Genomic DNA, 458,274 nt, shown 5'->3' on the forward strand with positions numbered 1-458,274 from the left:
CCACGGACGGCACGAGGCTCCACAGCGCCGCACGCAGCGGGCTGAACCCGAGCACCGACTGGAGGTGCTGGGTGGTGAAGATGGCGAAGCCCACCATGGCGAACATGGCCACCAGGTTGATCCCGAGCGCCCCGCCGACCGCGCGGCGGCGGAGCAGGGCGAGGTCGACCATCGGGTACGCGACACGGCGCTGGCGGCGCACGAAGACCACCGCGACCAGCAGCCCGACGACGATGCTCAGGGCCGGACCGCCCGCCCAGCCTTCGCGGGCCAGCTCCTTCACGCCGTAGATCACCGGTAGCAGCGCGGCCAGCGAGAGCACCGAGCTGAGCACGTCGAACCGGCCGGCCGCCGGGTTGCGGAACTCCGGCACCAGCACCGGCGCGAGCAGGAGCAGCAGCACCATCGCCGGGAGGTTGATGAGGAAGATCGACCCCCACCAGAAGTGCTCCAGCAGGATGCCGCTGAGCACCGGCCCGATCGCGATGCCGCCGGTCAGGGTGGCGGTCCAGATGGCGATGGCGGTGCCGCGCTGCTTCTCGTCGTGGAACATGTTCCGGATCAGCGCGAGGGTCGACGGCATGAGAGTGGCGCCGCCGACGCCGAGCACCGCCCGGGCCGCGATGAGGGTGCCGGCGCTGTCGGCGTACGCCGCGAGCAGTGACGCCGCACCGAACGCGACAGCACCGCAGAGCAGCAGCCGGCGCCGGCCGATCCGGTCACCCAGCGCGCCCATCGTGATGAGCAGCCCGGCCAGCACGAAGCCGTAGATGTCGAAGATCCAGAGCTGTTCGGTGCCGGTGGGTCGGAGTTCTGCGCTGATGAACGGAACGGCGAAGTAGAGCACCGAGACGTCCATGGAGACGAGGAGCAGGGGCAGCATCAGCACGCCGAACCCGATCCACTCCCGGCGTCCGGCGCGCGGGATCGAGGTCATGGGAGACTCCTTCTGCGTATGTCGTACGCGTATTTGCGTAGACCATACGCAGAACTAGGATGTGCGGGCAAGGAGGAATCGTGGAGCCGACAACAGACGAGACCGCCCCGGCGCTGCCACCGGCCATCGAGGCCGCCTGGGGGCTGCGCGAGCGCGCGTCGAAGGGCCCCCGGCCCGGGCTCACCCTGGCCGGGATCGTGGCCGCCGGTGTGGCGGTCGCGGACGCCGAGGGCCTGGCCGCCGTCTCGATGAGCCGGGTCGCCAAGGAACTCGGCGCCGCGACCATGGCCCTCTACCGGTACGTCGGCGCGAAGGACGAGCTGCTCACCCTCATGGTCGACGCGGCGTACGGCGAGTCGCCCCGGGCCAGTGGGCAGGGCCCGGACTGGCGGGCCGCGCTACGGCGGTGGGCCTGGGCCGAACGCGCCGCCCTGCACCGGCACCCCTGGGTCGTGCGGGTCCCGATCAGCGGCCCGCCGCTCACCCCCTGCCAGCTCTCCTGGATGGAGGACGGCCTGCGCTGCATGGACGACACCGGGCTGACCGCCGGCGAGAAGATGTCGGTGATGCTCCTCGTCACCGGCTACGTGCGCAACGAGGTGCTGCTCAGCGTCCAGATCCAGGAGGCGAGCGAGTCGTCGGGCCGGCGTCCCGACGAGATCATGCCGGAGTACGCCCGCCGGTTGGCCCGGCTCGCCGACCCGGTCCGTTTCCCGGCGCTGCACGCGGTCCTCGCCTCCGGCGCGATCGACCAGGACGACGACCCGGACGACGAGTTCGCCTTCGGCCTCGACCGGATCCTCGACGGCGTCGAGGCGCTGGTGCACGGCCGCGCCGGCTGAGGGCCGGCCTCCGCCGCTGTCCGGAATCGCGGACGGTGAGGCAGGATCAGGGGATGGCGGGGTTACGGGTCGAGACGGTGGACACCGGCGCGGTGCCCCCGGCCGACCGCTTCCCGCTCTGGCTGGACATGGCCGACCGGTTCTCCGCCCCCGTCGCCTTCACCAGCGACCACATGGGCGACTTCCGCGGCCACGCCCGGCTGATCGACGTCAACGGCATCGGGCTCAGCCGGTTCCGCTACCAGTCGCTCGTCGGCCGGCGCACGCCCCGCCTGATCCGGCAGGCCGACCCGGAGGTGTACCAGGTCGCGCTGGCGACGAGCGGCACCTGCGCGATCAGCGCGAGCCGGCGGGACACGGCGATCCCGGTGGGTGACTTCACGCTGGTGGACTGGGGCCGCCCCCACGACCTGGAGCACGCCGGCGACGACGACCGGCACGTCCCGGCGGCCTCGGTGACCGCCGTCATCCCCCGGGCACTGCTGCCGCTGCCCGCCGACAAGGTGGACCGCCTCACGGCCGCGCGGCTGTCCGGATCGGACGGTCCCGGCACGCTGCTGGCGCAGCACCTGCACCACGTCACCCGGCACCCGGAGCAGTTCCGTGCCGCCGACGCGCCGTACCTGGCGGACGTCACGCTCAGCCTGGTCTCCGCCCTTCTCGCCCGTCACCTCGACGTCGAGGGTGAACTGCCGGGTGACGTCCGCCGGCAGGTCCTCCTCGCCCAGGTCCGTGACTTCGTGGAGCGGCACCTCGGCGACCCGGCGCTGAGCCCGCAGGTCGTGGCGGACGCCCACCACATCTCCCTCCGGACGCTGCACCGGCTGTTCGCGGGCGAGGACACGGTGGCCGGCGTGATCCGTCGCCGCCGACTCGAACGCTGCCGCCGGGACCTGGCCGATCCCCTGCTGCGCCACCGACCGGTCCACCTCATCGCCCGGCGGTGGGGCTTCACCGACAAGGCGCACTTCAGCCGGGCCTTCCGTGCCGCGTACGGAGCAGGTCCGCAGGCGTACCGCGCCGAGCAGCACCGCGAGCCGCCGGGCTGATCCCGGGCGGGATGGCACGCGAGGTCAACCGGTCGGCGTCGGCGGTCAACCCGGAACCGGCAGACTGGCTCGGACGCGGCCGACCCTTCTGAACCGTCGGGATGGTCGGGCCGCCAACGGGGGCCGTGGCGCGGCGTCCGCCGCCGGCGGCGGCGGACGACCGCCCGGTGACCCGGCCGCGACGACTGACGCTCCGGCCCCGTCGCCTCCCCCCAGGACCGTGGCGGGGCCGGTCAGGCCTCCTCCAGAAGCTCCAGCACCGCCCGCTCGGCCTTCTCACGCGGCGCGTCGGGATCCACCGTCACGAGCACGCCGTCGTGGTAGAGGTCGACCACCCGCGGGTCCACGTAGGACGTACGGGCCACGGTCGGTGTGTTGCCCAGCAGCTCGGCGACCTCCCGCATCACGGCGGCCACCGCCCGCTTGCGGGCCGTGGCCGAGCGGGCCGGCCCCGCCCCGGCCAGCTCGATGGCGGCCCGGACGGTGGCGTGCCAGGTGCGGAAGTCCTTCGCGGTCATCTCGCCGCCGCTGGCGTCGCGCAGGTACTCGTTCACGTCGTCGGCGCGCACGTCCCGCCAGTCGCGGCCGTCCCAGTACCCGAACAGCCGCTCCGCGCGGCGGCGCCGCCGCCGCAGGTTCGTGAGCACCCGGCACAGCTCCGGGTCCTCGATCCGGCGTACCTGCTCGATGCCGCCCTTGGCGGGGAACTCGAAGACCACGCAGCCGCGCCGGGACCGGGCGTGCTCGGGGCGCAGCGTCGACACACCGAACGTCGGGTCGTCGCCGGCGGCGTACTGGTCGCTGCCCACCCGGAACATCCCCATGTCCAACAGCCGGGCCACCGTGGCGAGCACCCGCTCCCGGTTCAGGCCGCGCCCGTCCAGGTCCTGCTCGACGCGGGCGCGCAGCGTCGGCAGCCGCCGTGCCACCTCCAGGACGTGGTCGAACTTCGCCTCGTCGCGCTTCTCCCGCCACGCCGGGTGGTAGAGGTACTGCTTGCGGCCGGCAGCGTCGATCCCGGTCGCCTGGATGTGCCCGTTCGGGTACGGACAGATCCACACGTCCCGCCAGGCGGGCGGGATGACGAGGGCACGCAGCCGCTCCACGGTGTCCGGGTCACGGACCGGCTCACCGCTCGGGTCCAGGAAGAGCCATCCCTTCCCGCGCCGGCGGCGTCCGTACCCCGCCCGGCCGGGATCGCTACGCCGCAACCGCACCGGAGTCCCGCACCACCCGTTCCACCTCGTGCACGGCGGCCGACACCTCCTCGACGCCGAGGGCCATCAATGACGGGTGGCTTCCTACCCCGTCCCACCTGGGCCAATCCCTTGATCCGGCCCAGATCACACGGTGCCGGGGGCGGTCCGGTGGCGGGCCCCAACGGTCCGGGGGCACCGGGCCGAAGAGCACCACCGACGGCGTGCCGTAGCCGGTCGCGAGGTGGGCCACACCCGTGTCCCCGCTCACCACGACCCGGGCGTCCGCCACTAGAGCGGCCAGCTCACCGAGGCCGGTGCGGCCGGCCAGCACGGCCTCGGGCGGCAGCCCGGCCGCGGCGGCCACCCGGGCGGCCAGACCCCGCTCGCCGGCCGTCCCGGTGAGCACCACACGGTGCCCCCGTTCCGCGAGCTTGCGGGCCAGGGCGGCGAACCGGTCGGACGGCCACCGCTTCGCGGTGATCTTCGACCCGGGGTGCAGCACGGTCGCCCCCGCCGGCATCCCGGTCTCCGGGGGGCGGCGCAGCGCCAGGTCGCGCCGGTCGGCGGGGACGCCGTACCAGGCCAGCAGCCGGCACCAGCGGTCCACCTCGTGCTCGTCCTCGTCCCACTCCGGCCCGCCGGCGAAGCCCGCCTCGAGGTTGGCGAACGCGAGCAGCCGGCCGGGGTCGAGGGCGGCCAGCGCCCGGTGCGACTGCGGGCCCCGCCCGTGCAGGTTGACCGCGAGCCGGGGCGCGGGACCCGGGAGGCGTACCGAAGCCGGGTCGGCGGTGTCGACCAGCCGGTCGACGCCACCGACGAGCGCGACCAGCGGCGCCAGCGGCGCCGGCGCGGCGAGCACGAGCGGCTCCGCGGGGTGGGCGGCCCGCAGCGCGCGCAGCGCCGGCACCGCGGTGGCCAGGTCGCCGACGCCGAGCGCGCGCAGCACGAGGATCACGGGTACGACGACTCCTGCTCGGCGCAGACCACCATCTCCCGCACCGCGCACCCCGGCGGCTGGGCGAGCGCGAACATGACGGCGGCCGCCGTGTCGGCCGGGTCGTTGAGCACCGCGTCCGCGCCGGGACGGTAGCGCTCGTCGCGCTCATCGAAGAAGGCGGTGCGCATGCCGCCGGGGACGAGCAGGGTCACGCCGACGGTGCCGGCGAGTTCGGCGGCAAGGGCCCGGGTGAAGCCGACCACCCCGAACTTCGCGGCGCAGTACGCGGTGGCGTCGCTGACGGCCTTCACGCCCAGCGTGGACGCGACGGTCACGATGGTGCCGCGGGACGCCTCCAGGTAGGGCAGCGCGGCCCGGATCACGGCGGCGGTGGCGAGCAGGTCGACGGCCACGATGCGCTCCCACGTCTCGGCCGGCACGTCGGCCAGCCGGCCGGGCACGTCCATCCCAGCGGCCGTCACCACGGCGTCCAGGCCGCCGGAGCGCTCGGCCAGCCGCCGGGTGGCGTCCTCGGCGGCGCGGGTGTCGGCGAGGTCGCACTCGATCCACGGCACCCCGTCACCGGGGCGCTGCCGGTCGATCACCAGGGGCCGGCCGCCGGAGCGGGCGACCGCGGTCACCACGGCCGCGCCCAGGCCGCTCGACCCGCCCGTGACGAGCACGGTGGGGCCGGCGCCGGACGGCGCGGCGGTCACCGGGTCCCCTCCGTGGCCCGTGCCGGCGCGGCGGACCAGCCGGGCTCGGGCCCCCGGGAGGCGTCGCAGCACGGACCGCCGACCTGACCGCCGGCGCGGGCCGCGGCGATCATGTCGGTGGTGGACCGCCCGTCCAGGTACGGCACCACCACCGTGTGCCCGCCCCAGCGGCGCAGGATCTCCGCCTCCGGCAGGGCCGGTGTGTCGCCCGCGCCGGTCGCGTAGTCGCCGCCCTTGACCCAGATGTCCGGACGCAGCCAGGTCAGCGCGGCCTGCGGCGTCGGCTCGTCGAAGATCAGCACAGCGTCCACGCAGCTCAACGCGGCCAGCAGCCGGCTGCGGTCGCCCTCCGGGACGACCGGCCGCTCCGGCCCCTTGAGACCGGCCACGCTCGCGTCGGAGTTGAGGCAGACGATGAGGCAGTCGCCGAGCTTGCGGGCCGCCTGGAGCGTCGCCACGTGCCCGGCGTGCAGCAGGTCGAAGCAACCGCCGGTGGCCACCACCGTGCCGCCGGCGGCCCGGACCTCGGCGAGCACGGACGCCACCGCGGACACCCCGATCCGCTCGCCGCCCGGGCCGGACACGGCGCCCACCTCGGGGCGGGCCGGGGGCGGAAGGGCGCTCGCCACTCCCCCGCCGGCCACGAACGCGGACGCCTCCGCGACCGCCTCCTGCACCGCCTCGGAGACCAGCGCCCCGCGGGCCAGCGCGAGGCTCGCGGTGGCCGCGAACCGGTCACCGGCGCCGCAGGTGTCCCCCTCGGCGGTGATCGGAGGCGGCACCACGAGCGGCGTCGAGTCGGTGTGGCAGAGCAGGGCGCCGTCGCCGCCGAGGGTCACGGCGACCGCCGCGGCCCGCCAGCGCCGGCGCAGGCCCTGTGCGCCCCGGGACGCCGTGGCGAGGCGGGTCGCCCCGGGCAGCGCCGGGACGAGTTCGCGCGCCTCGGACTCGTTCGGCGTGGCCAGCTGCACGCCGGGCACCGCGGCCGGTCCGCGCGGGTGCGGGTCCCAGACCACCGGCGCCCGGGTCGCGGCGAGCGCGGCCCGCAGCGCCGGATGCCGGGCCACCCCCCGGCCGTAGTCGCTCACCAGGACGGCGGAGGCGTTCCCGATCGCCCGCAGCACGGCCTCGGTCGGCTCGCCGGGCTCGCCCGGCTGGCCGCCCCGGTCGTGGCGCAGCAGCACCCGGCCCCGGGCCCGCAGCCGGATCTTCTCGGGCGTGGCTCCGGTGAGCGGCAACGCGTACACCTGGACACCCGCCGAGGCGAGCAGCGCGCTGAGCCGGGCGCCGCCGGCGTCGTTGGCGAGCGCGGTCACCAGCACCACCTCGGCGCCCTGGGCGGCGGCGAAGACCGCGGCCAGGCCGGCGCCACCGGGCCGGTCGACGTACTCGGTCTCGTCGAGCACCGGCACCGGAGAGTCCGGACAGAGCCGGCTGACCACCCCTTCGACGTCCCGGTCGAGCAGGGTGTCACCGACCACCACCACGGGTCCCGTCACGCTTCCCTCCTCATCCTGTCGCCTGCACCTGCTGCCCCGCACCGCCGTCGAGCACCACCTCCACCCCGGTGCGTACGCTGCCCGGCCGGGCCGGCTCGGGCGCGGGCACGTCGGCCGCCGCGGCCAGCGCCCCGGGCAGGGCCTGGTCGACGTACTCGCAGAGCACGTGGGTGGAGACCAGGTGCAGTTCCTGCACGACCTGACTGTCCGGCGAGGCGATCGCGAGCGCCTCGTCGCAGGCGTCGGCGAGGGGGTTGGGGGCGGGGCCGGTGAAGGCCCAGGTGCGCAGGCCGGTGTCGTGGGCGGTGTGGGCGGCGGTGAGGAGGTTGGGGCTGGTGCCGCTGGTGGAGAGCAGGAGGAGGATGTCGCCGGGTCGGCCGTGGGCGCGGACCTGGCGGGCGAAGACGGTGTCGTAGCCGTAGTCGTTGGCGATGGCGGTGAGGGCGGAGGTTTCGGCGTGTAGGGCGATGGCGGACAGGGGTTGGCGGTCGTCGCGGAGTTTGCCGACGAGTTCGGCGGTGAGGTGTTGGGCTTCGGCGGCGCTGCCGCCGTTGCCAGCCACCAGCAACCGCCCACCCCCGGCCAGCCGCTGGGCCAACGCCTCACCCCACCGGGCGAGCAGCCCCTCGCACTCCCGGTACGGCAGCAGGGCCGCGGCCAGGTTCGCCAGGTGGGCGTCGAACAGCGAGCCGGGCATCAGGCCACCACCCGGCTGGGCCGGCGCACGGCGGCCACCTCGCCGTAGACCTCCGCCAGCCGCTCCGCGGTGGCCGCCCACGAGTAGCGCAGGCGGGCCCGCTCCTGCGCGGTCGTGGCGTACGCGAAGCGGCGCATCCGGTCGTCGAGCAGCCGCTGGATCGCGGTGCCCAGTGCGCGCGGGTCGCGGGCCGGCACGAGATCACCGGTGACGCCCTCCACCACGGTGTCCTTGAGCCCACCGACCGCCGTGCCGATCACGGGCACGCCGCAGGCCATCGCCTCCAGCGGGGTGAGCCCGAACGGCTCGTACCAGGGGGCGGCCACCAGCACGTCGGCCGACCGGTACCAGCGGCCCATCTCCTCCCGTGGGACCGCCCCGACCAGCCGTACCCGGTCGGCGACCCCGCACGACTCGGCGAGCGCCCGCAGCCGCCGGGCGTACGGGTCGGTCTCCAGCAGCCCCGCGGGTGGCCCGCCGACCACCACGCACTCGGCGTCCGGGACCAGCGTCATGGCGCGGATCACGGTCTGGAAGCCCTTGCGTTCCACGAGGCGGCCGACGGTGAGGATCCGGGCCCGTCCGGGCTCGCGGTCGGCGGCCGGCCCGAGCGGGGCGAACGTGGTGAGGTTGACCCCGGACGGGATCACCGTCATCCGTGACCGCGGCACACCCATCCGCACCAGTTCGCCCACCTCGTCCTGGCACTGGGCGACGACCCGGTCCACCGACCGGCCCAGCTCCCGCTCGTACGCGATCCGGCGGGCCGGGCTGGTGTCCTGCACGCCCTGGTGCCGCCGCTTCACGGTGCCGAGCGCGTGGTAGGTCTGCACCACCGGCACCCCGGTCTGCCGGCTGGCCGTGAGCGCCGCGAGGCCGCTCATCCAGAAGTGCGCGTGGACCACCTCCGGCACCCAGTCGCCGCCCCGCCACCGGTCGACGAGCCAGCGGCTGAACTCCTTCATGTGCGGCAGCAGCGCGTCCTTGGCCACCGGCTCCGCCGGCCCGGCCGGTACGTGCACCACGTCGTACCCGTCCGGGCTGCGGACGGTGACCGGCAGGTCCACGGCGTCGCGGCGGGTGTAGACCCGCACGTCGTGCCCGGCGTCCGCGAGCGCGGCGGAGAGCTCCGCGACATGCGTGTTCTGGCCGCCGGCGTCCTCGCCGCCGAGGATGGCGAGCGGACTGGCGTGCTCCGAGATCATCGCGATGCGCATACTTCCTCCTCCAGCAGCCGGTCCCAGTCGGCGAGGAAACGGTCGAGCCCGTACCGGTCGCGCGCGGCGGTCCTGGCCGCCGCGCCGGCCTGTCGCGCGAGCGCCGGTTCGTCCAGGAACCGGCGGGTGGCGTCCAGCAGCGTGTCGACGCGTGTGGCGAGAGCGCCCGCGCCCGGTGGCACGGCCATCACGGCCTCGGTGGTGGCCAGCGCGACGACCGGCATGCCGATCGCCATGGCCTCGATGAGGCTGAGCCCGAGCGAGGTCCACCGGCACAGGTGCAGGTACGCCCGCCGCCGTGCCAGCTCGGCGTGCATCGTGGCCTGCGGGATGTCGTCGTGGCTGGTCACGCGCTCGGGTGGCAGCCCGAGCCGGTCGGCCAGCCCCGCGACCTTCATGCCGAACACGTCCAGCGGCGCGATCTCGGCGAACCGGGGCAGCAGGTCCGTGCCGGTGACCCGCCACCGGCGTACCGGCTCGTTGATCACGACGGCCAGCCGGTCGAGTTCGCCGGTGTACTCCACGGCGGGCGGGACGATGCCGTGGTCCACCACCGTCGTCCGGGTCGTCCCGGTGTCCCAGAAGAGCTGGTTGAACCCGGTCACGTGGGCGATGAGCAGGTCGTCGCGGTCGGCGAGGGGGTGGCGGCTGTGGGGGACGTCGCCGTCTTTGGGGGTGTTGTGTTCGACGTAGATGGCGGGTAGGTCGCGGCCGGGGCGGCGGTGTAGCCATTGTTCGGTGAGGTCGATTTCTTCGGGGCGTTGGAGGATGACGAGGTCGATGGGGGTGGTGGGGAGGTCGTCGGGGTGGATTTCGGTGGCGGTGTCGGGCCAGGGGTAGGTGCGGGCGCGGCCGAGGCCGTAGGGGCCGCGGTCGGGGGTGGTCGGCACGAGGTAGCGGTGCCGGCCGTGCACGAACGCGGTGGTCCAGGAGCCGTGCACGTGCCAGAGCAGGATGTTCATCGGCCGCTCCCGCCGGTGGCCGGCACCGCCACGCCCGCGGTCGCGGGCCCGACCGGCTCGCCGGGCACCCCGAGCACGCGCAGCGCCTCGACCACCTCGGCCGGGTCGACGCCGGCCAGGCAGGGGTGGCCGGGGACGGGGCAGGTGGCGGCGCGGGTGTCGCGGCAGGGCGCGGCGGCGTCGCCGAGGCGTACGGTGGGCACGCGGTAGGGACCCCACTGTCCGAACGGGACTGTCGGGGCGAACAGGCTGACCACCGGCACACCGAAGGCGGCCGCGAGGTGCGCCGGGCCGGTGTTGCCCACCACCATCGCGGCCGCGCCGGCGACCACCCCGGCCAGCTCCGCGAGTCCGGTACGCCCGCCGAGGTCCACGCCACCGGCGGCGGCCACCGCGGCGGTCACCTCCCGCTCGTCCGGGCCGCCGGTGACCACCACCCGGTGGCCGGCGTCGACCAGCGCGCTGGCGATCCGCGCGGCCAGCTCGGGCGGTATCGCCCGGCTGGAGGCCGCCGAGCCGGGGTGCAGCACGACGTAGCCCGGGGCGCCGAGCCGCGCCGGAGCCGGGGGTACGGCGCCGGCCCGCAGGCGGAGGGTGGGTTGGTCGGTGGGGGCCAGGCCGTAGCCGGCGGCGGCGGCGAGGGACAGGGCGCGTTCGGGTTCGGGAACACCGACCGGGACCCGGTGCCGCACGTCGAGCAGACTGCCCGGATAGTCCTCACTGATCCCCGACACACGTGGCACCCCGGCCATACGCAGCAGCAGCGCCAGCGGCAGCGGCGACTGGTGGAACGAGGTGAAGATGACCGCCTCATCCGCACCGATCGCGGCCAGCCGGTCGGTCAACGCGGCCATCTCCGCGGGGTTCACCCGGTCGGGGTCCGGGTCGATCCACGGCAACGGATGCTCCACGACCTCGTCCACACCGGGTAGCAGATCCGCCGCCGCCCGGCCCCGCGGCCCGCACAGCAGCACGACCCGGTCGGCGTGGTGGGCGACAGCGCGGATCGCGGGGCCGGTGACCAGCACATCCCCCGCCGAATCGGCGCGGACCACCAACACCGTCCCACCCCGCCGCCCGGCGGACCGCCCGACGGCAGGTCGCACGGCGGGTTGGACGGCGTGTTGGCGGCGCAGGATCTCCTCCACCGCCTCGCAGAAGTCACCCGCCACCCACGGCGCCGCCGCGACCTCCTCCGGCCGCGTCACCGGCGTCGGCACCAACACCCCCACCGCACCCGCCGCCAACGCCGCCGTGACATCCCGACCGATGTCCCCCACCACCACACACCGGCCCGGCACCGTGCCCAACTCCGCCGCCGCCGCCCGCACCAACCCCGGCAACGGCTTCCGACACCCACACCCATCCGCCTCATCGTGCGGACACACCTGCCACGAATCGAACGGCCCCACCAACGCCTCGATCCGCGCATGCACCGCACGCATCTGACCCACCGAGAAAAACCCACGCGCCAAACCCGACTGGTTCGACACCACACCCAACCGCAACCCCGCCGCCCGCAACCGGTCCAACCCCACCCGCACACCCGGCAACAGCCGCACCTTCTCCGGATCACCGTTGTACGGCACGTCCTCCACCAACGTGCCATCCCGATCCAGCAACACCGCATCGAAGAGGACCGGCCCGGACCCGGCCCGGTCAGCACCGGCAAAAACCCCGGCTGACCTGCACTGATCCGGCTTCACCTGGTCCTGTCGCACAGCCGGCGGGTTCCCTGCGCCCCGGGGAGTAAACGTCAGCTCCGACCCGGTGGCAGCAACCGCGCACGTCGCGGCCCCGCATGGCCGCCCGCGCTGGCCTTACCCGTCGCCCCGGAGAAGCTAACCCACCGCTCCTGTTAGCCCCGCTCGCGGCGCGGGTATGGGGACGCAGTGGCGATTGTGGAGAAAGTGATCGACGCATCCCCCCAGCAGGTCTTCGACGTGCTGGCCGACGGGTGGACGTACAGCGACTGGGTGGTCGGCACCGCGCACGTACGGGACGTGGACGACGCCTGGCCACGGGTCGGCAGCCAGCTGCACCACCGGGCCGGGCCGTGGCCGTTCTCGTTGCAGGACGCCTCGACCGTGCTGCTGTCCGAGCCCCCGCACCGGCTGGTCCTGCGGGCGGGCCTGTGGCCGGCCGGCGAGGCGATCGTCACCTTCACGCTCGACCCGGTCGGTGACGGCGCCACCCGCGTGCGGATCGGCGAGGACTTCGCGGCCGGGCCCCTGCGCTGGATCCGCACCAAGCTCAACGACGTGGTGCTGCACCTGCGCAACCGGGAGACGCTCAACCGCCTCTCGGACATCGCCACCCGGCAGACGGACAAGCGATGACGCAGGCCGTGGTCGTGACGGGCGCGAGCGCGGGCGTGGGCCGGGCCGTCGCCCGGGCGTACGCCGACCGGGGCGCCCGGATCGCGCTGCTCGCGCGCGGCGAGGCCGGCCTGGCCGCCACCGAACGGGACTGCCGCGAGCGCGGCGCCGCCGAGGTCCGCACCTACCGGGTCGACGTGGCCGACGCCGGCGCCGTGCAGCAGGCCGCCGACGACGTGGTGCACCGCTGGGGCGTGATCGACGTCTGGATCAACAACGCGATGGTCTCGGTCCTCGCCCCGGCGTGGGAGATCACCGCGCCGGAGTTCCGCCGGGTCACCGAGGTCAACTACCTGGGCACGGTGCACGGCACGCTCGCCGCACTGCGCCACATGCGGGCGCACGGGCGGGGCACGATCGTGCAGGTGGGCTCGGCGCTGGCCTACCGGGGCATCCCGCTGCAGTCGGCGTACTGCGCGTCCAAGCACGCCATCCAGGGCTTCAACGACTCGCTGCGGGCGGAGCTGCTGCACGACCGCCCGACCGTGCGGGTCTCGATGGTGCAGCTGCCCGCGGTGAACACCCCCCAGTTCTCCTGGGTCCGCACCCGCCTCCCCCGGCACCCCCAGCCCGTACCGCCGATCTTCGCGCCGGAGGTGGCCGCGCGGGCCGTCCTCTGGGCCGCCGACCACGGCGTCCGCGAGCTGAACGTGGGCGGCCCCACCTGGCGGGACAACCTCGACCACCCCGGGGACGCCGAGCGGGACCGCGGCGCCGACGGCGTCTTCGCCGACCGGGCCCGTGACCGGTCCGCGGCGCTCTGGGTGAGCACCCACAAGCCGGCGCTCTCCGGCCTGGCCCTGGCCGGTGTGGCCCTCGCCCTCGCCGGGGTGTCGCGGCGCCTCCGCTGAGCGGCATCACCCGAGGTCAGCCGGCTCGACCCGGTCGCCAACGGTCCCCGGACGGGCCGTCCGTTCCCGCACGGGACGGCGCCGGCAAGGGAGTCTTGACGCTACCGACATCACAACTGGCTACCCTCTCAAGGAATCCTGTCCGCAAAACCGAGGATGTCCGACATGATCGAACCCGTCCAGCTGCCCGCGCCGTGGCGGGACGCACGCCTGACCGTCGTGGTGCCCACCTACAACGAGGCGGGGAACCTCCCGGTGCTGGTCGAGCGGCTCCTGGCCCTGCAGCTGCCGGGCCTGCGGATCCTCGTGGCGGACGACAACTCGCCCGACGGCACCGGCGAGGTGGCCGACAAGCTGGCCATCGAGCACCCGGACCGGATCGAGGTGGTGCACCGGCCGGGCAAGGAGGGTCTCGGGCGGGCGTACGTGGACGGGATCGGCCGGGCGCTCGACGGGGGCGCCGACTACGTGGCGCAGATGGACGCCGACCTCTCCCATCCGCCGGAGGCGCTGCCGGGCATGCTCGGGGCGCTCCTGTCGACGCAGGCGGGCGTGGTGATCGGTTCCCGCTACGTGCCCGGTGGCGAGCTGGACGAGAACTGGCCGCTGTACCGGCGGGCGCTCAGCGGCTGGGCGAACCTGTACGTGCACACGCTGCTGCGCGTACGGATCCGGGACCTCACGGCCGGCTTCAAGATCTGGCGGGCGGACGCGCTGCACGACATCGGTCTGGAGCGGGTGCAGTCCAACGGTTACAGCTTCCAGGTGGAGATGCACTACCTCGCCACCAAGCTGGGCCACACGATCCTGGAGGTGCCGATCCGCTTCGAGGAGCGCCGTGAGGGCGCCTCGAAGATGACGACCGCCACCAAGATCGAGAGCGCGTTGATGCCGTTCCGGTTGCGCAGCAAGCACCGCAACATCGAGCGCTGATCCGCGGCGGCCCGGGCCGGCGCCGCCGGTCCCGTGGCGGCGGCGTCGATCAATGGCGCGCGGGCGCCGTCGTGCCCGCGCGCCCGCACGAGCGCCACGCGCTCGGTGACGCAGAGTGCTGACACCCTGCGTAACGGCAGCGGCGAGTCCACCGACTCCCTCCTCCACGCTTTGCTCTGCACCCACCGAGGCACCATTCACCTGACCTGCACATCCAGCTCGTGCACGAAACCCGCGCGCTCGCGCGTGGCGACGCAACGTAACCGGTGCCTATAGGGGTGCAGAGCAAAGGCGGCGAAGGGCATCCGCCGGAGCAGCGCGATGGTCACTGTGGGTGTCGTGGCCTTGTGGCTGACCTGCGCCGATCGTGCGCGCCCGCCGGCCCGCGTCGCCGCGCACGGCAGCGTCGCCGCGCACGGGGTCAGCGCACGCAGCCGAGTCAGCGCACGGCCGGAGCACCCGTCAGCCGTAGATGGCGCGGTGCGCGGTGCCGATGGTGGCGGCGTACAGGCCACCGGTGAGCGCGCGGTCGCGGGCCAGCGCCGCGCGGGCGGCGTTCGCGCCGGGCGCGCCGTGCACGCCGCCGCCTGGGTGCGCCGACGCGCTGGCGAGGAACAACCGGTCCACGGGGGTGTCCGCCCGGCCCAGGCCGGGGATGGGACGCAGGAAGAGCTGCTGGTACGCGGCCGACGTCCCGCCGCCCACCGCGCCCCCGACCAGGTTCGGGTCGCCCTTCTCCAGGTCAGCGGGGCCGGCCACGTGCCGGCCGACAATCAGGTCGCGGAAGCCCGGCGCCGCCTCCTCCAGCACGCGCTCCATCCGCGCCACGTGCTCCGTGATCTCCTCCGCCCGCCAGCTGTGGCGGAACGGCAGGTGCGTGTACGACCACAGCGACTCGGTGCCCGGCGGCGAGTGGCTCGGGTCCGCCACCGTCATCTGCCCGACCAGCAGGAACGGGTCCTCCGGCAGCTCCCCTCGCGCCAACGCGGCAGCGTAGCTCGTCAACCCGTTCAGGTCGGCCCGGAGGTGCACGGTGCCGGCGGTGGCCACCTCCCGGTTCGTCCACGGCACCGGCGCCGAGAGCGCCCAGTCCACCTTGAGGGTGGAACCGTCCCAGCGGAAGTGTGCGAGGTCCTCCACGAGCCGCGGGGGCAGCGCGGCGGCACCGACCAGGTCGAGGAAGAGCGCCGGGGCCGGCACGTCGGCGAGTACGGCCCGGCGGGCCCGCCAGAGTGCGCCTCCCGCCGTGCGTACGCCCATCGCCCGACCCCGCGCGACCAGCACCCGCTCAACGCGGGCGCCGTAGAGGATCCGCCCGCCGCGCTGGGTCAACCGGTCCACCAGCGCGTTGGTGATCTTCTGCGAGCCGCCGTCCGGCACCGGCCATCCGACCTGCTGGCCGAGCATGACGAGCAGCCATCCGTACACACCGGAGCCCGCCTCCTCCGGGGACAGGTCGGTGTGCAGGGCGCAACCGGCCAGCAGCGCCGGCCCGCCGGCGCCGTCGAAGAGTTCGTCGCCGAGCTTGCGCACCGGCACCACGAGTCGCCGCGCCAGCCGCAGCGCCCCCGAGATCCGCAGCTGGCGGAGCAGGGTCAGCCCGCCGCGCACCGGCGGGAACGGGGTGGTGATGGTCTCCAGCATCGGCTCGGCGACCCGCATCCATTCGCCGTACGCCGTGAGCCAGCGTTCGCCGTCGCCCGGCGCGAACGCCTCCAGCGAGGCGGCCGTGACGTCCGGATCCCGGTTGACGACGGCGGCGCGGCCGTCGGGCAGCAGGTGGGCCAGCACGTCCGGCGCGTGCCGCCAGGACAGCCCGTAGCGTCCCAGGTCCAGCCCGCGCAGCACGGGGGACGCGTAGCCGAGGGGGTAGAACGAGCTGTAGAGGTCGCTCAGGTAGCCCGGCGCCGTCACCTCGGCCGAACGGACGGCGCCGCCCGGCGTCGCCGTGGCCTCCAGCACCACCACGTCCCAGCCGGCGTCGGCCAGCATGTTGGCCGCGACCAGTCCGTTGTGGCCCGCGCCGACGACGACCGCGTCCGCGCTCTCCGCGCCGGTGGACATCATCCGACCCGCCTACCCCGCGCGTAAACGGGCGAAACGCGTTTGCCGCGCCGGGACCCGGGCATCCCCTGCCGCATGTACACGGTTACGCAGCTCATAGGTGGGGTCTGGGGCGCGGGCGGCGAGGAGGGCGAGCTGGTCGTGCACGACCCGGCCGACGGCTCCCCGGTCAGCTCGGCGCCCGTGGCGACGGCGGACGTGGTCGGCAAGGCGGTGGAGGCGGCCCGCGAGGTCGAGGCCGAGTGGGCGGGGACAGCGCCGGCCGAGCGCGCGGCGGCCCTGCGCCGGGCCGCGGACGCGGTCGAGGCGATCAGCGAGGAGCTGGCCGCCGCGGTCACCGCGGAGATGGGAAAGCCGCTGGCGGACGCGCGCGGCGGCGTCGAGGCGGGCATCAGCACGCTGCGACAGTACGCCGAGCTCGCGCCGGTGCGGGGCGGACGTACCCTCAACGGCGGCCACCACGCGATCGACTACATGGTGCCGCAGCCGCGGGGCGTCGTCGCCGCGATCACCCCGTGGAACGACCCGGTGGCGGTATCCTGCGGCCTGCTCGGCGCGGCGCTGGTCACCGGCAACGTCGTGCTCTACAAGCCGAGCGAACGGACACCGGCCAGCGGATGGCTGCTCGCGAAGGCGCTGGACGAGGCACTGCCGGCCGGGGTGCTCTCGCTGATCACCGGCGGGGCCGAGACCGGCGCGGCCCTGGCCGCCCAGCCGGTCGACGTGGTGGCGCACGTGGGCTCCACCGCGACCGGACGGTCGATCGCCGGTGCGGCCGCCCGCTCCGGCGCGAAGGTGCTGCTGGAGAACGGGGGCAGCGACCCGCTCGTCGTGGACGCCGACGTGGACCCGGTCTGGGCGGCCCGCGAGGCCGCGCTCGGCGCGTTCGCCAACGCCGGCCAGATCTGTGTGGCGGTGGAGCGGATCTACGTGCACCGGGACGTAGCCGAGGACTTCGTGGCCGCGCTCGTCGAGCGCGCCGCCGCGCTGCGGATGGGGCCGGGGCGGGACCCGGCCACGGAGCTGGGACCGCTGGTCGACCGGCGGCACCGGGACCACGTGCACGGCCAGGTGACGGCGGCGGTCGCGCAGGGGGCACGGCTCGCCATCGGCGGCACGCTGCCGGACGGGTCGGGCGCCTTCTACCCCGCCACCGTGGTCACCGACTGCCGGCACGACATGCCCCTGGTGCGCGACGAGACGTTCGGGCCGGTGGCCCCCGTGGTGGTGGTCGACTCGTTCAGCGAGGCGCTGCGCTGCGCGGCCGACTCGCCGTACGGGCTGGCCGCGACGGTGCTCACCGGGTCGATGAGTCACGCGCACCGGGCCTGGCGGGAGCTGCCCGTGGGCACCGTGAAGGTCAACGCCGTGTTCGGCGGCGCGCCGGGTGGTGCCGCCCACCCCCGCCGCGGCAGCGGTCAGGGCTTCGGGTACGGCCCGGAGCTGCTCGACGAGTTCACCGCCACCAAGGCCGTGCACATCGAGGCGCCGGGCGGCGGGCACTGGTGACACACCGAGGGTGGCCACCCTCGCGGGTGGCCACCCTCGCGGTGCGTACGGCGGGTCAGCGCCCCCGCGCCTTGGTGGTCTGCCGGTTGTTGGCCTTCTGGATGGCCTTCACCAGCTCCGGCTTGTTCATCCGGGAACGACCGGGGACGTCCAGCTTGCGGGCCACCTCCATGAGGTGGTCCTTCGTCGCGTTCGCGTCCACGCCGCCCGCGGTGGGCGCCCGCCGCGCGGGGCCACCGCCGGCCGCCTGCCGGTCGCTCGGGCCCTTGCGGCCCTTCGGCTCCCAGTGGTCGCCGACCTTCTCGAACTCGTGCTTCACGGCGGCGAAGGCGGTCCGGTGGGACCGCTGGCCCTCGCCGTACGTCTCCACCGCCGAGTCGTGCGTCTTCTCCCAGGTGCGCTGGGCCTTCGCCGGGGAGCGCCGCAGCGTGCTGGGCAGTACCTCGCGCCCGGGCATCTCGTCCTCCTCCGCGTCGATGGTCTTCTTGGCCTGCATTGACCGTTCCCGCCGAGCGGGGTGCGCAAACCGGGATCCGGCCCGGGCCCCGGAGCCGTTTGCGGACGTCGCGGCCCGGGTACCGGCGGGGCCATCCGCAGCGGCACGGACCGGACGCACCGCCGGCCGGGGCACAGGGAGCACGACATGACGACGACCGACCCCGGCACCGCGCTCGACGCGCGACGCGGGCTGCGCCTGCCCCGACGGATACGCCAGCTCAGTTGGCGGACCTGGCGGGGCGTCGTGGTGCGGAGCGCCCGCAACTTCGTCCGGGACAACTGTGCGGACTGGGCGGCGGCGCTCACGTACTACGGGGTGCTGGCGCTGTTCCCGTCCGCCATCGTGGTGGTGTCCCTCGTCGGGCTGGTCTCCGACGGCGAGCGGACCGTCGACACGGTGCTCGACCTGGCACGGCAGATCGGCGCCGGCTCGGTGGTGGCCAACGACGGCTTCGTCGGCGTGATCCGCGACGTCGTCGAGAAGGAGAGCTCGGCGAAGCTCCTGCTGAGCTTCGGTCTGCTGGGCGCCCTCTGGTCCGCGTCCGGTTACATCGGCGCGTTCACCCGCGCCTCCAACGCCATCTACGGCGTGCAGGAGGGGCGGCCGGTCTGGAAGCTCCGCCCGTTGCAGATCGGGCTGGCCGGGGTGTCGCTGCTGCTGCTCGCCGTGGTCGCCGTCGGCCTCATCGTGAGCGGCCCGGTGGCCGACTGGGCCGGCGACCTCGTGGGCGCGGGCGGCCTCGCCCGTACGGTCTGGGGCGTGGGCAGGTGGCCCGTGCTCGCCGTCATCATGATGGGCCTGCTGTCACTGCTGTTCTGGATCGCCCCGAACGTGCGCCAGCCCCGGTTCCGCTGGCTCACCCCCGGCGGCGCGGTGGCGCTGCTGGCCTGGGTGCTGGCCTCCTTCGGCTTCGGCCTGTACGTGGCCAACTTCGGGTCGTACGACGCCACCTACGGCAGTCTCGGCGCGATCATCGCGTTCCTGGTGTGGCTCTACCTGTCGAACTCGGCGCTGATGCTGGGCGTGCAGATCAATGCCGAACTCCAGCGCGGCCGGCGGCTCCAGGCGGGCGAGTCGACGCCCGAGGAGCCCGTTCTCCCGCCCAAGGCGCCGGCCGGTTCGTGACCGCCTGCCGGTTTGACGCCGGTGCCCTCGGGTAGCGCAGAAGGCATGGAGCGTGGCAACAGCAAGCACGGACCGAGGATCGACGACCAGATGAGCCAGGAGGTCAGCGGCCTCGTCCAGGGGCCGGGGACCGGCGGCTCGCGGGTCGACGAGGCGCGTGTGCCGGAGCCGGCGGGCGAGGACCAGCCGGAGGCGACCACGGCCCCGGCCGGCGAGTTGCGCAGCGGGGCGCCCAAGGGCATGAGCTCGCAGGACGTCGAGCGGCGCAGCCGGTTCGGTCGGTTCATCACGATGACCGCCCTGCCCGGCGACCGCGACACGCTGATCGCGAACGCGCGGGACAACGACGCGCCGGACGACATCATCGCCGACCTGCAGCGGCTGCCCGACGGCACCCAGTACCAGACGGTCTCCGAGGTCTGGGCCGCGCTCGGCAACAAGAACGAGACGACGCGCTGGTGACCGGCGCCCGACGACGGGATCCCGGCCGGAGCCGGCGGACAGAGGAGGATGCCTGATGAGTGGCGTGACCGAACACGTGGACGTCTCCGTCCCGGTGCGGACCGCGTACGACCAGTGGACTCAGTTCGAGGAGTTCCCCCACTTCATGGAGGGGGTCGAGGAGGTCCGGCAGCTGTCGGACACGATGACCCACTGGACGGTCGAGATCGGCGGGGTGAAGCGCGAGTTCGACGCCGAGATCACCGAGCAGCTTCCGGACGAGCGGGTCGCGTGGCGCTCCACGAGCGGCAGTCAGCAGGCCGGCGTGGTGACCTTCCACCGCCTCGACGAGGGGCACACGCGGGTCAGCCTCCAGCTCGAGTTCGAGCCGCACGGCGTGGTGGAGCAGGCGGGCGACAAGCTCGGCATCGTGGACCGGCGTGCCAAGGGCGACCTGGAGCGATTCAAGCAGTTCATCGAGCGGCGCGGTCAGGAGACCGGCGCCTGGCGGGGCACCGTGGACCGTCCGCAGCCCTGATCCTCACTCCCCCGACCCACTGACTCCGACGGCCGCCGGTTTCCCCGGCGGCCGTCGCCGTGCGCCCGGGGCGCCGTTTGCGATCACCGCGCCCGGGTACCGCGAAGGTATGACGGACGACAACAAGGTGTGGCGGGACGAGGAACGGATCCCCCTCGAGGAGCTGGAGCGGGCCGTCGCGGGCTCGTCGCTCGACGGGCAGGCCGACGACGTCACCGCCAACGACGCCGGTGAGGAGGCCGCATTCGGCCACGGGCCGGAGGCGGTGGACCGGGGCGGCCAGGCCGCCGGCGCCGGCCGCGAGCCGACCGACCCGGAGCGGGCGTACCGCCCGTCGACGACCGGACGCACCGGCCCGGACAACCTGTGACGCCGAGGCCGGCGACACGCCGGCCGAGGCCGCCCGCCGACTGAAGGCCCGCGCGGGGTCAGGCCGGCGCGGGCGCCCGGCGGCGGGACCCGGCCGCGTGCAGGGCGATCAGCACCAGCGCGAGCGCCAGCAGCACCGGCCCGAGCACCTCCACCGAGGTGTTGCCGATGAGCACGCCGATGCCGGCCGGGACCAGTGAGGCGCCCAGCGCGGACGTGCCGATCTGCAGCCCGATGGCACGGTCGGCGTGCGCCGCGCCCACCCGGTCGGCGGTAGTGAGGGTGAGCAGCGGGAAGACCGGGGCGGCCGCGAAGCCGACCACCACGAGCCCGGCCACCGCCACCCAGCCGGACGCGGGCAGGGCGATCAGCGCCGCGCCGGCGGCCATGCCCACGAGGCTGGCGCGCAGCACCCCGGCCGCGCCGAGTCGCTCGGCCACCACCCCCTGCACGACCCGCCCCACGAACAGGCTCCCCCAGTACGCGGACACGCACAGGCCGGCCGTGCCGGCGCTGAGCCCTCGCCCCTCGGTGAGCAGCAGGAACGCCCACAGCCCGCTGGCGACCTCGATCGCCACGTAGACCGCGAAGGCCAGCGTGCCCAGCCAGACCGCGGGCAGGCGCAGCGTCTCGCGTACCGGAACCGGCCGGGTCGCCGGCGGCGGGGCGTGTTCGACGACCACGCCGAGCGAGCCGACCGGCCCGGAGGCCGCGTCGCCGATGCCGGGGACCGGCGTGTCCGGGGCGGTACCGCCGGTCCGGGGAACGTCCGGCGCCGGCGTGCCCGCGTCCGGGGCCGGCGTGCCCGGCAGGACCGCGTCCGCGGCTGCCGGGCCCCGCGCCCGCCACGCCCGCACGCTGAACACGAACGCGGTGGCGAGCAGGAGCTCGGCCCCGGCCACGATGCCGTAGCCCCAGCGCCAGCTCGCACCGGCGTCCAACGCACCCGTCATGATCAGTGGTCCGATGGCCACGCCGAGGCCGAAGAAGGCGTGCAGCCAGTTCATCTGCCGGGGGCCGAGAGCCGCGGCGGCGTACGCGTTGAGCCCCGAGTCGATGGCGCCCGAGCCCAGACCGAGCACCAGCGCGCACCCGACGACCACGGCGAGGCCGGGACTCACCGCGTACCCGGTCAGCGCCACCGCGGCCAGCAGGGTGCTCCCGGCCAGCAGCACGCCCACCCCGAGCCGGGCCAGTGTGAAGCCGGCCAGCACGCTCGAGGCGAGGTAGCCGGCCGTGCCGGCGGTGAGCACCAGGCCCACCGCCTCGGTCGGCACCCCGAAGTCCGCCCGGATCGAGGGCCACCCCACGCCGATCAGCCCGTCGGGCAGGCCGAGGCTCACGAACGCGAGGTAGGCGAGCAGGAGCAGGGCGGCCCGGGGCCGCGCGGGGCTGGTCGACACGGACGACCATCCTCCGCCCCGGGTGTGCCGGCTGTCACGACCGGGGTCGCCCGTCACGACAAGAAATGATGTCCGGACGGGCCGGAAAACGGACAGCTCATCCAGAATCGGCCGAACGGAGGACGGCAATCGGGCCGTGTCGCGTAAGACTTTCGGGATGCATCAGGGTTCCGGCATCCTCACCCCGCGCCAGCGCCGCCTGGCCTGGCTCGGCTTCCTGCTGGCCGCGCTCCAGGCGCCCGTGTCCGCCTGGCTCGTCTCCGACGACTCGTGGCTGTTCAGCCTCTGCGTCGCGCTGATGGTCGCCACGGTGATCGTCGCCGACGACGCGTCCCGCCGCCGCCCGGCGGGCGCCCGCTCGGGCGACTAGCCGCCGACGCCCGGGCGGGCCTCGTGTCCGGGGCGCCCCCGGGTGCGCCGCCGCTCCTTCATCTCCGCCTCGTAGAGGTGGCGCCGGCCGCCGACGAGCTGCTCGCGCGCCTGCCGATCGAGGTCGCGGAAGAGCGCGTAGTAGCCGTCGTCGAAGTCCTCGACGATCTGGAACGTCCACCGGCCGGCGATGACGTTGCGCCCGAGCAGCTCCGTGGAGATCCGCTCGGCGATCTCGGGGTGGCCGGCCGTCCGGAACATCTCCACCGCGTCGTCCAGCATCAGGTCCGCGTGCCCAACCAGCTGGTGCAGCGAGTAGAGGTGACCGCGGACCCGCTCCACGCACTCCAGCGCCTCGCTCAGCTTGCCCAGGGCCGCCACCGTCTCGTCGCTGACCCCCGGCGGCCGGCGGTGCCGGTCGTCGGGTCCGTCCTGCTGGGCCATTCGTGCCTCCCTGCTGCCCGTGGGCGGTTCCGCGCCCCGCCGGCCGCGTGTCTCCGGTCGCTCCGCCCCCACCGCGGGCGGAACCGGCGGGCGCGTGGGCCGACCGGTGGCCGACCGCACACCGACCGAGCGGCCGGGGCCGGGCGGTGACGGGTTGGTTAGCCTCGTTCCCCATGCGTGTGCCGTTCAACCGGGTCACCCCCGCCGACGACTCGGGGCGGCCCGCCCTCGCCGCCCTGGCGGCCGCGGTCGGCAACCCGGGGTTCGCCGCCGCGGCCGATGACGCCGGCCTGCTCGCGCTGGTCGACCAGCACGCGGCCGCCGTACGGGAGAGCCTCGACGGGGACCGGCGTCCGCTGTCCCCGGCCGTGCTGGCCGGCTACGCCGAGGGGGTCCGGGACGCCGCGCTCGCGCACGGGTGGCGGCCGCCCGCGGGTGCCGTGGACTGGGCGGATCCGGACTGGCTGCTCGTCCGGCTGCTGGCGGTGTGCGCCCTGGCCCGGCAGCTCGACGCCGCCTGACGCCGGCCCGTCGACCGTCGCCACCACGCGGGACGGAACGGCCCGGACCGCGCGCTGGGGCGCCGCGACGGGCGGGAGACGACGCCTCGACGAGACGCGACGCGACGCACGGCGCATGATCGGAAACAGCGGGCGCATCCTCGGGCTAGGCTGCGGGCATGCCAGGTACGGTCGGTCGCGTCCCCACGCCATCCGCGCCGGTCTCCGGAGCGCCCGCCGCGACCGACGCGGCCGCCGCCGTCCTCCGCCACGACTGGGCCCGCACGTCGCTGGGCCCCCGCCAGTCCTGGGACCCGGCGGTACGCGCGGTCGTCGACCTCATCCTCGCCTCACCCGTGCCGATGGCGCTCACCCACGGCGACGACCTGGTCCTGCTCTACAACGACGGCTACGCCGAGCTGATCGGCGAGAAGCACCCGGCGGCGATCGGCCGGCCCGCCGCCGACGTGTTCCCCGAGCTGTGGCAGCTGCCCGGCGTCGGTGACGTGGTCGAGCGCGTCTACCGCGACGGCGGCACCTTCCTGGAGAAGGAGACCGCCTTCCCGCTCAGCCGCGGCGACAGCGGCCTGGCCGAGCAGGCCGTCTTCACCCGCGGCTACTCCCCCGTCCGCGACGGCAACGGCCGGATCGTCGGGGTCCTCACCGTGGCGGCCGAGACGACCCACGTCACGCAGCAGTTGCAGAGCCTCAGCGAGGTCGCGGCCGCGCTCGCCGGCACGCTCACCCTCGACGACGTGGCGCGGGTGGCACTGCGGTACGCCATCGCGACGTTCGACGCCGACCGGGTCGCGTTCGCGGTGGACGAGGGCGGGGGCGGCTGGCGGATGGTCCGGCGGGTCCGCGGCGAGCTGATGGACGAGGCCGACGAACGGCTCCCCCCGCTGTGGCGGCGGATCCCCACCGACTGGCCGGACCCGCTGGTCCAGTCAGCCCGCACGGGCGCCCCGCTGGTGGTGGGCAGCGGCCAGCCGCTGCGGGAGGCCGCCGCCGACCGGCACGACCAGAAGATCGTGTCGCTGGCCGCGGTGCCGTTGCGCGCCTCGGTCGTACGCGGCGGACTGTCGGTCGGGCACCACGCACCGCGCCGGTGGTCCGCCGCCGAGCGGGCCCTGCTGGCCGCCTCGGCGGAGCTGATCGGGCAGGCCGCCGAACGGGCGCGCCGCTTCGAGACCCAGCACGGCACCGCCCAGCTGCTGCAACGCAGCATGCTCCCGGAGCACCTGCCCGACCTGCCACGGCTGCGCATCGCGGCCCGCTACGAGCCCGGTGTGGACGGCAACGCCGCCGGTGGGGACTTCTACGACGCCTTCCTGCTGCCCACCGGCCGGCTCGGCGTCGTGCTCGGCGACGTGGCGGGGCACGACGTGCAGGCCGCGGCGCGGATGGGGCAGGTCCGGGCCGCGCTGCGCGCGCTGGCGCTGAGCGACCCGCGTCCGGACGTGGTCCTCACCGGGCTGGACCGGCTGGTCGCCAGCCTGGGCGCCGAGGCGGGCACGCACGAGCTGTTCGTCACCGTGGTGTTCGGGGTCGTCGACGCCGAGCGTCAGGAGCTGACGCTGGCCAGCGCGGGCCACCCCGCCCCGCTCGTCCGCCGCTGCACGCCGGACGACCGGCCGTACGCCGAGTATGTCGACCTGCCCACCGGCGCCCCCCTCGGTCTCGGCGCCCGGCCGGGCGTGGCCACCGTCCCGTTCGCGCCCGGCGACACGCTGGTGCTGTTCAGCGACGGCGTCGTGGAGCGGCGGCGGCAGAGCCTCACCGCGGGCTTCGACGCGGTCGCCGACGCGGTGGCGCGCGCCGGCAGCGGCGACCCGCGGGCCCTGTGCGCGGTGGCCACCGCGGCGGTCGACGGCACCACGGAGGACGACGTGGCGGTGCTCGCCGTCGAGCACGCGGTGAAGCCGAGCCGCTCGGCGAGCATGGAGGTGCCCGCCGAACCGACCGCGCCGAGCCGGGTCCGCCACTGGTTGACCGCGCAGCTCGGCGAGTGGCAGGTACCGGAGTCGGTGATCGGCGCGGCCGTGCTCTGCACCAGCGAGCTGACGACCAACGCGCTGCTGCACGCCGGCACCGCCGCCCGGGTGGAGATCGACCTGAGCGCCGAGCGGCTGCTGGTCTCGGTCGCCGACTCGGGCACCCGCGGAACGGTCACCCGGGCCCAGACCGACACGTTGAGCAGCCGGGGCCGCGGCCTGGGGCTGATCGAGGAGCTGAGCGACGCCTGGGGCACCGACCCGACCGTGCGCGGGTCGACGGTCTGGTTCGAGATCCTCCTCCCCAGCGGCTGAGCCGGCGCCGGCCGGGGATCCATCGGTACGAGTCGGCGTCCGGTGCGTCAGCCCGGCCCGCCGGGGGTAGGAGGACGGCCATGCCACACGAGAACCCCGCCGGCGTCCTCTTCGACGTGGACGGCACCCTGGTCGACACCACGTACCTGCACACCGTGAGCTGGTGGGAGGCGCTGCGCCAGAACGAGCAGCCGGTGCCGATGGCGAGCGTCCACCGGGCCATCGGGATGGGCTCGGACAAGCTGCTGGACCACCTGCTCGGTCCCGAACGCGATCGGGACGGCGACGCGAAGCTGCGCGACGCGCACGACACGCTCTACGCCGAGTACTGGGAACGGCTCGTCCCGCTGCCGGGGGCCACCGACCTGCTGCGGGCCTGCGCCGAGCGCGGGCTGCGGGTCGTGCTCGCCACGTCGGCCGCCGAACACGAGGTCACGGCGCTGCGCCGGGCCCTCGACGCGGACGACGTGATCGACGCGGTGACCTCCTCGGCCGACGCGAAGGAGAGCAAGCCGGCACCGGACATCCTGGTCGCGGCCCTCGACCAGTCCGGGCTGCCCGCCGAGCGCGTGGTCTTCGTCGGCGACTCGGTCTGGGACGTCGCCGCGGCCGGCAAGCTGGACATCCCGTGCGTCGGTCTGACCTGCGGCGGCACGAGCCGGGGCGAGCTGGCCGGCGCCGGCGCGGTGGCCGTCTACGACGACCCGGCGGCGCTTCTCGCCGTCCTGGACGACTCGCCGGTGACCCGGTCGCGGTGAGCCGCGGCGGGTTGCCGCGCGCCCGTACGCATAGCCCCCCGGCTCCCGGGGCAAGGTCTGTCACCACCTGCCCGCAGGCCGGCGGGCGCCGGTGGAGGGTGGTGCGGTGGAAGCGGTTGACGTGGCCTTCGCGGTGGTGGGACTCGGCGCCCTGCTCGCCGGCATCCTCCCGCGGATCCTGGAACGCCGACCGCTGTCGATGCCGATCGCGTTCCTCGGCCTCGGCATGGTGGTGTTCCTGCTGCCCACCGGGCTGCCGACCCCCGACCCGCTGGCCCACCCGGAGCTGGCCACGCACCTGACCGAGATCGGAGTGATCGTCGCCCTCATGGGCGCCGGGCTCAAGATCGACCGTCCGCTGAGCTGGTCCCGCTGGTCCTCGACGTGGCGGCTGCTGGCCGTCGCCATGCCGCTCTGCATCGCGGCGGTGGCCCTGCTCGGCTGGTGGTGGGCGGGACTGGTGCCGGCGGCCGCCCTGCTGCTCGGCAGCGCGCTCGCCCCCACCGACCCGGTCCTCGCCTCCGACGTGCAGGTCGGCGAGCCGACCGACGTGGAGGACTCGGAGGACGAGGTCCGCTTCGCGCTCACCTCCGAGGCCGGCCTCAACGACGGGCTGGCCTTCCCGTTCGTCTACGCGGCCATCGCCATCGCCGGCACCAGCCTCGCCCCCCGGGACTGGCTGCTGGAGTGGTTCACCGTGGACGTGCTGTGGAAGGTGACCGTCGGCGTGGGCGGCGGTCTGCTGGTCGGATGGCTGCTCGGCAAGCTCTTCTTCCGCGCCCCCAGCCATCTGCGACTCGCGCGGCACGCCGAGGGCTTCCTCGCGCTGGCCGCCACGTTCCTCGCGTACGGGCTGGTGGAGGTGGCCGGCGGGTACGGCTTCCTGGCCGTCTTCGTGGCCGCCCGGGCGATCCGGTCCGCCGAACGCACCCACGAGTTCCACTCGGTGCTGCACGACTTCGCCGAGCAGGTCGAGCGGCTGCTCACCGTCCTGTTGCTGCTGCTGTTCGGCGGGGCCGTGGTGGGCGGGCTGCTCGGCTCGCTCACCTGGCCGGCCGCCGCCGTCGGGCTGGCGCTGGTCTTCGTCATCCGGCCGCTGGTCGGGTGGCTGTCGCTGCGCGGCGCGCCCGGACGTCCCGCCGAGCACTGGGTGATCGCGCTGTTCGGCATCCGCGGGGTCGGCTCGTTCTACTACCTCGCGTACGCCACCACGAAGGCCGACTTCCCGCAGGCCGATCTCGTCTGGGCGACCGTCGGGCTCGTGGTGATCGTCTCGGTGGTGGTGCACGGCGTCGCCGCGACCCCGGTCATGCAGCTGCTCGACCGCGCGGGTGAGCGCACCGGGGACGAGGCCGCCGCGCGGGCCGACGAACCGGCCGTCAGCGGCGCGGCGGGCTGACCGGCGGCGCTCAGGCCAGCCGCTCCACCAGGGCGCGACCGAGGGCGCGCCCGGAGAGCCAGGCGCTCTGCACCCGCGGCCGGCCGTACGCGTCACCGGCGAGCCCGATGCCGTCCGCGTCGAGGTGGTAGCTGCCCCCGCCCGCCGCGGTCGGCTTCGCGTACGTCCAGCGGTGCACGTACACGTGCTCGGCCGGCTCGGGCAGCCCCAGCAGGTCCCGGACGGCCTCCTCCACGGCGGGCGCCGCGGCGGTCGGTTGGGCGAGGTAGCCCGCCGCGAACCCGGGCGTCGTGTGGGCGACCAGCACCGGGGCGCCGTCCCCCCGCCGGTCACCGTCGTCGCAGAGCGTGCCCAGCACCGGGTGCCCGTTGACGAACGCGCCACGGAAGTCGCCCCACCGGCGGGCCGGGAACCGCAGCGCCGCGGCCAGCGCCGGAGACCACCGCTGCGCCTGCACGGCGCGGGTGGCCGCGGCCAGCGCCGGGTCCAGCAGCAGCGCGGCCTGCGGGCCGGGCATCGCGAGGACGACCGCGGCGCACCGGTCGCCGTCCACGGCGGGGCCCGGCTCGACGCCGAGCACCAGCCGGTCGACGGTCACGGGCAGGTCCCGTGCCAGGTGCTCCACGAGCGACCGCAGCCCGCGGGGCGCGGCCCAGCGCATCGGCCCGGTCACCTCACGCCGGCCGTCCGGCCCGTACGCCACGAACGTGTCGGTCCACTCGCGCGCCAGCCCGGCGGCCCGCCAGTCGTCGACGACGGCCGCGAAGTCCGGGTCGTCGACCGTGACGTAGGCGGCGCCCAGGTCGGCCGGCCGGCCGTCGAAGCGCCGACTGGCCATCCGCCCGCCCGGCACGTGCGCCCGCTCACGGACGCGAACCGGCACCCCCGCACGGGCCAGCTCCCGCGCGCACGCCACCCCCGCGATGCCGGCGCCGACCACCACCACACCCGAGGGGTCCGTCGTCATCCGGCGATGGCAGGCGTCGCGGAGCCGACCGGGCGGGCATGAACCGCCGACGATCGGGGTATTGGCACGCCTGTTCGAAGGAAGGTGGAGACCATGACCGACCGCACCAGTGACCGGCACAACCCGCAGGCCGCGATCAAGGATCCGGACGAGTGGGTGACCGGCGAGGAACCGCCCACGGCGGCGCAGGAGTCGTACCTGGCCACGCTGGCCCGGGAGGCGGACGCCGAGGTCCCCGAGGGGCTGACCAAGGCGGAGGCGTCCAAGCGGATCGACGAGCTCCAGGAGGAGACGGGTCGCGGCCAGCAGTGACCGCGCCGGGCGGTCAGCGCGGCGGAAGGCGGTGCAGCTCGACCCGCTGCAACCGCCCCGCCGCGACCCGCGCGGTCAGGTAGGTGGCGTACGGCTGCGCCCGCCGGTCGGTCGGCGATCCGGGGTTGAGCAGCCGCAGCCCGCCGGGAGCCACGGTGTCCCACGGGATGTGCGAATGCCCGAACACCAGCAGGTCGGTGTCCGGGAACCGGGCCGCGCAGCGCTCCTCCCGGCGGGTGCGGGGGCCGGTCTCGTGCACCACGGCGACCCGCAGCCCGTCCAGGTCGACGCGGGCGATCTCGGGCAGCCGGGCCCGCAGCGCCGGCCCGTCGTTGTTGCCGTACACGCCGACCAGCCGCCGGGCCCGGGCCTGCAGGGCGTCCAGCAGCGACTCGTCGACCCAGTCCCCCGCGTGCACCACCACGTCGGCCTCGTCGACGGCCGCCCAGAGCGGGGCGGGCAGGTCCCGCGCCCGCTTCGGCACGTGCGTGTCGGCGGTGATCACCAGACGCATCCGCCCATTGTCGCGTCGGACACCGGATCACGCCGATCGACACGGCGTTACCGGGCGGCGGGGGTGGGAAAGCGAAATGCCGACCGAGGGAGGAACTCATGACCAGTTCTACGGCTCCGGGCGCCGGCTGGCGACCGGGGATGCCCGGCGGTGACCTGCTGCCGTCCGGTCCGGCGGGCCGGCCGACCACGCCCGGCGACGGGCAGAGCCCCGGGACCGGGCCGCCCACCGTGACGATCGGGTCGTATCCGGACTACCCGTCGGCGCAGCGGGTGGTCGACTACCTCGCGGACAACCGGTTCCCCGTGGAGCACAGCGCCATCGTGGGCACCAACCTGACCCTGGTGGAGACGGTACTCGGCCGCATGACCACGGCGCGCGCGGCGCTCATCGGCGCCGGCACGGGCGCCTGGTTCGGGCTCTTCATCGGGTTGCTCTTCGGCATCTTCACCGTCGGCAACTGGCTCGGCGTGATCGTGGTCGGCCTGGTGGTCGGCGCGATCTGGGGCGCGGTGTTCGGCGCCGTGGCGCACGCGATGACCGGCGGCCAACGGGACTTCACCTCGGCCAGCTCCCTGCGGGCCGGCCAGTACGCCGTCATCGTCGACGCGAGCCTGGCCGACCAGGCGCGGCAGTTGCTCGGCCGGCTGCACATGACGGGGCCCAACCCGACCGTCGGCTGACCGTCTCGGCCGGTCCACCCCGGTGTGACCGCCGGGGTGGACCGGCGTCAGTGCCCGTACGCCAGTTCGCCGGCGCGCAACGGAACGTCGACGCGGTTCTCGGCGGGGGCGAGCGGGCACGCCCAGCGGTCGTCGTAGGCGCAGGACGGGTTGTAGAGGTAGTTCGGGTCGAGCCGGACGCGATCGCCGGGCAGGAGCGTCAGCCCCCGGCCGAAGGTGCCCTTCACGGTGTCGGTGAGGTACCGGCCACCGCCGTAGCTCTCCGGGCCGCAGGTCGCGTCGCGTACGGGCAGGAAGAGCCCACCTCCGTACGCCGCGATCCACCACAGCGTCAGCGGGCCCCACGGGGTCTCCGCGACGGCGACCCGCCGGTAGCGGATCACCCCGTCGGGGCCGCCGGTGTCGATGTCGAGGTCACCCTCGGCGGGGCGCAGCGGCGCCTCCACGACGGCGGACGGGTCCGGCGGGTAGTAGCGCAGGCCGGTGAAGCCGGGCCGGTCCGGGGCCGGGACCGGGCTCTGCGGGTGCTCGGCGAAGAGCCGGTCGCGCTCCGCCCGGAACCCCGTGAGATCGAGGTCGGACAGGTAGAGCCGCGCGATCCGCTCCCGCCAGTCGAGCAGGTCGAGATCGTTCACCCGCCGAGCCTAGTCCGGCGAGGACGGCGGTCGTGGCGCTCACCGGTCGGTGGCGAGGCGGGCGTGCAGGTGCTCGTCGTGGCGGCGACCGTCGCCGTACCGGAAGGATTCCCGCAGCGTGCCCTCGGCGCGGTAGCCGGCCCTCTCGGCGACCCGGCAGGAGGCCGGGTTGGCCGTGGCGTGGCACAGCTCGATCCGGTGCAGTCCCAACTCGTCGAAGGCCCAGCGGCTGAGCCGGTCGACCGCGCGGGTGGCGACGCCGCGGCCCCGCGCGCCGGGCACCACCCAGTAGCCCATGGCGGCGTTCTCGCCGTGGATCTGGTGCAGCGACACCGAGCCGAGCAGGGCGCCGCCGTCGGGCCCGGTCACCGCCAGCGAGACGTGGTCTCCGGCCGACCAGTCGGCCCGGCGGCGTACCCAGCGCAGGGCGGACGCCGCGTCCACCGGCCCGCCCTGCGGGTTCCACCGCGCGATGTCGGGGTCGCCCAGCGCGTCGTGGACGGCCCGGGCGTCGGCGTCCCGCCAGGGACGCAGCAGCAGGCCGGGCGCGGCGAGTTCCAGGTGTTCCACGCGGGGCAGTCTGGCACACCCCGCGCACCGGCCGCCTCCGCGCGGCGGGCTTCGTTCAAACCTGCACGGGTCTCCCCATCCTCGGTCGGCCCGTCGATGTGAGGACGCGCACGAAGAACTGGTTAAATTTTGAAAGACTGCCTATCCTGGTCACGTGACCGAGGGCCTGGACCGCATCCGACTCGCCGCCTGGCGCGCGTACGTCGAGTCCAGCCAGCTGCTGCTCACCCAACTGGAGGACGAGCTGCGCGGCGCGAGCGGCCTGAGCATGGCCGACTACCACGTGCTGGTGCTGCTCTCCGAGGCGCCGGGGCAACGGCTGCGGATGGGTGAGCTGGCCAGCCGCCTGGTCTTCTCCCCCAGCCGGCTCACCTACCAGATCTCCTCCATGCAGCGCCGGGGGCTCGTCACCCGGCAGCCCTGCCCGGAGGACCGGCGGGGCAGCGAGGCCGTGCTGACCGCCACCGGCCTGCTCACCCTGCGGGACGCCGCACCCCATCACCTGGCATCGGTGCGGGCCCACCTCATGGACGACCTCGACGACGACGAGGTCGCCTGCCTCACCCGGGTCTTCGAACGGCTCGGCGCCCGCCTCCGCGGCGTCCGCGACGCCTCGACCACCCACGCCACGAGTTAGGAGCCACCGATGCCCGCCATCACCGTCGACAACGTCCTCGTCCTGCCCCGCCTGCCGCGGCTTCCCGAGTCCACCGCCTTCCGGCCGGTCCGGCGGCTGACCACCGCTCCCAGCGGTTACGAGGGCGAGGGGTTCCCGGTGCGCCGGGCCTTCGCCGGGGTGCCGCTGAGCGAGCTGGACCCGTTCGTCCACCTCGACCAGATGGGTGAGGTCGACTACGCCCCGGGCGAGCCGAAGGGCACCTCGTGGCACCCCCACCGCGGCTTCGAGACGGTCACGTACATGATCGACGGGATCATGGACCACCAGGACTCCCACGGCGGTGGCGGCACCATCACCAACGGCGACACCCAGTGGATGACGGCCGGCAGCGGCCTGCTGCACATCGAGGCGCCGCCGGAGCACCTGGTGACCAGCGGCGGCCTCTTCCACGGCACCCAGCTGTGGGTGAACCTGCCGCGGGCGGCCAAGATGAACCCGCCGCGCTACCAGGACATCCGGGGCCGCGAGGCGGCGCTGATCACCACGCCGGACGGCGGTGCCCTGATCCGGGTCATCGCCGGTGAGGTCGGTGGCCACGCGGGGCCGGGCTCCACCTACACCCCGATCACCATCGCCCACGTCACCGTCGAGCCCGGCGCGCAGGTCGACCTGCCGTGGCAGCCGGAGTTCAACGCCCTCGTCTACGTCCTCGGCGGCCGGGGCACGGTCGGCACCGAGCAGCGGCCGGTGCACACCGGCCAGCTCGCGGTGCACGGCCCCGGCGACGCGCTGCGGTTCGCCGCGGACGCCCGCCAGGACTCGCACACCCCGGCGCTGGACCTCTACCTCATGGGCGGCCAGCCGATCCGGGAGCCGGTCGCGCACTACGGCCCGTTCGTCATGAACACCCGGGACGAGCTGATCCAGGCGTTCGAGGACTTCCAGGCGGGCCGGCTGGGCGTCATCCCGGCCGGTCGGCTGCCGCACACCGGCGGTCAGGGCTCCCGGCCCTGACCGTGCCTCCGGTGGCGGGGCGTCGCGCCCGCCACCGGAGCCGTGTGGTCACGTACGTGGTACGGGATCAGGAGACGGCGAAGATGCCGGCCACTCCGAGGATCACCATGACCAGCACCGCCACCAGCGCACCCCGTTCGCCCTCCACCGCCGGCTCGCGGTGCTCGATCACGGGGTTCGTCGTCTCGCCGGGCATGCTGTGGCCTCCTGCTTGTCTCGCTCGATCAGGACGGGTGCCGGCCACGCCACCGGGTGTACGGGCGTACGGACCCACGGCCGGGGTCCTGCCGTGAGGACGGGGTCGACGTCGGGAGGAGCGATGCCACCACGGCCCGTGTCTTCATGCCGCGACGCACTGCGCCACCCGTCCTCACGGTTACCCGTCTGACCGCGCGGAAACCTGAGCCGCTCATCACCCCCGCGATCTTGCACTTTCGGCCCCGGAATTGCGGCTTATGCACCCTTTGCCGGGGCGCAAAGTGCAAGATCGCGGGGGTGGTGCGGGCGCGGGTTAGGGGTTTGTGCGGGGGGCGCCGGCGCTGGCGAGTTCGCCGGCCCGCTCGCTGCGCAGGGTCGGGTCGCCGGGGTGGGCGGTCAGGCCGCCCGGGTAGGCGAACGAGGCCCGGGGCGAGTAGAAGCCCCAGGCGATCGTGAGCGGGTTGGCCGGGCGGAGCGCGTACACCGGGTGGTCCGGCTCCAGGAACTCCACCCACTCGATCTCGAACGGCGTCACCGGCTCGGCCAGGTACGGGTACACGGCGCTGAGCAACCTGCCGTTGCGGCGGGTGAAGTAGCGGTGGTGACCGCTGCTGACCACGTGGCCCGTCTCCCCCACCCGGCAGCGGGCGCGGATCACCGTCACCCCGTCCAGCTCGGTCTCGGCGACCAGCACGCCCCCGGCCACCTCCACGGTGGTGCGGCCCGGCGCCGCGGGGGCGCCGTGGGTGAGCGCGTAGCCGAGGACCCGCTCGCTGGAGGTGACGTAGTGCGTCCACCAGCCTCCCGGGCTGACGCCGCCGGGGGCGTCCACCCCGCTCAGCGACACTCCCAGGTACGTGAGGTCGTAGGCGCCGAACCCCGAGGTCTGCGTCTCGTCGTCGACCACGTACTGGTTGAGGAACACCTGCCGGTCCGGGCGGGGTCGCAGCCCGGCCGGCACCAGCGCGGCGACCGCGTCCGGATCCGCCGGCAGCCAGCTGAAGTAGAGAGCGCGGGTGTTCAGGACGAGCTGGGGAGCGGCAGGGTCGAGCACGGCGCCTCCATCCCGAACGGGTCTACGGGTGACGCTACGACTGGTCCCGTGTACGGGACAAGAGCGAAAAGGTGACAGTGCCACCCGGTTGTCCGCTTTCCCGTTGACCGCTCGGCTCGCCACGCCCTCCGTCCGGAGGCCGGCGCCGGCATCTCCGGACGCCGACGGGTCGGCCGGACGAACCAGTAAGCGCGCTCACATCTGCCGTCCATTGCGTCCGTTTCGTTCCTAGACGTGAGCCAAAGTCGCTTAAGTACATCAGCCGTTCGGCTAGATTTCCGGGAGACGATCGGGTTAAGGTGACTCCCGAACGGCCCATACAAAGCTAAACCGAAGCGTCACGTCTTTTTATCCGCGGACGAGGTGCAGGGAGGACCACCCATGACCGCGCCAGCGATCAGCGAACAGACGACGAGCACGGCACCCACCAGCACGGCGAAGCTCGACCCACGCGCGCTGTCCGACAGCGCCACCGACCTGCTGCACGCGATGGCCGCGTTGCCCGCCAACCACCCGTCGCGCCCTGCCCTGCGCGACAAGGCGATCGAGGCCTGGCTGCCACTGGCCAACCACCTCGCCCACCGCTACAGCGGTCGGGGCGAGCCCACCGACGACCTGGCACAGACCGCGGCCGTCGGTCTCATCAAGGCCATCGACAAGTTCGACCCGGCTCGCGGCGTCGACTTCGCCGGCTACGCGATCCCCACGATCATCGGCGAGCTCAAGCGGCACTTCCGCGACCGCACCTGGGACATCCGGGTTCCGCGCCGCCTGCAGGAGCTGCGCCTGGCCATCTCCGACGCGAACAGCTCGCTGCTGCAGACGCTGGGTCGCTCGCCGACGGTCGCCGACATCGCCGCCCACCTCAAGATCACCGAGGAGGAGGTCCTGGAGGGCCTGGAGGGTGCCCGCGCGTACAACGCGGTCTCGCTCTCCACCCCGACCGGCGACGGCGACCGGGCCACCGAGCTGGGCGACATGCTCGGCGGCGAGGACGGCGAGTTCGAACTGGCCGAGCTGCGGGTCGCCCTCGGCCCGGCGCTGGCCACGCTCGACGAGCGCGAGCAGAAGATCCTCACCCTGCGCTTCTACGGCAACCTGACCCAGTCGCAGATCGCCGAGCAGATCGGCGTCTCGCAGATGCACGTCTCCCGGTTGCTGGCGCGCGCGCTGACGAAGCTGCGGGGGCAGCTCGACGGGACCTACTAGGGGGTGACGCCGGTGGCCGGGTCGGTGGACCCGGCCACCGGCACGTCGTGGCTCGGCCCGTCGTCCCGTATACGTGACATACGAGTCGCACCGCGCTCCGACGACCGCCCGCGCCCGGCCGCGCTCCCCCGCGGCCGGGCGCTGCGCGTTTCCGGTGGCGGACGGATCCCGGCTCCCGGTATCCGCCACGCCCGGACACCGCGAGACGCACGTGACCCGGCTGGTACGCCCGCGGCCCACCGCCGGCAACCGGTGCGAGACTGGGCCGTGCTCTCCGACGTACGCGTGGACCTGCCGGTGCGCGCGGTGCTCCCCGCGGTGCTCGCGGCGCTGCGCGCCTCGGGCGCCGGCGTCCTCGTGGCGCCACCCGGCACCGGGAAGACGACCCTCGCGCCGCTGGCGGTCGCCGAGCAGGTCGAGGGTCGCGTGGTGGTCGCCCAGCCCCGGCGGGTGGCAGCCCGGGCGGCGGCACGGCGGATGGCGGAGCTGCTGGGCGAGCGGGTCGGTGACCGGGTCGGGTACGCGGTCCGCGGCGATCGCCGGGTCGGCCCGGGCACGCGGGTGGAGGTGGTCACCACCGGGCTGCTGGTCCGCCGCCTACTGCACGATCCTGACCTGCCCGGCACCGGCGCGGTGCTGCTCGACGAGTGCCACGAGCGCCACCTCGACGCCGACCTCGCGCTCGCCTTCGCGGTGGAGGCCCGCGCCGCGATCCGGCCGGACCTGTGGCTGCTGGCGATGTCGGCCACCCCGGAGGCCGACCGGTTCGCCGCGCTGCTCGGGGGCGCGGACACGCCGGCCCCGATCGTCCGGGCCGAGTCGGCGCTGCACCCGGTGACCCGGATCTGGGCGCCGCCGCCCCGGCCGGTGGCCCCGCCGGGTGCCGGCCCGGTGGACCGGGCCCTGCTCGACCACGTCGCCGCCACCGTCCGCCGCGCGCTGGCCGAACGCGACGGTGACGTGCTCGTCTTCCTGCCCGGCGCCGGCGAGATCGCGGCCGTGGCCGGGCGGCTCGGCGGTCTGGGGGACGTCGCGCTGCTCACCCTGCACGGGCGCCAGCGGGCCGCCGAGCAGGACGCCGCGCTGCGCCCGGCCGGACGACGCCGCGTGGTGCTGGCCACCGCCGTGGCCGAGAGCAGCCTCACGGTGCCGGGGGTGCGGGTGGTGGTCGACGCGGGCCTCAGCCGGGTGGCGCGGCTCGACCTGGCCCGCGGCCTCGGCGCCCTGGTCACGGTGCCGGTGTCGCGGGCGTCCGCGACCCAGCGGGCCGGTCGTGCCGGGCGCGAGGCCCCCGGGCACGTCTACCGCTGCTGGTCTCCGGCCACCCACGAGCGGCTGCCCGCACAGCCCGAGCCGGAGATCGCCACGGCCGACCTGACCGGCTTCGCCCTGGACCTGGCGGCCTGGGGTCGGCCGGACGGCACCGGGCTCGCGCTGCCGGACGCGCCGCCGGGCGCCGCGATGGGGGTCGCCCGGGACACGCTGGCCACCCTGGGCGCGGTCGACGCGGCCGGCCGGATCACGGAACGCGGCCGGCTGATCGCCGCGGTGGGCGCCCACCCACGGCTGGCCCGGGCACTGCTCGACGGCGCGCCGCGCGTCGGCGTCGACCGGGCGGCCGAGGTGGTCGCCCTGCTGGCCGAGGACACCGTCGCGGGCCCGGGCGACGACCTCACCGCCGCCTGGCGGAGGCTGCGCGGGGGCGGCGACGCGCCCGCCACCGCCCGCTGGCGGGCCGAGGTACGCCGGCTGCGCGCGCTGGTGCCCGCCGGCACGGGGACGGGCGCCGGCCGACTGCCCGACGACCTCGCCGCCGGGTTGCTGGTCGGTCTCGCGCACCCGGAGCGGCTCGCCCGGGTGCGACGCCCGGGCGGCACGTCGTACCTGATGAGCGGCGGCACAGCCGCGGAGCTGAGGTCCGGCTCGCCGCTGGCCGGCGTCGAGTGGCTCGCGGTGGCCGTCGCGGACCGCTCCCCCGGCGCGCCGACCGCGCGGGTCCGGCTCGCCGCCGCGATCGACGAGGCCACCGCGCGGGAGGTCGCCGGGCCGCTGCTGCGCACCGAACGGGAGGTCGGCTGGTCGGGCAGCGACGTGGTGGCGCGGGAGGTCGTACGCCTCGGCGCCGTGGAGCTGGTCGACCGGCCGCTGGCCCACCCCGACCCGGCGGAGGTCGGCGAGGCGCTGCTCACCGGGCTGCGCCGTACCGGCCTGGGGATGCTGGAGTGGACCCCGGCCGCGCGTGCCCTGCGGGAACGGCTGGCCTTCTGCCGGTCTGCCCTCGGCGGCGCGTGGCCGGACGTCGGCGACGAGGCACTGCTCGCGGCGGCGCCGGTCTGGCTCGGGCCGGAGCTGGCCACCGCGCGGCGCCGCGCCGACCTGGCGCGGGTGGACGTGGCCGCCGCGCTGCGCCGGCTGCTGCCGTGGGCCCAGGCGGCCCGGCTCGACGAGTTGGCACCCGAGCGGCTCACCGTGCCCAGCGGCTCGCGGGTCCGGATCGACTACGCCGACCCGGCGTCGCCGGTGCTGCCGGTCAAACTGCAGGAGACCTTCGGGTGGCGGGAGACGCCCCGGCTTGCGGGCGGACGGGTGCCCGTGCTGCTGCACCTGCTCTCACCGGCGGGCCGCCCGGTCGCGGTCACGGCCGACCTGGACTCCTTCTGGCGGACGGGCTACCCGCAGGTCCGGGCGGAGCTGCGCGGTCGCTATCCGCGCCATCCCTGGCCGGAGGACCCGACCACGGCCACGCCCACCCGGCACGCCACGCCGCGGCGGCGCTGACCCCCGTCACTCCTCGACGACGTCGGCCACGACCACGGTCACGTTGTCCGGGCCGCCCGCCCGCAGGGCCAGGTCGATGAGCTTGCGGGCGCACTCGGCCCGGTCGGGGTGGCCGGCCAGCACCTCGGCCAGCGTGTCCGGGCGGACCACGTTGGACAGGCCGTCGCTGCACAGCAGCCAGCGGTCCCCCGCCCAGGGCACCATCGTCGCGTACGTCGGGGAGACCTCGTCGCCCTGGAGGGCCTGGGTCACGACTGCCCGTCGCGGGTGGCTGCTGGCCTGGTCTGGGGTGATGAGGCCCTGGTCGACGAGCATCTGCACGAAGGTGTCGTCCCGGGTGATCTGCTTGAGCACGCCCTCGCGGTAGAGGTAGGCGCGGGAGTCGCCGATGTGGGCGAGCGCCAGGCAACTGCCGGTCCGGGCGAAGAGCAGGGCGGTCAGCGTGGTGCCCATGCCCTGCCGCTCCGGGTCCTCGGTGACCGCCTGGCGGATCCGGACGGTGGCCTGCTCGATGCCGCTCTGCAGCGCGGCCACGAGAGCGTCCTCGGGCGTCTCCACGTCCAGCGGCGCGAAGGCGTCGATGGTGATCGAGCTGGCCAGGTCGCCGGCCGCCATGCCGCCCATGCCGTCGGCCACGGCGACCAGCCACGTCCCCGCGTGCAGGGCGTCCTGGTTCCCGCTACGGATCAGCCCACGGTCGCTCGTTCCCACGGAACGCAGCTTCAGGGTCATGGGAGGCAGCCTGCCAGGCGAAGGGCGCAGTTGTCTCTAGGAGATCACGCCGGCGCCGCGTGGCGCGGCGAATCTCACTGCGCGACGGGGTGCCGAACCATCAAGAGGGATCGATTGACAGGGCCGGCGACCACTGGAAACATCAGACCGACGAGCTGGGAGCGCTCCCAGCTCAACCCCCACCGCCACCGGACCGCCACCGTCCCGGAAGGACCGCCCGTGACGCCATCCCTACGCCGCCGCACGCTGCTCGCCGCGGTGACCGCCCTCGCCCTCGCCGGTTCCGGCGCCGGCCCCGCCCACGCCGACCCACCACCGGACGCACCCGAACAGATCGACAACGGCGACTTCAGCGCCGGTGTCGCACCCTGGTTCTCCTACGGCACCGGCGCCCTCGGGGTCACCGACGGCCGGCTCTGCGCGGACGTGCCGGGCGGCCTCGCCAACCCGTGGGACGCGGGCATCGGCCAGGACGGCGTCCCGCTGGTCGCCGGCGCCGAGTACCGACTCGGCTTCGACGTCTCCGCCACGCCCGGCACGCCGGTCACGGCGGTGCTGCAGCTCGGCGCCCCGCCCTACACCGGGTACGCGAGCGTCACCGTCACCGCGGGCGCCACCGCCCAACGTGTCGAGCGGACGTTCACGGCGCCGGAGAGCAACCCGTCCGCGCAGCTGATCGTCCAGGTCGGCGGGAGCGACACCGCGCAGACCGTCTGCCTGGACGACGTCTCGCTGCGCGGCGGCGAGCCGCCCGAGCCGTACGAGCCGGACACCGGCCCGCGCGTACGGGTGAACCAGGTCGGCTACCTGCCCGGCGGGCCGAAGAACGCGACAGTGGTCACGACGGCGACCGAGCCGGTCGGCTGGCAGCTGCGCTCCGCGGCCGGCGCGGTGCTGGCCGACGGCACCACCACCCCGCGCGGCGTCGACCCGGCGTCCGGCCAGAACGTCCACACCGTCGACTTCTCCGCGTACCGTACGGCCGGCACCGGGCTGCGAATCGTCGCCGACGGCGAGACGAGCCACCCGTTCGACATCTCCGGCACGCTCTACGAACGGCTGCGCGCCGACTCCCTCCAGTTCTTCTACGCCCAGCGCAGCGGCATCGCCATCGACGGCGCGCTGCTCGGCCCCGAGTACGCCCGCCCGGCCGGTCACCTCGGCGTCGCGCCCAACCAGGGCGACACCGACGTGCCCTGCCAGCCGGGCGTCTGCGACCACCGGCTCGACGTGCGCGGCGGCTGGTACGACGCCGGCGACCACGGCAAGTACGTGGTCAACGGCGGCATCGCCACGTACCAGCTGCTGAACGCCTTCGAGCGGACCCGGACGGCGGCGACCGCGGCCGGCGGCGCCGGACTGGCCGACGGCACCCTGCGGGTGCCCGAACGCGGCAACGGCGTGCCCGACATCCTCGACGAGGCCCGCTGGGAGCTGGAGTTCCTGCTGCGCATGCAGGTGCCGGCCGGCCAACCCCTCGCCGGCATGGCCCACCACAAGATCCACGACCGGAACTGGACCGGGCTGCCGCTCGCGCCGCAGGACGACCCGCAACCGCGCGAGCTGCACCCACCGTCCACCGCCGCCACCCTCAACCTGGCCGCCGTGGCCGCCCAGTGCGCACGGCTCTACGCCCCGTACGACGCGGCGTTCGCGGCCCGCTGCGGTGCCGCGGCCACGACGGCGTACGCGGCCGCCAAGGCCAACCCGGCCCGGTACGCGAGCCCGTCGGACAGCACCGGCGGCGGCGCGTACGACGACACGACCGTCACCGACGAGTTCTACTGGGCGGCCGTCGAGCTGTGGCTGACCACCGGCGCGCCCGCGTACCTGGCCGACCTGACCGCGTCCCCGCACCACACCGGGCCGGTCTTCGACCCGCGCGGCTTCGGCTGGCAGGGCGTCGCCGCGCTGGGCCGACTCGATCTGGCCACCGTGCCGAACGCGCTGCCCGCCGCCGAACGCGCCCGCGTCCGCGCCTCGGTCACCGACGCCGCCGACGGCTACCTCGCCGAACTGGGCCGGCAGGCGTACGGGCTGCCCCTGCCCGGCGACGCGGGCAGCTACGTCTGGGGCGGCAACAGCAACCTCCTCAACAACGCGGTCGTGCTGGCCACCGCGTTCGACCTGACCGGCGACGTGCGGTACCGCGACGGGGCGGTGCAGTCGATGGACTACCTCCTCGGCCGCAACGCGCTCAACATCTCGTACGTGACCGGCTGGGGCGAGCACGCGGCGCAGAACCAGCACAGCCGCATCTTCGCCCGGCAGCTCGACCCCGGCCTGCCGCACCCGCCCGCGGGTTCCCTCGCCGGCGGGGCCAACGCCGCCCTCCAGGACCCGTTCGCCGCGCAACTGCTCGCCGGCTGCGCGCCGATGTTCTGCTACGTCGACGACATCAACTCGTACTCCACCAACGAGGTGGCGATCAACTGGAACTCGGCCCTCGCGTGGGTCGCCTCGTTCCTCGCCGACCAGGGCGCGGCCGGGCCCGTGGCCGCGCCGACCTGCGCGGCGACGTACACCCTGCACGGCAGCTGGCCGGGCGGGTTCACCAGCCAGGTGACGATCCGCAACAGCGCGACGACGGTCGACGGCTGGACGGCCCGGTTCGCCTTCACAGGCGACCAGCGCGTCGACACCGCCTGGCTGGCAAGGGTGAGCCAGGCCGGCGCCACCGTGACCGCGCGCAACGAGGCGCACAACGCCCGCATCAAGCCCGGCGACACGGTGACGTTCGGCTTCACCGCGAGCACCGGTGGCGGGGCCAACCCGCCGCCCGGCCTCGTCACCGTCAACGGCGCGGCCTGTACGTCGGGCTGACCGTCGCCGCCCCGGCGCGACCCCGCGTCGCGCCGGGGCGGCGCCCTCGCCCCGCGGTCGTCGTCCTACCGCCTGGCGGGCCCGCCCTACGGTGACGGACATGGACGCGTATCTGGGTTTCGCGGGAGGCGCCGTCGCGGTCGCCCTCGTGGTGCTGGCCGTCGCGCTGTCGCGGCGACGGCGGCGTCGGCCGGAGCCCTCCGGCCGCGACGCCGCCCTCCGGGTCGCCCGGCAGGCCATCCGGCAGAGCCGGCGTGACCAGCGGCGTCGCGGCCATAAGGGCATCCGGGGCCGGGGGTACGGCGGCGACGACAGCGTGGCGGGCGGCGCCGCCTCCGGCAGCGAGTCCGGCGGCACGCCCTGACGGTCCGTCGCGGCGGCGGCCGGCGGCCCGCCGGGGGTACCGGCCGTGGCCACGACGAGAAACTGCCTATCGATGATTGTCGCTGTAGCATCATGACGGGATGACCGAGCCACAAACCCTCACGCTGCGGCCCGGCGGGCCGGCCGACGCGCCCGCGATCCTGCGCCTGCTCGACGACGCCACCGCGTGGCTGGTGGCCCGGGGCCGGTCCGGCCAGTGGGGCACCGAGCCGGCCTCGGCGGATCCGCGCCGGGTCGCGCAGGCCGACGCGTGGGCCCGCGGCGAAGGGCTCTGGCTCGCCGTGCTCGGCGACCGGCCGGTCGGCGCGCTGGTCGTCGGCGCGGCCACGCCGTACGTGCCCCCCGCCACCGAGCCGGAGCTGTTCGTGAATCTCCTGGTCACCGACCGGGCGTACGCCGGGCGGGCGATCGGCGGCCGCCTGCTCGCCCACGCCGCCGAGTTGGCACGTGAGCGCGGCCTGGGCCTGGTCCGGGTCGACTGCTACGCCGGCGGCGACGGCGCCCTGGTCCGCTGGTACGAACGCCAGGGCTTCACCCGCACCGAGCCGTTCGTCGTCGAGCGGCCCGGCCGGGAGCCGTGGCCCGGGCAGGTGCTCGCCCGCCGGCTGTCCTGACCGGCGGTACCCGTCAGCCGATCTCCTCGTCCACGTAGCACCAGCGCCAGGACTCCCCCGGCTGGATCGAGCGCATCACGGGGTGGCCGGTCTGCTCGAAGTGCACGCTCGCGTGCCGGTACGGGGACGAGTCGCAACAGCCGACGTGTCCGCAGGTGAGGCACGAGCGCAGGTGCACCCAGTCGGTGTTGCCGATCGCCACGCAGTCCGGGCACTCGTCTGTCGTGCCGGGTTCGGCCGTACCCGCCTCGGTGAGGTGTCCGCAGCTCACCGGTCTCCCTCCCGTCGCAGCAACGATTCCTCCAGGTCCAGGTCACGATAGGCCCGCACCAGCACCTCCTCCGGGATCCGGCCGGTGTCCCGGGCCACCCGGAACACCTCGCGCTCGGCGTCGATCATCTCCTGCCGCAGCCGCCCGTACGCCTGGGACGGCGTCTCCCGCTCGGTGCCGCCCAGCCGTTCCCAGGCCAGGTTGGTGCGGTCCTCCACCGCCCGGCGCAGGCGGTCGACCACCGGCGCCGGGGCGCTGTCGGCCAGCTCGTCGAGGCGTTCGCGGGCCGCCCGGCTGGCCTGCTGCTGCACCCCGGCCGCGGAGAGCGCGTCCTGCACCGGGTCGTCCGGGGGCAGCTTGAGTCGCCGGGCCACCGCCGGCAGGGTGGCGCCCTGGCCGACGAGGGTGACCACGATGGTCGCGAAGGCCAGCCAGATGAACAGCGCCCGGGGATATTCCGCCCCGCCGGCCACCGTGAGCGGCAGGGCGAGCGCGGCCGCCAGGGTGACCACCCCGCGCATCCCGGCCCAGCCGATGACGAGCGGGTACTTCGCGGGCTTCCGCTCCCCGTCGCGTCGGCGGACGCGGGGCACCAGCCGGGTCAGGTAGGTGACCGGGAACAGCCAGAAGTAGCGGGCCAGGAAGACCGTGCCGAGCACCGCGGCGGTGACCCCCACGACCCGGCCGATCGGCTCGTCGAGGTCCTGGAGCACGTCCGGGAGCTGGAGGCCGACGAGCAGGAAGACGAGCCCTTCGAGCAGGAAGCGGACCAGCCGCCAGACCGCGCCCACCTGGAGGCGGGACGCGGCCGACATGAGGACCGGCAGTTTGTGGCCCAGCGCGAGCCCGGTGACCACGACCGCGACCACACCCGAGGCGTGGATCTCCTCCGCGGCGAAGACCACCGCGAACGGGATGATGAGCGAGAGCGCATTGTCCAGCAGGGGGTCGGTGATCCGCTTGTGGACGAAGCCGAAGACCACCGCCCCGATCGCGCCGACCAGCACGCCACCGCCGGCGGACCGCAGCACCTCGATGCTCACGTCGGCGACGCCGACCGCCGAACCGACCGCGGCCAGCGAGGCGACCCGGAGCAGCACCAGCGCGGTGGCGTCGTTGAGCAGGCTCTCCCCTTCGAGGATCGTGACCACCCGGCGGGGCAGCCCGATGCGCCGCGCCACCGCGGTCGCGGCCACGGCGTCCGGCGGGGCGAGCACCCCGCCCAGCGCCAGGCACACGGCGAAGGGCACCCCGGGCAGCAGCGCGGACAGCACGACACCGACCGCGAGCGCGGTGAACAGCACCAGCCCGACGGCGAGCAGCAGGATCGGGCGCAGGTTGTGCCGGAACGCCGGCACGGAGGTCTCCAGCGCGGCCACGTAGAGCAGCGGGGGCAGGATCCCCACCAGCACCAGGTCCGGGTCGAGCCGCACGTGCGGGAAGCCGGGTACGAAGGAGAGCACGAGCCCCACCACGACGAGCACGATGGGTGCCAGCAGGCCGAGCTTGCGCGCGAGAGCGGCACCCAGCGTCGCGGTCGCCAGGAACACGACGACCTCGAAGAGTCCCTCCATGGGCTACGAGCCTAGGCAACACCCACCGGGTGGTCGATCATCGGGCGGCCCGGAGCTTGGGCAGCACCTCGGCGCCGAACGTGTCGAGGAAGGCGCGCTGCTCCCGCCCGACGTGGTGCAGCGCGATCTGGTCGAAGCCGAGCGCCAGGTACTCCTCCAGCCAGCCCACGTGCCGGCCCAGGTCGGCCGAGACGTTCACCACACGGGTCACCCGCTCCAGCGGGACGTCGGCCGACACCTCGTCGAAGTGGTCGGCGGTCTCCAGGTCCCAGCAGACCGGCGGGGCGAACACGTTGCTGCGCCACTGGTCGTGCGCCACCGCCTCTGCCTCGGCCTGGTCGGGCGCCCAGCTGAGGTGCACCTGGAGGTGCAGCGGGCCGCGGCCACCGGCGTCCCGGTAGGCGGCGATCATCCGCCGCAGGTGGGCGACCGGCGCGTTGACCGTGATCAGGCCGTCCGCCCAGCCGGCGCACCAGCGCGCGGTGGGTACGCTCACCGCCGCCCCGATGAGCGCGGGCGGGGTGTCGGGGCGGGTCCACAGCCGGGCGCGGTCCACCCGGACCAGGCCGTCGTGGCTGACCTCCTCGCCCGCCAGCAGCGCGCGGATCACGTCGACGCACTCCCGCAGCCGGGCTGCCCGGACGTCCTTGCGCGGCCAGCCGTCGCCCGTGATGTGTTCGTTGCTGGCCTCGCCGGTGCCGAGGGCGGCCCAGAACCGGCCCGGGTACATCGCGGCGAGCGTGCCGATCGCCTGGGCCACGACGGCCGGGTGGTACCGCTGCCCGGGCGCGTTCACCACCCCGAACGGCAACCCGGTCGCCTGCAGCGCGGCGCCCAGCCACGACCAGGCGAACCCGGAGTGGCCCTGCCGGGCGCTCCACGGGGAGAAGTGGTCCGAGCACATGGCGGCGTCGAAACCGACCCGTTCGGCGTGCACGACCGCGTCGAGGAGGGCACGGGGGTGGATCTGCTCGTGTGAGGCATGGAAACCGAACACCGTCATGGGTGCGTTCCCTACCCACGACGGTGTCCGGCTAAAGCGGGCGGGGGCGCGCTATTCGGCGTGCGCGCCGGCCGGACCGACCGAGCCGGCGCCCTCGCCGCCCATCCAGACGGTCTTGGTGTTGCAGAACTCGCGCATGCCCATGGCCGAGAGCTCCCGGCCGTAGCCGGAGTTCTTCACCCCACCGAAGGGCAGCTCGGGGAACGAGGTGGTCATCCCGTTGATGAACACGTTGCCGGCGTCGAGGTCCGTGACGAAACGCGCCTGCTCGTCCGGGTCGCGCGTCCAGGCGTTGGAACCGAGCCCGTAGGTCGTGCCGTTGGCCACCTCGATCGCCTCGTCGTACGACGAGACGCGGAACAGGCCGGCGACCGGCCCGAACACCTCCTCGCGCCACATCCGCATCTCCGACGTGAGGTCGGTGACCACGGTCGGCGGGTACCACCAGCCGTCCCCGGCCGGGAGGTCCCCGCCCACCAGCACGGTCGCGCCGTTGTCGATCGCGTCGCGGACCTGGGCGTGCACCTCGTCGCGTCCCCGGTCGGTGGCGAGGGGACCGACGTCGGTCTGGTCGTCCATGGGGTCGCCGACGCGCAGGGCGGCCATGTTCGCCGCGAACTTCTCGGCGAAGGCGTCGAAGACGTCGGCGTGCACGATGAACCGCTTGGCGGCGATGCAGGACTGGCCGTTGTTCTGGCAGCGCGCGGTGGTGGCCACCTCGGCGGCCCGGTCCAGATCCGCCGAGGGCATCACCACGAACGGGTCGCTGCCGCCCAGCTCCAGCACCGTCTTCTTCAGCTCCCGGCCGGCGATCTGCGCGATCGACCGGCCGGCGCCCTCGCTGCCGGTGAGCGTCGCGGCGCGCACCCGGGGGTCGCTCAGGATGTGGTCGACCGCGTCGGAGCCGACCAGCAGCGTGGTGAAGGCGCCCTCGGGGAAGCCGGCGCGGCGGAACAGGTCCTCCAGCAGCAGCGCCGTCTGCGGCACGTTCGAGGCGTGCTTGAGCAGCCCGGTGTTGCCGGCCATCAGCGCCGGCGCGGCGAAACGCATCACCTGCCAGAGCGGGAAGTTCCACGGCATCACGGCGAGCACCGGCCCGATCGGCTGGTAGCGGATGAAGGCCCGGGTGGCGCTGACCGCCGCGGCGTCCGCCGGCTCGTCGGCCAGGAACTCGGCGGCGTGGGCGGCGTAGAACCGGGCCGCCTTGGCGCACTTGGTCACCTCGGCCTTCGCCGAGGCGTACGTCTTGCCCATCTCGGTGGTCATGATCCGGGCGATCTCGTCGCGGTCGGCGTCGAGCAGGTCGGCCGCCGCGTTCATCCAGCCCGCCCGCTGGTCGACCGTGGTGCCGTGCAGCTGCCGGAAGGCGCTGTCGGCCCGCCCGATGGCGGCGTCGATCTGCTCGGCGGACATCGGGTCGTACGACTTGAGCACCTGTCCGGTGGCGGGGTTGGTGGTGGCGATGGACATCTCGTCCTCCTGTCACTCGAACAGCGAGTGCTGGACGCCCGGCTCCTCCCGGCGGCGGGCGGCGCGGCGGCGTTGGATGACGACCAGGTCGACCACGGCCACCACCGCGAAGAACGCGCAGACCACTCCCAGCCAAAGAATGTCGGCGAGGAACGCCAGCACCGCGAAGATGGCCATGATCACCAGGCCGAAGCTGGCGAGCGCGAGCCGGAGGTTCAGCGCGCTGTACGCGTGCCCGACCGTGCCGCGGGCGCGCCGGGGCTGCGATCTCGTCATTCCCCCGACCTACCCCGGACGGGCCGGGTTAACCGCGTGCCGGCCGTCGGCCGACCCGCGGGCCCGTCAGCCGATCTCGGCGAGCGCCGGCACGACCAGATCGCCGACCTGCCCGGCGAACTCGACCGGGTGCCGGTCCGGTGTCACCTGGATCTCGGTCACCCCGAGCGCCGCGTACTCGCGGGCGGCGGCGAGGAACGCGTCCCGGTCGTCCAGGGGCGACATCCGCATGACGAGGGTCTTCTCGATGCCGTCGTAGTCGCGCCCCTCGGCCTCGCAGTGCGACCGGAGCACGTCGAGCTTGTGTCGCACCTCGTCCACCGGGCCGCTGAACAGGTTGCACGAGTCCGCGTAGCGGGCCACCAGCAGGAGGGTCTTCTTCTCCCCGCTGCCGCCGACCATGATGGGCGGGCGTTGCCGGCCGAGCGGCGCGGGCACGCAGAGCGTCTCGGCCAGCTGGTAGTGCCGGCCCTCGAACGGGCCGTTGTCCGCGCTCCACATCTGCAGGCAGATCTGCAGCGTCTCCTCGAGCCGCTCGAACCGCTCGCCCACCGGCACCACGGGTACGCCCAGACCACGCTGTTCCCGCTCGTACCAGGAGGCGCCGATGCCCAGCCGCGCGCGACCGCCGGAGAGAACGTCCAGGGTGGTGACGATCTTGGCGAGCAGACCCGGGTACCGGTACATCACGCCCGTCACCAGCACGCCGAGCGTCATCCGCTCCGTCTGGCCGGCGACGTAGCCGAGCGTGGTGTACGCCTCCAGCATCGGCTCGTCGGCCGGCGCCGTGGCCTCCATCTGGAAGTAGTGGTCCATGACCGTGAAGGACGCGAACCCCGCTTCGTCGGCGAGCCGCGCGGTCCGGGCCAGCGTGGGGGTGATCAGCTCCGGCTCCGGCGGCGTGCTGAAGGTCCAGTAGTGCAGGCCGAGTTTCACGATCGCACCCTCCCTCGGGACGTGCCGTCGACGTGCCCGACCAAGCCTTCCCCTTCGAGTGCGCTCGACGTCAAGGTTCCGCCCGGCGTCGCCCGATCGCGGCCGGCGCGCGCCGCGTTACCGCATCGACGTCCGCGACGACAGCGGTATGCCGCATAGCCGACAGCAACCGCCCGCCTCGACCCCGTACACGCATAGAGTGACCGCGCTGTAGCTCTACGCTGTCGGACGGGGAAGGTCATGCCTCGACGCTGGGTCACCGCCGTCGCGTGTCTCCTGGCGCTGGTCGCCCTCGCCTGCGAGGGCGGCGGCGAGGCGGGTCCGCGTCCCTCCCGCGGCACCCCGCAACCCGGCGGGTCCGGTGGCATCGCGGCGCTCGGCGACTCGATCAGCACCGGCTTCGGCTCCTGCCTGGTGCTCACCTCCTGCCAGCGCAACTCCTGGTCGACGGGCGACGGCCTGCGGGTGGACAGCCTCTACCGGCGGCTACTCGACCGCGACCCGGCGATCCGGGGCCGGGCGTACAACCACGCGCGACCGGGGGCCCGCGCGGCGGCGCTGGAGGAGCAGGCCCGGGCGGCGGCGCGCGACCGGGTCGACCACGTGACGGTGCTGGTGGGCGCGAACGACGCCTGCCGGAGCGACGTCGAGGCGATGACACCGGTGACCGAGTTCCGGGCCGGCGTCGACCGGGGGCTGCGGGCGCTGCGCGCCGGCCGCCCGAAGGCCCGGGTGCTGGTGGTGAGCATTCCCGACCTGTACCGGCTCTGGGAGGTCGGGCACACCGACTCCCGGGCGGTCCGGGCCTGGCGTCGCGGCGTCTGCCCGGCGCTGCTGGCCGACCCGACCTCGACCGCCCCCGCCGACCGGGCCCGTCGGGCCGCCTTCCGCGACCGCGTCGCCGCCTACAACGCGCAACTGGCGGCGGCGTGCCGGGCGTACGGGTCGCGCTGCCGCTACGACGGCGGAGCCGTGCACCGGGTGCGGTTCACCCTGGACCTGGTCAACGCGCTGGACTGGTTCCACCCCAACGCGGCCGGGCAGGACCGGCTGGCCGAGGTGGCCTGGCGCGCCTCCGGCCTCGGCACCTGAGGCCGGCCCGTCGCCCGCCCGTCCTCGTCGTACGCCCGTCCTCGCCTCGTCGTGCCCGGCGCCGGTCGTCTGCCGGTCAGCCCTGGCGAGGCGCGGGGACGGCGTCGCCGCGCTGGCGGTAGAGCGCCCGGGACCGCTCGGCGAGATCCTTGGTGGCCGAGGAGTTCGCCCAGGTGCCGAGGATGATGGCCGCACCGGGCACGACCTTCGCGAAGACCCGCTTGGCCGCCCGCACCCCGGCCATCTGCGCCAGGCGGACGCCCAGGCGCAGCATCACCTTGCCCAGTTGGTGCTGCCCGCTCCTGCCGAACAGGGCCCCTGCCCGCTCGCGGCCGGCGGCCACACCGAGGGCCAGCCGGGCGCTCTCGGCCACCTTGTGCACCCGCTGGAGGACGAGCAGGTCGGTGGCGCGGTCGGTGTGCAGCGGGTCGACGCCGTACGCCGCGGCGACGTGCAGCACCATCCGGGCCTGCGTCCAGGCCAGCACACCCACGTCGATCACCGCGCCGGGCAGCCCGGCCGCGCCGGAGACGGCGCCGGACAGCCGCGCGTGGTTGACGAACCTGCGGACCGCCTGCTCGGCGAGGGCGTCACCGGTGACGCCGGGCTGCTCAGTCCGGGCGCGCTGCGCCCACTGCGCCGCCTCGGGACCGAGCCGGCGCACCGCCTCGAGAGCGAGGTGCTCCGGGGCGTACTGGGGGTCGTCCCGCATCCGGTCCCAGAGCGTGGCCGGTGGCGTCTCCGGGGCGTCCAGGCCGGCGGGCACGGCTGCCGGAGGTGCCGGCGGGCCCGGAACGGCGGCGGGGGGCGGGGGTACGGGCACGGGCGGCTGGCCGTCGGCGGGCACGGAGTCGGTCACAGGTACTCCCGGTGGGTCAGCGCGGCGGGCACGGCGGTCGGCGGTGGTCAGCGGCGGCGGTTGGACAGTCTGGCCGCCAGCCCCCGCAGCTTCCGCTGGGTCTCCGGCTTCGCCAGCTCACGTCGACCGCGCGCGATGAGCTGCTGCCCCTTCGGGGAGCGCAGGAACATGTTGATCCGTTGCACCAGAGACATCTCGGTCCTCCTGTCGGCGAGCCCTCACTCATGTGTACCTGGAACCGACAAGAGATGTACCCAGGAACGCCCGGACCCCAACCGTCCACTGTGGGCGGAAGACTACCGCCCGGCGGTGGCGTCGACGACACCTGGGCCGGGGCCCGGGACGAACTCGCAAAAAGCCCGATCGGGGGCATCCCTCCAGGCGCGCCGACGGCGATCACTAGACTCGGCCGTACGGCCCACCGCACCGTCCACCGACCGGCCACGATGCCCGCGCCCACCCGGCGGAATGCCGCTATTCGCCCGATCCTGATCACTCTCTGAGAACGGACCGCCCGGCGAAGGAATGCACCAGGATGGCGGGTACGTTGCCGGAACCGGGCGCCGTGGCACGCGGCGGCGTCCGTAGGCACATCCCAGGGAGGTCCGCACCGGTGCTCGACCCACACGAGCTCTACGAGCTCACCGACGATCTGCCCGACCTCGGTCAGCCGGTCCTGATCCAGGCGCTCACCGGCTTCGTCGACGCCGGAAACGCCAGCCGGTTGGCCCGCGAGCAGCTGTTCAGCTCGCTGGAGTCCCGCCCCATCGCGACCTTCGACCTCGACCAGCTCTTCGACTACCGCTCCCGGCGTCCCGTGATGACCTTCGTAGAGGACCACTGGGAGTCGTACGACGCGCCGAAGCTCGAGCTGCACCTGCTGCGCGACGACGACCAGACCCCGTTCCTGCTGCTCACCGGCCCCGAACCGGACGTGCAGTGGGAGCGCTTCGTGGCCGCGGTCGCCGGTCTCGCCGCCCGGCTGGACGTCCGGGTGACCGTCGGGCTCAACGCGATCCCGATGGCGGTCCCGCACACCCGGCCCACCGGGGTGACCGCACACGCCACCCGGCGCGAGCTGATCTCCGGCTACGAGCCGTGGCTGCAGCGGGTGCAGGTGCCGGCGGCCGTCGGCCACCTCCTCGAGTTCCGCCTCGGCGAGCAGGGACGCGACGCGATCGGCTTCGCGGCCCACGTCCCGCACTACGTGGCGCAGACCGAGTACCCGGCCGCCGCGGAGGTGCTGCTGGCCTCGGTGTCGCGCAGCACCGGGCTGTTGCTCCCCCGCGACGGCCTGCGCTCGGCCGCCGAGGTGGTCCGGGTCGAGATCGACCGGCAGGTCGCCGAGACCGAGGATGCCGCAGCGCTCGTCCAGGCGCTCGAGGAGCAGTACGACGCCTTCGCCCGCGGCCGTGGCGAGAAGAATCTGCTCGCCCCGGAGGTCGGCTCACTGCCGACCGCCGAGGAGCTCGGCGCCGAGCTGGAGCGCTTCCTGGCCGAGCAGAGCCGCCCCAACGACACACCCGGGAGCTGACCGCCGCCGGGGCGCCGCGGCGCGACACCCCGGCGGCCGGCTCGGCGCGCCGGCCGCGGATGCGGCAGGCTGGAGGCATGCGCCTGGCGACCTGGAACGTGAACTCGGTGAAGGCCCGGCTCCCCCGGCTGCTCGACTGGCTCGCCGGCACCGCGCCGGACGTGGTCTGCCTTCAGGAGACCAAGTGCCCGGACGGCGCCTTCCCGGTGGCCGAGGTGGGCGAGCTCGGCTACAGCGTGGCCAGCCACAGCGACGGCCGGTGGAACGGGGTGGCCCTGCTGTCCCGGGTCGGACTGTCCGACGTGACGGTCGGGTTCCCCGGCGAGCCGGGCTTCCCCCTGCCCGAGGCCCGCGCCATCTCGGCCACCTGCGGCGGGCTGCGGGTCTGGTCGGTGTACGTGCCCAACGGCCGTACGCCGGACGACCCGCACTACGCGTACAAGCTGGCCTGGTTCGCGGCGCTGCGGGACGCGCTGGAGCAGGAGCTGACCGGCGGCCTGCCGCTGGCCGTCTGCGGGGACTTCAACGTGGCACCGACCGACGCCGACGTCTGGGACCCGGCGGTGTTCACGCACTCGACGCACGTCACCCCGGCCGAGCGTGCCGCGCTGGCCGCGCTGCGCGACCTGGGGCTCACCGACGTGGTGCCGACCCCCATGAAGGGGCCACACCCGTTCACGTACTGGGACTACCGGGCCGGGATGTTCCACCAGAACAAGGGCATGCGCATCGACCTCGTGTACGCGTCCGCGCCGTTCGCCCGGGCAGTCCGCTCGGCGTACGTGGACCGGGAGGCACGCAAGGGCAAGGGGCCCTCCGACCACGCGCCGATCGTGGTCGACGCCGAGCTGGTGCCGGCCGTCGAGGCGTTCTGACCCCTCCACCCCTGGTTAGGGTGGTGGCATGGCAGTCGTGAAGATCAACGCGATCGACGTCCCGCCCGGTGCCGGCGAGGAGTTGGAGAAGCGATTCGCGGCCCGGGCCGGCGCGGTGGAGAACTCGCCCGGTTTCCTCGGGTTCGAACTGCTCCGGCCGGTCGCCGGGGAGAACCGCTACTTCGTCTACACGAAGTGGGAGTCCGAGGAGGCGTACCAGGCGTGGGCCGCCGGCCCGTCCCGCGCCGCCCACGCCGGGCAGCAGCAGCGCCCGGTCGCGTCCGGCGCCACGCTCCTGGAGTTCGAGGTCGTCCAACAGGTCCCCTGACCAGCCCGCCCCGGCCCCCGGCCAGGCCTCCCCCGGTGATCATGAAGTTATCGCCCTTGGAGAGCGCTCCCTGGGGCAACAACTTCATGATCACCAGCGCGGGCGGCCGGCGCGCCCGGCCGGCGGCGCCGGCCGGGGCAGGCCCGGCGCCGGCGGGGGTCAGGGTTGGCGGGTTGTGGTCAGGGAGGCGAAGGCGATCAGGTTGTCCTCGTAGCCGGTACGGCCGCCGACGAAGTCCCCGCCGCAGGTGATCAGCCGCAGCCCGGGCGGGCCCCTGTGGCCGTAGATCCGGTCCGCGGGCAGGCGGTCCTTCGGGAACCGTTCGACCGAGTCGACCCGGAACACGACCACGGACCCGTCGGCCCGGGTCACCTCGACGGTGTCACCGGCCTTCAGCTTGTGCAGGTCGTAGAAGACCGACGGGCCGTCCTTCGTGTCCACGTGCCCGACGATCACCGCCGGGCCGGGCTCGCCGGGGGTCGGCCCCCGGTCGTACCAGCCGGTCTCGTTGTGCCGCTCCAGCGGAGGCACGTCGATCGAGCCGTCCCGCGCCTGCCCGACCGGTGCCACGGGCGCGGACACCTTGATCGTCGGCACCTCGAGGCGTACCGGCCGGCTGGCGCGCAGGACGTTGCTGTCGCTGCCGGCGGACCGCTCCCCGCCGCTGGCCACCCAGTCCAACGGCCCGACCGTGCGCCCCAGCCCCGCGCCGGTCGCGAACACCCCGCCCAGGACGCAGAGCACCGCCAGCGGCACCGTCCAGGGGCTCCGCCCTCCGGGGGCCCGGCGGCCGGCGGCCGTAGCGGCCGGACCGGCGACGGTGGTGGCCGGACGGGCGGGACCGGTGGTGACCATCGGCGGGCTCACCTCCCGGAGGTACGGGGTCGACGCAGGGCCATCAGCGCCAGGACCAGACCGGCGACGGTCAGCGCCACGCCGCCGGGGACCAGAAGCCCGCCCGGGAAGCCGCCGGCCGTGCCGCCGAAGCCGGTGGCCGGGCCCCGGCTGGGCTGCACCGACTTCACCACCTGGAGCATGGTCGAGGCGGTCTCGCCGTCGCGGCACTCCAGCTTGACCCGGTAGTTGCCGGGGCGCGTGCGCTCGCGCACCATCGGCGCGGCCGTGAGCAGCCCCCGCTGCGGTTGCACCTGGACGCGGCCGAACGCGTCCGAGACGACGATGGCGGGGATCGAGTTGTCGCGGCAGCTCGCCTTGATGCCGACCAGGAAACCGGCCTGCACGGTGCTCGGGCTGACCTCCACGAAGACGTCCACGAGCGGGCTCGGCTGGGGCGCCGCGACCGGGTCCGTCCGCCCGGGATCGGGGGCGGCGACCTCCGTGGGGTCGGGCGTGGGCGCCTCCTGACCGAAGCCGGCGGGCGACGCGGCGACGTAGTCCGGCCCGTTCTGCGTGGTCGCCTCCCGCCCGGCCGCGACGGTCAGCAGCAGGCCGGCGATCACGGCCGACAGGACGAAGCCTTCGCGGGTCATCGCTCGATGCCTCCTCCCGACGCCGTCGGGGCGGGCCGGGCGGCGGAGCCCGGTCTGCCGTACGAGATGGATCCTCTCATTCCCGGTCGTACATCACATCCGATCCGGCACGACGGTCGCGTACGCTCGGAAAGCTGTGACCTCCACCGACCACGACCCCACGCGTCTCGCGCCGCACCCGGCTGCCCGGACGGTCCGGACCTTCCACCCGCGGCGCGGCCGGATGACCGGCCGGCAGACCGACGCGTTGGGCCGGCTGTTCCCGACGTACGGCCTGGAGATCCCCGACGGGCCCGGCGCTCCGGTCGACCCGGCCGGGCTGTTCGGTCGCGAGGCGCCGGTGGTGCTGGAGATCGGTTCGGGCATGGGCGAGACCACCGCGGCGATGGCCGGCGCCGACCCGGATCGAGATTATCTGGCGGTCGAGGTGCACACGCCCGGAATCGCCAACCTGCTCGACCTGGTGGACCGCCGTAACCTGCGCAACGTCCGGGTGGCCCGGGGCGACGCCCTGGCGCTGGTGCGCCGGCTGCCCGCGGGGTCGCTCGACGCCGTGCACGTCTTCTTCCCCGATCCGTGGCCGAAGGCCCGGCACCACAAGCGGCGGCTGATCCAGCCGGCGCACGTGGCCCTGCTGCGCGGCCGGCTCGCGCCCGGTGGCACCCTGCACTGCGCGACGGACTGGGCCGAGTACGCCGAGGCGATGCGGGACACGCTCGACGCCGACCCGGAGCTGGTCAACGCGTACGACGGCTTCGCGCCCCGGCCGGCACACCGCCCGGTCACGAAGTTCGAGCGCCGGGCGCTGCTCGCCGGCCGCCCGGTCGCGGACCTGGTCTACCGGCGCCGGTGACGTCGCCGCGCCCGGCCGGCTCCGGTCCGGCCGCCCGCGCCCGGGTTGGCGCGGAGGGGCATGATCCAGGCACCATGGACGCGCTATGACGCTCACTGCCGCGCTGCCCGCAAGCGCCGACCCCGACACCCTCTTCGACGCGTTCGCCGGCTGGGCCAAGGAGCGCGGCTTCGACCTCTACCCCCACCAGGAGGAGGCGATCATCGAGATCGTCTCCGGGGCCAACGTGATCATGAATACGCCGACCGGCTCGGGCAAGAGCCTGGTCGCGACGGCGGCGCACTTCGCGGCCCTCGCCGACAACCGGACGACCTTCTACACGGCCCCCATCAAGGCGCTCGTGTCGGAGAAGTTCTTCGCCCTCTGCGAGATCTTCGGCGCGGAGAACGTGGGCATGCTGACCGGCGACGCCAGCGTCAACGCCGACGCCCCGATCATCTGCTGCACGGCCGAGATCCTGGCCAACCTCGCGCTGCGCGAGGGCGCCCGGGCCGACGTCGGCCAGGTGGTCATGGACGAGTTCCACTTCTACGCCGAGCCCGACCGCGGCTGGGCCTGGCAGGTGCCGCTCATCGAGCTGCCGCAGGCCCAGTTCATCCTGATGTCGGCCACGCTCGGCGACACCACCCGGTTCGTCGACGACCTGACCCGGCGCACCGGGCGGCCGACCGCCGTCGTCCGCTCGGCCGAGCGGCCGGTGCCGCTGATCTTCTCGTACGCCATGACGCCGCTGCACGAGACCCTCGAGGAGCTGCTGGAGACGAAGCAGGCGCCGGTCTACGTCGTGCACTTCACGCAGGCCGCCGCGCTGGAACGGGCGCAGGCGCTGATGAGCGTGAACGTCTGCACCCGGGCCGAGAAGGACATGATCGCCCAGGCGATCGGGAACTTCCGCTTCACCTCCGGCTTCGGCAAGACGCTGTCCCGGCTGGTCCGGCACGGCATCGGCGTCCACCACGCCGGGATGCTGCCCAAGTACCGCCGGCTCGTGGAGACCCTCGCCCAGGCCGGCCTGCTCAAGGTCATCTGCGGCACCGACACCCTCGGTGTCGGCATCAACGTGCCCATCCGCACGGTTCTCTTCACCGGCCTGTCGAAGTTCGACGGCACCCGCACCCGGCTGCTCAAGGCCCGCGAGTTCCACCAGATCGCCGGCCGGGCCGGCCGGGCCGGCTTCGACACCATCGGCCGTGTGGTGGTGCAGGCGCCGGAGCACGTGATCGAGAACGAGAAGGCCCTCGCCAAGGCGGGCGACGACCCGAAGAAGCGGCGCAAGGTCGTCAAGAAGAAGCCGCCGGAGGGGTCGATCGGCTGGGGCGAGCCGACCTTCCAGCGCCTCGTGGAGGCCGAGCCCGAGCCGCTCACCTCCAGCTTCCAGGTCAGCCACTCGATGCTGCTCAACGTCATCGGCCGGCCCGGCGACGCGTTCGCGGCCATGCGGCACCTGCTCACCGACAACCACGAGGAGCGCGCCGCACAGCGGCGGCACATCCGGCGGGCGATCGCCATCTACCGGGCCCTGCGCGCCGGCGGGGTGGTCGAGGAGCTGGCCGAGCCGGACGAGACGGGCCGGCGCGTACGGCTCACCGTCGACCTCCAGCTCGACTTCGCGCTCAACCAGCCGCTGTCGCCGCTGGCCCTGGCCGCCATCGAGCTGCTGGACCGGGAGTCCCCGTCGTACGCCCTCGACGTGCTGTCGGTGATCGAGTCGATCCTCGACGACCCGCGCCAGGTGCTCTCCGCGCAGCAGTTCAAGGCCCGCGGCGAGGCGGTCGCCGCCATGAAGGCTGAGGGCATCGAGTACGAGGCGCGCCTCGAACTGCTCGACGAGGTGACCTGGCCCAAGCCCCTCGCGGAGCTGCTGGAATCGGCGTACGAGATGTACCGGCAGGGGCACCCGTGGGTGGCCGACCACCAGCTCTCCCCGAAGTCCGTGGTCCGGGACATGTACGAGCGGGCCATGACCTTCCCCGAGTACGTGCAGTTCTACGGGCTGTCCCGCTCCGAGGGTCTCGTCCTGCGGTACCTGGCCGACGCGTACAAGACGCTGCGGCAGACCGTCCCCGAGGACGCGAAGACCGAGGAGCTGATCGACCTCATCGAGTGGCTGGGCGAGCTGGTCCGGCAGGTGGACTCGAGCCTCATCGACGAGTGGGAGCGGCTGCGCAACCCGTCCGACGTGGCCGCCGCGGCCGTCACCCTGGACGACCGGGTGCCCGCCGTCACGCGCAACGCCCGCGCGTTCCGGGTGCTGGTGCGCAACGCGCTGTTCCGCCGAGTGGAACTGGCCGCCCTGCGCCGCTGGGACCTCCTCGGCGAACTGGACGCCGCCGACGGGTGGAACGCGGACGCGTGGGCCGACGCGCTGGAGCCGTACTTCGACACGTACGACTCCATCGGGACCGGCCCGGACGCCCGCGGCCCGGCGCTGCTCATGATCAACCAGGGAGGCTCGACCTGGACGGTGCGGCAGATCCTGGACGACCCCGAGGGCGACCACGACTGGGGCATCAGCGCGGAGGTCGACCTGGCCGCGTCCGACGAGGTGGGCGCGGCGGTCGTCCGGATCACGTCGGTCGGGCAGCTCTGACCGCTCCCTCCGCGGGCCGTCCGGAAACCTCGGGCGGCCTGCGGCCCGTTCACCGGGCCTGCGCGAACGCCTTAATCTGGTGTACCGCCTCGCGGGTGCCGCCGTCGAACGGGGTGCCGTGGCCGGGGAGGATCCACGTCGCCGGCAGCTCCTCGATGCGGGCGAGCGAGGCGAGCGCCAGCTCCGGGTCGTCGGTGAACGGCGCCGGCTGCGGGCCCGGCCGGCCGGTCAGCACGTGCCGGGTGGTGAGCGCGTCGCCGACGAAGACCGCGTCGGCGACCGGCACGTGCACGGCGATGCTGCCGGGCGAGTGGCCGGGCATCCCGATCACGTGCGGGGCGCCGGGCAGGTCGAGCACCTGGCCGTCGGCAACGGAGACGACCTCCCTGAGGTACGTGGTGCGCATCCCGCCCTTGCGGCTGGCGTACCAGAGGAAGCCCGCCAGCGCACCCACCTTGAACTTCCCGAACGATGCCTCGGGCTTGGCCTCGCCACGGGCGCGGGCGGCGTCCGCACTGTGCACGTAGACAGGGACGCCGTGCTCGCGCCGGAGCCGTTCGGCGAAGCCGATGTGGTCGGTGTCGCCGTGGGTGAGGATCAGTCCGCGGATGTCGGCGAGCGTACGGCCCATGCCGGAGAGCTCCGTGACCAGCTCCGACCAGTGACCGGGCAGCCCGGCGTCCACGACGGTCACGCCCTCCTCGGTCTCGATCAGGTATGCGGCGACGAGGTCGTTGCCGATGCGGTGCAGGTGTGGTCCGAGCTTCATGGTTGCCTCCCGATGCGACTTCTGATGGCTACGGTGCATAGCCATCATGGCTAAGCACTATAGCTATCATGGTGACGACCGTCGCCCACCCGGAGGAAACACCACATGCCGACCCCCGATCGAACCTCGCTCGCCGAGATCGTCACGGCCGCCCGCGACATCCTGGAGTCGGAAGGGCTCCCGCGCCTGACGATGCAGGCGGTCGCCGAGCGGGTCGGCGTACGCGCCCCGTCGCTCTACAAGCGGGTCCGCAACCGGGACGCCCTGATCCGGCTCGTCACCGAGGCGACCGTCCGCGACCTGGGCGAGCGGCTGGAGGCCGTCGCCGGCAGCGGCGACCCCGGCACCGACCTCGGCGAGCTGGCCCGCGTCTTCCGCGCGTTCGCCCACGCCCACCCGGCCGGCTACCACCTGATCTTCGCCAACGGCCCGGCGGAGACCCGGCCCAGCCTCGACTCGCTCACCCGGGCCAGCGCCCCCGCCCTGCGCGTCGCCGCCGACCTCGCCGGGCCCGAGCACGCCCTGGAGGCCGCCCGTATGTTCACCGCCTGGGCCAACGGCTTCGTCAGCATGGAGCTCGCCGGAGCCTTCAACCTCGGCGGCGACCTCGACGAGGCCTTCGAGTTCGGCATCATCCGGCTGACCGCCGCCTTCACCACCCCGGAGCCACCCCGGGCGGGCTGACCGCCGCCGCAGGGGCTCGGGCCAGCTTCAACCCTGGGCGATGTCAGCCCCGTCTATTAGACTGTATGTACTAAACCAGTTCCTGACCTGGGAGGACGACCGTGACCGCGCCCGCCTCCGCCCCCCTCACGCCCTACGCCACGCTCCTCGGCTTCACCCGGTACGTCGACCGCACCGGGCCCACGAAGGCCACCTTCGTGGGTGGCCTGCGCAAGCAGCGCGCCAGCCGGCACGGCTTCAACCCGCACGGCCAGTTCGTGAAGGCACTCAAGGCCGACATCGCCTTCCACACCGGCGGCACCCACCTCGACCAGGTGGCCGACCAGGTCAAGCCGCGCTGGCGTCCGCTCTACCAGGCACTCGTGCCGGGCGCGACCGCCTGGCTGCACAGCCTCGGCGAGCCCACGTCGGTCGACCTGGCCCAGACCCGGGACGCCCTCGCCATGCTCGGCGACCTACCCGTCAAGATCAACCCCCACTTCGGCGTACGCCACGCCGACGGGCGCGTCGAGGCCGTCCGGCTGCACTTCGACGAGACCCCGCCCAGCGAGGAGGCGGTGCTCGCCACGCTGCACCTGATGGCCCGCCACATGGACGCGCTGCTCCCGCACGCCGAGCCGGTCCTCGTCGACGTCCGACGCGGCCAGGCGCACCGGATGCCCGAGGGCGTCAAGCCCGACCAGGTCGAACGCTGGCTCGCCGGCGAGGCGGCCGCCTTCCGCTCCCTCTGGTCCACCGCCGCCTGACCCACCGGGCCCCGGCCCACGGCCCCACCCGACCCGCCGCGTCGCCAGCGTCAGCGCCCGCCCGCACCCCGCCGTGCCGGGCGGGCGCCCGCGTTCGCCGCCCGCACCCGCGCCCGCGTTCACGGCAAGATCGCGCTCGATCCTGGAAGTAGTGGCCTCCCATTGCCAGGGAGGCCACTACTTCCGTGTTCGAGCGTGATCTTGCGGGTTGTCCACAGGGTCTGCGCCGCGGGTCCGGTGTGCGCGAGCCTGGACGGCATGCCGAAGGCCCCTCGCCGTCCGTCACCCTTGCGCGGTCGGATCTTCCGCGGCTCCACCGCAGTCTCGCGTGGGCTGCTCACCCGCAACGATCTTCGCAGCTCCGCGTGGCGGCCGCTCTTCCGCGACGTCTACGCCGATGCGCAGCTGACGATCACACACCGCACCCGGTGCCTGGCCGTGCATCGCTGGCTGACCCCACCGGGCACCGCGGTGGCGGGTCGGTCCGCTGCCGCCCTGTACGGGGTGGGGCGAGTCCCGGCGGATCAGCCCATCGAGGTGCTCGTGCCGACCAGGCCAACCCCGGACGCTGACGCCGCAGTGGCACCCTCCGGACGACGGCGGGACGCCGCGGTGCGGCCCCTGGGACGGTCGGATGCCGCACGACCGGACCCGCGCAAGGGTTCCATGACGGGGCTGCGGGTGCATCACGGCGAGATCGAGCCGGGGGACGTCGTCGACCGTGCCGGGATCCTTGTGACGTCGCCGGCCCGGACGTGCTGGGATCTTGCCCGCTGGCTCGACGTCGTGGAGGCGGTGGTCGTCATCGACGGCCTGCTCGCCCGCCGGCTCACGGACGTGGCGGCGCTGCGCGAGTACGCCCTGGCCCGGGCCGGGCGCAGGGGCTGGCGGTCGCTGCTGCGGGCCGTCGACCTGGCGGATCCCGGTGCCGAGTCGCCGCCGGAGTCACGGGCCCGGGTCCGGCTGGTGATGGCCGGGCTGCCCCGCCCGTGCACGCAGTTCGTCGTGGCGGAGGCGGGCCGGTTCGTTGCCCGGCTCGACCTGGCGTGGCCAGAGTTCAAGGTCGCGGTGGAGTACGACGGGCTCTGGCACGACGATCCGGATCAGTTCCACCGCGACCGCCGGCGCCTGAACCGTCTCCTCGGCGAGGAGTGGATCGTCCTGCACCTGACCGCGAGACGGTTCCGCGAGGACTTCGAGGGTTTCGTACGAGAGGTCCGGGCGGCTCTCCGTGCCCGCGGCCACCGCGCGCGTTGGACCCCGCCTCATGATCGCGCTGCAACATGGAAGTAGTGGCCTCCCCACCATCGGGAGGCCACTACTTCCGGGATCGAGCGCGATCTTCGAGCCGCGCCCCCGCGGGGCGCGCGGGCGCGGCGCGAGGGCGACGGGCCGGGTGGGTCAGGCGGCCAGGTACTTCTGGAGGTCGTCGAGGATCTTGTTGGCGGCGCCGACGCCGATGCCGGTCATCCAGACCTCGTCGGAGACCACGTACGCCTTGTTGGCCTTCACCGCGGACAGGTTCTTCCACAGGCTGCCCGCCGTGACGGTGCCCTGCTCGGCGGCGGCCTTCTCGCCGTACGCCGTCACGAAGATGACGTCACCGTCGACCTCGTTCACCCGCTCGGGGCTGACCACGTCGAAGCGCTTGTCCTCCTTGTTGGCGAGCAGCTGCCGCTCGGGGCGGCCCAGCCCGGTGTCGCCCAGCACGATGCCGGAGAAGGACTCCGGGCCGTAGACGCGGATGTTGCCGGGCAGGAAGCGGACGATCGAGATCTTGCGCGAGGCGGCGTCGCCCAGCTTCGCGCCGAACTCCTTGGCCCGCGCCTCGTACGAGGCGAGCAGGTCCTTCGCCTCCTGCTCCTTGCCGAGCGCCTTGCCGTCGAGGAGGAAGTTCTCCTTCCACGTGATGCCGACCTTCTCCGTGAAGACGGTCGGGGCGATGGCGGCGAGCTCGTCGTAGAACTTCTCCTGGCGGAACTTGCTGCCCAGGATCAGGTCCGGCTTGAGCGCGTTGATCGCCTCGAGGTCGGGCTCACCGAGCACCCCGACCTCCTTGATGCCGGCGAGCTTGTCCTCGCCGAAGTACGTCGGCCAGCTCTTCGCCTCGCCGGCGGTCGCGGCGCCGACCGGGGTGACGCCGAGGGAGAGCGCAGTGTCGATCTTGTCGGTGTCGAGCACGACGACGCGCTGCGGGTGGGCGGGCACCTTGGTGGTGCCCATGGCGTGGGTGATCTCCCGGGTCTCCCCGCCGGTGGTGCCGGCGACCGGGTCGCTCTCACCGCAGGCGGTGAGTCCGACGCCGAGGGCGACGGCCGCGGCGAGGACGGCGACGAGACGACGCATCAGATTCCTTCCGAAGGGTACGAGCCGGCGAGAGCGCCGGCGGCTGGAGTGGCCCCGGCGCCCGGAGCGCCGGCAGCCGGAGCGGGACCGGCGCCCGGAGCACCGGCAGCCGAAGCGGGACCGGCGCCCGGAGCGCCCGCCGACGGAGCGGCGCCGACGCCCGAAGCGCCCGAGGCGCCTGAGGCACCCGAAGCGCCCGCGGCCAGGGTGGGACTGGTGAGGGCGGGCACCACCAGCGGCGCCCCGCTCACCGGGCAGGGCACGACCACGCAGTCGAGCCCGAACACCTCGCGGACCAGGTCCGCGGTGAGGATCTCCCGCGGCGGCCCGGCGGCCACCACGGCGCCGGCCCGCATCGCGACCAGGTGGTCGGCGTACCGGGCGGCCTGGTTGAGGTCGTGCAGCACGGCCACCACGGTGCGGCCCCGCTCGGCGCGCAGCCGGTGCAGCAGGTCCAGCACCTCCACCTGGTGGGCCAGGTCGAGGAAGGTGGTGGGCTCGTCCAGCAGCAGCGCCTCGGTGTCCTGGGCGAGCGTCATGGCGATCCAGACCCGCTGCCGCTGCCCGCCGGAGAGGGTGTCGACCGGCCGGTCGGCGAGACCGGCGACGTCGGCCAGGGCCATGGCCTCGTCCACGGCGGCGCCGTCCTGCTCGGACCACTGCCGCCACCAGCGCTGGTACGGCTGCCGGCCCCGGCCCACCAGGTCGGCCACGGTGACCCCCTCGGGCACGAGCGGGCTCTGCGGCAGCACCCCGAGGCGCCGGGCCACCTCGCGGGTGGGCAGCTCCCGGATGGCCGTGCCGTCGAGCAGCACGGTGCCGCGGCGCGGGGCGAGCAGGCGGGCCAGGGTGCGCAGCAGGGTGGACTTGCCGCACGCGTTCGGCCCGACGATCACGGTGAACGCGTCGGAGGGCAGTTCCAGGTTCAGCCCGTCCAGCACGGTCCGCTCGTCGTAGCCGGCGACCAGGTCGCGGGTGGAGAGCATCACGCCTCCTGAGGGGTGGTCGACGGATGGGCAGGGCGGCGGGCGGTCACGACGACCTCCGGCGGCCCCGCAGCAGCAGGTACATGAGGTACGGGCCGCCGATGGCGGCGGTGAGCACGCCCGCCGGCAGCTGGGTGGGCGCGAGGAGCCGCCGGCCGGCCAGGTCGGCCAGCACCAGCAGCAGGGCGCCGAGCAGCGCGGCGCAGATCAGCGGCGGCCGTTCGGCGCGTACCAGCCGGCGGGCCACCTGCGGCGCCACCAGCGCCACGAAGTCGACGGCGCCGACCTGCGCGGTGACCATCGCGGCGACGAGGACGCCGGTGCCGGCGAGCCCGACGCGGCGGGCCGCCGGCCGCAGCCCGATGCCCCGGGCGGTGTCGTCGTCGAGGGCCGTGCTGTTCAGCGCCCAGCCGGCCCACGCGAGCACCGGCAGCAGCACGAGCAGGGTGACCCCGATCCACGTGGTCTCGGTCCAGCCCTTGCCGGCGAGGGTGCCGATCAGCCAGACCTGCGCGCGCTGCCCGTCGATCGGGTCGGCGGTGAGCATGACCACCTCGGTGAGGGCCCGCAGCGCGAAGGCCACGGCCACGCCGGCCAGCACGAACCGCTGCGCGGCCAGCCCGTGCCGCGCACCGAGCGCGAGTAGCAGCACCGCGGCGGCCAGGCCACCGACCAGCGCCGCCGGCGCCACCAGCGCCGCGGCCGCGCCGCCGGTCAACGCCACCGTCGCGGCGAGGCCGGCGCCCTGGGTGACGCCGATGACGTCCGGGCTCGCGAGCGGGTTGCGGGCCACGCTCTGGATCAGCGTGCCGGCCACCCCGAACGCGGCGCCGGCCACGGCGGCCAGCACAGCCCGCGGCAGTCGCAGGTTGAGGACCACCAGGTCGTACGGGGTGCCGGCGCCGGAGAGGGAGTGCAGCACGTCGGCCGGGGCGACGTACGGGGTGCCGAGGGAGAGGCTGAACACGAGGGCCACGGCCAGCAGCACGAGCAGCACGGCGGCGACCACCACCGAGCGGCGCCGGATCTGCATGCTCACCGGGCCGAGGCGCAGCAGCGAGCGGCCGGGCAGCCGGCTCGCGCCGCCGCCGGGGGCGACCGGATCGGTGATCGTGGCGGGGGCGCTCACGCCGTCACCACCTTCGCGCGACGGACCAGGACGGCGAGCAGCGGCGCGCCGATCAGGGCGGTGATGATGCCGGCCGGGATCTCGCCCGGCGGGTCGACCAGCCGGCCGACGATGTCGGCGCCGAGCAGCAGCGCCGGCCCGAGCAGGGCGGACACCGCGAGCGTCCACCGGTGGTCGGCGCCCACCAGGGCCCGCGCGAGGTGGGGCACGGCCAGGCCGATGAACGCGATGGGCCCGGCGGCGGCGACCGCGGCGCCGGTGAGCAGCACCGCGGCGACACCGCCGCCGATGCGGATCAGCCCGATGCGGTGCCCCAGGCCGCGTGCCACGTCGTCGCCGAGGGCCAGCGCGTCCAGCCCGCGGGCCACGAGGGCGGCCAGCGCCAGCCCGGCGAGCACGAACGGCAGCACCTGCGCGGCGACCGACAGGTCCCGGCCGGTGAGCCCGCCGACCACCCAGAACCGGTACTCCTCGAAGGTGCGGGCGTCGATGCTGAGCAGCGCGTACACCACGGAGGCGAGGCTGGCGTCGAGCGCCGCGCCGACCAGCGCGAGGGTGACCGGGCTGGCGCCTTCGCGGGCCCGGCTGGCCACCGCGAAGACCAGCAGGCCGGCGAGGAGCGCGCCGCCGATGCCGAACCAGACGTAGCCGGCGAGCGTGCCCACACCGAAGACGCTGATGGCGAGCACCACGCCGCAGGAGGCGCCGGCGCTGATGCCGAGGATCCGCGGTTCGGCGAGCGGGTTGCGGGTCAGGGCCTGGAAGAGCACGCCGGCCACCGCGAGGGCCAGGCCCACGGCGAGGCCGAGGGCCGTGCGCGGCAGCCGCAGCTCGCGGACGATGGTGGTGGCCTCGCCGCCGTCGGGCGCGACGAGGGCGTGCCACACCTGGTCCACGGGGATGGGCCGGCTGCCCAGGGCGAAGCTCGCCAGCACCACGAGCAGCAGCACGAGCGCGGCCCCGAGGGTGACGGCGAGCCGCCGCCCGTTGCGGGCGCGGCTGCGGCGGCCGGTGGGGGCCGGCCGGTCGAGGAGGGTGGTCACGAGTCTCCCGCGGGTGCGCGCTTAGGTTCGCCTTACCTTATCCGACCCGCCGGGTGGCGCTGATCCGACGGTCACTCATCGAACGTCGTTGACCTGGGCCGACAGCGCGGAGCGGCCGCGACGGGCGGCCCGCGCCCCTAGGGTGGGGGCATGCGATTCGACCAGCACACGGTCGTCCTCCTGGCCCGGCCCGCGGACGCCCCGGAGCTGCCGCAGGACGCCGTCGACCGGTTGCACGCCGCGCACCTGGCCCACCAGGCGGGCCTCGTGGAGCAGGGGCTGGTCCTGGCCGCGGGCCCGTTCGTCGACACCGACGACGAGCGGTTGCGCGGTCTCGTCGTGCTGTCCGTGCACCGGGACATGGCGCGCGAGTTGTTCCACAACGATCCCGCCGTACGCGCCGGGCTGTTGTCGGTGCACGTGGTGAGCTGGATGGTGCCGGAGGGGAACGTCCGGTACGAGGGCGTGCCGATGCCCGGGTCGATGCTGGAGGCGGCGGCCGGCGACTGAGGCCGGCCAGCCGCCACGCCGGCGGCCCTACGGTGATGGCGGCGACGACGCACGTCAGGGCCGAGGGCAGGGCTGGGCCCGGCGGCCTCAGCCCTCCGCGCCGCCGCGGGCGGCCGGCACGGCGGGGTCGTCGACCTGGTGGTCGGCCCAGACGTACGTGTCGGGGAGCAGGTCACCGACCTCGACCACGCGCAGCGCGTCCATCGGCCCGACGATCACCCGGATCGACGGGAAGTAGTCCCGCAGCACCTGCCGGCACCGGCCGCACGGCGGGATCACCCCCCGCCCGCGGTCCCCCACCGCCACGATGGTCTCCAGCTCGGTGGCGCCCTGCGTGGCGGCCGCGCCGATGGTCACCAGCTCGGCGCACGGCCCGCCGGTGAAGTGGTAGACGTTCACGCCGGTGAAGACCCGACCGTCGGACGTCCGGGCCGCGGCCGCGACGGTGTGGTTCTCGCTGCGGCACCGCAGCTTGGCGACGGCCGTGGCGGCCTGCACCAGCGCCCGGTCGGTGTCCCGCATGCTCATCCGCTCCCCCATCGGCTCAGGTCGCGGCAACTCTAGTCGGGCCGGTTCCGGCCGCGGTACGCACGCATCTTGGCCCGGCTGCCGCAGATGCTCATGGTGCACCAGCGGCTGCGCCCGGCCGGGCTGCGGTCGTAGTAGACCCACCGGCAGCTGTGCGCGGCGCAGGCCTTCAACCGCGGCCAGGTGCCGTCGGCGACGGCGTCGAGCACGCTCCGGGCGACCGCCGCCGCCAGCGCGGGCAGCCCCGTCAGCCCGGGCGCCGGCACCGCCCGGGCGTGACCCGCGGCGTCGAACTCGACCGTCAACGGGCCCTGGCGGAGCAGCGCGTGGAGTGCGGCCAGCGTGTCGGGCGGCACGTCGCTGCCGGCGTGCGCCTGGCAGACGTCCCGTAGCGCCTCGCGCAGCCGGACGGCGTCGGCCAGGTCGGCCGCGTCGACGGTCAGGCCCGGCAGCCCGTGCGCCGCGCAGAAGGCCGCGAGGTCGTCGACGGTGCGGAGGGCGTCGCGCGCCATCTCGATGTCGACGGTGTTCGCCAGATCCTGGACGAGTGTGAGCGATGCGGGCGCCGGGGCCCGGTCACCGGGCTGCCTCATGACAGGAGCTTACCGCTATGGCACCATCATCCGGTAACGGTGCCTGGAAGGAGCCGCCATGGCGGTAACGCGGTCGGCGCTACTGGCCCGCAACCGGGACTTCCGCCGCTTCTGGGCGGGTCACACGGTGTCGGTGCTGGGCACCCAGATCACCGCGGTCGCGTTGCCCCTGGTGGCCTCGCTGACCCTGGGCGCCGGAGCGGCCGGCGTCGCGGCCATCGCCACCGCGACGTTCCTGCCGAACCTGCTGTTGCCGTTGCTCGTCGGGCACTGGCTCGAACGGCGACGCCGCCGGCGGGTCATGGTGGTCGCCGACCTGGTGCGCGCCGTCGCGCTCGCCGCGGTGCCGGTCGCGTACCTGGCCGACCTGCTCTCCGTGCCGCTGCTGGTCACGGTGGCGCTCGTCGTCGGCGCCGCGAGCGTGGTGTTCGACGTCGGCAGCTTCGCCTACGTGCCGTCGTTGGTCGACGAGGCGGACCTGGGCGCGGCCAACCGGGCGACCCAGGGCTCGTACACGGCCGCGCAGGTCGCCGGGCCCGGGCTCGCCGGCGGGCTGGCCCAACTCGTCGGGCCGGCACTGACCGTCGCCCTGGACGCCGTGAGTTATCTGGCCAGCGCGCTCGGGGTGGCCGGGGCACGGCGTCCCGAGCCCGCACCGCCGCGCGACGAGGACACCACGGGCATCTTCGGCGGCCTGCGGATCATCGCCGGAAACCCGTGGCTGCGGGCGCTCACCGCGCACGCCACGATCTACAACGGCGCGTCCCAGATCCTCACGGTGAACCTGGTCGTGTACGCGGTGACCGACCGGGGGCTCGGGGCGGGCCTGTTCGGTCTGGCGCTGAGCGCCTCCGGCGCCGGCGCCCTGCTCGGCACCCTCGTCTCGCTCCGACTGGCCACCCGGTTCGGGTTCGGCCGGACCTTCGTGGGCGCGCTCGTGCTCTCCACCGGCGCGCCGCTGCTCATCGCCGCGCTGCCGGGCACCGGTTCGGCCCTGGCCGCCGGGCTGGCGCTGGTCCAGCTGGCGAGCGGGACCGGCCTCGGCGTGGCCAACGTGCTCTCGGTGACCCTGCGCCAGATCGTGATCCCGCGGGGCGGCCTGGCCCGCAGCAACGGCGGCTACCGCTTGCTGATCTTCGGCGTGCTGCCGCTGGGCAGCGCGCTCGGCGGGGTCCTCGGCCAGACCGCCGGCAGCCGGGTCGGGGTGGCCGTCGGGGCGGCCGGCCTCGCGGCGTCCGCCGTGCCGATGCTCGGGCGCCGGATCCGGAGGCTGCGCCGGGCCGAGGAGGCGAGGGCGGTCACCCCGCGACCGGACGAGCCCGCGCGGGAGCCGGCCCGCTGAGCGCGGGCGGCCGGTAAACCAGGAGGCGCTCCCGGGGCCGCGGACTAATCTTGGCCACGACATGCAGAATCCAGCCGCACCCGCCGCGTCGGACACCGTACGCGAGCTGCACCGCCGCCTCTCCCCCCTGATGTTCCGCGACCAGCGCCGGCTCCAGCGGCGCCTGGACGGCGCCCGGAAGCTGCGCGACCCGCAGCGGCGGGACGAGGCGCTCGCCGAGATCACCGCCGAGGTCGAGCGGGCCGAGCAGCGGCTGGCCGCGCGCCGCGCCGCCGTGCCGGTGGTGACCTACCCGGCCGGGCTGCCGGTCAGCGAGCGCAAGGACGACATCGCGGCCGCGATCCGGGACCACCAGGTGGTGATCGTGGCCGGCGAGACGGGCTCCGGCAAGACCACCCAGCTGCCCAAGATCTGCCTGGAGCTGGGGCGCGGTGTGCACGGGCTGGTCGGGCACACCCAGCCCCGGCGGCTGGCCGCGCGGACGGTCGCCGACCGGATCGCCGAGGAGCTGGGCACCGAGCTGGGGGACGTGGTCGGCTACAAGGTCCGCTTCACCGACCAGGTGAGCGACCGCAGCCTGGTCAAGCTCATGACCGACGGCATCCTGCTTGCCGAGCTGCAGACCGACCGGATGCTGCGCCAGTACGACACGCTGATCATCGACGAGGCCCACGAGCGCAGCCTCAACATCGACTTCATCCTCGGCTACCTGAAGCAACTCCTCCCCCGACGGCCGGACCTCAAGGTGGTCATCACGTCGGCCACCATCGAGACCGACCGGTTCGCGCGCCACTTCGCCGACGCCGACGGCAACCCGGCCCCGGTCATCGAGGTGTCCGGCCGGACCTATCCGGTGGAGGTGCGCTACCGGCCGCTGGTGGAGGTCACCGGGTCCGAGGAGGACGACGGGGACGAGGAGAACGTCCGGGACCAGATCCAGGCGATCGGGGACGCCGTCGAGGAACTGGCCGCGGAGGGGCCGGGCGACGTCCTGGTCTTCCTCAGCGGCGAGCGGGAGATCCGGGACACCGCCGACGCGCTCGGCCGGCTGGTCGAGAAGAAGCCGGCGTTGCGCGGCACCGAGATCCTGCCGTTGTACGCCCGGCTGTCCGCGGCCGAGCAGCACCGGGTGTTCGCCTCGCACCGGGGGCGGCGGGTGGTGCTCGCCACGAACGTGGCGGAGACCTCGCTGACCGTCCCCGGCATCAAGTACGTGGTCGACCCGGGCACCGCCCGGATCTCCCGGTACAGCAACCGGCTCAAGGTGCAGCGCCTGCCGATCGAGCCGGTCTCGCAGGCGTCGGCCAACCAGCGCAAGGGCCGCTGCGGCCGCACCTCCGACGGCATCTGCATCCGCCTCTACGACGAGCAGGACTTCCTCTCGCGTCCCGAGTTCACCGACCCGGAGATCCTGCGGACCAACCTCGCCTCGGTCATCCTCCAGATGACCGCGATCGGGCTCGGTGACATCGCCGCGTTCCCGTTCATCGACCCGCCGGACCGCCGCAACGTCGCCGACGGCGTCAACCTGCTGCACGAGCTGGGCGCCCTCGATCCGGCCGAGACCGACCCGGCGAAGCGGCTGACCGCGCTCGGGCGGCGGCTCGCCCAGCTGCCCGTGGACCCCCGGCTGGCCCGCATGGTCGTCGAGGGCGAGCGCAACGGCTGCGCCACCGAGGTCATGGTGATCGCCGCCGCGCTCTCCATTCAGGACCCTCGCGAGCGGCCCGCCGACAGGCAGGCCCAGGCCGACCAGGCGCACGCCCGGTTCGCCGACCGGGAGTCGGACTTCGTCGCGTACCTGAACCTGTGGCGCTACCTGCGGGAACAGCAGCGGGCCCTGTCCTCCAGCGCGTTCCGTCGGATGTGCAAGGCGGAGTACCTGAACTACCTGCGGGTGCGCGAGTGGCAGGACATCGTGAGCCAGCTGCGCCAGGTGCTGCGTACGCCCGAACAGGGCCGCGGCGGGCGACCGGCGCGCGAGGCCGGCGCCACCGACGGCCGGCGCGGCGGTGGCGCGGACCTGCCGGAGGAGATCGACACCCCGAAGGTGCACCAGTCGCTGCTGCCCGGGCTGCTCTCGCACGTCGGGCTCAAGGACCCGCAGAAGAACGAGTACCTGGGCGCGCGGGGCGCGAAGTTCGGGCTGTTCCCCGGCTCCGCGCTGTTCCGCAAGCCGCCGCGCTGGGTGATGGCCGCCGAGCTGGTCGAGACCTCCCGCCTGTGGGGCCGGATCGCCGGCCGGGTCGAGCCGGAGTGGGTCGAGCCCCTCGCGCAGCACCTGGTGAAGCGCAGCTACAGCGAGCCGCACTGGGAGAAGAAGCAGGCCGCCGTGATGGCGTACGAGAAGGTCACGCTGTACGGCATCCCGCTGGTCACCTCCCGGAAGGTCAACTTCGGCCGGATCGACCCGGCGCTGAGCCGCGAGCTGTTCATCCGGCACGCGCTCGTCGAGGGCGACTGGCAGACCCACCACCACTTCTGGCGGGACAACCAGCGACTGCTCACCGAGATCGAGGAGCTGGAGAACCGGGCCCGCCGCCGGGACATCCTCGTCGACGACCAGACCATCTTCGACTTCTACGACGCCCGGATCCCCGCCGACGTCGTCTCCGGCCGCCACTTCGACGCGTGGTGGAAGAAGACCCGCCGGGAGCGGCCCGACCTGCTCACCTTCACTCGCGAGCTGCTGGTCAACGCCGGGCGCGGCGGGGTGGACGAGGCCGACTACCCCGACGAGTGGCGCGCCGACGGCGTGGCCCTTCCGCTGACCTACCGGTTCGAACCGGGCACCGCGACCGACGGGGTCACCGTCGACATCCCGCTGCCGCTGCTCAACCAGGTGCCGGCGGAGAGCTTCGACTGGCAGGTGCCGGGGCTGCGCGAGGAACTGGTCGTCGCGCTGATCCGCTCGCTGCCCAAGGCGCTGCGCCGCAACTTCGTCCCGGTCCCCGACTACGCCCGGGCCGCGCTCGCGGCGATGCCCGCCGGCGAGGAGCCGCTGCTGGACGCGCTGACCCGGCAGCTGCGCCGGATGACCGGGGTCACGGTGCCGCGGGACGCGTGGGACACCGCGAAGCTGCCGCCGCACCTGCGGGTGACGTTCCGGGTGCTCGGCGAGGACGAGAAGCCGGTGGCCGAGGGCAAGGACCTGCCGGCGCTGCAACGCGAGCTCCGGCAGGAGGTACGCCAGGTCGTGGCGGCGGCCGCGCCGGACGTGGCCCGCACCGGGCTGCGCGAGTGGAGCATCGGCACCCTGCCCCGCACCATCGAGCAGGTCCGGGCCGGGTACGCGGTGACCGCGTACCCGGGGCTCGTCGACGAGGGCGCCACCGTCGGCGTACGGGTCTTCGACTCGGCGGCCGAGGCGGAGGCGGCGCACTGGGCCGGCACCCGGCGGCTACTGCGGTTGACCGTGCCGTCGCCCGCGAAGTTCCTCCAGGGGCGGCTGTCCAACGAGGCGAAGCTGGCGCTGTCGCGCAACCCGCACGGCGGGGTGCAGGCGTTGATCGAGGACGCGGCCGGCGCGGCGATCGACAAACTGGTCGCCGACGCGGGCGGCCCGGCGTGGGACGCCGACGGGTTCGCGGCGCTGCGCGAGCGGGTCCGGGCCGACCTGGTCGACACGGTCGTCGAGGTGATGGACCGGGCCCGGCGGGTGCTCGCCGCCGCGTACGCGGTGGAGCAGCGCCTCGGCCGGACGCAGAACCTCGCGGTGGTGGCCGCCCTCGCCGACATCCGCGCCCAGCTCACCGGCCTGGTGCACGCCGGTTTCCTCACCGAGGCCGGGTACGCCCGCCTGCCCGACCTGCTGCGCTACCTCACCGCGATCGAGCGGCGGCTGGACCGGCTGCCCGGCAACCCGCAGCGGGACAAGCAGCAGCAGGACCGGATCGCCGTGGTGCAGAAGGAGTACCAGGACATGCTCGCCGCGCTGCCGGCCGCGAGGCGACAGTCGGCGGCGGTCCGGCAGATCCGCTGGATGATCGAGGAGCTGCGGGTGAACGTCTTCGCCCAGGCGCTCGGCACCCCGTACCCCGTGTCGGAGCAGCGCATCTACCGGGCCATGGACGAGGCCGAGGGCCGCTGAGCCGACTTCCGGCCCGGTGGTGTGGCGGCGGGCGGATCGGGAACACGCTCGCCCTCGCGTGCCGTCGGGGCGCGCCGACCGGGTGAGGAGACCAGCCCGTGCCCACCGCCCGCGCGCCCGTCGGACCCGCCCCCGCCACCGGAACCGCCGGGCGGCCCCGAGCGGCCCGCGGACCGGCCGTCGTCCGCGTCGCCGGGCTGGTCGTGGCCGGCGTGGCGATGCTCCTGTTCGGCGTCCTGCACCTGCCCGGGAGCCCGGTGCACCCGGTACGTGACACGGTCAGCGACTACGCGCTGTCGCGCACCGGGTGGCTGTTCGACGTGGCGGTGCTCGCGTTGGCCGCGGGATCGGCGCTGCTGCTCGCCCCGGAGGTCCTCCGGTCGGGCCGGCCCGCCGCCCTCCGGCACCGGTTCGTGGCGGCCGGGCTGGGGGCCTGGTGCGTGGGGCTCGTGGTGCTGGTCGTCTTCCCCCGAGACCCGGTCGGCGCACCGGTGACGACGACCGGCGACATTCACCGCTGGGCCGCGGTGGCCGCCCTGTCCGGCCTGCCGCTCGGCGCGCTGCTGGCCGCCGTACGGCATCCGGGGCGCCTCGCCCGCGCGGTGGTCCTGGGTGCGGTCGCCTGCGCGGTCGCCATGGTCCCGTTCGTGGCCGCGTACCTCGTGGGCTCGCCGTTGCGCCCGTTCGTCGGCCTGATCGAACGCCTCGTCTGCCTCGGCGAGGTGGGCCTGCTGGTGCTCGTCGCCCACCTGCGCCCTCGGGGTGTGGCCACCTACATCGGCTCGACGCCGGGTGGGAGTTCGCCGCCGGCGGTGGCGTCACGCACGTACTCGAGCAGGATGCGGCGCAGCTCCCGGCCGGCGTGGGTGGGCACCACGTCCCGCCGCCGTGCGACCGCGATGGTCCGGGTCACCCCGGGCGGCGCGAGCCGGGTGATCCGTACGCCGGGGCGGCGGGCGACCACGATGCCGGGAACGAGCGCGACGCCCAGGCCCGCCTCCACGAAGCTGAGCACCGCGTCCATCTCGCCGCCGTCGACGGCGAACGTCGGCTCGAAGCCGGCGGCGCGGCATGCCTGAATCGTGGCGTCCCGGAGGTCGTATCCCTCGCGGAACATCACCATGGGTCGGTCCCGCAGGTCGGTGATGCGCACCTCGCCGGTGCCGGTGGTGGCCGGCAGGTCCTCCAGCGAGGCCACCACGAGGCTCTCCCGCAGGATGGGGTCGGCGCGCAGCCCGGGGTCGGCGCCGGCGGCGGGCATGATGATGAGCGCGAGGTCGAGGTCGCCCCGCAGCAGGTCACGCACCAGATCCTGGGAGCCGCCCTCCTCGACCCGCAGGTCGATGAGGGGATGGGCGTCGCGGTACCGCCGCAGCACCGGCGGGGCGAGGGAGGTGGCCAGGCTGGGGGTGGCCCCGAGGCGTACGCGGCCACGGCGCAACCCGACCAGTTCCTGCACCTCCCGGGTGGCGGTCTCCACGTCGGCGAGGATCCGCTTGGCCAACGGCAGGAGCACCTCGCCGGCCGCCGTGAGGGCGATGTTGCCCCTTACCCGCTCGAAGAGGGGCGCCCCGAGGTCGGCCTCCAGAGCGTGAATTTGCTTACTCAACGAGGGCTGGGTTATGCCGACGATGTCGGCCGCCTGGGTGAAATGTCGTACTTCGGCCACGGCAACGAAGTACCTCAGCTGATGTAGCTGCATCTACATAGCCTATGTCTATCAAGACTGCGAGGTCGATGCATTGGACGACTGATCAAACTGCTCCTAGCGTCGGCCCTGTGGTAGTCACGACGAGAACACGATCGCCCATCCGCTCGAACGTGGGCCTCAAGGCCCTCATGGCGGTGACGGGCATCATCCTGGTGCTGTTCCTCATCGCGCACATGCTGGGCAACCTGAAGTCCTTCGCGGGGCAGACGGCGTTCGACCACTACGCGCACTGGCTGCGGGACATCGGCAAGCCACTGCTGCCGGGCGTCTGGTTCCTCTGGATCCTCCGTGGCGTGCTGACCGTCGCCGTGATCGGGCACATCGCCGCCGCCACCGCGCTGGCCATGCGGGCGCGCGCCGCCCGCCCGGTCCGGTACGCCCACCGCGCGAAGGTCCAGGGCAGCTACGCGGCCCGCACGATGCGCTGGGGCGGCGTGATCATCCTGCTGTTCGTGATCTACCACCTCCTGGACCTGACCACCGGTCACCTCAACCCGGTCGGCGACCCGAGCAAGCCCTACGGCAACCTGGTCGCCGACTTCGCGCCGGAGCGCTGGTACGTCACGCTCTTCTACACCCTCGCGATCCTCGCCATCGGCTTCCACCTGCGGCACGGCGCGTTCAGCGCGTTCCGCAGCCTCGGCCAGCAGACCCCGCGGGGCGAGCGCCGGGCACGCGTCGCCGCGCTGGTCTTCGCCGTCGCGCTGTGCGCCGGCTACCTGGTGGTCCCGTTCGCCGTACTCACCGGATTGGTGTCCTGACATGGAACTCTTCACCGAGGGCGACCCGATCGCCGACACCAGGGCTCCCGACGGCCCGATCGAGACCCGCTGGGAACGCCGACGCTTCGAGGCCAAGTTGGTCAACCCGGCCAACCGCCGGAAGATGACCGTGATCGTGGTCGGCACCGGCCTGGCCGGCGGCTCGGCCGCGGCCACGCTCGCCGAGCAGGGCTACCAGGTCAAGTCCTACTGCTACCAGGACAGCCCCCGCCGGGCCCACTCGATCGCCGCGCAGGGCGGCATCAACGCCGCGAAGAACTACCGCAACGACGGCGACTCGGTCCACCGGCTCTTCTACGACACCGTGAAGGGCGGCGACTTCCGCTCCCGGGAGTCGAACGTGCACCGGCTGGCCGAGGTCTCGGTCAACATCATCGACCAGTGCGTGGCCCAGGGCGTGCCCTTCGCCCGCGAGTACGGCGGGCTGCTGGACACCCGGTCCTTCGGCGGCGCGCAGGTGCAGCGCACCTTCTACGCCCGGGGCCAGACGGGCCAGCAGCTCCTGCTCGGGGCGTACCAGGCCCTGGAGCGGCAGATCGGCCTGGGCAACGTGGAGATGAACGCCCGGCACGAGATGCTGGAGCTGATCGTCGTCGACGGCCGGGCCCGCGGCATCGTCGTCCGCGACCTGGTCACCGGCGAGGTCACCACCGAGTTCGCCGACGCGGTGGTGCTCGCCTCCGGCGGCTACGGCAACGTCTTCTACCTCTCCACCAACGCCAAGGGCTGCAACGTCACCGCCACCTGGCGGGCGCACCGCAAGGGCGCGTACTTCGCCAACCCCTGCTACACGCAGATCCACCCGACCTGCATCCCGGTCTCCGGCGACCACCAGTCGAAGCTGACCCTGATGAGCGAGTCGCTGCGCAACGACGGCCGGGTCTGGGTGCCGAAGGCCAAGGGCGACGACCGCAACCCGAAGGACATCCCCGAGGACGAGCGGGACTACTACCTGGAGCGGATCTACCCCTCCTTCGGCAACCTGGTCCCCCGGGACATCGCGTCCCGCGCCGCGAAGGCCGTCTGCGACCAGGGGCGGGGCGTGGGCCCGGGTGGGCTCGGCGTCTACCTCGACTTCGCCGACGCCATCGGGCGGCTGGGCCGTAAGGCCGTCGAGGCCAAGTACGGCAACCTCTTCGAGATGTACGAGCGGATCACCGGTGAGGACCCGTACGAGGTCCCGATGCGGATCTACCCCGCCGTGCACTACACGATGGGCGGCCTGTGGGTCGACTACGACCTCCAGTCGACCATCCCCGGCCTGTTCGTGATCGGCGAGGCGAACTTCTCCGACCACGGCGCCAACCGCCTGGGCGCGTCGGCGCTCATGCAGGGCCTGGCGGACGGGTACTTCGTGCTGCCGAACACCATCGCGAACTACCTGGCGGGCGGCCCGTTCGAGAAGGTCGACGCGGGTCACCCGGCGGTCGTCGAGGCGCGCCGGGACGTCGAGGACCGCATCCAGCGGCTGCTGGCGGTCAACGGCGACCGGACCGTCGACTCGTTCCACCGCGAGCTGGGCCAGATCATGTGGGACCACTGCGGCATGGAGCGTAGCGAGGCCGGCCTGCGCAAGGCCATCGACGAGATCCGCGCGCTGCGCGAGCAGTTCTGGCAGCGGGTGCGCGTGCTCGGCGACGGCGAGGGGCTCAACCAGTCGCTGGAGAAGGCCGGCCGCGTGGCCGACTTCTTCGAGCTGGCCGAGCTCATGTGCATCGACGCCCTGCACCGCGAGGAGTCGTGCGGCGGCCACTTCCGGGCCGAGTACCAGACGGAGGACGGGGAGGCCCAGCGCGACGACGAGCGCTTCTCGTACGTCGCGGCGTGGGAGTTCACCGCCACCGGGCAGCCGTCGGTGCTGCACAAGGAAGACCTGAAGTTCGAATACGTCCACCCCACGCAGCGGAGCTACAAGTGAACCTGACCCTGCGCATCTGGCGCCAGTCCGGCCCCGAGGACAAGGGTCGGATGGTGACCTACCAGGTCGACGACGTGTCGCCGGACATGTCGTTCCTGGAGATGCTCGACGTGCTCAACGAACGCCTGATCCTCGCCGGCGAGGACCCGGTGGCGTTCGACCACGACTGCCGCGAGGGCATCTGCGGCATGTGCGGCATGATGATCAACGGACAGGCGCACGGGCCGCAGCGCGGCACCACGGCCTGCCAGCTGCACATGCGGCAGTTCTCCGACGGCGACACCATCGACATCGAGCCGTGGCGCGCCCGGGCCTTCCCGGTCATCAAGGACCTGGTGGTCAACCGGGGCGCCTTCGACACGATCATCGCTGCCGGCGGGTACATCACCGCACCCACCGGCAGCGCGCCGGAGGCCCACTCGGTGCCGGTGGCCAAGGCCAACGCGGACGCGGCCTTCGAGGCGGCGGCCTGCATCGGCTGCGGCGCGTGCGTGGCAGCCTGCCCGAACGGCTCCGGCATGCTCTTCACCGCCGCCAAGGTCACCCAGCTCTCGCTGCTGCCTCAGGGCCAGCCGGAGCGCTACACCCGGGTGATCGGCATGGTCGACGCGCACGACGAGGCCGGCTTCGGTGGCTGCACCAACGCCGGCGAGTGCACCGTGGCCTGCCCGAAGGGCATCCCGCTCAACACCATCGGCCGTCTCAACCGGGACTACCTGACGGCCACCACGAAGGCGGCCGGCAAGCCCGGTTCCTGACCGGTCGTTCCGCACGGCGGGCCGCCACCCCCGTGTGTGGCGGCCCGCCGTCTTCCCGGCCGTACCGGTTCAGGGCAGTTGACCCGGCCGGTCGACGATCGCGACCCGGAGCAGCGCGGTGGCCGAGAACGGCGACTCCCTGCCGTTACGCACGACGGAGTCGCGCGTGCCGAGGTAGACGTGGGTGTCCCGGTCGAAGACGAAGTCGCGGCTACCGCCGATCACCCCGGGCATCCGGATCGCCACGCCGTGCCGGCCGGCGGCGTCCACCACGTCGCCGGGGACGACGACCGCTCCCGGCTCCCGCGCCAGCAGTTCGAACAGCGCCGCGAGCGCCCGGGGCGGCACGTAGCCGTCGAGCATCGACCGCGCCGTGGTGTACGGCATGGTCTCGCCCCCGTACACGGCCTGCTCGTCGGCGCTCTCGGGCAGATGCAGGTCGACCGGGTGTTCCCGGAGGTAGCGGAGCAGCTCGTCCGGGTCGGTGGGCAGGTCGCCGTGGTACGCGGGCGACGGAAGTGCGTCGAGCTCCTTCTCGGGATCCGCGGGATCGTTCGGGCGGAGCACCCTCAGTTCGCCCCAGCCGTCCGGCTCGTTCTCGGGTCGGTACCGTGCCTGCGCGTGCGCCAGGCCCCCGGCCGACTGCCACATCTGCACCCGCGAGGTACGGTACGGGCCGCTGTCCGGAAACTCCCGCATCGTCGCCAGGAACTCGGTGAAGACGTACTGCTCGGGTCGGGCGACGAGCTCGGGCTGCTCCCGGGCGGCGTCGGCCGCCAGCCGGAAGATCTCCGCCGCGCTGGCCGTGGACGCGGGCCGGTCACCCATCGTCTGCACCGTCAGGCCGCCGGCGGCCAGCGCGACCGCCAGCCCGAACGCGCCGGCGAGGCGCCAACCGCGCGGGAGCCGGACGCGTCGTCCGACCGTACGGGCCGTCGGCACCGGCTCGGCCCGACGGACGACATGTGCCTTCAGATCCGCGAGGAGCTGCTCCTCGAAGCCGTGCGGCGACTGGTCTCTCCTGGTCATGGCGTATCTCCGTCTCAGAGGGCGAGGTTGGTGGCCGGACGGGCGAGCACGGCGCGGACGGTGCGGCGGGCGCGGTGCAGGCGGACCCGGGCGGCGACCGGCGTCAACCCGAGGGCGGCCGCCGCCTCCCGGACCGTGAGACCGTCCACGGCGACGAGTTCGACCAGCGCGCGGGTCTCCTCGGGCAGCCCGCTCAGCGCCCGATGGGTACGGCGGGCCGCCGACTCGGCGTCGATCCGCTCCTCGATGCGGGCGATGTCGTCGGCGTCCAGATCCCGCCGTCCGGCGATCCGCCCGGTCACCCGCAGCCGCTGCGCCGCCCGGCGCCGCTCGTCCGCGACGACGTTGCGGGCCACCCCGAACAGCCAGCCGACCGGGCTGCCTCGGTCCGGCCGGTAGCCGGCCGCCGACTCGATCACCGCCAGGAACACGTCGGCGGTGAGGTCGGCGGCGAGATGGGGGTCGTCGACCCGCCGCGCCACGAACCGGCCCACCGCCTCCACGTGCCGCCGGTAGAAGGCCTCGAAGGCCACCGGATCGACTCCGATGCGGCAGATGTCGCCCTCCGCTGGGTCAGGGTCACGCACAGGGCTGTCCTCTCTGGTAGCCGTCACACCTCTTCTTCGTACGGCGGAACGCGGCTGTTACCGAATCCGGCACGACAGATACGGACCGCGGGCGGCCTCCGGGGCTCCGGGGTCGGGTCCGGTTCAACCCGCCCACCCTGGGTAGCAGTGCGGGGGAGAACTCCCAGGGGAGGGAACCGGACATGAAGGCACTGACCTGGCAGGGTAAGCGTGACGTGCGGGTGGAGGAGGTGCCGGACCCGCGGATCGAGGAGCCGACCGACGCGATCGTACGGATCACCTCGACCGCGATCTGCGGCTCGGACCTGCACCTGTACGAGGTGCTCGCGCCGTACCTCAAGCCGGGCGACGTCCTCGGTCACGAGCCGATGGGAATCGTCGAGGAGGTCGGCTCGGCGGTGACCCGGCTGAGGCCCGGCGACCGGGTGGTGGTGCCGTTCAACATCGCCTGCGGCACCTGCTGGATGTGCGAACGGCAGCTCTACGCCCAGTGCGAGACCACCCAGGTCCGTAGCGCGGGCAAGGGCGCCGCGCTGTTCGGCTACACCGACCTGTACGGCTCGGTGCCCGGCGGCCAGGCCGAGTACCTGCGGGTGCCGTACGCCGACTTCGGTCCGATCACCGTCCCGCAGACGGGCCCGGACGAGCAGTGGTTGTACCTCTCCGACATCCTTCCCACCGCCTGGCAGGCCGTGCGGTACGCCGACACCCCGCCCGGCGGCACCCTCGCCGTGTTCGGGCTGGGCCCCGTCGGGCAGTTCTGCGCCCGCGTCGGCCGGTACCTCGGCGCCGGCCGGGTCATCGGGCTCGATCTGGTGCCCGAGCGGCTGGAGATGGCCCGCCGGCACGGTGTGGAGGTGCTCGACGTCCGCGAGATCGACGACGTGCCGGGCGCCCTCGTCGACCTGGTCGACGGGCGCGGCCCGGACGCGGTGATCGACGCGGTCGGCATGGAGGCGCACGGCTCCCCCACCGGCAAGCTCGCCCAGGCCGCCGCGGGACTGCTGCCGGACCGGCTCGCCCAAGAGGTGATCGACCGCGCCGGCGTGGACCGCCTCAGCGTGCTCCACGCCGCCCTGAAGGCCGTCCGCCGCGGCGGCACCGTCTCGATCTCCGGCGTCTACGGCGGGGAGCAGGACCCGATGCCGCTCATGGAGATGTTCGACCGCGGCATCCAGTTGCGCATGGGCCAGTGCCACGTGCGTCGCTGGGTCGACGAGATCATGCCGGTGCTCAGCGGCGACGACGACCCGCTGGGCGTGGCGGACCTGCGCACCCACCGCGTGCCGCTGCGGCGGGCGCCGGAGGCGTACGAGATGTTCCAGCAGAAGCGGGACGGCTGCGTGAAGGTCGTGCTCGAACCGTGAGCCGGGTCGTGGTGGCGGTCGGCGCGACCAGCGGCATCGGGCGGGCGGCGGTCCGGGAGTTCGCCCGGCGCGGCGACCGTCTCGTGCTCGCCGCCCGCGCGCCGCGGACCCTCGAGGAGGTACGCGTCGAGTGCGCGGCCGAGGGCGCCGAGGTGCTCACCGTGCCGACCGACGTCACCACGCCCGGGGCGCTGGACGCCCTCGCCGCCGCGGCCGTCGACCGGTTCGGTCGCATCGACGTCTGGGTGCACACCGCGGCGGTCACCGCGTACGGGCGCTTCGACCAGCTACCCGCACGCGTCTTCGACCAGGTGGTCCGAACCGACCTGCTGGCGGCCGCGGACGCCGCCCGGGTGGCGCTGCGCCACTTCCGGGCCGCCGGTTCGGGCACCCTGATCCTCACCGGCTCGGTGCTCGGGCACATGACGGCGCCGTACCTGAGCAGTTACGTGGCCGCGAAGTGGGGTCTGGCCGGGCTGGTCCGGACGCTCCAGCAGGAACTGCGGGACAGCCCGGACATCCACGTCTGCCTCGTGAGCCCCGGCAGCGTGGACACACCGATCTACCAGCGGGCGGCCAACCACCTGGGCCACGTGGGCCGCCCGCCGCCACCGGTCACCACCTCACGGCGGGTCGCCCGGGCGATCGTGGCCTGCGCCGACCGGCCCCGCCGCGAGGTGTCGGTGGGACGGCTCAACCCGATCATGCGACTGGGCTTCACGGTGCTGCCCGGCCTCTACGACCTCCTGGTCGGGCCGCTGATGCGCCGGCTCGGGATCGCCGACCGGCCGGCGCCGGCGCACGACGGTGTCGTCTTCGCCCCCGATCCGGCCAGCGAGTCCGTACGCGGCGGCTGGCTGCCCGACCTCGCGCACCTGGCGCGGAGAACCGCGGCGCTCCCCGGGGAGGTCGGCGCGCGCGTCCTGCGGCGGGCGCGGTGAGCCGTCGACGGGGTCACGGACGTCGATCGGTTCTTCTAGTGTGGTGGACCGCAGAGCACTCCGGTGCACCACGACGGGAGAGACGATTGACTATCAGGGTGAACCGCAGGACCGCGCTCGGGCTGGGCACGGTGGCCACCGCCGGGACCGTGCTGGGCGCCGGCACACCGGCGTCGGCCGCTCCCGGGGACGCCGACGCGGACCTGACCACCGCGGCGGCCACCCCGCAACGGGTCGCCGCCCGCGTGGCCGAGGCCTACGAGCGGGAGACGACGCAGGCCGGCGGCAACTGGCAGGCGTACGTCAGCGTGGCGGACGCGGCCGGCGGCGCCCCGGTGGTGGCCGTGGCCGACGACCCGGACCAGCGGCTCGAGGCGTACAGCGTCAACAAGATCGCGGTGGCCACGGCGGTGCTCGACAAGGTCGACCGGGGCCTGCTCACCCTCGACCAGCGGGTCGACGTGACCGCCTCGATCGTGGTGCCCGGCGGGGACGGCATCTTCAGCCTCGACAACGCCTACCCCAGCTCGGTCACCCTCGGGCACGCCCTCGCCGCCCTGCTGACCGTCTCCGACGACACGGCCGTACGCCTGTGCGGCCTGGTCTGCCCGGCCGCCGAGCTGAACGCCATCCTGGTCGCCAAGGGCTTCCCCAACACCCAGGTCGAGCCGGTCGCCAACCCGAACCGGTTCTTCCTCGGCACCAGCACGCCCCGGGAGACCCACGAGCTGCTGCGCGCGCTGGTGGCCGGCACCCTGCTCTCGCCGGCGTCCACGGCGTTCCTGCTGAACCTGCTGCGCTCCCCCATCGCGTTCACCGACGGGATCCGGCGCACCATGTCGTCGGAGGAGCGGGCCCGGGTGGCCACCAAGGCGGGCTGGTTCGGCAGCGCCCGGCACGAGGCGGGCGTCATCTTCGACGCGTCCGGCGCGGCCGTGCTCACGTACGCGATCTTCGCCGACGGTCAGGCCGACGCGGACAACTTCGGTGCCACGCACCCGGCCGTCCAGGCGCGGGCCCGGCTCGGCCGGATCATGATGAACGCGACGTCGCGGCTCGCCGGGGCCGGCCGACACTACCGGCCGAGCCGGCAGCGCCCCAGCAACGGCGGCTGAGCCGTCCACCGGCCGGCCGTCGTGCCCCCGGTTCCCGGGAGCGCGGCGGCCGGTCGGTGGCTACCGTGGAGTGCGGAAGACGGCCGGAGGGGACGAGCATGCGCGCACCACAGGAACAACCGGAACTCGACCGCGCCCTCGGCCGGCGGCTGGGCGGGCTGGCAGGCGTGGCCGCGCTCGGCGGGCTGGCCTGGGCCGCCCGGGACGTGCCGCTCGCGCTCGGCGGTCGGCTGGCCGGGGCGCGGGCACGCCGGGCGGCGCGGTCCCCGCAGTTCCGCGACGGCAGGTTCCACAACCCGACCGGCGCCCGGTCGACGATCGCCGAACCGGGGCGCAACCTGCTGTGGGAGCTGCTCTTCGGCAAGCAGAAGCGCCGGCCCAGCGCCGCCGTGCCGCTGGTGCGGCCCGCCGACGCGCCCGCCGACACCGACGCGGGCCGGGAGTTGAACATCGTCTGGTACGGCCACGCCTCCGCGCTGGTCGAGATCGAGGGGCGGCGGGTGCTGCTCGACCCGGTGTGGAGCGAGCGCTGCTCCCCGTCGGCGCTGGTCGGTCCCCGCCGGCTGCACCAGCCGCCGGTGCGCCTCGACGAGCTGCCCCCGCTCGACGCGATCGTGATCTCCCACGACCACTACGACCACCTCGACCTGCCGACCGTCCGCGGGCTGCTGGCCACGCAGAGCGCGCCGTTTCTGGTGCCGCTCGGCGTCGGCGCGCACCTCGACCGCTGGGGCGTGCCGGAGGAGCGGATCGTCGAACTGGACTGGTCGGAGACCCACCACGTGGCCGGCCTGGAGATCACCGCGACGGCCGCGCAGCACTTCTCGGGTCGGGGGCTGCGCCGGGACGGCACGCTGTGGAGTTCGTGGGTGATCGCCGGGGCGCAGCGCCGGGTCTTCTACACGGGCGACTCGGGCTACTTCGCCGGCTACGCCGCCATCGGCGCGCAGCACGGCCCGTTCGACGTGACGCTCGTGCAGATCGGCGCGTACGACCGGGCGTGGCCGAGCATCCACATGTACCCGGAGGAGGCCGTCACCGCCCACCTCGACCTGCGCGGCGGGCTGTTCATCCCGGTGCACTGGGCCACGTTCAACCTCGCCCTGCACGACTGGGGCGAGCCCGTGGACCGGCTCTGGGCGGAGGCGAAGGCCCGCGACGTGCGGATCGCCGTACCCCGGCCCGGCGAGCGGGTGGTGGTGGACGACCCGCCGCCCGTCGACGGCTGGTGGCAGGCGGTGGCCTGACGGTCCGCCCGGCCCGGCGACGGCACGCGAGGGGCGGTCAGAGCACGAACGCGTCGGTCCAGAGGGCGCCGGAGCGCCCGGACAACGCGTCGAGCATGGCCACCGCCTGGTTGTCGGTGAGCTGCGCGACGAAGTCGACGATGGCCCGCCCCCGCGCCCGGTCGATCCGGTTCGGGGTGCGCGGGTGCAGCTCCGCCTCGGCCAGTTCCACGAGGTCGTGCAGGCGGCGCGGCAGCCGCGACTCCTCCTCCGGGTCGAGCAGCCACTCCCAGAGCGCCTCCACGAGAGTGCCCAGCAGCCGGGCCTGACCGCGCTGGTGCAGCGCCAGATCCGGCCGGGCCAGCACGAACCGGTGGTGCACGAACTTGAGCACCTGCACCTCGTGCCACTGTGCCGGGGCGAGCAGCACGTGACCGGAGCGCACCGCCGGCCGCTCGGTCACGGTGATCGCCTCGACGAACCGGGTGGACCAGCGGGCGGAGAAGCGCGCCACGTACTGCTCGGCCTCGATCGAGCCGTCGAACGGCACGGCCAGCAGCCCGTCCACCAGCTCCTCCCGGACGTGCTCGACGGCCGCGGCGAAGGCGTCGTCGTCGGCCACCCAGGCGTCCTTGCGGTGCAGCTGCCGGCGGAGCCGCTCGATGGCCGCGCCGGGACGGCGGGCCGCGGTGGCCAGCGCGGCGTCGGTGACGGCCCGGAAGTGCCCGCCCTCGCGCTGCCAGGCCATCAGCTCGGCGGCGACGGCGCCCTGCTGGAGCACCCCCACCCGGTAGAAGTCCTCGACGTCGTGGATGGCGTACGCGATGTCGTCGGCCGTGTCCATCACCGACGCCTCGACGGTCTGCTGCCAGTCCGGGATCCGCCCCGCGAACGGCTCCCGCGCCTGGCGCAGGTCGTCGACCTCCGTCCGGTACGCGCCGAACTTCGACGAGCCGCTCTCCGGGTCGTCCGGGGGTGGGGTCGCCCCGCGCGGGGGTGGGTCCATGAGCCGTGGGTGCGGGTCGGGGTGGTCGAGCCGCGTCCACGGGTACTTCAGCATGGCGGCCCGCACGGCCGCCGTGAGGTCCAGGCCGGTGGTCGCCGCGCCGCGGATCTCCGTGCTGGTGACGATCCGGTACGACTGGGCGTTGCCCTCGAAACCGTCGGTGAGCCCGAGCCGCTGCCGGGCCAGCCGGTCCAGCACCCGTTCGCCCAGGTGCCCGAACGGTGGGTGCCCGAGGTCGTGCGCGAGCGCGGCGGCCTCGACCACGTCCGGGTCGCAGCCGCCCAGCTTGTCCAGCAGGTCACGCCACCGCTCGTCGGCGGTGAGCCGCTCGGCGACCGCCCGGGCGACCTGCGCGACCTTGAGGCTGTGGGTGAGCCGGTTGTGCACGAGCAGGCCGGAGCCGACCGGGCTGATCACCTGGGTGACGCCGCCGAGGCGGGCGAAGAACGGCGAGCCCACGATCCGGTCCCGGTCGGCCCGGAAGGGGCTCGCGGCGAGGTCGCCGAGGGTCCGGGCGCTGCCGCCGAAGAGCCGCCGCGCCCGGGGCTCCGCAGGTGGTTCCATGATCGCCACGCTAGCGCGGCAGAATGCTGGGCGGAAACCACACCCGAAGGCGGATCGAGATCGTGACCCTCTCTGTTCATCAGCGGATCGCCGAGGAACTCGGCGTGGCCGAGCGCCAGGTACGGGCGGCCGTGGAGCTGCTCGACGGCGGCGCGACGGTGCCGTTCATCGCCCGCTACCGCAAGGAGGCCACCGGCCTGCTCGACGACACCCAGCTACGGACACTCGAGGAACGGCTGCGCTACCTGCGCGAGCTCGACGAGCGCCGGGCGGCGGTGCTGGAGTCGATCCGCGGCCAGGGCAAGCTGGACGAGGCCCTGGAAGCCCAGATCATGGCGGCCGACTCGAAGTCCCGCCTGGAGGACATCTACCTCCCCTACAAGCCGAAGCGGCGGACCCGGGCCCAGATCGCCCGCGAGGCCGGCCTGGAGCCGCTCGCCGACACCCTGCTGGCCGACCCGACGCAGGACCCGCGCGGCGTCGCCGCCGGCTACGTCGACGCGGAGAAGGGGGTGGCCGACGAGGCCGCGGCGCTCGACGGCGCGCGGGCCATCCTCATCGAACGCTTCGCCGAGGACGCCGACCTCATCGGCACGCTGCGGGAGCAGATGTGGTCGCGGGGCCGGCTCGTGGCCCGGGTACGCGACGGACAGGAGTCGGCCGGCGCGAAGTTCGCCGACTACTTCGACTTCGCCGAGCCGTACACGAAGCTGCCGTCGCACCGGATCCTCGCCATGTTCCGGGGCGAGAAGGAGGGCGTGCTCGACCTGACCATGGAGCCGGAGGACGCCGGCGAGGCGGACGCGGCCGGCCCGAGCCGGTACGAGGCGGCGATCGCCGGCCGGTTCGGCGTCAGCGACCAGGGGCGCCCGGCCGACAAGTGGCTCACCGACACGGTGCGCTGGGCCTGGCGTACGCGGATCCTCATCCACCTCGGCGCGGACCTGCGGATGCGGCTGTGGCAGGCGGCCGAGGAGGAGGCCGTACGGGTCTTCGCCACCAACCTGCGCGACCTGCTGCTCGCCGCGCCCGCCGGCGCCCGGCCGACCATGGGCCTCGACCCGGGTCTGCGCACCGGCGTGAAGGTCGCCGTGGTGGACGCCACCGGCAAGGTGGTCGCCACCGACACCATCTACCCCCACGAGCCGCGCCGGCAGTGGGACGCCTCGATCGAGACGCTCGCGCGGCTCGCGGGAGCGCACGGCGTGGAGCTCGTGGCCATCGGCAACGGCACCGCGTCCCGCGAGACCGACAAGCTCGCCGGTGACCTAATCAAGCGGTACCCGCAGCTCAACCTGACCAAGGTGGTCGTCTCCGAGGCCGGCGCGTCGGTCTACTCGGCCTCGGCGTACGCCGCCCAGGAACTGCCCGGGCTGGACGTGTCGCTGCGCGGCGCGGTGTCCATCGCCCGGCGCCTGCAGGACCCGCTCGCCGAACTCGTGAAGATCGACCCACGGTCGATCGGCGTCGGCCAGTACCAGCACGACCTCTCCGAGGTGAAGCTCTCCCGGTCGCTGGACGCCGTGGTCGAGGACTGCGTCAACGGGGTCGGGGTGGACGTCAACACCGCGTCGGCGCCGCTGCTGACCCGGGTGTCGGGCATCGGCGCCGGGCTGGCCGAGAACATCGTGCTGCACCGGGACGCCAACGGCCCGTTCCGCAGCCGGTCCGACCTGAAGAAGGTGCCGCGGCTCGGCCCGAAGGCGTTCGAGCAGTGCGCGGGCTTCCTGCGCATCCCCGACGGGGACGACCCGCTGGACTCCTCCAGCGTGCACCCCGAGGCGTACCCCGTGGTCCGCCGGATCCTCTCCCACACCGGGCAGGACCTGCGGTCGCTCATCGGCCAGTCGACGATCCTGCGGGGCCTGCGGGCCACCGACTTCGTCGACGACACGTTCGGCCTGCCCACGGTCACCGACATCCTCGCCGAACTGGAGAAGCCGGGCCGGGACCCGCGGCCCGAGTTCCGCACCGCCACCTTCGTGGAGGGCGTGGAGACGATCGGCGACCTGACGCCGGGCATGGTGCTGGAGGGCGTGGTCACCAACGTGGCCGCGTTCGGCGCGTTCGTCGACGTCGGCGTGCACCAGGACGGGCTCGTACACGTGTCGGCCATGTCGCGGACGTTCGTGAAGGACCCCCGCGAGGTCGTGAAGTCCGGCGACGTGGTCAAGGTGAAGGTGCTCGACGTCGACGTACCGCGCAAGCGGATCTCGCTCACCCTGCGCCTCGACGACGAGCCCGGCGCCGACGCCGACCGCCGGGGCGCGGGCCGGGGTGCCCGGGGCGACGCCGGCGGGCGCGGGGACGGTCGTGGCGGTGCCGGTGGACGGGGCGACGGCCGCGGTGGTGCCGGCGGGCGCGGCGACGCTGGCGGGCGGGGCGACGGGCGCGGTAGTGCCGGCGGGCGCGGCGATGGTCGCGGTGGCCAGGGCGGTGGGCAGAGCGGCGGGCGCGGCGGCCAGGGCGACCGGGGCGGCGCGCGGCAGGGTCGCGGGGCGCCGGCGCCGGCCAACGGGGCGATGGCCGACGCGCTGCGCCGCGCCGGCCTGGCCTGAGCACGGTACGGCGCCCAGGGCAACGGGCCCGGCGTGGGCAGGAACCCTGCCCACGCCGGGCCCGCCCCTCCGAGCCCGTCGATCATGCAGTTGTGGTGGGGTACGAACGGGCTCACATCGCCACTTCTCGGGCACCACAACTGCATGATCGACGGGCCGGGGAGCGGGGGCGGGGGCCGGGCGGGGCCGGGCGGGGGCGGGGCGGGCGGCGTACGGTCGGGGTGTGGGTGTGGACGACGGTCTGGAGTGGGCCGAGCGGCAGCGGCTGGCGGCGCGGGCGCACGCCGAGGCCGACGCCCGGCGGCGGGCGGCCGAGCACGCCGAGGCCGTGCAGATCGTGGCCTGGTTCGTGGCCGAGGCGACCCGGCGGGGCCTGCGGCCGACCCGGCTCAACGCGCGCTCCTACGACGGCCGGGGTCGGTACCGGACCCGGCTCACCGGCTGGTACGTGGACCGGGCCCGGACGCGCGCGGTCGACGTGGACGGGCGGTGGCATCTGCTGACCGTGCCCGGCGGCCTGCGTGCCCGGCTGGTCGGCGCGGAACCCGAGCCCAGTCCCCCGCCGCTGATCGTCGGCGAGGGTGGGCGTGACGGGGAGTCGATCCCGCTGCGGGTCCTGCTCACGCGTCGACTCGACGCGGGCGACGACTGATCCCACTGCTTCCACGATGCTGCGCAATCTTGAGCAGATCGGGGTCCTTGGCGACCGATCGGCAGCGTGTGGTGGCGCGTGAGGGCCCGTGGCGCGAACAGGAAAGCCCCCATACGGCCCGGCCACCGGCCACCCAGCGACCCGCCACCGCCGACGCCGGCACGACTCGACGTGATCGACTCCATGTCGTCGATATGGCGGGGGCCCGCGCGCCCGGATGCCGCCACATCGGCGATCTGGCGCCGATCACGCCCGACTGCCCGCTACCCGAGCCCCGCACGACCACCCTGGCCGGCGTGATCGACTCCGGTTCCAGAAAGTCGCGCTGTCCCACCCGTCCAGACAGCGCGACTTCAGGGAAGTCGAGTCGATCACCCTCGGATGGGCTGTGCCGGCGGAAATGTCCGGGCCAGCGCGACCCCGAGGCCGGCGAGCCGACTCGGCGACCGCCATGAAGTAACCAGCCTGATCACCCTCGACACGGGGGTCCTTCTCGTCCCGCACGGCCGTCGCGGCCGCGTCACTCCACGTCGGGCACCTGTCACCCGTGTCCGTCCGGCGGTCTGGGCGGTTGTTCATCTGGAGTCCCGAGTGGGGCGTTTCGGATCCAGACGTCTGTTTGTCTGATATAACCGATTTAATCCGAATGGCTGATCGGGCGGTGGAACGGCGCTGTATGGCGTCGGGAAGCCAGAACGGTCCCGGTCGTGAGTCGAGTCCCGGACCTGGGGTGACGAGCATTGACGAACGACACGATCCACCTGTCCCCGCCCGACGTCGGCCCTCTGGAGGAGCGGTACGCGATATCCGCGATCAGGTCCGGATGGGTGGCACCGCTGGGGCCGGAGGTCGACGCCTTCGAATCGGAGGTGGCGAGCCGGGTGGGTACTTCGCACGCGGTCGCGACCAACTCGGGGACGGCCGCTCTGCACCTCGGGTTGCTGGCACTGGGTGCCCGACCGGAGCAGGTGGTGATCGTACCGACCCTGACCTTCGCGGCGACCGCCAACGCGGTGGTCTACACCGGCGCACGACCGTTCTTCGTCGACTGTGACCCACTCACCGGAAACATCGACGTGGACCTGCTCGAAACTGCCCTCACCCGGCTACGCCGCGACGGCCGCGAGGTGGCGGCGGTGATCCCGGTGGACATGTTCGGCCGGTGCGCCGACTACGAACGCATCCTGCCGATGTGCGCCGAGGCCGGCGTACCGGTGCTGGAGGACGCGGCCGAGGCACTCGGCGCGACGCGGGCAGGACGGGCCGCCGGCTCCTTCGGGCGGGCCGGCGTCCTGTCCTTCAACGGCAACAAGATCATTACCACCTCGGGTGGTGGGATGCTCCTCACCGAGGACGCCGCACTCGCCGAGCGCGTCCGGTATCTCGCCACGCAGGCCCGGCAACCGGTGTGGCACTACGAGCACGTCGACATCGGTTACAACTATCGGCTGAGCAACGTCCTGGCGGCGATCGGACGGGCACAGTTGCGGCGCCTCGACACGATGATCGGTCGACGCCGGGACCTGCGGGAGTCCTACGCCAAGCTGTTCGCCGCCGTGCCCGGCGTCGACCTGCTGGGCGAGGGCGACCCGGGCGACAACTGTTGGTTGACCGTCATCGTGGTCGACCCTGACGAGGCGGGCTGGGATGCCCGGGAGCTCGCCGCGCACCTGGCCGACCGGCACATCGAGACGCGGCCGGTGTGGATGCCGATGCATCTGCAACCGGTCCACAGCGGTGCCGAGGCCGCGTTGACCGGCGCCGCCGAACGGCTGTTCACCACCGGCCTGACGCTGCCCAGCGGTTCGGCGATGACCGACTCCCACCGGGCACGGGTCGAGCAGGCGATCGACGACTTCCTGACAACCCGATGAGCGCGGTCTTCGCGGTCGGTGGCGGAGACGAGGACACCGGCCTGCTCGACGCCGACTGCCCGGACGTGTACTACACCTCCGCCTACGGAACGGCGACGGCGTCGGTGGACTCCGGTAGATGGCAGATCGCCCACGAGCACGACCGGTTGCTCGTGCCGTACGTGTTGCGCCACGCCAACGAGACCGACCTGGACGCGGCCACGCCCTATGGATACGCCGGCGTCCATGTCGACCCCGGCTGCACGTCCGCCGATCTCGCGCGGTTCTGGAAGCGCCTGGTCGACCACTGGCGTCAGACTCACACCGTAGCGATCTTCCTGCGTTTCTCTCCGCTGGATCCCGCCTCGGTGGACGCCGTCAGAACGCTCGGACAGGTGGACCTCGTCCGGCGGCAGGACACCATCACGGTGCCGGTGTCCGAGGGCCCCGAGCGGGTGTGGGACGCCATGGAAGGGCGGTCCCGTACGGCGATCCGGAAGGCGCACAGCAGGGGACTCACCGCCGCCGTGCGCCCGACCTGCCCGGGTGACCTGTCGACCGGCTCCCCCTTCCGGAGGCTGTACGAGTCGACCATGATCCGGCTCGACAGCCAGCCCTGGTACCTCTTCCCTGATCGTTACTACCGTCAGTTGGCCGTCGGCCTGGACAAGGCGCTGTCCATCGCCGAGGTGCGCGACGCGGACGGAGCCGTGGTGGCAGCCGCGCTCGTGCTGCGCCACCGGGATCGCGCTCACTACCACCTGGCCGGCTCGGACCCGTCGGCCAGCCGTCTGGGCGCCAACAACCTTCTCCTGTGGACGATTCTCACCTGGGCGTCGGAGAACGGCTGCCGGACGGTCCACCTGGGAGGCGGAGTCCGGCCCGATGACGGGCTGTTCCGGTTCAAACGATCCTTCGGAGGGTCCAGGACCCCGTTCTGGACGGGCTCGATGGTGGTGGATCCGGATCGGTACGCCGCTCTGGTCACCGCGCGCGCCCGGCAACTCGGCACATCCGCCGACGAACTCGTGGCGACGAACTTCTTTCCCGCCTATCGGGCCACAGGTCATTGACCTCCCGTCCCGACGGACCTGAGCGCATCGGTTCGGCGGCACGGACTGACAGAACGGTTCCCCCATGGTTAATGGTGTTCGCGAGGGCAGAGCATTGTCGTATCAGGCGCAGCAGCGGATGAAGCGGCTGCTTGACGTGTCGGTTGCCACGGTCCTGTTGATCCTGGCGGCACCGGTCCTGGCGATCGCCGTGCTGCTCGTCCGGTTGCGGCTCGGCAGCCCGGTCTTCTTCGTCCAGGAGCGGACCGGTCGGTGGGAACGGCCCTTCCGCATCATCAAGCTCCGCACCATGACCGACGAGCGTGACGTGAACGGCGAACTCCTTCCCGACGGCGTACGGTGTCGCGGAGTCGGGCGACTGCTCCGGAAGCTCAGCATCGACGAGCTGCCCCAGTTGGTGAACGTGCTCCGCGGAGAACTCAGCCTGGTCGGCCCGCGACCGCTTCTCCCCCGCTACGACCCCTGGTACACGGAACGCGAGCGCGTCCGGTTCCAGGTCCGGCCCGGCATCACCGGCCTGGCCCAGGTCGGCGGGCGCAACGGGGTGCCGTGGGACGAGCGGCTCGAGTACGACGTCGAGTACGTCACCTCGTGGTCGTTCCGACTCGATCTGGCGATCCTTGCCCGGACGGTCGGCAAGGTGCTGCGCGCCAGCGGCGTGGCCACCGACCCGGCGGCGGAGATGCTCGACCTGGACAAGGAACGGCAGCTGTCGTGGGTGCGCTCGTGAACGCCACCGTCGCCGAAGCGGTGGGAGCGCCGACCCATCCGGACGACCCGGTCGTCACCGCGGCCGCTTGTCTGCTCGCCGAGTCGGTGCCGACGCCGTGCGCCGGTTTGGTCGCCTACCACGCGCCGGGTTTCGCCGCCTTCCTCGCGGCCTCGCTCGCGCCGCCGCCGCCCCTGCGCACGCTGTTCCTCCGCTGCGTCGTCGACGACACCGGGGTGCGGGCGGTGGCGGACTGGCGGCTGCTCGGTCGTCAGTTCCTGCTCAACGGCGTCGCCGTGCGAGCACAGGACCGAGGACGGGGACTCGGCTCGCTCCTGCTGGAGGACGGCGCCGAAGTCGCGCGCCGGTTGGGATGCGACGGCCTCCTGCTCGACGTCTCGCTCGAGAACACGGCTGCCCGAAACCTGTACCAGCGAACGGGTTACGGGGACCGGAGCTATCAGGTCTGGACCCACCTCGACCCGGCCACGTCACCGACGGACGTCCCCGTCCGGATCGTCGACTGGGCGTCGTTCACCGCCCACCGGCGGGCGTACGGCTTTGGCGACCTGCGGGTCCGCGTAGGCGCGGACGAGTTCGCGGTGCGTTGCGTGGGCGCGGCCGCCCGGGTACCGGACGGCGCCACCGGGGCGGCCATCCGCGCCGCGCTGGGCCAGCTGCTGGGGATCGACCAGTGGTACGTGACAGGGGCGAGCGCCGCGCCGAATGCGGAACCTGCCTTTGCCCACTTCGCGCGGATGGGGCGAAGCCTGCCGCCCCCGGGACGGTAAGACCGCTCGGCCGATCGGCAACCGCCGGCGACCCACCACCCTCCGGGTACGCCGCTGCCCGCCCATCACGGCTGGCCGTTCGGTGGCTAAGAGTGCCCTCGCGTCCGGAGAACCGGTCTTCGACGGCCGCGTCTGACGACCTGGAAACCACACCGCGACGGCGAAGGGCGTACCGGACATCGGATCCGTCTGCTCGCAGAACGGGACGTTCATCCCTTTGATTGCGAAACCGCCCACGCGGTAGCTGTCCGCATGTAAAAGGTACGAAGAGGACGACTGTTCCTGCCTGTTCGAGGGCGGAAGCGGTCGGAGACGGAACAGGGAGCCAGTACATGCCGCAGGAGACAGCGAGCACCGAACTGATGGACAAGCGGTCGCGCCGGGCAAGGGCACGCCGCCGCACCGCCGGTTTCCTCGCCACCGACACCACCGCCTGGGTAGGAGGTTTCATCGCGGCCGTCTGGAGCCGGTACGAGTTCCACCTCCCCCCGGGCCAGCTCAGCCGCGCCACGATCATCGGCATCGGCGCCGCCGTCATGTACGTGGCAGTGGCGGCGCTGCGCCGCCTCTACTCGGGGCGGCACCCACTGGGCAGCCTGCAGGAGGTACAGGGTGTAGCCGGAACCACGGTCACCACGGCGGCCATCGTGCTGCTCGGCCTGCTGCCCTCCGCCGACCGGCCCGTGCCGGCCAGCACTCCGGTCGTGGGCGGCTCGCTGGCCCTGCTGTTCATGCTCGGGGCACGGTTCGCGTACCGGTACCGGCGCGACCTCGCGATGCGGCCGGACGTCCGGTCGTCGACACCGGTGCTCCTGTTCGGGATGGGCGACGCCGGACAGGGCCTGCTGCGTGCCATGTTGAGCGATCCGCGCGGCCGGTACCTGCCGGTCGGCGCGCTCGACGACGACCCGGACAAACGCGACCTGCGTGTCGGCGGGGTTCGTGTGTTCGGCGGTCGCGGGGACATCGCCGCGGCGGTGCGTCGTACCGGCGCCAACACGGTCATCTTCTCGGTCGCGAACGCCGACGCCGCGCTGATCCGCGAGATCAGGGAGGCCACCCTCCGGACCGGCGCGGCGTTCAAGGTCCTGCCACCGGTGCGGGACCTGGTGGACCACCGGATCACCGTCACCGACGTGCGCGACGTGCAGATCAGCGACCTGCTCGGCCGCCGCCAGGTCGTCGGCGACCTACCGCTGAGCACGAACAGCCTGACCGGACGACGGATCCTGGTCACCGGCGCCGGTGGCTCGATCGGCTCGGAGTTGTGCCGCCAGGTGATGAAGGCCGACCCGGGCGAGCTGATGATGCTGGACCGCGACGAATCCGCCCTGCACAGCCTCCAGATGTCGCTTTCCGGACGGGCTCTGTTGGACGGCCCGGAGCTGATCCTCGCCGACCTGCGCGACGACGAGGCCATCCGACGGATCATCCAGGAACGTCGTCCCGAGATCGTCTTCCACGCGGCGGCGCTCAAGCACCTGACGCTGCTCCAACGACACCCGGGCGAGGCGGTCAAGACCAACGTCTGGGGCACCCTGTCCGTGCTGGACGCCTGCCAGGACGTGGCCCGGTTCGTGAACATCTCCACCGACAAGGCGGCCGACCCGATCAGCGTGCTCGGTTACTCGAAGCGGATCACCGAACGGTTGACCGCCCACGCGGCTTCACGGTTCCCCGGGACCTTCCTCAGCGTCCGGTTCGGAAACGTGCTGAGCAGCCGCGGCTCGGTGGTGACGGCGTTCCAGCAGCAGATCGAGGCAGGCAAGCCACTGACCGTCACCCACCCGGATGTGACCCGTTACCTGATGACCGTCCAGGAGGCCGTGCACCTGGTGCTCCAGGCCGCGGAGATCGGACGCGACGGGGAGGCGCTGGTGCTCGACATGGGGGAGCCGGTGCGCATCGCCGACCTGGCCCGCCAGATGGCCGAGCAGGCGTCCGTCTCGGTGCCGATCGTCTTCACGGGGCTGCGCCCGGGCGAGAAGCTGCACGAGGACCTGCTCGGCACCGGCGAGGTCGACGTCCGGCCGTTCCACCCCCTGGTCTCGCATGTCGGCGTGCCCGCGCTGGACCCGATGGAGGTGAGTGGGCTCGACCCGTACGCCGAGCCGGCAAAGGTGACCGAGCAGCTCGCGCTCCTGTCCGCCCAGCCGGTCGGTCCGATGGAGGACAGCCCGCTGCGCCTGCCGCTGTCGTCGCACTGATCCGTCCGCTCGCCGTCCCGCTCCGGTGGCTAGCCGCTCCCGGAGCGGGACCCTCTTGCCCGGCGACGCCGTAGACGCATCCCCGATCCCCACAGAGGCCGACATACGCGAAGGCCGGCGACCGCGTTCGCGGTCGCCGGCCGGAGCGTGCGGGGCCGGGATCGGACACCCCTGTGTCAGCGGCGGATGCCCGCCCAGTCGTGGTGGCGGCGGACCGTGGAGAGGATGAAGTCGACCACCCGGCGGGACGTGTCGGGGACCCGGTAGTCGGCGGGGCAGGGCACTCCCTGCGCGGCGACCTGGTCGACGGTGACCTGCACCGCCTCGACCACGCCCTCCGGATCGAGGCCGGTCATGATGATGCCGCCGGCGTCGAGCGCCTCGGGCCGTTCGATCGACTCCCGGAGGGTGACCGCGGGGAAGCCGAGGATCGCGGCCTCCTCGCTGATGGTGCCGCTGTCCGACAGCGTGCAGAACGCACGGGTCTGCAGGTGCACGTAGTCGAGCAGGCCGAACGGCTCGTGGAAGGCGATCCCCTCCAACGCGGTGGCGTCGGGCGCCAGCGCCTCCAGGCGTTTGCGCGTACGCGGATGCGTGGAGACCAGCACCGGATGACCCCACCGGTCGTGGACGGCCCGGAGGCAGTCCAGCAGCTGTTGGAGCCGGGCCGGCGAGTCCACGTTCTCCTCGCGATGCGCGCTGACCACGAAGTACCGGCCCCGGTCGAGTTCGAGCTGCCGGAGGATGGTCGACGCCTCGATGCCGCCGCGGTAGTGCTCCAGCACCTCGCGCATCGGCGAGCCGGTGTGCAGGATCCGGCGCGGGTGCAGCCCCTCGGCGAGCAGGTTGCGCCGGGCGTGCTCGGTGTAGACGAGGTTGAAGTCGGCGACGTGGTCGACCAGCCGGCGGTTGGTCTCCTCCGGCACGTTCAGGTCGAAGCACCGGTTGCCGGCCTCCATGTGGTAGACGGGCACCCGCATCCGTCGCGCCATCAGCGCGGCGATGCAGCTGTTGGTGTCGCCGAGCACCAGCAGCGCGTCAGGCCGGTGCTCGACGATCGCCGTCTCCATCCCGACGAGCACGCCACCCAGCACCCGACCCAGCGAGGACGTGTCGACGTGCAGGAACCGGTCCGGTTTACGCAACCGCAGCTCGGTGAAGAAGACGTCGGACAGGGTGGTGTCCCAGTTCTGTCCGGTGTGGACCAGGATGTGATCCACCGTCTCGTCGAGCCTGGCGACGACCCGGGACAGTCTGATGATCTCTGGTCGGGTGCCGACAACGGTCATGATCCGGGTCATGCGCGTCCTCTCCGTGGCGCGGCCTTGGTCAGGATGTCCTCGAACTGATCGACGCCGACGCGCACCGACATCCGTTCCCGGTAGACCTGCCGGGCCCGGCGTCCCATCTCGGCGTGGGCGGTGGCCGGCGTGGCCGCCGCGTCCGCAAACCGCTCCGCGAGGCTCCGCCAGTCCTCGGGCGGGCAGGTGAGACCCACGCCGGTCGACCGGACGAGCTCGGCGGTGTCGCCTCCTGCGGAGGCGATCACCGGTGCGCCGCATGCCAGTGCGGCCTGCAGCTTCGACGGGACGGCGGCCCGCAGGGCGGGCACGTCACGCAGGCAGATCAGCTGCCATTGCGCGGCCGCGTACAGCTCGGCCATCTCCTCGGTCGGCCGCCGGCCGATGAACCGCACGTTGTCGGCACCCAGCTCGACCACGAGCCGGCGGGCCGCCTCCTCCCCCGCTCCGGAGCCGACGAGCACCAGGTCGATCCGGTCGCGCACGGCGGCGGCCGCCCGGATCGCGGTCTCGAGACCCTGGAGCAGGCCCAGGTTGCCGGCGAACATGACGGTGCAGCGCCCACGGTGGCCCAGCGCCGCGCGAGCCTCGTCGGTCGCGGGGACCGGACGGAAGAGCGTGTCGTCGGTCCAGTTCCAGACCACCCGCACCTTGGCCGGGTCGGCACCGCGTGCCACCACCCGCTCGGCCATGGTGGGCGAGATCGCGACGATGGTGTCGGCCAGCCGGTAGGTCCGGCGCATCATCCCGCCGAGCGTCCGCTCCAGGGCGTTGGCACGCCGGCCGGTCGGCGCCATGCCGGACTCCATCACCGACTCCGGCCACAGGTCCTGCACGTGCAGGACGATCGGCGTCCGCCGGGCGACACGGAGCAGGGCCGCCGCGGCTACGGAGGTGGGCGGCGGGTGGTAGACGTACGTGACGTCGACGCCGGAGAGCCACCGCACCCCGGCCACCACGCTGGTGGCGCCGAAGGAGAGGTGGCTCAGCGCCCTCCGCATTGCCGACGTGTCGTGGCTGGGATAGCTGGGCACCCGGCGGACCGCCACCGGGCCGTCGGTTTCCCGGTGTCCCCACCGTTGCCGCCATCCCGGGTAGACCCGGCCGAACGGATAGCTCGGAAAGGTGGTGAGCACACGCACCTCATGGCCGCGTACCGCCAACTCCTCGGCGAGCCTGCCGGGGATGATCGCCCCCTCGGGCGGGTACCACTGGGTGATCAGGCCGATCCTCACGCGCCCACCGCCACGGGCTTCGCCCGGGTCTGCTCGACCGCCTCGGGCCAGGTGTCCGGCCGGCCCGGGTCGAACAGCTCGTTGGTCCAGAACAGGGTGACCAGCTCGTCGGCGCCCGTGTTCACCAACTTGTGCACCCACATCGTGGGCATGTCGATGAGCACCGGCTCGTCGCCGTCGACGGGGAACCGCAGCACCTCGGTGGAGCCGACCCGGCGAAGGCTGATCTCGGCCGAGCCGCGCAGCACCACGAACCGTTCAACCTTGGCCAGGTGGAAGTGTTCGCCGCGGGTGATGCCGGGGCGGGTGGTGGAGCAGAAGGTCTGCCCGGAGCCCCCGTGCGCCTTGACCGTCTCGACCAGCTCGCCTCGCGGGTCGGCCCGCCGGGGCAGCGGCATCGGGTAGTGGGCCGGGAAGCAGTGTGACCGGTAGGTGTTGAACAGCCGTACGTCGTGCCGGTCCGTCAGGGACGGGATCTCCCCCGTACGGTAGGTCGCCGCCATCCTGGCGAGCCTGTCGGCCAGCTCGCGCACGCCGACCCGCAGCGCGGGCATGGCCGGGTCCCACGAGCCGCCGGCCGGCACCCCGGCGATCCGGGCCGCCGCATCGGTGACGTGCACCAGGCTCAGCTCGCGGTCGGCGTGCACCTCGGGATGCCCGCCCTCGGCGAGCACCCGACAGAAGGTCGCCACCGCCGAGTTGTAGTACGGCCGGCCGTGCTCGCCGTAGAGGTTCGGCAGCAGAACGTCGTCAACTGGCAGGCCGGTGTCGGCCAGGATCCCGGCGGCCGTGGCCTTGGAGTCGCCGTACGGTGTGCCGTTGCCGGCCTGCACCGAGTTGGCGAACAGGACCGAGCCGGGTGGCACGGCCGCGTGCCGCAGCCCGTCGGCGAGTTGCGCGGCCAGCTGCACGTTGCCGGCCGCGACCTCGGCCGGCTCGCCCCGGTTGACACCGGCCAGGTGCAGCACGCGGTCCACGCCGGCGACCTTGGCGGCCACCGCCGCGGGATCGGCGAGATCACCACGGGTGATCACGGTCGGCTCGGGCCAACCCAGGGCGCGCAGCAGCACCCGTACGTGCCAGCCGAGGAAGCCTCCGGCCCCGGTGACAGCCAGCCTCAGCACGCCAGCACCGGATCCCGCAGGGCCAGCTCCGCCTGGACCTCGGGCAGCGTCTTCAGCAACTCGACGATCTCGGGTACGCCGAGCCGCGGCGCGTTCGCCGAGTTGAAGTCCTCGGTCGGCCCCTCACCGAGCTCACCCTCGGAGACGTACAGCGAGTAGTTGAGGTCGCGGGCGTCCAGCGGCACACGCAGGAACTCACCGAAGTCCTCGGCGCGGGTCAGCTCCTCGCGGCTCGCGAGCGTCTCGTCGAGCTTCTCACCGTGCCGTACGCCGATCATGTCAAGCTTGAACGGCACGTCGAAGAGTTGGCACACCGCCTCGGCGAGGTCGGAGACGGTGCAGGCGGCGGCCTTGCGGATGAAGATGTCGCCCGGCCGCGCGTGCGCGAAGGCGTGCTCGACCAGTTCGACCGAGTCGGCCAGCGACATCAGGAACCGGGTCATTCCCGGGTCGGTCACGGTCAGCGCCCGGCCGGCCTTGATCTGCTCGATGAAGAGCGGGATCACCGAGCCACGCGAGTACATGACGTTGCCGTACCGGACGCAGGAGACGGTGGTGGCGCTGTGCGGGTTGTTGCGGGCATGTGCCTGGGCGACCTTCTCCATGAGGGCCTTGCTCATGCCCATCGCGTTCACGGGGTGGACGGCCTTGTCGGTGCTGAGGACCACGACCGAACCGACTCCGTTGCGCTCGGCGGCCTCGACGACGTTGCCGCTGCCCAGGATGTTGGTGCGGACCGCTTCGAGCGGGAAGAACTCGCAGGACGGCACCTGCTTGAGCGCGGCCGCGTGGAAGATGAAGTCGATTCCCCGGCTGGCCTTGAGCACTGAGTCGTAGTCGCGCACGTCACCGACGTGGTAGCGGACCCGCTCGTCGCCGAGCGAGCGGCGCATGGCGTCCTGCTTGGCCTCGTCCCGGCTGAACACCCGGACCTCGCCGACGCCTCGCGCGAGAAGGCGACGCACCATCGTCTGGCCAAAGGAACCGGTGCCGCCGGTGATGAGCACTCGGCGTCCGGTGGTCAAGAAAGTCACAGGTAGCTCCCCGTTTCGGAGTTGAGCAGTCGTGACGTTGGCGAGGTCGAGGGCCTGTCGTCACACCTCGCGCAACGAGCCCGAGCAGTGACGGAAACGCCCAAAGGGAACGAACAGGCATTGAAATGACCAGACGTTCCACACCTATCGGGTCGTCTGACCCGGTGATGACACAAATTTCGTGAAAGCGGTCTCCGGTGCGAGGGAACCCTGGTAGGACTCAGGCGGTCGTCTTCCACGCGACCACAGATCTGCGGCAGCCGCTCGGCCCGCGCTGCTCACCGCCGCACTCACAGAGCCGCCTAGGAGCGCCATGCTCGACAGCACACCCGAGATCACATCGACGCGCTCCGACAGCCAGCTCGCTGCCGAGGCCAGCGGACGGCCTGCCCGGAAGGCTCTGGTTGTGGTCGAGGCGAGGTTCACACGCACTCCGGACGGCGCCGTCTGGACACGGGAGGGACCGGGCTACAGTTTCTTCACCCGCTACCTGTCCGCCTTCTCCGAGGTGGTCGTCATCGCCCGGGTGACGGACGCGTCGTCGATGGCACCCGATTCGCATCGGGTCGACGGACACCGCGTCACCGTGCGACCCGTGCCTCACTACGTCGGGCCGTGGCAGTACCTGCGTCGCCGCTCGGCCGTCGTGCGTGCGCTCCGGGGCGCGGACGATCCCGACGCGGTCCTCATTCTGCGCGCGCCCACGGTCCTCGGCTCGCTGATGGCCACCGCGCGGGCGCGCCGGCGGCTGCCGTACGTCGTCGAGGTGATGGCAGATCCGTTCACGGTCTATGCGCCGGGCGTGGTCCGGCACCCGCTGCGTCCCTGGCTGAGATGGCGTTATACGGCGCTACTCCGACGGCAGTGCCGCACGGCGATCGGTGTCTCCTATGTGACCGAGCAGTACCTGCAACGTCGGTATCCCATCGGACGGCACGCCGTCACCGCCGCGTACTCCAGCGTAGAGCTACGGCCCGACGCCTTCGTGGCTGAGCCTCCCCTTCCGAGGCAGCGCGACGAGTACGTCGTCATCTCGGTCGGCTCCCTCGAGATGCTGTACAAGGGCATCGACACGCTGATCAGGGCGCTCTCGCGGCTCGCCGCCGCGGGTGTGCCGGTGCGATGCGTTCATGTCGGCGCCGGCCGGCAGCAGGCGCGGCTGGAACAACTCGCAGCCCAGCTCGGCGTGCGCGACAGGATCGATTTCGTCGGGTCGGTCGCGGCGGGCGCACAGGTACGGCTGCACCTCGACCGTGCCGACCTGTTCGCCATGCCTTCTCGTACCGAAGGCCTCCCGAAGGCGCTGGTCGAGGCGATGGCCCGAGGGCTGCCCGCCGTCGGTTCGTCGGTCGGTGGCATTCCCGAGTTGCTCGCCGACGAAGACATCGTTCCTCCGGACGACCACGTCGCCCTGGCGGATGCGATAGAACGCCTGCTGAAGGATCCCGCACGGCGCGCCAGGGCATCCGCTCGAAATCTCGCTCGCGCGCGGGACTTCTCCCAGGACACTCTTCGGGGACGCCGTGACGCGTTCTACCGGGCCGTATGCGACGCGCTCGCCGGCGACCGCGTGCCGTCAGCCGAGGAGTTCGTCGGCGAACCCACGTCTCCGGATGCTGCGGGCGCGACAGCCCGGGAGAGCCGAGCACTGTCATGACAACCTTCACCCAGTTCAGCCCGACTGGAAACAGACTGAACACCCCGTACCGCCCGTCGCTGTCACGTCATGCGTCGTCGCACCCTCGTCCGCGCGAGGACGGAACGCGACGACCAGGTGGACACAGGCGATCAACCATGCCTCTCCCCGGGCTCGTGCTCATCTGTGTTGTGGCGTTCGTGGCCGCATGGTCCCCTCGACTGGCCGCCATCTACGGCGGCCCGGCGGCGGTGGTCGCGATTCTGATCACCTTGCGTCGTCCACGGCTCCACGTGGTGGACGTGCTGGCCGGTCTGACGGCCATCTGGGCTGTCGTGAGCACGCTGGTCGACGAGGCCGATCCCCTCATCACCCAACTACCCGCATACCTGTACGCCTCAGCGTTCCTGGTCTTTCTCGCCGTCCGGCACATCGTGAGAAGCCGGGCCGAGCTCATACCGGTGGCGCTTGCGCACGTCGCCGGATGCGCCGCTACGGCGATGGCCCTGATCGTCGGCGCCCGTGATACCGGCAGCCAGCGCGACGCCCTCTTCGACTACAACGTCCGCTACGGGCTCGACGGCATCAACATCAACTACACGTCGTACACGCTAGTAACAGGCGCCGTGCTCACCGTCGTGCTCCTCCGTGTCGGACCGCGGTCACGGGTCGTCCGTAGCGCTCTGTTCGGCACGCTCGCGGTGTCTGTCTACGGCGTTCTGCTGACCGGATCCAAAGGCGCCACGATCGGGCTCATCGCGGGGGCGTTGTACCTGGTCCTGGCTCGTTTCGGCCCACGGTTGACGTGGGCCGTGGCGCGCGTCGGCGTGCCGGCGCTGATCCTCCTGATCCCGTTCAAGGCCGCGACCACCTTCGAGACGACCGCCCGGTGGCTCGACAGCCTGTTCGGTCGGGAGACAGGCGACCTCTCCGGCCGTCTCGAGGTGTGGCCAATCGCCGTGTCCGCGTGGATGGAGCAACCGGTCACCGGGCTCGGTCCCGGCCTCTTTCGGGTTGTGAACCCACTCGGAGTCGGCCCGCACAACCTCCTACTCACGGTCGGCACCGACCTCGGCCTGATAGGCGTGATCCTCTACGGATCCACCATCGCAGTCGCTCTCGCCTGCGCGGCCAAGCAGGCCAAGCAGGTCGGCTCGGTACTGGCTGGCGTCTTCATCGTCACCCTGCTGCCGATCTGGGTGACCGGACACTGGGAGCAGTCGCAGGGGGCCTGGCTGGTGCTGGCGTTGGTGTCGACCGTCACCCTGGACGCCACGACGCGACGCGCGGCACGGCATCGACTGATGGCAGACGAGGGACGAGTGTCGGCCAGGCCGCACTGGAGCGCCGCGGCCCGCGGGTAGGGGTGATCCGGGCGGCCGTCGGCGGTACGCCACCTGAGTCCTTTGAGGGACCCATGGGGCGAACGCTGGTCCGATATCGGAGCGGTCGCCGCTCGTCTCAGCGCCGCAGGCCGTTGACGAACTTCGCCAGATCTCCCGCATAGCGGCGATAGTCGAAGGAGTTGATGGCTTCCTGACGCGCGGCCCGCCGCATCTCGAGGCGCTGCTCCGGGCTGAGCTTCACAGCGGCTCTCAGCGCTTCCACAATCGCGTCCATGGTGTCACCGTCGGCGACGATGCCTTCGACGGCGTGGCGCAGGTGATTGCGAAGATCGCTGGTGAGGTTCGCGATGACCGGCGTCCCGTTGGCGAAACTCTCGCAGAACTTGGTGGGAAACCCGGCCTGGGCGAAGCGCTCCGGCCGGCGGACGATCACGCTGAAGTCGGCCGCCTGGACCGCCTGTGACACAGCGTGCTGTGGCAGTCTTCCGGCTACGTTGACGTTACCGGGGATCGCATCCCCGTCGAGCAGCGCTTGGACCTGCTGTCGCGTCGGGCCGTGAATGCGGAACTCAAGTTCCGCACCCTCGCGCTCCAGCCGACCCGCTGCCCGAACCATGGTCGCGAGTAGGTCCTTCTTACCCGGGTTTCCGAAGTAGACAAGGGTGAGGCCGGGCTTCACGGCCCGCACCGACGCGTCGAGGCGAATTTGGCGAACATCCAGGGTGGGCGGGACACGGATGGTCCGCACCCCGTGATGGCGGTAGAAGTCTTCGAGGAATGAGCTGATCGCGATCACGCCATCGCATTTCGGATAGTAGTGACGCATCGCCAGCTCGGACGACATCCGCAGAGGGCCGAGCGGGCCGCCGCGCAGATGCCCGGGGTCGTACCACTCGACCACGTCGGCGATCAGTGGAATCCCATTGCGGCGGCACCATGGCCGCAGGTGGAACATGTATGACGCGTAGCCACCGTAGACGATCACGTGGGAGGGAGGGCTGGGCTGGCTCTCCAACCACCGAACGGTTCGCCGCCCCTGCCAGATCAGGGACTGCACCGAACGGACGAGGGGGTTCTCCCGGCCCGCGGGTAGCTCGCCGACCCCGAGGTGCTGAATGGAACCGGGACCCTCGACTGCATCGAGTTGCGCGATCAGTGGCCGGTGTTCCCCGCCGGCAATCACCACACGGTGTCCCGCCATGGCCAGCGAGCGGGCGATGCCCAGTACCCGACGTGACCCTGGCTGGCCCCACGGAAAGGTGAAGGGCCCGACATAGGCGACCCACTCGGTTCCACCGGCTCGGGCGTGGACCGTACGCCCGTCCTCGGCACTCCGGCTGCCTGGCGAGGTCATCGCGCACTCTCCGTTCCATGAGCGCTCGTACGGAGCGCCGCACGATAGCCGTACAACGCCGCCGGCAACACCGTCACTAGGTAGACCCCCACTGCGATGAACGGAACGGCGACGACGCCCCACTTTTCGGAGCCGTACCATTTGAGGACCACCGAAATCGCTAGAAAGGCCGCCCAGCCGATCAGTTGCGGCCGGACCAGACCCGCCGCGTTCTGCACCATGAAGCGAGGGCCTATCCCCGCCAGCAGGATCCACCACGCCGCGAGTCCGGCCAGCAACCACCGGTCGCCGCCGAGCGGACCGGGAAGCCAGGCGGCGAAGATCTGCTCACCGACGGACACGAAGATGACGGCGGGGACCGTCGCCACCGCAGCCGATATCAGAGTCATCCGGCGGACGGTCCGACGCACCCAGACGAGGTCCCCCTTGTTCAGCGCCTCTCCGTTGGCGGGCCAGAGCGGCACATTCACGAGGCTGACCAGCATGCCGACCTGCGCCAGCACCTTGGCGGGCACGGCGTACTCGGTGACCGCGTGCAGACCGCGGGTGTGCGCGATGATCAGGTTGTCGGCGCTGTTGGCGGCGGAGATCACCACGGTCAGCAGGAAGAACAGCCCGCCCAGCCGTAGCAGGTCCCGCATCACCTCCGGCTCGAGCTGGCCGAACCTCGGCCGGATTTCCGGCATCCTCGACGTGTAGAGCCAGACACTGTTCGCGGCGTTCGCGATCAGTGGCCCGACAACGGTGGCCGCCACAACGGTCACCGGCGACAGCTCGGCCCAGACCGCGGTGAGGACCAGCGGCAGCGCCACCACATTGCCGGCCGTCTGCCACAGATTGCTCACCGCGACCTGCTGATACGCGTACTGCACGCGCGTCACGAGAGAGAGGGGAATGTTGAGCACGAACGCCGACAGGCAGATCAGCACCATCCCTCGCGCCTCGGATCCACTGGCGGTGCTCGGCAGTCCGAGCAGGGAGGACCAGGGGATCGTCGAGCCCAGGAGCCACAGCAGCCCGCATGCGCCGAGGGACATCGGAACGAGGAGCCAGTAGGAACTCGAGACGTAGCCTCGGGCACTCACGGTGTCACCGGTGCTGTAACACCGGGCCAACTTCGTCATCAACCCGTTGCCGAGACCGAGGTCCGCGAATGCGGCCATTCCGGCGAGTGCGAGCACTGCCGTCCACAAGCCGTACCGCTCCGGTCCGAGGTACGAGAGCATGATCGGGATGAGGAGCAGTGGCACCAACAGGCCCGCTGCGCGGCTGACCGCCGCGGTGAGTATTCCCGACAGCAGGCGACGACTCCGCGCGCCATCCTGCTCGCCGAGATCCCGTGTCTCGAGCACCGCAACAGACGGGCCCGCGGCCGCCGTGGAGACGGTCCGGCGAGGTTCTGCGGCCATCGGTCGCGTCATCCGCCGGTGAGCACTCGGTCCGCCATCCAGGCGACTGTCGCCTCGAGTCCGGTGCGCAGAGAGTATCGGCGGGCCGCGGGAAACAACTCGCTGAGCCGGGACGAGTCAGCTTGTGAGTCGCGCACATCGCCCGCGCGGGATGGCGCGTACTCCACCAGCAGCGGACGGCCGAGCACCACCTCCAGTTCGGCGATGACCTCCAACAGGGAGATCCGTACGCCGAAGGCGAGGTTGACCACGTCCGGGGCGGACACCCGCCGCAGCACCGCGTCAACGATCACATCCGTGACGCTGCCGACGAAGGTGAAGTCCCGGGTCTGGGTGCCGTCCCCGTGCACCTCCAACGGGCGTCCCGCCAAAGCCGCCGAAACGAACCGTGGCACCACCGCCGCGTACGCGTGGTCGGCCGCCTGTCGGGGGCCGTACACGTTGAAGAACCGGAACGGGAGCACCTGCAGTCCGTAGCAGGACGCGTACGCGAGGGCGTACGCCTCCGTCGCAAGCTTGCTCACCGCGTACGGGCTGATCGGCATGGGGCGCAACGCCTCCTGCCGTGGCAGGACGGGATTGGCGCCGTAGACAGATGAGGACGAGGCGAGGACGACATGCGGCACCCCGTGACGCCGGGCTGCCTCCAGGACCGCGAGTGTGCCAGTGGCGTTCGCGTGATGGCTGCGCAGCGGGTCGTCGATGGATCTGGGTACGGAGCCGAGGGCACCAAGGTGCACCACACTGGTCGCCCCGTACATCGCCTCATCGAGGACTTCCGGGTCCAGGATGGTGCCGGTAATCAATCGAATCGGCAGGTCGAGGAGGTTGTCGAGCGAGCCCGTCGAAAGGTCGTCCACGACCACGATCTCGGTGATCCGGGGTACGTCGAGCAGGACCCGCACCAGGTTGGATCCGATGAAGCCGGCCCCACCGGTCACCACGATCTTCAACGGTCCTCCTTCGGTGGCATCGTCACCGGTCCCCGTCCCTCGGAACACCGGTCCGGACGCGACGACCCCGCGTCCGGCCCCTCGCCATCCGATGGATCAACGAAGCACCGTATTCTGCGTGACGCAAACAGGATGTTCCGGTACTACAGGGCCGATACCTCCGCAGCCCAGACGCTGGCCCACCTGACTTGTCCGGCCACCCGTCCGCCCGCGATGTGGTGAGGTGGAGGCATGGACCGCACCCTGCTCGGGCTGGTGCTGCACCCGACGCGGGACGCCACCGACATCGTCGCGATCATCGTCGACTGGGCGGCCCGGCACGGCAAGGGCCTCGCCGTGCGCTGCGAGGATCGGCACCGCGTCCCCGCGAGCGTCGAGGCGATTCCCGAGGACGAGCTGGTGGAGCGCGTGAGCGCGTTGATCAGCATCGGCGGCGACGGCACGATGCTCGGCGCGCTCCGGTCGACGGTCGGCAACCCGAAGCCGGTGCTCGGCGTCCACCTGGGCCGGCTCGGGTTCCTGGTCGAGGTGGAGCCACCGGAACTGCCCGAGGCGCTGGACCGGCTGACCAGCAAGGACTTCACGGTCGAGGCGCACAGCTGCCTGGTCTGCGACGTCTGCGGCGACGACGTCGTCGCGTTCAACGACATCGCGCTCGTCCGCCAGCCCGGCCGCGGGTTCGCCGTCGCGACGCTCGCGGTGGACGGCCAGCGCTACGGCTACTACCGCTGCGACGCCGTGGTGGTGAGCACGCCGACCGGCTCGACGGCGTACAGTTACGCGGCCGGCGGGCCGCTGGTCTCCCCTGCCACCCAGGCCGTGGTCATCACGCCCTCGGCCCCGATGGCCGGCATCAGCCGTGCCGTGGTGCTCTCCCCCGAGGAGAAGATAAGGCTGGAGTTGACGCCCGACTCGGGGCCCGTGGCCGTGGAGGTGGATGGCCTGGTCTTCCGCGAGGCGTCCACCGAGGGGGCCGTCGACATCAGCGTCCGCCGCGATGCGGGGCTCGTAGTGCGCTTGGACCCGCGCCGCTACCAGGAACGCAACCAGCTCAAGCTCAGCCTCATGGACCTGCCGTTGCTACCCGATCAGCTGCGCGAACTGCTTCCCGACGGGCTCCGCGAGCAGCTGAACCGGCGCAAACTTCCGCCGCCTCGGTGAGTGTCGCCCCAACCATCAAGACGTTGGAATCCCGTAGATTCGCTTGATCGCCTCGGCCTTGGCCTGCGCCGGCAGATGACCGACCCGCAATGACTTCGCTTGGAGTCGGGCAAGGTACTCCTCGGTGGTACGGATCGGCCGGGCAGGCACGCCCACTGCCACGGTGTTGTCGGGCACGTCGGCGGTGACGACGGCCCCCGCGCCGATCACACACCGGTTGCCGATCGACACCCCCGGCAGGATGAGCGACCGCATCCCAATGTAGACATCGTTTCCCACCGTGATTGGGGCGGTCCACTCCAAGTCAGGGTGCTCCTTCCGCAGTATCAGGGTCCCGCCGTCGTGGGTGACGAACTGCACGCCAGCCGTGATGTGCACGTTGTCCCCGAGGGTGATGAGCCAAGGTTCGGAACCGAACATTCCCAGGCTCATGCCGTAGAACGTGACCCGCCCTGTCATGTTGACGCCGACCATGCGGGCGTATGCCTGGGGATCGCGCGCGGCGACCCATCGCCCCCAAATTGATCTAGCGGCGGACCGGAAAGGCCCGGACACGGCTCACCCCCGACGACAAGCTCAATGCAAACATCAGGCGTAACGACGGTGGAACCGCCGAGTGACGGAGGAGTCCGTCATGCCTTGGCCAGCACCTCGGTGACCAGGTCCTTCGCCTCCTGCTGGATCCGGGCCAGGTGGTCCGGGCCCTGGAACGACTCGGCGTAGATCTTGTAGACGTCCTCGGTGCCGGAGGGGCGGGCCGCGAACCAGCCGGAGTCGGTGGTGACCTTGAGGCCTCCGATGGGGGCGCCGTTGCCCGGTGCGGTGGTGAGGGTCGCGGTGATCGGCTCGCCGGCCAGCTCGGTGGCGGTCACCTGCTCCGGGGAGAGCTTGCCGAGCACGGCCTTCTCCTCCCGCGTCGCCGGTGCGTCGATGCGGGCGTACGCGGGCGCGCCGAACCGTTCGGCCAGCTCGGTCCAGTGCTCGCTGGGGGTGCGGCCGGTGGTGGCCACGATCTCGGAGGCGAGCAGGCAGAGCAGGATGCCGTCCTTGTCGGTGGTCCACGTCCGGCCGTCGCGGCGCAGGAACGACGCGCCGGCGCTCTCCTCGCCACCGAAGCCCACGGCGCCGTCGAGCAGCCCGGGCACGAACCACTTGAAGCCGACGGGCACCTCGAGCAGCGGCCGGCCGAGGTCGGCGGCGACCCGGTCGATCATCGACGAGGAGACGAGGGTCTTGCCGACGGCGGCGTCGGGGCCCCACTCGGTCCGGGTGCGGAAGAGGTGGCCGATCGCCACGGTGAGGTAGTGGTTGGGGTTCATGAGGCCGCCGTCGGGGGTGACGATGCCGTGCCGGTCGGCGTCGGCGTCGTTGCCCGTCGAGACCTGGTAGTCGGCGCGGGCGGCGATGAGCGAGGCCATCGCGTTCGGCGAGGAGCAGTCCATCCGGATCTTGCCGTCGCCGTCGAGCGTCATGAACCGCCAGGTCGGATCGACCGTCGGGTTGATCACGGTGAGGTCGAGGCGGTGCCGCTCGGCGATCTCGCCCCAGTAGGCCACGCTCGCCCCGCCGAGCGGGTCGGCGCCGATGCGCACCCCGGCGGCGCGGACCGCGTCGAGGTCGATCGCCGCCGGCAGGTCGTCGACGTAGCTGGCGAGGAAGTCGTACGTCCCGGTGGTGTCGGCGGCGCGGGCCCGGGCGTACGGGATGCGTTTCACCTCGGCGAGCCCGCCGGCGAGGATCGCGTTGGCCCGGTCCTGGATCCAGCGCGTCACGTCGGTGTCGGCGGGGCCGCCGTGGGTCGGGTTGTACTTGAACCCGCCGTCGTCGGGCGGGTTGTGCGACGGGGTGATCACGATGCCGTCCGCGAGGCCGGCCGTGCGCCCGCGGTTGTGGGTGAGGATGGCGTGCGACAGCGCCGGGGTGGGCGTGTAGCCGTCCCGGCTGTCGACCAGCACGGTGACCCCGTTGGCGGCGAGCACCTCGAGCGCGTCGACCGCGGCCGGGGTGGAGAGGGCGTGGGTGTCCCGGGCCAGGAACAGCGGGCCGTCGACCCCGCGCTCCCGCCGGTAGTCGCACAGCGCCTGGGTGACCGCGAGGATGTGGTCGGAGTTGAAGGCCCGCCGCAGGCTCGACCCCCGGTGGCCGGACGTGCCGAAGGAGACCTGCTGCGCCGGGTCCTGCGGGTCGGGGTGCTCGGCGTAGTAGGCGGTCACCAGCCGGGGCACGTCGATCAGGTCGGCGGGCTCGGCCGGCTGGCCGGCACGGGGATGGGTCACTGCGGCAACCTCCTCGCGGTTGGGGCGGACGCTGGTTCCTTCCCGGTGGGGAGGCCGTCCATGCGTACGGCGGCCGGCGTCACGGCTCGACCCGCTGGCCCTTGCCGATCACCACGACCCCGTTGTCGGAGACAACATAGCGTTGCCGGTCCTTCTCCAGGTCCACACCGATCTCGGCACCCTCGGGCACGTAGACGTTCTTGTCGAGGATGGCCCGCCGGACCACGGCGTGCCGGCCGATCTCCACGCCCTCCATGAGCACCGCCCCGTCCACGTGCGCCCACGAGTGCACCTTGACCTTCGGCGACACGACCGAGTTCTCGACGAGCGAGCCGGAGATCACCGCGCCGGGCGAGACCATCGAGCCGACGGCCCGGCCGACCCGTTCGCCCCACTGGTGGACGAACTTCGCGGGCGGGTACGGCGGCTGCTCGGTGTAGATGGGCCAGTCGAAGTTGTAGAGGTTGAACACCGGGTGCACGTTGATCAGATCCATGTGCGCGTCGTAGAACGAGTCGAGCGTCCCGACGTCGCGCCAGTAGCCGCGGTCGCGGTCGGTGCTCCCGGGCACCTCGTTGTCCTTGAAGTCGTAGACGTTGGCCTCACCGCGCTCGACCAGCATGGGGATGATGCTGCCGCCCATGTCGTGCTTGCTGGTCTTGTCCTCCGCGTCGCGTTCCACCGCCTCGCAGAGCGCCTTGGTGGTGAAGACGTAGTTGCCCATGGAGGCGTAGATCTGGTCGGGGGCGTCGGGCAGGCCGACGGCGTCGGTGGGCTTCTCGCGGAACGCCCGGATCCGCCGGCCGTCCTCGCCGACCTCGATGACGCCGAACTGGTCGGCCGTCGACAGCGGCTGCCGGATGCCGGCGACGGTGACGCCGGCGCCGGAGGCGATGTGGTCCTCGACCATCTGCCGGGGGTCCATCCGGTAGATGTGGTCGGCGCCGAAGACGATCACGTGGTCGGGTTGCTCGTCGTTGATCAGGTTGAAGCTCTGGTAGATGGCGTCGGCCGAGCCGGCGAACCACCACGGGCCCCGGCGCTGCTGCGCGGGCACCGGGGTGACGTAGTTGCCGAGCAGCGTGGACATCCGCCAGGTCTTGGTGATGTGCCGGTCCAGCGAGTGGGACTTGTACTGGGTCAGCACCACGATCTTGAGGTAGCCGGCGTTGGCCAGGTTGGAGAGGACGAAATCGACCATGCGGTACATCCCGCCGAACGGGACGGCCGGCTTGGCCCGGTCCGCGGTCAGCGGCATCAGGCGCTTGCCCTCTCCGCCGGCCAGGACGATCGCGAGCACCTTGGCAGCCATGGTCCGACGCTAACCACCCGCGTCCGACTTCACCACTCGTACGGTCGGACTTCTGCACTAGGGTGCGCTCATGACCGACTCCTCCCCGGCCACCGGCCAGCTGCGCGTCGATCTGCTCACCCGGGAGTACCCTCCCGAGGTCTACGGCGGGGCGGGCGTGCACGTCGAGTACCTGGCCCGGGAGCTGCGCCGGCTGGCCGACGTGCGCGTGCACTGCTTCGGTCTGCCGCGCACCGAGCCGGGCGTGACCGCGTACGCCGATCCGCCGGGGCTGACCGGCGCGAACGCCGCGCTGCGCACGATGGGCGTGGACCTGGAGATGGCCGCGGGGTGCGCCGGGACGGACGTCGTGCACAGCCACACCTGGTACGCCAACCTGGCCGGGCACACCGCGAAGCTGCTCTACGGGGTGCCGCACGTCGTCACGGCGCACAGCCTGGAGCCGCTGCGGCCGTGGAAGGCCGAGCAGCTCGGCGGAGGCTACGCGCTCTCCTCGTGGTGCGAGCGCACGGCCGTGGAGGCGGCGGACGCGGTCATCGCGGTCAGCGAGGGGATGAAGCGGGACGTGCTGACCGCCTACCCGTCGGTGGACCCGGACCGGGTGCGGGTGGTCTACAACGGCATCGACACCGCGCAGTACGCGCCCGACCGGGGGACGGACGTGCTGGCCCGGCTCGGTGTCGACCCGGCGCTGCCCAGCGTGGTCTACGTCGGCCGGGTCACCCGCCAGAAGGGCCTGCCCTACCTGCTGCGCGCGGCGCGGGAGCTGCCGGCGGACACCCAGCTGGTGCTGCTCGCGGGGGCGCCGGACACGGCGGACATCGCGGCCGAGGTGGAGGGTCTGGTCGCCGAGCTGCGGGCGAACCGCTCGGGTGTGGTGTGGGTGGCCGAGATGCTGCCCAAGCACGAGGTGATCCAGGTGCTCACCCACGCCACGCTGTTCGTCTGCCCGTCGGTCTACGAGCCGATGGGCATCGTCAACCTGGAGGCGATGGCCTGCGAGACGGCAGTGGTGGCCACCGCGACGGGCGGCATCCCGGAGGTGGTGGCCGACGGCGAGACGGGCCTGCTGGTCCCCATCGAGCAGGCCACCGACGGCTCGGGTCGACCGCTGGATCCGCGGCGGTTCGTGGCCGACCTGGCGGCGCGGATGAACGAGCTGCTGGCCGACCCGCAACGCGTGGCGGCGTTCGGGCAGGCGGGCCGGCGTCGGGCGGTCGAGCACTTCTCCTGGGACGCCATCGCCGCGCGGACGCTGGAGGTCTACCGGTCGGTGGGCGCCGCCGGGTGAGTGGCTACCGGTCGGGCGAGATCAGCTCGAGTGTGGGGAAGTACGCGCGGTAGCGGCCGTCGTCGCGGGTCAACAGCCGGTATCGGCACACCGCGGCGTGCGCTCCGATGTAGAAGTCCGCCAGCGGCGAACGCTTCGTCCCGCCCCGGGCCCGATACATCGCGTACGCCTTGCCGGCCAGGAACCCCGCCGGGTACGGCAACTCCTCGCGGAGGAAGTCCGCCGCGGGTAACGCGTCGTCGAGCTCCTCGATGCTGGCGAAACGGACAGACACCTCGGCGTACACGATCGGGTTGACGACGAGTGCACCGTCGTCCCGGGCGGCGGCGAGGGCGTCGCCCGACCACCCGGCCCATTGCGGGTCCTCGGTGAAGATGTCCAGCAGGACATTGGTGTCGACCAGGGTGGTCGCGGTGTCGGCGGGCCTGGTGGGAACGGATCGCAGGCGCTCACTCGCCACGCAGCAGCTCCATCAGCTCGTCGGTGGACATGCCCTCGGTCTGCTTCGCGGCGCCGCGACCGCGCATGTGCCGTACCAGGCGCTGCCCTCTGCTCTCGGCGTCCGCGACCCGGACGATGCGCAGCGCGCCACCCTCCTCCACGACGTCGACCTCGTCACCCTCGTGCAACCCGTGGCGCGCCCGCAAGGCCGCCGGGATGGTGACCTGCCCCTTGCTGTTCAGCTTCACGGCAACCCCCTATTACGTATCACCCATGATACGTGTCAGGTGGGGTCCGGCATCACCGTTGTCCTGAGCGCGAAGCGATCACAGGCAGTAGGTTGGCGGGGTGACTGGACGGTTCCCGATCGAAGACGTCTCCCCCGTCGTCTCGTGCGGTCGCTATCCGGCCAAGGCGGTGGTCGGCGAGGTCGTGCCGGTGGCGGCCCGGGCCTACCGCGAGGGCCACGACGCGCTGGGCTGCGGCGTGGTGTGGCGGGGCCCGGACGGCGCCCCGCGACCGTTCACCCGGATGCGCCCCGGCGAGCCGGGCCAGGACCGGTGGCACGCCACGATCCGGCCCGACGCGGTCGGCATGTGGACGTTCCACGTCGAGGCGTTCGCCGACCCGTACCTCACCTGGCAGAACGCGGTGACGAAGAAGGTCGCGGCCGGGCAGGGGCCGGCGGAGCTGGCCAACGACCTCGCCGAGGGCGCCCGGGTGCTGGACGCCGCCGCGCCGTTGGTGCCGGCAGGGCAGCGGGAGCGGGTGGTCGCGGCCGCCGCGGCGCTGCGCGACGGCGACCGGCCGTTGTCGCAGCGGGTCGCGCCGGCGCTTGAGCTTGCCGACCTGCTCTGGGACCACCCGGTGCGGGAGCTGGTCACCGTGGGCGAGGAGCACCGGCTCTGGGTGGACCGGGAGCGGGCGTTGTTCTCCGCCTGGTACGAGTTCTTCCCCCGCTCCGAGGGCGCCGTCCCGGCCACCGTCGACGCACCGGCCCGCTCCGGCACGTTCGCCAGCGCCACGGAACGGCTGCCCGGGGTCGCGGCCATGGGCTTCGACGTGCTCTACCTGCCGCCGATCCACCCCATCGGCCGGGTCAACCGCAAGGGCCGCAACAACGCCCTCACCGCGGGGCCGGACGACGTGGGCTCGCCGTGGGCGATCGGCGCCGCGGAGGGCGGCCACGACGCCATCCACCCCGACCTGGGTACGCCGGAGGACTTCCGCGACTTCGTGGCCGCCGCCGCCGAGCGGGGCCTGGAGGTGGCGATGGACCTCGCGTTGCAGTGCGCGCCCGACCACCCGTGGGTGCGCGAGCACCCGGAGTGGTTCACGACCCGGGCCGACGGCACCATCGCGTACGCGGAGAACCCGCCGAAGAAGTACCAGGACATCTACCCGCTGAACTTCGACAACGACCCGGAGGGCATCCGGGCGGAGATCCTGCGGGTGGTGCTGCACTGGGTCGGCGAGGGTGTGCGCATCTTCCGCGTCGACAACCCGCACACCAAGCCGTTCGACTTCTGGCACTGGCTGATCGGGGAGGTCAAGAAGGTCGACCCGGACGTGCTGTTCCTCGCCGAGGCGTTCACCCGGCCGGCGATCATGCACGGTCTCGGCAAGATCGGCTTCACCCAGTCGTACACGTACTTCACCTGGCGCACCTCGGCCGCGGAGATGCGGGAGTACTGCGCGGAGCTGGTCGCCGCGGCCGACTACATGCGACCGAACTTCTGGCCGAACACGCCGGACATCCTGCACGAGACGCTCCAGCACGGCGGCCCGCCGATGTTCAAGATCCGGGCGGTGCTGGCGGCGTTGCTCTCGCCCTCCTGGGGCATGTACGCCGGCTACGAGCTGTTCGAGCACGTGGCCCGCCCCGGCGCCGAGGAGTACCTGGACAACGAGAAGTACGAGCTGCGCCCCCGGGACTGGGCCGACGCCGAGGCGCGGGGCCGTTCGCTGGCGCCCTTCGTGGCCACCCTCAACCGGGTACGCCGGGAGAACCCGGCCCTGCGCCGGCTGCGGAACCTGCGCTTCCACGACATCGACAACCCGGCGCTGCTCTGCTGGTCCAAACACGACCCGGACACCGGCAACACGGTGATCGTGGTCTGCTCGTTCGACCCGCGCGAGGTGCAGTGGGGCAACACCACGCTGGACATGCCGGCGCTCGGCCTGGACTGGCACGACCGGTTCACCGTGCACGACGAGCTGACCGGCACCAGCTACGACTGGGGGCAGCGCAACGCCGTGCGGCTCGACCCGTACCTGCAACCCGCGCACGTGCTGACCGTGCGCCGTCCGGTCCCGCCCGCCGAGGCGCCGCCCGCGGCCCCGACCGGCCCGGCGGACCTCACCGTCGAGGCCGTCCCCGACGACCTCTCCGGCGGCACCGCCCCCACCACCCCCGCCGAGAAGGACGACGCCCGATGGAGCAGCTGATCGCCGGCCACGCCTACGACCCGCACGGGGTGCTCGGCGCGCACCCGGCCGGCGGCCGGACCACCATCCGTACGCTCCGCCGGGGCGCCGGCGACGTCGCCGTGCTGGTCGACGGCGAGCGCCACCCCATGAAGCGGGTGCACGACGCCGGGATCTTCGAGGCGACCCTGCCGGGCACCGTCCTGGACTACCGGGTCGACGTCGACGGCACGGTGGTCGACGACCCCTACCGCTACCCGCCCACCCTCGGCGAGCTGGACCTGCACCTGATCGGCGAGGGCCGGCACGAGCGGCTGTGGGAGGCGCTGGGCGCACGGGTCTTCGACGAGGGCGTGGCGTTCGCCGTGTGGGCGCCCAACGCGCGGGGCGTCCGGGTGGTGGGCGAGTTCACCGGCTGGGCGCCCGACGACGGCTGGCCGATGCGGTCCCTCGGGTCCAGCGGCGTGTGGGAGATCTTCGTGCCGGGCGTCCCGGTCGGTGCCCGGTACAAGTACCGGATCCTCGGCGCCGACGGCCACTGGCGCGACAAGGCCGACCCCCTCGCGGCGTACGCCGAGGTGCCGCCGGCCACCGCCTCGGTGGTGCACCACTCGACGTACGAGTGGTCCGACGCGGCGTGGCTGGAGCGGCGGGCCCGTCGCCGGCCGCACCAGGAGCCGATGAGCGTGTACGAGGTGCACCTCGGCTCGTGGCGGCCGGGGCTCGGCTACCGGGAGCTGGCCGACCAGCTCACCGAGTACGTCACGGGGCTGGGTTTCACGCACGTGGAGTTCCTGCCGGTGATGGAACACCCGTTCGGCGGCTCGTGGGGCTACCAGGTCACCGGCTACTACGCGCCGACGGCCCGGTTCGGCGACCCGGACGACTTCCGGTACCTGGTGGACCGGCTGCACGCCGCGGGCGTCGGCGTGATCCTCGACTGGGTGCCCGCGCACTTCCCGCGCGACGAGTGGGCCCTCGCGCGGTTCGACGGCACCCCGCTGTACGAGCACCCCGATCCGCGCCGCGGCGAACACCCCGACTGGGGCACGTACGTCTTCGACTTCGGGCGCCGGGAGGTCCGCAACTTCCTGGTCGCGAACGCGCTCTACTGGCTGGAGGAGTTCCACGTCGACGGGCTGCGCGTGGACGCGGTCGCCTCGATGCTCTACCTGGACTACTCCCGCCAGGAGGGGCAGTGGGTCCCGAACCAGTACGGCGGCCGGGAGAACCTGGAGGCGATCGCGTTCCTCCAGGAGGTGAACGCGACCGTCTACAAGCACCACCCGGGGGTGCTCATGGTGGCCGAGGAGTCGACGGCCTGGCCGGGCGTCACCCGGCCCACCTCCGGCGGCGGGCTCGGTTTCGGGTTCAAGTGGAACATGGGCTGGATGCACGACACCCTGCTCTACGTCTCGAAGGACCCGATCTACCGCCAGCACCACCACCATCAGCTCACGTTCTCCCTCGCGTACGCCTGGAGCGAGAACTACGTGCTGCCGATCAGCCACGACGAGGTGGTGCACGGCAAGGGCTCACTGGCCGGCAAGATGCCCGGCGACACGTGGCAGCGGTTGGCGAACGTACGCGCGCTGCTCGCGTACATGTGGGCGCACCCGGGCAAGCAGCTGCTGTTCATGGGCTGCGAGCTGGCCGACGACCGGGAGTGGAGCGAGGAACGCGGGCTCGACTGGTACCTGCTGCACGACCCGGGCCGCGCGGGCGTCCAGCGGCTCGTCGGCGACCTGAACCGGGTCTACCGGGACACGCCGGCGCTGTGGGCGCAGGACACCGAGCCCGCCGGGTTCCGGTGGATCGCCGGGGACGACGTGGCCCACAACGCCGTCTCGTTCGTCCGGATCGCCCCGGACGGCTCCACCGTGGTGTGCGTGGCGAACTTCTCCGCGGTGCCGCTGCACGACTACCGGATCGGCCTGCCCGCCGGCGGGACGTGGCGGGAGGTGCTCAACACCGACGCCGCGCACTACGGCGGCTCGGGGGTGGGCAACCTCGGCGAGGTCCACGGCGAGGACGTGCCGTGGCACGGCATGGTCGCCTCCGTCGCGCTCCAGGTGCCCCCGCTCGGCGTGCTCTGGCTGCGCCCCGAGTGAGCGGTAGCCGTCCGGGACCCGGTCGTGCCGCTCAGACCAGGCCGGCGTCGCGCAGCAGCTGCCACAGCCCGGCGCCGTCGGGCGCCGACAGCCACTTCTGCCCCACCGGCCCCGCCATCGGGCGCCCGGCCGGTGCGGGCAGGCTGCCGGCGAGCACCGACTGCGTCGGAGAGAGCCGGCGGATGGCCACCCCGGCCACGTTGTCCGGGTGGGCGGCCGCGAACTCGCGGTAGATCTCCTGGTCGTGCTGCCCGTCGTCGCCGACCAGCAGCCACTGCACCTCGGGGAACTCCCGGGCGAGCCGGGCCAGGGTGGCCCGTTTGTGCTCCTGGCCGCTGCGGAACCACCGGTCGGCCGTCGGCCCCCAGTCGGTGAGCAGCAGCGGGCCGGCCGGGTAGAGGTGCCGGGACAGGAACCGGGTGAGCGTCGGCGCCACGTTCCACGCGCCCGTCGACAGGTAGAACACGGGCGCGCCCGGGTGCGCGGTGACCAGGCGCTCGTAGAGCACCGCCATGCCGGGCACCGCGGCCCGGGCGTGCTCGTCGAGGACGAACGTGTTCCACGCGGCGAGCAGCGGCCGGGGCAGCGCGGTCACCATGACCGTGTCGTCGATGTCGGAGAGGATGCCGAACCGGACGGCCGGGTCGAGGACACGCACGGGCGCCTCGACCGGCTCGGCGTCCGGCACGCTGAGTCGTACCGAGCCCCAGCCGGGCGGCAGGTCCGCCTCGACCACCGTGTCGACGAAGCCGCTGCGGTCGGTCTGCGCCTCGTGCCGCACCCCGCCCGCCTCGATGGTCACCGCGACGTGCTTGGCGGGCAGGGTGGTGAAGCTGCGCCACCCGCGGACCTTCTCCAGCCGCGCGCGCTGCCGGGTGTCCGGGCGGCCCAGCAGCACCCGGCACAGCACCCGCACCCAGCCGGGCGCGCCGTAGCCCGTGTAGGCCACGATGTTGATCCGCCACCCCGTGCGCCGCAGCCGGCGCTCGACGAACTGGTGCACGGCGTCCTCGATCCGCGCCGCCCGGTGCAGGCGCGGTACGGCCAACTGGCCGGCGGGAGTCGGTGGCACGCTGCCACCCTGCCACACGGGCGCGGTCGCGGCCACGCGAGGCGATCCGCGCCCGGCCGGTCTGCCCCGATCCACCGCGCCCACCCCCGCGATCGTGAAACACTCCGGACGGGACGACGACGGGGGCGTGGTCGTGTCGCAACCAGTGCAGGACCGTGGTCGGTGGCGTCCGCGGCTCGACCGGCCGGCGCTGGTCGCGCTGCTGCTCGGGCTGGTCGGGATCGTGTACCGGCTGGTGCTGACGCTGCTCACCGTGCCGGTGTCGAACAGCGACGAGGCCACGTTCGGCCTGGCCGCGCTGCACATTGCGCAGGGCCGGGCGCATCCGGTCTTCCTCTACGGCCAGCGCTACATGGGGATGCTCGAGTCGTACCTGGCCGCGCCGCTGATCGCGCTCTCCGGACCCAGCTGGCCCGTGCTGCGGTTGCCGATGCTCGTCCTGTACGCGGTCTTCCTCTACCTGATCCACCGGCTCACCCGGCGGATCTGCTCACCCTGGTTCGCCACGTTCGTGGTCGGCCTGCTCGCCCTCGGCCCGGAACGCGTCGTACGGGACCAGCTGACCGTCGTGGGTGGCCGGCCGGAGGTGAAACCGGCGGTGCTGCTGATGCTGCTGATCGCCGTGGGCCTGGCGACGGGCACCGTCCGCCGGCGCCGCCTGGCCGTCGGCCTCTTCGGCCTGCTCGGCGGGCTCGCCCTCTGGTCGGACTGGCTGATCGTGCCGTACCTCGCGGTGGCCGGGCTGCTGCTGCTCTACGCGGCCCGCCGGGAGCTGCTCGGCTGGGCCGGGGCGCTGCTGGTGGCCGGCTTCGCCGCCGGGGTCGCCCCGATGATCCGGGACAACCTCGTGGCGCCGCCCGGCCAGGACTCGCTGTCGGTCTTCCGGGAGATCAGCAGCCGCGCCGGGCCGGCGCCCCCGTGGTCGCAGCGGCTGCACGGCGGGCTGCTGGAGGGGGTTCCGCTGGCCGGCGGGCTCTGCCCGATCGGCGGCTGCGCCCGGTGGCAGGAGTGGTTCGGCGTCCTCTACCCGGTGCTCCTGGTCGCCGCGGCGGCGCTCGCGCTGGTCTTCTACCGGCGCACGGCCGGCGCGCCGCGCGGCGTGCGGATCCGGCCCGTCGCGCACCTCGCGCTGATCGCCGGCGCGGCGCTCACCCTCCTGTCGTACGTGCGCAGCCCGCTCGCGGCCACCGACCCGCTCGGCAACGCGCGGTACCTGTCGGTGCTCCAGATCTCCCTGCCGGCCGTGCTGTGGCCGCTCTGGCTGGCGGCGCTGGCCTGCTGGCGGGGGACGGTCGGCGCGCTGGGCCGGCTGACCGGCGCCCTGGCGACCGCCCTGCTGGCCGCGCTGGCCGCCACCAGCCTCGCGGCCACGGTGCTCTTCGTGGCCACCGGCGTCGGCGCCTCCCGCATCGAGGAGCGGCGGGCCCGGGACCTGGCCGCCGTGTTGCGCGCCGACGGGCCGCACGAGGTGTACGGGGACTACTGGATCTGCAACCGGCTGGTCTTCAACACCGGTGAGGAGGTGGTGTGCGGGGTGCTCGACGACGCCCTCACCCCCGGGCAGAACCGGTACCTGCCGTACTGGCGGAAGGTGGGCCGGGCCCCGCGGCCGGGTTACGTGGTGGAGGCCGGCTCGACCGCCGACCGGCGGCTGCGCCGGCTGCTCGGCGACCGCCTGGACAGCACGCCGGTCCGTGACGTCGGCGGCTACCGCGTCTACCACCCGGAGACCCCGGTGCGGCCCTGGCGGTAGATTCCAGCGGTGCTCATCCTGCTGCCTCCGTCCGAGGGGAAGGCCGACGCCGGCACCGGCCGGCGGCTGGACCTGGCCCGGCTCAGCATGCCGGAGCTGACCCCGGCCCGGGAGGAGGTGCTGGCCGCGCTGGTCGCGCTCTGCGACGGGCCGGACGAGGCGGCGGCCCGGGCCGCGCTCGGGCTCAGTGAGGGCCAGCGCGACGAGCTGCGCCGCAACGCGCGCCTCACGCGGGCGGCGACCACGCCCGCCGCGCGCCTCTACACGGGGGTGCTCTACGAGGCGCTCGACCTGGCCACGCTGCCGCCCGCCGCGACGCGGGCGGCCCGCCGCTCGGTGCTGATCGGCTCGGGGCTGTGGGGCACCGTACGCCTCACCGACCGGATCCCGCCCTACCGCTGCCCCATCGGGGCGAGGCTGCCCGGCCTGGGGGCGCTGTCGGCGTACTGGCGGCGGGCGCTGGGGCCGGCGATGACCGCGGCGGCGGGCGGGCGGCCCGTGCTCGACCTGCGCTCCGGCGCGTACGCCGCGACCTGGACGCCGCAGGGCGAGCTGGCGGCGCGGACGGTGACCGTCCGGGTGCTGCACGAGCGCGAGGTCGACGGCGCACCGGTCCGTTCCGTGGTCAGCCACTTCAACAAGGCGACGAAGGGGCGGCTGGTCCGCGACCTGCTGCTCGCCGACGTGCGGCCGCGCACCGCCGGCCAGCTCGTGGCCGCGCTGCGGGACCTGAAGTACACGGTGGTGGAGCAGCCGTCGCCCGCCGGGCGGCCGCGCCAGGTCGACGTGGTGGTCACCGAACTCTGAGGCGGCGTCCGCAAGATTTCCTCAAGGCTGGGCTCGATCGGTTTCCCTGCCCGGGACACAGGGGCCACGGTAGGGATACCACGACGCCGACAAGGGAGTACCTCCGTTGGCCCGCGAACCCACCCTGCTCGACCGGCAACGCCGGCCGTCGGCACCGCCCCCACTCGACTGGCTGACCCTGGCCGACGCGTTCGAGGCCTCCTGCCTCCTGCGCTGCATGCCTCCGCCGGCCGGCACCCGGCCGGCGCGGGCGGCGGATCCCGGCCCCACGCCGGTGGTGGAGTTCAACCGTGAGGACGCCGCCCAGCGGATGCGGCAGCTCCTGGAGCGGCTGGGCGTCCCCGTCGCCCACGAGTTCACGATCGGCGGCCTGCGCCGCCGCTACGAGTTGCACCGGCTCCAGGTGGGGCGCGAGCACCAGCTGCGCTACGCGCGGTTGGTGGAGGCCGGCTGGCGGCAGGGCCGCCGGGAGCTGCTCGCCGCGCCGGTGTCCGGCGCGTCCGCGCCTCGCCGCGTGTGGATACCCCGGCTCGCCGAGGCCGCCTGGCGCTCGGCCCTGCTGGCCGGCGGGCGGCACGTCCGGCGGCACATCCTGGGCATCCGCCTCACCGACCGGGAACTCGCCGCCGTGCTGATCCGCAGCGCCGCCCTGCTGGGCGTGCCGGCGGAGCTGCGGCCCGGCACCGGTTGTTTCCTGGTCAGCGTGGCCGCCGGCCCGGATCGGCTCCGGATCCTGCACCGGACCACGCTCGCCCCCGCCTCGGCCGGCCAACCGGCCTGACCCGTCGGGACGCACGGGCGACCCCGGTGGGGCCGTTCATGCAGGCGTGACGTCTGGGTCGTCCGCAGGTGCACCTTCTGTCACCCGCCGGCCCCGCATGACGGACCCGGGAACGGGTCCGGCACGGCCCCCGCGTCGGCGGGCGAGGAGTTGCGGTCGACCGCTCACCCGGCGCAGAGTGCTGCCCGTGACTGGTTCCTGGTCCGGGCGTGTCGCCCGTCCCGCGACGCTGCTGGCGGTGTTGCTGACGGTGACCGTCGGCGTGGGCGGGTGCCGGGACGCTCCCGGCGCACCAGTGCAGATCCGCATCGCCACCGGCAGCCCGACCGCCGTCTACCACGCCTTCGGGGAGTCCCTCGCCGCCATCCTCAACCGGGAGCTGCCGGGCGTACGCGCCAGCGTCGTGGTCACGGCCGCCTCGGCGGAGAACGTACGGCTCGTCGGCTCGGGCCAGGCTGAGCTCGGTTTCACGCAGGCCGACGTGCTGCCGACCGATCCCTCGGCGGAGCCCCACGTGGCGGCCATCGCCCGGGTCTACGACGACCAGCTGCACCTGGTCGCGTCCGGCGCCGGCCCGGTGCACACGGTGGCCGACCTGCTCGGCCGGCGGGTCTCGGTGGGCGCGGCCGGCTCGGGCACCGAGATCACGGTGAACCGGCTGCTCGACGTGGCCGGGCTGGGCGGCGACGACCAGGTTCGCCGGTACCGCCTCGGGCTCGACGAGTCGGTGGCGGCACTGCGTTCCGGCCGGATCGACGCGTTCTTCTTCTCCGGCGGGCTGCCCGTGCGGGCCATCGCGGACCTGGCCGAGGGCAGTCCCACCCGGATCGTGGACCTCGGGGCGTGGACGGAGCCGCTGCGGGAGCGCTACGGCGAGGTGTACGTGTCCCGGGACATCCCCCGGTCGGTGTACGGGGTGGACCCGGTCACCACGGTCGCCGACCCGAACTTTCTCATCGTGGGCGCCAACCTGCCGGAGTCACTGGTGCGGGACGTGACCCGGCTGCTCATGGAGCGCCGCTCGGAACTGGCGGCCGCGCACCCGGCGGCCGGGCGGATGAGCCCACGCTCGGCGATCGCCACCTCGCCGCTGCCGCTGCACCCGGGCGCCGCCGCCTGGTACCGCGCGGCGAAACCCTGACCGGCTGGCGCCGCCAATAGCCGGTCGTCGCCGCCCGTAGCCGCCGTAGCCGCCGTCGCCGCCCCTAGCCGGCCGTCGCCGGCAACCGGTCCGGCACCGGCGGGCAGGCGCCGTCCACCGGCCCCTGGTCGGGCGCCGGGAACCAGAGGCCGGCCACCAGGCCGCGCGGCACTCCCGCGCGCATGGTGAGCCGCCCGTCGGAGGCGTCGACCAGCACGGCGACGATGGTCAGGCCCAGCCCCGCGCCGTCCACGTTCTGCACGTCCGGCGCCCGCCAGAACCGCTCGGTCGCCTGACCGAGCTGGCTGTCGGTCATGCCCGGCCCGGTGTCGCGCACCTCCAGCGCGACGCCGCCGTCGCGGGCCGCCACGGTCACCGTCACCTCACCGCCCGCGCCGCTGAACTTGACCGCGTTGTCGATGAGCGCGTCGAGGGCCTGGTCCACGGCCGTCGGCACGGTCCAGGCGTACGTGGGGGTGTCGGGCGCGACCAGCCCGAGCGTCACCTCGCGGTGCCGGGCCAGCGGCTGCCAGGCGGCCACCCGCGAGGCGGCCACCTCGGCCGCGTCCACGACGACCCGTTCGTTCTCCTGACGCTCGGCGCGGGCCAGCGTGAGCAGCGCGTCGAGCACCAGCGCGAGCCGATCGGTCTCCTCCAGCGCCAGCCGGTGCTCCGTCCGTCCCTGGGGGTCGGTGAGGCTCGGGCCCAGCTCCTCCACCCGGAGCCGCAGCGCCGTGAGCGGGTTGCGCAACTGGTGACTGGCGTGCGCCACGAAGGCGCGCTGGCGGTCCATCACGTCCGACACCGCGTCCGCCATGGTGTTGAAGCTGGCCATCAGCCGGCGCAGCTCCGGGGGCCCGAGGTGGTGCTGCACCCGCGCGTCACGGTCACCCTCGGTGATCTCGTGGGTGACCGCGTCCAGTTCGGTGACCGGACGCAGCACCCAACCGGCCAGCCCGAACGCGGTGAGCACGCAGGCCAGCACGACGAGCAGGCCGATACCGGCGAGCGCCAGCCACCAGGCCGTGACGGTGCGACGGACGGCGGCGACGGGGGTGACGGTGACGATCGCGCCCAGCACCTCGCCGCCGTCGTTGATCGGCACCGCCACCACCACGGGCGCGTCCACCCAGGGCCAGACCGAATCGGGGCCGCTCACCTGCTGGCCGGCGAGGGCCGCGTCCAGCGCCTCGCCGGTGCCGGTCGCGGACTGCCAGTGGGCGGAGGCGACCAGGCTGCGCCGGTCCCGGTCGACCACCGCCGCCCCGATGCCGTACAGATCGTCGTAGCTGCGCAGCTCGCTCTCCAGCGGACCGGTGCCGCCGCCGCGCAGCGCCGGCCCGGCCAGCGAGGCGAACCGGGTGGCGTCGGCGAGCCGGTCGGCGCGTACCCGGTCGGTCTCCCGCGTCGCCAGGGTGATCGCGAGCGGGGTCTCCAGCGCGATGAGGACCAGCACCATCAACAGCAGGTAGCTGATCACCAGCCGACGACGCATCGGCTCACCTCACTCGCTCCGCAGCCGATAGCCGATCCCACGTACCGTCTCCACCAGGCGGGGATCGCCGAGCTTGCCGCGCAGCGACCCGACGTGCACCTCGACCGTGTGCCGGTCGGTCCAGGTCGTCCCCCAGGCGTCGAGCAGGATGCGGTCGCGCGGCACCGCCACCCCCGGCTGGCGGGCCAGGGAGAGCAGCACGTCGAACTCCTTGCGGGTCAGGGCCACTGCCCGGCCGCCGACGGTCACCGTACGGGCCGACACGTCGATACGGACGCTCCCGGCCTCGATGAGGTTCCGCTCCGGCACGGCCTGTGTGATGCGCCGCAGCACCGCCTCGATCCGGGCCTGCAGCTCCACCATCGAGAACGGCTTCACCACGTAGTCGTCGGCGCCGAGCCGCAGACCGAGCACCCGGTCGCGCTCCTCGCCCCGGGCGGTCACCGCGATGATGCCGAGCTGGGCGCTGCGCCGGCGCAGCTCCCGGCACAGGTCGGTGCCGTCCCCGTCGGGCAGGGTCAGGTCGAGGAGGACGAGGTCGCACGGGGCGGCGGACAGCGCGGCGGCCACGGTGGCCGCGTGCTCCACCTCGTAGCCACGACGGGTGAGCGCGGACGACAGGGCAGCGGCGACACGACGGTCGTCCTCGACCAGCAGGATCCGCACCCCGTACCCCCATCCCCTCGCACCGTCGTCCTGCGAATGGTGGCAGAACAGCGGTCGGGACGGGAGAGCCACCCACCCGGCGGTGGGCTCAGAGGCCGAAGACGTCCTCCTCGGTGGCGTCCCGGACGCCGTCCACGAACCCCCGGAAGCCGGGATCGTGGTGGCTGGCGGGGACGCTCGTGACGTTCTCCCCGGTGGCCTGCGTGACCGCGTCCACCAGGGGCGGGAAGTCGAGTTCGCTGTCGCCGAGGCTGTCGTCGTCCGCCTCGGCCAGGTTGATCACGTGCTGCACGTCGTCGGAGGGGGTGGCCGGGTCCTCGGCCCACTCGCCGCCGTACCGGTAGCACTCGTCGTACAGCGCCCGTTCGCTGTCGGTCCAGTCCTCGTCGTAGCTCGCCATCGCCATCCCTCCGCGACCCCGCTCCACCCTGAGCATGCCGGCCCGGGGCCGACGCTCGGGCCGGTACCGCCGAAACGACGCCCGCCCGCGCGTACGCTGCGGAAATGATCTACAAGCTGCTGCCGGCCACGGAGTGGGACGACGCCCGGGCCGCCGGGCACCTCGCCGGTACGGCCGTGGACCGCCAGGACGGGTTCATCCACCTCTCCGCCGCCGACCAGGTGGTGGAGACGGCCCGGCGGCACTTCGCCGGGGCCACCGGGCTCACCCTGTTGACCGTGGACCCGGCCCGGCTCGGCGACCGGCTGCGCTGGGAGCCGTCCCGCGGCGGGCAGCTCTTCCCGCACCTGTACGGCCCGCTCCCGCTGGCCGCGGTGGTCGCGGCCGAGGCGCTGCCGGCGGACGTTTCGGCCGACGCGGCGGTGGCCGCCCTGCTGGGCTGACCACCGCGCGTCCGTGGCGGCCGGCCCCGGGCGGCGAGCCCGCCGGTTCCGCGCGGCCACCGGGCCGGCGGCCGGACGCGCGTCGGCCCGGCCGCGTGTAGCGACCGGGCCGGCGTGCGGTGTCGGGCTCAGTGGCAGAGCCGGGCGATCTCCTCCTGGAACCGGTCCATCGGGTTGGCCTCGGCCGGGCCGAGCAGGTACGTCTTCAGCTCGCGGCGCGCCTCGGTCATCGGGTCGTCCCCGGTCCGGGTCACCGCGACGATCTTCTCCAGCTCGCCGCAGTCGCGGGACAGGAGGTAGGCCGCCCGCGAGGTGGGGTACTCGCGGCGGAACTCGTCCTCCGGAAGGCCACCCGGGTTCGCCACGACGTACGGCCGCTGGCTCTGCACGAAGTCGGAGACCACACTGGACACGTCGCTGATCAGCAGGTCGGTCTGGTTGAAGCAGTCGAAGAGGGCCGGCACGCGGCCGGTGACCACGAGGTGCCGGGTGCCGTCCAGCGAGGACGCGTCGGTGTCGCCGCCGGCCGCGCGGATCAGCTCCACCACCCGCTCGTGCACGGCCTTGGCCTCCTTGGAGCGGGAGCCGGTCAGCGGGTGCGGCTTGTAGATGAGCCGGACCCGCGGCGCGACGGCCAGCAGGCCCTTGACGATCCGCTCTCCCATCAGCACCAGCGAGGTGTGGTACGGGTCGTCGTCGAGCCACCCCTCCCAGGTCGGGGCGTACAGCACGGTGAACGGCCGGTCGACCGACTCGGCGCCGAAGGTGTGCACCCCGGCGAGCTGCGGGCGTCCGATCTCGACGATGTCGGAGTCGAGCACCCCGACGTCGGCCCGGGCGTAGCGTTCCCGGCCGGCGAGACCGGCGACCCACACCTCGTCGTACACCTTGCTGTACGGGTTGACGCTGGCCTGCTTGTCGCTGTCGCCGTGACCGACGAACACGTGCTTCATGCCCGGCTCGCGGAGCATGTGGATGTTCGCGCCGACGTTCGCCGCGTAGAGCGCGACGCGGACGCTGCCGAGCTCGAGGTTCATGAAGTCGACGCCGGCCGGTACGCAGATGACCGGGAGCCGGGTGTCGGCGAGTTCGGAGAACGCCTCCCGGCTGCGCATGAGCACCACCGCGCGCTGTCGGAGCGCCTCGGTCGGCGCGAGCCACATGTTGGCCTGGTAGACGTCCTTGGCGGGGCCGGCGAAGTACAGCGCCACCTCGGGGCGGTAGCTGTCCAGCCAGTGCTGCACGGCGGGCAGCAGCGGGCCCTTGCCCATCCCCCGGCCCCGCAGCCAGGTCACGCCGATGATGGCGCCGATCACCGCGGTCGCCGCGACCGCGATCCCGCCCGCCACGAAGAACGGGGTGACGTCGTCCTGCACGGCGGCGGCGACCGCGGCCGGCACCAGCAGCACGTTCAGTAGCGGCATCCGCTCGCCCGCGACGGCCGCGGCCCAGGCCGGGGGTCGCGGAGCGGACCGCAGGGGGCCGAGGTCGATGTTGCGTACGAGCGCGGAGAGCGGGTTACGCCGGTCGATCATGGTGGACAGCGCCCCGGAGAACACCGAGATCACCCAGACCGCGGCCGGCACCGCCAGCAGCAGGGTCAGCTCCGTCCCGCTCAGCCGCACCTCGGCGACGATCAGGAGGACGGCCGCGAGGTCGCGGGTCAGCTGCCGGTACGCGTTGTGCAGCCCGACCTTCTCGAGCAGCGTCGCGGACGGCGGTGACCAGCGCGCGAGGGCGAACTCACCCAGGACGGCGGCCAGCCCGGCGACGGCGAAGAGGGCCACCCAGCCCAGCGCGCCGGCGACGAGCATGACCAGGTAGGACAGCACCAGCAGCGCGCCGCGGGCGGCGACTCCGATCCGTCCTGTCAACGTGCCCAACAACGAGAACGCTCCCTACGAGGTTGGTGGCCGGCCGGGCGGGGGGCGCTCGGCGCACGCCGGACGGGTCCGGCCGACGGACGGCCCGGGGTGCGCGGCGCCGCGGGCGCGACCGTCGCCGGCCGGCCGTCACGCGCGCCCCGTCCCATGTCCGAGCTCCTGGACTGAAGTGTGTCACGGGCGCGGCAGCCCGCACGCTGCGCGAGCGGGCGGCCGGCACGTGACTGCGACCTTAACGCGAGCGGACACCGAGGCATCCTCCGGGTATCGAGTGCCATTGCGGTCGAAGCCGACCCCGGCCCGTCCCCGCTCGGGATCAGGGGCCCTCGTTCGTCGGTGCGGACACGCCGGTGCGGTAACAGATCATCCCGCCCGGGGACTTCCGGGAGGCGAACCGCTCCAGGCCCAGCGCGACGGCGGCCTCGTTGCCGGCCTTGTTGGTGCGCCACAGGCAGACGGTGCCCACGCCCACCCGCTGGATCGCCGCTCCCACCTCGGCCGTGTCGACCGGCTCGGCGCCGTCGGCGAACCTGCCCAGCAGGAGCCGGTCCTTGGCGAACGGCGTGTCCAGGCCGTAGTCGGTGAGGTAGAGGTCGCGGGCCATGGCCACCCGTACGCGGGTGGTGACCTGGGGCATGGCCCGCATCACGGAGGTGGGGGCGAGCACCAGACCGGGCGGGAGGTCCTGCCGGGTGATCCAGAAGGTGACGTTCTTGCGCGTCTCCGGCATCCGCCAGCTGGGCTTGGTCTGCAGCACGCCGGGGGCCGTCCACATCGCGTCCCCGAGGGTCACGAAGGACAGCACCAGGGCCACCGGCAGCCCCACGGCGAGGATCCGGTTCGTCCAGACGAGCCGGGGCACGACGAGGACCGCCAGGATGCCCACGAGCGCCGGCAGGGGCACGATCCAGGGGACCCGCCACAGGACCGCTCCGAGCCCGGTGAGCGAACTGCCCGTCGAGATCACGCCGGGGATGAGCAGGAGCGTGACGGTGAACGCGGCGCCGGCGGCCAGCAGTCGCGGCACGCCGCGCCGGAGCATGAGCGGGGACCACCACATGGCCAGGCCACCGATGATGCCGAGCACGCCGAGCCAGAGGGTGAGCTGGTAGATCGTCCGGGGGTCGCGCCACTCGGCGTACGAGGCGACCGCCTGGTCGACGCCGCCGGAGGTGAGCCGGACGAGGAGGCCGGACATCAGCGGGTAGGCCGACGCGGCGGCGAAGCACACGACCGCGTCACGTACGCGACGGGTCACGAGCAGCGCGGCGCCCGCCGTGGCGGCGAGCAGCGGCAGCAGGATGACCGCCGTGGTGGTCAGCCCCGCGGCCGCCACGGACAGCAGGACGAGCAGGCCGAGGGCGCGCCGGGAGCGGCGTTCCAGGTAGTCGGTGAGGTACACCCAGGCCAGCGGGATCAGCACGTGGACGAACACGCTCTTGCCCTGCGTCAGCCGCGGCAGGTGGTAGGTGTTCAGCGCGTCCGGGTGCCCGGCGACCAGCACGATGTAGGTGAGCGCCACACCGAAGGCGAGCAGCGGCCGCCGCGGCGCCCACCGTTGCACCAGGCGCCACAGCGCGAAGACCGCGATGACGGCCAGCACCGGGAGGACGAGGTACCAGGTGACGGACGCGGCGTGCACGTGCAGCACGCGGGCCAGCGCGCCGATGAACACCTCGAACGACGGGATCGGCGGGTTCGCCGAGCCGGCCGGGAGGACGCCCTCGGTGAACAGGAAGTCCCGGTAGGGGATCTGGTCGCGCTCGGCCACCCAGACGGACTTGCCCACGTAGAAGACGTCGTCGAGGGAGACCCGGGCGAGCAGCGTCGCGAACCAGGCGGCGGCCAGCGCGGCGACGAGGACCACCCACGCCTGCACCGGCGTGGTCTCGCCGACGCGCGCGCCCGCCCGCCCGGGGCGGGGACGGAAGGCCGGCCACGCGGAGACGACCGCCACCACCCCGAGGGGGATCGCCAGCCACCAGGTGAGCGTGTCCGTGCCGAACGACGCGAACAGCGCGGCACCGACCGCCGCGCCGACCGGGAGGGCGAAGCGCCGCAACAGCGCCGGCCAGCCGGCGGCGGTCGAGGGCGCCGCCTCGGCCGCCTCCGCGTCGTCGGGCGCCGGCCCGGCGCCACGGCGCCGGCCGAGTCGCCACGCGACGACGGCGGCGATCACGAGCGTGACCAGCCAGGCGGCGAAGACGACGGACGGGCGGAGGTCGAGCGCCAGGTTGAGGTGGTAGAGCAGCGTCCAGAGGGCGAAGGCGACCACCGCCGCGTCGGTGAGGAAGACGGGCGCGGCCGAGACCGCGGCGTTGACGAGCCGCAGCGGGTTGCGCCTGGATGCGGCGCCCGATCCGGTTCCGCGGTCACCCGCCTCGGGCGTCACCACAGCGTCCTTGACTTGCGTCACGAGCCGTCCTTGTCGTCGTTCCGGTCGCTCGCCGGGCCCGAGCCGCCCCGGCATCGACACGGAGGGTGTCCGGATGGGCGGATGCAGCCTACCGGGCGCGACCGCGGCCGTTGGGCCAGCGGTGGTCTCGAAGCAACCGGGTGTTCACCTTCCTGCGGAAGCCTCCCGCTGGTGCGGTACGCCGTTCTCCACGGTGAGGCCGGCGGCCACCGCCTCCACGAGACCGTCCAGGTACGTGTCCGTCAGCGGGAGGCGGGCGATGGCCAGCCGCCAGTAGAGCGGGCCCACGATGAGGTCGACGGCCGCCTCCGGGTCGGTGCCGGCGGGCAGCTCGCCGCGCCGTACCGCCCGCTCGATCAGCTGGCCGCCGATCTCCTGTTGACGGGTGCGCAGCAGCTGTTGGAGCGTCTGGTCGATGGCCGGGTTGCGGGCGGCTTCGGCGAGCAGGTCGGGGATGATCTGCGAGGCGAGCGGGTGACGCAGGGCGTGCGCCACCACCTGGAACAGCAGCGCGAGGTCACCCCGGAGGCTGCCGGTGTCCAGCGCCGGCAGCTTGCCGTGGGCGGCGGCCCCGACGATCTCCAGTACGAGGTCGGTCTTGGAACTCCACCGCCGGTAGATCGCGGTCTTGCTCACCCCCGCCCGGCGGGCGACCGCCTCGATGGAGAGCCGGCCGTAGCCGACGGCGGCCAGCTCCTGCATCAGCGCGCGGCGGATGGCCGTGGTGATGTCGTTTCGGAGCACCGCCGCACCGGCCGGCACCCGCCGCTTCTCGGTCGTCACCGGAGACTCTTTCCGCACGTCACGGGCACCAGGGTAACGCAACGACGGTACGGTTGCGTCCCGACGTGTTTCGGACTACTGTCCACGCAGCGACGAGGCGGCGCTCCCCCGCAGTGGCCACGTCTGAGACCATCGTCGCGCATCACAGCCGACCCGAAAGATCGGAGCGCCACACCCATGGCCAACACCGCGCTGGCCGACCCCGACTCCGGCCTCACCCAGGCGCAGCTGGCCGCCCGCTACGGGCTGCGGGTCGCCGACCGGCCGCCGACCCTGGCCGAGTACAGCCGGCGACTCTGGCACTACCGGCACTTCATCGCCACGTACGCGAACGCCAAGCTGGTCGCCTCGTTCAGCAACGCACGACTCGGGCAGCTCTGGCAGGTCCTCACCCCCCTGACCAACGCGGCCGTCTACTACCTGATCTTCGGCCTCGTGCTGGAGCAGCGCAGCATCCCGAACTTCATCGCGTACCTCTGCACCGGCCTGTTCATCTTCAACTTCACGCAGACGGCCGCGCAGAACGGCACCACGGCGATCAGCGGCAACCTCGGCCTCATCCGCGCGCTGCACTTCCCCCGCGCCTGCCTGCCGCTCGCGGTCACCGTCACCCAGTTCCAGCAGCTGCTCGGCTCGCTCGTGGTGCTGCTCGCCATCGTGCTGGTGACCGGCGAGCCGATCACGTTCGCCTGGCTGATCCTCGTGCCGGCCGTCCTCCTCCAGACGGTCTTCAACGCCGGCCTCACGATGGTGGTCGCCCGGATGGGCGCCAAGGTGTCCGACCTGCGGCAGGTCATGCCGTTCGTCATGCGGGCCTGGATGTACGGCTCGGGCGTGCTCTACAGCGTCGTGCTGTTCGAGGACAACCTGCCCGCGTGGGCGAGCCGGCTCGTCGAGTTCAACCCGATGCTGGTCTACATCGAGCTGGCCCGGGTGGCGCTGCTGGAGGACGCGCCGGTGCTCAACTCCTCCCTGCCCCAGCTCTGGCTGGTCGCCCTCGGCTGGGCGATCGTGATGGGCGTCGGGGGCTACCTCTACTTCTGGCGCGGCGAACAGGAGTACGGCCGTGGTTGACCAGTACGAGACGTCGAACGACGCGACGCTCACGCTGCCCCGGGTGCAGGAGCGCATCCCCACCGTCGTGGTGGACGACGCGCACGTGATCTACCGGGTGCACAAGGGCGCCACCGGCGGGTCCAGCCCGGTGGCCGCGCTGCGCCGGATCGTCACCCGCACCTCGGAGCCCAACATCCGCGAGGTGCACGCGGTGAAGGGCGTCACCTTCACCGCGTACCGGGGCGAGGCCATCGGGCTGATCGGCAGCAACGGTTCCGGCAAGTCGACCCTGCTGCGGGCGATCGCCGGCCTGCTGCCGGTGAACCGGGGCGCGGTCTACACCCAGGGCCAGCCCTCGCTGCTCGGCGTGAACGCGGCCCTGCTCAACGACCTCTCCGGCGAACGGAACGTGACGCTGGGCTGCCTCGCGATGGGCATGACCCCGGCCGAGGTGCAGCGGCAGACCCCGGAGATCATCGAGTTCTCCGGGATCAACGAGCGCGGCGACTTCGCCTCGCTGCCCATGCGCACGTACTCCTCCGGCATGGCCGCGCGGCTGCGCTTCTCCATCGCGGCGGCGAAGAAGCACGACGTGCTGCTCATCGACGAGGCGCTCGCGACTGGCGACAAGGGCTTCCGCAAGCGCAGCGAGCAGCGGGTCCGCGAGCTGCGGGAGAGCGCCGGCACGGTCTTCCTGGTGAGTCACCAGCTCAGCTCGATCCGGGACACCTGCGAACGGACGATCTGGCTGGAATCGGGTGTGCTGCGCATGGACGGGGCGACCGACGAGGTGATCCGGGCGTACGAGGCGTTCGCGAACGGGAAGTGACCCCGCGACGACCAGCGACATCGATCTGGCGGCGGGCTGGACGGCACCGACACGGTGCCATCCGGCCCGCCGCCCCCGTTGGGGCGAACGAATTCCCGCGTTAAGGTTCATCCCGGCGCCGCCTGGGCGGAACCTCTCGTTAACCACCCCCGGAAGTGAGGATCGGCAATGACGCAGGACCACACCGCTGGCCCGGACGCCGCACCGGAGACTCCGGCACCGTGGCGGCCCTCGCGGACAGTGGCCGTGGTGCTGGCCGGCGGCACGGGCACCCGGCTGGGTCTCGGCATCCCGAAGCAGCTGCTGAAGATCGCCGGTAAGCCGATCATCGAGCACACCCTGGCCGTCTTCGAGGCGGCCCCGGAGATCGACGAGATCATCGTCCTGATGGCCGCCGGGCACGTCGACGACGCGCAGCAGATCGTCGACAAGGCCGGCTTCCGCAAGGTGAGCAAGGTCCTGGAGGGCGGCGACACCCGCAACGCCACCACCCGCATCGCGCTCGACGCGGTCGGCGAGGACGACTGCAACATCCTCTTCCACGACGCGGTACGGCCGCTCGTCAGCAGCCGGATCGTCCGCGAGTGCGTGAACGCGCTGTGGACGTACGCCGCGGTCGACGTGGCCATCCCGTCGGCGGACACGATCATCCAGGTGGACGCGGAGGACTGCATCACCGACATCCCGGTGCGCTCCTCGCTGCGCCGCGGCCAGACCCCGCAGGCGTTCCGCTCCGGCACCATCCGCGAGGCGTACCGGCTGGCCGAGGGCGACCCGAACTTCGCCGCCACCGACGACTGCGGCGTGGTGCTGCGCTACCTGCCGGGCACGCCCATCAAGGTCATCGAGGGCTCGGACGAGAACATCAAGGTCACCCACCCGGTCGACGTCCACCTGGCCGACAAGCTCTTCCAGCTCGCCGCCGCGCAGCCGCCCCGCCTGGCCGACCACCGCAGCTACCGCGAGGAGCTGACCGGCCGCACGATGGTGATCTTCGGCGGCAGCTACGGCATCGGGCACGACCTGGCCGAGCTGGCCCGCCGCCACGGCGCCCAGGTGTTCCCGTTCAGCCGCAGCAGCACGGGCACCCACGTGGAGCGCCCCGAGGACGTCGAGGCGGCCCTGAAGACCGCCTTCGAGGCGACCGGCCGGATCGACCACGTGGTGGTCACCGCCGGCATCCTGGAGCGCGGCACGCTCACCGAGATGGACGAGGAGACCGTGGACCGCGTCCTCCAGGTCAACTTCGTCGGCCCGGTCACCGTGGCCCGCCACGCCCTGCCGTACCTGCAGCAGACCAAGGGCCAGCTGCTGCTCTACACCTCCAGCTCGTACACCCGGGGGCGTGCGCGCTACGCGCTCTACTCGGCGACCAAGGCCGCGCTGGTCAACCTCACCCAGGCGCTCGCCGACGAGTGGGCCGAGTGCGGCGTACGCGTCAACTGCATCAACCCGGAGCGGACCGCCACGCCGATGCGCACCCGCGCCTTCGGCGAGGAGCCGGAACACACCCTGCTCTCGGCCGAGGCGGTGGCCCAGGCCTCGCTGGACGTGCTGATCTCGGAACTCACCGGTCAGGTCATCGACGTACGGCGGGCGCCGGGCGAGGCACCGCAGGTGGCGGCGCAGCCGGCGGTGCCGGCGCAGGCCGGGGCGACCGTGACCGCGGCGACCGCCGGCTGAGGGCCGGAGCCTGCTGACCGGGACGGCGGTGAACGGAGCGACATGCGTGGGGACCTGGTCCGGAAACTGATCGCCCGGTGCCTGAGCATCGGACTGGCCGTGCTGGCCTTCCTCCTGGTCGCGCTGACCGGCGCGACCGGGTGGGGGCTGGCGCTGGCGGTGGCGGCCCTCGCCGCGACCGCCGTGGAGCGGCGGATCCGCCCGGGAGCGGACACGGCCGCCGAGACGACGCTGATCGCCGCCGCCGTGCTGGTCGGGTACGCCCGCCGGCTCGACGCCGGCTTCGAGCCCGCGCTGGCCGTCACCGCGTTGCTGGTGCTGGGGCTGGTGCTGCTCGTCGGGCCGCTGCGGCAGGCCGGCAACCTGGAGCTGCGCGCCGCGAACCTGCGGGTCCGGTCCTGGACGCCGCTGGTCGCCACGCACCTCGACGAGGCGCTGCTCGGGCTGCTGGCCGTGGTGGCGCTGGCCGCCGCGGCCACGCTCCCGGCCCCGGTGGCCCTCCTCGCGGCGCTGCTGGTCGCCGCGGGCGCCGGGGCCGTGGCGCTGGACCTGGCCCGGCGGCGGTTCCGGGCGCCGGCCGGCGGCGGTGCGGTGGGCCGCGCGCTGCGGGCGCACCAACCGGAGTTCGTGCTGTACTTCTCCGCGCCGCCGGGTTCGGAGTACCAGGTCACCATGTGGCTGCCGTACCTGGAGCGGATCGGCCGGCCGTTCCTCGTGCTACTGCGCGAGCCGGAGTTCCTGGCGCCGGTCGCCGCGGCCACCACGGCGCCGGTGGTCTACTGTCCCACCCTGCGGGCGATGGACGAGGTGCTGGTGCCGAGCCTGAAGGTGGCGTTCTACGTCAACCACGGCGCCAAGAACAGCCACTGCATCCGGTTCACCCAGCTGACCCACGTCCAGCTGCACCACGGCGACAGCGACAAGGCGCCGAGCGCCAACCCGGTCTCCGCGATCTTCGACCGGATCTTCGTGGCCGGGCCCGCGGCGATCGAGCGGTACGCGCGGGCCGGCGTGGACATCCCGGCGGAGAAGTTCGTGGTGGTCGGCCGCCCGCAGGTCGAGTCGATCAAGGTACGCCCCGAGCCGCTGCCCGTCGGCGCGCCGCGCACCGTGCTCTACACCCCCACCTGGACCGGGCACCACGCGGACGCGGACTACTGCTCCCTGCCGGTGGCCGAGCCGCTGCTGCGGGGGCTGCTCGACCGGGGGGCGACGGTGATCCTGCGCGCCCACCCGTACACGACGCAGAACCCGGCCTCGGCCCGTCAGCTCGGCCGGCTCACCGAGCTGCTGTCGGCCGACCGCGCGCGCACCGGCCGGCAGCACCTGTGGGGTCCGGCGGCCAGCCGGGAGCTGAGCCTCGTGGACTGCGTGAACCTCTCCGACGCGCTGGTCTCCGACGTCTCCGGAGTGATCTCGGACTACCTCTACTCCAGCAAGCCGTTCGCGGTGACCGACATGCTCGGCGACGGGGACGCCTTCACCGAGCGGTTCCCGCTGGCCGCCGCGGGCTACGTGCTGCGGCGGGACATGGCCAACCTCGACGAGGTGCTCGACCGGCTGCTCGGCGCGGATCCGCTGGCGCCGGACCGCTGGGCGACGCGGCGGCGCTACCTCGGTGACTTCCCCGTCGAGTCGTACGCCGACGCGTTCCTGAACGCGGCCCGGCGCGAGCTGGAGCCGGGGTGGAACCCGGTGGCGCCGCGTACCGGCCGTCCGGTCGAGCCCGACACCGCCCCGCTCTCCCCCACGGCCTGACCCGCGGCCCACGCGGCCGGGTCAGCGGTACGCGTCCACCAGCTCCAGCACGGCCTCCGGGTCCTCCACGTGGGCGTTGTGCCCGAGCCCGGGCAGCGTGGCCACCGGCACGCCCAGCTCCTTGAGCTGCGCGTCGGTGACCATCGGGTCGTGCTCGCCGCGCGCCAGCAGGACCGGCACGTCGGTGGCGGCCAGCAGCGACGGCAGGGCGGGCTCGCCCACCGCGAAGGCCGTCGGATCCATGGCCAGACGCCACCGCCCGTCGACCTGACGCAGCCCCGCGTCGACCACCGGATGGTCCGGGGCGAGCAGCCCCGCCAGGCCGGAGACGCGCAGGTAGCGGCGTGCCGCCTCGTCACGGGTGGCGAACCAGGTCACCGGGCGGTCGGCGAGGTCGCGCGCCTTGGCCAGCTCCGCCGGGGACCACACGGCCTTGATGCCGACCCCCACGACGGCGGCCACGGGCAGCCCGCCGGCGCGGGCGGCCAGCGCCAGCCCCACCACACCGCCCAGGGAGTGCCCCAGCACCACGAGCCGGTCGGTCGGCGTCAGCGTGGCGGCCACCTGCTCGGCGAGCGCGGCGAACGAGTAGGACGGCAGCGGTGGCGCCCAGCCGTGGCCGGCCAGGTCCGGTGCCAACCATCGCCCGGCCCAGCGGCTCTCCAGCAGCGGCGCCGAGGGCAACCAGACGTCGCCGGTCGCGCCCATGCCGTGCAGGAGCAGCAGGACCGGCCGGCCGCCGGCGTCATCGACCATGCGCGCAGTCTGCCATGCAGGGACGACGCGCACGAGCGGCGCGGCGCGACACCGGAGCGCCGATCCGGTGGTGTCCGGCGCTCCGGGACGCCGCCGGATCGGCGGAACGGGGCCGGTCGCCGGCCGGACATGCCACGGGCGCCGGTCCTCGCGGGGAGGAGCCGGCGCCCGGGTGTGGTGTCGGTCAGGCGGAGTAGCCGCGGGTGGTCATCCAGTTCGCCAGGTCGATCGTGGTGATCCAGTACGACGGCACCGCCGGGTTCGCCGAGTCGGCGATCTTCACGGTGCGGCCGCTGTCCCGGTAGCCGACGACCGCGATGTAGTGCCCGCCCGGGAACGAGTGCCAGCCGCCGTCGATGTCCGTGGCGTCGCCCACGATGTTCGCGACCACGCCGCGCCCGTCGGTGACGGCCCGGACCACGTCGGCCTGGAGCTGGTCCATCTGCTTCGGGCTGGGCGAGGTGGGGAACATCCGGGTGCGGTACGGGCTGCCCTTGACCACCGCGTTCAGCACGCGGGTGGTGTCCTCGGCGGAGTTGGTGCCCATCTCGGTGGTGCCCAGCTGCGCGGCCAGGGCGTCCTGGCTCCGCTCGATCCCGCTGGCGCTGAGCGCGTTACGGGTGGCGGCCGGGCCGCAGTAGAAGTAGGTCGTCTGCGCCTGGTAGTCGTAGTCGAGGACCTTGGTGGCCGGCGGCTTGGGCGCCTCCGGCTTGCGGGTGAGGTCGGGGTCCGCGGTCTTCTTCTCGGCGGCAGGCGACGCGCTCGGCGACGCGGGAGCGCTGGTCTCGGGCGAGCTGCTCGCGGGCGGGGTGGTCCGCTCCTCGCCCCGGGAGGCGACGGACGTGTCGCTCCGCAGCTCGGCGACCGCGGCCGAGGCCTGGCCGCTGTGGGTGTCATCGGTGGCGCTCACCAGTGCGCCGGTGGTGGTGGCGATCACCAGGGCCGCGGCGGAGGCGGCGGCGACCTGGTACGGACGCTGGGTGGCCAGCCGACGGAGCTGACGCTTCAGGGTGTGCTTCACAGGTCCTCCACGGTTCAGGGGGAGAGCGGCGCACCGTCGCCGGCCCGGAAACGGGCAGGCGGGACCGCGCGGACCTGGTCCGCGGGTGGTGGGGCGCTCAGGGGAATCGCCCGGGTGCCGGGCGGGGAGACGCGGGTGCCGGGATCAGCTCGCCGCTACGGGGCGTGCGAGCGGGGGCACTGCGGTGCCGTGGAGGTGCGGGGACGGCCGAGGGGTCGGGTCGTGCAGCACGAGGATGGAACTCCTTCCGACACCGCCTACCGGGTTAGCTGACGGATTCGGGCGGGAAGATCGCCCTACCGCGGGCCGTTGCTCGCGGATTCACCCCGGACGTGCTCGTGGGTCCCCGGCTCGTGATCATCACGATTAGGCGGGTCGGCGCGGCGTCGCCTTCTGCGATCGGTTACCGCACCGGACGCGCCGACATTACTGGTAGGTACCCGCCCTGCCAACCCCTCCCCACCTGCTCAAACCTGTTCCGTCGAACAATTTTTCCGGGCGTCCGGCAACTGACGTGACTCAATGGGACGAGCGGTTCCGGTGGAACTGTAAGGACGTAACCGGACGGGCCGGTGGCAATGGCGCCGGACCACCCGGGGAATTGCCGTCGACTGTTCCCTCTGCCCGTTTCCGCCGCGTTGTGACCGGGCTCACGAACAATTCGGCGGTCAGCCCACCCGGGCCGGGCGCCAGCGCGGCGCCAGTGACCTCCGGCCGCTGCCCGACGGGGCGGCCACGGCCGCCGGGACGCGGGCGGGCCGGAGCCGCGCCGCGGCCGCGTACGCCTCGGCGGCGAGGGTCCGGGCCGCCTCGGCCGCCAGTTCGGCGGTACGCCAGGCCGACCGCTCCCGCTCCTGCGCGGCCCGGTAGTCGGCCAGCCGCGTGTCCCGGACCACCCGGGCCAGCCGCACCTCCTGCTCGACCGGATGCAACCGGGGATCCCAGCCGTTGCGGTGCCCGAACACCTCGCCCAGCTGACGCAGGGTCAGCTCCCCCCGCCAGTGCGCCGCCGTCGCGGCACGGTGCAGGTGGCGCTCCCGCGCCGCGTACTCGGCGGGCGTCCGGGGCGTACGGGGCGTGGGCAGGCTGCCCGCCCCGGCGAACCGCCGCGCGGCGACCTCCGCCTCGTCGTAGGCGGCCCAGGCCCGCTCCAGGTCGGTCTGGGCGGCCAGCCACTCCTCCCGCCGGCGGTGGGCGGTCTGGGCGGCGCCGGCCGCCGCGACGGCCACCTCCTCGGCGTACCGGCGCTGGTCGGCGGCCTCGGCCGCGGCGAGTTCCCGGTCGGTCGGCACGACGGGGAGGGAGGGATCGTCCTCGGGGCGGTCGCGGTCGGGGCGGGCGACCAGGACGGTGAGGACGACGAGGGCGAGCACGAGCAGGCCCGACCAGATGGCGGCGGCCTGGGGCACTTCGACGAGGAACTGGTAGAGGACGGTCTTCTCCATGACGGCACCTCACGGGCAGCGGACGCGACGGGGCGGGGAACCGCACGAGCGCCGGCGCGGGGAGCGTGGTCGGGGCCACGGGGCGCCGGGTCGGTGCGGGGGCAGGGTGGGCGGGCGCGGTTGGCGGGACTCGCTCCCGCCCGGCGTCAGACGACCGGCGGGGCGCGGGACGCCCGGGCCGCCGGACCGGCGGCCTTCGGCGCGCCCGGCTCGCGCGCCGCGAGGGCGCCGGAGCCGGTGGGCGCGACCACGCCGGACGCGACCGCCTCGACGGCCGCGACGTCACCCGTCGCCCGGTGACCCGGGCCGTCGACGACGATCGCCCGGTGTGGCCCGCTGGTCACACCGGCCTCGGCGGCCGGATCCACGGGAGCGACGGCGGCGGCCGGATCCACGGCGGTGACGTCCGGGGTCGCAGCGGTGACGGCCGGGGTCGCGGCGAGGGCCGGGACCGCGACGCACGGCGGAACGGCGCCGGACGACAGGGCGACGCCGGCCGGAACGGCGCCGGCCGGAACGGCGCCGGCCGGAACGGCGCCGGCGGGAACGGCGGCGCCGAGGGCGAGCGAGCCGAGGAGCGCGAGGCTGGTCAGCAGGCGCGTGGCCCACCGCGCAACCCACCACAGGGGACAGGTCAGCGCGACGGGAAGCACGGAACCACGCTACCGCCGATGCCGCCCGAACGCATCGATGCCGGGCGTGTCGGACATCGCCACGCCGGTGCACCGACCAGGGTGGACGGACTCAGCGGGAGTCGACGTGGACCGGACGGCCCGGGGCGTCCTCGGTGCGGGGCCGGGGAATCGCGGAGGCCGGGGCGGCCGTCCCGGCGGGCGGGCGGGCCCGGCGCGGGCCCAGCAGACGCATCATGGGCGTCTCGAACCAGCGGTGCAGCAACCCGGCCAGCACCAGGTTCGCGAGCAGGAACCCGAGCACCACCGCGGGACCCTGCCAGCCGGGCAGGCCCACGCCCCAATCGCCGGTCAGGCGCAGCACGGTGGTCATGACGAGGACGTGCACCAGGTAGAAGGCGAACGAGACCTCGCCGAGCCAGACCATCGGGCGGGACCGCCAGGGCGAGCGCCGGCCGCGCACGTCGGCGTCGGCCGCCGCCGTGATGACCAGGAGGTACGCGGCGGACAGCAGCGCGGCCCAGAACTCGGCGCGGATCCACCCGGCGGCGGCCACCCAGACGCCGACGAAGAGGACACTCGCCGGGAGTAGCCCGGGCCCGCGCCACCGACCGCGTCGCATCAGCTCGGCGGCGGCCACGCCCATCCAGAACTCCAGCGACCGGGTCACCGGGAAGACCTGGGTGAACCACCAGCGGCTCGCCTCCGGCACCAGCGACTGCGCCGGCCACAGTGCCAGGATCAGCAGCGGCACCGCGACGACGACGGCGTACAGCATCCACGGCCGGGCCCGGCGGACGAGGGGCAGCGCGAGCGGCAGGCAGAGGTAGAAGAAGAACTCGCAGGACAGCGACCAGCTCACCGTGTTGACGCTGTAGAAGTGCCCGTCGCGCGGGTCCCACGCCTGGAGCAGGAGGAGGTTCTCCACCGCGACGCCCAGCCGCACCGGGTCGGCGAACGAGAACGCGACCAGCAGCGCGAGGGCCCAGAGCAGCGCGTGGTTCGGCCAGATCTTCGCGAACCGGCGCCGCCAGAACCGCCACCGGGTGTCGTCGGGCCGGGCCGACCACACGAGCACGAACCCGCTGAGGATGAAGAAGAACTCCACGCCCGACAGGCCGAGGGAGAAGACCTTGGCCACCACGGTCTGGTAGTCGGGTTCCGCGATGATGCGCATGGTGCCGGCGTGGAACCCGAAGACCAGCAGCGCGGCGATCCAGCGCAGCCCGGTCAGGGAGGGCAGCCGGTGGGCGGGTGCCGGGCGTCCGGCCGACGCGAGGGTGGGTGCGCTCGTCATGCCGGGCTCCACAGGGTCACCAGCACCAGGTCTCCTCCTCAAGATCTGTCGATGCCGCGCCCGGACGCAGCCGGGCGAACCGCATCGAAGCACCTTACCGGCACCGCCCGACCCGTACGCCGTTCCCCCAGCCCCCGCATCTTGCAGACGTGCGCCGTTAACCTTTCGCTCCGCCGGTGTTCAGTGACTCCACCTTTCCCGGTCATGTCAGGTTTCAGGGCCGGCCACCCGGGACGACAAAGGTGGCGGGGTGGTCAAGGAGCCGTCGCAACCGCCGCTGCTCAGCATCGTCGTGCCCGTGCACGGCGTCGAGGCGTACCTCTACCAGTGCCTCGAGTCGATCCGGGCCGACATCCCGGCGGGCGACGCGGACGCGGTCGAGCTGGTGGCCGTCGACGACGCCTCGCCGGACCGCTGCGGCGAGATGCTGCGGTCGTACGCCGCCGGCCGGTCCGGGATCCGGACCGTGCACCTGACCACCAACGTCGGCCTGGGCCTGGCCCGCAACGCCGGCCTCGACGTCGCCACCGGCCGGTACGTCTGGTTCGTGGACAGCGACGACTGGCTGCCGCCGGGGACCGTGCCCGCGGTGCTGGACCGGCTGCGCCAGCACGAGCCGGACGTGCTGATGCTCGACCACCTCCGGGTTCACGACGACGGCCGGCGCGAGGTCGACGCGAGCAGCCACCTGCTGCGCGGGGTGTCCGGCGTGGTCCGCCTGGCCGACCAGCCGCAGCTGCTGCGGGTGCAGCACACCGCCTGGAACAAGGTGGTCCGCCGCGCCTTCATGGACGAGCTGGAGCTGCGTTTCTACCCCGGCTGGTACGAGGACATCCCGTTCAGCCACCCCCTGCTGATCGGCGCGGAGAAGATCTCGGTGCTCGACCGGGTCTGCTACCTCTACCGGCAGGGCCGGCAGGGCGCCATCACCTCGACGCGCAGCGGCCGGCACTTCGACGCCTTCGACCAGTACGAACGGCTCATGGAGTGGGTGCGCAGCCGGTACCCGGACGAGCACCTGCACGCCGAGCTGTTCCAGCTCATGGTGAACCACTACCTCGTGGTGGTGGGCAACGACGACCGGCTGCACCCGCACCTGCGGCGGGCCTTCTTCGAGCGGGTCGCCGAGCACTACCGCCGCTACCAGCCGGCGGGCGGGTACCCGATGCCGGGCGGCGTCGCGGGGCTCAAGCACCGGCTCGTGGGCCGCAACGACTACGTCGCGTACGCCGCGCTGCGCCAGGCCCACCGGGTGGCCGGCCGGCTGCGGCGTCCGTCGGCCGGCCCCGCGTCCCCCGCGGGCGGGTCGGACGACCGCTCCTCCGGCGACGACGGTGGCGCCGGTGACCGTGCGGAGGGCAACAGGCGCGAGGACGCGCTGGTGGGCCGCGGCGCGGGGTGACCGCGACGGTCGACAGCATCCCGCCGGGGGCCGGAGGTTCCCCGGCGCTTCGGTTTTCCAGGTCGTTGCGCACAATCGGCGGACGACGACGGCAGGACCGCACCCCGGGTGCGGAGGCAGGTGAGCAGAGGTATGACGGCGACAATGAAGATCGGCCCGCACGTGGTGGGCGCCGGTGAGCGACCCTTCGTGGTCGCCGAGATGTCCGGAAACCACAACGGTGACCTGGACCGGGCGCTGGCCATCGTCGACGCGGTGGCGGCGAGCGGCGCGCACGCACTGAAGCTCCAGACGTACCGGCCGGACACGATCACCATCGACGTCGACACCCCGGCGTTCCGCATCTCCAGCGGGCACGAACTGTGGGGCGGGGAGAACCTCTACCGGCTCTACGAGAAGGCGCACACCCCGTACGAGTTCCACGAGCCGATCTTCGAGCGGGCCCGGCGGCACGGCCTCACGGTCTTCTCGTCGCCGTTCGACGCGACCGCCGTGGAGCTGCTGGAGTCGCTGGACGCGCCGGCGTACAAGATCGCCTCGTCGGAGCTGGTGGATCTGCCGCTGATCCGGCTCGTGGCCAGCACCGGCAAGCCGATGGTGATCTCCACGGGGATGGCCACCGTCGCCGAGATCGACGCCGCGGTACGCACCGCCCGCGAGGGTGGCGCCGGCGGGATCGTCCTGCTCGCCTGCACCGCGTCGTACCCGGCACCGCCCCAGGACAGCAACCTGCGCCGGATCCCGGTGCTCGCCGACGCGTTCGGCGTGCCCGTCGGGCTCTCCGACCACACGCCCGGCATCGGGGTGGCGGTCGCGTCGGTGGCGCTGGGCGCCTGCTTCATCGAGAAGCACGTGACCCTCGACCGCGCCGACGGCGGGGTCGACTCGGACTTCTCGCTGAACCCGGGCGAGCTGACCGCGCTGGTCGAGGAGTCGGGGCGGGCGTACTCGGCGCTCGGCGGCACCGCGATCGGCCCGACCCCGGCCGAGCGCGAGGGGCTGCGCTTCCGCCGTTCGCTGTTCGTCGTCGAGGACGTGCGCGCCGGCGACCCGGTTACCGAGCGGAACGTACGGTCCATCCGGCCGGCGGGCGGCCTGCCGCCCGTGGAGATCGACCGGGTTCTCGGCCGGACGTTCGCCGTCGACGTCCCGCGCGGCACCCCGCTCTCCTGGGACCTCATCTGAGCGCCGCCCCGCCGTCGCGGGGCTGAGATCGGCGGGGCGCACCTCGGTGCCGCCCCGCCGGTCCGTCACGGGCCGGGCCGCCGCCCGGGGGCCGGCGCGTCCGGCGCGAAGGCGACGGTGACCACGAGGTCGGCCAGCCGCACCGTACGCCAGACCGCGGCGCTGTCCGGCGGGATGCTCAGGCCGTGCCGGCGCCACCAGGCCGCGACCGGCACGTCGGCGAGCTTGCAGAGGGATTCCGCCCGGGTCCACCGGGCCCAGAAGTCCGCCGTGCCGAAACGCCGGGCCAGCGCCGGCGGGACCGGCGCCCCGGCGCGCTCGGCGTCGACGGCCACCCGCCAGCCGGCGGCGGGCGGCCCGTACCAGCCGACACAGCGGCCGTCGTCCAGGTGGCTGCGGGTCACCGCCCCGGCCAGCTCGGCGGGCGTGCCGACCCGCAGGTACCGCTCGGCCGCGGACAGCAGCGCCGGCACCGGGCGGATTCCACCGCGGGTGGCCGGTGGCGACGCGGCCCCGGCGTCGGGCCGGGACCGCGTCGGCGCGTCCGGGTCAGACGGAGGCCGCACCGTCCACCACGATGACCTGGCCGTTGATGTTGGTGTGCTCGCGCAGCAGCATCCGGACCACCGGCACGACCTCCTCGGGCTCGGTCAGGTGCCCGGTCGGGGTGCGCCGGACGATCTGGTCGAGCTGGGTCGGGCCGAGCACCGCGGACATCTCCGAGGCGAAGAAGCCGGGCGCGACCGCGTTCACCAGCACCCGACCCCCCAGCTCCCGCGCGAGCGACCGGGTGGCCGCGTCCATGCCGCCCTTGGTGGCCGAGTACGCCACGAGGCCCGGGAAACCGCGCTGGGCGCAGATCGACGTGATGTTGACGATCCGGCCGCGCAGGCCCTTGCCGAGCATCCGGCGGATCACCAGGCGGGTGAGCTGCAACGGCGCCGTCAGGTTGGTCTCGATGATCCGGGCGAGGTCGGCGTTCGCGGTGTGCACGTGCAGCGAGTCCTGCCCCACGGCGGCGTTGTTGACCACGCCGTCGATCGGCCCCAGCCGCTCCTCCACCTCGCGGACGAAGGACTGGGCGGCGGCGAGGTCGGTCACGTCGACGGACCCGACGTGCACCCGGTCGGGGTGCTCGGCGGCGAGCTTCTCCAGCTCCGGCGTGACGGTACGGGCGAAGGCCGCCACCCGGACGCCCTGCGCGAGCAGGTCGGTGACGATGGCCAGCCCGAGCCCGCGCGAGCCGCCGGAGACGAGCACCACGGAGCTGGGCGGGACGAGCGGGGTTTCGACGCGGTCAGACATCGCTCTTCAGGGTCTCCTTGACGGGGATCTCGGGCAGCACGCGGATCCGGCGGGGCACCGCGTGCTCGGGGAGGCGGTCGGCGCACCAGCGGACGAGCGCGGCCTCGTCGGGCGGGTCGCCGCCGTCGCCGGCGCTCGTGGGGTGTGGGACCACCTCGGCGACCACCATCCGGCCCAGCACCGGGGCCCGCCGGCCGGTCACCCGCGCCCAGGCGACGCCGGGGTGGGCGGTGAGCACGTCGCGCACCAGGCCGGCGGAGACCTTGCTCCCGCCGACGTTGATCTCGTCGGAGTCGAGCCGGCCGGTGATCAGCACCCGGTCGTCGACGACCTGCACGCGGTCGCCGGTACGCACCGGCCCGTCCAGCCCCACCCCGTGGTACGGGGAGGTGATCACGAGCTCGTCGTCCCGCACGCTGAGCGTCGGGCGGCCCGGCGCCGGCCGGTCGAGCCACTCCACCGGGAACCCGGCGCGGCCGTCGTGCACCACGATCGAGGCGCCCACCTCCGAGGAGGCGTAGATCCAGGAGATCCGGGCGGCCGGGAACAGCTCGCGGAGCTGGTCGAGGATGGCCTGGTCGACCGGCTCGCCGCCGAGCGTGATCTGCCGCAGCGGCACGCGGGCCAGCGCGGCGGCGTCGGCGTAGATGCTCCGGCGCCAGAACGTGGGCGTGCCGGAGGCGGCGTCGACGCCGTGCGCGGCGGCAAGCGCCGGCCAGTCGTCGAGCTGGTCCGGTTCGACCACCACGAGGTGCTGCCCGGGCTGGGTCAGCGAGAGGGTGACCACCTGCCACCAGGCGTACGTGCCCGGGGCGTACGGGCAGAGCCAGGTGCGCGCGGGCTGGTCGCCCCGGACGGTGGTGAGCGAGCCGAGGGTGTGGCCGACCCGCTTCGGGCGGCCGGTGGAGCCGGAGGTGAGCAGCCAGAGACGGCCGGGCTCGGCGGCACGCGGGCGGGTCGGCGCGAGGCTGCGCGTCTGCCCGTCGGCGAGGTCGGTGAGCGTGAACCCGGCGTCGCGCAACTCGGCCCGCAGGCCGGCGTCGACCCGGCTGTCGGTGCTGATGAGCAGCTCGGTGCCGTGCGTCGCGTGGTGGCGGGCCGCCGCGAGGGCGTCCCTCGCGCCGTGCGCGAGCACCGCGCTCGGGGCGCTCAGCGCCGGGTCCGGCAGGTCCTGCCAGGTGAGCGCGACGCCGCCGACGACGATCCGGTTGCCGGTGCCGGCCGGGGCCGGGTGCGGCGCCGCGACGGGCCCGGGCGTGCCGACGGTCACTGCTTCTGGAGCTCGACGAGGAAGTCGAGGACGTCCCCGACGGTGGCGATCCGGCGCAGCCCGGGGGCGTCGAAGTTGAGCTCCTCGCCCGTCTCGTCCTCGACCCGCAGCGCCAGCTCGGAGAAGTCCAGGGACCGGAAGCCGATCTCCCGCAGATCCGCGGCGTCGTCGTCCGGAAGCACCTTGCCCTGGTTCTTGAGCACCTGCGCCATGAGGTCGCGGATCTGCGCGCGACTCAATTCGTTCATGCGGCGGAGTGTACAGCCCGACGAATGCGTATCCCATTTCCCGGGGTGGCGGGTAGGGTGCTCCCGACGATTGGCGGGGACCGGAGAAAGCGGGAGGAACGTGCTGCGCGAAGCGACCGGGGACGACGTTAACCTGATGTTGTCCTGGCGTAATCAGGAAATCAACCGGCAGGCCAGCAAGACCAGCCACGTGATCACCGCCGACGAGCACGCCCGGTGGTGGGCGGTGGTGCGGACGGACCCGACGCGGCGCGTGCTGGTGTACGTGCGCGACGGGGTGCCGTCCGGCGTGGTCACCTTCTTCGACCTGCGGGTGAGCGGGCCGGCCACCGGTTCGTGGGGTTTCTACCTGGACGCCGACGGGCTGGCCGCGCGGGGCGAGACGCTGCCGGCCTGGCTGGAGGTGATGCGCGAGGCCGTCGACCACGCGTTCGACGATCTCGGGCTCGACCGGCTGGAGGGCGAGGTGCTCGGCCACAACGCCGTCGTGCGGCAGATGAACCGCCGGTTCCGTTTCGTGGAGGGAACGCCACGGACGGAGATTTCCGACGGCCGCGAAATCACCGTCATCCCGATTTCCCTCGACCGCGCTAATCGCCGCCGGCGCTGATTACGAGGAATCGTTCCACGGGTGTCCGGCCACCATTAACCGGCCGGACACCCGCCGTTCATTCGCCTGCGGAATGGGCGCCGTCAGCCCCGGCGCCAGGCCGCCCAGTGCTGGCGGGGATTGCCGCCGAGACGGACGAAGCCGTGGGCCGCGCCGTTCCAGTCGCCCGCCGCGCCGGGCGCCCACCGCGCGAAGACCACGTCGGCCGTGGCGGGCGGGCTGTCGTCGAACCACCGCACGTCGGTCCAGGTCACCTGGTGGCTCAGGTTGAACCGGAGGATGTAGAACACGCCGGTCGAGGCGTACACCCGCTCCCCCGGGCGGATCCCCAGGTCGGCCACCGGCGGCGTCGGCGCGGTCGACGCCGCCATGGGCCGCACCAGCCGCTGGGTGATCACCTGCAGGGAGCCGACGTTCACCAGCACGAGCGCCACGAGCAGGGGCACCCGCAGCCGGGGTACCCGGGCCGCGGCGACCAGCAGCGCGCAGCCGGCGAGGCCGACCAGTGCGGCCGTCACGGGTCGGAACTCCCGCCAACCGCCGGTCAGCGCCATCAGGTCCGGTGCGCTGAACCCGCCGTAGCGCAGGTAGTGGCCCTGGCTCGCCACGTACGCGAGCCGGCCGGCGACGACAGCCGCGCCGAGGACGAGCAGGGCCGCCGCCACGGCGACCCGGCGCAGCACCAGCCGGTAGCCGCCGGTGAGGACGACGGCGAGCCCGACCAGCACCCAGAACGGGACGAGCATCTGCACGTAGCGGGCGTAGATGGCGTCCGACGGTTTCCCGGTGACGCCCGCGAGGATGACCGAGGCGCCGGCCGCCACGCCCACCGTGGTCACGAGCGCGACGCCCAGCGTCCAGCGCATCGCCGGGCCCCGCTCGGGCCGGCGCAGCTCCCGGACGGCGGTGGCCCAGGCGACGCCGGCCAGGCCGAAGGAGACCACCACGAGGTACCAGAGCTGCGTCACCACCGCCGCGCCGAGACGCACCAGGCCCTGACCGGAGGCCACGGCCCGCACCGTGCCGCCGCCCGGGTTGGAGCCCAGCAGGTACACGCGGTCGCCGAGCAGCCGGACGACGGCCCAGTTGACCAGGGCCAGGGCGAGGACGGGCAGCAGCGCGGCCAGCGCCGCGCGCGGCCGGACGCGCCGGCGGACCACCAGCAGGAGGACCAGCCCCACGTGCACCGCGACGATCACCAGCCCGCGGGAGTGCAGCAGGTGGAACGCGCCGACGAGGAGCCCGACGGTCGCCGCGGCGAGGGGGCCGGGCCGTTCGATCCACCGGTGCACGGCGAGCAGCCAGGCCACCACGAGCGGGGCCATCACCGCGTCGATCATCGCCACGTCGGCGTAGAAGGCGGTGGCCGGCAACGTCGCGGCGACCGCGGCAGCCAGCAGGGCCGGCGCCGTGTCCAGACGCAGCAACCGCCGGGCGAACAGGTACGCGAGCGGGAACAGCGCCGCGTTCACCAGCGAGTTGATCAGCTTGACGAGCGTGTAGCTGGTCGTGAAGTCGTGCTCGCCGAGGAAGGCCGGGGAGATCAGCAGGGGGTAGCCCACCCGGCGCAGCAGCTCGTTCTCGCTGCTGAAGCCGTCCGGCCCGCCGGCCAGCGCGCGGGCCGTGTTGAGGTAGCTGTCCTCGTCGGTGTGCGCGATCGGCAGGGTCGTGTGGCGAGCGAGCCACATCCGCCAGGCCACGCCCAGCAGCCAGCCGGCGGCCAGCAGCAGCGGCACGAGCCAGCGGTGGCGGGGGGAGCCGCTGGCCGGCGTGTCCGGGGTGGGGGCCGCGGCCCGGTCCATCACGTCGGTGCCGGATGCCATCGCGGCCTCCTGGTGTCGTCGGCCGCGCCCGGGCGCCGGACGCTGTCCGTACGCGGCGCAACGGCCGGTCTGCGGGGATGGGGTGCCGGTCGGGGTGCGGTGCCGACGGCGTGGATCGGGCGGCGCCGGGGCCGGGCGGCCGTCCCGTCGCGCATGCGCGGGTCACTGTAACGGCCTCGATCGCCCAGGTCAGCCCGTCGCCGGGCGGCGGACAGAAGTTCGCCTGCCGGGTGTCCGCCGTTCACGGGAGCAGCGGCTCCGGTTCACCCGCGAGCGTCGGCCCGTTAACCCGCCGCGGTTAGCGTTCCGCACCGGTCGGCCGCCCGAGGGCCGCCGGTTCATCCACGGACACGGGAGCACCACATTGAGTGAGTTGAATGGGTCGTCCATTCTGATCACCGGCGGAACGGGTTCCTTCGGCAGGACCTTCCTCCGGCACATCCTCAACGAGGCCGACCCGGCCCGGGTCGTGGTGTTCTCCCGCGACGAACTCAAGCAGTACGAGCTGCGCCAGCAACTCGGCGACGACCCCCGGCTGCGCTGGTTCATCGGCGACATCCGGGACCGGACGCGGCTGACCCGGGCGATGCACGGGGTGGACCACGTGGTGCACGCCGCCGCACTCAAGCAGGTGGACACGGCCGAGTACAACCCGTCGGAGTTCATCGCCACCAACATCACGGGCTCACAGAACGTGGTGGACGCGGCGATCGACGCGGGCGTGAAGAAGGTCATCGCGCTCTCCACCGACAAGGCGTCCAGCCCGATCAACCTGTACGGCGCCACCAAGCTCGTCGGCGACAAGCTGTTCGTCTCCGCCAACCACTACGCCGCCCACCACCCGACCCGGTTCGCCGTGGTGCGCTACGGCAACGTCGTGGGCAGCCGCGGCTCCGTGGTCCCCCTGTTCCGTCGGCTGGCCGCGGAGGGCAAGAGCCTGCCGATCACCGACAAGCGGATGACCCGTTTCTGGATCACGCTGGACCAGGCCGTGCAGTTCGTCATGGACTCGTTCGACCAGATGCGCGGCGGCGAGCTGTTCGTGCCCCGCATCCCCAGCATGCGGATCCTCGACCTGGTCGAGGCGGTCGCCCCGGACGCCACCACGCACGAGATCGGCATCCGGCCGGGCGAGAAGCTGCACGAGGAGATGATCGCGCCGGACGACAGCCGCCGGACGCTGCGCGCCCAGGACCGGTTCATCGTTCAGCCGACCATCGCCGGGTGGGGCTACGAGCCGCCGGCCGGCTGCGAGGCGGTGCCGGACGGCTTCGCGTACCAGTCGGACACCAACGACGAGTGGCTCACCGTCGAGCAGCTGCGCACCATGCTCGGCATCACCGCGTGATGGCGATGCTCCCGTACGGCCGCCAGACGGTCACCGAGGAGGACATCGAGGCGGTCGCCGCGGTGCTGCGCACCGACTGGCTCACCACCGGCCCGCAGGTCGAGGGCTTCGAGGCCGACCTGGCGAAGTGGACCGGCGGGGTGGGCTGCGCCTCGGTCTCGAACGGCACCGCAGCGCTGCACGTGGCGTACGCGGCGGCCGGCGTGGGCCCGGGCGACGAGGTGATCGTCCCGCCGATGACGTTCGTGGCGACGGCCAGCAGCGCGGCGCTGCTCGGCGCGAAGATCGTCTTCGCCGACGTCGAGGAGGAGACCTTCACCCTCGACCCGGCGGCCGCGGCCGCCGCGACCACCTCCCGCACGAAGGTGGTCTCGGCCGTGGACTACGCCGGTCACCCCGCGGACTACGACGCGCTACGCGCGGCGCTGCGGGGGTCGGACGCGCTGCTGCTGGCCGACGCCGCGCACTCGATCGGCGCGACGTACCGCGGCCGGCCGGTCGGTACGCTCGCCGACCTCACCACGTTCTCGTTCTTCCCGACCAAGCACCTCACCACCGGCGAGGGCGGGGCGGTCGCCGCACCGGATCCGGGTCTGCTCGAGCGGGCCCGGCGGTTCCGCAACATCGGGCTCGTCCGCGACCGCGCCGAGCAGCGCTGGCCGGACGAGGGCGGTTGGCACCAGGAGGTGCACGAGTTCGGGCTGAACTACCGGCTGCCGGACGTGCTCTGCGCGCTCGGCCGCGCCCAGCTGCGCCGGCTCGACGCCTTCCTGGCCCGCCGGGCCGAACTGGTGGCCCGCTACGACGAGGCGTTGGCCGGCCTGGACGGCGTGCTCACCCCGGGCCGCCGCTCCTGGGCCGAGCCGGCCTGGCACCTCTACCCGATCCGGGTGCTCGACGGGCGTCGTCGCGAGGTCTACGACGCGATGCGGGCGGCCGGCATCGGCGTGCAGGTGAACTACATCCCCGTGCACTGGCACCCGGCCTTCGCGGACCTGGGTTACCGGCGCGGGTCCTGTCCGGTGGCCGAATCGTTCTACACTCAGCAGCTCTCGCTGCCGCTCTACCCGACGTTGAGCGACGCCGACCAGGACCGCGTCATCGACGCGCTCGGTGCGGCGCTGCGCGGACGTCCCGCGTCCGCCGTCGCCTGATGGGACGCTGATGCACCACGCCAACCACTTCTACGGGCACGCCCACGTCCTCGCCCGCTACGCGGGCCTGGGCGAGGGGCACCCGCCGCGGATCAACGGGTACGTCCAGCACGGCTGGAACATCGGCGACGGCCTGGCCCCCGGCCACCCGTACGCCGACCGGACCCCGAGCCTGCTCTGGTCGGAGCAGACCCGCCGGCGCGCCTGGTCGGTGGGGCGGCGCAACGTGGTGGTCATCGGCGCGCCGTTCGTGTACCTGCTGGCCATGCGCCCGCAGGACCCGCCGGAGTCGGAGCGGGAGGGCACCATCTGGTACCCGTTCCACGGGTGGGAGGGGCAGCACGTCCGCGGCGACCACAAGGAGCTGATCGCCCGGATCCGGGACACCGAGCCCGGCCCGGTGACCGTGTGCCTCTACTGGCACGAGTACGGCATGCGCAAGGTGCGGCGGCTCTACGAGAACGCGGGCTTCCGGGTGATCTGCCACGGCTACCGCGGGCACTGGTGGAAGGACACCGACCCGCACTTCCTCGACAAGCAGCTCACCGAGCTGCGCCGGCACAAGCGGGTGGCGTCGAACCGCCTCACCAGCGCCATCTTCTACGGCATCGCCGCGGGGTGCGAACCGGCGGTGTACGGCGACCCGATGGTGCTCGCCAACGAGGACCCGACGTTCGGCGGGACCGCCCGGGTACGCCGCCAGTGGCCGGAGCTGCACGGCGAGTCGGTCGACCTGCCGACCGCCGTGGCGCTCGCCCGCGCCGAGTTGGGCACCGACCACCGCTGCACACCCGCCGAGCTGCGTGAGCTGCTCGGGTGGGCGAACCGCCAGGAGGGACGAGTTGACCACTGAGACGGCGCCCGCCGACCGGATCGAACTGCCGGGCGGGGAGATGCTGACCTGGTCCGACCTGCCGGAGAAGCGGCTGGCCGACGGTGGCCCGCTGGCCGCGCTGGCGGCCCGGATCGCGCCGCCCGGCTCCCGCGTGCTGCTGGCCGGGCCGCACGACCCGGCGCTGCTCGACCGGCTCGCGCACGCCGAGGTGACCTGCCTGCTGCGCAGCTACCCCGACGCCGTGGCGCTGGCCGACCGCACCGCCCGAGTGCTGGTGGGCGGCCCGGCCGGCCTGCCCGACGGCGAGCTGTTCGACGTGGTGGTCGCCGGAGCCGGCCTGGCCGCGGTCGAGTCGGTGGAGGGCGCGCGCCTCGGCTGGGACGGCGTGCTCGCCCGGCTGGCCGGCGCGCTGCGCCCCGGCGGCGCCCTGCTGCTGCGCGTGGACAACCCGCTGGGGCTGGGGCGGCTGGTCGACACCACCCCCTGGTACGCCCGCCGCGACGACGCCGCCTGGACCATCTCCGGCGTGCTGGACGCCGGCCACCCGGCGAACCGGGCGCAGCTGGACGACCGCCTGGCCGCCGCGGGACTGGAGCCGGCCGCCTGTTTCGCCGCGTACCCGGACGCGGGGGCGACCGTCCTCGTCGACGCCGGAGCCCTGGAGCGGCGCACCACCTCCGGGCTCCTCGACGCCGTGCTGCACGGCGCCTGCGCCGGCCGCGACCCGCGCGAGTCCGTGCTCCAGGACCCGGCCCGGCTGGCCGTCGACGCCCTGTACGCGGGGCAGGCCGCCGCGCTGGCCCCCGGCTGGCTGGCGCTGGCCCGCCGGGCGCCGGCCGGCGTCACCGGGACGCCGGAGGACCTGCCGGTCGCGCTGGTGCAGACCGGTCCGCCCGGCGCCGAGGTGGTCGAGATCGTCGACGGCCCCCAGGGCTGGCGGTGGCGGGTCACCGCGTCCGCCGACCGGGGCGGGTCGCCGACCGCGCCGTTCGCGAGCCGGGAGCTGGCGTACCGGGACCTGGCCGCGCTCGACGGGCAGCCGGTGCCACCGGGTCGCCTGCTGCGCACCCTGCTCCTCGACGCGGCCGTGCGCCGCGACCTCGACGCGCTGCGCGGGCTGCTGCGCGGGTACGCGGACTGGCTGGCCGGGCAGGCCGACGCGGACGACCGGCTTGCCGACGCGGCGGCGCTGGCCGGCGCCGACAACCTGGTGGTCGCCGACGGCCGGTACGCGCTGCTCGACGCGAGCTGGCGCGCCACCGAGCCGATCGCCCGCGACGTCGTGCTCGCCCGCGGCCTGTGGCGGTTCGCCGCGGCGCTGCTCACGGGCGGCTACGCCCACCCGTGGCCGTCCACGCTGGACGTCGCGGGCCTCACCGTGGTGCTCGGCGGCCTCGCCGGGCACGACCTGGACCGGGCCACCGTCTCGGCGGCCGTGGAGACCGAGGCCGCCGTCACCGCGGCGGTACGCGGGCTGGACGCCGAGGGACGGGTGACCCTCGCGACCGAGCTGCGGGCCGTCGAGCCGACCGACCCGCCGGCCGGCCCCCGCAGCTACCAGCAGCTGCACGAGGCCTGGCTGCGCCAGCGGGAGGAGCTGAGCCGGCTCGCCGCGCTGCAGAAGTGGACCGACGAACTGCTCACCTCGCGGGAGAGGGCGCTGCGCCGGGCCGAGGCCACCATCAACCTGCTGAGCGGGTCGCTCAGTTACCGGGTCGGCCGGCTCGCCGTCACGCCGGCCCGTCTGGCGAAGCGGGGCGCCCGGGCGGCCAAGCGCCGTGCGCGCGACGTCCTCGCGCCGAAGAAGGAGCAGCCGTGACCGCGCGGAGGTGCCGCTGATGCGGATCGTGGGAATCGTCCAGGCCCGGATGGGCTCGTCCCGGCTGCCGGGCAAGGTACTGCGCCCGCTCGCCGGCCGCAGCGTGCTCGGCCGCGTCGTCCGGGCCGCGCGGGACAGCGGTCAGCTCGCCGACCTGGTGGTGGCGACCAGCACCGACGCGGTCGACGACGCGGTGGCCGTGGAGTGTGAGCGGCTCGGCGTCCCGTGCCACCGGGGCCCGGTGGACGACGTGCTGAGCCGGTTCGTCGGCGCGCTGGACGCGCACCCCGGTGACGCGGTCATGCGCTTCACGGCCGACTGCCCGCTGCTCGACCCGGAGATCATCACGCTCGTGGCGTCGGTCTACCGGGCGGTGCCGGGGCTCGACTACGCGAGCACGTCCATCGCGCGTACGCTGCCGCGCGGCCTCGACGTGGAGATCATCCGGGCCGAGGCGCTGCGCACCCTCGACCGGCTCGCCACCGACCACCACCGGGTGCACGTCACGTCGTACGCGTACAGCCACCCGGAGCTGTTCCGGGTGCTCGGGGTGACCCTCACCCCGGACCGCTCGGGGCTGCGGCTCACGCTCGACACCGAGCAGGACTGGAACCTGGTGCGGGCCGTCGTGGACCACTTCGGCGACGTGAGCGTGCCGCTGGCCAAGCTCGCCGACTGGCTCGACGGGCAGCCGGCGCTGCGCGCGCTCAACGCCGACGTCCGGCAGAAGCAACTGGAGGAGTCCTGAGCACGGTCCGGGTGGGCCTGCGCTGCGACGCCGGGCCCCGGCGCGGGGTCGGCCACCTCGTCCGTTCGCTGGCGCTCGGCGAGGAGTTCCTGGCCCGTGGCGCCCAGGTCGAGATGTTCGGCTCCGTCGAGTCGGTGGGCTGGGCGGCCGCACAGCTCGCGGCGCGCGGCATCCCGCTGCACCCCGGTCCGGAGACCCCAGCCGAGCTGGTCGAGACCGCCCGCCGGCACCGCCTGGACGTCATGGTCCTCGACTCGTACGAGCTGGACCCGGCCGGTGCGGGCGCGCTGCGTGCCGCCGGCGTGGTCACGCTCGCCGTCGTGGACGACGACACCCGGGGCCAGGACGCCGACGTGTACGTCGACCAGAACTTCGGCACCGAGATCGACGCGCCCGCGTCGCGGCTGCTCGCCGGGTCCGCGTACGCCCTGCTGCGCGACTCGGTGGTGGCCGCCCGGCCGCCGGCGCCCCGGCCCCCGACGCCGGCCGGGCGTCCCCGGGTGCTCGCGTTCTTCGGCGGCACCGACGCGGTCGGCGCCGCGCCGGTGCTGGCGCGGGTGCTGTTCGCGACCGGGCACCCGATGGAGCTGACCGTCGTCGTGGGCCGCCCCGAGATCGAGGCGGAGCTGGAGGACGTCAGCCCGGGTCGCGGGCAGGTGCTGCGCCCGGTGCCGCCCACCGACCGGCTGCCCGCGCTGATCGCCGAGGCGGACCTCGTGGTGAGCGCCGCCGGCACCTCCACCTGGGAACTCTGCTGCCTGGGCGCCCCGGCCGCGCTCGTCTGCGTGGTCGACAACCAGCGCGAGTCGTACCACCGGGTCGTGCGGCACGGCCTGGTCGCCGGGCTGGGCGAGCTGCCGGAGCTGGCGGCCGGCGGGATGGCCGGGCGGACGGCCCGGGCGGCCGCCGCGCGGACCCTGCACGGCCTGCTCTCCTCGCCCGAGCGGCGCGCCGGGCTGTCGGCGCGCGCCTGGGCCGCCGTGGACGGGCGGGGTCGCGCCCGGGTGGCGGACGCCGTGTTCGAGGCACTGCGCGCGGCCACGCTGACCCGCTGAAAACACCGGTCGTACGGGTGTACGAAAGTGCTGCTAGGGTGGGCTCATGACGCAGGCCGCCTACCAGCCGTCGATGCTCGACCTGACCGACGCCGGCCCGTCGCTGGGGCCCCTGTCCCCGCGCCGCCACGTGCTCACCCGGGGCGCCTGGGTCGACCACCTGCCCGGCTGGGTGCGGGGCTCCGACCAGGTGCTCGACGTCCTGCTCCGCGACGTGCCGTGGCGGGCCGAGCGCCGCACGATGTACGACGCCGAGGTCGACGTGCCGAGGCTGCTCTGCTGGTACGACGGCGCCCGCGAGCTGCCGCACCCGGTGCTCACCGCGGCGCGGGAGGCGCTCACCCGGCACTACGCCGCCGAGCTGGGTGAGCCGTTCGTGACCGCGGGCATGTGCCTCTACCGCACGGGCCGCGACAGCGTGGCCTGGCACGGCGACACGATCGGCCGGTCTGCCCACACCGACACGATGGTCGCGATCGTCTCCTTCGGAGCGCCCCGGCCGCTGCTGCTGCGCCCGCGCGGCGGCGGCGAGAGCCTGCGTTTCCCGCTCGGGCACGGCGACCTCATCGTGATGGGTGGCTCCTGCCAGCGCACCTGGGAGCACGCCGTCCCGAAGACAACCCGCGCCACAGGCCCCCGGGTGAGCGTCCAGTTCCGCCCGATCAACGTGGCCTGACCCCGCGCGCGCCGCTCGTTTCTCTCCGCGATCTTGCAGTTTGGGCCCCTGTTCTGCGTTTTTTGCCGGAAATGCCGGGGCGGAAAGTGCAAGATCGCGGGGGCGGGGGCACCGGCGCTCCCCGGGGCCGTGCTACAAACCACGCTCAGGGTCGATACCGCCCCCGTCATCCCTCTGACGCGAAGGGCGCGCCATGACCCAGACCTCCACCGGACCGTCCCGGCGGTCACCCTGGTCCCTGCACGGCGACGGACGATCCGTACGCCCCGGCGACGTGGTCCACCCGGACGAACGGCTCTCCTGGCCGCGCACCGTCGGCGTCGGTGTGCAGCACGTGGTCGCGATGTTCGGCGCCACGTTCACCGTGCCGCTGATCACCGGCTTCCCGCCGGCCACCACGCTCTTCTTCTCCGGGCTGGGCACGCTGCTGTTCCTGCTCATCACCGGCAACCGGCTGCCGTCGTACCTCGGCTCGTCGTTCGCGTTCATCGCCCCGGTGCTGGCCGCGAAGGCCGGTGGGGACATCGGCCCGGCGCTCGGCGGCATCCTCGTGGCCGGCGTGGCGCTGGCGCTGGTCGGCCTGGTGGTGCAGCTCGCCGGCTCCCGCTGGATCGACGCGCTGATGCCGCCCGTGGTCACCGGCGCCATCGTGGCGCTCATCGGGCTCAACTTGGCGCCGGTGGCCTGGGACGGCGGCGGCAGCGGCACCGGCGTGCTGGCCCAGCCGCTGATCGCCGTGGTCACCCTCGCCGCGATCCTGCTCGCGACGGTGGCCTTCCGCGGCTTCCTGGCCCGGCTGTCGATCCTCCTCGGCGTCCTCGTCGGCTGGCTGCTGGCCGCTCTCCTCGGCGACCTGGACCCGGCAGCGGTCACCGGGCTGCGGGAGGCCGCGTGGGTCGGGCTGCCCGACTTCCACGCGCCGACGTTCAGCCTGCGCGCCGTGGTGCTGGTCATTCCGGTGATCCTCGTGCTGATCGCCGAGAACGCCGGGCACGTCAAGGCGGTCGCCGCGATGACGGGGCGCAACCTCGACCGGGACATGGGCCGCGCCTTCCTCGGCGACGGCCTCGCCACCGTCCTCGCGGGCACGGGCGGCGGCTCGGGCACCACCACGTACGCGGAGAACATCGGCGTGATGGCGGCGACCCGCGTCTACTCCACGGCCGCGTACTGGATCGCCGGGTTCGCGGCGGTGCTGCTCGGGCTCAGCCCGAAGTTCGGTGCGCTGATCCTCACCGTGCCGGCCGGCGTGCTGGGCGGCGCGACCACCGCGCTCTACGGGCTGATCGCCATCCTGGGCGCCCGGATCTGGATCGAGAACCGGGTGGACTTCCACGACCCGGTGAACCTCATGACCGCCGCCGTCGCGGTGATCGTCGGCGCAGCTAACTACACCCTGACGGCCGGTGACCTCTCCTTCAACGGCATCGCCCTCGGGACGGCCGCCGCCCTGGTGATCTACCACGGCATGCGCCTGGTCGCCCGCCTCCGCGGCACGACCGCCGAGTCCCGTCGAGGCCCCGAACCCGAACTCTGACCCACCCCATCCGCGCCCGCCGTCACCCCGCACCCGTCCTCACGGGTTGATCATGAAGTTATTGCCCTCCCGACCGGCGTGTCGGCGCAATAACTTCATGATCAACCGTGCACGGAACCGGGGTCGGGGGGCGGCGGCACAGGCACGGCGCCCCGGACCGGTCGGTCCGGGGCGCCGTTCCTGCGGGTCAGTCGCGTTCGATCAGGTGGCCGACCACGGTCGGGCCGAGCATCACGGCGAAGCCGGAACCGTCCCGGCGCGGATCCGCGGCGGGCAGCTCGACCGGCTCACCCGTCGCCGTGGAGCCGACCGGCCGCGGCCCGACCCAGGCGACCACCACGTCGGTCTCGCCCTTGAGGAAACGCTGGGCCCGCACACCGGCGGTCGCGCGCCCCTTCGCCGGGTACGCCCCGAACGGGGTCACCTTGACGGTGGCGCCGGTCGAGGTGACCACCATCGGCTCACCGTGCGACGGGTCGCCCGTGCGGACCGCCCCGAAGAAGACCACCTGCGCACCGGCCGTCAGGTTGATGCCGGCCATGCCGCCACCCCGCAGGCCCTGCGGACGCACCAGGTTGGCGGGGAACCGCAGCAACTGAGCCTCGGAGGTGATGAACGTCAACGCATCGGCGCCGTCGGTCAGCCAGGTCGCCCCGACCACCTCGTCGCCCTCACGCAGGCCGATCACCTCGAACTCGTCGGCGCGTACCGGCCACTCCGGCGCGCAGACCTTGACGACACCCTGGCGGGTGCCGAGCGCCAGCCCCGGCGAACCCTCCGCGCCCGGGCCCAGCGGCGCCAGGCCCACCACGGTCTCCCCCGGCTCCAGCGGCACCAGCTCGGCGGCCGACATGCCGCCGCGCAGCGACAGCGTGCCGGCCTGCTCGGGCAGCACCGGCAGTGGCAGTACGTCGATCTTGAACGCCCGGCCGGCGCTCGTCACCAGCAGCACCCGACCCCGGGCCGTGGAGTGCACGACCGCCCGTACGACGTCGTGCTTCACGCGGCCGTTGCGGCGCCGCCCCTCGGCGGTCTCCTCCGACTCGGCGGCCGTACGCGCCACCAGGCCGGTCGCGGACAGGATGACCTGGCACGGGTCGTCGGCCACCTCCAGCGGGCCGGCCGGCGCGGACGCGGCCAGCACCTCCTTGAGGTCACCGTCGACCAGCGTGGTGCGGCGCGGCGCGCCGAACTGCTTCACCACGGCGGCCAGCTCGTCGGAGACGACCTTCTTGAGCACCTTCGGGTCGTCGAGGATCTTCGACAGCTCGGCGATCTCGGCGCGCAGCTTCTCCTGCTCGGCCTCCAGCTCCAACCGGTCGTACTTCGTGAGCCGGCGCAGGGGCGTGTCCAGGATGTAGGTCGCCTGGATCTCGGAGAGCTTGAACCGCCGCATCAGCGCGTCCTTGGCCGACTGCGCGTCCTCGCTGCCCCGGATGAGCCGGACCACCTTGTCGATGTCGAGCAGCGCGATCAGCAGGCCGTCGACCAGGTGCAGCCGCTCCTCCCGCTTGCGCCGCCGGTACGACGTGCGCCGGGTCACCACCTCGTAGCGGTGGGACAGGAAGACCTCCAGCAGCGCCTTCAGCCCCAGCGTCTGCGGCTGCCCGTCGACCAGCACGAGGTTGTTGACGCCGAACGACTGCTCCAGCGGGGTGAGCCGGTAGAGGTCGGCCAGCAGCGCCTGCGGGTTGACCCCGACCTTGCACTCGACGACGAGCCGGGTGCCGCTCTCGCGGTCGGTGAGGTCCTTCACGTCGGCGATGCCGGTGAGCCGCTTGGTCTTCGTGACCTCGTTGGTGATCGCCGCGATGACCTTCTCGGCGCCCACGCCGTACGGCAGCTCGACGACGGTGATCGCCTGCCGGCCGCGGCTGCCCTCCACCGGGCCGATCTCCACCTTGGCGCGCATGCGGACCACACCCCGGCCCGTCTCGTACGCGCGGCGCACCTCGTCGAGGCCGAGGAGCATGCCGCCGGTGGGCAGGTCGGGGCCCGGCACGAACTCCATGAGCTTGTCGAGCGACGCGTCCGGGTGATTGATCAGCCAGCGGGCCGCCTGGACGACCTCGCCGAGGTTGTGCGGGATCATGTTGGTGGCCATGCCCACCGCGATGCCGGACGCGCCGTTGACCAGCAGGTTGGGGAAGGCCGCCGGCAGCACGGTGGGCTGGGTCAGCGAGCCGTCGTAGTTCGGTTCGAGGTCGACGGTCTCCTCGCCCAGCTCGCCCACGAGCAGCATCGCCTCGCGGGACATCCGCGCCTCGGTGTAGCGCGCCGCCGCCGGGCCGTCGTCCGGGCTGCCGAAGTTGCCGTGCCCGTCGATGAGCGGGACGTTGAGCGAGAAGTCCTGAGCCAGGCGCACCATCGCGTCGTAGATGGCCGCGTCGCCGTGCGGGTGGTACTTACCCATCACGTCGCCGACGATCCGGGCGGACTTCACGTGCCCCCGGTCGGGGCGGTGCCCCTGCTCGTACATCGACCAGAGGATGCGCCGGTGCACGGGCTTGAGCCCGTCGCGGGCGTCGGGCAGGGCGCGGGAGTGGATGACCGAGAAGGCGTACTCCAGGTAGGAGTCGGACACCTCGGTGACCAGCGGGTTGTCGAAGACCCGCGCGCCGGCCTGGTCGAACGTGGAGAGGTCGACCTTCGTTTCCTTGCGGCGTGCCATGCTCAGCTTTCCCCTCGGACGGACCCGGCGCTCGTGCGTCGACCGCTCATGCGTCGATCGCCTCGCGGTCGACCCGGTCGGCGGAGTCGATCAGCCAGTTGCGGCGGGGCTCCACCTTCTCACCCATGAGCAGGTCGAGGATCTGCTCGGCGGCGTCGACGTCGTCCAGGGTGATCCGCCGGACGGCGCGGGTGGCCGGGTTCATGGTGGTCTCCCAGAGCTCGTCGGCGTCCATCTCGCCGAGGCCCTTGAAGCGCGGGATGGGTGTAACGATCTGCTTGCCGGACTTCTCCAACCGGCGGACCGTGGCCTCCATCTCGGCCTGCGTGTAGGTGTAGATCGTCTGCGGGTTACGGCCCTTCGTGGTGATCTTGTGCAGCGGCGGCATCGCGGCGTAGAGCCGGCCGGCCTCGATCAACGGGCGCATGTAGCGGGCGAACAGCGTGATGAGCAGAGTGCGGATGTGGGCGCCGTCCACATCGGCGTCGGCCATGATGAGGACGCGCCCGTAACGCAGCGCCGACAGGTCGAAGGTACGCCCGGAGCCCGCCCCCAGCACCTGGACGATCGCCGCGCACTCGGCGTTGTCGAGAACCTGCTGGAGGTTCGCCTTCTGCACGTTGAGGATCTTGCCTCGGATCGGCAGCAGCGCCTGGTACTCCGACGAGCGGGCCATCCGGCTCGTGCCCAGCGCGCTGTCACCCTCCACGATGAACAGCTCGCTGCGGTCGATGCCGGTGGCCCGGCAGTCGACCAGCTTCGCCGGCATCGACGCGCCCTCCAGCGCGGTCTTGCGGCGGGCGGCGTCCTTCTGCTGCTTCTGGGTGAGCCGGACGCGGGCCGCGTCGACGATCTTCTGCAGGACCGTGCGCGCCTCGGCCCGGGTCTTCCGGTCGTCCAGCCAGGATTTCAGGTGCTGCTCGACCAGGCCCTGCACCACCTTCGTGATGCCGGCGGTGGACAGCTCGTCCTTCGTCTGCGAGGTGAACTGCGGCTCGGGGATCCGCACGTGCACGACCGCGGTCATGCCCTCCAGGACGTCGTCCAGGGTGGGCGCTTCCTCCTTGGCCTTCAGCAGGCCGCGGGTGTTACGCGCGGCGTCGGCCAGGGTGCGGGCCAGGGCCCGCTCGAAGCCCTTGCGGTGGGTGCCGCCGTGTGCGTTGCGGATGGTGTTCGTGAAGCACTCGACGGTGCGCTCGTAGCCGGTGCCCCAGCGGAAGGCGATCTCGACCTCGGCCCGTCGCTGCACGTTGGACTGCATGACGCCGTTGGCGTCGGCGGCGTTCTCCCGGTACGTGCCCTCGCCGGTGACGAGCAGCATGCCGGAGACCGGCCGGTCGCCGGCCGGGGCGATGAACTCCACCATGTCGGTGAGCCCGTTGGGGAAGTGGAACGTCTCCTCGACGGGCGTCTCCCCGGTCTCGTCCCGGAGCTGGTAGGTGACGCCGGGGACGAGGAACGCGGTGTTGCGCAGCTTGAGCCGGACCGCCTCGACGTCGAGCTTCGCGCCGGTCTCGAAGTAGCGCGGGTCGTGCCACCAGCGGATCGACGTGCCGGTCGGCTGGCGGCGCTTCATGGCGCCGACGATCTGCAGGCCGGGGCCCGCGGTGAACGGCGCCTCGGGGCCGTCGCCGTCGAAGACTCCCGGGACCCCGTGCCGGAAGGACATCGCGTGGACCTTGCCACCCCGGCGGACGGTCACGTCGAACCGGCGGGAGAGCGCGTTGACCGCGGAGGCCCCCACGCCGTGCAGGCCGCCCGAGGTCTTGTAGCCCGAGCCGCCGAACTTGCCGCCCGCGTGCAGTCGCGTGAGCACCAGCTCGACCCCGGAGAGACCGGAACGGGCGTGCACGTCCGTGGGGATTCCTCGGCCGTCGTCGTCGACCTGGACCGATCCGTCGGCGTGCAGCGTCACCTCGACAAGGCTGGCGTGACCCGCGACACCCTCGTCCGTGGAGTTGTCGAGGATCTCGTTGACGAGGTGACCCACGCCACGGCTGTCGGTGGAGCCGATGTACATGCCGGGCCGCTTGCGGACGGCGTCCAGCCCCTCCAGGTGCGTGAGGTCGTCGGCCCCGTACAGGGTCTCAGGCTCTGCGGTCAACGGGTCGTACTCCCAGGTCTCGGCGGTGTGGTGCCGCTCACCGGCTCGCTGCGCCGGCCCGGCGCGCCGCAGCGAGCCTAGCCGGATGCCCCGACAAGCCCGCGCGACCCGCCGCGCTGACGCGGCGGCGGCGACGGCGGGGCGTGCCCGGTGCCGTACGCGGCGCCCGGCGGTCCAACGCCCGGTGGCGGCCCCGGATTCCGCGGCCGCCCCGGACGCGCCGGGCGCCCCGGTGTGCCGGCGTCGTGTTTCCCGAGGTCGGCGGCGCGGGACGGCCCGCTCCCGCCGATCTCATGATCGGCATGGTACGGCCGGGCCGGGTGGAACGCGCGGGGCAGTGGGACCTTCGGGGTCGTTGAGACCTGCGGGGCCGGTGGGGCCGGAGTGGGCGCAGTAGTCTCACCGGTCAGGGTGGCGACGGCCGGGGAGGGCATGTGGGCGAGGACGAGGCGACCGCGCGACTGTCGGCGGAGTCCTTGCGGGCCGGTGACCCGACCGGCTGGTTCGAGCGCCTCTACACCGAGGCCGAGCGGGGCGAGGCCGACGTTCCCTGGGACCGCGGGTCGCCGCACGGCCTGCTCGTCGAGTGGGCGACGGCCCGGGAGTTGACCGGCGCGGGCCGGCGCGCGCTCGTCGTGGGCTGCGGCTACGGCCGTGACGCCGAGTACCTGGCCCGGCTCGGCTTCACCACCACGGCCTTCGACATCTCGCCCACCGCCGTACGGGTGGCCCGGGAGCGCCACCCCGACTCGCCGGTCGACTACCGGGTGGCCGACCTGCTCGACCCGCCCGCCGCCTGGCGGCGCGGCTTCGATCTCGTGCTGGAGAGCATGAACGTGCAGGCCCTGCCACCGGAGGTGCGCGTGGCCGCGTTCGGCGCGGTCGGCGAGCCGGTCGCCCCGGGCGGCACGCTGCTGGTCATCGCCGCCGGCCGGGACGAGGCCGAGGCCCCGCCGGCCGCGCCGCCGTGGCCGCTGACCCGTACGGAGATCGACTCCTTCGCCGGGGACGGCCTGGCCCCGGTCGACGTCGAGGCGCTCCGGGACGCGTCCGCCGTCCTGCGCTGGCGCGCCGAGTTCCACCGCCCCGCCTGACCCCCGCACCCCGCCCACGCACCTCGCGCGGCCTGCGCCGGGTGATCAAGAGGTTTGCGTCGGCGGACGCGCCGATCCTGACGCGAACCTCTTGATCACCGGGACAGGTGCGGGCACAGGCATTGACGTGTGTCACCGCGGGGTGATCTGATCGCGCTCTCGGAGGATCTTTCATATTTCCCTCGACAGATGGAGGGCGCATGTCCGGATTCCGTCGTACCGTCCTGGTGGCGGCGCTCGCCGTCGCCACCGCGACACTCTCGGCCGCCGTCGTGCCGGCGGCCCCCGCCTCGGCCGCGCTGCCCACCGCCGCCGTCGCCCTCGGCGACAGCTTCGTGAGCGGCGAGGGCGCCGGGGCGTACGCCCCGGTGGTCGACATCAACGGCGTCGCGCAGGGCTTCCCCGGCTGGACGGCGTCGAACAGCAACGCCTACTTCTGCCACCGCTCGGCCAACGCCTCGCTGCACCGGGCGAACCTGCCGGGCATCCAGGCCCGGTTCAACCTGGCCTGCTCGGGCGGCCAGCCGCACGACATCGCCACGGCGTCGGCCGCACGCACCAAGGGTCGGCAGGTGGCCGCGCAGCTCGACCAACTGCGCGCGGTGGCGCAGACGCACGACATCGACCTCGTCCTGGTCGGGCTCGGCTCGAACAACAGCTCGTTCACCTTCGGCGACGTCGCCGAGACCTGCGCCAACCGCTTCATCGCCGACGCCTGGACCGGCTGGTGGGAGTTCTGGGCGTACCTGAACGGCCCGGTGGAGCAGAAGCCGTGCAGCGACGCCGACCTGGCCACCGCGGCCCAGTACAGCGCCGCGACCGCGGAGACCGTCACGGCCGTACGCCAGCTGCTGACCACGCTCGACCAGGTCGACGCGGACGGCCAGCACCGGATCGTCTTCCAGGACTACACGAACCCGCTGCCGTTCGACCTGCACCCGAACTTCCACAGCGAGGACAGCCGGGACGACACCCGGGACAAGTTCCGCGCGCTCGGGGCCGAGCGGTACGCGGCCGGCTGCCCGATCCACCGGGCCAGCCTGCTGCCCGGCCACCACTTCTCGCAGGGGCTCGGCACCCTGGTGAAGACCACCCGCGACACCCTCGCGGCCGAGTTCCCCGGCGCCGACCTGGTCTACCTGAACGTGCAACGGGCCTTCGACGGCGCCCGGCTCTGCGAGACGGCCGCGAGCCCGACCGGGGCCCTGGCCACCCCGATCCGGCTGCAGGACGACCCGCCGAACGGCGTGTTCGTGACCAGCCTGTCCGGCAAGGACAAGATCGCCATACAGCGGATCGCCAACACCTGCGCCACCTACTTCCAGACCTGCCAGGAGTCGTGGCACCCCAACGCGGCCGGGCACCAGGTGCTCGGGCAGTGCCTGAGCGGCGCGGCGACCACCGCGGCCCGCGCCGTCTCCTGCGTCCGCGCGGGCGACGGGGCGATCACCGTCTCCTGACCCCTCCACCACCTCCGCGATCTTGCACTTTCGGCCCGCGAATTGCGGCAAACACTCCTTTTGCTGGGGCACAAAGTGCAAGATCGCGGGGGAACGGAGGGTTGCTCGGCGTCATCGCTGACTCACCCTCGGTCAGCGAATCTCCACACTCGACGGCCTCGGCCGGAGAAGTCGATGATCTACAGGTTAGGCGGAGAAGTCGGGGGTAGGGACCCGTGTCATGCGGGTCCTCGGTATCAACGCGATCTTTCACGACCCCGCGGCCGCCCTGGTGGTCGACGGACGGGTGGTGGCCGCCGCCGAAGAGGAGCGGTTCAGCCGCCGCAAGCACGGCAAGCGGCCGGTCCCCTTCTCGGCCTGGGAGCTGCCCGAGCTCTCGGCCGCCTGGTGCCTGGCCAGCGCCGGCGTGGGGGTCGACGACCTCGACGCGGTGGCGTACTCCTTCGACCCCGCCCTCTGCCGTGACCCGGAGAGCCTCGGTATCAGTGACCCGTGGGACTGGCTGCGCGTCGAGTACGCCAGCCGGGCTCCGCAGTTCCTCGCGGCCGCCCTGCCCGGGCTGGACCCGGCGAAGGTCCGGTTCGTCCCGCACCACGTCGCGCACGCCGCGTCCGCGGGACTGGCCGCGCCGGACGCGGGCGACGACAGCGCCGTGCTGGTCCTCGACGGACGCGGCGAGGTGGCCAGCCACCTGGCCGGCCGGTACGAGGACGGGCACCTGCGGTCGCTGCGTACGCAGGAGCTTCCACACTCGCTCGGGCTGCTCTACGAGGACCTGACCCGCCACCTGGGCTTCCTGCACTCCAGCGACGAGTACAAGGTGATGGCGCTCGCCTCGTACGGGCGGCCCCGACACCTGGGGCTGCTCCGCGACCTGCTGCGGACCACCGACGACGGCGGCTTCACCGTCGAACGGATCGACTGGGCCAGCCTCGCCAAGGCCCGCGAGCCCGACGGGGAGATGACCGACGACCACGCCGACCTGGCCGCGAGCGTGCAGGCCCGGCTGGAGGAGGTGATCCTCGACCTCGCCCGCTGGCTGTACGACGCCTCCGGCGGCGCGTCCACCCTCGCCATGGCCGGTGGGGTGGCGCTGAACTGCGTAGCCAACGCGCGGATCGCGGCCGAGGGCCCGTACCGGCGCGTATGGGTGCAGCCGGCCGCGGGGGACTCGGGCACCGCGCTCGGCGCCGCGCTGCACGTGGCCCGCGACCTCGGCGACCCGTCCGTGCCCATGGCCGGGGCGGACCTGGGCCGAGGCTGGTCCGACGAGGAGTTGGAGGCGGAGCTGCGCCGCGCGGCGCTGCCCTACACCCGGCCGGCGTCGATCGCCGCCGAGGCGGCCCGGGTGCTGGCCGGCAACGGGATCGCGGCCTGGTACCAGGGACGCAGCGAGTACGGGCCGCGGGCGCTCGGGCACCGCTCGCTGCTGGCGCACCCCGGCGACCCGGCCACCACCGCCCGCATGAACGACGTCAAGGGCCGCGAGCAGTTCCGGCCCATCGCCCCGATGGTCCGCGCCGAGCGGGCCGCCGAGATCTTCGAGGGGCAGCTGCCCAGCCCGTACATGCTCTTCGTGCACCAGGTGAAGCCCGAGTGGCGGGACCGGATTCCGGCGGTCACCCACGTGGACGGGACGGCCCGCGTGCAGACCGTGTCGTCCGACACCGAGCCGCTGGTGGCGGAGCTGCTGGCCGAGTTCGAGCGGCTGACCGGCCTGCCGGTGGTGGTGAACACCTCGCTGAACACCGCGGGGCGTCCCATGGTGGACACCCCGCGGGAGGCCATGGAGCTGTTCGGATCGGCGCCGGTGGAGCTGCTCGCGCTCGGCCCGTTCGCGGTACGCCGTGGTGCGCTGGGCGGTGGCCGGTGATCAGCATCGTGGTGCCGACCCTCGGGCGGCCCAGCCTCGCGGTGCTGCTGGAGGCGCTCGCCGGCCAGCTCGACGATCTGCCGGGACTGGAGGTGCTGCTGGTCGACGACCGGCGTGAGGCCACCGGTGAGCTGGCGGTGCCGGGGGCGCTGGCCGCGTCCACCAAGGTGCTCGCCGGGCGCGGCGCGGGCCCGGCGGCCGCCCGCAACGCCGGGTGGCGGGCGGCCCGGGGCCCGTGGGTCGTCTTCCTGGACGACGACGTGGTGCCCGCGGGCGACTGGGGCCCTCGGCTCGTCGCGGATCTGGCCGTCGGGGAGCGGACGGGCGGGGTGCAGGGCACCGTACGCGTGCCGCTGCCCACGCACCGGCGGCCGACCGACTGGGAGCGGGGCACCGCGGGCCTGGCCGAGGGTGAGTGGATCACCGCCGACATGGCCTACCGGCGGGACGCGCTGGCCGCCGTGGGCGGCTTCGACGAGCGTTTCCCCCGCGCCTACCGGGAGGACGCCGAGCTGGCCCACCGGGTCCGCCGCGCCGGCTGGGACCTGGTTCGCGGGCGGCGCGTGGTGACGCATCCGGTACGCCCGGAGGGCTGCTGGGTCAGCCTGCGCACCCAGCGCGGCAACGCCGACGACGCGCTGCTGCGCCGGCTGTACGGGCCGCGCTGGCGTACGGCGCTCGGGCTGCCCCCGGGACGGCGGCACCGGCACCTGACGGTCACCGCCGCGGGCGTCCTGGCCCTGGCCGGAGCCGCCCTGCACGCCCGGCCGCCTGGCGCGATCGGCGCCCGGCGGCTGCTCGGCCTGGCCACCGGCGCCGCCGCGCTCACCTGGGCGGCGGGCACCGCCGAGTTCGCCCGCGCCCGGATCGCGCCCGGCCCCCGGTCGGTCGGCGAGGTCACCACCATGCTGGCGACCAGCGTGCTCATCCCGCCGCTGGCGGTCGCCCACTGGGCGCGCGGCTGGTGGAGCACCCGGGACGTACGCCCGGAGGTGGCGCCGTGACCCTCTTCGATGCGGTGTTGCTGGATCGGGATGGCACGTTGGTGGAGGACGTGCCGTACAACGGTGATCCGGAGAAGGTGCGGCTGTTGCCGGGTGTGCGGGTGGGGTTGGACCGGTTGCGGGCGGCGGGGTTGCGGTTGGGTGTGGTGTCGAACCAGTCGGGTTTGGCGCGTGGGTTTTTTTCGGTGGGTCAGATGCGTGCGGTGCATGCGCGGATCGAGGCGTTGGTGGGGCCGTTCGATTCGTGGCAGGTGTGTCCGCACGATGAGGCGGATGGGTGCCTCTGTCGGAAGCCGTTGCCGGGGTTGGTGCGGGCGGCGGCGGTGGAGTTGGGGACGGTGCCGGGCCGGTGTGTGGTGGTGGGGGACATTGGTCGGGATGTCACGGCGGCGTTGGCGGCGGGTGCGGTGGGGGTGTTGGTGCCGACGCCGGTGACGCGGTCGGAGGAGGTCGCGGCGGCGCCGTGGGTGGCGGGTGATTTCTGCGAGGCGGTGGAGGAGATCCTGCGCCGCCAGCACGCCGTCCAACCGGCCGTGCGGCCAGCCGTCGGGCGGCGGGGTGGGACGGTGTTGGTGGTGCGCGCCGATTCGGCGGGGGATGTGCTGGTCACCGGCCCCGCGATCCGGGCGGTGGCGCACGGCGCGGATCGGGTGGTGTTGCTGTGCGGGCCGCGGGGTCGTGCCGCGGCGGGCCTGCTACCCGGCGTGGACGAGGTCGTGGAGCATCCGTTGCCGTGGATCGACCCGGACCCCGACCGGGTGAACCCCGCGGAGATGGCGGCGTTGACGCGCCGGTTGGCCGCGGTGGGCGCGGACGAGGCGGTCATCTTCACCTCGTTCCACCAGTCCCCGCTGCCGCTGGCGCTGCTGCTGCGCATGGCGGGGGTGCGCCGGGTGGCGGGGATCAGTGAGGACTATCCGGGCAGTCTGCTCGACGTGCGGCACCGGGTCCCGCCCGGTGTTCCCGAACCCGAACGCGCCCTGTCCCTCGCCGCCGCCGCCGGCTACGGCCTGGCCCCCGCCGACCAACCCACCCTCCGACTGCGGGCCGAGGCGCTGGCGACCCGGCCCGGCGAGGCGGCCGCCACCGGCCCGGACGGGTACGTCGTGGTGCACCCCGGAGCGTCGGTGCCCGCCCGCGCCGCTGCACCGCAGCGGTACGCCGACATCGTCGCGGCGCTCACCGCGGCCGGGCACCGGGTGCTCGTCACCGGCGGGCCGGCCGAGCGCGAGCTGACGGAACGGGTCGCCGCCGCCGGTGGCGTAGACCTCGGCGGGCGGTTCGATCTCGCAGGACTCGCCCGGGTGCTCGCCCGGGCGAGCTGCCTCGTGGTGGGCAACACCGGCCCGGCCCACCTGGCCGCAGCGGTCGGCACCCCGGTCGTCAGCCTGTTCGCGCCGACCGTCCCGTTCGGACAGTGGGGTCCCTACCGGGTGCCCACCGTACGCCTCGGCGACGCCACGGCACCCTGCCGCGACACCCGCGCCGCCACCTGCCCCGTCCCCGGCCACCCTTGCCTGGCCGGCGTCGACCCGGCCGACGTCGTGGCGGCCGTCCGCGTCCTCGCCTCCCCCGGTTGACCGTCCCGACCACCCCCGACCCACGTCCGCCACCGCCGCGAAGGAGAGGCATGAACGTCCTGCTCTGGCACGTGCACGGCTCCTGGACCACCGCGTTCGTGCACGGCCGGCACCGCTACCTCGTGCCGACCACCCCCGACCGCGGCCCCTACGGCCTCGGCCGCGCCCGCACCTACCCCTGGCCCGACACCACCATCGAAATCCACCCCGACGACCTCCCCACCACCGACGTCGACCTCGTCATCCTCCAACGCCCCGAAGAAATCGACCTCACCGAACAATGGCTACACCGCCGCCCCGGCCGCGACGTACCCGCCATCTACGTCGAACACAACACCCCCAAAGACGGCGACATCCCCCACAGCCGCCACCCCCTCGCCGACCGCGACGACCTGCTCATCGCCCACGTGACGCACTTCAACGACCTGTTCTGGGACTGCGGTGGCACCCGCACGACGGTGGTGGAGCACGGGATCGTCCCGCCCGCCGTGGAGTACACCGGCGACCTGGAGCGGCTCGCCGTGGTCACGAACGAGCCGGTACGCCGCTGGCGGGTCACCGGCACCGACCTGATCCCCCGGTTCACGCCGGTGGCGCCGCTGGACGTGTTCGGGATGGGCGTGGCCGGGCTGGCCGACGCGCTCGCCGCCCGCGGGCCGCTGCGCGGTCCGACGGCCGCGGGAGGGGCGCGGGTCGGCGGGACGCGGACTGACGGGACGCGGGGCGACGTCGACGCGGACCTGCTGCCGCTGACCGCCCACGAGGACCTGCCGCAGGCCACGATGCACGCCGAGCTGGCACGGCGGCGGGCGTACCTGCACCTGTGCCGGTGGACCTCACTCGGGCTCAGCCTCATCGAGGCCATGGCGATCGGCATGCCGGTCGTCGCGCTGGCCACCACCGAGGCGGTGGACGCCGTACCCCCCGACGCCGGCGTGCTGTCCACCCGGGTCGACACGCTCGTCGAGGCGGCCCGGTGGCTCGTCGAGGACCGCGACGCGGCGTACCGGTTGGGGGCACGGGCGCGCGAGGTGGCCAAGGAACGGTTCGGGCTCGACCGGTTCCTCGCCGACTGGGACCGACTCATGGAGGAGGAAACATGCGCATAGCGATGATCTCTGAGCACGCCAGCCCGCTCGCCGCTCTCGGTGAGGAGGACGCCGGCGGGCAGAACACGCACGTCGCCGAGCTGGCGGCCGCGCTGGCGACCGAGGGCCACGATGTGCGCGTGTACACGCGGCGGGACTCCCCGGTGCTCCCCGACGTGGTGGGCGTCGCCGAGGGCTACCAGGTGCTGCACGTACCGGCCGGCCCGGCCCGGCGGGTGCCGAAGGACGAGCTGCTGCCGTACATGGGCGAGTTCGGTCGCTGGCTCGCCGTGCAGTGGCGCGACGGCGACTGGACGCCGGACGTGGCGCACGCGCACTTCTGGATGAGCGGGCTCGCCACCGTGCACGCGGGCCGGCGGGCCGGGGTGCCGATGGTGCTCACGTACCACGCGCTCGGCACCGTGAAGCGGCGGCACCAGCGCGAGCGGGACACCAGCCCACCGGGCCGGATCGGCTACGAGCGGGCGCTCGGGCGGGCCGCCGACCGGGTCATCGTCCAGTGCCAGGACGAGATCCGCGAGCTCGTCCGGCTGGGCGTGCCGCGCAGCCGCATGACCCTGGTCCCGTCCGGGGTCAACCAGGAGATGTTCCGTCCCGACGGTCCGGCCGTCGCCCGCGACCCGGCCCGGCCGCGCATCCTCACCGTCGGACGGATGGTGGAACGCAAGGGGTTCCAGGACGTCATCCGGGCGCTGCCGGCCGTGCCGGACACCGAGTGCGTGGTGGTCGGCGGCCCGCCCGCCGACCTGCTCCCGGCCGACACGTTCGCCCGGCGGCTGCGGGCGCTCGCCGAGTCGTGCGGGGTCGCCGACCGGGTACGGCTGGTCGGGGCGGTCCCACGGGAGGAGATGGGCCGCTGGTACCGGTCGGCCGACGTGCTGGTGGCCGCCCCCTGGTACGAGCCGTTCGGGCTCACCCCGCTGGAGGGGATGGCCTGCGGGGTGCCGGTGATCGGGACGAACGTCGGCGGGATCGCCGACACCGTCGTGGACGGCCTGACCGGGGACCTGGTCCCGCCGCGCGATCCGCGGGCGCTGGGCACCGCGATCCGGCGGCTGCTGAGCGACCGGATCCGGCGGTTCGCGTACGCCACGGCGGCGCTCGACCGGATCCGCAGCAGCTACTCGTGGAAGCGGGCCGCCGAGCAGCTCGGCGCCGTCTACACGGCGGTCAGCGCGTTCGGTCGTCCCACCCCGGCGGTGGCCTGATGACCGGGACGCTCTCCGTCGTCGACGCGCACCTCAGCGGCCTGGCGGCGGCACTGCTGCCGTACCGTCAGGTCGCCGAGCGGCTCTCCGGGTGGGGCACCGAGCTGGCCTGGACGCTGGCCGGGGGCGGGCGGTTGCTGGTGGCCGGCAACGGCGGCAGCGCCGCCGAAGCCCAACACCTCACCGCCGAACTCGTCGGCAAACTCCGCGACGACCGCCAACCCCTGTCCGCCATCGCCCTACACGCCGAAACCTCCGCCCTCACCGCCATCGCCAACGACTACGGCTACGACACCGTCTTCGCCCGCCAGGTCCGCGCCCACGGCCGACCCGGCGACATCCTCCTCCTGCTCTCCACCAGCGGCACCAGCCCCAACCTCCTCACCGCCGCCCACACCGCCCACGACACCGGCCTGCGCACCTGGGCCTTCACCGGCCCCGCCCCCAACCCCCTCGCCGACGCCTGCGACGACGTGCTCGCCGTACCCTCACCCGACAGCCAGGTCGTGCAGGAACTGCACCTGGTCTCCACCCACGTGCTCTGCGAGTACGTCGACCAGGCCCTGCCGCTGGTGCGGCAGCTGCCACGGCTGGCCGCGCCCGGACCGCACGGCCCGGGTCTGTCCGCCGGGCCCACGATGGACGGTCGGGGCCTCACCGCCGTCGGCAGCACCGCGCGCCTGCCGGGCCACGTGCCAAACGGGTCCCACGGGCCGAACGGATCCCACGGCTCGAACGGCCACGGCCCGAACGGCCACGGCCCGAACGGCCACGGCCCGAACGGGCACGGGCGGAACGGGTCGCACGGGCACGGGCCGAGCGCGGGCACCGGGAGCACGTCGTGAACGCGCCGATCGTGATCGTCGGCGACACCCTGCTCGACCGGGACGTCACCGGGGCGGTCACCCGGGTCTGCCCGGACGCGCCCGTACCCGTGCTGGACGAGCGGTCCGCCGTCGACCGGCCCGGCGGCGCCGGCCTCGCGGCGCTGCTCGCGGCCGCGCAGGGCGCAGAGGTGGCGCTGGTCACCGCCCTCGCCGACGATGCCGGCGGCGCCCGGCTCGCGGAACTGCTCGCCGCCGCCGGTGTCACCGTCCACCCGCTACGGTCGCCCGGCGCGACGCCGGAGAAGATCCGGCTGCGCGCCGGCGGGCAGACCCTGCTGCGGCTCGACCGCGGCGGCGAGCCCGCGCCGCCCGGCGAGCCGCCGCAGGCCGCGCTCGACGTGCTGCGCGCGGCGGGCGCGATCCTGGCCAGCGACTACGGGCGCGGCCTGCTGCGCCAGCCGGCGCTGCGGTCCGCCCTGGCCGACGTGGCCGCCCCGGTCGTGTGGGATCCGCACCCGCGGGGGCCCGCCGCGGTGCCCGGTGTGCGGCTGGCCACCCCGAACCTGGGCGAGCTGCGCCAGCTCACCGGTGACGCGGGCGCCGGGTCGCCGCTGTCCACCGCCACGCGGGCCGGGCAGGAGCTGCGCCGGCGCTGGCGGGCCGCTGCCGTCGCGGTGACCACCGGCGCGGACGGGGCGGTCCTCTGCCACTCCGGCGGCACGCCGCTGGTGGTGCCGCCGCCGGACCCGGTGGAGCGGGCCGAGGACACCTGCGGCGCCGGGGACCGGTTCGCCGTCGCGGCCGCCGGCGCGCTGGCCGGCGGGGCGCGGGTGTCGGAGGCGGTGCAGGAGGCGGTGGCCGCGGCGTCCGCGTACGTGGCCGCCGGCGGTGCGGCCCGGCTGCGCGACACCGCGCCCCGGCCGCAGGCCGACCCGGCTCCCCCGGCCCTGGAGCTGGTGGCGCGGGTCCGGGCGGCGGGCGGCACGGTGGTGGCCACCGGCGGCTGCTTCGACATCCTGCACGCCGGGCACCTGGCCACCCTGCGGGCCGCCCGGGGGCTCGGCGACGCCCTGGTGGTGTGCCTGAACTCCGACCGGAGCGTACGCGGCCTGAAGGGCCCGGACCGGCCGGTCAACGGCGAGGCCGACCGGGCCCGGCTGCTCGCCGCGCTGGACTGTGTGGACGGTGTCGTGATCTTCGACGAGCCGACCCCGCACACGGTGCTCTCCCGCCTGCGTCCCGACGTGTGGGTCAAGGGCGGCGACTACGCCGGCGACGGCGCGCCCGAACTGCCCGAGGCGGACCTGGTCCGCGGCTGGGGCGGCCGGGTGGTGACGGTGCCCTACCTGGCCGGGCGGTCGACCACCGCCACCATCGCCGCCGCGCGCCCGCGCGACGGCCACCTCGTGAAGGGAGCAGCATGAGCAGGGACCTCAACGGTTCGGCGATCCTGGTGACCGGCGGGTCCAGCGGGCTCGGCGCCGCCGTCGTGACCGCGGTGGCGAAGGCCGGTGGCCGGCCGTACGTGATCGACCGGCAGGCGCCCGCCGACGACGTGCCGTGGGTCGAGTGCGACCTCGCCGACACCCGCGCCGCCGAAGCCGCGACCCGGCGGATCGCCGAACAGGCCGGCGGGATCGACGGCGTGGTGACGGCCGCCGGGATGGACGTGCCGGGCCGGCTGGCCGACGTGCCCGGCGAGACCTGGGACCGGATCGTGGCCGTCGACCTGCTCGCCACCGCCGCCGTGATCCGCGCCGCCCTACCGTGGCTGGAACGCGCGCACGGCACCGTGGTCACGGTCGCCTCCACCCTGGGCGTGAAGGCCGTGAGCGACGCCACCGCGTACTGCGCCGCGAAGTTCGGGGTGGTCGGCTTCACCCGGGCCCTCGCCGCCGAACTCGCCGGCAGCGTCGGCGTGACCCTGCTCGTGCCGGGCGGCATGCGTACCGCCTTCTTCGACGACCGCGACGAGCGCTACAAGCCGGGGCCGGACGCGGTGCTCAACGACCCGGCCGACACGGCGGCGGCCGTGCTCTTCGCCCTGTCGCAGCCGCCCGGCTGCGCCGTGCGGGAGCTGGTGGTCTGCGCCGAGCAGGAATCCTCGTACCCGTGATCCTCGTGCTGCGCGCGCTCGGCGTCGGCGACCTCGCGACCGGGGTGCCGGCGCTGCGCGCGCTGCGGGCCGCGTACCCCCACGAGGAGCTGGCGCTGGTCGCGCCGCGCGCGTTGGCGCCGCTGGTCGACCTGGTCGGTGGCGTCGACCGGCTGGTGGACGCCCCCGGGCTCGGTCACCTGCGGTGGCCCGGCACCGCGCCGGACGTCGCCGTGAACCTGCACGGGCGCGGCCCACAGTCGCACCGGATGCTCGCCGCGCTGCGACCCGGCCGGCTGCTCGCGTTCGCCAACGCGGAGGCCGGGTTCACCGACGGCCCGCCGTGGCGCGCCGACGAGCACGAGATCGACCGCTGGTGCCGGCTGCTGGCCTGGTACGGCATCGCCGCGGACCGGACCGACCTGGCGCTGCGCCGACCCGAGCCGGACGGGTTGCCGGTCGGGGCGAGCATCGTGCACCCGGGGGCGAAGGCGACACAGCGGCGCTGGCCGCCGGCCCGCTTCGCGGCGGTGGCCCGGGAACTCACCGGGCGCGGGCACCGGGTCGTGGTGACCGGCAGCCCCGCCGAGCGGGACCTCGCCGAGCGGGTGGCCGCGCTGGCCGGCCTGCCCCGCGCCGCGGTGCTCGCCGGCCGGACCGACCTGGGCCAGCTCGCCGCGCTCGTGGCGCACGCCCGGCTGGTGGTCAGCGGCGACACCGGGATCGGTCACCTCGCCACCGCGTACGCCACCCCGTCCGTGCTGCTCTTCGGCCCGGTCCCGCCCGCACAGTGGGGGCCGCCGCCGGACCGGCCCTGGCACCAGGCGCTCTGGGTAGGTCCCCGCGACGCGTCCGACCCCGGGCCGCACCCCGCCCTCTCCGCGCTGGACGTGCCCGACGTGCTCGCCGCCGTGGACCGGGTGGAGCGGGTCGCCCGCCTCCCCCGCGCGCGCCGGCTACCGGTCGGTAGCTCGCGGCCGTAGGCTGGGCCGGTGAACGGGGAGACCGAGTACGCCCAGGAGTACGTCGACGTCGACGGTGACCGGCTCGGGGTGCAGGTGTATCCGGACCCGGACCGGCCGGGGGCACCGGTCGTGGTGATCTGGCCGGCGATGGGCGTACGCGCCCGCTACTACCGGCCCCTCGCGGCCGCGCTGCGCGCCGAAGGGCTGGCCGTGGCCGTCGCCGACCTGCGCGGCACCGGGGCGAGCACGCCCGCGCCGAGCCGCCGGTCCCGGTACGGGTACGCGGAGCTGGCCGGCGACGTGGGCGCCGTACAGGAAGCGCTCAAGCCCCGGCTCGACGGGCGCACCCGCGTGCTGCTCGGTCACTCGCTCGGCGGGCAGGCGGCGCTGCTGCACCTCGCCCTGCACGGGTCGGACACCGTGGACGGTCTGGCCCTGGTCGCCGTCGGGCTGCCGTACTGGCGCGCCTACCCCGGCCGGCGCGGGTACGGGGTGCTGCCGTACACCCAGGGCATCGCGGCCACCGCGGCGCTGCTGCGCGTCTGGCCCGGGTGGGGCTTCGGCGGCCGGCAGGCGCGCGGGGTCATCCGCGACTGGGCGTACACCGCCCGGACCGGACGCTTCCCCCACCTCGACGGGGTGGACACCGAGGCCGCCGTGCGGGCGGTACGCACACCGGTGCTCGCGGTCAGCGTCGACGACGACCAGTACACGCCGCACCCCACGATGGACCACCTCTGCGCGAAGCTTGCGGCGGCCCCGGTGGCGCGGGAGCACTACACCGTCGCGGCGGCCGGAGCCCCGCTGGACCACTTCACCTGGGTACGCGCCGCGGCGCCGCTCGCCGCCCGGGTGGCGACCTTCGCCGCCGGCCTCCCGGCACGCTGACCGTCCCGCCCGGCCGCGGCGCGTGTCCGCGTCCGGCCTCGGCGCGTGTCCGCGTCCGGCCGGGTCACTCCTCCGGTTCGAGGGGCACCATCTCGCCGTCCCGCTCCACCCGGATCTCACCGTGGTCCCGCCGGGGCGGCACCTCCGCGGTGGTCCGGTTCGGGTCGTTGCCGGGGTGCATCAGCACCGCGTCCGTCTCCGACGTCTTCTCACGGCTCTCGTCCGGCTGGGTCATGGCCGTTCCCTTCCCTCGTCCTCACCGTCTGCTCTACCCCGGCACGCCCGGACGACTCCTGCCCTCGACCCGGTTCCGCCCGTCGCCGGTGTCGTGCGGTTTCTTGACGTCGCGCTGTCGGGACGGGCGGGGCACCGCGAGTTCCTGGAACCGGGCGTACGGTCGGGCCGTCCCGTATGTCCCACCCGCGAGGTCTCGACGGGTGACCGACGGGGTTAGCCGCCCGGGCGGTGGGTAAGCCGCACCGCCCGACACGGCGGAAGGGGATCAAATGTCGGAACGGCACACCGCACTGCGTTCGATGCACGATCTGGGTCTGGCGGCCTGGTTCGGGGGCTCCCTCATGGGTGCACTCGGTGTCAACGGCGCGGCGGCGAAGATCAACGACGCGACACAGCGGCTGCCGGTGGCCTCCGCCGGCTGGGCACGGTGGACCCCGGTCAACGCGGCCGCCATCGGTGCGCACCTGGCCGGGGCGGTCGGTGAGCTGGTGACCGAGAGCCCCCGTGTGGCCGCCCAGGCGGGCGTCGCGCGGGCCACCACCGTCAAGACGGCGCTCACCCTGGGCGCGCTCGCGGTAACCGGCTACAGCCGGTTGGTCGGCATGCGGCTGCACAAGGCCGGCGGCCCGCCGGTGGACGGGGTCACCGAACCCAACCACCACACGCCGACCCGGATCGCCGCCAGCCAGCGGCAGATGAAGCTGCTCCAGTGGGCGGTTCCCGCGCTGACCGGCGCGCTCGTGGTGGTGACCGCGTACATGAGCGAGCAGCAGAAACCGGGCCAGGTGTGGCGCGGAATGCTCGGGCGGGCGGGCGGCTTCATGACCGCCCCGAAGGGCATGGCCAAGGTCGTCGGAGTGAGCAAGGTGGCCCAGCTGGGCAAGATGAGCGGCATGGGCCGGATGGCCATGATGCACAAGGCCGGAGGGGGCGCGGGCAAGCGGCACATGGCAATGTCCAGCCGCTAACCCCCGCACCCCGCCCGCCCACCCACCCACCTACCCATCCCACCCGCGCCCTCGCCCTCACGCGCGCCCAACGCCCCCGTCGATCATGCAGTCGTGGTGCCCCACAAAAGCCGCGTACCACCATGGGCCGGGCACCAGAACTGCATGATCGGCGGGGTGGGGGGCGGGGCGAGCGGCGGGGTGGGGTGGGGTGGGGTGGGGTTCTTGGGGGTGGGGCCGGGCGGGCGGCATGACCGGCGCGGGGGCGGGCAATCAGCGCTGGTACCGGCGGACCGAGCAGCGAGGTGGGACATGACGGCGGACCAGGGACGCGACGGCGGCCAGGCCCCGCGCGATCCGGAGGCGACCGTCCCGTGGGGCACCCGGGACGTCTACGACACCGAGCCGCCCTGGGGTGTCGGCGAGGACGACCCGATGGACGAGGGCAGCGAGGAGCCCGCCGTGCCCGAGGGACGCCGCGGCGAGCGCCGGGCCGGCGCGCCGGCCGGACCGTCGGGCCCGGAGGGGCGGCACGGCTTCGGGCCGGTGGAGCCGACCCGGGCGCCCGTGGCCGGGCCCGGCGCACCGCCCGATCCGGCCCCCAGTGGCCGGTCGTTCCCGGACGACGCGGACATCGACGAGCGCGCGCAGGACGCGTTCCGCAGTCGCGGCCGCCGCTCGGCCTGAGGCCGCGCCACGTGGGTGGCGCGGCGGGCGGCGGGGACGGATCGTGCGCTGGTCAGGCACCGAAGGGGTTTGCCGCCCCGCGACCCGGGCAGGAGAGGGTCATGCCGTCGCGCCACACCGTCCGACTGGACAACACGCTCGCGCTGGCCCTGGAGGGCTACGCCTGGCTGCCCAATCGGCTGCGCCGCTGCGACGCCGACGTGATGCGCACCCGGCTGCTCGGGCAGCGCACCCTGGCGCTGCACGGCCCGGACGCGGCGCGTTTCTTCTACGACGAGCGGCACGTCCGGCGGCACGGCGCGATCCCGGGGCCGGTGCAGAGCACCCTGTTCGGGCACGGCGCGGTGCACAGCCTCGACGGTGAGGCCCACCGGGTCCGCAAGGCGCTGCTGGTCGCACTGCTCATGAACGGGAGCATCGACTCCCTGGTCGAGCGGGCCGGCGCGGCCTGGGACGCGGCCGCCCGCGACTGGGCCGTGCGCGGCCCGGTCGTGCTGTTCGACGAGGTGAGCGGCGTGCTGACCCGGGCGGTCTGCGACTGGACCGGCATCCCGCTCACCGGGGACCAGGTGCCGGCCGTCGCCGCCGACCTGGTGGCCATGGTGGACGGATTCGCGACCGGTGGGCCCCGGCACTGGCGGGCACGGTGGGCGCGGACCCGCCGGGAGGACTGGCTGGCCGGGCTCGTCGAGCGGGTACGCCGGGGCGAGGCGACGGTGCCGGCCGGGTCGGCGGTGCGGGCCGTGGCCGAGCACCGGGACTCCGGCTCGTCGCCGCTGGACCCGTGCGCCGCCGCCGTCGAACTGCTCAACATCGTCCGGCCGACCGTGGCGGTCACCTGGTTCGTGGCGTTCGCGGCCCACGCCCTGCACCGCTGGCCGGAACACCGGGAGCGGCTGCGTACGGGCGACCCGGCGTTCGCCGGGGCGTACGCGCACGAGGTCCGGCGCTTCTACCCGTTCGCGCCGTTCGTGGGCGGACGGGCGGCGGCCGACGTGGAGTGGGGCGGCGTGCGCATCCCGAGTGGCACGCTGGTGCTGCTCGACCTGTACGGGCAGAACCACGACCCGCGGCTCTGGCCGGACCCGTACCGCTTCGACCCGGACCGGTTCGTGGGCCGCGAGATCGGTCCCTTCGAGCTGGTGCCGCAGGGCGGCGGCGATCCGCGCACCGGTCACCGCTGCCCCGGGGAGATGATCACCGTGGCGCTGCTGCGGGACCTCTGCGTCCGGCTGGCCCGTCTCGACTACCGGCTGCCCGAGCAGGATCTGCGGATTCCGCTGCACCGCATCCCGACCCGCCCGAGGAGCGGCGTGGTCGTCGAGGTGCGCTGACGCCCGCGATCCGCCCCCACGATCACCGACGAGAGCCGCGGAACGCGGACCCGACGGGCACGGTCGGTGGGGCGGAGGGCGCGAGGAGCCTCGCCATCTGTTCGGCGTCGTGTTGGGCCTGGCCGGCGCAGCAGTTGTTGAACAGCACGTGCAGCTCGGCCGCCTGCCCGGCCAGCTCGGTGAGCAGCTCCGACCAGTGGCGCAGCTCCCGCTCGCCGTAGGCGTAGCGGAACTTCTCCCGCTTGTCGCCCGTCGCCCACGCGTCGCTGTGGCCGTGGAACCGGACCACCGCGAGGTCGGCGGTGGTCGTGAGGATCGGTGGGACCGACGACGGGTGGCCCTGCGGCATGTCCACACAGACCAGGGCGAGGCCGCGGGTGCGCAGGAAGTCGAGGGTGTCGAGGGCGGCCCGACCGTCGAACCAGGAAGCGTGTCGCAGCTCGACGGCGACCCGCCACGGTCGGCAGCGCTCCGCCAGCTCGGCGACGCGGCGTTCGGCGGCCGCGCCGCGAACCAGCCACGGCGGGAACTGGAGCAGGACCGCACCGAGCTTGCCGGCCGCCGCGACGGGCTCCAGTGCCGCGCGGAACCGGGTCCACAGCTCGTCGTACGCCCCGGCGGGCAGGTCCCGCCGGCGGACCCGGCTCGGGCCGCCGGGCGGGCGCAGGTCACGCGGCAGCGCGGCGACGGGTGTCGGGTGCCCGGTGAAGAGGCTGAACGCCTTGACGTCGAACGTGAACGGGTCCGGAGTGGCGTCGACCCACCCCTGCGTGGTCTCGGGCACGGGCACCGCGTAGTACGAGGTGTCGACCTCGACGAGGGGAAAGCGCTGGGCGTACCAGCGCAGCCGGGCGGCCGGTGTGGTCACCGACCGCGGGTACCACCCCGACCGCAGCAGGTCCCGGTCGGCCCAGGACGACGTGCCCACCCGAATCACACCCATGTGATTCAGGTACCCGGTCGCGTCGCGGCGCAACCGGGCAGGCCGGGCCGAAGGGGACAGGCCGTGTCCGGGCGGAAATGTCGGTGCCCGGACCTACGGTGTACCTGGCAGACATCGAGCGAGAGGCGGGTCATGACCATCTCCGAGCAGGTCGTCACGGGCGAACGGGCCGACCTTCTGCAAGCGCTCCGCCGCCACCGCGGGTTCCTGCGGCAGACCGTCGACGGCATCACCGACGCGCAGGCGGCGAGCCGCACCACGGTCAGCGAGCTGTGCCTCGGCGGTCTGATCAAGCACGTGGCGCTCACCGAGGAACGGTGGATGCGTTTCGCGGTCGGCGGCGCCGACGCGATGGAGAGCGAGCCGATCGACTGGGTGGGCCAGTTCCGAATGGTCGAGGGCGAGACGCTGGCCGGTCTGCTCGACGAGTACGACCGCGTCGCCTCCCGCACCGACGAGCTCGTCGCCACCCTCGACCTCGACTCCGCGCACCCGCTGCCGGTCGCTCCCTGGTTCGAGCCCGGCGCGAGCTGGTCCGTCCGGCGGGTGCTGCTGCACGTCATCGCCGAGACGTCCCAGCACGCCGGGCACGCCGACATCCTGCGCGAGGCGATCGACGGCGCCAAGACCATGGGCTGACGCCGGGCGCGGAGCCCGACGGCGGTGGCCGGGGCCACGTCGCCGGGTCTCGATCGCCGCGCCCCGGGCCGCGTCGCCGGGTTCCGGCCCCGGTGGCGCGGGCATCGCGATGTGACGTCCCATCGGCGCGTGGCGCTGAGGGACACGAGATGAACGCACACCGGATGGACCAGGAGACCGTCGAGCGCCTGCTCGACGATCGCGGCGACGACGCACAGGATTCCGCCCACCCGCTCGTTCCGCTTCTGGTGGCCGTACGCGCTGGGGCGCTCCCGGGTGAACTCGACGGCGAACAGGCCGCGGTGCAGGCCTTCCGCCGCACCCTCGCGGAGCCGGTCGCCGCGCCGCGACGCCGTCTCACGCTGACGAGGATCGGCGCACGGGCCGGCCTGGCCGCGCTGGCCCTCGCCGCGACGGGCGGGGTCGCGCTGGCCGCCACCGGCGCGCTGCCCACCGGGACGCCCGGCCGGCCGGTAGGCCCGCCCTCGCCGTCCGCGCCGTCCGCCGCCGCCTCATCGTCCGCCGACACGACCCCGGGCAGCGGCAGCGACGGCGGGCCCTCTGCGGGCCCCGGCGCCACGGAGGCCCCGGCCGCGGCACTGTCCAGCCTGTGCCGGAGCTTCCGTGACCAGGAGGACGACACCCCCGGCCGGTCGCTGGAGAATCCGGCCTTCGACCGTCTCGTCGTGGCCGCCGGCGGGCCGGGCCGGGTCCCCGACTACTGCGACCAGGTGCTGGCCGAGGAGGAGCGCGGCGCGGGCCGGACGAAGGACCCCGACCACCCGGGGGTGGGCACGCCCCCGACCGCGGCCCCGGGCCGCCATCGGGAGCCGGGCACGCCGGACGCGACCACTCCGTCGGGCGAGACCGCGCACCCGGACGGCACCGCGCAACCGGGCGGCAGCGTGCGAACCGGCGGCACCGCGCAACCGGACACCGCGCAAAGCGGCGGCACCACGCGCTCCGGCAACACCGCGCAACTCGACGGAACCACCGAACCGGGCGGGCAACGCGCGCGGGGCGGCACCGGCGGCGAGGCTCACTGACCCCGGCGGCACGCGGCTGTTAGCGTGCCCCGGTGACCCAACGGCGGCGGCGTGCGGTGGTGGCCCTGCGCGTCGTGACGGTGACCGCCGTGCTGGCCGGGATCCTGCTCACCGCCCTCGGCCCCGCCACGGTGCCCGGGCTGCTTCCGTACTTCACCATCCAGAGCAACGTCGCGGTCGGACTCCTCGCGGGCCACGCCGCCTGGCGGGCGTGGCGCGATCGCCCCGATCCCCCGGCCGTTGTCCGGGGCGCGATCACCCTCTACATCACCATCACCGGCGCCGTGTACCACCTGGTGCTCGCGAACCCGGCGAGCCCGTTCGCCGTGCCGCAGCCCGACCGTACGGCCGGCGAGGCCCTGGGCAACCAGTTCCTGCACACCGTGGTGCCGCTGCTCGCCCTGGCCGACTGGGCGTTCGCGGACCGGCGGGGCCGGCTACGCCCGCGGCACGCCGCCTGGTGGCTCGCCTTTCCGCTCGCGTACCTGGCGTTCGCGCTGGTCCGCGGGCTCGTGGTGCACGGTTATCCGTACCCGTTCCTCGACGCGGGCGAGCTGGGGTACGGAGGGGTGGCGCTCGTGGCGGTCGTCCTCGCGGCGGCGTTCTGGCTGCTCGGGCTCCTCTTCGTGGGCGCCGACCGGGCGCTGGCCGGGCGGCCGCCCGCCGCGCTCCACGACGGCGCGCCCACCGGTGACGCCCCGCGCCAGCGCGTCGGGGGCAGCGGAGGCGGGCCGCGCGACGCGGTGCGGCGCACGGGCACCCCCGCTGATCCCGGTACGGCCGACCGAGGCCGGTCGTAGGGCGGCAGTGGCGTCCCGCTGCGGGGCACCCGGCGGTGACGTGGCGTCAGCGCACCCGTGCACGACGTCCCGGATGGACCCCGGCCCGGTCCCGCGCGTACGCGTCGGAGCGTCCCCAGCGCCCCGGCACGTCCAGGAGTTCGATCCGGCCGAAGCCGGCCGGCAGCGCCGGGTTCACGAGCAGGTTGTCCCCGCTGGGCCGCAGCCCGAGCAGGGCGCCGAGCAGCATCAGCAGCCCGCCGGAGGACCACGCCTGCGGTCGTCCGGCGGCCGGCAGCTGGACGGGGTACTTCGTCACGTGCCGCTCGTATCCGGCGATCAGCTCCGGCACCGAGCCGCCGAGCGTGTCGGCCACGTCGAAGACGGCGGCCGCGATCCGGGCGGCCTCCGCGTCCCGGCGGTAGTGGCGCAGCCCGGCCACGATCAGGGCGTTGTCGGAGGGCCAGACGGCGCCCAGGTGCGACCCGACGGGGTTGTACGGGTGCTGCCCGGAGGCCAGGGTCCGTACCCCCCACCCGGAGAAGAGCTGTGGGCTGACGAGGTGCCCGGCGACGGCCGCCGCGAACTCGTCGTCGACGATCCCGCTCCACAGCAGGTGCCCGATGTTGGACGACAGGGCGTCCACCGGCGTCCCGTCCGGCTCCAGCGCCAGCGCGTAGTGCTCCCGGTGCGGCAGCCAGAAGTCCCGGTTGAACCGCCGCTTCAGGTCCGCGGCCTCCCGTTCGAGCCGGTCGGCGTACGCGGGATCGCCCCAGAACTCGCGGGCCAGCCGGGCGCCGCGGCGCTTGGCGTCGTACGCGTAGCCCTGGAGTTCGCAGGTGGCCCGCGGGAAGCCCGGCATCCGCCCGTCGGCGTACGTGATCGCGTCGAGCGAGTTCTTCCAGCCCTGGTTGACCGTGCCCGTGTGCGGGTTGCGGGTCTGGTACCGCAGGTACCCGTCGCCGGTCATGTCGCCGTACTCGTCGATCCAGTCCAGCGCCATCCGGGCGGGGTGGCGCAGTTCCCGGACCACGTCGGCGTTCCCGGACCAGCGTTCGTACTCGTCGAGCAGGATGACGAAGAGGGGCGTGGTGTCGGCGGCGCCGTAGTAGACGGCGCTCGGCTGGTCGCCGAAGGCGGCCGCCTCCCCGTACCGCAGCTCACCCAGGATCTTCCCCGGTTCCTCGTCGTGCACGTCGTCGAGTTGGCTGCCCTGCAGGTTGGCGAGGATACGCAGCGTCGGCGCGGCCAGCTCCGGCGTGAACGCCATGGTCTGGAGGCAGGTGATCAGCGCGTCCCGTCCGTACAGGGTCATCCCCCAGGGAAGGCCGCCCACCGGCACCGGGCCGGGATTCGACAGCGGCAGGTACCGCAGCGAGGCGAGGTCGGTGAGGCACCGCTCGTACGTCCGCTGCAGCGCCGGGCGCTCGGACACCAGCTGCGGCGCCCGACCGAGCCACTCCTCGAGGTCCTCCCGCATGCTCCGGCGGACGTGGTGCCGGTGCTCGTCCAGGTCGACCCGCAGGTCCCGCCCGCCGGCGCCCTGGATGGTCATCGCGACGTGCAGGTCGGCGATCCAGTTGCCCTCCGGTGGGATCCGGATCCGGAACGTCATGCCACCCTCGTCCACGTCCACCGGAACGGTGCTGCTGACGGTGGTGTCCCGGACGAAACGGTCCCGGGTGTAGCGCAGCCGCAGCTGGCGCCGCTCCTGGTCGGCGATGATGGCGACGTCGCGCGGGCGGGGTTCGCGGATCTCCGCCGTGTCGGCGAAGTCGCTGCCGATGTCGAGCCGGACGGTGTACTCGGCCGGCTCGGCCGAGTGGTTGAGCACGGTGATGCGCTCGTGGAAGGCGCTGTCGATGGAGCGGTGCCGGATCACCGAGACGTCGGCGTCGACGTAGTGGCTGGCGGCGCCGGGCACCAGGAAGAACCGCGTCTCGAAGTAGGTCATGTCGTCGCGGGACAGCGAGTTCAGGCGTTCACCGTCGATGGTGAGCACCCAGCGGGACAGGAAGCGGGTGTCGAACGAGAAGAGACCGACGGGCGCATGCGGGTCGACGACCATGTCGCCCTGCTCGTCGCTGAGCGCGAAGGCGTTTCCCGCCAGCACGTACACCCGTTCCTGCCTCATCGCCTGTCCTCCTGCCCGCCGGGCCGGCGCGGGGCGGCGCGCCGGCCCAGCTCGCGGGGATGCCGGGCGGTCGCCGGGCCGGGAAAGATCCGGCGCAGCAGCGGCATCAGGCGCAGGTTGCCCTGCACGGTCACGTCGTTGCGGAGCAGGGCCGACGAGATGTGCGTGTCTCCGGCGGCGAGGCGGTCGAAGACCGCCCGGTCGGCGCGGATCACGACGTCGGCGTCCTCGGCGGAGCGGCTCACCTCGACGTGCTGGTCGGCGACCGTCAGGTACCAGTGCTCCGTCCGGCCGTTCTCGCGCGCGTCCAACCGCAGCGTGCCCGTCGTCGTGTCCGGCAGCTCCGGGCGCCGCCTGGGTTCCAGTGCCGTCAGGTACTCGGCTGCCGACCTGGCCATCGGTCCCCTCCCCTCGCCCGCACACCGTCGCACGGCAGGGGGTGAGGCGGCCTCACCCGGACCGGATGAGCGCGCCGGCACGCGTCCGCCCGCGGGGCGCGACCCGCCGGGCACGCGACCCGCCGCGGGAAGCGACCGCACGCGCGACGGGCGACCGCACGCCGGGTTTCGGTCGGCGCGCAGCGGGCAGCCCGCAGGCGACGAGCGGGGGGAGGAACGGATGCGCGCGCTGCGCCTGCAACGGTGGAAGTCGGAGCCGGAACTGGTGGAGGTGCCCGAGCCGGCACCGGGCCCGGGCCAGGTGGTGGTCCGCGTGGGCGGTGCGGGCGCCTGCCACTCGGACCTGCACCTGATGGACGATTTCGACGAGGGGTCGGTGCCCTGGAATCCCCCGTTCACCCTCGGCCACGAGAACGCCGGCTGGGTGCACGCCCTGGGCGACGGGGTGACCGGGCTGACCGTCGGGCAGCCCGTGGCCGTGTTCGGCGCGTGGGGCTGCGGCACGTGTGCGCGGTGCCGGGTGGGTGTCGACCCGTACTGCGAGAACCCGGCGGGAGCGCCGGTGCCCGGCGGAGGCGGCGGGCTCGGGCTCGACGGCGGCATGGCCGAGTTCGAGCTGGTGCCCGACGCCCGGCACGTGGTACCGCTACCCGCCGGGCTCGACCCGGTGGACGCGGCGCCGCTCACCGACGCGGGCCTCACCCCGTACCACGCGATCCGCCGCTCGTGGCACCGGCTCGCTCCGGGCAGCACGACCGTGGTGATCGGCATCGGCGGGCTCGGGCACGTCGGCGTCCAGATCCTCAAGGCCACCACGGCGACCCGGGTGATCGCGGTCGACACCCGCGCGGACGCGTTGCGGCTGGCCGAGGAGTGCGGCGCCGACCTGACGGTGCCGTCGGGCACCACCGCGGCCGAGGAGATCCGGCAGGCCACCGGCGGCCTGGGCGCCGACCTGGTGCTCGACTTCGTGGGCGCGGACGCCACCCTGGCGCTCGGCGCGGCGGTCGCCCGGACGGTCAGCGACCTGGCGATCGTCGGCATCGGCGGCGGCACACTGCCCGTCGGGTTCTTCTCCGTGCCGTACGAGATGAGCGTCGCCACCACCTACTGGGGCAGCCGGCCCGAACTGATCGAGGTCCTCGACCTCGGCGCGCGGGGACTGGTCCGCCCGAAGACGGTGCGGTTGCCGCTGGACGACGCGCTCACCGCGTACCGGCGGATGCGCGACGGGACGCTGGACGGCCGCGCGGTGATCGTGCCGTGAGCCCGGCGGCGGCCGGCCCCGCCGTGGTCAAACCGCGGTGGGCCCGCCGCCCGCGTCAGCCGACGCCGAGCAGCCCGCGCACGTAGGCCGCCTGCCCGACGTGCTGGAGGTCGTCCTCGACGACGCTGACCAGCCGGACCCCGAGGGTCACCGGCGGGTCCCACGCCTCGTCGACCACCCGGTCCAGCTCCGCGGGGCCCAGTCCGGCCAGGAACTCACGGGTACGCGCATGGACCACCTCGTGGTAGTCCACCAGTACCTGGGCGCTCTCCGGCCGCACGGCGGCGACCTGCGCGGCGGTGTAGCCGTACCCGGTGTCCCGCGTGTCCGCCGGTAGCCCGAACCGGGCGGCCCAGTCGCCGGTCACCCAGACCTGCTCGGCTCCCATCACGTCGGCGACGTGATCGTCCTGTATCCGGGTCAGGTGCCAGACCAGCCAGCCGACCGTGTTGGCGCCGGGCGCCGGGGCCTGCCGCAGCTGGTCCGGCGTGAGGCCGTCGACCGCCGCGCGGACCAGGTCGGGCAGCCGGTCGTACGTCTCGATCAGCAGCTCGCTCACGTCCACGCCGTGTCCCCTTCCGCTGTCACCGTCGCTGCGAGAGGTACCGCTGCCGGTGGTGGTCAAACCTCATGACTACCGTGATCGGGTGGTCGCGGCGCTGGAGCTCTACCTGGACACCGACGCCACCCGACGGATCCGGGTGCTGTGGGACGCGTTGGAGTCCGAGGGTGTGCAGAGCATGCGGTCGTTGCTGGAGCAGCGGCACCGCCCGCACGTGTCGCTCGCCGTGGCGCCCCGTTTCGACCCCGATCGGGTGACGGCGGCGCTGCGCGGCATGGTGGTCGCCGCGCCGCTGCGGCTGTCGTTCCAGCACGCCGGCCAGTTCGTCGGTCGGGTGCTGTGGCTCGGGCCGACTCCCACCGCGGAGCTGCTGGCCCACCACCGGGAGGTGCACGCCCGGCTGACCGCGGCCGGCGTTCCGCTGGTCGCGCACTACCAGCCGGACCGCTGGGTGCCGCACTGCACGCTGTCGATGCGGGTGCCGAACGCGCTGATGGCCGCCGCCGTCCGCCGCTGCCTGGAGGTGCTGCCGATCGAGGCGACCGTGGTCGGCGCGGCGCTCACCGACCACGCCCGCGGCATCTCCTGCCCGCTGCCCTAGGGCGACGCCGGCGTCGCCAGCCGGGCCGCGACCCGCGCCACCCCGCATGCACGAATGTGCGAATGGCGGTGAGAGCCGGCGCGGACGACGCGGCGGCGGAGTCGGGTAATGGGAAACCGACTGTGCGGACGCTTCCCGACGTGGGATGGTTCCAGTGAGCCGTGTCACACGGCGTGCGATCCGCGTGCGTGCGGCCGCCCGCCGTGCCCGCCTGCCGCCCACCGCCCCGGTGGGCCCCCGCGGGGTCACGGCTGCGACGAGAGAGGCAGTGCCATGCAGGCTCAACGCAGCGCGCCACCGGTCGAATCGAGCCGGACCAGCGACGACCCCCAGGTCGGCGGCACCACCGGAGCGTCGACCCCGCTCACCGTGTGGGCCGCCTCCGCCATGCTCGGCCGCATCGGCGCCGGCGAGGACGAGACCGAGGACGAGCGGCACATCCTGCGCGGCTTCGAGTAGAGCGGGATCGTCCGCGGCGCCGCCCCGGGTCGTCGTCCGCGCGACGCCGTGGCGGCGTGGCGCCGGGCGGGCGTCCGGCTCACAGCCAGCCGCGCCGCTTGAAGACCAGGTAGAGGGTGCCGCAGACGAGCGCCATGAGCCCGATCGCGAAGAGGTAGCCGAACCGCCAGTGCAGCTCCGGCATGTGGACGAAGTTCATGCCGTAGACGGTGCCGATCAGGGTGGGCGCGAAGAGGATCGCCGCCCACGAGGAGACCTTCTTCAGCTCCTCGTTCTGGGCGTAGTTGGCCGCCGTGAGGCTGCGCATCTCCTCGTTCTGCTGCTGGGAGACCAGGGTCGCGTTCACGGCGAGGATGTTCTGCAACAGGTGGCGGAAGCTGTCCACCCGCTCCACCACCTGGGTGAGGTGGTCGGTGACGTCCCGCAGGTAGCGCTGCAGCTCCTCGTCCGAGCTGTACTTGCCGGACCCGGCGGCCAGCGCGGCGAGCACGCCCAGCAGTGGCCGGGCGGCCCGCTGGAACTGGATCACCTCGCGGCTCAGCTCGTAGATCCGCCGGCTGGCGTTCGGGTCCCCACCGAACACCTCGGTCTCGATCTCGTCGATGTCGTGCTCCAGCCCCGCCACGACCGGGGCGTACCCGTCGACCACCTGGTCGAGGATCGCGTAGAGCACCGCCTGCGGGCCGCGGGCCAGCATCTGCGGCTCGGCCTCCAACCGGCGCCGGATGGCCGCCAGGTCGGGCGCCTCGCCGTGCCGGACCGTGATGACGAAGCCGGGGCCGATGAACAGGTGCACCTCGCTGAACTCGACCACCTCGTGCACGTCGTCGTAGCGCGCGGCGCGCAGGACCACGAACAACGTCTCGCCGTACCGCTCCAGCTTGGGCCGCTGGTGGGCGTTGATGGCGTCCTCGACGGCCAGGTCGTGCAGCCGGAACTCCCGGGCGAGCGAGGTGATCTGCTCGCGGTCGGGCCGGTACAGCCCGATCCAGGCCATCGCATCGGTCAGTTCCTGGAGGCAGCGGTACGTGTCGGCGAGGGTCGACGGCGAGGCGTACCGGTACCCGCGCGCGTACACGGCGCTGTCGACGACGCCACGGGGGCGCTCCGGCGCCTCGTCCGGGCCTCGCCCCTCCGGGGCGTGCTCGTGCTCGTCGAGGCGGCGACCGAACCCGCCCTCGTCCGGCTGGAGGTGACCGTCGCCGACCATGACCACCTCCCCGCGCGCCTCCCGGTGGCCGTGCCGCGTGCGCCCACCGGCACGGACGGCCGGATCCGGGCACCGCGCCCACCGGGGCGGGTGCATCCCCCGTCCCCGCCCGCCGAAACCCGGGGCCGGCGGCGCGGGGGCACACGCGGCAAGCGGCCGTCAGCCGTCGACCCGGCGGACCATGTTCATGATCGTCTCGACCTGGGCGCCTCCCTTGATCGGGTAGTTCGTCGCGCCGAGGTAACCCCACCAGTCCCAGCAGCCGTTCGGGTTGACCGCCGAGGTGGTGGCCTGCGGGTAGAGCACGATCATGCTGTTGGTGTCGGCGTACTGGTTGAGGTTGGCCCGGTCCACGAAGGCGGTGCCGACCCGGCCGTAGCCCTGGAGGCAGCCGTGCAACGCGACCAGCAGCCGGCAGGACTGCCCGGCCGCGCAGGACGGCGGCACGTACGCGAAGCCGGCCGCGTCCATGCTGATGCCGTTCGCCCAGCCGTTGACCGCGAAGGTGTTCTGGTTGAAGCGGATCAGCGTGCCGCGCAGCGGCCCGGTGTTCGGCGCCTGCACCGAGCCGAGGAGCTTGCGCAGGAACGCGTTCTGCGGGTCGGTGCCGCAGTCGTTGAGGAACGGCGACGCGGTGACCGTGCACCCACCCGTGCCGTACGGGGTCACCCACGCGTGGCCGGCCGGCGAGCCGCTGTCGTACTGGACGCTCGCCCCGAAGCGCTGGTGGTACCCGACGAGGTCGTCGGTGACCGACTTCTTGACAGTGCCGTCGGAGGTGCCGTGGAAGACGTACGCGGGGCGCGACGCGAGGTTGCCCACCGGGTCGATCCAGCCGTACGACGCCCACGTGCGGGTGTACGCCTCCAGCGTGGCCGGGTAGGTCGGGTAGATGTTGTCGCCGCACGCGTAGAGGGCCTGGCTCACGGTGTTCTGCGCGCAGTAGTAGGGCCCTGCGGCGAAGACGGCCGACCCGCGGATGCGCCCCGAGTACGCCACCTGGAGCTGGGTGGCCATGTAGCCGCCCGAGGACACGCCGGCGACGTACACCGCGGAGACGTTGTAGGTGTTCAGTGAGCCGCTCACCGGCGGCACGGTGTAGGGGGTGCCGGCGGCCCACGCGGCGCCCGCCGGGGGCAGCGCGAGCAGCAGGCCGAGGCTGGCGGCCAGGGCCTTCCACACACTTCTCATGATTCACTCCTGTCGACCGGCACCGGCGACGCCGGCGTGCGCCGACGGTACCGAGACATGCATCACAGTCCATATGAGCGCGGCACACACAAGCCGCGGGTCCCGGGTGTCGCCGGCCGCCGGGGTCCACGGACGACTGCCGGCGCCCGCGCGGCGAGCGGGCCGGTCGCGGGTGCGGTGTGTCGGCGCCACGGCCACGGGTATCCGGGGCGGGCCCGCGGATGCCGGGCGCCAGGAAGCGCCGGGAGGCCACCATGTCGCAGGGTTCCGACGAGCAGCGCCCGCCCGCGCGGGAGCGCCCGCGGCCGGCGCGCCGCGAGCCGGAGCCGCCCGCCGATCTCGACGACGACGCGTGGACCGACGACGACGCCCGGGCGCCGGACACCGCGCCGAGCGAGGAGTCCTGAAGGCCGGTACGCCGGGTTTGCCGGACGGACCCGCGGGAACGCGCGCCCGGCCCGCTGGCAGGGGTGGAGGAGGCTTCGTGATCGTCCCGGCACCGCACCCGCCCGCCGCCGGTGGGTGACCCCGGCGCGGCCGGCCCCGACCGGTTGACTCCACCGCTGCGCCCGGGGCTGCGGCCCGTCGAGGAACGGACCCGCGTCACCACCGCGGAACTCTTCTTCGACGTGGTCTTCGTGTTCGCGTTCATCCAGGTCACCACGCTCATGGCGAGCGAGGCCAGCGCGCTGGGCGTCCTGCACGGGCTGCTCGTCCTGACCATGCTCTGGTGGACCTGGTCGCTGTTCGCGTGGCTCGGCAACCGGGTGCGGGGCAGTTACGGGTTGTCCCGGCTGGTGCTCCTCGTCACCACGCCGGTCATGTTCGTACTGGCCGTGAACACCCGGGAGGCGTTCAACGACTTCCCCGGCGGCGGTCACGCGACGCCGGTGGTGTTCGTGGCCACCTTCTTCGTCGTGCGGCTCCTCTACCTGGCGCTGCGGCTCTACGCGTCCGACCCGCTGCGCGGGCGCGACGTCGCGGCGCTCCTCGCGCCGGCGCTGCTCGCCACCCTCCTGCTGCTGTTCTCCGCGCTGCTGCCGGGATCCGGCCTGGACGGGACGACGGTGCGCTACGGCCAGGTGGCGCTCTGGGTCCTCGCCATCGCCGTGGAGTACGGCGCGGCGCTGCTGCTGCCCGTGCCCGAGCGCGCCGTCTTCTCCGCCGGGCACTGGACCGAACGGCACAGCCTCATCGTGATCGTGGCGCTGGGCGAGGTGCTGGTGGCGGTCGGGATCGCCGGCGCAGACCTCCCGAACTCGCGCGGCCTCATCTTCACCTCCGCGCTCGCCGTCGTGGTGGCCGGTGCGCTGGAGTGGATCTACTTCGACATCTCCGCGCTCGTGGGCGAGCACGCGCTGCGCCGGGCCGAACCCCGGCACTGGGTGACGCTGGCCCGGGACGCCTACAGCTACCTGCACCTGCCGATGATCGCCGGCATCATCCTGCTGGCGGCCGGCCTGAAGCACACGCCCGCCCTCGTGACGACCGCTCCCAGCTACCGGTCGGGCGCCCCGCTCGACGACCTCGGCCGGTACACCATGTACGGCGGGGTGGCGCTGTACCTGCTCGCCCACGCCGCGTTCCAGGTGCGGCTCAGCCGCCTGGTCCTGCCGGTCGTCTGGCCCCGGCTCCTGGCGGCGGCCGTGCTGCTCGCGCTCCTCCCGGTCACAGCCCGGATCTCGGCGTCGCGGTCGGTCGCCTGGCTCGCGGTGGTCTGCGTCGTCGCGGCGGTCACCGAGACCGTGGTGGGCCGCAACCATCGTCGCCGCCTCCGGGCGGCGGTCACGGCGGAGTAGGGCCCACGACGTTAGCCTGCTCACTTCAGAGCACGAAAGTTTGCGGAGGCTGAAAGATCCTTTCTACGTTTGACCGCGTGGCCCTCGACCCCGCTCCCGCCGGCCTGCGCGACCGCAAGAAGCGGCAGACCCGGGACGCCCTGGCCACCGCCGCGCTCCGGCTGGTCGCCGAACGTGGGCTCGAACAGGTGACCGTCGAGGACATCAGCGCGGCGGCCGACGTCTCGTCGCGGACGTTCTTCAACTACTTCCCGAGCAAGGACGACGCGCTCCTCGGCGACCACATGATCGACAGCGACCGGTTCACGGCGCGTCTCGCCCGGGTCCCTCCGGCGGTTCCCGCCCTCGCGGCCGTCCGCGCGGCCCTCGGCGAGGTGATCGACGGCATGCAGGCCGACCGCGAGCGGTGGCTGCTGCGCATGGCGGTGGTCGAGCGGAACCCGGCCCTGCTCCCCCGCCTGGTCGCGGCCGGCACCGAGGCCGAACGTGCCGTCACGGCGGCCGTCGCCGCGCGGGTGGGCGTACCCCCGGACCACGGTTTTCCGGTCCTGCTCACGACCGTGACCGGCGCCGCCTTCCGCACCGCCATGCTGCGGTGGGCCGCGGCCGGGGGCGCCCGGTCGCTGAGCGACCTGGTGGACGAGGCGTTCGACGCGCTCGCCGCCGGCCTGCCTGATCCCCCGCCGGCGCACTGACCCGACCCCTTCCACCGACGAGACAAGGAAGCAGATGACCGCACCCACCGTGCCCGCCGACGCCACCGAGGCCGGCCCGGCACGCATGTCCCGCCGCGAGGTCCTGCAGGCCCTCTCCGGCCTGATGGTCGGCATGTTCGTGTCGATCCTCGCCTCCACGGTCGTGGCGAACGCGCTGCCGCGCATCATCGCCGACCTGCACGGCAGCCAGACGGTCTACACCTGGATCGTCACCACCGAGTTGCTGGCCATGACGGCGACCGTGCCGCTGTGGGGCAAGATGGCCGACCTCTACAGCAAGAAGCTGCTCATCCAGCTGTCGCTGGGGCTGTTCGTGGTCGGCTCGCTGATCGCCGGTTTCACCCCGAACGTCGAGATCCTGCTCGTCAGCCGGATCGTCCAGGGCGTCGGCGCGGGCGGCATGACCGCCCTCGCCACCATCGTGATGGCCGCCATGATCCCGCCCCGGGAGCTCGGCCGGTACGCCGGCATCTTCGGCGCGGTGTTCGGCGTGGGCACCATCGCCGGCCCGCTGATCGGCGGCGTCCTGGTCGACACCTCCTGGCTCGGCTGGCGCTGGTGCTTCCTGATCGGCGTCCCGTTCACCCTGCTGTCGATCTTCCTGCTCCAGCGGACGCTCCACCTGCCCGTCGTCCGCCGCGAGGTCAAGATCGACTGGCTCGGCGCCGCCCTGATCACCACCGGCGTGTCGCTGCTGCTGGTCTGGTCCTCGCTGGCCGGCAACAAGTTCGCCTGGGCGTCCGGCTGGACGGCGCTCATGGTCGCCGGCGGTGTCGCCCTGCTCGCGGTGGCCGTGTTCGTGGAGTCCCGGGCCGCCGAGCCGATCATCCCGCTGGACATCTTCCGGAACCGGACGGTCTCGCTGGCCACCGTGGCGAGCGTGCTGGTCGGTGTGGCGATGTTCGGCGGCACGGTGTTCCTGTCCCAGTACTTCCAGATCTCGCTCGGCAAGTCGCCGACCGTGGCCGGTCTCATGAGCCTTCCGATGATCTTAGGCCTGCTCGTGTCGTCGACCGTCGCCGGTCAGCTCATCACGAAGTACGGCCGCTGGAAGATGTTCCTGGTGACCGGCGGGGCGATCATGACGGCCGGCATGGTCCTCCTCGGGACCATCGACGCGCGGACCAGCGTGGTCGTCTTGGGGATCTACATGGCCGTGCTCGGCATCGGCGTCGGCATGCTCATGCAGAACCTGGTGTTGGCCGCCCAGAACGACGTGCCCGCCCACGAGCTGGGCGCGGCCACGTCCGTGCTGACCTTCTTCCGGAGCATGGGCGGCGCCATCGGCGTGAGCGCGCTGGGCGCCGTGCTGGCCAACCGGATCACCGACCTCATGACGGAGAAGCTCGGCCCCGCCGCGGCCGGCGGCGGCTCGTCCGCCGCGGTCCCGGACCTCTCCACGCTGCCCGCCCCCGTGCTGCGCATCGTGCAGGACGTGTACGGGAGCGCCACCGCCGAACTGTTCCTGCTCGGCGCGCCACTGGCCCTGCTCGCGATGGTCGTGGTCCTCTTCATCCGCGAGAAGCCGCTGCACACGCTCAGCGGTGACCAGCGGCGGGCCCAGGAGGAGGCTGCGCGGACGGCGTCCCTGTCCCACTGACAATTTCCCACCCGGACGGGGTCCCGTGGCGCCGGCACCGCGCCGCGGGACCCCTTCGCCGTCTCCGGGCTGCGCCGGCCGGTGGATGGTGCGGCGGCGGTTGCGCGTCAGCCCCGGGGGTCGGATGTCACACCCGGTGCCGCCACGGCGCTCAAGGTGACGACGGTGCCGGAACCGGAGGTGTCGATGGTCACGTTCTCGCAGAGCTGCTGCACCAGCCAGAGCCCGCGCCCGCCCAGCGTCTGGGGCGACGGCAGGTGCGGTGCGACGTGCTCGGGGATCCCGCTGCCGTGATCGCGGACGCTCACCACCACGAGCCCGGACCCGGCGCTCACGGTGACGTCGGCGGCGCCTCCGCCGTGCTGGATCGCGTTGATCATCGCCTCGTTCACGGCGATGGTGAACTGCTCCGCCTGATCGGGGGCGAGGCCGGCCCGTAACGCCGCGTCGGTCACCCGGTGACGGACGGTGGCGACGCCTGGCGCTGTGACACCGCGTACCGTCGCCGCGACCGGAGCTGTCTCCGGCCCGTCGGCTGATGTCACATCCACACGTCCTCACCCCGGGAACCTGACCCACGACCGGCGTCGCGCGCCCGAGACGCCACAATGCCGGTGACCCACTATAAAGTCAGCACGACCCCGCAGCCCGGGACGCGAGAGGAGGTGTGATGCCGTGGCGCTGTCGTTCTCCCACCGCCATGACGCCGACGCCGTCACCGTGGCCGCGCGCGGCGAGGTCGACCTCTCCACCGCCGACGACCTGTCACGCGCGATCGAGGACGCCGTGGCGGGCCCGGCGACCACGGTCACCGTCGACCTGGGCGACGTCACCTTCCTGGACTCCGCCGGGATCAACGTGCTGCTCCGCGGGCGGCGACTGGCCGACGAGCGGGGCACGTCCTACCACGTCACCAACGCCCGGGGCATGGTCGGCCAACTCCTCCGGATGACCGGCGTGTGGGACCACCTCACGACGCCGGCGCACGGGTAGGGGCGGTGTGCTGGTGCGGGCCGACCGGGTCCGGCACGTGACGGCACCCTCGGTGATCGGTTGAGGATGCGATGGTGATGAGCGGCGACGTATCACGGGCCGGCAGCGAGGAGAAGCTCCGCCGGTTGCAGACCGTGACCGACGCCGCGCTGTCCCAGCTCGGCCTGGAGGATCTGCTCGACGAACTGCTGGAGCGCACCCGCGACCTGCTCCAGGCCGACACGGCCGCGATCCTGCTGCTCGACCCGACCGGCGCCGAACTGGTGGCCACCGCCGCGAGCGGCCTCGAACAGGAGGTGCGTCAGGGTGTCCGGATCCCGGTCGGCCGGGGCTTCGCGGGCTCCGTCGCCGCCCGCGGCGAGCCGGTCATGCTCGAACACGTCGACACCAACGTCATCAACCCGATCCTGGTCAACCGGGGTGTGGCCTCCCTCCTCGGCGTGCCGATGCTCGACGGCCCGCGGGTCATCGGGGTGCTGCACGTCGGCACGCTGACCCCGCGCCGGTTCAGCGACGACGACGTCGAGCTGCTCCGGCTGGTGGCCGACCGGGCGAGCCTCGCCACCCAGGCCCGACTGTCCCGGCTCGACCGGGCCGCGGCGGTGGCCCTGCAACGCAGCCTGCTGCCCGCCCGGCCGCAGGCGGTGCCCGGCCTCGACGTGGCCGCCCGGTACGTGCCCGGCACCGCGGTGGGCGTCGGCGGCGACTGGTACGACCTCTTCCCCCTGCCCTCGGGGCACATCGGCGTCGCCATCGGTGACGTCGCCGGCAACGGCCTGCGGGCGGCGGTGGTGATGGGTCGCATCCGCAGTGCGCTGCGCGCGTACGCGCTGGAGACCGACGACCCGGCCGACGTGCTCACCCGCCTCGACCGCAAGGTGCAGCTGTTCGAGCCGGACGTCATGGCCACGGCCCTCTACGCCGTCGTGGACCCGGCGCTGCGCACGATCACCGTCTCCAGCGCGGGGCACCTGCCTCCGCTCGTCGCGGCGCCGGGCGAGCCCACCCGGCCGATCCCGGTCGCCCCGGACCTCCCGCTGGGCGCCTACCGGAACACGCCCCGGCACCGCATCCGGGCCGCGCTGGCGCCCGGAAGCTGCCTCTTCCTCTACACCGACGGCCTCATCGAGCGGCGGAGCCGCCCCCTCGACGAGGGGATCGAGATCCTCCGCCGCTCGCTGGAGTGCGGGTCCGCCGACGCGATGTGCAGCGCCGCGATGGCCGCCCTGCTCACCGAGGCGGCGGCCACCGACGACGTCGCCGTGCTGGCGGTCCGGCGTACCGAGCCCGCGCCGGCCTGAGCGGTCGCGCCACCGCGCCGGTTTGCCGCCCCGGCACGCGGGTAGACGCCGCTGTCCCGTCCCAGAGGGAGGCCGCGAAGGTGCAGAACAGCGAGTTCATCGACTCGGTGGCGAAACGCCTGCGCACGTCGCCCGAGCAGGCGACCGCCATCACGCGCGCCACGCTCACCACGCTGGCCGAGCGCATCGAGAGCGGCGAGGCCAAGGATCTGGCGGCCCAGCTCCCCGAGGAGCTGCGGGGGTACGCCCACGGGCCCGCCGGGGAGAGCGGCCGCTTCAGCTTCACCTCGTTCCTCAACCAGGTGCGCGGGCGGGCCGAGGTGGACGAGTCGACGGCCCGGGACGGGGTGCGCGCGGTCTTCGACACGCTCCGCGAGGCCCTCCCGCCGGGCGCGTACGACGACGTCGTCACCCAGCTGCCCGCCGAGTTCTGGGAACTCACCGACTCCGCCGGCCGGTACGACGGTCGCCGCGGCGGCTGAACGCGTCGCGCCGACCCGCCGCTGTCAGATGGCCGTGGCCTGGGACACCTTCCACTCACCGCCGACCGGCACGAGCGTGAGCACCACCCGGTTCTGGTCGACCTTCTCCCCCGCCGTGCTCACGTTGCGCCGGTACTGGTTGAGGTAGACGAGCAGCTCCACCCGATCCGGCGTCGCGCTCACCACTCCCGTGGCGGACACCTCGGCCAGCACCACGGCCTGCTGCTTGCCGGCCGTCTCCTTGAGGGTGGCGGTGGTCCGGGCGTACTCGTCGGAGAACGCGCCGGTCGCGAACGTCCGCCCGTTCGCGACGCTCTCGTCGAACGTGCGGTAGTCGTACGAGAAGATGGCCTTCGCCGCGGCCGGCGCCGTGGCCAGCGCCTGGCGCACCGCCTCGTCCCGCCGGGCGGCGCTCCGGTCGCCGTACCAGGCGAGGGCGGCCACGGCGGCCGCGAGCACCGTCATCACGGCGAGCGCCGCCACCAGGGGGAACCGGCGGCGGCGCGGGGAGCGGTCCCGCCGCCGAAGGCGTGGGGTACGCATGGTCGACCTCCCGCGCGTCATCCGACGAACTGCAGTTTCGCCACGAGCCAGTCGCCGGAGTCCCGGTCCCGCACGAGGTCGAGCTGGATCCGGTAGTGCGACGGGCGGCCCTGCGGCGCCTTGACGTTCTTCACGGTGGCGTCGACGGCCACCAGCGCCACCGCGCGGCGCCGGTCACCGGAGACCAGCCCGGCGCGCAGCACCGTGCCCTTCGAGTCCACCTTGTTCTCCACGACGGCCGTGCGGACCTGGGCCTGACCGCGGCTGAACTCGTCCCGGAACTCCCCGGTCGCGCCCGCGGTGATCCGTTGCAGGTCGCGGTCCACACTGGCCGCGCTCACCGACACGAAGTTGACGCTGGCCTGCCGGGCGGCCGCGAGCGCGCCCTGCCGGGCCTGCTCGGTGGACCGCGCCACGTACCACCGGTGCCCGTACACCCCGGCGCCGGCCAGGGCGGCGGCGAGGAGCACCACCAGCAGGCCGGCCAGCGCCCGGCGTCGGCCCGGCCCGGCGTCCTCGGGGTTCCCACGGTCGTCGGCGGGCTGCCCGGGGTCGTCGGCGGGTTGCGTGGTGTCGTCGGCGGGCTGCCCGGGGTCGTCGTCGGTCGGGCTCCGTCCGGCCGCCGTGGCTCCACCGGTCGAGGCGGGACCGTCGGCGTCGTCCGCCTCGTCGGGGCCGGGCAGGTCCTCGACCTCGGCCGGATCGCCGACCACGGTCAGGTCACCGGCCTCCAGGGGATCCTCGACGGGCTCCCGGTCGAGCCGCTCCAGCACCTCCTCGATCCCGCCGTCCGGGGCGGGCGCGGGGCGGGTGACGATCCGGCGCCGTACGGGCCGGCCGGGGGTACCAGCCTTCGCCCCCTTGATCACTCTGAGCGTCCGCTCCCTGCGGGTCGGCACGCCGTCACCTCCCTCGTCGTCGCCGGTCACGGTGTCACCCCGGCGAGCAGCAGCTGTTTCCACGACTGGTCCCCGGCCGTCCGGTACTGCCCGCCCGTGCCGCCGAACTGCAGCGGTCGCCCGTCCGAGCTGAGCACGAGACCGGTCGCGGGGTCGTACCCGCCGGGAGCGACGGGCGCGGGCCCGGCGGTGCCGGACGCGGGCGCGGCGTCCCGCCCGGACGGACGCGGGGCGTTGGCGGCGCCGCGCACGCTTCCCCCGGCCCCTCGTTCCCGGTCACCGCAGCGCGTCCCGCCGCCCGCGTACACACAGGACGGCGGGTCGTTCACGTTGAGCACCAGCCCGAGGTGGGCGGTGCCGTCGCCGGGCGTCACCGTGAACCCGCCGGCCACGGCGATCGGGTACACCACGAGCAGCTGCTCGATGCCGGGCAGCCGGCGGGCCGCGACGCCGCCCGTGCTCACCAGGTTGCCGAGCAGCGTGCCCACCGTCGGCTCCAGGCCACGCAGCAGCGCCCGCAGTTCCGCGCCCGCCGGCGGCCCCTCGGCGAGCAGCCGCCGCAGGTCCGGGTCGGCGGAGCGGACGGTGGCCGCCAGCGCCGCGAGCCCCGCCGACCAGCGGCGCAACGCCTCGGAGGACTCGGCCTGGGTGGTCAGCACCGTACGGCCGTCGCGGATCAGGGCCAGCGTCTCGGGCAGCCGCGCGGCGGCGTCGGCGAGCAGCGCGTCACCGGCGTCGAGGATGCGGGCCAGCGCCTGCTCGTTGCCCTCGAACGCGGCGCCCAGCTCACCGATGAGCACCGTGAGGTCCTCGGCGTCCACCGAGCGGACCAGCGCGTCGAGGTTGGTGAGCAGCGTCTCCGGTGCGAGCGGGACGCCGGTGCGGTCGGCCGGGATCACCGCGCCGTCGGTGAGGTACGGGCCGCCGTCGCGGTCCGGGCGCAGGTCGACGTACTGCTCGCCGACGGCCGAGCGCTGGGTCACGACCGCGCGCAGCGCCGCGGGGACCCGTACGCCGCGTTCGATCCGCAGCTCCGCCCGGACACCGCCGTCGCGCAGCTCGACGGCCGTGACCCGGCCCACCGGTACGCCCCGGTAGGTGACCGGGGCGTGCGGGAAGATCCCGCCGGCACGGGCCAAATCCAGGTGGACGAGGTAGCCGCCGCCGAGCAGCCGGTCGCCGAGCCCGACGTAGCGGACGCCGACGTACCCGACGCCGAGCAGGCTCACCAGCACGAACACCAGGACCTGGAGTTTCGCGGTCCGTCCGATCATCGCAACCCTCCACCCAGCACGTCGCCCAGATCGCCGATGAGCCCGGTCACCGCGCCGGTCACCGGCAGCACGCACTCCGCGGTGAGCACCGTGCCGGGCAGCAGTTCCGTTCCGGCCGGGAACGCGGTGCCGGGTGGCACCAGGCCCTTGGGCAGAACGAGACCACCGAGCGGCACCACCGACCCGGGCTTGAGCAGCGTGCACCCCTTCGGCAGGAGGCAGGCCGTCGGCGGGGTCCAGGTGCTCGGGAAGTGGGCCAGGTCGGGCAGGCACTCGGTGAGCGGTGGCAGGGCGGGCCGGTCGTCCTCGTCCCCCGGACCGGTGCCCGGACGGGGCTTCGGGGTGGCCGTGCCCGGCCTCGCGGACGGCCGCTTCGTGTCCGGTGTGGACGGCCGGGCCGCCGGCGCGGCCGGCGCGGCCGGCGGCGGTGCCGCGACGACCAGGTTGGACAGGATGGTGGCGGCGTCCAGGTCGGCGGTGATCGCGAGGTTCACGAAGTCGCCGACGATCGCGCCGTCGACGTTCGGCGGGAACGGGTACGACAGCATGAAGTCCAACGACTTCGGCAGGTCGTCGCCGGCACGGGCCAGTTGCTCCAGGATCGGTTGCAGCGCCCGCAGGCTCGCGAGGGTGTCGTCCCGGCTGCGGTCGACCACCCGGGTGCCGACCTTGCCCAGCTCGCCGAGGGCGGTCAGCGCGTGGGTGAGCTGGGCCCGCTGGTCGGCCAGCACGGTCAGCCCCGGCGCGAGCGAGTCCAGCGCCTCGCCGACCACCTGCCGCTGCCGGCTGAGCCGGTCGGTGAGGCGGTCGAGCGCCTCGATGGCCCGGACCAGGTCGGCCTTCTGCCGCTCGAGCCCGCCGACGAACGTGTCGAGCTGGTGCAACGCGTCCCGGACGGCCGGTTCCCGCCCGTCGAGGGCACGGCCCAGCTCCTCGTTGATGGTGCGCAACTGGGCCAGGCCGCCGCCGTTGAGCAGCAGGCCGAGGGCGGCCAGCACCTCCTCCACCTCCGCGCCCCGGCGGGTGCGCGACAGCGGGATGACGTCGCCGTCGGCGAGCCGGCCGGCCGCGCCGGTGGGAGGCGGGGCGACCGTCACGTACTTCTCGCCGAGCAGGCTGCTCTGCCGCACCGCGGCCGTGGCGTTGGCGGGCAGCCGCACCGCGCGGTCGATGCGCAGCCGTACCCGGGCGGTCCAGCCGGCCAGGGAGATCTTCTCGACGCTGCCCACCGTCACGTCGTCGACCTTCACGGCGGCCCGCGGCACCAGATCGAGCACGTCGGTGAACTCGGCGGTGACGGTGTAGCCGTCACCGGCCGGCGCTCCGCCGGGCAGCGGCAGGTCGGCCAGCTCGGGCAGGCCGCACCCGGTGGGCAGCAGCAGCACGGCGAGCGCGCCGGCCAGCGCGCGCCGCACCCGCGCGCCGGCCGGCGTCCGCCCGAGGGCGCGGCCCGCGCTCACGACGCACCTCGCAGGATGCCGCCGAGGGTGAGGTCGGGAGTGATGCCGGGGCCGCCCGGCGCCCCGTCGGGGCTCGGTCCACCGGCGGAGCTGACCGGAGGACGTGCCGGTGGTGTCGAGCCGGTCGACGGGGCACCGGGCGGCAGCTTGAGGAGTGTGCGCAGCTGGTCGGTCATCGGCAGGCCGCGCGCGTGGAGGGTCTGGGCGAGCGCCGTGCAGGTCTCGGGCACCTTCGCGCCGGGAAGCTGGTCGACGATCAGGGAACAGACGAAGCCGGCCGGGTCGTACGGGCCCATCACGTTGTCGCGGGTGTCGAGGGTGCCCGAGCGCGGGTTGTACGCGAGCGCGAGGTTGTTGAGCGTCAGCGGCGCCACGTCGAGGATGTCGATGACGGCCTTCTGCTGCCGGACGAGCACGCCGGTCACGTCGGCCAGCGCCGCGACGTTGCCGGTCAGCTCGTCGCGGTTGGCGCGGACGAACGTGGTGACCTCGCCGAGCGCCGCCGCGAGGTTGCGCAGTGCCGCCGCCAGCTCGTCCCGCTCGCCCGCGAGCTGCTCGGCGACGTCGGCGAGCTGCTGCTGGAATCCGCGTACCTGCTGGTCGCTGCGGGCCAGCGCGGTGGTGAACCGTTGCAGGTTGGCGACCGAGGCGAACAGGTCCTGCCGGCCGTCGGAGAGCGTGTCGAGCGCCTGGGACAGGCCGGTCAGGGTCTCGTGCAGGTCGTCGCCGTTGCCGTCGAGGTTGGCCCGACCGGTGGCGAGCAGGTCGGACAGTGCGCCGTCCCTGTTCGCCCCCTGCGGGCCGAGCGTCCGGTTGAACTCGTCGAGCGCCTGGTAGATGTCGTCGATCTCCATGGGCGCGGCGGTGCGTTCGATCGGGATCTCCGCACCGTCGGGCAGCGCGGCGCCGCCGGTGAAGGCCGGCGTGAGCTGCACGTACCGGTCGCTCACCACGCTGGGGGGCACGATGACGGCCTGCGCGCCGCTGGGCACGCTGACGTCGGGGTCGTAGCGCATGCTCACCCGGACCACCCGGCCCTGCGGGGTGACGTCGAAGACCTCGCCGACGCGCACCCCGAGCACCCGCACGTCCGAGCCGGGGTGGACCCCGACGGCCCGGGTGAAGTAGGCGACCACGCGACGCTGGGCCGGTTCGTGACGCCACGCGACCAGGCCGGCGGCGAGCGCGGTCACCAGGACGGTGGCGGCGGCGACCGGTCGGCGCCAGCCGCGGATCGGGCCGGGCATCAGCGTCCTCCCGTGGGCACGTAGGGCTGCACGAGGCCGCTCACGTACGAGTCGAACCAGCGGCCGTTGCCGACCACGTTGGCGAAGGCGGTGACGAACGGCGCCATCCGTTGGATCGTCTGCTCCAGTTCGTCGCGGTTGCGTTGCAGCACGGCCACCACGTCGCGCAGCTTGCGCAGCGCCGGCTCGAGCTGGGCGCGGTTGTCGGCCACCAGGCCGGACAGCTGCCGGGCCAGCTCGTCGGTGCCGACCAGCAGCCGGTGGATGGCGTCACGGCGACGGCTCACCTCGGCCAGCAGCGCCTCGCCGTCGGTGACCAGCCGGCGGAACTCCTCGTCGCGGGTGGCGAGCACGTCGGTGACCTGGCGGGCCCGCCCGAGCAGGGCGCGCAGTTCGGCGTCCCGTTCGGCCACCGTGCGGGACAGGCGCGAGAGCCCGGTGAGGGACGACCGGACGCTCCCCGGTGTGTCGGCGAACGTGTCGCTGAGCGTGCGGAACGCGGTCGCGAGCTGGTCGGTGTCGACCCGGTCGAGGGTGTCGGCCAGGCCGGTGACGGCCTGCACCACGTCGAACGGCGCCGCCGTACGGTCCAGCGGGATGCGCCCGCCCTCGGGCAGCCGTCCCGGTCCGGCCGGGGCGAGGGCGAGGTACTTCTGGCCGAGCACCGTCTTGATCCGGATGGTGGCGCCGGTGTCCCGGCCGAGCCGTACGCCGTCGTCGTCGACCCGGAACCGGACCCGCACGTACGGCTGGGTGTCGCGGGCCAGTTCCACGGCGGTCACGGCACCGACCCGGACCCCGGCGACCCGGACCTCGTTGCCGGCGGCGAGGCCGCTCGCGTCGTGGAAGGCGGCCTGGTACGTCCGGCCGGTGAGCGCCGCCAGCCGGTCGAGCTGGAAGGCGCCGAGCAGGGCGGCGGCGACGAGGGTCAGCCCGACGACGCCGACGACGACGGGGTTGCGTTCGCGGAACGGTCTCACTGGCTCCCCCCGGTGGCGCAGCGGGCGGCCGGCGCGCTGAGCGTCGCCGGGTTGAGCGGGGCGTGACCGGCGACCGCCACGCGGCCGTCGAAGTCGCAGAGGTAGAAGTTGAACCACGAGCCGTAGGAGGCGACGCGGGTCAGCGACTCGTACCGTCCGGGCAGCCGGCCGAGGGTGCCGTCGATGACCGCGGCGTTGCGGTCGAGGGTGCCGGCCAGGTCCCCGAGGGCACGCACGTCGGCGGCGAGCGGGGGTCGGGCCTCGTCCAGCAGCCCGGCCGTCACGTCGGTGAGTTCGCCGAGGTTGGTCAGCGCGTCGCCGATCGCGGTGCGGTCCGCCGCGAGGCCGGAGACGAACTGCTGCACCTGGGTGATGGTCCGGTCGAGTTCGGCGTCCCGGCCGGCCAGCGTGCCCAGCACCTCGTTGAGGTTGGTGACGACCCGGCCGATGACGGCGTCGCGGTCGGCGAGGGTGTTGGTGAGCGACGCGGTGCGCTGGAGCAGGCTGGACACGGTGCCGCCCTCGCCCTGGAACACCTGGATGATCTCGTAGGCGAGCTTGTTGACGTCGTCCGGGTCCAGCGCCGTGAACAGCGGCCGGAACCCGTTGAACAGCGTGGTCAGGTCGAGCGCCGGCGTGGTCTGCGCGAGCGGGATGAGCCCGTCGGCCGGCAGCGGGCGGCCGTCCCCCGGCCCCTCGGTCAGCGCCAGGTAGCGCTGGCCCACCAGGTTCCGGTAACGGATCTTGGCCCGTACGCTCGTGGCGAGGGGCAGGTCGTCGGCCACCGTGAAGGCCACCTCGGCGACGCTGTCGTCGACCACGCGGATGTCGCGGACCTTGCCGACCCGGACCCCGGCGACCCGGACGTCGTCGCCCGGGAGCAGCCCGGTGACGTCGGTGAACCGGGCCCGGTAGGTGGCGCCGCCGGGCGGGAAGGCGCCCAGGGTCTGCGCGAGCAGCCCGGTCAGCAGCACCGTCACCGCCGCGAAGATCAGCAGCTTGACCAGCGGACCCCTGGTCTTCCCGCTCATCGCGCGTTCACCACCCCACCGCGCAGCAAAGGCCCCCACAGCAGGACGGCGATGTCCGGGACCTCCGCGGGGAGGGTGCCGGTGAGCGCCCCGAGCAGCGGCCGGACGAGGGCCTGTTCCTCGCCGGTGCCGGCCCGGCCCATCTCCACGGGCAGGGTGGCGTCGGCGGGGGCGACCGGGCGGGCGGGAGCCGCGGGTGGCTTCGCGGGCGCCGGGCCCGGTACGCCGACCCGCAGCAGCGGGTGCGGCCGGTCGCCGGAGTAGTCGTAGCCGTCGTTCACCGGTACCTCGGGCGCGGGAACGGGCGGGTGCGGCAGCCCGTGGCACTGCGGGCCGTTGCGCGCGCCGTAGACCGGCTCGTCCCGGCCCGGCTCGTACGGCCCACCGTCGCGGGTGACCTCGAGCGTGATGTGCATCCGGCCGCCCGCGAAGACCTCCTCCACCCGGGGTTGCAGGGCGACCAGGCCGTCGACGAGGCACGGGTACTCCGGCGCGTACGCGGCGAGCAGTTCGAGCACCGGCCGGCTGACGTCGCCGAGCCGGATGAGCTGGTCGCCGTGCCGGTCGAGGAAGCCCTCGGCCGCCTCGGCGGTGCCGGTGGTGTCGGTGAGGAACGCGGCGAGCTGGGTGCGCTGGTCGGTGACCGTGGCGGCCGTGACGGTGACGTCGCGCAGCAGCGACACCAGGTCGGGCAGGGCCGCGTCGTAGCTGTCCAGCACGGTGGCGAGCTTCCGGACGTCCTCGGCGATCGTGGGCATCGCCGGGTTGAGTTCGCGCAGGTACGCCCCCAGCCGCTCGACGGTCGCGCCGAGGCGCTCGCCGCGTCCCTCCAGGGCGGTGGCGAGCGCGGACAGCGTGGCGGCGAGCTGGTCGGGGCGGATCGACTGGAGCAGCGGCAGCGCCTCGTCCAGCACCCGCTCCAGCTCGACGGCCGTACGGCTGCGGTCCTGGTCGATGACGGCGCCGTCGCGGATCGGCCCTGCGCCGCCGCCGGCCGGTGGGACCAGCTCGACGTAGCGCTCACCGAAGAGCGTCTTGGGCAGCAGGCGGGCGGTCACGTCGGCGGGGATGCGGTCGGTGCGGGCCGGGTCGAGCGCCAGCCGGAGCACCGCGCCCTCGCCGGTGCCCCGCACCGAACGCACCTCGCCCACGAGCACTCCGCGCACCTTCACGTCCGCGCCGTCGGTGAGCTGGAGGCCGGCCCGGTCGGCGTGCAGGGTGACCCAGGCGACCGGCGTGAACGCCTTGCGGTACTGGAGCACCGAGGCGGTCAGCGCCGCGGTGAGGACGGCGACGAAGACGATGCCGAGGATGCGATGTCTCATGCTCACCCCGCGATCCGGACGGTGGTGGTGGCGCCCCAGATGGCGAGCGACAGGAAGAAGTCGACGACGTTGACCGCCACGATGGCCAGGCGTACGGCCCGCCCGACGGCCACGCCGACCCCGGCCGGGCCGCCGCTCGCCGTGTAGCCGTACCAGCAGTGCACGAGCACGACGATCACGCTGAACACGAGCACCTTGCCGAACGACCAGAGGACGTCACCCGGCGGTAGGAAGAGGTGGAAGTAGTAGTCGTACGTGCCGGCGGACTGTCCGAAGTAGAAGACCGCGATGGTGCGGGTGGCCAGGTAGCTGGCGAGCAGGCCCACCACGTACAGCGGGATCACCGCGATGAAGCCGGCGATCATCCGGGTGGTGACCAGGAACGGCAGGGACGGCACGCCCATCACCTCGAGCGCGTCCACCTCCTCGGAGATCCGCATGGCGCCGAGCTGCGCGGTGAACCCGCACCCCACGGTGGCCGACAGGGCCAGCGCGGCCACTAGCGGCGAGATCTCCCGGGTGTTGAAGTACGCGGAGACGAAGCCGGTGAACGCGCTGCTGCCGATCTGGTTCAGCGCCTGGTAGCCCTGCAACCCCACCTCGGTGCCGGTGAAGAAGGTGAGGAAGCAGATCACGCCGACGGTGCCGCCGAGCACGGCGAGCGCGCCCGTGCCGAAGCTGATCTCGGCGAGCAGCCGTACGACCTCGCGCTTGTACCGGCGCAGCGTGCGAGGGCTCCAGGCGAACGCCCGCAGGTAGAAGGCGAGCTGGCCGCCCAGGCCGTCGAGGAGTCGCAGCAGCGCCACGTCAGCTTCCCTTCTGCGGTACGACCTGGAAGTACACGGCCGTGACGAGGAAGTTCAGCGCGAACAGCAGCATGAACGTGATGACCACACTCTGGTTGACCGCGTCACCCACACCCTTCGGGCCGCCCTTCGCGGTCATCCCCTTGTACGAGGCGACCAGCGCCGCGGCGGCGCCGAACAGCAGCGCCTTCACCTCGCCGACGAGCAGGTCGGGCAGTTGGCCGAGCGCCTGGAAGCTCGCGAGGTACGCCCCGGGGGTGCCACCCTGCATGACGACGTTGAAGGCGTAGCCGCCGCTCACGCCGACCACGCTCACCAGGCCGTTGAGCAGGACGGCGACGAGCATCGAGGCGAGCACACGGGGCACCACGAGCCGCTGGATCGGGTCGATGCCGAGCACCTGCATGGCGTCCAGTTCCTCGCGGATCTTCCGGGATCCGAGGTCGGCGCAGATGGCCGAGCCCCCGGCGCCGGCGATGATCAGCGCGGTGACGATGGGGCCGGCCTCCCGTACGACGGCGAGCACCGACGCGGCGCCGGTGAACGACTGCGCGCCGAGCTGGCGGACCAGGGAGCCGAGCTGCAACGCGATGACCGCGCCGAACGGGATGGACACGAGCGCGGCGGGCAGGATCGACACCGAGCTGATGAACCACGCCTGCTGGACGAACTCCCGCACCTGCACCGGCCGGCGGCCGAGCCCACGCAGGGCGTCCAGACAGAACGCGAAGAACTCGCCGGAGCGGCGTACGGCCGTGACGGGTGCGCTCACCGGGGCCCACCTCCCGTGCCGACCGGCCCGGCCTGGTGGTCGCGCTGGCCGGACCACTCGGCGCCGGTGAAGGAGCCGGGTGGTGGGGTGACGCCGTGCTCGCGGCACCACTGGCCGGGCGGCCGTTCGGCCCGGCGGGGCCGCCCGTCCGACGGCGGCAGCTGCGGCGGGATGGGCGGCAGCGGGGGCAGCTCGACCCCGGCCTGCGCCTCCGCCGCCAGCTCCTCGGCGTCCTTCTCCTCGGCCATGCCGATGGGGCCGATCCGTTGCGCGTTCAGGAACTGCCGCACCACCGGTTCGGTGCTGGAGAGCAGCATCTCCCGGGGCCCGAACATCGCCAGGTGCCCGTGGTAGATCAGGCCGATGTTGTCGGGCACCGTCCGGGCGGTGTTGATGTCGTGGGTGACGATGAGGAACGTCGCCTCGGTGCGCTGGTTGAGGTCGATGATCAGCTGGTTGAGGTAGGCGGTGCGCACCGGGTCGAGCCCGGAGTCGGGCTCGTCGAAGAGGACGATCCGCGGATCGAGGACGAGCGCCCGGGCCAGCCCGGCCCGCTTGCGCATGCCACCGGAGATCTCACCGGGCAGCTTCCGTTCCGCGCCGACCAGGCCCACCATGTCCAGCTTCTCGGTGACGACGGCACGGATCTCCGCCTCGGTCTTGCGGGTGTGCTCGCGCAGCGGGAACGCCACGTTGTCGTAGATGGTCATCGACCCGAACAGGGCGCCGTCCTGGAACAGCACGCCGAAGAGCTTGCGGACCTCGTAGAGGGCGCGCTCGGAGAGGCGCGGCAGGTCGAGGCCCTCGATGACGATGGAGCCCCGGTCCGGGCGGAGCAGGCCCACCAGGGTTTTGAGGAACACCGACTTGCCGGTGCCGGAGGGGCCGAGCAGCACCGAGATCTCGCCGGCCGGGAGGGTGAGGCTGATGTCGGACCACACCGGCTGGCCATTGAAGGACTTGGTGAGCCCCTGCACGGCCACCTCGACGCCCATCGTCCTCCCCCTCCCGGTCGCTATAGGAGACATCGCGGCGGGCCGTCCGAACGCAACAGACTTCTTTGCGGCACCGCCGGGTGACGGAGCGTGAACTGGCGCGCCGGCGAGCGGGTCGATAGCGTGCGCGTTAACCGGCCGGTAACGAAGGTGCCCCCCGACGCGATGACGACCACCATCGAGCCTCAGCTCGTCCGCCGGGCCGCCCAGGGCGACCGGACGGCCACCGCGATGCTGCTCGCGGACGTCCGTCCGGGGCTGGTGCGCTACTGCCGGGCCCGGCTCGGCCGCATCGGCGGGGCGTACACCACGGCCGACGACGTGGCGCAGGAGATCTGCCTGGCCGTTCTGCGGGCCCTGCCCCGGTACCGCGAGCAGGGCACGCCGTTCTCCGCGTTCGTCTACGCGATCGCGGGGCACAAGGTGGCCGACGCGCAACGGGCCGCGGTCCGGGCGGCGTCCGTGACCGCCGCCGACCCGCCGCCGGAGACGCCCGACGCGGCACCCGGCCCCGAACAGCGGGCCGTCGCCACCGACCTGGCCCGCCGGCTCTCCGGGCTGCTGGACCAGCTTCCCGACACGCAGCGGGAGATCGTCGTCCTGCGGGTGGCGGTCGGGCTCTCCGCCGAGGAGGTGGGCGCGATCGTCGACATGTCGGCGGCCGCGGTGCGGGTGGCCCAGTCCCGCGCGCTGGCCCGGCTCCGTACGCTGGCGGGCGACACACTCGGCGAGGTGGCGGCATGACCGAGCAGGCCCGCGACGGCGGGGAGGAGCTGGACCTGGCGACGATCGCCCGGGACGACGAGCTCCTCGACGCGCTCGGCCGCGGCGACCCCGCCCCCGACGGCGACGACGTCGCCGCGATGCTGGCCGCCTGGCGTACGGACGTCGACGACGACGGCGAGCAGCGGCTCATCCGTGCCGCGGCGGACGTCGGGCCACCGGTGCCGGTCACCGGGCAGGCGCCGGCCGGTCGGGGCGCGCTGCGCCTCGCCGCCGCGGTCGTCGCGCTCCTGGCGATCGCCACCGGCCTCGGTGTGGGCAGCCGCCATGCCAGCCCCAGCAGCCCACTGTGGTCGCTGACCCGTGTCCTCTACCCGGAGCACGCCCAGGTGCGCGACGTCGAGGCCACCCTGACCCGGGCGCGCGCGGCGCTGGCCGACGGCCGGCTCGACGAGGCGCGGGACCTCGCCGCACGGGCTCGCCGCGACCTGGCCGGCGTCGACGACGCGGCCATCGCCGCCCGGCTGCGCGCCGACCTCGACGCGCTGGACCGTGACCTCGCGGCGGCGGTGCCCGTCGTTCCGCCTCCGGCCGCCCCGACCGGTGGCGCGGCACCGGCCAGTCCCGCCCCTTCAGGCTCGACGACGGCGCCGGCACCCGGCGACACCGGGGGCGCACCGGTGCCGTCCCCGCCACGACCGGCGCCGTCCACGAGCGCGCCGGCCCTGCCGCCCATCCTGCCGCTGCCGTCGCTGCCCGGCCTGGACGGCAGCGGCCCGCCGATCCTGCCGCTGCCGTCCCTGCCGGGCCTGCCGCTGCCCACCGCCGTCACGCTCGGGTGACGACGGTCCGGCCGGCCGCCGGGGCCGGCCGGTCAGGGAGCCGGGGTGACCGGGCGCGTGAACGCGAACACCAGCAGCGCGACCGCACAACAGCCGGCCGACACCAGCAGGGCCCACCCGGTACCGGCGGCGACCGCGGCACCCATCGACGCGACGCCGAGGGTGGCGCCGACCTGGCGGACGGCGTTGAGCAGGCCGCCCACGGCGCCGGCCGTACCCGGCGGAGCGACGCTGACCATGGCCGCGACCAGGGCCGGCAGGACGAAGGAGACGCCGAGGCCGGTCACCAGGAGGCCCACCGCGAGCCACGGGTAGCCGCCGTCGGCGAAGACGGCGCCGGCCAGGGCGACGCCGCCGGCGGCCAGCAGGCCCAGCCCGGCGAGGATCGGACGACGCGGGCCCACCCGGGCCACGATCCGGCCGGTGACCGGCGGGTTGGCGACGAACGGGAGGGTCAGGGGCAGGAACGCCAGGCCGGTCTCCAGCGGGTCGAGGTGCCACTCCCGCTGGAGCAGCAGGGGCAGCACGAACAGCCCACCGGTCAGCGCGAAGTTCGACGCCGCGGCGGCCAGCAGCCCGGCGCGCACCCCGGCGGACCGCAGCAGCGCCCGGTTCAGGACGGGTGCCGTGCTGCGGCGTTCCCGGGCCCACAGGGCCAGCACCGACACCGCGAACCCGGCCAACGACCATGCGGCGTGGCCCCATCCGCGCTCGCCGGCGGCGATCAGCGCGTCGGTGAGCAGCGCCAGCACCGCCGCGGCCGCCAGTTGCGCCGGCCAGTCGATCCGTCGGTCACCGCGCGGGCAGACCACCGAGCGACCGCGCGTGAGCGCCAGCACCAGCAGGCCGACGGGCACGTTGACCAGGAAGACCGATCGCCAGCCGGCGGTGGCCACCAGGGCGCCGCCCACGATCGGGCCGGTCGCGACGGCCGCGCCGCTGATCGCCGCCCACGTCGACACGGCACGCGCCCGCGCGGCGGGCTCGGGGTAGAGCCGGGCGATCATCGCGAGCGAGGCGGGTACGCAGGCCGCCGCCGCGACGCCCGACACCGCGCGCAGGAGGAGCAGCGTCCACAGCGCCGGTGCGACCGCGCTGAGCAGGGACCCGAGGGTGAAGACGGCGGTGCCGAGCCGGAAGAGCCGCTCGGCGCCGAACCGGTCCGCCGCCGCACCGGCCGACAGCAGCAGCGCGGCGAACGCCGTGGTGTAGCCGGTGGTCGCCCACTGGAGCCCGGCCATCGAGGTGCCCAGGGACGACGCCAGGTCGGGTTCGGCGACGGGCAGCACCGTCATGTCGAGCAGCACCATGAAGTAGCCGAGCGAGATGCCCGTCAGCGCGCGGGCGCGCCCGGGCGTGGGGTGCTCGTACGCGGCGCTGGGCGGGGACGGGTTCACGAGGGTCATGCCGGCGACAGCTCCCGGAGACGTGTGGAGGGGACGGGAGCCACTGTCGGTTCCGCGGGACCTCGGCTCCACCGCCCCGGCCGCACGCCGCGTTCGGAATCTCCGAAGGCTCCGGGGTGTTGGTGCACCGCATGGAACTGCGCCACCTCAGGACCTTCCAGGCCGTCGTCCGGCACCGGACGGTGACCGACGCCGCCGTCGCGCTCGGCCTCGCCCCGTCGTCCGTGTCGCAGCAGATCCGCACCCTGGAGGGCGCGCTCGGGGTTGACCTGTTCGTGCGCGGTCCCAAGGGGATGGAGCCGACCGCGGCGGGGCAACGGCTGCGGGAATGGGCCCGGCTGCTGCTCGACCAGGTTGAGCAGGCCACCCTCGACGTACGGGCCGAACGGCCGCGGTTGCGGCTGGGTGCGCTGGAGACCCTCGCCGGCTCCCACGTGCCGCACGTCCTCGCCCGGCTGGCGGAACGCCGGCCAGACGTCGACGTCGAGGTGCACTCGGATCGGGCCCGCGCCGGACTCCTCGCCGATCTGGTCGAGCACCGGCTCGACGCCGCACTGCTGCTGGACTCCGGCGACGAACTGGGGGGCCTCGGTTTTCCCGCGCCCGCCGAACCGCTGACCTTCGTCGACCTCGACCCCGTCCCGCTCGTGCTGGTCGCCGCGCCGACGCACCCGCTCGCGGCCCGAGCGGCGCTGACCCCCGCCGACCTCCGGCACGAGCGGCTCCTGGTGAACGTCCCGGAGTGCTCGTTCTGGATGGCCGGGGAACGGATCCTCGGCGGCGGACCCGAGCGGGTCAAGGCCGGCGGCGTGCCGGTGATGCGCGCCTGGGCGGAGCACGGGCTCGGGATCTCGCTGCTACCGCGCTTCGCGGTGGCCGACAGCCTCCGCGCCGGCACCCTCGTCCCGCTGGACCTCCCGCTCCCCGATCTCAGCCTGCGCCTCGTGTGGCGTGCGGACCGGGAACGGCTGCCCGGCCTGCGTGACGTGCTGTACGCGGCGGCCCGCCCCTGAACCCGGGGCGGGCCGCTGCGCCCGAGGTCAGCGGACCACCACCACCGTGGCCGGCCGCTGTACCCGTACTGGCGTGCCGTAGTCGGACAGCGCGACGGTCACGAGCCAGGTCGAGTCGAAGCTGACGCCCTGCTTCACGCCCGGCTTCATCCGGCCCTCGTTCGTCGACTCGAACGCGATCGTCGCGATCCGGCCCTCGCGCACCGTCACGGTGCCGACCAGCCGCCGGGTACCGCTCGCGTACCGGTCGTCGTAGGACTCGCTGCTCTCGAAGTGGTACGTGTCGGGACCGGTCTGGCTGACCGCGACGTCGGCGCGGCGCAGCGCCGCGAACAGGTCCTCCGGGTCGGCCGACCCGACCACGGTCCCCTGCGGCGCCGCACCGGCGTAGTCCAGCCGGTCGTACCGGCCGCGCTCCTGCTTCCAGGTCTCCGAACCGGTGCTGCCGAGGAAGCGGGCACCCGCGATGAGCCGCTGCTCCGCGTACGCCGGACCGCCCGCGATGGGTGTGCGCAGGTAGCCCGTCCGCGCCGCCGGGTCGAAGGCGCCCTCCGCGGTCTCCCGGCTGCCCGGCTCCCCCGCGAACTCGGTGGTCACCCGGATCCGGTAGCTGGTCTTCTCGCTCGCCGCGACGGCCGCGACCAGCCGTACGTTCGCCGGCGCCTCGCCGGCGACGGCGGGCGGGCCGGCCTGCGGCGCGGTGTCGCCGGTGCCGCCGGTCGTGACGGCGACGGCCAGCACGCCCGCGAGGCCCACCACGCCGGCGGCGTACGCGCCCCGGTGGAGCAGCGTGCGGCGGCGGTGCGCCCGCGTGGCCGCGTGGAGGACGTCCGTGGCGAGGGTGACGCCGGCGACCTCCTGGCGCATGCCGGCGGCCAACTGCTCTTCGATGTCGATGGTCATGTTCCCGCTCCGTTCCAGGCTGGGGCGTCGTCGCGCGCCCAGGCGGCGGTTACCTCGCGCAGGCGGGACAGGCCCCGCGAGGCGGTGGACTTGACGGTGCCCACGGAGCACCCGAGGACCGCGGCGGACTCCGCCTCGGTGAGCTGCTCCCAGTAGCGCAGCACCAGCACCGCCCGCTGGCGGGGCGGCAGCGTCGCGAGCGCCTGGACCAGCGCCTGCCGCAGGTGCAGCGCGTCGGTGCCGTCGGGCTGGCCGGGCGGCTCCACCTCGGCCAGCACCTCGGGCCGGCGCCCGCGGCGCCGCCACTGGTCCACCGCCAGGTGGTACAACGTGCGGCGCAGGTACCCCTCCCGGTCACCGTCGATCCGGTGCCAGTGCCGCATGAGCCGTTCCAGCGCCGCCTGCAGCAGGTCCTCCCCCGCGGCGCGGCTGCCGGTCAGCAGTATCGCGGTGGCGAGCAGGGCGGCGCCCCGTTCGGCCACGAGGGTGTCGAGTCCCTCGAAGCGTCTCTTCCCACGCACGGGCTCTCCTTCCGTCGCCACCAAGGACGACGCCTTGCCGTCGAAGGTTGACCGGACGGTGCGGGATTTCGGTTGCGGGCTCCGGCGGGCCGGCCGCCCGGCCGTCTGGCCCGCCCGGCCGCCCGGCGCGCGGCGCGCAGACGCCGGGCCACGGAGGCCATTCATCCTCCGGCATCTCCCGGCGCGGCGCCGGATTCCTCGGCGAGGATCCCCGTGGAGGGGACATGAGGGGTACTCGCAATCGCGCCGGGAAGCGCCGCACCGGGTGAGCCCGGCCCGCCGCCGGGCCGGCGCCGGCACGCCGCCGGCCCTCCGCCCACCGCTCACGCCGATGCTCGCGGCGGCGGTCGACGCCGTGCCCGAGGGTCGCGGGCTCGCGTACGAGCCGAAGTGGGACGGGTGGCGGGCGCTGGCGTTCCGCCGCGCCGACTCGGTGTTCCTGCAGTCCCGGTCGGGCCGGGACCTCACCCGGTACTTCCCGGAGATCGCCCGCGCCGTCCGCACGGCCGTGCCGCCGGGGACGGTGCTCGACGGCGAACTCGTCGTCTGGCAGGGCGAGCGCACCGACTTCGCGCTCCTGCAACGTCGGGTCACGGCCGGCCGGCGGCTGACCGCCGTGGCCCGCGCCCACCCGGCCAACTACGTCCTCTTCGACCTGCTCGGCGCGCCGCCCGACCGGGTCCTGCTGGACCTGCCCCTGGCCGAGCGCCGGGCGCTGCTGACCGACCTGCTCGCCGACGCGCCGGCGAGCCTCACCCTCTCGCCGCTGAGCACCGACGTCGGGCAGGCCATGGAGTGGCTGCGCGCCTGGACCGCGGCCGGCGTCGAGGGCGTCATGGTCAAGACCCTGGACGGACGGTACGAACCGGGCCGCCGCGGCTGGCGCAAGTACCGGGCGTGGTGCAGCACCGAGGCGATCATCGGGGGCGTCACGGGCACGGCGGACGACCCGGAGACCGTGCTGCTGGGTCGCCTCGACGAGACGGGAACGCTGCGCTACACGGGCCGCAGCCACCCGCTGCGACCGCACCAGCGCCGGGAACTCGCCCCGCTGCTGACCCCGGCCGGGCCCGGCGGACCCGCCCACCCGTGGCCGCAGCCGCTGCCGGCGGCGTGGTCGGGACAGCTCGACCGGCCCGAGCCGCTGCCGTACGTCCCGGTGGACCCGACGGTCGTCGCGGAGATCGAGGTCGACACCGCGTACGAACACCACCGCTGGCGGCACCGCGTCCGGTTCCTGCGGCCCCGAGCGGATCTGGACGCGTCCGACGTGTCCGGGCTCCGACCCTGACCGACCGCCGCCCCGGCCGCCCGGCGCGCCGTCGCGGGCGTCCCGCCGGCGCTCGTCGGCACCCGGCCGTTCACTGCGGCCAGTTGCGCAGGACGGAGTCGAGGGCGTCGAGGGTCCTCGACCAGGACGCGTCGACCGCACGTGGGGTGTGGCGGAAGCCGCCCGCCCGCTCCAGGGTGACGTAGCCGTGGAACGTGCTGTGCAGCATCCGTACGGCGTCCGTCTGGTCGGGCTCGGAGAGTTGGTAGCCGCGCAGGATCGCGCGCGTCAGCTCCGCGTGCCGGACGGCCGCCGCCACGGTCGCCGGGTCGGGCTGGTCGAGTTCCTGCTGCGTGGCGGCGTACCGGCCGGGGTGCTGCCGCGCGTAGTCGCGGTAGGCGTTGGCGAAGGCCACCAGCGCCTCCCTGCCCGCGCGGCCGGCGAGCGCGGCCGCGACCCGGTCGGCGAGTTCCGTGAGGGCCAGGGCCGCCACCCTGCCCCGCAGGTCGCGCGCGTTGCGGATGTGCGAGTAGAGGCTCGCGTCCTTGACCCCGAAACGGCGCGCGAGCGCCGAGACCGTCACGTTCTCGAAGCCGACCTCGTCGGCCAGCTCGGCCGCCGCCGCGGTCAGGCGTTCGGCGGTCACCCCCGCACGGGCCATGTGTCACGCTCCACACCTAGACGTGTTGGCCATTTTCCTAATGGTATTAGGCTGGTACCTATGATGCCAACGACCGAGACGGAGATCCGCGCTTCCTTCGTCAACTGCACGAAGGGCGAGACCAAGCGCCTGGCCGTCCCCCGGGACCTGGCCGACCGACCGTGGGCCGACCTCGACTTCCTCGGCTGGCGCGACCCCGCCGCCGAGGAACGGGCCTACCTGGTGGCCGAGTCGGGCGCCGGGCTCGTCGGCGTGGCCCTGCGGGTGGCGCCGCAGACCGGGCGCGCCCGGCGCAGCATGTGCTCGCTGTGCCTCACCACGCACACCGGAGACGGCGTCTCGCTGATGACCGCGCGCAAAGCCGGGCGCGACGGGCGGCAGGGCAACTCCGTGGGGGCGTACATCTGCACCGACCTGGCCTGCTCGCTCTACCTGCGGGGCAAGAAGGACGCGGGACGGCGCCTCGACGAGACCCTCACCGTGCCGCAGAAGGCCGAACGGACGGCGGCCAACCTGGCGGCCTTCCTCCGGAAGGTCCTGGGCTGACCGCACTGATGCCGCCCGTCCTCCCCGGACGGGCGGCATCAGTGCGAGAGCCGCTCCAGCATGAGACCGACGCCGACGACCACCATGCCGAGGCCCGACAGGCGACTGACCAGCCGGGCCGCGGCGGGCCGGGCGTGCAGCACGGCGCGGGCGAAGCGACCCATCGTCGCGTAGAACGCGGCGCAGGAGGCGGTGAAGACCAGCCCGAGCAGGCCGAGCTGCACCGCGACCGGCCACGACCCGTCGGGGTCGGTGAACTGCGGCAGCAGCGCGACGAAGAGCAGCAGGGCCTTGGGGTTCAGACCGCTCACACCGAGACCCCGCACCACGGTCGCCCAGCCGCCGTCGCGCTCGCGGACGCCCGGGCCGCCGGCCGCCGGGACCGGCCCGGTACGGGTGGCCAGGACGCGGGCGCCCAGCCAGATCAGGTACGCGCCGCCGGCGACGGTGAGCACCGTCAGCACGGCGGGCGTACCGGCGACGAGGGCGCCCAGGCCGGCGGCCACCACCACCGTCATCCCCGCGTAGCCGACGGTCAGCCCGCCGACCGCGGGCGCCACCCGACCGGCGAGCGCGGCAGCGATGGTGAACGCCCAGTCGGCACCGGGCACCACGATGAGCAGGAGTGCGACTCCCCAGAACGCGAGCACCAGACCCACATCCATGAGACCCCTTCCGCTCGGGGACTCCCCGCACCGACAGGCTATGGCGCCTCGACCGGAAGGTGTTGCCAGGTTCTCCCCGTATCGGCCCGTTCCGTGGAAGGATCCACCCCGTGGACTCGATCGACCGGAAGATCCTTGCGGAGCTGCAGACCGACGGCCGCCTGACCGTCACCGATCTCGCGGGCCGGGTCGGGCTGAGCGTCTCCCCCTGCCACCGGCGGCTGCGCGAGTTGGAGCGCTCCGGCACCATCCGCGGCTACCGCGCCCTGGTCGACCCCGCCGCGGTCGGCCTCACGTTCGAGGCGCTGCTGTTCGTCACCATGCGCCAGGAGGACCGGGACACCCTGCTCGGGTTCGAGGCCGCCGTCGCTCGGGTGCCGAACGTCGTGCAGGCCCAGCGCCTGTTCGGCGACCCGGACTACCTGCTGCGGATCGTCACCGCCGACCTCGGCGCCTACCAACGGCTCGAAGACGACGTGCTGGCCACGCTGCCCGGCGTCCAGCGCCTCACCTCGACCCTGGTGATGAAGAACGTCGTGAGCGAACGCCCGCTGCCCGCCTGAGCGCGCGAAGCTGCCGGCGGCCGGCGCTGCGGGAAGACTGGCCCGCATGTCCTCGACGATGCTGGTGATCGGACCGAAGCTCTGGGTGGCGCTGGCCACGCTGACCGCCGCGGCGGCGGGCGTGGCCGTGCTCGGACGGCTGGGCCACGCACGGCAGATCGTGGTCGCCGCCGTCCGCGCAGCGGCCCAGCTGACCGCCGTGTCGCTGCTGATAGCCGCCATCGTCACCTCGCTCTGGGCGACGGCGGGCTTCGTGGCGCTGATGTGCGTCGTCGCGTCCGGCACCGCCGCACGGCGGATCACCTCCGGCGTACGGGGCTGGTGGGCCGGGCTGCCCGTCGTGGCGGGAAGTCTCGCCGTGGTCGCGTCGCTGCTGGTGGCGGGCCTGGTGCCGGCGCGCGGGATCGCCGTCATCCCGGTGGCCGGCATCCTGATCGGCGGGGCCATGACCGCCACCTCGCTGGCCGGCCGGCGGGCCCTCGACGAGCTGACCGGACGCCGCGGCGAGGTCGAGGCGGCGCTCGCCCTCGGCCTGTCACCCCGCGACGCGGTGCTGCTGGTCAGCCGCTCCGCCGCCGCCCAGGCGCTGATCCCGGCGCTGGACCAGACCCGCACGGTGGGCCTGGTCACCCTGCCCGGAGCGTTCGTCGGTGTCCTGCTCGGCGGCGCGAGCCCCGTCACCGCGGGAGTGACCCAGCTCTTCGTCCTCGTGGGCCTCCTCGCCGTGGAGGTCGTGGCGGTCGTCGTCACCGTCGAGCTGGTGGCCCGGAACCGGCTGCGCCCGGTCGAGCCGGTGCCGGCGCTGGCCGGCTGATCCGCCCAAGGCGGTTGGCTTTCCCGTCCCGGCCGCCTATGGTGGTCGGATGCCAACGGTCGGTAAGCGCGCCGCCACCGTCACGATGCTGACGGCGATGCGTGCTGCCCACCGGTCGGGCCACGCCGCGCTGCCGCGCACCCACCGCGCGGGCGCGCTCCTCGCGCCCACCTCGATCGCCTGGGGGCTGCCGAGCCCCGTCCCGGGCCGTGGCCCACCGGCTGATCCGTCACACCACAACGGACGCCAGGGGCGAAGCTTCCAAGCTTCGGCCCTTTTTGTTCTATCCAGACAAGGAGATCCACCATGAGCACCGGCATCCACCGGCGGGCCGACCAGGAACGGCTCGACGGCCTGCACGCGTCCCTCGCCCAGGAATTCGAGGTCCAGACGGCGAGACTGACCGAACTCACCGCCGACACCGGTGACCCCGGCCAGGCGCACACCCAGTCGGCGCTGATCGCCGCTACCCGGCAGACCCTGGAGCAGATCACCGGGGCCCTGCGGCGCATCGCCGAGGGCACCTACGGCGTGTGCGAGCGGTGCCAGGGGGACATCCCCGCCGAGCGCCTGGAGATCCTGCCGCACGCCCGCTACTGCGTGCCCTGCCAGCAGAAGCAGAACGGCTGAGCCGGGACCGGCGCCGGGAGGAGCCCGCCTCCTCCCGGCGCCGGCGTCGGCCCGCCCTCAACAGCGGGGCACGCCCGGGATGTAGCCGCTGTGCCCGGTGAGGACGTACGCGTCGGCGACCCAGCGGTTGGTGCCGATGCGGTTCCAGACGTTGCTGGTGCCGTACGGGCCGGAGACCGTGGTGCCGGCCGCCTGGCAGTAGATGCTGACCGTGGCGCCCGCCGCGACGCTGCCGACGACGGGGTAGCCGGTGCCGGGCCCGGAGCGCACGTTCAGGTTGGCCGAGGAGGTGTTCACGGTGCCGGAGCCGATGCCGGTCACACCGTTCACCAGTTGCATGTAGTAGGTCCAGTTCCAGTTCGGACCGGGGTCGGTGTGGGTGGCGCCGGGCACCTCGACGTGCCCGATGACGTGTGCCCGGTCGCGCGGGATGCCGTACTTCGCGGTGAGGCTGCGGGTGAGCGCGGCGGAGGCGCGGTACATGGCGTCGGTGAACCAGGCGGGGTTGTCGACGTACCCCTCGTGCTCGATCCCGATGGACTGCGTGTTGTAGGTCCAGTTGCCGGCGTGCCAGGCGATGTCCTTCTCCCGTACGGACTGGGTGACCGCACCGTCGGAGGAGCGGAACGTGTAGTGCGCGCTGACCTGCGCGGCCGGGTTCTGGAACCAGCTGATCGAGCCCGCGTAGGAACCCTGGGTCATGTGGATGACCACGTAGTTGACCGGGTGGCTGCCCGGCCGGCTGGCCACCGTGTAGTTGCTGGTGCTGGCGGGCGCCCACGCCGCCGGCGGATAGTCGGTGCTGAGGATGCCCACGCCGTCGGGCGACGGCGTCCGCTCCAGCGCGCCCCGCTGCGGCACGACCGCCCGGCCGGCCACGCGCTCACCGCGCTCGGAGGTGAACCCGGTGCGCAGCAGGTCGTAGACGGTGTCCGCGTAGAGCCGGGCGGTGGGCGCCTCGCGTGCGCCGCCGTACCGGGCCACCGGGCCGTACCAGCGGCCGAGGTCGTCGCGCCCGGTCGCGGTCAGGCCGGCCTGGTCGGCGTACGCGCGCAGCACGGCCGCCGCGCCGAGCACGTTGGCGGCCGGCTCGGTGCGCAGCGCGGCCGGGGCCAGCCCGGTCAGGGAGGCCGCCTCGTCGAGGGTGCGCGTGTGCACCAGGTGCATGAGGCCGTGCCCGCCGGACGCGCTCGGCGTCCCGGCGTGCATGTCCAGCCGCGTCTCGGCATAGCCGATCGCCACGAGCAGGTCACGCGGGACGTCGTACCGCGCGGAGGCGGCGTCGAAGGCGGACGCCGGCGGGCCGCCTCCCGCCGGTGCCCGGGACGGGTCGGCGGACGCCGGGGACGCGGCCGCGACCGGTGCGGACAGGGCCGTGACCAGGGCGAGCAGGCCGCCGAGCGCGAGCCGCGCCCGGCGGGAGGTGGGAGCCGGAATCATCGTGTGTCCTTTCGGCGGGCCGGTCAGGCCGGGACGACGGAGAGGTGCGGACCGGTGGCCGGCGGAGTACCGGCCAGGCTGAGCAGGGTGTGCCCCGTGGCGTCGTCGACGACGGCGACCCGCACCGACCCGGGCTCCGCGTCGGTCAACGGCACGGCGAACACCGCGGTCGCCGGTCGGCCCTGGTAGCGCGCGGCGTGCCCCACGAAACGCCAGCCGCCGTCGTCCCAGTGCTCGCGGATGTCGGACCGCAGCAGCGGCGCGACCCGCCGGTAGGCGTCGCTGAGCTGGAGCTGCTGGACGCTCGCGAGCAGCGGGACACCGGAGTTGCCGCGCAGCGGGTGGGTGAGCCGGACCCGCAGCTGGCGCAGCGGCAGCAGCCAGGCCCGGTCCAGTTCGGGGGACAGCGCGACGACGGCCGCCAGCTCGATGAGGAGCACGGCGACGCCGGCCAGCGGTCGCGCCGTGAGTGCCGCCGTCCAGCCGGCGGTGGTCAGTGCCGCGAGGCCGCCGGCCGCCACCAGCAGGCCCGCGCGGGCGACGCTGCGCCCGGAGACCGGGGTGGCCCGGGCACTCAGGCACCCGCAGGACGAGGTGGGGGCGGCGCGGCGGGCGTAGGTCAGGTAGGCGAGGAAACCGCCGGCGAGGGCGGTGGCGGCGGCCGCCTCCCAGCGCGGCGTGGGCGGTAGCAGGAGCAGCCCGCCGAGGGCCAGCTCGACGCCGCCGAGCAGCCGGTACGCGGGCAGCGCCCGGCGCTCCCCGACCAGCCGGACCAGGGCCGACCGGTTGACGGTGGCGGCGGCGTGCCGGTTGAGGAGTTTGACGCGGGCGGACCAGACCAGCACCGCGCCGACGACCAGCGGTTGCAGCGCCGCGATCATCTCGAGCATGGGTTCTCCCTCCGGTGGTCGGAGTGGGCGACGCCCCGGCCGGTACGCCGCACGGTCCGGGGCGTCGCGCGGTCAGGCGGCGGCGTAGACGGTGGCGATGTCGATCTCGTTGGTGTCCGGGTGCCAGGCGCCGAGCACCTGGACGTGCCGGCCGACCCGCAGCAGTGACATGTCGCTGACGGCCGGGGTGCCGTTGTAGACAGCGGCGGAGCGGCCCGTCACGACGTGCGCGACGATCCGCTGGCCCTTGTGGTCGAGGTGCAGCACGTTGCGGCCGACCGAGGCGATGTGCGCGTGCAGGTTGACGATGTTCACCCAGACGGAGTCGGCGGCGAGGGTGCCGTCGGGCAGGCGTACGCCTCGTGCGTACAGCCCGTCGCCGACGGCCACCCGGTCGAACGTGGTGGGGTGCAGCTTCCAGATGCTCGTGCCGTCGGTGATCCGGATCGAGTGCAGGACGGTGTCCGAGCCGGTGACCAGCAGCATGTTCCCGGAGATCTTGCTGATCCGCCCCTCGGCGAAGTTCGGGTCGGGCATCCCGGGCTCGACGGCCACCGCGTCGGCGGCGAACGCGGCCTCGGGCGCGAGCGAGCCGAGGCCGGTGGCGCCGACGACACCGCCGAGCGCGGCCGTGGCGAGCAGTCGGCGGCGGTCCAGGGTCTGGTGCATGGTGGGGTCCCTCCCGTTCAGACGGTGTCGACGGAGCAGGGCCGCAGCCCGGTGGAGAGACTGGCGATGACGCTGTACGCCGCGGGCGTCAGGTCGATGATCCGGTTGCTGCCGCAGGCCGAACCGCAGCAGGTGCGCTCGCCGCAGAACAGGTCGGTCTGCGGGCCGCAGTCGGCGATCGTGGTGCCGATGCGGGCGCCGTTGCAGAGGTTGGTGGTGTAGTGCCGGAAGCCGCAACCGCGCCGGCTCATGCCGGTGATGCCGCACGCGTCGGGCCGGGTGATGGCCAGGCACGCGTCCGAGGTGTTCGGCCAGGCGTGCTGGTAGTTGCCGGAGCGGCAGGTGCCGCACGCGCCGCCGCCGGCCGTGCCGCACGGACCCCAGGCGCTGCCGCAGCAGAACCAGGACACCTCGCCCAGCAGAGCTGCCATGGGTGCCTCCTTCCACGAGTAGCAATTGACGAAGGTGGATGTAGACGGGATTGTTTCCGTCACAAAGCATCGAAGTCAATCGCTTGAAAGAAGTTTTCCTACATCCGTCGGGTCGGCCGGCCGATGGTATGAGCCAGCTGATATAGAGACACCTCGATCAGATCCGCGTACGGTGTCGCTGACCCGTCCGCGGCACACCCCCGCCGCGGCCGTCCGCGAGGAGGCACGGATGAGACGAAGCCTCGCCGCCGTGGCAGCAGCCGTCCTGCTGCCCGTCGGTGTCCTCACCGCCGTGGTGTCACCCGCCGCGGCGGCACCCAGCGGCCCCGCCGCGCCCGACGTGTCGTCGGCGATGGCCACGGCCATGCAACGTGATCTCGGCCTGACCGCCGATCAGGTCCGCGCCCGCGTCGCCCGCGACGAGAAGGGCAGCCGCACGGACGCGGCGCTGCGCACGTCCCTCGGCAACGCGTACGCCGGCGGGTGGCTGACCGGCGACCGGCTCGTCGTCGCGGTCACCGACCGCGCGGCGGCCGACCGGGTCCGGGCCGCCGGCGCCCAACCCGCCGTCGTCACCCGCAGCGCCGCCGACCTCGACCGGGTCAAGTCGGCGCTCGACCGTCACGCCGCCCAGGCGCCCGCCGACGCGGTCCCCGGCTGGTACGTCGACGTCGCCACCAACACCGTGGTCGTCCTCGCCCGCGGCGACGCCCGGGCGGCCCGGTCGTTCGTCCGCGCGAGCCGGGTCGACGCCGCCGCCGTCCGGGTGGTCGCCAGCACCGAGGTTCCGCGCACCCTCTACGACGTCCGCGGCGGCGACGCCTACTACATGGGCGGCCGCTGCTCGGTCGGGTTCCCGGTCACCGGCGGGTTCGTCACGGCCGGGCACTGCGGCACGGTCGGCACGGCCACCCAGGGCTACAACCAGGTCGCCCAGGGCACCTTCCGCGGGTCCTCGTTCCCCGGCAACGACTACGCCTGGGTGCAGACCAACTCGAACTGGACCCCGCAGCCCTGGGTGAACAACTACTCGGGCGGCAACGTCACGGTGGCCGGGTCCACCGAGGCGGCGGTCGGCGCGGCGATCTGCCGCTCGGGCTCCACCACCGGCTGGCACTGCGGCACGATCCAGGCCAAGAACCAGACCGTCAACTACCCGCAGGGCACGGTCACCGGCCTGACCCGCACCAACGTCTGCGCCGAACCGGGCGACTCCGGCGGGTCCTGGCTCTCCGGCCAGCAGGCCCAGGGCGTCACCTCCGGCGGCTCCGGCAACTGCACCTCCGGCGGCACGACCTACTTCCAGCCGGTCAACGAGATCCTCTCCGTGTACGGCCTGACGCTGCGCACGAGCGGCGGTGGCGGCGAGCCCCCGCCCACCGGCTGCACCGGCTACGAGGCGACCTACACCGGCTCGGTGTCCGCCGGGCAGAGCGTCTACCAGCCGAACGGCAGCTACTACTACTCGTCGGTCTCCGGCACCCACCGCGGCTGCCTGGACGGCCCGACCGGCGTCGACTTCGACCTCTACCTGCAGAAGTGGAACGGCGCCAGCTGGGTCGACGTGGCCGGCTCGTACGGCGCGGGCCCGGACGAGTCGCTGAGCTACAACGGCACGGCCGGCTACTACCGGTTCGAGGTCCACGCCTACAGCGGCTCCGGCAGCTACTCGCTGGGCATCACCAACCCGTGACCGCGACCGGCCGGCCCGGGTTCACCGGGCCGGCCGGCTCGCCGCCCCTGACGACGGCGGGGTGCGGGCCTCCGCACCCCGCCGCCGCACGTCCGGCCCGCCCCGCACGGCCTGTCGTACCGGCAGGGCAGACTGGCGGCGACGACGATCGCGACAACGGGAGCAGGCGATGACGTACGGCTACGTCAACTCGATGAGGACCCGGCCCGGGCAGCGCGACGAGGTGGTGGCCATCCTCCTGGAGGGTGTCGACGGCCTGCGCGCGGCGGGCTGCCACCTCTACGCGGTCGGCGTGGTCGACGACGACCCCGACCTGATCCGGGTCAGCGAGATCTGGGAGTCCAGGGAGCACCACGACCGGTCGCTCCAGCTGCCCGAGACGAAGGCCGCCATCGCCCGGGCCATGCCGATGCTCACCGGGGAGTTCGCCAGCCAGGAGATGACCGTGGTCGGTGGCCTCGGCGTCTAGCCCGGTCGGGTCCGTGGCGGCGTCCGGCGGCGCGTCGTGGCGGGTTGACCGGAGGCACGACCTCACAATCCCGGGTGCGATCTCGTCGAGATGATGACGACAGCGCCGAGGCACGGGGAGCCAGCGACACCATGACCACACAGTCCGAGCCGGAAGGCGGCCTGCTCGACCCGCGTCCGAACGCGGTCATCGGCGAGCGGCGCCGGCTGGTCAACCTCGCGTACCGGCTCCTCGGCTCACTGGCGGAGGCCGAGGACGCCGTACAGGAGACGTACGCCCGCTGGTACGCCATGACCCCGCGGCAGCAGGACGCCATCGAGTCTCCCGGCGCCTGGCTGACGACGGTCGCCAGCCGCGTCTGCCTCGACCTGCTCCGCTCAGCGCGGAGCCGACGGGAGCGCTACGTGGGCGAGTGGCTCCCGGAGCCGCTGCCCGACCACGCGGAGTGGCTCAGCGGGCGGCCGGGCGGCGGCACGCCCGATCCTGCCGACCGGGTGACCCTCGACGAGTCGGTCACCATGGCCTTCCTCGTCGTGCTCGAGTCGATGACCCCGGCTGAGCGGGTCGCGTTCATCCTGCACGACGTCTTCGGGTACCCCTTCCCGGAAGTGGCCGAGATCGTGGGCCGGACGCCGGCCGCGTGCCGCCAGCTGGCCTCGTCGGCCCGCCGTCGCATCGCGGCGCCGCGGGTTCCCGCGGCCCCGGTGTCGCGGCACGGCGCCGTGGTCATCAGGCACCTCAAACAGGCGTGGGAGGCGAAGGACGTCAGCGCCCTCGTCGGTCTGCTGGACCCCGACGCCACCGTGACCGCCGACGGGGGTGGCCTGGCGGCCGCCGCGCTCCATCCGGTGGAGGGCGCCGAGCAGGTGGCACGCCATCTGGTCGGCATCGCCTGCCGGGCCACGGGCCTGGCGTTCCTGGAGCGTACGGTCAACGGTCAGCCGGGCCTGGTGGTCCAGCACGAGGGCGTGACCTCCGCGGTGCTGGCGTTCGACGTCGTGGGCGACCGGGTCAGGCGCATCTGGGTGATGCGCAACCCGGAGAAGCTCCGGCTCTGGACGGCGTCCTGACCGCCTCTTCCGTGACCGACCCGGCGCGCCGGCCGCGGGCGGGCGGATCCCCACCCGCCCGCCGACCGGACTACCGCGGCCGGATGTTGTGGTTGCCGGTGAACAGGTTGGCGGCGTCGTACCGATGCTTCACCGCCACGAGCCGCCGGTAGGTCTCCGGTGGATAGATCGCCGCGACGTCGTCCTCGGCAGCGGTGGCGAGGAAGTTCGCGTAGGCGCCGTCGACGTGCGGTGCGAGCCTGCCCCAGATCGCATCCAGCGCCGGACGAGCGGCGGCGACGACCGGCTCCGGACCCGCGGTCATGGTCACGACCATCAGTTCCGCCCGGCGGTACGCGTAGGCGGTGGCGTCGTCGGGGACCCGGGACACCGCACCGCCGACGCTGCGAACGGCGATGAACGGCGGCCTCTCCGACGCCCCGACCTCGGCGACGATCCGCAGCACCTCGGCCACTGATTCCTTCCCGACGAACGCGCTCCGGGTGAGGAACCGGATGCCCGGCGGCGGCGTCGCGCCGTCCACCAGCGTGTCCGCGTAGGGCCTCAGCGCGACGTCGTCGTCCAGCACGGTGCCGAGCCGGCGGATCGGGTCGATGGCGTGGGCCGCGAGCGCGGGGTCGTCGCCGTCGAAGGCGACGTGGATCTCGACCGGCGCTTCGGGGCCGCCGGCGAGCGGATTGGCGACGTTCGCGATGGAGGTGAGCGCTTCGGGCGCGGTACGGAGGTGCTCCACCCAGCCCCGCAGCACGCTGCCTGCCTCGGAGGCCGGGAAGGTGATCCTGCCGAAGAAGACGTCCGTCGTCGGGTGTGCCACGAAGTGGAAGGAGGTGACGATCCCGAAGTTGCCGCCGCCACCGCGGATCGCCCAGAACAGGTCCGGGTTCTCCGCCGCGCTGGCGCGGACCAGCGCACCGTCGGCGGTCACCACCTCCACGGCGACCAGGTTGTCCAGGGCCAGGCCGTACTTCCTGACCTTCCAGCCGATGCCACCGGCCAGCGTCAGCCCGCCGACACCGACGGTCTTGGTGTCGCCCGAGGAGATCGCCAGGCCGTGCGGGGCGAGGACGGTCGCGACCCGACCCCACGTGGCGCCACCGCCGATCCGCACGAGGTGCCGCTCCTTGTCGACGAGCTCCACGCCCGCGAGCTTGCCGAGGTCGATCACGACGCCGCCGTCGTTCGTGCCGAAGCCCGGAAAGCTGTGCCCGCCACCTCGTACGGACAGCGCCAGTCCCGCGCCGGCCGCGAACCTGACACCCGCCTGCACGTCGCCGACGCTCTCGGGTCGCAGGATGTAGGCCGGACTACCGGACGCGAACACCGCGCTCCGGGCCGATTCGTACTCCCCGGTGCCCGGTTCGATGATGTCGCCGCCGAAGTCGCGGCGAAGCCTTTCCGCCGGTGAGCTCATGGTGTTCCTTCCACGCGAAGAAGTGATCCCTACGTAGAAGTGACGAAACGGCCCGGCACAGGTGTGAGGTCCGCCGACGGTGAGCTGCGTCTCTCGCCCGGCCGCCGGTCTCAGCCGGCCCGCGCCCGCAACGCCCGGACCGACCAGTCGAGCAACGGCGCCAGGCTGTCGGTCGCCGGCCAGCCGTTGACCACCGACAGCAGCCGCAGGTACGTCTCCCGCCGCGGGTCGCCGGCCGCCTCGAGCCGGGCCAGCAGCCGGCGCCGCAACGGGCGGCCGTCCGGGCGGCCGCAGAGCGCCGCGTACCGGGCCGTGATCGCCGCGACCACGACGTCGGCCGGCGGCGACGCCGGATCGACGCCGGCCGCGAGAGCCGGCCCGGCCTCGGCACGGACGACCGCCACGGCGTCCGGGCGCACCCCGCCCTCGAGGTCGTGGGCGCGGTCGGCGGCGTACTGCTCGGCCACCTGCCGCATTCGCGCGCGGAAATCCGGGTCGCGGGCGAGTCGGGCCAGCTCGATCCACGCCTCGACCTGGTCGCCCTCCGGATCGTCCGGCAGCTCCGGGGTCATCGAACGCCGGATGCCGGCGAACGCGGGGTCGGCGTCGAGACCGTCGAAGACGGCGTCGAGGAACTCGCCGACGAGTCGCCGCCGTTCCTCCCCGGTGAGCGTGGCCAGCCGGTGCATCAGTTCCATCTCCTCCACGTCGGGTTCGCGGCGCGCGACCGCCGCCAGCACGGCACGGCGCAGGCGGAGCAGCCGGATCTGCACGGCGAGCGCGTCGGCGTGCGTCGCCGCGACCTCGGCGAGCGGCACTTCCCGCCGGACCACCCGGCCGATCGTCGGCAGGTCGAGCCCGAGGTCCCGCAGCGTCCGCACGAGGTCCAGGCGCGCGACCGCGTCGATGCCGTACCGGCGGTGGCCCGCGGGGCTCCGCCCGGCCGGCGGCACGATCCCGCGATCGGCGTAGAACCGGATCGTCTTGACCGTGAGCCCGGTGCGCCGGGCCAGCTCACCGATCGAGTACCGCGCGTCGCCGTCCATGCCCCCACCCTCGCCTCTCCCCCTACGGGAGATGCAAGCCGCCGGTCGGCGGCCCACCCCACGAGCATCGCGGAGCGGGCCGCCGACGGCTGTCCGACCCCGGCTCAGACGGCGATCCGGCCGCCGTCCACGGGCAGCACCGCCCCGTGCACGAAGCTCGCCCGGTCGCTGGCCAGGTAGACGATCGCCTCGGCGACCTCCTCCGCCGAGCCGGGCCGGCCGGCCGGCGCCTGGGCGGCGAGTTGGTCGAGGTCGTCGCCCATCGGGGCGGTGCCGCTGGTCCGGGTCGGGCCGGGGCTAACCGCGTTGACCCGGACGCCGTGCGGCCCGTACTCGGCCGCCCACGACTTGGTGAGCAGCACCAGGGCCGCCTTGCTCGACCCGTACAGGGCCATGCCCGGCGAACCGAACTCGGCGACCATCGTGCTCACGTTGACGATCGCGCCGTGGCCGCGCTTGGCCATCTCCGGCGCGAGAGCGGCCACGAGGAAGTACGGCGCCTTGACGTTGAGCGCGTACACGGCGTCGAAGTCCTGCTCGGTGGTCAGCTCGGTCGGGCCGAACGGGTAGATGCCGGCGTTGTTCACCAGCACGTCCACCGGTCCCGCCAGCTCCCGGGCGCGGGCCGCCAGCGACCGCGCGGACGCCTCGTCCCGCAGGTCGGCGACCACGAAGTCCGCCCGGCCGCCGGCCGTCCGGATCTCCCTCACCACCTCGTTGCCACGGGTCTCGTCCCGACCGGAGATCACCACGTGGGCGCCGCGCCCGGCGAGCGCCAGCGCGGTGGCCCGGCCGATGCCGCTGGTGCCGCCGGTCACCAGCGCCACGGTTCCCTGCAGTTCCATGATCTTCCACCCACATCTCGTGACTGCGACGGTCGGGGCTGTCCCGACCCGTGGGTGTAAGGCGCCGGGGGCCCGCGGCTTTCCCACCTCGCTGGTGGCACCGCTTATGGCCGCCATAAGCGGCGGCTACGCCGGCCCCCGGTACTCCAGCGCGGCGATCAGGTGGCCGAGGTCGCGTCGGCGCGAACTCCCCGGCCAGGCCGCCCAGGTGCGGCGTACGAGCGGATGCCCGACCAGCGGCGCCCAGGTCAGCGACTTCGGGATCGGCTGCTGCCAGTCCGGCGGCGCCAACGCGAACGCCCCGCCGGCGGTCACCGCGGCGAGCTTCACGGGCGCGATGAGACCCTGCCCCTCCGGCGGGGTACGGCCCAGGTCGAGGCCGTGGCTGCGCAGGATCGCGGTCACCTCGTCGTACCACCTGGGGCTTCCGGAGCGGGGGAAGCCGACCCAGTCGAGGCCGGCGAGGGCGTCCAGCCGGATGCCGTCAGGCCCGGCGAGCTTCGCCGCCTGTCCGGCGGCGAGCAGCACGCCGAGGCGCTCCTGCACGACCAGGACGGCGTCCAGGTCGGGGCCGACCGGGTGCTCCCGCACGAGGCCGACGTCGAGTTCCCCGGCCCGGAGGGCGGCGAGCTGGTCCGCGGTCGACATGTGCAGGGCCTGGACGCGGGTCGCCGGGTAGGCCGTGGCCAGCCCGGCGAGCGGGCCGGACAGCAGGTCGGCGGGCAGTTCCAGCGGGATACCGAGCCGCAGCAGCGCCTCGCCCGGGCCGGCGTGCCTCGTCACGGCCGCGACCGCCTGGTCGTAGCGGGCGAGCACCGCGCGCGCCTCGACGAGCAGGGTCGCGCCCGCCTCGGTGGCCCGGACCCCGGTGCTGCCCCGCACCAGCAGCTGTACGCCGAGCTGCCGCTCCAGGCCGTTCATCTGCTGGGAGAGCGCGGGCTGGCTCACGTGCAGGCGTCGGGCGGCGCCGGAGAGGCTGCCCTCCTCCACCACGGCCACGAACGCCCGCATCTCGCGCAGTTCCACGCGCCCATGACACCACGTGCCGCGACGCCGCAGCGCCGAACGGCCGGGGTACCCGTACGGCCGCCGGGTCCCTTGCGCCGGGTGGCGCGGGCGTACGCTTCGGGCCGTGGATCGTTGCGACGAATGCGGATTCGTCTACGCCGACGTGCCGGCCGCCGACCTGCCGCGGCTCCTGGGCGGTATGGGCGACCGCTACGCCACGGCGTTGGGCGCGGCGAGCGAGCCGCGCCGGCGCCCCGCCGAGGGGGTCTGGTCACCGCTGGAGTACACCTGCCACGTCCGCGACGTCCTGCGGGTCCAGGGCGAACGGCTCGTGCTCGCGCTTAGCGTCACCACGCCCGAGTTCCCGCCGATGGGACGCGACGAGCGGGCGGTCGCCGAGGCGTACAACGAGCAGGACCCGGCGGTGGTGCTCGCGGATCTGGCCGACGCCGCCGAGGCGCTGGCCGCCCGGTTCGCGGGCCTCCGCCCGACGGACCTCGACCGCACGGGCGTCTACCCCTGGCCGGAGCCCACGGCCCGGACGATGCTCTGGCTCGGCCGGCACACCGTCCATGAGGGAGAGCACCACCTGCTCGACATCCGCCGGGCCGGCTGAGCGCCCGTCGCTCACCCGGGTTGGCGCGATCGCCTCCGTCTCGCCGAGGTGGCGGTGTCCCGGCGTCCGGGATGGCGCCACCTCGCCCATCCGTGGATCATGCGCGGCTTGTCGCCGGGGCCGCCGCGGTGGGCGTCCCGACCGGGCCGGACGGGTCCCGCCGGCGGGCCGTGGCGGCCACGGCGGCGACGCAGACGCCCGCGGCCAGGACGAGGCACGGGCGACCGCCCAGGCCCACCGCGACGGATCCGAGCGGGGTGGCCAGCACGATCGGCCCGAACATCGCGGTGTTGGCGGTGGCGGACACCCGGCCGAGCAGCGCCTGCGGCGTGTGCGTCTGCACGGCGGTGACGGCCGCGACCAGCGCCCACGGCAGACCGACGCCACCCACGACGGCCGCAGCCACGAGCCCCTGCGCCCAGGGCAGGCACCGGCCCAGGCACGCGGCGGCGAACAGGAGGGCGCCGACCACGGCCACCCGTACGACGCCGTACCGGGACAGGAGGCGGCCGACGACCAGCCCGGCGGCGACCGACCCGGCCCCCTGCGCGCCGAGCAGCACGCCGAGGAACGTGCTCGGCAGGCCCAGGTCGCCGGTGACGACCGCGTAGCCCGCGGCCGTGGTGAAGCCGGACATGGCGATCGCCACCGCGGCAAGCCCCACCGTCACCCGGGTCGGCCGCTGTCCGGTCAGGACGCGGATGCCGGCCCGGACCCCGCCACGCGGGACCGGTGCCGGCGGGGGCGGCGTGCGGGCCGGCCGCAGCGCCGCGTACAGGACGGCCACCAGCGCGGGAAGCCCGGCGCAGAAGACGGCGACGGCAGGCCCGCCGTGCCACGCGTACAGGCCCGCGCCGACCGCCGGGGCGACCAGCTTCATGCCCTCCTGGGCGCTGGACCGCCAGCCGTTGACGTCGGCGAGTTCACCGGGCGACAGCACGGACGGCAGCAGCGCCGTCTCGCCCGCGTCGATGAGCAGGTAGCTGATCCCGTAGCCGGCGGACACGACGAAGAGCAGCCAGGTCTGGCCGGGCCCGCGGACAGCGAGCAGGCTCAGGACGGTGGCGGCGAGCGCCAGGTTGGTCGCCACGAGCAGTGGCCGCCGCGGCGCCCGGTCGAGTAGGCCGCCGAACCACGGGCCGGCCAGCTGCGGGCCGTAGAGGCAGAGCCCGGCGAGAGCCGCGATGCCGGCGGACCTGGTGAGGTCGAGGAGCCAGATCCCGGTGGCCAGGTTCATGGCGCTGCCGCCGAGGCCGGACAGCACCGAGATCGCCACGAACAGCGCCGCGTTCCGTCGCACAGGCCCTCCGAGGGTGAGTCGGGACGACTCAGATCCTCAGAGTTGAGCCGGGCTGAGGCAATGGGGTCGTCGCGCTGTCAACGCGTCGTTGACAGCGCGGCGTCGAGCCGCCGGGCGGCGGCCTCGACGGGCGGCGGCAGTGCGTCCGGGCCCGCCCCGGCCAGGTCGGCGGCGAGGTGGCGGGCCAGCGCGTACAGCGCGCCCGGCTCGGCGTCGTGGGCGACCGCCGCCGTGGCGCGCACGAGCGCCGCCCGGGGGAACCGGCCGTCCCACCGCCGGTCCGCGTCGATCCAGCGCTGGAGGTCGCGTACGGCCGCGCGCAGCGCGACGATCCGGCCGGAATAGCCCCGGTCCGACTCGCGCCGGCGGGCCTGGCGCGCCGCGACGAGGCGCTGCCGGCGCTGCTCGGCGGCCTGGCGGCTGGCCAGACCGAGCGCGGCGGCGACCTGCGCCCAGGTGGCCCCCGCGTGGCGCGCCCGGTCGATCAGCTCCAACTCCTGCTCGTCGAGCCGCACCCGCGCGGCGCGGAGTTCGCCCAACCGGTCCAGCGCGTCGACCACCTGTCAACGCTACATTGACACGCCCCGGGTCGCCGCCGCCCGTCCCGGCGGATCCGGCAAGCCCGCCGACAGCGGCCGGTGATCTTCGCCATGCCGGCGGGAAGCGGCGGACGCCCGGCGTAGATTCGGGGCCACCGGGGCCGGGCTCACCAGGACGCCGCCCGGGAAACGGAGGGTGGCATGGCGGGTACGGCGCAGGCACCGTTGCGGGTCGCGCTGCTGGGGTACGGACTCGCCGGACGGGTGTTCCACGCGCCGCTGATCGCCGCGACACCGGGGCTGCGACTGCACGCCGTGGTGACCCGGAATCCGGAGCGACGGCAGCAGGTGCGGCACGACCACCCCGACGCCCGCCTGGTCGACGACGCCGACCTGCTCTGGCGTACCCCGGACGCGGTCGACCTCGTGGTGGTGGCGACCCCCAACCGGCAGCACGTGCCGATGGCCCGGGCGGCGGTGGCCGCCGGCCTCCCCGTGGTGGTCGACAAGCCGCTCGCGCCCAGCTCCGCGCAGGGCCGCGAGTTGGTGGACGAGGCCGCCCGGCGGGGCGTTCCGGTGACGGTGTTCCAGAACCGCCGCTGGGACGGCGACTTCCTGACCGCCCGCCGGCTCGTCGAGCAGGGTGAGCTGGGGCGGGTGACCCGCTTCGAGTCCCGGTTCGAGCGCTGGCGACCGGCGATCAAGCCGGGCTGGCGCGAGCTGGGCGACCCCGACGAGGCCGGCGGCGCCCTGTTCGACCTCGGCGCGCACCTCGTCGACCAGGCCGTGCAGCTGTTCGGGCCGGTCTCGCACGTCTACGCCGAGGTGGACCGGCGGCGTCCGGGCGCGCAGGTCGACGACGACGCGTTCGTCGCCCTGACCCACGCCGGCGGCGTCCGCTCCCACCTCTGGATGGGTGCGGTCACCCCGCAGCTCGGCCCCCGCCTGCGCGTCCTCGGCGACCGGGCCGGCTACACCACCTACGGGCTGGACCCGCAGGAGGCGGCGCTGCGCGAGGGGGGCCGGCCGGGCACGCGCGGCTGGGGCGAGGTCACCCCCGAGCGGTACGGGCAGCTCGGCGTCGACGGCGACCTGCGGCCGGTGCCCACCGAGCCCGGCCGTTACCAGAGCTTCTACCAGCAGGTGGCGGCCGCGCTGCGCGACGGCCGGCCGATGCCCGTCGACCCGGTCGACGCCGTGAACACCGTGGCGCTGATCGAGCTCGCGCACCGCTCCTCGGTGGAGGGTGCCGTCCTTCCCGTACCGCCGCCGGCGCGGTGATCCCGGCCCGGGCCCGGGCTCCGCTAGCGTGCGGGTCGGGGCTGCGGCGATGAAGCGGGGGGGCCGGATGAGCGTCGAGACGTACGCGACGGTGCCGGTGGTGGCGGCGACACCGCTGGACTACTACGTGATCGTCGACGGTTCCGGCGCGACCGCCGAGGCGGTCGTCGTCGAGGAGTTCGTCCGCGCCCCCGACTGGTGCACGGTCGGCCTCGACAGCGCGGTGTGGACGCCGGCGACCGGGTGGCGGAGCTCCTCGTCGTTCAGCCGGGGCATGCGTGCCGACGCGCGGCTGCGCGCCCGGGTGCGCCCGGTCCCCCGGAGCGTCGCGGACGCCGCCCACCGGCAGCTCGGTGGCGGGCCGCTGCCCGGCGAGCCGGGCCTGCGCGACCGGTTCGGCGACCGGCAGGCGTTTCCCGCCGCGGCGCCGCTGCTGCTCGCGTCCCCGGTGGCCCCGGAGGGCTGTCACGAGCGGCGCGTGTACCGGACCCTCTTCGCCGGGGACCTGCCGGCGGACCGGGCGGCGGAGCTGGCCGCCCGTTGGCCGGCCGGCCACCACGCGCCCGCCGGGGTCCTGGCCGCCGGCCGGCGGCGCGTCGGCGGGGACGACCACACCTGGGCGTTGCGCCGGATCGGCGGAGGCGTGGCCTGGGCGATCGACCTGACCGTGGCCCTGGCGACCGCCGCAGACCACAGCGTCGGGCCCGTCCTGCACGAGCTGACCACCGCCGTACGCCTGGCCGGGCTCATCCCCGCGACGACTGAGCGGTTCGCCTGACGGGACGACACGCGCTCCCGGTCTCCTCCGGTGTCACCACCGCCCGTCCGCGCGCAGCACGCGTTCGCCGGAGACGTACAGGTCGTCGGGGGCGAGCCGCAGCAGGCGTACGGCCTCGGCCGCGACCTGCTCGGGTAGCGCGTAGACCTCGTCGAGGAACTCGTCGCCGACCCGCTCCTGGAGGCGGGTCGGCATCGGCCCGGGGTGCAGCTGCATCACCTTGATCCGGTTGCTGTGCTGCGCCTCCGCCAGCGACTCGACGAGGCTCGTGCCGTAGCTCTTGGTCGCCCGGTAGACGGGGATCCCGGGCCGCGGTTGCGTGACGGCGATCGCCCCGACGTACACCACGTTGCCGTAGCCCTGCCGGCGCAGGTGGTGCAGGGCCTCCTTGAGCACGTACGTCGTGCCGAGGGCGTTGACCTCGACGGCTCGGCGGATGCGTTCGGGCGGGAGGTCCGCCAGGTCCCCGCCGGCCCACACCGAGGCGCAGGCGAGCACCCCGTCGATCGTGCCGTACCGCCGCACCACCTCGGCGAACGCGTCGCGGACCTCGTCGTACGCGGACGTGTCGCAGACGCCGCCGTCGCAGCCCAGGTCGTCGGCCACCGAGGTCACCTCGTCGGGCACGTCGCCCAGTACGACCACCCGGTCCTCGTCGGCGAGCAGCCGGGCCGCGGCGAGGCCGAGGCCGCTGGTCCCGCCGACCACCACGTAGTTCCGGGCACCCCTGTCCCGTCCGCCGCGCACAGCGGCACCTTCCCCGCTGACCCGCCCCCCACACCCCGGCCCGCCCCTCCCCGGCCCTCCCATCCCCCGCGATCTTGCAGTTTGTGCCCCTGTAACGCGGCGTTCGGGGCTTTTGCCGGGGCAGAAAGTGCAAGATCGCGGGGGTCAGGGGCGGGTCATGGGGCCGAAGGAGTCGCGTACCAGGCGGTTCGCGTCTTCCTGTTCGACGCCGGTCGCCACGAGGAGGTCGCTCGTGGTGGTGCGCACCTGGGCGACCACGACCGCCCCGGAGAACCCCACACCGGCCCGGTAGGCGCGACCCGCCTCGCTCACCGCCCGCAGCGCCCGCTCGCGCGCCTCGTCCGGCTCGTCCGCGGTCGCGAACTCACGCCTCAGCACCCGGGTCGCCTCGGCCAGCAGCAGGACGGCGACGGGCAGCGCCTCGGGGATCGGCTCCTCGTCCTCGATGAGGGTCACCGTCCGGCGGATCAGCGTCCCGCTGTTGCGCATGGCTCGGTCGACCGGCTCGACGGCCCGCGCGTACCGCCCCACCGGGCCCTGCCGGCTCTCCCACCGCACGGGCGAGAGCGTGCTGGCCTCCCGCGCCGCCTGCGCCGCCTCGTTGAACGCCGCCACCTCCTCCTTGTTGTCGCGCAGCCGGTCGAGCGCCGCCTGCGCGGCGGCCGCGTCGCGCCGCCGCAGGGCGCCGGCGGTCACCTCGAGCTGGTCGGCGAGCAGGTCCAGCGCCGGTGAGCCGGCACGGTTGATCACGCGGAGCGGGTTCAGCGGCAGCAGCACCGCCGTGACCGCCATCGACACGCCCCCACCGATGAGCGCGGCCAGGAAGCGGGGAAACTCCAGGTTCTCCACGACGGGGCTCAGCGTGCCGATGAGCACGGCCGTGGCCGCGGACTGCACCATCAGCGCCGGGCCGCCGCCGACCACCACCGCCACGACGATGGCCAGCACCACGATCAGGCCGAGCTGCCAGGCCCCCGTCCCGAGGAAGTAGATCAGCAGGTCGCCGATGAAGACGCCGACGCTGACGCCGACGATCAGTTCGACGGTACGGCGCAGCCGCTGGCCCACCGACGCCGCGAGCGCGACCACCGCGGAGATCGGCGCGAAGACGGGCTGCGAGATGTGCAGCACGGTGTCGGCCACGAACCAGGACAGGCCCGCCGCGAGCCCGGCCTGTACGGCGAGCATGCCGACGGCACGCATCCGGCGCCCCCGCTCCCGGAGGGTGCCCGCCAGCCGGGACCGCAGCGGCGCGAGCCGGGCCACCAGGGTCCGCCCGGGCGCACCGGCGCCCGTCGGTACGCCCCCACTGCCCCGCGGACCGGCGTCGACCACGGCCGCACCTACCCAGTGGCCGCCGGATCAGTCCTGCCGCCGTCAGCGGTCGCGCTCGTCGTCCTCGTCGCCCGGGTGGCGCCACCCGGGCGGCGCGCCCTCGGCGTGCTGGGCGTCCAACGGGTCCTGGTCGGCCTCCTGGGTGTGCTCGAAGCTGGGCCGGCGCACCTCGTCCGGGCTGGGGACGTCGATGGGGCGGGCGCCCGACTGGGGAAGCGGCTGGTACGTCTCCACCTCTTCGACCCCGTGCGCGCCCGTGGGGCTGGGCGTCTCCGGCCGGCGCCCCTGCCGGTGCAACTCGTCGTGCAGCTCCTGCGGTGGCCTCGCGGCGCGCTGCGGTAGGTCCCGGCCGAGGTCGGCGACCATGGTGCCGTACTTGGCGTCGAAGGCGGGGCGTTCGGAGCGGATGCGGGGCATCCGGTCGAAGTTGCGCAGCGGCGGCGGGCAGGTGGTGGCCCACTCCAGGGAGTTGCCGTACCCCCAGGGGTCGTCGACGGTGACCATGGTCCCGTACCGCCACGACTTCCACACGTTGTAGATGAAGAAGAGCGTGGACGCGCCGAGGACGAACGAACCCAGGGTGGAGACAGTGTTCAGGATGGTGAACCCGTCATCGGCCTGGTAGTCGGCGTACCGCCGGGGCATGCCCTCGTTGCCGAGCCAGTGCTGCACGAGGAACGTGGTGTGGAAGCCGACGAACATGGTCCAGAAGTGGACCTTTCCGAGGCGTTCGTCGAGCAGCCGCCCGGTCATCTTCGGGAACCAGAAGTACGCCCCACCGAAGGCGGCGAAGACGATCGTGCCGAAGAGCACGTAGTGGAAGTGGGCGACCACGAAGTACGTGTCGGTGACGTGGAAGTCCACCGGCGGGCTGGCCAGCAGCACACCGGTGAGCCCGCCGAGCAGGAAGGTGACCAGGAAGCCGATGGCGAACAGCATCGGCGTCTCGAAGGTGATCTGCCCCTTCCACATGGTGCCGATCCAGTTGAAGAACTTCACCCCGGTGGGCACCGCGATCAGGAAGCTCACGATGCTGAAGAACGGCAGCAGCACCTGCCCGGTGCCGAACATGTGGTGCGCCCACACCGTCATCGACAGCACCGTGATCGCAATCGTGGCGAGCACCAGACCCGTGTAGCCGAAGATCGGCTTGCGGGAGAACACCGGAATGATCTCGCTGATGATGCCGAAGAACGGCAGCGCCACGATGTAGACCTCGGGATGGCCGAAGAACCAGAACAGGTGCTGCCAGAGCATCGGCCCACCGGTCGCCGCGTCGTACACGTGCGCGTTGATCAGCCGGTCCGCGCCCAGCGCCAGCAACGCCGCGGCCAGCAGCGGGAACACGAGGATCACCAGCACGCTGGTCAGCAGGACGTTCCAGGTGAAGATCGGCATCCGGAACATGGTCATGCCGGGAGCGCGCAGGGTCACGATCGTGGTGATCATGTTGACCGCGCCGAGGATCGTGCCGAGGCCGGAGATGACCAGTCCGACCAGCCACATGTTGGCGCCGACCCCGGGCGAGTTGTCGACGTCGCTCAGTGGCGAGTAGGCGAACCAGCCGAAGTCGGCCGCGCCCCCGGGCGTGATGAAGGACCCGGTCACGATGGCCCCGCCGAACAGGTAGAGCCAGTACGCGAGTGCGTTCAACCGCGGGAACGACACGTCCGGGGCGCCGATCTGGAGCGGCACGACGTAGTTGCCGAACGCGAACACCAGGGGCGTCGCGAACAGCAGCAGCATGATCGTGCCGTGCATGGTGAACAACTGGTTGTACTGCTCCGGCGACAGGAACTGCAGGCCCGGCCGGCCCAGTTCGGCCCTTATGAACAGGGCCATCACCCCGCCGATCAGGAAAAACAGGAAGGACGTCGTCAGGTAGAGCAGGCCGATCTGCTTGGCGTCGGTGGTACCGAGAAGCTTGAGCAGCGTGGCTCCCGGCACCGGACGCCGGAACGGGCCGGGATAGCCGCCGAACTCCGCCGGGGCCAGGACCGCCGGCTGGCGGTCCTGCCCGGGCTCTGCCTGTGCCCGATTCGGCATGATCTGCTCCGAGTAGACCGTACGCGAGTTTGTCCCTCCGACCATCGCACACGATCGGGATATCTCAGGCGAGTTGGGTGAAAGGGCCCTTCCGACGGACGAGGTCACCTCCACCGGCCATCCCGTGTCGAGAGCGGGCCCGGCACGCGTACCGGCGTCCCGGTGTGCCTGGGCGAGAATGGCGGCGTGCGGTTCGGCATCCTGGGCACGACCGAGGTCGGTACGACCGACGGTCGCCCGCTGCCCGTCGGCGGGCCGCGGTTGCGCGCGCTGCTGGCGCTGCTGCTGCTCGACGCCGGGCGGGTGGTGTCCCGCGACCGGTTGGTCGACGGCCTCTACGGCGCCGAACCGCCGGCCGGGGTGGCGAACGCCCTGCAGTCGCAGGTGTCCCGGCTGCGCCAGGTGCTCGCGGCCGGGGCCGCGGACGCGGTCGAGTTCCACCCGGCGGGCTACCGGCTGGCTGTCGACCCGGACGACGTCGACGCCCACCGGTTCGTCCGGCTGGCCGACGCCGGCCGCGCCGCCCTCGACGCCGGCGACCACCGCCGAGCCGCCGACCTGCTGCGGACGGCTCTCGGCCTGTGGCGCGGCGAGCCGCTCGCGGACGTGGCCGACGCGCCGTTCGCGCCGGCCGAGGCGGCCCGCCTGCGTGATCGCCGGCTGACCGCGGTCGAGGACCGGATCGAGGCGGAACTCGCGCTGGCCGAGGCGGGGCGCGCCGGGGCGCTGGTGACCGAGCTGCGGGAGCTGGTGGCCACCGAGCCGCTGCGGGAGCGGCTGCACGGTCAGCTGATGCGCGCCCTGCACGCCGACGGCCGCCGGGCCGAGGCGCTCGCCGCGTTCGCCGACCTACGGCGGCTGCTCGCCGACGAGCTGGGCGCCGACCCGTCCGCCGAGCTGGTCGCGCTGCACACGGCCCTGCTGCGCGACGACGGCGTCCCCACCCCGGCCGCGCACCGGCTGCCGAGCCCGGTGAGCAGCTTCGTGGGCCGCGAGGAGGAGCTGCGCCGCCTCGCCAAGCTGCTGGGCGAGGCCCGGCTGGTCACGCTGCACGGCCCCGGGGGCGCCGGGAAGACCCGGCTCGCGCTGGCGGCCGCACAGCGGTACGACGGCGAGGTCCGCCTGGTCGAGCTGGCCGCGCTGCCTGCGGGGGCGGAGGTCGCGCCGGCCGTGCTCGCCGCGTTGGACCTGCGCGACGGCGCGCTGCGCGTGCCGGGCGGTCCGCGCGACGTCACCGACCGGCTGGTCGCGGCGCTCGCCGACCGCCGGCTGCTGCTGGTGCTCGACAACTGCGAACACGTGGTGGCCGACGCCGCCCGGGTCACCGCCCGGCTGCTCGCCGCCGCCCCGGCGGTCCGGGTGCTGGCCACCAGCCGGGAACCGCTCGGCCTCACCGGCGAGGCGCTCTGCCCGGTGCTCGGCCTGCCGGTGCCGCCCACCTCCGCGCCGGCCGACCTGGCCCGCGAGTACGCCGCCGTACGGCTCTTCGCCGAGCGCGCCGCCGACGTGGCGCCGGGCTTCACCGTCGACGCCGGCACCGTGGCGGCGGTGCTACGGATCTGCCGTACGCTCGACGGCCTCCCGCTCGCCGTCGAACTGGCCGCGGCCCGGCTGCGGGCGCTGCCGGTCGGCGAGGTGGCCGCCCGCCTGGACGACCGGTTCCGGCTGTTGAACCGGGGCAGCCGGGAGGCCGCCCCCCGGCACCAGACGCTGCACGCCGTGGTGCGGTGGAGCTGGGACCTGCTCGACGAGCCGGAGCGGCGGCTGGCCAGCCGGTTGAGCGTGTTCGCCGGTGGGGCCGACCTCGCGGCGGTGGAACGGGTCTGCGGGCCGCTGGGTGCCGACGTGCTCGACGTGCTCACCAGTCTCGTGGAGAAGTCCCTCGTCGACGCGGGCGACGGCCGCTTCCGGATGCTGGAGACCGTACGCGCGTTCGCGGCCGAGCGGCTCGCCGAGGCGGGCGAGGCGGACGAGCTCCGGCGGGCGCACGCCGCGTACTTCCTCGACCTGGCCCGGGCCGGCGACGCCGGGCTGCGCGGTCCCGGGCAGCTCGACTGGCTGCGCCGGCTCGACGCGGAGCGCGACGACCTGCACGCGGCGCTGCGCGCCTCGGTCGACGCCGGCGACACGGACCGGGCACTGGGCCTCGTCGCCGCGCTGACCTTCTACTGGTGGTTGCGCGGCCTGCGGGGCGAGGGGGCGGCGCTGGCCCGCCGGTTGATCGACCGGCTCGACGGGCCCCCGTCGGGGCTCGCCGAGGAGTACGCGCTGTGCCTGCTGGTCACCACGCTGAGCGGCTTCGGCGGGCCGACCTCGCCGGACGTCGGAGCGGCCAGCGACATCCTGTGGAGCCTGGGGCGACCGCCCCGGCACCCGTTCCTGCTCTACCTGTCCGGAATGGCGGGCGGTCCGCCGCCGCCGGAGCGCCAGGCGCTGCTGCTCAGTGGTGAGGCCCGCGACGTGCTGCTCGGCGCCGAGCCGTGGAGCTTGGCCCTCGGCTCGCTGGGCACGGCCATGGTGTGGTTGCTCGACGGCCGGCACGACAGGGCCCGCCGCGAACTGACGCTGGCCCTCGACGGCTTCCGCGCGATCGGTGACCGCTGGGCCATGATCCTCGCGCTCAGCACGCTGGCCGAGGCCGCCTACCGGGTCGGCGACCCGGCGGCGGCCGCCGGGCCGATGGCGGAGGCGCTGCGTCTGGCGGACGAACTCGGCTCGGCCCTCGACACGGCGGAGCTGCTGCGGACCCGGGCGGACGGGCAGCTCGGTGTCGGCGACCTGGCCGGGGCGGAGGCCGACTACCGGCGGGTCGTGGAGGTCGCACAGCCGGCCGGCGCGCCGGAACTGGTCGCCGCGGCGCACTACGGCTTCGGCGAGATCGCCCGCCGGCGCGGCGACCTGGCCGGGGCGCGGCAGCTCTGCGAGCAGGCGGTGGCGGAGTGCCCGAGCGGCTGGTTCGGCGCGGAGGTGGTGCGCCTCGCGGCCCTGGTCGCCCTCGGGCAGGTGGAGGACGCCCTGGGGGACGCGCCGGCGGCCCGCGCCCGGTACCGGGAGGTGCTGGGCGCGACGATCGGCATGTGGGACGCGCCGACGGTGGGTGCCGCCGTGGAGGGCCTGCTCGGGCCGGTGCTGCGCCGGGACGGCGCCGCCCGCGCCGCGCTACTGCTCGGCGCCGCGACGGCCGTGCTGCGCGGCACGGGCACCGACAGCGCCGTCGAGGGGACACCGGTGGCCGCGGAGACCCGCGCCGGCCTCGGCGGGGAGCGGTTCGCGCGGGAGTTCGCGCGGGGCGCGGCCCTCGACCGGGACCAGGCCCTGGCGCTGCTGGACGCCGGCTGACGGCGTAGGGGTCGGGCCGTCAGCGGACGGTGCGTGCCCGGTCAGTGCCGGCGGCGACGCTGCCGGCATGAATCACGAGACACCGGCCGTCGTGGCCGACGGCCTACGCAAGACGTACGGCCGCACGCACGCCCTGGACGGGTTCGACCTCACCGTTCCCGCCGGCTCGGTGTGCGGGCTGCTCGGCCCGAACGGCGCCGGCAAGACCACCGCCGTACGCGCCCTGGCCACCCTGCTCCGCTTCGACGGCGGCCACGCCCGGGTGGCCGGGTACGACGTGACCCGCGACCCGGAGCGGGTGCGCGCGGCGATCGGGCTGACCGGGCAGTACGCGGCCGTCGACGAGACGCTCAGCGGGCGGCAGAACCTGGTGCTGTTCGGCCGCCTGAGGCACCTGCCGGTACGGGTGGCCCGGCGGCGGGCCGACGAACTGCTCGACCAGTTCGGGCTCGCCGACGCGGCGGACCGTTCGGCCGGGACGTACTCCGGGGGTATGCGCCGCCGCCTCGACCTGGCCGCCAGCCTGATCACCCGGCCCCGGGTGCTGTTCCTCGACGAGCCGACCACCGGCCTGGACCCGCGCAGCCGCAACGGCCTCTGGGACGCCGTACGGTCGTTGGTCGCCGAGGGCACCACGGTGCTGCTGACCACGCAGTACCTGGAGGAGGCGGACCAGCTCGCGGACCGCATCTCGGTGGTGGACGCCGGCCGGGTGGTGGCCGAGGGCACCTCCGCCGAGCTGAAGGCCCGCAGCGGCGCGGACCGGATCGAGCTGGTGGTCCGGGACGCCGGGCACCTGCCCGCCGCGGCGCGCGTCGTCGAGCGGGTGGCCGGCGCACCGGTGACCCTGGACCGGGAGATCCGGCAGCTCAGCGCCCCGGTCACGGACCGGATCACGGCGCTCGCGGACATCCTGCGGGCGCTGCGGGACGCCGAGGTCCCCGTCGAGGACGTGGTCCTGCGCCGGCCCACGCTCGACGAGGCGTTCCTGCACCTGACCGGGCACCGCGCCGCCGGCGCCCGCGAGCGGGCGGAGGTGGCGGCATGACTGCGGGACGCCTGGGCTGGGCGATCACCGACGGCTGGGTGATGACCGGGCGGAACATGCGCCACGTGATCCGCTCGCCCGAGGAGATCGTCCTCTACTTCAGCCTGCCGATCATGTTCGTGCTGGTCTTCGGGTACGTGTTCGGCAGCGGCATGGCGGTACCCGGCGACGGCAGCTACCGGGAGTTCCTGCTGCCCGGCGTGTTCGTGATGACCATGCTCTACGGCCTCGGCGCCACCGCGTCCCAGATCGCCGTGGACGCCGGCCGGGGTGTGGTCGACCGGTTCCGGTCGCTGCCGATGGCCCGGTCCGCACTGCTGACCGGGCGGGCCGGCGCCGACGTGCTCCGGGCGCTGCTGGAGCTGTCCGTCCTCGTGGTCTGCGGTCTGCTGGTCGGCTGGCGGTGGCGCGACGGGCTCGGCGACGCGCTGCTCGCGGTCGGTCTCATCCTCCTGCTGCGAGTGGCGCTCACCTGGGTCGGCATCCTGCTGGGCCTGCTCGTGCCGAACCCGGACACGGTGTCGGTGATCGTGTTCCCGCTCGCCTTCCCGCTCACCGCGCTCTCCAACGTGTTCGTGGCACCGGAGCTGCTGCCGGACTGGCTGGGCGCGGTCGCCGCGTGGAACCCGCTCTCGGCCACCGTGGCGGCCGCCCGGGAGCTGTTCGGCAATCCGGGGATCGGCGGCGACTCGTGGGCGGCCCAGCACGCGCTGCTGCTGGCGGTGGGCTGGCCGGTGCTGCTCATCGCGGTGGTCGCGCCGCTGGCCGTCCGCCGCTACCAGCGACTGAGCCGCTGAGCCGGCGCCCGACGGGGAACGGCCGGGTTCGCCGGGTACGGCGCCGCGGGGCCGCAGGCACGGCTCCGCGGCGTCACGCCCGACCGGCGGGCCGGCGTGCGGCCACGTCCGGCCGCGCGGGGGCCGCCCCCGCCGTCTCGAACACGATGTCGAGCTGGGCGTCCAGGGCGGCCAGGGCCTGGTCGGCGGTGTACTGGCCACCGAGCAGGTAGATGCCGAGACCCTCCATGAGGGCGAGCAGCCCCGCCGCCCGCTCCTCGGCGTATGGGCCGGGGAGCAGACCGGCCACGAAGGCCACCAGCTCCCGGGTGTCCTCGTTCAGGCCGGCGGCGGCGTCCGGGCGCACCGCGGCGTACGCGAGGAAGGCCAACGCCACCCGTCCGTCGGCACGGGACTCCTCGGTGAGCGGCAGCAGCGCCGTGATCATCGTGCGCAGCAGCAGCCGCGGCGGCGGCTCCTCGCCCAACCCGACGACCGCCTCGGTCACGCGGGCCTGGGTCCGCTCCCGCACGACGGCCATGGCGAACGCCATCATCTCGTCCTTCGTCCGGAAGTAGTGCTGGACCATGCCCGACGAGACGCCGGCCTCGGCCGCGACGTGCCGCAGGCTGACCGCTTCCATACCCTGCCGCGCGGCCACCCGCATCAACGCGTCGGCGATGAGCGTGCGCCGCTCGTGGCGGTCGACCTTCTTCGGCATGGCCTCCATGCTGTCACGGTGGGGTCGGGTCGTTGATCGTCCGAGGCCGCGGCGGGCCGGCGTCGCCGGAGCGCGCCGGCCCGCCGGCTCACCGGGTCAGGGCGTCACGGTCACCGTGCCGGCCGCGGCGTCCACCGTCACGATGTCGCCGGTACGGATCAGCCGGGTGGCGTCGGGCACGCAGATGACGGCGGGGATGCCGTACTCGCGGGCGACCGTGGGACCGTGCGCCATGACGGCGCCCGTCTCGGTGACGAGCCCCGCGGCGGTCAGGAACAGCGGGGTCCACCCGGGATCGGTGGTGGGCGCCACCAGGATCTCGCCGGGTTCCAGGTGGGCGGTCGCCGGGTCGTCGACGACGCGCGCCGGCCCGGTCGCCACCCCGGCCGCCGCGCCGACCCCCCGCAGCGCGCCCGCGGTCCCGGTCGGGGCCGGCAGCACGGCTTCGAGGTCGGTGCCGTCGGAGAGCAGGGCCACCGGCACGGTCCGACGGCGCAGCTCCCGCCGGTGCACGGCGCGGCGGGCGGCGACAATCGGGCGGTGGTCGACGCCCTGCCGCACGGCCTCCGTCGCCTCGTCCAGGGTCAGGAACATGATGTCGTCGGCCTGCGCCAGCAGGCCGCCGTCCGCGAGTTCGGCGCCGACGAGCAGCAACTCACGGCGCATGGCACGCAGCCGGTACAGGCCGGCGAACTTGCCGGCCTCGCGCAGGCCGGCCAGCGACCGCGCCCGCCGCAGCAGGAAACCGGCGAGACGGCCGCGGACCGGTCGCCGCCGGCGGGCGCGGGTCACGACGTCGGCGAGGGTGGCCTCGGCCACGGCGGCCGCCCGGGCGAAACGCCGGTCGGGCGCCTGCTCGGGGTCGGTCACCCGCAGGTAGTTGGCGATCATCGCGAAGACCGGGGCCGGGTCCTCGTCCCAGCGCGGCACGCCGAGATCCACCTCGGCGACGGCCCGGTGACCGTACCGGTCCAGGAACGCCGCCATCCCGATGTCCGGGAGGGTGCCCCGCCGGTACCGGTCGGCCAGCTCGTCGGGCGGTGTGGTGAGCAACAGGTCGGCGTGTGCCCGGGCCCGCTCGGCGACCCGCCACAGCGCGAGGTCCATCTCGATGGTGACGTTGTGCGGCATCCCGCCGAGCACCCTGTCAATCTCGTCACGGCCGGCCACCTTGCCCAGCAGGTGGCCGGGCAGCGTGGCCGCCAGCATGCCGGCGACGATCGGCCAGACGATCTCGTCGGGGCCGTCCGACGTGTCCTGCTCCCGCACGAACCGGAGCCGCTCGGCGGCCGTACGCGGACCGGGCGGAGGGACCGACTCGGCCGCGAGCCGCTCGACCTCCCGGAACAGCCGGGTGCGGGCGGCCTCCGGTCGGGCCAGCGCGCGGATCACGCCGACCAGCGCCCGCAGGGCCGTACGCGCCGCCGGGCCGCCGGTCCCGCGCTTCCGGCGGCCGGGTCGCGGGGCGAAGCGGGGGTCGGCGAGCGCCCGCTCCACGACCGCCTGGGCGCGCGGGCCGAAGTCCACCGCCATGAGCTTCACGAGCCGCTTGCGGGCGGACGGGTCACGCGCCAGGTCGGTGAGGTCGCCGTAGAGCCGCCCGCCGATGTCGGTGACCTCGGCCCGGAGCCCGATGCTCGCCAGCATCGCCGCGACCAAAGACCGGAGGGTGGACATGCCCATCGGGGTGACCGGTCGCAGCATGCCCTGGACGTGCCCGAACTCCACGTAGAGGCGCGGCTCCGGGTCGTCGGTCGCGGGCGGGAGGGGGAACAGGGTGGTGATCGGCCGTGCCTGGAGCACCCAGAGGACGCCGTCGCGGTCGTACGCCCACTCGACGTCCTGCGGGCCGTCGAGGTGGCGCTGGAGCCGGTCGCCCACCTGGCGCAGCTCGTCGAGCTGGTCGGCCGTCAGCGTGCCGTGGCCGGACGGTTCTGGCCCGTCGAAGACGTACCGGTCGACGTGCCCGGTGCCGTCCACCACCGAGGCACCGGGACCGGCCGCGGCCTCCACCACCATCTCGGTGCGGCGACCGGTCACCGGGTTCGCGGTGAAGAGCACCCCGGCGACGGCCGGTGCCACCATGCGCTGCACCACGACGGCCATCCGGACGGTCCGGTGGTCGATGCCGTGCGCGTCCCGGTAGGCGACCGCACGCGCGGTGTGCAGGGAGTGCCGGCACTTCTCGATCGCCGACAGCAGGTCGGCGGTCCCGGTGACGTCCAGGTAGGTGTCCTGCATCCCCGCGGAGCTGGCGTCCGGCAGGTCCTCGGTCGTGGCGCTGGACCGCACCGCCACCGGCCCGGCGCCGAGCCGGCGGTACGCCGCCTCGATCTCCGCCTCGGGAAGCACGTCCGAGTCGTGGGCGGCGGCCGTGACGCAGAAGCCCTCGGGCACCCGTTCACCCAGCCGGATCAGCTCACCGAGCCCGGCCGCCTTGCCGCCCACCGTGTCGATCATGTCCCTGGTCAGGTCGGACAGCGCGATCACCCGCATCGGACGCCCCTCTTCGCAATACGACTGCATTGCAAACAACCGTACGCGTTTCGCAATGCGAGTGCAATGTGAAGCCGAGCGCCCGGGGCTACGAGGGGTGCCGCAGGGACGCCGGGGACCGGCAGTAGACGTCCCCCGAGTTGGTCTCGTGGGGCAGTGACGCCAGGTGCGCCGCCATGCGCGTCGCGGACATCCACCGCGGCGACGCGAGCGCCATGGTGTCCCCCAGCGCGAGGTTGAAGGCGTGGAAGCCCAGCGCGGTGAGGCGGCGCAGACAGCGGCGCGCTACCTCGCGCCCGATGGTGGTGAACTCGAACGACAGCGCCGGCAGCGGACGGGTCAGGCCGGCGAGCACCGCGTCCTCGAACCCCTCGACGTCGATCTTCACGAAGGCCGGTACGCCGTGTTCGGCGATGAGCCCGTCGAGCGTCACGGCGGCAACCTCGATCCGGGTGTCCCACCGCTCGTGCGCCCACCCCCGCGCGCCGTCCGCGGCACGGATGAAGTCGGCCGAGGCGGTCGAGATCGTGGGGTTGGCGGAGTTGACGTTGAACGGGACGCGACCCGCCCGGTCGCCGCAGACCGCCTCGACCACGGTGACCGCGCCGTCGCGTCCGTAGATCGCGTGCAGCGCGGTCGCGCAGGGCCGCTGCGGCTCCACGGCCACCACGCGGGCGCCGAGCCGGCGGAAGCTGCCGACCCGGTCGCCCACGTGCGCACCGACGTCGAAGACGAGATCCCCGGCCCGGACGAAGCGCGCGTAGAACGCGTCCATGGCCGCGTCCCGCGCCGGGTCACCGTAGTAGACCTCGAGCGAACGGCGGAGGGAGACGGTTGCCGGATCCGTCTTCAATGCCTCGATCGCACCGGTTCGGGCGTCCACTGACCGAATCTAGCCCGGCCGAGCTGGAAAGATGTTCGCTTCCGCGCGGCAGCGGTCAGGGGGCGATCCGCAGCCGGTGGATGCGGTCGTCGTCGTACTCCTCGAAGCGGAACCGCAGGCCGGCGAACGGGCTGCCCGGGAAGTCGCCGGTGATGGTCGCGGTGACCACGGTGCCCTCCGGTGTGTCCTCGACGTCGGTGATCTCGTACGAGACCAGGGGCGCCTCCCGGCGCCAGGCGCGGATCTCCTCGAGGCCCCGGTACGTCCTCCCCTCGTCCTCCACCACGGCGTCGTCGGCGAAGAGCGCGAAGTACGCGTCCTTGTCGGGCTGGCCGGCGAGGGCGAAGTAGCGGCGGATGATCTCGGGTGTCGTGGCCATGGGGGCTCCTGTCGGGGTGCGGCGTCAGAGCGTGGGAACGGTGCCCCTCGCAGGGCAGCACGGGACGGACGCCCGGGACGTCGTACAGTTACTGCTGAACTGGAAGTGAGTCGCTTCGACATTAGCACCAGCTCGGTGAGGAGCACAGATGGCCGGGAAGATCCGCCTGGAGGACCGCGAGTGCCCGCTGTCCGCGACGCTCGGCGTGGTCGGCGAGTGGTGGACGCTGCTGATCCTGCACGACGCGTTCGACGGCTACACCCGCTTCGAGCAGTTCCAGGAGAACCTGCGGATCTCGTCGAGCATCCTGACCAGCCGGCTGAAGACCCTCACCGCCAACGGGCTGCTGGAGCGCCGCCGCTACCAGACCCGTCCCGACCGCTACGAGTACGTCCTCACCGACCTGGGTCGCAGCCTGCGCCCCGTGATCGTCACGCTCGCAGCCTGGGGCAACTCGCGTCTCGAACCGGGGCAGCGCAGCATGATCCTGGTGGACCGGGAGACCGGCGCCGAGGTCGAGCCCGTGGTGGTCGACCGGGCCACGGGACGCCACCTCGACCCGGAGAACTTCGTCTTCGCCGCCGGCCCCGCCGCGAGCGAGGTCATGCGCTCCCGGTACGCGGACGTCGTGCCGCCGGCGAACCGCCCGCCCCGTTGACGCGAAATCGCCGCGTGACCGTGGCGCGCGGCGCGTTCACGGGGTAGAAACATGCCGATCCCTTTTTCTCTGGCGTGATAGAAGTCGGAGGTTCGTGAGAGCGCTCTCTACACGCCTTCCCCCTCCCCCACGTCGCCGTGTTGCGGGCCGGTGCCCGGCACGGCGGAGAGGACGACCCGGATGACCCACCACCCACGCGTCCGGCCTTTCGGCCGGGCGTTCGCCCTCGGCCTGGTGCTCGCCACCGCCGTGAGCGCGACGGGCCCGGCCGCCAGTGCCGCCCCGCCCCCGCACGGCGCACCGGACTTCGGCCCCCACGTCACGATCTTCGACCCGAGCATGCCGGTCGCCGAGATCCAGGCGGCGCTCGACGCCACGCACGCGCAGCAGGTCGGCAACGAGATGGGCACCCAGCGGTACGCCTACCTGTTCAAGCCGGGCAGCTACGGCACACCCGAGCAGCCGCTGCAGATCAAGGTCGGCTACTACACCGAGATCGCCGGCCTCGGCGCCTCCCCCACCGACGTTCAGATCAACGGCAAGATCGAGGTCTACAATCGCTGCCTCGAGAACGGCGGCACGAGCAACTGCCTCGCCCTCGTCAACTTCTGGCGTACGCTGTCGAACCTCTCACTCACCGTCAACGCGGCCGGCCAGGACGGCTGCCGCGCCTCGGCGAACTTCTGGGCCGTGTCCCAGGCGGTGTCGATGCGCCGCCTCAACGTCACCGGCGGCGGGCTGTCCCTCATGGACTACTGCACCGCCGGCCCCCAGTACGCCAGCGGCGGCTTCATCGCCGACTCGCGGCTGCCCGCCACCACCAACGGCTCACAGCAGCAGTGGCTGACCCGCAACAGCGAGGTGGCCGGCTGGTCCAACGCGGTGTGGAACCAGGTCTTCGCGGGCGTCGTCGGCGCACCGGACGATGCCGGCTTCCCCGACCCGCCGTACACGACGCTCGACACCACCCCGCTCAGCCGGGAGAAGCCGTACCTGTTCGTCGACGGCACGGGTCGCTACGCAGTACGCGTCCCGGCCGCGCGGCGCGACACCCGTGGCGTCTCCTGGGCCGACGGCCTGACCCCCGGCCGCACCATCGGCATCGACGACTTCTTCGTGGCCAGGCCGTCCGACTCGGTGCGGACCATCAACAGCCAGCTCGCGCGCGGCAAGCACCTGCTGCTCACCCCCGGGGTGTACGACATCGCGCGCAGCATCGAGGTCAAGCGGCCGGGCACCGTGGTGCTCGGCCTCGGCCACGCCACCCTCACCGCCGTGAACGGCTCGGTGCCGCTGGACGTCGCCGGCGTGCCCGGCGTGGTGGTGGCCGGCGTGACCATCGACGCCGGCCTGCGGGAGTCGCCCGTCCTGCTGCGGGTCGGGCAGCGGCACGGCCGCAACGCCAGCGCCGCGGACAACCCCACCACCCTCTCCGACGTGTACTTCCGCGTCGGTGGGCCGCACATCGGCCGGACGAACATCGCCCTGGAGGTCAACAGCGACAACGTGCTCATCGACCACACCTGGGTCTGGCGCGGTGACCACGGCGTCGAGGGCTTCACCGAGGGCGTGAACGGCGACACCGACCGCTGGCGGACCAACACCGGCCGCTACGGCGCGGTGATCAACGGCGACCACGTGACGGCGACCGGCCTGTTCGTCGAGCACTTCCAGCGGTACAACACGGTCTGGAACGGCGAGTACGGCACCACGGTCCTCTACCAGAACGAGCTGCCGTACGACCCGCCGACGCAGGCCGACTGGATGCACGGCGACGTGGAGGGCTTCGCCGGCTACAAGGTCGGCGACCGGGTGCGGCACCACACCCTGTACGGCGGCGGCGTGTACGTCTTCAACCAGAACAACCCGTCGATCCACACCGAGAACGGCTTCGAGGTGCCGGAGACGCCGGGGGTGCGGCTGCACCACATCATGACCGTGAACCTCAGCGCCGGCACGATCGACCACGTGGTCAACGGCGTGGGCGAGCCGGCCGACACGACCCGGGTCGGCGCCCCGGTCTACGTGGCGGAGTACCCGGTCCCGTGACGGCCGCGGTTGGGTCGGCGCGCCACGCGGGGCGCCGGCCCACCCGGTGGTCGGCGCGCGTACGGGCGCCGCCCGGCCCACTCAGGCCCGTTGCAGCGCGGGACTCACCTGCAACGCCACCTTCAGCCAGCCGGGACTGCGCAGGTCGAACTCCCGGTACGCGGCGAGCGCGTCGTCCAGCGGCTCGTGCTGGGTCAGCATCGTCTCCGGGTCGACCAGGCCCGACTCCACCATCGACAACAGCCGCGGGATGTACCGGGGATGGTTGCCGTTCCCGGTCCGGACGGTCAGGTTGCGACTCAGCGCCGTCCCGATGGGAAAGAAGCGGTCGGTCGCCGGGTACACCCCGACGACGCCGAGCGTCCCCACCTTGGCGAGGCTCTCGATCGCCCAGGCGTGGGCCTGGCTCGGCGCGTCGCCCGGCTTCCAGCGTCCGTCCTGCTGGTTGGTCTGCGGGGCGATCTCGCGCAGTTCGGCGCGGTGCCGGTCGTCGGCCTGGCGGGCCGCGTCCGCGGCCGGGCCCGACTTCGGGCTCTCCGCGTCCACACCGACCGCGTCGATGGCGCAGTCGACCCCGATGCCCAGCGTCAGCTCCATGATCGCCTCGACCGGGTCGGTCTCGTTGACGTTGACCACCTCGGCGCCGAGCATCCGGGCCCGCTCCAGCCGGTCGGCGTGACCGTCGATCGCGATGACCCGCCCGGCGCCCCGCTGGAACGCGGACAGGACCGCGAACTGCCCCACCGGCCCGCAGCCCCAGACCGCCACGACGTTGCCGTCCGAGACGCCGGCGATGACGGCGGCGAAGTAGCCGGTGGGATAGATGTCGGACAGGGGGATCGCCTGCGCGTCCGAGATCGAGTCGGGCAGCTGGAACAGGTTCGTGTGGGCGGCCGGGATGCGGGCGAACTCGGCCTGGAGGCCGTGGAACGGGCCCTGCGCCTCGGGTGAGCCGAACGAACCGGTGCCGGAGCGGGAGCCGTACGGGTTGATGGTGTCGCACTGGGCGAAGTAGCCCCGCCGGCAGTATGCGCAGGCGCCGCACCCGAGGACGGCGGAGACCAGCACCCGGTGGCCGGGCCGGAGGTTGCGTACGTCCCGGCCGACCTCCTCGACCACGCCGACGCCCTCGTGTCCGAGGATCTTGCCCGGTTGCATGCCGGGCACGGTGCCGCGGATGAAGTGCAGGTCGGTCCCGCAGATGGCCGCGGTGGTGATGCGGACGACGGCGTCGGACGGTTGCTCGATCCTCGGCTCGGGCACGGTGTCGAGCCGGATGTCGCCCACCCCGTGGAACACGATTGCCTTCAACGCTCCGGCTCCTTCGCTTCGCTGCGGCCGGGCCCACTCCGCCGTCGGACGACCCGCGGCGCTTTACCCCTGCGGCACCGCGACAAACAGAGCGCCCGGGACGCGGACCCCGCCGGTACGGCCGTCCGGACCGGTGCGCTGGGCTAGCCTCGGGGCGGGGACGGCGCCCGAACCCGCGCCCATTTCGCACTCCCTTCCGGCGGCTCACGGCACCTGCGAGCCCGGCCGCCACGACGACCGAGTCTCGGCTTCGTGCGAAGGGCGCAGATGACCGTTCGACCGCAGGACGGACCCTGGCGGTCCGGTGACTTCCGGCTCCTGGTGGCCGGCCAGACGGTGACCCAGCTCGGCACCGACGTCACGGGACTGGCCTTTCCGCTGATCGCCGTCCTGCTCCTGGACGCGACCCCGTGGCAGCTGGGCGCGCTGGTGGCCGTGCAAAACGGCGCGTTCCTGCTGGTCGGGGTGCCGGCCGGGGTGTGGCTGGACCGGCGGCGGCTGCGGCCCGTGCTCATCGTGAGCGACCTCGTCCGGTGCGCGGCGCTGGTCACCGTCACCGTGGCGGCCGCGCTGTCCTGGCTGACCCTGCCGCTGCTCATGGCGACGGCCGCGGTCATGGGCGTGATGCGGGTGCTGTTCGACATCGGCCACCAGTCCTACCTCCCGACCGTGCTGGGCCGTCGACACCTTCTCGAGGGCAACTCGGCCGTGGAGACGGTCCGCTCGTCCGGCCAGGTGGCCGGCCCCAGCCTCGGCGGGTGGCTCACCCAGTTGGCCGGCGCGACCAACACGCTGCTGGTCGACGCGGCGAGCTTCCTCGTCAGCGCCGCCTGCCTGGCGCGGATCCGGACGCGGGAGCCGGCCCCGCGGCGCACCGGCCGGGCCGGGCCGGTGCACGAGGCCCGCGAGGGGCTGCGTCTCGTGCTGGCCAATCCGGTCCTGCGAGCGATCGCCGTCACCAGCGCCCTGTCCAACCTGCTCTTCGCCGCCGCCACCGCGCTGCTCGTGCTGTTCCTGGTCGACACCGCCGGGTTCGCGCCCGGTACGGCCGGCATGCTGATGTCCGCCGCCCCGGCCGCGGCCCTGTTGGGCGCCGCCACGGCCACCCGGCTGGCCCGCCGGTTCGGATCGGCCCGGATCATCTGGCTGTCGCTCGCGGTCACCACCCCGCTGAACCTGCTCATCCCGCTGACCGGGCCGGGCTGGGGCGCCGCGTTGTTCGTCGCGGGGATCGTCGGCGGCGGTCTCGGCCAGGTCGTGTACGGCATCACCCAGGTCACGTACCGGCAGACGGTCGTGCCCGCCCGGTTCCTGTGCCGGGTGAACGCGAGCATGCGCTTCCTCGTGATGGGCGCGATGCCGCTGGGCGGCCTGCTCGGCGGCGCGCTCGGTGACGCCGTCGGCGTGCGCACCACCCTCCTCGTCGTCGGGGTCGGGCTCGTCCTCGCGCCGGTCCCGCTGCTGCTGTCGCCTCTGGGCCGGGCACGCGAGCTGGACGAACTGGCGCCACGCCCGGAGGTCGAGCGACCGCCGGTGACGACCACCGGGGCACGCGCGGGCCGGCACCGGCGTCGACCGGCGACCACGCGGCCCGGCGGTCCCCGGCATCCCGCGCCGGGTGGCCGGCGCGCGGCGCGGCGTACCTCCACGGGATCGTGACCGCGCGAACCGCAGCGCCCTCGCCGAGCGGGTCCCCACCGCACGCGCTCACGGTTCGTGGTACGACACGATGGTGTTCCCGGGGTTCACCAGCGAACGGATCTCCGCCGGCAAGGTGGCGATCCACGTCCGTCGCGGTGGGGACGGTCCGCCGCTGCTGCTGTTGCACGGGTACCCGCAGACCCACGTGACGTGGCACCGGGTCGCGCCGGAACTCGCGCGGCACTTCACCGTCGTCTGCACCGACCTCCGCGGCTACGGCGACAGCGACAAGCCGCCGGGCGGCGGCGATCACCGCATCTACTCGAAACGTGCCCTGGCGCTCGACCAGGTCGAGGTGATGCGACGCCTCGGCTTCGACCGGTTCGCCGTCGGCGGTCACGATCGAGGCGCCCGGGTGGCCCTGCGGCTCGCCCTCGACCATCCGGACGCGGTCTCCCACCTGGCGCTCCTCGACATCGTCCCCACCCGGACCATCTACGACACGATCGACCAGCGGCACGCCACCACGGTGTGGCGTTACTTCTTCCTGATCCAGCCGCACGATCTGCCCGAGCGGCTCATCGGCGGAGACCCGCAGGGGTACCTGCGCTGGACGCTCGACGAGTGGTGCGGGACGCCGGGCGCGCTCGACGGCGCGGCGACGGCCGAGTACGAACGGTGCTTCGACCACGCCACCATCCACGCCAGCTGCGAGGACTACCGGGCCGGCGCGACCATCGACCTCACGCACGACCGCGCGGACGCCTCCCGGACGCTCGCCTGCCCGACGCTCGCCCTGTGGAGCCGTGGGGGCATCGGCAGCGCCTACGACGTGCCCGGGATCTGGCGCGCCCGGGCGGAACAGTTCACCGGCGGAGCGCTCGACTGCGGGCACTTCATCCCGGAGGAACGGCCGCGGGAGACCGTCCAGGCCCTCCGCTCGCTCCTCGCCACCTGAACGGGCGCGCCGGCCGGCCCCGACTCGGTGCCTATCGGATCTTGACCGCCCGAATCGGCAGGTCATAGGCTCGCGTCAATGTGAGCCATTTCCCGGGAAGGGAAACCTGCATGGCCCCGTCGATGCGTCCGCTCCGTACTCTCTCCCACCGCCGGCTCGCGAGTGCCGCCGTGATCGCCCTGCTGGCCGGCACGGTGCCGCTGCTCGGCGGCACCTCGGCCGGAGCCCGGCCCCCGTCCCCCGCCCACTGCTCCACGGACCCGACCGCCCGCCTCGCCGGCGTGCCGAGCCCCGAGAAGGTGCTCGGCTTCCCGCTCGGCCTCGGCCAGCAACGCGCCGTCACCACCGACGAGGTCGACACCTACCTGCGTGCCGTCGACACGGCCTCGGACCGGGTCGTCACGGGCGTGCTCGGCAGCAGCGTGCTCGGCCAGCCGCTGCCGTACGCGGTGGTGTCGAACGAGCGCAACGTCCGGCCGTCGGTGCTGCGGAAGATCGCCGACGACGTCCGGGACCTGCGCGACCCGCGCCGGACCAGCCGGAGGGAGGCCGCGCGGACCGCGGCCGACAGCCCCGCCATCGTGTGGGTGGCCGGCAACGTGCACGGCGGCGAGAAGAGCGGCGCCGACGCCGCGCTCAAGACGCTGTACGAACTGGCCGCCGGCCTGTCCTGCGCGGTCGCCGAGCGCAACGACAATCTCGTCACGATCATCGTGCCCACCCAGAACCCGGACGGCCGCGACGCCAACCGGCGGCAGAACGAGTTCGGCTTCGACCTGAACCGGGACTGGTTCGCGCGCACCCAGCAGGAGACCGACAGCAAGCTGGAGCTGATGCGCCGCTACCCGCCGCAGGTGTTCGTCGACGCGCACGAGATGACCGGCTCGCAGTACTTCTTCCCGCCCAACGCCGACCCCATCCACCACGAGATCTCCGCCGAGGCCGTGGACTGGATCAACCGGATCGGCGAGGCCAACAAGGCGGGCTTCGGCTACAACGGCGCCTGCGGCGGCGCCGTCACCACCGAGTGCTACTTCAACTACGCGAGGTACGACCTCTTCTTCATGGGCTACGGCGACACCGTCCCGGCCACCGGGTTCGGCGCCGCCGGCATGACCTTCGAGAAGGGCAGCGCCTCCGCGGTCGAGGATCGGGTGCAGCAGCAGTTCCACACGCAGTGGTCGACGCTCGGCTGGGCCGCGGCGAACCGGCACGAGGTGCTGAGCGACTACTACCGGATCTGGACGGACGCGCTCGCCCAGGGCCGGGCCGGCGCGCTGGAGCCGAACGAGGTGGTGCAGCCCACCAACGAGGTCCAGTTCCCGGTGCCGGACCTGCGGATCCGCTCGTACTTCCTGCTCCCCCACCGGCAGCTCGCCGACGTGCGGCAACTGGTCGAGCGGCTGCGCCGGATGGACGTCGAGGTGTACGAGGTCCAGAAGGAGACACAGGTGCCCACGGCGCGGATCTTCGGCGGCCGCAGCGCCCGCAACGTCACGGTGCCGAAGGGCGCGTACTGGATCCCCATGGACCAGCCGCAGAAGCACTGGATCCAGGCGATCATGGGTGAGGATCCGTACACCCCGTTCCCGTACTTCTACGACGTGTCGTCCTGGAGCAATCCCCTGCTCATGGGCGTGCCCACGATCTACACCGGGGACGACGTGCGGCCGAAGGCGCAACTGGTCCGCCGGATCTCGGGCGGCGCGGCCGGCCGCGCCACGGTCCGCGGCTCGTACGACTACCGGCTCGACTCCGCCGCGGCGGCCGAGTTCACGTTCCGGCTGCTCGGCCGGGGCGTACACCTGGTGCGCGACGTCGACACGGCCGTGGTCCGGTTGCCGGCCACGGCCCTGACCCGGGACGTCGACGGCCTCGCCGAATCGCTCGGCGTGACGCTGACCCCGAGCGGGCCGGCCACCGGCACGCCGCTGAGCCGGCCCGACGTCGGTCTGTTCTCCGGCGCCGGCATCTCCACCACCTCCGGCTCCCACGGCGAGGCCCGGTACGTGCTCGGCAAGCGCTGGGGGCTGGACCTGACACCGGTCACCACGGCCGACATCAACGACAACACCCCGGCGTTCACCAGCCGCACGGTGCTGGTCGTGCCCGACGGCAACAACCCCACCGGCGGGCTGACCGCCGCCGGGCAGGCCAACCTGCGTGCCTGGGTCGCCCAGGGGCACACCTACGTCGGGCTGCGCAACGAGGGCACCCGGCTGGCCCGGGCCGCCGGGCTCACCTCGACCACCGAGAAGCCGAAGCCGGGTCCGGCCGAGTACCAGGTGATCGGCTCGCACCTCCGCGTCGACGTCGACCACGACAGCCCCGTGGCGTCGGGCCGGCCGGCCGAGGACTTCCAGTTCAACAACAGCGATCCCATCCTGACCGCCAGCACCACGGGCACCAACGTGCTCAGCTACCCGGTCGGGGAGACGTTCTGGGCGAACGGCTACACGGTGGGCGTCGACGCGCTGCGGGGAACGGTCGCCGTGGTGGACGAGCCGACCGGCGCCGGGCGGGCGGTGCTGTTCGCGTTCAACCCGCTGTTCCGGGCGTACAACGAGAACGGGCTGCACCTGGTGGCCAACGCGCTGCTCTCCCCCGCGACCGGGGCCGGGCCGTCCGGCCGCACCGCGCCGCCCAGCGCACCGGGCGTCGACCCGGCCCGGGCCCGCGCGGCCGCGGCGCCGGTCGCCGAGGACCTGGGCGGCGGCTGGCGGTCGATCACGATCGGGGTGGCGAGCGGGGACCTGGCCCGCGCCCGGGCGATCGTGCAGCGGTTCACCGGCGAGGCCCGGGTGTCCGCGGCGGGCGACGCCGCGTACCTGGTCATCCCGAACCGGGAGGGCCGGCAGGCGGACGAGCACCCGTTCCTGGGTGACCTCGTGCGCGCCCTGCGGGAGAGCGGGGTGCCGCTGCGGTCGCTGGTCGCCTGAGCCACCTGACGGTCCGGCCGGCGCACGCCGCGTCGGCCGGACCGCCGGTCGGGCAGGGCGGACCACCCCGCTCGTGTCGCGCAGCTCACGCCACCGGCGATGGACGCCGCACAGGCCGCGCAGGAGCCTTGGAAAGCTGATTCCAAGATGAGGTGACGTTGCCATGGACCTGCGCTCAGACGCTGTCGTGCTCTTCGGCGTGACCGGAGACCTGGTCGCGAAGAAGCTCTTCCCGGCGCTGTACGAGCTGACCCGCCGCGGCCGGCTCGACATGCCGGTCATCGGCGTCGCCCGCTCCCGCTGGGACCACCAGCAGCTGATCACGGCGGCGCGCAAGTCGGTGCTGGAGGCGAACGGCCGGGTCGACGACGAGGTCTTCGACGCCCTCACCCGGCGCCTCACGATGCTCTCCGGCGACTACGCCGACCCGGCGACCTACCAGCGCCTCGCCGAGGCGCTCGCCGCCGCCCGCCGGCCGCTGTTCTACCTGGCCATCCCGCCCGCGGTCTTCACCGCGGTGGTCGACGGCCTCGCCGCTTCCGGCCTGGCCGGGCGGGGTCGTGTCGTCGTCGAGAAGCCGTTCGGTCGGGACCTGGCCTCGTCACGCGAGCTGAACCGGGCCCTACGGACGGCCTTCGACCCGGAGCGGATCTTCCGGATCGACCACTACCTGGGCAAGGAGTCGGTGGAGGGGCTGCGGGTGTTCCGGTTCGCCAACCGGATCTTCGAGCCGCTGTGGAACGCCGAACACATCGACAACGTCCAGATCACCCTGGCCGAGGGCTTCGGCACGGAGGGCCGCGCCGGCTTCTACGACCGGATGGGCGCCACCCGTGACGTCCTGCAGAACCACATGCTCCAGGTCGTGGCCCTGCTCGCCATGGAGCCCCCGGCCACGGCCGGGGACGACGCGTACCGCGCCGAGGAGGTGCGGGCGCTCCGCCAGGTCGAGCCGCTGTCGCCGGAGTCCACGGTCCGCGGGCAGTACGCCGGTTACCGGCTCGAACCCGGTGTGGCCGCCGACTCCAACACCGAGACGTTCGTGGCCACCTCGCTGCGGATCGACTCCCCGCGCTGGGCCGGGGTGCCCTTCCACCTGCGTACCGGCAAGCTCATGCCGGGCACGGCCACCGAGGTCGTCGTCGAGTTCAGGACGCCGGAGCGCGACCTCGTGCCGGCGACCGGCGGGGACGCTCCCCGGCCGAACCTGCTGCGCTTCCGCCTCGGCCGCAACGACGGGATCACGCTGTCGATCCAGGTCAAGGAGCCCGGCGCCGAGGTGACCGGCCGCACGGTGGAGCTGCCGGTGGACTTCGGGAGCGCCCTCGGGCACCGCCGTGAGGCGTACGAGCGGCTGCTGGACGACGCGCTGGACGGGCGGCACCTGCGGTTCGCCCGCGAGGAGGCCATCGAGCAGGAGTGGCGGATCGTCGAGCCGATCCTCGACCTGCCGGAGCCCGTCGCGTCGTACCCGCGCGGCAGCTGGGGCCCCGCCGCGGCGGAGACGCTCGCCGGCCACTGGCACACCCCGATCCTGCGGTGACCCGCCGGCGGGTGGGCCTTTGCGTACGGACCCACCCGCCCCGGGCCGGGGCGGACGCCGACAGCCACGGTTACCCGACGGTAGGATGAGGCGATGACGCCCACCGACGCCACCGCCACCGCGGGCTCGGCGCCGCCCGCGCCCCGGATCACGGCCGCCGGCCGCCGCACCCGGGACCGGATCGTGCGGACGGCGGCGGAGCTGATGTTCCGCAAGGGCGTGGCCGGCACGAGCATCCCGGACGTGCAGCAGGCCGCCAAGGTCAGTGCCTCGCAGATCTACCACTACTTCGGCGACAAGAGCGACCTCGTCCGCGCCGTCATCCGCCACCAGATCGAGCGGACCCTCGAAGGCCAGCGGCCGCTGCTCGACCGGCTGGACAGCTTCGAGGCGCTGCGTGCCTGGTGCGACGAGGCCGTCGAGGTGCAGAAGCGGCGCAACTGCGAGGGCGGCTGCGAGATCGGCTCCCTGGCGAGCGAGCTGGTCGAGACCTGCGAGCTGATGCGCGGTGAGCTGGTCGCGGCATTCGACCGCTGGGAGGCCCCGATCCGCGAAGGGCTGCGCCGCATGAGGGAGACCGGCGTGCTCGTCGCCGACGCCGACGTCGACCACCTGGCCACCGCGATGCTCGCGGCCGTCCAGGGCGGGCTGCTCCTCACCCAGGTCCGCCGCTCCCCCGAGCCGTTGCGCGCCGCCACCGACGCGGCGATCGGCTACGTCGAGACCTTCGCCGCCTGACTGACCCCGCTGGCCCGGACGGCGGTCTATCGCCGACGCTCGAAGGGTTATGCCCCGGGCCGAACCCTTGTACGGTCCCTATGACCACGATCACGGCCGATCCGTGTGCCGGGGATCGTGCGGCCTTCGGGGAGGGGCGTGAGCGTGAAGATCAGAGCAGCGTTGTGCGTGGCGGCCATGGTCGCGGCGGGGCTGGTGGCCGGGCAACCGGCGGTCGCCGCCGACGTGGGCAGCGCCACCGTGGTCCCGATCCAGGTGACCGGCGACCCGGCCGAGCGCTTCAACCTGGTGGTGCTCGGCGACGGCTACACCGAAGCCGACCTGCCCACGTTCCGGTCGCACGTGGACAAGCACCTCAACACGCTCTGGACGATCGAGCCGTTCAAGTCGTACCGCAGCTACTTCAACGTCTACGCCGTCGAGATCGTCTCCGCCGAATCCGGCGTGGACTGCGATCCCGGCCTGTCCGACCCGCGGCGCGACACCGTGCTCGACATGGGCTTCTGGGGCGGCTGCAACCCCGCCAGCGTGCAGCGCCTGCTGTCCGTCAACGGCTCCCGGGCGAACACGTACGCCAACCTGGCGACCGGCACCAACCCGGGCAACCGGCAGCTCATCGCGCTGGCCAACAGCAACACGTACGGCGGCGCGGGCGGCACCAACGCCACGGCGTCCGGCGGCAACGCCCTGTCGGCGCTCATCGGCCCCCACGAGATCGGGCACTCGCTCGGCGGCCTCCAGGACGAGTACGACTACTACGCCCGCGGCGAGGCCGGTGACACGTACGAGGGACCCGAGCCGTCCTCGGTGCACCACACCCTCCTCACCGAGCAGCAGATGCGCGACACCCGGAGCAAGTGGTGGCGGTGGCTGGGTGAGCCGAGCGAGTCCGGCGGCACCATCGGCCGCTACGAGGGCGGCATGTACCTGCAGAAGGGCGTGTGGCGGCCCAGCCAGCACTCGATGATGAAGTCGTTGGGCTTCTACTTCGACCAGGTGGCGCGCGAGCGGATGACCCAGCGGATCGCGGGCAAGGTGAGCATCCTCTCCGGCGGGACGCCCGCGGACCGGCCGATCGGTGCCGACCGGGTGGTCTCGGTGAAGACGCTGCACCCGGTCAGCCACGAGCTCGCGGTAACCTGGTCGGTCGACGGCGCCGCCGTCCCCGGCACCGGGAACGCCCGCAGTCTCGACCTGCGCGCGTTGCGGCTCGCGCCCGGCACGCACACCGTCACCGCCACGGTGACCGACCCGACCCCGTTCGTCCGCGACCCCGCGGTGCGGGAGTCCGCAGCCCTCACGAAGCGCCGCACCTGGACGGTCGACACCGCCCTCACCACCCCGGCGGTGGAGGAACCGCTGGCGATCACGGCGTCGACGGCGACCGACCGGCCCGTCGGCGCCCAGGACGTGGTGTACGTGGAGACCACCCAGCGGACCGACCGGGTGCCGGCGGTGACCTGGACGCTGGACGGCCGGCCGGTGGCGAATCCCGGCCACGACGGTGACCTGGAACTGCCACCGCTGAGCCTCACCGGCGGCAGCCACCGGCTCACCGCCACGGTCAGCGACCCGGTGTCCCACGAGTCGGTGACCCGCGCCTGGACGGTCGACGCGGCACGGCCCCGGGTCGAGTACGACCTCTCGGAGCCGCTGCTGACCGTGGCCCGGCCCGGCAGGCCCACCGAGTACGTCTTCAACGGTCCGTTCACCATGGGTCTGACCGGCACGGACGAGGGCACCGGCCAGGTCACCGCCGAGTTCCGCCTCGACCGCGACGGCTGGCACAACTACTACGGTTGGCCGACCGACGCGCGGCAGCCCTTCCTGTTCACCGCCACCGGCACCGACGTGGACGGCCTCGTCTACGGCAACCTCGGCTCGGGCGGCTTGTCGGTGTCGCCGTTCGCGCAGCGGTCACCGGGGTACGGGCGGCACACGGTGGAGTACCGGGGCATCGACGCGGTGGGCAACATCGGCGCGGCCGGCGAGTTCGTGGCGACCCTGATCCCGTCGCCGCCGGCGTGCACCACCGTCGTCTCCGGCCGGCACGCGGGCGCGCTGGTGGTCAGCTCCGGCGTCACCTGCCTGCGCGACGCCACGGTGTCGGGCGCGGTGACGGTCCGCCCCGGCGCCGCGCTCGTGGCCGAGCGGTCCTCGATCTCCGGCACGGTGACCGCCGCCAGCGCGACCTCCGTCGACCTGCTCACCAGCTCGGTGCGGGGTGCGGTCACGCTCACCGGCACGACGGGCCGCGTCACCGTGGTGGGCAGCAGGGTGGACGGCGCGCTGGTCCTCACCGGCACGGCCACCGGCACGACGGCGCCGGTGCTCGCGGGGAACCAGGCGAGCACGGTGCATTGTGCGGGCAACAGCCCGGCGCCGGTCAACCTCGGTGCGCCGAACACCGTGCGGGGTGCGGCGTCGGGGCAGTGCCGGGGCCTGTGACGCGGTGGGTGCGGCCCGGGGCGGGCGTCCCGGGCCGCGCCGACCCGCCCGGGTGCCGCGTGGGGCGGCACCCGGCCGTCGAGGCTACGGAAGCCCTGACCACCGGCGCTACAGCGTGGGGTTGGTCTCCGGGCCGTGCCGGTGGAGCCGCCAGTCGACGACGGCCACCCCGGCCAGGATCACCCCGACGGCGACGGCCGCGGCGAGGGGCGGCAGGAAGAGCGTGACCGGCGCGGTTGCGCCCAGGGCGATCAGGCCGAGGTAGAGCGCGGGACATCGACGGCTGATCTGGTCCGAGGGCTCGAGGTAGGCCCGGCCCAGGAGGAAGATCGCCGGCCCACCGAAGATCACGACCACCAGCGCCCAGTCGAGCGACACCTCCATGTGCTCCACGACCTGACTGAAGCCGACCGCCGTGCAGATGACCCCGCCGACGATGAGCAGCAGACTGAAGCTCGACCAGCGGGACAGGTGCGGGGCTCCGCCGCCCACGCTCACCTGCGCCGGTCCTTTCGGCCCGACGTGGTAGAAGTAGATCCGCCAGAAGGCCACGACGGCCACGAAGGCGGCGACGAGCACGACGGTCCGCCGGAGGGAGAAGCCCGGGAAGCTGACGGCGGCGCCCGCCTCTAGCACGACCTCCGCCAGAGCGATCATGAAGAACTGGTTGTACCGCTCGGCGAGGTGCTCGTAGTTGACCCGGCCGAACCCCTGCCGTGAGGCGCCGAGCCGCGGCGCGGGCCAGCTCAGGGCGCTGCCGAGCACCTCGATGGCGAGGGCCGCGGTCCAGAAGATGCCTCGCCCCAGGCCACCGCTGATGCCGCCGCCGATCCAGAGCACGCCGGACACGACGTGCCAGACGAGCGTTCGCGCGGGCTGCCGCCACAACGACTGCCGGCGCAGCGCCAGCGTCAGATAGAGCGGGCGGCCGACCTGGATGAGGACGTACGTGCAGCAGAAGATCACACCGCGCTCGCCGAACGCCTGCGGCAGCGAGACCGCGAGCACCAGCGTGCCGAACATCGTGGCCAGCAGCACGACCTGGATGTCCGGACTGCGCGGGTTGTAGACGCTGGTCATCAGCGCGTTGAGGGACCAGATCATCCACATCGCGGTGAAGAACAGCAGCGTCTGGCCCGCCTCGGACAGCAGCGTGTGCCGCACGATCGTGAGGTCGTCCGCCACCCGTCCGGCGAGGCGCGCGAGCGCGAAGACGTAGACGATGTCGAACAGCAGCTCCAGGACCGTCGCCTCGCGGGGGACCGCGCCCACGCCGAACCAGCGGCCTTCAGCTCGCGTCAGCATGTCCGACTTAGGACGCTATGCACCCCCATCGCGCTAGTTCTACCATGGCCGATCCCGTGCGCGGGCCCGCACGGAGCGTCCGGCGCTCTCCGACCCACACCGCCGGACCGGATCCCGCCGCGGGACCATCGGCCCTGCCCGGGCGCTTCGCCGAGGTGGAGGCTGATGGCATGAGTGGCCGTACGCCGAGGCCGGACGCGCGGTGCCCGCTGCGCCCCGGAGAGCCCTGCACGCTGTGCCAGCTGGACGTGACCGGCCCGCAGGACTGCCCACTCGTCTACCTGGTGATGACCGACGAGCAGCTGCGTACCGGGGTGCACCGCGACCGGCTGGCGAGCCGCGCCCGGCGCCGGGACGGATGAGGCCGGCTCACCCGGCGAGCGTTGCCCGGGGTGCTGGTGAGCAGCTTGCACCCGGTGTACCCGCCGGCGGGCGCCGGCATGACCAGCAGTTCGCAGAATCGGCTCGGTCACGGTGGCCGTCGGCGGCGCGCGGGCGGGGTGCTCTCTGGAGGTTGGAGCCGCGGTCCCGTCCCCGTGGGGCCGCCCGGCCCGGCCCGGACGTCACGCCGGCACGGGTCGAAGGTCCCGCCGGTTGCGGTCCGCCGGCACTGCTGCCGACGAACCGCAGCCGGTGAAATGGAGGTGTAAACGAGAAGGGAAAGGAGACGGCGAGATGACCGCCATCGCCGAGCGTCCGACCATCAACCGGACCGCCACCAACACCGCCCACCGGACCATCGCGACCCCGGCCGAGACGACCCGGGAGAAGGCCACCCGGTACGTCCTCGCCGGACTGCGCCTCGCCCTCGGATGGACCTTCCTCTGGGCCTTCCTCGACAAGATGTTCGGCCTCGGGCACGCCACGAAGGCCGCGCAGGCCTGGATCGACGGTGGCAGCCCCACCAAGGGCTTCCTGGGCAACGCCGTCGCCGGCCCGTTCGCCGACTTCTACCGGTCGTTCGCGGGCGCCGCCTGGGCCGACTGGCTGTTCATGATCGGCCTCGCCGCCATCGGCACGGCCCTGATCCTGGGCGTCGGCACGCGGATCGCCGCCGTGGCCGGCTCGCTGCTGCTGGTGATGATGTGGACCGCCGTCCTGCCCCCGGAGACCAACCCCTTCATGGACGACCACCTCATCTACGCCGGTGTCCTCGCCGTCCTGGCCCTCACCGCCGCCGGCGACACCCTCGGTCTCGGCCGGTACTGGGCACGCATCCCGCTCGTGCGGCGGCTGCCCTTCCTGAAGTGACCGCTCACCACCGAAGGCGGCACCCCCGGCGGGTGCCGCCTTCGCCGTGGGCGGATCAGGCGATGCGGCGGATCCAGCGGACCGCCAGGTAGACCAGCAGCAGGGCGAGGGCGACGAAGATACCCGTCTCGATGCCCTGGAAGAGCCAGAACCGGTCGGCGGGCTGGTACAGCTGCCAGTTGTAGGCGCCTGGCCCGAGGCCCAGTTCCTCGCCGCAGACCCGGCCCTGGGGCATCTGGTCGGCCGGCGGGCACATGATCCTGCTGCCTTCCAGCACCATCTTCCCGTCGGCGTCGCGGATCCCGTTGGCGAGGATCCAGTCGCCCCGGCCCTCCTGCGGTTCGGCACCTGTTATCGGGAACGTGAGGGTCTCGGCGGGCTGGTATCGGGGCCGGGCCAGCATCTCCACCGCCGCGCGTACGCCGACGTACCCGAAGAGGGTGACGGCCATCGCCGGCAGCATCCGGCGCCAGACCGTGCCGGCGAAGATGCCGAGCGCCACGGCGAACAGGGTGTAGCCGATCGGCACGACACCCTGCAGGTCGAAGACGATGAAGCCCAGGCGGCCCTCCTGGGCGGTCTTGGTGAGCGGGTCGACCCACCACGACATGCCGAGCCCGTAACAGACGGCCAGGGCCAGCACGACCGTGCCGACCAACCCGACCTTCACCAGCGCCCAACGCTGCCGGCTGATCCCCTGGGTCCAGACGAAGCGGTGTGTGCCGTGCTCCACCTCCCGGGCCACCAGCGGCGCGCCCCAGAACAGGCCGACGAGCAGCGGCAGGATGAGCAGCAGGACGGCGACGAGGTTCAGGGCGCCGTACTGGTTCGTGAACCGGTGGAAGCCCTGCTCGCAGGAGTCCCGGGTCTCCGGTGCCACGCCGGCGCTGGCGAGGTCACGCACACACTGGGGCAGCCCGAGGTCGGCGAAGGAGTTCCGCATCGCCAGCCCGATCGGGACCATCAGGGCGGCGAGCGCCGCGAAGGCGAGGAGCGTGAACAGCACCTGCCGTCGGTGCTGCCGCCAAGCCATCCAGATCATGCCGGTACCCCCCATGCGGAATGGCTGGTCGTGCTGTCGACGTCGGCCAGGTAGGCCAGGATGAGGTCCTCCAGGGCCACCTCCCGGACCGTCCAGGACGGATCGGTGATCGGCCCGTCGGTGCGGACGAGCAGGGTGGACTGCCGGTCGGTGTGGCTGGCGCGGACCACCGCCGCGACCCCGCCGATCGGTCCGCCGTCGTGCCGTGGGCCGACGAGCCGCCGGTGGTCGGCCACGATGTCGTCGGCGGCGCCGAGGAGCTGGACCCGCGCGGCATTCAGCACGATCAGGTAGTCGCAGACCCGCTCCAGGTCGGCGAGCAGGTGCGACGAGAGCAGGACGGTGGTGCCGGCGTCGGCCACGCTGCCCATCAGCGACTGGAGGAACTCCCGTCGGGCGAGCGGGTCCAGGCTGGCGACCGGCTCGTCGAGCAGCAGAAGCCTCGGTCGTTTGGCCAGGGCCAGGGCGAGCGCCACCTGCGCCCGCTGGCCGCCGGACAGCTTGCCGACCGGACGGTCGGGCGGGATGCCGAGCTGGGCGAGCCGGTTACGGGCCAGGTCACCGTCCCACCGCTGGTTGAGCTTGGCGCCGGCCGTGACCAGCTCCGCCGCGGTGAAGTCCCGGTAGAGCGGGGTGTCCTGGGCCACGAACCCGATGTCGGCGAGGCTGCCCCTGTTGTCGTACGGTGACTCGCCGAACACCCGGACCGTCCCCGCGTCGGGCCGGAGCAGGCCGACGGCCAGGTGCAGCAGGGTGCTCTTGCCGGCGCCGTTCGGGCCGACCAGCGCGGCGATCCGCCCGGCCGGCAGGCGCAGCGAGCAGTCCCGCAACGCCCAGTTGTTGCCGTATCTCTTACCTAACCGGTCGGCCTCCAGGACCACGTCCATCTTCGTCCTCTCATTCCGCTCGCGCGGTCTGCCTCTGCGATGTGTCGTCGGCGAGTGCGGCCCGCAGGGTGGTCTCCACCAGGGCGGTGACGTCCTCGGGCGTGAGCCCGGCCGCCCGCGCCCGGCGCAGCCACGCCTCCAGGTCCTCGCGCAGCTCGGCCTGGTTGGGCAGGGACGCGCCGGCCAGCGTCCGCTCGACGAACGTCCCGACCCCGGGCCGGCCGGCCACCAGTCCCTCGATCTCCAGTTCGCGGTACGCCTTGAGCACCGTGTTCGGGTTGATCGCCAGCGACTGCGCGACCTCCCGGACCTTCGGCAACTGGTCGCCCGGCACCAGTAGGCCGACCCGGAGGGCCTGCCTCACCTGCTGCACCAGCTGCATGTAGGTGTTCACCTTGGACCGGCTGTCCAGCACAAACTCGATCACTCGAGACGATCCTCTCTATTGTCCTACGCCAGTAGGACAAGTCGAGGATGAATCGCCCGACTGGGCGTTGTCAAGAGTGATCCCGGCGGGTCGCGGCGAGCGAGGCCGAATCGGCCCACGACGCCTTCCGGCGCTGGGAGACTCAACCGGTGGGCGGGTTCCGGTGGCGCGGCATGCTGGGGCCGGCCGTACCCATCGCGCCAGGCACCCGCGCCGACAAGTTCGAGCTCTTCTTCGATCTCGTCTTCGTCGTCTCGTTCTTCATCATCACCCGGGCCACGGCCGCGAACGTCACCGGCACCGAGCTGCTGCACGCGCTGCTGGTGCTCGCCGTGCTGTGGTGGTGCTGGGTGGTGCACAGCGTGGTGGCCAGCCGGGTTCGGCTCGGCGAGGGCTTCGTCCCGGTGGCCATGGTGCTGGGCATGGCGGCGCTGTTCACGTTCGCGCTGGCCCTGCCCCAGGCGTTCGACGACCCGCAGCACGGGGTGGCCGGGCCCATGCTCGTCGCGATCAGCTACGTGGCGATCCGGCTCGTGCACCTGGGGCTCTACCTGCACGCCGTCCAGGGCAAGCCGCACTCCCGCCGCAAGATGCTCCAGTTCGTGCCGGAGATCGCGCTCACCACCGTCCTGCTGGTGATCGCCGCGGTGCTCCCCCAGCAGATCGCCGACTCGGGGACGGCCGTCCTCGTACGCGACAGCCTGTGGGTGGCGGTCGTGGTCATCCAGTACGGCAGCGGCCTGGTGGCCGGCACGTGGGGGTGGGAGCTGCCGTCGGCCGAGCACTGGACGGAGCGCTACGACCTCATCCTGATCATCGCGCTGGGCGAGTCGGTCATCTCCGTCGGCGTCGGCGGCAACCTGATCGGTAAGCCGGTGACGTGGGAGGCGATCCCGGCGGCCATGTTCGGCATCGTGTTCACGGCGGCCCTGTGGTGGGCGCACTTCGACTTCGTCGGCCCGGCCGCGCGGATCGCGCTGCACGCCGCGCAGGGCGGCCCGCGGATCGCACTGGCCCGGGACGCGTACGCGTACCTCTACCTGCCGATGATCGCCGGCGTGATCCTCTTCGCGATCGGCGCCGAGGAGGTCGTCCGGGCCATCACCGACCCGGCCGGCGGGGTGGGCGAACGGGCGCACGGCCCCGCCATCCCCCTGCTCTTCGGCGGGGTGATGGTCTACCTCGCCGCCGACCTCGCGTTCCAGCTGCGCGCGCTGCGTACGGTCACCTGGACGCGGATCGGCGTGCTCGCCGCCCTGGGCGCCGCCCTGCCGATCGCCGGGTACCTGCCCGCGCTGGCCGCGCTCGGCCTGCTCACCGCGATCTGCGTCGCCCTCGTCACGATCGAGGGGGTGGTGTTCGCCGACTCCCGGCGAGCCCTGCGCGCGGCCATCCTCGAGGAGAAGACCACCCACGAGAGGAACGAGGCCGCCTTCCGCGCCCGGTGGCACGACGGCCACCCCCCGACCCCGTGATCAAGGGTTTCGCGTCAGGATCCGGCCCCGGGACGACGCAAACCTCTTGATCACCGGGGCCACCGGCGGGGACGGGCCGGGCGGGGGTGGGCCGGAGACGGCCGGGCCGCCCTGCCGTCAGGCAGGGCGGCCCGTGTCGGAGCCCGAGCGGTCAGCGTCGGGTGGACGCCCGCTCCGGCGTGCCGCCGGAGTTCACGTCGTCGACGTTCACCTCGTCGAAGGCCGGTGCGCCGTCGACCGCGTCGGCGGCCACGGCCGCCGAGCGGGCGGCGTCCGGCAGGTCGAGGCTGTTGCGCAGCGTGACCGGCTTGAGCAGGAGCGCGGCGATGACACCCACCACGGCGATGGCCGCCGAGATGAGGAAGATGTGCCCGGTGGCGTCGCCGTACGCGGCCCGGACGATGTGCTGCACGGCCTCGGGCAGCGCGGTGATGTTCAGGTTGCTGCTGTCGCCCCCGCCCGAGGTGGGGACGCCCGCGGCGGCCAGGTCGTGGGTGATCTGGTCGCTGACGCGGCGGGCGAGCACGGCGCCCAGCACCGACACGCCGATGGTGCCGCCGAGAGACCGGAAGAACGCCACCGTGGAGCTGGCCGCGCCGATGTCCTTGAGCGACACGGTGTTCTGCACGGCGAGGACCAGGTTCTGCATGGTCATGCCGACGCCGACGCCGACGATCAGCATGGCCGCGCCGACCAGGACCAGCGAGGTCTCGTGGTCGATCGTGCCGAGCAGCGCGAAGCCGGCGACCAGGACGATCGAGCCGACCACGATGTACGGCTTGATGCGCCCGCTGCGGGTGATGAGCCGGCCCGCGATGATCGAGGAGAGCAGCACGCCGGCCATCATCGGGATGGTGAGCAGGCCGGCCTCGGTCGGGCTGTAGCCGCGACCGATCTGGAAGTACTGGCCGAGGAAGACCGCGCCACCGAACATGGCCATACCGACCGCGAGGCTGCCCAGGATGGCCAGCGCCGTGGTGTGCTCACGGACGATCGTGAGCGGCACGACCGGCTCGGCCGCGCGCGACTCGACCCAGACCGCCAGGGCGAGCAGGATCAGCGAGCCGCCCACCATGGCGCCGGTCTGCCAGGACACCCAGGCGAACGAGCTGTCGACGAACGAGATCCAGATGAGCAGCACGCTCACGCCGGCGGCGATCAGGGACGCGCCCAGGTAGTCGATCTTGACGTTGTCGCGCCGCACGGTGGGCAGGCGCAGGGTGGCCTGGAGCAGGATCAGCGCGACGACCGCCACCGGGACGCCCACGAAGAAGCACCAGCGCCAGCCGAGCCACGAGGTGTCGACGATGAGGCCGCCCAGCAGCGGGCCGCCGACCGTCGCGAGGGCCATCACGCCACCGAGGTAGCCGTTGTAGCGGCCCCGCTCGCGGGGCGGGATCATGGCCGCGATCGCCACCTGGACCAGGGCCTGCAGGCCACCGACGCCGATGCCCTGGAAGGCGCGGGCGGCGATCAGCTGACCGGCGCTGTGCGAGAAGCCGGCCACCACCGAGCCCAGCAGGAAGACCACGATCGCGACCTGGATCAGGAGCTTCTTGTTGAACAGGTCGGAGAGCTTGCCCCAGATCGGGGTGGTCGCGGTGGCAGTCAGCAGGGTCGCGGTGACAACCCAGGTGTACTGGGTCTGCGAGCCGTTCAGGGCGCCGATGATCTTCGGCAGGGCCGTCGAGACGACGGTGCTGCTCAGCATCGCGACGAAGAGCACCAGCAGCAGACCGCTGAGTGCTTCGAGCGTCCGCCGGTGCGTCATCGGCTCGACGCCGGCGGTTGTGGTGGGTGCGCTCATCGCGCGGCCTCCATGGTGTCGTGATTTGCCAGCGCGACCTCGATGTCGCGCGTGAATCGGTTCAGCCCGGCACTGAACGCGGCGACCTCGTCGGGCGTCCACCCGGCGAGCGCCCGTTCGAGCAGCCCGGCGTACCAGGCATGGGTGTCGGTCAGGGTCTTCCGGCCGTCGGGGGTGAGGGCCAGGACGTGCGCCCGCTTGTCGGCCGGGTCGGGACGCCGCTCGACCAGACCCTCCGTGACGAGGCTGGCCACGGCGCGGCTGACCGTCGAGGGGTCGAGCCGGGTGCGCGCCGCCAACTCCCGGGCGTGACAGCCCGTGTCGAGCCGGTCGATCTGCGTGAGGAGGCCGACCAACCCGATGGGCACTCCCGGCCGTTCGTCGGCCCGGCGCTGCTTCACCAACCGGATTCCCCGGACGAATTCGTGCAGGCAGAGCACGAGTTCACGAAACTCACCAGCCACGATTCCCCCGATCCAGATGGTTGCCTCATGCAAGCATCTACAAATCTTGCCCAACAGGCAAGTTTGCACCTTGAGAACTGCGTCACGTACCGTGAAAGTCATGGACGAAAGCCCTGGCCTGCGCGAACGCAAGAAGGCGGCGACGCGCCTCGCGTTGCACGACGCCGCCCTCCGGCTCGCCATCGACCAGGGCCTCGACCGGGTCACGATCGAGGCGATCGCCGACGCCGCCAACGTGTCCCGGCGGACGTTCTCGAACTACTTCTCGAGCAAGGAAGAGGCGATCTTCCACGGCGACACCATGCGCCTGCGCCGGATGCTGGAGCTGATCCGCGAACAGCCGACCGACGAGCAGCCCTGGACCGTGCTGACCCGGGCGGCACTGCGCCTCACCGAGGAGAGCTACCTCGACGCCGACACGGAGTGGCTGACCCACCGCCGGCAGCTGCGCGGCCACCCCGGCCTGGCCGCGCACCAGGTGGCGGCGTACGCGACGGTCGAGCGGGAGGTCGCCGCGGAGCTGGCCCGCCGGCTGGACGGCGACGACGCCGCCCTGCGGTCCCGGGTGCTGGCGGCGACCTTCCTCGCCACCGTCCGCGTGGCGGTGCAGGGCTGGATCGAGCACCCGGAGCAGCCCCTGCTCGACGCCGTACGCGCCGCGCTCGCCGCCGCGGCCCCCGCGCCGACCCGGCCCGCGGATCTCGCGGCCGACCCCACCCCCTGAGCCGGGACACCGGCGCGCCGGACGGCGCGGTCAGTGCCGCCAGACCGGCGGCGCGCTGCGCTCGATCACGGCCAGCACGACCCAGGCCAGCGCGACGAGCAGCACCGTGCCCAGCGGCGGCAGCCCGGCCAGACCGATCACCAGGGCGGCCAGCACCAGCCCGGCCTGGGCGAGGGCCACCCTCCGACCGACCCGGACGTCGAATCCGCGGTACACGATGACGCAGCCCAGGACCAGGGTGAGCTGGCTGCCGCCCAGCAACGGCCCGGCCACGCCGTGCCCGCCGTGCACCGCCTCCCGCGCGGCGACCTCGACGGCGACGCCGGAGGCCACGATCGACCCGTACACGAGCAGGTGCCCGTACGCGTAGAGGTAGCTGCGCACGATCACCGCGCGGCCGCCGCGGACCGCCCGGTTGCCGGCCTCCGGATCGAAGGTGGAGGCGAAGTAGACCCACCAGATGCCGCAGGCGATGACGAATCCCCCGATGCCGATCGCCACGGCGCCGGGCCGCCAGCCGGTGTCCCCGATCCCGTTGGCGACCGCGAGCACCGCCTCGCCCAGCACCACGATCGTGAACAGCCCGAACCGCTCCGGCATGTGCGACTGCTGGACCGGCACCTGCCGCACCCGGGCGTACGCCACCGGGCCGGCCATGGCGGCGTTCACGGCGAGCGCGACACCCCAGACCGCGTACCGGGCCGGGGCCGGGGCCAGCAGGGAGGCGAACCAGCCGACCGCGCCGAGCAGGAACCCGATGGCGTTCCACCAGCAGAACTCCCGGGTCGCGGGCCGGCGCCACCCGACGAGCCCGTACATGCCGGTGAGCAGCAGGAGCAGCAGCGCGTACAGCACCGCGAACCGCATCGAGTCGTCGGCCACCCCGCGGTCGAGCGACGCGGCCAGAGCCAGCACGCCCAGCATCGCGACGAGCTGGGCGAAGCGGCTCGGTGGGCGGTCGTCGTCGAACAGGTCCGCGAAGTAGGAGAAGCTGAACCACAGCCACCAGATCGTGGTCAGCAGGCCCGCGAAGACCAGCACCCCGTGGACCGTCGGGTCCGCGTTCAGGAGCCCGCCGAGTTCGAAGACGGCGACGACGAAGACCAGGTCGAAGAAGAGTTCAAGCCAACTCGACCGTCGCCCGGTGGCGGAGTCACGGGCCCGCGTCACCGGGCGGCCCGGTTCGTCCACCCGGACAGCCTATCGAGCCGATGTCCCCTGATGCCCGCTTTACCCGGCCTTGCCCCCCGTCACGGGCTCGCCGCTGACCGCGTGGACGGCCTACGCCCCGGGACGGCGGGACCGCGTACGCCTCGTCGCCACCAGACCGCCGGCCAAAAGCAGCACGCCCAGCACGCCGGCCGCCGCCACGGCGGCGAGGACGCCGCGGGACCGGCCACCCGACGTGTTGACCGCGGGCGCCGCGGTGACACCGGGCGGAGCGGACGCGTCCGGCGCCGCGGACCGGTCCGGCGGGGACGGCGCGTCCGCCGCCGGCAGCGGATAGCGCAGGACGGTGGGCCTCGTTCCGGCCGGGCTGCCGGCGGTCTCCGACACGGTCAGCAGGGAACGCCCGTCGCGGCTGTAGGTGATCGACTCGCCCTGCGGCTCGTCGGGCAGCGGCACCACCCGCGGGGTCCCGCCGGTCAGCGCGGCCACCACATCGCCACCGGTCACATCGAACTCGAACGCGTCGGCGTACGTGCGCAGCACCACCCTGCCCCCGCCGGGGGCGGTGGCCGCGCCGGTGACCACCGCGCGGCCGATCAGGCCGTACGGGTTGCTGGTCGTGGACGAGGGCAGCCGCACCTGCCCCACCTTGACCAGCGGGACGGTGCCGCCGGCCCGGAGTGCGGAGGCCGGGGCGTACAGGTTGGTCGAACTCTTCGTGACGATGAGCGGCCGGCCGTCGCCGGTCACGAGCATCGCCTCGGCGTCGTGCGCGCCGTCGGGGTACGCGAGGCGGTACAGCACGGGCCGGTCGGCGCCGGGCGGTAGCCGCCACACGGCGACCGTCTCCCGGGTCCGGTCGTTGTCGCCGGTGTCCGCCACCCAGAGCGTCCCGTCGGGCCCGAGCGCCAGGTCCTCGGTGTCCCGAGGCCGGGAGGGATAGGCCACCGCGCGCACGACCGCGCAGGCCCGGTCGAGGAAGAAGATCCGCCGGCGCGCCTCCTCGTCGGCGCCGTCGTTGACCACGACGAAGCCATCGTCCGTCGCCACCATGCCGGAGATCTCGGTCAGCCGGGCGTCCCGGATCTCGCACGCCGGCTCCCCGGAAGCCGGGGCGGCGGGTTGTGCCGCGGCCGAACGCGACATCACCGCCGCGGCCGGGGCGGCAGTCTGCGCCGCGGCCGGGCCCGGCACCAGCGCCGTGGCGAGGGCGGCCACGGCGCCCATCGCCGCCCGTCGTCTCCCGACCCGCTGACCTCGCATCACCGTCATCCTTCCATCGCCGCCCGGCGTACGGAGGAGGGACCGGGTGGTGCGCCGTCGTCGGCTCGGCGGCGGGCACCGTCACCCCGCCGTGTTAGGAAGGACACCGGCGCGGCACGCGCCCACGCGACGGCGAGGGAGGATTCGATGGCCGGTGAGCTGCCGGAACTGCTGGTTCCCGACGCGCGGGCCTGGCGGGACTGGCTGGCCGAGCACCACGGCGACCCGCAGGGCGTCTGGTTGGTCCTCGCGAAGCGGGGCGCCGACGCCCCCACCACGCTCACCTACGACGAGGCTCTTGACGAGGCGCTGTGCCACGGGTGGATCGACGGCCAGGTGCGCGGCGGCGACGCCGGGACGTACCGCCAGCGCTTCACGCCCCGCCGGCCCCGCAGCCCGTGGTCGGCCCGCAACGTCGGCATCGTGAGCCGGCTCCTCGAGGAGGGCCGCATGCATCCCGCAGGCGTCGCGGAGGTGGAACGCGCGAGGGCCGACGGCCGGTGGGACGCCGCGTACGCCGGTCAGGCCGCGGCGACCGTGCCCGACGACCTCGCCGACGCGCTGGCCGCCTCGCCCCGGGCCCAGCGGATGTTCGCCATCCTCACCGCCCAGAACCGCTACGCGGTCGTGTACCGGGTCACGAGCGCCAAGCGCGCCGAGACGCGGCAGCGCAGGATCGCCCAGTTCGTCGACATGCTCGCCCGTGGCGAGACCATCTACCCGCAGCGACGGCGGCTCGACGACACCGACTGACGGCGGCCCCGACGGGCGGAGGCCGGCGCGGAGCGGCGGTGGCGACCCGGAAAACCCGCGTCCTGGCTGGACGAATTGGTCGAACCAGCGGGGCTGGTAACCCCCCGCAGTCGTTCGCCAGGATGCAGGCGCTCTGGCAGGTCCAGCCCTACCCGTGACGAGGGGTAAGCATCCGGACGCGGTTCGCCGCGTACGAAAGGGACGGTTCCGCCTGCTCTTGACAGTCCACACCGCCGGGAGGAGCATCCTCCGACGTCCCCATGACAACGTTGTCAGGACGACGCGAGCCCCCGTCCCGACCGGACAGCCCGGGTCTCTCCCGTCGTGCCCACAGCGTTCACGTAACCGTCCAACGTGAAGGGCAAGTGTGTGTCGGACCATCTGACGCGCCCGGAGCGCGCCTCAAGACGCCGGACGTTCGCCGGCATCGCGGCAGCGACCGCAGCCGTTCTGGCGGCGGCCGCCACGGGCACCCCCGCCTCGGCCGCGCCCAGGGCCCAGGAAGTCAACGATCCCGTCCCCTACGTCAACCCGCTGATCGGCTCCGCCAACCTCGGTAACACCTACCCGGGAGCGGTGCGGCCGTTCGGCATGCTGGCCTGGAGCCCGCAGAACTCCCGGGGCCAGCAGACCTCGACGCCTGCGCCCGGCGGCTACGAGTACGGCGCCACGAAGATCCGGGGCTTCAGCCTCACCCACCTCAACGGCGTCGGCTGCAACGGAGCCAACGGCGACATCCCGATCATGCCGTACGCGGGCGCTGTCGACTCCTCGCCGACGGCCGACGTCTCCGACGCCCGCTACGCGAGCACCTTCTCCCACGACAACGAGACCGCGCGCGCCGGGTACTACCAGGTGACTCTGGACAGCGGCGCCTCAGCGGAACTGACCACCACCCCCCGTACCGGCTCCGGCCGGTTCGGATTCCCGGCCGACAAGCCCGCCAGCATGCTGTTCCGCACCTCGAACTCGGAGACCGGCAGCACCGCCGCCACCGTGCGGGTGGACCAGAGGACGAGGACCGTCACCGGCTCGGTCAGCGCGGGCAACTTCTGCGGGCCGCAGAGCGCCAACAACCGTCACGACCTCTACACCCTGTACTTCACGGCGCACTTCGACCAGCCGTTCGCCGAGATCGGCACCTGGCAGGACGGCACCCTGAACCGGGGCGCCTCCTCGGCCTCCGGCGGCACCGGCATCGACGGCCGGGGCTTCCCGAACGCGGGTAGGGGCTCCGGCGCCTACGTCACCTTCCCGCAGGGCACGACGCGGGTCGGGGTCAAGGTGGCCATCTCCTACGTGAGCCCGGAGAACGCCGAGGCCAACCTGCGCGCGGAGAACCCGCCGACGAAGACCTTCGACGACGTCCGGACCGAGGCCGCGGCCGCGTGGCGGCGCGAGCTCAGCAAGATCAAGATCGGCGGTGGTACGAGCGATCAGCGCACCACCTTCTACACCGCGCTGTACCACTCGATGCTCGAGCCCACGCTGGCCAGCGACGTGGACGGCCGGTACCTCGGCGGAGACCGCGAGACGCACCGGATCGGCAAGGGGCAGGAGGCGCAGTACGGCACCTTCTCCGGCTGGGACCAGTACCGGGCGCAGGTCCAACTCGTCACGCTGCTGAACCCGAAGGTCGGCAGCGACTATGCGCAGTCGCTCTACAACTACGCCAGCCAGCGCGACGGTGAATGGGACCGCTGGCTGCTCGTCAACGGCAAGACGAGCGTTATGTCCGGAGACCCGTCGGCCCCGGCGGTCGCCGGGATCTACGCCTTCGGCGGCCGTGACTTCGACGTCCGGGGCGCGCTGCGCTCCCTCGTCACGGCGGCGACCGTGCCCACCGCCAACGACTCCGACAGCGCGGGCTGCAATGTGGAGTGCGTGGGTCAGCGTCCCGCTCTCGACAAGTACCTGAAGCTGGGCTACGTCCCGGCCGACGGCTGCCACTGCTGGGGTGGGGCGGCCGAGACGCTCGAGGACGCGGCCGCCGACTTCGCGCTGGCCGAATTGGCCGGGCAGGTCGGTGACCACGCGAACGAGGCGACGTTCCGCGCCCGTGCCGGCAACTGGAGCAACGTCTTCGACCTGACCGCCACCCCGCAGGGTGGCTACATGCGCGACCGCCGGTCCGACGGCACGTGGGCGGATCGGTCGTTCAGCCCGGCCACCGGAAGCGGTTTCGTCGAGGGCAGCAGCGCCCGCTACACCTGGATGGTGTACTCGGACGTGGCGGGCCTGGCCCGAGCGATGGGCGGCAACAAGGCGGCGGAGCAGCGCCTCGACGCCTTCTTCCGCACCCCGGACGGCACATTCGACTTCTCCGCCCGGGACGACACGCGGTACGACCCCACCAACGAGCCCGACATCAACGCGCCCTACCTCTACGACTACCTCGGCGTCCCGTACAAGACGCAGGAGACCGTCCGCGCGGAGATGGACCAGCTCTGGACGAACACCCCAGGTGGCATCCCGGGCAACGACGACGCCGGGACCATGTCGTCGTGGTACGTCTTCTCGGCGCTCGGCATGTACCCGCAGGTCCCCAGCCGCGCCGACCTTGTGCTGTCCGCGCCGCTGTTCCCGCACGCGGTGATCCAGGCCGGCAAGGGCCGGGCCATCACGGTCAACGCCCCGGCCGCCTCGACCAGCAACACGTACATCCGGTCGCTCAAGGTCAACGGCAGGAGTTCCACCAAGCCGTGGGTCCCCGCCTCGTTCGTCAGCACGGGCGGGACGCTGGACTTCGTGCTCGGCAGCAGCCCGAACAAGGCGTGGGGCAGCTCGCCGGCCGACGCCCCGCCGTCGTTCCGCCAGGGAGAGCAGCCGTTCCTGACCGGCGCGACCCCGCAGTCGGTGAAGGTCGAGCCGGGCAGCGGCGCGAGCACGACCTTCAAGGTGCAGGGGCTGGCCCGCACCTCCGGTGAAATCCACTGGAAGGCCGACGCGCCCGCCGGTGTGACGGTGTCCCCGGCGGAGGGAACGCTGAGGCTGCCGGACGGCGGCGAGGGCAGCGTGGCACTGACCGTCTCGGCCGCCGGTGACACCACGCCGGGCCCCTACACGGTGTCGCTCACCGCGACCACGTCGTCGGGCTCGGCGCTGCCCCGCGTGACGCTCCCGGTGACCGTCGCGATCCGGGACAGCGTGCTGTGGAACCTGAACAACAACGGGATCTCGGCCGACGACACCAACCCGCAGGCCAACTTCGACGGCGGTGGCTGGAGCTACTCGGCGAAGGCGCTCGCGGCGGTCGGTGTCACGCCCGGCTCCACGGTGTCGGCCAACGGGTTCGACTTCACCTGGCCGAACGTGAAGCCCGGCGACCCGGACAACATCGTCGTCGAGGGTGGCGGCCAGGTCCTCAGCGTCCAGGCCGCCGAGGGCGCCACCAAGCTGAGCGTGCTCGGCAGCGCCGCGTTCGGCGACGCCAGCGGGACGGTCACCCTCACCTACAGCGACGGAACCACCCAGCAGGCGGAGATCGGCTTCAGCGACTGGACGCTGGGCGGCGGTGGACAGCAGCCGTCGTTCGGCAACATCACGGCCATCCACACCGCGTACCGCGATGTGCTGGGGGGCGGTGTCGACCCGGTGGGCACGGACGTGTTCGCGACCGTGCCCATCGCCCTGCAGCCCGGCAAGCGGATCACCAGTCTGACGTTGCCGAGCACCACCAACGGCGGAGTCATCCACGTCTTCGCCGTGGCCACGGCCTGACGACGCGCGACACGGACTCCGCCACACGCGGCGGCTGACCGCCGCCGTAGTGAACGAGGGCCCGTTCCGTCCCACCGGACGGAGCGGGCCCTCGCGGCCTCTCCAGGGCGGCACCCGGTTCCCGGGCCGCCTCGGCCTCGTCGTGGTGCTACTGCACGGCTTCCCCGGAGGCCGCGTCGTTCAGCGAGGCGGCCAGCGCCGCGGCGAACGCCGTGTCGGCCGGCGCGCCGCTGACACCGATGCGCCAGGTGCCGCCCGCGAGGTCGCCCACCGGCAGCGCCCGCCCGCCGGGCTGCCACAGCGGCTGCCAGGCGATCGAGCCGCTCGGCCGGTTGAACCACCGGTTGTCCGCGCTCCACGCCGACCCGGCCCGGTACGCGACGGCCAGCGTGGTGGTGTCGTCCGTGGCGAGCGCCCACGGGCTGAAGCCCGCCGCGTCACCGTCGCGGTCCGCGCCCGCCGGGTCCGCGAGCCGGGGCAGGGTCGAGTCGACGTTCCAGGCGGCCTCCCAGACCGGCGCGCTGGTCGGGCCGGTCACGTGCCAGACGAAGTCGACGTCCACCGTGGTCGGTGCGAATCGGAAGCGCCAGTCGACGGTCACCGGCTCGTCGCCGAGCGGGATGCCGGCCAGCGTCACGTCCGTGCCGTCGGCCGACACGGTCACCGTCCGTGCGGCGCCCGCCGTGTCGGTGGGTCCGAAGGTCCCGACCGCGAGGTAGGGCGCCGTGGACCGGAACGACGAGTCCGTCACCAGCCGGTACGCGCCCCGACCGGCGGGGTCGGCCTCGTAGGAGACCAGCCGCGACTCGGGCGCGGTCTGCACGACGGCCCGGTAGTAGGGCGTGGTCACGATCCGCCCCTTCGTGACCACCGGGGTACGCCAGTCCAGCGGCGCCAGCCAGAGCCCGCCCTGGCCCCAGCCGGCGCCCGTGACGTACCACTGGCCGCCGTCCGAGTCGTCGTTGACCACCTCGGCCGCGTGCGCCTCGATCCGGCCGGCGAGCTGGTCGACGGTGAAGTGGAACGGGTTGTCGCTGCGGTACACGCGGGTGTCCTGGTAGCCGCTCTCGCAGCAGACGAAGAGGTACCACGAGGTGCCGCGCTGCACCACGAACGGCGACTCGGTCGGCCCGCCGAAGGTGCCGGTGGCCGGGTGTTCGAAGGCCGTCCGCCGGTCGCTCCAGTGCACGAGGTCGCGGCTCGTGCGGTAGGCGACGATGTGGTGGCCGCCGGCCGGCGTGCTGTTGGCGGTGTAGTACATGACCCACTGGTTCCCGACCCGGGTCACCATCGGGTCCCGGCCGTCGAAGCCGTCGGTGAACAGCGGGTTGCCCGGGTGCCGCGTCCAGGTCGTCAGGTCCTTGGAGGTGGCGAGGTGCATCCGGTACGCCTCGTGGTCGGCGGTGCCGCCCGCGTAGAACATGTAGTAGGTGCCGCCGTGGAACAGCACGTACGGCGCCCAGATGTGCGTCTCCCCCGCGCTCGGGTCGGCCTCCAGGGCGAACGGCTGCTTCGTCCAGGGGCCGCGGGGCGACGGAGCCGTGGCGTGGCCGAACACCTTCTCGTCCAGCGGGTTGGCCGGCTCGGCGTGGGTGATCGCGAAGACGTGCCACAGACCCGTGGCCCGGTCGCGCACGATCGTGTGGTCGTTGTAGTACCAGCGCTCGTTCTCGCCGACGCTGGGGTCGTACACGTTCACGAACTCACCGGCGGTGACCTGTGTGGACCGGTTCTCGTACGGCTCGTTGCCCGGTGCGGCGGTGTCGGCGGCGCGGGCCGGCGCCGGGGCCACGATCAGTCCCAGGGCGAGGGCGAGCAGCGCGGAGAGACGACCGACGCGGGACGGTGGGCGGGGCATGGGTTCCTCCAGGGCTCTACGGGTGGCGAGGTGGTGACCCGGACGGGCACTCGGCCGGTGCGGGTCCGCCGCCTGCCTCCGGCGGCGGACCCGCACCGGGGCCCTACTGCTTGCCGCCGAGCGTGGTGTACGCCTCCGCGGCGTTCTCCTTGGTGATCTGCATGGTGCCGAGCGTGGTCGTCTTCGGGACGTCCTTCGTGCAGTCGACGAGGATCTTCTTGGCCATGTCGATGGCCTCCCGGCCGCCGGTCGGGTACTGGAAGGTCGCCTGGAGGCGGCCCTGCTCGACCGCCTTGATGCCGCCGGAGGGCACCGGCAGCGCGTCGATGCCGGTGAACTTGATCGCGGTCTCCTTGCCGGCCGCCTTGGCCGCCAGGTAGGCGCCCTCGGCCATGGGGTCGTTGTGGGAGTAGACCGCGTCGATGTCCGGGTTCGCCTTGAGCATCGCGTCCATGACGCTCTGCCCCTTCTCGCGCAGCCACTCGGCGGTCTGGCTCGCCACGATCTCGATCTTCGGGTTGCTCGCGATGCCCTCCCGGAAGCCCTGGGCGCGCTCGGCCGCCGGGGTGGAGCCGGGCAGCCCGGAGATCTCCACGACCTTGCCGCCCTGCGGCAGCAGCGTCTTCGCGTAGTACTCGCCCGCCGCCCGGCCGATCGCCACGTTGTCGCCGCCGATGAACGCCGTGTACGCGTCGCCCTCGACCTTTCGGTCCAGCACGATGACGGGGATGCCCTGGTCGTACGCCTTCTTGACCACCGCGGTCAGCGGCTTCGCCTCGTTCGGCGAGATGATCAGCAGGTTGATGCCCTGGGAGAGGAAGTTCTCCACGTCGGCGACCTGCTTGCTGTTGTCCTGGGCGGCGTCGGAGACGACGACCTTGAACCCGGGCACGGACTTCGCGGCGTTGGTCACGTCGTCGTTCATGACCTGCCGGTACGGCTCGGCGTTGTTGGCCTGCGACATGCCGATCAGGAAGTCCTTGCCGGTGCCGCACGTCGCCGACGCGTCGGAGCTGGTGCCGGGGTCGTCCTCGACGCTGCACGCCGAGGTGGCGACGAGCGCGGTCAGCGCCAGGATCGTGGCGGCTCTTCGGGCGTAACGCATGGTTTCCTCCGTTGGGTGGTGGGTCAGGCGATGCGGGGGCGGAGCTTCTGCAACGCGGCGGCAGCCACGATGACCAGGCCCTTGACGACCAGCTGCACGTTCGCGTCGATGTTGTTGAGGGCGAGGATGTTGTTGAGGATCCCGAGCAGCAGGGCGCCGGCGATGGTGCCGCCCATGGATCCGCTGCCACCGGCGAGGCTCGTCCCGCCGATGACCACGGCCGCGATCGCGTCCAGCTCGTAGCCGGCGCCGTCGTTCGGGCTGCCCTGGTTGAGCTGCCCGGCGTGGATGATCCCGGCCAGCGCGGCGAGCAGGCCGGAGATCGCGAACACGGCGATGCGGACGCGGCGTACCGGCACGCCGGAGAGCCGGGCGGCCTTCTCGTTGCCGCCGATGGCGTACACGTGCCGGGCGAAGGCCGTGGTGCGCAGCACCAGCAGCGCGCCGACGCCGATGGCGAGGAACAGCAGCGCGGGCACCGGGAGGACCCCGTTGATCGACCCGCTCAGCATCGAGAACGCCTCCGGGGCCTCCTGCGGTCCGTCGCCGTAGGCGATGGGGATGCCCAGACCGCCGGACCACATCCGGGCGATACCGCGCGCCGCCTGTAGACCGGCGAGGGTGACGATGAACGACTGGATGCCGATCCGGGCGACGATGGCGCCCTGCGTGGCGCCGAACGCGGTGCCGATGAACAGCACGATCAGGACCGTCGGCAGGATGCCCAGGCCGCTGTCGACCATCAGGGTGGCCGACCCGACCGCGGCGAGCCCGAGCACCGCACCGACGGAGAGGTCGATGCCGCCGATCAGGATGACGAACGTCATCCCGACCGCGATGATCCCGATCTCCGACACGGCCCGGACGATGTTGGCCAGGTTCCCGGAGCTGAGGAAGACGTTCTCGCCGTTGCGGACGGGCGACACGGCGATCGCGATGACGAAGACGGCGACCAGGCCGAACAGGCTCTGGAAGCGGAAGAAGCTGTCGACGATCGCGTGCCGGTCCCGGGGCAGGCGGATCGGTCGGCGGCGCGGCGGCGTCTCCGGCGGCGCTTCGGCGACGGCGGTGGGGTTGGGCGAGTTCATCGGGCCTCCTTGACGTCGTCCCCGTTGGCCGCGGCGAGGATCGCTTGTTGAGTGGCGGACGCGCGGGGCAGCGCGGCCACGGTGCGACCGCGGTGCAGGACGACCACCCGGTCACAGATGCTGAGCAGCTCCGGCAGTTCGGACGAGGCGAGCAGGATCGCCATGCCGGTGTCGGCGAGTTGGTGCAGCAGCCGGTAGATCTCGGCCTTCGCCCCGATGTCGACACCCCGGGTCGGCTCGTCGAGCAGCAGCAGCCGCGGTCGCGTCAGCAGCTGCTTGGCGAACACGATCTTCTGCTGGTTGCCGCCGGAGAGCGTGGCGGTGGCGACCGCGGGCGAGGCGGCCTTCACCGCGAGGGCGCTGAGCTGCCCGGCCACCGTGCGCCGCAGCGCCTGCCGGCGGACGAGGCCGAACGTGGTCAGCGACGACAGCGCGGAGAGCACGACGTTGTCGGACACCGAGTGCTCCAGCATCAGACCGGCGCCGCGCCGGTCCTCGGGGACGAACGCCACGCCGCGCGCCAGGGCCGACCGTGGCCCGTGCGGACGGTACGGGCGGCCGTCGACCGTCACCTCGCCGTCGCGGCGCCCGGACCCGCCCGCGCCGAACAGCGTCTCGAGCAGTTCGGTGCGTCCGGCGCCCATGAGCCCGGCGAGCCCGACGATCTCGCCGGAGCGCACCGTGAGGTCGACACCGGCCGGTTCGGTCCGCCCGGGTGTCGGCCGGCGCGGCGTCACGGCGAGGCCGCGGACGTCGAGCAGCACCTCCCCCGGCTCGTTGCGCCCCTCGCCGTAGAGCGCGTCGACGGACCGGCCGACCATCAGCTGGATGATGTCGTCACGGGTGGCGGTCTTCGGGTCGACGGTGCCGGCGACGCCGCCGTTGCGCAGCACCGTGACCCGGTCGGCGACGACCTCGATCTCCGCCATCCGGTGCGAGATGTAGACGATGCCGACGCCGGCCCGGCGCAGCTCCGCGATTGTCGCGAAGAGGCGTTCGACCTCGGCGTCCGCCAGCGCCGCGGTCGGTTCGTCCATGATGAGCACCCGGGCGTCCAGGGACAGCGCCCGGCCGATCTCGACCAGTTGCTGCTCGCCGACGCGCAGCGACCCGACGAGCCGTCGCGGGTCGAGGTCGGCGCCGAGCGTACGCAGGTGCTCGGTGGCCTGCCGGCGCATCCGCCGGGTGTCGACGGTGCCCAGCCGGGTGCGCGGCTCCCGCCCGAGGAACATGTTCTCGGCGATGGAGAGCCCGGCCACCAGGTCCAGCTCCTGGTGGATGGTGGCGATGCCGGCGCGCTGGGCGTCGGCCGGGCCGCCGAAGCTCACCGGCCGCCCCTCGACCTCGATGGCGCCGTCGTACTCGGTGATCACGCCGGAGAGGATGTTGATCAGTGTCGACTTGCCGGCGCCGTTCTCACCGAGCAGCGCGTGCACCTCACCCGCCCGGACGGTGAGGTCGATGTCGCGGCAGGCGTGTACACCGCCGAACCGCTTGCCGATGCCGGTCATCCGGACCAGCGGGCGTTCTGTCATGCGGCACCTCGTGGTCGTCTGCGGGTCTGCTGCGGGGGTCGGGCCGGAGCCGCCGGGCCCGGTGCGGACCCGGCGGCTCCGGTCGGTCAGGAGACGAGCCGTGCCTCGACGTAGTCGAGCCCGGCCAGGTAGCCGACCGACGCCGCGGCCTTGCCGGTCACGGTGAGGGTGAGCGTGTGCCGGCCCGCCGACAGCTCGCGCTGGCCGTAGTCGAGCGGGTCGCTCACGACCACCTCCGGCGAGTGGTACGCGTCGAAGGCCTCCCCGATCCGCGTACCGTCGATCGCCACCGTGTTGGTGCCGTAGTCCCGGGCCAGCGTCTGCACGAGCCGCAGGTCGTAGGTCCCGGTGGTGGGCACGGTGAAGGCGACGGTGACGCTCTGGTTCGGCCCGTTGGCGTGGAACCACAGCTGCGCGCTCTGCGACCAGTGGATGCCGCAGCAGTCGCCCTGCACGTCCGCGGGCGCGTCACCGCTCACCGCGGGCAGCAGCGACTCGCCCTCGATCCGCAGGGTGTCGCCCGTGCTCGCCGAGGCGGTCGACGAGTACGGTCCGGCGTTGCCGGCGGCGTCGACGGCGCGCACCCGGTAGTACCAGGTCTCCCGCAGACCGAGGCCGGCGTGCTGGAAGCTGGGCCGGGTGGCGGTGCCGACCCGGTTGTCCGGTCCCGGCGTGAAGCCCGGCGTGCGGGACGCGAACACCTCGTAGCTCGGGGCGTACACGTCGTCCCGGGCCGGCTGCCAGGTCAGCGTCACGGCGTTGGTCGTGCCGCTGGTGGCGGTGAGCCCGCTGACGGCACCCGGCCGCTCGTCGTCGGTGAACGGCGTGACCAGGCTGAGCACCGCGTACCGGGCCGCGGACCAGGCCGGGGCGCCGGCGGTGGGCGTCAGCGTGACGGTCACCGCGTCCCTGCCCCGGGTCAGCGCGGCCGGGAGGCGGTACTCGTCCTCCAGCCACCGGTGCGTGGTGTTGGCCAGCGGCTGGGTCCAGGTGCCGGCGTCACGCCCGTCGACCCGGACCGCCACCGACTGGTACCCGGCCGACTGGTCGCCGACGCGGCGCAGGACGGCGCCCGCGTTGTCCTCGTCGAGGGCGACCCGGAACCGGATCGGGTCGGTGGAGGCACGGACGTCGTCGGTCACCGGCCGGGGCGCTCCGTCGTCGCCCTCGAACGTGGACGTGAGCACGGTCCGGTCACCGCCGGAGGCGTACTGGTGGGCCGCCTCGCTGGCGGCGTCGCCCACGTCGACCGTGTCCGTCCAGCGCTGCCCGAGGGTGTCCTGGCCGTACCAGTACGCGGTGGAGCCGTACCGGGCCGGGTCCTGGTCGCCGGGGCCGTGCTCGATGCCGAACCGCAGCGCGGTGGAGAAGGCCACCGACTCGGCGAGCATGAGCCGGTACGCGCCCGTGCAGTCGTACTGGCAGCCGTAGTCGGCGACCTCGTGGGCGGGGTTGCCGTTCGTGGGCGCGGAGAACGTGCCGTGGTTGAAGTACCAGCCGCTCTCGTAGAAGTCCTCGGTGCCGGTGCCGTGGATGCTCGGGCTCTGCGCGCCGTCCACGTAGACGCGCTCGTCACCCTCCAGGTAGTTGCGCTGGTTGCCGGCGGGGATGTGCCCCTCCATGGTGTGGGTGACCCCCACGAACTTCCCCCGGCCCGCGACGTCGAGGAAGAGGTGGTCGGCGCCGGGCGTGGTGTCGGCGCTCGTCGCGGTCGCCCGGAAGTAGCCGGTGTCGCCGGTCGGCCGCAGCGCCGCCGCCCAGCGGGCGGACCGGGCCGTGGTCACGGTGGCCACCGAAGGCTCGATCGCCACGTCGGACCCGTTGCGCAGCTCGACCGACCACCGCGACCGGTAGGGCATCGGCCACCAGGCCGACAGCGTCGCGGTGGCCGGGTCGACGCCGAACATCAGGGACCGGACCGAGTGCAGCCCGAGGCCGGTGCCGAAGAACTCGCCGAGCGGCGCGTCCACCGTGGTCTTTCCGTCGAACGAGATGCGCACCCGGGTGTCGCGCAGCACCGTGTCGGACGCGGCGACGGCGGCCTTGCGGTCGGCGTCGGCCGGGTAGGAGAAGGTGTTGCTGCCCTGCCAGGTCTGCGCCGTGATCCGGTAGCCGTGCGTGGTCTCGGCGTCGGTGTGGGCCGGGCCGAGGTCGACGGTGTCGGTGCGCTTCGCGGTGCCGCCCACGAGGCTGTCGACCCAGTACGTGAACTCGTTGATGTCGAGGTCGGACGAGACGAACTCGTTGCGGACGGTCAGCTTGGTCTTGCCGGCCGTGGCGCTGGCCGGCAGCTCGACGGTCTGGTCCAGCCAGGTGCCGAACGGCACGGGGTCGTTGGCCGGCCACTCGGCGACCGGTGCGCCGTCGACCAGGATCCGCGCGCGCTGGTGCCCGATGTGCGGGTCGAGGCGGCGGGTGAGCCGTACGCCGGTGTTGGCCGGGTCGACGGCGACGGTGAACTCGCTGCCGCCGCCGGCGCCGTACGCGCGTCCGTCGTCGGCGATCGGCTGCGGCGCGCCGACGAGCTGCGGGATGCGCAGCTGGAGCGCGGTGATCGCGCCGGGGCCCACGCCGCTCGCGAGGGTCGCCCGGCCGCCGGCCGGTACGGCGAAGGTGCGCTCGGCCGTGGTGGCGCCCGGCTGGGCGGGCTTGGGGTCGGCGGTGCCGGCGGCGCTCAGCTTCGCGATGACGTCCTCGGCCTTGTCGGCCGGGTCGAAGGTGTGGACGCCGTCCGGGGTGGTGAACTTCCGGTACGAGACGTGGTAGAAGATCGGGTTCTTCTCGGTGGTGACCCGCATCGAGCTGCGGTACGTCATGGGCGCCTTGATGTAGACGCCGCCGGAGCTCTGCGCCGCGTTGGCGACCACCGGGTAGACGAAGGGAGCGCCGAGCTTGCCGTCCACGACGTCCTGGAGCTTCGCGTCGAGGACGGTCTTCCCGTCGAGGACGACCTTGATGGTGCCCGTGGCGGAGACGTTGCCCTCGTCGCGGGTGAACCAGATGGAGTCGATCTCGCCGGCGCCGGTCGCCTCGGCGATCACGCAGCCGTCGGCGCTGCTGCGCAGGCACGAGTACCGGCCGGAGAAGCCGTCGTCGTTGCCGCCGGTGCGGTCGAAGCTGGAGAACTGGTAGGCACGGGATCCGTCGGTGAGTTCCGGGAGCCGGTCGAGCCGGCGGTAGACGTCCCAGCCGACGGGGCCGTTCGTGGTCGGGCCGTCCTTGGCCGGGCCGGTCGCGGCCGACGCCGGTCCGGCGATACCGGCGAGGGCCGAGCCGGCGACGAGGGCCGCCGCGGCGGCGGCGCCGAGCAGCCGCCGGGCGGAGGTGCGTGGTGCACGGGTGGTGGGTGTCATGAGTCGCCTTCCACATCGGTGGGTGTGGCGGATCGTGAGGTGCGGCAGACAAGGAATCGATTTCTCGCTGCGGTAGCGATCAGCGTAGGCAGCCGTTGGGCGGTGGTCAATCCTCCGGTGCCGACGACGAGGTAGGCGACGCTACGGCGTTGACAGCCCCACCCCTCGCTCCTATGGTCCTCGATCAGAACCCAGCAAACGATTTCTCGTTCACGAGAGCGCGCCGCGGCTCCGCGGGGCGCTGGGAGGGGGCAACCATGCCCCGACTCGTCGTCCTCACCGGATTCCTCGGCGCGGGCAAGACCACCACCATGCTGGCCGCCGGACGGCTGCTCACCGCCCGCGGCGGCCGGGTCGCGGTCATCACCAACGACCAGGGCAGCGACCTGGTCGACACCCGACTGGCCCGCGACGCGGTGCCCGACGTCGGCGAGGTGACCGACGGCTGCTTCTGCTGTCGGTTCGAGGATCTCGCCGACCTGGTGACGGAGCTGCTCGACAGCGGGCGGGCCGACACCATCCTGGCCGAGGCCGTGGGCAGCTGCACCGACCTGCAGGCGACGGTCGTCCGCCCCCTGCGGGCCCGCTACGGCGACCGCCTCACGCTGGCCCCCCTCACCGCGATCGTCGACCCGGCGCGCGTCGGCGTGCTCGACGGCGACCTCGGCTACCTGTTCGACCGCCAGCTCGCCGAGGCGGACCTCATCGCGGTCAACAAGTCCGACACCCTCCCCCGCGCCGAGTTCGACGCGCTCCTCGACCGGATCCGGCGGGACCACCCCCGCGCCGGCGTCCTCGGCTACAGCGCGGGTCTCGGCGAGAACGTCGACGCGCTCGTCGCACGGTGGACCGGCGGGCAGCGCGGCCCGGACGTGGACCTGGACGTCGACTACGACCGGTACGCCGCCGCGGAGGCGCGACTGAGCTGGCTCAACCAGGTCTGGCAGGTCTCGGCCGACGCCGGCTTCTCCGCCCGGCGCTGGGCGCACGTGGCGCTCGAATCACTCTCCGCCGCCTGCGCCCGGCGGGGAGACGTCATCGGTCACGCCAAACTCGCCGTCCAGTCCCCCGCCGGGTTGATCCGCATGAGCGTCGTGGCGGCCGGCGACCCACCCCGGCACGAGCCTGACGGCCGCGACGAACCGCCGGTGGCCCGCGCCACCGTGCTGGTCAACGTCCGCGCCACCTGCCCGCCGGACGACCTCGAATCGCTGGTACGGGCCGCCGCCTACGACGCCGACCTCGCGGCCGGCGCCGCCGCCCGGCCCGGGCCGGCGAGCGCCTTCGCGCCGTCCTACCCCCGCCCCGTGCACCGCATCCCGGCCGCACCGGCCTGACCCGTCAGGAGGCATCCATGGCAGAGCAGTCGTACGACGAATGCTGTCCCGGCAACGCCTGCAGTCCCCACCGCCGACGGTTCCTCGCCCTCTCCCTCGGGGCCGCCGCCGGCACCGTGCTGGTCGGTTCCCGGGCCGAGGCCGCCGCCGCTCTGGGCGTACCCGAGGACCGGCTGGTGCAGGTGCCGGCGGACAAGGCGCTGCCACCCGACTGGTCCGCGGCGCTCCACCGCCGGGGCGAGCCCACCACCTACGAGGGCGCCGACCTCCGCTGGCTGGGCATGCCGGTCGGCGGCGGCGCCACCGGTCAGCTCTACCTCGGCGGCGACGGTCGCCTGTGGAACTGGGACATCTTCAACCGACCGGCGGCCGGCACCACCGACGCCGGGTACGCCAGCCCCCGGCAGCCCGACTCGCCCGTCCGGCACGGTTTCGCGCTGCGGACCCGCTCCGGTGGCCGGGTCCGGACCCGCGCGCTCGACGCCACCGGTTTCGACGACGTGCGGTTCACCGGGCAGTACCCGATCGGCCAGGTCCGGTACCGCGCCTCCGACTCCCCGGTCGAGGTGACGCTGGAGGCGTTCGCACCGTTCGTACCGCTGTCGGTCGCGGACTCGACGCTGCCGGCGACCATCCTGGCGTACACGCTGCGCAACACGTCGCACCGCACGGTGGACGCCACCCTGCTCGGCTACGTCGAGAATCCCGTGTGCCTCGACACGAGGTCGCAGCGCGGGATCACGTTACGGTCGGCGGCGTTCGGTGACCGGTCCCTGCGCGGGGTGCGGTTCTCCGCGGCCGAGCAGACCGAGACGACCGACCGCCCCGACGTCGTGTTCGAGGACTGGGAGCGGGACACGTACGACGGCTGGACCGTCGAGGGCACTGCCTTCGGCGCCGGCCCGGTGCTGGTCTCCGAGATCCCGGACTACATGAAGCGCGGCGGCCCGCTCAACGCCACCGGGCAACGCCTCGTCACGTCGCACGACTTCCGCGGCGCCGCCGGCGACATCGGCCGGGCCGACGCGCCCTCCGGCAAGCTCGTGAGCAGCCCGTTCACGATCACCCGCAAGTCCGTCCGCCTGTCCCTCGGCGGCGGCAACCACCCCGGCCAGACCTGCGTCAACGTGGTGGTCGACGGGACGGTCGTCGCCACGGCCACCGGGCAGGACGCCGAGGCGATGCGGACCGTCCACCTGGACGTGGCCGCGTACGAGGGCCGGTCCGCGGTCATCGAGATCGTCGACGCCCACGGCGGGGCCTGGGGGCACGTCAACTGCGACCGCATCGTGTTCACCGACGCCGCGCCCCGCCCCGAGATCGTGTTCGAGGACTGGGAGCGGGACACGTACGACGGCTGGACCGTCGAGGGCAGCGCCTTCGGCGCCGGCCCGGTGCTGGTCTCCGAGATCCCGGACTACATGAAGCGCTTCGGTGATCTCGGCGCGTCGGGGCAGCGGTTCGTGACGTCGCACGACTTCCGGGGCTCCGGCGGGGACTCGGGCCGCGCCGACGCGGCCACCGGCAAGCTGACCAGCCGGCCGTTCACCGTCGAGCGCCGGTACGTCAACGTGGCCGTGGGCGGTGGCAGCCACCGCGGCACCACGTGCGTGAACCTCCTCGTGGACGGCGCGCTGGTGGCCAGCGTGGCCGGCCGCGACGCGGAGCCGGTCAGCCTGGCCACGATGAACGTGTCCGCGTACCAGGGCCGCACCGCCGTCATCGAGATCGTGGACGCCGACACCGGCGGGTGGGGGCACGTCAACGTCGACCGGATCGTGTTCAGCGACGTGCCGACGGACACCCGGCCGCTGGACCAGGTGCCCGACAACGGCACGCTCGTCCTCGCCGCGCTGGACGGCCGGGCGGTGACGTGTCCGTCGCTCGCCCGCTGGGACACCCTCGACGAGGTGTTCGCGGCGGAGGCCGGCCCCGCGGAGGTGGACGGGTCACTGGCCGGGCAGGCCGGGTCGGTGAGCGTCCCGGTACGGCTGGCGCCCGGCGAGAGCAGCACCGTCCGGTTCGTACTCGGCTGGCACTTCCCGGTGCCGGACCGCGTCTCGCTCAGCTTCCTGCGCGGCTCGGACACCCTGCGCCGGCACTACGCGACCCGGTTCGCCGACGCCCGCGCCGTGGTGGAGCACGTCGCCCGTGACCTCGACCGGCTGGAGGCCGACACCCGTACCTGGGTGAAGACCTGGTACACCGACGCCACCCTGCCGCACTGGTTCCTGGAACGCACCCTGGCGCCCGCCTCGACGCTCGCCACCAACACCTGCTACCTCTTCGACGACGGCCGGTTCTACGGCTGGGAGGGCGTGTACTGCTGCCCGGGCACCTGCGAGCACGTGTGGAACTACGCCCAGTCGATCGCCCGGCTCTTCCCCCAGTTGGAACGCGACACCCGCGGCAGGGTGGACCTCGGCATCGGCTTCCACCCGGACACCGGCCAGATCGGCAACCGCGCCGAGGCCGACATGGGCTGGGCCACCGACGGGCAGTGCGGGACGATCCTGCGCTGCTACCGGGAGCACCTGACCGCGCCGGACGACGCGTTCCTGCGGACGAACTGGTCCCGGCTGCGGCGCGCGCTCGAATGGATCATGGAGCACGACCTGGGCCCGGACGGCACGGTCGACGGCCCGCAGCCGAACACGCTCGACACCGTCTGGTACGGCAAGATCGCCTGGATCACGGGCATGTACGTCGCGGCGCTGCGGGCGGGCGCGGAGATGGCCGACGAGGTGGGCCAGGCCGAGTTCGCGGCCCGGTGCCGCGCCCTCGCCGACTCCGGCAGCCGGTACCTGTCGGACGAACTCTTCAACGGCGAGTACTTCATCCAGGAGATAGACCCCGCCCACGCCGACGCGATCAACAGCAATCGGGGATGCCACATCGACCAGCTCTTCGGGCAGAGCCTGGCCGGCCAGCTGGGACTCCCCCGCGTCGTGCCCGAGGACCAGGCCGTGAGCGCCCTGAGCAGTCTCTACCGGTACAACTTCACGCCCGACCACGCCGCCTACCGGGAGGGCAACGTCATCCCGGGCGGTCGCTGGTTCGCCATGGACCACGAGTACGGGATGCTGATGACCACCTGGCCGCACGGCGGCGCCGACACCGCCGCCGGTGAGCCGGCGAGCTGGGCCGCCATGTACTTCAACGAGGTGTGGACCGGCCAGGAGTACCAGGTCGCCGCGCACATGCTCCAGGAGGGCCTGGTCGACCAGGGGCTCACGCTCACCCGGGCGGTGCACGACCGGTACGCCGCCGGCAAGCGCAACCCGTACAACGAGATCGAGTGCGGGGACCACTACGCGCGGGCCATGGCCAGCCACGGCGTCTACCTCGCGGCGTGCGGGTTCGAGTACCACGGGCCCCGCGGCCACGTCGGGTTCGCACCGCGGGTCGGCCCGGACCGGTTCGCCGCCGCGTTCACCGCGGCGGAGGGGTGGGGCCTGTACCGGCAGGAGCGCCACGGCGGGCATCTCACCGCCACCGTCGAGGTCCGGTACGGCCGCCTCCGGGTGGCCAGCGTCGCGCTGGCGGTGACGCGGACCCCGGCACGGGTGACCGTACGCCTGGGCAACCGCACGCTTCCGGTCCGTGACTGGTCGTGCCGGGACGGGCGTATTCTCGTTACCTTGGCCGCCGACGTCGTGGTCGGCCGGGGCGACGCCCTCCAGGTCATGGTCAACGGCTGAAACGCGTCGGCGTTCGTCGCGACCCGTGTCGAACGCCGACGCGGCAAGGCCGTGACAATTCCGTCATTTTTCGCCCGTAGGATGCCCAGTCCCCGCACCGGCCGTCGGTGCGGGGATCGGGCACCCGTTTCTCGGGCTCGTCATCGTAGGAACCGACCGGATGGAGGCGAATGGCGACGATCTACGACGTGGCACGGCAGGCCCAGGTCTCGCCCGCGACGGTCTCGCGGGTGCTGAACGGACGTACCACCGTCGATCCAGCCATGGCCGCGCGGGTGCACGAGGCGATGCGGGACCTCGACTACCGGCCCAACGCGGTCGCCCGTAACCTGCGCCTGAGCCAGACCAGCCTCTGGGCGGTCATCATCTCCGACATCGGCAACCCCTTCTTCACCTCGATGGTGCGCGGGGTCGAGGACGTCGCGCAGAGCGCGGGCTACTCCGTGGTCCTGTGCAACAGCGACGAGGACCCGGAGAAGGAGTCCCGGTACATCGCGGCGGCGCTCGCCGAACGGATGGCCGGCGTCATCATCTCCACGTCGGGCCGCTCGACGGTGATCAACCGGCTCGTCGAGGCCCGCATCCCGGTCGTGGCGATCGACCGCCAGCTGCGCGGCGTCACCATCGACACGGTGCTCGTCGACAACGTGCAGGGCGCGGAGCTGGCCACCACCCACCTGCTCGACAACGGCTACCAGCGGGTCGCCTGCATCACCGGCCCCCGCCGGATCTCCACGGCCGCCCAGCGTCTGCGCGGCTACCAGCGGGCGCTGCGGGCGCGCGGGCGGGAGGCGACCGACGCCCTGGTGCGGTACGCGGACTTCCGCGAGGAGGGCGGCTACCGGGCCATGGCCTCGCTGCTGGACAGCGACAACCCGCCCGACAGCGTCTTCGCCACGAACAACCTGATGACCGTCGGCGCCGTCGAGTGTCTCGTCGACCGCGGCATCCGGGTTCCGGACGAGGTCGGCGTGGTCGGGTTCGACGACATCCCGTGGGCCCACCTGGTGCGGCCGTCGCTGAGCACCGTCTCCCAGCCGACGTACGACCTCGGGCGGGCCGCCGCCGTGCTGCTCACCGAGCGCATCGCCAACCCGTCGCGGCCCCCGTCGACGGTCACGCTCAGCACCGGGCTGCAGGTACGCGACAGTTCCACCGGCCCGGGCTGACCGCGCGCCGGCCCGGAACGCGGGGAGACCGGGGAGCCTGCCCCAACCTCAGGCTCCCCGGTCTCGTCACCACCGCCCCCGCTGTCCCCGACCGGAGGGCGGCCGTCCGGGCTCGGCGTCCCGGCGGGCCCTCGGGCCCGGCCGGGCCGCCGGTCACTCAGAGGTTCACGTCGCCGCAGAGGTGCACCTGGACGCCGAGTTCGGCGAACATCGCGGCCTTCACCCGCAGCGCCCGGTCCGCGGTCTCCGCGTCCGGCGCGTAGGCGACGTTCACGTGGTTGGCCTTGTGGCGGGCCATCAGCTGGTCACGACCCACGCCGTGCAGGACAGCGTGCATGATCGGCCACTGCGGGTTCGTGGCCTGAAGCCGGCGCCGGGTCTCCTCCTCGGGCAGCTCGACGACGGTCGCGCGGCCCAGGTCGACGTGCAGCGCGCCGTCCATGATGAACACCCGCGACCAGACGATCTCGCCCGGCTTGGAGACCCCGCTCAGCGTGCCGCCACCCAGCGGGAAGAACATCGGCGGCTGCCGCATGCTGTACGACTTGTCGTACCCGCCGTTGTGGGAGGCGGGCACCGAACCCGAGATCTCGAACACCCACACGAAGTCGTCGCCGTACGTCTCGCCCCACCGAATGTCGTGCAGGGTGGTGGCCGGGTCGAGGCCCATGGCCGTCCAGATCCGGTTGGTGACCAGCGAGTCGACGGCCACCCCCTCGTCGACCTCGTTGAAGTGCGGCAGCGGCGCGCCCGCGTACAGCTCGCGGCTGCCGTCGCGGCTGCGCACCGGCGGCCGCTCGACGTTGTTGAGCAGCCCCTCGGCGAGGTCGCTGGCGGGAACCGTGTCCTTGAGGCCCTGCTGGTACTGGATGCCGACCGCGTCCAGGCCGAAGTCGTCGGCGATGCGCAGGGCGGCGATGTACATCTTGAACTGGCTCGTCAACTGGGCGTCGGTGAGTTCGGTCGCCTCGTCGGTGCCGGTGTGGAAGGTCATCCCGGCCTCGTCCAGCCACCGGCGCACCGCGTGCGCCTCCTCGTCGGGCACCCGCGCCATCTCGGCGACCAGCGCGCTCTGCGACAGCCGCTCCTTGTAGATGCCGAGTGGGTTGATCAGCTCGTCGTCGAAGATCGCGTTGTACATACCCATGCAGCCCTCGTCGAAGACGCCGATGATCGCCTTCTCCCGGGCCAGCTGGGTGGCCAGGGCCCGCCCGAGTTCGACCTCCGCGTCGTCCGGCAGGGCGGGCAGGTCGCGCACGTGGCTCGTGTCGTGGCGCAGCTCGCCGGTCTCCAGCCAGGTCCGCAGCCCGGCGACTGCCCAGTCGTCGGTGAAGTCGCGGCTCCACAGCGCGGAGTGCCGCACGCCCGCCTTGGTGAGGCTCGCCGTGAGGTTGAGCAGGCCGACCAGGCCCGGGAACTCGCCGCTCCAGTTGGCCACGATGAGGATCGGCCCCCGGTGGCTGCGCAGACCGGCCAGGACGTGGTGGCTGTACTGCCAGACCGCCTCGACCACGATGAGCGGCGCGTCGACGGGGATGTTCCGGAAGACCTCGATGCCGGCCCGCTGGCTGTCGATGAAGCCGTGGCCCTTGTCCGGGTCGAACGCGTGGCCGCGCTCGACCTTCCACCCGAGGGCGTTGACCGCGGCCGCCAGGTCGGTCTCCAGCTGCTGCTGGGTGGGCCAGCAGGTGACGTTCGCACTCGGCCGGAGATCGCCACTGGCCACGGTGTAGACGGTGCCGGGCGCCGCCGCGGGCGGCTCGGCCAGCACGGGCAGCGGGTAACTGGTCATGGGGCGACTCCTTCGGTGCGTGGGATCTCGCCGACAGCCGGCGGGCCGGCGGCCGGGAGACGGTCCTGACGTGCGGCGAGCGCGTGCGCGACCCGCCTGGTACTCGTGTAGAGCTCCCGGTAGAGCCCGTAGAGCTCGTCGTAGTCGGCGGCCAGCTCGGGCCGGGGCTGCCGGATCTCCTTGACCGGGTTCCACGCTTCGATCGAGACCGGCCACCCGGTCCGCGCGGCGAGGAAAGCCGCGCCGTAGCTCGCGCCGATGGTCTGCGACGGGATGACCTGGGGCCGCCCCGTGACGTCCGAGACGATCTGGGTCCACAGCCCGCCCTGGGTGCCGCCGCCGACCGCCACGACGCGCCGGATGTCGCCGCCGCTCGCCTCGATGGTCTCGATGTTGTGGCGTACGCCCAGGGCCGTCGCCTCGAGCGCGGCGCGGTACAGGTCGCCGCGGGTGTGCGAGACGGTGAGCCCGGCGAGGACCCCGCGGGCGTGCGGGTCGAGGATGGGCGTGCGCTCGCCGGCGAAGTACGGAAGCATGAGCAGCCCCCGCGCCCCCGGGCCGGACGCCTCGGCGAGCCGCAGCAGCTCCGGATAGTCGGGCGAGCCGAACAGCTCGCGCAGCCAGGCGGTGACCGCGCCCGAGGTGGCCAGGCCGCCGGCGAGGTTCCGCGTACCGGGCAGCGCGCCGACCGTCCCCCAGAGCGACGGGTTGCTCAGGCGGGCCGTGACGGTGTGGACCAGGAACATGGTGGTCCCGTACATCAGCATCAGGTCGCCGACGCCCTGGGCGCCCACGCTGATCGCCTCGGACCAGGCGTCGATGGTGCCCGTCACGACGGGGACGCCGGCCGGCAGTCCGGCCTCCGCGGCGGCGCGCGCCGTCACCGTCCCGGCCACGTCGCCGGGCCAGCGCAGCGGCGGCAGGACCAGCTCGGGCGCGATCTCGCCGGCCCAGGGGGCGTACCAGTCCTGGCTCTCGGTGTCGTAGAGCGGCGTGCACTGGCTCGCGGAGTGCTGGTCGAGCACATACCGGTCGGTGAGCTTCCACGCGAGCCACGAGCTGGGCATGAAGAGGCGCCGGGCCCGGGCGAAGACCTCGGGCTCGTTGTCGGCCACCCAGGCCACCTTGGCGCCCGCCGCCTGGCTGGACAGCGCCGAGCCGCACCGGCGCAGGATCTCCTCCGCGCCGAACCGCTCGGTGAGGCGGGCGATCTGCGGGGTCGAACGGGTGTCGACGCCGTAGAGGATGGCCGGCCGCAGCGGGACGTTGGCGGCGTCCGTGAGCAGCACGCACGGACCCATGCCGCTCACCCCGACGGCGACGACGTCGGCGTCGCCGGGTGCGAGCAACTCGCGCGTGAGCGCGACGAACTCCTGCCACCAGACGTCGGCGTCCATCTCCACCCAGCCCGGTCGCGGGCGGCTCACCTGATGCTCCCGGGTGGCCGATCGCAGGACCCGGCCGCCGGCGTCGACCAGGACACCCTTGCTGCTCGATGTGCCGATGTCGACACCGAGGACGGCCGCAACCTTCATGGCGCCACTGTTCCAGCAATCGATTTCCGAATCAAGACCGATCCGGCGGAGTCTTTCCGCGGCCGCCGGGAGCGCTCACTCCCCCATGCCGGCGTATGGCCTGTTCGGAAGGGGTGGTGGGCCGGTGCACGCGGGACCGGATCATCGGGAAATCGTTAACTCGCTTCGACCCTTGACGCGATAGCCCGTCGATCCCTCGGTCAGATCCGCCCGGACCCCACGGGGGGCAGATGTGCGCGCGCACGTACGCCGACGGCCTCCGTACGGCCACCCGACGGCAACCTCGGTCCCAAGAATCAGAGGTGATCTTGAATAGACCCTCCTGAAGGGACCGTCGCATGCCCACTTTCCATCGACGCGCATTCCTCGGGCTCACGGGTGCGGCCGGAGCGGGTTTCGCGGCCGCCGTCGCCGGTTTCTCCTCGGCGCCGGCCTGGGCCGACCCCTCCTTCGCGGACAACCCGTTCACCCTCGGGGTCGCCTCCGGGGACCCCCTCCCGGACGGCGTCGTCCTGTGGACGCGCCTCGCGCCGGACCCGCTCGCCGTGGACGGGCTCGGCGGCATGCCGCAGCGGCGCGTCACCGTGAGCTGGCAGGTCGCCGAGGACGAGCGTTTCCGCCGGGTCGTCCGCGCCGGGGCGGAGCACGCCATGCCGGAGCTCGGCCACTCGGTGCACGCCGAGGTCCACGGGCTCCGGCCCGACCGCGAGTACTACTACCGGTTCCGCGTGGGCAACCAGCTCAGCCCGGTCGGGCGGACCCGCACGGCGCCCGCGTACGACGCGAACCGTCGGCAGCTCGCCTTCGGCTTCGTCTCCTGCCAGAACCTGCCGGCCGGCTACTTCACGGCGTACCGGCACCTCGCCGAGGAGGACCTCGACCTGGTCCTGCACCTGGGCGACTACATCTACGAGGGGCCGGCCGCCGGCACGATCGGCCGCGCGCACCTGCCCGCCGCCGAGATCTTCTCGCTGACCGACTACCGGATCCGGCACGCCCAGTACAAGACCGACCCGGACCTCCAGCTCGCGCACTCCCGGTTCGCCTGGGCGGTCACCTGGGACGACCACGAGGTCGAGAACAACTACGCCGACGGCACCTCGGAGGACGCGGCGCAGTCGCCGGAGAGCTTCCTCCTGCGCCGGGCGGGCGCCTACCAGGCGTACTACGAGCACATGCCGCTGCGCCGCATGAGCATCCCGCACGGCCCGGACATGCGGCTGTACCGCCGGCTCCGATACGGCAACCTCGCCGAGTTCAACATCCTCGACGGCCGCCAGTACCGCTCGGACCAGGTGCCCACCGGCATGGACGACCCGTCCCGCACGATGCTCGGCGGCGCCCAGGAGCAGTGGCTGCTCGACGGGCTGTCCGCCTCCCGGGCCCGGTGGAACGTGCTCGGCAACCAGACGGTGATCGCGGAGGCCGACCGGGACCCGGGCCCCGGCAAGACGTTGTCCGACGACAACTGGAGCGGCTACCCGGCCGCCCGGCAGCGCCTCTTCGACGGTGTGGTCCAGCGCGGCGTCGAGAACATGGTCGTCGTGACCGGTGACGCCCACTGCAGCATGGTCGCCGACCTCAAGCAGAACTTCGACGACCAGTCGTCGCGTACGGTCGGCGTCGAGTTCCTCGGCACCTCGATCACGTCCGGCGGCGACGGGGCCGACATGGACGGGCGCGGCACCGAGTGGCTCGCCAGCAACCCGCACATGCGCTTCTACAACGCCAAGCGCGGCTACGTCCGCTGCCAGCTCGACCACCGGCAGTGGCGTACCGACTACCGCGTCGTGCCGTTCGTCACCGAGCAGGGCGCGCCGGTCTCCACCCGCGCCAGCTTCGTGGTGGAGAGTGGCCGGCCCGGCGTCCAGGTGGACACCCAGTAGGACGGGCCGGGCCCGGACCGCCGCGTCGCCGGCGGTCCGGGCCCGCGTGTCGGGGCCATCGACTCCTATGCTGGGGCGGTGGAACTGGCGTTCAGCGGCGACCTGTGGTTCTGGAGAGGACCGGCGCCGTGGCACTTCGTCACCGTGCCGGCCGACGAATGCCGCGAGCTGGAGGCGAGCAGCGCGCTGGTGAGCTACGGCTGGGGCATGATCCCGGTCACCGCCCGGATCGGCGCGACGGCCTGGAAGACCTCGCTGTGGCCGAAGGACGGCCGCTACATCGTGCCGGTGCGGGCGTCGGTGCGGAAGGCCGAAGGGCTGGAGGTCGGTGACCCGGTGACGGTGCGACTGACCGTCGACGTCTGACTCGCCCGCGCGCGTTCTCGGCGGCCGCCGCTCACCGCGCTTCCAGCCGCGCGAGGTCGCGCAGCGCGTAGCGGCGGTGGGCGACGTGCTCCTCCCAGACCACCCGGAGGCACTCGCCGACCAGTTGCGTCTCCTCGCCCCAGGCGGGATCCAGCGTCGCCGTCCGCGTCTCGGTCAGGATCTCGTCGGTGACGGACCCGACCACCCGGCCCACCTGCGCCCGGCGGTCGTCGTACGCGGCCAGCACCTCGGCGTACGAGGGTCGGGCGTCGACCGCGATGCCGAACGTCGCCGCGATCTCGGCGGAACAGTCGGTGGACGGCAGGCCGAGCCGGTGGTGGGCCGCCGGCTCGTCGAGGATCATCCGGCCCACCCACGAGTCGATGGCGAAAACCAGGTGGCGCAGCGTCTCCACGAAGGACCACTCCCCGTCGACCCGCTCGTGGCGGGTGCCCTCGGGCAGCCGCTCGGCGCGGGCGACGGCCTCGGACCACAGGCGCTCGACGGTGGCCCACATCGCGCGGTGGTCGTCCGCCGTGCGGACGGCCCGCAGCTGCACCCGCTCGGGGTGGCGCCGGTCGAGCTCGGCCGCCACGAACGCGGTGACGTCGACGTCGTCGACGAGCACCCGACCGGTCGCCTCCCCCTGCCGGGAGACGCGCAGGTCGTCGACGTGCGACCCGACGACGCGGACGCCCGACAGGTCGCACTCACGGAAGGTGGCCCCGCTGAGGTCGGCGAGGTGGAACGTGGCGCCGCGGAAGGCGTCGGTGCGCGCGTACTCCGTGCTCATCCCTCGATGATGCCGGTGGGGTACGACGGTCCGGGCCGGCGCGGGCGGCCAGAGGCGTCGGGTGCGCTGTCGGGCCGCCGGTACGGCACCGCCGGCGGGCGGAGGAAGCTTCCCCCGCCCGCCGCCGGGCTCAGAAGGCGCGGTAGCTGGCGTACCGTCCCGCCTCGTAGGTCCGCAGGGTGCCGGTGCTGACCGCGTACCCGGTGCAGTCCGTGCCGGGATAGAGGACGACGTTCGTGAAGCCGCTCCACCCGACGTGGCCGGCGGCAGTCGGGGGCAGCGGGGTGCACTCGCCGGTCGGGGCGTCGACGTGCGCCACCTCGCTGGCGAAGCCGCTGCTGTAGAAGGTGAGACCGGACGGCTGGGCCGAGGCGGGCGACGCCGCGACGCCGAGCCCGACGGCCGTCATCGCGGAGACGGCCAGGGCGGCGCCGATCCTCGCTCCCGTACGTCGCATGTGGACCTCCCGTGTATCGATGGAAACCTCTGCGATCGTCGCCCCCTTTAGTTGCGGTCGCAAGTACTTCTGGTCGTCGCGGGACGAGAGGAAGAACACAGCCGGCGAGGCTGGCCGCCGGGGCAGGATCGTGCGGGCGTCGCGAGCAGCCGATCGGCCGCCTGAACGGACAGAAGCGAAGGAAACGGGTACAACCACCATGCGCCTCGCCGAAGACGAGACCGAACTCGTCCACCTCGCCCAGGCCGGCGACGCGGCGGCGCTCGGCGTGCTGCTGACCCGGCACGAGGCCGGGATGCGGGCGGTCGCGGTCAGCCTGCTCGGCTACGGCCCGGACGCCGAGGACGCCGTGCAGGACGCGACCGTGGTGGCGCTGCGCCGCATCCGGGACGTGCGTGACCCGGCCGCCGTCGGCTCCTGGCTGCGGGCGATCGTCCGCAACACCTGCCGGATGGCGCTACGCGCGCCCCGGCCGGTGCCGGTGGCCGAGCCGGAGTGGTTGACCCCGCCCTCCGGCGCCCCGACGCCCGAGGAGGCGCTGGAGGGCACCGCGCTGCGCGACTGGGTGCGGCACGCCGTCGACGGGCTCTCCGAGCCCGACCGCCTGGTCACCCTGTTGCGCTACTTCAGCGACGCCTCCTCGTACGACCAGATCGCCGTCCTGTGCGGCGTACCGGTCGGCACGGTGCGCAGCCGGCTGAACCACGCCCGCCGCAAGCTCGCCGACGGGCTGCGCGCGGCGGCCACCACCGCCCACGCCGACACCGCGGCCGCGATCGACGCGCGATGGCGCGAGGGCCGGGACGTCCTGGCCGCCGCCATGCGCGGCGAGTTCGAGCGGGTGGTACGCGACACCTGGTGGCCCGACGCCGAGATGCTCGTGCCCGCGGGCGGGCTGCGGGGCGACCGCGACTTCGCCGTCCGGGGCATGACGAGCGACCTGGCCGCCGGCGTACGCCAACGCCTGCGCAACGTGGTGGCCAGCGGCGACCTGGTGATCTGGGAGACCGACCTCGTCAACCCGGCCGACGACCCCGAGCACTGCCCGCCGGGCGCCCTCTGGTTGCAGGAGCTGCGCGACGGCCGGTTGCGCCGGTTCACCCTCTTCCACCCGACCCCGCCCCGGGGGCACCACCCGGTGGCCGCCTGAAGAACCTGCCGCGCCGAGCGAACTTCCCGGTGCGGCGGCGCATCCGGTCCTCGTATCAGCACGCCCGCCCGGGCGGCGCCCTGCCGCACGGGCCACGGATCGGGAGACAAGCATGCGTTCCACCGGCCACGACGCCGCCCTCGCACCGGGCACCCACGAGTTCGCCGTCGACGGCGTCCGGCAGGTCTACCACGTCGCCGGCACCGGCCCCGTCTGCGTGGCGCACTCCGGCGGCCCCGGAATCGAGTGGGCCTACCTGCGGACGCCGAGCCTCGAAGAGCACTTCACGATGGTGTACGTCGAGCCGGTGGGCACCGGCGCCTCCGGGCGTCTCCCCCGCCGCGACGACTACCGTCTGGACACCTACGTCCGGTTCCTCCACGCCGTGGTCGAGCACCTCGGGGTGGCGTCCGTGCACCTGCTCGGGCACTCGCACGGCGGCTTCGTCGTCCAGCGGTACGCGCTGGACCACCCCGACCGGGTAGCCGGCCTCGCCCTGTACGACACCTCGCCGGTCACGGGCGCCGAGTTCTGGGCCGAGGCGATGGCCGGGCTGGCCGCGTACCCGGAGCGGTACCCGGACCGGCCGGAGGCCGCCGCGATCCCGGCCGCCTTCGAGCGGGCCGTCACCGCCACCGACGACGACACCCTGTCCGCCGCCCTGGGCACGGCCATCCCGGTCTACTTCGCGGACTTCTGGGCCCGCCGCGACGAGTTCGCCCCGATCCAGGCCGCCGTACGGGGGTGGGCCGAGCCGGCGTCGGCGCAGGACCCCACGCCGTTCGACGTCCGCGAACGCCTGGGCGAGATCGTCGCGCCGACCGTGGTGATCGTCGGCGCGCACGACTTCATCTGCGGCGTCCGGTGGGCCGAGCAGCTGCACGACGGCATCAAGGGCTCGCACCTGGTGGTCCTGGCGGACAGCGGTCACTTCGGGCACGTCGAGCAGCCGGCGGAGTTCACCGCCGCCGTCCGGGAACTGCTCCGCGCGTGACACCCCGGCCGCGCCGCCGCCTTCCGTGGCGGCGCGGCCAACACGGGGTTGCCACTGTCGCTGCGGGCGCGATGTGCCGGCCGCGAACTTTTTCCGGCCGACGTGTCGAGCGGCCGCGTCCCGGCTTCGACCCAGGGATGAAGGCAGGCCCGGCGTACGAGCCGGGCCGGGCGAGACCGAGGAGCGGATGATGACGAGTGTCCTGGCCGGAGCGACGATGTCCCTTGACGGCTACATCGCGGACGCCTCCCACGGGGGATTCGAGTACCTCTTCCAGTGGTACGGCAGCGGCGACGTCGAGACGCCGACCGCGAACCCCGACATGACGATGCGCACGTCGGCGGCGAGCGCCCGGCACCTGCGGGAGCACACCGAGCGGACCGGCGCCCTGGTCGTCGGCCGCCGCCTGTTCGACATGACCGGCGGTTGGGGCGGCCGGCACCCGATGGATGTGCCGGTGGTCGTCGTCACCCACAGCGTCCCCGACGGCTGGCCGCGCGAGAGCGACTCGTTCGTGTTCGTCACCGACGGCATCGAGAGCGCCGTCGACCGGGCGAAGGCCCTCGCGGGCAGCAAGGACGTGGGCGTCAACGGCGGCACCATCGCGGCCCAGGTGCTCCGGGCCGGGCTGCTCGACGAGGTGCACGTCGACCTCGTCCCGGTGCTGCTCGGCGACGGAATCCCGCTCTTCGCCGAGCTGGCGGACGCCCCCGTGCAGTTGGAGGGGCCCACCCGTGTCGTGGAGGGCGTGGGCGTCACGCACCTCGCGTACCGGGTGCGTCGGGCCGGGTGAGCGTTTCCGGGGGTCGGCCCGCGCCGGGTCGGCCCCCGGCGGTCGCGGGCCGGGTCGGCCCCCGGCGGTCGCGGGCCGCGGTCAGGCCACGAGGCTCGGTGCGAACGTGACGTCGGCCGTGTCGACCGTGCCGCCGGCGCGCCCCGGAGCGCTCTGGTGTCGCCAGTAGAGGTTGGTGTGCGCGATGACCTGGGCGGGCGGCGGCGCGCCGTAGGCGCTCAGGTCCTCCGTCGTGTGCGCGTCGCCGACCAGCGTCACGTCGTAGCCGCGGACGAAGCCCCCGTGCAGGGTCGAGCGGATGCAGGCGTCGGTCTGGGCGCCCGTGACGACGAGCCGCCCCACCCCGCGCTCGGCGAGCACGGCCTCCAGGTCGGTGCCCTCGAACGAGTCGCCGTAGTTCTTGTGCACCAGCGGCTCCGACTCGTCGCGCACCAGCTCCGGCACGTACCGCCAGTCGTCGCTGCCCTGCGCGAGGTGGTCGTCCGAGTGCTGCACCCAGATCACCGGCACACCCTCCGCACGCGCCTTGGCGACCAGCGTGTCGATGTTGGCGATGACGGCGTCGCGGTCGTGGGCGCCGGCCACCACCCCGTTCTGGACGTCGATGACGAGCAGCGCGGTGTGCGGCCGGTCGGGCAGGGTGGTCATGGGATTCTCCTCGGTCCTCGTCGCGTACCCCGGTCGAGCCCCACCGTAGGCCGGCCCACCGACATCGCCGCGACCGCGACGAGCAACGGGTGCCCGACCGTGACCTGACGCACCGTTCGGTCCGTTTTGCCCGCTCGGGGCGGGGTAGGGCCTAAGGGGCCCGCTCCCAACAGCTCCCATGGAGGGACCCGTGGATTCCAGCAAGCCCGCCAAGGCGGTCAAGGACGTCGTCGAGGCCGCAGCCGGGAAGGTCGCCGACGCCCTCACGCCGGACCTGCCGGGCGCGCCCGGCAGCGCGCCACCGCCCGTCGACGAGCCGACCGCACCGCACGACCCGCTGCCGCCGAAGAAGGAGCAGGGCGCTCCGGAGCCCCGCACGCCGACCGGTGCCGAGACCGGCGTGCCGGCGACCGCGAAGGGGCAGCAGGGCGCCTTCCTCACCACCGCACAGGGGGCACGCCTGCGCGACACGGACCACTCGCTGAAGGCCGGCCCACGAGGGCCGGTCCTGCTCCAGGACCACCACCTGCGCGAGAAGATCACACACTTCGACCACGAGCGCATCCCCGAGCGCGTGGTGCACGCGCGGGGCGCCGGGGCGCACGGCGTCTTCACCGGCTACGGCACCGCGGAGAACGTCACGAGGGCCGGCTTCCTCGCGAAAGGGCGCGAGACCCCCGTCTTCGTCCGGTTCTCCACCGTGCTGGGCTCACGCGGCTCGGCCGACACGGTGCGCGACACCCGCGGCTTCGCCACGAAGTTCTACACCGACGAGGGCACCTTCGACCTGGTGGCCAACAACATCCCGGTCTTCTTCATCCAGGACGCCATCAAGTTCCCCGACATCATCCACGCCGGCAAGCCGCACCCCGACCGCGAGATCCCCCAGGCGCAGAGCGCCCACGACACCTTCTGGGACTTCGTCTCGCTGCACACCGAGGCCCAGCACCACACCATGTGGAACATGTCCGACCGGGGCATCCCGCGCTCGTACCGGATGATGGAGGGCTTCGGGGTGCACACCTTCCGGCTGGTGAACGCGGCCGGGGAGACGGCGCTGGTCAAGTTCCACTGGAAGCCGAAGCTCGGCGTGCACTCCCTCACGTGGGAGGAGGCGCAGCTGCTGGGCGGCATCGACCCGGACTTCCACCGCCGCGACCTGTACGACGCGATCGAGGCCGGTGCCTTCCCCGAGTGGGAACTCGGCCTCCAGATCTTCCCCGACACCCCGGAGGAGACCTTCGCCGGGATCGACCTGCTCGATCCCACGAAGATCGTGCCGGAGGAGCTGGCGCCCGTGCAGCCGGTCGGCCGGCTGGTCCTCAACCGGACGCCCACGAACTTCTTCGCCGAGGTCGAGCAGGTCGCCTTCCACGTGGGCCACCTGCCACCGGGGATCGACGTCACGAACGACCCGCTGTTGCAGGGCCGCCTCTTCTCGTACGTCGACACGCAGCTCACCCGGCTGGGCGGGCCGAACTACTCCCAGATCCCGGTCAACCGCCCGCACGCGCCGGTCAACGACATGCTCCGGGACGGGTTCCACCAGCACGCCGTCCACGCCGGGGTGGCGCCGTACCGGCCGAACTCGCTCGACGGCGGCAACCCCTTCCCGGCGGGCGAGGAGGACCACGCGTTCGTCGACGTGCCGGTCACGGTGGCGGAGGCGCCGAAGGTACGCGCCAACCCGGTCACCTTCGACGACCACTACAGCCAGGCCCGGTTGTTCTGGCTGAGCATGTCGCCGGTGGAGAAGGAGCACATCGTCCGGGCATACACCTTCGAGCTGGGCAAGTGCTACCACCAGGCGATCCGGGAACGCCAGCTGCGGTGCCTCGCGAACATCGACCCGGTGCTGTGCGAGCAGGTGGCCACCGGCCTGGGCCTGCCCGCGCCGGAGCCGACGGTGCCGCTCGCCGACGTCACCCCCAGCCCGGCCCTGTCCCAGGTGGGCCGGGAGTGGCCGCCCGACGGCCGGATGGTCGGCATCGTGGTGGACGCGGACGCCGACCTCGACGGCGTCGGCCAGGTGCGTCGGGCCGCGCTCGCCGCCGGCATGGTGCCGCTCGTGATCGCCCCGCACGGCGGCACGGTCGGAGACCTGCCGGTGCAGCGGACGTTCGCCACCGCGCGCTCGGTCGAGTTCGACGCGGTACTGCTGGCCTGCGCGCCGGCACCCGCACCGGACGCCCTGCCCACCCGCGACGCCAAGGCCGGCGCCCCCGGCCCGGCGAGGGTGGACCCCCGTGTGCTGCTGCTGGTCGAGGAGGCCTGGCGGCACGCCAAGGCGATCGGCGCGTGGGGCGCCGGCGTCACGGCGCTGGAGGAGGCGGGCGTCGCCGGCACGCTCGGCGTGGTCACCGGCGGGTCCGGGACCGACGCCTTCGACGGCGTGCAGCGGCTCATGGCCGCCCACCGCGTGTGGGACCGGTTCCCCGCCGCGGTCTCCTGACGCGCCACCCGGCCGAGGGGCTGCCCCGCGCGGGGCAGCCCTTCGGCCGGGCCCAGCCCGGCCCCGCGCGCGCCCAGCCCGCCCTGCCCCGCCCCGCCCCGCCCTGCCCTGCCCTGCCCCGACGCGATGATCATGAAGTTATTGCCCCGACACGCCGCGTCAAGGGGCAATAACTTCATGATCACGGGGGCGGAGGGCGGGGGGCGGGGGGCGGAGGGCGGGGGGCGGAGGGCGGGCGGGGAGGGCGGGCGCGGGCGATACCGCCTGGTAGCTCCGTTCGTTGCCGTCCGGGCTTCACCGACGGTTCACGAAACCCCCGCAATCCCCTGGCTAGCGTCGCCACCGGATGATCAACAGCCCGCCGAGGCCGCCCGCCGGGGGAACCCGCGCCGACATCGCGGGCTCGCGCGAAGTGAGGGCCGCATGGAACTAGACCGCAGACAGTTCATCGCCATCGGTGGGGCCGTCGCCGCCGCTGGGCTGCTGCCCGGCACGGCCGCCGCGGCGGACGCGGGCGAGGAGCGCAGGCCCGGACGGGGCGAGCCGGAGGGCGTGTGGCTGCCCGGCGACACCCACGTCCACGACGACCACTCGTCGGACGGTAGCGCGCCGCGCCAGCTGTCGAACCAGCGCGACCCGGGGAACCTCCCGGTGAGCGACCAGATCGGCTACGCGGAGTCGGTCGGCCTGGCGTTCCTGCCGCTGACCGACCACCGCACCTTCGACCAGCACTGGGATCCGCTGTGGCGGTCGGAGAAGCTGCTGCTGCTCACCGGCGAGGAGGCCAACGGATCGCCGCACGCCGTGGTGCTCGGCGCGGTCGACACCGTCGTGGACGGCGCGAACCCGCCCGGCTCGGCGGCGTTCCGCCACATCCAGCAGTCGATCTGGGACGCGCACGCCCAGGACGCGTTCTGGTCCGTGGCCCACCCGGACGACGGCGAGTACACGCCGGCCGGCGGCCCCAACGACAACGCCAGCGTGCAGGGCGTCGACGCGGTCGAGCTGTGGAACGCCAGCAGCAACCCGGACGTCGAGATCGAGTACGCGGAGAACCGCTGGAACCGTGGTTTCCGCTTCGGCGGGGTGGCGGCGAGCGACAGCCACTTCAAGGAGCTGCGACCGGTCAGCGCACCCGGCCGGCCCACCACCTGGGTGTTCGCCGCGGAACGTTCGACCCGCGCGATCCTCGACGCGCTGCGGGCCGGGCGTACGACCCTGTCGTTCTCCACGGACGGACCGTTCGCGACGATCGAAGCCGACGTCGACGGCGACGGGCGGTTCGAGGCGATGGGCGGCGACGAGGTGATCGTCGACGACCGCCGGCTGCCGCGGCGGGCCGCCCTGCGGGTGCGGGTCAGGGCCGCCACCGGCATGCGCGTCCTCGTCTACGCCGCCCCGGGCCGGTCGGCGGGGCCGGTCGCCACGTACGTGCCGGAGAAGGACGACCAGACCTGGCTCCTCCCGCTCACGCTGAGCGGCGACCACGCCTGGTACCGGGTGGAGGTCCGGGCGCCGGGCGAGCTTTCCGGCCGCGACGCCGACCCGAACCTCCCCGACCAGCTGCGGGCCGCGACGTCGCCGGTCTTCGTCTCGGTGCGGCGGCCGGCCGCGCCGGCGCCCGAGATCGTCCTCCCAGCGGCGAGCCGCGGCGACGACCGGGCGGACCTCGTGGTGGGCGAGCGGGGCGGCTTCGCCGGGTTCGCCGACGTCGCCGTCGAGGGCGCGGTCACCCACGTGGTCGCCGAGGTCCACGAGGACGGCCGCACGTCCGTGGTCCACCGCGGGATCGACGGGCACGGCAGGGGGAACGCAGGCAAGGCCCTGGTCCTCTCCGGGGAATCCGACACGGCGCGGGCGCCGCGCGTGGTCGCCTCCGGGGACGACGTGTGGGTGGTGTGGCAGGACGCGCGGGGGCAGGAGCAGCCCCACCGGCCGGGCATCTGGCTGCGGCACAGCCACAACGGGGGCCACAGCTTCGGCGCGGCGCAGCGGCTCGACACCGGGACGGGCCGCGCCGAGCACCCCTCCCTCGCCCTGCTCGACGGCCGGCACCCGGTGGTCGCGTGGGCCGAGAACAGCGACGGGGCGTTCGACGTCCACGTCCAGGTCGTCGGCGTCGACCGGGCTCCGGTCAACGTCTCCGCCGCCGGCAAGGTGATCGTCGCGGGCACGCCCGCCGACGCCCGCTCGCCGATCCACCCCGCCAGCCTGTTCCCGGCGGTCGCCGTCACGAAGGATCGGCGGATCCTCGTGACCTGGCAGGACAACCGGTACGACCCGGACGCGGGTTGGACCGGCCACACCCCGCCCGCCGGCCAGCCCGCCGGCGGCGGCACCAACCCCGACAACTGGGAGATCCTGGCCTCGGTGCGCCGGGCGCCCGGCCAGGGCTGGAGCGCCCCGGTCCGGGTGAGCGCCAACGACGACGCGGCCGACCGGCACCCGAGCGTGGCCGTGGAGCGCGACGGGGCGTACGTCATCGTCTGGGAGACCAAGGCGCTCTCCGCCTCCGGCGCGAACCTCTCGCTGCGCGCCAGCCGGTCCGCCGACGGCGTGTCCTGGTCGCCCGCGGAGGCCGTGGCGCTCAATCCGAACGCGATGAGCCAGCGGCCGCGGCTCGCCACCGACCCCGACGGGGTGGTCCGCGCCGTCTGGTACGACTCCCGGTCGGCCGACTGGCGGTGGAAGGTCTTCACCGCCCGCCGGGTGGGGTCGGGCTGGACGCCCGCGCTCCAGCTGAGCGCCACCGGCAACAACACCTGGCCGGCGCTCGACAAGGGAACTGTCGTCTTCACGAGCGACCGGCGTGCGGAGCGCACCCAGCGCGACCGTACGCAGGAGGTCTACCTGGTCCGGCAGCCCTGACCCGGGTGGGTGGGGCGGCCGGCGAGGGACCGCCCCACCCGCCCGCCCTCCGGCGCGTGCCGGCGTGGCCGGCCGCCGGGAGAGATCAGTGGGCAGCCGCGCCCCAGCGGGATAGACTGCGAGGCATGCAGATCAGCAGGCTTTCCGCCAGCGCGGCCGCGCGAGCTACCCGCTCGACGGTCGCTGCCGCCTGATCTCCTGACATCCGCCGGCGACCGGAAACGGTCCGCCGGCGTCGTCGTCTCTGCGGTCAGCACCCGTGCCTGCGGACCTTTCCGGTCGTACCCGACCCGAAGGGCCCATCACCATGACACCCGAGACGATCACCGGAACGTTCGTCGACTTCTACCGTGAGCGCGGGCACGTGCTCCTGCCGGAGAGCTCACTGGTCCGCCCACCGGACGATCCGGTGCTGTTCACGACCTCCGGCATGCACCCGCTGACGCCGTACCTGGAGGGGCGACCGCACCCACTGGGCCGCCGGCTGGTGAACGTGCAGCGGTGCCTGCGCACCACCGACCTGGACGAGGTGGGCGACTCCACCCACCTGACCGTCTTCCAGATGCTCGGGTCGTGGTCGCTCGGCGACTACGACGGCCCGCAGAGCCTGCGGTGGGGCTACCACCTGCTCCGCGAGGGCTTCGGCATCGACCACGACAGGCTGCACGCCACGGTGTTCGGCGGCGACGAGCAGGTGGGGCCGGACACTGGTTCGCTGGAGGTGTGGCGTGAGCTGGGCGTACCGGTCGAGCTGACCGGCCCGGAGAACTGGTGGTCGAACGGCCCGACCGGGCCGTGCGGGCCGGACTCGGAGATCTTCGTGTGGACGGGCGACACCCCGCCCAGCGGCACCCCGGGCACCGACGGGCGGTGGATGGAGGTGTGGAACCACGTCCAGATGCGCTACCACCGCCACGGCGACGGCCGGCTGGAGCCGCTGCGCCAGCCCAACGTCGACACCGGGATGGGCCTGGAGCGCATGGAGATGGTGCTGCGCGGCGGCGGGTCGGTCTACGAGGGTGAGGGCTTCGGCCCGTGGGTCCGTACCGTGGGGGGCCTGTGGCACCCGGACGAGGAGACGCTGCGTCGCGTCTGCGACCACCTCCGCTCGGGTGTGGTCGTGGTCGGCGACGGGGTACGCCCCACGAACACCGGTCGCGGGTACGTGCTGCGCCGGCTCATCCGCCGGACGCTCACCCTGCTGTGGCGCGACGACCCGTCGCGCAGCCTCGGTGACCTGCCGGACGAGCCGTTCACGCACACGCTCGACCGGTTCCGGCAGCGCACCGACGTCGGCGACCTGCGGGGCCTGCTGCTCGACGAGGAGCGGCGGTTCCGCGGCCTGCTGCGGCGCGGCCGGCCACTGGTGTCCCGGTGCCTGTCCCGGGGGCCGCTCGGCGAGGAGGACTACCACTACCTGCACGACACGCACGGCCTGCCCCGGGACCTGGTCGACGGGCTGGTCACGGGGACGCTCTGAGCGGACCGGTCCGGGCCGGCGCGGGACGTCGGCCCGGACGCGTGTCAGGTCAGCGGCGACGGGGACTCGGCGCCGGGGACGAGCAGCCGGGGAGCGCCGGAGCCGTCGGCCGGCACGGCCCACACGTCCGGACGCCCGTCGCTCTGGCGCAGGGTGTAGGCCAGCGTCGCGCCGTCCAGCCACGCCGCCTGGTCGTCGACGCTGGCCGTCTCCGCGGTCGCGGTCACCCGCATGGTCGCCAGGTCGAGCACCGACAGGCGCCAACCCCTGTTCGGGTCGGCGTCGACCGCCTCCTTGAACGCGATGCGCGTGCCGTCCGGCGACAGCGACGGGCACTCGACGTTCTCCTTCAGCGTCTCGACCGTTCGCGCCGCGAAGTCACCCCGCACCAGGTACCGCTTCCCGGCGGTCGACATGGTCGCGTAGAAGTGGTTGTCGTCGGCCGTGAAGGTGACGCCCCAGTAGTTGACGTCGGCGCTGCGGTACGGGCGGCCCTCACGCGTCACCGCGAAGTCCTCCAGCGACATCACCGTGGTCCCGGCGCGGGTGTCGACGATCCCGGTGCGGGTGGAGAAGCCGCTGGCCGTGTAGGAGTCCCCGCCCACGAACGTCGTCCAGGAGACCATCCGGCCGGAGGCGGAGACGCGTGCGCGATTCGGCAGGCCGGGGATCGCGAAGGACCGCTGCGGGCGCAGCGCGGCGTCGAGCACCACGAGCCGGTAGGACCAGGCGTTCTCCGGGCCCAGGCAGACGCCGGTGCCGGCGGCCGCGTACACCCGGAGGCACTCCACGGCCGACACGGCCCGCGGACCTGCCGGATCCGCGGTGGCCACGGAGGCGACGTGCCGGTCGGTGACCGTGAGTAGACGCGGACCCGGATCCAGGGTGACGGAGCCGGCGCCGGCGGTGGGCGGCGGAGGCGGCGCCGGCTCGGCGGCGAAGGCGGCGTAACCGGCGGCCACCGCGCCCAGCAGGACCGCCGAGGCGGCGGCCAGGCCGACCTTCGCTCGGGTCGACAACGCGGTCATCGGGACACCTTCCGGGAGGCGGTACGGCGGACGGGGGCGAGCAGGGGCGCGGTGACGACCAGGACGACCGCGACGGTCGCGGCGGCGACCCGGATCGCGGTGTCCGGGCCCCACGCCTGCCAGGCCAGCCCGAACAGGACGGAGGAGACGAGGTAGGCCAGCGCCTGGCCGGTCTGCACGAGCGCGATGCCGGTGGTCCGCAGCCGCGCCGGGAGCACCGGCCCGGCGAGTGCGACGAGCACGCCGTCGGTGGCGGCGTAGAACAGGCCGTACAGGGTGAGCGCCAGCACCAGCAGCGGCCAGCCGCCGAGCGGCCCCGCGAGCAGCAGGTACGTCGCGCCGAGCGCCACGTAGCCGCCCAGCACCACCGGCAACCGGCCGATCCGGTCCGCGAGCAGGCCCAGCGGGGTCGCGAGCAGGAGGTACGCGAGACTCGTGCCCACCGCGAGCAGCGGGAACCACGTGAGCTCCACGTTCTCGCGGCGTTGCAGCAGCAGGTAGACGAACCCGTCGCCGACGGCGGCCAGGCCGAGCAGGGCGGCGGCCAGGACGATCCGCCGGGGTGCCCGCACCCGCAGCAGCCCGAACGCCTCGCGGACGGACACCGCCGGTTCGCCCGCGCCGTCCGCGGACCCGCCCTCGTCCGCCCGGTCGGTGGGCCGCTCGCGGACGAACAGGACCAGCACGACGACGCCCAGCGCCGCGATGCAGAAGCTGGTCACGAAGACCGCGTCGTACGACCGGCCGACGACCAGCAGCACCGCCATGGCGACCAGCGGGCCGAGGAAGGCCCCGACGCTGTCCATCGTCCGGTGCACGCCGAACGCCCGACCGAGCGACTGCGGTGGCGTCGACAGGGTGATGAGCGCGTCGCGCGGCGCGCTGCGTACGCCCTTGCCGAGCCGGTCCACGGCGATGACCGCGCCGATCGCGGGCACCGAACGCCCGGCCAGCAGCAGCCCGAGCTTCGCGACGGCGGAGAGCCCGTAGCCGAGCCCCGCCACGAGCTTGCGCCGGCGGAACCGGTCGGCGACGAAGCCGCCGACGATCCGCAGCAGCGCGGTCGCGCCGGTGTAGACGCCGTCGACGACGCCGAACGCCAGCGGGCTGAGGTTCAGGCCGAGGACCAGGTAGAGCGGCAGCACGGCGGTGACCATCTCGGCGGAGACGTCGGTGACGAGGCTGACCGTGCCGAGGGCGACGACGTTGCCGCTGACCAGGGCGGCCCGGCGGCCGGCCCGGCCCGGCCCGGGGACCGGCGGGTCGGTCGCCGGTCGGGAGACGGTCGACAGGTACACAAGCGTCCCCTTCGGATGGCGGTTGACGGTCAGCCATCGTGCGGCCTGCGCCGACCGCCCACAACGGACCGCGGACGCCCTGCCGGCGTGCACCGGATGAACATCTCGGCAACATCGATGTGTTTGCCTGGGCGGAGGGGGCGTTCACCCGTCCGTCGCCGCCCGGCCCATCGACATCCCTACATTCCATCCGCTCTGTGCACACCCCCAGAGTTCCGTGCACACCCCTAGAGAAGGGCTCCTGGATGGGCATCCGAATCACACGTCCGTCGGTGGCGACGGGGACGGTCGCGGCGGTGGTCGCCGCCACCGCGGCCGTCGTCGCGTCCGGCGCGACCTCGGCCTCGGCGGCGTCCGTCACGTTCACGCCGGTCGCCGACACGTACGTCCAGAGCGACGCCGCGTCCACCAACTACGGCACGTCGACGCAGATCGTGGTCGACAACTCGCCGGTCCGGCGGATGTTCCTGCGCTTCACCGTGAGCGGCGTCAGCGGTACGGTCACCAGCGCCAAGCTGCGGCTCCGCACGATCAGCGGCAACAGCGGCAGCAGCAACGGTGGCACGTTCAAGGCGATGTCCAACACCACCTGGTCGGAGACCGGCACCACCTGGAACAACCAGCCGGCCATCGACGGTGCCACGCTCGGCTCGATCGGCTCGGTGAGCGCGAACGGCTGGTACGAGGTCGACGTGACGTCGCGGGTCACCGGCAACGGCACGTTCAGCTTCGGTGCGACCTCCGCCAACACCGACGGCGCCTACTACGACTCCCGGGAGAGCGGCGCCGACGCCCCGCAGCTGGTCGTCACGACCGGCACCACGACGCCGCCGCCCTCGGGCGACCCGGTGCTCGTCGGCGCGGGCGACATCGCCAACTCCGGCTCGGGCGACAGCGCCACGGCGGCGCTGCTCGACGGGATCTCGGGGACGGTCTTCACCACCGGCGACAACGTGTACGACAACGGCACCGCGTCCGAGTTCAACTCCTACTACGCGCCCACCTGGGGCCGGCACACGTCGCGTACGCGGCCGTCGCCGGGCAACCACGACTACAACACCTCGGGCGCCACGGGCTACTACAGCTACTTCGGCTCGCAGGCCGGGCCGAGCGGCCGGGGTTACTACTCCTACGACCTCGGCAACTGGCACGTCGTGTCGCTGAACTCGAACATCAGCATGTCGGCGGGCTCGGCGCAGGAGCAGTGGCTGCGCGCCGACCTGGCGGCGAGCACCAAGCCGTGCACGCTGGCGTACTGGCACCACCCGCTGTTCACGTCCAGTTCCAACCACGCGCCGTCGACGTCGACGCGCCCGCTCTACCAGGCGCTCTACGACTACAACGCCGACGTCGTGGTGTGGGGTCACAACCACGTCTACGAGCGGTTCGGGCCCATGAACCCCAACGGCGGCTACGACGCCAGCCGGGGCCTGCGCAGCTTCGTGGCCGGGATGGGCGGCGCCAGCCACTACAGCTTCGGCACCATCCAGCCCAACAGCGAGGCCCGCAACAGCTCCGCGTACGGGGTGCTCAAGTTCACCCTGCACGCCACCAGCTACGACTGGCAGTTCGTGCCGGTGGCGGGGCAGACGTACAACGACAGCGGCACCGGCTCCTGCCACTGACGTCGGCGCCCGGCCGGCGCGGTCGCCCATCGGGCGGCCGCGCCGGTCGCGTCGGCGAGCGTGTTTCCGCGCGCCACGGTCCTTCCGTCAGGCGTGCGGGTGCAGGATGTCGTCGAGCCCGATGCGGGTGAGGAACTCGCTGCGGATCCGGTCGGCGACCATGCTGACCACCTCGGAGCCGTCGTCGACCGGGTCGACGTGGACGCGGAACGGCCGCCTGCCGTGCGGGGTGTCGACGACCCGCACGACCGCGGTGGCCACCTCGGCGACGTCGGCGTCGGCCGGCGCGATCTCCGCGAGCCGCTGCGAGACCTGTTCCATGAGGCCGGCGTAGCGCTCCTCGTAGGCCTTCACGGTCGTCTCGTCGGCCGGGCGTCCGCTGTGCGCGAAGTGGTTGGTGCCGTGGGTGAAGGAGCCCGGCACGACGATGCTGGTCTCGATGTCGAACCGCGCCAGCTCCCCGGCGTAGCTGACCGCGAGGGCGTCCATGCCGGCCTTCGCCGCGAAGTACGGCCCGAGGTACGGCGGGGTGCCACCCCGTGTGCTGCTCGACCCGATCCACACCACGAGGCCGTGGCGCCGCTCGCGCATGCCGGGCAGTGCTGCCCGGTTCACCCGCTGCGTGCCCAGCACGTTGATGTCGTAGACGTGGGCGATCTCCTCCGGGGTGAACGCCTCGGTCGGACCGGTGACCATGTGCCCGGCGTTGTGGACGAGGACGTCCAGCGCGCCGTGCTCGGCGACGATCGCCGCGACTGCGGCGTCGGCGGACTCCTGCGACTGCACGTCCAGCTCGATCGTGCGCAGGTCGACAGCGTTCTCCCGGGCGTACGCGGCGGCGTCGGCCACGGCCGAAGCGTTGCGCCCGGTGGTGGCGCGCATGCTGGCGTAGACGGTGTGGCCGGCGCGGGCCAGCGCCCGGGCGGTCAGCGCGCCGAACCCGCTGGACGCGCCGGTGATCAGGATGACGGACATGATGAGACTCCTCGGGTCAGAAGACGATGACGCTGCGGCCGGCGGCGGTCCCGGCCGCCATGGCGTCCAGGGCCTTCGGGGCCTGCTCCAGGGAGATCGGGGTGACCTCGGGCAGGATCCCGTGGGCCGCGGAGAACGCGAGGGTGTCGCGCAGGTCGTGCGGCGACCCCGACGGGTTGGCCACGACGTGCAGGCGGTTGAGGACCATCGCCTGGGTGGGCAGGTTCAGCGGGGTGTTGTCGTAGCCGCAGAGCACCAGCGTGCCGTCGGGGGCGAGCCCGCCGAACGCGGCGCTTGCGGCGGCGGTGCTGGGTGCGGCGTTGAGGATGAGGTTCGCCCCACCGTCCCACCCCTTCAGCGCGGCGGCCGGGTCCTGCTCGGCGGTGGCGACGTACCGTTCCGCGCCCAGGGACAGGGCGTGCTCCTCTCCGCTCCGGGAGCGGCCGAGCACGGCCACGCGGGCGCCCATTGCCGCCGCGTAGCGGATGGCCAGCGCGCCGATGCCGCCGGCGCCGATGACCGCGACCCGCGCCCCGGGACGGATGCCGCCCTGGCGCAGTCCGTTGAACGCGGTGATGCCGGCGCACATCAGCGGCGCGGCCGCGACCGGGTCCAGCCCGTCCGGCAGCGGGGTGACGAAGCCGGCCTTGAACACCGCGTACTCGGCGTAGCCGCCGTCGGCCACGATGCCGGTGATGCGCTTGGCCGGGCAGAGGATCTGGTCCCCCCGGACGCAGTAGTCGCAGTGCCCGCACGAGTCGTACAGGAACTGCGCACCGACGGCCGTGCCGACCGACGGGAAGGTGACACCCGCGCCGACGGCGGCCACCACGCCGGTGACCTCGTGGCCGGGCACCACGGGGAAGCGGGCGAACGGGAAGTGCCCGCGGATCAGGTTGAGGTCGGTGAAACACACCCCGCAGGCGGTCATCCGGACGAGGACCTCGCCCGGGCCCGGCGTGGGCGCGTCACGTTCGACGAGCGACAGCGGCGTGTCGACGGCGGTCGCGACAGCAGCGTGCATCGGTGCTCCATTCCAATCGGTTGGTCGGCCGTCATCAGGCCGGTGGGGGGCGACGGCGCGTCCGCCCGGCGAACCTGGCCGGGCCGCCTCCTCGGCGGGCGCCCCGGCCGGGCAGCCGGATGGGATGGTTTGCCCGACCGGGACGCCGTGGTCATGCCGTCACTTGGCGAGGAAGGCGAGCAGCGCCTCGTTGACCTCATCGGCGTGGGTCCAGAGCAGGCCGTGCGGCGCGCCTTCGATCTCGACGTACTCGGCGCTGGGCAGCGCCCGGTGGAACGGACGCCCGGTGGCGTCGATCGGCAGGATCCGGTCGCCGGTGCCGTGCAGGATCAGGGTCGGGACGTCGATCGTGGGGATGTCGGCGCGGAAGTCGGTGAACCAGGTCATCGGCGCGGCCGCGGCCGCGTACCAGCCACCGCCGGCGGCCACGGCCCAGCTGTTCCGGACGGCCTCCTCGCTGATCCTGGTGCCCAGGTTCTCGTCGAGGTTGTAGAAGTCGGTGTAGAACGCCGTGTAGTAGGCGTACCGGTCGTTGCGCACCTGCTCCACGATGCCCTCGAAGAACTCCCGCGGCGCGGCGCCGATCGGGTTGTCGTCCGTCTTGAGCAGGTACGGCTCCAGCGAGGCGAGGAAGGCGACCTTCGCGAGCCGCGCCGTGCCGTAGCGGCTCACGTACCGGGCGACCTCGCCGGTGCCCATCGAGAACCCGACCAGAACGGCGTCGGTCAGGTCGAGCTTCTCCATGAGGACGTTCAGGTCGGCCGCGAACGTGTCGTAGTCGTACCCGAGTGTGGTCTGGCTGGACTGGCCGAAGCCGCGGCGGTCGTACGTGATGACCCGGTAGCCGGCCTTCAGCAGGGCGGCCGACTGCTTCTCCCAGGAGTGCCCGTCGAGCGGGAAACCGTGGATCAGCACGACCGGCTGGCCGGTCCCGTGGTCCTCGTAGTACAGCTCGATCGCGGTGCTGTTCTCTTCTCCGACGGTGATGTACGCCATCGTGGTCCCTTCGCTCCGGGCTCGCGGCCCGTGTGTTCTGCGGCCGTACCAGACTCGGCCCGAGGGTGCGCGGACCGCATCTGTCGGATGACTGGCCGGCCGTCGCCGCTCTCGCCCGGACGGAATCCGATCCGATGACGTACCGGCCGGACACGACCTACGTCACGCACCGCCCGCACGAGATGACCGACGGGCTCGGGGCGGGACACCGGCGACGGGCGGGGGCCGACGACGAGGACGTCGCGGTCAGGGGACAGTCGTCCGGCACGTCATCTGACCGGTCACTCGGCGACCCGGCCCGGGCAGGGTTGGTGTCGAGCCGCGACCGACCCGCGGTTCCACGGATCGTCGAACGGAGACCGACATGCTTCACCCCCGGGCGGGCCACGGCGTGTCCTGGGCGCGCAGGGACACCTACCGGACCCGGGACGTCACGCAGCCGTGCGCGGAGTCCTCCATGCACGGCGAGGCCGTCATCGAGGCGACGCCCGAGCGGGTGTACTCCCACCTGATCGACGTGCCGCACTGGCCGGACTGGGTTCCCGGAGTGCGGCGGGCGCGCGTCCCGAGCGGGATCCGGCTCGGCGCGGCGTTCCAGATCGAGGTGTACGGGGTGCGCCTGGAGGCGGTGGTCACCGAGTACGAGCCGGACAGCCGGTTCGGCTGGATCGGATCCTCCGCCGACCTGAGCATCTACCAGGCCTGGCTCCTCGTCCCGGTAGCCCCGGGCACCCAGGTGATCGCCAAGAAGGTGGAGCGGGAACTGACGACGGTACTGATGCGCAACTCACCGGCGGAGGAGATCTACTACGCCCACCAGGACACGCTGCTGCGGCTGAAGCAGCGGGCGGAGGGTGTCGAGCCGCCGGCGTGACCCTACGGTGTCGGCGCCTCGTCCGGCTCCGACGCCTCGTCGTCGCCGAGCGCCGCCAGGGCGTCGCGGAGTGCGGCTCGGGACGTGATGCCCAGTTTGGGGAAGATCTGGTAGAGGTGGGTGCCGACGGTCCGGTGCGACAGGAACAGCTTCTCGCCGATCTGCTTGTTCGTCAGTCCGGAACCGGCCAGCTCCGCGATCTCCCGTTCCTGCGGGGTGAGGACGGTGGAACGCGTCACGCTCCTCGGCTTCGCGAGGCCGGTGGCGCGCAACTCGTTGCTCGCACGTTCGACCCACGGCCGGGCGTCCAGCAGCTCGAAGGTCGCCAGCGCCGCCCGGAGCTGGGCCCGGGACTTCGCCGTCGCCCTGGCCCGGCGCAGCCGCTCCCCGTACGCGAGGCGCACCCGCGCCAGATCGAACGGCCACCGCTCGACGTCGGGCAGCGCCAACGCCGCCTCGAACAGTTCCTCGGCCGCGTCGTCCGGTGCCGCGACGGCCGAGGCGGCGGCCGCGAGCAGGGCGAGCCGCGACGACACGGTGGCGAGGTCGGCGTCCCTGATCGCGGCGGCGTGGGCGGCGGCCTCGGTGTGGCGGCCGGTGCGGACGGCCGCCTCCACGAGATCCAGACACGCCCACATGGCGTGCGGCGCGTACGGCGCGAACGTGCCGGCGGGGCTGAGCAGGCTCGCGTGCTGGTACGCGCTCTCGTGGTCACCTCGTGCCAGGTCGTTCAGTCCCCGTACGTGGTAGGCGTAGAACTCCGCGGCCCGCGCCCCGCGCGGCACCGCGAAGCGCAGGATGACCTCGGTCAGGGTGTCGCTGCCCTCCCCATCTCCCCGCGCCGCCGCGAGCAGCGCCTGGATGTACTGGAAGTACCACGTGAAGAACCGGAAGCCGTGCTCGTCGCACAGCCGGACGCCCTCCTCGGCGAGTTCCGCGGCTTCGTCCCACCGCCCGCCGTGGTAGTCGTCGAAGCAGAGGTGCAGCAGCACACCGAGATGACGACGGGCCGGCGCGGCACCGTCGCGGCCGAGGCGGACCACCCGCCAGTCCGCGTCCCGGCAGTCGGAGAGCCGGTCCAGGTAGATCGCCGCGATCCCGATCCGCACGATCTCCGTCGGGTCGACCTCGTCGCTCATCCCGGCGACGATCGCGTCGAAACGGCCGGCCGCCGCCTGTGCCGTGCGCACCGGGTCGCCGAAGGTCGCGGCCGCCACCGTGAGCAGCTCGGGCGCCTTCGGCGTCAGCCGGTCGAGCGCGGCGAAGAACGGCTCCCACAGCGCGGGCTCACCGGAGAAGAAGCACAGCAGCAGGAGCGTGTGCATCGCGTCCAGGAGGGCGTGGTCGTCCGCGCGGTAGCCGTGGTCGCCCGACTCGATGGCGCCGACCAGCAGCCGGTGCGCGGTCCGGACGTCGCCGTCGCTGTTCAGCAGCAGGTACACGGCGGCGGTGGTCGCGTACAGGGAGCCGCCCGGGCTCGCCCGGCGGGCGTCGGCCAGCAGTTGTGACGCGTTGGTCAGCTCACCGCCCGCGTCCGCGCCGATGTACGCGGCCTGCGCCAACCGCCGGCCACGGTCGACCGGATCGGGGGTCAGGTCGGCGGACCGGGTGAGGGACGCGATGGCGCCCACCGCGTCACCGCGCCGCAGGATCCGGTGCGCCGCCTGCTCCAGCAGGGCGGCCACCCTCTCGTCGGGGCCGACCGTGGCCTCACCCAGGTGCCACGCGCTGCGCTCGGGTTGCCCGACCAGCGTCCGGGCGAGGGCGCTGTGCGCCCAGCGCAGCTCGCCGCTCGTGGCCACCTCCACGACGGCCGACTCGATCAACGGGTGCCGGAAGGTGAACCGGCGGGTGTTGCCGTGGACGCGTACCAGCTGGTCCCGCTCGGCCGGTTCGAGATCGTCGAGGTCGTGCTCGCCCGCCGCCGCGAGCAGCACGCCGAGTTCGCCGGTGCCGTCGAGCGCGCCCAGGAGCAGGAGCCGGCGGCAGGGCTCGGGCAGTTGGGCCACCCGAGACGCGAAGAGCGTCTGGAGACGCCGGGTCAGCGGGAGGACCGCGGGCAGGGACGCCGCGGCGAGCCGCTGGGGCCCGCTCAGGGCGGTGGGCAGTTCCAGCAGGGCGAGCGGATTCCCTCGCGCCTCGGACAGCAGCCGCCGCCGGACGGCCGGAGCGAGGCCGGGAAACCGTTGGTTGATCAGCTCGTCGGCGGCGGCGGGTGGCAACGGTTGCAGTTCCAGTTCGGGGATCCCGCCGAGCTCGAAGAAGCCGGCGGTCTGCGACCGCGACGCGGCCAGGAAGCCGACACTGGTGCCCACCAGTCGGCGCGCGACGAACCCGAGCACCGCCGAGCTGGCCCGGTCCAGCCAGGGCAGGTCGTCGACGACGAGCAGCAACGGCCGCGCCGTGGCCAGGGACCGCAGGAGCAACAGCACCGCGTTGGACACCAGCAGCCGGTCCGGCGGCTGGCCGGGGCCGAACCCGAGCGCCACCCGCAGCGCGTCCCGGTGCACGGGCGCGAGTTCCGCGAAGGCGTCGTACAGCGGGAACAGCAACTGGTTCAGCCCGGAGTAGCTGACGTCGGCCTCGAACTCGACCCCGGCGGCCCGCAGCACCCGCGTCCCCGTCTCGGCGGCCGCGTCCCCGACGGCGTCGAGCAGCGCCGTCTTGCCCACCCCGGCTTCACCGGAGATCAGCAACGCTCCGCCGTTGACCGCGGCCTGGCGGAGAAACCGGCGGGTCAGCAGGAACTCCTCGTCACGCCCGACCAACGACCACGTCGGGGCTCCGCGTCCCGCGCTCCCCGATCGCGCCACCTCGTCGAACGATCGCATCTTCCCGTCCCGTGTGTCACGGAGCGGCACGAAGACACCATTTGCCGGTGTCGGGCCGCCCGTGGCCCTCGTGGGGCCGAGTCAAGATAAGCAGGCTCGCAGTCGTCGCCGGCAGGGTCAAGATCGGCCCACCGTACCTAGGACCGGGAGGGCCACCCAGTAAAATGGAACGGCGATTCCAGACAAGGGTGGATAAAACGTGGACGACCTCACGCTGGGCGATTTCCTCCGGACGCGGCGCGCGTCGGTCGCGCCCACGAACGGCGACCTGCGGTCGGCACCGTCCCGACGGGTGGCCGGGCTGCGCCGCGAAGAGGTGGCGCGACGGGTCGGCGTGAGCGTCGACTACTACGTCAAGCTCGAACAGGGCCGCCGGATCACCCCGTCGGAGACGGTCCTGCACGCGCTCGCCGACGTGCTCCGACTCGACGACGCGGCTCGCGAGCACATGTTCGACCTGGCGCGGCGCGACACCCGCCCGAAGCAGCCTCGCGAGGCGACCCAGCGCGTACGGGTCGGCATGCTCCGCCTCATGGAGTCCCTCGGCGGAGTGCCGGCGATCCTCGTCGGGCGGCGCACCAACATCCTCGCGGCGAACCCGGCGGCCCGGCTCCTCATCCACGACTTCAACGCGATGCCGGCGGCCGAACGGAACGGCGTCCGTTTCATGCTGCTCTCCGAGAAGGCGCGACTCATCCACCGTGACTGGGAGGCCGCCGCCGCGGGGCTCGTCGGCATGCTGCGGATGGACTACGGCCGCCACCCGAACGATCCGCGGACGGCGGAGCTGGTCGAGGACCTCAGCGCCCGGAGCGAGACCTTCCGGCAACTGTGGTCCGACCGGCACGTCGCGAAGAAGATGTTCCTGGACTCCAAGGTGATCGAGCATCCGGTCGTCGGCCCGGTCCGGCTGCACGTCGAGTCGATGCACGCGACCGATGACCGGGACCAGACGCTCAACGTGCTGATTCCCGCGTCCGACCCGACATCCCAGGCGGCCATGCGGCACCTCGAGAAACTGACGGTCACGAGCCGCCGCCCGCGTCAGGACCAGGTGGCGACACCCGACCCGGAGCGCGGGCCCGGCGCCTGACCCGACGCCGTCACGGCTGCCCGCCGCAGTTGTTGCTCGTCCGCCGCACGGTGTACTCCCGGTCGTCGTGGGTGATGCCGGACGGCTCGCCGTCGAACCAGGTCTCCACCTTCTCCCAGCCGCGCCGCTGCTCGTAGTGCAGGTGCGGCGCCCCGGAGTTGCCGGTGCTGCCCAGCTTGCCGATCTGCTGGCCCTGGGCCACCTTCTGGCCCACCTCCACCAGCGGTGGTTCGAGCATGTGCAGGTACTGCGTCTCCCAGCGACCGCCGTGGTCGATCTTCACCCAGTAGCCGCCTCCGCGGCCGCGCGGTCCCTGCGGGTCGTCCGGGGTGCGGCCGCCGAGGGACCCGTTGATGCCGGCCTCGGTCACGGTGCCGGCGGCGGACGCGAGCACCGGCCTGCCCCACGCCTCGCCCTCGGTGGGGAACAGGTCGACGTCGTAGTCGTCGTGGCCCGGATAGGTGCCGAGCTGCCACGTCTCCCCGCAGGCGACGGGGAGGTGGAACAGCGGACGGGGGCCCGGCGGCAGCAGCAGCGGCACGGCGAGCGCGGCCACGGCCAGGACGGCCGCGGCCGCGCCGATCGCGAGGACGACCCGGGTGCGCCGGCGGGGGCGGCGGGCGTGGCGTCGTCGGGGGTTGTCGGTCGTCACCGGCCCGAGGATGGCAGACGCTGTCGAGACACCCGCCGGCGCGGTCCGCGGCGCGCGCCGTGCCGGCGCGGTCCGCGCGTCGCGCCGGCGGGGTCCGTCGGCCGCGCCGGCACGGCCCGCCCGCCGCGCCGGCGGGTGTCCCCGGTCAGGAGAGCGGCCCGAACTCCACGGGGTCGCCCCACGCCGCGCTGCCGATGGGGCCGCCGTGGACCCAGACCCGCCCACCGGCCGCCTCGCCGGCCACGAGGTCGTCGTGGGCGTCCCCGTCGAACCGGAGCGCCACGAGCTCGTCCCGGCCGGCCCACCCACCGGCGGCGATCTCGGTACGGCTGCCGAACGAACCGCCGCCGGCGACACCCGGGTAGAGCCAGAGCTTGCCGGTCGACGTCTCCACGGCCATCAGGTCGTCGTACGCGTCCGCGTTGAACCGGCCGCGGGCCACGGCGCCGAGCGCGTTCCAGTTGCCCGCGTCGATGATGGTGCTGGGCCCCCAACTGCTGCCCCCGGCCGCCGTGCCCGGGTACAGGCGCAGCTTCCCGGTGGACTTCTCCACGGCCGCCACGTCGTCGTACTCGTCGCCGTTGAACCGGCCCGCGGTCAGCCGTTCGAGCCCCAGCCAGCCGGTGCCGACCGGTTTGTCGCCGCGACCGCCCCAGGTGGTGCCGGCCGCCGTGCCCGGGTAGAGCCAGAGGTTGCCGGTGCTCAGCTCGATGGTGAGCAGGTCGTCGTAGGCGTCGCGGTTGAAGCGGCCCACCGTGAGGTCGCGGTAGCCGCCCCAGCCGCTGCCGACGGCGATGCGCCGGCCCCAGGCGCCGGTGGCGGTGCCCGGGTAGAGCCACAACCGCCCGGTGCCCTTCTCGACGCCGATCAGGTCGGCGTACTGGTCACGGGTGAACTCGCCGGTGACGGCCTCCCGCAGCCCCTGCGGCTGGAGCGCGGGCACCCGGCCGACGGGCGGAACGCGGGAGCCCAGGGCGCCCCCCGCGCTGGTGCCGGGGTACAGCCACACCTGGTCGTTCTCGACGGCGATCACGTCGTCGTAGCCGTCCGGGTCAAGCCGGCCGGCCGCGATCGCGGTCAACCCCCGGCCGCCGGTGGCGACGGTGCTCAGCGGGCCCCAGCTCGACCCGCCCGCCGCGGTGCCCGGGTACAGGTAGATGTCACCGCTGGCCTTGTCGAGCGCCAGCAGGTCGTCGTACGCGTCCCGGTTGAAGCGCCCGGCGACCAGCTCCCGCTTGGTCGTCCACCCGCTGAAGCCGATCTCCTTCTGCCCGCCCCAGAGCGTGCCGCCGGCGGACGTGCCCATGTACATGATCAGCTTGCCGGTCGACATCTGGATGCCGGCCAGGTCCTCGTAGGCGTCCCGATCGAACCGGCCGGCCACCAGGTCGGTCATGTCCTGCCAGCCCGTGCCGGCCTCCACGCGGTCGCCGAACCCGCTGCCGTCGGCCCGGCCGGGGAACATCCACAGCTTGTTGGTGGCGGTCTCGACGGCGAGCAGGTCGTCGTGCGCGTCCCCGTCGAACTGGCCGGCGACCAGGTCGCGGTAGGCCGTCCAGTCGGTCTCCGGCCCGATCCGCACTCGGTCGGCCCAGACCCGGGCCGTGGACGTGCCGGGGTAGAGCCACAGCCGGCCGGTGGCCGCCTCCACGGCGACCAGGTCGTCCCGGTTGTCTCCGGTGAACTCACCGGCGACGGTGTTGGTGAGGGCGTACGGCTGGACCTGGACGTTCTGCCGGAACCAGTCGCCCAGGTCGTCGAGGCGGGTCTGGGTGGCACCCGTGCGGGTCTCGGTCTCGCCGAGGCAGCCGTGCTGCCAGCTGGTGTCGTTGATAGCCACCAGCTCGACGCCGGCGCCCGCCTCGCGGAACGCCGGACCGCCCGCGTCGCCCTTGCAGATCGTGGCCCCGGCGGAGGTGCCCGTGACATCGATCGTCGTCGCCCCCACGGCGCCGACGGTGAACGTGGCGGTGTGCAGCCGGTCGGGCACCCACTCGGTCGCCGTACGGCCGTAGCCGGTCACCCGCAGGGTCTCCTCCACCGCGGGCGGCGTGGCGGACCATGCCACCGGGGCCGCGTCCGTGACCGGAGCGGAGAGCTCCGCGAGGGCGACGTTGCGGGTGGGGTGCGGCACGACGGTGGTGACGGCGAGGCGGTGCCCCGCGGTGCCGGCGAGGTTCGTCCGCCCCACCAGCACGCTCGCGGGCCGGCCCGGCGCGCCCTCGGTGACCGGCGTCGTGCCGTCGGTGAAGCAGGTCTTCGCGGTGACGACCCAGCGGCTGGCGACGAGCGCCCCGGTGCAGCTGCGCACGTCGCCGAAGCTCACCTTGGCGGTGAATGGGAAGCCTCCGTCGGGGACCTCCTCGCCGCCGGAGACCGCCGACGCGGTGCCTCCGGCGAGCAGGACGGCGGTCAACCCGCCCACCAGCAGAGCGCCGCCCCGGACGCGCGCACGTCTCCCTGTCACGATGTTTCTCCCCCGCTCCCGGCGTCCAGCCGGCACGGGCACCGGCCGACGTGGGGAAGGGTACCGGCGCCGGCACCCGCCCACGGCCCGCGAGAACGAACCAGGCATATCGATGCGCACCACCGTCCATGATGGAGGGGCGGCCGCGATCGGACGCTCCGGGCATCCATGCTTTCATATGCCATGATCACTCCCACTCCCCTCATGCGCCTGGTGGCCGGCGTCTGGGGGTTCAAGACCCTCGCCGTCGGCGTCGAGCTGGGCCTCTTCACCTGGCTGTCGCGTACGGGAACCGCCACGGCCGACGAGGTGGCCGCCGAGTTCGGGCTCGCCGAGCGCCCCACGGACATGCTGCTGGCCGCGTCCGCCTCCCTCGGCCTGCTCGAGAAGGCCGGTGACGGCTACCGCAACTCCGAGCTGGCGGAGCAGTTCCTCGTCGAGGGCCGCCCCTACTACTTCGGCGCGCAGGTCCGCTACTCCGACCTGCGCACGTACCTGCCGTGGCACCGCATCGGCGAGGCGCTGCGCACGGACCGGCCGCTCACCTGGGATCCGCAGGTCCAGAAGTCCATGTTCGACACCACCGACCCGGCCATGCTCGCCCAGTTCTGGGACGCGATGTACTCCACGTCCCGCTTCACCGCCCGGGCCCTCGCCGAGGCGTACGACTTCGGCGCCCACCGGCGGCTGCTCGACGTCGGCGGCGGGGCCGGGGCCTTCCCGATCGAGCTGTGCCGGCGCCTGCCCGACCTCACGGCGACCGTCCTCGACCTGCCGCACGTGTGCGAACGGGCCGACGAGCGGATCGCGGAGGCGGGCCTGGGCGAGCGGATCGGCAGCGTCGCCGGCGACTTCCTCGCCGACCCGGAGCTGCCCGGCGGACACGACGTCGTCCTGCTGAGCATGATCCTGCACGACTGGGACGAGCCGACCAACCGGGCGCTGCTGGCCCGGTGCCATGCCGCGCTGCCACCCGGCGGTGCGATCGTCGTCTGCGAGCTGCTGCTCGACGACGACCGCACCGGCCCGCCGGAGGCCGCGCTGATGGGCATGAACATGCTGGTCGAGACCGAGGGAGGCCGGAACTACTCCGGCGCGGAGTACGCCACCTGGCTCGCCGACGCCGGCTTCGTCGACGTCCGGACCGTACGGTTCGACGCGCCGGGCGCCAACGGCGCGGTGGTGGGCCGCCGGGGCTGAGCGCGGAAAGTGTTATGCCGGGCGCGCCGGCCGGTCTCCGGAAGGGGTGGTCCCACCGACGCCGCCACGGGGCGGCGGTACGGGCACGAGAAGGAGTGAGCACGATGCGCGCAACCGGTCGGGGTGGAGCCGACACCGAGCTGGTGACCGCCGCACGCGACGGCGATCCGCGGGCGCTCGACGCGCTGGTGGCGGCGTCCCTCCCCCTCGTCTACAACGTCGCCGGGCGGGCGCTCCAGGGGCACGCCGACGTCGACGACGTGGTCCAGGAGACGCTGCTCCGCGTCGTCCGGCACCTGAGCGATCTGCGGGACCCGGCCGCGTACCGGTCGTGGCTGATCGCCATCACCGTCCGCCAGGTACGCGATCGGGAGCACCACCGTCGTACGGCACGGGACCGCACCGCCGACCTGGACGTCGCGTACGGGGTGGCGGACCCCGCCGGCGACTTCGCGGGGCTCACCATCCTCCGGCTCGGGTTGACCGACCAGCGCCGCGAGGTGGCCGAGGCGACCCGCTGGCTCGACGAGGACGACCGCACCCTGCTCGCTCTCTGGTGGCTGGAGGCCACCGGGGAACTGGACCGCGCGGAACTGGCCGCGGCGCTCGGCCTGACCGAGGCTCACGCCGCCGTCCGGATCCAGCGGATGAAGGAGCAGGTGCAGGTGTCCCGGGCCGTGGTCCGTGCGCTGCGGTCCGACTGCCCGGGCCTGCGGGACCTCACCCGGGCGTGGGACGGCCGGCCGGGCCCGCTGTGGCGCAAGCGCCTGGCCCGGCACGTACGCGAGTGCGTCGTCTGCCGCCACCACGGCGGTGGCCTGCTCCCCCTCGACCGCCTGCTCGCCGGGCTTCCGCTGCTGCCGGTCCCGCCCGGCGTCGGCGAGCGCCTGGCGGCCGGCGTTCCACCGGCCCGGGACGGGGCACCCGGTGACGCGCACGCCGTACGCCCCGGCGGGCCGCGCCGGCTCATTGCGAAGGGGGTCCTCGGGCCGGTCGCGGCGGCCGCCGCGGTCGCCGTGCTGGTGGTCGGCGGGTTCGTCGTGACACGGCAGACCGGCGCGTCCCCCGCGCCCGCGGCGGCGCCCGTGGTGGAGGCGCCGCCGGGGACGACGCCGCCCGGCCCGACCCCCGCCATCACCTCCCCGTCGGCGACGCCACCGGCCGCGACGGCGACGACCAGGCCGACCCCGAAGCCGACCACGGCCCGCCCCGTCGCTCCGGCGCCCGCCTCGACGTCGAAGAGGAAGGGCGTCGGCGTCTGGACCTTCGACGGCGTGAGCGAGGCGCTCGCCTCCTCCACGGCGAGCTGGTACTACACCTGGAACGTCGGCCACCCGGGGGTCACCAGCCCGAAGGGCGCCGAGTTCGTCCCCATGATCTGGGGCGCGAAGAGCGTCACCGCCGACAACCTCCGCCAGGCCCGCGCGAACGGCCGCTACCTGCTGGGGTTCAACGAGCCGGACATGGGCGGCCAGGCGAACATGACGGTGGAGCAGGCGCTGGACCTGTGGCCGCGGCTGGAGGCGACCGGCCTTCCGCTGGGCAGCCCGGCGGTGGCCTGGGGCGGTGACCGGCCGGGCGAGTGGCTCGACCGCTTCATGTCCGGCGCGAAGGCGCGCGGCCATCGGGTCGACTTCATCGCCCTGCACTGGTACGGCGGCGACTTCTCGACCACCAACGCCGTCAACCAGCTCAGGTCCTACCTCCAGGCCGTCCACGACCGCTACCACCTGCCGATCTGGCTCACCGAGTTCGCCCTGATCGACTTCTCGAACGGCGTCCGGTTCCCCAGTCAGGCCCAGCAGGCCGCGTTCCTCACGGCGGCGACGCGGATGCTCGGCGGCCTGTCCTGGCTGCACCGGTACGCCTGGTTCGGCCTGCCCGCCACCGACAAGGACCAGACCGGCCTCTTCCGTACGGGCAGCCAGCCCACGGCGGTCGGTCGCGCGTTCCAGGCCGCGCGCTGAGCAGGCCGGCGCCTTACGGGCGGCCAAGGGGCTCGATGATCGACTCGATTTCGCCGATGTGGCGGTATACCGAGGCACCGGACACCGCCACATCGGGGATCTGGTGTCGATCATCACGGCCCCGCGGCCCGCGTGCAGGTTCCGCCCGTCGAGCACCCGTCGATGTTCTAGGCTCGGCGCGAGCTGCGGGGAGGCTGCCCGCCGACCGCGTACGACCAGCGAAAGAACGATTGATGACCACGACCGACGTCCCCGGCCCGATCCGCTCCTTCATCGACGCCACGAACCGCGGCGACTCGGACGCCTTCGTCGCCGCCTTCACCGACGACGCCTACCTCAACGACTGGGGCCGCGAGTTCCACGGTCACGACGGTGTGCGCTCCTGGGACCGCACCGACAACATCGGCGTGCAGTCGCACTTCGACCTCGTCGGCATCGAGCCCGGCACCGACCCCGACAGCTACGTGGTCACCCTCACCGTCAGCGGCAACGGCTTCAACGGCACCGGCCCCATGACGTTCCAGCTGCGCGACGACCGGATCGCGAGCCTGCGCATCAGCTGACCACGGCCGCCGGCGGCGGACGGGGTGGGGGTGCCGCACCCCGCCCGCCGTGGCGGTCAGCGGGCGGTGTTCCGGCGGAGGCGAGCCGCCATCCGGGACGAGTCGTGGGCCGGCTCCACACCGTCGACGAGGATGACGTCGCCGGCCAGATGCCTCGTACGCAGGGGCTTGATCTCCTGATAGGCCGGCGACCCGTACCAGGCGCGGGCGGTCGCCAGGTCGGGAAACTCCAGGATCACGACGTCGCCGGGCCAGTCGCCTTCCAGCACCTCCACGGTCCCGCCGTGCACGAGGAACCGGCCGCCGAACGGCGCCAGGGTCGCGTCGATGCGCTCGAGGTACTCCAGCACCTCGTCGTGGACGGGCGCCCGACGCAGGTGGGCCAGGGCGTACGCGCTCATCGCCCTCCTCCTACCGGTCCGCGTCCGGGCCGCCCGCCGGCACCCGGTCCAGGAAGCCGAGGACCTGGCGCAGCCGCCCGTCGCCGTCGGTCACCGCCACGTCGAAACCGACGACGGGCGCCTCGGCCCCGGCCTGCCCCAGCTCCCAGGTGAAGCGGAGCTGGTCGTGGTGCCCGTCGACGGGCCCGACCAGGCGGAAGAGCATGCCCGGGAACTGGTCCTGCACCGCGGCGACCAACCGGTCGATCTCCTCCCGGCCCTCGGCCACGCCGAGCGGGTCGACGTACCGGGCGTCGGCGGTCCACAGCTCGTCGATGGCGGCGCGGCGCTGCCGCGGGTCGGTCTCGTTCCAGATCGCGATGTACCGCCCGGCCAGCTCGTCGAAAGTCGTCATGGTTCCTCCCCGTCTCGGGTTCCGGCGCCGGTGGTGGCACCCTCTGCGGATCCGATCGTCGCGGCTCGGGCAGCTCCGGGTCGATTACCTCGCAGGTAATGGCTGCCGTACGAGGGCGGCCGTTAGGGTCTGGTGTCGTGACCACCGTGGCGGGATCCGGGACGCCGGTCGGCGAACTCCTGCGCGACTGGCGCCGACGCCGGCGTCTCAGCCAGCTCGACGTGTCGGCCGACACCGGGATCTCGACGCGGCACCTGAGCTTCGTGGAGACCGGCCGGTCCCGGCCGAGCACCGAGCTGATCCTCCGGCTCGCGGAGCACCTGGACGTGCCGCTCGCCGACCGCAACACGCTGCTGCTCGCCGGCGGTTACGCGCCCGCGTACACCCGGCACGATCTGGACGGTCCCGAGCTGGCGCCGGTACGCGACGCGGCCCGGCAGATCCTGCACGGGCACGGCCCCTTCCCCGCGCTGCTCGTCGACCGGCACTGGCAGCTGGTCGAGGCCAACGCCGCCGTCGGGCTGCTCACCGCCGGGGCCGCGGCCCACCTGCTCTCCGGACCGGTCAACGTGCTGCGGCTCAGCCTGCACCCCGAGGGCATGGCGCCCCGCATCCGCAACCTTGCCCAGTGGCGGGGGCACCTGCTGCACCGGCTCCGCGAGCAGGTGGCGGCCAGCAACGACGCGGCGCTCCACGACCTGTACGACGAGCTGCGCGGCTATCCCGGCGGGGAGGAGGGGCCGGCGGGGGCGGGCGCGGTGGTCGTCCCGCTGCGCTACCGGTACGGCGACCGGGACCTGGCCTTCCTGAGCACCACCACGGTGTTCGGCACTCCCCTCGACGTCACGGTGGCCGGCCTCGCCATCGAGGCGTTCTTCCCCGCCGACCGGGCCACCGCCGAGGCGCTGCGGGAGCTGACCGATCCGGTGGCCGGCTCGCCGCCGGCCGGGCGTCAGGCCGGTGCCGTCCGGCGGTAGGCCGGGTAGTCGGTGTAGCCGACCGGTCCCCCGGTGTAGAAGGTCACCGGGTCCGGCTCGGCTTCCGGCAGGTCGTCGCGCCAGCGCGCGACCAGATCCGGGTTCGCGATCGCCGGGCGTCCGACCGCGACCGCGTCGGCGACGCCGCGGGCGACGATCGCCGTCGCCCGGTCGCGGGTGCTCGCCACGGAGAAGCCCGTGTTCACGACGAGCGGCACACCCGTGCGGGCGCGCAGCTCCTGCACGAGCGCGTCCTCCGGCTGGGGATGGACGACGCTGAGGTAGGCGAGGCCCAGAGGCGCGAGGCCGTCGGCGAGCGCCCGGTAGGTCGCGCGTACGTCCGCGGGGTCGGTCTCCAGGGCGTCCTGGATGTTGACGGCCGGCGAGAGTCGGAGGCCGACACGGGATCCGCCGATCTGCCCGGCCACGGCCGACGCGACCTCGACGACGAAACGCGCCCGGGCCTGCGGGCTCCCGCCGTACCCGTCCGGGCGGCGATTCGCGCTGGGCGCGAGGAACTGGTGCAGCAGGTATCCGTTGGCGCCGTGCAGCTCGATGCCGTCGAGCCCGGCGTCCACGGCCCGCTGGGCGGCGGCCACGAATTCGGCGCGCACGGTGGGCAGCTCGGACTCCAGGAGGGCGTGCGGGATGGGATAGGGCAGCTTGCCGTGTGCGGCGTGGACGTCGCCGGTGACCGCGACCGCGCTCGGTGCGACCACGCGCCGGGTCCCGGTGATGCTGGTGTGCGAAACCCGTCCGGCGTGCATGAGCTGCATCACGATCGTGCCGCCCTCGGCGTGGACCGCGTCGGCGACGCGTCGCCACCCGTCGACGTGCCGGGGCGTGACGATGCCTGGCTGGTGGGGATACGCGCGCGACTCGTGGCTGGGGTACACGCCTTCGGTGACGACCAGCCCGAAGCCGGCGCGCTGCGCGTAGTAGGTGGCCTGGAGGTCGGTGGGCATCCCGGCCGCATCGGCGCGGCGCCGGGTCATGGGTGCCAGGACGAGGCGGTTGTCCAGGTGCAGGGCGCCCAGCGACGTGGGCGTGAACAGGTCCATGATGGTTGCCTCTCGGTGCAGGGTGGCGTCTGACGACCCGCTCGGGCGCGACCGGGCGACCGGTCCGCGCCCGTCCGTCGGGGACGCCCGGAGCCCGGCGATGATCTGCGCGACGTCCGGGACGTCGCCGGTCGGCCGCGGCGGCCAACTGTCACCGCAGGGAATCCTGACGACAAGAATTCTTGCCGTATCAGCAAACGATGCGGGTGCCCGCGGGCCGGCCCGCGGGCACCCGCCGCGTCAGAAACCGGCTAGCAGGTCGCGCGTCAGGTCGCGCAGTCGCCAGCGGTAGCCGGCGTCGTAGGCCTCCTCAGCGGCCCGCGCCTCGCGGTCGCTGTCGAAGTAGCGCCCGGTCACCCCCGCGACGTCGGCACCGTCGACCAGCCGCCGGACGGCGGACGCCCCCTTCTCCAGGGAGTCGACGACCGCCACGCCGGCCCGCCGGGACATGGCCGTCGGCATGTACGACGCCGGGTGGACGCTGTTCACGGTGATGCCGCTGCCGGCGAGTTCATCGGCCAGGTCGATGGTGTGGCAGATCAGCGCGAGCTTGGCTCGGCTGTAGGCGGCCGGTTCCCGGAAGTCGCGGGTGAACTGCGGGTCGTCGAAGTCGATCGGCTGCTGACCGATCGAGGCGACGTTGACCACGCGCGCGGCCGGCGACCGGCGCAGCAGGGGAAGCAGCTCCCGGGTCAGCAGCACCGGAGCCAGGTAGTTGACGGCGAGCCGCAGTTCGTACCCGTCACGGGAGAGCTGCCGCGCGGCCCCGTCCGCGCGGAAGCCGACGCCGGCGTTGTTGACGAGGACGTCCAGCCGGTCGTGGGCGTGCGCGACGCGCGCGGCGAGGCGCGTGACCTCGGCGAGTGAGGAGAGGTCGGCGGACAGGGTGGTGCCGCCGGTCGCGTCCGCGACCTCCGCGAGCCGGTCGGCGTCGCGCCCGTGGAGCAGGAGCCGGTGCCGGCCGGTGGCCGCGAGGTCCTCGGCCAGGGCCCGGCCCAGTCCGTCGGAGGCTCCGGTGATCAGGATCAGTGCCATGTCGGTGTCCTCGTGGGTGGGTGCTGACGGTCGGCCGCGATCAGGCCGCGCCGAGCCGCTCCAGCAGGGTGGCGGCCAGCTCGGCGGACGAACCGGGGTTCTGGCCGGTCAGCAGGTTGCGGTCGGCCACGACGTACGACGACCACGGCGGGGCCTCGCTGAAGTGCGCGCCGAGCGCGACGAGCCGGTCCTGGAGCAGCCAGCGGGCCCGGTCGGCCAGCCCGGTGCGGCTCTCCTCGGCACGGGTGAACCCGGTGACCCGGTAGCCGCGCAGCGGCGAGACGCCGTCGGGGCGCTCGGTCGCCAGCAGCGCCGCCACGCCGTGGCACACCAGCGCGAGAGGCTTGCCGGACTCCAGGGTCGTGGTGATCACACGGGCCGACTCGGCGTCGGCGGACAGGTCCTCCATCGGGCCGTGCCCGCCGGGGTAGAAGACCGCCGCGTAGTCGGCGGGGTCGACGTCGGCCAGGGCGACCGGCCGCCGCAGCTCCGCGGCGTCGTCGAGCAGCGCGGCCACCGCGTCGGCGCCGTCCGGGCCGCCGTTGACCTCCGGGGCCAGGCTGACCCGGTCGACGGTCGGGACCACACCGCCGGGGGTCGCCACCGTCACCTCGTGCCCGGCCCGGGTGAGCGCGCGGTACGGGGCCGCGAACTCCTCCGCCCAGAAGCCAGTGGGATGCCGCTCCCCGTCGGCCAGCGTCCAGTGGTCGGCACCGGTCATCACGAACAGGATCTTTGCCACGTCGGGTGCTCCATCGGTCCGTCCCGGCCGTTCACGGCCAGGGAATGAGGGCCGGCGCGAGGGCGTACGCGCCGGTTTACGGGCTCGACGGTAGGTCGGTGTGCACTCGGATAACCAATAGGATTGCTGGCATGCTCGCCAGGAATTCCGATGGCCCGGTCCCCGCCAGGCCGCTGGACCTCACCCAGTTGCGCACCTTCCTGGCCGTCTACCGGGCGGGGTCCCTCAGCGAGGCGGCCCGCCGTCTGGGGCTGGCCCAGCCGACGGTGACCGGCCAGATCCGCGCACTCGAACAGCAGTTGGACCGCCAACTGTTCGAGCGCCTGCCGCGCGGCGTGACCCCCACCGCCGTCGCCACCGACCTGGCGGCCCGGATCGCGGGGCCGATGGACGAACTCGCCGTGGTGGCGGACCGTGACGCGGCGACGCCCAGCGAGCCGGTGCACCTCGGCGGGCCCGCGGAGATGCTGGCCGTCCGGGTCCTGCCGGCCCTCGCACCGCTGGTCGCCGGCGGCGTACGGTTGCGCGTCACCCACGGGCTCGCCGACGACCTGCTCGACGGGCTCCGCGCGGGACGTTTCGATCTCGTCCTGTCCGCGGTCCGGCCGCGCGGGCGGTCCGTCCTGGCCACACCGCTCATGGACGAGGAGTTCGTCCTGGTGGCGGCACCGGCCTGGCGTGACCGCGTGGGTCCGTTGGGCGCGGAGGATCCGGCCGCCCTCGACGGCGTACCGCTGATCGCGTACGCGGAGGACCTGCCGATCCTCCGCCGCTACTGGCGGCACGTCTTCCGCCAGCGCCTGACCGTTCCACCCGCCCTGGTGGTGCCCGATCTCCGCGGCGTGCTGGCCGCTGCCGTGGGAGGCGCGGGCGTGACCGTCCTCCCGCGCTACCTCTGCGCCGACGAACTGCGCAGCGGCGTCCTCGTCACCCTGCTCGACCCCGAGGACCCACCCATCAACACGGGCTTCATCGCCACGCGGGCGACCTCCGCGCTGGGCCCGGACGCGACCCGGGTGCGCGACGCCATCCTGCGGGCCGCCCTCGCGTGGTGAGCGGTCACTCCCCGACCGGCCCGCCCGCCAGCTCGGCGACGATGTCCAGGTGCCCGAGATGGCGGGCGTACTCCTGGAGCAGGTGGAACAGCACCCGCTCCAGCGACGCCGGCTCGGCGCCTTCCCACCGCTCGCCCGGCGCTCCCACGGCGGCGAGGTCGGTGCCCTCCACCACGGCCCGGGTGTGCGCGCCCTGCGCCCGGAGCGCCGCCAGCAGGTCCTCGCGGGTCTCCTCCGGCGCGACGTACCACCGGTCGCCGCGCCGGTCGGCCCACGGATCGCCGACGTCGCGCCCCTCGAACCCCCACTCGATCCAGCGGAGTTCGACGTGGCGCAGGTGTTTCACCAGTTCCAGCGGGGTCCATCCGGACGGCAGGATGCTCCGGCGCACCTCGCCCTCGGCCAGCGCGGACACCTTCGCCACCACGGTCTCCCGGAAGTAGTCGAGGTAGCGCAGGAACACCTCGCCGCGTCCGGTGGCCGGGGCGGTGGGTTCCGGGAACTCGGTGACCATCGGGCCATTATCCGACGGGGCCGGGGACGCTCAGGTCCTCGAGCTCGACGCGGCCCTGCGCGGCCTGGTCGGGCAGGAGCAGCAGGGTGACGGCGCGTTCGAAACGGGCGCCCACACGCGCGAAGCCCCGCGCCGCCGCGACGAGCGAGTCGCGGTCGCCGTGCCGCCGGCCCCGCGCCCGGGCCAGGCAGGCGGCCGCCCATTCGTTCTCGTCGCCCGCCGCGGCGGCGTCGGCGAGCCGGTCGTCCGCGTCGGGAAGGCCCGCGAGCACGGCGAGTTCGGCGGCCGCGGCGCGCGCGTACGTCTCGTGCCGGCCCGGTGGAAAGTCGGCGGAGGCCCGCTCGACCAGCGCGGCGGCGTCGGTGAACCGACCGGCGTGCGCGGCGACGCGCACGTCGACGAAGGAGGCGAAGGAGTCGTTGCCACGCGCCAGGGCCGGGTTGGTCACGCCCGTGGCGCGCACGGCGCGGGCCCGCCACTGCCGGTGGCCCTCGGGGTCGTGGCGCAGGCCGTGGGCGAGGGCGGCCGCGGAGGCGGCCGGGGCCATCCACGCCGCGGTCGGGCAACCCGCGGCCTCCCAGGCGTGCCACATGCCGCGGGCGTGGTCGAGCGCCTCGTCGAAGCGGCCGACCATCACGAGGGTGGGCACGAGCTTGCTGGCGGCCCGGTAGGGGTGCGCGCCGAGCACCTCGTCGGCGGCGATCGTCTCGGCGGTGTCCAGCGCCGCCGGAAGGTCCCCGGCGGCGAACGCGCACAGCCACGCGACGTGGCAGATGTCGAGCACCTCCGCTGCGCATTCGGGCCGGTGCCGGGGCATCAGCGGCAGCAGGTCGAGCCGCTGACGTGCGATGCGGTGCGCCTCCCGGAGCCGGCCGGCCCGTGCCGCCAGCGTGCCCGCCAGGTCGAGCGCGCCGCTGACGAGCACCTCGTCCCCGACGGCGTCGGCCATCGCGACGGCACGTTCGGCCAGGGCGGCTCCGGTCGGCGTGACCCCGGCGCTCCACGCCTCGGCGGCGGCCAGGTGGGCGGCCACGAGCGCGTCACCGCCGTCGGCAGCCGCCCGTGCGTCACCGCCGCCGCCGGCGGCCGCCCGCGCGTCGCCGAGCAACTGACGGACGCGGTCAGGCGGCACCGGGCGGGTGAAGCCGGCGGAAAACCGGTGGACCGTGACCACGGCGCGGGCGAGCGTGACCGCCTCGCCACGGCGGTCACCGGCCTCCCGTGCGCGCTCGGCCGCCTGCAGCAGCAGGTCGAACGCGACGCTCGCGCGGTCGACGGTGTAGACCGCGTCGGACGCGACGAGCAGGTCGGCCGCCGCGGTCGCCGCCGGCGCGTGGTCGGCGGCCCGGCGGAAGTGGGTCACGGATTCGCGGAGGAACCGGCGGGCGTACGTGAGTTCGCCGAGCGCACGGGCGAGGCGGTGCGCCACCTCGTCCGGCCCGGCCGGCGCGGTGGCCAGCGCGGACCGCAGGTCGTCGGCGACACCGTCGAACTCGTCGGTCCACGCGTCGCCGCTCAGCGCGACGCGGTCGGCGAGGGCGGTCGCGGTCCGCGCGGCCCACCGCAGGTAGCCGCGACGCACGGCGGCCTCGTCGCCGCTCGCGGCCAGCTTCGCGGCCGCGTACGCGCGGATCGTCTCCAGCATCCGCCACCGGCTGGTCGCGCCGCCGTAGCGGACCATGAGGCTCCGGTCGGCGAGTCGGCCGAGCACGTCGGCGACGGACGCGGCGGCGCCCGCGGGCGGGGCGTCGGCGGGTACGGCGACAGCGGTCGCCGCGGCCAGGTCGAATCCGCCGCGGAACACCGACAAGCGCCGGAACATGTCCCGCTCGGCCGGGTGCAGCAGGTCGTGGCTCCAGTCCAGGACCGCGCGCAGGGAGTGGTGCCGCTGGTCGTGGCCCCGGCCGCCGTCGAGCACCCGCAGGCTGTCGGTCAGGGCGGCGCGCAGGGTGTCGACGCCGAGGGACGCCGTACGCGCGGCCGCGAGCTCGATGGCCAGCGGGATGCCGTCGAGCCGGGCGCAGATGTCCGCCACGGCGGCGGGTTCGGCGACGAGCTCCGGGTCGACGGCCGCCGCCCGTTCCCGGAACAGCCGCTCGGCGTCGGATGCCAGCGCGAGCGGCCCGACCGTCACGCTCCGCTCGCCGGGCAGGCCGAGCCGCTGCCGGCTCGTGGCCAGCACGGTCGTCCCGGGGCACGCGGCCAGCACCCGGTCGACGAACCCGGCCACCGTGTCGACGAGGTGCTCACAGTTGTCCAGGACGAGCAGCGCCGGCCGGTGGCCCAGGTGCTCGACGACGGCGTCGAGGAGCGGCCGTTCCGGTCCTTCGCGGAGCCCCAGCCGCGTCGCGACGGCCTGCACGACGTACCCGGGGCGGACCGGTACGAGGTCGACGAAGCCGCCGTGGATGTGGATGGCGCCGCTCACCTCGATCGCCAGTCGCGTCTTGCCGACGCCGCCGGGGCCCACCAACGTGACCAGGCGGGCGGTGTCGAGCGCGGTGAGGAGCGCGTCGCGTTCGTGGGCGCGGCCGATGAAGCTGGTCCTCGGGACCGGCAGGCCGGGCAGAGCGGCGGTCGCCGACGTACGGGCGCGGGCGACGCCGGCCAACGCCAGCCGGTCCGCGACGGCGAATTTGCGCAGCAGCGAGGAGACGTGGCTCTCCACGGTGCGTACGGAGATGAACAGCTTCGCCGCGATCTCGGCGTTGGTCAGCCGCTCGCCCAGGGCGGCGAGCACGTCGGCCTCCCGCCGGGAGATCCTCGGCGTGCCGTGGCTGCCTGTCACGTGCGCCATCCTCACCCAGTCACCCTCCACGGTGGAAGTTCCGTGGTGAGCACGGATGTGCCGGGAGGGTCCACGCGGACATGCTGGACCGCGACCCGATCACGAGATGGAGGTACCCGATGCCGGCCGGAGTGCTCAGTGAGGCGTACGCGAGGCTGCACCGCAGCGGGCCCGAGTGGGGCGAGGACCAGCTCACCAACCACGGCCCGATGGCGGTGGAGGTGATGATCCGGCGCGGCTACGCGGCGCAGGTGGACCGCTGGGTGGACCGGTACCGGAGCCGCCTCGACGACCTGCCCGGCTCGACGAGCGCGATCGGCGAACGCGACTGGCCGGAGGCGCTCGGCGACGGCCGCCGCGTCGCCGACTGGACCGCGTACTTCACGCGGCAGCTCGCCGCGGCCCCGTGGCGGGACGTGCTGGCCACGTGGTGGCCACGCCTGCTGCCGGGCGTCCTGGCCGGCACCACCCACGGCGTCATCCGCGTCGGGCACGCGGTGCGCGCCTTGCTCGCCGGCGCGGAGAACCCGGAGACACTGCACGAACTGGCCCACGGACTGGCCTTCTGGGCCGCCCGCTACCAGTCCGTCCCGGCGTCCGCACACCCCGCCGGGCACCTCGACCCAGGCACGGCGCTGGACGCGCTGGGCCGCATCCCGGTGCAGAACGGCCGCGTCGCCGAGCGGCTCGGGCAGCTCGGCGACCTGCCCGGGTGGCCGGCCGGGGTGGCGGCGCTGCGGCCCGCGACCGGGCCCGAGCAGGTCAGCGCCCGACTGGCCGACCTCGTCACCGCCGCCACCGTCCGGTACCTCGCCCACGGTCACGCCAGCCCCGTCCTGCTGGTGCACACCGCGACCGCGCCGAACGCGGTGCTGCACACCCTGCCCGCGCTCCCCCGCGACCTGTGGGTGCCGAGCCTGACCGCGATGTGGACGACCGCGGCGGCCATCACCGCCGCCTACGCTCCACCGGCGGGGCCCATGACGTCCCGCGTCACCGACGTCCCCGAGGGGCCGGACGCGGCCGCCGACGTCGTCGACCGCGCGATGCGCCACGGCGACGAGCATGTCATCAAGTTCACCGACACGGCCGCCGAGGTGTACACCCGCACCGGGAACCGCGACGCGCTCGCCGCGGCGGTCCACATCACCACCCTCATCGACCCCGTCGGCTGACGCGGCCTCCCTCCCCGCGATCTTGCAGTTTTGGCCCGTGGATTGCGCGTTATGCCCGGAATGCGTGGGCAGAAAGTGCAAGATCGCGGGGAGGGTGTGTGCCCCTCGTCCCCGCCTCCGGACGGGCCCGCACGCAACCTGCGCGGGGTGGTCAGGCGTGTAACCAACGATGGAGATCTTGACCAGCCGAACCACGACGCCGTTCACCGTCACCCGCCGTACGCTCCTGGGGGCGCTGGCCCTGTCGCCGGTGGCCTCGTGCACGACCGGCGGCACGTCCGCTCCCCCGCCCACCGGCGCACCGTCCCCCGCCTCGTCGCGCTCCGCGGCGCCAGCCTCCGACACCCCGACGGACGCCCCGCACCGTCGGCTGGCCGAGCTGGAACGGAGGTTCGACGCGCGCCTCGGGGTGTACGGCCTCGCCACCGGCACCGGCGACACCGTCGCCCACCGACCGGACGAACGGTTCGCGTTCTGTTCGACGTTCAAAGGGCTCGCTGCCGCGGCCGTCCTCGACCGGCGCCCGCTGGCGCGTCTGGACACGACCGTCAGGTACACGGAGGCCGACCTGATGGCCAGCTCCGCCATCACGAGACGCCACGTCCGCACCGGGATGACGCTCCGCGCGCTGTGCGACGCCGCCGTCCGCTACAGCGACGGCACGGCCGGCAACCTGCTGCTCCGCGACCTCGGCGGGCCGGCCGCGTTGACGACCTACCTACGGAGACTCGGGGACACGGTCACCCGGATGGACCGGATCGAGCCGCACATCGTGGAGGCGACCCCGGGCGACCCGCGGGACACGACCTCTCCCCGGGCCATCGGCACCGACTACCAGCGGCTGCTGCTGGGTGACGCCCTGCCGGACGACAAGCGCGCCTTCCTCCGCGACCTGATGGAACGCAACGCCACCGAGGCCGGGGCACGACGGATCCGGGCCGGCGTGCCGCGGGGCTGGACGGTCGCCGACAAGACGGGGACCGGCGACTACGGCACCGTCAACGACATCGCGGTGGTGTGGCCACCCGCGTCGCCGCCGCTCGTCATCGCGATCATGTCCAGCAAGGCCGGCAGGGACGCCGAGTACGATCAGGCGCTCGTCGCCGAGGCGGCCGCGTACGTCGTGGCCACTCTCCGGTGACGGTGCCACGGGGGGACACACGATGACGGACTTCACCACGACCCGGACGGTCGCGCCACCCGCGCCACGACCGCCGAGTCCCCGCCGGACGCGCGGCGTCTGGCTGCTCGTCAGCGGCCTGCTGACCCTGCTCCTGGCCGCCGCCGCGCTGGTGGCGGTGGCACCGCTGCGTCAGCCACTGCCCGCGCCGACGGTCACCCGGACGCTGCCCGCGTCGACCGTCATCCCGGGGAAGGCTCCGACGATGCCGTGGCCGACCAGCGGCCAAGCCGCCCTCGCGGTGCCCGGGGTGGCGTCGCTCGGCACGTCCGGCGAGCAGAAGCCGGTGCCGATCGGCAGCGTGGCGAAGGTGATGACGGCGTACGTCATCCTCACGGCGCATCCCCTCGACCGGGGCGAGCCGGGGCCCTCCCTCACCGTGAGCGCGGCGCAGGCGGCCGCGTACCCGGCGGAACGGGCGCGCGGCGAGTCGCTCGTGCCGGTCGTCGCGGGCGCCAGGTTCACCGAGCGTCAGGCGCTCCAGGCGGTGCTGCTGCCCTCGGCGAACAACATGGCGCGGATCCTCGCGGCCTGGGACGCGGGCAGCGTGGAGGCGTTCGTCGCCAAGATGAACGAGACGGCAGCGTCGCTCGGCATGACGGGCACCCGGTACACCGACCCGGCCGGGCTCGACCCGGGCACCGTGAGCACGGCGGTGGACCAGGTGACGCTGGCGCGCACGGCGATGGAGCTGCCGGCGTTCGCGGAGATCGTGGCGCAGAAGACGGCCACCCTGCCGGTCGCCGGGAAGGTCAAGAACTACAACGAGCTGGTCGGGCGGGACGGCGTGGTGGGCATCAAGACCGGGTCCACCGACGAGGCGGGCGGATGCCTCGCCTTCGCCGCCGTCGTGACGGTGGGCGGCCGGAAGGTCACGATCGTGGGCGCCGTCCTGGGGCAGCCCGGCGCCGACACCCCGGTGCAACTGGACCGGGTGTTCCGGGTGACCCGGCCCCTCGTACGCGCCGCCGCGGCCGCGATCCGGGTGCACCAGGTCGTGCGGGCCGGTGACCAGGTCGCCACCGTACGCGGCCCGCTCGGCGCGGCCACCACCCTCGACGCCTCGACCGACGTGGCCGTCCTGGGCTGGCCGGGGCTGCCGGTGCGGCTGGACGTGGAGGTGCCGACCGTGCCGGCGCAGCTGCCGGCCGGCCGCGAACACGGCCAGGTGAGCGCGGTGACCGGCGAGGGCGAGCCCGTCAGCGCCACGCTGGCGGCCGGCGCGGCGCTCGATCCGCCCAGCACCTGGGACCGGATCCGCGAGCACCGCTGACCGGCGGCGCCCGGGCCGGGCGCCGTCGGCGTGGCCGGGCCGCGCGCCGCCGGCCTAGCCGGGCGGGGCCGCCGGGCGGGCGGGCGGGCGGGCGGGCGCCGCAGGCTAGCCGGGCCGGGCGCCGCCGGCCTAGCCGACGAAGACGCAGAACGGGTGGCCGGCCGGGTCGGCGTACACGCGCAGCGGCTCGGCGGGGTCGTCGATGCGGTCGCGCAGCAACCGGCCGCCGAGGCGGAGGACCCGCTCGTGCTGCACCCGCAGGTCCGCCACCGACGTCACCGTGAGGTCCAGGTGCAGCTGCTGCGGCACCGGGCCCTCGGGCCAGGTCGCCTCCGGCAGCTCGTCGACCTGCTGGAAGGCCAGCTGCGGGGTCCCGTCCGGCGTCCTCAGCACCAGCCAGTCGGTCGCGTCCGCCTGACCCGCCTCCGGCGGCTCGTCGCCGGGCCGGTAGACCAGGCCCAGCAGGGACCGGTAGAACTCGGCCAGGCCCCGTACGTCGGTGGCGTCGAGCACCACCTGACACAGCCTCGGCCGGCTGCCCCCGTCGACCACGTCCCTCACCTCCCGCGCTGATCCTTCCCGGCGATGCTCTCCTGAACGGCCGGCCACCGCTCGCCAATCCATCCAGGGATATCGAAGCGACGGGCGCCGGGAACTTTCCCGGGTCCCGGGACGACTACCGAGCATGCGAGCGATCGATGCGACGCGACCCCCGGGACCTCCCGGCGCGTGCCCTTCCCTCGGCCGGCCCGGCGGGAACCGCCGGTGAGTGGCCGGGACGCCGAGGTCACGGCCTGGGCGCTGGCGGCCGGCAAGGGTGACCGGGACGCCGCGACCCGGTTCATCCAGGCGACCCAGCACCAGGTGTGGCGGTTCGTCGGCCACCTGACGGGCCCCGGGGACGCCGACGACCTGACGCAGGAGACGTACCTGCGGGCGATGCGGTCGTTGCCGTCGTTCGCCGCACGCTCCTCGGCGCTGACGTGGCTGCTCGGCATCGCGCGCCGCGTCGTGGTCGACCACATCCGGGCCGCCACGTCCCGGCCGCGCACCGTCGCCCTGTCCGAGCGTCTGGACGTGCCGGACCGCGACGGCGGGTTCGAGGGCCTGGTCGCCCTGGAGCGGGTCCTGCTGACGATCGACCGCGACCGGCGGGAGGCGTTCGTCGCCACCCAGCTCGTCGGCTTGTCGTACGCGGAGGCGGCCGAGGTCTGCGGCTGCCCGATCGGCACGATCCGGTCCCGGGTCGCCCGGGCCCGGGAGGACCTGGTCGTCGCCCTGGGTGGTCGTGCCGCCTCCCTGCCCGGGCGGGCCGGTTGATCATCAGCGGGTCGTGACCAGCGGGAACGACGGGACCTCACGGAAAGTCGCGGGAACCGCAGGCCCCCGTCGGGCGACTACCGTTACATGGAGTGCGAGCACTGGCGTGAGGTCCTGTCGGCGCAGCTCGACGGCGAGGAGACCCACGCGGAACGGGCCGGGGCCGACGAGCACCTGAGCACGTGCGCCGACTGCCGACGGTGGCTCGACCGGGCCGCCGCGGTCACCCGCCGGGCACGCCTGTCCCTGGCGGCGCCCACCTCCGACCTGACCACCGCGATCCTGGCTGCCCTGCCGGCGCCCCGCGCCTCCCGGCGCCGCGCCCGGGTCGTCGTCGGACTGCGCGCCGTGCTGGGTCTCATCGGCGCCCTGCAACTGGCCCTCGGCCTCGCCCAGATCGGGCGGGGTCCGGGCGCCACCCACGACCACGCGGCGGGCGAGGGGATCCTCTCCGCCGGGCATCTCTGGCACGAGGCGGCCGCGTGGAACGTCGCGATCGGCGCCGGTTTCCTGTTCGTGGCCGCGCGCCGCACCCCGTCGACCGGCCTGCTGCCGATGCTGAGCGCGTTCGTCGGCACCCTCGTCCTGCTGTCGGTGAACGACCTCGTGACGGGCCGGGTCGAGCCGACCCGGCTGGTCAGCCACGCCTTCCTGCTCGCCGGATACGCGATCGTCGTCGCGCTGTCCCGTCCCCGGCTGCGCCCGGGTGGCCCTCCGAGCCACGGACGCGCGGACCGGCCCGGCTGGCGGCTGGACGCCGGGGACGACCATCCGGCGCCGGCGCTGCGGGTGCTGCCCCCGCCGCATCCCGGCAGCGCCCGCACCACCGAGCGGCCCGCTGCGTGACCGGGCCGTCCCGCGCCGCGGGTCGCCCGGTGTCGCGGCGGGCTGAATCCCGTCTCGCTCAGGGCCCGCCGGCCGCCACGGCCGCTACCAGTGCGGGCCGGTGCGCCAGTCGGCGACCCGCCACCGGCCGTCGGCTTCGGGCAGCAGTCGCATGGACAGCGGCGCGGAGTCGCCGGCGGCCAGCCGGACCTGCCCACGCACCTCGGCGCGGAAGCCGCCGCCGGTGACGACGGTCGTGCCGTCGATCGTGTAGCCGGTCAGGGCCCGCTCGCCGCCGTGCCGCTCGGCGTACTCCGCCGGGTCGGTCCGCTCCCGCTGGTCGGCCGTGAGCATCCCGTACGCCACCGCGACGTCGCCCGCCACGAGCGCGTCCAGGTAGGCCGTCGCGGCCGCCTGAGCGGGACCCCGCGCCGCGAGCGCCCGCCGGACGGCGGAGGCCAGCCAGACGATCCCGCAACCGACCGCCACGGCGGCGACGCCGAGGGCCGCCCAGACCGACAGCCGCCTGGTGACGCAGCCCAGGCACGCCAGGATCAGCAGGCCGAACGCGAAAAGACCGGACATTCTGGCCGACCGTCCCGACATGGGCCCAGAGCCTAGCGGGGTCGGCCGCCCGCCGCCCGCCCGTGCGCCACGCGGACCGTCCCGGGTCAGCTCTTGACCGCAGACAGTGATCCCCTTAGCTTCATCGATCAGAAAGGTCTCTTTACTAATTCCGCTCATCCCTCGTGGGAGTGCCGATGCGACCGTTCCGTCACCGCCGTCTCACCGCTCTCGTCGCCCTGGCGACCCTCCTCGTCACCGCCGCGCCACCCACCGCCGCGAGCGCCGGCGGCGCCGACCGCCGCGCCGGTTACCTCCGGGTCGGCTACTTCACCCAGTGGGGCATCTACGACCGGGCGTTCCCCGTCAAGAAGCTCGACACCTCCGGTGCGGCGAGCCGCCTCACCCACGTCAACTACGCCTTCGGCAACGTCAGCGAGGACGGCCGCTGCTATGTGGACGGCGGGCCGGGCGAGGGCGACGCCTGGGCCGACTACCAGCGGCCCGTCCCGGCCGAGGAGAGCGTGGACGGGGTCGCCGACGCCTGGGGCGAGCCGCTCAACGGCAACCTCGGCCAGCTCGCCAAGCTCAAGGCCCGGCATCCCGACCTCAAGGTGCTGATCTCGCTGGGAGGTTGGAGCTGGTCGACGTACTTCTCGAACGCCGCACGCACCGACGCGTCCCGCAAGGCGTTCGTCGCCTCCTGCATCGACCTCTACCTGAAGGGCAACCTCCCGGTCCTGGACGGCGGCAGCGGCGGCCCGGGCTCGGCCGCCGGGGTCTTCGACGGCATCGACCTGGACTGGGAGTGGCCGAACTGGCCGGGTGAGCCGGGCAACGTGGTCCGGCCGGAGGACCGGGAGAACTTCACCAAGCTGCTCGCCGAGTTCCGCCGGCAGCTCGACGCGTACGGCCGGACGACCCGCACGCACTACGCGCTCACCGCCTTCCTGCCGGCCAACCCGGCGGCCATGGACGCCGGGTACGAGGGGCGGAAGATCTTCCGGTACCTCGACTTCGCCACCGTGCAGGGCTACGACTTCCACGGCTCCTGGGACGCGGTGACCAACCAGCAGTCGGCGCTGCGGGTGCCCGCCGGGGCGCCCGACGACCCGGACTTCTCCGCCGAGGTGGCCGTCGACGGCTGGATCGCCCGCGGGGCGCCGCGCGGGAAGCTGGTCCTCGGCATCCCCTACTACGGCCGGGGTTGGACCGGCGTCACCGGCGGCGGGAACGGCCTGTTCAAGCCCGCGACCGGGCCCGCTCCGGCCACCTTCGAGGCCGGGTACGAGGACTACCGGAAGCTCAAGACGCTGGCCGGCAACGGCTTCGCCGTCCACCGCGACCTCCTCTCCGGGCACGCCTGGTTGTTCGACGGCACGACGTTCTGGACGTACGACGATCCGGCGGTCGTGCTGCAGAAGACGCTGTACATCCGGCGGGCCGGCCTCGGCGGGGCGATGGCCTGGTCGTTGGACGGCGACGACGACAACGCGACGCTCACCAGGACGATGAGCCTGGGGCTCGGGAGGCCGTAAGCCCCTCTCCCCCGGCGTCGATCATGCAGTTGTGGTGGGGTGCAAACCCGACGAAGACGCATGTCTCCGGCACCACACGTGCATGATCGACGGCCGGGGCGAGGCCCCCTATGATCCGGCGTATGGCTCTGCTGCACCGTGCGGACGTACGCCCCTCGAAGATCGAACTGCTGGCCGCCTGGCTGCCCGAGCGCTCCTGGTTCCAGGGCGAGGCCGGCGCCGACCTGGCGCGCGTCGCGGCGTACCGCTTCGACGACCCGGCCGGCGAGGTCGGGATCGAGACCATGCTGGTGCGCGCGGGGTCCGGACCGGTCCACCAGGTGCCGCTGACCTACCGCGCCGCGCCGCTGGACGCCGCCGAGGCGTGGCTCGTCGGCACCTGCGAGCACTCGGTGCTGGGCCGGCGCTGGGTGTACGACGCCTGCGCCGACCCCGTGTACGCGGCGGCGCTGGCGCAGGCCGTGCTCGCCGGCACGGGCCAGGCCGAGGAGTACTTCGAGGTGGACGGCCGGCGGGAGTACCGGGCGCCGAGCATGGCGATCGGCACCGACGGCGCCCAGCCGGTCGACGTCCCGCCCGTCGGCGCCGTCGACCGGGTCGAGGACGGCGACCCGACCCGCATCGCCGCCGGCCCCGTCGACCTGACCGTGGTACGCCGGCTGGGCGAGCAGGTGATCCTGCCGGGGCACCGGCTCACCGGATCGTGGGAGGGCCAGGCCAGCGCGCTGCCGCTGGCGTACGCCACGCTCCGCTGACGTTCCGGGGGCACCGGCCCCGGGGAGGGTGTGGACCAGCGGCCATCGGCCTGAGACGATACTTGCGCTATCAGTGCAGAAATGTGTCCGCCACTTCCGGAGGATCGATGCGCACGTCTCGTCGAAGGCTGCTCGCCCTGCTGGTGGGGGGCGCACTCGCGGCCGGCCTGTCCGTCACCGCCGTTCCGTCCCCCGCCGGGGCGTCCCCCGCCCAGCCGTCGTACCGGCCGGTGATCTTCGTGCACGGCAGCGCCGGCTCGGCGTCGCAGTTCCAGACCCAGGCCAAGCGCCTGGCCAGCAACGGCTACCCGATCGACATCATCGAGGCGCACGAGTACGACTCGCCGAACGTCGCCACGATCCTGCCCCAGATCTACGCGGGGCTCGACGCGCGGATCTCCCGGCTGCTGGCGGCGACCGGCGCCGACGGGGTGGACCTGCTCGGGCACTCCCTCGGCACGTTCGTCGTGCAGGGCTACCTCACCAGTTCGCCCGCGCGGGCGGCACGGGTCGCGCACTACGTCAACCTCGACGGGCGCACCGCGGCGTCGCCTCCCGGTGGCGTGCCCACGCTCGCCATCTGGGGCGAGGGCGACCCGGCCCGGGCCATCGTGGGCGCGAGGAACGTCCACTTCCCGGACCAGTCCCACACGCAGACGGTGTCCTCACGGGAGTCGTTTGACGAGATCTTCCGGTTCCTGCGGGGCGCCGCGCCGCGCACGACGCAGATCGTGCCCCAGATCCTGGGCACCGCCCGGGTCTCCGGCCGAGCGGTGCTCTTCCCGAGCAACGCGGGCGTCACCGACGCGACGCTCGAGGTCTGGCCGGTCAACCCGCTGACCGGGGGCCGCCTGACACACCGGCCCGCGCACCGGGTGCCCCTGACCGGCGACGGCTCGTTCGGTCCGTTCCCGGTGCTCGCCACGGCCCGCTACGAGTTCGCGGTCGTCCGCGCCGGGGCGGCGACCCACCACTTCTACTTCGCGCCGTTCCTGCGGTCCGACTCGTTCGTGCGACTGCTCACCAGCCCGCCCGGCGAGGGCCTCGGCGCGCTCGTGGACACCAGCGACCGGCACACGGCGCTGACCATCCAGCGCCAGAAGGAGTGGTGGGGCGACCAGGGCGAGGCCGGTGACAAGCTCTGGATCAACGGCCGCAGCGTCCTGAACGCGGCGAACACGCCCCGCGCCAAGAGGGCCATCGCCATCTTCGCGTTCGACGACGGCAGCGACCGCGTCACCGACCTCAGCGCCCCGCTGCCGGAGTTCTTCGCGCAGACCTTCATCACCGGCATGGACGTGTTCATCCCGGCCGCACCGGCGCACCTCGGTCTCGTGTCGATCGCGGTCGGTCACCGCGGCGGCGGGCTCGACGTGCTCACGGTGCCGAACTGGCGGTCCAGCGAGCACCGCGTGACGGTGAACGTCGACGACGCCTGATCAGGCGACCGACACGGGTGCGCTGAGCCCGCCCTCGTTCCCGCTGCGGTCCAACCCGGACACGCAGTACGAGACGGGGCCGTCCGCCGGTGCCGCGCGGTCGACCCAGCCCGCCTCCCGGGTGGTCCCGACGAGGCGGGCGGCGTCGCCGTCCACCCGGTAGACGGCGAAGCTCGTGGCGCCGGTCGCCGGCCAGCTCAACGCCACCCCGCCGGCCTCGACGCTCCGCGCGGCGGTCACGGTCGGCGCGGCCGGCGGCGCCGCCGGGAGCTGCGCCATCACGGGCACCAGCGCCGGGGCGGCGTAGTGCGCCCGGCTGTACCGGCTGACCGCTCCCAGCCGGTCGGCACGCACCTGCCTGGCACTGAAGTGCACGCTGCCGTCCACGCCGTGCCGGCGGTTGAGGGCGAGCTGGCGATCCAGCTCGCCGGGGTCGCGCCAGGCCCCCCGCTCGCCCACCCGGTAGTCGGCCTGACCGATGTAGAGCTGCACCCGGGTGCCGCGCACCGTGGCCGCCCACCACGGCAGCAGCTTCGCGTAGTCGGCCTTGTCGAACCCGATGTGCCAGTACAGCTGCGGCACGACGTAGTCCAGCCACTGCTTCCGTACCCACAGCCGGGTGTCGGCGTAGATGTCGTCGTAGCTCTGAAGGCCGGCCGTCGGTGAGCCGGCCGGGTCGGTGCGCTTGTTGCGCCAGATGCCGAACGGGCTGATGCCGAACTTCACCCACGGCTTCGTCGCCTTGATCCGCTCACTCATCTCGCGGACCAGCGTGTTCACGTTGTCCCGGCGCCAGGCGTGCCGGTCGGTGAACCCCCGCCCGTGCCGGGCGTACGCCGCGCCGTCCGGGAAGTCCTGCCCGGCCTCGGGGTACGGGTAGAAGAAGTCGTCGAAGTGCACGCCGTCGACGTCGTACCGCTGGACCACCTCCAGCATCGAGTCCTCGACGAACCGGCGCGCCTCCGGGATGCCGGGGTTGAAGTAGAGCCGGCTGCCGGGCCGGTCGGCACTGGGGTAGGTCACCGCCCACTCGGGGCGCCGCCGCAGCGGATGGTCCGGCGCGAGCCGGTCCAACTTCGGGCCCGGTCCTCCCACCGACGCCGGCTGGCCACCCCGGTAGGGGTTGAACCAGGCGTGGAACTCCAGGTTGCGGGCGTGCGCCTCGGCGACCATGAAGGCCAACGGGTCCCAGCCCGGGTCGCGGCCGTCGCGGCGGCCGGTCAACCACTCCGACCACGGCGCCCGCTCCGACGGCCAGAGCGCGTCGCCGCTCGGCCGCACGTGCACGAAGACCGCGTTGTGGTTGCGCCGCACGGCGAGGTCCAGCCAGGCGCGGAACTCGGCCCGCACCGTCTCGGCCGGCAGGCCGGGGCGGCTCGGCCAGTCGATGTTGTTGACCGTGGTGATCCACATGCCGCGCAACTCGCGGGACGCCGTGACCGTCCGGCCGGCGCACGCGGACGTGCCGCCCACCGGGGCGGCCCCGCTCGCCGCCTCGGGGACCGGGGCGTCGCCGCGTCCGGGAGCGTGGTCGTCGCCGGCGACCCGGTACAAGGACCACGCGCCGCCGGAGAGGGCGACGGCGAGCGCGGCGAGCACCGCGACGAGCAGGTGGGTACGACGCCGGACGGCGGCGGGCGCGGACGGGATGACGGCGGGCACCGGCCCAGTCTGCCGAGCCTCGCGCGCCGGTTGAACCCTCCGGGCCGTTCCTTAACGTTCCGCTAAGCCAGCACCAGCTCGCGCAGCTGCGCGTCGAGCGCGGCCGCGTCCACGCCGCCGGGCCAGCCCCGCAGCAGCGCGCCGCCCTTCGCGACGAGCACCACGGCCGGGGGTTCGCGGACCGCGTACGACTGCCAGATCGCGCCGTCGTCGTCGACCACGACCGGGTACTCGACCCGGTGCGCCCGCAGGTACCGCTGCACGTCCTCGGGTGTGTCCTCGGTGACCACCCCGACGAACGCGACCGCGTCGCGGTGCGTGCGGGCCAGCTCGCTGAGGGCGTCCTGGCGCTGCTCGCAGGGGCCGCACCACGAGCTGAAGAAGACCAGCACGACCGGGCGGGCGGCCCACAGGTCGGCGAGGGCCAGGGTGCTTCCGTCGGTGAGGGTGCCGGTGACGGCCGGCGCCCCGGGGGCACCGGAGGGAGCCGGGCGCAACGCCAGCCCCGCGGGCGCCGGGCCGGGCAGGGCCGAGGCCCCGCCGGCGATCGGCGCCGGGGAGGCCGGGACGTCCTCGTCGTCGGAGCAGGCGGCGGTCGAGGCGAGGACGCCGGCCAGGGCGAGCGCGGCGGCGGCCAGCCGGACGGCACGGCGGCGGGTCACGACGGCACCACCGCCACCAGCGCCGGTCCCTCGCTGTCGTTCGGGGTGAGGGCGATCGGCGGGTGCCCGTCGACCACGAGGCGGTAGGCGTCCCGCGTGGCCACCGTGACGGGCACCGCGAACTCGCAGTACGTCGGCACGCGCTCCACCTCCAGGTCCTCCTCGAACGTCGCCACGGACGTGCCCGACGGTAGCGCGCCCTCGGCGAGGGTCCGACCGTCGCCGTCGATCACCTGGAACGGCGCCCGGTTGTGGAAGTGCGTGTACGGGCCGGTTCCCGCGCACTCGACACCCTCCGGCCGGATGTTGATGTCGCGGACGAGCACCCGCACGGTCGTCGTCGAACGGGTCTCCTCGGCGTCATCGCACGCGGTCAGCGCGCCGGCGAGCAGCGGCGGCAGTGACAGCACCGCCAGCAGGCGCCGCATGTGTCCTCCCAGATTGTCAGGGGTGCGTCCGGGGCGGCGGCCAGCGTGTGGCCACCGCCCCGGACCGTGCTGCCGTTCGCTCAGCCGAGCTGTGCGCGGGGCCGCTCGACCCGGCACTGGCTGGTCACGGTCTTGCTGGGGTCGCTCTCCGAGGTGGCGGTGAGCGTCACCAGGGTGGTCGCGGTCGCGTCGGCGTTGGCACCGACCGAGACGTTGACCGGGGTGGTGGCGCCGAACTCGGCCGTGGCCAGCTCGTTCGGCAGTTCCACCTTCCAGCCCGTGCCACCGACGGTCGCCGAGAGACGGTACACGTCGGACTTCAGGTAGGCGCTGGCGTCCTCCGGGTGCGACTGGGCGCCGGCCACGTACTGACCCGTGTTGGTCAGGTCGAACGTGCAGTTCGCGCCCTTGCCGGTCGGCTGGCCGTGGGTGATCAGCTTGCCCTTGGACAGGTTCACGCCGTGCTGGCTCGGGCCGGCACCGTCGAGCGAGCGGACCGCCACGGTGTACGACAGCACGCCGTCGCCGTCCCGGCGGAGGTTGAGCACGTAGAAGTGCAGGCGGTTGGCCTCGTCCACGTACTCGTACTCGCTGCCGGAGTTGGCGCCCGCGTGGAACAGGGCGTCGGACAGCTGCCGGTAGTCACCCATGGTGATCTTCTGCGGGGTGCCGTTCGGCTGGTAGAAGTCCACCATGTCGATGTCCTGCGGGTTGGCGTCGACGACCCACACGAACGGCTGGCTGTCGTTGTTCTTCGTCTTGCTGATCATGACGCCGTTGTCCGGGGTGAACGAGTCGGCGCCCATCCGGTCGACGACCTCGACGGTGTAGTTGTTGAACTTGCCGCCGTCGCAGAGCGGGTCGGCGTCGTCGCACTTCGAGCGGTCCTCGTTCATCGCGATGTTGATGCCGGTGAGGCCGCCCTCGCCGGCGTCCACCGCGCGGGCGGTGACGTCGGCCACGACGAGACCGGAGGACGCCAGGCCCTCCCGCGACAGCCGCAGCGCGTGCTCCTCACCGAGCAGCCCGATCTTCAGCTTGTCCCGCAGCGTGTGCAGCGAGCCCATCGAGCCGCCGTTCACCGGCGGGATCTGCCAGCGGGTGTGCGGTCCGCCAGGCCCGTTGAAGGAGCCACGCGACATCATGCTCCAGATGCCGCTGTACGCCCGCTTCAACGGTGTGCCGTACGGGTTGTTGTAGTTGTCCCCGATGCTCAGCAGGTGGCTCAGCTCGTGGGCGTACGTGCCCATGCCGGAGCTCTCCGCCTGCGTCGAGGAGCCACCGCCCGCGTTCGGCCAGATGGTGGCGGCCGCCTTCCAGGACGTCCACTCGACGTACCGGGTCGACGCGTAGTTGGGCAGGGCGGGGTCCGGCGGGCCCCACGCGTCCGGCACGTCCTCCTTGGTCTGGAACATCATCTGGCCGAACTCCTGCCAGGTGGACGACTCGTCCTGGCCGGCGGAGAGGATGAAGACCAGCTCGAAGCTGTCGGCCACCTCGTCGCCCACGGCCGCGCGCCAGGCGCCCAGCCCGTCGGTGCGGATGTTCCGGTTGCACGACTCACCCGACGGGCAGGCGCCGGGGTTGAAGCGGTTGTCGATGCCGTACTGGTAGGACTTCGACGGCATCTTGTACGGGCCGAAGCCGGTGAGGTCGACGCCGTAGCGGCCGTTGGAGTCCTGCATCCAGTACTCGTGCAGGGTGTGGCCCTTGTTGAGGTCACCCGGCTTGTTGAGGAAGTCCTGGTAGAACTGCGGGACCTGATCGCGGGGCACGTTGGCGGCGGTCGCCTGCGGGTTCCCGAAGACCGTCGAGCCGGCCGGCTGGGTGATGACGAACGGCTGGTCCGGGTAGTCCAGGGTGACCAGCGCGATCTTGAAGTTGCGGACCGACCCGCGCACGGTGGGGTCGGCCCAGTTCTTGTTCGGGACGGGCTTGTAGTCGTCCCACGTCATCGTGTCGGGGTTCTGCCAGTTCTGGGGGTCGAGCACCTGGAACGGGACGGGCCCGTCCGGTGCGTCGCCCGGCGCGGCGGTGGCCGGCCCGCTGGCGCCGGACGCGACCAGGACGGTCGCGATCCCGGCGGCCAGCACCGAACGCCACACTGCGCGGCGTCTGGTGGGCAGAAGGTGCATCGGGTCACCTCTTTCGGGGGTTGACGAGAGCGGAGTGATCGGGCCGGCAGGGTACGCCGGCCCGATGATCACGCCTGATTGGCGAATCTAGAGCCAGTCGGTTGCGCGGTCACCGTGCAGATGTCGGCAGGTGGACCGGCCTCTTTCGACACCTGTCGAGGTCGCCGCCGTCCTGGTCGTACGGTCGACCGGCGGGTGGCCGGGCGCTGGCGCGCCCGGCCACCATGACCCGGGTCGGATCAGTCCTGACCGCCCAGGTACATCGCGTTGAACAGCAGGCGGTAGGTGCCGTGCGACTGCGCCCGGTGCTGCGGCTTGAAGCCGATCATCACGACCTGCCCCTCGCCCACCTTCGCGGTCACCACGGCCGCCTTCCCGCCGATGACGTCCTCTCCGAGAAGGAACCCGCTCTTCAGCAGGTCCGTCTTCGGCCAGGTGGCCGCCACCGTGACACCCTGGGCGCCCTCCTCGACCTCGAAGGCGGGCCCGTCGGCGACGAAGGCCGACGCGGTCGACCCGAAGCCGGCGCCCACCGGGTCGCTCGCGTCGACGTTCAGGTTCAGCACCGAACCAGGGATGTTGAGCTTCGTCTCCTCGACCCCCGCGGTGACGTCGCGGACCGGCACGTCGAACGCCTGGATCGGCAGCTGGGCGGCCCGGTTCAGGGTGACGACCGTGCCACCGGCCTCCACGAACGCCTTCAGGTTGGCCACGCCGGCGTCGGTCATCCCGCCGGTGTACTCCGGCGGCAGCGAGCCCGCCGCCCGGCCGTTGCGCATCGAGTTGTACGTGGCGTCGGGCAGCACGATCGTGTCGAACGTCGCCCGCAGGTTCCCGGCCCGGACCGCCGCGTTCGTGAGCTTCTGGTACCCGAACCCGAACTGGTCCAGGATCAGCCGGGTCCAGCCCTCGTCGTAGTTGTTGAACCCGTCGTACAGGCCGATCCGGGGTGCGGCGAGCGCCGTCACCGTCGCGGGCTTCGCGTCGACCGCGGCGATGCTCAGCCCGAGCTGGTTGGCGAGGTCGGTCACCCGCTTCTCGGTGCCCGCCCGCGCCGTGACCAGGAAGGTGCCCGCCGGCAGCTTGCCCGTCCGGGTGGTGACCTCACCGGTGCTGCGCGCGATCTTCTCCCCGGCCGCGAGCAGGGCGTTCACCGCCGCGGAGCTGTCGTTGACCCGCGGGTCGAGGGCGTACGCGTACTTCGGCGCGCCGGCCACGACGCCCTTCGGCACGCTCGGCCAGTCCACGTCGACCGTGCGGGTCCGCACGTTCTGGTCGAGCTTGTCGACGGTGACGCCCATCTGGAACGACAGGGTGTAGCCCGTGATGTCGTACGGCGGCTCCAGCGGGCCGCCCGGGTAGAGCCGCCGGTCCGGGTACTTCTGCGGGTTGAGCAGGTCCAGCACGGCGGCCCGGTACGGCTGGGCCTCGCGGACCAGGTAGCTGCCGGCCGGGTAGGTGCGGTTGCCGACCGTGAACGAGTCGACCGCCTTCTCCACCCGGATGTTGTTCCAGCGCAGCTTGTCCACGAGCTTGGTGGCGGTCGGGTAGTCCGCCTGGTCGGCGGGGATCACGTAGGTGGTTCCCTTGCCGTTCTGCCCGCCGTCGCGCGCCATCTTCGCGACGCCGTTGAGCAGCGCCTCCCGGTCGTCACTGGCGACCCGCAGCATCGCCCACGAGGCCGTCTTGATGTAGTCGCAGCTCTGCGACAGGTGCCACTCGCCGCCCTTCCAGGGGCTGGGGTAGAACACCGACGGCTCGCTGGTGGAGGTGCCGTCCGCGAAGGTCTTCGGGAAGGTCGCCGGGTCGTAGTAGCGCGGCGTCGCCGAGGCGTGGGCCGTCTCGGTGAGGATGCCGATCTGGTTGTGGTAGTACGGCGCGGTCCGCGCGCCGCCGTTCCACCAGATGTCGTACGACTGGCGGGCGAGCGCGCCGCCCTTGTCCTCCCGCTCCAGCCGCTGCCCCATCGCGTCACCGACGAGGTTGACGCCCCGGACGACCTGCGGGTGAATGTTCGGGTTCAGCGGGTCCTCGTAGGGCGGGATGCTGATCCGCGCCGGGAAGACGGCGGTCTGGTGCACGTTGTGCATGACCTGCGGGATCCACTCGTGGAACAGCTGACGCCCGACGTTCTGCGTCTCCTGCAGGTTGAACATGTACCAGTCGCGGTTGTTGTCGTGGCCGGCGTACTTCTGGTACAGCTCCGGGTAGCCGGCGTCCTGGTAGGGCCCGCCGAGGTTCTTGCGGTACCACTCGGCGACCTTCGTGCCGCCGTCCGGGTTGACGTTCGGCACGAGCAACGTGATGACGTTGTCGCGGATGGCGCGCGCCTCCGGCGTCTCGCTCGTCACCAGGTCGTACGCGAACTGCGGCGCCGTCTGGTGCCCCGCCACCTCGGTGGAGTGGATGCCGAAGTCGACCCAGGCGATGGCCTTGCCGCTCTTCGCCAGGGCGCGCGCCTCCTTCTCGGGGAGAGTGTCGCCCTGCGACAGCCGCACCGAGGTCTCCCGGTAGCGCCGGAGGTTCTCCTCCTTGAGGTTCTTCTCCGAGGAAACGATGGCCATCAGCTGCGGCCGGCCCTCGCTGGTCCTACCGATCTCGACCAGCTTCATGCGGTCGCTGGCCTTGTCGAGCTTCCGGTAGTAGTCGGCGATCTGCTCGTACGTCGCCAGCTTGTAGTCGGCGCACGGCACCCAGCCGATCACGGCCTCCGGCTTCGGGACACGGTCCCGGGCGGTGGCGGTGGTCGCCGACGTCAACGCCTGTGTGCTCACCAGTGCCAGCACGCAGGCAACCGGCAACGCCGTTCGAGTCAGTCTTCGTTTCACCTGATCCCCCTCCATACACGGGCACGACGGAATAGGGACCGACAGGGGCGGCCGCGCCAGATCGGATGCGATCGATTCAACAGGCTCCGATCGGTGGCAGGAACGCCACGGGCCGCAATTGAGGAAATCTTGAGCGTCGTCGATTCCCGGACACGAGGGAGGGCGGGAGTTCCCTCTCCCGCCCTCCCCGGCCGTTCACTGCGTCAGTTCGGCGACCTGTTCGGCGGTCAGGCGCGGCGCCTCGTCGACCCGCATCCGGGCGGCGGCGGCCGGCGGGTCCGCCGGACGGCGGTGGTGCCAGTCGGACACCGCCTGGTAGGCGGCCACCACCGACAACAGGCGGTCCTCGGCGTACGGCAGGCCGCCGAGGATGGTGCCGATCGGCATTCCGGCGGCCGTGGACCCGATGGGGAAGGCGATCTCCGGCAGGCCCAGGATGTCGAACGGCACGGGATCGGTCTGCACCACCACGTCGCAGGCGTCGAAGAGGTCGCCGAGCACCCGTTCCATCAGCACCAGCTTGGCCCGCTGGCCGGTGATGAACTCGTTGCCGCCCAACAGGGCCCCCTGCAACCAGCTGGTGAGCGACACCCCGAAACCCCGCAGGTCGGTGCGCAGGTACGGCATGAACGGCTCGCTGCGCTCCGGAAGGCGGATGTTGTTGAAGGTGCCGCCGGTCAACACGCTCCACTCGTTGGGCAGGGGCACGTCCACCAGCGTGACGCCCGGGATCGCGGCGAGCTGCGCCAGGTACGCCTGCCGGGCCAGCGCGGTGGCCGACGTCCCGCTGGCGAAGCCGGGCAGGACCCCGATCCGGGTGTTCCAACGCAGCTTGACCCGGTTGCGGTGGAACACCGGGGTGGCCGCGTCGATCAGGTTCGGCACGTCCGGCAGCCCCTGGCTGCGCGGGTCGGCGGGGTCCGCGCCGGCCATCGCGGTCAGCATGATGGCGGCGTCCCGGGCGTCGCGGGCCAGCGGGCCGGGATGGTCGCGGGTGTAGGTGAGGGGGATGACGCCGGCCGCCGACACGCGACCCATGGTCGGCTTGAGCCCGGTCAGGTTCTGGGCGTTGGACGGGGCCGTGATCGAGCCACCGGTCTGGGTGCCGATGCCCGAGGTGGCCATGCGCCCGGCGACCGAGGTGGCGGTGCCCGTGGACGACCCGCCCGGGTCGACGCTGCGGTTGGTCGGCGCCCAGGCGTTCACCGTCGTGATCACGCCGGCCGGTGTGGTGGCCCTCGTGGTGGCCAGCGGACCCATCTGTGTCTTGCCCAGCACGATGGCCCCGCCGGCCTTCAGGCGGGCCACGGCCGTGGCGTCGTAGGGCGGCACGAAGTCCTGGAACAGGAAGGAGTTCGCGGTCGTGCGGACGCCCTCGGTGTAGTAGTTGTCCTTGATGGCGAGGGGGATGCCGTGCAGCGCGCCGCGCCGGGGCCGGCTGCCCGCATCCCGCGCCGCCGCGAGCGCCGCGTCGGCGAGCACCAGGTTGAACGCCTGGTAGATGCCGTCGTACGCGGAGATCCGCCCGAGGTACGCCTCGACCAACCGCTGTGGTGTGAGCCGGCCGGCGCGGATGAGCCAGGCCGCCTCGGCGATGGTGAGTTCCGTCGGGTCGGCCAGCGCCTCCGGCCGCGGTTCGACGTAGGCGTTGGGACGGTTCAGCGCCTGCTCCCGCCGCCGCGCCTCGCCGGCGGTGGACCGGGGCGTACCCGCCGTCGCCACCGACGGCAGCGCGACGGTGGCCCCCGCCGCGGAGGCCGTGGCCAGCACGGCGGCGCGGGCCAGGAAGGCCCGGCGGTCGATCGAACGGTCCAGGGGTTCGGCGCTCATGCCTTCCGCCATTCCGTGCTGTTGGAGGGGTACAGGATCGGCACGCGCTGCTGCGACAGCGCCTTGGCGGCCTCCGGGTCGGTCGCGTCGGGGGTGGGCACCTGGTACGCGGCCAGCGTCGCCACGGTGCCGCGCACGAACGAGCGCAGCGAGGCGAGCACGGAGTCGCGGCCGGGCGTGCCGGTCTCCGGGTCCGCGGCGGTGCCGGGCGGGAGTTGGTCGAGGTCGATTCCGAGAGCCGCGAGCCGGGCCGTGATCAGGGTGTTCAGCTCGGCGTCGGTGGGCGGGACAGGGGCCATGGCGCTCCTTCACGTGGGGCACCCGGGGGTGCTGCCGTGATCCGGCGAAGTGATCCGAACCTAGGCGGGCCACCGTGGCGGAGAAGCGCGTGAGCGATGGAAATTGAGGAATACTTGAGTCTGGCCGTACCCGATCGGCGCGAACGGCGGACGCGTCAGCGCAGGCGGCGGGCGGCGAACCGCTCCGGCGGGTTCGCGATCGCGTCCTGCGCCGCGATCAGCTGGAGTTCCCGGGTGCCCGTCGCGAGGGTCTCCTCGAAGATGGCGAAGACGGACGCGATGGTGCGTTCCAGGGCCGTCGCGGGTGAGCCCGTCGTCCGCAGGTGCGCCAGGTAGAGCGCCGCCGTGACGTCGCCGCCGCCGTTCGGGTTGATCGGCAGCAGCGGCGTGGTCACGGCCCAGGCGCCCTCGTCCGAGACGGCCACCACCTCCAGCGACCCCGACGGCACGTCACCGTGGAGCACACTGGTGACCAGGACGTGTCGCGGCCCGGTCGCGCGCACCACGTCGACCGCGTCGAGCAGCTCCGGGAGGGACGTGGTCGTCCGGCCGGCGAGGAAGTCCAGCTCGAAGTGGTTCGGGGTGATGATGTCCGCGCGCGGGACGACCACGTCGCGCATGTACTCCGGGATGCCGGGCCGGACGAACATCCCCCGGCCGAAGTCGCCCATCACCGGGTCGCAGCAGTACACGGCGTCCGGGTTGGCCGCCTTGACCGTGTCCACGGCGTCGAGGATCACCGCGCCCATCGCCGGGTCGCCCTGGTAGCCCGACAGCACCGCGTCGGCGCTGCCCAGGACCCCGCGGTCCGCGATACCCGCGATCACCTCGGCCACGTCGGCGGGCGCCAGCAGCGGCCCGCGCCACGCGCCGTACCCCGTGTGGTTGGAGAAGTGCACGGTCAGCACCGGCCAGACCTCGTGCCCGAGCCGCTGAAGGGGGAAGACGGCGGCGGAGTTGCCGACGTGGCCGTACGCGACCGACGACTGGATGGACAGGATCTTCACCGGCTCATCATCGCGCCCGCCGCCGGTGCCCCACGCACGGGCTGCCGTTTCTGTCGCCTGACGCACTCAGCCGCCCGGCAGGAGGCTGCGCAGGTGATCACCGCACCACCCTGGGGGCCGGTGACGGGGGCTGCGACACGCCGCCCGGCTCCGCCCGCGGCGGCCCGGGGTCCCGCACGCTTGGCCGGTGACCAGAGCAGTCCGTGGGGCGGGAGGCGCGGCGCCGTTCGGCGCCGAGCGGGATCCCGCGCGGGTGGTGGCGTTCACCGACGCGGTCATCGCGATCGCCGTCACCCTACTCGTCCTGGAGATCCGCCCGCCGGACACCGGGCACCTGCTGCACGGTCTCGTCACCCTCTGGCCGTCGTACCTGGCGTACGGCATCACGTTCCTGCTGATCGGCCAGGTGTGGGCCAACCACCACGTGATGTTCGACCACATCCGTCGTGCCGACCGGATGGTCCTGTTCCTGAACACCGTCCTGCTCATGGACATCGCCTTCCTGCCGTTCGCCGCCGCCGTGCTGGCCGACGCGTTCCGCCACGGTCAGGGAGAGCGGGTCGCCGTCGTCCTCCACGGCCTCACGTTCGAGATGGCGGCCCTGCTGTTCAACCTCATCTGGCGGTACGTGGCCCGGGACCGCCGCCTGCTCGTGTCGACGATCGACCCGGCCGGCGTGCGGGCCATCGGCCGGCGGTTCCGGCTCGCCCTCACGTGGATCGCCAGCGGGACCGCCCTGGGCGCGCTGTTCCCGCCCCTCGGCGTGGTGGTGATCGCCGCCTTCATCCCGTACTACTGGCTGCCCATCCGGGGCGAGAGCGCCCGGCGGCGGCCGGCCGGACGGTGACGCCGACGTACGCCTAGGGTGGGCGGCATGGCAGGCCCTGTCCCCTCCGCCGTCGCCTCCGCGGGCCGGAACCCGCTCACCCAGCTCACGCTGGCCGACCTCCGGCAGCGCACCAGCGTGAAGTGGCGGATGCACCCGCCGGACGTGCTCCCCCTCTGGGTCGCGGAGATGGACGTTCCGCTCGCTCCGGCCGTGGCCGACGTCCTGCGCCGCGCCGTCGACCTCGGTGACACCGGTTATCCGCACGGAACGGCGTACGCGGAGGCGCTCGGCGGGTTCGCGGCGGGCCGCTGGGGATGGTACGACTTCCGCGTCGACCACACGACGGTCGTGCCCGACGTGATGATGGGCATCGTCGAGGTGCTCCGGCTCGTGACCGATCCCGGGGACGCCGTGGTCGTCTGCTCCCCCGTGTACGCGCCCTTCTACGCGTTCGTAAGCCACGCGGGCCGGCAGGTGGTCGAGGCGCCGCTCGGGCCCGACCTGCGGATCGATCCCGCGGCGCTCGACGACGCCTTCCGCCGGGCCCGGGCCACCGGCCGCCGGCCCGCGTTCCTGCTGGCCAACCCGCACAATCCGACGGGTGTCGTCCACCGCCGCGACGAGCTGGAGACGGTGGCGGCACTGGCCGACCGGCACGGTGTGCGGGTGATCTCCGACGAGATCCACGCACCGCTCGTGCTCGCGGGGGCGCGCTTCACGCCGTACCTCACGGTGGCCGGCGCCGAGAACGCTTTCGCCCTGACCTCTGCCTCGAAGGCGTGGAACCTCGCCGGCCTGAAGGCGGCGCTGGCGATCGCCGGGCCGCGGGCCGCCGCCGATCTTCGGCAGATGCCGGAGGAGGTCAGCCACGGGCCGAGTCACCTGGGCGTCCTGGCGCACACCGCCGCGCTCCGCGCCGGTGGGCCGTGGCTCGACCTCCTCCTCGACGGCCTCGACGAGAACCGCTCGCTGCTCGCGACGCTGCTGGCCAAGCACCTCCCGTCGGTCACGCACCACCGCCCGGAGGGCACCTACCTCGCGTGGCTGGACTGCACGGCGCTGGGCGTGGCCGCCGAGCAGCCGACGGACGAACCGGGCGTCGCCAGCGACCTGGCCGGGCCGGCGCGGATGTTCCTCGACCGGGCGCGGGTCGCCCTCAGCTCCGGGCACGTCTTCGGCACCGGCGGGGCGGGCTTCGTGCGGCTGAACTTCGCCACCTCACCGGAGATCCTCACCGAGGCCGTCACCCGCATGGGCCGGGCCGTCGAGGCGTCGGCCGGCTGACTCACGGCCGCGCCGTCGAGGCGTCGGCCGGCGGACGGTGCGGCCCGCCGCGGGCGGACCGCGCCGGCGGCGTCGTGCCGGCGCGGCCCGCGCGGGCCGGGTGTCCCGCTACTCCAGCGGAGGCAGGTTGAACGGCGGCAGCTCGGGCCCGAGGTCCGGGGCGGACTCGGTCGAGACGACCCGCCGGGGCGGCCAGGTGACGCCGCGTGGCGGCCAGGACTGGTTGGTCCGCTCCAGGAACCACTTCGGAGGCTCGTACAGCGGGAGCTGGTAGTCGTCCGGCAGCATGCTCTTCCACTTGATCTTGGAGGTGCGCCGGTGGAACTCCTCCTTCATCTCGGCCAGGATGGTCGGCTGGGTCAGCAGGTCGATGGTGGTGGCGGCCAGGTACTTGGCGGCGGCCAGCATCGACACGTGACCGGCGTGCGAGGCCGCGGTGGCCGTGTGGTGCCACGAATGGTTCTTCGTGCCACCCGGCTGGTGTGCGGTGCCCATGGAGATCGTGGGCACCTGCCAGCTGATGTCGGCGACGTCGGTGGAGCCGCCGCCCATGAACACGGGCGCCGGCGGCCGGAGGTCGTTGATCTTGTCCGAGAAGCCGGTCTCGGCGGACCCGTTCGACTTCTGCAGCGCCTTGCCGAAGCGCTGGTCTGCCTCGGAGAACGTGGGCGCGCCGAGCTGGGTCATGTTGGCGTGCATCAGCTCCGCGCCGCGCTTGTTGCCCAGCATGTTCCACACGCCGCCCATGATCCGGTACTCCATGCGGGTGTTGGTGGCCAGCGCTGCCGCCTCGGCGCACTTGACGATCTTGTCCATGAGGATCTTCGAGCGGGCCGGGCTGCCCTCCCGGGCGTAGTACCAGATGCTCGACAGCGTCGGGAAGACGTTCGGCGCCTGCCCGGCCTGCCGGATGGCGTGGTGCATGCGGGCCGTGTGGGCCATGTCGCTCTCGCGCAGGAACTCGGTCAGCATGGCCATCGCCGTGACGGCGTCCTGGGTGGACCGGGTGGCCAGCGGTGAACCGCCGTGGCCGTCGGTGCCGAGGAAGTGGAACGCGACGCTGTACATCGCGTTGCCCGAACCCCAGCTCGTGCTGTTGCCGGTGGCGGGGTGCCAGTCGACGAAGGCGTCCAGGCCCCGGTAGACGCCCGCCTTGACGGCCACCGACTTGCCGACCAGCTGCTCCTCGGCCGTGGACCCGAAGAACTTGATGGTGCCGTCGAGGTTGCGGGCCCTCATGGCGGCCGCGGTCGCGGCCGCGGCGCCCGCCGCCGCCGCACCCAGCGCGCAGTGCCCACAGCCGTGCCCGAAGCCGTACGTGGGCGCGTACGGGTCGTGGTGGTAGACCAGCGGGGAGTGCTTCGGGTTGCCCTTCTCCTGCGACAGTCCCGGCAGGGCGTCGTACTCACCGCTGAACCCGATCACCGGCCTGCCGGTGCCGTGACTGAACGTGGCCACGAAGGCGGTGGGCATGCCGCCCGCGCCCCACTCGATCCGGAAGCCGTTCGCCGCCAGGAACTGCGCCTCCGCCCACGATGAGTTCCACTCCGCCAGCGAGGGTTCCGCGTACTCCCAGATCCGGTCGTTCAGGCCAGCGATGCGGTCGGCCTGCCGGTCGATCCACGAGACGGCCGAATCCTTGGCCGGCGAGTCGACGGCGAGGTTGGTGGGCGCCTCGTAGTTGACCGGGTCCGCGGGCATCGTGTTGGGGTCGAGCGCCAGGTCGGACGCGGCGGCCAGGGCCGGATCCCCGGTCAGCACGGGGGCGACCGCCAGCCCGGCGCCGGCCATGCCGAGAAGGCCCAGCAGGTCCCGGCGGCTGTACCCGGACGAATCGAGATGATCGGTTTCGCACATGGTTCCACTCCTCGACTGCGAGCTGATCAACCGGACACCGCTAGCGGGTCATCGGCACGCCGAATCAGGGGACCAATGATCGATCCGGAGACACGAATGGGCGTGGGGGCGCAACGGTCGGGGGGTCGCCGGATCGAAAAGGCATGGCGTTGAGCCGGTTGACCATTGTGGACGCGGCGGGCGTCCTCCGTCCCCACTGTCTGTGTACCTGAGAGCGTCGCCGGCGCCGGCCGGCTTTCCCCTTCGGTGAGCGGCACACGCCGCTGCTCTCCAGTGGCGCCTCGGAGCTGCAGTACTTGGGCCTGTGAGTTTCCGGGGAGGTTGCTCCTTCGGCGCCTCCCCTGGCCAGGAGGAGGGCTCTCCTACAGCTCCTCAAACGGCTGATTTGATCCAACGCAGAACGGGGGCAGATGTCAACCCTCATCTCATTGTTGCCGGGTAAAGGATCTTGTGGACGCCAATGTTTCGTCCGTTTTCGGGATACCACGCGTGTCGTTGGGGCCGGCGTCAGGACGTCCTGAGGACGACGAGTTGGCGGGTCGCCCGGGTCATCGCGACGTACCGGTCGACGGCCCCCTCGATGCCCGCGCCGAACCGTTCCGGGTCGACGAGGACCACGAGGTCGAACTCGAGCCCCTTCGACAGCTCCGGGGTCAGCGACCGGACGCGAGACGTCCCCCGGAAGGTGGGGTCGCCGATGACGCAGGCCGTCCCTTCGGCGTGCGCGGCGAGCCAGGCGTCGAGGATCCCGCGCAGGTCGGCCGCGGATCCGTGGACGACGGGTACGTCGGTGCGGCGCACGGAGGTCGGCACGTTGGCGTCCGGCAGCACGGCCCGGATGACCGGCTCGGCCTCGGCCATCACCGCCTCCGGCGTCCGGTAGTTGATGGTCAACGACGCCAGGGTGACCCGGTCCAGCCCGATCCGGGCGAGCCGCTCCTGCCATGACTCGGTGAACCCGTGCCGGGCCTGGGCGCGGTCCCCCACGATGGTGAAGCTGCGCGACGGGCAGCGCAGCAGCAGCATCTGCCACTCCGCGTCGGTCAGCTCCTGCGCCTCGTCCACGACGATGTGCGCGAAGGGGCCGGCGAGCCGGTCCGGTTCGGCGGTGGGCAGTCCGGCCTCGTCGACCAGGGAGTTGCGCATGTCCTCACCGCGCAGCATCGTCAGCAGGCCCTCGCCGTCGTCATAGACGTTGGCGTCGAGCAGGTCGTCGACGACCCGGTCCATGCGCGCGTGTTCGGCGGCGACGGTGGCTTCACGCCGGCGCCCACGCCGGGACGCCTCCGGGTCGCCGAGCCGCTGCCGCGCGGCGTCCAGGAGCGGCAGGTCGGACACCGTCCAGGCGCGGGCGTCGGGGCGCTGGAATTTCCGGATCTGCTCCACGGCGAGCCAGGGCGCGCACCTGCGCAGGTACGCGGGGACCGACCAGAGGTCCGCGACGAGGTCGGCCGCGTCGAGCAGCGGCCAGGCGCGGTGGAACGCCGCGAGGAGTTCTCTGTTCCGCGACAGCGACCGGCGGACCAGGTCCTCCGGCTCCTCCCCCTCGTACTTGTCCACCAGGATCGTGAGCAGTTCCTCCCAGATCTCGTCACGCGCCTCGTTGTGGGGTGTCCCGGGCCCCGGCGCCCCGAACGCGTCGGCCCAGTCGTCGGCGCTCAGCCAGATGTCGGACTCGTCGGTCGAGACCCGCATCCCCCTGGCCGGCGGCTCCTCGTAGAACCGCACGGCCGCCTCGATCGCCGTCACCAGGGCCACGGACGACTTCAGGACGGCCACGTCCGGATCGGTCTCGTCGATCGCGGCGGCGCCCTCCGGCACGAGGTCCCGCAGGGTGCAGATCTGCACGTCCTCCTCTCCGAGGCTGGGGAGGACGTCGGCGACGTACGCCAGGTACGGCTGGTGGGGGCCGACGAACAGCACGCCGCCGCGGCGGTGACCGAGGCGAGGGTCGGCGTAGAGGAGGTACGCGGTACGGTGCAGGGCGACGACCGTCTTGCCGGTGCCCGGCCCGCCGTCGACGACGAGCGCGCCGCTCGACCCCGCACGGATGATGGCGTCCTGGTCGGCCTGGATCGTGCCGAGCACGTCCCGCATCCGCTCCGACCGGCTGCTGTCGAGGCTCGCGATGAAGGCGGACTGGTCGTCGAGGGCGGCGTGCCCCGCCAACCCGTCCGGCGTGAACACCTCGTCCCAGTAGTCGCTGATCCGGCCGCGCGTCCACCGGTACCGGCGGCGGCTCGCCAGGCCCATCGGGTTGGCGTGGGTCGCCGCGAAGAACGGCTCGGCCGCCGGGGAGCGCCAGTCGAGCAGCAGCCGACGGCCCTCGCTGTCCCGGAGGCCGAAACGGCCGACGTACACGGGTTCGGAGTCGTCCGCGCCGACCATGCGTCCGAGGCACAGGTCCAGACCGAAGCGACGCAGCCCCCGGAGGCGAGCGGTCAGCCTGCGGACCTCCTCGTCCCGCTCCAACGCCCGTCGCCCCGTGCCTCCCGGCGCCCGGCGCGCGGCGTCGAGGCGGTCCGACAGGTCGGCGATCGAGTGCGCGATGCTCGCCGCGATCGCCGCGAAATGCCGCTCGTCGCCGGCGATCAGCGCTGGATCGGCCTTCGCCGCGAGGCGATCGGGAAGGTCGAACGCGCTGGTGTCCAGCGGCGCCGCGGGACGAGTTCCGATTGGCGGTACAGACACTGTCGCGGCCCCATTTCCTGACGGTTTTTGGCTCGGCCGGCGATTCTGCGGTATGGACCGGGTCTTGCCGCAAGCCCCCAGGTGCGCTATATGTTGAAAGTGGCGGGGAGTACGTAGCGCATTCGCCGTACGGTAAATCGCCCCCGATAAATGCCCATCGCCGAGGTGACGGCAGGCGATATGGCGGCATCCGGCACAGCCGGACACCGCCATATCGGGGTGACGTCGATCAGGAAGCTCGGACGCCGCTCACGGCCGGCGTTGGAAGACCGTGATGAGCACGCCCTCGCCGACGGTGATCGACTCGGTCAACGTCCAGATCGACTTGTCCGGGGTCTCCCCGAACAGGCGCCGCCCGGTGCCCAGGACGACCGGGAACGTCATGAGGTGCAGCTCGTCGACGAGGTCGTGGGCGAGCAGTCCCTGCACGAGCCGGATGCTGCCGGCCACCGAGATGTCGCCGTCGATCTCGGTCCGGAGCCGGCGGACCTCCTCCGCCAGGCCGCCGGAGAGCACGTGCGTGTTGTTCCACCCGGGCCGGGTGAGCGTGCGCGAGTAGACGTACTTCGGCATGCCGTTGTACTTGTCGGCGAGCTCGCCCTCGTACTGCGGCCAGGCGGCGGCGAATCCCTCGTACGTCCGGCGGCCGAGGAGCAGCGCCTCGGCGCCGAGCGCCTCGTCCACCTTGAACTGCTCGCCCTCGGCGCCACGGTCGAACGCGAAGCTCCAGTTCCGGTACGTGAAGTCCTCGCCGCCGGGCGCCTCCGCGACGCCGTCGAGCGAGACGAACTCGGTCACCACGATCCGTCCCATGTCGGTCCCGCCCGTCAGCCGGCGTGGGCGAAGTCGCGCAGCGCGGAGGCGAGCACGTCGGCGGGGGCGCTGTGCTGCTCGCCCTTGACCACCTGGAGGGTGGCGGTCGGCAGCAGCTCGGCCAGCGCCCGGGTGCCGGCGGTGATGAACGGGAACGTCGCGCTGCCGTGCATCACCAGCGTGGGCACGGTGACGGAGGCCCAGCGGTCGCGGGGCAGCGGCCCGCCCGACATCGTGGTCCCCATGATCCGGCCGTCGTACGCGATCGTCGGCGCGACCGCCTCCAGGACCGGCCAGAACTCGCTGTGCCGCATCCCGGCCACGGCCTCGGCGGGCATGCCGGCCGCGGCGGTCAGGAACAGCTCCGCGGCGTCACCGGGACGCCCGTCGGCCACGGCCGCGTCGAGGCGCGGCACGTAGTCGGCCGGCAGCGGCGGGCGGCTGTCGTCGACCACGAACGGCGGCTCGAACAGCGCGAGCCGGGCGATGGGCAGGCCGGCCGCCGCGGCGTCGAGCGCGAGGACCGCGCCGGACGACCACCCGAACACGGTCGCCGGCGCGCCCGCGACCTCGATGAGCGCGGCCAGGTCCTCGATCTCGCGCGCCACGGCGTACGGCGCGGTGTCGGTGCTCTGGCCGCGGCCGCGGCGGTCGTAGGCGTACGTCCGGAACTCGTCGCCGAGCAGCCGGCCGATCTCGTCGTTCGTGGGGTTGATGGCGGGGTAGGCGGTCGCCCCGTCGATGATGATGAGCGGTTCGCCCCGGCCCCAGGCGGTGAACGCGATCACGGTGCCGTCCGCGGACACGGCGGCCGCGCTGACGTTCTCGGTCATGTGATGTGCCTTTCGTGCTGGCGGTGGGGAGGTTCCCCGGGCGGCGGTGTGCCGCGGTGCACCCAGGCTAGGAACCAGCGCCGTCGCCGATCTTGTACAGAAGCGACAGGGGCTGCCCGGCGGGGTCCCGGCGGCGCAGCTCGGTCGCGGTGCGCCCGATGAAGCGCTGGAGCGAACGGGCGAGGTGCGGCTGGTCGTAGTAGCCGAGCCGGTTGGCCACCTCGACGGGTACGACGCCCTCGCCCAGCAGCACCGCGGCCTGCCGGGCCCGCTCGATCTGCCGGATGCCGCCCTGGGTGAGCCCGGTCGCCGCGGCCACCCGGCGCTGGATCGACCTCGCCCCGACCTCCGGTACGCCACCCGACACGACCTCGTCGACGAGCGGGTCGCGCAGGATGACGCCCTTGCGCACGAGCCGGGTTACGAACTGCTCCGCGCTGTCGAAGTCCGGCACGAGCCACTCCTCGCCGCCGAGCACGAACGTCGTGGCCGTCGCGTGCGGGCTCTCCAGGGCGGAGTCGACGAGGCGGGCCGGGGGCAGGTGCGGCAGGTAGGTGCCGTGCGCGAAGGTGATGCCGAAGGAGGCCGAGCCGTCGGGCACCTCCGCGCTGGAGGCCGTGGTCTCCGGACCCCGGATGGCGGCGTGGCGGCGCCCGGCGTCCTCCCAGAACACGAGTTCCCAGTTCGACGTGGCGATCGACGTCATGTGGGCGACCCCGGACGCGTGGCTGCGCCACACCCGGTGGACGTAGGGCGAGTCCGACGGACGGTCCTCGTTCTCCAGCGGCACTGCCCGTTCCTCCCCCCGGTGACCTGCGCAATCAGTCTCGCACGGCCCGCGTACGGAGCGGCAGGTCAGCTCCGTCGCCACACGTCGAACGTCTGGTACAGGCGCCACCCGCCGTCCGGCTGCCGGGCTTCGTTGCGCCAGCGGAAACTGCCGGTCTCGATGTCGGAGAACGTCCAGCGCAACGAATCCCCGTCGAGGACGATCTCCTCCCCCATCCGGGACGCCAGGAACGTGTGGACGCGACGCCGCCCGGGGCCAACCCAGGTGGAGCGCCACACGCCGGCACCGGCCGACGGGTCGGGAAAGCGGACGCTCACCCCGTGCTCGACCCCGGGCAGGATCCACACGTCGGTGGTGGCGTGACCACCGAGGGCGTACCCGAAGTGCCACTCGCCCCGGCGGACCGTCGACGACCCGTCGAGGTCGTACTCCGTGCAGTCGAGGAGCCAGGAGCCGGCGAACTGCCCGAAGAGGCTCAGATCGACACCGTCCGCGGGGCCGTCGGCGAGAAAGGCGTCCGCGAGGACATCGAGAGGTTTGGTGACCACGCTGCCAACGTACGTCATCGGGTGGCCGATCGGTCGACCTCGGCGAGCGTCCCGAGGGGCGGGGCGTCCCCACCCCGGGTCGCCGCCGCGGGTCGGGGCTGCACCGCGTACCGGCTCAGGGCGAGCAGCGGAACGGTGAGCACGGCCAGCGCGAGGCCGAGCGCGCCCACCGCCACCATCGCGCCGCGCAGGCCGGTCCCGGCCGCCCACAGTCCGACGTAGACCGGGCCGAGGAGGAACCCGAGGTAGGACACGACGGTCACGACGGAGGTCGCCCGCCCGCGGGAGGACTCGACAACGTTGCGGGAGACGATGCTGAGCAGCGTCGGGAACAGCGCGGCGGTGCCAGCGGCGGCGAGGACGAGCCCGGCCAGGGCGACGGGCACCGACGGCGCGCGGGCGACGACCACGGCACCCGCGGCCGCCACGAGGGACCCGACGACGAGAACCGTCCGGGCGCGCGCGGGATCGAGCGCGCTGACGGCGAGGCGGGTGGCCGCGACCACGGCCGCGAACGCCGCGGGCGCGATCGCGCTGAGCCCGGGGCCGGTGGCCAGGACGTCCTCCAGGAAGACCGCACCCCAGCTCTGGTGGGCGTTCTCGCTGGCGAAAGCCAGGGCGCCGAGCGCACCTACGAGGAGCAGCGGCGCGAGTGGCATCCGGACGCGGGTCGTACCGCTCGGGGCGGCCGGCCCCGGACCCGCGGCGGCGGGCAGGGCGCCGTGGATGGCGACCCCGGCCAGCGCCGACAGCGCCAGCACGACCGCGAAGGGAACCCAGGTGGGCGCGCCGAGGGCGAACACCGCGCCCGCGCCGAGGCTGGACACGACGACCGCGGTGGAGAACACCGCGCCGGAGCGGGTGATAATCGGCCGGCCGGACCGCTGCTCGGCGCGGCCGCCGACCGAGTTCATGGCGACGTCGACCGCGCCGCTGGTCATGCCCACGCCGGTGAGCCCCGCACAAAGGCTGAAGAGCCCGTCGGCCGTGACGGCGGCGGCCAGTCCCGCCCCGCCCAGCGCGACGACCAGTGGCGCGGTGCACCGCAGGCCCCACCGGTCCAGCGCCCGCCCGGTCAGGAGCATCGCGGGCAGGGCGCCGGCGCTGATGAACAGCAGCGCGGTGCCGAGCCGGGCGTCGTCGAGACCGACCTGGTCGCGCACCCGTGGCACCGCCGAACCCCAGGTGCCCCAGAACGCGCCGAAGGCGGCGGAGGCGAGGTACGTGGCCGTGACCAGCCGCCGGTGCGGCGAGGCGATAGGCATTGTGTAACGCTACACAGATACGATCCTCGTGTGCAATCGCGGCAGCCGACCTCCCGCCGGGTGACGATGACCGACGTGGCCCGCGCGGCCGGCGTGTCGACGATGACCGTGTCCTACACGTACAACCGGCCGGCCCGGGTCTCCCCCGACACCCGGGCCAGGGTGCTGCGGGCCGCCGCGACCCTCGGCTACGCGGGGCCGGATCCCAGCGCCCGGTCCCTGCGGTACGGCGCCACGCGCACGCTCGGCGTCGTGCTCGGCGAGCACCTCACGTACGCCTTCGACGACCCGCAGGCCGTCCGCTTCCTCGCGGGCGTCGCCGAGGTGTGCGCCGAGCGGGGATACGGGCTGCTGATCGTGCCGACCGGCGCGGGCGACGACGACCACGACCGAGTGGTCGCCGCGGCGGTGGACGCGTACGTCGTGTGGACGACCACCGACGACGACCCGGTGCTCGCGGCCGCGTGCAGCACCCGCCGCCCGGTCGTCATCCACGGTGGGCCGGAGCGCGCCGGCACCACGATGGTGGGCATCGACAACCGCGCGGCGGCCCGCGCGGTGGGCGTCGAGGTGTTCGCGGGTGCCCGGCGTCCGGTCGTGTTGAGCTTTCCGCTCGACCGGAACCGGGAGATGTTCGTCGGCTCCGGCATCGATCCCGACTCCGTGGCGTACCCCGTGACCCGTGACCGGCTGGCCGGCTACCGCGACGCCGCCCGGGACCTCGGCATCGACTGGTCGCGGGTGCCGGTCGGCGTGTGCCGCACCAGCGACGAGGACGACGCCCGCACGGTCATGCGACACCTCGTAGCGGCGGCACCCGATCTCGACGCCGTCGCCGCCATGAGCGACCAGTTGGCGCTCGGCGCCCTCCGCGAGGCGACCGGTCCGCTGCGCGTCAGCGGCTGGGACGACTCGGACGTCGCGCGGCAGCACGACCTCACGACGGTCGCCCAGTCGCTGCGTGAGCAGGGGGCGGCCTGCGCCACCGCGGCACTCGGCGATCCCGTGCCGGACCACCGGGACGCCTGGCGACTCGTCCGGCGGGGGTCGACCGCCGCCTGACCGGCGTCGTCGCCGGCGCGTGACGCCGGCCGTCGGGCCGGGCCGGGCCGGGCCGGCGGGGTCAGCGCGGTGGTCCGTCCGGTCGACGCAGGGCGCTCACTGCCCGGTCTCCCCTGCCAGCAACGCCAGCCCGGTCTCCGGGTCGACACGCTTGAGGAGCCTCGCCCCGACCTCGGTGATGATGACCTCGAGGGTCGGCCACACCTCACCGTGCAGGAGGTGGCCCCCCACGGTCGTACCGTCGCGGTGCCCGAGCACGCCGTGGACGTGTAGCGCGGGCCTGCCCTCGTTCTCCGCGATGTCGCCCTGCAGGGACAGGACCTCGACCTGCTCCCGTACCGGAATCGGCAGGTAGTCGTGCTTCTCGCGGTCGAAGTAGCCGAGCGTGGCGGAGGAGAACCCGCCGACGGCGGTGACCCGGGCGCCGCGGATGTTCCGTCGCGCCGCCACCTCGTTGATCGCGGCTACCGCGTCCTCGCCCTTGTCGACCACGACCACCACCACACGGCGGTTCCCGTCGGTCAGCTCGACGTCCTTCACGGTGCGCCTCATCCCCCAGCGTCGGCCACGGCGGGCAACCGTCACCTCGCGCGGCGCGGCGCGGCAAATCATCCTCGATGTCATCGTAGGTGGCATACCGGGGATCAGCCCGCCAGATCGCCGATGTGGCGGTATCCCGCCCACCGCGACCCCGCCACATCGGCGAAACGGAGTCGATCAAGCGGGACGGACGTTGCCGCAGATCACACGGCCCGTCCGGAGACCATCGATAAGATCAACAGGTGGAATCGGTCGACACGATGCTCGCGGCGCACCGGGCGTATCTCCTCGGCTGGAACGTCGGTGAGGTCGGTGGCCCCGACCTGGTGACCTACCGCAGCGACGTGCAGCACCCACCGCTCAACGGCGTCCTCCGTGTGCTCGGCCGCGACCCGGCGGACGCGCTCGCCGAGGCCCGCCACCGTCTCGACGGCGTGGCCCGGGTCTGGTGGGTCGGGCCGGACAGCGACGCCGGCACGGCCGACGCCCTGACGTCCCTCGGGGCCGCCCGCATCGTCGACCTGCCGATCATGGCGGTGCCCGTTGACCAGGCGTCGCCCGCACCCACTCCGCCCGGCGTGCGTATCGCGGAGACCACCGACGTCGACGAGTTCGTCACCGCCTACGCGCGGGTGTCGGGCATCCCGCCGGCCGGCGTGCCGACGGCGATCGCCCGGGAGCGGTCGTTCGTCGGGGACGGCACCGTGGTGCGGCTGGCCGGTCGGCTCGATGACGGGCGGATCGTCGGGACGGCCGTCGCCTGGCTCAGCCACAGCGTGCTCACGCTCTACTACGTGGGCACCCAGCCCGAGCACCGCCGGCACGGCATCGGCGCCGCGATGACGCGGGCCGCGCTCGACCTGGCCCGCGACCGCGGCGTACGCACGGCCGCCCTCACCTCGACGGCGGTCGGCGAGCCGGTCTACCGGAACCTGGGCTTCCGCACCGTGGGCACGTTCCGGCTGCTGTCGTTCTGACCGGCACCCGGACCGGCCCGGTCAGCGCCGCCGCGGCGTGATGAGCCCCGACTCGTACGCCCAAACGACCAGTTGGGCCCGGTCGCGGCAGTGCAGCTTCATCATGGCCCGATTGACGTGCGTCTTCGCGGTCAGCGGACTGATGACCATGCGCTCGGCGATCTCGTCGTTGCCCAACCCCCGGGCGACCAGCTCGACGATCTCCTGCTCACGGGCGGTCAGCACGTCACGGCCGGCCGTCGGGTCGGCCGGCGGCGGCGCGGCCACGAACTCGCTGATGAGCGTACGCGTGACCGCCGGGGCGAGCAGCGCGTCGCCACGGGACACGACGGCGACGGCCTGCAACAGGTCGGCGGGGTCGGCGTCCTTGAGGAGGAACCCGCTGGCGCCCGCGCGGAGCGCGGCGAAGACGTAGGAGTCCAGCCCGTAGTTGGTGAGGATGAGGACGCGGACCGCGGCAAGCTCGGGATCGGCGGCGATGCGCCGGGTGGCGTCGATGCCGTCGAGGCCCGGCATCTGCACGTCCATCAGCACGACGTCGGGCCGCAGGCGTCGCGTCAGCTCGACGGCCGACGCGCCGTCGGCGGCCTCGCCCACGACCTCCAGGTCGTCCTCGGCGTCGAGCAACGCCCGGAACCCGGCCCGCATGAGGGCCTGGTCGTCGGCGAGCAGCACCCGGATCATGCCGGCTCCTCCCTCCGGTCGGAGCCGCCACGATCCGCGGCGGACCGAGCTGACCGGACCTCGCGCAAGCGCTCGCTCATGCCGGCTCCCCCCTCCGGTCGGAGCCGCCACGATCCGCGGCGGACCGAGCTGACCGGACCTCGCGCAAGCGCTCGCTCATGCCGGCTCCTCCCTCCGGCCGGAGCCGCCACGATCCGCGACGGACCGAGCTGACCGGACCTCGCGCAAGCGCTCGCTCATGCAGACCCGTCCAGCGGGAACGTCGCCCGCACGCCGAAACCGCCGCCGTCGCGGGCCGCGGCCTGCAACGTGCCGCCCAGCCCGGTAACGCGTTCCCGCATGCCGCGCAGGCCCACGCCGGGTGTCGGCGGGCGGGCCGGCGAGGCCTGGCCGTCGTCGGTCACGGAGACGGTCAGCTGCGCCGGGGCGTACTCGACGTGGACCTGCGCGGTGGCGGAACCCGCGTGCCGGGCGACGTTGGTCAGCGCCTCCTGGACGACGCGGTACCCGGCCTGGTCGACCTCGGCGGGCAGGTCCCGGCGCTGACCGATGACCTTCACCTGTACGTCCACACCGGCGGCCCGGGTCCGCTCGGCGAGTTCGCCCACCCGGGCCAGCCCGACCGGGTCGCCGTCCGAGGGTGAGCGCAGGACGTCCAGTGTCGCCCGCAGTTCCCGCATCGCGGCGCCACCGGCCTCCTGGATCGCCAGCAGCGCGGCCGACGGCTCCTCGCCGTGCTTGCGGGCCAGGTGCACGGCGATCCCCGCCTGCACCTTGATGACGGAGATGCTGTGGGTCAGCGAGTCGTGCAGATCGCGGGCGATGCGCAGGCGCTCCTCCCCCGCGCGGCGCAACGCCATCTCCTCGCGGGTGCGTTCGGCCTCGATCGCCCGCTGCTCGACCAGTTCCAGGTACGCCCGCCGCTGCCGCGCGACGAGCCCCGCGACGTTGGCAGCCACGAACCAGCCCAGCAGCAGGGCGGTCCGCTCGACCACCTGCTGCCCGGGCCGGTCGGCGGGCGCCACCGACACGTCGCGGGCCAGGAAGCCGGCGAGGAAGACGACGCTGGCCAGGCCGGCGGCCGCCCGGTGCCCCTGCCAGGCGGTGACGTAGACCGCGCCGAGGACGGGAAACGCGGCGGACACCCCGGGGTGCACCCGGACGTGCAGGGCCAGCATGGCGGCGGTCACCGCGACCACCGCCACCACGGGGTACCGCCGGCACACGGCCACCGCCACCCCCGTGCTGAGGACGAGGGCGACGTCGACCGCCCGTACCGGTGCGGCGTCCGGCGCGATCACGGCGTTGGCGAGCAGGAGGACGGCGAGGGCGAGGCCGCTGAGGGCGTACGGCATGTCGCGGCGCATGAGCGCACTGTAGAACGGCCGTCGCCACGGGAGCATCCCGCATTCGCGGTAGGTGGGCGTACCGCGGGCGCGGTATCCGGCCTCGGCAAGTGCCTGCGGCGGCACGACGTTTTCCCCGCGCGCCGGGACGAGCATCGAGCCCATGACATACCGCTTCTTCACCCCCGTACCGGTGAAGGCGGCGACCGGTCTCACCGCGGAGGTCTACCGGCAGCTGCGGGACGACTTCCTCGGACCGGTCCCCGCCTTCCAGGCGCTCTCCGCCGTGCCGGAGCTGCTGGCCGCCACCTGGGCGCTGACGCGCGAGGCCCTGCTCGCCGGCGACGCGTCCCGGGCCGACCGTGAACTCGTCGCGACGGCGGTGTCGCGGGCCAACCGCTGCCGGTTCTGCGTCGACGCCCACGTGGTGCTGCTGCACGCGCTCGGCGAGCACGAGCTGGCCGAGGTGGCGGCCCGGGGCGGGACACCGCCAGAGCCGCGGCAGGCCGCGCTCGTCGCCTGGGCGGAGGCCAGCCGCAGCCCGGAGGCCGCCGACTGGGCCAGCCCGTACCGCCCCGAGGTGACCGCCACGGCGCTCGCCTTCCACTTCGTCAACCGGATCGTCTCGGCGCTACTCGACCCGGACCTGCTCCCCGGCGGCCTGCAGCGCTCCCGCGTGGTGCGGTCGGCCGGCGGCCGGCTCTACGCCCGGACGGCCCGCGACCCGAAGGAGCCCGGCCGCGGCCTGGCACTCCTCGACGTCGCCACGGCGCCGCCACCCGCGTGGGCCGGGGGCCACCCGGTCGGCGTCGCGTACGCGGCGTTGCGGGACACCGCGATGCGGGGCGGTGACCTGCTGGGCGACGTGGCGCGGCGGACCGTCGAGGCCACCGTGCGCTGGGAGGACGGACGGTTCCCGGCCCGGCCCGCCGAGTGGGCCGCCGACCTGATCCGGGACCTGCCGGGCGTCGACCGCGTGGGAACGCGGATCGCCCTGCTGGCGGCGTTCGCGCCCGCCGCCGTCCGCCCGGGGGACGTCGCCCTCTGGCGGCTGTCCCACCCGGACGACGCCGACCTCGTGCGGCTCGTCGCGTACGGGGCGATCACGGCCACCGACCACGTCGCCCAGGCACTGTCCCCGGCTCACCTCTAGGAGATCACCATGCGCAAGGCCTTCGTGGTCACCAACTCCCTGCTGCTCGTCGCGTTCGCCCTGCAGTTCGTCTTCGCCGCCGTGGGCGCGTTCACGAAGCCCGGCGGCGACGGCGCGTACGCGCTGCACAGCGTCAACGGGATGGCGATCATCCCCGTGCTCACCCTGCTCACCATCCTCTTCGCCGTGCTGGCGAAGGCCCCGGGCCGGCTCGTCGGTCTGACGGTCCTGCCGCTCGGCCTCGTCGTGCTGCAGGCGCTCATCGCCATGCTCGCGAACGCGGCCACCGACGCCTCCGGCGTCAGCACCCCGTTCGGCCTCACCATCGCCGGGCTGCACGCGGTCAACGGGATCATCGCGGTGCACGTCGTGGTCGCCGTCAACCAGGCGGCGCGGAAGCTGGCCCGCCCGGCGACGGCGGAACCCGCCCCGGTGGCCGTCCGGGAAGGGGAGCCGGCATGAGCGTCGGCTCGCTCCTCGTGGCCGACCTCGTGATCGCGGTCCTCGCGGCCGCCGGGTGGTGGGGCGGCGGCGCCGCGTCGGCCGCCCGGCGCCGTCGGCTGGCACTGGGACTGGCCGCCTTCGCGCTGCTCGCCACGGTCGCCCGCGCGATCACGATCACCGCGCTCGCCCGCGCCGGCTGGTGGTTCGCGGCGGAGAAGGTCCTGATCGCCGCACCCCTGTCGGTCGCGGCGGTGGTGGTCGCCGTGCCGCGGCTGCTGCGGGCCCCGGCCGACATCCGGTCCGCCGCGGTCCCGCTGCTCTTCGCGGGGTACGCCGAGGGCGGCGCGCTGCTCGTGACGGTCCTGCACGGCTATCCGGTGTCGGCGGGCGCGGGGCTGCTCGCGGTCGCCGGGGTCGTCACGGCGACCGGGGTTACGTGGCGCGCCCTCGGCGCGCGTCCGTCCCCGACGGTGTCCCGGACGGCGGTGGCGGTGGCGGTCGCGGCCCTGGTGACCGGAACCGGGCTGGTCGTCGCACCGGCGGCCGCGCCCGCCGCGCCTCACGGGCACGACTATGCGGAGGCAGCGCCGGTGGGCGAACCGACCCGTCGGTTCACGCTGACGGCCGGGACCGCCACGGTCGGCGTGAGCGGCCGGAACGTCGCGGCGTGGGCGTTCAACGGGCAGGTACCCGGGCCGGAGCTGACGGCCACCGTGGGCGACGTCCTGGAGGTGACGTTGCGCAACCGGGACATCGGGCGGGGCGTGACGCTGCACTGGCACGGGTACGACGTGCCGAACAGCCAGGACGGGGTGCCGGGCGTGACGCAGGACGCGGTGCTGCCCGGGCAGGAGTTCGTCTACCGGTTCCGCGCCGACCAGGCCGGGACGTACTGGTACCACACGCACGCGGTGTCCGACCTCGGCGTACGGATGGGGCTCTACGGCGTCCTCCTGGTGCGGCCGGCGCCGGTGGCCGACGGATCGGGCGCGGCGCCGACCGGCGGAGCGGACGCGGCTCCCGCGACTGGTGTGGACGTCACGGTGCCGGTGCACACCCTGGCCGGCGTTCCGCTGCCCGTGCCCCGGACGGAGCCGGTGGGGGCCGGCACGCCCGTGCGGCTGCGCCTGATCAACACCGACAGCACGACGCACCGGTACGCGCTGGCCGGGGCACCGTTCCGGGTCGCCGCCATCGACGGGTACGACCTGCGGGGTCCGACCTCCCTCGTGGACACCGCCGTGCTGATCCCCGCCGGGGGCCGCTACGACCTGGTGTTCACGGCACCCGCCACGCCGGTGGCGCTGTTCGTCGACGGGCGGGCGGTGTACTCGACCGGGACGGTGTCGGCGGAGACCGGCGCGTGGCCGGTGCTGGATCCGCTGACCTACGGCGTGGCCGCCCCGGCGCCGTGGTCCCGGATCGACCGGGAGTTCACCCTCGTCCTGGACCGCGGGATCGACCTGCACGGTCTGCTCCCCCGGTACGCCCACACCGTCAACGGCGCGGCCGACCCCGACATCCCGCCCCAGGTCGTACGCCAGGGCGAGGTCGTCGGCTTCACGATCGTGAACCGGTCGCTGTTCGTGCACCCCTGGCACCTGCACGGACATCACGTCCTGGTGCTGTCCCGCAACGGGAGGCCGGTGACGGGGAGTCCACTGTGGCTCGACTCGTTCGACGTTCTCCCCGGCGACGTCTGGAAGGTGGCGTTCCTGGCGGACAACCCCGGGACGTGGGCGAACCACTGCCACAACCTGCCGCACGCCGACGCCGGGATGATGCTGCACCTGATGTATTCGTGAGCCACCTGTCCGCCAACCCGCATTGCCCGCAGCGCCCGCCTACCCCGCACCGGCGACGATCCCGCTACGTGTCCACGGCGGAGGTGTCGACGACCTGCGCGGTCGGCAGGCGCGGGGTGTGGGGTGGCGCGGCGTTCTCCCGGTCGACGATCCCCAACCGCATCGCCAGGTACGGGAAACCGAGCCCGGCCAGCATCTGGCGCAGGGTCTGCCGGGTGCCGTCGGTCTCGACCACTCCGCTGAGCGGCACCATCGAGGCCCCGTGCCGGGTGGCGGTCAGCCAGGCGGCGGAGAGTCCCTCGCCGGCGCGCAGCCAACTGTCCGGCTCGTCGTCGGTGTTCCAGAGGAGCCCGTAGACCGCGGCGCGGTCGTGCCCGGTGCCGATCGGCAGGGTGCCCGGATGGCCGAAGTCCCGCCCCGGCACGGTGGTCTGGGCGGGCTGCTCGGGCAGCACCTCGGGCGGCAGCCCGACGCCGGCGCCGGATCGGCTGGTCCAGTACGCCAGTTCCTCCCGCAGCTCCGGCTCCTCCTCGGCGACGGCCGCGGCCTGGGCGGCCGCGGCGGCCAGGCTCATGACCTGGTCGGAGTCGAGCAGTTCGAGTCGGGCGCCCTGCGCGGCGGCCGCCCTCACGATCTCGTCGAGCGCCGCGTCGGGCACCCGCTCGTCGCTCACCGGTCGCCGGTCGGTCTGCCGGGTCCGCATGCACTGCACGAGACGGGTCGCGTCCTCGTCCGCCGCGGTCTGCCGGAACCCGCTGAGCCGGGCGAGCAGCTCCGGCCGGCCCGGGTCGGGCAGCCGATCCACCTGGCCGGCCCACCCCTCGGCGGCCAGCACCTCCCGCGCGTGGTGCAGTGCCGCGCCGCAGCTCAACGTCACCAGCCGGTTCTCCGGGTCGGTGGCGGCGAGCTGCGGCTCGTGCACCATCCGCAGCTCCAGCGCGTCGGGAAGGACCGTCCAGCGCCACGGCTGGCTGTTGTGCACCGACGGGGCGAGACCGGCCGTCGCGGCGGCCTGCGTGAGCGCGGTGGTCAGCGGGCGGTCCCGGGCCGGCGTCTCCTGGCTCATCGTCATGACCTTTCCGTTTCCCCCATCGTGCCCCACCCCGGGCGCGTCCCGGGCGGTGTTGCCGGTCTACCACCGGGAATGCCGGCAGGCCGGCACGGGTCCCTGCCGCGGCGCGCCCGGGCCGTGCCGGAACACCCCGATTCCCGCGTCCGCCGGCCCGTGCCGCTGAGACGATCCGCAGGTGGGAGCGGAACCGGACGAGTGCGTGCCGGAACGGCCGGTGCGGCGGCGCCGGGTGGACTGGCGGGAGTGGGCGCCGCTGACCCTCCTCACCCTTGCCGTGCTGGTCGGCGTCGGGCTGTGGCTCGGAGGGCTGCGACCGGCGGCCCAGCTGGTCTGGGCGGCGGTGACGCTGGTGGCGCTGGTGCCGGCCGCCTGGGCGACGCTGCGCCAGCTGTGGCGCCGCCAGTTCGGCGTCGACGTGATCGCGGTCCTGGCGCTGGTCGGCACGCTGCTGGTGCGCGAGTACCTGGCCGGCGCGGTGATCGCCGTGATGGTCGGCACCGGGCAGGCGCTGGAGGGCTACGCGGAGCGCCGGGCCAGCCGCGACCTGCGCGCGCTGCTCGAACGGGCGCCCCGGCAGGCCCGGCGGCGTACGCCGGGCGGCGGGATCGAGGTGGTGCCGCTGGACCGGGTGGCGGTGGGCGACCGGCTCGTCGTGGGCCCCGGCGACGTGGTGCCGGTGGACGGGACGGTCGAGGAGGCCGCGACGCTGGACGAGTCGGTGGTCACCGGCGAGTCGCGGCTGGTCACCCGGGCGGCGGGTGAGCGGGTGGCCAGCGGCGTGGTCAACGCCGGCGCCGGGTTCGGGCTGCGGGCGGCGAAGAACGCGGCGGAGAGCACGTACGCCGGGATCGTCCGGCTGGCCGAGGAGGCCACCGCCCACAGGGCGCCGATGGTCCGGCTCGCCGACCGGTACGCGGCGGCGTTCGTACCGTTCACGCTGGTGCTGGCCGGGGTCGCCTGGCTGCTCAGCGGCGAGTTCCTGCGGGCGGTCGCGGTGCTGGTGGTGGCCACCCCCTGCCCGCTGCTGCTGGCCACCCCCATCGCGATCGTGTCCGGGCTGTCCCGGGTGGCCCGGCGGGGCGTGCTGGTCCGGGAGGGCGGATCGCTGGAGCTGCTGGGCCGGGCCCGCACGCTGCTCATGGACAAGACGGGCACCCTCACCGCGGGTCGCCCCGTCGCCTCCGAGACGGTGGTCGCGCCGGGCGGCGACCGTGACGAGGTGCTGCGGCTGGCCGCGTCCGTCGAGCAGCTCTCCCCGCACGTGCTGGCCACCGCGCTCGTGAGGCAGGCCCGCGAGCGGGGGCTGCGGCTGACCGAGCCGACGGACGTCACGGAGGAGCCCGGGCGCGGTGTGACCGGCCGGGTAGACGGGCGCCTGGTGCGGGTGGGCCAGCTCGAGGGTGAACCGCCCGAGTGGGCGCACCGGCTGCGCGAGCGCGCCGAGCTGACCGGCCGTTCCAGCGTCTGGGTCAGCGACGACGTCGGGCCGCTCGGCGCGATCCTCCTCGAGGACCCGGTACGCCCCGACGCGCGGCGCACCGTGCGGCGGCTCCGGGAGGCCGGCCTCCAACGGCTGATCATGGTCACCGGCGACCGGCCGCGTACCGCCCAGGAGGTGGCGCGGACCGTCGGCGTGGACGACGTGATCGCCCAGTGCTCGCCGCAGGCGAAGATCGACCGGGTCCGGGACGAGTCCCGCCGGGCGATCACGGTGATGGTCGGCGACGGTGTGAACGACGCGCCCGCCCTGGCGCAGGCGCACGTGGGCGTGGCGATGGGCGCGACCGGCGCCACCGCGTCCGCCGACGTGGCAGACGCGGTGCTCACCGTCGACCGGCTGGACCGGCTCGCCGACGCCGTCGAGATCGCCCGGTACGCGCGCCGCATCGCGGTGCAGAGCGCCGTCGTCGGGATGGCCCTGGCCGTCGTCGCGATGGTGTTCGCCGCGATCGGCAGGCTGCCGCCGGTCGCCGGCGCGTTCCTCCAGGAGGGCATCGACGTGCTGGTGATCCTCAACGCGTTGCGGGCGCTCCGCGGCGGCCTGCGCCGGCGGGACGTCGCCCCGCGGACCCGGGAACTGATCGACCGGTACGCCGGCGAGCACGCCGGTGTGCGGGACGTGCTGGCCCGGCTGCGGGACACCGCCGACCTGGTGGCGACCCGCCCCGACGCGCCGGATTGCGTACCGGCGCTGCGCGAGGTGCACCGCCGGCTCGCCGACGAGGTGCTGCCGCACGAGGCGGCCGAGGGACGCCGGCTCTATCCCGCGCTGGCCGGCCCGCTCGGCAGCGACGAGGCGACGGCGACGATGAGCCGCGAGCACGTGGAGATCAGCCGGCTGGTCGACCGCATCGGCGGCCACCTGGCCCAGCAGGCCGACGGGCGGCTGCGCCCCGACGACGTGCCCGACCTGCTGTCCGCGCTGTACGGGCTCGACGCGGTGCTCCGGCTGCACCTGGCGAAGGAGGAGGAGGACTTCTTCTCACTCGACCCGGCCGACGGCCCGCCCCGGTGACGGGACCGGCGGGAGCGGGCCGGCCTGCGCTCACCTGGTGCGGTTGAGCCGCACGATCGCGCCGTTGAGCGCGGTGGCGAACAGCGTCCACGCGGCGTAGGGGGCCAGCGCGGCGCCGGCCACGCGGTCGGTGCGGGCGGCACGGCGGAGCACGAGGGCGTTGGACACGTTGAGCGCGGCGATCTCGGCCAGCGCTGCGGCGGGCCTGCGGGCCCGGAAGAACAGGGCGGTCCACCCGGCGTTGAGTGCCAGGTTCAGCGCGTACGCCCGGGCGAACGCCGCGCGTTCGGCCCCGCTGCTGCGGTCGAGCGTGCGGGTGCCCGCCACCGCGAGCAGCGCGTACAGGGGGGTCCACACCAGGGGGAACGCCTGCGGCGGCGGCTGCCAGCGGGGCTTGCGCAGCCGCCGGTACCAGCGCGAGGAGGGGTCCGTGGCCGCGGCGCCGACGGCGGCCGTCGCGACGACGGCTGCCCCGGTCCTGATCCAGGTGGGTGGTAGCATGAGGGGTCGATACCCGCCCCCCGCCCGGTCAACCCGCTCACGCCGGGCCAGGCGAGGGGACGGCGGGGCCGCGGGACAGCGGGCCGGCCGTCGTACGCAGCGTCCAGGTGCCGGCGCGGCCGCGCAGGACGGTCGCGGTGAGCGGGGCGATGTCGATCCGCCAGAACGACGCCGGGGTGGCCTGGATCGCGGTCACGATGCAGGCGCGGATCACCATCGGGTGAGTGACCGCCACGACGGTGCGTGACGTGGCGGGCAGCTCCCGCAGCCACCTCGCGGCCCGGTCGAGCAGGTCATGAAGGGACTCGCCGCCGTGCGGGGCGGCGGCCGGGTCGGTCAGCCACGCCGCCACCGCCTCCGGCTCTCCGGCCGCGACGTCGTCGAGGGTCCGGCCGGCCCAGCGGCCCGGGTCCCCGTCGCGCAGGCCGTCGTCGAGGGTGGGCGTGAGCCCGAGCGCGGTGGCCGTCTGCACGCACCGCAGGGCGGGGCCGCACCGCACCTCGTCCGCGCCGGCCAGCGTGCCGGCGAGGGCGGTCGCGTCGGTCAGTCCGTGCGCGTCGAGCGGTTCGTCCCGGGGGAACGCGGCGGCGCGGGTGGCCGTGGTCGGCGCGTGGCTCACGAGGATCAGGCGACTGCTCACGCTGCCACCCTCCGGCCCGTCGGCGGGGCCCGGCAAGGCCGCGAGCGTCACAGCCCGGGGCGGCGACCGGCGCGTTGACACCGTTCGCCGGCAGCCCGTAGCGTGCGGGGCACCAGCGTGACGGTGGAGGAAGCCGGTGAGATCCCGGCACGGTCGCGCCACTGTAACCGGGCCTCGGGGCGCAGTCCCCCGGGCCGGGAGTCAGACCCTCCCCGTCACATGCACCCCACGATGGGACGCGTGATCCCGAGGAGGTCCTCTGATGGCCGACGTGTCACTGCCCACCCCCGCTGTCGTTCCGGCGCCGGCCGCCGTTCCGCTGCGCCAGATCCTGCCCTGGGCGGTCTTCGGCGCGCTGCTCGCGGCCGTGCTGCTGTACTTCGTCGGCGTCGAGCAGGGCGTGCTGTCCGTGTTCGCCGGCGAGACGGTGCACGAGTTCGTCCACGACGGACGGCACCTGCTCGGCTTCCCCTGCCACTGAGCACGGGCCGGAGTCCTCGCATGCTGTCCGCACGTTCCCTGCTCGTCCGCGGCATGCTCGTCGGGCTCGCCGCCGGCGCCGCCGCCTTCCTGTTCGCCTCGGTGTTCGGTGAGGGCCCGATCGGGCAGGCCATCGGCGTCGAAGCCGCCCACGCCGCCGGGCACAGCCACGGTGAGAGCGGCGAACACGAACTGGTCAGCCGTACCGTGCAGAGCACGCTCGGCCTGGGCACCGCGACCCTGGTGTACGGGGTCGCGCTCGGCGGCCTGTTCGCGCTGGCCTTCGCCGTCGCCTATGGCAGGATCGGCCGCTTCGGCGCCCGCGCCACCGCCGCGCTCGTGGCGCTCGGCGGCTTCCTGACCGTCGCGTTCGTACCCTCGCTCAAGTACCCGGCCAATCCCCCGGCCACCGGCAACCCCGACACTCTGGGGCAACGCACCGGTATGTACTTCCTCATGATCGTCATCGCGGTCGCCGTCGGGCTGCTGGCCGTCTCCTTCGGACGCTGGCTGCACCCCCGCCTCGGCGGGTGGAACGCCACCATCCTTGCCGCCGTCGGTTTCGTCGCCGTCATCGCGGTCGTCCAGACCGCGCTCCCGACGATCAGCGAGGTGCCCGACGGGTTCCCCGCCCTCGTGCTCTGGGACTTCCGGCTCGCGTCGCTCGGCACCCAACTCGTCACCTGGGCCACCCTCGGGCTGCTCTTCGGCGCCCTCACCGAGCGGCGGCTCCGCGTCCGCACCGTGCTGGCGGCGGAGCCGGCGGCGTCGGTGTGACGTCCTCCGGGACACCCGGATCACCTGAACCGGTTCGGCACGGGCCTTCCCGCGTTCCACGCGGTACCGGCCCGCGCCCCGGCCGTCTACTCCCGCGCGCCGGCGACACGCGTGATGCTGGCGACACACCGGACACACCATGTGGTGTTGCCACTCCTCCATCGCACCCATATATGGTGTCTCGTGCAGCTGGTTCGGCCGTCGGTCCACGGTGGTCGAGGCAAGAGGGAACCCGGTGGAAATCCGGGACTGCCCCGCAGCGGTGAGTGGGAACGACCGCCGTCACCACAGCACTGGACCGCGAGGTCCGGGAAGCGACGGCCAGTAGGCGACCGTGCGTCAGGCCCACGAGTCCGAAGACCTGCCAGCGCGCCGCACGCGTCGCGTGCGGCGGTCGGAGGCCGCGCGGGACGGCCGACGCCCTGAGCCGGCCGGACGCCGTCCGGCGACCGGTGGCGTCCTCCTGCGCGTCCAGCGACCTCGTGGACATGCGTGAGGAGGGGACATGACGGCGACGCGGGAACAGGCTGCGGCCGGTCAGGCGGTGCCGGAGCAGCGTCGGCATGTGATGCAGGTCCGTAAGCGTAGCGGCGACACCGAGCCGGTGGACGTCAACAAGATCGTCAGGGCGGTCGAGCGGTGGGTCGCCGACCTGGACGAGGTCGACCCGCTGCGGGTCGCCACGAAGACGATCAGCGGGCTGTACGACGGTGCGACCACCGCCGAGTTGGACAAGCTCTCGATCCAGACGGCGGCCGAGCTGATCGGTGAGGAGCCGCAGTACTCGAAGCTGGCGGCGCGGCTGCTGGCCGCGTTCGTCGACAAGGAGGTCCGCGGGCAGGGCGTGGCGAGTTTCAGCCAGTCGATCGCGTACGCCCACGGGCTGGGCCTGATCGGGGACGCGACCGCGGCGTTCGTGGCCGGCAACGCCCGCAAGCTCGACGACGCCGTCGACCCGGACGGCGACCTGCGGTTCGAGTACTTCGGCCTGCGGACCGTCGCGGACCGGTACCTGCTGCGGCACCCGGAGACCCGCCTCGTGGTGGAGACGCCGCAGTACTGGCTGCTGCGGGTCGCGTGCGGCCTGTCGCAGACACCGGGCGAGGCCATCGACTTCTACCGGCTGATGTCCAGCCTGGCCTACCTGCCGAGTTCCCCTACCCTCTTCAACTCCGGGACCCGGCACACCCAGATGTCGTCGTGTTTCCTCGTCGACTCGCCCCGGGACGAGCTGGACTCGATCTACGAGCGGTACCACCAGGTGGCGAAGCTGTCGAAGTTCTCCGGCGGCATCGGCATCTCCTGGTCGCGGGTCCGCGGCCGTGGTGCGCTGATCCGCGGCACGAACGGCAGGTCCAACGGCATCGTGCCGTTCCTCAAGACCCTCGACGCCGGCGTGGCGGCGGTGAACCAGGGTGGCCGGCGCAAGGGCGCGGCCTGCGTCTACCTGGAGCCCTGGCACCCGGACGTCGAGGAGTTCCTGGAACTGCGGGACAACACCGGCGAGGAGTCCCGGCGTACGCACAACCTGAACCTGGCCAACTGGATCCCGGACGAGTTCATGCGCCGGGTCGAGGCGGACGAGGAGTGGTCGCTGATCGACCCGTCGGACGCCCCGGAACTGCCCGACCTGTTCGGGGAGGCGTTCGACGAGGCGTACCGGGCGGCCGAGAAGAAGGCCGTCCGCACGGTCCGGGCCCGGGACCTGTACGGACGCATGATGCGGACGCTCGCGCAGACCGGCAACGGGTGGATGACGTTCAAGGACGCCTCGAACCGGCTGTCCAACCAGACCGGCGCGCCGGGCAACACGATCCACCTGTCGAACCTGTGCACCGAGATCCTCGAGGTCAACGACGACACCGAGACCGCCGTGTGCAACCTCGGCTCGATCAACCTCGGCGCGCACGTCACCGCCGACGGCGTCGACTGGGAAAAGCTGCGGGCGACGGTACGCACCGCCGTGGTGTTCCTGGACCGCGTGATCGACATCAACTACTACCCGTCGGCGCAGGCGGCGGCGTCGAACCCGCGGTGGCGGCCGGTCGGGCTCGGGCTCATGGGCCTGCAGGACGCGTTCTTCACCCTGCGCCTGCCGTTCGACTCCGCGCCGGCCCGGGAGCTGTCGACCCGGGTGCAGGAGGAGATCTTCCTGACCGCCCTGGAGACGTCGGCCGGGCTCGCGGAACGGTTCGGCCCGCACCCCGCGTACGCCGAAACCCGCGCCGCGAAGGGTGAGCTGCACCCGGACCTGTGGGGCGTCGAACCCGCCCAGACCGAGCGGTGGGCCGCGCTGCGCGCGACGGTCGCGGCGCACGGCCTGCGGAACTCGCTGCTGGTCGCCATCGCGCCGACCGCCACGATCGCCTCGATCGCCGGCTGCTACGAGTGCATCGAGCCGCAGGTGTCCAACCTGTTCAAGCGCGAGACGATGTCCGGCGAGTTCCTCCAGATCAACACGTACCTGGTGCGGGAGCTGAAGTCACGCGGGCTGTGGACGCCCGCCGTCCGGGAGCAGATCAAGCGCGCCGAGGGTTCGGTGCAGGGGATCGCCGAGCTGCCCGCGGACGTGCGGGACCTGTTCCGCACGGCGTGGGAGCTGCCGCAGCGGGCGCTGATCGACCTGGCCGCCGCCCGCGCGCCGTTCGTCGACCAGTCGCAGTCGCTGAACCTGTTCATGAGCGCGCCGACCATCGGCAAGCTCTCCTCGATGTACCTCCACGCCTGGAAGTCCGGGCTGAAGACCACCTACTACCTGCGCTCGCGTCCCGCGACCCGCATCCAGCAGGCCACCGTCGCCGTCGCCCCGGCGCTCAAGCCGGTCGTCGCGGTGAGCGACGCGGAGGCGCTGGCCTGCTCCCTGGAGAACCCCGAAAGCTGCGAGGCCTGCCAGTGACCACCATTCCCGAAGCCCGCACCGGCGCCGACACGGGCGAGCGGCGGCACCTGCTGCTCGACCCCGGCATGGACCTCACGCTGCGGCCGATGCGCTACCCGCACTTCTTCGACCGGTTCAAGGACGCCATCAAGAACACCTGGACCGTCGAGGAGGTCGACCTGCACTCCGACCTGCCCGACCTGGCCCGCCTGTCACCGGCCGAGCGGCACCTCGTGTCGCGGCTCGTGGCGTTCTTCGCCACCGGCGACACCATCGTGGCGAACAACCTGGTGCTCAACCTCTACCAGCACGTCAACTCCCCGGAGGGCCGGCTCTACCTCTCCCGGCAGCTCTTCGAGGAGGCGGTGCACGTCCAGTTCTACCTGAACCTGCTCGACACGTACGTGCCCGACGAGAGGGAACGGTTCGAGGCGTTCGCCGCGGTCGAGAACATCCCGTCGATCGCCCGCAAGGCCGAGTTCTGCTTCCGATGGATCGACTCGATCTTCGAGCTGCGGGAGCTTCGGACCCGCGAGGACCGGCGGGCGTTCCTGCTCAACCTCATCTGCTTCGCCGCCTGCATCGAGGGGCTGTTCTTCTACGGCGCCTTCGCGTACGTGTACTTCCTGCGTTCCCGCGGTGTGCTGCACGGCCTCGCCTCCGGCACCAACTGGGTGTTTCGCGACGAGTCCATGCACATGGCCTTCGCGTTCGACGTGGTCGAGACCGTACGCGCCGAGGAGCCGGACCTGTTCGACGCCGACATGGAGCGGCAGGTCAGGGAGATGCTGGCCGAGGCCGTGGAGTGCGAGGTCCAGTTCGCCGAGGACCTGCTGGAGCAGGGAGTTTCCGGGATGTCGCTGGCCGACATGCGGGAGTACCTCCAGCACGTGGCCGACCGGCGGCTGGCCGTGCTCGGCATCGAGCCCATGTACGGCAGCCGCAACCCGTTCGCGTTCATGGAGCTGCAGGACGTCCAGGAGCTGTCGAACTTCTTCGAGCGGCGGGTGTCGGCGTACCAGGTCGGGGTGACCGGCTCGGTCAGCTTCGACGACGACTTCTGACCGACCGCGTCGAGCCGCCGTCCCGGGCGACACCCTCGCCCGGGACGGCGGCGACCCTCGCGCCGCCGCCCGGGAGCGCGGCCACGTGGCGCTCCCGCCGCCCGCCGCTTCAGCGCGGTGACGATCACCCCGAGGACGGACGACCCCACTGTGCACGACACCCTCACCCGCGCCGGCCGGCCGCCGTCGGCGTCCCACCTGACCCTGTCGCAGATCATGGACCAGCACCACACGAACCTGATGGGCACGGTCCACGGCGGCCGGATCCTCAACCTCATCGACTCGGTCGCCGGGGTGGTCGCCGCCCGGCACTCCGACGGGCCGGCGGTCACCGCCGCCATCGACGAGACGGCGTTCCTACGCGCGGTGCGCGTCGGTGACGTCGTCCACGTGGATGCCCGGATCACCTGGGCCGGGCGCAGCTCGATGGAGGTGGCCGTCCGGGTCACCGCCGACCGCTGGGACCGGGCCGTGCCGCCGGTCGACGTGGCGACCGCGCACCTGGTGATGGTCGCCGTGGACGACGCGGGCCAACCGCGTCCGGTGCCGCCGTTGCTGCCCCGCACGGACGAGGACCGGCGCCGCTACCGCGAGGCGGAGATCCGCCGCGAGCACCGGCTGGCGCTGCGGCACGCCCTGCTCGGCGACGGCGGGGAGAGCTGAACGCCCGCCGGCATTCGCGTTGCACCCGTCCGGGGCGGCCGATACCTTACCGCCGTGGAGATCGTGACTCGTGCCGCAAGGCCCGAGCTGCACGACGCGGCGGCCGCCGTGTTCCGGGAACGCTGGCCGGAGTTCGTCTTCCACGACGACGTGCCGGCCAGGTACCTGGGCCGGGTCGAGACGTACTTCCCGCGGTACGACGTCATGGTCCTCGACGAGGGAATCGTCGTCGCGGGTGGATGGGCAGTGCCGCTGGCCTGGGACGGCACCCTCGACGACCTGCCGTCCGGCTACGACGACGCGCTGATCCGCGCGGTGGACGGCCGGGAAGCGGGCGTCGAGCCCACGAGCCTCAGCTTCATGGCGGCCGCCGTGGCCTCGTCGCACGACAAGCGCGGCATGGCCGGGGTCGTCCTGGAGGAGTTGACCCGACGCGCCCACGACGACGGGCTCCGGCAGGTGGTCGCGCCGCTTCGGCCCACGTGGAAGCACCGCTATCCGACGGTGTCCATGGCCGAATACGCCCGCTGGGCCCGGCCGGACGGCCTTCACATCGATCCGTGGATCCGTACGCACCAGCGCCTGGGCGCCCGGGTGCTCGGTCCGGCTCCCCGGTCGATGGTCATCGAGGGCACCGTCGCCGAGTGGGAGCGCTGGGCGGACATGGCATTCCCGGTCACCGGGGAGTACGTGGTCCCCGGCGCGCTCAACCTCGTGCGCGTCGACCGGGAACGGGACCGGGGCGTGTACGTCGAGGAGAACCTGTGGGTCCAGCACCGCTGACCTCGCCCTGACCCGCGCCGGACCCGACGGCCCGGCGGCGAGCGGGTCGAGCTGTGGCGGATCACGGACCGCGGAGCTCCGCCGGTCGGCGCCGTACCTGACGCCATAAGCTGGACGAATCGGGTCGGCGTCCGGTGCCGGCCCCGCACGGGGAGACCGCGATGACCGAGGGCGGCCGCCGAGCGGTCCCGGCCGGGACCCGCTCCCGTGACGCCTGGCTGGCCGAGGTCGCCCGCGAGGCCAGCGCCGACGCCGGCGGCGTGCCGGTGGAGTTGCTCGGTGACTATCTGCGGCTGCTGACGGACGCGGCGGTGACCGGCCGCCGGCCGCGTCGGGGCGAACTCGACGCGGTGGGGGCCCTCGGCCGGCGCGCCGCCGAGCAGGGCGTGTCGGCGGGGCGCGCCGTCCGCCTCTACCTGTCCGCGGCACGACGGCTCTGGCGGCAGCTGCCGCACCTGAGCCAGGCCACCGACAGCGAGACGGTACGCGCCGCCGCGGACGCCGTACTCCACGTCGTCGACAGCGCGGTCGCCACCCTTGCCGAGGGGTACGCGGCAGCCCGCCGGGAGCTGGTCCGCCGGGAGGAGACGCTGCGCCGGGAACTCGTCGACGACCTGCTGCGGGGCGACTCGGACCTCGCCGGGCTGGTGGAGCGGGCCGAGCCGTTCGGGTTGGACCTGGCGCGGGTGCACCAGGTGGCGCTCGCCTCGCCGAGCCGGCGGCTGCCGGACACCGACGCGGCGATCAGCGCGCTGGAGCGGGTCATCTTCGACCGGTTGGGTGACCGGGACGTGCTGGTGTCCACCAAGGAGGGGCTGCTCGTGGTGATCGCGCCGGCCGACGCGGTGGTGCCCGCCCGGGGCGGCGGGGACGGGGCGGCGGGGGACCTGGGCCGGCTCATGCACGCCGAGTTGGACCGTCTCGCGCGGGGACGGTCGTGGCAGGTGGCGGTGGGCCGTCCGCACCCGGGCCTGTACGGCATCGCCCGCTCGTACGAGGAGGCCCGTGAGGCGCTGACGACGGCGCGGCGGCTGCACCGCGACAGCGCGGTGATCGACGCCCACGACCTGCTCATCTACCGCGTCCTGCTGCGGGACCAGCCGGCCATGGTGGACCTCGTGCAGGCGGTGCTGACACCGCTGAGCCAGGCCCGGGGCGGTGCCGAGCCGTTGCTGGACACCCTGAACGAGTACTTCGCGTGCGGTGAGGTCGCCACGGAGGCGGCCCGCCGCCTGCACGTGTCGGTGCGCACCGTCACCTACCGGCTGGACCGGATCCGGGCGCTGAGCGGCTACGACCCGGCGGACCCGCGGGACCGGTTCACCCTGCACGCCGCCGTGCTCGGCGCGCGGGCACTGGACTGGCCGCGCCGACCCCTCACGGCGTGATCAGGCCTGGACGGCGACCAGTTCCGGGAAGCCGAGGAGGGTGGCCAGCGCTGTCGCCTCGGACCGGGTGAGGGTGAGGGTGACCATGCCGTCCGGATCGTCGGGGTCGTCGTGGACGACGTCCCGGCGGTCGCCCATCTGGTACTCGACGATGCCGATCCGGCGGCCCTGTCTCGTGGTGAAGGTGTGACGTACCCCGATGCCGGGCAACGTCGTGCGTTCGATGTGCATGGCAGGCTCCATGAGCGACGGCTGCCCGGAGCCGGCCAGGAGCGGGGTCGGCGTCAGGGCAAGGCGGTGGACGGTCGAGCGGGTGCCGCGACCTCCGGCGGCGCCCGGTCGGCTGACCAGGCGGGAACGCAGGCCGCGACGGCGCGGCTCAGCCGGAAGACGATGCACATGCCCAGCGCGCAACCAGCACGAACCGCCGCGATGACAACCGCCAGCACGGCCAGCATCGACAGCGCGAGCGGCCGCTCGACGCCGGCGAGATGCTGGTGGTTCCGCATGCGGCAACCATAGCTGCCCCGTGGACGCCGACCGGGGCCCGCCGCACGGGCGGCGTACGACACCTACCCCACCCCCGGGCCCGCCACCGTGCGTGACGACAGCCGGACGTTGGGCGATCGGGGTCTCCGGCGGCCGGCAATCGGGCGGGCCGGAATTGGCCGGCCCCGGGCAATGTCAGTCCGGGGTTTTCGGGCCACGCTGGAGGTCCGACGGGGTGTCCGAGCAGCGAGGAGGCGGTGATGACGAGCCGCATGGCGGTGGCGTCGCCACCCGTGTTCGCCGGTTGTCCGCCGCTGTCCCGGCCGGATTCGACCCCGCTCCGAGGTCCGGCGGGCGGCGGCCCGACCTCTCGGACCGGCCGCGTCTCCCCCACCGCCGGCAACCGGCGCCTCTGAGCCCGGTCTCGGCGACGCCGTCGAGGCCCGCGGCGCGGCGGTTCCCACCACGGCCGCCCGCCCAGCGCTTCCCGCACCGTCCCACCGGACGGCCGTCCGTCCCACCCTGAAAGAGGTCGGTATGCCCGGCAAGGTCATTTCCCTCCGCCCCTCGGCCGGCACCATGCTGGTCGGCCGGTCGCACACCGCTCCGCCGGCGGCGGCCGTCGACCCCGAGCCGATCGCCGTGGACCTCGGCAGCGCCCACCTGCGAATCTGGCTGGGGCCCGGCGGGGTGCTGAGCGTCCCGGTCGGCCAGGGCCTGCGGACACCGGTCGTGCGGCGCGGGCGGGTGGTCGACGGTCCGGCCTGCGCCGCCGAGCTGCGGCGGCTGCTGCGCGACCACCGCACCCCGGTGCCGGTCGGGGCGCTCGTGGTGGCCTGCCGTCCGGTGCTCGCCACCCCGGCCGACCAGGAGGCGACACGCCGCGTGCTGAGCGCCGTGCTCGCGCCGTCCCGGCTGCTCTTCGTCGACAGCGTGCGCGCGGGCGCCATCGGCGCCGGCGCCGCCGCGGGCACCCTGCTGCTCGCCGACATCGGCGCCGGGCTCACCGAGGTGGCCGTGCTGGAGGACGGGCGGGTCGTCGCCGCGCGGCGCGCCGAGATCGGCACGCGCGACCTGAACCACGCGGTGACCGCCGGCATGCTCGCCGACACCACCGCCGGCCTGATCCGCGATCTGCGGGCGGAGCCGGTGTTGCGGCCACTGGTCCGCGCGGCCCTGGCCCGGGGCGTGATCGTCGTCGGCGACGGTGCGACCCGGCCCGACCTGACCGCCCGGCTGGTCGCCGCCCTGGGCGCGACAGTGCACCGCGCCGCGTCACCGCGCACCGCGGCGTTGACCGGCGCCGGCCTGGCCGCCGTCGCGGCGACCCGGCACCCGGCGAGCGACGGAACGTGACCTTCTTCCCGGAGGGAGCCACCCCATGACGCACACCCTCAACGACCGCACCGAGGTCCTGCGCGAGCTGCTGGAACGCCAGTTCCGGGAGCACACCGACCAGCTCACGGAGCTGACGCTGCGCTCGCGCCAGCGCGGCCACGGCGGCCATGACCCCGACACCCTGCACCGGCTCATCGAGGTTGCCCGGCAGGGCATCGCCGACACCGCCCAGGCGTTGCGGCGGATGTCCGAGGGCAGCTACGGCGTCTGCGAGGGCTGCGGCCACGACATCCCCCCGGACCGCCTGGAGATCCTGCCGTCGGCCCGGTACTGCGTGCCGTGCCAGCACCGTCGCTGATCTGATCGGACGCTCGGTCAGCGTAGGCGGGATCGCCGGGCTCCCCACGGCGCCGGGGGCCGGCGCGCACCCTAGCCGCGCTGTGGGGTGCCGCTCCCCGGTGCGTCCGGTCTGGTGTGGAGGACGTCGCGGGCCTGCTCGGCGGCGCGGGTGATGCTCTCGCTGATGAAGTCGAGGAAGCGGGCGATGTTCTCCAGGCGGGCGGCCGCGGGGGTGTGGGAGCCGAGGATGGCGACTCCCCGGCGTGCGGTCTCGACGAGCTGGTCGTTGGCACGGGCGCTGGCGATCGTGGCCTGGTAGAAGAGTTCGTCGTCGACGACGTAGCGGTCGCGGCGGCCCTCGTCGCGTTCCCGGCGGACGAGGCTCTGGCTCTCCAGGAAGGCGATCGCCTTGGAGATGGACGCCGGGCTGACCTGGAGGCGCTGGGCGAGCTGGGACGCGGTGAGGCTGCCCGCGTCGGTGGTGAACAGGCAGGTCAGCACGCGGGCCGACATCTTGTTCAGGCCGGAGGCCATGAGGACCGTGGTGAACGACTCCTCGTACTCGGCGACGGCCTCGGCGTCGCGTCCGTGCGGCTGCGGGACGGTCTCCGCCCCTCGGGCGGAGACGGGTCTGCGCCGGTGGGCACGGCGTTCGGTGGCCCGGTGGGCCAGGTCGGCCCGGTAGGCGTTGGGACCACCGTTGCGCATCACCTCGCGGGTGATCGTCGAGGTCGGGCGGTCGAGGCGCCGGGCGATCTCGGCGTAGGGGAGGCTGTCGGCCAGCCCCAGCGCGATCTGCTGGCGTTCCTGCTGCGTGAGCCTGCCTCCCGGCATCGCGATCTCCCTGGTGATCCTCACGGCGGTACTGACCTGCCGACTATAGCGTTCACCTCGCACCCATTGCAATGAGCAGAGCGGTCGGCGTTGCATTGAAGCCGCGCCCGTTGCAACACTTATGACACTGTGACCTGGGGGAACGCCTCCCTTATGCAACATCCTTGTTGCCGTCATTTGGAAAGCAACGTAGCGTTTCTGGCATCGGAAACAACGACCGAGCACGGGAGAGCACGATGCAGACGTTCGACACCCCCGCCCCGATCTCCGCCGTCCTGGCCGTCCCCGCCGGGCGCATCCAGTTCATCGCCGCGGACCGCGCCGACACCACCGTCGAGGTCCGGCCCGCCGACCCCGCCAAGAGCCGCGACACCAGGACCGCCGAGCAGACCACCGTGTCCTACGCCGACGGGATCCTGCGGGTCACGGCCCCGGCTCCCGGCAAGCTCGTCGGCTCCTCCGGATCCCTGGAGGTCACCGTCCAGCTGCCCGCCGGTTCCCGGGTCGAGGCCACGGCCGCCGCCGCCGAGTTCCGCGGCGTCGGGCGTCTCGGCGATGTCACCGTCGAAGGCGCGTACCGCCAGATCAAGATCGACGAGGCGGCGGACGTCCGCCTCACGGCGATCGACGGCGACGTCGAGGTGGGCCGGCTCAACGGTCCCGCCGAGATCAGCACCGCGCGGGGCGACATCCGGATCGCCGAGGCCGCAGGCGGCACGGTCGTGCTCCGCACCCAGTCCGGCGACATCTCGGTCGCCGCTGCGGCCGGCGTCTCGGCCGCGCTGGACGCCGAGACCGGCTACGGCCGGATCAGCAACGCCCTCAAGAACGACGGCACCTCCGGACTGGACATCCGCGCCACCACCCTCCACGGCGACATCACCGCCCGCAGCCTCTGAACGCCAGAACCAGGACCAGGGACCAGCCGGCCGGGCCAGCGCGAGCGACCGAGTGTCGATCGCCGTCGACGGCCCGGCCGGCCGTCCCGGGAGGCCCACGCCACGCCGCAGGGCCGGGAGAAGCCGTACGAGTACGAGACCACTACGAATCCAGGTGGAGAACATGACGAAGAACAGCACCTCCTCGACCACGTCGACGTGGACCGGCATGGTTCCGGTGGACGACACCGCCCTGGCCGTCACCGACACCGGCGGTCCCGGTGTCCCCGTCGTCTACCTCAACGGCCAGTTCGCCACGCAGGGGTACTGGCGGCGGGTCCTCGCCGAGCTGGGGACGCAGTGGCGGCACATCACCTACGACGAGCGGGCCCGCGGCAGATCGAAGCGCTCGGCCGACTATTCCTTCGCGGCGGCCGTCCGGGACGTCGACGCCGTCCTCGCGGCCAGGGGCGTGGACCGGGCGGTGGTGGTGGGTTGGTCCTACGGGGCGTTCGTCGGGGCGCACTGGGCCAGCCGGAATCCGCAGCGGGCCATGGGCGCGGTCCTGGTCGACGGCGCGTTCCCGTACGACTGGCTGGACGAGGCCATGGAGCAGCGGATCCGGAAGCTGTTCCGGCGGCTGGGCCTGTTCCTGCCGCTGCTGCGTCCCACGGGTCTGGCCCCACGAATGAGCGCCGCGCAGCAGGCCGAGAGCAACATCGAGGTCGGCAGAATCTCCCGCGAGCGTGAGCTGGCCCCCGTGCTGGACGCCATCACCGTTCCCGTGCGGTACGTGGTCGCCTCGGGAACCTCCTTCGGAAGCCGCGGCGACGAGCAGGAGCGGATCCGCACCAGCCTCGACGCGGTGTGCGCCCGCAACCCGAACATCCAGATCGGGGCGAAGGTCACCAGCAACCACGGCGCCATCCTGCGCAAGGACTTCCGCGCCATCGCTCACGCCGTACGCGAGGTCGCCGGCCTCGACCGGGAGGGGCGGTGACACGCCACCGGTGGTGATCGCGGACGGGTGGCTTCGCCTTCCCCTGTGGAGACGAAGCCGCCCGGATGTGGGAGTTCGCCGCCGGCGACCTACGCCGGGGGCCTGGCTGCGGCCTTCGTGAACCGGCGGGCCAGGTGCGCGAAGGCTCGGGTGAGCTCGGGTGGGCCGACGACCTCGATGTCGGCGTCGAAGCGGCCGATCGTGGCGGCGAGGCTGGGCCAGGACCAGGACCCGAGGGTGAGCGTGCAGCGGTCGGGGCCGAGTTCCTCGACGATGCCGTCGCGGGTGTAGAGGGCGACGGTGGCGGCGGGCAGGTCGAGGATCACGGTTCCTCGGCAGGGCCAGTTCCCGGAGGGTCCGGCGGATCCGCGGAACCGGCTGGTGACGAAGGTGGTCACATCGCCCCCGGGCAGCGGCCGGGGGGTGAAACGAGGGCCGTTGGGGGTGCGCAGGATGATCCGCTCGGCGCGGAAGGTGCGCCAGTCGTCGCGGTCGAGGTCGAACGCGACGAGGTACCAGCGCCCGTCCCAGGTGATGACGGAGTGTGGCTCGGCCCGTCGCGGGGGCTTGTCGGTGGCCTCGGTGCCGTAGTCGAAACGCAGTGTCTCGTGGGCACGGACGGCGCCGCTGATGGCGAGCAGCACGTCGCCGTCGACCGGCGTACGCGGCGGGGTAATGGGCCGTTCGACGGCGGTGATCCGCAGGGCGTCGACGCGGTTCCGGAGCCGGGCGGGCAGGACCTGCCGGACGGTGTTGAGGGCTCGCGCGGCGGGTTCGGCGAATCCGTTGCCCGGGGTGGTGGCCGCGACCTGCAGGGCGATGGTCAGCGCGACGGCCTGCTCGTCGTCGAACAGCAGCGGGGGCAGGTCGGTGCCGGCGCCGAGCCGGTAGCCGCCGTCGGGACCCTTGACGGCGGCGATGGGATAGCCGAGCTCGCGCAGGCGGTCGACGTCGCGGCGCACGGTGCGCAGGCTGACGTCGAGGCGCTCGGCCAGCGCCGTGCCGGACCAGTCGCGGCGGGTCTGCAGCAACGACAGCAGGACCAGCAACCGGGCGGACGTCTTCGGCATGAATCTCATTCTGTCCGAGGTAGGTGACACATCCTGGCACCTACCTCTGTGAATCTTGGGCCTACGCCGGTGAGCTACGGCGGTCCGGCCACGCCCCTGGCCGGAAACATCCCGACACAGGAGCCATGATGAGCATCACCACCACCGCGCACCTCAACTTCGGCGGCAACGCCCGCGAGGCGCTGGAGTTCTACCAGTCGGTGTTCGGCGGCCACCTCGTGGTCATCACGTACGGCGACTTCGGCATGCCGAAGGAACTGCCCGACGCCGACAGGGTCGTCTGGGGCCAGGTCGCGGCCGACAACGGCTTCCGGGTCATGGCGTACGACGTGCCCAGCCACGCCGGGTCTTTCACCACCGCCACGGCGGCCGCCACCCACCGGGAGGACGGCATGACGCTGACGGGCCAGCCGTTCTTCATGTCCGTCCGCGGCGAGACGGCCGAGGAGGTCGGGGTGCTGTGGGACAGGCTCGCCGAGGGCGCCACCATCGTCGAGAACTACGGCCCGGCGCAGTGGGCTCCGGCGTTCGGGATGCTGACCGACCGGTTCGGCGTCACCTGGATCCTGGACGTCGCCACCGAGTACGCCGCCGCCTGACCCCTGCCGACGAGATGGCCGTCGGGTCGAACCGGACCTTCCCGGTGTGAAACCCTCGGCAGGCCGGCCGGACCGGGCTTCATGCGAGGTCCGGCGGCCTGCCGTTGCACTTGATCATCGCGCAGCGACGGGACGCATCTATTCCGGGCAGCGACGCTTCGTGTTGCATCGCAGCCGCCAGCTCGCGTCCGATCTCCGCGCCGGCTAGCTCTCGGTACCCGAGTGTCCGGTAGTAGGGGCCGTTCCAGGGCACGTCGCGAAATGTCGTCAGGGTCGTGGCTGGCCGATCGTTGCTCCTGCCCCATGTCTCAAGCTGCGCTATGAGCCGTCGGCCGATGCCCCGCCGAGCGTGAGTGGGAGCTACCGACACCTGCTCTATGTGGGCATTACCGTCCAGCACCCTTGCCACGATGTAGCCGGCGATCTTCCCGTCTTCCTCGGCAACCCAGATCAGCCCTTGTTGCTGACTACGACTCAGGGCCTGCCGATCGGGGACATGGTCCGCCACCTCCGACATGCCAACCGAGTGGAAGAGCTCGCCAGCCTGGATCTCGAGCAGGGCCAGGTCATTGAGTTCCGACTGTCGTGCCGGACGGATGAGCGGGGAATCCACACCCTCACCTTAGAGGCGGCCTGTCAGGGAGCCAGAGCGAGCGCCGAGAGGGGCCGACGTACCGGGGGGTCGGTTCCTCGCGTCCCGGCGTCACGCCTCGGAGTCGGTCTCGCCGGGCGCCTCCCGCCCGACCGGCGGGGCGGAAATCTCCAGCGGCCGTCCCCGGTTTCGCAGTGCGTCGAGCAGCGCGACCAGGGCCAGCACGCCGGTAACCACGCTCAGCCCGACCATCGGCGTCCCGTGGACCATCGCCGGCGTGAGCAGCAGCAGGGCCGCCAAGCCGATCATCTGGGATCGGGGAGCCCTGCCGAAGATCTCGTACTCCAGCCGCATCCGGCCGGCGAGGAAGAGCACCGGACCGCCGACCACGAACAGAAGCCAACCTGGCCGCGGCGGCCCGAACGGATCATCGATCACCAGCTCGTAGCCGACCGCGGTGACGAGCACGCTGAACACGATCAGCAGATGCGTCCGTTCCGACGCCGCGCCCAGCCGGCCGGGCATACCCGCCCGGCCGAACGCCTCGGCCAGCAGCAGACCGGCGCGGTGGAAGTAGATCCGCCAGAGCAGCGCGCTCGTGGCGAACGCGAACGCGAAGGCGGCTGCCCGCTGCGCGGAATAGTTCGTGCCGCTGAAGACCACGCCGATGACCAGAATCGACTCACCGAGTGCGACGAGAACGATCTGCTGGTAACGGTCGGCAAGATGCGTCCCCGCGATCCGCCAGCGGCCCACCGCTGAAGCCCCGAGCCAGGGCAGCGGCCAGCCCAGGGCCCAGGCGAGGTAGTCGACAGCGAGGGCGGCGACCCACAGCGGCAGGCGAAGATGGTCCGGACCCAACGCGCCCGCCAGCCACAGCGGCGCGCTCGCCGCAGACCAGGCGGCAAGCCGGAAGGGCACCAGCCGTCGCGGATGGCCACGCAGCGCGGCGGCGACCACCAACGGCCGCACCACCATCACCAGCAGGTACGCGGCCGTGAACGGCAGCGCCCGCTCCTCCACGGCACGCGGCAGCGTCACCGCCATCACCAGGCCGGCGAACATGGTGCCGACGACGACGGCCTGGATGATCGGCCGCTCTGGTTCGTAGCGGCTGGTGATCCAGGCGGTGTGCGACCAGATCAGCCAGAGCGCCAGAAAGAGCAGCAGGGTACGACCGAACCCTGTGACGAGGGCCCAGCCGGTGTCGTCACTCAGACCGGCGAATCGTTGCGAGACCCGGGTGAGGGCCACGACGAAGGCCAGGTCGAAGAAGAGCTCCAGGAATGTGGCGCGGCCGGAACTCCTGGGAGGGCGTAGCAGTCCGGCACCGCGTCCCGCCGCCATCGTCCGCCTCCGTCCGCCCCTCGCCGCACCAACGAGCCGACCGCCAGAGACGTTGCTCCAGGACCGGCAATGGACGGACGTCGTCGGTCGCCTGAGATCCGTGGCAGCCGACTTCAGCGACGCCGGAGTCGACCATCCTCGGGTACGCCGAGCGCAAAGAGCGTCCCTATGTCGGCCTCGTACCCGAAGTCCACGTTCTTGACCAGCAGCCGGTCAGGACTTGCCTCGACGATCTGCACCGAAATCGGTTCGGCACGTCCGTCAAGAGTGAGCCACCACTGGTCGGCGAGATAGCTCAGCCCAACCGATTCAAGAGTCTGCCGAGCGTCGTGCTCGTCGGTGGGATCCCCGAGCGCGTACCCGAAGACGGTAACTGGGATGTACCAGCTTCCTGTCTCGTCGACGGGACGGAGGTAGCCGAGAAGTTCGTTGTCCTCGACACGTCGGTGTTCGATCCAGGTCTCGGGGATCACGGTCACGGAGTGTAGTCCCGCACCATCGCACACCAGAAGGGATTTGCCGGTGCCGAGGTCGACGCGAGACCTAGAAGCCCGCCACCGGACGTGGCCGGTAGGGCGCTTCGAGCGCCTCGACCTCCTCGTCGGTCAGCTCGATGTCGAGCGCGGCGACGGCATCGTCGAGGTGGTGCGGTTTGGTCGCGCCGACGATCGGTGCGGTGACCCGGCCGGCCACCCAGGCCAGCGCGATCTGCGCGCGGGACACACCCCGGTTCGCGGCGATCGTCGCGACGGTCTCCACGATCGTCCGGTCGGTCTCCTCGTACCCGCTGTAGAGCGTGCGACCGAACTCGTCCGACTCCGTGCGGGTGGTGCTCGCGCCCCAGTCCCGGGTCAGTTTGCCGCGAGCGAGGGGACTCCACGGAATCGTGGCGATGCCCTGGTCCGCGCAGAGCGGCAGCATCTCCCGCTCCTCCTCGCGGTAGAGCAGGTTGTAGTGGTTCTGCATCGAGACGAACCTGGTCCAGCCGTTCAGGTCGGCGAGGTAGAGCGCCTTCGCGAACTGCCACGCGTGCATCGAGGACGCGCCGATGTAGCGCACCTTGCCCGACTTGACGAGATCGTGCAGGGCTTCGAGGGTCTCCTCGATCGGCGTCGCGGGGTCGAAGCGGTGGATCTGGTAGAGGTCGACATGATCCGTGCCGAGCCGGCGCAGGCTGTTGTCGATCTCGGCGTTGATCGCCTTGCGGGACAGGCCGGCGCCGTTCGGACCGGGACGCATCCGGCCGTGCACCTTGGTGGCGATGACGACGTCGTCGCGGCTGGCGAAGTCCTTCAGCGCGCGTCCGACGATCTCCTCGCTGCTGCCGTCGGAGTAGACGTTCGCGGTGTCGAAGAAGTTGATTCCCGCGTCGAGGGCCTGCCGGATGAACGGACGGGCCTGATCCTCGGGCAGGGACCAGGCGTGATTACCCCGCGCCGGATCGCCGTAGCTCATCGTCCCCAGGCAGACCCGGGAGACCTCCATACCCGTCGACCCCAGCCGCACGTACTGCACGATGCCTCCGTCGTGGGCCGGAAGGGTTCCGCCCCAGCGCACAGTACCCCGCCGACCGGCGGCCACCCGATCCCCGTTTTCGCGGTTCGGCGCCGGCCGACGCCGTCGTACGACCACGGCCGCTCCTTGCGGCGACAGCGTTGAGTTGATCAAGAGGTTTGTGTCAGGTTCGATCTCCGATCTGACGCGAACCTCTTGATCACCGCCATCTCCCGTCCCGTCACCGGTACCGGCCGTCGTAGCGGATTCCGCTCCGGGCATCCGTGAAGCTGACTCCCACCCGGGCTCCGTCCTCGACGATCCACCGAACCGTGTACGTCGCTCGGTACGTCGGCGGCCAGAATGACGCGAAGGTCCCGTCGCCCGTGACGGACCACTCCCCCACTGACGGCGCACCCCTGTCGACGTAGGTCGTTCGCCCATCCGCCGTGAATGATTGTGTTGCACCGTCCTGAAACACAAGCTGCGCCGCGGTCAGGGCGGCGACCATGTCCACCGCATCGATCGGCTGACCGTCGGCAACGTCTCCGGCGGAGGGGGCAGGATCCATCGGGCTCTCCTGAGGTCGGGGCAAGATGCTGGGCCGCCGCCATCTCGCGCGGCTGCACATGTCGAACGGCAACTCGGAACGATCGCGAGTCGCACTCCCTGGACTCTATCGTCCATGTATGCACGCGGAGGAGGCATCCCCCTGCAGAAGCACGCACCACCCGCCCGCCGGGATCCTGCTGTTACTCTCAACCACCGGTGGCCGGCGAGGCTTGCCGACCGGCCCCAGGCCGGCCAGGCTTGGACGAATAGGTCCAGTTAGCTTTCGCCGGATTGCGGGCGGCCACGTCCCCACCGCCGAGAATCTCAACACGCAGAGTGGGGAGGGGCGCATGGCACTGATCACACCCGGCTTCGGCGGCCGCAGACGCGACGACGCCAACCTGCCGCCGGGCCAGTACCGCACCGACGACTTCCCGGTGCTGTCGGCGGGACCGACACCGCGGATCGGGCTCGACGAGTGGGAGCTCGCCGTCATCACCGAGACCGGCGAGCGGAGTACGTGGTCATGGGCGGAGTTCACCGCCCTTCCTGCCGACGAGCCGACCGTTGACATCCACTGCGTCACGCACTGGTCGAAGTTCGGCACGCGCTGGCGAGGCGTTTCCCTTGACACCTTGCTGGCGGACGTCGAGACCGCGGCCGAGTACGTCGTCGCCCACTCCTACGGCGGCTACAGCACGAACCTCCCGCTCGAGGACCTTCTCGACGGCCGGGCCTGGGTGGCGTACGAGTTCGACGGCGAGCCACTGGTTCCGGTGCACGGCGGGCCAGCCCGCCTCCTCGTTCCTCACCTGTACTTCTGGAAGAGCGCGAAATGGCTGCGCGCTCTGGAACTGCGTCTCGACGACGAGCCCGGGTTCTGGGAGACGGCCGGCTACCACAACTACGGGGACCCGTGGCGCGAGCAGCGGTACCGGGCAGATTGACCTGGCAGCCGGCGACCGTCGCCGCGACCCGGGCGGAGAGCGCGACGGCGCGGGCCCTGGTCCTCGACGTCGACGGTGCGACCCAACCCCTCGGAGGATGATCATGTCGACCAACATCGGAGCAGACGACGCACTCTGGGTGGACGGTAACGCCCTCGCCGGACCGCTCGGCGAGATCATGGGGACCGACCTCACCGTTGCCGAGCTCACCTGCGCCGGCTGCCGGACGACCCGTCCGCTGGCCGCGATGCGCGTGTTCGACCGAGCGCCCGGCCTTGTCGCCCGCTGCCCCGGCTGCGGGGAGGTCGTCATGCGCGTGGTACGCATGGCCGGCCGGGTCCTGGTCGACCTGCGGGGCTCGCTCGTCCTCAGCCTTCCAGTGCCGGTTGCCTGAACGCCAAGAATCCGATCAATCAGGGCGAAACCCAAGGAGACAACATGGCGGGCAACGCCGAGGACATGATCACGTTGACCAGTGCCGAGCAGGATTCGACCGGCGCGAACCCGTCGGGGGCTCCCACACCGGACGTGGACGATCTCGTCATCACCAACAACAGCGCGCTCGGCATCTACGAGGCCGCGATCGGGGGCCGGACAGCCGCTGGGCTCGTCTACAGCGAGGTCGGGAGCCGGGTCGTCCTGATGGCGACATCCGTGCTCCCTGATTTCCGGGGGAAGGGAGTAGCCGCCAGGCTCATCGGCGGCGTCCTCGACGAGCTGCGCAGGCAAGGAAAGACCGCCACCGTCACGTGTCCGTTCGCGACTGCATTCGTCGATGCTCATCCGGAATATGCCGACGTTCTGGACCCGGCATCCCCTCGGTCGCACACAGCCGGGCGTGCGCATTGAACACGCGTCGTCGCGTCGCAACGCACGCCGACCGATGACGCGGGCTGCGGACGCGCACTGGCGCGTCCGCAGCCACGTTGCAGCTCGTCTTCGCCGCCCCCGGGTCCTTACGGACGTACGCTGATGATCGTCTTCCCGGTGGCCCGCTCGGTCGGATTGAGAGCGGCGACGGCGTCGTCGAGGGTCGCGACCGTGCCGATGTTCGTCCGCAGTCGTCCGTCCCGCACCCGCCGGACGATCTCACCCAGTTGGGCACGATCGGCCTCCACGACGAAATCGATCGCCAGGCCGTCCGCGGGTCGCGCCTCGGGCGGCCCGACGACGGACACCAGCGTTCCTCCGGGTCGAACCATGCCTGCGGACCGCTTCCCGATGTCGCCGCCGATGACGTCGAAGACCAGATCGACTCCGCCGACGTCTTCGAGGACGTCGTTCCCGAGGTCGACGAACTCCTGCGCGCCGAAGTCGAGTGCCTTCTGACGGTCGGCGGCGCGCCCGGTGCCGATGACGTAGGCGCCGAACTCATGTGCGAGCTGCGTCACCATCGCACCGACTGCGCCGGCTGCGCCGTGGACGAGGACGCTCTGCCCCGCCTTGAGGCGGCCGTGGTCGAAAAGTCCCTGCCAGGCGGTGAGGCCCGAGATCGGCAGGCTCGCGCCCACCGTGAAGTCGACGTCGCCGGGCAGCGGCGCGAGGTTGCGCGCCTCGACGGCCACACGCTCCGCCAGGGTGCCGTCGCGGGTCCAGTCCGTGAGGCCGAACACCCGCTGCCCCACCGAGAGTCCCGTCGTGCCGTACCCGAGAGCGCTGACCACTCCGGCCAGCTCGTGGCCCGGAATCGACGGCGTCCGGTCACGCCCGAGGCGATCGGTCCAGGTCGAGGGCCACTCCATCTCGGTCGGGACGAATCCCGACGCATGAACCTGAACGATGACGTCGTTGATCGCCGGTTCCGGCTCAGGCCGCTCCACCAGTGTCATCCCGGCCGTTCCCGCAGCCTGGTCCGTCACCACGATCGCCTTCATCAGGCACCTCCTTGCATCCAGTCCTCGTCTGCACGATCACGAGGAGCAAAATTTCCGTTTCCCAGCATTAGCGGCGTCAGGCCTCGGCGTCTTCACCACGCTGATCGGTGGCGGCAGGACGCGAAGATGTGGCCGGGAGTGGCGGGACGTCCGTGGAACTCGGCGCGGGCGGGCACGTCGGACAGCTTGTCGCCAGCAGCGGCACCCCAGTCGGACGCCTCGAAGCTAGCCACGCTGAAAGTGGTCTGTCAAGTCCAATCCCGGGTCCAACACGTTGCTACTTTTGCGGCGATTCAGCCCAGATAAGCCGCTAAAACCGGACGTCCATCCGGCGATCGCCCTGGACTTTGCAGTCCATCAAACCGAAAGGCTGCGGGAATACAACCGGGCCGCCGGATGTCTGTATCTGCGTGTCCAGGTGCCCTTCACCTCGACACGCGGCATCGGCCGAAAGGCCGGGAGGGAGAGCTGTGCCACAGCAGGCCCAGTACCACAAGAGCCCGGAAGCCGTTTCGCGGCTCAACCCGGAGCAGTACCGCGTGACCCAGCAGGACGGCACCGAGCGACCGTTCGCCAACGCCTACTGGGACAACCACGAGCCCGGCATCTACGTCGACGTCGTGTCTGGCGAGCCGCTGTTCGCATCGGTCGACAAGTACGACAGCAGGTCCGGCTGGCCGAGCTTCACGAAGCCGATCGCCAAGGCGAACGTCGTCGAGCGCGAAGACTCCAGCCACGGGATGATCCGGATTGAGGCCCGCTCCCTGCACGGGGACAGCCATCTCGGCCACGTCTTCGACGACGGCCCCCTGGACAAGGGTGGACTGCGCTACTGCATCAACTCCGCGTCGTTGCGGTTCATCCACCTCGACGACCTGGAGAGCGCAGGGTACGGCGAATACCGCACCCTGTTCACGAGTGACACCAACAGTGACACCGACGACAAGTAGGGAGACGACGTGACTACCGGAAAGGCGATCCTCGCCGGCGGCTGCTTCTGGGGCATGGAGGAGTTGTTCCGCCGCCAGCCCGGCGTCGTGTCCACGCGCGTCGGCTACAGCGGCGGCGACGTCCCGAACGCCACCTACCGCAACCACGGCACCCACGCGGAGTCCATCGAGGTCATCTACGACACCGAGAAGACCGACTTCCGCGCGCTGCTCGAGTTCTTCTTCCAGATCCACGACCCCTCGACGAAGAACCGTCAGGGTAACGACATCGGCACCAGCTACCGCTCGGCGATCTTCTACACCAGCGACGAGCAGAAGCGGATCGCCGAGGACACGATCGCCGACGTCGACGCCTCGGGCCTGTGGCCCGGCAAGGTCGTCACCGAGGTCACCCCGGCAGGCGACTTCTGGGAGGCCGAGCCCGAGCACCAGAACTACCTGCAGACGTACCCCGACGGATACACCTGCCACTTCCCCCGCCCCGGATGGAAGCTTCCGAAGCGGGCGACGGCCTGAAACACCCGGCGCGCGGGCCTCGGGGTCCGCGCGCCGGCCCGGGGCCGGGGCGGGGACCCCGACGAGGACCGACCGGATGGGTCCCCTCTTCTCAAGGACTAGATGGTCCAATAAAAGGGTCACCCTGTCGGTGATCTCGCGGACGTGGCACCGTTCGGCGAAGCAGGCAGAGCACGCTTTGCCTCTCAGCATCACGCGAAATGCGACAGGGTGTTGAATGGACTCAGCGGTCCTATTCTCCCTGAAATATCTGGTGTGCTAGATACACTTGACTGATGAGCGACGAGCAGGTGGCTGCGCCGACGAATCAGCGGCGGATCAGTCAACGGGGTATCGCGACGCGAGAGCGGATCCTCGAGGCGGCGAACCGCCTGATGTTCGTGCGCGGAGTGAACGCGACGACCCTTGACGACGTCCGCGAGGCAAGCCAGACGAGCAAGTCGCAGCTCTACCACCACTTCGCCGACAAGCAGGATCTCGTGCGCGCAGTGGTCAGGTATCGAGGCGCGCTGGTGATTCAGCGCGAGCGCGCAGGGCTCGAACGGCTGAAATCGTTCTCGGGGCTGGTCCGGTGGCGTAACGCGCTGGTCCAGGCCAATTCGCTGAACAACGGCAAATACGGGTGCGGTCTCGGGTCGATGGCTCTCGAGCTGTCCGATCAGGACGAGCAGGCTCGATCGATGCTGTCGGAGACGTTTGCGGCGTGGGAAAAGCTGATCAGTGATGGCCTGCACCGGATGCGGGACAGCGGTGTGCTGCGTCAGGACGCGGACCCGGAGAAGTTGGCCACGGGGTTGATGGCAGCCTTGCAAGGCGGCTACCTACTGGCAAACGCCGCCCACGACGTCGCACCCATGGAAGTTGCTCTCGACATGGCGCTGGAACACATCAAATCGTTCCTCTCGGAGCAACCCGGCGAGCCGACCCGATAATTGCGCCGGTCGCCTTCACCGCGGTGAGGAAGCTCTCATCGAGTCGTCGCTCGCGTCGCAGGATCGCCTCGTACCGCGACTGTTGGCGCACGAAGGACGGCACGTGTCGGCCTTAACGGACCACTGAGTCCAGTTTTGAATCGGGCTCGACCGAGCACGCCTTGATCCTAACTGCGCCTCCGTGCAGTTTAGGCACCCCGAGGCAGGGGTTCACCAGGTCCGAGCAGCTCTGGCAACGAGCGATCGTTTGGACTATCCAGTCCGCGAAGGCTAGCCTGCGGAGGCACTCGGTCATGGGTGATACGCCCGGCCACAGCCTCGCTCAGACTGCGACTCGGCTGCTGCTGGATCCGCATACCTGGACCGTCCCGACCAGGATCTACAGGAAGGCGCGGCTGATGGAAACCAATCAGGATCGTGTCGTCGCATCCGCCCGGGTTGTCCTCCCGGCCAATGAGCGCCGGCGCACGGACATGACCACCCGCGGCTTCACGTTCGTCGCCGACGAACCGCACAACGGCGCACCCGGCGAAGGCCCGACGCCGACGGAGTACCTGTTGATGGCGCTCGCATCGTGCACCGCTCAGACGCTGCGGCAGTACGTCGACTACAAGTACGACACCGCCGGTGACATCACCGTCGAGATCAACTACCACGAACCCCAGCAGGAGGGCGCGGAGCGCTACCTGCAGCGCACGATCACGCTGAGCGAAGACCCTGACCCCGACGACTTGAAGGTGATGCATGACATCGCCGAGAGGTCTCCGGTGACCCTGCTGATCCAGTTCGCGTGGAGCGTGAGGACCGAGTTCGTCGGGCCGCGCTGACATCAGGCCGCTTGCTGCTCGGCGACCAGGGCCGAGCAGCAAGCGGCTGTCCATGCTGGCCCGGCCAGCGCGTCGGAAGGTGACGTGTGACCGAAACCAAGAGCGGCCGGACGATCTGGAAGCGGAACCTGGCGGCGCCGCTGCGAGCTTTCCTGCGAATCGAGTCCGGCAGCGCCGGCGTGCTGGTGGCCGCCATCGTCGCCGCCCTGCTCTGGGCCAACATCGACCTCGGCTCCTACGAAGCCGTCTGGCGTACCCCATTGTCCCTGCGTCTCGGGCACCTCGAGCTCTCCCGCGACCTGCACACCTGGATCAACAGCGGCCTGATGACGCTGTTCTTCCTGGTCGTGGGTCTTGAGGCGCGGCGCGAGTTCGACCTCGGCGAGCTACGCGACCGGCGACGTTTCGTACTGCCCAGCGTGGCGGGCGTGATCGGCATGCTGATCCCGGTGCTGATCTTCCTGCTGATCAACCACGGCGGGCCGGGCGCGCACGGCTGGGGCGTGGCCATGTCGACCGACACCGCCCTCGCGTTGGGCCTGCTGGCTCTGCTCGGCCGGGGCGTGCCCGACCGGGTCCGGATCTTCCTGCTCACCGTATTCGTGGTCGACGACCTGATCGCACTCATCGTCATCGCCGTGGTCTACAGCGACGACATCAGGATGATGCCCATCGTGGTGGCCGTGGCGACGTTCGCGGTCATGCTGGCCCTTCGCGCGGCTGGCGTCCAGCGCGGCTGGGCGTACGTGCCGTTCGCCATCGCGATGTGGGGCGCGCTGCTGGTGAGCGGAGTCGACCCGGTGGTGGCCGGACTGGCCATCGGGTTGACCGCGTTCGCCTACTCTCCCGGCCGAGCTGAGCTCGAGAAGGTCAGCGGGTTGTTCCGGTTGTTCCGTGAGCAGCCGACACCCCAGCTCGCGCGTACGGCTTCGATCGGCCTCGCGAACACGCTGTCGCCCAACGACCGCCTTCAGCGCATCTACCACCCCTGGTCCAGCTACCTCATCGTGCCGCTGTTCGGCCTGGCCAATGCCGGCATCAGCATCGACGGTCCGTTCCTGGCCCGGGCGTTCGCGTCGCCAGTCACCTGGGGCGTGCTGCTCGGATACGTCGTCGGCAAGCCGCTCGCCGTGGTCGGCACCTCGGCCGGGCTCACCTGGATCTCGCACGGCCGCATCCGCCCGGCGGTGGGATGGGCGGGCGTGCTCGGCAGCGGCACGATCGCCGGTGTCAGCTTCACGGTGTCGCTGCTGATCGCCAGCCTGGCCTTCACCGGCGACCAACTGGCCGAGGCGAAAGTCGGGGTGCTCAGCGCCGCGATCGTGTCCTCGGCGCTGACCTGGACCGCGTTCCGCGTCACCAACGCCCTGCCCAAGGACAAGCGCATCCGGGCGCTCTTCGGCGACATGACGGAGCTGATCGACCTCATCCCGGAGGTCGACGAGAAGCAGGACCACGTCCGCGGCCCAGCCGGTGCGTCGGTAACGCTGGTGCAGTACGGCGACTTCCAGTGCCCGTACTGCGGGAAGGCCGAGCCGGTCGTCCGGCAGCTGCTGGGCGACGCCGACCTGCGTTTCGTGTGGCGTCACCTGCCTCTGCCGGACGTGCACCCGCAAGCCCGGCTGGCAGCCGAGGCCGCCGAGGCAGCGGCCGCTCAGGGCAGGTTCTGGCAGATGCACGACCTGTTGCTCGACCACCAGGACGAGCTGGACCTCACTGATCTGATCAGATATGCCGGTGACCTCGGTCTGGATCAGGAACGGTTCCGCGACGATCTGACAAGCCAGGCCCACGCCCGCCGCATCGACAGCGACATCGACTCGGCCGACAACAGCGGAGTGTCCGGCACCCCGACGTTCTTCATCAACGGCCGCCGCCACTACGGCGCCTACGACATCACCGCCTTGACCGCGGCCATTCGTATGGCCCGGGCCCGGGCCCGCCTCGACCGCGAGGCACCGGCGACCCGCGTACGCAAGACGCCTGCCGATCGGTCCGGCCGATCGCGACCGGAGGCCGCCATCGGCCGGACCGTACCGGACAGCGGGCGTTCACCCTCGTCGCCGGTATCGGGCCGGTCCTGACCTTCGTTCGCGCGTCATGGGCGAACGCGCGCGGACCGCCGCATGACGCAGTCGAGGGCTGGGCCACCGTGCCTCTCGCCCCGGCAGAGGCCGCCGGCGGGAGGAGTTGCCCGCGTAGCCCTTCACACGGATCGGATCCAGGCACCGGGCCGGGACGCGATCGTGAACGGCGATTGTGCTGGCGCGGCCGGACGAAACGCGGGCCACCAGGGGCCTGATGTCGAGGAGTTTGCCGTCGGCATTGACGCGGAACGTCCCGCCGCCGACGGCGAGGCCGGAACAGCAGCGGCCGCAGCCGAAGGCGAGCAGGGGAAGCCCGGTGCGACCAACGGTCCAGGGCAGCACGATATGAGGACGCGTAGACATGATCTCTCCAAGACCTGACGGAAGGCATGGGAAACGGACCGACGGCGACGTCGGCGACCAATGCGCGGGCACGGTGTCAGGTCTAGAGAGCAGGCGGCGTCACGCGGGGTGAAGTCCTCTCGTGAGTACGTCGGAGAACAGAATCCAGTGCGAAGGTAGGACGGAACGGCCCGGCGAGGCCACCCATTTGTCGTGGCCGCTAGCGACGCAGCCACCGGAGTGCCGCTCGTCGCCGCGGTTCGGACGGTCGGTGGCATGGACAATCCGCTGGTGACCGCGCACGATAGACCGGTGCCGCTCCAGGAGGGATTTCGGGGGCAGCGGATGGCATCGGTGCCCCGTCCGCTGGTCGCCGAGGCGCTGCGGCGCCCGATCACCGGGCGGCTTCTCGTCACCGACGCCGGGTACTACCCGGATGCCGCCGACCACCGGATGCATCGCCCTCGGGGCACCCCCGAGGTGGTTTTGATCGTGTGTGCCTCGGGCTTGGGCTGGGCGCGCGTCGGGTCGGGCATGCACCGGATCGGTGCCTGGCAGGCGCTGGTCATTCCCCGCGGTGTCGCGCACGAGTACGGTGCCGACGAGCGCGATCCCTGGACGATCTGGTGGGCACACCTGATGGGGTCGGACGTGTCGAAGCTCGCGGACTGCATGGAGGCCACGACCGAGCGGCCGGTGGTGCCGGTGCGGGCCATCGATCGGGCGGTGGCGCTGCTGGACGAGATCGTCACCTGCCTCGAGCGCGACCAGTCGCCCGTCCGCCTGCTGGGCGCGGCGGGATCCGCGTGGAAGCTGCTGACGCAGATCAGCGTTGATCGACTGCTCCCCGAACCGGGAGACCCGCTGCAGCGCGCCATGAGTCACCTGGCCGAGCGGCTCGACGGGAAGGTGACGGTGCCCGAGCTGGCGCGGCTGGTCGGGGTGTCGCCGTCGCATCTGAGCACCCTGTTTCGCCGTGCGACCGGGGGTGGGGTGTTGGCTCACCACACCGCGCTGCGGATGGGCAAGGCGCGACAGCTGCTCGACACCACGAATGCGACGGTCACCGAGATCGCGTCCGAACTCGGCTTCGATGACGCCTTCTACTTCTCCCGGGTCTTTCGGAAGCACCACGGGATGAGTCCGAGCAGTTTCCGCCGCCGCCATGTCGGCTACGAGGTGGCCGATGCCGCCTTCGAGGTATGGCCGCACGGCTGATCGCTGAGCAGCCGGGGCCCAGGCGGCGGGCCGGTGAGGCCGGGAGGTTCGTCCGGATACCGGCGTGGCATCCGGACGAACCAGCAACGCCGGTGGTCGCCCGGTCCGGCGAAGGTTCAGCCTTTCAGGCCGCTGCTGGCGACGCCGGAGAAGAACTGCCGCTGGAGCACCAGGAAGATGACGATGAGCGGCAGTGACGCGACGAGGGCGCCGGCCATGAGGGTCGGATAGTCGGTTCCGAACTGGCCCTGGAGCCCGGCCAGGCCGACGGTGATGGGCCGCTTGTCACCGCGTGGGGTCACGATGAGCGGCCAGAGCAGGTCGTTCCACGAGTAGAGCGAGGTGAGGACGGCCAGCGCCGCCATGGTCGGGCGCGCCATGGGCAGCATGATGTACCAGAACGTCCGCAGGGGTCCGGCGCCGTCGAGCCGGGCGGCCTCTTCGAACCCGGCGGGGATCGACAGGAACGCCTGCCGCATCAGGAAGATCCCGAAGGCCGAGAACATACCCGGGATCGCCAGGGCGGGAATGGTGTCGAGCATCCCGAAATCCCTGATGATCTCGAACTGCCCGATGAGGAACAGCTGGCTGGGCACCATGAGCATCGCGATGAACAACCCGAACAGGAGCCTGCGTCCGGGGAACCGGAGCCGGGCGAACGCGTAGCCGGCGAGCGCCGAGACAGCGAGCTGCCCGATCACGCGGAGTACGAGCGCGGACACGGAAACGGTGAGCTGCGCCCAGAACGGCACCGAGCCGAAGAACGTGGCGAAGGCGCCGGTGGTCGGGTCTTCGGGCAGGAGCGTCGGCGGCATCTGGGAGGCTTCGCGGTTGGACTTGAAGATGGTGATCAGCTGCCAGACGAACGGCGCCACCATGACGACTGCCGCGACGGCGAGGACGACGTGGATGACCCACTCGCCGTGGCGGGACGCCTTCGATCCGGCTGCCGCACGCTCGATGGGCCTGCTTCGGAGGATCTGATCAGTCATAGAACACCCACCGGCGTTGCAGGCGGAACTGGACGAGGGTCGCGGCCATGATCACCATGAGCAGCACGATCGCGATCGCGGCCCCGTAGCCCTGGTCGAACTCCACGAAGGCCTTCTCGTAGAAGAGGTAGACGATGGTTTTCGAGTCGGCGAGCGCGGTGTTGTTGACGCTGCGGAGCATCACGAAGATCAGGTCGAACATCTGCAGTGCGGAGATCACGGTCAGCACGGTCACCAGAAACACGCTCGGCGACAGCAGCGGCAGGGTGATCCGGAAGAACTGGCGGACGCGTCCCGCCCCGTCGAGCGATGAGGCCTCGTAGAGGTCTCGCGGGATCGACTGGAGTCCCGCTCCGAGGATGATGAGGTTGATGCCGAGGCTCATCCAGATGCCGACGACACCGACCGCGTAGATGGTGAAGGTCGCATCGGCGACCCAGTACTGCCCGGGGACGCCGAGCAGGGAGAGAACGTAGTTCAGCAGGCCGAAGTCGCCGTTGTAGATGAAGCGCCAGACCATGCTGACCGCGACCGGCAGCGTCACGACCGGCAGGAAGAACAGGACCCGGTAGACGGCGCGGCCGCGGCTGACCTGCTCGATGAGCGCGGCGAGCACGATCGCGACGGGGACGCCGAGCAGCAGGATCGCGGTGTAGAGCGCCGAGTTGCGTAGGGCCTGCCAGAAGGTCTCGTCGCCGAGCAGCTCGGTGTAGTTGTCGACTCCGGTGAACGTGCCGGGCCCGAAGGCCGGGACGTCCATGAAGCTCTTGCCGAACGTGGTGAGGAACGGCCAGACGTAGAGGGCGACGAGGCCGATGAGCGCCGGAGCGATCATCAGGTAGCCCCAGCCGGGTGAGGGAAGCAGCCCTCCCCCGCGGCTGCGGTTGCGCTGCCGCGTGGGAGGGCTGGCGACGTCGGTGGTCACTGCGCGAGGACCTCGTTGATCGCTGTGTTGTAGGCCCGAGCGGCGTCGGCCGCGGTCTGCTTGCCCTCCCACGCCGGGCCGAGGTACTGGGTCTCGAGGTCGGTCCACTTGGCGGCGTCACCGGCGATCGGCAGCGGCACCGCGTAGTCGACGGCGTCGACGAAGACCTTCAGGTTGAACTCGGGCATCACGTCGAGCCAGCCCTGCTGGGTGTCCTTGTACGCGGGCAGCACCGCGCCGCTCTTGGCCTGGATCACCGCCGCGTCCCTGCCGCTGGCGAAGATGAGGAACTCGGCGAGTTCCTTGGGGTGCTTCGTGCCGGCGTACCCGGCGTTGAGGATGCCGCTGATCATCGTGGCCCGCTGCTTCGCCTTCGGCAGCGGCGCGACGCCGACATGCGGGCGCAGCGCCTGGTCGCCGTAGAGGCGCTGGGCCCAGAAGGAGCCGGAGAAGTACATGGCGACCTTCTGGTCCATGAACATCTGCACCGCTTCGGTGTCGGAGAGCTGCTTGAGCGTCGGCGAGAGGCCGTCGGCCTGCATCTGGGTCCAGAACTGCAGACCGGAGATGGCCTCCGGGCTGTCGATCGCGGCCTTGCCGTCGTCGCCGATCACCTTGCCGCCGGCCTGGTAGATACTGTTGTAGTAGCCGCCCTGGCGGTCGATCGGGGCGGCGATGCCCCACACGCCGGCGGCGGGGTTGGTGAGCTTACGGGCGGCCTCACGCGCGTCGTCCCAGGTCCAGGTGTCGTCCGGGTAGGCCACGCCGGCCTTGTCGAAGAGGGCCTTGTTGAACCAGATCGCGTTGGTGTCGAAGTCCTTCGGCAGGCCGAAGAGCTTGCCGCCGGTGTCGTACAGGTCGAGGACGGCCTTGGGGTACGCGGCCAGGTCGACGCCCGCCGCCTTGACCGCGTCGGTGATGTCGAGTAGCTGGTTGCCCTTGGCGTACGCGGGAAACTGGTCGGCGAGCATCCAGAACGCGTCGGGTGCGGTGCGTCCTGCCGCGCCGACCTGAAGGGTGGACCAGTACTCGGGCCACGGCAGGACCTGCACCTGCACATCGATGTCGGGGTGCTTGTCCTCGAAGGCCTTGGCGATCGCCTCCATGGCCGGCTTCTGGTCGTCGCTCCAGGTCGCGTAGCTCAAGGTGACCTTGCCGTCTCCCCCGCCGCTGCCGCTGCAGCCGGTCGCGGCGAGGGTGGCCAGCACGGCCGCGGCGGCGACCCATCTCTTGCCGTATCGCATGGTTTCTCCTTGGTGGGTGGCCGAGCTTCAGTGCCCGGCCGCGGTGGTGGCGGTGTCGTGGTGGAGGTGGAGGCGACCCGACGCCCAGTCGACGTGGGCCGGCTCCGGGTGGTTGGGCAGGGTGTCGGCGCGCAGGCTCAGCGTGGCGACACCGCGGAGGTCGACGTCGATGTCGCGCGGCGGTTCCCCTGAGCGGACATCGACGCTGAACAGCTCGGCCCCGTCGGCGTGCACGCTCATCCGGGCGGCGGTGCCGGGGGTTTCGTCGTCGACGCCGATGCGGGCGGTGAACCGGTCGGCTGAACCGCCCAGGTAGAGCTCGATCCGCGACGGCGTGGACGCGCCGAGCCCGTCGTCGAACTCGGTGCCCGCGATACGCATGCGGCGGCCGTCGCCCGGGTTGCCGCCACCGTTGCTCTGGTCGCGTTCGATCGGTCCGCTCTCGTTGTCGAACGCGACCATGGTCAGCGCCGACAGGCGATGGGATCCCGGGGTCAGGGGCCGGAACAGGCGGGCGTGCGCCACGACCGGTACGCCGTCCTCGCCCGGCGTCTCGACCGTGACCACGCCGGCCCGACCGGGTGCCAGGGTGGCGGGCGCGGTGACCGTCCAGCGGTCACCGTCGAGGTGTTCCGCCGACCAGCCCGGTGGTAGCCGCAGGCGTCCGTCGGTCCGCAGGACGGCCGTGCCGTCCGGGCCGAGCAGTTGGACGGGTGGGTCCACCTGCGGGGCCGCCTGCTCGGGCCGCTCGACGGCTCGGTGCAGCCGGGCGCCGCGGGCGGCGACGATGGCGACGAAGCCGCCGTTGTCCGCCACCTCGACGACCAGCTTGTCGTCGACGGGTCGCCGGTGGGAGGTCAGGCCACCCTCGGCTCCGTCGCCGACGATCCACGCGTCGACCGGTCCGAGTGCCAGCCGGTCGAGGGGAACGGTGAGACGGCGCGCCGGCCCGGTGGCGATGCCTCCGACGAACCAGCGGTCCCCGGACCGACGGGCGATGACGGCCTCGTGGTCGGGGTCGCCGGCGAGCAGCACCGTCTCGTCCCACACCGGCGCGAGTTCCGCGAGGAACCGGGCGGCGTCCGGCCTGGCCAGGTAGGCGTCGACGTCGTCGGCGAAGTGGGTGATGCCGCACTCGAACGCGACGCTGAGCGCCAGCTCGTGGCCGTCGCTCGTGGTCCGCCCCGGCGCGCCGAACGCGACGGGTGTGTAGTCCATCGCCCCGACCACGTTGCGGGTGAACGGCTGGATGACGTTGTGCGCGGGCGTCAGCGGCGTGTCCTGGTAGAAGACGTAGTACTCGCTGCCGCGGATGGCTTCGTACCCGATGACCTGCGGCCAGGTTCGCGCCCACCCGCGTGGGATGACCGAGCCGTGGAAGTTCACGTGCAGGCCGAGCCGGGCGGTCTCGGCGAGGATCGTGTCGTACCAGCGGTAGCGTTCCTTCGACTCGGACTCCATGAAGTCGACCTTGATGCCGGCGACGCCCCAGGACCGCCACAGGGCGAGCTTCGCCAGGTTCTCCGGCCCGTCGAGGTCGTGCCAGACCGCCCACAGGTGCACCTGGATGCCGCGACGACTCGCGTAGGCGACGATCTCGGGGACCCACGTCTCGTCCCAGCCGCAGTCGATGAGCAGATGCTCCCAGCCGAGGCGGGCGGCGACGTCGACGAAGTGCCGCTGCCGGTGCAGTTGGGCTCCGGAGTAGAAGTCGGACCACCACGACCACGCGGCGCGCCCCGGGCGCACCCATCGCGTGTCGGCCGGCGGGTCGGGTGGGGGCGCCAACTCGTCGACGAAGCGGCTCTCGACGATCGCGGCGAGGTCGCCGATCAGGAAGACCCGCCAGGGGGTCACGGGACCGCGGGTGATCTCGACCGACTCGTCGGCCAGCGCAAACCGCGCCTCGCCCCCGTCGCGGATCTCTGCGTGGGCGCCGCTGAACCGACCGTCGATCGCCGCCTCGGTGAGCAGGAGACACACCCCCGCCCGGGGCGAGCGGACGAGAAGCGGAAACCCGTAGGCGCCGGGCGGCAGGTCGGCGACGTCGGCGCCGAAGCGCGGCGTCTCGTACCAGGTCTGGTAGTCGAGTGCCCACACACGGGCGTCGGGTTCGAGGGTGAGTTGGGTGCGGTCGGCGTCGAGGCGGCTGTGGCCCTCCAATCGGGCGAGCACGTAGCGGACGGCCACCCCGTCCGCACTGGCCCTGACGTGGATCTGCCACTCGAGGCCACTCGCGTGGCGCAGCTCGTGGACCGTCTCGCGATGCGCGTACCGGTGGGTGCCCGTCGCCTTGCCGGACCGGGCGGTCCACTCGTCGGTGATCTCGCGGTCGTGCGAGCGCAGGAGAACCGAACCGGCGTCCAGGTCGACGCCGTCGACGCGGATGCCCAGCCGGACCCCGTCGAGGACGGTTCGTCCACCGCGTCGCACACGCAGGACGACAGCGTCCGCTCGCGTCTTCACCTCGGGCTCGACGCGCTCGGGCAGCGCCGTCGGGTCGATCTCGTTGACCACATCGTCTCCGTGCCGTGCGGGGGCCGAGCGGGCGGATCCCCTGCACGGCGGGTTCCGACGCTAGGTTCGCGACAGCCCGCCGGGAATGTTCATTCGCACTCGGAGCCTGGACGATTCGCTTCTGTCTGCGCCGGCCGTGGTGCAGCGAGACCGTGCCACGGCCCCCTTCACAGGGACGATCGGCGCACGGCTGGCCCTTGACACCCAGCTACGACAAGAGGGCACATCCACTGGATGTGCCCTCTTGTCGGGGTCGGGACAGCCGGATGTGAACCGACGATCCCGGTTCACCAACCCGCGTCAGACGATGGAGATCGACCGCACCTGGGTGTTGCCCTTGGTGTCGACGTACACCTGGTAATCGCCGACGGTGTACGTGCCCGCAGCGTTGTTGTCGATGGTGAACGTGGCCGTCACAGGAGATTCGCTGCCGTCGACGTGGGTCTGCTTGACCGTGATGGTCAACGCGTTCTTGTTGCCGTTCAGCTTCTTCACCACCGCCGACGGCTGCGCATCGGTGACGGCGTTGGCGACGGTCACGTAGACCGCGTCGGGCGACGAGAACTCGGCGTTCTTCTGCCCGTCACCGAACACGAAGAAGCCCCGTTGTTCGACGGCTCCACGGCCGGGGAACGGATCCGGGTTCGAGGCCAGGTACGTCGGATTGACCGTGTACAGGTCCGTCTTGGAATCCGCGAGCTTGGCCTGCACCCCGGTGTACGGGGCATCGGTGATCGCGAGGTTGACCGACAGGTAGATGGCGTCGGGGTTGTTGGCCGAGATGCGCGAGGAGAAGTACTTGTCCGCACTCTGCCCCGCGGGAACGGCCAGCGGCACGACCTTGTCGCCGACGAGGATGTTGAACTGGAAGTCGCCGTAGCCGCCGGCCACGAACTTCGCCCAGGCCGCGTCCGACATGTGGTCGGGGCGCTCCACCTTGAACTCCAGACGCATCGGCGCCACGTACGTGCTGTTCAGGTACTCGGTGTCGTTCAGGGGCAGATAGACCCCTCCCGGGGCGTGCCCCAGTGCGAAAGCCGACGCCGTCGGGGTCGAGTTGCCGCGCCCGTTCCACATCGGGATGTTGAACGAGGTCGCGCCGAGCAGTGCCTGGTTGCCCAGCTGGCTCGCGCCGACACCAGCCGACGCGTCCTTGTAGGTCCCGATCGTGACATCGAGAAGGTCGAGGTCCGCCCGGTCGGCGTTCAACCCCGGCATGTCCGCCCACATGAACTTGGCACCGGCGGGCCCGGAGTACCGGGCCATCTCCAGCATGCCATCGGCCATGATCTTGGTCATCTGCACCGCCGAGTCGACCTTCATCCGCTCGTTGGCCGTGTGCCACCAGCGCTCGTTACCCGGGATCACCGCGCCGAAGGCGGTCATCTTGTTGCGGAAGCTGCTGGCCAGGGTGCCGCCGGTCGTGCCCTGCGGATAGACCACGTCCCTGAGGGCGTACGGATCCGCGAACTCCTCCGGGTTGCGGTCGATCGAGGCCTGGTAGCTCCCGAACTGGAGAGCCGTCAGCGGGTTGTCGTGAGTGACGTACAACCCGGCGCCGACCGGCGAGCCGAGGGTGCCGATCGTGAAGCCCTTCGCCTCGAAGGCAGCCGTGACCGCCGTCGTCGCCTGGCTGGAGTCAGCCGCGGTGATGTGCATGCTGCGCACGTACATCGGCATGCTGAGGGTGCCGGTGGCGTCCGTGTAGAAGCTCGTCGGGGTCTCCGAGTTGATGCCCCCCATGAGGGCGAAGGTCAGGTTCGGCGTGCCGTTGCTCGGGTTGCGCAACAGGTTCGCCGGGATGCCCATGTACTTGCCGATATAGGCCTCGCCTTCGACACCGTCGCGGAAGAACAGGTCGGCGATGCCGTCGGCGGCCTTCTTCAACTGCATGTCGGCGGCCGTGCTCCCCAGTGCGCCGAGGCCCTGGGAGAGAAGGAACATCCCCCACACGACGGCGTTCTTGCCGTACTGCGGGGTCGGCATCTCCATCGCCACGTCGGTGTTGATCTCCAGCGTGAGCGAGTCGCCGGTGATCGTGGTCTGCACCTTGGGCGTCGTGCGGGGAGCAGCCGGGAGCCAGCCCTTCGTGGTCGCGGCAGCGGTGATCGCCGCTACGAACCGATCGCGCTCCGCGGAGCCGGCCCCCGCCACGTCGAGGGTGAAGATGGCCCGCGAGGCGATCTGCGTCGTGCTGCCGTAGGCGATGTCCTTGAGCGTCGGGTCGCCTTCACGCAGGGTGACGCCGGCCTTGGCATCCGTCAGCCGGAAGGCCTTGGTGCTGTCCGCGGACAAGCTCATCGACACCGACGGGGTCACCGATCCGGAGTTGCCGACGATGACCGGGAACCGCGAGTCGGAGGTGTAGGCCGCGACCGGGATCTCCTCCCGGTTGAGGTTCTTGTAGGCCCAGTTGTCGTAGAAGCTCGGGTTCGAGTTGTACGGGATGGACTGGAAGGTGGCGGTGTTCGTCGTCGAGGGCGTTCCCGGACCGCCGTCCTCGTAGATTCCCATGACGATGCGGATACGCCGGTCGAGGGGCAGCCCCGCCTCGAGCAGCGCCTTGGCCGCGAGCAGCGTCGCCAGCGTCGGGCCGCTGTCGTCCTGGATGCCCGCCCCGTAGACCCAGCCGTCCTGGACATAGGGCGAGTGGTACGCACCAGGAGTGCCGAGGTTGCCGTCGGCGTCCCGCCAGCGCGCCAGTTGGGCCGGCGTGACGGAGGCCGTCGGCGAGTCGAGGTGGCTCAACGCCATGACCATCTCCGGGGCGTCCGGGTCACCGATCTCGGCGTAGACGTACTTGTCGGGCTGGCGTTGAACGACCACGGGGAAACCCAGGTCGGTGGCCAACTTGACCACCCAGGCGAGCTTGGCGACCTTGCGGTCGTACTCGTGCTGGTTGGCCTCGGTGTTGCTGACCGGGAAGGGGTACGCCGTCGCGGCCGTGCCGCCCCGGGAGATGGAGTCGTAGCTCGACCCGTCCAGCATCGCCCCGACCAGAGTGAGCGGGTCGTAGGTGCCGTCCCCCGCCCGCGCACTGCTGACGCGCCCCGCCAACGCCTCGACTTCCGCGTGGATCGCGTCGCGCTCGGCGTCGGTCACCGACAGGTCGTAGGTGACGCTCGGCTGGAAGCGCTCCTCGCTGGCGCTGGCCTCTCCCGGTGCGGCGAGGCCCCGGCCGGCGGCGCTTGCGGGGGCGTTAGCCGCTACACCCGTGGACAGGAGCAACGACACGCCAAGTGTCAGGGCAAGACGTTTCTTCCGCATTACCGTGATCTCCCTGAATGGTCAGACCCCAAAAAGCCTGATGATCTTCGTTGTATACAAGACCCTTTCAGGCCTCTCCCAGCTTGTCAATGAGCCTTTTCGGGCACCGAGGATGCTGATCGAGGGAGCGGAATATCGAAGATTGTGAAGGGCGTCGAAGTCGCGCGGGCAGACACCAACGAACCACTGCCAAGCGCATCGCCGGGCAGGAGGCGCCCAAAGCCGGCCAGGAGCAAGCGGCGCCGATCAGGGCTGGCCCGAGCCCGTCACAGCGGGTCCGTCCGCTCGCCGCCGGCCCGACGCTCAATGCCCTGAATGCGGAAAGAAAAAGGCGACAGTGATCAGGCTGTTATCGTCAGCGGCAGGCAGAGCGAGCTTCCGTGCGGTATTTAGGTCGAAGGCCGGATCGCGTGCCAGCCGGTGACGTCGCACTGACCGTGCTCGTTGTTTCCGGCGGCGACAACCGTTCCGTCCGCGCATAGTCCGAGCGTGTGGGTGGATCCGGCCGCCACCGCGACGATCTCGCGCCAGTGGGCCACATCGCACTGGCCGAAATCGTTGCTGCCCACGGCCACGACGCGGCCGGCCGAGGTGACTCCGACGGTGTGGTAGCTCCCCGCCGCCACCGCCACGACGTCCCTCCACGCACCGACATCACCGGCGCCCGCCGATCGATCCCCAACCGCAAGGACGCGTCCGCCGGTGGTGAGGCCGACCGTGTGAAGGTATCCGGCGGCGACGGCTGCAACGTCACGCCAGGCGTCGACCGCGCACTGCCCACGGCGATTGTTTCCCACGGCGATGGTGGTCCCATCGGCCCTGAGCCCGACCGAATGCCAGTCGCCGCAAGCCAACCCGACAACCTCACGCCACTGGCTCACGTCGCAAGCGCCCTCGCGAAGCCGTCCCGCAGCCAGCACGGTGCCATCACCAACGAGCCCCAGCGTGCGGCGCCAGCCCGCGGCGACAAGGGTCACGTCACGCCATGACGCGACATCACACTGCCCGTCACCGTTCCAGCCCGTCGCCAGCACAGTGCCGTCGGCGCGCAGGCCGAGGCTGTGGGACCTTCCCGTGTTCGACGCCGTATGCACGTTGCCCGCCGCCACGGCGATCACATGGCCCCAATCGTCGACCTGGCACTCACCGGATGTCCCCGTGCCGGCCGCGACCACCGTGCCGTCGGCACACAGCCCCAACGAGTGCCGCCTTCCCGCGGCGATGACAGGCCTACCCATGTGCACAGCATCGGGGATCGTCCGCGGGTCGGGCATCAGTGGGGTCCGCCGGCTTGCGGGCAAGGATCAGCCGACACCGTGGGCTGCCGTCCCGGCGCTGTCCGAGGGCGGTCAAGGGGACGGCCGTCACGGTGAAGCCGGCCGCTGTCAGATCGTCGCGGACCGCGGGAAGCGGGCTGGTGCGGTAGTACATGACGAACGGCGGTCGCCAGATGGCATTGCGTACCCGCATGGCCACGTCGAATCCGAGCGTGGCCCAGTGCGAGACCGATGTCAGCGGCGGCGGTGCACCGATCGGGAGGGCGAAGAGCCCGCCGGACCGCAGCGCGCGGTACACCCCCGCGAAGAGTGCCGGTCGCTCGGCGGGCAGAAAGTGCCCGAGCGCTCCGAAGCTGACGGCGAGGTCGAAGTACTCGGTGAAGGGCAAGGCCCGCGCATCGGCCCGAACCCACGTGGCGTCCGGGTGGGCGCTCCGCGCCTGCGCGAGCATGCCAGCGCTGAAGTCCACGCCCGTGATGCCTTCTTGGCACACCGACCTGAGAACCGCCATGCCCGCGCCGGTACCGCAGCACACGTCCAGCCCATGATCGAAAGGCCCGAGGTCGGACAGCGCGTCGGCGGTCGCGCCGAGAAAGCTGTCCGGCGTGCGAAAGGGCGTGTGGTCGAACTTCGGAGCGAGCAGGTCGTAGCCGCGCTCGACCGAGGAGAACGCCTGGTTGCAGAGTTCACGCAGAGACGGACCCTGAGGCGAGAACACCGGCCAAGGGTACTGCCGCCTACCGGTCGTTGCCGGTCTCGACCAGGCCGCACTCGTAGCCGAGAATGACCGCCTGCACCCGGTCCCGCAGCCCCAGCTTCATCAGGATCCGGCCGAGGTGGGTCTTGACCGTGCTCTCGGAGACGAAGAGCGCCGCCGCGATCTCGGCGTTCGACAGCCCGCGCGCGACCAGGGTCAGCACCTCGCGCTCGCGCTCGGTCAGTGCCGCCAGCCGCCCGTCCGTCTCCGGCCGTGGCAGGGTCTTGCCGAGGTAGTGCGCGAAGAGGCGTCGGGTGACGCTGGGTGCGGCCACCGCCTCGCCGGCGGCCACCACACGTACGGCGGAGATCAGCTCGGCGGCGAGCGCGTCCTTGAGCAGGAAGCCACTGGCTCCGGCGCGAAGCCCGGCCAGTACGTACTCGTCCAGGTCGAAGGTGGTCAGGATGATCACGCGGGCCGCGTGGGGGCCGAAGCGGATGCGACGGGTGGCCTCGATGCCGTTCAGACCCGGCATCCGCACGTCCATCAGGACCACATCGGGCCGGCTGCGGGCCACCACGTCCAGGGCCTGCGACCCGTCGGCGGCCTCCCCGACGACCTCGATGTCGCCGGTCTCCTCCAGCACCAGCCGGAACCCGGTGCGCACCAGCGTCTGATCGTCGACCAGCACCACCCGTATGGTCATCGCGGTATCGAGGTGATCTCGGGCGCCGGCAGTGGCAGCGCCGCGGACACCCGGAATCCGCCGCCGTCGGCCCGGCCGATCTCCAGTTCGCCCGCCAGCATGGCCACGCGCTCGGCGATGCCGCGCAACCCGTTGCCGCGCCCGTCCGCCCCGTCCGCCAGGCCCGTGCCGTCGTCGGCCACCTCCACCCGTAGCCGTTCGGGCTCGAAGGCCAGCCGCAGCACCACTCCGGCGTCCGGGCCCGCGTGCTTCAGCGTGTTCGTCAGGGCCTCCTGCACGATCCGGTACGCGGACAGGTCGACCGCCGCGGGCACCGCGGCGGGCGCCCCGTCGACGTGCAGCTCGATCCGCATTCCGGTGGACCGAAACTGGTCGATCAGCGCGGGGAGCGCGCCGAGGCCGGGCAGCGGGGCGAGTCGCGCGTCCTCGGCGGGGTCGGTGCGGCCGGCGGCGAGCAGCCGGCGCATCTCGGCCAGCGAGGCCCGTCCGGTGGTGATCACGTGCTGCAGCGCGGTGGCAGCGCGGTCGGGATGCCGGTCCAGCGCGGCGGACGCTCCCTGCGCCTGCACCACCATCACCGAGATGCCGTGCGCCACCACGTCGTGCAGCTCGCGGGTGATCCGGGCGCGTTCCGCCGCGACCGCCAGCGCGGCCCGTTGCCGCTCCTCCCGGGCCAGGTCGGCGGTGCGCTGCTCGACCGCGGCCAGGTGCGCACGCCGGCTACGCATCGCGTCACCGACCGCGTACGCCGCGACGAGCAGCAGCCACAGCTCCATGACCGCCTGGCCGACGTTGACCAGTCTGTCGGCCGAGAACACCGGCGCCGGTGGCGGCACCGTCTTGACCACCTTCTCGACCGACGCCCTCTCGACCTGCTCCTGCACCCTCCGCTTGCCGGCGAACTCCTGCTGTTCGACGTAGATCCGGCCGCCCACCATCGCCACGTACGTCAGGAGCATGGCGAGCGCCAGCACGGCGAGCGAGATCCGCCGGTTCCGGGCCACCGCGGCGACGGTGTACAGCACCAGCGGAAGCGCCAGATCGAGCAGCTGGAGCTTGGCCTCGGTGAACAGATGGCCGAACGTCCCCGCTCCGGTGAGGACCAGCGCGAGCGGGGGCTGTTGTTGTCTGACAAGGAGGCCGAGAACGATCAGGGCGGCGAACGCCCACCACAGGCGGCCGTCCGGGAGAGCCGTCTTGTCCACGTACTCCTTGGCGGCATCCGGGTTCGTTCTCGCCACGAATCCCAGTACCAGCCCGGGTCCCACGGTGAGCGCGACCAGCACCAGCGCCAGGGCGGCGTCGGTCAGGAGGTGGCGCGGCACGAACCGGGGCACAGCCTCATGGTAGGCAGCGAACGTGGCGGCAGCGTCCGACTCAGGTGCTACGTCGGCGGTACCGGCGGCCGCGGAAGGACCGACTCCGGTCTGACGAGCCGGGCAGCTGCGGCAGCCACCGTGGAACCATGACCAGAACGACGTCCACAGTGCTTCTCACCGTTATGCTCGCGGTCGGGGCCGGGGCCGCCGGATGCGACCGCGGCGGTTCCGCCTCCGGAGGGTCGAGCCCGTCGGCGTCCGCCTCGGTGGGCCGGCAGCAACTCCTCGCCCTCGGCCAGGAGTGGGTCCAGTGTCTGCGCGACCACGGCCTGACCCGGATGCCGGACGCGGACCTCACCTCGGACGGATATCTCCAGTTCCCACCTCAGGGTGGGTACAACTGGAAGGACGACCTCCGCACCCGTCCTCAGGTCATCGACGCGTGCAAGTCGATCGAGGACCGGTACCCGCCGACGGCGTTCCGGCCCAAGGATCAGCTCTCGGCCGACGACCTGCGCAAGCTCGGCGAGTACGCCAAGTGCGTCCGCGAGCACGGCATCCCCGACTTCCCGGATCCGAACGCCGCCGGCGAATTCGACCTCACCGGAACACCACTGGCGAACGGCATCACGCCAGAGCAGATGAACGCCGCGCAGCCGGCCTGCCGGCACATCTGGAGCGGAGACCTCCGCATCCTGGACAACGGCGGAGGGAAGAAGTGAGCCGCCGGCGCGGGGCCGGCACCGTGCTCGCGGTCGCGGTGGCCGCGCCACTCGCCGCCGGCGTGGCCTACGCCGCGCGTTCGGCGTCGGACAGCCCCGACACACCCGCCGCTTCGGTGGCCACCGGAACCGCCGAGGTCACCCACGGAACACTCACCGAACGCGTCCAGGTCGGGGGCGTCCTCGGGTACGCCGGCTCCTACACCGTCGACCACCAAGGCGCGCCGGGCGTGCTGACCGCCGCGCCCGACTCGGGCGACACGATCGGACGTGGCGGAGTCCTCTACCGCGTGGCCGACGCGCCGGTCCGCCTCCTGCTGGGGGGTGTACCCGCCTACCGCGACTTCCGGTACGGCATGAGCGACGGGCCCGACGTGCGTCAACTCGAGCGCAACCTGGTCGACATGGGCTTCGACCCGTACCACCGGATCACCGTGGACCGACACTTCAGCGCCGCCACGGCCACGGCGATCCGGCGCTGGGAGGCGTCCTGGGGACGGCCGGCGTACCAGCGCACCGGACGGCTCACCCAGGGCGAGATCGTCTTCCTGCCCACCCCGCTGCGCGTCACCCGGTTTCAGGTCCGGGTCGGCGGGACCGTCGGGTCCGGGACGACAGTGGTCACCGGAACGTCGACGAGCCGGGCGGTGACCGCCCACCTGGACACCGCGCAGCGCGGCGCCGTGCACGTCGGTGACCAGGTCGAGGTCGCCCTGCCGGACGCCGAACCGATCCGCGGTCGGGTCACCGCTGTCGGCGAGGTCGCGGCGGCGCCCTCGGGTGACGAGGGCAACGGCGGGCAGCAGCCGGCGAACCCGGATACGGCGACGGTCCCGCTCACCATCGCCGTCGACCTGCCCCGCGGCTCCGGCCTGGACCAGGCGCCGGTGACCGTCGACGTCGTCACCGGCACGCGCCCCGATGTCCTCCTGATCCCGATCGCCGCGCTGCTCGCGCGGCCGGGGGGTGGCTATCAGGTCCGCCTGACCGGCGGGAGCGCGGTCCAGGTGGAACCGGGCCGCTTCGACGAGAGCACCGGCCAGGTGGAGGTCGTCAGCGGCCTCACCGCCGGCCAGACCGTGGAGGTGCCGGCGTCATGACGGACCACATCGGGCGGCACCCGACGGCCGTGCACACCGGCCCCACCGGCGAGGCCCAGGCCGATACGGCCGCCGTCCTGGAGCTGATCGACGCGCGCAAGGTCTACCCCGGCAGGCCGCCGGTCGAGTCGCTGCGCGGCGTCACCCTCACCGTGCACAGCGGCGAACTGGTCGCCGTCGCGGGCCCGTCCGGCTCCGGCAAGACCACCCTGCTCAACCTCGCCGCCGGCCTGGACCGCCCGTCCGGCGGCTCGGTACGCATCGCCGGCCACCCGGTCGAGAAGCTGCGCGACCGGCAGCTCTCCGCCGTGCGGGCGTACCTCCTCGGGGTCGTCTTTCAGCAGTTCTTCCTGCTGGAGCGGCTGAGTGTGGCGGAGAACGTGGCGACCGGCCTGCTCTACCGCGGGGTGCCGGCCGCCGAACGCCGGCGGGCCGCCCACGCCGCGTGCGAGCGGGTGGGCCTGGCCCACCGCGCCGACTTCCCCGCCGCGCATCTGTCCGGCGGCGAGCGGCAGCGGGTGGCGATCGCCCGCGCGCTGGTCGGCCGCCCCGCCGTGGTGCTCGCCGACGAGCCCACCGGCAACCTCGACTCGGTCACCGGCGCCGGGATCGTCGACCTGCTGCGCGAACTCAACGACGACGGCGTCACCATCGTGGTGATCACGCATGACGACCGGGTAGCCGCGGCGATGCGGCGCCGCATCGAGTTGCAGGACGGCCTGGTGGTCCGAGACAGCGGGGGTGCCTCGTGAGGTCCCGCCTGCGCGTCGCCGACCTGCTGCCGGTGAGCACCGTGGGCCTGCGGTCGCGGCCCGGCCGGGCGGCGCTGTCCATCCTCGGGGTGGCGATCGGGATCGCGGCGATGGTGGCCGTGCTCGGCGTCACCCGGTCGAGCCAGGCCGACGTGCTCGACCGCATCGACCGGGTCGGCACCAACCTGCTCACCGTGGCCACCGGCAAGACCATCCGCGGGGACGAGGCCCAGTTGCCGGTGACCGCGGGCACGGCGGTGGCGCGTACCGATGGGGTGCTCACCTCGGCGGCGACCGCGGCGCTCGATGTGCGGGTCTATCGGAACGACCGGATACCGCCCGGGCGGACCGGCGGGCTGTCCGTACGGGTCACCGACCCGGCGCTCCTCGCCACGCTGGACGGCACCCTGGTGGACGGCCGCTTCCTGGACGCGGCGCTGGCCCGCTATCCGGCGGTGGTGCTCGGCCACTACGCCGCCACGTTGCTGGGCATCCGTAGCGTCACCGACCACCCGCAGGTCTACCTCGGCCACCGCTGGTACACCGTGGTGGGCATCATGGCGCCGGTCGAGCTGGCGCCCGAGCTGGATGCGTCGGCGCTGATCGGCGCGCCGGTGGCGGCCGAGCAATTCGGGTACGACGGCAACCCGACCCGGATCTTCGTGCGGGCGCAGACCGAGCGCACCGACCAGGTGGCCGGCCTGCTGGGGCGGGCGGCCAACCCGGCCCACCCCGAGGAGGTCGCCGTGAGTCGGCCCTCCGAAGCGCTCACCGCCCGGCTCGCGGTCACCGGCGGCGCCACCGTTCTGCTGCTCGGTCTCGGCGTGGTGGCGTTGCTCGTGGGCGGCATCGGCATCGCCAACGTGCTGGTGATCTCGGTCCTGGAGCGGCGCGGCGAGATCGGGCTGCGCCGGGCGCTCGGCGCGACCCGGCGGCACGTCGCGGCCCAGTTCCTGGTCGAGTCACTGCTGCTGGGCGCGGGCGGCGGTGCGGCGGGGGTGTTGCTGGGCAGCGCGGTCACGTACGCGATGGCCAGCGCCCGCGGCTGGCAGGCCCTCGTGCCGGTCACCGCGATCGGCGCGGGACTGGCCGCGGCGATCCTCATCGGAGGGCTCGCGGGCCTCTACCCGGCTCTGCGGGCCGCCCGTCTCTCGCCGGCCTCGGCGCTGCGATCGGCCTGATCGCCGGCAGCCCGCGGTTGTCGGCGTCGATACGCCAACCGGCGTGTCGGGGGAACACCAGCAATCAGCCCGGCGGGCCACAGCAGCGACGCACACGCGGCATGAGTGTGCGAGAGATGGCCCAAGCTGATCGCCCGGCTGTGAGTCGTCCGGCCCTACGATCGTCGGCATTGGCGGTGTGGTGGGCGGTGATAGGGCACTGTCGCGGAGCATCGATGGTTCGTCCGAGCGCCAAGGTCGAAGTTGGAGCGTTCATGACAACGCGGAGATTGGCTGGCATTGCCGTCATGGTGGGTCTGGCCGCCGGCTTGGCAACCGTGCAGCTGTGGTTGGCACGGTGGTCTGGGATCCTCGATCTGGCCGCCGCCTATCGCACGGACGCCCCAGCGGAGTGGGGCAACGATGAGTGGCCCCCGCAGCTCTTCGTCATCTCCTGGTGTGTGGCCAGCGCGGTGATCACGGCGGCGGCCGCGTCGGAACCCTTCGTGCGGACCATTCGCTGGCGGTACGCGCTGGCGGGCATCGCCGCGCTGGGCGCCCTCGCCCCGCTGCCGCTGGTTCGAGACTGGGCTTCGACTGCCGACCCACAGACGGCTACCGCCGCGCTGACCAGGGGGGTGCTGGTGGGCGCGGCCGCCTCCGCCGTCATCCTGATGTGGCGCGCAGCGGGTCGGTCCAGTCTGCTGTGGGTCGGTTGGATCGAGTTGAACGCGGCCGCGACGGTCCTGACCTCCGAATATCTCGGAAGGTCCGGCCGGGTGCCGGACCAGTCGCTCGGCCCGTCCCCGTGGGGCCCGCCGCTCGGCATCTACCTGTGGGGACGGTCCGAGTTCAACGAGGTCGGCATGGTCGCTCTGCTTCCCGGGGTGGTGCTGGCGGGCGTACTCGCCTGGTGGGCCAAGCGACGTGGCGAGCGGTTCGCGCTGCTCGGGGCGGTCACCATCCCTGTCGTCCTCGTCGCCATCTACTTCGCGCTGCTGGGCCTGCACCCCGGCGTTGCCCCCGGACAGGGCCTTGGCGCCTGGACCATGCTCGCCCTGTTGGGATTCGGCGCCGCGGCACTTGGCACCCTGGTCGCGACAATGGGGTCCTGGACGCGCCGCGAGAGGTTGTCGTCCTTGATCACCTCGTTGACAGCGGCGCCAAGGACGGACGAATCGCCGGGCGGGTCGTGGCGGCCGCCGGACGGGCGTCCGTGGCGGCCGGCTCGGCTCCGGACAACGGAAACAGCGGTCGAGGAGGCGCCACCCGCAACCCCGCACACGGAAGCGCTACCCGCAACCCAGCGCATGGCTGCACGGCTCGCGACCCGGACGGACGCGCCGCTCATCACCCGGCGGACGCTGGCGGGCGCTGGTGCGGCCCTGGCAGTGGCCGCCTGTGCTGCGACGGCCCAATTGTGGCTGGGACGCCGGTTGCAGGTGGTCGTGCCCGACCAGGACTACGGCGTCGGCAACGATACGTGGCCCTTCCAACTCGTCCTGTTGACGTGGTGCGCGACGTGCGCCGCGGTGATCGGCGGCATCGTCGGCGGTTCGGCGGTTCGTCACGGTCGAGGGCGCTGCCTGACGGCCCTCGCAGCAGCGGTCGGTGCGCTCGTGCCGGCACCGCGCGCCGTCGGCTGGGCCATGGGCGCGACCGAGATCAGCGCTGAGCCGGGATCCGCCGCCGTCGCCGCGTGCGTGGTCGGCGCGGTGCTCGGCGCGTCCGTCGTCGCCGCCGCCCAGGCGGCGCCCGGGATCGACCGATCCGCAACCGCCTGGATGTTGCTGGTCTGGCTCAGTGTGCTCACCGAGGTCCTCCTCAACAGGATCTGGACCGACTGGGTCCGCGTCGTTCCCGTGCATCCACTGGGCTTGATCACCCCAGGTTGGCTCGCTGACAACCCCCTCGCCGACCTCGCGGGATGGCTACCGCCGCTCGTCCTGGCCTCCGTGCTGGGCTGGGTGGCCGCCCGGCGGAACGAACGTGGGCCAGCGCTCATCGCGACCGTCGGGCCGTTGCTGGTCTCCGCGGTTCATCTGGTTGTGTCGTGGCTGCCAGGGGCTCGCCTGCTCGGTGATCACTATGTCCTGAGTGCCGACCTTCAGGTCTGGCTGATCCTGTCCGTCCTGGCGTTCACCGTGGCAGCCTTCGGCAGCCGGCTCGCCGGCCAGCGCCAACCACGGAGGTTCGGGCGGCGAGCCTAGGCCCTTCCCAGCCGTCGAAGCAGAACGGCGAGGCGACGTTCGCGGTGTGCGAGCGCCACGACGAGGCCGACCTGCACCGCGGGACCGACGAGGCCGCGGATCCGACTCGCTGCGTACGGCGCCAGCTTCGCCTCGCGCGTCTGATCGTGGGTCATTCCTGCCCACGTACGCGCCCTGGATGTTCAGCGCCCGAGGACGTCCACCAGTTGCTGCCCCAGGCCGGTGCAGGCCTCCATGTCCAGGCGGTACGTCACGTAGCGGCCGCGGCGCGCCGAGATCAGCAGCCCGGCCGCCTTCAGCACCGCGAGGTGCCGGGACACCTCCGGCGGCGTCACCCGCCAGAAGTCGGCCAGCTCGCCGGTCGTGTGCGGCCCTCGGGCGAGCGTGCGGCAGAAACGTAGCCGCAGCGGGTGCGCGAGAGCGGTCAGCCGAGCATCCAGCTCGTCCACCCGCAACACCGGGCGCCGGTCCCAGCGCGGTGCCGGATACTGCAACACGGGCAGCCAGCCGGCCGCGTACACGACGGTCATGTGCGGGGCGCCGTACGCGCTCGGGATGAGAGTCATCCCGCCACCGCGACCGTCTGCGGTCTGGTCCTGCAGCTTGTCGATCGTCAGTACGCCGCGCTCGGTGTCGACCCTGATCGCGTGCGAGATCCGGCCGAGGGCGCCGATACCCTCGCGGGTCAGGTCGAAGCGTCGACGGTCGGCCTCCTCGGCGAGCGCCGGGCGGACGCGTTGCCAGACCGTGCCGAAGAAGGCGGACTCGCAGGCGAGCAGAAAGCGTCGTACCCGTTCGCGCTCGGCGGCCGGATCGGCGAGCACCCGCTCGGCCCACGCCGCCTGCCGCGGCCCTCGGGCGCGGGCCGCGGCGAGCGCCCGCTGCCGCACGATCGGGTCACGCAGCGGCGACCACGTTCGAGGCGCCGGTGAGACGGCCCGATGGGCGGCGAGCGCCGCAGCGACCCAGCGCTCGTCGTCCAGGCGGTCGACGTCGTCCAGTTCCTCGCGCAGGGTCGGCCGAGGATCGGGCGGGAACAGGAAGTCGGCCCGGCCGGACTGCCAGAGCAGACCGAATTCCTCAAGGTCCGGCGCCAGCTCTGCGGGAAGGGCAGCCGCCATCGTCGCCACCGCCGCGGCGGTGTCCGGATGTTGGTGCGGCTCCGCGAGCACGTGCAGCACCGCGGCGAGCTCCGCGAGCGGGGACGGCGTTATCCGGATCCGGTCGGCTGGTACGCCGGCGATGTCGACCGAGGTCACCACAGCACCGATCATGGCAGGGGTCCGGGCCCGGGCAGACCGATTGACGCCGTTTGTCAATCGACGAGGCCTGGATTGACGACGCTGGCCAACCCGGGTCCCGTCGCAGCCGTACGGCCGCACGATCGGCACCGTGACGACCACCCGTACGACGCTTCGCGAGCTGGTCCGCATCCCGGGCGGCGGCCGCTACGCGCTCAGCGCCACAGTCGAGGCAGCGACCTCCGGGATGCTGCGCCCGTTCATCGTGATCTACGCAGTGCTGATCGGGCTCAGCCCGTGGCAGGCCGGTGCGACGCTGACCGTCGGCATGCTGGCCGGCCTCGGCGCCGTCCCGCTCGCCGGTCGGTGGATCGACCGCGGAGCGCGGCGGGCCCCCGCCGTCGCCGCGCTACTGGTGCGGGCGGTGGGGTCGCTGCTGCTTGCCCTGGTGCCCGGCATCGCCGGGTTCGCGATCGGTGCGGTGCTCATCGGCGTCGGCACGCAGATCGCTCCACCCACCAATTCCGCGCTGGTCGCCGCGCTGGCCGGCCCGGCCCAGCGTACGGCGGCGCTGGCCGCGGGCCGCTCGCTGCGCAACGCCGGCCTGGGCGCCGGCGCCCTGCTCGGCACGGTTCTGGTCGCGAGCGGGCCGGAGGCGCTCCGCTGGCTCGCGCTGGCGACGGCGCTCGGGTGCGCGTTCGGCGCGGCGGTGATCGCCCGGGTGCCGCTGCCCCATCACGATGTTCCAGCCCCCGCCCCGACCGCGGCAACGACGGAAGCGCCCGGCGCCGGCCTGCGCACCGTTACCATCCTGGCCCTGGCCGGCATTCCGTACGCGTTCTACGCCGACATCCTCGAGATCGCTCTGCCGCTGCTGCTGGTGCAGGGCCTGCACGCCTCCCTGGCGTGGCCCTCGGGCATCTTCGTCGCCAACACCGTCATGGTGATAGCGCTGCAGCTGGTCGTGGTGGTGCGCCTCGCGACGTGGCCGCACCGCACCGTGCTCTTCTGGTCCGGCCTGCTGCTCGCTGCCTCCTACCTCGCCTTCTGGCTCGGCGGGGCGATCGGCGGCGGCCCCGGCACGGTGCTCGTCGCGCTCGTCATCGTGCCCTACACGCTGGGTGAAATTCTCTACACCGGCAGCAGCGTGCCACTGGTGATCGAGTCGGCACCGCCGCACCTCATGGGGCGCGCGCTCGCCCGCTGGCAGCTCAGCTACGGCCTGGCCCGGGCCGTCGATCCCGTCATCATCACCGGTCTGCTCGGTCTGGGCGCAGCGGCGCTGTGGCTGCCGCTGGCCGCCGCGACCCTGCTGGGCGCAGCGACGGTGCGCCTGGGGGGCACTCGACGGCATCGTTTGCACCGTTCGCGTGGACGGTCCATGAGTCATGGCGTGGCAGATGGCGGTGCCCGGCGGCATGTGACCGCACGGGCACCATCGCGTTGAAGGGGCCGGTCAGGCGCCGGCGCCGCGGACCGAGGGACGCTCGGCCCGTTCGGTCGTCCCGGCCGTGGCCGATCCTCCGGCTGGCTGCGTCGTTCGCGCTGCGCATTCATGCCGTGTGGGGGCTGACCAGTCCTGTTTGGTAAGCGATGACAACCAGTTGCGCGCGATCACGCGCACCCAGTTTCGCCATCGCGTGGCTGACATGGGTACGCGCGGTTGCCGGGCTGAGAAACAGTTCGGCACCGATCTCGTTGTTGCTCAGGCCCTGTCCCACCAGGGCCAGCACTTCGCGCTCGCGCTGGGTAAGCACCGCGAGCCGGTCCTCCGCGGCCCGGGTAGCTGTTCGTTGCGCGGTGAACTGGCCGATGAGGCGTCGGGTGATCCGCGGCGCGAGCAGCGCATCTCCGGCGGCGACCACCCGGATGGCGTGCAGGAGCTCGGCCGGCCCGGCGTCTTTGAGCAGGAAACCGCTGGCACCGGCTTGTAGTGCGTCGAAGACGTACTCGTCGGTGTCGTAGGTGGTGAGGATGAGGACTCGGACCTGCTCCAACCCGCGCGTCTCGGCGATCTGCGTGGTGGCTTGGATCCCGTCCAGCTTCGGCATGCGGATGTCCATGAGGACGACGTGGGGGCGGGTGGCGCGGGCTCGCTCGACGGCTTCGGCGCCGTTGGTGGCTTCTCCGACCACCGTGATGTCGTCCTCGCTGTCGAGCAGCATCTTGAACCCGGATCGTACGAGGCCCTCGTCGTCGGCGAGCAGCACCTTGAGCGGAGCGTTGGTCGACGGTGGCACGGCCGCGGCGTTCACAGGCGCGACCCGGTCGGCGCGAGGGGCAGCCGGGCCGTGACCTCGAACCCTCCGGCCGGCGTCGGCTTGGCGTCGAGTTCTCCGCCCAGCAGTTGGCAGCGCTCGCGCATGCCGAGGATCCCGCGGCCGGGCTTGGCCGAGCTGCCCGTGCCGGTGGGGTGCTGGGCCGGTAGGTGTGGGTGTGCGGGGTCATCGCCCGGGGCGGCACGGCGGCCCTCATCGGTCACGCGGATCTCCAGGGCGTCGATCCTCGGGTTCAGCGCCACCGTCACCCGGGTTGGGCCGACGTGGCGGATCACGTTGGTGATCGATTCCTGCACGATCCGGTAGGCGGCGCTGCCTACCGCGCTCGGCAACGGCGTCTCCGGCGAGGTCTCCTCGAGATTGATGTCGAGTCCGGCCTCGCGCGCCTTGGCGGCGAGTTCGTCGATCTGCCCGAGACCGGGGTACGGCACCCGCCCGTCCTTGTCGTCCCGCAGCACCCCCAGGATGGCCCGCATCTCGCGCAGCGCCCGGGAACTGGTCTGCTCGATCGCTTGCAGCGCCTCGCGTGCCACCTCCGGTCGCTTGTCGAGCACGTGCGCCGTGACCCCCGACTGGACGTTGATGATGGCGATCGCGTGGGCAACCGTGTCGTGGACCTCGCGGGCGATCCGGAGACGTTCCGCGTCGACCCGCGTCCGCGCTTCCTCCTCGCGACTCCGTTCAGCCAGCTCCGCACGCTCCTGAGCCTCGGCCGCGATGACCCGCCGGGAGCGGACGGACTCGCCGAGGGCCGCGCTCATGACCGACGCACCGATCCGGAAGAACACCCAGCCGACGGCGGCGCGTGGCTCGATGTCGGCCGCGGCGACCAGCCACACGACGGCGAGCAGGGTCGTACCCACGCCGGCCACCATCAGCGACCGGCGCCCGTCACCGTACGCGGCGAGGGTGTACAGGGCGACGAAGAGGCCGAGCCAGCCGGGCCCGTCCGGGAAGTCGAGACCGTAATAGACCAGGCTGGCGAGTGCGGTGACGACGAACACCGGAACCGGCCACCGGCGGCGTACGGCCAGGACCAGGCCACTCACCGTCAGCAGCACGTATCCGAGGTTTCCGAGATCGGTGAGCGGGCGGGGCGCTCCCTCGATGGCAACCTTGGCGACCGTGCCCTGCACCTGCATCACGGTGAGGAAGAGCGCGAGCGCCACGTCTTGCGCCACCACCCGCAAGGGGAACGACACGGCACGCGGTTGCATGCCGTGATCCTACTGTTCCCGCCGGTGGGCAACGCTCGGCTGAGCTGCGCGACCTGCTACGCCGGCAGGCGTAGCGAGACACGGGTCCGGCTACGCCGGATTACGTAGCGCCCGCCATCCGCCGTCCGAGGCGACGGCCGCCTCCGCGGCGCGACGATCGCCGCCATGAGCGATCACCCTCACCCAGTCCGAGGAGCGCGCCATGCGTAAATTCTTCGCCGGCCTGGCGGTCCTGCAGGTGCTGGCCGTCGTCACGCAGTTCATCCTGGCTGCCAGTGGGGCCTTCGACCCGGCCCCCAACGATGAGTCCTTCCAGCCACACCGCGCGCTCGGCGGCGGGATCGTGCTGATCGCGGTCCTGGTCACCGTCGTCGCCGCGGCTGCCCGGATGCCCGGGCGGCTCATCGGGATGAGCGGCCTGGTCGCCGGGCTCGCGGTCGTCCAGTTCGTGATCAAGGGGATCGCCACGGCGCTCGACGGCACCGCCGGCGGCGTCGTCTTCGGTCTGCACGCGATCAACGGTCTCGCCATCCTCGCGCTGACCGGGAGGATCGTCCGCCAGGCCAGGCAGCTGTCCAGGACGGCCGTACGCGCGCCACAGGCGCCATGACCACCGGGCTGTGGATCATCCTGGACCACGTCGTCGCGTTGCTGAGCATCGCCGCGTGGTTCGCGGCCGGCGTCGCACTGGTACTGCGGCGTACCCGGCTGGCGCTCGCCGCCCTCGTCGCGGCGGTGCTCGTGACGCTGCTCCGGGTGGGCACCGTGGCGCTGCTCGCCGGCCGGGGCTGGTGGTTCGTCCAGGAGAAGGTGCTCCTGGGGCTGCCGATGCTCGGCGCTGCCGGGGCCGGCGCCGTGCTGCTCGCCGGTCCGCGGCTGCTCGCGGCCCGGCGGGGGCGCGGCGACGGTTGGTCGGTACCCGGTCTGGTCTCGGTGCTCACCGCCGCCTACGCCGCGCTGGCCGGACTTGTGGTCACCTTCCTGGTCGGGTATCCGCTCACCGTTGGCACCGCCCTGATCACGATCGCGCTCGTGTCCGCCGGCGCGTTGCTGACCGCGCGGGTGCTCGTGCCCCCTGTCGAGGGCGTTGCTGAGCCGGACGTCGCGCAGGCGCCAGAGGGTCGCCAGGCTATCTCGCGCCGCCGGTTCATCACCTGGGCGGGTGGCGCGGGCGTGCTGACCGCGGCCGGCGCCGGCACCGGGCTGTCCTTCCTCCCCGCCGAATCGGTGATCAGGGGAGGCGGCCCCGGGCGTTCGTCCCGACCGGCCGTGTCGGTGGCCGCCCTCCGCGGCGCCGGCTCACCGGCGCCGGGTGGCACCGTGCGGCGGCACGTGCTCACCGCGAATAAGGCCACGGTACGGCTCCGGTCCGGGCGGGAGGTCGACGCGTGGACCTTCAACGGCGAGGTCCCGGGCCCGGCCATCACCGCGACCGAGGGCGACCTGATCGAGGTACGGCTGCGCAACGCCGACATCGACGGCGGCGTGACCCTGCACTGGCACGGCTACGACGTACCGTGCGGCGAGGACGGCACGCCAGGGGTGAGCCAGCTCGCCGTGGGACCCGGCGAGGACTTCGTCTACCGGTTCCGCGCCGACCAGGTCGGCACCTACTGGTACCACACCCATTACGCATCCCATATCGGCGTACGCAAAGGGCTGTACGGAACCCTCGTCGTGAAACCGCGCGGCGGGCAGCGAGCCGACGAGCAGTCGGCGGCCGAGCAGGTCGACCTGACCCTGCCCGTGCACACCTTCGACGGCGCCGTACTGATCGCCGGCAGCGACGAACGGAGCGAACACCCCGCGTCCCCCGGTACGCCCGTGCGGCTACGGGTGATCAACACCGATTCGGGTCCGCACCGGATCGTCCTCGCCGGAACCCCGTTCCGGGTGGCGGCCGTCGACGGCCGGGAGCTCAACCAGCCCGACGAGGTCAGCGAGGTCGGACTGCACCTGCCCGCCGGCGGGCGACACGACCTGGTGTTCCTCATGCCGGACAGGCCCGTGGCACTCGTTGTCGACGACGACCGTGACGGCGAACTGCGCCTGCGCCCGCACGGCGGGCCCCCCGGTGACGCGCCCATCGAGGACACGTCCGACCTGCCGGAACTCGACCTCCTACGGTACGGAGCCCCGGTCGCCGCGCCCTTCGACACCCGCAACGCCGACCGGCACTTCACCATGGTCCTCGACCGCGGTTTGGCCATGGTCGACGGCCGACCGGCATACGCGCACACCGTCAACGGCCGAGGCCACCCCGCCATCCCCGACCAGCTCGTCGCCGAAGGCGACATCGTCCGGTTCACCGTCGTCAACCGGAGCCTGGAAACGCATCCCTGGCACCTGCACGGCCATCCGGTGCTGATCCTGTCCAGGGACGGGGCGCCGTCTATCGGCAGTCCGCTGTGGGTGGACACCTTCGACGTCCGGCCAGGCGAGACCTGGGAGGTCGCCTTCCGCGCCGATAACCCCGGGATCTGGATGAACCATTGCCACAACCTGCCCCACGCGCATCAGGGCATGATGCTGCGGCTCCGCTACGACGGCGTCACGACGCCGTTCGGCGACATGCACGGCGGAGGCCGGGGCCATGGCCACTGATCTGACCCGCGCCGCACACGTCGTCGCCGAGGTGAACACCAGTCGGCATTGCCGGCTCGCGGCGTTCGGAATTGACGACAACACTCACCGCGATTTGAGGAGCGAGTAATGAGAACCGGAACTCCCCGCACGGACGGAGCTCTGGCGAAACTGGGGCGGTTCTGTTTCCGACGCCGCCGCCTGGTCCTGGTGACCTGGATCGTCGGCGTGATGGCCGTGGCGTTCGTCGGCTTCACCTACGGCGCCGCCGCTGACAACGACTACTCCGGTGGCAACTCCGATTCCGCGAAGGCGCAGGCGCTGATCGAAAAGCACTTCCCCGAGCAGCAAGGCGACACGCTGACTCTCGCGATCAAGGCAGAAAAGGGAATCGACGACCCCGCCGTACGGCAGAGGATCGAAAGGGTCATCGCGGATCTGGACGCCTCACCCATCACCGGACCGGTGACCTCTCCGTACGAGGACGAGAAACTGGTGACGCAGGATCGTCGCATCGCCCGTACGACCGTCCCGCTGACCGACAAGGATGCGGTGAAGACCGAGGTCAAGCCTCTGGTGGACACGGTCAAGGAATCCTCCGGCGACGGCGTGACGCTGGGGCTGGGCGGGGAGAAGGCGGAGAAGGCCGAGACGCCCCCGCAGGGTCCCGCCGAGAGCGTGGGTGTCCTGACGGCAGCCGTGATCTTGTTCATCGCCTTCGGGTCGCTGGTGGCGATGGGCCTGCCGATCGTGACCGCGCTGCTGGCGCTCCTCGGCGGCATCGCCCTGATGAGGCTTGTGGGGCACGTGGTCCCCGCGCCGGACTTCGCTGTGATCTTCGCCGCGATGATCGGGCTCGGTGTCGGCATCGACTACGCGCTGTTCATCGTGACCCGCTACAAGGACGCCCTGGAGGGCGGCGACGAGCCCGAGAGCGCCACGGTCAAGGCCATCACCACCGCGGGTCGCGCCGTGCTGTTCGCCGGCACGACCGTCGTGATCGCATTGCTGGGCCTGGTCGTCATGGGAGACGGGATGATGACCGGCCTGGCCGTCGCCACGTCGGTGGCCGTGCTGGTCACGGTGGTCGCCGCGGTGACCCTGCTGCCGGCGTTCCTGGGCTTCACCGGCCACAGGATCAACTCATTGCGGCTACCCCGCCGCTTGTCCCGCCGGCACCGGGCCGACGGCGTCCCGTCCAGGGGTCGCCGTCCCCTCGCCGAGCGCTGGGCCGGCGTGGTGCAGCGCTGGCCGCTGGCCGCCGCGATCCTGGCCGGCGGGTTCATGCTGGTGCTGGCCGTACCTGTGCTGTCGCTGCGGCTGAGCATGCCCGACGCCAGTGTCCAGCCGCACGACAGGAGCAGCTACACGTCGTATCAGATCATCTCCGAGGGCTTCGGGCCCGGCTACGGCGCGCCCCTGATCTTCGCCACCGAGGTCGACCCGTCCGGCGCGGATCTGCGTCCCGTCGTCGCCGCGGTCGGCGAGACCGAGGGCGTCGCCTCCGTGACCCCGCCCCGGGTCAGCAAGGATGGGCAGGCCGCCACCTTCATGGCCTTCCCGACGACCGGCTACCAGGACGAGGCGACCGCGGACCTGGTGCACACGCTCCGCGACGACGTGCTGCCCACGGCATCCGGCGGCGAAGAGGTCTACGTCGGCGGCCCGAACGCCGCCACCGTCGACTACGCCGACGGGGTCAGCTCGCGCCTGCTCCCGATGATCGCGATCGTCATCGTGTTGTCCCTGGTGGTGCTGATCGCGCTGGTCCGGTCGGTCACGATCGCGCTGCAGGCCGCCGTCATGAACGTGCTGTCGATCGCCGCCGCCTACGGCGTGATCGTCGCGGTCGTGCAGTGGGGATGGTTCGGCCCCGCCCTCGGATTCCCCACCGAGATGCCGGTCACGACCTTCATACCGGTGACGATGTTCCCGCTCCTGTTCGGCCTGTCGATGGACTACGAGGTCTTCCTCGTCTCACGGATCCGTGAGGAGTACGAGCGCACCGGCGACACCCGGCTGGCCGTCACCCGCGGGCTGGCACGGACCGCCAAGGTCATTACGGCCGCGGCCGCCATCATGATCGCCATCTTCACGACCTCCCTGCTCGGCCCCGACGTCTCCCTCAAACAGGGAGGTCTGGGCATGGCCGTCGCCGTGCTCATCGACGCCACCATCGTCCGGATGATCCTCGTCCCCGCGGTGATGGAACTGTGCGGCAAGGCGAACTGGTGGATGCCCGGACGCCGGGCGAAGACCACCTGGGCTTCACAGGCCGGGGTCGGGGAGGAGGCCAGAGTCTGACCCTTCGGCGAGCTGGGGTGCGGGGAACCCTCGAGCGGTTCCCCGCACTCGTCTTGCAGCTCACAGGTGCCGCACCCCTGTCGAGTGCACGCGGCGGCCCGGGCGCAGGCCTGCGGCCCGGCAGCCGGTCAGTGACCGGTCACTGTGGCGCGATGGGCGATCCGACAACGCTGGGGTCGGTCTCCCTGATGCTGAATTCGTTGCCGTCGGGATCCGCCAGCACGACTGCGCCGTCCTTACCGATCCCGATCGGAGTAGCTCCGAGAGAGATCAGCTCGTCGACCGCGGCTTGCTGGTCGCCGGCGGCCACGACGAGTTCGAAGCGCTGCCGGTTGGGCTCCTTCTTCGGGGCCACGGGAGGTCCTGCCCATGCGATCTTGGTGCCCCCGCGCGGTGACTGGATCGCGGTCTCCTCGTCCTGGTCCCACACCAACGGCCAGCCCAGCGCCTTGTTCCAGAACAGGCCGACGTGCCGAGTGCCGTCACAGGCGAGCTCACCCAGCAAGCCGCACCCAGCGAGGTAGGCGTTGCCGGGCTCGATCACGCAGAATTCGTAGCCCGCGGGGTCGGCCAGGACGACGTGCTCGTCCTCCGGTCGCTGGCCGACGTCGAGGTGGCGACCCCCAAGCTTGAGCGCCGTCGCCACCGTGCGTTTCTGATCATCGAGATCGGCGCTGGTCAGGTGCAGGTGCATGCGGTTCGCTCCCAGTTGGCCCGCGCGACCCGGAACGAACCGAAGACCAAGCTGCCCGTCCTCGCCGGGCAGAAGCGCCCCGGCGGCGTCCGTGATGACCTCCCGGCTGAGCAGACCGGCCCAGAACTGCGCCGCACGCACCGGGTCGTACGCCTCGAAGGCCACTGCCACCAGTCGCGAATGCATCACCAGACCGTAGACACGGTTCTGGCAGGACAACAAGGCATTAACGTCGGCGCGCGGTGCACGAGCTGGACGGCCAGGTCGGCATCGTTTAGGGCAGTGGCCAGGCATTGGCACAGGGAAGGTTCGAAAGGCCGAACTTGTGTGACCACTCGTTCTGGCTCGTTACTGCACCACGTCGAGAACCGGCCTACGCAAGATAGAAGGGATCGTTGTTACACGGACGGGTCCCAGGCGATGAGCTGGTCGAAGATGCGACGGTCGCCGTCCAGCTCCAGCTTCAGCGAGTCCGGCGGTATGCGGCCGTAAAAGAACAGGACCAGGTCACTGGCCGTGCCCCGGGCGGAGGCGTCGGCCGTGTCCGGGTCCGGGTCCTCGCTGACAGCAGGCGCGCCGAGGCGGGCGGCCCATGCGCCGTCGCGGGACAGCCTAAGGCGCCACGAGCGGCCCTCGGTGGCGTAGTAATCGACGACGGCAGGTTCGTGCGGCCAGGCGACATCCGTCGAGCAGAGGGTGAACTGGCAGTCGTCGAAACCGTCGAGGGCGACCTCCTCCGGCAGCGGCTGCGGGGCACCCACGGTGAGCTGGACATCGTGGGTGTGCACCGCGATCTCGGGAACCTGGCGCCGTGCCCATGCACCGGAGGTCTGCGGCGACTGTGAGTCACCCCACCACGTCCAACAACCGCGGTCCGGACCGGCCTCGCGCAGCGCGCTCGTCAGTCGCTCGACGGACTCGGTCCACCACGCCAGCAGAGCCTCGCGTTCCCGAGGCGCACCCGTGCCGTCCTCCCAAGCGGATCTCTCCGGGGGAGCGTCTGCAGGCCCTGCGGCGACGATGGCGGCCGACTTGCGGCGGCCCATGCCCACGTGCTGCACGAGATCGAACAGCGTCCACCCCGGACAGCTCGGCACCGGCACGTCGAGGCTGGGCGCCGCAGCGACCGCGGCGCGGAAGGCGGTCGACCGTTCGTCGATCAGCCGCAGATGATCAGAGAACGTCAAAGTCTTGTGCACTCCGGCTTTCTACCCGTGCGCTCCCACAACCGGACAGCGATTTTCGCAGCCGACGCGGCGAGCGCCACGGCACTGGCGCGCCAGGGTTCCACCTGCCGTAACCTGCGCCGTCACGATGAAAAAGGCTCAACGCACACCGCCGCAGAGCGGTCACCGAGATGACACAGTGGTCGGTAGCCTCGCCCCAATGGAGCTTATGGAGATGATCGCTGCCGAGCGGCGTAGCACCGCTGATCTCATCGGGTCGTTGGGGCCAGAGCAGTTGGAGACGCCGAGTTTGTGCGGGTCGTGGACGGTCAGGGAGGTGGCCGCCCATCTCGTGTCACCGTTCGTCGCGCCGCGTCGCTGGCTGTTGCCGTTGATGCTGCGCAACGGCTTCAATCTCCACCAGGTCAACGCCGCGCTGGCACAGCGCGTGGCGCGCGAGTCGGCTGACCAACTGGCGGCGCAGTTGCGGGACAACGCGGAGAGGAACCTCCGCCCACCGATCGTCGGATACTGGGGCCAACTCACGGACCTCCAGGTACACGGGCAGGACATCCGCCGCCCACTCGGCCTGTCGCATGACCTACGTCCGGACCGGTTGCGGGTCTCCTTGGACTTCCTGGTCAGTCGCCGCGCCCGCGGGTTCTTCGTGCGGAGTGGGCAGCTGGACGGGCTCCGGTTCGAGGCGACGGACCTCGACTGGGCCTCGGGAAGTGGCCCAGTGGTACGGGGTAGGGCCGAAGCCGTCATGCTCGCGATCACGGGCCGTCCCGCAGTACTTCCCGAACTCGACGGCGACGGAGTCGGGCTGCTGCGCGATCGGATGGAGTGAGGTGGCGATGGCCGACCCGAGGGCCGGGCAGCCGCTCGGGGGTCGCGTATCGCGTTCGCTGCTACGTGAGCACCAGCTGTCCGAGTTCCTGGGTGCATCGGGTGAGCGCGACGTAGAGGCCGTTCCACCCACGTGGTTCAGTGGCGATGCCCTGGGGGTCGATGAGTAGCGTCGCGTCCCATTCCAGTCCCTTGGACTCGGTAGCGGTGAGCACCGGCACGTCGCTCAGCACGGCGAGGAGTGCGGCGATGCGGTCCGCGGGGGCGATGACGCCGACCGTGCCGCCATGCCACCGTTGCTGCAGCTGTCGCACGGCTCGGGTGGCGGCGCCGGCAAGCTCGGCGGGCGTGATCGTGACCGCCCACGGCGGGATGCCGGAGGAGCGTACCGCCCGTGGTGGCGTGTTGTGGCTGCCAGCTTTGTTCAAGACGGGTTCGGTGAGGTCCATGACCTCGCGCGGGGTCCGGTAGCAGATGGTCAGCTCCGCAGCGGTCCAGCGGTCCCCGAAGACAGCCTGCACCGCTTGTGCCCAGGTGGTGTGCCGGTGTGCTGCCTCCGCCTGGTCGATGTCGCCGACGGCGGTGATGGAGCGACTGGGACAGCGCCGGAGGACCATGTGCCACTGCATCTCGGACAGCTCTTGCGCCTCGTCGATGACGACGTGGCCGTACACCCAGTCCCGCTGCCGGCGGGCGTGGTCGGCGACGAACTCGCCCTGTGGTTGCGGGGCTTCGACCTCGCCGAGCAGGTCGGCGAGGGCGTCGAGCAGGGGGATGTCGCTCGATGCCCACGGTGCGGGCTCGGCCGAGACGGCGGTGATCTCCTCCGTGGAGAGCTGAGGGGCGAACCGGGCCAGCAGGGTGCGGTCGGTCAGGAGATCACGCAGCAGGGTTTCGGCGTCGAGGGTGGGCCACCATGCCTCGATGAACCGGGCGATGGTGGCGTTCTCGGCGATCCGGTAGCGAAGATTCTCTACCTCTTCTTCGGAGAGCAGTCCGTCGACGTCACTGCCGGTGGACCTCACACCGACGTGGTGGTCGTGCTGCATTCCCCTGTCGACGCGGGCGAGGATGTCCTCGAAGCCCTCCTCCATCTCGTCCATCAGCGCCTCGCGCTGCTCGGCGACGGCGTCGGCAAGGATGTGGTGCAGCTGCTCGGCGAACGCCGTGCGGGCGCGGTGGTACGGGCGTCCCTGCACCGCCGAGGCGAGTGCCTGTGCCACTGTTGCGGCGGTGATGACGTAGAACTCGCCCTCCCAGCGCAGCTTCAGCTCACGGGGCCGCGGGAGGAGCGACGTGACGTAGTTTTCGAGCGCGGGTTGCCAGAGGGCGCGGCCCTTGATTTCGGCGAGAAGCCGGCTCTCGTCGCGGCCCACGCGGATCCCGGGCAGCAGGGTGTCGCAGGTCGCCGAGACGACGGCGGTCTCACCGAGCGCGGGCAGCACCTGGGCGATGTACTGGAGGAACCGCGGCGAGGGGCCGAGGACCAGGACCGCTTGGTCGGCCATCGCTGGGTGGGCGAACAGCAGGTAGGCGACGCGGTGCAGGGCAACGACGGTCTTGCCGGTGCCGGGACCGCCCTGAACGATCAGCGGGCCGGTCGCCTCGGCCCGGATGATGTCGTCCTGTTCGCGTTGCAGCGTGGCGATCGCCGTCGACATGCGGCCGGTGCGCCGCTGGTCGAGGGCGGCCAGTAGAGCGCCTTCACCCACGAGCTCCGCCGTTATGGTCCCATCCAGTGGCTCGTCGTCCACACCGACGACGGCCGATCCCGTGGTGCGTATATGACGGCGCCGCGCCTGACCTTGTGGGTCGACGGCCGTCGCGGTGTAGAACGGCCGAGCAGCGGGAGCGCGCCAGTCCACCAGCAGCGGCTCGCTGTCCTCGCCGTCGCTGCGGAGACCGACACGGCCTATGTGCCGCACGGTGCCATCAAGGCCGTCGAGGCGGCCGAAGACCAGGCCTTCCCGTGCTCGCCGCAGCTCCTCGTACTGCTGGCGGAGCATGCGCTGCCGGGCCCGTTCCAACGCGTCCAGGGCGTCTGACGAAAGCTCGGCCTGTAGGTGGTCAGCCAGCCTGTCGCGCCGGGCCGTGGCCACGTCGAGAAACTCTTGTTCCTCGGCGACCGCGGATCGGCGCGCGACGCCCTCTGCCACGGAGGATGGCGGTTCGCCGGTCGGTGTTACTTCGCTGGCGTCAGCAGTGCCGTCGTTCAGAGCAGAATTCCGGCGCATTCGCAAGTCCTTGTATTGGTGCCTTCCGTCGGCCCCGGATGAGCCGCAGGTATTCCGGCGGCAAGCATAGGGTTGGTTTCTCCTCGTCGGCCAGGAACCGTGTCGGCAGAGACAGGAACCTCAATGCCTTGCAGTTCGGGGCCGCCTGTGGCCTCACCCAATCGTGATTCGCTCATTGACAGTTCGGTCCTTGTCTGATCTAGGTTCCGGGCGGATCGTGGCCGGGCCGCAAGGGCCGGATGCGACATGTAGATTCCGCGGCGACGCGATCGGCGGCCACGGATCTGACAGACCGATCAGCAGGCCACACACTGTCGGCAGCAGATCCGCAGGGCCAGAATGTGCGCTGACGATCTCCGCTGACGACTCCGGTGCGGTCCGGATTGTGACGGCCGTTTCGACATGCAGATCTAATTGGTCGACAGGTGGACCGGAACACCCGTCGACGCCGCGCCGGACGAGCGCGACCTGTGGCGTGGTTCGAGACGTCCGACCTTGACGGCCCGCGTCTCGCCCACGAGGCCCGCCGGCGCGCTCCGCGGCGGTCGATGTGAGAGCCGCATGCCGTTGCCTTTCGACGGTGCCGGGGCACAGCGTGGCGGCACGAGACGCGGGGCTACGAGAACCGCTTGTCAGCAGTGCGGGCTCACTACTTCGAGCATCCGGGGGAGGTCAAGCGCCCCTAAGCGGACATCGCTGCGGCTCAGCAGCTTGACCGTGGTGTGGCCGACTGAGCTCTGGCATCCCCTGCGGCTGGCGACGCCTCATTCGCCCGGCCAGGATCCGGGGGCGCCGGATCTCCTGATCGTGCTAGTGTCCAGAGTCGATAATGAAACCGGTTATCGTTTGCGAAGCGGGGCGATTGGACCATGGCCGCCGACGTGTCATGCGGGCGGACGCGGAGAACTGAGACCGCTCGGGCACCCACGATGGTGAGCCGACCTGACCCACGTAACGATCAAGAGAGGCGACCAGCAGATGGCGGCCGACCCGTACGCACAGTCCGGTGAATACCTGGATATTTTCAGCCGCGACGCTTGGCAGGCCTTGCGTGCGCCGATCGCCGCGGCACTGCGGCAGGCCGCCCCGGATCAGGGTCCAATACTCGATGTGGGCGCCGGCACCGGGCTCGGCACGAGCATCGTGGCCGAGACGCTTCCCACCGCCTCCGTCCTCGCGGTGGAGCCGTCCCCGATCCTCCGTGCGGTACTGCTGTCCCGACTGGCCGCTAGCGAATCGCTGCGACCGAGGGTGACGGTTGTCGCCTCCGGCATCGAGGACTGGCGACCGCCGTCACGGCTGGGTGGAGTACTGGCTATCAACATGCTTGGCCATCTCAGCCCGCAGCGTCGCCGACAGCTCTGGCAGGAACTACGGGCACGGCTTGCACCGAGCGCGCCGCTGATCATGAATCTGCAACCACCCGCCGAGGTAGCCGACGTCCCAGCGACCGTCTTCGCCACGGTCACGATCGGTGGGCACACCTACGAGGGCAGCGGCGAAGCCAGGCCCGCCAGCGACGGCACGGTCACATGGACGATGCGCTACCGCACCTACGCCGCCAGCGGCACCACCGAACGTGATCTGGTCGTGGCCTACCCCTGGCACGTCATCTCCCGGACCGAACTACTCGATGAACTCGCTGGCGCCGGCTTCTCCGCGGCCGTCGGCGAACTGGATGTCGTGGTGGCCGTACCGGGCATCTGACTCCGCACCGGTCGCTGGTGGCAGCTCGCCTTCCGACAACGCCCACGACGCCGGAAGCGACCATGAGCCGTCTAGGCGATCGAACACCGGTGATAGCGGGAGAGCAAAAAGCCATCGGGCGCAAGGGGCTCTTCCGTCTATCGCACGACCTCGGTCGTGTCGTGCATGCCAGCCAGACCGGACGGAGGACCTGGTGACCTGTCATCAGCGAGCGAGCCGTTCCCGGCCTGGCGTCGCCAGCGCCTGGTCAGCAGGCCGTGTCGTGGGGCGAACAGCCAAGCGGCGAGGAAGACGGCGGTGGCGACCAGGACGATGGTGCCGCCCACCGGTGTGTCGTGACTCCACGACAGGTACAGCCCGACGGTCGCCGACGCAGCACCGATCAACGGGGCGAGCAGCATCATCACGCTGAGCCGGTCGGTGAGCAGGCGGGCGGCCGCGGCGGGCGTGATCAGCAGGGCAAGGACGAGGATGTTGCCGATGGTCTGCAGCGAGATCACGACGGCGAGGGTCACGAGGACGTAGAGCACGATGTCGAGCCAGAAGACCGGAAGCCCCATCGAACGGGACATCTCCCGGTCCAGGCAGACCGCGACGAACTCCTTGTGCAGCGCCAGCACCAGGCCGAGGATGACCAGACCGGTACCGCCGACAAGGTAGAGGTCCCGGTCCGGGATGCCGGTGATCGAGCCGAACAGGAATTGTTGCAGCGAACCGGCGTAGCCGGGCGCCTGCGAGATGATGACGATGCCGAGGGCGAATGCGGCGACCAGGAACACACCGATCAGGGAATCTTCTTTGACGCGCCGGTTCTGGGAGAAGATCGCGATCAGCAGTGCCGTGGCGACGCCGGCGACGGCGCCACCGAGCACCAGGCTGCCCTGTAGGACGAACGCGACCGCAATGCCCGGGAAGACGGCGTGTGCCACGGCGTCGCCGATGAAGGCCATGCCCCGCAGAACGACGTAGCAGCCGACGACGCCGCAGACGATGCTGGACATGACCGCGATCGCCAGCGCCTTGGGAAGGAACGCGAGGTCGGGGTTGAGCAGGTCGGTGATGAAATCGCTGATCGACATCTAGGCCGCCTTCACGAGCGTCAACAGCGGGGAGGTGGCGCTCACCCCGAACGTTCTCGTCCACAGCTCGGCGTCCTGCAGGTCCGCCGGGCGCCCGTCGGCGATGACCCGGGCGTTGAGCAGGATCAGCCGGGTGCAGGCGTCCACCGCGGCGACCAGATCGTGGGTGGTCATCAGCACCGCGCGGTCCTCCTGCGCCAGGCTGATGAACAGATCACCCAGCAGTTCCTGGGTGGGCATGTCCAGCCCGGTGAACGGTTCGTCGAGCAGCAGGATGCTCGGCGCGAGCGCGAGGGCCCGCGCGACCAGGACGCGTTGGCGTTGTCCACCGGACAGCTCACCGACCGGCCGGCGGCGTAGCCCGGTCAGCTGCACCCGGTCCAGCGCGTCGCCGACAGCCCGCCAGTCGCCTACACCGGGACGGCGGAGCAGGCCGATGCGGCCGGCCCGGCCGCTCATCACGGCCTGTTCCACGGAGATCGGGAAGTCCCAGGTGAACTCGTGGCGCTGGGGCACGTAGCCGATCGCCGACCGGCCTGGGCGCGCCGGTCTGCCCTCCACCAGCACCCGTCCGTTGCGCGTGCGGATCAGCGCCAGGATGGCGCGCAGCAGGGTGGTCTTGCCGGCGCCGTTGGGCCCGAGTAACCCCACCAGTTCGCCTCGATCGAGGTTCAGCCGCACGTCCCGCAGTACCGGCCGACCACCCAGGTCCACATCCAGTTGCTCGATCTCCAGCGCTCTCACTGTCGGCCCTCCGGCTGCAGCGTGACGCGTTCGCGTTCGGCTCGCCGTTTCGCCTGGCGCCCGCGCAGCAGGAGAAGCAGCAGACCGACGGCGAGCACAACGGCCGCACTGATCAGCGCCGCGGCCAGGAACGCCGTGGAGTTGTCGTTCGGGCCGGTGGCTTCGGACCGGGGCTGGCTGGGCGATGCCTGGCCGACGGGGACGGGAATGTCGGCGCTGGCGGCGAAGGCCTCGTCGGTGCCGGTTCCGTCCCCCACCGCGAAGCGCAGCGTGCCGATCGCGGAGGCCTTCTCACCGGTGATCAGGTCCGCCGAGACCTGCACCGCTACCAGGTACACGCCGGGCTCGCTGAACACCCAGTTGGCGTGGGTGTGGGTGTTCACCTCGACCCAGAAGGGCTGGGCCTTGGACTCGGCGGATCGCCACAACGGCTGAGGGGCGGAGAAGTTGCCCGACTGGAGGTACGTCGTCAGGGTTCCCGGTCCCTCTACGCCGAGCAGGGTCAGGGTGACGCCACGGTCGATGGTCTGGATCACCCGGGGATCCTGGGTGTTCCAGCCGAGCCAGACGACGTCCTGGTTCTGCGTCTGCGGCACCACGTACACGCGCGTGCCCGGGTCCGCGCCGAGGAACGCGTACGCCGAGTCGTCCGGAGCGGTCTGCAGCGCGGCGTCGGACACGCGGAGCAGGGTCTCGTCCGGGCTGCGCCACGCCGGCTCCGCCTGTGTGCCGTCGTGCAGAAGCAGAGTCCATCGATTGTCGACGTAGCGCGGACCGATGTCGACGTGTCCGGCGGCGAGCGTCGCCCGGCCGGTGGCGATGGGCTGGTCCGCCGCGATCGACTGGTCGAGGCCCGGTGTCGGCTCCTGGGCGACCGCGGGGGTTTGTGCCGTCGACAGCACGATGAACGTGGCGAGCACGCATCGCGTGATCGCCCTGGTGGCACGGGTGCGGCGCCGCGGCCGTCCTGCCGTCACTGGTTCCTCCCTTGTTCTGCCCGGGTCAGGCAGTCGCGCAGCGATTCGGCGTTGAACCGCATCATGTCGAGATAGGTGGTGACGTCGCGGTCGAAGGTGTCGCCGTAGATCGGGCACACTCGGAGCCCCTCTTCCCGCGCCAGCTCGGTGAGAGTGGTGGCGCGGGCCGCCAGGTTGGGTTCCAGGAAGACGGCGGGGATCTTCAGGTTGCGGATCGTCTCCGTGAGCCGGCGGCGGTCGGCGAGGCTCGGCTCCGTGGCCGGGTTCGGGGTGACGAAGCCGGAGATCCGGATGCCGTACGCCTGGCCCAGATAGCCGAACGCGTCGTGGGTGCTGACCAGGTGGCGGCGCGACGGTGGGATCTGGGCGATGGTGTCGCGGACGTAGGTGTCGAGCCTTTCGAGCTCCGCGATGTACGCGGAGGCGTTCGCGCGGTAGACGCTCGCGCCCTGCGGGTCGACGCCGATGAGGGTGTCCCGTATCAGCTCGACGTAGGAGATGGCGTTGCGAACGTCCTGCCACAGATGTGGGTCGATCTCGCCGTGTACGTGCTTGCCGAGGACGGCCTGCGGAAGCTGGTAGACCTGCGTGCCGGGCCGGCCGAGGAACCGGAACCTCCGGTCGCCGGGCACCTCGAGCAGCGCCTTGTTGGGCACCTCGATCACCGTGTGGGCCGGGTCGTACACGCGCTGATTCGCCTCGCCGCTGCCCTCCGGATCGGCGAACAGGTAGAGCCGCCGCTCGTCCAGGTCGACGGTGATGTCGGCATGGCCGGCGTTCAGCACGGCGGCGCCCGCCATGCCGGGTACCGAATGCGGATCGACCCCGACGGCGAAGGTGAACGACTGCTCGCCCAGGGGGATGGGTGCCGTTCCCGGGTCGATGGCCAGCCGGGCCCGCATGGTCAGCTGATAGACCCCCGGCTTCGTGAACGCCCAGCTCATGTGCGTGTGCGCGTCCGGGGGAAGGGTGGCGGTGTCGTCGCGGTATCCGTTGCCGGGGTCGAACCCGTCTCCGGAGTCGACGTAGAACGAGGGGTTGCCGAAGGACTCGGTCAGATAGGCGAGGGTCCGGCCCGGCCCGTTCGCGGCAGTTGCGCTGAGCAGCACGTCCGAGGACCGGTCTGCCCCCTGCGCCGCGCCGGTGCCCCGCACGCGCATGCCCAGCCAGATGCTGTCCAGCGATACGTCCTCGACCAGAGGGATGATCTCCGCGGCGTACTTCACCGCCCCCTCGGCCAGCGAGATGTTCGGTACGCCGGCGCGCAGGTTGGCGTCCAGCGCCTTGATGACAGCCTGCTCTTCCAGGAGCAGGTAGTTACTGAACGCCACGTCCGCGTAGACGACATCGCGGATGTCCCGCAGCGACGGCTCGTAGCTGTGCGGGTCGGCGCCGTCCGGCACCAACGAGTTGACGGCCACCCGGCCGCCGCCGACACGGCTCACCAGATCCCGCAGGATTCCGGTGGTCGTCACGACCTGGACCCGCTCGTCGTGCGCGCTCAACGCCGCCTCAGATCGGCACCCGGCGGCCAGCAACGCGATCAGCAGCGGTAGCACCAGCAGCCGTAGCTGCCGGGCAGTCCGGTGAGCGCACACGCGAGTCACACCGGCGCCGACACCCGGCATCCGCACCCTTGCCCTCCCCGACATCGAGCCACGGGAGGCGATGCCATCGCCGTCCGGGGACACCGACCACAACATGAGAATGAGACCCATTATCACTACGGGGATCGCCGTGGGGCAGCCCCGCACCACAGCCGCCCCGAGCGACGGCGACGGCTCAGCAGCACCAGCAGGCCCCCGACGGCGACGAGGACGGCGCCGGCCGCGACGGCCGTCAGCACCCACCCGGCGCCGGTGCGCGGTAGGGCTCCGCCTCCGCCCCGCGCCGCGCCGCCGCCGTCGTTCGCACCACCGTCAGCGCCGCCGCCACTGTCGCTGCCGGAGCCGAAGCCGCTCTTCGGATCGGTGCTGTCGCCGACAGCGATGGTGAGCGTCCTCGTGTCGGTGACCGCCTTGCCCGCGGTGGTGGTGCCACTCATCTGCACCGCGAGGCGATACAGGCCGGGTTTGCTGAAGGCCCAGTTGCCGTGAGCGTGGGTGTTGAGCGGGATGCTCAACTGCTGGGGGAACGCCTTGGCGGAGTCGAAAAGCACGTCGGCCTTGCCGAACGAGCCGGTCAGAAACAGCGCGAACCGACCGGGCCCGTTGACTCCCCTCAACGTCCACGTGACGTTGCCCTTGACACCCGACACGACGGACTCGTGCTGGGTGTTCCAGCCGGGCCAGACGATGCCCGACTGCTGCGACTGCGGGAGCAGCCACAGGGTGTCGCCCGGTTTGCCGAGGAAGTCAGCACCGGCGGGCACCGTGATCTTCGCGTTGTCCCTCACCTGCAGGACCACGTCAGCGGTCTCGCGCCAGACCGGAGGGCTGGTCCGGTCGTCCTTGATCCGGATCGTCCAGCCGTTCCCAGCCAGTTGCGGGCCCATGTCGACGTGCCCGTCGGCGATCACCTGTCGGACGTCCGCAGAGGCGGTGGCCGCCTTCTCGGCTGGCGGTGCGGCTGCGGCGGGCTCCGGCGCCGCGACCGGCTGCGGCGCGGTGGGTGCGGCAAGGGCGTGCAGTTGCCCGGCGGGTCGCGGGGCCTGCTGGCGTGGAGCCGGTGGCGGCGCCTGCTCGCCCGGGCTGATCGTGGGGACGCGTACCCGGTACGTCGCCTCGCCGCTGGCCTCCTGGCCGGAACGCAGGGTGGCCGAGGCGGTCAGGGTGAGCCGGTAGTCGCCGGCCGCGTCGAAGGCCCAGACCACTGCTCCGGTACGCCTCCCGACCGGCAGCTGCGCCGTGCGCGGCAGGTTGGGACCGCTGCCGAACAGCACGGTCGCGGTCCCGAGACCGGACAGTGCGTAGGCGGTGAACGTCCCCGGTCCCTCGACCGAGCGCAGGGTGAGGGCCACCTTGTCATCGGTCACGGCGCCGGGGCGTATGCCGGTGGTGTCCAGGGCCGGGAACCGGGTGTCACCGGTGGACAGCGACCACACGGCGTGTCCCGGCGCTCCGAGGAAGGCGAATGCCTTGCCGGGCGGTACCCGGCCGGCCAGGCCGCCGTTCGGGCCGAGTATCACCTCGGCCGGGTCGTGTCCGGCCGTACCGTCGGCCGCCTGGGCGGCATCCCGGACACGCAGCGACATCGAGTCACCGTCGAGCGCGACGGAGACCAGGTCCGCACCGGCCGCCGTGACCGGCGACGGTTCCGCTGCCGCCGGGGCGGCGCCTGCGGTCAGCGCCAGTACGGCTACGGCGAGACCGGCGGCACCGGCACGCATGGTTCTCATCCTCATTCGTTGCTCCCCAGGCAGCTTCGTCGTGGATCGTTCGAGTCGGGTCGCGGCGTCGGCGCCGCCCGACGCGAGCGGGAGGGTCGGCGCGGCTGCGGCCGTACGGCGTCGCCGTGTCACTGCTCGTCCTTTCCCGTGCGGTCGGTGTCCGGTTGTCGGTCGCGGCCCTGGTCGGAACGTCCGCGATCCAGTTCCGCGCGGTCGGGGGTGATGCCGCCGTCCGGGCCGGCCGCGGGCTGCGCACGGGTCTCGGCGGGAACCGTGGCGGGCTGACCGTCGGTGGCCCGGCGCATCTCCACGCCGGCCTGCGCACGGCCCTCCTCCCGGGCGGCGGCCACCGCACGGGCGATCTGCCGCGCTCGCCGCCGTCTGGCCACGAGCAACGCCCAGGCGACGAGGGCGAGCAGGGTCAGCAGGACCAGCTGTGGCCAGGGCACCGCCCATATGGCGGCACGCGCCGTGTCGACCGCCGGCACCGGGTCGAGGGTCAGGCCGTCCACGGCGGTTGGGGTGGCGGCGGCGGTCGCGGTCAGCCGGAAGAGCGGTGGCACGCCCGTCATGCGTACGGTGGTGCTCAGTTCACCGCCGGGCAGGATCTCCGGTAGGGCCGCTGCGTCCACGGAACGCCGGGCGAGGCCGAACGGGCCGGTCATGCCGAGCGTGGGCCGCCCGGCGAGCCGCATGTTGCCGGTGTTGCGGAGGGTGAACGTGGCGGTGAGTGTGCCGCCGGCGAAGGGGTTGAGGGAGCCGGTGTGCCGCACGCGAAGGTCCTCGATGCTCAGCGCCGGTTGCACCTCACCGGTGACCCGCAGGTAGATCCGCGCGCCGACCCGATGTTCGACGGAGACCTGGTTGCCCTGCGCGTCCGCCGTCGTGGCGGCGAGCGCGGCGACGACGCCCCCGGCGTGATCCCCCGGCGTGGCGTTCGCTGGCACCGTGAGCGTGAACGGGACGTCCAGGCGGGATGTCGACGGGATGGTCAGGGTGGTGCGCGTGAAGCGGACCCACGCGCCGACGTCGGTGGGCTGTTGGCCGCCGGCCAGCAGGTCGAACCCGCCCTGGGTGGTGGTGAAGGCGTCGCTGGCGTAGAGACTCAGGGTGAGCGGACGCGTCGAGTGGTTGGTGACCGCGACGCGGTCGGTGAGGGAGGCGCCCGGGTCGAGCTTGTAGGTGAACGCCGCGCGACCGTTCGGGCCCTTCGCGCTTGACGGCGCCACTCCCCACGTCGCGGCCGGCGCCGTCGGGGCGGCGGACCTCGACGGTGATGTCGCGGGTGCTGTTGCAGGCATGCTCGGCGCGGGCCTGATCGAGGCGGAAGCTGCCGGGGCCGCGACGATCGGGGGCAGGCCGAGCAGGGCGATGCCGATGGCGATGACGGCGAGCAGGCGCATGGCGCAGGCGGTGTCCGTTCCTGAGGGTGCGAGGGGAGCGGGGTGGGCGGGTCGCGGCAACGGCTCGCCCACCCCGCGACGTCCGGGTGGCCGGATCAGATCCGGGCCGCCGGACGGGTCCGGGCGATCAGATCGCGGTGAGGGTGAGAGTGGCGCGGTAGGTGCCCGCTGGCGTCTCGGTGGGCAGGCTCAGCCGCAGTCCCGCGCCCAGCTGTGCGGTGCCCCGCCCGGCGCCGCTCGCCGCCGAGCCCAGCGCCGCGCTGTTGCCGAGGCCGCCGCCGGTCCCCACCGAGTACGGCGCGACCTCCGGACCGGCGACCACGCCCTGACCGGGGCCCTGGGCGATCACCCGCGGGCTCCAGCCGAGGTATCCGGCGCTGAACGTGGCACCGTCCGGGCCGGTGAAGTCCGCCGGGACCTGCCCGGAGGCACTCCAGCCCGGCTGACCGGCGCGGGTGTCGGTCACCGTGACCGGCCGGAGCTCGCCGGTGCTCTCCCACCGGTCACCGGCGGGGTTGAGCTGCGCGGGTGGCAGCACCACGGCCCGGTCGTCCGGGTTGACACTGATCACGAGCGAGCCCTGCGTCTCGTCGATCGATGCCGTGATCGACTGGGACGCGCCGGGGTTCTCCGGCGGGAACGCCACCCAGAGGGTCGCCGGTTCGCTCGTCGCGACCACCGCGTGATCGTCGTCGTAGAGCTTGACCACATACTCGCAGGCGTTCAGCTGCCGGGTCGCGGTGAAGGAGTAGCTCGCGCCCACCTCACCCGGGATGATCGTCCAGTCGTCCGTGCCGGGGCACCTGCTGAACCAGTGGTAATGGTCCCGCTCGGACTGCGGCGTCTGCACGGCGTTGAGCGTCACCGTGTCGTTGGGCTGGTACTCGTCGGCCATGCCGCTGATCGACAGGCCGACCTCTGGTCCGCCGCCGGAAAGCTCTCCGACGACGAACGAGTAGTCGACCGGTCCCGTGCTGACCGTCGTGCCGTCGGTCAGGGTGGCGTCGGCCTGGAACTTCAGGGTGTAGCTGCCCAACGCGCTGAACGCCCAGTTCGAGTGCGCGTGGGTGTGTACCGGCACGTCGATCGCGTCCGGCAGCCCGTCGTCACCGCGGAACTTGATGATCGGACCACCGAACGCGTCCTGGGTGAACAGCGTGACCGTGCCCGGTCCCTGCACATCGACCAGGCTCAGCCGCACCTTGTCCCCCGCGAACACGCCCGAGTCAAGCGTCGTGGTGTTCCAGCCGGGCCAGAGCAGATCCGGGTCCTGTGTCATCGGGAGCAACCAGACCTGGCTCCCCGCCGGCCCGAGGAACGCGAACCGGGGATCATCCGGTACGGCCATCGCCGCCTCCGGAAGAACCTGGAACGTCACGTCCGCCGGGTCCCGCGTCACCGACGGGCTGACCGTGTCGTCGTGGACCTTCAACGACAGCGCGCCACCTTCGTAGTGCACGTCGACCGCGTCGGTGTGCCCCTTGGACAACACCACCCCTTCTGCGGCCGACGCGACGGCGGGCGCCAGCACCGCGCCGGCGACCACCACCGCACCG

General features: G+C 73.2%; 401 protein-coding genes, 4 pseudogenes and 4 riboswitches (2 of these 409 running past the window's edge). Of the genes and pseudogenes, 203 read left to right on the plus strand and 202 right to left on the minus strand.

Translation table 11 applies throughout. The features are described 5' to 3' along the window. A protein-coding gene (locus D7193_RS01060; RefSeq protein ID WP_120777505.1) for an MFS transporter crosses the window boundary here: on the minus strand, positions 1-937 show its 5' portion. The gene continues 620 nt to the left of window position 1, outside the view; only the first 937 of its 1,557 coding nucleotides appear in the window; it begins with the start codon at positions 935-937; the stop codon falls past the left edge of the window. Positions 938-1,017: 80 nt separating this feature from the next. Here D7193_RS01060 and D7193_RS01065 point away from each other — a divergent pair, with 80 nt between their 5' ends. Beyond that, positions 1,018-1,779 (plus strand): TetR/AcrR family transcriptional regulator, encoded by a 762-nt coding sequence (locus tag D7193_RS01065; protein ID WP_241562772.1) that lies wholly within the window; start codon positions 1,018-1,020, stop codon positions 1,777-1,779. A gap of 53 nt (positions 1,780-1,832) precedes the next feature. Beyond that, the gene (locus tag D7193_RS01070; RefSeq protein ID WP_120777507.1) at positions 1,833-2,828 is read left to right on the plus strand and encodes an AraC-like ligand-binding domain-containing protein; all 996 of its coding nucleotides are present in this window, start codon (positions 1,833-1,835) and stop codon (positions 2,826-2,828) included. A gap of 233 nt (positions 2,829-3,061) precedes the next feature. On the opposite strand, the gene D7193_RS01075 is transcribed toward D7193_RS01070, so the two are convergent. Genes D7193_RS01075 through D7193_RS01110 form a run of 8 tightly spaced genes read right to left on the minus strand, consistent with a single transcriptional unit; the run spans position 3,062 to position 11,680 of the window. Then, complete coding sequence (locus tag D7193_RS01075; RefSeq protein ID WP_120777508.1) at positions 3,062-4,045, minus strand: DNA topoisomerase IB; 984 nt, start codon at positions 4,043-4,045, stop codon at positions 3,062-3,064. Beyond that, complete coding sequence (locus tag D7193_RS01080; protein WP_120777509.1) at positions 4,029-4,982, minus strand: glycosyltransferase family 9 protein; 954 nt, start codon at positions 4,980-4,982, stop codon at positions 4,029-4,031. Before D7193_RS01080 ends, D7193_RS01075 begins: the two co-directional genes overlap by 17 nt. Next, entirely contained in the window at positions 4,979-5,680 is a 702-nt protein-coding gene (locus D7193_RS01085) for an SDR family oxidoreductase (RefSeq protein WP_120779156.1), read from the minus strand. The genes D7193_RS01080 and D7193_RS01085 overlap by 4 nt, the downstream gene beginning before the upstream one ends. Next, positions 5,677-7,179: a PfkB family carbohydrate kinase gene (locus D7193_RS01090; RefSeq protein ID WP_120777510.1), complete on the minus strand. Its 1,503-nt coding sequence runs from the start codon at positions 7,177-7,179 to the stop codon at positions 5,677-5,679. The genes D7193_RS01085 and D7193_RS01090 overlap by 4 nt, the downstream gene beginning before the upstream one ends. A gap of 10 nt (positions 7,180-7,189) precedes the next feature. Beyond that, positions 7,190-7,876, minus strand: a complete 687-nt coding sequence (locus tag D7193_RS01095) for a D-sedoheptulose-7-phosphate isomerase (RefSeq protein WP_120777511.1) — start codon at positions 7,874-7,876, stop codon at positions 7,190-7,192. Further along, complete coding sequence (locus D7193_RS01100) at positions 7,876-9,093, minus strand: glycosyltransferase (RefSeq protein ID WP_120777512.1); 1,218 nt, start codon at positions 9,091-9,093, stop codon at positions 7,876-7,878. The genes D7193_RS01095 and D7193_RS01100 overlap by 1 nt, the downstream gene beginning before the upstream one ends. Further along, positions 9,078-10,055 carry a glycosyltransferase gene (locus D7193_RS01105; protein ID WP_120777513.1) on the minus strand — a complete coding sequence of 326 codons (978 nt, stop codon included), beginning with the start codon at positions 10,053-10,055 and terminating at the stop codon, positions 9,078-9,080. The genes D7193_RS01100 and D7193_RS01105 overlap by 16 nt, the downstream gene beginning before the upstream one ends. Next, the gene (locus D7193_RS01110; protein WP_174242527.1) at positions 10,052-11,680 is read right to left on the minus strand and encodes an HAD-IIIA family hydrolase; all 1,629 of its coding nucleotides are present in this window, start codon (positions 11,678-11,680) and stop codon (positions 10,052-10,054) included. The genes D7193_RS01105 and D7193_RS01110 overlap by 4 nt, the downstream gene beginning before the upstream one ends. 285 nt (positions 11,681-11,965) lie before the next feature. Between D7193_RS01110 and D7193_RS01115 the strand changes: the two genes are divergently transcribed. The 3 genes from D7193_RS01115 (at position 11,966) to D7193_RS01125 (ending at position 14,217) form a co-directional block, all read left to right on the plus strand. Then, positions 11,966-12,394: an SRPBCC family protein gene (locus D7193_RS01115; protein WP_338324070.1), complete on the plus strand. Its 429-nt coding sequence runs from the start codon at positions 11,966-11,968 to the stop codon at positions 12,392-12,394. Further along, on the plus strand, positions 12,391-13,284 hold the full coding sequence (locus tag D7193_RS01120; protein ID WP_120777516.1) for an SDR family oxidoreductase: 894 nt from the start codon (positions 12,391-12,393) through the stop codon (positions 13,282-13,284). The genes D7193_RS01115 and D7193_RS01120 overlap by 4 nt, the downstream gene beginning before the upstream one ends. Positions 13,285-13,449: 165 nt before the next feature. Beyond that, entirely contained in the window at positions 13,450-14,217 is a 768-nt protein-coding gene (locus D7193_RS01125) for a polyprenol monophosphomannose synthase (protein WP_120777517.1), read from the plus strand. Positions 14,218-14,679: 462 nt separating this feature from the next. Here the strand turns inward: D7193_RS01125 and D7193_RS01130 are convergent, their stop codons facing one another. Then, positions 14,680-16,284 carry a phytoene desaturase family protein gene (locus D7193_RS01130; RefSeq protein ID WP_120777518.1) on the minus strand — a complete coding sequence of 535 codons (1,605 nt, stop codon included), beginning with the start codon at positions 16,282-16,284 and terminating at the stop codon, positions 14,680-14,682. Between the two features lie 72 nt (positions 16,285-16,356). Here D7193_RS01130 and D7193_RS01135 point away from each other — a divergent pair, with 72 nt between their 5' ends. After that, positions 16,357-17,790, plus strand: coding sequence for an aldehyde dehydrogenase family protein (locus tag D7193_RS01135; protein WP_120777519.1), 1,434 nt, complete (start codon positions 16,357-16,359; stop codon positions 17,788-17,790). 55 nt (positions 17,791-17,845) lie between these two features. Here the strand turns inward: D7193_RS01135 and D7193_RS01140 are convergent, their stop codons facing one another. Beyond that, a complete protein-coding gene (locus D7193_RS01140; RefSeq protein WP_120779157.1) occupies positions 17,846-18,247 on the minus strand; it encodes a ChaB family protein in 402 nt (133 codons plus the stop codon). Positions 18,248-18,433: 186 nt separating this feature from the next. Here D7193_RS01140 and D7193_RS01145 point away from each other — a divergent pair, with 186 nt between their 5' ends. The 4 genes from D7193_RS01145 (at position 18,434) to D7193_RS01160 (ending at position 20,763) form a co-directional block, all read left to right on the plus strand. Continuing rightward, positions 18,434-19,414 (plus strand): YihY/virulence factor BrkB family protein, encoded by a 981-nt coding sequence (locus D7193_RS01145; protein WP_120777520.1) that lies wholly within the window; start codon positions 18,434-18,436, stop codon positions 19,412-19,414. A 45-nt stretch (positions 19,415-19,459) separates the two neighbouring features. Beyond that, positions 19,460-19,876 carry a DUF2795 domain-containing protein gene (locus D7193_RS01150; protein WP_120777521.1) on the plus strand — a complete coding sequence of 139 codons (417 nt, stop codon included), beginning with the start codon at positions 19,460-19,462 and terminating at the stop codon, positions 19,874-19,876. Between the two features lie 55 nt (positions 19,877-19,931). Further along, complete coding sequence (locus tag D7193_RS01155; protein WP_120777522.1) at positions 19,932-20,393, plus strand: SRPBCC family protein; 462 nt, start codon at positions 19,932-19,934, stop codon at positions 20,391-20,393. Positions 20,394-20,502: 109 nt separating this feature from the next. Beyond that, entirely contained in the window at positions 20,503-20,763 is a 261-nt protein-coding gene (locus D7193_RS01160) for a hypothetical protein (RefSeq protein WP_120777523.1), read from the plus strand. Positions 20,764-20,821: 58 nt separating this feature from the next. Here D7193_RS01160 and D7193_RS01165 read toward each other — a convergent pair whose 3' ends face one another. Next, a complete protein-coding gene (locus D7193_RS01165; protein ID WP_120777524.1) occupies positions 20,822-22,165 on the minus strand; it encodes an MFS transporter in 1,344 nt (447 codons plus the stop codon). A gap of 157 nt (positions 22,166-22,322) precedes the next feature. Between D7193_RS01165 and D7193_RS01170 the strand changes: the two genes are divergently transcribed. Continuing rightward, the gene (locus D7193_RS01170) at positions 22,323-22,535 is read left to right on the plus strand and encodes a hypothetical protein (protein ID WP_120777525.1); all 213 of its coding nucleotides are present in this window, start codon (positions 22,323-22,325) and stop codon (positions 22,533-22,535) included. Here D7193_RS01170 and D7193_RS01175 read toward each other — a convergent pair. Beyond that, positions 22,532-22,978 (minus strand): hypothetical protein, encoded by a 447-nt coding sequence (locus D7193_RS01175; protein WP_120777526.1) that lies wholly within the window; start codon positions 22,976-22,978, stop codon positions 22,532-22,534. The two genes, D7193_RS01170 and D7193_RS01175, sit on opposite strands and share 4 nt — an antisense overlap. A 173-nt stretch (positions 22,979-23,151) precedes the next feature. Here D7193_RS01175 and D7193_RS01180 point away from each other — a divergent pair, with 173 nt between their 5' ends. The 4 genes from D7193_RS01180 to D7193_RS01195 all read left to right on the plus strand — a co-directional run bounded on the left by D7193_RS01180 (position 23,152) and on the right by D7193_RS01195 (position 27,944). Continuing rightward, positions 23,152-23,499 (plus strand): DUF6401 family natural product biosynthesis protein, encoded by a 348-nt coding sequence (locus D7193_RS01180; RefSeq protein WP_120777527.1) that lies wholly within the window; start codon positions 23,152-23,154, stop codon positions 23,497-23,499. Between the two features lie 158 nt (positions 23,500-23,657). Continuing rightward, positions 23,658-25,787: an ATP-binding SpoIIE family protein phosphatase gene (locus tag D7193_RS01185; protein WP_120777528.1), complete on the plus strand. Its 2,130-nt coding sequence runs from the start codon at positions 23,658-23,660 to the stop codon at positions 25,785-25,787. Between the two features lie 80 nt (positions 25,788-25,867). Beyond that, the gene (locus D7193_RS01190) at positions 25,868-26,545 is read left to right on the plus strand and encodes an HAD family hydrolase (protein ID WP_120777529.1); all 678 of its coding nucleotides are present in this window, start codon (positions 25,868-25,870) and stop codon (positions 26,543-26,545) included. Between the two features lie 106 nt (positions 26,546-26,651). Continuing rightward, positions 26,652-27,944 carry a cation:proton antiporter gene (locus tag D7193_RS01195; RefSeq protein ID WP_120779158.1) on the plus strand — a complete coding sequence of 431 codons (1,293 nt, stop codon included), beginning with the start codon at positions 26,652-26,654 and terminating at the stop codon, positions 27,942-27,944. A gap of 10 nt (positions 27,945-27,954) precedes the next feature. Here D7193_RS01195 and D7193_RS01200 read toward each other — a convergent pair whose 3' ends face one another. Beyond that, positions 27,955-28,890: an NAD(P)/FAD-dependent oxidoreductase gene (locus D7193_RS01200; protein ID WP_174242581.1), complete on the minus strand. Its 936-nt coding sequence runs from the start codon at positions 28,888-28,890 to the stop codon at positions 27,955-27,957. Between the two features lie 114 nt (positions 28,891-29,004). On the opposite strand from D7193_RS01200, the gene D7193_RS01205 reads away from it, so the two are divergent. Continuing rightward, positions 29,005-29,223, plus strand: a complete 219-nt coding sequence (locus D7193_RS01205) for a DUF3072 domain-containing protein (protein ID WP_120779159.1) — start codon at positions 29,005-29,007, stop codon at positions 29,221-29,223. A gap of 13 nt (positions 29,224-29,236) precedes the next feature. Here the strand turns inward: D7193_RS01205 and D7193_RS01210 are convergent, their stop codons facing one another. Continuing rightward, positions 29,237-29,737 (minus strand): metallophosphoesterase family protein, encoded by a 501-nt coding sequence (locus tag D7193_RS01210; protein ID WP_120777531.1) that lies wholly within the window; start codon positions 29,735-29,737, stop codon positions 29,237-29,239. Positions 29,738-29,835: 98 nt separating this feature from the next. Here D7193_RS01210 and D7193_RS01215 point away from each other — a divergent pair, with 98 nt between their 5' ends. Beyond that, positions 29,836-30,420, plus strand: coding sequence for a YflT domain-containing protein (locus D7193_RS01215; protein ID WP_120777532.1), 585 nt, complete (start codon positions 29,836-29,838; stop codon positions 30,418-30,420). A 47-nt stretch (positions 30,421-30,467) separates the two neighbouring features. Here D7193_RS01215 and D7193_RS01220 read toward each other — a convergent pair whose 3' ends face one another. Together D7193_RS01220 and D7193_RS01225 are read right to left on the minus strand one after the other, a co-directional pair. Next, entirely contained in the window at positions 30,468-31,055 is a 588-nt protein-coding gene (locus D7193_RS01220; protein ID WP_120777533.1) for a DUF1684 domain-containing protein, read from the minus strand. 39 nt (positions 31,056-31,094) lie between these two features. Next, the gene (locus D7193_RS01225; RefSeq protein ID WP_120777534.1) at positions 31,095-31,625 is read right to left on the minus strand and encodes a GNAT family N-acetyltransferase; all 531 of its coding nucleotides are present in this window, start codon (positions 31,623-31,625) and stop codon (positions 31,095-31,097) included. Positions 31,626-31,779: 154 nt separating this feature from the next. Here D7193_RS01225 and D7193_RS01230 point away from each other — a divergent pair, with 154 nt between their 5' ends. After that, entirely contained in the window at positions 31,780-32,262 is a 483-nt protein-coding gene (locus D7193_RS01230; protein WP_120777535.1) for a MarR family winged helix-turn-helix transcriptional regulator, read from the plus strand. Positions 32,263-32,271: 9 nt separating this feature from the next. After that, a complete protein-coding gene (locus D7193_RS01235; protein WP_120777536.1) occupies positions 32,272-33,258 on the plus strand; it encodes a pirin family protein in 987 nt (328 codons plus the stop codon). Positions 33,259-33,325: 67 nt separating this feature from the next. Here D7193_RS01235 and D7193_RS34510 read toward each other — a convergent pair whose 3' ends face one another. After that, entirely contained in the window at positions 33,326-33,454 is a 129-nt protein-coding gene (locus D7193_RS34510) for a hypothetical protein (RefSeq protein WP_277749888.1), read from the minus strand. Between the two features lie 315 nt (positions 33,455-33,769). After that, positions 33,770-34,510: an acetoacetate decarboxylase family protein gene (locus D7193_RS01240; RefSeq protein WP_241562773.1), complete on the minus strand. Its 741-nt coding sequence runs from the start codon at positions 34,508-34,510 to the stop codon at positions 33,770-33,772. Positions 34,511-34,891: 381 nt separating this feature from the next. Between D7193_RS01240 and D7193_RS01245 the strand changes: the two genes are divergently transcribed. Both D7193_RS01245 and hrpB read left to right on the plus strand, forming a co-directional pair. Next, the gene (locus tag D7193_RS01245; RefSeq protein WP_120777537.1) at positions 34,892-35,719 is read left to right on the plus strand and encodes a SigB/SigF/SigG family RNA polymerase sigma factor; all 828 of its coding nucleotides are present in this window, start codon (positions 34,892-34,894) and stop codon (positions 35,717-35,719) included. Positions 35,720-35,986: 267 nt separating this feature from the next. Then, complete coding sequence (gene hrpB / locus D7193_RS01250) at positions 35,987-38,497, plus strand: ATP-dependent helicase HrpB (RefSeq protein WP_120777538.1); 2,511 nt, start codon at positions 35,987-35,989, stop codon at positions 38,495-38,497. A 6-nt stretch (positions 38,498-38,503) separates the two neighbouring features. On the opposite strand, the gene D7193_RS01255 is transcribed toward hrpB, so the two are convergent. Next, positions 38,504-39,229: a PP2C family protein-serine/threonine phosphatase gene (locus D7193_RS01255; protein WP_120777539.1), complete on the minus strand. Its 726-nt coding sequence runs from the start codon at positions 39,227-39,229 to the stop codon at positions 38,504-38,506. A 219-nt stretch (positions 39,230-39,448) separates the two neighbouring features. On the opposite strand from D7193_RS01255, the gene D7193_RS01260 reads away from it, so the two are divergent. The 3 genes from D7193_RS01260 (at position 39,449) to D7193_RS01270 (ending at position 43,050) form a co-directional block, all read left to right on the plus strand. Then, a complete protein-coding gene (locus D7193_RS01260; RefSeq protein ID WP_120777540.1) occupies positions 39,449-42,052 on the plus strand; it encodes a glycoside hydrolase family 9 protein in 2,604 nt (867 codons plus the stop codon). A gap of 100 nt (positions 42,053-42,152) precedes the next feature. Next, positions 42,153-42,416 carry a hypothetical protein gene (locus D7193_RS01265; RefSeq protein ID WP_120777541.1) on the plus strand — a complete coding sequence of 88 codons (264 nt, stop codon included), beginning with the start codon at positions 42,153-42,155 and terminating at the stop codon, positions 42,414-42,416. A gap of 100 nt (positions 42,417-42,516) precedes the next feature. Continuing rightward, the gene (locus tag D7193_RS01270) at positions 42,517-43,050 is read left to right on the plus strand and encodes a GNAT family N-acetyltransferase (protein ID WP_120777542.1); all 534 of its coding nucleotides are present in this window, start codon (positions 42,517-42,519) and stop codon (positions 43,048-43,050) included. A gap of 13 nt (positions 43,051-43,063) precedes the next feature. On the opposite strand, the gene D7193_RS01275 is transcribed toward D7193_RS01270, so the two are convergent. From D7193_RS01275 to D7193_RS01300, 6 genes are all read right to left on the minus strand, one after another. After that, on the minus strand, positions 43,064-43,321 hold the full coding sequence (locus D7193_RS01275) for a UBP-type zinc finger domain-containing protein (RefSeq protein ID WP_120777543.1): 258 nt from the start codon (positions 43,319-43,321) through the stop codon (positions 43,064-43,066). Then, entirely contained in the window at positions 43,318-44,895 is a 1,578-nt protein-coding gene (locus tag D7193_RS01280) for a Na+/H+ antiporter (RefSeq protein ID WP_120777544.1), read from the minus strand. Before D7193_RS01280 ends, D7193_RS01275 begins: the two co-directional genes overlap by 4 nt. 37 nt (positions 44,896-44,932) lie before the next feature. Next, on the minus strand, positions 44,933-45,898 hold the full coding sequence (locus tag D7193_RS01285; protein WP_120777545.1) for a TIGR03885 family FMN-dependent LLM class oxidoreductase: 966 nt from the start codon (positions 45,896-45,898) through the stop codon (positions 44,933-44,935). A gap of 51 nt (positions 45,899-45,949) precedes the next feature. After that, positions 45,950-47,368: an NADP-dependent succinic semialdehyde dehydrogenase gene (locus D7193_RS01290; protein WP_120777546.1), complete on the minus strand. Its 1,419-nt coding sequence runs from the start codon at positions 47,366-47,368 to the stop codon at positions 45,950-45,952. Positions 47,369-47,380: 12 nt separating this feature from the next. After that, positions 47,381-47,644, minus strand: coding sequence for a DUF6343 family protein (locus D7193_RS01295; RefSeq protein WP_120777547.1), 264 nt, complete (start codon positions 47,642-47,644; stop codon positions 47,381-47,383). 66 nt (positions 47,645-47,710) lie between these two features. Next, on the minus strand, positions 47,711-48,580 hold the full coding sequence (locus D7193_RS01300; RefSeq protein ID WP_120777548.1) for an LLM class F420-dependent oxidoreductase: 870 nt from the start codon (positions 48,578-48,580) through the stop codon (positions 47,711-47,713). A gap of 240 nt (positions 48,581-48,820) precedes the next feature. Between D7193_RS01300 and D7193_RS01305 the strand changes: the two genes are divergently transcribed. Beyond that, positions 48,821-49,672, plus strand: coding sequence for a GDSL-type esterase/lipase family protein (locus D7193_RS01305; RefSeq protein WP_120777549.1), 852 nt, complete (start codon positions 48,821-48,823; stop codon positions 49,670-49,672). A gap of 76 nt (positions 49,673-49,748) precedes the next feature. Here D7193_RS01305 and D7193_RS01310 read toward each other — a convergent pair whose 3' ends face one another. Both D7193_RS01310 and D7193_RS33625 read right to left on the minus strand, forming a co-directional pair. Further along, the gene (locus D7193_RS01310) at positions 49,749-50,531 is read right to left on the minus strand and encodes an EcsC family protein (RefSeq protein ID WP_377456415.1); all 783 of its coding nucleotides are present in this window, start codon (positions 50,529-50,531) and stop codon (positions 49,749-49,751) included. Positions 50,532-50,578: 47 nt separating this feature from the next. Beyond that, complete coding sequence (locus D7193_RS33625) at positions 50,579-50,725, minus strand: hypothetical protein (protein WP_174242528.1); 147 nt, start codon at positions 50,723-50,725, stop codon at positions 50,579-50,581. Positions 50,726-51,144: 419 nt separating this feature from the next. On the opposite strand from D7193_RS33625, the gene D7193_RS01315 reads away from it, so the two are divergent. From D7193_RS01315 to D7193_RS01325, 3 genes are all read left to right on the plus strand, one after another. After that, positions 51,145-52,065: a proteasome assembly chaperone family protein gene (locus D7193_RS01315; RefSeq protein WP_120777550.1), complete on the plus strand. Its 921-nt coding sequence runs from the start codon at positions 51,145-51,147 to the stop codon at positions 52,063-52,065. A 77-nt stretch (positions 52,066-52,142) separates the two neighbouring features. Next, positions 52,143-52,940, plus strand: a complete 798-nt coding sequence (locus D7193_RS01320) for an exodeoxyribonuclease III (RefSeq protein WP_120777551.1) — start codon at positions 52,143-52,145, stop codon at positions 52,938-52,940. Positions 52,941-52,968: 28 nt separating this feature from the next. After that, positions 52,969-53,268 (plus strand): antibiotic biosynthesis monooxygenase family protein, encoded by a 300-nt coding sequence (locus D7193_RS01325; RefSeq protein WP_120777552.1) that lies wholly within the window; start codon positions 52,969-52,971, stop codon positions 53,266-53,268. A 159-nt stretch (positions 53,269-53,427) separates the two neighbouring features. On the opposite strand, the gene D7193_RS01330 is transcribed toward D7193_RS01325, so the two are convergent. Continuing rightward, on the minus strand, positions 53,428-54,123 hold the full coding sequence (locus D7193_RS01330; RefSeq protein WP_120777553.1) for a class F sortase: 696 nt from the start codon (positions 54,121-54,123) through the stop codon (positions 53,428-53,430). 8 nt (positions 54,124-54,131) lie between these two features. Next, positions 54,132-54,758: a hypothetical protein gene (locus D7193_RS01335; RefSeq protein ID WP_120777554.1), complete on the minus strand. Its 627-nt coding sequence runs from the start codon at positions 54,756-54,758 to the stop codon at positions 54,132-54,134. A 136-nt stretch (positions 54,759-54,894) separates the two neighbouring features. On the opposite strand from D7193_RS01335, the gene trmB reads away from it, so the two are divergent. Both trmB and D7193_RS01345 read left to right on the plus strand, forming a co-directional pair. Continuing rightward, entirely contained in the window at positions 54,895-55,611 is a 717-nt protein-coding gene (trmB, locus tag D7193_RS01340; RefSeq protein ID WP_120777555.1) for a tRNA (guanosine(46)-N7)-methyltransferase TrmB, read from the plus strand. 85 nt (positions 55,612-55,696) lie between these two features. After that, positions 55,697-58,201, plus strand: coding sequence for a DEAD/DEAH box helicase (locus D7193_RS01345; RefSeq protein WP_120777556.1), 2,505 nt, complete (start codon positions 55,697-55,699; stop codon positions 58,199-58,201). A gap of 49 nt (positions 58,202-58,250) precedes the next feature. On the opposite strand, the gene D7193_RS01350 is transcribed toward D7193_RS01345, so the two are convergent. Beyond that, entirely contained in the window at positions 58,251-58,970 is a 720-nt protein-coding gene (locus tag D7193_RS01350; protein WP_120777557.1) for an MBL fold metallo-hydrolase, read from the minus strand. 105 nt (positions 58,971-59,075) lie between these two features. Here D7193_RS01350 and D7193_RS01355 point away from each other — a divergent pair, with 105 nt between their 5' ends. The 3 genes from D7193_RS01355 (at position 59,076) to D7193_RS33155 (ending at position 61,693) form a co-directional block, all read left to right on the plus strand. After that, a complete protein-coding gene (locus D7193_RS01355) occupies positions 59,076-59,654 on the plus strand; it encodes a TetR/AcrR family transcriptional regulator (RefSeq protein ID WP_120777558.1) in 579 nt (192 codons plus the stop codon). 101 nt (positions 59,655-59,755) lie between these two features. Further along, positions 59,756-60,400 (plus strand): hypothetical protein, encoded by a 645-nt coding sequence (locus tag D7193_RS01360; protein ID WP_120777559.1) that lies wholly within the window; start codon positions 59,756-59,758, stop codon positions 60,398-60,400. 666 nt (positions 60,401-61,066) lie between these two features. Next, on the plus strand, positions 61,067-61,693 hold the full coding sequence (locus D7193_RS33155; protein ID WP_147434309.1) for a hypothetical protein: 627 nt from the start codon (positions 61,067-61,069) through the stop codon (positions 61,691-61,693). A 108-nt stretch (positions 61,694-61,801) separates the two neighbouring features. Here the strand turns inward: D7193_RS33155 and D7193_RS01370 are convergent, their stop codons facing one another. From D7193_RS01370 to D7193_RS01385, 4 genes and pseudogenes are all read right to left on the minus strand, one after another. After that, a complete protein-coding gene (locus tag D7193_RS01370) occupies positions 61,802-62,746 on the minus strand; it encodes an ABC transporter substrate-binding protein (RefSeq protein ID WP_120777561.1) in 945 nt (314 codons plus the stop codon). A 221-nt stretch (positions 62,747-62,967) separates the two neighbouring features. Then, positions 62,968-63,732: pseudogene (locus D7193_RS01375) on the minus strand (ABC transporter ATP-binding protein); the annotation flags it as partial. Between the two features lie 46 nt (positions 63,733-63,778). Next, a complete protein-coding gene (locus D7193_RS01380) occupies positions 63,779-64,861 on the minus strand; it encodes a FecCD family ABC transporter permease (RefSeq protein WP_241562774.1) in 1,083 nt (360 codons plus the stop codon). After that, positions 64,858-65,904: a FecCD family ABC transporter permease gene (locus tag D7193_RS01385; protein ID WP_120777562.1), complete on the minus strand. Its 1,047-nt coding sequence runs from the start codon at positions 65,902-65,904 to the stop codon at positions 64,858-64,860. Before D7193_RS01385 ends, D7193_RS01380 begins: the two co-directional genes overlap by 4 nt. Before the next feature lie 150 nt (positions 65,905-66,054). On the opposite strand from D7193_RS01385, the gene D7193_RS01390 reads away from it, so the two are divergent. Continuing rightward, complete coding sequence (locus D7193_RS01390) at positions 66,055-66,414, plus strand: YciI family protein (RefSeq protein ID WP_120777563.1); 360 nt, start codon at positions 66,055-66,057, stop codon at positions 66,412-66,414. Between the two features lie 87 nt (positions 66,415-66,501). Here D7193_RS01390 and D7193_RS01395 read toward each other — a convergent pair whose 3' ends face one another. Beyond that, on the minus strand, positions 66,502-66,942 hold the full coding sequence (locus D7193_RS01395; protein ID WP_120777564.1) for a cytidine deaminase family protein: 441 nt from the start codon (positions 66,940-66,942) through the stop codon (positions 66,502-66,504). Positions 66,943-66,974: 32 nt separating this feature from the next. After that, positions 66,975-67,535, minus strand: a complete 561-nt coding sequence (locus D7193_RS01400; protein WP_120777565.1) for a CGNR zinc finger domain-containing protein — start codon at positions 67,533-67,535, stop codon at positions 66,975-66,977. A gap of 58 nt (positions 67,536-67,593) precedes the next feature. Between D7193_RS01400 and D7193_RS01405 the strand changes: the two genes are divergently transcribed. The 3 genes and pseudogenes from D7193_RS01405 to D7193_RS34790 all read left to right on the plus strand — a co-directional run. Further along, a complete protein-coding gene (locus D7193_RS01405; protein WP_120777566.1) occupies positions 67,594-68,877 on the plus strand; it encodes an MFS transporter in 1,284 nt (427 codons plus the stop codon). Positions 68,878-68,938: 61 nt separating this feature from the next. Then, the gene (gene hrpA / locus D7193_RS01410) at positions 68,939-72,967 is read left to right on the plus strand and encodes an ATP-dependent RNA helicase HrpA (RefSeq protein WP_120777567.1); all 4,029 of its coding nucleotides are present in this window, start codon (positions 68,939-68,941) and stop codon (positions 72,965-72,967) included. Between the two features lie 212 nt (positions 72,968-73,179). Continuing rightward, positions 73,180-73,701, plus strand: a pseudogene (locus D7193_RS34790) (DUF998 domain-containing protein); the annotation flags it as partial. Between the two features lie 38 nt (positions 73,702-73,739). Here D7193_RS34790 and D7193_RS01420 read toward each other — a convergent pair. Further along, the gene (locus D7193_RS01420) at positions 73,740-74,669 is read right to left on the minus strand and encodes a LysR family transcriptional regulator (RefSeq protein ID WP_120777569.1); all 930 of its coding nucleotides are present in this window, start codon (positions 74,667-74,669) and stop codon (positions 73,740-73,742) included. 77 nt (positions 74,670-74,746) lie between these two features. On the opposite strand from D7193_RS01420, the gene D7193_RS01425 reads away from it, so the two are divergent. From D7193_RS01425 to D7193_RS01435, 3 genes are read left to right on the plus strand one after another with little or no spacing between them, the layout of a single operon-like run. Beyond that, a complete protein-coding gene (locus tag D7193_RS01425) occupies positions 74,747-75,439 on the plus strand; it encodes a succinate dehydrogenase cytochrome b subunit (RefSeq protein ID WP_277749889.1) in 693 nt (230 codons plus the stop codon). 1 nt (position 75,440) lies between these two features. After that, entirely contained in the window at positions 75,441-77,378 is a 1,938-nt protein-coding gene (locus D7193_RS01430) for a fumarate reductase/succinate dehydrogenase flavoprotein subunit (RefSeq protein WP_120777571.1), read from the plus strand. Beyond that, positions 77,375-78,136 carry a succinate dehydrogenase/fumarate reductase iron-sulfur subunit gene (locus D7193_RS01435; RefSeq protein ID WP_120777572.1) on the plus strand — a complete coding sequence of 254 codons (762 nt, stop codon included), beginning with the start codon at positions 77,375-77,377 and terminating at the stop codon, positions 78,134-78,136. Before D7193_RS01430 ends, D7193_RS01435 begins: the two co-directional genes overlap by 4 nt. Positions 78,137-78,205: 69 nt before the next feature. Here the strand turns inward: D7193_RS01435 and D7193_RS01440 are convergent, their stop codons facing one another. Together D7193_RS01440 and D7193_RS01445 are read right to left on the minus strand one after the other, a co-directional pair. Next, on the minus strand, positions 78,206-79,165 hold the full coding sequence (locus D7193_RS01440; RefSeq protein WP_120777573.1) for a CU044_5270 family protein: 960 nt from the start codon (positions 79,163-79,165) through the stop codon (positions 78,206-78,208). Between the two features lie 14 nt (positions 79,166-79,179). After that, complete coding sequence (locus D7193_RS01445) at positions 79,180-79,752, minus strand: RNA polymerase sigma factor (RefSeq protein ID WP_120777574.1); 573 nt, start codon at positions 79,750-79,752, stop codon at positions 79,180-79,182. Positions 79,753-79,934: 182 nt separating this feature from the next. On the opposite strand from D7193_RS01445, the gene D7193_RS01450 reads away from it, so the two are divergent. From D7193_RS01450 to D7193_RS01465, 4 genes are all read left to right on the plus strand, one after another. Further along, positions 79,935-81,119 carry a zinc-dependent alcohol dehydrogenase gene (locus tag D7193_RS01450; protein ID WP_120777575.1) on the plus strand — a complete coding sequence of 395 codons (1,185 nt, stop codon included), beginning with the start codon at positions 79,935-79,937 and terminating at the stop codon, positions 81,117-81,119. Further along, positions 81,116-82,060, plus strand: coding sequence for an SDR family NAD(P)-dependent oxidoreductase (locus D7193_RS01455; protein ID WP_120777576.1), 945 nt, complete (start codon positions 81,116-81,118; stop codon positions 82,058-82,060). The genes D7193_RS01450 and D7193_RS01455 overlap by 4 nt, the downstream gene beginning before the upstream one ends. A 98-nt stretch (positions 82,061-82,158) precedes the next feature. Continuing rightward, complete coding sequence (locus tag D7193_RS01460; protein ID WP_241562775.1) at positions 82,159-83,175, plus strand: serine hydrolase; 1,017 nt, start codon at positions 82,159-82,161, stop codon at positions 83,173-83,175. Positions 83,176-83,273: 98 nt separating this feature from the next. After that, a complete protein-coding gene (locus D7193_RS01465; protein WP_120777578.1) occupies positions 83,274-84,422 on the plus strand; it encodes an MBL fold metallo-hydrolase in 1,149 nt (382 codons plus the stop codon). A gap of 37 nt (positions 84,423-84,459) precedes the next feature. Here D7193_RS01465 and D7193_RS01470 read toward each other — a convergent pair whose 3' ends face one another. Next, the gene (locus D7193_RS01470; protein ID WP_120779162.1) at positions 84,460-85,971 is read right to left on the minus strand and encodes a deoxyguanosinetriphosphate triphosphohydrolase family protein; all 1,512 of its coding nucleotides are present in this window, start codon (positions 85,969-85,971) and stop codon (positions 84,460-84,462) included. A 62-nt stretch (positions 85,972-86,033) separates the two neighbouring features. Between D7193_RS01470 and D7193_RS01475 the strand changes: the two genes are divergently transcribed. From D7193_RS01475 to D7193_RS01505, 7 genes are all read left to right on the plus strand, one after another. Next, complete coding sequence (locus D7193_RS01475) at positions 86,034-88,529, plus strand: Tex family protein (RefSeq protein ID WP_120779163.1); 2,496 nt, start codon at positions 86,034-86,036, stop codon at positions 88,527-88,529. Between the two features lie 223 nt (positions 88,530-88,752). Further along, positions 88,753-89,181, plus strand: coding sequence for a hypothetical protein (locus D7193_RS01480; protein ID WP_120777579.1), 429 nt, complete (start codon positions 88,753-88,755; stop codon positions 89,179-89,181). A gap of 740 nt (positions 89,182-89,921) precedes the next feature. Beyond that, a complete protein-coding gene (locus D7193_RS01485) occupies positions 89,922-91,055 on the plus strand; it encodes a DegT/DnrJ/EryC1/StrS family aminotransferase (protein ID WP_241562777.1) in 1,134 nt (377 codons plus the stop codon). After that, positions 91,052-92,107 (plus strand): GNAT family N-acetyltransferase, encoded by a 1,056-nt coding sequence (locus D7193_RS01490; protein WP_120777580.1) that lies wholly within the window; start codon positions 91,052-91,054, stop codon positions 92,105-92,107. The genes D7193_RS01485 and D7193_RS01490 overlap by 4 nt, the downstream gene beginning before the upstream one ends. Before the next feature lie 118 nt (positions 92,108-92,225). Next, entirely contained in the window at positions 92,226-92,837 is a 612-nt protein-coding gene (locus D7193_RS01495) for a sugar transferase (RefSeq protein ID WP_120777581.1), read from the plus strand. Beyond that, positions 92,822-93,607, plus strand: a complete 786-nt coding sequence (locus D7193_RS01500; protein WP_120777582.1) for a GNAT family N-acetyltransferase — start codon at positions 92,822-92,824, stop codon at positions 93,605-93,607. The genes D7193_RS01495 and D7193_RS01500 overlap by 16 nt, the downstream gene beginning before the upstream one ends. Positions 93,608-93,939: 332 nt before the next feature. Further along, a complete protein-coding gene (locus D7193_RS01505; protein WP_120777583.1) occupies positions 93,940-95,814 on the plus strand; it encodes a nucleoside-diphosphate sugar epimerase/dehydratase in 1,875 nt (624 codons plus the stop codon). A gap of 176 nt (positions 95,815-95,990) precedes the next feature. On the opposite strand, the gene wecB is transcribed toward D7193_RS01505, so the two are convergent. Genes wecB through D7193_RS01525 form a run of 4 tightly spaced genes read right to left on the minus strand, consistent with a single transcriptional unit; the run spans position 95,991 to position 100,508 of the window. Next, the gene (gene wecB / locus D7193_RS01510) at positions 95,991-97,115 is read right to left on the minus strand and encodes a non-hydrolyzing UDP-N-acetylglucosamine 2-epimerase (RefSeq protein ID WP_120777584.1); all 1,125 of its coding nucleotides are present in this window, start codon (positions 97,113-97,115) and stop codon (positions 95,991-95,993) included. Beyond that, positions 97,112-98,350, minus strand: a complete 1,239-nt coding sequence (locus tag D7193_RS01515) for a glycosyltransferase family 4 protein (protein WP_120777585.1) — start codon at positions 98,348-98,350, stop codon at positions 97,112-97,114. The genes wecB and D7193_RS01515 overlap by 4 nt, the downstream gene beginning before the upstream one ends. Beyond that, a complete protein-coding gene (locus D7193_RS01520; protein WP_120777586.1) occupies positions 98,347-99,474 on the minus strand; it encodes a polysaccharide biosynthesis C-terminal domain-containing protein in 1,128 nt (375 codons plus the stop codon). Before D7193_RS01520 ends, D7193_RS01515 begins: the two co-directional genes overlap by 4 nt. Next, complete coding sequence (locus D7193_RS01525) at positions 99,468-100,508, minus strand: SDR family NAD(P)-dependent oxidoreductase (protein WP_120777587.1); 1,041 nt, start codon at positions 100,506-100,508, stop codon at positions 99,468-99,470. The genes D7193_RS01520 and D7193_RS01525 overlap by 7 nt, the downstream gene beginning before the upstream one ends. Before the next feature lie 313 nt (positions 100,509-100,821). Between D7193_RS01525 and D7193_RS01530 the strand changes: the two genes are divergently transcribed. Both D7193_RS01530 and D7193_RS01535 read left to right on the plus strand, forming a co-directional pair. Further along, on the plus strand, positions 100,822-102,165 hold the full coding sequence (locus D7193_RS01530) for a glycosyltransferase family 1 protein (RefSeq protein ID WP_120777588.1): 1,344 nt from the start codon (positions 100,822-100,824) through the stop codon (positions 102,163-102,165). Between the two features lie 170 nt (positions 102,166-102,335). Beyond that, positions 102,336-103,508, plus strand: a complete 1,173-nt coding sequence (locus D7193_RS01535) for an O-antigen ligase family protein (protein ID WP_158674751.1) — start codon at positions 102,336-102,338, stop codon at positions 103,506-103,508. 97 nt (positions 103,509-103,605) lie between these two features. Here the strand turns inward: D7193_RS01535 and D7193_RS01540 are convergent, their stop codons facing one another. The 3 genes from D7193_RS01540 to D7193_RS01550 form a co-directional block, all read right to left on the minus strand. Next, positions 103,606-104,844: a glycosyltransferase gene (locus D7193_RS01540; RefSeq protein ID WP_120777590.1), complete on the minus strand. Its 1,239-nt coding sequence runs from the start codon at positions 104,842-104,844 to the stop codon at positions 103,606-103,608. Then, entirely contained in the window at positions 104,841-106,196 is a 1,356-nt protein-coding gene (locus tag D7193_RS01545; protein ID WP_241562778.1) for a lipopolysaccharide biosynthesis protein, read from the minus strand. The genes D7193_RS01540 and D7193_RS01545 overlap by 4 nt, the downstream gene beginning before the upstream one ends. A 65-nt stretch (positions 106,197-106,261) precedes the next feature. Next, positions 106,262-107,197 (minus strand): NAD-dependent epimerase/dehydratase family protein, encoded by a 936-nt coding sequence (locus tag D7193_RS01550; RefSeq protein ID WP_241562884.1) that lies wholly within the window; start codon positions 107,195-107,197, stop codon positions 106,262-106,264. 240 nt (positions 107,198-107,437) lie between these two features. Here D7193_RS01550 and D7193_RS01555 point away from each other — a divergent pair, with 240 nt between their 5' ends. After that, complete coding sequence (locus D7193_RS01555) at positions 107,438-108,367, plus strand: NAD(+)/NADH kinase (protein ID WP_120777593.1); 930 nt, start codon at positions 107,438-107,440, stop codon at positions 108,365-108,367. Between the two features lie 15 nt (positions 108,368-108,382). Here D7193_RS01555 and D7193_RS34515 read toward each other — a convergent pair whose 3' ends face one another. The 3 genes from D7193_RS34515 to glgC form a co-directional block, all read right to left on the minus strand. Then, positions 108,383-108,841 carry an acyltransferase gene (locus D7193_RS34515; RefSeq protein ID WP_206611835.1) on the minus strand — a complete coding sequence of 153 codons (459 nt, stop codon included), beginning with the start codon at positions 108,839-108,841 and terminating at the stop codon, positions 108,383-108,385. Between the two features lie 158 nt (positions 108,842-108,999). Continuing rightward, positions 109,000-110,643: a phosphoglucomutase (alpha-D-glucose-1,6-bisphosphate-dependent) gene (gene pgm, locus D7193_RS01565; protein ID WP_120777594.1), complete on the minus strand. Its 1,644-nt coding sequence runs from the start codon at positions 110,641-110,643 to the stop codon at positions 109,000-109,002. A gap of 79 nt (positions 110,644-110,722) precedes the next feature. Then, positions 110,723-111,955: a glucose-1-phosphate adenylyltransferase gene (glgC, locus tag D7193_RS01570; RefSeq protein ID WP_120777595.1), complete on the minus strand. Its 1,233-nt coding sequence runs from the start codon at positions 111,953-111,955 to the stop codon at positions 110,723-110,725. Positions 111,956-112,025: 70 nt separating this feature from the next. On the opposite strand from glgC, the gene glgA reads away from it, so the two are divergent. Beyond that, positions 112,026-113,246 carry a glycogen synthase gene (glgA, locus tag D7193_RS01575; protein WP_120777596.1) on the plus strand — a complete coding sequence of 407 codons (1,221 nt, stop codon included), beginning with the start codon at positions 112,026-112,028 and terminating at the stop codon, positions 113,244-113,246. A gap of 4 nt (positions 113,247-113,250) precedes the next feature. Here the strand turns inward: glgA and D7193_RS01580 are convergent, their stop codons facing one another. Then, entirely contained in the window at positions 113,251-113,706 is a 456-nt protein-coding gene (locus D7193_RS01580; RefSeq protein WP_120777597.1) for a type II toxin-antitoxin system VapC family toxin, read from the minus strand. After that, positions 113,696-113,935, minus strand: coding sequence for an AbrB/MazE/SpoVT family DNA-binding domain-containing protein (locus tag D7193_RS01585; protein WP_120777598.1), 240 nt, complete (start codon positions 113,933-113,935; stop codon positions 113,696-113,698). The genes D7193_RS01580 and D7193_RS01585 overlap by 11 nt, the downstream gene beginning before the upstream one ends. A 100-nt stretch (positions 113,936-114,035) precedes the next feature. Here D7193_RS01585 and D7193_RS01590 point away from each other — a divergent pair, with 100 nt between their 5' ends. Further along, the gene (locus D7193_RS01590; protein WP_120777599.1) at positions 114,036-116,135 is read left to right on the plus strand and encodes an alpha-1,4-glucan--maltose-1-phosphate maltosyltransferase; all 2,100 of its coding nucleotides are present in this window, start codon (positions 114,036-114,038) and stop codon (positions 116,133-116,135) included. Continuing rightward, entirely contained in the window at positions 116,123-118,225 is a 2,103-nt protein-coding gene (gene glgB, locus D7193_RS01595; protein WP_120777600.1) for a 1,4-alpha-glucan branching protein GlgB, read from the plus strand. The genes D7193_RS01590 and glgB overlap by 13 nt, the downstream gene beginning before the upstream one ends. Positions 118,226-118,256: 31 nt before the next feature. Here the strand turns inward: glgB and D7193_RS01600 are convergent, their stop codons facing one another. Then, on the minus strand, positions 118,257-119,297 hold the full coding sequence (locus D7193_RS01600; protein WP_120779166.1) for an App1 family protein: 1,041 nt from the start codon (positions 119,295-119,297) through the stop codon (positions 118,257-118,259). Between the two features lie 94 nt (positions 119,298-119,391). Here D7193_RS01600 and D7193_RS01605 point away from each other — a divergent pair, with 94 nt between their 5' ends. The 4 genes from D7193_RS01605 to D7193_RS01620 all read left to right on the plus strand — a co-directional run bounded on the left by D7193_RS01605 (position 119,392) and on the right by D7193_RS01620 (position 123,779). After that, entirely contained in the window at positions 119,392-121,050 is a 1,659-nt protein-coding gene (locus D7193_RS01605) for a hypothetical protein (protein WP_174242529.1), read from the plus strand. A gap of 9 nt (positions 121,051-121,059) precedes the next feature. Continuing rightward, entirely contained in the window at positions 121,060-121,857 is a 798-nt protein-coding gene (gene yaaA, locus D7193_RS01610; RefSeq protein WP_120777602.1) for a peroxide stress protein YaaA, read from the plus strand. Positions 121,858-121,963: 106 nt separating this feature from the next. Then, on the plus strand, positions 121,964-122,638 hold the full coding sequence (locus tag D7193_RS01615; RefSeq protein WP_120777603.1) for a hypothetical protein: 675 nt from the start codon (positions 121,964-121,966) through the stop codon (positions 122,636-122,638). A 187-nt stretch (positions 122,639-122,825) separates the two neighbouring features. Then, the gene (locus D7193_RS01620; RefSeq protein WP_377456413.1) at positions 122,826-123,779 is read left to right on the plus strand and encodes a TAXI family TRAP transporter solute-binding subunit; all 954 of its coding nucleotides are present in this window, start codon (positions 122,826-122,828) and stop codon (positions 123,777-123,779) included. Positions 123,780-123,843: 64 nt separating this feature from the next. Here D7193_RS01620 and D7193_RS01625 read toward each other — a convergent pair whose 3' ends face one another. The 3 genes from D7193_RS01625 to D7193_RS01635 all read right to left on the minus strand — a co-directional run bounded on the left by D7193_RS01625 (position 123,844) and on the right by D7193_RS01635 (position 126,340). Then, positions 123,844-125,274, minus strand: a complete 1,431-nt coding sequence (locus tag D7193_RS01625) for a sensor histidine kinase (protein ID WP_120777605.1) — start codon at positions 125,272-125,274, stop codon at positions 123,844-123,846. 9 nt (positions 125,275-125,283) lie between these two features. Beyond that, entirely contained in the window at positions 125,284-125,940 is a 657-nt protein-coding gene (locus tag D7193_RS01630) for a response regulator transcription factor (protein WP_120777606.1), read from the minus strand. 88 nt (positions 125,941-126,028) lie between these two features. Continuing rightward, on the minus strand, positions 126,029-126,340 hold the full coding sequence (locus D7193_RS01635) for a hypothetical protein (protein WP_120779167.1): 312 nt from the start codon (positions 126,338-126,340) through the stop codon (positions 126,029-126,031). A 104-nt stretch (positions 126,341-126,444) separates the two neighbouring features. Here D7193_RS01635 and D7193_RS01640 point away from each other — a divergent pair, with 104 nt between their 5' ends. Beyond that, positions 126,445-126,783 carry a DUF952 domain-containing protein gene (locus tag D7193_RS01640; protein ID WP_120777607.1) on the plus strand — a complete coding sequence of 113 codons (339 nt, stop codon included), beginning with the start codon at positions 126,445-126,447 and terminating at the stop codon, positions 126,781-126,783. Between the two features lie 128 nt (positions 126,784-126,911). Here D7193_RS01640 and D7193_RS01645 read toward each other — a convergent pair whose 3' ends face one another. The 3 genes from D7193_RS01645 to D7193_RS01660 form a co-directional block, all read right to left on the minus strand. Next, positions 126,912-128,669, minus strand: a complete 1,758-nt coding sequence (locus tag D7193_RS01645; protein ID WP_377456412.1) for a CDP-glycerol glycerophosphotransferase family protein — start codon at positions 128,667-128,669, stop codon at positions 126,912-126,914. 313 nt (positions 128,670-128,982) lie between these two features. Then, complete coding sequence (locus D7193_RS01655; protein ID WP_147434310.1) at positions 128,983-131,082, minus strand: DUF6077 domain-containing protein; 2,100 nt, start codon at positions 131,080-131,082, stop codon at positions 128,983-128,985. 144 nt (positions 131,083-131,226) lie between these two features. Continuing rightward, entirely contained in the window at positions 131,227-131,826 is a 600-nt protein-coding gene (locus D7193_RS01660; RefSeq protein WP_120779169.1) for a TetR/AcrR family transcriptional regulator, read from the minus strand. Positions 131,827-132,042: 216 nt separating this feature from the next. Here D7193_RS01660 and D7193_RS01665 point away from each other — a divergent pair, with 216 nt between their 5' ends. From D7193_RS01665 to D7193_RS01680, 4 genes are all read left to right on the plus strand, one after another. Continuing rightward, positions 132,043-132,939: an ABC transporter permease gene (locus D7193_RS01665; protein ID WP_120777610.1), complete on the plus strand. Its 897-nt coding sequence runs from the start codon at positions 132,043-132,045 to the stop codon at positions 132,937-132,939. Then, positions 132,932-133,750: an ABC transporter ATP-binding protein gene (locus D7193_RS01670; RefSeq protein ID WP_120777611.1), complete on the plus strand. Its 819-nt coding sequence runs from the start codon at positions 132,932-132,934 to the stop codon at positions 133,748-133,750. The genes D7193_RS01665 and D7193_RS01670 overlap by 8 nt, the downstream gene beginning before the upstream one ends. 168 nt (positions 133,751-133,918) lie before the next feature. Continuing rightward, on the plus strand, positions 133,919-135,433 hold the full coding sequence (locus tag D7193_RS01675; protein WP_120777612.1) for a bifunctional cytidylyltransferase/SDR family oxidoreductase: 1,515 nt from the start codon (positions 133,919-133,921) through the stop codon (positions 135,431-135,433). A gap of 42 nt (positions 135,434-135,475) precedes the next feature. After that, positions 135,476-137,191: a CDP-glycerol glycerophosphotransferase family protein gene (locus tag D7193_RS01680; RefSeq protein ID WP_120777613.1), complete on the plus strand. Its 1,716-nt coding sequence runs from the start codon at positions 135,476-135,478 to the stop codon at positions 137,189-137,191. Between the two features lie 21 nt (positions 137,192-137,212). On the opposite strand, the gene D7193_RS01685 is transcribed toward D7193_RS01680, so the two are convergent. The 5 genes from D7193_RS01685 to D7193_RS01710 all read right to left on the minus strand — a co-directional run bounded on the left by D7193_RS01685 (position 137,213) and on the right by D7193_RS01710 (position 142,342). Beyond that, entirely contained in the window at positions 137,213-137,947 is a 735-nt protein-coding gene (locus D7193_RS01685) for an alpha/beta fold hydrolase (protein ID WP_120777614.1), read from the minus strand. A 184-nt stretch (positions 137,948-138,131) separates the two neighbouring features. Then, on the minus strand, positions 138,132-138,968 hold the full coding sequence (locus D7193_RS01690) for a C39 family peptidase (protein WP_120777615.1): 837 nt from the start codon (positions 138,966-138,968) through the stop codon (positions 138,132-138,134). A gap of 239 nt (positions 138,969-139,207) precedes the next feature. After that, a riboswitch (cyclic di-AMP (ydaO/yuaA leader) is annotated at positions 139,208-139,351 on the minus strand. Positions 139,352-139,636: 285 nt separating this feature from the next. Continuing rightward, positions 139,637-140,413: a hypothetical protein gene (locus tag D7193_RS01695; RefSeq protein ID WP_120777616.1), complete on the minus strand. Its 777-nt coding sequence runs from the start codon at positions 140,411-140,413 to the stop codon at positions 139,637-139,639. A 146-nt stretch (positions 140,414-140,559) separates the two neighbouring features. Next, positions 140,560-141,066, minus strand: coding sequence for a hypothetical protein (locus D7193_RS33335; protein WP_158674752.1), 507 nt, complete (start codon positions 141,064-141,066; stop codon positions 140,560-140,562). A gap of 91 nt (positions 141,067-141,157) precedes the next feature. Then, complete coding sequence (locus D7193_RS01710) at positions 141,158-142,342, minus strand: acyltransferase family protein (RefSeq protein ID WP_120779170.1); 1,185 nt, start codon at positions 142,340-142,342, stop codon at positions 141,158-141,160. Between the two features lie 250 nt (positions 142,343-142,592). Here D7193_RS01710 and D7193_RS01715 point away from each other — a divergent pair, with 250 nt between their 5' ends. Next, the gene (locus D7193_RS01715; RefSeq protein WP_120777619.1) at positions 142,593-143,744 is read left to right on the plus strand and encodes a glycosyltransferase family 2 protein; all 1,152 of its coding nucleotides are present in this window, start codon (positions 142,593-142,595) and stop codon (positions 143,742-143,744) included. 132 nt (positions 143,745-143,876) lie between these two features. Continuing rightward, a complete protein-coding gene (gene pseI, locus D7193_RS01720) occupies positions 143,877-144,929 on the plus strand; it encodes a pseudaminic acid synthase (protein WP_120777620.1) in 1,053 nt (350 codons plus the stop codon). Between the two features lie 65 nt (positions 144,930-144,994). On the opposite strand, the gene D7193_RS01725 is transcribed toward pseI, so the two are convergent. From D7193_RS01725 to D7193_RS01740, 4 genes are all read right to left on the minus strand, one after another. Then, positions 144,995-145,402, minus strand: coding sequence for a hypothetical protein (locus tag D7193_RS01725; RefSeq protein ID WP_120779171.1), 408 nt, complete (start codon positions 145,400-145,402; stop codon positions 144,995-144,997). A gap of 76 nt (positions 145,403-145,478) precedes the next feature. Beyond that, positions 145,479-146,234: an SDR family NAD(P)-dependent oxidoreductase gene (locus tag D7193_RS01730; protein ID WP_120777621.1), complete on the minus strand. Its 756-nt coding sequence runs from the start codon at positions 146,232-146,234 to the stop codon at positions 145,479-145,481. Beyond that, positions 146,227-147,504, minus strand: a complete 1,278-nt coding sequence (locus D7193_RS01735) for an AMP-binding protein (RefSeq protein WP_120777622.1) — start codon at positions 147,502-147,504, stop codon at positions 146,227-146,229. The genes D7193_RS01730 and D7193_RS01735 overlap by 8 nt, the downstream gene beginning before the upstream one ends. Further along, positions 147,501-147,752 carry an acyl carrier protein gene (locus D7193_RS01740; protein WP_174242530.1) on the minus strand — a complete coding sequence of 84 codons (252 nt, stop codon included), beginning with the start codon at positions 147,750-147,752 and terminating at the stop codon, positions 147,501-147,503. The genes D7193_RS01735 and D7193_RS01740 overlap by 4 nt, the downstream gene beginning before the upstream one ends. Before the next feature lie 136 nt (positions 147,753-147,888). On the opposite strand from D7193_RS01740, the gene D7193_RS01745 reads away from it, so the two are divergent. Further along, positions 147,889-148,362: a GNAT family N-acetyltransferase gene (locus D7193_RS01745; RefSeq protein WP_241562780.1), complete on the plus strand. Its 474-nt coding sequence runs from the start codon at positions 147,889-147,891 to the stop codon at positions 148,360-148,362. 83 nt (positions 148,363-148,445) lie between these two features. Here D7193_RS01745 and D7193_RS01750 read toward each other — a convergent pair whose 3' ends face one another. Beyond that, complete coding sequence (locus D7193_RS01750) at positions 148,446-150,185, minus strand: hypothetical protein (RefSeq protein WP_120777625.1); 1,740 nt, start codon at positions 150,183-150,185, stop codon at positions 148,446-148,448. 364 nt (positions 150,186-150,549) lie between these two features. Here D7193_RS01750 and pseB point away from each other — a divergent pair, with 364 nt between their 5' ends. The 8 genes from pseB (at position 150,550) to D7193_RS01790 (ending at position 159,357) form a co-directional block, all read left to right on the plus strand. Then, on the plus strand, positions 150,550-151,533 hold the full coding sequence (pseB, locus tag D7193_RS01755; protein ID WP_120777626.1) for a UDP-N-acetylglucosamine 4,6-dehydratase (inverting): 984 nt from the start codon (positions 150,550-150,552) through the stop codon (positions 151,531-151,533). Between the two features lie 5 nt (positions 151,534-151,538). After that, positions 151,539-152,687, plus strand: a complete 1,149-nt coding sequence (locus D7193_RS01760; protein ID WP_120779172.1) for a DegT/DnrJ/EryC1/StrS family aminotransferase — start codon at positions 151,539-151,541, stop codon at positions 152,685-152,687. Positions 152,688-152,697: 10 nt separating this feature from the next. Then, positions 152,698-153,540: a hypothetical protein gene (locus D7193_RS01765; protein WP_120779173.1), complete on the plus strand. Its 843-nt coding sequence runs from the start codon at positions 152,698-152,700 to the stop codon at positions 153,538-153,540. Next, complete coding sequence (locus D7193_RS01770; protein WP_120777627.1) at positions 153,530-155,341, plus strand: class I SAM-dependent methyltransferase; 1,812 nt, start codon at positions 153,530-153,532, stop codon at positions 155,339-155,341. The genes D7193_RS01765 and D7193_RS01770 overlap by 11 nt, the downstream gene beginning before the upstream one ends. A gap of 16 nt (positions 155,342-155,357) precedes the next feature. Beyond that, a complete protein-coding gene (locus D7193_RS01775; protein WP_120779174.1) occupies positions 155,358-156,089 on the plus strand; it encodes a cytidylyltransferase domain-containing protein in 732 nt (243 codons plus the stop codon). Beyond that, a complete protein-coding gene (locus tag D7193_RS01780; protein WP_120777628.1) occupies positions 156,086-157,144 on the plus strand; it encodes a PseG/SpsG family protein in 1,059 nt (352 codons plus the stop codon). Before D7193_RS01775 ends, D7193_RS01780 begins: the two co-directional genes overlap by 4 nt. A gap of 46 nt (positions 157,145-157,190) precedes the next feature. After that, on the plus strand, positions 157,191-157,820 hold the full coding sequence (locus D7193_RS01785) for an alpha-ketoglutarate-dependent dioxygenase AlkB (RefSeq protein WP_120777629.1): 630 nt from the start codon (positions 157,191-157,193) through the stop codon (positions 157,818-157,820). 193 nt (positions 157,821-158,013) lie between these two features. After that, positions 158,014-159,357: a uracil-xanthine permease family protein gene (locus tag D7193_RS01790; RefSeq protein ID WP_120777630.1), complete on the plus strand. Its 1,344-nt coding sequence runs from the start codon at positions 158,014-158,016 to the stop codon at positions 159,355-159,357. Between the two features lie 187 nt (positions 159,358-159,544). Here D7193_RS01790 and D7193_RS01795 read toward each other — a convergent pair whose 3' ends face one another. Together D7193_RS01795 and D7193_RS01800 are read right to left on the minus strand one after the other, a co-directional pair. Then, positions 159,545-162,028, minus strand: coding sequence for a DNA gyrase/topoisomerase IV subunit A (locus tag D7193_RS01795; protein ID WP_120777631.1), 2,484 nt, complete (start codon positions 162,026-162,028; stop codon positions 159,545-159,547). A 46-nt stretch (positions 162,029-162,074) separates the two neighbouring features. Then, positions 162,075-164,132: a DNA gyrase/topoisomerase IV subunit B gene (locus D7193_RS01800; protein ID WP_120777632.1), complete on the minus strand. Its 2,058-nt coding sequence runs from the start codon at positions 164,130-164,132 to the stop codon at positions 162,075-162,077. Between the two features lie 434 nt (positions 164,133-164,566). On the opposite strand from D7193_RS01800, the gene D7193_RS01805 reads away from it, so the two are divergent. The 12 genes and pseudogenes from D7193_RS01805 to D7193_RS01860 all read left to right on the plus strand — a co-directional run bounded on the left by D7193_RS01805 (position 164,567) and on the right by D7193_RS01860 (position 178,235). After that, positions 164,567-165,226, plus strand: coding sequence for a class I SAM-dependent methyltransferase (locus tag D7193_RS01805; RefSeq protein WP_206611836.1), 660 nt, complete (start codon positions 164,567-164,569; stop codon positions 165,224-165,226). Positions 165,227-165,426: 200 nt separating this feature from the next. Continuing rightward, the gene (locus D7193_RS01810) at positions 165,427-166,686 is read left to right on the plus strand and encodes an SGNH/GDSL hydrolase family protein (RefSeq protein ID WP_120777633.1); all 1,260 of its coding nucleotides are present in this window, start codon (positions 165,427-165,429) and stop codon (positions 166,684-166,686) included. A gap of 220 nt (positions 166,687-166,906) precedes the next feature. Further along, positions 166,907-168,559 carry a carbamoyltransferase family protein gene (locus D7193_RS01815; protein WP_120777634.1) on the plus strand — a complete coding sequence of 551 codons (1,653 nt, stop codon included), beginning with the start codon at positions 166,907-166,909 and terminating at the stop codon, positions 168,557-168,559. Continuing rightward, a complete protein-coding gene (locus D7193_RS33630) occupies positions 168,556-169,563 on the plus strand; it encodes a glycosyltransferase family 2 protein (protein WP_174242524.1) in 1,008 nt (335 codons plus the stop codon). The genes D7193_RS01815 and D7193_RS33630 overlap by 4 nt, the downstream gene beginning before the upstream one ends. Further along, on the plus strand, positions 169,509-171,143 hold the full coding sequence (locus D7193_RS01825; protein WP_377456427.1) for an HAD-IIIA family hydrolase: 1,635 nt from the start codon (positions 169,509-169,511) through the stop codon (positions 171,141-171,143). Before D7193_RS33630 ends, D7193_RS01825 begins: the two co-directional genes overlap by 55 nt. A gap of 50 nt (positions 171,144-171,193) precedes the next feature. Then, complete coding sequence (locus D7193_RS01830) at positions 171,194-172,252, plus strand: glycosyltransferase (RefSeq protein WP_120777635.1); 1,059 nt, start codon at positions 171,194-171,196, stop codon at positions 172,250-172,252. Next, entirely contained in the window at positions 172,243-173,460 is a 1,218-nt protein-coding gene (locus tag D7193_RS01835) for a glycosyltransferase (protein ID WP_120777636.1), read from the plus strand. Before D7193_RS01830 ends, D7193_RS01835 begins: the two co-directional genes overlap by 10 nt. Further along, positions 173,460-174,113 (plus strand): annotated as a pseudogene (locus D7193_RS01840) (D-sedoheptulose-7-phosphate isomerase); the annotation flags it as partial. The gene D7193_RS01835 and the pseudogene D7193_RS01840, both read left to right, overlap by 1 nt. Before the next feature lie 188 nt (positions 174,114-174,301). After that, a complete protein-coding gene (locus D7193_RS01845; protein ID WP_120777637.1) occupies positions 174,302-175,711 on the plus strand; it encodes a PfkB family carbohydrate kinase in 1,410 nt (469 codons plus the stop codon). Further along, positions 175,708-176,403 (plus strand): SDR family oxidoreductase, encoded by a 696-nt coding sequence (locus D7193_RS01850; RefSeq protein ID WP_120777638.1) that lies wholly within the window; start codon positions 175,708-175,710, stop codon positions 176,401-176,403. Before D7193_RS01845 ends, D7193_RS01850 begins: the two co-directional genes overlap by 4 nt. Beyond that, complete coding sequence (locus tag D7193_RS01855; protein ID WP_120777639.1) at positions 176,400-177,365, plus strand: glycosyltransferase family 9 protein; 966 nt, start codon at positions 176,400-176,402, stop codon at positions 177,363-177,365. The genes D7193_RS01850 and D7193_RS01855 overlap by 4 nt, the downstream gene beginning before the upstream one ends. A 9-nt stretch (positions 177,366-177,374) precedes the next feature. Next, positions 177,375-178,235, plus strand: coding sequence for an alpha/beta hydrolase family protein (locus D7193_RS01860; RefSeq protein WP_120777640.1), 861 nt, complete (start codon positions 177,375-177,377; stop codon positions 178,233-178,235). A gap of 64 nt (positions 178,236-178,299) precedes the next feature. On the opposite strand, the gene D7193_RS33340 is transcribed toward D7193_RS01860, so the two are convergent. Next, a complete protein-coding gene (locus D7193_RS33340) occupies positions 178,300-178,470 on the minus strand; it encodes a hypothetical protein (RefSeq protein WP_158674753.1) in 171 nt (56 codons plus the stop codon). Positions 178,471-178,741: 271 nt separating this feature from the next. On the opposite strand from D7193_RS33340, the gene D7193_RS01865 reads away from it, so the two are divergent. From D7193_RS01865 to D7193_RS01875, 3 genes are all read left to right on the plus strand, one after another. After that, positions 178,742-179,440: a hypothetical protein gene (locus D7193_RS01865; protein ID WP_241562782.1), complete on the plus strand. Its 699-nt coding sequence runs from the start codon at positions 178,742-178,744 to the stop codon at positions 179,438-179,440. Between the two features lie 291 nt (positions 179,441-179,731). Further along, positions 179,732-180,106 (plus strand): hypothetical protein, encoded by a 375-nt coding sequence (locus D7193_RS01870; RefSeq protein WP_120777641.1) that lies wholly within the window; start codon positions 179,732-179,734, stop codon positions 180,104-180,106. Between the two features lie 101 nt (positions 180,107-180,207). Next, complete coding sequence (locus tag D7193_RS01875; protein ID WP_120777642.1) at positions 180,208-181,440, plus strand: cytochrome P450; 1,233 nt, start codon at positions 180,208-180,210, stop codon at positions 181,438-181,440. Positions 181,441-181,462: 22 nt separating this feature from the next. Here the strand turns inward: D7193_RS01875 and D7193_RS01880 are convergent, their stop codons facing one another. Then, entirely contained in the window at positions 181,463-182,383 is a 921-nt protein-coding gene (locus tag D7193_RS01880) for a DUF72 domain-containing protein (protein ID WP_120777643.1), read from the minus strand. Positions 182,384-182,515: 132 nt separating this feature from the next. On the opposite strand from D7193_RS01880, the gene D7193_RS01885 reads away from it, so the two are divergent. From D7193_RS01885 to D7193_RS01895, 3 genes are all read left to right on the plus strand, one after another. After that, entirely contained in the window at positions 182,516-183,022 is a 507-nt protein-coding gene (locus D7193_RS01885; protein ID WP_120777644.1) for a DinB family protein, read from the plus strand. Positions 183,023-183,171: 149 nt separating this feature from the next. Beyond that, complete coding sequence (locus tag D7193_RS01890; protein WP_147434311.1) at positions 183,172-184,068, plus strand: hypothetical protein; 897 nt, start codon at positions 183,172-183,174, stop codon at positions 184,066-184,068. A gap of 32 nt (positions 184,069-184,100) precedes the next feature. Beyond that, entirely contained in the window at positions 184,101-184,868 is a 768-nt protein-coding gene (locus tag D7193_RS01895) for a Pr6Pr family membrane protein (RefSeq protein ID WP_174242531.1), read from the plus strand. A 46-nt stretch (positions 184,869-184,914) separates the two neighbouring features. Here the strand turns inward: D7193_RS01895 and D7193_RS01900 are convergent, their stop codons facing one another. Beyond that, positions 184,915-186,981, minus strand: a complete 2,067-nt coding sequence (locus D7193_RS01900) for an amylo-alpha-1,6-glucosidase (RefSeq protein ID WP_120777646.1) — start codon at positions 186,979-186,981, stop codon at positions 184,915-184,917. Next, a complete protein-coding gene (locus D7193_RS01905) occupies positions 186,978-187,379 on the minus strand; it encodes an SCP2 sterol-binding domain-containing protein (protein WP_120777647.1) in 402 nt (133 codons plus the stop codon). Before D7193_RS01905 ends, D7193_RS01900 begins: the two co-directional genes overlap by 4 nt. 220 nt (positions 187,380-187,599) lie before the next feature. Between D7193_RS01905 and D7193_RS01910 the strand changes: the two genes are divergently transcribed. Then, entirely contained in the window at positions 187,600-188,646 is a 1,047-nt protein-coding gene (locus D7193_RS01910) for an NAD(P)-dependent alcohol dehydrogenase (RefSeq protein WP_120777648.1), read from the plus strand. Positions 188,647-188,701: 55 nt separating this feature from the next. Here the strand turns inward: D7193_RS01910 and D7193_RS01915 are convergent, their stop codons facing one another. After that, positions 188,702-189,211, minus strand: coding sequence for a mycothiol transferase (locus D7193_RS01915; protein ID WP_120777649.1), 510 nt, complete (start codon positions 189,209-189,211; stop codon positions 188,702-188,704). Between the two features lie 82 nt (positions 189,212-189,293). Between D7193_RS01915 and D7193_RS01920 the strand changes: the two genes are divergently transcribed. Continuing rightward, a complete protein-coding gene (locus D7193_RS01920) occupies positions 189,294-189,809 on the plus strand; it encodes a 2'-5' RNA ligase family protein (protein ID WP_120777650.1) in 516 nt (171 codons plus the stop codon). A gap of 273 nt (positions 189,810-190,082) precedes the next feature. Next, entirely contained in the window at positions 190,083-190,268 is a 186-nt protein-coding gene (locus D7193_RS01925) for a hypothetical protein (protein WP_120777651.1), read from the plus strand. 79 nt (positions 190,269-190,347) lie between these two features. On the opposite strand, the gene corA is transcribed toward D7193_RS01925, so the two are convergent. Next, a complete protein-coding gene (gene corA / locus D7193_RS01930) occupies positions 190,348-191,478 on the minus strand; it encodes a magnesium/cobalt transporter CorA (RefSeq protein ID WP_120779178.1) in 1,131 nt (376 codons plus the stop codon). Positions 191,479-191,637: 159 nt separating this feature from the next. Next, positions 191,638-192,669 (minus strand): extracellular catalytic domain type 2 short-chain-length polyhydroxyalkanoate depolymerase, encoded by a 1,032-nt coding sequence (locus D7193_RS01935; protein ID WP_241562783.1) that lies wholly within the window; start codon positions 192,667-192,669, stop codon positions 191,638-191,640. 254 nt (positions 192,670-192,923) lie between these two features. On the opposite strand from D7193_RS01935, the gene D7193_RS33345 reads away from it, so the two are divergent. From D7193_RS33345 to D7193_RS01950, 4 genes are all read left to right on the plus strand, one after another. Continuing rightward, positions 192,924-193,076, plus strand: coding sequence for a hypothetical protein (locus D7193_RS33345; RefSeq protein ID WP_158674754.1), 153 nt, complete (start codon positions 192,924-192,926; stop codon positions 193,074-193,076). A 111-nt stretch (positions 193,077-193,187) separates the two neighbouring features. Continuing rightward, on the plus strand, positions 193,188-194,468 hold the full coding sequence (locus D7193_RS01940) for a low temperature requirement protein A (RefSeq protein ID WP_120777653.1): 1,281 nt from the start codon (positions 193,188-193,190) through the stop codon (positions 194,466-194,468). A gap of 77 nt (positions 194,469-194,545) precedes the next feature. Then, positions 194,546-195,163 (plus strand): acyl-CoA-like ligand-binding transcription factor, encoded by a 618-nt coding sequence (locus D7193_RS01945; RefSeq protein ID WP_120777654.1) that lies wholly within the window; start codon positions 194,546-194,548, stop codon positions 195,161-195,163. A 34-nt stretch (positions 195,164-195,197) separates the two neighbouring features. Beyond that, complete coding sequence (locus D7193_RS01950; protein WP_120777655.1) at positions 195,198-196,784, plus strand: MDR family MFS transporter; 1,587 nt, start codon at positions 195,198-195,200, stop codon at positions 196,782-196,784. 107 nt (positions 196,785-196,891) lie between these two features. On the opposite strand, the gene D7193_RS01955 is transcribed toward D7193_RS01950, so the two are convergent. Further along, positions 196,892-197,335, minus strand: coding sequence for an ATP-binding protein (locus D7193_RS01955; RefSeq protein ID WP_120777656.1), 444 nt, complete (start codon positions 197,333-197,335; stop codon positions 196,892-196,894). A 124-nt stretch (positions 197,336-197,459) separates the two neighbouring features. Between D7193_RS01955 and D7193_RS01960 the strand changes: the two genes are divergently transcribed. From D7193_RS01960 to D7193_RS01970, 3 genes are all read left to right on the plus strand, one after another. Continuing rightward, a complete protein-coding gene (locus tag D7193_RS01960) occupies positions 197,460-197,777 on the plus strand; it encodes an STAS domain-containing protein (RefSeq protein WP_158674756.1) in 318 nt (105 codons plus the stop codon). A gap of 77 nt (positions 197,778-197,854) precedes the next feature. Further along, positions 197,855-199,078, plus strand: coding sequence for a PP2C family protein-serine/threonine phosphatase (locus D7193_RS01965; protein WP_120779179.1), 1,224 nt, complete (start codon positions 197,855-197,857; stop codon positions 199,076-199,078). Between the two features lie 80 nt (positions 199,079-199,158). Further along, positions 199,159-199,560, plus strand: a complete 402-nt coding sequence (locus D7193_RS01970) for a DUF2267 domain-containing protein (protein ID WP_120777658.1) — start codon at positions 199,159-199,161, stop codon at positions 199,558-199,560. 24 nt (positions 199,561-199,584) lie between these two features. On the opposite strand, the gene D7193_RS01975 is transcribed toward D7193_RS01970, so the two are convergent. Genes D7193_RS01975 through D7193_RS02025 form a run of 11 tightly spaced genes read right to left on the minus strand, consistent with a single transcriptional unit; the run spans position 199,585 to position 210,892 of the window. Continuing rightward, positions 199,585-200,103 (minus strand): hypothetical protein, encoded by a 519-nt coding sequence (locus tag D7193_RS01975; protein ID WP_147434312.1) that lies wholly within the window; start codon positions 200,101-200,103, stop codon positions 199,585-199,587. 17 nt (positions 200,104-200,120) lie between these two features. Next, positions 200,121-201,032 (minus strand): hypothetical protein, encoded by a 912-nt coding sequence (locus D7193_RS01980; RefSeq protein ID WP_120777660.1) that lies wholly within the window; start codon positions 201,030-201,032, stop codon positions 200,121-200,123. Beyond that, complete coding sequence (locus D7193_RS01985; RefSeq protein ID WP_120777661.1) at positions 201,029-202,276, minus strand: MCE family protein; 1,248 nt, start codon at positions 202,274-202,276, stop codon at positions 201,029-201,031. Before D7193_RS01985 ends, D7193_RS01980 begins: the two co-directional genes overlap by 4 nt. Further along, on the minus strand, positions 202,273-203,736 hold the full coding sequence (locus D7193_RS01990; RefSeq protein WP_241562784.1) for an MCE family protein: 1,464 nt from the start codon (positions 203,734-203,736) through the stop codon (positions 202,273-202,275). The genes D7193_RS01985 and D7193_RS01990 overlap by 4 nt, the downstream gene beginning before the upstream one ends. Beyond that, positions 203,733-204,983 carry an MCE family protein gene (locus tag D7193_RS01995; RefSeq protein ID WP_120777662.1) on the minus strand — a complete coding sequence of 417 codons (1,251 nt, stop codon included), beginning with the start codon at positions 204,981-204,983 and terminating at the stop codon, positions 203,733-203,735. The genes D7193_RS01990 and D7193_RS01995 overlap by 4 nt, the downstream gene beginning before the upstream one ends. Then, a complete protein-coding gene (locus D7193_RS02000) occupies positions 204,983-205,963 on the minus strand; it encodes an MCE family protein (protein ID WP_120777663.1) in 981 nt (326 codons plus the stop codon). Before D7193_RS02000 ends, D7193_RS01995 begins: the two co-directional genes overlap by 1 nt. Next, entirely contained in the window at positions 205,960-206,994 is a 1,035-nt protein-coding gene (locus tag D7193_RS02005) for an MCE family protein (protein ID WP_120777664.1), read from the minus strand. The genes D7193_RS02000 and D7193_RS02005 overlap by 4 nt, the downstream gene beginning before the upstream one ends. Continuing rightward, the gene (locus tag D7193_RS02010; protein ID WP_120777665.1) at positions 206,991-208,319 is read right to left on the minus strand and encodes an MCE family protein; all 1,329 of its coding nucleotides are present in this window, start codon (positions 208,317-208,319) and stop codon (positions 206,991-206,993) included. Before D7193_RS02010 ends, D7193_RS02005 begins: the two co-directional genes overlap by 4 nt. A 2-nt stretch (positions 208,320-208,321) precedes the next feature. Beyond that, positions 208,322-209,125 (minus strand): MlaE family ABC transporter permease, encoded by an 804-nt coding sequence (locus D7193_RS02015; protein ID WP_120777666.1) that lies wholly within the window; start codon positions 209,123-209,125, stop codon positions 208,322-208,324. A gap of 1 nt (position 209,126) precedes the next feature. Beyond that, the gene (locus D7193_RS02020) at positions 209,127-209,897 is read right to left on the minus strand and encodes an MlaE family ABC transporter permease (protein ID WP_120777667.1); all 771 of its coding nucleotides are present in this window, start codon (positions 209,895-209,897) and stop codon (positions 209,127-209,129) included. Next, positions 209,894-210,892 (minus strand): ABC transporter ATP-binding protein, encoded by a 999-nt coding sequence (locus D7193_RS02025; RefSeq protein ID WP_120777668.1) that lies wholly within the window; start codon positions 210,890-210,892, stop codon positions 209,894-209,896. Before D7193_RS02025 ends, D7193_RS02020 begins: the two co-directional genes overlap by 4 nt. A 165-nt stretch (positions 210,893-211,057) precedes the next feature. Here D7193_RS02025 and shbA point away from each other — a divergent pair, with 165 nt between their 5' ends. Together shbA and D7193_RS02035 are read left to right on the plus strand one after the other, a co-directional pair. Then, on the plus strand, positions 211,058-211,636 hold the full coding sequence (gene shbA, locus D7193_RS02030; protein ID WP_120777669.1) for an RNA polymerase sigma factor ShbA: 579 nt from the start codon (positions 211,058-211,060) through the stop codon (positions 211,634-211,636). Beyond that, positions 211,633-212,457 (plus strand): anti-sigma-D factor RsdA, encoded by an 825-nt coding sequence (locus tag D7193_RS02035; protein ID WP_120777670.1) that lies wholly within the window; start codon positions 211,633-211,635, stop codon positions 212,455-212,457. Before shbA ends, D7193_RS02035 begins: the two co-directional genes overlap by 4 nt. Positions 212,458-212,489: 32 nt before the next feature. On the opposite strand, the gene D7193_RS02040 is transcribed toward D7193_RS02035, so the two are convergent. After that, the gene (locus tag D7193_RS02040; RefSeq protein WP_120777671.1) at positions 212,490-213,863 is read right to left on the minus strand and encodes an MFS transporter; all 1,374 of its coding nucleotides are present in this window, start codon (positions 213,861-213,863) and stop codon (positions 212,490-212,492) included. Between the two features lie 131 nt (positions 213,864-213,994). Between D7193_RS02040 and D7193_RS02045 the strand changes: the two genes are divergently transcribed. After that, positions 213,995-214,876, plus strand: coding sequence for a LysR family transcriptional regulator (locus D7193_RS02045; RefSeq protein ID WP_120777672.1), 882 nt, complete (start codon positions 213,995-213,997; stop codon positions 214,874-214,876). 27 nt (positions 214,877-214,903) lie between these two features. Here D7193_RS02045 and D7193_RS02050 read toward each other — a convergent pair whose 3' ends face one another. Together D7193_RS02050 and D7193_RS02055 are read right to left on the minus strand one after the other, a co-directional pair. After that, entirely contained in the window at positions 214,904-215,779 is an 876-nt protein-coding gene (locus tag D7193_RS02050) for a hypothetical protein (protein ID WP_120777673.1), read from the minus strand. Beyond that, complete coding sequence (locus tag D7193_RS02055) at positions 215,776-216,300, minus strand: SigE family RNA polymerase sigma factor (protein WP_120777674.1); 525 nt, start codon at positions 216,298-216,300, stop codon at positions 215,776-215,778. Before D7193_RS02055 ends, D7193_RS02050 begins: the two co-directional genes overlap by 4 nt. Before the next feature lie 265 nt (positions 216,301-216,565). Here D7193_RS02055 and D7193_RS02060 point away from each other — a divergent pair, with 265 nt between their 5' ends. After that, positions 216,566-217,591: an ATP-dependent DNA ligase gene (locus D7193_RS02060; protein WP_241562785.1), complete on the plus strand. Its 1,026-nt coding sequence runs from the start codon at positions 216,566-216,568 to the stop codon at positions 217,589-217,591. A 70-nt stretch (positions 217,592-217,661) separates the two neighbouring features. Here the strand turns inward: D7193_RS02060 and D7193_RS02065 are convergent, their stop codons facing one another. Next, complete coding sequence (locus tag D7193_RS02065; RefSeq protein WP_120777675.1) at positions 217,662-218,231, minus strand: TetR/AcrR family transcriptional regulator; 570 nt, start codon at positions 218,229-218,231, stop codon at positions 217,662-217,664. 60 nt (positions 218,232-218,291) lie between these two features. Between D7193_RS02065 and D7193_RS02070 the strand changes: the two genes are divergently transcribed. Further along, on the plus strand, positions 218,292-218,777 hold the full coding sequence (locus D7193_RS02070) for an FBP domain-containing protein (protein WP_120777676.1): 486 nt from the start codon (positions 218,292-218,294) through the stop codon (positions 218,775-218,777). Between the two features lie 38 nt (positions 218,778-218,815). Here the strand turns inward: D7193_RS02070 and D7193_RS02075 are convergent, their stop codons facing one another. After that, positions 218,816-219,442 carry a LysE family translocator gene (locus tag D7193_RS02075; RefSeq protein WP_120777677.1) on the minus strand — a complete coding sequence of 209 codons (627 nt, stop codon included), beginning with the start codon at positions 219,440-219,442 and terminating at the stop codon, positions 218,816-218,818. Positions 219,443-219,552: 110 nt separating this feature from the next. On the opposite strand from D7193_RS02075, the gene D7193_RS02080 reads away from it, so the two are divergent. The 3 genes from D7193_RS02080 to D7193_RS02090 all read left to right on the plus strand — a co-directional run bounded on the left by D7193_RS02080 (position 219,553) and on the right by D7193_RS02090 (position 221,449). Beyond that, positions 219,553-220,005: an Lrp/AsnC family transcriptional regulator gene (locus D7193_RS02080; RefSeq protein ID WP_120777678.1), complete on the plus strand. Its 453-nt coding sequence runs from the start codon at positions 219,553-219,555 to the stop codon at positions 220,003-220,005. Between the two features lie 46 nt (positions 220,006-220,051). Then, the gene (locus D7193_RS02085; protein WP_241562786.1) at positions 220,052-220,819 is read left to right on the plus strand and encodes an ABC transporter permease; all 768 of its coding nucleotides are present in this window, start codon (positions 220,052-220,054) and stop codon (positions 220,817-220,819) included. 306 nt (positions 220,820-221,125) lie between these two features. Continuing rightward, positions 221,126-221,449 (plus strand): TraR/DksA family transcriptional regulator, encoded by a 324-nt coding sequence (locus tag D7193_RS02090; protein WP_120777680.1) that lies wholly within the window; start codon positions 221,126-221,128, stop codon positions 221,447-221,449. 57 nt (positions 221,450-221,506) lie between these two features. Here the strand turns inward: D7193_RS02090 and D7193_RS02095 are convergent, their stop codons facing one another. The 4 genes from D7193_RS02095 to D7193_RS02110 form a co-directional block, all read right to left on the minus strand. Further along, positions 221,507-222,889: an N-acetylmuramoyl-L-alanine amidase gene (locus D7193_RS02095; protein ID WP_120777681.1), complete on the minus strand. Its 1,383-nt coding sequence runs from the start codon at positions 222,887-222,889 to the stop codon at positions 221,507-221,509. 23 nt (positions 222,890-222,912) lie between these two features. Continuing rightward, on the minus strand, positions 222,913-223,779 hold the full coding sequence (locus D7193_RS02100; RefSeq protein ID WP_187356242.1) for a MauE/DoxX family redox-associated membrane protein: 867 nt from the start codon (positions 223,777-223,779) through the stop codon (positions 222,913-222,915). Positions 223,780-223,851: 72 nt separating this feature from the next. Continuing rightward, positions 223,852-224,448 (minus strand): cell wall protein, encoded by a 597-nt coding sequence (locus D7193_RS02105; protein WP_120777682.1) that lies wholly within the window; start codon positions 224,446-224,448, stop codon positions 223,852-223,854. A 17-nt stretch (positions 224,449-224,465) separates the two neighbouring features. Beyond that, positions 224,466-224,879: an RlpA-like double-psi beta-barrel domain-containing protein gene (locus D7193_RS02110; protein WP_120777683.1), complete on the minus strand. Its 414-nt coding sequence runs from the start codon at positions 224,877-224,879 to the stop codon at positions 224,466-224,468. 229 nt (positions 224,880-225,108) lie between these two features. On the opposite strand from D7193_RS02110, the gene D7193_RS02115 reads away from it, so the two are divergent. From D7193_RS02115 to sigJ, 3 genes are all read left to right on the plus strand, one after another. Continuing rightward, on the plus strand, positions 225,109-226,572 hold the full coding sequence (locus D7193_RS02115) for a S1 family peptidase (protein ID WP_241562787.1): 1,464 nt from the start codon (positions 225,109-225,111) through the stop codon (positions 226,570-226,572). A gap of 169 nt (positions 226,573-226,741) precedes the next feature. Beyond that, entirely contained in the window at positions 226,742-227,041 is a 300-nt protein-coding gene (locus D7193_RS02120; RefSeq protein ID WP_120777684.1) for a putative quinol monooxygenase, read from the plus strand. A 131-nt stretch (positions 227,042-227,172) separates the two neighbouring features. Then, complete coding sequence (sigJ, locus tag D7193_RS02125; RefSeq protein ID WP_120777685.1) at positions 227,173-228,111, plus strand: RNA polymerase sigma factor SigJ; 939 nt, start codon at positions 227,173-227,175, stop codon at positions 228,109-228,111. A 70-nt stretch (positions 228,112-228,181) separates the two neighbouring features. Here the strand turns inward: sigJ and D7193_RS02130 are convergent, their stop codons facing one another. From D7193_RS02130 to D7193_RS02145, 4 genes are all read right to left on the minus strand, one after another. Next, complete coding sequence (locus D7193_RS02130) at positions 228,182-229,522, minus strand: FAD-binding oxidoreductase (RefSeq protein ID WP_120777686.1); 1,341 nt, start codon at positions 229,520-229,522, stop codon at positions 228,182-228,184. A gap of 110 nt (positions 229,523-229,632) precedes the next feature. After that, a complete protein-coding gene (locus D7193_RS02135) occupies positions 229,633-230,568 on the minus strand; it encodes a MerR family transcriptional regulator (RefSeq protein ID WP_120777687.1) in 936 nt (311 codons plus the stop codon). A 104-nt stretch (positions 230,569-230,672) separates the two neighbouring features. Further along, the gene (locus D7193_RS02140; protein ID WP_120777688.1) at positions 230,673-231,413 is read right to left on the minus strand and encodes an SDR family NAD(P)-dependent oxidoreductase; all 741 of its coding nucleotides are present in this window, start codon (positions 231,411-231,413) and stop codon (positions 230,673-230,675) included. A gap of 126 nt (positions 231,414-231,539) precedes the next feature. Continuing rightward, positions 231,540-232,439 (minus strand): LysR family transcriptional regulator, encoded by a 900-nt coding sequence (locus tag D7193_RS02145; protein WP_206611839.1) that lies wholly within the window; start codon positions 232,437-232,439, stop codon positions 231,540-231,542. A gap of 106 nt (positions 232,440-232,545) precedes the next feature. Here D7193_RS02145 and D7193_RS02150 point away from each other — a divergent pair, with 106 nt between their 5' ends. After that, positions 232,546-233,037 (plus strand): DinB family protein, encoded by a 492-nt coding sequence (locus D7193_RS02150; protein ID WP_147434313.1) that lies wholly within the window; start codon positions 232,546-232,548, stop codon positions 233,035-233,037. Between the two features lie 97 nt (positions 233,038-233,134). Here the strand turns inward: D7193_RS02150 and D7193_RS02155 are convergent, their stop codons facing one another. Together D7193_RS02155 and D7193_RS02160 are read right to left on the minus strand one after the other, a co-directional pair. After that, positions 233,135-234,337 (minus strand): MFS transporter, encoded by a 1,203-nt coding sequence (locus D7193_RS02155; protein WP_120777690.1) that lies wholly within the window; start codon positions 234,335-234,337, stop codon positions 233,135-233,137. A gap of 77 nt (positions 234,338-234,414) precedes the next feature. After that, on the minus strand, positions 234,415-234,897 hold the full coding sequence (locus tag D7193_RS02160) for a hypothetical protein (protein WP_120777691.1): 483 nt from the start codon (positions 234,895-234,897) through the stop codon (positions 234,415-234,417). A 180-nt stretch (positions 234,898-235,077) separates the two neighbouring features. On the opposite strand from D7193_RS02160, the gene D7193_RS02165 reads away from it, so the two are divergent. After that, the gene (locus tag D7193_RS02165) at positions 235,078-236,157 is read left to right on the plus strand and encodes a Gfo/Idh/MocA family oxidoreductase (RefSeq protein WP_120777692.1); all 1,080 of its coding nucleotides are present in this window, start codon (positions 235,078-235,080) and stop codon (positions 236,155-236,157) included. A gap of 67 nt (positions 236,158-236,224) precedes the next feature. Next, a complete protein-coding gene (locus D7193_RS02170; protein ID WP_120777693.1) occupies positions 236,225-236,935 on the plus strand; it encodes a hypothetical protein in 711 nt (236 codons plus the stop codon). A gap of 33 nt (positions 236,936-236,968) precedes the next feature. Here D7193_RS02170 and D7193_RS02175 read toward each other — a convergent pair whose 3' ends face one another. The 3 genes from D7193_RS02175 to ctaD form a co-directional block, all read right to left on the minus strand. After that, on the minus strand, positions 236,969-237,682 hold the full coding sequence (locus D7193_RS02175; protein WP_158674757.1) for an SDR family NAD(P)-dependent oxidoreductase: 714 nt from the start codon (positions 237,680-237,682) through the stop codon (positions 236,969-236,971). A gap of 144 nt (positions 237,683-237,826) precedes the next feature. After that, a complete protein-coding gene (locus tag D7193_RS02180) occupies positions 237,827-239,017 on the minus strand; it encodes an FUSC family protein (RefSeq protein ID WP_377456411.1) in 1,191 nt (396 codons plus the stop codon). 42 nt (positions 239,018-239,059) lie between these two features. Further along, positions 239,060-241,063 carry an aa3-type cytochrome oxidase subunit I gene (ctaD, locus tag D7193_RS02185; protein ID WP_120779185.1) on the minus strand — a complete coding sequence of 668 codons (2,004 nt, stop codon included), beginning with the start codon at positions 241,061-241,063 and terminating at the stop codon, positions 239,060-239,062. A gap of 186 nt (positions 241,064-241,249) precedes the next feature. Between ctaD and D7193_RS02190 the strand changes: the two genes are divergently transcribed. From D7193_RS02190 to D7193_RS02200, 3 genes are all read left to right on the plus strand, one after another. Beyond that, positions 241,250-244,402 carry an AfsR/SARP family transcriptional regulator gene (locus D7193_RS02190; protein WP_120779186.1) on the plus strand — a complete coding sequence of 1,051 codons (3,153 nt, stop codon included), beginning with the start codon at positions 241,250-241,252 and terminating at the stop codon, positions 244,400-244,402. Positions 244,403-244,469: 67 nt separating this feature from the next. Beyond that, positions 244,470-245,450: an ATP-binding cassette domain-containing protein gene (locus D7193_RS02195; RefSeq protein WP_120777695.1), complete on the plus strand. Its 981-nt coding sequence runs from the start codon at positions 244,470-244,472 to the stop codon at positions 245,448-245,450. Further along, the gene (locus D7193_RS02200) at positions 245,447-246,247 is read left to right on the plus strand and encodes an ABC transporter permease (RefSeq protein ID WP_174242532.1); all 801 of its coding nucleotides are present in this window, start codon (positions 245,447-245,449) and stop codon (positions 246,245-246,247) included. Before D7193_RS02195 ends, D7193_RS02200 begins: the two co-directional genes overlap by 4 nt. A gap of 73 nt (positions 246,248-246,320) precedes the next feature. Here the strand turns inward: D7193_RS02200 and D7193_RS02205 are convergent, their stop codons facing one another. From D7193_RS02205 to D7193_RS02220, 4 genes are all read right to left on the minus strand, one after another. After that, the gene (locus D7193_RS02205; protein WP_241562788.1) at positions 246,321-246,956 is read right to left on the minus strand and encodes a TetR/AcrR family transcriptional regulator; all 636 of its coding nucleotides are present in this window, start codon (positions 246,954-246,956) and stop codon (positions 246,321-246,323) included. Positions 246,957-247,043: 87 nt separating this feature from the next. Then, positions 247,044-249,443, minus strand: coding sequence for a PEP/pyruvate-binding domain-containing protein (locus tag D7193_RS02210; RefSeq protein WP_120777696.1), 2,400 nt, complete (start codon positions 249,441-249,443; stop codon positions 247,044-247,046). 88 nt (positions 249,444-249,531) lie between these two features. Then, positions 249,532-250,326 carry an FkbM family methyltransferase gene (locus D7193_RS02215; protein ID WP_241562789.1) on the minus strand — a complete coding sequence of 265 codons (795 nt, stop codon included), beginning with the start codon at positions 250,324-250,326 and terminating at the stop codon, positions 249,532-249,534. A gap of 55 nt (positions 250,327-250,381) precedes the next feature. Next, complete coding sequence (locus D7193_RS02220) at positions 250,382-250,705, minus strand: nuclear transport factor 2 family protein (protein WP_120777697.1); 324 nt, start codon at positions 250,703-250,705, stop codon at positions 250,382-250,384. A gap of 148 nt (positions 250,706-250,853) precedes the next feature. Between D7193_RS02220 and D7193_RS02225 the strand changes: the two genes are divergently transcribed. Next, a complete protein-coding gene (locus D7193_RS02225) occupies positions 250,854-251,363 on the plus strand; it encodes a winged helix-turn-helix transcriptional regulator (protein WP_120777698.1) in 510 nt (169 codons plus the stop codon). 180 nt (positions 251,364-251,543) lie between these two features. Beyond that, positions 251,544-253,412, plus strand: a complete 1,869-nt coding sequence (locus D7193_RS02230; protein ID WP_120777699.1) for an adenylyl cyclase — start codon at positions 251,544-251,546, stop codon at positions 253,410-253,412. 81 nt (positions 253,413-253,493) lie between these two features. On the opposite strand, the gene D7193_RS02235 is transcribed toward D7193_RS02230, so the two are convergent. Next, complete coding sequence (locus D7193_RS02235; RefSeq protein WP_120777700.1) at positions 253,494-254,723, minus strand: alcohol dehydrogenase catalytic domain-containing protein; 1,230 nt, start codon at positions 254,721-254,723, stop codon at positions 253,494-253,496. Positions 254,724-254,990: 267 nt separating this feature from the next. Between D7193_RS02235 and D7193_RS02240 the strand changes: the two genes are divergently transcribed. The 6 genes from D7193_RS02240 (at position 254,991) to D7193_RS02265 (ending at position 264,990) form a co-directional block, all read left to right on the plus strand. Next, complete coding sequence (locus D7193_RS02240) at positions 254,991-256,382, plus strand: MFS transporter (RefSeq protein WP_120777701.1); 1,392 nt, start codon at positions 254,991-254,993, stop codon at positions 256,380-256,382. A 70-nt stretch (positions 256,383-256,452) separates the two neighbouring features. Beyond that, the gene (locus D7193_RS02245) at positions 256,453-257,322 is read left to right on the plus strand and encodes an alpha/beta fold hydrolase (RefSeq protein ID WP_120779190.1); all 870 of its coding nucleotides are present in this window, start codon (positions 256,453-256,455) and stop codon (positions 257,320-257,322) included. Positions 257,323-257,432: 110 nt separating this feature from the next. After that, on the plus strand, positions 257,433-260,261 hold the full coding sequence (locus D7193_RS02250; RefSeq protein ID WP_120777702.1) for a M14 family zinc carboxypeptidase: 2,829 nt from the start codon (positions 257,433-257,435) through the stop codon (positions 260,259-260,261). Positions 260,262-260,424: 163 nt separating this feature from the next. Further along, the gene (gene zwf / locus D7193_RS02255) at positions 260,425-261,804 is read left to right on the plus strand and encodes a glucose-6-phosphate dehydrogenase (protein WP_120777703.1); all 1,380 of its coding nucleotides are present in this window, start codon (positions 260,425-260,427) and stop codon (positions 261,802-261,804) included. 93 nt (positions 261,805-261,897) lie between these two features. Continuing rightward, a complete protein-coding gene (locus D7193_RS02260; protein ID WP_120777704.1) occupies positions 261,898-262,542 on the plus strand; it encodes a TetR/AcrR family transcriptional regulator in 645 nt (214 codons plus the stop codon). 144 nt (positions 262,543-262,686) lie between these two features. Beyond that, positions 262,687-264,990: a M64 family metallopeptidase gene (locus D7193_RS02265; protein WP_206611840.1), complete on the plus strand. Its 2,304-nt coding sequence runs from the start codon at positions 262,687-262,689 to the stop codon at positions 264,988-264,990. A 108-nt stretch (positions 264,991-265,098) separates the two neighbouring features. Here D7193_RS02265 and D7193_RS02270 read toward each other — a convergent pair whose 3' ends face one another. After that, on the minus strand, positions 265,099-266,295 hold the full coding sequence (locus D7193_RS02270; RefSeq protein WP_120777706.1) for a low temperature requirement protein A: 1,197 nt from the start codon (positions 266,293-266,295) through the stop codon (positions 265,099-265,101). A gap of 170 nt (positions 266,296-266,465) precedes the next feature. On the opposite strand from D7193_RS02270, the gene D7193_RS02275 reads away from it, so the two are divergent. Continuing rightward, positions 266,466-266,657 (plus strand): DUF6767 domain-containing protein, encoded by a 192-nt coding sequence (locus tag D7193_RS02275; protein ID WP_120777707.1) that lies wholly within the window; start codon positions 266,466-266,468, stop codon positions 266,655-266,657. Positions 266,658-266,970: 313 nt separating this feature from the next. Next, positions 266,971-267,546, plus strand: coding sequence for a DoxX family membrane protein (locus D7193_RS02280; RefSeq protein WP_120777708.1), 576 nt, complete (start codon positions 266,971-266,973; stop codon positions 267,544-267,546). A 55-nt stretch (positions 267,547-267,601) separates the two neighbouring features. Here D7193_RS02280 and D7193_RS02285 read toward each other — a convergent pair whose 3' ends face one another. From D7193_RS02285 to D7193_RS02295, 3 genes are read right to left on the minus strand one after another with little or no spacing between them, the layout of a single operon-like run. Further along, the gene (locus D7193_RS02285; RefSeq protein ID WP_120779191.1) at positions 267,602-268,588 is read right to left on the minus strand and encodes a transporter; all 987 of its coding nucleotides are present in this window, start codon (positions 268,586-268,588) and stop codon (positions 267,602-267,604) included. Further along, on the minus strand, positions 268,585-269,475 hold the full coding sequence (locus D7193_RS02290) for an ABC transporter ATP-binding protein (RefSeq protein WP_120777709.1): 891 nt from the start codon (positions 269,473-269,475) through the stop codon (positions 268,585-268,587). Before D7193_RS02290 ends, D7193_RS02285 begins: the two co-directional genes overlap by 4 nt. Positions 269,476-269,485: 10 nt before the next feature. Then, a complete protein-coding gene (locus D7193_RS02295; protein WP_120777710.1) occupies positions 269,486-269,902 on the minus strand; it encodes a GntR family transcriptional regulator in 417 nt (138 codons plus the stop codon). A gap of 149 nt (positions 269,903-270,051) precedes the next feature. Here D7193_RS02295 and D7193_RS02300 point away from each other — a divergent pair, with 149 nt between their 5' ends. Continuing rightward, entirely contained in the window at positions 270,052-271,377 is a 1,326-nt protein-coding gene (locus D7193_RS02300; protein WP_120777711.1) for a low temperature requirement protein A, read from the plus strand. Between the two features lie 151 nt (positions 271,378-271,528). Here the strand turns inward: D7193_RS02300 and D7193_RS02305 are convergent, their stop codons facing one another. Further along, positions 271,529-273,184, minus strand: a complete 1,656-nt coding sequence (locus D7193_RS02305) for an MDR family MFS transporter (RefSeq protein WP_120777712.1) — start codon at positions 273,182-273,184, stop codon at positions 271,529-271,531. Next, entirely contained in the window at positions 273,181-273,750 is a 570-nt protein-coding gene (locus tag D7193_RS02310) for a MarR family winged helix-turn-helix transcriptional regulator (RefSeq protein WP_158674758.1), read from the minus strand. Before D7193_RS02310 ends, D7193_RS02305 begins: the two co-directional genes overlap by 4 nt. On the opposite strand from D7193_RS02310, the gene D7193_RS02315 reads away from it, so the two are divergent. Then, positions 273,749-274,372 (plus strand): TetR/AcrR family transcriptional regulator, encoded by a 624-nt coding sequence (locus D7193_RS02315; protein ID WP_120777714.1) that lies wholly within the window; start codon positions 273,749-273,751, stop codon positions 274,370-274,372. The two genes, D7193_RS02310 and D7193_RS02315, sit on opposite strands and share 2 nt — an antisense overlap. 30 nt (positions 274,373-274,402) lie before the next feature. Here D7193_RS02315 and D7193_RS02320 read toward each other — a convergent pair whose 3' ends face one another. Both D7193_RS02320 and D7193_RS02325 read right to left on the minus strand, forming a co-directional pair. Further along, complete coding sequence (locus D7193_RS02320; RefSeq protein ID WP_120777715.1) at positions 274,403-275,563, minus strand: low temperature requirement protein A; 1,161 nt, start codon at positions 275,561-275,563, stop codon at positions 274,403-274,405. Between the two features lie 90 nt (positions 275,564-275,653). Then, positions 275,654-276,805: an esterase-like activity of phytase family protein gene (locus D7193_RS02325; protein WP_241562790.1), complete on the minus strand. Its 1,152-nt coding sequence runs from the start codon at positions 276,803-276,805 to the stop codon at positions 275,654-275,656. Positions 276,806-276,952: 147 nt separating this feature from the next. Here D7193_RS02325 and D7193_RS02330 point away from each other — a divergent pair, with 147 nt between their 5' ends. Together D7193_RS02330 and D7193_RS02335 are read left to right on the plus strand one after the other, a co-directional pair. Next, positions 276,953-277,558, plus strand: coding sequence for a YdeI/OmpD-associated family protein (locus D7193_RS02330; RefSeq protein ID WP_120777716.1), 606 nt, complete (start codon positions 276,953-276,955; stop codon positions 277,556-277,558). Between the two features lie 369 nt (positions 277,559-277,927). Beyond that, positions 277,928-281,278: a GH92 family glycosyl hydrolase gene (locus tag D7193_RS02335; protein ID WP_241562791.1), complete on the plus strand. Its 3,351-nt coding sequence runs from the start codon at positions 277,928-277,930 to the stop codon at positions 281,276-281,278. A 148-nt stretch (positions 281,279-281,426) separates the two neighbouring features. On the opposite strand, the gene D7193_RS02340 is transcribed toward D7193_RS02335, so the two are convergent. The 5 genes from D7193_RS02340 to D7193_RS02360 form a co-directional block, all read right to left on the minus strand. Next, complete coding sequence (locus D7193_RS02340; protein ID WP_120777717.1) at positions 281,427-283,136, minus strand: glycoside hydrolase family protein; 1,710 nt, start codon at positions 283,134-283,136, stop codon at positions 281,427-281,429. Positions 283,137-283,239: 103 nt separating this feature from the next. Next, positions 283,240-284,241 carry a substrate-binding domain-containing protein gene (locus D7193_RS02345; RefSeq protein ID WP_120777718.1) on the minus strand — a complete coding sequence of 334 codons (1,002 nt, stop codon included), beginning with the start codon at positions 284,239-284,241 and terminating at the stop codon, positions 283,240-283,242. A 23-nt stretch (positions 284,242-284,264) separates the two neighbouring features. Further along, entirely contained in the window at positions 284,265-285,329 is a 1,065-nt protein-coding gene (locus D7193_RS02350; protein ID WP_120777719.1) for an ABC transporter permease, read from the minus strand. Beyond that, positions 285,326-286,864: a sugar ABC transporter ATP-binding protein gene (locus D7193_RS02355; RefSeq protein WP_120777720.1), complete on the minus strand. Its 1,539-nt coding sequence runs from the start codon at positions 286,862-286,864 to the stop codon at positions 285,326-285,328. Before D7193_RS02355 ends, D7193_RS02350 begins: the two co-directional genes overlap by 4 nt. 86 nt (positions 286,865-286,950) lie before the next feature. Continuing rightward, positions 286,951-290,217, minus strand: a complete 3,267-nt coding sequence (locus tag D7193_RS02360; RefSeq protein ID WP_120777721.1) for a DUF2961 domain-containing protein — start codon at positions 290,215-290,217, stop codon at positions 286,951-286,953. Positions 290,218-290,474: 257 nt separating this feature from the next. Here D7193_RS02360 and D7193_RS02365 point away from each other — a divergent pair, with 257 nt between their 5' ends. The 3 genes from D7193_RS02365 (at position 290,475) to D7193_RS02375 (ending at position 296,424) form a co-directional block, all read left to right on the plus strand. Continuing rightward, positions 290,475-291,554 (plus strand): GTP-binding protein, encoded by a 1,080-nt coding sequence (locus D7193_RS02365; RefSeq protein ID WP_120777722.1) that lies wholly within the window; start codon positions 290,475-290,477, stop codon positions 291,552-291,554. A 17-nt stretch (positions 291,555-291,571) separates the two neighbouring features. Next, complete coding sequence (locus D7193_RS02370) at positions 291,572-295,255, plus strand: GH116 family glycosyl hydrolase (RefSeq protein ID WP_120777723.1); 3,684 nt, start codon at positions 291,572-291,574, stop codon at positions 295,253-295,255. A gap of 170 nt (positions 295,256-295,425) precedes the next feature. Next, positions 295,426-296,424, plus strand: coding sequence for a LacI family DNA-binding transcriptional regulator (locus D7193_RS02375; RefSeq protein WP_120777724.1), 999 nt, complete (start codon positions 295,426-295,428; stop codon positions 296,422-296,424). 157 nt (positions 296,425-296,581) lie between these two features. Here D7193_RS02375 and D7193_RS02380 read toward each other — a convergent pair whose 3' ends face one another. Next, complete coding sequence (locus tag D7193_RS02380; protein WP_120777725.1) at positions 296,582-298,216, minus strand: fucose isomerase; 1,635 nt, start codon at positions 298,214-298,216, stop codon at positions 296,582-296,584. After that, positions 298,213-299,751: an FGGY-family carbohydrate kinase gene (locus D7193_RS02385; protein WP_120777726.1), complete on the minus strand. Its 1,539-nt coding sequence runs from the start codon at positions 299,749-299,751 to the stop codon at positions 298,213-298,215. Before D7193_RS02385 ends, D7193_RS02380 begins: the two co-directional genes overlap by 4 nt. 338 nt (positions 299,752-300,089) lie before the next feature. Here D7193_RS02385 and D7193_RS02390 point away from each other — a divergent pair, with 338 nt between their 5' ends. Continuing rightward, the gene (locus tag D7193_RS02390; protein ID WP_120777727.1) at positions 300,090-301,637 is read left to right on the plus strand and encodes an alkaline phosphatase D family protein; all 1,548 of its coding nucleotides are present in this window, start codon (positions 300,090-300,092) and stop codon (positions 301,635-301,637) included. Positions 301,638-301,715: 78 nt separating this feature from the next. Continuing rightward, positions 301,716-302,003, plus strand: coding sequence for a DUF1905 domain-containing protein (locus D7193_RS02395; protein WP_120777728.1), 288 nt, complete (start codon positions 301,716-301,718; stop codon positions 302,001-302,003). A 31-nt stretch (positions 302,004-302,034) separates the two neighbouring features. Here D7193_RS02395 and D7193_RS02400 read toward each other — a convergent pair whose 3' ends face one another. Continuing rightward, entirely contained in the window at positions 302,035-302,796 is a 762-nt protein-coding gene (locus D7193_RS02400; RefSeq protein ID WP_120777729.1) for a DinB family protein, read from the minus strand. 130 nt (positions 302,797-302,926) lie between these two features. Continuing rightward, positions 302,927-303,253 carry a hypothetical protein gene (locus D7193_RS02405; protein WP_147434315.1) on the minus strand — a complete coding sequence of 109 codons (327 nt, stop codon included), beginning with the start codon at positions 303,251-303,253 and terminating at the stop codon, positions 302,927-302,929. Between the two features lie 199 nt (positions 303,254-303,452). On the opposite strand from D7193_RS02405, the gene D7193_RS02410 reads away from it, so the two are divergent. From D7193_RS02410 to D7193_RS02420, 3 genes are all read left to right on the plus strand, one after another. Continuing rightward, positions 303,453-304,403, plus strand: a complete 951-nt coding sequence (locus tag D7193_RS02410) for an RNA polymerase sigma factor (RefSeq protein WP_120777731.1) — start codon at positions 303,453-303,455, stop codon at positions 304,401-304,403. A gap of 112 nt (positions 304,404-304,515) precedes the next feature. Beyond that, positions 304,516-305,397 carry an alpha/beta fold hydrolase gene (locus tag D7193_RS02415; protein ID WP_120777732.1) on the plus strand — a complete coding sequence of 294 codons (882 nt, stop codon included), beginning with the start codon at positions 304,516-304,518 and terminating at the stop codon, positions 305,395-305,397. 190 nt (positions 305,398-305,587) lie between these two features. Then, the gene (locus tag D7193_RS02420; RefSeq protein ID WP_120779194.1) at positions 305,588-306,190 is read left to right on the plus strand and encodes a dihydrofolate reductase family protein; all 603 of its coding nucleotides are present in this window, start codon (positions 305,588-305,590) and stop codon (positions 306,188-306,190) included. Between the two features lie 81 nt (positions 306,191-306,271). Here the strand turns inward: D7193_RS02420 and D7193_RS02425 are convergent, their stop codons facing one another. Beyond that, positions 306,272-306,838, minus strand: coding sequence for a cysteine hydrolase family protein (locus D7193_RS02425; protein WP_120777733.1), 567 nt, complete (start codon positions 306,836-306,838; stop codon positions 306,272-306,274). 190 nt (positions 306,839-307,028) lie between these two features. On the opposite strand from D7193_RS02425, the gene D7193_RS02430 reads away from it, so the two are divergent. The 3 genes from D7193_RS02430 to D7193_RS02440 all read left to right on the plus strand — a co-directional run bounded on the left by D7193_RS02430 (position 307,029) and on the right by D7193_RS02440 (position 313,638). Further along, on the plus strand, positions 307,029-309,290 hold the full coding sequence (locus D7193_RS02430; RefSeq protein WP_120777734.1) for a catalase: 2,262 nt from the start codon (positions 307,029-307,031) through the stop codon (positions 309,288-309,290). 423 nt (positions 309,291-309,713) lie between these two features. Then, positions 309,714-312,158 carry a CehA/McbA family metallohydrolase gene (locus tag D7193_RS02435; RefSeq protein WP_120777735.1) on the plus strand — a complete coding sequence of 815 codons (2,445 nt, stop codon included), beginning with the start codon at positions 309,714-309,716 and terminating at the stop codon, positions 312,156-312,158. Positions 312,159-312,465: 307 nt separating this feature from the next. After that, positions 312,466-313,638 (plus strand): alanine--tRNA ligase-related protein, encoded by a 1,173-nt coding sequence (locus tag D7193_RS02440; protein WP_120777736.1) that lies wholly within the window; start codon positions 312,466-312,468, stop codon positions 313,636-313,638. A gap of 44 nt (positions 313,639-313,682) precedes the next feature. Here D7193_RS02440 and D7193_RS02445 read toward each other — a convergent pair whose 3' ends face one another. Beyond that, a complete protein-coding gene (locus tag D7193_RS02445; protein WP_120777737.1) occupies positions 313,683-314,666 on the minus strand; it encodes a TolB family protein in 984 nt (327 codons plus the stop codon). Continuing rightward, entirely contained in the window at positions 314,663-315,964 is a 1,302-nt protein-coding gene (locus tag D7193_RS02450) for an MFS transporter (protein WP_120777738.1), read from the minus strand. The genes D7193_RS02445 and D7193_RS02450 overlap by 4 nt, the downstream gene beginning before the upstream one ends. A gap of 245 nt (positions 315,965-316,209) precedes the next feature. Here D7193_RS02450 and D7193_RS02455 point away from each other — a divergent pair, with 245 nt between their 5' ends. Then, positions 316,210-317,589: a CBM96 family carbohydrate-binding protein gene (locus D7193_RS02455; RefSeq protein WP_120777739.1), complete on the plus strand. Its 1,380-nt coding sequence runs from the start codon at positions 316,210-316,212 to the stop codon at positions 317,587-317,589. 87 nt (positions 317,590-317,676) lie between these two features. Here the strand turns inward: D7193_RS02455 and D7193_RS02460 are convergent, their stop codons facing one another. The 3 genes from D7193_RS02460 to D7193_RS02470 all read right to left on the minus strand — a co-directional run bounded on the left by D7193_RS02460 (position 317,677) and on the right by D7193_RS02470 (position 320,584). After that, entirely contained in the window at positions 317,677-318,564 is an 888-nt protein-coding gene (locus D7193_RS02460) for an SDR family oxidoreductase (RefSeq protein WP_120777740.1), read from the minus strand. Between the two features lie 16 nt (positions 318,565-318,580). Then, positions 318,581-319,588: an alcohol dehydrogenase catalytic domain-containing protein gene (locus tag D7193_RS02465; RefSeq protein WP_120777741.1), complete on the minus strand. Its 1,008-nt coding sequence runs from the start codon at positions 319,586-319,588 to the stop codon at positions 318,581-318,583. Between the two features lie 159 nt (positions 319,589-319,747). Continuing rightward, positions 319,748-320,584 (minus strand): alpha/beta fold hydrolase, encoded by an 837-nt coding sequence (locus D7193_RS02470; RefSeq protein WP_120777742.1) that lies wholly within the window; start codon positions 320,582-320,584, stop codon positions 319,748-319,750. Between the two features lie 364 nt (positions 320,585-320,948). Between D7193_RS02470 and D7193_RS02475 the strand changes: the two genes are divergently transcribed. Next, a complete protein-coding gene (locus tag D7193_RS02475) occupies positions 320,949-321,458 on the plus strand; it encodes an SRPBCC family protein (protein ID WP_120777743.1) in 510 nt (169 codons plus the stop codon). 2 nt (positions 321,459-321,460) lie between these two features. Here D7193_RS02475 and D7193_RS02480 read toward each other — a convergent pair whose 3' ends face one another. After that, positions 321,461-324,289, minus strand: a complete 2,829-nt coding sequence (locus D7193_RS02480; RefSeq protein ID WP_120779195.1) for a helix-turn-helix transcriptional regulator — start codon at positions 324,287-324,289, stop codon at positions 321,461-321,463. Between the two features lie 199 nt (positions 324,290-324,488). Here D7193_RS02480 and D7193_RS02485 point away from each other — a divergent pair, with 199 nt between their 5' ends. Beyond that, positions 324,489-325,382, plus strand: coding sequence for a helix-turn-helix transcriptional regulator (locus tag D7193_RS02485; protein WP_120777744.1), 894 nt, complete (start codon positions 324,489-324,491; stop codon positions 325,380-325,382). A gap of 10 nt (positions 325,383-325,392) precedes the next feature. Here the strand turns inward: D7193_RS02485 and D7193_RS02490 are convergent, their stop codons facing one another. Next, positions 325,393-326,034: a M23 family metallopeptidase gene (locus D7193_RS02490; protein WP_120777745.1), complete on the minus strand. Its 642-nt coding sequence runs from the start codon at positions 326,032-326,034 to the stop codon at positions 325,393-325,395. Positions 326,035-326,179: 145 nt separating this feature from the next. Next, positions 326,180-328,501: a S1 family peptidase gene (locus D7193_RS02495; RefSeq protein WP_241562792.1), complete on the minus strand. Its 2,322-nt coding sequence runs from the start codon at positions 328,499-328,501 to the stop codon at positions 326,180-326,182. A gap of 183 nt (positions 328,502-328,684) precedes the next feature. Here D7193_RS02495 and D7193_RS02500 point away from each other — a divergent pair, with 183 nt between their 5' ends. The 3 genes from D7193_RS02500 to D7193_RS02510 all read left to right on the plus strand — a co-directional run bounded on the left by D7193_RS02500 (position 328,685) and on the right by D7193_RS02510 (position 332,231). Next, positions 328,685-329,701, plus strand: a complete 1,017-nt coding sequence (locus D7193_RS02500; protein WP_120777747.1) for a methyltransferase — start codon at positions 328,685-328,687, stop codon at positions 329,699-329,701. A 104-nt stretch (positions 329,702-329,805) separates the two neighbouring features. Beyond that, positions 329,806-331,668, plus strand: a complete 1,863-nt coding sequence (locus tag D7193_RS02505) for a sigma-70 family RNA polymerase sigma factor (protein ID WP_120779196.1) — start codon at positions 329,806-329,808, stop codon at positions 331,666-331,668. 233 nt (positions 331,669-331,901) lie between these two features. After that, the gene (locus D7193_RS02510) at positions 331,902-332,231 is read left to right on the plus strand and encodes a nuclear transport factor 2 family protein (protein WP_120777748.1); all 330 of its coding nucleotides are present in this window, start codon (positions 331,902-331,904) and stop codon (positions 332,229-332,231) included. Between the two features lie 56 nt (positions 332,232-332,287). On the opposite strand, the gene D7193_RS02515 is transcribed toward D7193_RS02510, so the two are convergent. Then, positions 332,288-332,632 (minus strand): DUF1330 domain-containing protein, encoded by a 345-nt coding sequence (locus D7193_RS02515; RefSeq protein WP_120777749.1) that lies wholly within the window; start codon positions 332,630-332,632, stop codon positions 332,288-332,290. A gap of 10 nt (positions 332,633-332,642) precedes the next feature. Next, a complete protein-coding gene (locus D7193_RS02520; RefSeq protein WP_120777750.1) occupies positions 332,643-333,026 on the minus strand; it encodes a nuclear transport factor 2 family protein in 384 nt (127 codons plus the stop codon). 137 nt (positions 333,027-333,163) lie between these two features. Between D7193_RS02520 and D7193_RS02525 the strand changes: the two genes are divergently transcribed. Beyond that, on the plus strand, positions 333,164-334,003 hold the full coding sequence (locus D7193_RS02525; RefSeq protein WP_377456410.1) for an MmyB family transcriptional regulator: 840 nt from the start codon (positions 333,164-333,166) through the stop codon (positions 334,001-334,003). Here D7193_RS02525 and D7193_RS02530 read toward each other — a convergent pair. The 3 genes from D7193_RS02530 to D7193_RS02540 all read right to left on the minus strand — a co-directional run bounded on the left by D7193_RS02530 (position 333,979) and on the right by D7193_RS02540 (position 336,841). Next, positions 333,979-335,064: an alkene reductase gene (locus tag D7193_RS02530; RefSeq protein WP_120777752.1), complete on the minus strand. Its 1,086-nt coding sequence runs from the start codon at positions 335,062-335,064 to the stop codon at positions 333,979-333,981. The two genes, D7193_RS02525 and D7193_RS02530, sit on opposite strands and share 25 nt — an antisense overlap. A 240-nt stretch (positions 335,065-335,304) precedes the next feature. Next, positions 335,305-336,099 (minus strand): SDR family NAD(P)-dependent oxidoreductase, encoded by a 795-nt coding sequence (locus D7193_RS02535; RefSeq protein ID WP_120777753.1) that lies wholly within the window; start codon positions 336,097-336,099, stop codon positions 335,305-335,307. 40 nt (positions 336,100-336,139) lie between these two features. After that, positions 336,140-336,841, minus strand: a complete 702-nt coding sequence (locus D7193_RS02540) for a type 1 glutamine amidotransferase domain-containing protein (protein WP_120777754.1) — start codon at positions 336,839-336,841, stop codon at positions 336,140-336,142. 131 nt (positions 336,842-336,972) lie between these two features. Here D7193_RS02540 and D7193_RS02545 point away from each other — a divergent pair, with 131 nt between their 5' ends. Continuing rightward, entirely contained in the window at positions 336,973-337,896 is a 924-nt protein-coding gene (locus D7193_RS02545; RefSeq protein ID WP_120777755.1) for a LysR family transcriptional regulator, read from the plus strand. A gap of 4 nt (positions 337,897-337,900) precedes the next feature. On the opposite strand, the gene D7193_RS02550 is transcribed toward D7193_RS02545, so the two are convergent. Continuing rightward, positions 337,901-338,410: a DinB family protein gene (locus D7193_RS02550; RefSeq protein WP_120777756.1), complete on the minus strand. Its 510-nt coding sequence runs from the start codon at positions 338,408-338,410 to the stop codon at positions 337,901-337,903. 7 nt (positions 338,411-338,417) lie between these two features. Next, positions 338,418-341,198, minus strand: coding sequence for an ATP-binding protein (locus tag D7193_RS02555; RefSeq protein WP_158674759.1), 2,781 nt, complete (start codon positions 341,196-341,198; stop codon positions 338,418-338,420). Positions 341,199-341,317: 119 nt separating this feature from the next. On the opposite strand from D7193_RS02555, the gene D7193_RS02560 reads away from it, so the two are divergent. The 3 genes from D7193_RS02560 (at position 341,318) to D7193_RS02570 (ending at position 344,826) form a co-directional block, all read left to right on the plus strand. Next, positions 341,318-342,373: a questin oxidase family protein gene (locus D7193_RS02560; RefSeq protein WP_120779197.1), complete on the plus strand. Its 1,056-nt coding sequence runs from the start codon at positions 341,318-341,320 to the stop codon at positions 342,371-342,373. A gap of 178 nt (positions 342,374-342,551) precedes the next feature. Next, positions 342,552-343,514 carry a class A beta-lactamase gene (bla, locus tag D7193_RS02565; protein ID WP_241562793.1) on the plus strand — a complete coding sequence of 321 codons (963 nt, stop codon included), beginning with the start codon at positions 342,552-342,554 and terminating at the stop codon, positions 343,512-343,514. Positions 343,515-343,536: 22 nt separating this feature from the next. Beyond that, the gene (locus D7193_RS02570; RefSeq protein WP_120777759.1) at positions 343,537-344,826 is read left to right on the plus strand and encodes a D-alanyl-D-alanine carboxypeptidase family protein; all 1,290 of its coding nucleotides are present in this window, start codon (positions 343,537-343,539) and stop codon (positions 344,824-344,826) included. Positions 344,827-344,955: 129 nt separating this feature from the next. Here the strand turns inward: D7193_RS02570 and D7193_RS02575 are convergent, their stop codons facing one another. Next, positions 344,956-345,387: a VOC family protein gene (locus tag D7193_RS02575; RefSeq protein WP_338324072.1), complete on the minus strand. Its 432-nt coding sequence runs from the start codon at positions 345,385-345,387 to the stop codon at positions 344,956-344,958. Between the two features lie 204 nt (positions 345,388-345,591). On the opposite strand from D7193_RS02575, the gene D7193_RS02580 reads away from it, so the two are divergent. After that, positions 345,592-346,146, plus strand: a complete 555-nt coding sequence (locus tag D7193_RS02580) for a sigma-70 family RNA polymerase sigma factor (RefSeq protein ID WP_120779198.1) — start codon at positions 345,592-345,594, stop codon at positions 346,144-346,146. Positions 346,147-346,233: 87 nt separating this feature from the next. Next, complete coding sequence (locus D7193_RS02585) at positions 346,234-346,992, plus strand: zf-HC2 domain-containing protein (protein WP_120777761.1); 759 nt, start codon at positions 346,234-346,236, stop codon at positions 346,990-346,992. A gap of 84 nt (positions 346,993-347,076) precedes the next feature. Here D7193_RS02585 and D7193_RS02590 read toward each other — a convergent pair whose 3' ends face one another. Then, positions 347,077-347,556 carry an Rv0361 family membrane protein gene (locus tag D7193_RS02590; protein ID WP_120777762.1) on the minus strand — a complete coding sequence of 160 codons (480 nt, stop codon included), beginning with the start codon at positions 347,554-347,556 and terminating at the stop codon, positions 347,077-347,079. 176 nt (positions 347,557-347,732) lie between these two features. On the opposite strand from D7193_RS02590, the gene D7193_RS02595 reads away from it, so the two are divergent. The 3 genes from D7193_RS02595 to D7193_RS02605 all read left to right on the plus strand — a co-directional run bounded on the left by D7193_RS02595 (position 347,733) and on the right by D7193_RS02605 (position 351,267). After that, complete coding sequence (locus D7193_RS02595; RefSeq protein ID WP_120779199.1) at positions 347,733-349,073, plus strand: glycoside hydrolase family 18 protein; 1,341 nt, start codon at positions 347,733-347,735, stop codon at positions 349,071-349,073. A 122-nt stretch (positions 349,074-349,195) separates the two neighbouring features. Beyond that, the gene (locus tag D7193_RS02600; protein WP_120777763.1) at positions 349,196-349,828 is read left to right on the plus strand and encodes a CG0192-related protein; all 633 of its coding nucleotides are present in this window, start codon (positions 349,196-349,198) and stop codon (positions 349,826-349,828) included. A gap of 107 nt (positions 349,829-349,935) precedes the next feature. After that, a complete protein-coding gene (locus D7193_RS02605) occupies positions 349,936-351,267 on the plus strand; it encodes an alpha/beta hydrolase (protein WP_120777764.1) in 1,332 nt (443 codons plus the stop codon). Here D7193_RS02605 and D7193_RS02610 read toward each other — a convergent pair whose 3' ends face one another. From D7193_RS02610 to pdxY, 8 genes are all read right to left on the minus strand, one after another. Next, positions 351,268-352,929 carry a glycoside hydrolase family 10-like protein gene (locus tag D7193_RS02610; RefSeq protein ID WP_241562794.1) on the minus strand — a complete coding sequence of 554 codons (1,662 nt, stop codon included), beginning with the start codon at positions 352,927-352,929 and terminating at the stop codon, positions 351,268-351,270. Between the two features lie 62 nt (positions 352,930-352,991). After that, positions 352,992-353,591, minus strand: coding sequence for a TlpA family protein disulfide reductase (locus D7193_RS02615; protein ID WP_120777765.1), 600 nt, complete (start codon positions 353,589-353,591; stop codon positions 352,992-352,994). Then, positions 353,588-354,019 carry a hypothetical protein gene (locus tag D7193_RS02620; RefSeq protein ID WP_120777766.1) on the minus strand — a complete coding sequence of 144 codons (432 nt, stop codon included), beginning with the start codon at positions 354,017-354,019 and terminating at the stop codon, positions 353,588-353,590. Before D7193_RS02620 ends, D7193_RS02615 begins: the two co-directional genes overlap by 4 nt. Before the next feature lie 80 nt (positions 354,020-354,099). After that, positions 354,100-356,154 carry a M6 family metalloprotease domain-containing protein gene (locus D7193_RS02625; RefSeq protein ID WP_120777767.1) on the minus strand — a complete coding sequence of 685 codons (2,055 nt, stop codon included), beginning with the start codon at positions 356,152-356,154 and terminating at the stop codon, positions 354,100-354,102. A 239-nt stretch (positions 356,155-356,393) separates the two neighbouring features. Further along, entirely contained in the window at positions 356,394-358,982 is a 2,589-nt protein-coding gene (locus tag D7193_RS02630) for a M14 family metallopeptidase (RefSeq protein ID WP_206611841.1), read from the minus strand. Between the two features lie 195 nt (positions 358,983-359,177). Beyond that, on the minus strand, positions 359,178-360,812 hold the full coding sequence (locus D7193_RS02635) for an amidase (RefSeq protein WP_206611842.1): 1,635 nt from the start codon (positions 360,810-360,812) through the stop codon (positions 359,178-359,180). Next, positions 360,809-361,111, minus strand: a complete 303-nt coding sequence (locus D7193_RS02640) for a hypothetical protein (RefSeq protein WP_120777770.1) — start codon at positions 361,109-361,111, stop codon at positions 360,809-360,811. Before D7193_RS02640 ends, D7193_RS02635 begins: the two co-directional genes overlap by 4 nt. 155 nt (positions 361,112-361,266) lie before the next feature. Then, on the minus strand, positions 361,267-362,118 hold the full coding sequence (gene pdxY, locus D7193_RS02645; protein ID WP_120777771.1) for a pyridoxal kinase PdxY: 852 nt from the start codon (positions 362,116-362,118) through the stop codon (positions 361,267-361,269). A 187-nt stretch (positions 362,119-362,305) separates the two neighbouring features. On the opposite strand from pdxY, the gene D7193_RS02650 reads away from it, so the two are divergent. After that, a complete protein-coding gene (locus D7193_RS02650) occupies positions 362,306-362,965 on the plus strand; it encodes a TMEM175 family protein (protein WP_120777772.1) in 660 nt (219 codons plus the stop codon). A gap of 27 nt (positions 362,966-362,992) precedes the next feature. Then, positions 362,993-364,231 (plus strand): MalY/PatB family protein, encoded by a 1,239-nt coding sequence (locus tag D7193_RS02655; RefSeq protein ID WP_120777773.1) that lies wholly within the window; start codon positions 362,993-362,995, stop codon positions 364,229-364,231. A 108-nt stretch (positions 364,232-364,339) separates the two neighbouring features. Here D7193_RS02655 and D7193_RS02660 read toward each other — a convergent pair whose 3' ends face one another. The 7 genes from D7193_RS02660 to D7193_RS02690 form a co-directional block, all read right to left on the minus strand. Further along, positions 364,340-366,088: an amidohydrolase gene (locus tag D7193_RS02660; RefSeq protein WP_120777774.1), complete on the minus strand. Its 1,749-nt coding sequence runs from the start codon at positions 366,086-366,088 to the stop codon at positions 364,340-364,342. Positions 366,089-366,274: 186 nt separating this feature from the next. Further along, a riboswitch (glycine riboswitch) is annotated at positions 366,275-366,372 on the minus strand. Positions 366,373-366,595: 223 nt separating this feature from the next. Next, positions 366,596-368,779, minus strand: coding sequence for an RNA polymerase recycling motor ATPase HelR (gene helR, locus D7193_RS02665; protein ID WP_241562795.1), 2,184 nt, complete (start codon positions 368,777-368,779; stop codon positions 366,596-366,598). 249 nt (positions 368,780-369,028) lie between these two features. Continuing rightward, positions 369,029-369,592, minus strand: coding sequence for a dihydrofolate reductase family protein (locus D7193_RS02670; protein WP_120777775.1), 564 nt, complete (start codon positions 369,590-369,592; stop codon positions 369,029-369,031). A gap of 14 nt (positions 369,593-369,606) precedes the next feature. Beyond that, positions 369,607-370,425 (minus strand): alpha/beta fold hydrolase, encoded by an 819-nt coding sequence (locus tag D7193_RS02675; protein WP_120777776.1) that lies wholly within the window; start codon positions 370,423-370,425, stop codon positions 369,607-369,609. 67 nt (positions 370,426-370,492) lie between these two features. After that, a complete protein-coding gene (locus D7193_RS02680; RefSeq protein WP_120777777.1) occupies positions 370,493-371,215 on the minus strand; it encodes a helix-turn-helix transcriptional regulator in 723 nt (240 codons plus the stop codon). Positions 371,216-371,280: 65 nt separating this feature from the next. Further along, positions 371,281-371,763 carry a hypothetical protein gene (locus D7193_RS02685; protein WP_147434316.1) on the minus strand — a complete coding sequence of 161 codons (483 nt, stop codon included), beginning with the start codon at positions 371,761-371,763 and terminating at the stop codon, positions 371,281-371,283. Between the two features lie 14 nt (positions 371,764-371,777). Next, positions 371,778-373,028: an MFS transporter gene (locus tag D7193_RS02690; protein WP_120777779.1), complete on the minus strand. Its 1,251-nt coding sequence runs from the start codon at positions 373,026-373,028 to the stop codon at positions 371,778-371,780. A gap of 30 nt (positions 373,029-373,058) precedes the next feature. On the opposite strand from D7193_RS02690, the gene D7193_RS02695 reads away from it, so the two are divergent. Beyond that, positions 373,059-374,090 carry a LacI family DNA-binding transcriptional regulator gene (locus tag D7193_RS02695; protein ID WP_206611843.1) on the plus strand — a complete coding sequence of 344 codons (1,032 nt, stop codon included), beginning with the start codon at positions 373,059-373,061 and terminating at the stop codon, positions 374,088-374,090. Between the two features lie 96 nt (positions 374,091-374,186). Here D7193_RS02695 and D7193_RS02700 read toward each other — a convergent pair whose 3' ends face one another. Next, entirely contained in the window at positions 374,187-374,630 is a 444-nt protein-coding gene (locus tag D7193_RS02700; RefSeq protein ID WP_206611844.1) for a PPC domain-containing DNA-binding protein, read from the minus strand. Positions 374,631-374,872: 242 nt separating this feature from the next. Here D7193_RS02700 and D7193_RS02705 point away from each other — a divergent pair, with 242 nt between their 5' ends. Beyond that, positions 374,873-375,607: a GNAT family N-acetyltransferase gene (locus tag D7193_RS02705; RefSeq protein ID WP_120777781.1), complete on the plus strand. Its 735-nt coding sequence runs from the start codon at positions 374,873-374,875 to the stop codon at positions 375,605-375,607. A gap of 21 nt (positions 375,608-375,628) precedes the next feature. Here the strand turns inward: D7193_RS02705 and D7193_RS02710 are convergent, their stop codons facing one another. Continuing rightward, positions 375,629-376,291 (minus strand): response regulator, encoded by a 663-nt coding sequence (locus tag D7193_RS02710; RefSeq protein WP_120777782.1) that lies wholly within the window; start codon positions 376,289-376,291, stop codon positions 375,629-375,631. 236 nt (positions 376,292-376,527) lie between these two features. Then, positions 376,528-377,658, minus strand: a complete 1,131-nt coding sequence (locus D7193_RS02715; protein ID WP_241562796.1) for a sensor histidine kinase — start codon at positions 377,656-377,658, stop codon at positions 376,528-376,530. 142 nt (positions 377,659-377,800) lie between these two features. On the opposite strand from D7193_RS02715, the gene D7193_RS02720 reads away from it, so the two are divergent. The 3 genes from D7193_RS02720 to D7193_RS02730 are packed head-to-tail and all read left to right on the plus strand — an operon-like array spanning position 377,801 to position 381,039. Beyond that, entirely contained in the window at positions 377,801-378,790 is a 990-nt protein-coding gene (locus tag D7193_RS02720) for a carboxymuconolactone decarboxylase family protein (RefSeq protein ID WP_120777783.1), read from the plus strand. Between the two features lie 9 nt (positions 378,791-378,799). Then, positions 378,800-379,252, plus strand: a complete 453-nt coding sequence (locus tag D7193_RS02725; RefSeq protein ID WP_120777784.1) for a DUF6220 domain-containing protein — start codon at positions 378,800-378,802, stop codon at positions 379,250-379,252. Continuing rightward, positions 379,249-381,039, plus strand: coding sequence for a multicopper oxidase family protein (locus tag D7193_RS02730; protein ID WP_120777785.1), 1,791 nt, complete (start codon positions 379,249-379,251; stop codon positions 381,037-381,039). Before D7193_RS02725 ends, D7193_RS02730 begins: the two co-directional genes overlap by 4 nt. 64 nt (positions 381,040-381,103) lie before the next feature. Here the strand turns inward: D7193_RS02730 and D7193_RS02735 are convergent, their stop codons facing one another. Further along, positions 381,104-382,105, minus strand: a complete 1,002-nt coding sequence (locus D7193_RS02735) for an Acg family FMN-binding oxidoreductase (RefSeq protein ID WP_120779204.1) — start codon at positions 382,103-382,105, stop codon at positions 381,104-381,106. 181 nt (positions 382,106-382,286) lie between these two features. Between D7193_RS02735 and D7193_RS02740 the strand changes: the two genes are divergently transcribed. Continuing rightward, the gene (locus D7193_RS02740) at positions 382,287-384,626 is read left to right on the plus strand and encodes a heavy metal translocating P-type ATPase (RefSeq protein ID WP_120777786.1); all 2,340 of its coding nucleotides are present in this window, start codon (positions 382,287-382,289) and stop codon (positions 384,624-384,626) included. Positions 384,627-384,656: 30 nt separating this feature from the next. On the opposite strand, the gene D7193_RS02745 is transcribed toward D7193_RS02740, so the two are convergent. Further along, positions 384,657-385,127: a TspO/MBR family protein gene (locus D7193_RS02745; RefSeq protein WP_120777787.1), complete on the minus strand. Its 471-nt coding sequence runs from the start codon at positions 385,125-385,127 to the stop codon at positions 384,657-384,659. 37 nt (positions 385,128-385,164) lie between these two features. Then, on the minus strand, positions 385,165-385,767 hold the full coding sequence (locus D7193_RS02750; protein ID WP_120779205.1) for a histidine phosphatase family protein: 603 nt from the start codon (positions 385,765-385,767) through the stop codon (positions 385,165-385,167). Between the two features lie 128 nt (positions 385,768-385,895). Next, positions 385,896-385,970: riboswitch (cobalamin riboswitch) on the plus strand. A gap of 59 nt (positions 385,971-386,029) precedes the next feature. Between D7193_RS02750 and D7193_RS02755 the strand changes: the two genes are divergently transcribed. The 7 genes from D7193_RS02755 to D7193_RS02785 all read left to right on the plus strand — a co-directional run bounded on the left by D7193_RS02755 (position 386,030) and on the right by D7193_RS02785 (position 393,800). Beyond that, positions 386,030-386,248: a CbtB domain-containing protein gene (locus D7193_RS02755; RefSeq protein ID WP_120777788.1), complete on the plus strand. Its 219-nt coding sequence runs from the start codon at positions 386,030-386,032 to the stop codon at positions 386,246-386,248. Between the two features lie 20 nt (positions 386,249-386,268). Then, positions 386,269-387,024, plus strand: a complete 756-nt coding sequence (locus D7193_RS02760; protein ID WP_120777789.1) for a CbtA family protein — start codon at positions 386,269-386,271, stop codon at positions 387,022-387,024. Positions 387,025-387,197: 173 nt separating this feature from the next. Then, positions 387,198-387,407: riboswitch (cobalamin riboswitch) on the plus strand. Positions 387,408-387,529: 122 nt separating this feature from the next. After that, a complete protein-coding gene (locus D7193_RS02765) occupies positions 387,530-389,920 on the plus strand; it encodes a ribonucleoside-diphosphate reductase subunit alpha (RefSeq protein ID WP_120777790.1) in 2,391 nt (796 codons plus the stop codon). Positions 389,921-389,988: 68 nt separating this feature from the next. Next, positions 389,989-390,966 carry a ribonucleotide-diphosphate reductase subunit beta gene (locus tag D7193_RS02770; RefSeq protein ID WP_241562891.1) on the plus strand — a complete coding sequence of 326 codons (978 nt, stop codon included), beginning with the start codon at positions 389,989-389,991 and terminating at the stop codon, positions 390,964-390,966. Positions 390,967-391,182: 216 nt separating this feature from the next. Continuing rightward, entirely contained in the window at positions 391,183-391,629 is a 447-nt protein-coding gene (locus D7193_RS02775) for an acyl-CoA thioesterase (RefSeq protein ID WP_377456425.1), read from the plus strand. Between the two features lie 54 nt (positions 391,630-391,683). After that, the gene (locus tag D7193_RS02780) at positions 391,684-392,412 is read left to right on the plus strand and encodes a hypothetical protein (protein ID WP_120777792.1); all 729 of its coding nucleotides are present in this window, start codon (positions 391,684-391,686) and stop codon (positions 392,410-392,412) included. A 161-nt stretch (positions 392,413-392,573) separates the two neighbouring features. Further along, positions 392,574-393,800, plus strand: a complete 1,227-nt coding sequence (locus D7193_RS02785; RefSeq protein WP_120779207.1) for a PucR family transcriptional regulator — start codon at positions 392,574-392,576, stop codon at positions 393,798-393,800. Here D7193_RS02785 and D7193_RS02790 read toward each other — a convergent pair whose 3' ends face one another. Further along, positions 393,801-394,031: a cation:proton antiporter regulatory subunit gene (locus D7193_RS02790; protein WP_120777793.1), complete on the minus strand. Its 231-nt coding sequence runs from the start codon at positions 394,029-394,031 to the stop codon at positions 393,801-393,803. It abuts the gene before it with no gap. A gap of 53 nt (positions 394,032-394,084) precedes the next feature. Further along, positions 394,085-394,309: a hypothetical protein gene (locus D7193_RS02795; RefSeq protein WP_120777794.1), complete on the minus strand. Its 225-nt coding sequence runs from the start codon at positions 394,307-394,309 to the stop codon at positions 394,085-394,087. Between the two features lie 517 nt (positions 394,310-394,826). Here D7193_RS02795 and D7193_RS02800 point away from each other — a divergent pair. Beyond that, positions 394,827-395,645, plus strand: coding sequence for a rod shape-determining protein (locus D7193_RS02800; protein ID WP_120777795.1), 819 nt, complete (start codon positions 394,827-394,829; stop codon positions 395,643-395,645). Positions 395,646-395,670: 25 nt separating this feature from the next. Beyond that, a complete protein-coding gene (locus D7193_RS02805; protein WP_120777796.1) occupies positions 395,671-395,985 on the plus strand; it encodes a TraR/DksA family transcriptional regulator in 315 nt (104 codons plus the stop codon). A gap of 71 nt (positions 395,986-396,056) precedes the next feature. On the opposite strand, the gene D7193_RS34795 is transcribed toward D7193_RS02805, so the two are convergent. After that, positions 396,057-396,800, minus strand: a complete 744-nt coding sequence (locus tag D7193_RS34795) for a helix-turn-helix domain-containing protein (RefSeq protein WP_120777797.1) — start codon at positions 396,798-396,800, stop codon at positions 396,057-396,059. 236 nt (positions 396,801-397,036) lie between these two features. Between D7193_RS34795 and D7193_RS02815 the strand changes: the two genes are divergently transcribed. Together D7193_RS02815 and D7193_RS02820 are read left to right on the plus strand one after the other, a co-directional pair. Beyond that, entirely contained in the window at positions 397,037-397,699 is a 663-nt protein-coding gene (locus D7193_RS02815; protein WP_120777798.1) for a DUF4097 family beta strand repeat-containing protein, read from the plus strand. 163 nt (positions 397,700-397,862) lie between these two features. Further along, the gene (locus D7193_RS02820; protein ID WP_120779208.1) at positions 397,863-398,678 is read left to right on the plus strand and encodes an alpha/beta fold hydrolase; all 816 of its coding nucleotides are present in this window, start codon (positions 397,863-397,865) and stop codon (positions 398,676-398,678) included. Between the two features lie 89 nt (positions 398,679-398,767). Here D7193_RS02820 and D7193_RS02825 read toward each other — a convergent pair whose 3' ends face one another. Beyond that, positions 398,768-399,748, minus strand: coding sequence for a helix-turn-helix transcriptional regulator (locus tag D7193_RS02825; RefSeq protein ID WP_120777799.1), 981 nt, complete (start codon positions 399,746-399,748; stop codon positions 398,768-398,770). A 128-nt stretch (positions 399,749-399,876) separates the two neighbouring features. Between D7193_RS02825 and D7193_RS02830 the strand changes: the two genes are divergently transcribed. After that, positions 399,877-400,347 carry a VOC family protein gene (locus D7193_RS02830; RefSeq protein ID WP_120779209.1) on the plus strand — a complete coding sequence of 157 codons (471 nt, stop codon included), beginning with the start codon at positions 399,877-399,879 and terminating at the stop codon, positions 400,345-400,347. 79 nt (positions 400,348-400,426) lie between these two features. Here the strand turns inward: D7193_RS02830 and D7193_RS02835 are convergent, their stop codons facing one another. The 5 genes from D7193_RS02835 to D7193_RS02855 all read right to left on the minus strand — a co-directional run bounded on the left by D7193_RS02835 (position 400,427) and on the right by D7193_RS02855 (position 404,351). Next, complete coding sequence (locus D7193_RS02835) at positions 400,427-400,960, minus strand: GNAT family N-acetyltransferase (RefSeq protein ID WP_120777800.1); 534 nt, start codon at positions 400,958-400,960, stop codon at positions 400,427-400,429. Positions 400,961-401,050: 90 nt separating this feature from the next. Further along, positions 401,051-402,286 (minus strand): low temperature requirement protein A, encoded by a 1,236-nt coding sequence (locus D7193_RS02840; RefSeq protein ID WP_120777801.1) that lies wholly within the window; start codon positions 402,284-402,286, stop codon positions 401,051-401,053. A gap of 113 nt (positions 402,287-402,399) precedes the next feature. Next, entirely contained in the window at positions 402,400-402,759 is a 360-nt protein-coding gene (locus tag D7193_RS02845) for a hypothetical protein (protein WP_120779210.1), read from the minus strand. A 70-nt stretch (positions 402,760-402,829) separates the two neighbouring features. Then, positions 402,830-403,801 carry an aldo/keto reductase gene (locus D7193_RS02850; protein WP_120777802.1) on the minus strand — a complete coding sequence of 324 codons (972 nt, stop codon included), beginning with the start codon at positions 403,799-403,801 and terminating at the stop codon, positions 402,830-402,832. A 220-nt stretch (positions 403,802-404,021) separates the two neighbouring features. Continuing rightward, positions 404,022-404,351: a hypothetical protein gene (locus D7193_RS02855; RefSeq protein WP_241562798.1), complete on the minus strand. Its 330-nt coding sequence runs from the start codon at positions 404,349-404,351 to the stop codon at positions 404,022-404,024. 331 nt (positions 404,352-404,682) lie between these two features. Here D7193_RS02855 and D7193_RS02860 point away from each other — a divergent pair, with 331 nt between their 5' ends. The 3 genes from D7193_RS02860 (at position 404,683) to D7193_RS02870 (ending at position 406,128) form a co-directional block, all read left to right on the plus strand. Further along, positions 404,683-405,279 carry a sulfite oxidase-like oxidoreductase gene (locus D7193_RS02860; RefSeq protein WP_120777803.1) on the plus strand — a complete coding sequence of 199 codons (597 nt, stop codon included), beginning with the start codon at positions 404,683-404,685 and terminating at the stop codon, positions 405,277-405,279. A gap of 103 nt (positions 405,280-405,382) precedes the next feature. Further along, on the plus strand, positions 405,383-405,673 hold the full coding sequence (locus D7193_RS02865) for a DUF6510 family protein (RefSeq protein WP_120777804.1): 291 nt from the start codon (positions 405,383-405,385) through the stop codon (positions 405,671-405,673). Positions 405,674-405,717: 44 nt separating this feature from the next. Beyond that, positions 405,718-406,128 (plus strand): GNAT family N-acetyltransferase, encoded by a 411-nt coding sequence (locus tag D7193_RS02870; protein WP_120777805.1) that lies wholly within the window; start codon positions 405,718-405,720, stop codon positions 406,126-406,128. Positions 406,129-406,235: 107 nt separating this feature from the next. Here D7193_RS02870 and D7193_RS02875 read toward each other — a convergent pair whose 3' ends face one another. After that, positions 406,236-407,153 (minus strand): NADP-dependent oxidoreductase, encoded by a 918-nt coding sequence (locus tag D7193_RS02875; RefSeq protein ID WP_120777806.1) that lies wholly within the window; start codon positions 407,151-407,153, stop codon positions 406,236-406,238. A gap of 470 nt (positions 407,154-407,623) precedes the next feature. On the opposite strand from D7193_RS02875, the gene msrB reads away from it, so the two are divergent. The 6 genes and pseudogenes from msrB (at position 407,624) to D7193_RS02905 (ending at position 414,025) form a co-directional block, all read left to right on the plus strand. Then, a complete protein-coding gene (gene msrB / locus D7193_RS02880) occupies positions 407,624-408,103 on the plus strand; it encodes a peptide-methionine (R)-S-oxide reductase MsrB (protein ID WP_120777807.1) in 480 nt (159 codons plus the stop codon). A 9-nt stretch (positions 408,104-408,112) separates the two neighbouring features. Further along, positions 408,113-408,619 carry a peptide-methionine (S)-S-oxide reductase MsrA gene (gene msrA / locus D7193_RS02885; RefSeq protein ID WP_120777808.1) on the plus strand — a complete coding sequence of 169 codons (507 nt, stop codon included), beginning with the start codon at positions 408,113-408,115 and terminating at the stop codon, positions 408,617-408,619. Positions 408,620-408,894: 275 nt separating this feature from the next. Continuing rightward, positions 408,895-409,551 carry a TetR/AcrR family transcriptional regulator gene (locus D7193_RS02890; protein WP_120777809.1) on the plus strand — a complete coding sequence of 219 codons (657 nt, stop codon included), beginning with the start codon at positions 408,895-408,897 and terminating at the stop codon, positions 409,549-409,551. A 293-nt stretch (positions 409,552-409,844) separates the two neighbouring features. Continuing rightward, on the plus strand, positions 409,845-410,378 hold the full coding sequence (locus D7193_RS02895; RefSeq protein WP_241562799.1) for an OsmC family protein: 534 nt from the start codon (positions 409,845-409,847) through the stop codon (positions 410,376-410,378). A gap of 86 nt (positions 410,379-410,464) precedes the next feature. Continuing rightward, a pseudogene (gene nhaA / locus D7193_RS02900) lies at positions 410,465-412,398 on the plus strand (Na+/H+ antiporter NhaA); the annotation flags it as partial. 685 nt (positions 412,399-413,083) lie between these two features. Continuing rightward, positions 413,084-414,025 carry a helix-turn-helix transcriptional regulator gene (locus D7193_RS02905; RefSeq protein ID WP_174242534.1) on the plus strand — a complete coding sequence of 314 codons (942 nt, stop codon included), beginning with the start codon at positions 413,084-413,086 and terminating at the stop codon, positions 414,023-414,025. A 116-nt stretch (positions 414,026-414,141) separates the two neighbouring features. On the opposite strand, the gene D7193_RS02910 is transcribed toward D7193_RS02905, so the two are convergent. From D7193_RS02910 to D7193_RS02950, 9 genes are all read right to left on the minus strand, one after another. After that, positions 414,142-415,017: a carbohydrate ABC transporter permease gene (locus D7193_RS02910; RefSeq protein WP_120777812.1), complete on the minus strand. Its 876-nt coding sequence runs from the start codon at positions 415,015-415,017 to the stop codon at positions 414,142-414,144. After that, entirely contained in the window at positions 415,010-415,942 is a 933-nt protein-coding gene (locus D7193_RS02915) for a carbohydrate ABC transporter permease (RefSeq protein ID WP_241562800.1), read from the minus strand. Before D7193_RS02915 ends, D7193_RS02910 begins: the two co-directional genes overlap by 8 nt. Next, complete coding sequence (locus tag D7193_RS02920) at positions 415,939-417,186, minus strand: ABC transporter substrate-binding protein (protein ID WP_120777813.1); 1,248 nt, start codon at positions 417,184-417,186, stop codon at positions 415,939-415,941. The genes D7193_RS02915 and D7193_RS02920 overlap by 4 nt, the downstream gene beginning before the upstream one ends. A gap of 27 nt (positions 417,187-417,213) precedes the next feature. Next, a complete protein-coding gene (locus D7193_RS02925; protein WP_120777814.1) occupies positions 417,214-419,703 on the minus strand; it encodes an NPCBM/NEW2 domain-containing protein in 2,490 nt (829 codons plus the stop codon). A gap of 300 nt (positions 419,704-420,003) precedes the next feature. After that, the gene (locus tag D7193_RS02930) at positions 420,004-422,970 is read right to left on the minus strand and encodes a M20/M25/M40 family metallo-hydrolase (RefSeq protein WP_120777815.1); all 2,967 of its coding nucleotides are present in this window, start codon (positions 422,968-422,970) and stop codon (positions 420,004-420,006) included. A 389-nt stretch (positions 422,971-423,359) separates the two neighbouring features. Then, entirely contained in the window at positions 423,360-424,208 is an 849-nt protein-coding gene (locus D7193_RS02935) for an RCC1 domain-containing protein (RefSeq protein WP_120779214.1), read from the minus strand. Then, positions 424,201-424,965 (minus strand): class I SAM-dependent methyltransferase, encoded by a 765-nt coding sequence (locus D7193_RS02940; protein WP_120777816.1) that lies wholly within the window; start codon positions 424,963-424,965, stop codon positions 424,201-424,203. Before D7193_RS02940 ends, D7193_RS02935 begins: the two co-directional genes overlap by 8 nt. A 19-nt stretch (positions 424,966-424,984) precedes the next feature. Further along, entirely contained in the window at positions 424,985-425,650 is a 666-nt protein-coding gene (locus tag D7193_RS02945; protein ID WP_120777817.1) for a response regulator, read from the minus strand. Further along, positions 425,647-426,987, minus strand: a complete 1,341-nt coding sequence (locus D7193_RS02950; RefSeq protein WP_120777818.1) for a sensor histidine kinase — start codon at positions 426,985-426,987, stop codon at positions 425,647-425,649. The genes D7193_RS02945 and D7193_RS02950 overlap by 4 nt, the downstream gene beginning before the upstream one ends. Positions 426,988-427,115: 128 nt before the next feature. Here D7193_RS02950 and D7193_RS02955 point away from each other — a divergent pair, with 128 nt between their 5' ends. From D7193_RS02955 to D7193_RS02975, 5 genes are all read left to right on the plus strand, one after another. Further along, positions 427,116-427,691, plus strand: a complete 576-nt coding sequence (locus D7193_RS02955; RefSeq protein ID WP_147434317.1) for a hypothetical protein — start codon at positions 427,116-427,118, stop codon at positions 427,689-427,691. Continuing rightward, the gene (locus tag D7193_RS02960; protein WP_120777820.1) at positions 427,688-428,791 is read left to right on the plus strand and encodes an HlyD family efflux transporter periplasmic adaptor subunit; all 1,104 of its coding nucleotides are present in this window, start codon (positions 427,688-427,690) and stop codon (positions 428,789-428,791) included. The genes D7193_RS02955 and D7193_RS02960 overlap by 4 nt, the downstream gene beginning before the upstream one ends. Continuing rightward, positions 428,788-429,543 carry an ABC transporter ATP-binding protein gene (locus D7193_RS02965; RefSeq protein WP_120777821.1) on the plus strand — a complete coding sequence of 252 codons (756 nt, stop codon included), beginning with the start codon at positions 428,788-428,790 and terminating at the stop codon, positions 429,541-429,543. Before D7193_RS02960 ends, D7193_RS02965 begins: the two co-directional genes overlap by 4 nt. Further along, positions 429,540-430,724: an ABC transporter permease gene (locus D7193_RS02970; RefSeq protein WP_120777822.1), complete on the plus strand. Its 1,185-nt coding sequence runs from the start codon at positions 429,540-429,542 to the stop codon at positions 430,722-430,724. Before D7193_RS02965 ends, D7193_RS02970 begins: the two co-directional genes overlap by 4 nt. 215 nt (positions 430,725-430,939) lie before the next feature. Next, positions 430,940-432,913, plus strand: a complete 1,974-nt coding sequence (locus tag D7193_RS02975) for a hypothetical protein (protein WP_147434318.1) — start codon at positions 430,940-430,942, stop codon at positions 432,911-432,913. A 182-nt stretch (positions 432,914-433,095) separates the two neighbouring features. On the opposite strand, the gene D7193_RS02980 is transcribed toward D7193_RS02975, so the two are convergent. Continuing rightward, complete coding sequence (locus D7193_RS02980; protein ID WP_120777824.1) at positions 433,096-434,175, minus strand: ArsR/SmtB family transcription factor; 1,080 nt, start codon at positions 434,173-434,175, stop codon at positions 433,096-433,098. Positions 434,176-434,305: 130 nt separating this feature from the next. On the opposite strand from D7193_RS02980, the gene D7193_RS02985 reads away from it, so the two are divergent. Then, positions 434,306-435,601, plus strand: a complete 1,296-nt coding sequence (locus tag D7193_RS02985) for an MFS transporter (RefSeq protein WP_120777825.1) — start codon at positions 434,306-434,308, stop codon at positions 435,599-435,601. A gap of 106 nt (positions 435,602-435,707) precedes the next feature. Here the strand turns inward: D7193_RS02985 and D7193_RS02990 are convergent, their stop codons facing one another. Further along, complete coding sequence (locus tag D7193_RS02990; RefSeq protein ID WP_120777826.1) at positions 435,708-436,409, minus strand: response regulator transcription factor; 702 nt, start codon at positions 436,407-436,409, stop codon at positions 435,708-435,710. Then, positions 436,406-437,650 carry a sensor histidine kinase gene (locus tag D7193_RS02995; RefSeq protein WP_120777827.1) on the minus strand — a complete coding sequence of 415 codons (1,245 nt, stop codon included), beginning with the start codon at positions 437,648-437,650 and terminating at the stop codon, positions 436,406-436,408. The genes D7193_RS02990 and D7193_RS02995 overlap by 4 nt, the downstream gene beginning before the upstream one ends. Positions 437,651-437,852: 202 nt before the next feature. On the opposite strand from D7193_RS02995, the gene D7193_RS03000 reads away from it, so the two are divergent. The 3 genes from D7193_RS03000 to D7193_RS03010 all read left to right on the plus strand — a co-directional run bounded on the left by D7193_RS03000 (position 437,853) and on the right by D7193_RS03010 (position 442,537). Beyond that, the gene (locus tag D7193_RS03000; RefSeq protein ID WP_120777828.1) at positions 437,853-438,260 is read left to right on the plus strand and encodes a DUF6220 domain-containing protein; all 408 of its coding nucleotides are present in this window, start codon (positions 437,853-437,855) and stop codon (positions 438,258-438,260) included. Further along, entirely contained in the window at positions 438,257-440,254 is a 1,998-nt protein-coding gene (locus D7193_RS03005) for a multicopper oxidase family protein (protein ID WP_120777829.1), read from the plus strand. The genes D7193_RS03000 and D7193_RS03005 overlap by 4 nt, the downstream gene beginning before the upstream one ends. 108 nt (positions 440,255-440,362) lie before the next feature. Further along, complete coding sequence (locus D7193_RS03010) at positions 440,363-442,537, plus strand: MMPL family transporter (protein WP_120777830.1); 2,175 nt, start codon at positions 440,363-440,365, stop codon at positions 442,535-442,537. Positions 442,538-442,676: 139 nt separating this feature from the next. Here D7193_RS03010 and D7193_RS03015 read toward each other — a convergent pair whose 3' ends face one another. Then, positions 442,677-443,417: a VOC family protein gene (locus tag D7193_RS03015; protein ID WP_158674762.1), complete on the minus strand. Its 741-nt coding sequence runs from the start codon at positions 443,415-443,417 to the stop codon at positions 442,677-442,679. 212 nt (positions 443,418-443,629) lie between these two features. Further along, positions 443,630-444,430, minus strand: a complete 801-nt coding sequence (locus tag D7193_RS03020) for a maleylpyruvate isomerase N-terminal domain-containing protein (RefSeq protein WP_120777831.1) — start codon at positions 444,428-444,430, stop codon at positions 443,630-443,632. Between the two features lie 187 nt (positions 444,431-444,617). On the opposite strand from D7193_RS03020, the gene D7193_RS03025 reads away from it, so the two are divergent. Next, positions 444,618-445,247: a maleylpyruvate isomerase family mycothiol-dependent enzyme gene (locus D7193_RS03025; protein ID WP_158674763.1), complete on the plus strand. Its 630-nt coding sequence runs from the start codon at positions 444,618-444,620 to the stop codon at positions 445,245-445,247. 61 nt (positions 445,248-445,308) lie between these two features. Here the strand turns inward: D7193_RS03025 and D7193_RS03030 are convergent, their stop codons facing one another. After that, positions 445,309-447,345: a HelD family protein gene (locus tag D7193_RS03030; RefSeq protein WP_241562801.1), complete on the minus strand. Its 2,037-nt coding sequence runs from the start codon at positions 447,343-447,345 to the stop codon at positions 445,309-445,311. A 1,113-nt stretch (positions 447,346-448,458) separates the two neighbouring features. On the opposite strand from D7193_RS03030, the gene D7193_RS03035 reads away from it, so the two are divergent. Further along, positions 448,459-449,187 carry a class I SAM-dependent methyltransferase gene (locus tag D7193_RS03035; RefSeq protein WP_120777834.1) on the plus strand — a complete coding sequence of 243 codons (729 nt, stop codon included), beginning with the start codon at positions 448,459-448,461 and terminating at the stop codon, positions 449,185-449,187. A 137-nt stretch (positions 449,188-449,324) separates the two neighbouring features. Here the strand turns inward: D7193_RS03035 and D7193_RS03040 are convergent, their stop codons facing one another. The 7 genes from D7193_RS03040 to D7193_RS03070 all read right to left on the minus strand — a co-directional run. Then, positions 449,325-450,266 carry an anchored repeat-type ABC transporter permease subunit gene (locus D7193_RS03040; RefSeq protein ID WP_338324073.1) on the minus strand — a complete coding sequence of 314 codons (942 nt, stop codon included), beginning with the start codon at positions 450,264-450,266 and terminating at the stop codon, positions 449,325-449,327. After that, the gene (locus D7193_RS03045) at positions 450,267-450,980 is read right to left on the minus strand and encodes an anchored repeat-type ABC transporter ATP-binding subunit (RefSeq protein ID WP_377456424.1); all 714 of its coding nucleotides are present in this window, start codon (positions 450,978-450,980) and stop codon (positions 450,267-450,269) included. Between the two features lie 26 nt (positions 450,981-451,006). Beyond that, positions 451,007-451,987, minus strand: a complete 981-nt coding sequence (locus D7193_RS03050) for a choice-of-anchor M domain-containing protein (protein ID WP_120777836.1) — start codon at positions 451,985-451,987, stop codon at positions 451,007-451,009. After that, on the minus strand, positions 451,984-453,615 hold the full coding sequence (locus D7193_RS03055) for an anchored repeat ABC transporter, substrate-binding protein (RefSeq protein ID WP_120779216.1): 1,632 nt from the start codon (positions 453,613-453,615) through the stop codon (positions 451,984-451,986). Before D7193_RS03055 ends, D7193_RS03050 begins: the two co-directional genes overlap by 4 nt. Before the next feature lie 95 nt (positions 453,616-453,710). Then, positions 453,711-455,315 carry a TIGR03773 family transporter-associated surface protein gene (locus D7193_RS03060; protein ID WP_120777837.1) on the minus strand — a complete coding sequence of 535 codons (1,605 nt, stop codon included), beginning with the start codon at positions 455,313-455,315 and terminating at the stop codon, positions 453,711-453,713. A 128-nt stretch (positions 455,316-455,443) separates the two neighbouring features. After that, positions 455,444-456,718: a WxL protein peptidoglycan domain-containing protein gene (locus D7193_RS03065; RefSeq protein ID WP_120777838.1), complete on the minus strand. Its 1,275-nt coding sequence runs from the start codon at positions 456,716-456,718 to the stop codon at positions 455,444-455,446. Positions 456,719-456,845: 127 nt separating this feature from the next. Beyond that, positions 456,846-458,274, minus strand: the 3' portion of a protein-coding gene (locus D7193_RS03070; RefSeq protein WP_174242535.1) for a choice-of-anchor M domain-containing protein. Its footprint extends 44 nt past the window's final position; only the last 1,429 of its 1,473 coding nucleotides appear in the window; its start codon lies beyond the right edge, outside the window — the gene reads right to left on this strand; it ends in the stop codon at positions 456,846-456,848.

Source organism: Micromonospora costi (assembly GCF_003626655.1).
GTDB classification, from domain to species: Bacteria; Actinomycetota; Actinomycetes; order Mycobacteriales; family Micromonosporaceae; genus Micromonospora; species Micromonospora costi.

What these genes read in the sequence shown, in the direction of transcription:
- D7193_RS03040 (WP_338324073.1), bottom strand. Translation starts at nt 450,266, where the DNA reads ATGTCGATCAGCGATTTCATCACCGACCTGCTCAACCCCGACCTCGCG.
- D7193_RS02620 (WP_120777766.1), bottom strand. Translation starts at nt 354,019, where the DNA reads ATGCGGCGCCTGCTGGCGGTGCTGTCACTGCCGCCGCTGCTCGCCGGC.
- D7193_RS01405 (WP_120777566.1), top strand. Translation starts at nt 67,594, where the DNA reads ATGGCGGTAACGCGGTCGGCGCTACTGGCCCGCAACCGGGACTTCCGC.
- D7193_RS02415 (WP_120777732.1), top strand. Translation starts at nt 304,516, where the DNA reads ATGCGTTCCACCGGCCACGACGCCGCCCTCGCACCGGGCACCCACGAG.
- D7193_RS01905 (WP_120777647.1), bottom strand. Translation starts at nt 187,379, where the DNA reads ATGGCCAGGTCGGCAGCCGAGTACCTGACGGCACTGGAACCCAGGCGG.
- D7193_RS01095 (WP_120777511.1), bottom strand. Translation starts at nt 7,876, where the DNA reads ATGCCCGGCTCGCTGTTCGACGCCCACCTGGCGAACCTGGCCGCGGCC.
- D7193_RS02330 (WP_120777716.1), top strand. Translation starts at nt 276,953, where the DNA reads ATGGCCGGTGAGCTGCCGGAACTGCTGGTTCCCGACGCGCGGGCCTGG.
- D7193_RS02930 (WP_120777815.1), bottom strand. Translation starts at nt 422,970, where the DNA reads ATGCGGAAGAAACGTCTTGCCCTGACACTTGGCGTGTCGTTGCTCCTG.
- D7193_RS33155 (WP_147434309.1), top strand. Translation starts at nt 61,067, where the DNA reads ATGACGGGGCTGCGGGTGCATCACGGCGAGATCGAGCCGGGGGACGTC.
- D7193_RS02245 (WP_120779190.1), top strand. Translation starts at nt 256,453, where the DNA reads ATGGTGTTCCCGGGGTTCACCAGCGAACGGATCTCCGCCGGCAAGGTG.
- D7193_RS02550 (WP_120777756.1), bottom strand. Translation starts at nt 338,410, where the DNA reads ATGGTCACCGAGTTCCCGGAACCCACCGCCCCGGCCACCGGACGCGGC.
- D7193_RS02800 (WP_120777795.1), top strand. Translation starts at nt 394,827, where the DNA reads ATGCCCGGCAAGGTCATTTCCCTCCGCCCCTCGGCCGGCACCATGCTG.
- pseI (WP_120777620.1), top strand. Translation starts at nt 143,877, where the DNA reads ATGACGGCGACAATGAAGATCGGCCCGCACGTGGTGGGCGCCGGTGAG.
- D7193_RS33625 (WP_174242528.1), bottom strand. Translation starts at nt 50,725, where the DNA reads ATGTCTCTGGTGCAACGGATCAACATGTTCCTGCGCTCCCCGAAGGGG.
- D7193_RS02360 (WP_120777721.1), bottom strand. Translation starts at nt 290,217, where the DNA reads ATGACACCCACCACCCGTGCACCACGCACCTCCGCCCGGCGGCTGCTC.
- D7193_RS01350 (WP_120777557.1), bottom strand. Translation starts at nt 58,970, where the DNA reads ATGAAGCTCGGACCACACCTGCACCGCATCGGCAACGACCTCGTCGCC.
- D7193_RS02240 (WP_120777701.1), top strand. Translation starts at nt 254,991, where the DNA reads ATGACCGTTCGACCGCAGGACGGACCCTGGCGGTCCGGTGACTTCCGG.
- D7193_RS01450 (WP_120777575.1), top strand. Translation starts at nt 79,935, where the DNA reads ATGAAGGCACTGACCTGGCAGGGTAAGCGTGACGTGCGGGTGGAGGAG.
- D7193_RS02820 (WP_120779208.1), top strand. Translation starts at nt 397,863, where the DNA reads ATGACGAAGAACAGCACCTCCTCGACCACGTCGACGTGGACCGGCATG.
- D7193_RS02560 (WP_120779197.1), top strand. Translation starts at nt 341,318, where the DNA reads ATGCCGGCCGGAGTGCTCAGTGAGGCGTACGCGAGGCTGCACCGCAGC.
- D7193_RS02480 (WP_120779195.1), bottom strand. Translation starts at nt 324,289, where the DNA reads ATGCGATCGTTCGACGAGGTGGCGCGATCGGGGAGCGCGGGACGCGGA.
- D7193_RS02890 (WP_120777809.1), top strand. Translation starts at nt 408,895, where the DNA reads ATGAGCGACGAGCAGGTGGCTGCGCCGACGAATCAGCGGCGGATCAGT.
- D7193_RS01870 (WP_120777641.1), top strand. Translation starts at nt 179,732, where the DNA reads ATGACGGCGGACCAGGGACGCGACGGCGGCCAGGCCCCGCGCGATCCG.
- D7193_RS02005 (WP_120777664.1), bottom strand. Translation starts at nt 206,994, where the DNA reads ATGAGCGGGAAGACCAGGGGTCCGCTGGTCAAGCTGCTGATCTTCGCG.
- D7193_RS01750 (WP_120777625.1), bottom strand. Translation starts at nt 150,185, where the DNA reads ATGGCATCCGGCACCGACGTGATGGACCGGGCCGCGGCCCCCACCCCG.
- glgA (WP_120777596.1), top strand. Translation starts at nt 112,026, where the DNA reads ATGACCGACTCCTCCCCGGCCACCGGCCAGCTGCGCGTCGATCTGCTC.
- D7193_RS01530 (WP_120777588.1), top strand. Translation starts at nt 100,822, where the DNA reads ATGCTCGACAGCACACCCGAGATCACATCGACGCGCTCCGACAGCCAG.
- D7193_RS02660 (WP_120777774.1), bottom strand. Translation starts at nt 366,088, where the DNA reads ATGTGCGAAACCGATCATCTCGATTCGTCCGGGTACAGCCGCCGGGAC.
- D7193_RS01880 (WP_120777643.1), bottom strand. Translation starts at nt 182,383, where the DNA reads ATGGGTGTGATTCGGGTGGGCACGTCGTCCTGGGCCGACCGGGACCTG.
- D7193_RS02670 (WP_120777775.1), bottom strand. Translation starts at nt 369,592, where the DNA reads ATGGGACGGATCGTGGTGACCGAGTTCGTCTCGCTCGACGGCGTCGCG.
- D7193_RS02405 (WP_147434315.1), bottom strand. Translation starts at nt 303,253, where the DNA reads ATGCGACGTACGGGAGCGAGGATCGGCGCCGCCCTGGCCGTCTCCGCG.
- D7193_RS02735 (WP_120779204.1), bottom strand. Translation starts at nt 382,105, where the DNA reads ATGAGCCAGGAGACGCCGGCCCGGGACCGCCCGCTGACCACCGCGCTC.
- D7193_RS02840 (WP_120777801.1), bottom strand. Translation starts at nt 402,286, where the DNA reads ATGGCGGCGGGACGCGGTGCCGGACTGCTACGCCCTCCCAGGAGTTCC.
- D7193_RS01910 (WP_120777648.1), top strand. Translation starts at nt 187,600, where the DNA reads ATGCGCGCGCTGCGCCTGCAACGGTGGAAGTCGGAGCCGGAACTGGTG.
- D7193_RS02040 (WP_120777671.1), bottom strand. Translation starts at nt 213,863, where the DNA reads ATGACCCTCGTGAACCCGTCCCCGCCCAGCGCCGCGTACGAGCACCCC.
- D7193_RS02205 (WP_241562788.1), bottom strand. Translation starts at nt 246,956, where the DNA reads ATGGAGGCCATGCCGAAGAAGGTCGACCGCCACGAGCGGCGCACGCTC.
- D7193_RS02730 (WP_120777785.1), top strand. Translation starts at nt 379,249, where the DNA reads ATGAGCGTCGGCTCGCTCCTCGTGGCCGACCTCGTGATCGCGGTCCTC.
- D7193_RS02400 (WP_120777729.1), bottom strand. Translation starts at nt 302,796, where the DNA reads ATGAGCACGGAGTACGCGCGCACCGACGCCTTCCGCGGCGCCACGTTC.
- D7193_RS02045 (WP_120777672.1), top strand. Translation starts at nt 213,995, where the DNA reads ATGGAACTGCGCCACCTCAGGACCTTCCAGGCCGTCGTCCGGCACCGG.
- D7193_RS01325 (WP_120777552.1), top strand. Translation starts at nt 52,969, where the DNA reads ATGGCAGTCGTGAAGATCAACGCGATCGACGTCCCGCCCGGTGCCGGC.
- D7193_RS02385 (WP_120777726.1), bottom strand. Translation starts at nt 299,751, where the DNA reads ATGAAGGTTGCGGCCGTCCTCGGTGTCGACATCGGCACATCGAGCAGC.
- corA (WP_120779178.1), bottom strand. Translation starts at nt 191,478, where the DNA reads ATGGTCGGCGACGGTCACCTCCAGCCGGACGAGGGCGGGTTCGGTCGC.
- D7193_RS02165 (WP_120777692.1), top strand. Translation starts at nt 235,078, where the DNA reads ATGGCGGGTACGGCGCAGGCACCGTTGCGGGTCGCGCTGCTGGGGTAC.
- D7193_RS02455 (WP_120777739.1), top strand. Translation starts at nt 316,210, where the DNA reads ATGGGCATCCGAATCACACGTCCGTCGGTGGCGACGGGGACGGTCGCG.
- D7193_RS02770 (WP_241562891.1), top strand. Translation starts at nt 389,989, where the DNA reads ATGGACCTCACGCTGCGGCCGATGCGCTACCCGCACTTCTTCGACCGG.
- D7193_RS02965 (WP_120777821.1), top strand. Translation starts at nt 428,788, where the DNA reads ATGACGGACCACATCGGGCGGCACCCGACGGCCGTGCACACCGGCCCC.
- D7193_RS02655 (WP_120777773.1), top strand. Translation starts at nt 362,993, where the DNA reads ATGGCAGGCCCTGTCCCCTCCGCCGTCGCCTCCGCGGGCCGGAACCCG.
- D7193_RS02865 (WP_120777804.1), top strand. Translation starts at nt 405,383, where the DNA reads ATGTCGACCAACATCGGAGCAGACGACGCACTCTGGGTGGACGGTAAC.
- D7193_RS02905 (WP_174242534.1), top strand. Translation starts at nt 413,084, where the DNA reads ATGGACAATCCGCTGGTGACCGCGCACGATAGACCGGTGCCGCTCCAG.
- D7193_RS01495 (WP_120777581.1), top strand. Translation starts at nt 92,226, where the DNA reads ATGAAGCGGCTGCTTGACGTGTCGGTTGCCACGGTCCTGTTGATCCTG.
- D7193_RS01420 (WP_120777569.1), bottom strand. Translation starts at nt 74,669, where the DNA reads ATGCAGCTACATCAGCTGAGGTACTTCGTTGCCGTGGCCGAAGTACGA.
- D7193_RS01295 (WP_120777547.1), bottom strand. Translation starts at nt 47,644, where the DNA reads ATGACGAGATCGCAGCCCCGGCGCGCCCGCGGCACGGTCGGGCACGCG.
- D7193_RS01925 (WP_120777651.1), top strand. Translation starts at nt 190,083, where the DNA reads ATGCAGGCTCAACGCAGCGCGCCACCGGTCGAATCGAGCCGGACCAGC.
- D7193_RS01355 (WP_120777558.1), top strand. Translation starts at nt 59,076, where the DNA reads ATGCCGACCCCCGATCGAACCTCGCTCGCCGAGATCGTCACGGCCGCC.
- D7193_RS34510 (WP_277749888.1), bottom strand. Translation starts at nt 33,454, where the DNA reads ATGCCCGGCGAGACGACGAACCCCGTGATCGAGCACCGCGAGCCGGCG.
- D7193_RS01135 (WP_120777519.1), top strand. Translation starts at nt 16,357, where the DNA reads ATGTACACGGTTACGCAGCTCATAGGTGGGGTCTGGGGCGCGGGCGGC.
- D7193_RS01070 (WP_120777507.1), top strand. Translation starts at nt 1,833, where the DNA reads ATGGCGGGGTTACGGGTCGAGACGGTGGACACCGGCGCGGTGCCCCCG.
- D7193_RS01305 (WP_120777549.1), top strand. Translation starts at nt 48,821, where the DNA reads ATGCCTCGACGCTGGGTCACCGCCGTCGCGTGTCTCCTGGCGCTGGTC.
- D7193_RS01160 (WP_120777523.1), top strand. Translation starts at nt 20,503, where the DNA reads ATGACGGACGACAACAAGGTGTGGCGGGACGAGGAACGGATCCCCCTC.
- D7193_RS02380 (WP_120777725.1), bottom strand. Translation starts at nt 298,216, where the DNA reads ATGACCAGTTACCCGCTGCCCGTGCTGGCCGAGCCGCCCGCGGCGGCG.
- D7193_RS01465 (WP_120777578.1), top strand. Translation starts at nt 83,274, where the DNA reads ATGCGCGCACCACAGGAACAACCGGAACTCGACCGCGCCCTCGGCCGG.
- D7193_RS01155 (WP_120777522.1), top strand. Translation starts at nt 19,932, where the DNA reads ATGAGTGGCGTGACCGAACACGTGGACGTCTCCGTCCCGGTGCGGACC.
- D7193_RS34515 (WP_206611835.1), bottom strand. Translation starts at nt 108,841, where the DNA reads ATGGTCGGCGTCAACATGACAGGGCGGGTCACGTTCTACGGCATGAGC.
- D7193_RS02390 (WP_120777727.1), top strand. Translation starts at nt 300,090, where the DNA reads ATGCCCACTTTCCATCGACGCGCATTCCTCGGGCTCACGGGTGCGGCC.
- D7193_RS02435 (WP_120777735.1), top strand. Translation starts at nt 309,714, where the DNA reads ATGGAACTAGACCGCAGACAGTTCATCGCCATCGGTGGGGCCGTCGCC.
- hrpA (WP_120777567.1), top strand. Translation starts at nt 68,939, where the DNA reads ATGCAGAATCCAGCCGCACCCGCCGCGTCGGACACCGTACGCGAGCTG.
- D7193_RS02760 (WP_120777789.1), top strand. Translation starts at nt 386,269, where the DNA reads ATGCTGTCCGCACGTTCCCTGCTCGTCCGCGGCATGCTCGTCGGGCTC.
- D7193_RS01765 (WP_120779173.1), top strand. Translation starts at nt 152,698, where the DNA reads ATGCACCACGCCAACCACTTCTACGGGCACGCCCACGTCCTCGCCCGC.
- D7193_RS01245 (WP_120777537.1), top strand. Translation starts at nt 34,892, where the DNA reads ATGACCGCGCCAGCGATCAGCGAACAGACGACGAGCACGGCACCCACC.
- D7193_RS01885 (WP_120777644.1), top strand. Translation starts at nt 182,516, where the DNA reads ATGACCATCTCCGAGCAGGTCGTCACGGGCGAACGGGCCGACCTTCTG.
- D7193_RS02790 (WP_120777793.1), bottom strand. Translation starts at nt 394,031, where the DNA reads ATGCACATCGAACGCACGACGTTGCCCGGCATCGGGGTACGTCACACC.
- D7193_RS02025 (WP_120777668.1), bottom strand. Translation starts at nt 210,892, where the DNA reads ATGGGCGTCGAGGTGGCCGTGCAGGGGCTCACCAAGTCCTTCAATGGC.
- D7193_RS02520 (WP_120777750.1), bottom strand. Translation starts at nt 333,026, where the DNA reads ATGACGACTTTCGACGAGCTGGCCGGGCGGTACATCGCGATCTGGAAC.
- D7193_RS02260 (WP_120777704.1), top strand. Translation starts at nt 261,898, where the DNA reads ATGACGCCCACCGACGCCACCGCCACCGCGGGCTCGGCGCCGCCCGCG.
- D7193_RS01265 (WP_120777541.1), top strand. Translation starts at nt 42,153, where the DNA reads ATGGACGCGTATCTGGGTTTCGCGGGAGGCGCCGTCGCGGTCGCCCTC.
- D7193_RS02370 (WP_120777723.1), top strand. Translation starts at nt 291,572, where the DNA reads ATGGCAGAGCAGTCGTACGACGAATGCTGTCCCGGCAACGCCTGCAGT.
- D7193_RS01665 (WP_120777610.1), top strand. Translation starts at nt 132,043, where the DNA reads ATGGCCAACACCGCGCTGGCCGACCCCGACTCCGGCCTCACCCAGGCG.
- D7193_RS02095 (WP_120777681.1), bottom strand. Translation starts at nt 222,889, where the DNA reads ATGATTCCGGCTCCCACCTCCCGCCGGGCGCGGCTCGCGCTCGGCGGC.
- D7193_RS01290 (WP_120777546.1), bottom strand. Translation starts at nt 47,368, where the DNA reads ATGTCCATCGCCACCACCAACCCCGCCACCGGACAGGTGCTCAAGTCG.
- D7193_RS01890 (WP_147434311.1), top strand. Translation starts at nt 183,172, where the DNA reads ATGAACGCACACCGGATGGACCAGGAGACCGTCGAGCGCCTGCTCGAC.
- D7193_RS33340 (WP_158674753.1), bottom strand. Translation starts at nt 178,470, where the DNA reads ATGACCCAGCCGGACGAGAGCCGTGAGAAGACGTCGGAGACGGACGCG.
- D7193_RS03000 (WP_120777828.1), top strand. Translation starts at nt 437,853, where the DNA reads ATGCGTAAATTCTTCGCCGGCCTGGCGGTCCTGCAGGTGCTGGCCGTC.
- D7193_RS02140 (WP_120777688.1), bottom strand. Translation starts at nt 231,413, where the DNA reads ATGGAACTGCAGGGAACCGTGGCGCTGGTGACCGGCGGCACCAGCGGC.
- D7193_RS01790 (WP_120777630.1), top strand. Translation starts at nt 158,014, where the DNA reads ATGACCCAGACCTCCACCGGACCGTCCCGGCGGTCACCCTGGTCCCTG.
- D7193_RS01105 (WP_120777513.1), bottom strand. Translation starts at nt 10,055, where the DNA reads ATGAACATCCTGCTCTGGCACGTGCACGGCTCCTGGACCACCGCGTTC.
- D7193_RS01335 (WP_120777554.1), bottom strand. Translation starts at nt 54,758, where the DNA reads ATGACCCGCGAAGGCTTCGTCCTGTCGGCCGTGATCGCCGGCCTGCTG.
- D7193_RS03055 (WP_120779216.1), bottom strand. Translation starts at nt 453,615, where the DNA reads ATGCCGGGTGTCGGCGCCGGTGTGACTCGCGTGTGCGCTCACCGGACT.
- D7193_RS01640 (WP_120777607.1), top strand. Translation starts at nt 126,445, where the DNA reads ATGATCTACAAGCTGCTGCCGGCCACGGAGTGGGACGACGCCCGGGCC.
- D7193_RS01810 (WP_120777633.1), top strand. Translation starts at nt 165,427, where the DNA reads ATGTCCGGATTCCGTCGTACCGTCCTGGTGGCGGCGCTCGCCGTCGCC.
- D7193_RS02340 (WP_120777717.1), bottom strand. Translation starts at nt 283,136, where the DNA reads ATGCCCCGCCCACCGTCCCGCGTCGGTCGTCTCTCCGCGCTGCTCGCC.
- D7193_RS02325 (WP_241562790.1), bottom strand. Translation starts at nt 276,805, where the DNA reads ATGCGAGGTCAGCGGGTCGGGAGACGACGGGCGGCGATGGGCGCCGTG.
- D7193_RS02275 (WP_120777707.1), top strand. Translation starts at nt 266,466, where the DNA reads ATGAGTGGCCGTACGCCGAGGCCGGACGCGCGGTGCCCGCTGCGCCCC.
- D7193_RS02365 (WP_120777722.1), top strand. Translation starts at nt 290,475, where the DNA reads ATGCCCCGACTCGTCGTCCTCACCGGATTCCTCGGCGCGGGCAAGACC.
- D7193_RS02065 (WP_120777675.1), bottom strand. Translation starts at nt 218,231, where the DNA reads ATGGCCCGTGCGGGGGTGACCGCCGAACGCCTGACCGCGGCGGCGGCC.
- D7193_RS01760 (WP_120779172.1), top strand. Translation starts at nt 151,539, where the DNA reads ATGCTCCCGTACGGCCGCCAGACGGTCACCGAGGAGGACATCGAGGCG.
- D7193_RS01950 (WP_120777655.1), top strand. Translation starts at nt 195,198, where the DNA reads ATGACCGCACCCACCGTGCCCGCCGACGCCACCGAGGCCGGCCCGGCA.
- D7193_RS01370 (WP_120777561.1), bottom strand. Translation starts at nt 62,746, where the DNA reads ATGCGTCGTCTCGTCGCCGTCCTCGCCGCGGCCGTCGCCCTCGGCGTC.
- D7193_RS01795 (WP_120777631.1), bottom strand. Translation starts at nt 162,028, where the DNA reads ATGGCACGCCGCAAGGAAACGAAGGTCGACCTCTCCACGTTCGACCAG.
- D7193_RS01440 (WP_120777573.1), bottom strand. Translation starts at nt 79,165, where the DNA reads ATGACCAGGAGAGACCAGTCGCCGCACGGCTTCGAGGAGCAGCTCCTC.
- D7193_RS02625 (WP_120777767.1), bottom strand. Translation starts at nt 356,154, where the DNA reads ATGCACCTTCTGCCCACCAGACGCCGCGCAGTGTGGCGTTCGGTGCTG.
- D7193_RS01785 (WP_120777629.1), top strand. Translation starts at nt 157,191, where the DNA reads ATGACGCAGGCCGCCTACCAGCCGTCGATGCTCGACCTGACCGACGCC.
- D7193_RS02720 (WP_120777783.1), top strand. Translation starts at nt 377,801, where the DNA reads ATGACATACCGCTTCTTCACCCCCGTACCGGTGAAGGCGGCGACCGGT.
- D7193_RS02745 (WP_120777787.1), bottom strand. Translation starts at nt 385,127, where the DNA reads ATGCTACCACCCACCTGGATCAGGACCGGGGCAGCCGTCGTCGCGACG.
- D7193_RS01635 (WP_120779167.1), bottom strand. Translation starts at nt 126,340, where the DNA reads ATGGCGAGCTACGACGAGGACTGGACCGACAGCGAACGGGCGCTGTAC.
- D7193_RS02195 (WP_120777695.1), top strand. Translation starts at nt 244,470, where the DNA reads ATGAATCACGAGACACCGGCCGTCGTGGCCGACGGCCTACGCAAGACG.
- shbA (WP_120777669.1), top strand. Translation starts at nt 211,058, where the DNA reads ATGACGACCACCATCGAGCCTCAGCTCGTCCGCCGGGCCGCCCAGGGC.
- glgB (WP_120777600.1), top strand. Translation starts at nt 116,123, where the DNA reads ATGGAGCAGCTGATCGCCGGCCACGCCTACGACCCGCACGGGGTGCTC.
- D7193_RS02640 (WP_120777770.1), bottom strand. Translation starts at nt 361,111, where the DNA reads ATGGCCCCTGTCCCGCCCACCGACGCCGAGCTGAACACCCTGATCACG.
- glgC (WP_120777595.1), bottom strand. Translation starts at nt 111,955, where the DNA reads ATGGCTGCCAAGGTGCTCGCGATCGTCCTGGCCGGCGGAGAGGGCAAG.
- D7193_RS02465 (WP_120777741.1), bottom strand. Translation starts at nt 319,588, where the DNA reads ATGCACGCTGCTGTCGCGACCGCCGTCGACACGCCGCTGTCGCTCGTC.
- wecB (WP_120777584.1), bottom strand. Translation starts at nt 97,115, where the DNA reads ATGACCCGGATCATGACCGTTGTCGGCACCCGACCAGAGATCATCAGA.
- D7193_RS02460 (WP_120777740.1), bottom strand. Translation starts at nt 318,564, where the DNA reads ATGTCCGTCATCCTGATCACCGGCGCGTCCAGCGGGTTCGGCGCGCTG.
- D7193_RS01170 (WP_120777525.1), top strand. Translation starts at nt 22,323, where the DNA reads ATGCATCAGGGTTCCGGCATCCTCACCCCGCGCCAGCGCCGCCTGGCC.
- D7193_RS03015 (WP_158674762.1), bottom strand. Translation starts at nt 443,417, where the DNA reads ATGCATTCGCGACTGGTGGCAGTGGCCTTCGAGGCGTACGACCCGGTG.
- D7193_RS01130 (WP_120777518.1), bottom strand. Translation starts at nt 16,284, where the DNA reads ATGATGTCCACCGGCGCGGAGAGCGCGGACGCGGTCGTCGTCGGCGCG.
- D7193_RS01675 (WP_120777612.1), top strand. Translation starts at nt 133,919, where the DNA reads ATGACGCAGGACCACACCGCTGGCCCGGACGCCGCACCGGAGACTCCG.
- D7193_RS01205 (WP_120779159.1), top strand. Translation starts at nt 29,005, where the DNA reads ATGACCGACCGCACCAGTGACCGGCACAACCCGCAGGCCGCGATCAAG.
- D7193_RS02410 (WP_120777731.1), top strand. Translation starts at nt 303,453, where the DNA reads ATGCGCCTCGCCGAAGACGAGACCGAACTCGTCCACCTCGCCCAGGCC.
- D7193_RS01865 (WP_241562782.1), top strand. Translation starts at nt 178,742, where the DNA reads ATGTCGGAACGGCACACCGCACTGCGTTCGATGCACGATCTGGGTCTG.
- D7193_RS03010 (WP_120777830.1), top strand. Translation starts at nt 440,363, where the DNA reads ATGAGAACCGGAACTCCCCGCACGGACGGAGCTCTGGCGAAACTGGGG.
- D7193_RS01710 (WP_120779170.1), bottom strand. Translation starts at nt 142,342, where the DNA reads ATGACGAGCGCACCCACCCTCGCGTCGGCCGGACGCCCGGCACCCGCC.
- D7193_RS02130 (WP_120777686.1), bottom strand. Translation starts at nt 229,522, where the DNA reads ATGAGCTCACCGGCGGAAAGGCTTCGCCGCGACTTCGGCGGCGACATC.
- D7193_RS03025 (WP_158674763.1), top strand. Translation starts at nt 444,618, where the DNA reads ATGGAGCTTATGGAGATGATCGCTGCCGAGCGGCGTAGCACCGCTGAT.
- D7193_RS02220 (WP_120777697.1), bottom strand. Translation starts at nt 250,705, where the DNA reads ATGGCCACGACACCCGAGATCATCCGCCGCTACTTCGCCCTCGCCGGC.
- D7193_RS02290 (WP_120777709.1), bottom strand. Translation starts at nt 269,475, where the DNA reads ATGGACGTGGTCCTGGAGGCCGACCGGTTAGGTAAGAGATACGGCAAC.
- D7193_RS01235 (WP_120777536.1), top strand. Translation starts at nt 32,272, where the DNA reads ATGCCCGCCATCACCGTCGACAACGTCCTCGTCCTGCCCCGCCTGCCG.
- D7193_RS03060 (WP_120777837.1), bottom strand. Translation starts at nt 455,315, where the DNA reads ATGCGTGCCGGTGCCGCCGGTCTCGCCGTAGCCGTACTGGCGCTGACC.
- D7193_RS02725 (WP_120777784.1), top strand. Translation starts at nt 378,800, where the DNA reads ATGCGCAAGGCCTTCGTGGTCACCAACTCCCTGCTGCTCGTCGCGTTC.
- D7193_RS02115 (WP_241562787.1), top strand. Translation starts at nt 225,109, where the DNA reads ATGAGACGAAGCCTCGCCGCCGTGGCAGCAGCCGTCCTGCTGCCCGTC.
- D7193_RS02605 (WP_120777764.1), top strand. Translation starts at nt 349,936, where the DNA reads ATGCGCACGTCTCGTCGAAGGCTGCTCGCCCTGCTGGTGGGGGGCGCA.
- D7193_RS01280 (WP_120777544.1), bottom strand. Translation starts at nt 44,895, where the DNA reads ATGGAGGGACTCTTCGAGGTCGTCGTGTTCCTGGCGACCGCGACGCTG.
- D7193_RS02100 (WP_187356242.1), bottom strand. Translation starts at nt 223,779, where the DNA reads ATGCTCGAGATGATCGCGGCGCTGCAACCGCTGGTCGTCGGCGCGGTG.
- D7193_RS33345 (WP_158674754.1), top strand. Translation starts at nt 192,924, where the DNA reads ATGTCGCAGGGTTCCGACGAGCAGCGCCCGCCCGCGCGGGAGCGCCCG.
- D7193_RS02305 (WP_120777712.1), bottom strand. Translation starts at nt 273,184, where the DNA reads ATGAGCGCACCCACCACAACCGCCGGCGTCGAGCCGATGACGCACCGG.
- D7193_RS02510 (WP_120777748.1), top strand. Translation starts at nt 331,902, where the DNA reads ATGACCACGACCGACGTCCCCGGCCCGATCCGCTCCTTCATCGACGCC.
- D7193_RS02310 (WP_158674758.1), bottom strand. Translation starts at nt 273,750, where the DNA reads ATGACTTTCACGGTACGTGACGCAGTTCTCAAGGTGCAAACTTGCCTG.
- D7193_RS02715 (WP_241562796.1), bottom strand. Translation starts at nt 377,658, where the DNA reads ATGCGCCGCGACATGCCGTACGCCCTCAGCGGCCTCGCCCTCGCCGTC.
- D7193_RS01745 (WP_241562780.1), top strand. Translation starts at nt 147,889, where the DNA reads ATGTTGTCCTGGCGTAATCAGGAAATCAACCGGCAGGCCAGCAAGACC.
- D7193_RS01995 (WP_120777662.1), bottom strand. Translation starts at nt 204,983, where the DNA reads ATGCCCGGCCCGATCCGCGGCTGGCGCCGACCGGTCGCCGCCGCCACC.
- D7193_RS01320 (WP_120777551.1), top strand. Translation starts at nt 52,143, where the DNA reads ATGCGCCTGGCGACCTGGAACGTGAACTCGGTGAAGGCCCGGCTCCCC.
- D7193_RS01740 (WP_174242530.1), bottom strand. Translation starts at nt 147,752, where the DNA reads ATGAACGAATTGAGTCGCGCGCAGATCCGCGACCTCATGGCGCAGGTG.
- D7193_RS02830 (WP_120779209.1), top strand. Translation starts at nt 399,877, where the DNA reads ATGAGCATCACCACCACCGCGCACCTCAACTTCGGCGGCAACGCCCGC.
- D7193_RS02710 (WP_120777782.1), bottom strand. Translation starts at nt 376,291, where the DNA reads ATGATCCGGGTGCTGCTCGCCGACGACCAGGCCCTCATGCGGGCCGGG.
- D7193_RS02910 (WP_120777812.1), bottom strand. Translation starts at nt 415,017, where the DNA reads ATGACTGATCAGATCCTCCGAAGCAGGCCCATCGAGCGTGCGGCAGCC.
- D7193_RS02675 (WP_120777776.1), bottom strand. Translation starts at nt 370,425, where the DNA reads ATGACCGAGAACGTCAGCGCGGCCGCCGTGTCCGCGGACGGCACCGTG.
- D7193_RS02595 (WP_120779199.1), top strand. Translation starts at nt 347,733, where the DNA reads ATGCGACCGTTCCGTCACCGCCGTCTCACCGCTCTCGTCGCCCTGGCG.
- D7193_RS02010 (WP_120777665.1), bottom strand. Translation starts at nt 208,319, where the DNA reads ATGAGACATCGCATCCTCGGCATCGTCTTCGTCGCCGTCCTCACCGCG.
- D7193_RS01900 (WP_120777646.1), bottom strand. Translation starts at nt 186,981, where the DNA reads ATGAGGCAGGAACGGGTGTACGTGCTGGCGGGAAACGCCTTCGCGCTC.
- D7193_RS02690 (WP_120777779.1), bottom strand. Translation starts at nt 373,028, where the DNA reads ATGCCTATCGCCTCGCCGCACCGGCGGCTGGTCACGGCCACGTACCTC.
- D7193_RS02135 (WP_120777687.1), bottom strand. Translation starts at nt 230,568, where the DNA reads ATGGACGGCGACGCGCGGTACTCGATCGGTGAGCTGGCCCGGCGCACC.
- D7193_RS01215 (WP_120777532.1), top strand. Translation starts at nt 29,836, where the DNA reads ATGACCAGTTCTACGGCTCCGGGCGCCGGCTGGCGACCGGGGATGCCC.
- D7193_RS02765 (WP_120777790.1), top strand. Translation starts at nt 387,530, where the DNA reads ATGACGGCGACGCGGGAACAGGCTGCGGCCGGTCAGGCGGTGCCGGAG.
- D7193_RS02920 (WP_120777813.1), bottom strand. Translation starts at nt 417,186, where the DNA reads ATGCGATACGGCAAGAGATGGGTCGCCGCCGCGGCCGTGCTGGCCACC.
- D7193_RS02935 (WP_120779214.1), bottom strand. Translation starts at nt 424,208, where the DNA reads ATGGGTAGGCCTGTCATCGCCGCGGGAAGGCGGCACTCGTTGGGGCTG.
- D7193_RS01125 (WP_120777517.1), top strand. Translation starts at nt 13,450, where the DNA reads ATGATCGAACCCGTCCAGCTGCCCGCGCCGTGGCGGGACGCACGCCTG.
- D7193_RS02895 (WP_241562799.1), top strand. Translation starts at nt 409,845, where the DNA reads ATGGGTGATACGCCCGGCCACAGCCTCGCTCAGACTGCGACTCGGCTG.
- D7193_RS01120 (WP_120777516.1), top strand. Translation starts at nt 12,391, where the DNA reads ATGACGCAGGCCGTGGTCGTGACGGGCGCGAGCGCGGGCGTGGGCCGG.
- D7193_RS02755 (WP_120777788.1), top strand. Translation starts at nt 386,030, where the DNA reads ATGGCCGACGTGTCACTGCCCACCCCCGCTGTCGTTCCGGCGCCGGCC.
- D7193_RS02815 (WP_120777798.1), top strand. Translation starts at nt 397,037, where the DNA reads ATGCAGACGTTCGACACCCCCGCCCCGATCTCCGCCGTCCTGGCCGTC.
- D7193_RS01180 (WP_120777527.1), top strand. Translation starts at nt 23,152, where the DNA reads ATGCGTGTGCCGTTCAACCGGGTCACCCCCGCCGACGACTCGGGGCGG.
- D7193_RS02775 (WP_377456425.1), top strand. Translation starts at nt 391,183, where the DNA reads ATGGACCAGCACCACACGAACCTGATGGGCACGGTCCACGGCGGCCGG.
- D7193_RS01255 (WP_120777539.1), bottom strand. Translation starts at nt 39,229, where the DNA reads ATGACCCTGAAGCTGCGTTCCGTGGGAACGAGCGACCGTGGGCTGATC.
- D7193_RS02515 (WP_120777749.1), bottom strand. Translation starts at nt 332,632, where the DNA reads ATGAGCGCGTACGCCCTGGCCCACCTGCGTCGGGCGCCCGTCCACGAC.
- D7193_RS01395 (WP_120777564.1), bottom strand. Translation starts at nt 66,942, where the DNA reads ATGAGCATGCGGGACACCGACCGGGCGCTGGTGCAGGCCGCCACGGCC.
- D7193_RS02795 (WP_120777794.1), bottom strand. Translation starts at nt 394,309, where the DNA reads ATGCGGAACCACCAGCATCTCGCCGGCGTCGAGCGGCCGCTCGCGCTG.
- D7193_RS01830 (WP_120777635.1), top strand. Translation starts at nt 171,194, where the DNA reads ATGAACGTCCTGCTCTGGCACGTGCACGGCTCCTGGACCACCGCGTTC.
- D7193_RS01975 (WP_147434312.1), bottom strand. Translation starts at nt 200,103, where the DNA reads ATGCGTACCCCACGCCTTCGGCGGCGGGACCGCTCCCCGCGCCGCCGC.
- D7193_RS01270 (WP_120777542.1), top strand. Translation starts at nt 42,517, where the DNA reads ATGACCGAGCCACAAACCCTCACGCTGCGGCCCGGCGGGCCGGCCGAC.
- D7193_RS02505 (WP_120779196.1), top strand. Translation starts at nt 329,806, where the DNA reads ATGCGCGCAACCGGTCGGGGTGGAGCCGACACCGAGCTGGTGACCGCC.
- D7193_RS01145 (WP_120777520.1), top strand. Translation starts at nt 18,434, where the DNA reads ATGACGACGACCGACCCCGGCACCGCGCTCGACGCGCGACGCGGGCTG.
- D7193_RS01210 (WP_120777531.1), bottom strand. Translation starts at nt 29,737, where the DNA reads ATGCGTCTGGTGATCACCGCCGACACGCACGTGCCGAAGCGGGCGCGG.
- D7193_RS02420 (WP_120779194.1), top strand. Translation starts at nt 305,588, where the DNA reads ATGACGAGTGTCCTGGCCGGAGCGACGATGTCCCTTGACGGCTACATC.
- D7193_RS01505 (WP_120777583.1), top strand. Translation starts at nt 93,940, where the DNA reads ATGCCGCAGGAGACAGCGAGCACCGAACTGATGGACAAGCGGTCGCGC.
- D7193_RS02945 (WP_120777817.1), bottom strand. Translation starts at nt 425,650, where the DNA reads ATGACCATACGGGTGGTGCTGGTCGACGATCAGACGCTGGTGCGCACC.
- D7193_RS02270 (WP_120777706.1), bottom strand. Translation starts at nt 266,295, where the DNA reads ATGCTGACGCGAGCTGAAGGCCGCTGGTTCGGCGTGGGCGCGGTCCCC.
- D7193_RS01985 (WP_120777661.1), bottom strand. Translation starts at nt 202,276, where the DNA reads ATGATCGGACGGACCGCGAAACTCCAGGTCCTGGTGTTCGTGCTGGTG.
- D7193_RS02600 (WP_120777763.1), top strand. Translation starts at nt 349,196, where the DNA reads ATGGCTCTGCTGCACCGTGCGGACGTACGCCCCTCGAAGATCGAACTG.
- D7193_RS02200 (WP_174242532.1), top strand. Translation starts at nt 245,447, where the DNA reads ATGACTGCGGGACGCCTGGGCTGGGCGATCACCGACGGCTGGGTGATG.
- D7193_RS02035 (WP_120777670.1), top strand. Translation starts at nt 211,633, where the DNA reads ATGACCGAGCAGGCCCGCGACGGCGGGGAGGAGCTGGACCTGGCGACG.
- D7193_RS01390 (WP_120777563.1), top strand. Translation starts at nt 66,055, where the DNA reads ATGCGATTCGACCAGCACACGGTCGTCCTCCTGGCCCGGCCCGCGGAC.
- D7193_RS01540 (WP_120777590.1), bottom strand. Translation starts at nt 104,844, where the DNA reads ATGACCTCGCCAGGCAGCCGGAGTGCCGAGGACGGGCGTACGGTCCAC.
- D7193_RS02350 (WP_120777719.1), bottom strand. Translation starts at nt 285,329, where the DNA reads ATGAACTCGCCCAACCCCACCGCCGTCGCCGAAGCGCCGCCGGAGACG.
- D7193_RS01875 (WP_120777642.1), top strand. Translation starts at nt 180,208, where the DNA reads ATGCCGTCGCGCCACACCGTCCGACTGGACAACACGCTCGCGCTGGCC.
- D7193_RS02635 (WP_206611842.1), bottom strand. Translation starts at nt 360,812, where the DNA reads ATGAGCGCCGAACCCCTGGACCGTTCGATCGACCGCCGGGCCTTCCTG.
- D7193_RS01345 (WP_120777556.1), top strand. Translation starts at nt 55,697, where the DNA reads ATGACGCTCACTGCCGCGCTGCCCGCAAGCGCCGACCCCGACACCCTC.
- D7193_RS02975 (WP_147434318.1), top strand. Translation starts at nt 430,940, where the DNA reads ATGGTTCGTCCGAGCGCCAAGGTCGAAGTTGGAGCGTTCATGACAACG.
- D7193_RS02545 (WP_120777755.1), top strand. Translation starts at nt 336,973, where the DNA reads ATGCTCGCCAGGAATTCCGATGGCCCGGTCCCCGCCAGGCCGCTGGAC.
- D7193_RS02805 (WP_120777796.1), top strand. Translation starts at nt 395,671, where the DNA reads ATGACGCACACCCTCAACGACCGCACCGAGGTCCTGCGCGAGCTGCTG.
- D7193_RS01490 (WP_120777580.1), top strand. Translation starts at nt 91,052, where the DNA reads ATGAGCGCGGTCTTCGCGGTCGGTGGCGGAGACGAGGACACCGGCCTG.
- D7193_RS02570 (WP_120777759.1), top strand. Translation starts at nt 343,537, where the DNA reads ATGACGGACTTCACCACGACCCGGACGGTCGCGCCACCCGCGCCACGA.
- D7193_RS02250 (WP_120777702.1), top strand. Translation starts at nt 257,433, where the DNA reads ATGGCCCCGTCGATGCGTCCGCTCCGTACTCTCTCCCACCGCCGGCTC.
- D7193_RS02825 (WP_120777799.1), bottom strand. Translation starts at nt 399,748, where the DNA reads ATGCCGAAGACGTCCGCCCGGTTGCTGGTCCTGCTGTCGTTGCTGCAG.
- D7193_RS01470 (WP_120779162.1), bottom strand. Translation starts at nt 85,971, where the DNA reads ATGGAACCACCTGCGGAGCCCCGGGCGCGGCGGCTCTTCGGCGGCAGC.
- D7193_RS01400 (WP_120777565.1), bottom strand. Translation starts at nt 67,535, where the DNA reads ATGAGGCAGCCCGGTGACCGGGCCCCGGCGCCCGCATCGCTCACACTC.
- D7193_RS01680 (WP_120777613.1), top strand. Translation starts at nt 135,476, where the DNA reads ATGCGTGGGGACCTGGTCCGGAAACTGATCGCCCGGTGCCTGAGCATC.
- D7193_RS03065 (WP_120777838.1), bottom strand. Translation starts at nt 456,718, where the DNA reads ATGCGCCTGCTCGCCGTCATCGCCATCGGCATCGCCCTGCTCGGCCTG.
- D7193_RS01835 (WP_120777636.1), top strand. Translation starts at nt 172,243, where the DNA reads ATGCGCATAGCGATGATCTCTGAGCACGCCAGCCCGCTCGCCGCTCTC.
- D7193_RS02955 (WP_147434317.1), top strand. Translation starts at nt 427,116, where the DNA reads ATGACCAGAACGACGTCCACAGTGCTTCTCACCGTTATGCTCGCGGTC.
- D7193_RS01730 (WP_120777621.1), bottom strand. Translation starts at nt 146,234, where the DNA reads ATGTCTGACCGCGTCGAAACCCCGCTCGTCCCGCCCAGCTCCGTGGTG.
- D7193_RS01935 (WP_241562783.1), bottom strand. Translation starts at nt 192,669, where the DNA reads ATGAGAAGTGTGTGGAAGGCCCTGGCCGCCAGCCTCGGCCTGCTGCTC.
- D7193_RS02535 (WP_120777753.1), bottom strand. Translation starts at nt 336,099, where the DNA reads ATGGCACTGATCCTGATCACCGGAGCCTCCGACGGACTGGGCCGGGCC.
- D7193_RS02875 (WP_120777806.1), bottom strand. Translation starts at nt 407,153, where the DNA reads ATGAAGGCGATCGTGGTGACGGACCAGGCTGCGGGAACGGCCGGGATG.
- D7193_RS02050 (WP_120777673.1), bottom strand. Translation starts at nt 215,779, where the DNA reads ATGACCATCGACATCGAAGAGCAGTTGGCCGCCGGCATGCGCCAGGAG.
- D7193_RS02345 (WP_120777718.1), bottom strand. Translation starts at nt 284,241, where the DNA reads ATGCGTTACGCCCGAAGAGCCGCCACGATCCTGGCGCTGACCGCGCTC.
- D7193_RS02280 (WP_120777708.1), top strand. Translation starts at nt 266,971, where the DNA reads ATGACCGCCATCGCCGAGCGTCCGACCATCAACCGGACCGCCACCAAC.
- D7193_RS01555 (WP_120777593.1), top strand. Translation starts at nt 107,438, where the DNA reads ATGGACCGCACCCTGCTCGGGCTGGTGCTGCACCCGACGCGGGACGCC.
- D7193_RS01100 (WP_120777512.1), bottom strand. Translation starts at nt 9,093, where the DNA reads ATGCGCATCGCGATGATCTCGGAGCACGCCAGTCCGCTCGCCATCCTC.
- D7193_RS01330 (WP_120777553.1), bottom strand. Translation starts at nt 54,123, where the DNA reads ATGGTCACCACCGGTCCCGCCCGTCCGGCCACCACCGTCGCCGGTCCG.
- D7193_RS01695 (WP_120777616.1), bottom strand. Translation starts at nt 140,413, where the DNA reads ATGGAGAAGACCGTCCTCTACCAGTTCCTCGTCGAAGTGCCCCAGGCC.
- D7193_RS02375 (WP_120777724.1), top strand. Translation starts at nt 295,426, where the DNA reads ATGGCGACGATCTACGACGTGGCACGGCAGGCCCAGGTCTCGCCCGCG.
- D7193_RS02090 (WP_120777680.1), top strand. Translation starts at nt 221,126, where the DNA reads ATGAGCACCGGCATCCACCGGCGGGCCGACCAGGAACGGCTCGACGGC.
- D7193_RS02445 (WP_120777737.1), bottom strand. Translation starts at nt 314,666, where the DNA reads ATGACCGCGTTGTCGACCCGAGCGAAGGTCGGCCTGGCCGCCGCCTCG.
- ctaD (WP_120779185.1), bottom strand. Translation starts at nt 241,063, where the DNA reads ATGCCGAATCGGGCACAGGCAGAGCCCGGGCAGGACCGCCAGCCGGCG.
- D7193_RS02075 (WP_120777677.1), bottom strand. Translation starts at nt 219,442, where the DNA reads ATGGATGTGGGTCTGGTGCTCGCGTTCTGGGGAGTCGCACTCCTGCTC.
- zwf (WP_120777703.1), top strand. Translation starts at nt 260,425, where the DNA reads ATGGACCTGCGCTCAGACGCTGTCGTGCTCTTCGGCGTGACCGGAGAC.
- D7193_RS02085 (WP_241562786.1), top strand. Translation starts at nt 220,052, where the DNA reads ATGTCCTCGACGATGCTGGTGATCGGACCGAAGCTCTGGGTGGCGCTG.
- D7193_RS02475 (WP_120777743.1), top strand. Translation starts at nt 320,949, where the DNA reads ATGCTTCACCCCCGGGCGGGCCACGGCGTGTCCTGGGCGCGCAGGGAC.
- D7193_RS02585 (WP_120777761.1), top strand. Translation starts at nt 346,234, where the DNA reads ATGGAGTGCGAGCACTGGCGTGAGGTCCTGTCGGCGCAGCTCGACGGC.
- D7193_RS01190 (WP_120777529.1), top strand. Translation starts at nt 25,868, where the DNA reads ATGCCACACGAGAACCCCGCCGGCGTCCTCTTCGACGTGGACGGCACC.
- D7193_RS01965 (WP_120779179.1), top strand. Translation starts at nt 197,855, where the DNA reads ATGAGCGGCGACGTATCACGGGCCGGCAGCGAGGAGAAGCTCCGCCGG.
- D7193_RS02855 (WP_241562798.1), bottom strand. Translation starts at nt 404,351, where the DNA reads ATGGATCCTGCCCCCTCCGCCGGAGACGTTGCCGACGGTCAGCCGATC.
- D7193_RS02105 (WP_120777682.1), bottom strand. Translation starts at nt 224,448, where the DNA reads ATGCACCAGACCCTGGACCGCCGCCGACTGCTCGCCACGGCCGCGCTC.
- D7193_RS02355 (WP_120777720.1), bottom strand. Translation starts at nt 286,864, where the DNA reads ATGACAGAACGCCCGCTGGTCCGGATGACCGGCATCGGCAAGCGGTTC.
- D7193_RS02500 (WP_120777747.1), top strand. Translation starts at nt 328,685, where the DNA reads ATGATCACTCCCACTCCCCTCATGCGCCTGGTGGCCGGCGTCTGGGGG.
- D7193_RS02210 (WP_120777696.1), bottom strand. Translation starts at nt 249,443, where the DNA reads ATGCGGGTGATCGCGCTGTCCGACCTGACCAGGGACATGATCGACACG.
- D7193_RS02225 (WP_120777698.1), top strand. Translation starts at nt 250,854, where the DNA reads ATGGCCGGGAAGATCCGCCTGGAGGACCGCGAGTGCCCGCTGTCCGCG.
- D7193_RS03035 (WP_120777834.1), top strand. Translation starts at nt 448,459, where the DNA reads ATGGCGGCCGACCCGTACGCACAGTCCGGTGAATACCTGGATATTTTC.
- D7193_RS02230 (WP_120777699.1), top strand. Translation starts at nt 251,544, where the DNA reads ATGACCCACCACCCACGCGTCCGGCCTTTCGGCCGGGCGTTCGCCCTC.
- D7193_RS02070 (WP_120777676.1), top strand. Translation starts at nt 218,292, where the DNA reads ATGATGCCAACGACCGAGACGGAGATCCGCGCTTCCTTCGTCAACTGC.
- D7193_RS02120 (WP_120777684.1), top strand. Translation starts at nt 226,742, where the DNA reads ATGACGTACGGCTACGTCAACTCGATGAGGACCCGGCCCGGGCAGCGC.
- D7193_RS02425 (WP_120777733.1), bottom strand. Translation starts at nt 306,838, where the DNA reads ATGACCACCCTGCCCGACCGGCCGCACACCGCGCTGCTCGTCATCGAC.
- D7193_RS01430 (WP_120777571.1), top strand. Translation starts at nt 75,441, where the DNA reads ATGGAACTCTTCACCGAGGGCGACCCGATCGCCGACACCAGGGCTCCC.
- D7193_RS01185 (WP_120777528.1), top strand. Translation starts at nt 23,658, where the DNA reads ATGCCAGGTACGGTCGGTCGCGTCCCCACGCCATCCGCGCCGGTCTCC.
- D7193_RS01175 (WP_120777526.1), bottom strand. Translation starts at nt 22,978, where the DNA reads ATGGCCCAGCAGGACGGACCCGACGACCGGCACCGCCGGCCGCCGGGG.
- D7193_RS01625 (WP_120777605.1), bottom strand. Translation starts at nt 125,274, where the DNA reads ATGCGTCGTCGGCTGGTGATCAGCTACCTGCTGTTGATGGTGCTGGTC.
- D7193_RS03005 (WP_120777829.1), top strand. Translation starts at nt 438,257, where the DNA reads ATGACCACCGGGCTGTGGATCATCCTGGACCACGTCGTCGCGTTGCTG.
- D7193_RS01815 (WP_120777634.1), top strand. Translation starts at nt 166,907, where the DNA reads ATGCGGGTCCTCGGTATCAACGCGATCTTTCACGACCCCGCGGCCGCC.
- D7193_RS01140 (WP_120779157.1), bottom strand. Translation starts at nt 18,247, where the DNA reads ATGCCCGGGCGCGAGGTACTGCCCAGCACGCTGCGGCGCTCCCCGGCG.
- D7193_RS02170 (WP_120777693.1), top strand. Translation starts at nt 236,225, where the DNA reads ATGAGCGTCGAGACGTACGCGACGGTGCCGGTGGTGGCGGCGACACCG.
- D7193_RS02590 (WP_120777762.1), bottom strand. Translation starts at nt 347,556, where the DNA reads ATGTCCGGTCTTTTCGCGTTCGGCCTGCTGATCCTGGCGTGCCTGGGC.
- D7193_RS02470 (WP_120777742.1), bottom strand. Translation starts at nt 320,584, where the DNA reads ATGGCGTACATCACCGTCGGAGAAGAGAACAGCACCGCGATCGAGCTG.
- D7193_RS02440 (WP_120777736.1), top strand. Translation starts at nt 312,466, where the DNA reads ATGACACCCGAGACGATCACCGGAACGTTCGTCGACTTCTACCGTGAG.
- D7193_RS02285 (WP_120779191.1), bottom strand. Translation starts at nt 268,588, where the DNA reads ATGATCTGGATGGCTTGGCGGCAGCACCGACGGCAGGTGCTGTTCACG.
- D7193_RS02870 (WP_120777805.1), top strand. Translation starts at nt 405,718, where the DNA reads ATGGCGGGCAACGCCGAGGACATGATCACGTTGACCAGTGCCGAGCAG.
- D7193_RS02315 (WP_120777714.1), top strand. Translation starts at nt 273,749, where the DNA reads ATGGACGAAAGCCCTGGCCTGCGCGAACGCAAGAAGGCGGCGACGCGC.
- D7193_RS02110 (WP_120777683.1), bottom strand. Translation starts at nt 224,879, where the DNA reads ATGGCAGCTCTGCTGGGCGAGGTGTCCTGGTTCTGCTGCGGCAGCGCC.
- D7193_RS01685 (WP_120777614.1), bottom strand. Translation starts at nt 137,947, where the DNA reads ATGGTCGATGACGCCGGCGGCCGGCCGGTCCTGCTGCTCCTGCACGGC.
- D7193_RS02785 (WP_120779207.1), top strand. Translation starts at nt 392,574, where the DNA reads ATGACCGAGGGCGGCCGCCGAGCGGTCCCGGCCGGGACCCGCTCCCGT.
- D7193_RS02860 (WP_120777803.1), top strand. Translation starts at nt 404,683, where the DNA reads ATGGCACTGATCACACCCGGCTTCGGCGGCCGCAGACGCGACGACGCC.
- D7193_RS01850 (WP_120777638.1), top strand. Translation starts at nt 175,708, where the DNA reads ATGAGCAGGGACCTCAACGGTTCGGCGATCCTGGTGACCGGCGGGTCC.
- D7193_RS34795 (WP_120777797.1), bottom strand. Translation starts at nt 396,800, where the DNA reads ATGCCGGGAGGCAGGCTCACGCAGCAGGAACGCCAGCAGATCGCGCTG.
- D7193_RS02995 (WP_120777827.1), bottom strand. Translation starts at nt 437,650, where the DNA reads ATGCAACCGCGTGCCGTGTCGTTCCCCTTGCGGGTGGTGGCGCAAGAC.
- D7193_RS01285 (WP_120777545.1), bottom strand. Translation starts at nt 45,898, where the DNA reads ATGACGGTGTTCGGTTTCCATGCCTCACACGAGCAGATCCACCCCCGT.
- D7193_RS01150 (WP_120777521.1), top strand. Translation starts at nt 19,460, where the DNA reads ATGGAGCGTGGCAACAGCAAGCACGGACCGAGGATCGACGACCAGATG.
- D7193_RS02530 (WP_120777752.1), bottom strand. Translation starts at nt 335,064, where the DNA reads ATGGACCTGTTCACGCCCACGTCGCTGGGCGCCCTGCACCTGGACAAC.
- sigJ (WP_120777685.1), top strand. Translation starts at nt 227,173, where the DNA reads ATGACCACACAGTCCGAGCCGGAAGGCGGCCTGCTCGACCCGCGTCCG.